This is a genomic window from Paenibacillus sp. FSL H7-0756 (assembly GCF_038006765.1).
Lineage (GTDB): Bacteria > Bacillota > Bacilli > Paenibacillales > Paenibacillaceae > Paenibacillus_AQ.
The window spans coordinates 115,344-576,716 of the sequence record NZ_JBBOVT010000003.1; the positions used below are offsets into that span (position 1 = coordinate 115,344).

The following is a 461,373-nucleotide window of genomic DNA, read 5'->3' on the forward strand; positions in this document are numbered from 1 at the left end:
GGTAATCTGGATTCGGACCATCGGGGGCTCTTGTGTATTCAGGACGTAGATTATCAGACGGATTATCAGAATCTGGATATCGCGATGCTTCAGCACAAGGAAATGCAGGCGCTGGCTTATATTCATAACCGTAATCGTGGATTGCAGGAGGAGTTAGCCTGGCTCCCCCGGGTTAACCGTGCATACATAGAGACTATAATTGATGGAGTATGGCGACCCGCATGGGAAGAGGCCAAGCATAATGAACGGTTCGTGGAGACCTTCGGGACGTACATATCTGAGGTCAATGCCATATCGGGGAAAATCGTGGACGAGCTTGAAGCCGTCTGGAAGGATGAGACCACTCACACGCTTATACATAATGATCTGAACCCCGGAAATATATTGGTACACAATAATGATGACGTTATGTTCATTGACTGGGAAGAAGCGCGGTACGGCTCCCTGTTCCTGGACATCCCGATGCGGGTTGACCGGTCTCAAGCTGGAGAATACCGTGAAGTGCTGGCTTCGCTGGGATGGGTGCTTCCTGCGGATACGTTTGAGCAGAGATATCGGGCTGCTTCGCGTTATCTCGGCTTGCGTTATATGACTTGGAGCTTGGGGGCCTGGCTGCAGGACCCTGGTACTGAGGGCGGGCTGCGGCGATATTTGGATATGGTTATTGTGTAGTAGGTATAGGTAACAATTAGACATATCCAACTTGCATAGAGGCGGTGCTGAATATGGTATTCAACAAAATCAAAGTTGGCAGATTAAGGTGGGGATCTATTTATGTATTCCTTACGCTGGCTCTGATTGGTACCGGGTGCTCGCTCAATACGGAGGAAAAAGTGAAGGAACTGAATGCTGTTGATGTGCCTGCTGACGAAATAGTTGATATATCCTGGAATGCTGGGTGGTCACCAGCAATCAGCGTAACTCCAGGCATTCTGTTTGAGCTGCGCGGCAGTGATGATGTTATCTATGAATTATCTGGAGATACTGCTTACCTATGTGTTGATGCTGGGGGGAAGCTTGAAAGCCTCAGCAAAGGAGGAAACACAAAGAAATCCGGGGAACGCTTCTACTGGAACTACCTCTATGGAGACCCGCAGATACAGCCCATTGATGTTGGAGACTCATGGATCAACATTATCCGTAAGGAGGAAAATTATCGCACCGGCTGGGTCTTGATAAAGATATCCTCAGGAACAGACAAGACAGCAGAGGGGGAGAATGGATTGTTCAAAGCTGAAGTTATGGCAAGCCTGGAATTTCCCCAACAGGACGGTAATTACCAGGTGATCTCGGATAAGAATCTGCTGGATCTTGAAGCCGCCTACAAAAAATGAATAGAACTGATAAATAAAACCCCTTCTGGCGAAGGGGTTTTATTTATCACCAACGTTGAGAATTCACCTCCATTGAGGTGAGGGGCTGAATCGGAATTTTCAACTGCATGGAGAACGTACGTGCTATAATTAAGGAAGCTATTGCCTGACCAATTCATTTCATAGGAGCTGTGTCACATACCATGATCAAGAAAGAAGCCGCACATATCCGCAAGCAGTTCAAGATGGACCATGATCAGCTGAATCTGTACGATATTCTGAATGTCTATATTATGAAAGAAACGAACGAAATCTACCACTTCGAGCGCCAGCCGTTCGCCATGCTGGAACGCGAGAAGCAGGAGCTGTATATGAGTAACTTCCGGAAGCTGCTGACGGGCGAGCTGGATCAGAAGCTGTTCGAGCTCAAGTTCCTGGAGGAAGCGGAGGAGCCGTCGCAGGTGATGCTGCACCAGGGGCTGATAACCGGTGACCCGGAGGAGTGGCAGGACCTGATGCTCATGCTGGTGGACAAAATGCTGGTGGATGCCAAGTATGAGAAGGATGCCGTAGTCACGTTCGTGCGGGGGCAATACTTCCGGCCGACCAAGGCGCGTAATGATGAAGCCGAGGAGACCGGAAAGGACGAGGTCTTCGCGCATCCGTTCATTCTGTGCAGCGTGAATTCCACAGAGCAGCAGCGTAAGACGCTTTTGTTCGATTATGTAGAACGGGAGTTCAAGTATAATATCATGGTTGATCCGATCATCAAGCTGAGTACGCCGGAGCAGGGCTTCTTCTACCCGAGTGTGACCGACAACTATTCGGATATCAACCGTGTGCTGTACTGCACAGGGAGCGCGAATAACCCGAACCCGCAGTTCATCGAGCAGGTGCTGAATGCGGAGCGGTCGGTGACGGCACTGGAGGAACGGTCTATTTTTGAAGATATTGTGAAGGAAGTGGCGGGCGAACAGATCGATGTGGCGACCATTGCCCAGGTGTACGAGGAGATTCATCAGGTGATTGAGGACAACGCGGAGGAGGAAGAACCGCCGAGACTCGATTACCGCGATGTGGAGCGTGTGCTGAAGGCCAGCGGCGTGGAGGATGTGACGGCGGAGAAGGTGGAGCGCGCGTTCGAGACCATCGTGGACAATAAGCACTATGAGATGAAGGCCAGCAGCGTCATCCCCAAGTTCACCTCCAAGTCGATCAAGATCGATACGAAGGTTGCTTCGATCACGATCAGCCCGCAGGACCTGAGATATGTACGGCAGGTGAACTACCAGGGCAAGCGCTGCATCATGATTGAGATTGATGAGGATGCGGTGATCGAAGGCTTCACGCTGCTGACAGAGAACTTATCCTAATCTGTATAGAAGGTTTTTTTGGAAAAAGGGCTATCCCGATGTCTCCTTAGGAGAACGGGAAGCCCTTTTTGTGTAGGTGTAGGGTTGGTGCGAGAGCACATGGCCCAACCTATGCCCATGAAAATGAGTAGCAAGAGTTTATCGCAGGTTGTACCAAACGTATTTTCACAGAAAAATGACCACAATTGGACCGTGTGCGCTGGGTAGGCGAAATGTAATCGGAAAAGCGACCGCAATTGGACCGTGTGCGCTGGGTAGGCGAAATGTAATCGGAAAAGCGACTACAATTGAACCGTGTGCGCCGCGAAGGCGAAATGTAGTCGAAAAAGCGACTAGAATCTCCTTCGCTAGGAAGAGCTTCCGTATTTCTCCCAGACCGCTGCATATTTCTGCTCCCAGATTGCCCAGCGCTTCTCGGCGCCGTATTTCGCCTGGAGCTGCTTCAGGTATTGCTCCGCAGTCTCTGTCTCCCCTGTATCCAGCAGGAACCCGAAGGTCTCTTCACTTAAATGCAGTGCTGTCCGCTGCATATAGTATTCAATAATGGCCCTGGCATCTGTTAAGGTGTACAAGAATTGAAGACCCTGATCCAAGTGGAGCAGCAGGTCTGCCGTGAACTTGTCCACATCTACCTCCGGCGTCAGGAAGTAGCGTTCCGGAGCGGCGGGGACGATTTGGTTGATCCGGGCATAGAAGTGAGCCAAGCCCAGAGACTTAGCAGGCCTATACTGCGCAAGCTCTTCGGAATGAAGATTGTAATTCACATAGAAGCTGAGCTGCTTGTATGTATTGTACTTGTATTTCTGGATATTGATTTTATAGCTGAATTGGCCCTCTGTCTTGTAGAAGTTCAGATCCTTTGTACGGTAGCCCTGTGCGGAGAAAAAAGGTTTGACGTCCTGCTTGATGATCTGCTTGAACAATTCCTGCATATCTAACAATTCCTGCATAGTAAGTAATCCTCCTTCCTCTGGTGATCATAGACTGCATATTATAACATGTGGGCTGACAGCTATAATGTACTATAAACAGAATAATCTCAAATGACTTCATTCTGGGTAAATATAGGATAGGAGGCAAGAAAGGAGAATGGAGTAAGTGATGAAAAATGTTAAAATTCTGCTCGGTGTATTCGGGTTCGCTGCCGTTATGGTGGTTCTGTTCGGCTGGGGGTTGCCGGTAGTTTTTCAATTATTCCTACATAATGATTATGCGAGAAGTGTTATCTTGCTGGTGGTGTTCAGTCTGGTGGTGTTCGGCAAACGGTGGAACTGGTCAAATGGGCTGGTCTATATCATTGCGCTGTTTTCCTTCTTCGGCATGTTCATCGACTCGGCGGGCAATCCGGTCTATAACAAGCCGCTGGAATGGATCGTCTCATCTATAGGTCAATTGCAGCTGAACCAGGATGTCAATAATTATGCGCCAGGCCAGTATGTCATTTCGGATAACTTAGCTATACTGAAGCCTGGCGGGGAGATGGTCACACTAAGTACCGTATGGTTATACCTGTACCGCTTGGCCCAGTATATGGTGCTCTACTCCATTATAGGCACCCTGCTTAGTGCGATCCGGGGCAAAGGACCTGAGCGCCTGCCGCTCACCTCCACATCCGTAGACGAGACGTTGACACCGCATATGGAGCAGCGGGTAGCCGCGGAGCTGAAGCGCCGGGAGGCTGCAAGCACTTCACGGAAGGTCGTTCCCGAGGAAATTCAGGAGCATGTACGGCAGTTAAAAAAGGATGGACAGCTCATTCCGGCCATCAAGCTGGTCCGCCAGCATACGGATATGCCCCTTGGCGAAGCCAAGCGGTATGTGGAAGAAATGTAGAGGATTATTTAACAGTCCGTTCTGTGCAATCGACAGAGCGGGCTTTTTTGATAGAATTTATAAGTTTTGGGGTCCCCGCAAAGTACCTGAGTCATCACCTACGCTAAAGCCCCACTTTTTTTTGGGGGGGTGCGCGTATTTGCGTCATTTCAAATCACGCAAGGACTTAATACACATTTATTGGCGAAAAAACTAAAAATAATTTGTCGAATTAGTTAACTTAATCGCGAAAAATGTCGATAAACCAGTATAGAAAACTAATGCTTGCTAATGCCGGGCATGTGCAGAGCGTGTGCAGCATGTTCAGAGTTTTGCGGAAGCGTTATCAATATTATGGAAATGGTCATTCGACAAGGAGGAAAGCGATGTTTAAGAAATTGGGGAAGATCGGGCTGGCTGTGGTATTGGTGATCGGGCTGCTGCCCATGATGTCACTCCGTGCCTATGCGGCGGTGCCGTCATTCAATGAAGCGGCTGATTTTGTAATTGAGCCTCCGGTTACGTATGCGGCGGGTAAAAGTCTTACGGATGCGCAGGGCCTACAGGATGGAAGTACGGCGGTGCTGCTGAATTCATTCGTCTATCAGGGGAATTCTTACACGGCCTCTAATTTCTTAAGGGTCTATAACAGCGCAGGAACGCTTATCACGGACGTTAACCTGGGCAACCTGATGGACACCTATTACAAAATGACGTATGTGAGTATGCTTGCTCTCAATAACGGAAATCTGCTGATTATGTACAGTAAAAGCGACTCCAGCGAGTACAACCTGCAGCTGGGCACAGTTACCGAGAGTACACCCAATGCCTATTTCATGGTGCTGGATAAGAACGGTCAGAAGGTGACCGGCCAGACCCGGCTGAATACCTTCAGTGCGGCCAGTCAGCCGCAGCTAACGCGTTTTATATCTGCGGCTGAGCTGTCTAACGGCGATATCGCTTTTTCCTGGCAACGAAATGATAATGTAAGCACGGTTACCCGCGTGTTCACTGCTGCGGGCGCACCGGTGTCAAGCGAAACCCTGCTGGTAGCTGCCAATGCGAGCATGTCCTACGTAGCTGCTGGTGACGGCGTGTACATGGCGGCCTACAATACAGGGGCTCCGAACGATAATATCTATCTGCAGTTATTCAATAACAGCGGAACCTCCATAACCACCATTAATGTTGGGGCGAGAACGAATGAGAAGCAGTTGTATCTGTCTACGCTGAGCAACGGGAATTTCATGTTCAGTCAATATGCCTGGCAGACCGGAATCACGAGTGTCTCCTTGTATGACAACAATGCTAGCTATGAAGGTACGTTTACAGTTAACGGGGCTCTGCAAACAGCTTCCGCTGCTATCTACAAAAAGGGCACACTGCCGGGTTTCGTAACGGTAAGCACGGACGCCGCGTCGAATAAGGCCATTGATGATGCCTATAACTATGGCACAGAGTGGTCGGGAACCCAGTACGCCTACCTGAATTACTATGACAATGACGGGACCCTGCTGTATACAACGGATCAGCCGGTGGATTCCGCTCCTGCTGTATTTCAGGGTTACGATGCAGCTAACTGGGTGTTCAATGTGGAATATTATGCGAAGTTCGCTGTATATCCGGCCTTCGGCGACAAGATTGTTTTCATCACAACGGATAATACAGATGCCACTCATTTCAGAATTACCGGCAAGCTGTTTAACAGGGTGGCTTTAACTCCGGTTGTGCTGCAATCGGCTGTAGCGGACGGTGTGCCGGGAACCACTACTTCAACGAAGATTGACCTGACCTTTGATGCTGCGATTGCCGGACTGACGGCAGACGATATCATTATTACAGATGGCACAGGCTCTGCGGTAAAAGGGTCCTTGAGCGGATCGGGGACCGCTTGGAGCCTTGCGCTTACTTCAGTGACTGGCGAGGGTGATGTATCCGTGGCTGTGAATTCGCCTAGCGGATACTCAGTTAGCGGTTCGCCGCTGACGGCAACCGTCTCGCTGTTCAAGCCAGCGCTGGAGCCAACCCCGGCAGCGGTGATCGACTACGCAGCCGAGCAGCTAAGCGGTCTGAGCGCGAATGGCACGTATACTGTGAACGGTAAGGCGGTAACCGCGACTGCGGCTGGCACCCTGGCGCTGGAGCAGAGCTGGCTGGGAGAGTCCCTGAGTATTGTGAAGCAAGGGAATTCTACGACAACGGTAGACAGTGTGGCGCAGGTGCTGGTCATTCCATCCCGTCCGGCGGCGCCAACAGGTGTGACGGCAACGGAAGAACTGGCGATAGATGCGGACAACGGTACACTTGAGAATGTGACTTCAGCGATGGAGTATAAGCCAAGTACCGGTGGAGTATGGACGGATGTAACAGGTACAACGGTGACGGGACTGGCTCCGGGTACGTACGAGGTCCGTGTGAAATTGACGGCGTCGTCTTTTGTATCGGAAGCGCATAGTGTAACGGTGAATGCGTATGTGCCAACGGCAGAGGCTACCCCGGCAGCGGTGATTGACTATGGGGCCGAGCAACTGAGCGGTCTGACGGCGAATGGTATGTATACCGTAAACGGTACATCGGTAACGGCGACTGCGGATGGTACGCTTGCGCTGGAGCAGAGCTGGCTTGGAGAGTCCCTGAGTATTGTGAAGCGGGGGAATGCTTCGACAACGGTAGACAGTGCGGCGCAGGTACTGGTCATTCCATCCCGTCCGGCAACACCTGCTGGTGTGACGGCAACGGATGAACTGGCGATAGATGCGGACAACGGAACACTTGCGAATGTGACTTCAGCAATGGAGTACAAGCTAAGTACCGGGGGAGTATGGACGGATGTGACCGGGACATCTGTGACGGGACTGGCTCCGGGTATGTATGAGGTCCGTGTGAAACTGACGGCGTCGTCTTTTGCCTCGGAAGCGTATAGTGTTACGGTGAATGCGTATGTGCCAATAGTAGAGACAACCCCGGCAGCGGTGATTGACTATGGGGCCGAGCAATTAAGCGGTCTGCTCGCGAATGGTCTCTATACGGTGAATGGCACATTATCGATACAGGCGGATGCGGCGGGCAAGCTGGCGCTGGATAGCGCTTGGCTCGGAACCTCACTGAGCCTTGTGAAGCAGGGAAATGCGTCCACGACGATTAACAGTGCGGCGCAGACCTTGACCATCCCTGTTCGTCCGGCAGCACCTGCCGGAGTAACAGCAACGAATGAGACGGCGATTAACGCGAAGAACGGTACGCTTACGAATGTGACTCCGGCTATGGAGTACAAGCAAGGGGCCGCAGGCGTATGGACGGATGTAACAGGTACAACGGTGACGGGGCTGGCTCCGGGCACGTACTACGTCCAGACCAAGGCGACTTTGACGGCTTTTGCCTCGGAAGCACACAGCGTGAATGTGGTTGCGTATGTAGCGATACCGGAAGCCACACCAGCAGCGGTCATTGATTACGAAGCTGAGCAGCTGAGCGGTCTGACGGCAAACGGTACGTATACATTGAACGGTACGTTGAACGTAACAGCAGATGCAGACGGTAAGCTGGCGCTGGATAGCGCTTGGCTGGGCAGTTCCCTTAGTCTAGTGAAGCAGGGGAATGCGTCAACTACTATAGATAGTGCGGCGCAGACCCTGACGATTGCTGCCCGTCCGGCAGCGCCTGCCGGAGTAGCGGCAACGGATGAGACGGCGATTCACGCGAAGAACGGTACGCTTACGAATGTGACAACAGCCATGGAGTATAAAAAAGGTTCAGCAGGCGCATGGACAGATGTCACAGGCACTGAAGTAAGCGGGTTGGCCCCGGATACGTACTATGTCCGTACGAAGGGTACGGTTACAGCTTTTGCCTCGGAAGCACAAGCTGTAACGGTGAATGCCTACGTACCCACTCTGGAAGCCACACCAGCAGCGGTCATTGACTACGAAGCTGAGCAGCTGAGCGGTCTGACGGCAAACGGCGTGTATACACTGAATGGTTCGTTGGTCCTAACAGCGGATGCAGACGGCAAGCTGGCGCTGGATAGCACTTGGCTGGGCAGCTCCCTGAGCCTGGTGAAGCAGGGGAATGCCTCCACAACCATCAATAGTGCGGCGCAGACTTTGACTATTCCCGCCCGTCCGGCAGCGCCTGCGGGTGTAGCTTCAACAGACGAAACGGCGATTCATGCGAAGGATGGCACGCTCACGAATGTGACAACAGCCATGGAATATAGACAAGGTACAGCAGGCGCATGGACAGATGTTCCAGGCACTACCGTCACAGGCCTTGCGCCAGGCGTCTATGTTGTCCGCACGAAGGCGACAGCAACGGCGTTCAGCTCAGCTGCGGTGGAAGTGACAGTGACCTCTTTTGCATCTGCGGCGGAAGTGACGCCTGCGGCGGTGATTGATTTTAACGCTGAGCGATTGACAGGTCTGATTCCAGAAGGGGTATACACCGTAAATGGTACGGCTGTAACGGCTACTATGGACGGAATGCTCCTGCTAGACAGCAGCTGGCTGGGAACCACACTGAATATCGTGAAGACAGGCAATGGGGTAACCACTACCGATAGTGATGCGCAAGTGTTGAGTGTTCCCGCGCGTCAGGCTGCTCCGGTTGGAGTGAGTGTCACGGATGTGACCTATAACGGGGCCAATGACGGAACACTGCAGAATCTGACCGTCCAGATGGAATACCAGATGGGGAACACAGGGGCTTGGACAGAAGTTACAGACACTACGATTACCGGTCTTGCACCAGGCACGTATTATGTGCGGGTGAAGGCTACGTCAACGGACTTTGCTTCTGCTATTGCTCAGGTGACCGTGCATGACTCAGATGCCGTGATCCCGGCGGCTCCAGAAGTGGTAGCGGATGATCTGAACAATACGATAATGGGCCTGAACACTAGCATGGAATTCTCCGTGGATGACGGACCCTTCGTACGATATGACGGAACCAACCTGCCGGATCTCAGCGGCGAGCATACTGTGAAGTTACGGGTTGCGGCCAGCGGATCAGTTCCGGCAGGACCGGCAGCTACGCTGACTTTTACAACGAATGTCTTGATCCCTGCCGGGGACTTGACTGTGAGTGCCAGTGATCCGGGTGGAGCAGAGAGTAACGGCTATACACAAATCAAGGTTACGCCTGCACCGGCTGAAGGGCATAAGCTGCTGTATAAGAATTTTGGTGCTGGCAGCATCATCGTGCCGAATGTGGGAGATCTCCTGACCGGATACACTCTTGTAGGCAGTGAAGGGCTGATTCCGGCAGCCGATGGTGACACGCTTGGGATTGCTGAGGTAGATGCGGAAGGTATTGTGGTAAAATACGGCAGCGTCATGGCAGTAGTTGCGGTGACTACTCCGGTAACACCAACTCCCGATCCGGTCAGCCCGGGAAGCGGAAGTAACCCGAACAGCGGGACTCCTTCCGGGAATCCGGCCAGTACGGTCACCGATGTGATTGTCCTTGTAAACGGTAAGGAGGAGAACGCGGGCAAAGCAACGACCACGACCTCCGGTAACATTAGAACAACGACCATCGCGGTAGATCCGGCCAGATTGCAGGCGAAGCTGGATGCTGAGGAGAACGGGGCTGTAGTAACTATTCCGATGATGCTGGATTCGAATGTGATTATCGGCGAATTAAGCGGCCAGATGATCAAGAATATGGAGAATGTGGCGGCCACCCTGGTGCTTCAGACCAGCAAGGGAAGCTATACGTTGCCTGCATCCGAGATTAACATTGGCGCCTTGGCCGCAAGATTAGGTAACGGGGCTAAGCTGGATGACATAACGCTGAGAATTACCATTGGTGATGCTTCGGCCGCCATGAACCAGGTGGTTAGCGCTGCAGCAGGCAGAGGCGGCCTCACCCTTGCAGCGCCAGCCCTGGATTTCACAGTTACTGCTTCTTCCGGGACCTCAACAGTAGAGTTGAACCGGTTCAATGCTTATGTAACACGTACCCTGGCGCTTCCGCAGGGGATTAACCCTACCCGGCTTACAACAGGTATCGTTGTCGATCCGGATGGAACGGTGCGTCATGTACCCACCCGAATCATCCTGAAGGATGGTAAATATTATGCAGAGATCAACAGTCTGACGAACAGTACCTATTCGGTGGTCTGGCACCCGCAGACATTCGCGGATGTGGAGAAGCATTGGGCGAAGAATGCAGTGAATGACATGGGCTCCCGTCTGGTCATTAACGGGGTGAACGCATCCAAGTTCAACCCGAACGCGGACATTACCCGTGCAGAATTCGCAGCGATCATCGTACGCGGTCTGGGGCTGAAGCTTGGAGAGGGAACTGCGGAATTCGCAGATGTTCCGGCGGATAGCTGGTATGCAGCAGCAGTCGGAACAGCGTCAGAGGCGGGTCTGATCAACGGCTTCGAGGACGGAACCTTCCGTCCCGGAGACCGGATCACACGCGAGCAGGCCATGAACATCATCGCTAAGGCGATGAAGCTGACCGGTCTCGCAGAACAGACCGGCACAGTGAACACCGCAGGCGTGCTTGCAGGCTTCACGGATGCAAGCCGCACGGGAGCCTGGGCGAAGGACAGCCTGGCGCTCGCAGCCTCCGCCGGCTTAATCACCGGCCGCGGCGGCAATAAGCTGGAGGCACAGGCTAACGTCACCCGCGCAGAAGTGGCGGTGCTGATTCAGCGTCTGCTCCAGAAGTCGAAGCTGATTGACTAACGGATTAGACTAAGATATTCGAATCAGAAAAAGCGGATTCAGACATTGTGCTGAATTCGCTTTTTTTTTGACCGATGAAGTTTAGGGTTTGGCGTATAGCAAATTAGGATAAGGCTCGATCTGGACCTTGGATAACCTGTGGTGAGGGAGATAGCAGGATGGCGGGCGGAAGCAGTTGGATTTTATACACTTGCTGCAGAACGGATGAGTCCTAAAGGGACAGCAGTTGGATAAAGGATACTTAATGGATCACTATTCAGCGAAATTGGCACAATCCCAAGAATTAGCTGCTGTTTTTCCACCTGTTTGCGTACAATCCCCGGAAATCGATAAATTAAGATACATTTGTCCACTTGCTGGTTACCCGGGAGATTGGAAGCTTGGTGCTTGCTAGATAAGGTCTGGTATTTGCTATAATTGGCTATAACAGAATTTTCAGGAGAGGGTCATGGTGGCATGTTCATTGTTAACGTAGAAGCAGCAATCTGTAAGGAAGATAAGTGGCTTGTGATTACACGGAGTACCAAAGAAGAGCATGCAGGAGGGACTCTGGCTCTTGTAGGGGGAAAAGTGGATATGGAGGGCAACACGCTCGAAATCCTCGAACGGACGGTGAAGCGCGAATGCGAGGAGGAGGTGGGCATCATGATCAAGGATGCGGTTACTTTTGTGTATAGCTCCTCCTTCGTAACTGAGGATGGTCGCCATGTCATCAATATGGTGTTCCTATGTGAATATGAGAGTGGTACAGCAACTAACCGGAGTCCTGATGAAGTGGAAGCCGTCCATTGGCTGACCTGTGATGAGATCCTGAAGCATCCCCTGGCTCCTCCCTGGACCCAAGAGAGTATTCGAAGAGTAGCGCTGGCAAGAAAATAACCTGAACTCACACCCACCCCGTGAACTCCAGAATACTCGCCTTCGCCGATTGTGCCTCAGACTGCGCACCCTTGCGCCATTCCTTGGGGGAGACGCCCATCAGCTTGGAGAAGCAGCGGTTGAAGCTGGAGATCGAGTGAAAGCCGACCTTCTCCGAGATCTCCAGAATCGAATCCTCGGTGCTCTTCAGCTGCTTGCAGGCTTCCTCAATGCGGGTGCTGCTCAGGAAATCGAGGGGGGCGGTGCCCATCATGTCATGGAATTTGCGGCGGAAGTGGGTGGTGCTTAAGTGGCATAGCTCGGCCAGATCATTAATGGTCATCGGCGTCATATAGTTCCTGGTGATATACTCCAGCGCAGGGGAGATCACGAAATCGCCCTTCAGGCTATGCCCGGCCTCCTGCCCGCTCAAGGCTTCGTTCGTAGAATGAATGCGGAGCAGCTCAATGTACAGGGACAGCAATAAGCCGTACGCACTCTCCTGATAGTAAGGCTTCTGCTGCTGCAATTCGAGGACGATGGAGGTAGCCAGCGTATAGACGAGGGGGTGCTTGTCCCTGCTTAGGATACAATTGCTGCCCTGCACTGCCCAGAGATTCGGCTCGAAGCCGGCGTAGGCGCTCTTGAAGGAATGCTGAAACAGATCCTCCGGCGAGAAAAACAAATAGGACCACAGACTGGCCTCTCCCGGAGAACTGTACGTCGTGTGGGGCAGATACCGCGGCAGGAAGGTTACATCTCCGGCGGCAAAAGGCACGTTCTCGCCCTTAATCTCCATGATCCCGCTATCTGAATAGCAGATCCCGATCTCCAGATGGTTGTGGAAATGCAGATGCTCGCTCTTGATATCGGAGATCTTCCAGCGTTCGCCGCTGAGCAGCAGGACCGGGAAATGGATCGGCAGGCTATAGTGGCGGTACTCAATGACGGGTTTCTTTTTTCTGGGCATCTTCAGCAGCTCCTGTCCTTCTTGCGTTAGAATAGGAATGAAGAATAAAGGGTCGAAACTGCGCAGTTTTGATGTGAATGTGCTTAGATGTAGAACATTTTACTGCTTACAATAGATTCTGTAAAGCGCTTGCAAGCGGATGGACGGATGATAGCTGCCTTCAAGAGACGCAAGGAACAGGAGAGGGGAATACACATGCTTCAAGTTCAATATAACCGGGAAGAAATCTTAAGCGTAATCGATAAGGTTGCCAGGAAGACACTGGCGATGGATTTAACGTGGGAGTGGCCATGCGGCGTTGCGTATTACGGGGTGTCCAGAGCCTACCAGACCACGGGGAATCAGGACTACCTGGACCAGCTGGTGAAGTGGGTAGATGAATATATTGAGCTGGGACTGCCCGCCTTTACGGTCAACACCTGTGCGATGGGCCATATGCTGATCACGTTGTATGAGGAGACGGGGGACCAGAAGTACTGGGATATTGTGTTGAGTAAAATCGGCTATATCCGGGGGAGCGCGCTGCGGTTCGGGGATCAGGTGCTGCAGCATACGGTCTCGGTATCCAATGACTTCCCGGAGCAGGCCTGGGCGGATACGCTGTTCATGGCGGCGTTCTTCCTGCTGCGTGTGGGCAGCAAGCTGGAGGATCAGGAGCTGATTCAGGACGCGCTTAACCAGTATTACTGGCATATCAAATACTTGCAGGACCCAAGCACCGGCCTCTGGTTCCACGGCTATAACCATGTGAAGCAGGACCATATGTCCGGGCTGTACTGGGGCCGGGCGAACGCCTGGGGAGCCTATACCATGTCGCAGGTGAAGCCGCTGCTTAAGGAGTGGTATCTGTACCCGCAGTGTATGGATGTGGAGTGCTCGCTGCGGGATCAGCTGGCGGCGCTGAAGCTGGTGCAGACGGAGAACGGCCTGTGGCGCACGCTGCTGGACGATGAGGAGTCCTATGAAGAGGTGTCGGCGTCCTGCGGGATCGCGGCGGCCATGGTGAATAACGGCAATCCGCTGCATACCAAATATGTGCAAAAGGCCCTGAAAGGCATTCTGGAGAACATCACGGAAGACGGACGTGTATTGAACGTATCGGGTGGCACCGCTGTCATGAAGGACCGTGAAGGGTACCGCCATATTCCCAAGGACTGGACTCAGGGCTGGGGCCAAGGCCTCGCGCTTGCGTTCCTGTCGGATCTGCTTAAATAGGAGGGATAGGCGATGGCGAATAAATCCACAGGCTCCACAGGAGCTTTTACCCTGCCGGGGGAAGCCGGTTATGAAGCACTGACCCTGAAGCTTGCCGAACGTTGGGGAGCCGATGTCATTCGTGACAGTGACGGTACACAGTTGTCGGAAGAGATTATCAGTGCCGGTTACGGCATCTATTCGACCCTGTGTATCATCCGCGACCATAACGCTTGGGCGTCGAGGAACCCGGACAAGCTGCAGCAGACCTTCCTGATTACAAGTCCGAAGGTGGCTGTGCAGGATTACATATCCATTTATCTGCTGGAGGATTTCTTCGCGGAGCAATTCAGGGTGAATGATTCCCGTGAGGCGTTCAAGTACTGGCAGGTGTACGACCGGACAACCGGGAAGGAGGTGCCGGGGGAGCAGTGGAATTACGACCGGGAGTCCGGCAATGTGGTGCTAACCGGCATTACGCCTTGGCATAAATATACCGTCAGCTTCATGGCCTACCGGATCTGGGAAGAGATCTCCATGTACAACCACACGACGAATCACTGGGATAAAGAGCATCTGATGCAGATCGATCCGATGTATCCCGAGACCCGGCAGTACCTGTTGGACTGGATGGAGGACTGGTGCGGGGAGCATCAGGCGACGACCGTGGTCCGGTTCACCTCCCTGTTCTACAATTTCGCCTGGATCTGGGGCAGCAACGGGCGGAACCGCCATCTGTTCTCGGACTGGGGGTCCTACGACTTCACGGTGAGCGCCCGGGGACTGGATCTGTTCGCAGAGCAATACGGCTATTCACTGAGCGCAGAGGATTTCGTGAACGGCGGCAAATACCGAGTCAGTCATATTCCGGCGGAGCAGCGTAAGCTCGACTATATGGCTTTTATCAACGATTTCGTCATCGGGTTCGGCAAACAGTTAATTGACATTGTTCATAAGCACGGCAAGCTGGCCTATGTCTTCTATGATGACAGCTGGGTGGGCGCTGAGCCCTACAATGACCGCTTCGGGGAGTTCGGCTTCGACGGGATGATCAAATGCGTGTTCTCGGGCTATGAAGCCAGACTCTGCTCAGGGGTGAAGGTGGAGACGCATGAGATCCGGCTGCATCCGTACCTGTTCCCGGTTGGCCTGGGCGGCGCACCTACCTTCATGGAAGGGGGCAATCCCACACTCGATGCGAAGCAATACTGGATTAACATCCGGCGCGCCCTCCTGCGTGAGCCAATCGACCGGATTGGCCTGGGCGGCTATCTGCATCTGGTCGAGCCTTACCCGGATTTCTGCGCGTATATTGAGAAGATTGCGGATGAATTCAGGGAGATCAAGGAGCTGCACCGGCAGGGGGAGCCTTATCACATCAAGACTAAGGTAGCTGTTCTGCACTCGTGGGGCAAGCTGCGGTCGTGGACCCTCTCCGGCCACTTCCATGAGACGTATATGCATGACCTGATTCATATCAATGAGGCCTTGTCCGGCTTGCCGGTGGAGGTGCAGTTCATCGACTTCGAGGATGTCCGCCAGGGTATCTTACAGGATGTGGAGGTGGTGATTAATGCAGGCAGTGCCGGTTCGGCGTGGAGCGGCGGGGACCACTGGAAGGACAGCCAAGCGGTGGATGCCTTGACGGAGTGGGTGTATAAGGGCGGTACGCTCATCGGGGTGAATCAGCCTTCCGCCGTGGATGGCTACGATCATTATTTCCGGATGGCGCATGTTCTCGGGGTGGATGAGGACACCGGCGCAAGGGTAGCGCATGGCAAATGGGCTTATGAGGTTCAGCCGGTGCCGGATCTGGTGCCGGATGGCGTCAGTCTCACACCGAAGAACGGGGTCTATCTGACTGACGGGGCTGCTGCGGTGATCCTGGAGGCAGAGGGCAAGCTGGCCTTGTCTGTGAATAGCTTCGGGAGAGGGAAGGGCATCTACCTGCCGTCCTTTGCCTTCAGCTGGGAGAATGCCCGCCTGCTGCTGAATCTGATCCGCTATGCCGGCAACGAGCTGGAGGAGACCCGCTACCTCCCGGATAACCTCTATACCGAGTGCGCGTATTACCCTGAGAGCAGGCACCTGGTTGTGATTAACAATAGCGACCAGCTGCAGAAGACCACCATCGGGACGGACTACGGTCCGCAGGTTGTGGAGCTGGAAGCTTTTGATACGGTGATTCGGGTGATGGGTAGGAATTGAATCGTTATCATACTTATGATAACATGGCGCTAAAAGGAGGGGAGTTTAATGCCACAGATTCGGCCCGTATCCGACTTGCGCAACCATTTTGCTGAAATATCCCGGATTGTTCATGAGAATAATGAGCCTGTTTTTTTAACCAAAAATGGTTATGGGGATATGGTAGTGATGAGTATCGAACAATATGAGAATATTCAGCAGAATCAAGAGATTATCATGAAACTTAAAGAAGCTGAGCATGAAGCCGATACCTCTAAGGAGCGCTATACTCACTCTGAAGTATTTAATAATTTGCGATAGCAGATTCGGAGTAAATCAGATCAATAACGCCCTGCCAAGGCGTTTTTTATTTGCGTGAATTTGCGTGTCCAGGCACGCATCATTTAGCCGAGGAAGTAAGAAGAATTCTGCAAGAAATGCAACAATCTTGCCCCATAGAAGCGGTCTATCCCTGAAATCATGCACAAAATGCAACAAATCCAGCGATAACTTGCCCAAAACACCAAAAATTGTGCAAATAATGCAACATTGTAATTCAGCCAGAAATAGGTGTGGAGGAATCCTGCAAAAAGTGCAACAATTCTCTCTACAAGCGGCCAGTGAGAGAAGGCATTAGCAATGAGCTTGCAGCACCGGATGCAGCTAATGGTCTGTTGGATAAGTTTGATGAAGCTATTGCCAGGTTAGAGTTATTTCCATTCTCAGGTCCTGTTGCCCGTAACATGAATGGCTTAAAGGATGAATACCGTTCTCTGGTTGTGGACAACTACATAGTCTTCTATGTTGTACTAGATGATATTGTTGAGATTAGACGGGTGCTTCACGGGAAGCGCAAGTATGAAGATTTGATGTAATATATAGAGGTACATTATTTTCCCGTAGGGGTAGAAAAGAGCGTATCATGAGAATCATCATTTCACCTGCCAAAAAGATGAAGACGGACACGGATTTCCTGGAATCCCGCCAGGCTCCGCAGTTCTTAAACGAGTCACAGACGCTCCTGGCCCTGCTTCGTAAATTAAGTTACGCAGAAGCCAAGGCGTTGTGGAAATGCAATGACGCTATTGCTGAGCTGAATATGCAGCGGATTGAAGAGATGGACCTGACCCGGAACCTGACCCCGGCGATCTTCGCTTATGAGGGCATCCAATACCAGTACATGGCGCCGGGGATTTTTCAGACGGAGGAGCTGGACTATCTGCAGCAGCATTTGCGGATCCTGTCCGGGTTCTATGGGATCGTCCGGCCGTTCGACGGTGTGGTCCCTTACAGGCTGGAGATGCAGGCCAAGCTCGGCGGGCCGGGCTTCAGTACCCTCTATGAGTTCTGGAACCGTAAGCTGGCCGATCAGCTGTTCGCAGAGACCGACACGATTGTGAATCTGGCCTCCAAGGAATACAGCAAATGCGTCTCTCCTTACTTAGGCGACGATGTCCGGATGGTTAGCGTTGTATTCGGGCAGGAGATCGGCGGCAAGGTGGTGGAGCGGGCGACACTGGTTAAGATGGCCAGGGGGGAGATGGTCCGGTTCATGGCGGAGCAGCAGATTACCAGCGTGGAGGAGATTCAGGGCTTCAGCGGATTTGACTTCCGGTATGAAGCGGCTTTGTCAGATGAGAACACCTATGTGTTCGTCCAGGCCAAACAAAACAAAGAGTAGACTGATAGAGTGAGCAGTACAGAGGGTAATCTTGAGGATGGTGGAAACGCCGGATTCGGGGTTACCCTTTTGTTATTTGCGGGCGGAAGCTCGCTTTTTGTAAAATAAGGAAGAACTCAGAACAGATTCAAGAGGAGGACTTATGACTGGGAGACGAGATCCATTGAATAAAGAGCGCTTACTGCGGGAGCTGGATGCCCTAGGGTATTCCGATAGGATCAAAGCAATCACAAGACTAGGCCGCGATCACTTGGGGTCCCCGGAATACTCACAGTTACTTACCTCCTTACTTGGGGGCGGAGCTTATGAAGCGCGTCTGGCCCTGATGGGGGCGATCGCTACGCTGGATGCGCCAGTGATTCTGGCTGGGCTGAAGCATCCGATGGCCAGCATCCGCAATACGGCAGCAGGTCTGGCAGCCAAAATAGCTTCAGCCGAAGAGATTGAACGCGAGCTTCCGCAGCTGTCACAGGATTGCCGCCGCAAGCTGCTGCGTACGGTAGCCCTGATGAACCGTCAGGAGTTGGCGGAGCGGCTATTAGCAGTGGTACAGGCCCGGTGGGGCACGGAGGAGGCAGCGATTGTACTGCAGGCTTGCTCTGCGGAAACCGTCCGCGCGCGGCTGGCTGAGCTGGGGTACGCCATTAAGGATTGGAAAAAGCTGTCCAGCCGCCATCTGGAGGTGGTTGCTGAGTATTTCACCAGAGAGCTGGAGGCGGCCCCGCTAAGGGCTAAGGGGCTGGTCTGGTCGCAGTTCTCCTCCGCGATGGAGCATCTGAGTAGTCGCAAGCCTGACCTGGTGCTGGCCTATGCGGTGGACCATGGACCGGCAGACATGCTGCCGCCTGCGCTTAAGGCGAATCTTGGCACACTGATGCGCCTGAGACCAGGCGCAGTGTATGAGCTGCTGATCCGGACGCAGACGCGTAGTGAGCTTATGACTTATGGTGTGCCTGAAGCTGTGCTCAAGCGGGCGAAGCTCCTCTCTATGGACCAGTGGTCGCAGCTTGCCAAGCTGCTGGCGGACGAGCCCTACCATGTGGCGCGGCTGCTGGAACATCTTGCGCCTTCTAAGCGCCAGGAGATTTTCGATGCTGCGTATGAGGAGGAGAAGCGCCGGGAGCGGGTTTTTCCGGAAATGCTGCTGTATGTATTGCCGCATGCGCTGCGTGACGGGGAGGCTGCCCGGATGCTGGGCCTGCGTGAGATCAGGGAGAACCGGGAGAGCACCCTGCGTATCACCGCCGCCCGCCCGATTCTTCAGGTCAGAGAGCAGCTGGAGCAGGCAATCCGGGTATCGAATGCTGATGAACGCGCTACGGCGCTGATGCAGCTGGTCCGCAGCACAGTTCTGGCAAGGCAGGGCATGGATGCTACACTATTGACCTTAGGCCGCATCCGTAATGATCAGGACCCTGTTCGGGGGGCGGTGTTCAAGGAGCTGTCGGAGAGTCCGGCGTCTGTGTACGAGGCTGCCCATGTCCCTGCGCTTACTGTGCTGGTAGACAGTGTGATTGATGCCAGAGATACCTCCTACGGTACGAGATACTCTGTGCAGCAATTGGCCTTCTCCATTCTGCGCCATCAGGCGGCGGAGCCGGGCGGGGAGCTGTTCACCTTCGCACTGGATACGCTCCAGAAGCTGGCGAAGCAGGACGGGCAGCTCTCCCTGCCATCACTTGCGAAGAACATGCCGCGGGGCGTGGAAGAGATCATTTTTGACGGCATCTATTCCTACGCTGCGCAGGCGGGGAAGCGGGAGAATTACAACCTGGTGCTGAGTCTGGCGAATTCTTTTGGGAAAAGGGGGTACGGGATCGTCAAGCTACAGCAGCTCTTACGGGAAGCCACCCGGGCCAAAACCGAGGGAACCGCGATCCGGGCAACCCGGCTCTGGCTGGAGCCGCTGCAGACGCGCGATGAACGGGTGAAGGAGCTGCTGGATGCAGATCCATCGTACATTACGATCCACGAGGTGTTTCAGCATCTGCACCTGAAGCGCCAGGAATGGCTGGACCCTTATCTGTCGGGGGCTGCGATCAAGGGTAAGTTCCTCTCGGGCAAAACGGTCTATCCTGTTCCGGCTGCGGACGGATTCTACCGCTGGCTGCCCCGCCAGCAGCAGGCGTATGCTGCCCTGTTAAGCACCATTGCCTTCGGTCCCAAGTACAGCCTGTTTGAGCGTTCCAGAGCGATTAGAATGCTGGCGATTATGCCGGATGTGAATCCGGAGCGGCTGTATGAGCTGGTTGAGGACAAAGAGGTGGCTGTGGCGGAGGCGGCACTTCATGCCTTGTCCCTGCTGGAGGAGCCGGAGAAGTCCCTGCCCGTGCTGCTGGAGCATCTGGATAGCGACCGGGCCCGTGTAGCGATGTATTCCATCCCGAGGTGTATCCGCCGGGTCCGTCCGGCGCTGCTGTCCCTGGTGCTGAAGGAGCTATTGGACCGTGAGAAGCTGAAAATTACCGTCCGTAAGGAAGCCATCCGCCTGCTTGGTGCGTATAGAAGTGAGGACAGCCTTCCGCTGCTGTTGAATGAATTCGCGAAGCCTGCTGTGCATAAAGATGTGGTGATTGCTATAGGGCATGCTGCCAGAGGGCTGCTGGATGATGAACGGAGCTGGGAGGTGCTGCGCACCATCGCTGCTTCTCCAGAGCGTGATATCGCAGTGAGCTTGTTGTCCCAGCAGCCTGCTGGGCTTCCGCTTGCTTACAGACCGCGCTATCTGGACTTAATCATAACCATTGCCGCTCACCCGGATGTATCCGTCATCAGCCAGGCTTATATTTCCATGAAGTGGTGGACAAGCGGTTATGAAGGCGCCGTTGCGGCGGCTGCGGCTCAGGCGGTTGCGGGTCTGAAGGACAGCTCCAGTTGGGAGTTCGCGATGATGACATTGATTGAAGCCGCCCGGGACGGCAAGGTGAACGCGGTTGTAGCCGGTATCTGCCGGGAGCTGGCGGCGACGCCCGTGACGCAGGAATGGAATGCAGCGGCGGATAGAGACCTGCCGCACCGGCAGCGCCTGCAGGTACTCATCAAGCAGTTAACAGGTCTGCCTAAGAGTACAAGGGTGCAGCTTACCCCGTTGTACCTGGAGCTGGCCGGCACGCTGGCCGCCGATGAGACGTTACAAGAGCTTGTCTTGACCTTATATATCGCAGTGATCGATTGGAGTAACGCTGAGGAGGCGTCCGGGTATGTGAAGCGGATCGCACGGGAGGTAACCCGTCAACCACAGCTCTTGAGTGAGTTGTACCGCGGGCTTGCCGTCAGCCTGGAGAACAGCGCCGGATACTGGACAGCGGAGACATTGCTTAAGATTGTGGATGTGCTGCGGGCAGAACCGTCTTATGAAGCCCCGTATCTCGGACTGTCTCTGCTGGAAGCAGCAGGAAGCGCGCTGCGCTGGAGCGCTGAGCCGTCAGAGCGTCTGCGGGAGTACAGGAATCATGCGAATCCCGCAGTCCGCACGCAGGCGCTGAATATTTGGACAGCGAGAGAGTCACGGCTGTTCATGCTATAACCGCATATGCAGGATGGGCCAAGGCTTGCCTTGCTCATCCTGTTCGGAGCGGCCGTAGACCTGGAAGCCTAGATGTTCATAGAATCCGGCAGCCTGGGGATTGTCTTCATTCACATCGACGGAATGCACATTCAAGTGGTGTAGGGCATAGTCCACGAGACTTTTGCCGATACCCAGTCCCCGGACAGCCGGATCTACGAACAGCATTTCAATCTTCTGATCCTGAATCCCGATGAAGCCGAGGGGATGCCCCTCCGGATGGGTATACGTGATCAAATGCCGGATCTCTGCAATCCCTTGCAGAACTAAGGGGCGCAGGTCTTCAATATCCTGCGGGGTGAGGAACAGGTGCGTAGCCCGCACAGCGTTCTCCCAGATGACTAGCAGTTCTTGGGAGAGTGTCTGGTTTCGATTTTGGTCTGTAAGGATCTTTATCGGGTTTGGGTTCATAGCGTTAGCGTTCTCCTTAATCTATTTTTTTAGAGTATAGCATTTAGAATACACAAGAATCGAGATGAAGCGTATGAAGACGAACCATCGCCTGCTGAAGTTTGGCGGGATTACCCTGATCGGCTCCGGACTGCTTTTTCTGGCCCAATATCTGTTCCTGAGGCCGGTACCGTCTCCACCGCTGCAAGCTGCTGCGCTGCTGTCCTGGCTGAGCGAGTGGCGGTTCCAGTTGTCGATGGCAGATGAGGTCTTGTTCTTCGCTGCGGTACTTCTCATCCCCTCCATCGCGGCATTATACCGGCTGCTGGTGCAGGTGAATCCGGTCCTGACAGTGTTTGGCTGCGGCCTGCTGGCGGTTAGCGTTCCTGTCTATATCGTATTGGTTATTATTCTGGGGAGGCTGGTCTATCCGGTATATGGGATTGAGCTTACGCCGGAGAGCTACAGACTGATTATCAGCTTCTATTACGGGGGCGTGCATTGTGTTGCATTAGTCGTTGGAATCGCAACGATTCTGCTGAGCCTTGTAATTTGGAAGAGTGGACTGGGAATATTCACGGCAGCCCTCGGGCTTCTGACCGGCGTGTTTGATCTTATCGGCTCCTATCCATGGTTACTTGGTGAGGGAATGATCCTGATCTCCCAGTTACTGTTCGCCGGCTGGTTCGTCATGCTTGGCGTTAACATGCGAATGATTGCGATAAGAGGGACCGATTAAGGCCATCTTCCCAAAAGATTAATGACGGGACTTCCAATTCTTGATACAATAAAACCACTTACGTGAAATTATTCACAATAAAAGCGGCTAATGATTGCTATAACGGATGTGATTGCATATTATATGTATAAAATTATAAAGTACATTTGTAAAAGTGAGGGGGATTGGAATGGCGACACATCGCTTGAACAGTATGGAAGTTAAAAAGATGAACCGGAACGCCATTTACCGGTACCTGTATCACCGTGAATCCACCTCCATTCAGGAGATTGCACAGGCGCTGGGTCTCAGTCTTCCAACCGTGACACAGAATCTCAAGGAGCTGCAGGAACGAGGGCTGATTGAGGAGACCGGGCTGTATGAATCCACCGGTGGGCGTAAGGCCAAGTCGATGGCCTGCAACAGTGTGGCGGGATATGCCGTCGGACTGGATATTACCCTGAATCATGTGGGGATTGTCGTCATTGACCTGAGCGGCAGAATCATTAAGAATGTCAGGAATCATTATCCGTTTGCGAATGAGGAGACCTACTTCCAGGGGGTAGGCAAGCTGGTGGAGGAGTTCGTAGAGGCTTGCCAGCTGGACCGCAGCCGGATTCTGGGAGTAGGGATTGCGCTGCCCGCGATTCTATCCGGGGACCGGCAGACCGTGAGCTATGCTACAGTCATAGATTTCAAGGGAGGCAGTGTCCGGCGGTTCGCCAAATACATCCCTTATCCCTGCGTCCTGAGCAATGATGCGAATGCGGCGGGACTCACTGAACTGTGGGGAGAGCAGGACATACACAATGTGGTCTATCTGTCCCTTAATAATAGCGTAGGCGGTGCCATTATAGTCGGTAACCAGATCTATGCAGGCCAGAACCACCGTAGCGGGGAGTTCGGGCACATGACGATTTTGCCTGAAGGGCGTACCTGCTACTGCGGACAGAAGGGCTGTGTAGATGCCTATTGCTCAGCGAGAATTCTCTCGGATAGTACAGGGGGCAGTATTGCGGAATTCTTCCGGCTGCTGGGAGAGGGCAGGGAGGAGCAGCAGGCCATCTGGCAGGAGTATGTAGGCTATCTGGTGATTACAGTGAATAACCTGCGGATGCTGTACGATTGCGATGTGATTCTCGGCGGCTATGCCGGGGCTCACATGGAGGAATACATCGGTGAACTTCAGGCACTGGCAGCGCGCAAGAACACCTTCGAGCAGGATGGCTCCTACCTGCGGGTCTGCAAATACAAGCTGGAGGCCACCGCTGTGGGGGCTGCCCTGGAGCTGGTGACTGAATTTATCGACAGCATCTAGATCCGGGTTGCTTTTACCCTAATATAATATCTGCTTTCCCGCTCCTCCGGAAGAGGGACGTTGCTGCAATCGCGGCCTTGTCCTTCTCTGGGGGAGTTTTTGTTGACTTCATCCCAATTCTGTTTATAATCTTATTTAAATAGTTTTATAAAAGTATATTATTATTGTGAAGCTGAAGAACGCAGAAATTTTGAAGTAACAGTAGTTTTTATAAGAGCACACTAATGTTCCTGAGGAGGAGAAACAGATGAAGAACAGAGCTTTTTATATGAAAGATCTGAAGCAAATGGAAATGAAGGAAATTAGCATGCCTGTAGCCAAAGAGGGCGAGGTTATTGTGAAGCTGGAGGTTGTCGGCATCTGCGGCTCGGATGTGCATTACCTGGAGCATGGCCGGATCGGCGACTTCGTAGTGGATGGGGACTTCATTCTCGGGCATGAATGCGCCGGTGAAGTGGTGGAGCTTGGCCCTGGTGTGAAGCACCTGAAGGTGGGGGACCGGGTGGCGCTGGAGCCTGGTGTGACCTGTGGACAGTGTGAATTCTGCAAAAGCGGCAAATATAATCTGTGCCCGGATGTACAGTTTCTAGCGACTCCGCCCTACCATGGCTGCCTGGTGAATTATATGGCTTATCCCGAGAACATGGCGTTCAAGCTGCCGGATAATGTGTCTTCGGAGGAGGGCGCGCTGGTGGAGCCGCTGGCGGTGGGACTTCATGCTGCGGCGCAAGGCGGCGTTAAGCTGGGAGACAGGGTTGTGATTCTGGGGGCGGGCTGCATAGGACTGGTTACACTACTGGCCTGCAAGGCTTACGGGGCTACGGAGATTGTGGTGGTGGACATCATTGAGAAGCGGCTGGAGGCGGCATTGAAGCTGGGGGCCTCACAGGTCATTAACGCCAAGCAGGAGAATGTGCTGGAGACCATTGCGGCTTGGACTGACGGTGCGGGTGCAGATAAGGTGATTGAGACGGCAGGCAGCGAGCATACCGTGAAGCAGACGCCATATCTGGTCAAAAGAGGCGGAACCATCGTCCTGGTCGGCCTGGCCGCTAAGGATATCATCGACTTCGACTTCATGCAGATTATGTTCAAGGAGGCGGACATCAAGTCGGTATTCCGGTACCGCAACCTGTATCCGGCAGCTATTGGCGCCATCGCGGATAGAAAGATTGACGTCAAGGGCATTGTCACCCACGAATTTGGCTTCGAGGAGACGCAACAAGCGTTCGATTATGTAATCGACAATAAGGAGGATGTGGTTAAGGCCGTCATTAAGATGGGGTAGAGGGACGATAGAGGATTGGTGGATAGATTAGCAATGGATGAATAGTGACAAGTGAGTAAAGCTGAACAGTACAGAGCTGCCCCATTGGGGCGGCTTTTTTGGCGTGAGGAGGAGCATTAGTGCACCTGAATTTGGAAAAAGTAGGCCGGATGAGCAAATGAGGAGCATTAGTGCACCTGAATTCGGTAAAAGTAGGCCGGATGAGTAAATGAGGAGCATCAGTGCACCTGAATTCGGTAAAAGTAGGCCGGATGAGCAAATGAGGAGCATCAGTGCACCTGATCTCGGCAAAAGTGGGCCGGATGAGCAAATATTTGTGCGCCACCGGCCACTGCCGAAATTCCCCGAATTTTCACCACATATCCCCCAGGAGGTTACAATTCCCTTGATTTTGACCCATTATTTTCATAATATCAATAAAAATTGGGGGTTAATCTTTAGTTTGCAGAGAGTAATGTAAACGCTTACTAGATATAATTTTCTCGAAAGGAGGACAAGTAAATATATGGGATAACCCTCAGGATAAGTTATATCCTACGGGGAGAAGCAAGCTGCAAGCAAACACATTATAATCGGGAGGTATTAATTTACAATGAAAAAGAAACTTCTTACGGTATTAATGACAGCAGCACTGAGCTTCAGCGCGTTCGCAGCGACTGCAGGCGCAACAGATTATTGGCAAAACTGGACCGATGGCGGCGGAACTGTGAATGCGGTGAACGGAAGTGGCGGGAATTACAGTGTGAACTGGTACAATACCGGGAACTTCGTAGTGGGCAAAGGCTGGACTTACGGATCACCGAACCGGGTTGTAAATTATAATGCAGGGGTTTTCGCGCCTTCCGGCAACGGCTACCTGACCTTATACGGATGGACCCGGAATTCCCTTATTGAATATTACGTGGTAGACAACTGGGGAACTTACAGACCAACCGGCGATTACAAAGGCACGGTGAACAGTGATGGCGGCACTTATGATATCTATCGTACCATGCGTTACGATGCTCCTTCCATTGACGGAAATGCTACGTTCCCGCAGTACTGGAGTGTAAGACAATCCAAACGGCCAATCGGAAGCAATGTCCAGATTACGTTCAGCAACCACGTGAACGCCTGGCAGAGCAAATCGATGTATCTGGGAAGTAGCTGGTCCTATCAGGTACTGGCTACCGAAGGATACCAGAGCAGCGGCAGCTCCAACGTAACTGTGTGGTAATGGATCAGCTGAACGCCATTTTGCCGGTTCCGGCAATGGCAGAGCTCAGCTAGACAGGGCTAAGGCCGGCCGGGTGGACAAGCTGCCGGCCTTATCATTTTCACACACTGAACTGCGCTTAGGTCCTGTACCTTGCCCATCTGCTCAAAGGAGAGGTATTCATGAGAAAACCATTAATGATTCTGATTCTGTGCATGGCAATCGCGGCTATAGCCACTGCTTGCTCTCAGGAGAAGCCTGCCGCGGATGAGCGTTTAGTACGGGTAGAAGGCGGTACTTTTAAAGATACGAAATCCAATTACTACGGGACAGAGATGACCCTCCCGGACTTCTACATCGGTAAATATGAGGTCACCCAGCAAGAATGGCTGGAAGTGATGAAGAGTAACCCCTCGCAGTTCCAAGGAGACAAGCTGCCGGTGGAGAGCGTAACCTGGTATGATGCCGTGGAGTACTGCAATGAGCGGAGTGTGAAGGAAGGCCTGGCCCCCTATTATAATATAGACAAGAGTACGGTCGATCCGAATAATACAAGTGACCGGGATTTCATGAAATGGACTGTAACGGCCAATGAAGGGGCGGACGGTTACCGTCTGCCGACAGAAGCCGAGTGGGAATATGCAGCAGGCGGAGGCCAGATGAGCACAAGCTACCCGTATAGCGGAAGCGACAACCCGGAGGAGGTGGCCTGGTACTGGAGGAATTCCGGTGATCAATTCCTGACCGGGGACTGGACCTGGCCTGCGATTGAGAACAACCATAGCCAGCCGAGAAATACCGGCCTCAAGCAACCCAATGAGCTGGGACTGTATGATATGTCAGGGAACGTAAGGGAATGGTGCTGGAACTGGTACGGTGAAGGGGATTCGAATAGCAAGACCGGCTCTGTCCGGCTGGTGAAGGGCGGCGGCTGGATCGGCGGGGTGAACAACACAGAGGTATCCTTCCGGGGTCAATACGAGCCGAGCAGCCGGGGGAATGACCAGGGGTTTCGTGTGGTTCGTGCTGTTGCTGACAAGTGATTCATCCATGAGTATTCAACAGAACAGAATAGTTTAAGCAGCAGGCCTTCGGGAAGCTAATCCGGCATGAGCGCATCTATGAATGCGGCGGCTGGAGAGGACCCGGAGGTTTTTTGTAAGACAAGGCCGTTTCCACTTGGCGCATCCCAGGAATCCTTTCAACTAACATTCAGATTCACTATGTATACTCCGTATATGGATTAAGGCACGTGCGAAGGACTCCCCGGACGCTGCCGGTCAGGAGGGTATCATGGTAAAAAGAATCCAGCAAATCGTAACACTCATCCTCGCCTTGTTCATTGGGCTGTTCATCGCTTCATCCTTCTTTCTCCGGGCGAAATATAATTATTCCGTGTATGGAGACCGGGCGGTGCTGGAAGGGCAGCAGCCGCTTGTGTTCCTGCTATGGATTGTAGTTGTTCTGGGACTGGGCTACGTGCTGTACAGACTCTCCCGGAAGCTTGAAGGGTACAGCCGGGCCAAGGTTATTCCCGCCGTTCTGCTGGTGTCTTGTATTATGCAGGCCGTGATTATTTTCCTGTTCACCCGCATGCCTACAGATGATTCACAGACGGTGCTGTCCCTGGCCTGGGCGATGCTCTATGACAAGGATTATTCCTCCTTCCAGTCAGGCGGATACCTGTATATGTTCCCGTTCAATTTCTCCTTTGTGCTGTATCTGAAGACGCTGCTGCTGCTGTTCCCGGACAATTATCTGGTGATCAAAAGCTTCACCATCCTGTTCTCGCTCGTCACCACGCTGGTTATCTATCTGCTCTGCCAAGAGCTGAAGCCCAAATCAGACCGGAAGGACTATGGCCTTCTGATCGTGGCTGCGACCTATGTTCCGGCTTTGTTCATGAGCAACTTCATCTATAATGATGGAATTGCCACGGCTCTGCTCACCAGCGCGCTCTACTTCGGAGTCAGGTTCATCCGCAGAAGATCCATGAAGGATATGCTGTTCGCGGCAGTACTGCTGACACTTGGCAACTACTTCCGCAGTATAGGTATGATCTTCCTGATTGCCATTGTTCTCAGTCTGCTCCTGAACCTGCGGGCGATTGGCGTGAAGAAGGTCATTGCCGCCGTTGGAGTAACGCTGCTGCTGTGGGTTCTTCCTGCCTGGATTCAGAATACGGCGCTTCAGGCAACAGGCATTGTGGACGAATCTCCGTCCAGCAATTCTGCTCCAGTGTACATGTGGCTGAATATGGGGATTAATCTGGAGACACTCGGGTTCTGGGATGACCGGGAGAGCTATAATATCTACCAGCAGGAGGCCGGCTATAACAAGGCGGAGAGTGTAGAACTGTTCAAGGCGTCCATCCGCAGCAAGCTCTCTGACGCGACCTTAACTGAGCTTGCAGGAATGTATTATAAAAAGCTGGTCTGGACCTGGACGGAAGGAACGTATCAGATAGAGCGCTACGGGATAGGAAATGAAGGAGCCTCCTCCACTGGCGGGAGGGGCGGCATGGTGATGGGCCATTACAGCTATTCCACAGCTGCAAGCAGGCTGTTTGAAGGTGCTTCTATGTACCGGAGCGCCTTGCTGTGGGCCTTATATGTCCAGAATTTCCTGATGTACGTCTTCATTCTGATCCGGTTAATCCGGGGACTGCGGGCTAAGCGCTTCGCGGAGACCCCGCTCCTTCTGGTGATTCTTGGCTTCATCGGGTTCTACCTGCTCTGGGAGATTAAGTCCCGGTATCTGTATCCCGTGTATCCGCTGCTGCTTGTCTTGTCTTACCTGGGTTTCCAAGATGCCTATGCCCTGCTGACCGGCAGAAGGAGGTCTCATGATGCGGACTAAGAAATATTACATCACCTTAATCATTAGTATGCTTAGCTGTTCGCTGCTGCTCACTTCCTGCGAAGCAGTCACGGCTCAGAATATCACCAGTGCAGACTTCAATTCCCGGCCCGGCGGATTCCCCGGCATGAACGGCGGCGCGGGCTTCAGGGACGGGAGCAGGGGAATGAACCGGGAAGGCACTGGCAAGAGGGGGATGCAAAGGCCAGACGGGAGGGCAGACAGCACGCAATGATTGCGAAGCAGTGGACGCTGAGCTGTTATCCCGCTATCCGCTTTGTGACACTGCCGCTTTGTCACTCTGCCAGTCCTTCAGGACAATGCTTTTTCCATTTCCGGATTTTCCCCCGAAAGGTCTTGAACGGAGCGGCAGAGTTAATGTGAATCCACCGGGCCATCGGCCAGTTCTCCTTGGTTCCGGTCCACTTACGCGCGCCTTGGATGAACAGCTCCTCCTCCGTCAATGTTTCGATCCAGTCCAGCCACTGTTGCTCTGATTGCCGGAAGAGCTCGCGCAACTCAGGCAGAGAATACTCCGCATATTTGCTGTAAAAGGACTGATACAACCCGCCGAGCTGATTCCACTTGAAATCCGCAGCGGGCATGGAGAAGGTCTGTCCCTCCAGCTCGCTCCGGTCCCAGCCCCTAACCAAATCCAGCCAGCCCAGCTGATAAGCGATGATCTCGGCAGGGGTTTTGTCCACCTCGGGAATTCGCATATCCTTATATGTATTGTTAATTCCATCATACTCGGCATCCAAGAGCAGGTACAGATTATGGATCGAGTCCATCAGCTCCTGCCGGGATGAGTATTCATAGCTTGCCATAACAATCACTCCTTTCCTCTGGTTATACCACAGGGTTGTGACAACAGTCTGTCCAGTTTAACCGGGTGCATCGAAACTATATGTGTGGCCAAGGGGGAGTCTTGCGCCAAATACGCTGTACACTCACAAGCTTGTTCTCAACGAAGCTTAGCTTATAGATGTCGGGCATTTCTAACTGCTTCCAGAAGCTATAATCATAACGCTTATCCAGAGCATTCATGATCAGGACCATCATATTACCGTGCGTTCCGATAGCGATTGAATTTCCTTTATATTGCTGCAAAACTTTATAGAGTGCTTGTACGCCTCTCTTCTGGGCAACCAGATTGGATTCTCCTCCCGGCCAGGCGAAGGAATAATCCGCCCAGACCTGATCCATAGCAAGCCCGAAATCGGCGACAGGCTCAGCAGATAAGATTCTTTCTTTAAAATCATCTTCAATTACAATCCTAGTCCTGAGCGGTTTCTCCAGCCCCTCAATGGTTTGTATAGCCCGTTTATAGGGACTAGAGATCAGAATGTTAATATTCTCATGAAGTAGTAGACGGGTAACTCTCTGTGCGTCTGCCCGTCCATCTTCGGATAAAGGTCTATTCAATTCGTCGGTAGAATAAGTAGAGTGAGCATGTCGTACGAAGTACAGAGTGGTAATCATTCACTATCGCCTCATCTATTAATATTTATACAGTATTGTAACACGAAGAGGACGGGGGATTCAGTGATGAAGGAGCAGTATGGAGAGAGGATCAAGCAGGTCATTGCCTACATAGAAAATCACAGCAGCCAGCCGCTGCGGCTGGATCAGCTGGCGGAGATCTCCCATTTCTCCAAATATCATTTCACCAGAATATTTACAGCCTTCACCGGCATGACGCCCATGGCCTTCGTAACCAGGAAGCGCGTCGAGCAGGCCTTGGTGCTGCTTAGCCGGACGAATCAGACGATTCTGGAGATTGCAGGGGAGAGCGGCTTTGAATCGGTCTCCGCCTTGAATGTCCATTTCAAACGGCATTTCGGCTGTACGCCCAGCAGTGTCAGGAACAGCAGGCAGAAACATAGCAATTTCCCATCACTCCTCAGCAATAAGCAGGCAGAGCTGGCCGCCCTGGCGGATTACAATAAAGCCGAAGGTAATTCGCTGTTAAGGAGGGCATGGGACAGTATGGTGGAACTTAGAGTAATTGCAGAAGTTGAAGTCGCTTATGTCAGGCATATTGGTAGTTACCTGGACACGCATCACGCATGGGACAAGCTAACCGGCTGGGCTACTGAGAAGGGGCTGCATCCGGCGAATCAGCAGTTCATCGGAATCTCACTGGATGACGGGGAACTTACGGAAGAGTCTGTATGCCGCTATGATGCTTGCGTTACACTTCCGGAGGGATTCGAACGGGAGGCCCATCGGGAGGAGGTAGCATACAAGACTCTATCCGGCGGGCAGTATGCGGTGTATTCCTACTATGATACGTTAGAGAGATTTGTCCTTGCGTATGATACGATGTTCAGCGTATGGTTACCCCGCAGCGGCTATGAAGCCGATGACCGGCCATGTCTTGAATTCTGTCTGAATGATCCTGCGCAGGACCCGCAGGGCAAGTGCATGGTTGAGCTGTACGTCCCCATTAGGCCAAGCGCTTAAGGATCAGAGAAGGGAGTGCCCCGGGTGAAGATGGAGATTGTATTTGACCAGTTCCCTGTCTTAAGATCAGAGGAGCTGGTGCTGGGCAAGATTGAGGAGCAGCATCTGGACGGGCTGTTCGAGATTTACAGCAATGACCATGTGTTCGAATATTGCGGGATTATCCCCAAGCACAATAAGACTACAGTCAAGAGCATGATCGGTCATTATGAGCGGGATTATGGCAAAAGATCGCGGATCAAGTGGGGCATCTTCGCTCCAGCGGACGATACGCACCTGCTCGGAATCATTGAAGCCTGCGACTTCAATCAGAGGGTTAATATGGTCACCATTGGCTACTTCCTTGCGGAAGCCCAGTGGGGGAGGGGCCTCGCCTCCAGGGCCGTTGAGCTGTTGACAGCATTTCTGTTCCAGCAGGCTCAGGTGAACCGGATTCAGGCGGAAGTGATGCTGAATAATGAGCCCTCCAAGAAGGTGCTGCTGAAGAACGGATATGTCAAGGAAGGGATGCTGCGGCAGGCGGCCCTCTGGTCCGGCAAGGGCGTGGTCGATCTGGAGATCTATAGTATGCTGAGGGAAGAGTATATGAAGGTTCTACAACCGGACCATGAGGCCCTTATTTTGTGAAAAAGACTGCTTTACCGCTCGTCCGCGGACTGAGGGGCCGTTATAAGGCCAGTTGGTGATGGAATTGAGGCAAGAGCGGCTAGTTAAGTGCATGTGAGTCCGCTTAGCCCGTGAAATGGTGCAATGTACAGGAATAGCGGCTCTCCAGTCCGCATGGATCGCAGCAGGAGTATTAGTATTGCTTAATTGCACGAAATTGAGAAAGCCAGTAACAGTAGTCTTAGGCGGTAACGGATCTTACGTGAGGGCGCAATCTTCACTGAAGATGTGCTGTACGGTCCAACTAAGCATGCCAAAAACCGCAGACAGGGGAGCCCCTGCTGCGGTTTTTGGCGATTTCTTAAAATATAAGAATCTATATGTTTCACACGATAGATTATCCTTCTATTTCTCGCTGAAACGGTACCGTCCTTTAAAAGGACGGCAAAGCCGTTTCCACTTGTTTGAACCTATATAAATTGAACTACAAGTACAATCTATATAGCCTTACTTGCGTTGCACGTCAGGCTTCCATCTTCTGCGCCGTATACAGCCGGTGGTACAGGCCGCGGCGGGCGATCAGCTCATCATGCGAGCCGCTCTCGGCAATGCCCTTGTTCGAGACATACATGATCCGGTCGCAGTTCTTCACTGTAGACAGGCGGTGCGCGATGATGAACGAGGTCCGGCCCTTAAGCAGCTCATTCAGCCCCTTCTGGAGCAGACGCTCGGTCTGTGCATCAATAGAGGAGGTGGCTTCATCCAGAATGAGAATCCGCGGGTTGGCCAGCAGCGTTCTGGCGAACGAGATGAGCTGACGCTGCCCCTGGGAGAGCTTGGAGCCGCGTTCGTTCACCTCGGTCTGGTAGCCCTGATCGAATTCGCGGATGAAATCATCCGCACAAACCGCCTTCGCAGCGGCGATAACCTCCTGCTCGGTGGCATCCGGTCTGCCATAGCGGATGTTATCCAGAATGGTTCCCGAGAAGATGAAGCTGTCCTGCAGCATAATCCCCATCTGTCCGCGTAGCGACTTCAGCGTGATCTGCGAGATATCCTGCCCGTCGATCAGAATGCGTCCGCCGGTCAGGTTATAGAAGCGTGAGATCAGGTTGACGACGGTGGTCTTGCCCGCTCCGGTCGGACCGACCAGAGCGATGCTCTCTCCCGCTGCGACATCGAAGGAGATGTTCTCCAGGATATTCAGGCCCGGATCGTAGGCGAAGGTGACATCATCGAACGTCACCCGGCCCTCCACTGGCGGCAGCGTCTTCGCACCGGGGATATCGCTGACCGTCACCGGCTCATCCAGCGTCTCGAAGATCCGCTCCAGATAAGCGACCGCATTAATGAAGTTATTGTACAAGTTCGACAGGTTCAGAATCGGCTGCCAGAAGCGTGCCGCATAGCTGCTCATCGCGAGAATGACGCCCAGCGTCATATTCTGCGGGTCCAGGGTCAGCAGGCCGACCAGGAAGATCATAGCCGTAACAATGGTAGACAGGTTATCGACACTGAACGGAATCAGTATGTTGTAACGCAGCGCCTTCATCCAGGCCGTGCGGAAGTTGCCGGCCAGACGGGTGAAGATCCCTTCATTGCGTGTCTCCCGGGAGAACATCTGGGTGACGCCGATGCCGCTGATGCTCTCCTGCAGATAGGCATTCAGGTTGGAGCTTTTGTTCGATACGGCCTGCCAGGCCCGGCGCTGCCGGGTCTTGATCAGCAGCATGACGCCGAGGAATACCGGCAGTCCGGCCAGAATGATGAAGGAGAGCCGCACATCCACGGCGAACATGAACACCGCGATGAAGATCAGGTTCACGATTTCCAGGATGAAGTTGATAATCCCGTTGGACAACACGTCAGAGACCCCGTTGACGTAGTTCACGACCCGGATCAGGATTTTGCCCTGCGGCCGGTCGTCATAATATTTGAAGGGCAGCTCCTGCAGATGCTTGAACAGGTCGGTGCGGATATCGAAAATAATATCCTGACCGACACGGGTCATAATCCGTGAGCGGATAGTCGCCAGAATGACACTGACCACGATGGTCGCCAGCATTAGCAGGGACCAGCCTGCCAGTGCTCCCATGTCTTTGGCGGGTATGGTCACATCCACCACATGCTGCATGATCAGCGGAGCCGACAAGGCGATTGCCGCCGACAATGCACTAAGCGCGAATGCGATAAGCATCGGCTTCTTTTTGCGTCTGATATAGACCATGGCCCGCCGGAAATGCTTGATATTAAACGGCGATTCCAGATTCTCATCGACATCGAATTTATTCCTGGCCAATCTCGGTCACCTGCCTTCCAATGCCCTCGTTCTGAAGCATGAATACATCATAGTAATAACCCCGCTTCGCCAGCAGCTCGGCGTGGGTCCCTTCCTCAATCAAGCGCCCGCCCTCCAGGATCAGAATGCGGTCAGCCTGGGCCGTAGTGGATACCCGCTGTGCGATGATGATCTTCGTGCAGGGATACTCCAGCTCCCGGAGGCTGCGCTGGATATGCTCCTCGGTCTCCAGATCGACCGCTGAGGTCGTATCATCCAGGATCAGAATCGGACGTTGGACCGCCAGGGCGCGGGCCAGCGCAATCCGCTGCTTTTGGCCCCCGGACAACCCGACACCGCGTTCCCCGACTACGGTATCGTAGCCTTCAGGCATTTTGACAATGAAATCATGGGCAGCGGCCAGAGCCGCGTAAGCCTGCGCATCCTCCTCAGGCAGATCGGGATCGCCGTAGGCAATGTTGCCGTCAATGGTATCGGAGAACAGCAGGACATCCTGCGTAGCCATCCCGATATTCCCGCGCAGCTCATCCAGCTCAAGCTCCCGGACATCTCTGTCGTCCACCAGCACACGCCCGCCAGCCACATCATAGAAGCGGGGAATGAGGTTGATAAGCGAGGTTTTGCCGGAGCCGGTGGCCCCCATAATCGCAATGGTCTCGCCGGGGGCGATCGTGAAGCTCACATCATCCAGCACGGTAGCGTTATCATATTTGAACCGGACATGGTCGAATTCAATCCGTCCCTCATAGCGGCGGTGCTCTACCGGATTGTGATCGTTGGCAATTGCCGGACGGGCGTAATAGATATCGACGATTTTGGATAAGCTGGCAAAGAAACGCTGGATATCATTAATAATAATCCCGATATTGCGCATCGGGTTCGAGACAGCCCAGATCAGCGAGGAGAACGCCGTGAACTCACCGAAGGTAATCCGGCCCTCCATCACATAGTAACCGCCGGCCAGCATCAGGACCACGTTGAAGCCTTGGGCGAACGACTCCAGATAAGGGAAGTAGTCGAGCCAGACGAGGGCCGCTTTTTTATTCGCCACCGCGTAGTTGACATTCTTCTCTGTGAACTTGGCAATCTCGAACTCCTCACGGGCAAAAGCCTTCACCACCCGGTTCCCGGAGATATTCTCCTGGGTCGTCGTATTAAGCTGGGACAGCCGTTCGCGCAGGTCGATGTACATCGGGCGCACTCGCTTGGCGAAGATAAAGGCCACTACAAAAATCGGCGGGGACAGGATCAGCATCCACAGCGTCAGCTTCACATCAATTGTGAGGAAATAAATGACGGCTGCCAGGAAAATCGTAAGCGATTCAATGATCGTTTTGAAAATCCACGCCATCGAGTGGCGGACCATATCCAGATCCCCCGTCATTTTGGTCATCAGGTCCCCGGTGCGGTTGCGGTCATAATATTCCCGGTCCTGGCCCTGAATCTTGTTGTACAGATAAATCCGGATATTGTACATCATATTCTGTGAAGAAATTTCGTACTGCATGGTCGTAAAGTATGCCAGCCCTGTACGGAGCAGAGAGAAGCCGATCATGCCCAGGCACAGTGCAATAAGCAGTCCGCGTCCTGTAGCAAGATTCTCTCCTGCGTGGTCACCGGCAATGAACGTATCGACGATGCGCTGGCTGATGTAGGGGTTCACAATCGTAAGACTTGAGCCCACCACCGAGAGGCAGAGCGCCACGATATACCGCGCCCGGTTGCCCTCCAGGTTCTGCCACAGCCATTTGATTTCAAACATCTGATCACCTGTTTCCTGTTGTCTTGTGATAAACAAAGTGATTATAACACTATGAACCAAAATGTATAGGTTCTGGGGCAATTTATTGTTACAAATGGTGAAACTTTCTGCTGGAGTAATCCAGTAATTCTGCATTGCGTTAATGTAGATCACAGCTTACAATGATGCTTACATATTAAGATAGATTGCGTGGAGTACATGTGAGGTGTACAGGTGTACATATGAGGAGGAGCATTTCGTTGGAATCCAAAGAGTTAACCAGAGGACTTAAGCCGCGGCATATCGAGCTGATCGCACTGGGCGGCACGATTGGCGTGGGATTATTCATGGGCTCGGCAAGTACGATTAAGTGGGCGGGGCCTTCCGTGCTGCTTGCGTATCTTTTGGCAGGAATCATTATGTTTTTTGTGATGCGGATTATGGGGGAGATGCTGGTGATGGAGCCGGTGACCGGTTCTTTTGCCACGTTTGCCCACAAATATATCAGCCCGCTGGCCGGCTTCCTGACCGCCTGGAGCTATTGGTTCCTGTGGGTGACAGTCGGAATGGCGGAGGTTACGGCAATTGGTATCTATGTCGGGTACTGGTTCCCGGATATCCCGCAGTGGATTCCGGCGCTGATCGGGGTGGGCATCATTGCGGCAGCCAATCTGGCGGCGGTGAAGCTGTACGGGGAGTTTGAATTCTGGTTTGCGATGATCAAGGTGGTTGCCATTGTTGTGATGCTGGTGATCGGCACCGGGGTGATTTTTTTCGGTCTCGGGAATGGCGGGCAGCCGCTAGGTCTGTCCAATCTGTATAGCCATGGCGGTTTTTTTGCCGGAGGATTGAAGGGATTTCTGTTCGCGCTCTGCATTGTCACGGCGGCCTATCAGGGGATTGAACTGGTGGGGATTACGGCAGGGGAAGCCGAGAATCCGAAGCAAACGCTGCGCAAAGCGATCAAGAATATCATCTGGCGCATTCTGATTTTCTACGTGGGGGCCATCTTCATCATTGTGACCATCTATCCGTGGAATGAGATCGGCGAGATCGGCAGTCCGTTCGTGTTGACCTTCGCCAAGGTGGGGATTGTCGCTGCGGCTGGCATTATCAACTTCGTGGTGCTGACAGCGGCGATGTCGGGCTGCAACAGCGGAATCTACAGTGCGGGAAGAATGCTCTACACGCTGGCCCAGAACGGACAGGCTCCGAAGTTCTTCGGCAGAGTCTCTGCCAGCGGAGTGCCCCGGAACAGCATTATTACCACGATCTCCCTGCTGCTGGTAGGCGTATTGTTAAACTATCTGATACCGGACTCCAAGCTGTTTCTCTATATTTACAGTGCCAGCGTGCTTCCGGGAATGATTCCGTGGTTCGCCCTGGCCTTCAGCCAGTTCAGATTCAGAGAGCGATGGGCAGGCGAGATGGCAGTCCATCCGTTCAAGTCCCGCTTTTTCCCGGTCAGTAACTACATTATCATTATCTTCCTGTCGCTGGTCATCATCGGCATGTGGTTCAACCCGGATACCCATCTGTCGCTGATCGTCGGCGCGTCGTTCCTGGCTGTTGTTGTGGCGGGGTACTATGCGTTTGGGATCGGCAGACGCCGGATGCCCGGGGATGGGGAGGAAGTGTAGGGTTGTTGCGGAAGGGTGGCAGGCAAGCGGCCGCAGCTATCTAACATAACAACAAGTGGAAAAACGTCATCTAATTATAACAAAATCGTTGTTTGGCGAATTGTAGTTGGAAATTATACACCTAATCCAGCCGGATATAGGTAACATCGCAGATATGGGCAGAGTTAAGTGTCATAAATCCAACTAATTTCCGTCACACGGGAGATCGCTGGTTAACAAGTGCCTGAAATCCAACTAAAAGGCTTCCGAAGCAATTACGCTCCGGAGGCCTTTTGCATGTCACTTCCTAAGAAGAAGCTGCCGCAGCAGCAGAGGCTGCAGCTACAGCAATCGCTGTCTGCTGGGCAATGATGATGTTGGTCAGGCTGGTAGATAGGGTAGATTCAATAATACCGTTTCTCACATCGACTATATATTGATAGGAGACGAGTGCGGCAGACAGCAGGAGCAGCTCCTGCTTGTTGATGGACCAGCCGCCGAAGCCCTTTTGCGGGCGCAGAAATTCATAGGTGTCTGAGACATCGCTTACCAGTTGCTGCTGTTCGTACGGGATCAGGGACAGGATGCCAAGGGACGAGAGCGTATACTCCTTATCCAGCCGGATATCCCTTGCCCGGAACGCCTCGCGCAGGCTAAGCACCCGGCTTGTGAGATCCTCTCCGCCTAGCACCAGCACCTGTGTCAGCGCCTGAACACTATTGCCGGAGAAGAATTCGGGCTTAAGCGTAGCATAGAGCTGCTCCAGCTGCTCCAGCCCTTGCTCTACAGGGATATCGGAGAGTCCGAGCATGGCAGCGAAGATATAGTCATCCCGCCCGGTGAGGAAACGGTGCTTCGACCGCATCCCCTCGTAGAAGGCTTGGGTGCGGTCTATGGCTGCGGCATATTGATCGTACGGGGTATGGGCAGCGATCTGATAGGCGGCAATGACCAGGTAGTCGGAGGCCCGGAATTTGCGTTCCTTGAGCAGGTCATATACAGCCAGCGTAGCTGCAAGCTGCTGTTCCGGCTGGGGGGACAGGGAGAGCAGCGCAGCAATACAGATGGCAGAGGTTCCCCGGAAGGACGAGAAGCCCCGGGTGTTATCCTTGACCATCTCATGATACATGCGGATTGCCTGCACATTGGCGGTCTTGTCCTCCACGGCGTAGAGCAAGGCTGCCAGCCGGTTCACAGAGGCATTTTGCCAGGGGAATTCCTGTTTAATCTGCTGGGCGTTGGTTACGAATAATTCAAGTCTGGCTATGTACGATTGCTTCATCTCATGCACCTCTCATCTAGTGGTAGGGAATCTGGGTATATTCTACTATAAAAACCAAAACGATGAAATTGAAACTCTTCCATTAGACTTGCCCCCAAACCTATGAGAGCGTATTCTTGAATAAAGTATACTAGAATGATGGATATTTATTCCGGAAAGAGAGGCACGAGAATGATCAGAGCATCTGAAGATAATGAATATTATGAGCTGTCCAGTCCCACCATTCTCCCCAAGGCTTCGGGGTTCCTGTGGAATGAGCAGATGATGATTCATATGAACTGCCGGGGATATGCGGTAGCCCAGTTTATGCAGCCCGAGCCTGCGAAGTATTCCTATGCGCCGAATCTGGAGGCCAAGACGTTCATGCAGCCGGAGCAGCCTTATTATGCCCACCACCCCGGACGCTTCGTCTATGTTAAGGATGAGGAGAACGGGGAGCTGTTCTCTGCCCCTTATGAGCCTGTCCGCAACCCTCCGGATCATTACACTTTTGCGGTAGGTAAACATAATATTGTATGGACCATCGAGAAGAACGGGATCGCTATAGAGATGACGTTAAGCCTGCCTAAAGATGACCCGATGGAGCTGTGGCGGGTGAAGGTGACCAATCTGTCCGACGCTCCCCGCAAGATCAGCATCTATCCCTACTTCACCATCGGCTACATGTCATGGATGAATCAGTCGGGCGAGTATAAGGAAGCTTTGCAGGGAATCGTGGCTACAGCGGTCACGCCTTATCAGAAATATCAGGATTATGCCAAAATCAAGCATCTGAAGGACAAAACCTTCCTGCTCGCCGACCATGCCCCGGACTCCTGGGAAGTGAATCAGGAAGCCTTCGAGGGCGAAGGAGGAATAGGCTCGCCGTCAGCGCTTAAGAGTCAGCGGCTGGCGCAAGGCGAAGCCCGTTATGAGACCCCGGTTGCCGCCCTTCAATACAGTATGGACCTGGCTGCGGGGGAAGAGCGTGAATACCGCTTCATCTTCGGCCCGGCCCGGAGTGAGCAGAGAATCGCGGAGATCCGCCGGAGGCTGTTTCTGGATACCGATACGGCAGGCGAGGACGGATTCGTGCGCGCTGAGCGGGAATATGCGCAGTACATTGCGGAAGGCAGAGGGAGCATTGAGATTTCCACGCCGGATGCGGACCTCGACAATCTGGTCAACCACTGGCTGCCCCGGCAGATGTATTATCACGGTCAGACCAACCGCCTGACCACCGACCCGCAGACCCGGAATTATCTGCAGGATAATATGGGTATGAGCTACCTTAAGCCGCAGACGGCAAGAAAAGCGTTCCTGACGGCCTTAAGCCAGCAGGAGGCCAGCGGAGCGATGCCGGATGGCATTATTTTGCATGAAGCGGCTGAACTGAAATATATCAATCAGGTTCCGCATACGGATCATTGTGTCTGGCTCCCGATTTGCCTTAGTACCTATCTGGATGAGACGGATGATTACAGCATTCTGGATGAGGAAGTATCGTATGCGGGCGGGCTGGAGACAGGACCTGTGCATGAACATATCGACCGGGCGGTGCAGTGGCTGCTCCATGAGCGGGATGAGCGCGGCCTGAATTATATCAATCAGGGAGACTGGTGCGACCCGATGAATATGGTAGGGTACAAGGGACAAGGCGTGTCCGGATGGCTGACCATCGCTACCGCGTATGCATGTATGGTCTGGGCGGATATTTGCGAGCGGAGCGGCCGTACGGATATCGCCAAGACCTTCCGCCATGCGGCGGAGGAGACGAATGCGCTCGTCAATCAGTACTTCTGGGATGGCGAGTGGTATTCGCGGGGGATTACCGATGACAATGTGGTATTCGGCATCAGCAGCGATCCGGAAGGCCGGATCTTCATTAATCCCCAGGGCTGGGCGCTGCTCAGCGGTGCGGCCGATGAGGAGAAGCGGGCGAAGCTGATGAAGTCGGTCCATGAACAGCTGGAGACCCCGTATGGAGTGGAAAAGCTCGCCCCGTCCTATACCGCCATGCGCGAGGATGTGGGCCGGGTCACCCAGAAGCATCCGGGGACAGCCGAGAACGGTGCAGTCTACAACCATGCCGCTGCCTTCTATATTTATGGCTTGTATGCAGTGGGTGAGCAGGATCATGCGTACCGTCTGCTGCGCAAAATGCTCCCCGGGCCTGATATCGGGGATATCATCCGGCGGGGCCAGCTGCCGGTATTCATCCCTAACTATTACCGGGGCGCTTACAAGCAGTTCCCGCAGACCGCCGGACGCTCCAGCCACCTGTTCAACACCGGAACCGTTCCCTGGGTGTACCGTTGCCTGATCGATGGGCTATTCGGCCTGCAAGGCTGCCGGGAAGGCCTCCAGGTGAAGCCGCAGCTTCCGTCCGGCTGGCAGGATGCAACCGTGAAGCGCAGCTTCAGAGGGGCTGAGCTGCAGATTGAGATGAAGTGTGAGTCTGATGTAGCGGCAATCGAAGTCTATCTGGACGGCCAGCTTGTGCAAGACGGTGTTCTGAAGGAACTGAAACCGGGTAAGCAATATCATGTGCGGGTTAAGATTCCGGCAGAGGCTGCTGGAGGAGTAGAGTGAAGGCCAAACTGGCCGCTGACGGGCTGGATGAATCCATCGCCGCACTGGCCGCCACAAGTCAGCACGAAGTATTGGCTGCCTGGGCCGGGGACTGTGCAGAACGGGTACTGCCTTATGTGGAGGCGGCATCCCCGGAAGAGAAGCGGCCCCGGCAGGCAGTAGAAGCCGGACGCGCCTGGGTGCGCAGGGAGCTGAAGATGACCGCTGCACGGCAAGCTGCGTTCGCGGCCCACTCGGCTGCGCGTGAGGTAAGTCCGGCAGCGGCCTGCGCGGCTTGCCGCGCTGCGGGTCATGCAGCGGCTACCGCCCATGTAGCCACCCATGCGGTGCATGCCGCCACTTATGCGGTTAAGGCGGTGTACAAAGCAGCCGGACCCGGCCTGGCCGCTTCTGCCGTGATGCAGGAGCGCGAATGGCAGTACCGGCATTTGATCCGTCTGAATGAGGAATAACGAAGCATTAGATCGATGATCTTCACACAGGAGGCTCTTAAACATGACAAATCATATTCCGGAAATACTGCTGAATGATGGAAGGAAGGCACCTGCAATTGGCTTTGGAACTGCGCGGATCAGAGGCGCTGAGGGTGTGGAAAGTGTGAAGACAGCGCTGGATTTAGGCTATCGTCTGATCGATTCCGCATTCAACTATGAGAATGAGGGGGTTGTCGGAGAGGCGGTGCGGCAGAGCGGCATAGCCAGAGACCAGCTGTTCATTACCTCCAAGCTGCCCGGACGCCATCACAAGTATGAGGAAGCAGTCAAGACCATTGAGGAATCGCTGTACCGGGCAGGGCTGGATTATTATGATCTGTATCTGATCCACTGGCCGAATCCCAAGGTGAACCTGTATGTGGAAGCGTGGCAGGCACTGATTGATGCGCGGGCAAAAGGGCTGATCCGTTCGATCGGAGTCAGCAATTTCCTGCCGGAGCATCTGGAGCGCCTGATCACGGAGACGGGTGTGGTGCCGAGTATGAACCAGATTGAGCTGCATCCCTTCTATAATCAGGCAGAGCAGCGCGCATATCATGAGAAGCACGGAATCATTACTGAATCCTGGAGTCCGCTGGGACGCGGCGAGGATCTGCTGAAGAATGAACAGCTCCAGACCCTTGCCTCTGCTCGTGGCAAGTCCGTCTCACAGATTGTTCTGCGCTGGCATGTGCAGCTGGGAGCCGTTCCGATTCCAAGGTCGCAGTCGGAGGCGCATCAGCGGGAGAATATAGATATCTTCGGCTTCGAATTGTCGGAGGAAGAGATGAAGATGATCTCGGACATTCCGACCACCGGCCCGCTGTGGGAGCAGGACCCGGCCGTGTACGAAGAGTTCTGATTCATTAAATGATATACAGTGGCGGCCCCTTGCTCTTTTGGCAGGGGGCTTTTATTTTTGTGGCTGCACTCATACATAATTCGTTTAAGAAAAAGGGAAGCTGGTTACATAGAAAGAGTCAGAAGCCTACACAATCAGAAGCGAACAGAGGAGGAATATTATCATGAGTAATCAATATAAGATTCAAGATCCTGTGCAGCAATATGAAAAGGCTACACCTGAATTCGAGCAGCAGCAGCCCAGCCCCGGCCTGGAGACGAAGATGCATCCGCGTCCAGATGACGGGGCGGGTACCTACAAAGGCAGCGGAAAACTCAACGGACGAAAGGCTGTTATTACGGGAGCGGACAGCGGAATCGGGCGGGCGGTAGCGATTGCTTTTGCCCGTGAAGGCGCGGATGTGGTGCTGGCCTACCTGCCGGAGGAAGAAGCTGACGCGAAGGAAGTGGTTAAGCTTGTCGAGGAAGCCGGACGCAAGGCGGTGGCCCTGCCGGGTGATCTGAAGGACGAGAAGTACTGCGAGCAGTTGATTGCCAAGGCCGTAGAGGAGCTGGGCGGGATTGATATCCTGGCTAACATTGCCGGTAAGCAGCAGTTCGTGAAGGACATCGCAGATCTGACCACAGAGCAGTTCGATGCTACCTTCAAGACGAATGTCTACTCGCTGTTCTGGCTCTGCAAAGCAGCGGTGAAGCATATGAAGCCGGGCAGCACGATCATCAACACCTCATCCATTCAGGCCTATGAGCCTTCTGAGATTCTGCTGGATTATGCTACAACGAAGAGTGCGATCAACACCTTCAGCAAAGCGTTCGCCCAGCAGGTCGCACCTAAGGGAATCCGGGTGAACGTTGTCGCACCGGGACCGGTATGGACTCCGCTTCAGGTAAGCGGCGGACAGCCGGAGGAAGTCCTGAAGGAGTTCGGAGCCAAGACTCCGCTGGGACGCCCCGGCCAACCGGCTGAAATGGCCCCGGCTTATGTATTCCTGGCCAGCCAGGAATCAAGCTATGTCAGCGGCGAGACCCTGAATGCTAACGGCGGAATGCCGACACCATAAATAAGGCTGAGTAACAACATCGGGCAAGAACATCGGGTAAAAACCTCCGTCAGGAGGTTTTTTGCTGTGAGGGGAATACTTGCTGGCAGCCGGGGCCGCATGAATTCAGCGGGGACTTAGCTGCCGTGGCAGCCGGAGGATGAAGCTTCATTCTTTTGAGGGAGAAATGGGCTTGGAGAAGAGACTGGCAGGCAGATCAGCAGGAATTAGTTGGATGAATGGCATTTGCTAATTAAGGTTGGGTCTAATAACAGACAACAGTTGGAAAAAAGCCACTTAAATCCGCCCGTTTCATCTAAAATAGCAAAATTGACCTGATTAGATGCTGTTTTTCCACTTGCTTCCGGAAATATATCGGTAATCCGGGAATTAAGATACGTTTTTCCATTTGCTTACTCTTGCTGCGCCCCGCCTGTTTTGCTCCGGGGTCCTTCCGCTTGCTCCTCTTACTCGCAGGTGCTCCGCGTCCTTCCACTTGCTCCACGTACTCGCACGTGCTCCGCGTACGTGCCGCGAAGCGGCGGTTTTCCTTTTCCGCCGGGAGGAGCAATGCGTGATGCCTCCACTTTTGCAATCATAGGGGGTTCATATGCTACACTGGAGTAATTGAATCGTATCTGCCAGTTCTGGTGCATTAGCGGTTTGTGAAGAAGACAGGAGGAGACGGCATGGCATTCGTAACGGTGAAGGACGAATATAAGCGCTATAAGATGGGGGAGACCCTGATTGTCGCCAATGACGGCATAGAGTTCGAGATTGAAAAGGGTGAATTTGCTGTAATAGTAGGGCCCAGCGGGGCGGGAAAATCAACGGTGCTTAACATACTGGGCGGCATGGATTCCGCCGACGAAGGCCAGGTCATTGTGGACGGTACTGACATCGCACGTTTCAGCGCCAAGGAATTGACCGGCTACCGCCGTAATGACGTGGGTTTCGTGTTTCAGTTCTATAATCTGGTCCCTAATCTGACCACCCTGGAGAATGTCGAGCTGGCTTCGCAGATCTCGCCCAGGGCGCTCGATGCCCGGAAGGTGCTGGAGGATGTGGGCCTTGGCGCGCGGCTGAATAACTTCCCGGCCCAGCTCTCGGGCGGGGAGCAGCAGCGCGTGGCTATTGCCAGAGCACTGGCGAAGCAGCCGAAGCTGCTGCTCTGTGATGAGCCGACAGGTGCGCTCGATTACAACACCGGTAAGCAGGTGCTTAAGCTGCTGCAGGATACCTGCCGCGACACCGGCACAACGGTGATTGTGATCACGCATAATCTGGCGATTGCTCCGATGGCCGACCGGGTCATTGAGATCAACAACGCCAAGGTACGGAAAATGGTGAAGAATCCAGCACCGGTATCCGTGGAAGATATCGAATGGTAAGGAGCCGGAAATGATGAAGAAACGGGCACTATGGAAGGATGTTTTTCGGGAGATCGGCCGCACCAAGGCAAGGTTCCTCTCGATCTTTGCGATTATTATGCTGGGGGTCAGCTTCTTCTCCGGGATCAAGTCGGCCGGGCCGGATATGCTGGACACCGCAGCAACGTATTATAAGGATCTGCGGCTGATGGATCTGAGGGTCCAGTCCACTTATGGCCTGTCGGAGCAAGGGATTGAGCAGCTGCGGGGCATACCTGGAGTGCAGACGGTTCAGCCTGTATACAGCTCTGATGTCTTTCTTGGCGACAGCGGGCTGATTGCCAAGGTCTATTCATATACAGACAAGAATGAACTGAACGGCTACAAGCTCACCGCCGGGCATCTCCCGGCAGCCTCCGGAGAGATTGTACTGGATGAACACCTGCGCGAACAGGAGAAATTCAAGCTTGGCGATTCCATTATCTTCGGCGGAGAGGCCGGAGAGAAGCCCGAACAGAGTTTCCGGACCAAGACCTATACTGTAGTAGGCTTCGCGCAGAGTCCGCAGTATATTGAGACCGCGAACCGCGGAACCAGCCGCATCGGCAAAGGGACCCTTGATGCGTTCGCCGTCATCCCGGAAGGGGATTTCACACTTCCGGTATATACGGAGGCCTATCTCAGCTTCAAGGATACGGCTGCGGAGACGGCCTATACTCCGGCCTACGACACGTTGGTTGAGCGCCACCTCACAGAGACAGAGGTAGCGCTGAAGGATTACCCGGCACAGCGCCTGGAAGAGCTGAAGGAGGAGGCGGTAGCGGCGGCCAAGCAGGCTGCGGCTCAGCGGGGGACGCAACAGCAGCCGCAACAACAACAGGCAGCATCCGCGGCACAGAGCCAGCCGGAGCTGCCCAAGGTATATGTGGCTGATCGCACGATTAACCCGGGATACGCCGAATACAAGGATAATGCGGACCGTTTGTCCGCGATTGCGTCGGCTTTTCCGGTATTCTTTTTCCTGATCGCAGCACTTGTCAGCTTAACGACAATGACCCGCATGGTGGAGGAGCAGCGGCTCCAGATCGGGACGTTGAAAGCACTCGGATACGGCGCTATGGACATTATGACCAAGTTTCTGGTATACGGAACACTCGCCAGCCTTGCGGCATCTATTACGGGTCTGGCGGTCGGCTTCACGTTCTTCCCGGACCTTATCTATAATGCTTACAGCTCGCTCTATAACCTGCCTGATGTGATCAAGAGCTTCTACCCTTCTTACGCTGTTATTTCCATCATCGTGGCGCTGGTCTGTACAACGATGACGGCGATGATTGCTTCCCGGGTGGAGCTGCGGAGTAGCGCCTCTGTGCTGATGCGGCCCAAGGCACCGAAGAGCGGGCAGCGTATCCTGCTGGAGCGCTTCACCTTCCTGTGGAGAAGGCTCAGCTTCGTGCAAAAGGTCACGGCCCGCAACCTGTTCCGCTACAAGCAGCGGATGTTCATGACCGTTATCGGGGTGGCAGGCTGTACCGCGCTGATCCTGACCGGCTTTGGGCTGAAGGATTCCATCGGCAGCATCGCTGAACGGCAGTTCGGCGGGATTATGAAATACAGCGCCCTGGTAGCTCTGCATGATAATGCAACTCCTGCAGATCAAGCTTCCTATATGGAGCTGATTGAACAGGAGACTGCAGTTACAGGCACGCTGAATGTGCTGCAGGAGGCTATGACGGCCCGGGCCAAAGGCGTGAACGACCAGGAAGTGCGGATCTTTGTTCCCTCAGATACAGCTGCACTGGCGTCTTTCGTTAATCTTAAGGACCGCAGCAGCGGTAAGCCGAGAGTACTCAGTGACGAGGGCGCGGTCATTACTGAGAAGCTGGCTAAGCTGTATGATGTTGCTCCAGGGGATACGTTGACGCTTCTGGACAGCAACAATGAGCCATTGCAGGTCAAGGTAGCGGCGGTCACTGAGAACTATGTACTGCATTATGTATACATGACCCCGGATTACTACACGGAGGTGTTCGGCAAGGAGCCGGTCTATAATACTCAATTATTGAATTACAGCGGCAAGGATAAAGCGTGGGAGAGCGCCTTCGGGGAGAAGCTGACTGCGAATGGACAGGTGGCCTTGGTCAGCTTTTCCAGCGGTGTGGGAGAAGCCTTCGAGGAAACTATGGACAGTATGGATATCGTCATGGTGGTGCTGATTGTCTCTGCTGCCGCGCTGGCCTTCGTAGTTCTGTACAACTTGACCAATATTAACGTGTCCGAGCGGGTCCGCGAGTTGTCTACGATTAAGGTGCTCGGCTTCTATGATAAGGAAGTCACACTCTATATTTACCGGGAAAATATTCTGTTAACGCTGCTCGGCATCTTGTCCGGCAGTGCCCTGGGTGTGATCCTGCACCGGTTCGTCCTGTCGACCGCAGAGCTGGATGCCACCATGTTCGCTCCGCTCATCAAGTGGCAGAGCTATATCTATGCAGCGCTGCTGACATTACTATTCTCAGGGATCGTAATGGCTTTCATGCATATCAAGCTCAAGCGGATTCATATGATTGAAGCGCTGAAGTCGGTAGAGTAGTTCAGTCACGACTTTGTCAAAAAATAAAAAAGCATCAGCATTACAAGGAAGGATAATGAGCCGAGGGCAGAGGGCGCCCGGAGCCTTGTTCTTCTTTTTTTTGTGCCTGGAAAGGGCCGGGTAGCCAGAGGATTAGCGCTGAATCCTACGGAAATATGATGAATCGTGTCGAAAAACCGCAAAAATGATAAGAAAGTGTCATAAAAACTAACCCGATTAAACTCATTTAAATAATAAGTAAAAGGTTTTTTTACAGTTATTCCAAGATACATTGGAAGTAAATGTTTCCATAGCAAAAAAGTAAGATTTCATAGCGATAAATAAATATATTGACGTAAGATATATTCACATGTAATATAAACCATAATTTATGAGGGAAGTTGTAAGGCTTCCCGCCGGGAAAGTTGTCCCTGACCCTAATTGACCTGCGGTCTATTCATCGCATTCCTTCCATATATATTAGGTGTGATGTTATATCACATGTAATGCGAAGACGGTCATTAGTGGTCTTAGGCGGATAACGATCCGGAGCATCCCAGTCTCCCGAGAAGCTTTGAAGAGCAGGAACAAGCACTTAACTAAGGAGGAGTAAAGGAATGGCGAAAAAGAGAAAATGGTGGTCAGGTTTACTAGTCTTATCGTTGGTAGGGGTTCTATTCACAGGTTGCAGTACGAATAACACTGCGGGTTCTTCAACAAATGCGCCTGCAGCCACTACAGCTCCGGCAGAGAGTGCGGCTCCTGAGGCTACGGAAGCACCTGCGGCTGACGCGCCTGTTGACGGCGGAACACTAGTTACAAGCTCATTCTCCGATATTGTTAATATTAATCCCCTCTTAGTTAATGACACCGCGTCTGGTGATGTGGCCCAGTTCGTCTTCGCCAAGCTGTACAACCTGGACCGTGAAGGCAATGTACAGGCCGAGGATTGGTCGCTGGCTGCCGCGCTGCCGGAGATCTCTGAAGATGGCTTGACCTATACTGTGAAGCTGAAGGATACCGCCAAATGGAGTGACGGCCAGCCCGTCGTTGCAGATGATGTAATCTATACCATTGAAACGGCCAAGAATAAAGAGACAGGCTCGCCCCTGATCAGCCAATATGACAAGGTGAAGACCGTGGAGAAGGTCGATGACCACACGGTGAAATTCACAATGTCCCAGATTTACGCCCCATTCCTGTACGCCCTCGTTCAGGAGATTGTTCCGGCCCATGTCCTGAAGGATGTGAAGCCGACCGAAATGCAGAAGAACCCCTTCGGTACTGATCCGGCCAAGACCGTTACAAGCGGACCGTGGAAGTGGACAGCCTGGAAGCAAGGCGAGAGTCATACCATGGATGCTGATCCGAACTACTGGGGAACCGTGAAGCCTCATATCGCTCAGGTGATCTATAAGATCTATGCCGACCAGAACACTGAGGTTCAGGCCATTATGAAGGGTGACACAGACCATATCAGTGCGATTCCTGTAACCCAGGTAGAAGCAGTCAAGGCTGACGGCAAGATTGATATCATCCAGAAGCCGGGCGCGCAATATGAATATGTAATGTTCAACTTCGACGGCAAGAACTTCCCGGATAACTACGGTCTGTTCGCCGGACAGAAGACCAGACAGGCGATTGCCCATGCCCTGAACCGTCAGGGGATGGTGGACAATATCCTGAAGGGCATAGGCGCCCTGATGAATGCTCCGTTCCTGCCGGATACCTGGGCTGATCCGGGCGATGCAGCTGTGAACTATGATTACAATGCTGAGACGGCCAAGAAGCTCCTGGCTGAGGACGGATGGGTTGCCGGCAAGGATGGCATTCTTACTAAAGACGGACACCGGTTCTCCTTCGAGCTTCAATATAACGCCGGCAACAGCCGCCGTGAGCAGGTTGCCTCGGTTATTCAGCAGAACCTGAAGGATGTCGGCATTGAAGTGAAACCGAAGGCGATTGACTTCGCTGCCTGGATCGACCAGAACGTTACGCCGGGTAAATTCCAGGCGCTGCTGCTGGCATGGTCCCTGAATACACCAGACCCGGATGCAGAGAGCATTTTCTCCTCCAAGTACTTCCCGCCGGCTGGACAGAACAGCGGCTGGTATAAGAATGAGAAGCTGGATAAGCTGTGGGTAGACGGATATTCTACGGTAGATCAGGCTAAGCGCAAAGAAATCTACAAAGAAGTAGGTAAGGAAATCTCGACCGACCTTCCTTATGTCTTCCTGTATCAGTATGGTCAGGCGATCGGAACAGGACCTAGAGTGCACTGGGCAGAGGAGGATGCTCCAGAGCCGTCACTGGGCTATGGACAGTTCTTCCACGCTATCAAATGGTGGGTAACCGAGTAACGTACCGACTAACTGAATAGACTTGCGGGAGGTGAAAGAGAATTCTCTTTCACCTCCCCCTTTTGTATAAATGGGGGGCCTTCCGTAATCTATCGCCTTACCATCTCTAGGAGGATAGCCAATGACAGAATACCTGATACGTAGAGTGCTTCAATCGGTACTGGTCATCTTTCTGATTACCATACTAACCTTTCTTCTCATCCATGCGGCTCCGGGAGGACCCACACAAGTGATGCTGGCCCCGGGCTTGACTCCCGAAATCTTCGAGCAGCAGGCCAAGAATCTGGGTCTGGATCAGCCGATTCATATCCAGTACATCCACTGGATCGGCGACCTGCTGCAAGGGGATCTGGGATATACCTTCAAGAACCATATTGCGATCTCGGACCTGCTCTGGCCGCGTATCGGCAATACCATAATCCTGATGGGGGCGGCTTGGCTGGTATCCCTGCTGATCGCAATCCCCTGGGGAATCTACAATAGTACCAAAGTCTATGGTTTATCGGATCAGACGGCTTCGTTCATTTCCTATCTGGGCTTCGCCATGCCGACCTTCTGGTTCGGGATTCTATTGCAGCAGTGGCTGTCGCTCAAGCTGGACTGGTTCCCATTGTCGGATATGCATACAAGAGGCAAGGAAGACAGTATAGCTGATTTATTCATGCATCTGGTGCTGCCGGTAACTGTGCTGGCACTTGGTTTCCTGGCTTCTTATATGAAGTATGCGCGGGCCAGTATGCTGGAGGTGCTGGATCAGGATTATATCCGGACGGCACGGGCCAAAGGCGTCAAGGAACGCAAGGTGGTCTTCCGCCATGCCCTGCGCAATGCACTAATTCCAATTATTACGATACTAGGTCTTGATCTTCCGATCCTGGTGGGAGGGGCCGCACTAACAGAGAATGTATTCAACTGGCCGGGAATGGGCCGTTGGTTCGTAGAGATGGCCACTGCACGCGAATATTCGGCACTGATGGCGGTGACTATCGTCACGGCTGTGATGGTCGTCATTGGCAATCTTCTGGCAGATATACTGTATGTCGTAGTTGATCCCCGGGTGAAGCTCGGCAAGCAAGGGGGGAAGGCAGCATGAGTACAGATAATACAGAGCTTAACAAAGGGAAGGTCTCCAAGCCGCTGGGAACGCCGGATATGAGTCCGATGCCGGGCGGGACCGACCCGGAAATTCCGGTGGTGGATATGGATAGACCTCCCGGCCCGTGGAGAGTGCTGTGGAAGAAGTTTTCACGCAATCCTTTTGCCATGGGCGGCTTGGCCGTCCTGCTTATCTTTGTGCTGCTGGCGATCTTCGCACCGTTTCTGACTTCCTATGGGCCGGAGAAGATTGATCTGATGTTCGCCAACCTGAAGCCGGGGGCGGAGGGGCATCCACTCGGCACCGACGAGCTGGGCCGCGATATTCTCAGCAGACTGCTGTACAGTGCGCGGATCTCGCTGCTTATCGGTTTCTCTGTTGCCTTTGTATCCGTACTGGTCGGATCGGTGGTCGGTGCGATCTCAGGTTACTTCGGAGGATTCGTGGATACGGTATTCATGCGGATTGTTGACGTCATGAACTCCGTGCCGTCCCTCTTCCTGAATATCCTGGTGATGGCGCTGTTCGGAACACAGATTAAATTCATGATCCTGATTCTGGCGTTCACGAGTTGGATGAGTATTGCCCGGCTGGTCCGGGGAACCTTCCTGCAGCTGCGGGAAATGCAGTATGTGGAGGCGGCCAGAGCAATCGGGGTATCCAGCTGGGGAATCATTTTCCGGCATCTGCTCCGCAATGCAAGCTTCCCGATCATTGTTAATGCCACGTTGATGGTCGGCGGCGCGATTCTCAGTGAATCCGCATTGTCCTATCTGGGGCTTGGTATCCAGGCTCCGGCTACGAGCTGGGGGCTGATGCTTAGCAACGCGCAGGAGTTCATGCTGATTGATCCGATGCAGGCGGTATATCCGGGCTTTTGCATCCTGATGGTGGTGCTGGCGGTTAACTTTATCGGCGACGGCATCCGGGATGCCCTTGATCCCAGACAGCAAGTGACCAAATCCCGGAGGAGGCTGGAACAATGGCGCAAAAACTACTCGAAATCCGGAAGCTAACCGCCGGCTTCGCGACAGAGAAGGGGCTGCTCAAAGCAACTGACGGCATCTCCCTTACGGTGAATAAAGGTCAGACGGTCTGTATTGTAGGCGAATCCGGCAGCGGCAAAAGTGTCACCTCGCTGGCGATCATGCGCCTGATCGATTATGCGGGCGGTATGATCCTGGATGGACAGATTGACTTCCATGGACAGGATCTGGGGGTGAAGAGCCAGGAGGAGATGCGGGAAATCCGCGGCAACCAGATCGCTATGATCTTCCAGGACCCGATGTCTTCGCTCAATCCGGTCTTCACCATAGGCGAGCAGATCGCTGAGAGTCTGCGGCTGCATCAGAATAAGAAGGATGCAGAAGCGCTGAAGCTGGCGGTAGATCTAATAAGATTGGTGGGCATACCCGCACCGGAGATCCGTGCGAAGCAGTACCCGCATGAGCTGTCCGGCGGGATGTGCCAGCGCGTAGTCATTGCGATTGCACTGGCCTGTAACCCCGAACTGCTGATTGCCGATGAGCCGACCACCGCGCTTGATGTTACTGTGCAGGCGCAGATACTGGATCTGCTGCGCAAGCTTCAGTCGGAGCTTGGCATGTCCATCCTGCTGATTACCCACGACATGGGGGTGGCCGCTGAGATGGCGGACCGAATTGCTGTCATGTATGCGGGTGCTATCGTGGAAGAGGGCGGTGTGGAAGAGATCTTCGACCATCCCAGCCATCCTTATACGATAGGTCTGCTCCAGTCAATTCCGGGGTTCGAAGGCGGACGGGGAGGCGAGCTCTATACGATCAGCGGAACAATTCCGCCGATCGGACAGCTGCCTGCGGGCTGCCGCTTCCACCCGCGCTGTCCGCATGCGATGGAGATCTGCCGGAACCAGGAGCCGCCGGATTTCCTGATCTCTGATGAACACCGGGCCGCTTGCTGGCTGTTCAAGGATAAGCCGGTTTCAGCGGATACCAGCAGGGAGGCGAAGCGCGCATGATGAACAAGACATTGTCCAAGCCGGACCGTAAAGTAGCAGTCTCCTCGGAAGTGCTGGTGGAGGTTAAGGATATTAAGAAGTATTTTCCGATCACCAAGGGCCTGCTTAACCGGACCGTCGGGCAGGTGAAGGCGGTAGATGGAGTCAATCTGGCGATCCGCCAAGGTGAAACGTTCGGGCTGGTCGGGGAATCCGGCTGCGGCAAATCAACCTTCGGACGGGTTCTCCTCCGGCTGCAAAGTGCGACCGGGGGGCAGGTGTTATTCAAGGGCCAGGATATCCATTCGCTGGGTTCGCGTGACATGCGGAAGCTGCGGGAAGAGATGCAGATCATTTTCCAGGACCCGTTCGGGTCGCTCAATCCGCGCTTTCTCGTCAAGGATATTATCGGCGAACCGCTGCGCATTCACTGGAAGATGTCCGGCAAGGAGATCGATGCCCGGGTGGTGGAGCTGATGGAGCTGGTGGGTCTGGATGCCAGCCGCCGGAACCGCTACCCGCATGAATTCTCCGGGGGACAACGCCAGCGCATTGGCATCGCCCGGGCGATTGCACTGAATCCGCAGTTTATTGTGGCCGATGAGGCCGTGTCTGCGCTGGACGTATCCGTGCAATCCCAGGTCATTAACCTGCTGATGAAGCTGCAGAAGGAACTGGGCCTAACCTTTCTGTTCATCGCACATGGTCTTAACGTAGTCCGGCATATTTCTGACCGCGTTGGGGTCATGTACCTGGGCAAGCTGGTGGAGGTGGGAGAGACGGAAGAGCTGTTCGCGGCTCCGCTGCATCCGTATACTGCCGCCCTGCTCTCGGCTATTCCCAAGCCTACGCCAAGGCGCAAGCAGGAGCGTATTATGCTGGAGGGGGATGTGCCCTCGCCGGCCAATCCGCCCTCCGGCTGCCGGTTCCATACCCGCTGCCCGTTCGTTCAGGACAAATGCCGCTTAGTGGAGCCGCTGCTGGAAGAGGTCCTGCCGGGCCGTCCGGTAGCTTGTCATTTCCCGTTGCTTCCCAAATCCTGATTAAGGATTACCCTATGCTGTACCGAAGAGGAACGCTGCTGAAATCTTACGCAGTGTTCCTTTTTTCGATTTTGGGGCCCCGCAAAGTACCTGAGTCATCACCTACGCTAAAGTCCCGCTTTGTGGGGTTATTTTGTAAGGCCGACTCAAACTAATCATTGTGCTACAGGCATTTCTATAAGAAAATGAGAAAAAGACAACGCAAAGTTTGCGGAACCGGAGGCTATGGTGAAAAAGGTCAATACAGCAATTTCAGCGCTCTTTATACTTGTTATGATATTAGCTGTCTGGGTATGGGCTGTGTCCGTGCATACCTGGACCCTGGCGGGGACCTTGGCTTCGCTGCTCTGTCTGGCCCTGTTTATCTGGACGGGCCTGCGGGCCATACCCGCTATAACCGGATACATTATGAGCCCAGGCGCACTGCGGACGGTGAATATGGACGACTCGCCGGAGGAACGGCAGCGGACCTGGTTGAAGATTGTACTGTGGGTGATATTCAGCCGGGTGCTGCTGATCCTTGCGGCTTATGTAATCTGGGTGCTTCGGGAGGGAGGCTCCGGCAGCCTGTTCTCCCGCTTCATTGAGATGTGGCATATCCGCGGAATTGATGCGATGTCCTATCTGGGCATTGCCGAGCGGTGGTATGTGACGGAAGGGGACCCCAGATTTCATATTGTATTTCTGCCGTTCTTCCCCGTTATGATCAAGCTGGCGCAGTTCTTCACGGGAAATTATATGGCTGCCGGATTTGTTGTAGCCAATCTCTGCACGCTTGTTGCGGCGTTGTTCGCTTATGAACTGGCCCGGCTGGATATGGGGCGCAGGAATGCCCTGCGGTTAGTGAAGTACATCTTCATCTTTCCGTCGGCCTTCTTTTTCTTCCTTCCCATGACGGAGGCGCTGTTCCTGCTGCTCTCCCTGATGGCGCTGTATTTTGTGCGCAAAAAGCGCTGGCTGCTTGGCTGCCTCTGCGCGGCGCTGGCCGGATTCACCCGTTCCCCGGGGGTTCTGCTGGCCGTGCCGATTGCCGTGGAATTTGCCCGGGAGCTGGCTGCTGGCTACAGGTCAATGGACCGGAAGGCTTTTACGAATAAGCTGATCTTGGCTGTCCTCTCCCTGGTGAGCGTCTCGTTCGGTCTGCTGGCTTATCTCTACATCAATTACAATGTGACGGGCAACGCGTTCCAGTTCAGTATTTATCAGCGGGAGCACTGGTCGCAGCGGTTCTACTTCTTTTTCGATACCGTGAGATATCAGATGGAGTATGCGGTGAATACCTTCAAGGATGCCGATTACCGGTCGTTCCTGGGACTATGGCTGCCGAATTTGTGCGCAATCTTCCTGGCTCTCTTCATGATGCTCCGCAGTGCGAAGAAGCTTAATCCCGCTTATATGGCGTACATGATCGCCTATTTCGTCTATGTGGTGGCCCCGACTTGGCTGCTGTCTGCTCCGCGTTATTTCGCTGTAGCTTTTCCGCTGGCCTTCGCCGCTGTGCTATTGACGGAAGATAAGAAGTGGAAGGATATCCTGCTCACGACGCTATTTATTGCGGGGGGTCTCCTGTATCTGGCGGTGTTTGTATCCGGTTATCCGGTATATTAGTGTGTACTAGAAATTACAGAAACGATGGTGGCTATGCAGATTCAACTAGAAGATCAGATGGTGACGTTACATGTCCAGTATGCCAAGCGCAAGAAGCTTTCCGTAACGGTGGACGGCTCGGATCTCATTACCGTTAAAGCGCCCAAGGGAACGAGTGAAGAGACGATCCTCGGTGCGGTAGCAAGTCTAGGCCCGAAGATTCTGGAGAAGCTGCGCAGCAATGCCGCGGCCCGGCAGGTGCCGAAGGTTAAGGCTTATGAGGGCGGCGAAGAAGCCTTCTTGTACTTGGGGAAGGAATATGCGCTGCATGAGCTGATTGGGGAACGGCAGGCGGATGCGGAGGAGCTGAAGCTTGCGCTGAAGAAGTTCTATACGGCCAGTCTGAAAAAAATCATCGCAGAGCGCATCAAGCCCTATCAGACGCAGCTCAGAGTGAAGCCGAAGAGTGTCGATATTGTGGAATCGCGGACCAAGTGGGGGAGCTGCAGCTTTGACGGCAAGCTGACGTTCAACTATCGCCTGGCCATGGCGCCGCCTGAAGTGATCGACTATGTCATCATTCATGAGCTGTGTCATCTGCTGCATATGAATCATGACCGTTCCTTTTGGCGGCGCCTGGGAAGTATCATGCCGGACTATAAGGAGAAGGAAGCGTACCTGGCCCGGCAGGGGCAGTTTATGACGCTGTGACCTATGGCACACCTTCAGCAAGCGACTTAGTTAAAGCTGTTCTCACATATTGCAATCCGATGCTTCACTAGGCGATGGAAGTAGCCGGATGCTTGACGTTAGCAGGATACTGCTGCCCGCCCTGAGTGCGGACGAATAGGCCCTCTGAATGGCTGGTGCCTGACAACTCCAGGCCAGGGTCATCCGGGGTGAAGTGGAAGATGATCGTCTCCGTGTCGCTGTCCGCAAGCTTCAGGGCGATGTCGCGGCAGGAGACGGGCTGTGTGCTGATCAGATCGAAAAGCTCAAGCTGCCCATTCTCCTGCTGGCAGATGGCAATGAGATTCTCGTCCTCCAAATAGTAGAGTTGATCGCTGAACACATTCAGGCAGTAGAACATCAGGAGTCCATGGGCACCGCTGACGCCAAGACGCTCAGATACCGGTATCCGCTTCGCTCCGAGAGTAGAGACCAGGCTCAGATCATGCGGGTTGGCAAGATCCAGTTTGCGGATTGCTGCAGATCCTGCTGCACCTCCGGGGCAGGCTATGGAGAAGATCTGCTCTTCCACCGGGTGGAAGCCGAACTTAGGATAGAACTCCAAGACTGACTCATTGGCAAAAAGATACATGAGTTCACACGCTTGTCCATACTCCTCCAGCACCTTGTCCATCAACCGGGCAGACAGGCCCCGTCCTCTGTAGTCGGGATGAGTCATCACCGTGCCGATCTGCACGGCAGGGAACTTCACTCCATTAATGGTTAGCTCTATTAAATTCACCGAGACATTCGCCACGATCCGGCTCCCCTCCGCATAAGAATAAGGAACGTACTTATCCGTCCAGAAGCCCTCCTCATACCAGCGCTCCAGCTCCAGCCCGAACGTATCTTTTGCCAGCTCGAAAAAGCTGCTGCGCAGCGGAGCTATATCTTTATAATTGTAGACAAATTTAAAGCTATCCATGGTAGTTGCTCCTTCTGTATCGTGGTGAAAGTTTAACCCCTATTATATTAAACTCCATCTCCGTTAGACAGGTATTAGTTAAGTTGAATTAAATAATCCGTTGGTGAATCAGTCACTTTTAGTATAAGCCATTATATACCATAGGTCATATTTCAGGGTTTTAATACCATAGATTTTAACTATAGTCAATACGCTAAAGGATACCTAAAAGTACTCTCAGGTACTATTCACATTTAATGGCAAGAACGTTATCTTAGGTAATAAGAAGTGTTCACTATTAAGAACCTGTTGTATTGAACCTAGTAATGAAACGGTAGCGAAATTATAGACAGCTGGAGGTAACCCATGAGTGCAATCGCCGGGATCTATTCTATGCAGCATGGGCCGCTGGACCCGGAGCTTGGCCTGCGACTGATGCAGGAGCTGCAGCGTTATCCGGCGGATGATGCCCGGGGCTGGAATACGGAAGGGCTGTTCCTCGGGTGCCACGCACAGTGGATTACTCCGCAGTCACGGGGCGAGGTGCTTCCCTATTATGATCCGCAGCGGAAGCTGGCGGTCGTAGCGGACGCCATCATTGATAACCGCAGCGAACTCTTCGGACAACTTCAGGTGGTCCGGGAGGATCAGGAGTCGATGCCGGACAGTCTGCTGATTCTTCTGGCCTATGAGAAATGGGGAGATCAGGCTCCGGTGCATCTGGTCGGAGATTTTGCCTTCATGATCTGGGATGCCGGCAGGCAGACGCTGTTTGGAGCGAGGGATTTCTCGGGGAGCCGGACGCTGTACTTTCACCGCTCTGGCAGACAGTTCTCCTTCTGCACCGTGATTCATCCCTTGCTCACGCTAATGGATGGAACACACGCACTGCATGAAGGCTGGATCTCTGAATACCTGGCAGGCCAGGGCCGGATGGATGTCGCGGATATGTTCTCCACGGTCTATCAGGGTGTGGAGCAGCTGCCCCCGGCGCATTCAATGACAGTCAGCGCGAAGGGGATAACCTTCTCCAGGTATTACACCTTCCAGACCCCGTCTCCACTCCGGCTGCGCAGCAATGGCGAGTATGAGGAGGCATTCCGTGAAGTGTTCGGACGTGCAGTCCGGGACCGGCTGCGTACCCATCTTGAAGCGGGTGCGAACTTAAGCGGCGGACTGGACTCAGGGGCGGTGGTGAGCTTTGCGGCAGAGGCGCTTCGCAGCGAAGGTAAGCCGCTCTACACCTTCAGTTCATATCCCCTGGATCACTTTACAGGGTTCAAGCTGGGCCAGCGGGTGACCGATGAGCGTCCATATATTCAGGAGACCGTAGACTACGTCGGGAATATTGAGCCTGGCTTTTACAATTTTCCTGACCGCAGCTCTTATGGCGAAATCGACGAATGGCTCGATATTATGGAGATGCCCTACAAATTCATAGAGAATTCCTATTGGCTGAGAGGCATATATGAACAAGCCGGACTGAAGAATGCTGGTGTGCTGCTCAGCGGACAGCGGGGCAACTGGAGTATCTCCTGGGGGCCGGCGCTGGATTACCAGGCGAAGCTGCTGCGGGAGTTCCGCTGGTTCCGCTTTTACCGGGAGAATAAGCTGTACAGCCATTCGATGGGCGTCAGCCGCAAAAGAATGCTGAAGATTGCCGGGCGCAAGGTATTCCCTGCCCTGGGCCAGCTGATGACCGGGAAGCAGGAGGCTCCGCCGGAGCTGATCCATCCTGAATTTGCCCGGCGGACAGGGGTGCAGGAGCGCTTGAAGGAGCTGGACCAGTCGCCAGCCTCCCAGACTGTGTACGATATCCGCAGAGAGCATTTCCGCCAGCCGCATGTCTGGAATGTGAACGGAACGGCGGCTACCAAGCTGTCGCTGAAGTACAGGGTCTGGGACCGGGATGCGACGAATGACCTGCGTGTCATCAACTTCTGTATGTCGGTGCCTGAGGAGCAATACGTCCAGAACGGAATGGACCGCTCGCTCATCCGCAGGGCGATGGAGGGGCGGCTGCCGGATAAGGTCAGGCTTAACCAGACCCGCCGCGGTATCCAGGGAGCTGACGGCATTACCCGTATGCTGCCCGAGTGGCAGAGGTTCCAGCAGGAGCTGAGGGAGATGCTGCAAGACCCCCGTACTTCGTCTTATCTGAATCGTCCCGGGCTCGCCGGATGCTTGGACCGGCTGGGTAGTGAGCCCGAACCATTATTAATCTTTAACACAGATTTCCGCCTTCTTACGCGAGGACTGGTGTTCTACCGCTTTTTGAAGCGGCTCTCCTGAAGGACGTTTCTTGAAAGGGGGTGACAAGATGAAAAAGGAATACAGCAAGCCTGCATTGGAAGTGTTGGATGTGAAAATGACTATGGCTGGCCCGGGGGTATCCATTGCCGATGCGTTCCAAGCCGATCCAGATGAAATCGTTAGTCACTCCTAGTCTTCCTGCATTACCGCTCAGCCCTAATCCCTCTTAGCTTGCTGGAGGGGGATCAGGGCTATCCCTTTATCCGAAGTAACGTTCCGAAACGGTACCATCCTTTCAAAGGACGGCAATGCCGTTTCCACTTGTCATCCGCAAGACAACGGGTGAAATTGACTGAGATGGAGTGAGCAGTATGGCTGGCACAGTGCAATGCCTCGGTTATAAGGCTTTTGGCCTGCATATCCTCAGTGAGTTCCCGTTGCCGGAGCTCCCCTGTACGGATCAACCCGGAAGGATAGGGAGCCTGTCGGTAGTGGAAGGCCTTCTGTCTGAACGATGGGAAGCGATACCGAAAATTACGCCGAACCTGGGCATCGCGGAGCATGAAGTGATGTTCATGGTGAAGGGCACTGCTATTTTTTCCATACAGAACGGCAGTACGATTACAGTCTCTCCAGCAGCAGGCGCCGATCCGGATAGTATCCGCTTGTTCATTCTGGGCAGCTGTATGGGTGTAGTATTGATGCAAAAAGGCATACTGGCCCTGCATGGCAGCTCGCTTGTGCTGGACAATAAAGCCTATGCGCTGGTGGGGCGTTCAGGTGCGGGTAAATCCACGCTTGCCTCCTATCTGATGGATCAGGGACATCTCCTGGTCAGTGACGACGTTATTCCCGTGTTGGTGCATAATGGACATCCATTAGCTGTTCCAGGTTATCCGCAGCAGAAGCTGTGGCAGCAGAGCCTGGACTATTTGGGAATGAATTCGTCTGCGTACCGTCCGCTGTTTCAGCGGGAGACCAAGTTCGCGGTACCGGTGCATGACCGGTTCCAGAGTGAGCCGCTGCCGCTGGCCGGCATTTTTGAACTGTCTGTGGTGCAGGACGGGCCGGTGGCCGTAGAGGCTATAAGCGGCTTGGACCGGCTTCATACCTTATACAATCATACTTATCAAAAAGCGCTGGTCGACCCGATGGGTGTCAGAGAATGGCACTTTGGGCTGCTGGCCTCGTTCGTAAACCGGCTGCCGATGTACCGGCTGACCCGCCCTGAGCAGGGCTTCAGTGCACCGCAGCAGACGGAAATGATTATGGAGACGATTATGCCTAAGATGAAGGAGACGAACCTATGAATATGAATACTACAGAAGTGCTGTCGCTGGAGTCGGTACTGGTTCAACGGGAAGGCAATATCGCAAGTGACATGGACGGTGAGAAGGTCATGCTGAACGTGAAGAACGGGAAATACTACAACCTCGGCGAAGTCGGCGGTGAGATCTGGGAAGCATTGGCTTCACCGGTATCGATTCGGCAGATTGCCGGGAAGATGCAAGAGATCTTTGAGGTACCGGCAGAGCTGGCGCAGCAGGATGTCATTGATTTTGTACAGAATCTGCTGAATGAGGATCTTGTCTCTATCGTTAGCGGGCCATGATGACTCTCCGGCGGCTCCGTCTTCTGCTGGTGCATGACAAGGCGTTGCTTGCGCTGATTCCCGAGACGTTATGGCGGCTGATGCTGGTCCGCATCCAGCTGTTGTTCCCCTTTGCCAGGACCGCCCCGCAGCTGGGGGTGAAATCCATGGAGACTCCCGAAGTATCCAGAACTTCCGATATTCGCCGCATCCAGCAGATTACCAAGGCGATCCGGGTGATGAGCCGCTATACTCCCTGGAAAAGCACCTGTATGGTCCGGGCGGTAGCCGCCCTGAAGATGCTGGAGAAGCGGGGGATTGAGAGTACCCTCTATATGGGGGTGGCCCGCGATAAGCAGGGAAAAATGATTGCCCACGCCTGGTTGCGCAGCGGAGCCCATTATGTCTCGGGGGATGACGCTATGCAAGGCTTCGTGGTGGTGGAGAAGTTCGCGAAGGTGTTACAAGCCGAGTAATCGAGGTGGGTCCATGCAAGCCATAATCTACTACGTCCGGCAGCTACAGCGGTTGTCGGGCGTGAAGCTGTATCTTAATCTGCTGGGCATGGTGATCAGCGGTCTGCTGGAGAGCTCTGCCATACTGCTGCTTGTTCCCATGCTTGGCATGGCCGGCATTCAGCTGGGCGGCGCGGCGGCGGGCTATCATCTGCCTATGCTCGGATTCATCAGTGAACTGCCGCAATCCACAGCGCTGCTGCTGGTGCTGGGCAGTTACGTTCTAATTGTGCTCTGTCAGAATCTGATTGCAAGGTTTGTAGCGATTCGCAATGTAGAAATTCAGCAGACCTATGGCAGGCAACTGCGATATGAGGTGTATAGCGCATTGCTGCGGGCACAGTGGTCTTTTTTTCTGAGAAAACGCACCTCTGATTTGATCAATATGATGACCACGGAGCTAGCCAGAGTTCTGGCGGGTATCAGCGGCTTCCTGCAGTTTCTCACTTCGCTGTTGTTCACCTTGGTGCAGATTGCCTTTGCCTTCTGGCTGTCCCCCAAGATGACACTGGCGGTGCTCGTCTGTGCGGCGCTGCTGTCCATCTTCTCCCGGCGGTTCATCCGTAAGGCGAAGAGGCTGGGCAGCCGCAGTACGGAGCTGGGCAAGACGTATCTGGGCGGTATCACCGATCAGCTGAACGGGATCAAGGATATCAAAAGCAATAATCTGGAGCAGTCCCGCCTCGAGTGGCTGCATGCCTTCACCGGCGAGGTCAAGCAGGAGCAGCTCGACTACACACGCCTGCGCTCTAACTCCCAGCTCCTGTATAAGCTGTCCTCCACGTTGCTGATTGCTGTATTTATCTTCGTCTCCTTCCAGTTCATGCAAGTGCAGGGGCCGAATCTGCTGCTGGTCATTCTCGTCTTCACCCGGCTGTGGCCGACTTTCTCGACGCTACAGTCGCTGCTGGAACAGCTGGCCTCAGTAGTGCCATCCTTCAAACAGCTGCAATCGCTGCAGGAAGAATGTCTGGCTGCTGTCGAGCATGAGCCGGATCAAGGCGGAGAACGTGTGCTGCCTATGACGCTGGAGTACGGTCTGGAGGCCCGGAATGTCGATTTCCGTTATCATGCGGACGAGCCGCAATATTCGCTCCAGAACGTCAATGTGCAGATTCCCGCCAGGCAGATGACGGCGATTGTTGGACGCTCAGGAGCCGGCAAAAGCACGCTTGTCGATCTGCTCATGGGACTGATGCAGCCGGAGAACGGGGAGATTCTGGCGGACGGCGAGCCGGTCACAGGGGAGCGGCTGCTGTCCTACCGGAGATCCATCGGGTATGTGGCGCAGGACCCGTTCCTGTACAACGCTACCATCCGGGATAATCTGATGATGATCAAGCCGGATGCGGAGGAAGCTGAGCTGTGGGAGGCGCTGGAGTTTGCTTCCTCGGCGGACTTTGTCCGCAAGCTGCCGGACGGATTGGATACACTGCTCGGAGACCGGGGCGTCCGTCTGTCAGGCGGGGAGCGGCAGCGTCTGGTACTGGCGCGCGCCATTATCCGCAAGCCGTCGATTCTGGTGCTTGATGAGGCGACCAGTGCGCTCGACACTGAGAACGAGCAGCGGATTCAAGAGGCGCTGGAGCGGATTAAGGCATCGGTGACCGTCATCGTCATTGCCCACCGCCTGTCTACAATCCGTGGAGCCGATCAGATTCTGGTCATTGACCAGGGCCGGGTCATCCAGCAGGGAGTCTATAGCGGTCTGGCTTCTGAGAAGGGCGGCATGTTCAGCCGGCTATTGAAGGGGCAGGAAGAGGCCGGGTAAGGGTATACCTAAAACACGAATGTAGGCGAAAAACCGAACACATTCGGTGCTGCGTGGGTGTGTGGTCCAAATGTAATCGAAAAACCGATCACATTGGGCGAGCGCAGAGGTTGTGGCCCGAATGTAATCGAAAAACCGATCACATTGGGCGGGCGCAGAGGTTGTGGCCCGAATGTAATCGGAAAACCGATCACATTGGGCGAGCGCAGAGGTTGTGGCCCAAATGTAATCGAAAAACCGATTACATTGGCTGACCGCCACCCGGCTCCGAAACCGTAAAAAGGCAAGTGCTGCTAATCTAACGCAGCACTTGCCTTTTTGGTATGGCTGTCCCTGCCTACATCTCCTTCTCCGCCCCCGTCATCTTCCGCCAGCTCCACAGCAAAGGCCGCAGCGGGAAATACAAGAAATGCAGCAGCTTCGGCAGCGGCAGCGTCTTGGCATCCGCAGCATAAGGGTACAGGAAGCTGGCGGAGCGGAGCATCCGGCTTCGGGTGGATAGAATGCTTGGCAAATACCGCTTGAAGTGTTGCTCCACCTCCGGCTCCAGCGGAGGGGTATTCAAATTCACAATCCGCGGGAGATAGAACAGAATATCATGCGCCAGCCTGCGGGCCTTGGGGCTGTCCATCAGAGGGGCGAGTCTGGAATCGACGGGTGTCTCCAGCAGCTCTCTGGCCAGAATCAGCGTCTGTCCTCCTATGGCATTGTGATCATAGCGCTGTAGTAAGCGGACCAGGTTGGCGGAGTCGGGCGGCTGCTGGCCCATTAGCAGCATCTTGATGTCCTGCAGCCATCTTAGCCGGGACCAGGCATGTCTGGCACCGTGTACAGCCAGGAACATGAATAGATCCTCCGGCCCCAGATAGCGGACATTCTGGCCGAAGGTGCTGCTGGTCCGCGAATGTCGCCAGAGCTCGTCGAACGCAGGCTCTTTGGCGGGACCCGGTCCTAACCGCCAGTGCAGCTCCAGATTAACATTGCTGAGCGGATGCACGAACGTCGAATGATGCTCCCGCCATTTCCAGTCGCCAAGCAGGCTCTCGAACTTGTCTTCCTTCTCATAGCCCAGCCGGATCAGCAGGGTTTCAGCATCCTCCAGCTGTTCAATCGGCACCAGGAAGTCGAGATCCCGGGAGGTGCGCTGCGACAGGTCGCCGTACAGTTCCTGCCCAAGCACCGGACCTTTGAGGAACAGACAGCGGATATTCAGCTCAGCCAGCTGACTTGCGATATTGCTCATTTCACCGCTAAGCTGGAGCATCTGCACTGTATTCCTGCGGTACTGCCATTTCAGCTGCTCCAGAACGTCAGAAGGGACCACCTTCTCCTCCATCTTACTCAGCCTGGAATAGAGATAGGGATACACCCTGTGCTGACGGTTCAGCTCCACGAATAAGTCCCAGTTCACCTCTGTGAACAACTGCGGATGCTTCCGCGCCGTCTCATCTGGATTTCCGGAATTCAGAAGTGCAAGAATAAGGCGTACTTCCTTGGTTAAGCTTGCCTGATTAAGAATCATCCGGTCAGTCATAGAGACGCTCCTTACCTGAGTTGTTCTATTAGTGAGCGTACCATCGATAACCGAAATTTGTCAATTTTTCGCCGGTGCGTCTTGGAATCTGTCATTCCTCCCAGCAGAGAATCATCTTGACTCCACATTGATGGCTGCCCTTATAATGCAGATTAAGAGAGAAAAGAATCGACGGGAGAGTTGCTGAAGAATGGTACTGCTCGGAGCAATCGTGAATGGAATAGCTATTATTGCCGGAACTCTGCTGGGCAAGCTGCTGGAGCGGATACCGGAGAGTATGAAGAACACCGTGATGCAAGCGATTGGGCTGGCGCTTATGCTGCTAGGGGTGCAGATGGGTCTGAAAAGCGGGAATTTCCTCATTGTCATTCTAAGTCTGGTGATCGGCGCTGTGGCCGGGGAGTGGATCAACATTGAAGACAAATTCACCCGTGCGGGCGATTGGCTGGAGCGCAGAGTGGGGGCGGGCGGACGGGGGAGTATTTCGCTGGGCTTTGTTACGGCAAGCCTGGTGTTTGTTGTGGGAGCGATGGCTATTCTAGGTGCGCTGGACAGCGGTATCAAAGGCAATCATGAGATCCTCTACGCCAAATCCATCATGGACGGATTCATTGCCATGATTCTGACTTCAACGCTGGGCATCGGCGTGATGTTCTCGGCCATTCCTGTTGTTCTGTATCAAGGGGCCATCGCTTTACTGGCTACGCAGATAACCCGGTTTGTGCCTGATGCGCTGCTGACCGACTGTATTGCAGAGATGACCGCTACAGGCGGAGTGATGATTATCGGAATCGGACTGAACCTGCTTGGGATCACCAAGATCAAGGTAGCCAACCTGCTGCCCGGGATCCTGGTGGCTGTGCTGCTGGTCGTGCTGGTACATAACTTTCAAGTGAATTGAGACCTTCTCTACGCTGGAAAAAGAAAATCCCGTTATTGTTGCTCTTCAATTATCGTAATAGCAATAACACCCCGCGCCCTTCCGCTTACGCTAAGTGCATGTGCAGTACGCAGCCCTTCTTCACTCAGCGGAAAAACACCGCCGATCAGCGGCTGCAGCTTCCGCCCGGCCGTCAGCCGGGCCAGCTCGCTCAGCTGGTAGGGATCGGCAACGGGAGTCAGATAAGCTGATGTAACTCCTTGCTGTGCTGCCAAGGCAGGATCAGGCTGTTCAGCAGTGGAGATCAGCCTTCCGCCCGGAGCCAGTACCGCGCAGCTTCTGCTTAGCACACTGCCTCCTGCGGTATCAATCACCACATCGATGCTCTGTCCCAGAATCGCGGCACAATCCTGCACGCTGCTGTTAATCGCCTGATCGGCCCCGAGGCCCCAGGCAACATCCAGCTCATCATCACCGCTGACAGTAGTAATCACCGTAGCACCCCTGAGCTTGGCCAGCTGTACTGCGAAGCTGCCGGTTCCGCTAGTACCGTCCTGCACCAGCACGCGGTCCCGGCTTGCGACCTTAGCGGCAGCCAACGCCTGCCAGGCCGCAAGCCCGGCAGCGGGTAACACCCCGGCTGCTGTGAAGGATAACCCCGGGGGCTTAAGTGCAAGCTCATCCTCCTTAGCCAAAGTATATTCCGCGTAACCTCCGCTCTCGGCTACAGTCTTCAGGCCGAATACCTCGTCGCCAGCCTTGAAGCGGCTCACCCCTGCGCCGGTGCCCGCAACGATTCCGGCTACAACCACGCCTGGAGTGAACGGACTGGCAGCAGGGCGTTCCCCGCTGGTAATCCGTGCTTCTTCGAGTATCCTGCAATCTGCCGGAGTCACCGAGGTCGAATACATCTTAATCAGCACCTCATGCTCACCCGGAACAGGCAGGGGAAGCTCTATCTCCGTTAGATCGCCGTGCGGTCCGTTCATATGTATAGCAATGGCCTTCATCTATAGCGGGCCTCCTTTATCTAATGGCGGATGATTTGGTACATACTATACGCATACAGCTATCGTTAGTCAAAACCCGTCCTCCAAGTCCTTTTCCATGAATGTTTGGACAAAAGATTGAAATCAAGCAGCGCAGTACGGTAGAATTGCACTAAGTAACGTTCTATATATCAGATTTAACCAAGAAGGGGATTGTAACGCTTGAATAATGAAGAAGTAATCCAAGAGCTGCCAGAGAACTATGACGAACTGAAGAAAGCCGCCGGCCGTTCCGCAGACTGGAGAGCGCGTCTTGAAGCGGTAGAAGAGCTGGGCCGCTACAACCACAAACAAATTATCGATATCCTTAATCGGCTGATGATCAGCGATCCTGTATATACCGTGCAAGAAGCCGCATATCACAAGCTGGTGGCTTTTGGCGAAGAGGTCAAGGTTCCATCGAAGAACAAAGCTGAACTGTTCAAAGGAGTGTCCAAGATCATCCTGCGGATTAAAAAGAGTCTGCCCAAGGACCATTCTTACGAAGAGTTCAAAGAGAAGCTGAAGAAGATGCGGGTTGATGTCTACGATGCCTATGAAGGCGAGAAGGGCGCGGATTTCGATCAGTGGCTGGAGAAGATGTGGGCTTCGGCTGCCAAGTAACCAATCTCCAATAACATAGCACATTAGCATGACAGCACCAGGCGGAGAGATAGGGGCGTTCCTTATGGCTCCGCTATATTTTTGTGAGAAAGGATGATTACATGCTTACCGGTACATTTCAGGAATTCCTTAAGCTGTCCACGCAGCTGCGTCCCGGGTACACCGCCAGTCTGGGCGAAGCTCCGGCAGGGGGCAGCGATGCGATATTAGAGTTTACACCCGAAGTACCTGCGCTTCTGCGTGCGGTCTATGATACGGTTCTTGGAACGGGCGGTGCCGAGGAAGATCCCAGTCTGCTAGAGTTCATTCCGGGCTACCGGCTAATTCATATCGGAGAATACGGCCATGAAGTGAAGATACTGTCAGGGATTCTGCAGGAGAAGGGATATACCGGCGGTGGAACCGTGTTGCCGCTGCTGACGAACTATGGAAGTGATTATATCTGCTACTACCGCTCTGAAGAAGGCGTGGAACGGATCTGCGATCTGCTGCACGACTACGGCGATCTGGTGGTGATGTACGATTCACCGGAGAAGTTCCTGGAGACACTGTGTGAATTCTATAAGCAGGAGGTTTATTTCCTGGATGAGGAAGGCTACCTGGATTGCGATCTGGTAAAAGAAGGCGAAGTAGGCGCTACGCTCAACCCGGAAGCGGAGTATTGGTCCGAGTAAGGTACGCCCTGCGTGCTTAGCATTCCAAAAACACAAAAATCCCCGTCCTGCATCACTGCAGGAACGGGGATTTTATAATTTCGGCTGAGTAGCTTTTGCTACAGATTAGCGCGCTTCTCCTGCTCACGCAGCTCGATTCTGCGGATTTTTCCGGAGGTAGTCTTCGGCAGATCCGTAATGTATTCGATTTTGCGCGGATACTTGTAGGGGGCAGTCTGCTCCTTGACATGGGCTTGCAGCTCTTTGGTCAGCTCCGGTGTTCCGGCATGGCCGTCCCTCAGTACGATAAAAGCCTTGACGACTGACCCGCGGATCTCATCCGGGCTTGCGACTACTGCACATTCTTTGACGAGGGTATGCTTCATCAGCGCCTCTTCGACCTCGAACGGCCCGATCGTGTAGCCCGAGCTGATGATGATGTCATCGCCGCGCCCCTCAAACCAGAAATAGCCGTCCTCATCCTTGCGTGCCCGGTCGCCCGTTACAAAATACTCCCCATGCGAGCAGTTCGCTTTGCGCTCAGGATCTTTGTAGTAGTTCTGGAACAATGCAGGCATGCTCAGGTGTACGGCGATATCACCAACCACTCCGGCCGGCAGCGGATGTCCGTCCTCGTCGATTACCTCGACAATGCCGGGGGCAATCGATTTGCCCATGGAGCCGACCCGGATCGGTTCATCCTTCAGCGCTGCGATGATGAGTGTGCTCTCTGTTTGTCCATAGCCGTCACGGATTGTAATATTGAAGTGTTGCAGGAAGGTATGAATCACTTCCTGATTCAGCGGTTCACCGGCGGATACAGCGCAGCGCAGATTGGACAGATCGTAGTCTGTCAGACCTTCAGTCTTCGCCATCAGGCGGTATTCCGTCGGTGTGCAGCATAATACCTGGATTTTCTCATCTTGCAGCAGCTGCAGGTAGCGCTCCGGATGGAAGGCTCCGTTATAGACGAAGCCGGTGGCCCCGTTGCCGAGTACCGTCAGGAACGGACTCCAGATCCACTTCTGCCAGCCCGGTGCGGCTGTAGCCCAGACCGTATCTGACTCTCGGATATCGAACCAGAGGGAGGACGTGATCCGCAGATGGGCATATCCCCAGCCATGCGTGTGAACTACTGCTTTGGGATTGCCGGTGGTTCCGGAGGTATAGGCCAGAATGGCGATATCATCACGGCGGCTGGCAACCGTAGGATAAGAATCAGCCTGTCCTTCCATTAGACCTTCCAGGTCGATCCAGCCTTCTTCAGGCTCAGCCGCACCGCTGGAGACGGACAAGCGGTAGTCCAGTGCGGGAAGATCATCGGAGATTTTGTTGACTTCTCCGGTAGCCTCAGACCAGACAATAACGGCCCGTGCTTCAGAGTGGCGGAGCCGGTATGAGAGATCCTTCGCCCGCAGCATTTCAGACGAAGGAATAACAGCCAGTCCCAGCTTCAGGCAGGCCAGATATATCGCATAGGCGATGATGCGGCGGGGGACCATGACTAGGACCCGGTCGCCTTGCGTAAGTCCGAGACCGGCCAGTCCGCCGGCGAGACGGTTAGCCTGAGCCATGAGCGCACCATAGGTGATTTGCTCCAGGCTCCCGTTTTCATGTAACCATTTAATTGCAATCTTGTCTTCAGGATGCTGCTCCATCTCCGAAGTGAGATTGTAGAATTCAGGTGCGATCCAGCGTTGATTATCCAAATGAACCTCTCCTATTATAAGTAATGATGTATCTGTTAATTACAGTATAGCACGTTCTCCTAGTACCAGATGCTAAACGGACCCTGTGATATCGGAGAATGTTCTGTGACAGTCTTTATTTTGAAACAACTTGATGCGTACACACTCCCTGGAGGTATTTTTAACCGGATAAGGGAACCATACATTAGAGCCCTTCACGCAGCGAAGCGGCAGAAAGCAGGCCATTGCAATGGACGATAATACAATGATCACTGAGACATCTATTAATGAAGCAGGCATTAGTGAAGCAGAATTCAATGAAATATTCGCTATCATGGAAGCCTCTTTTCCGGTAAGTGAGCTTAGAACCCGCAGCGGGCAGCAGGCTTTGCTGGATCAGCCGAATTATCATCTGTATACCAGCAAGGATGCGGAGGGGGAGATACTGGCTTTTTTGGCGGCATGGGAGTTACCCGAGCTGCGGTTCATCGAGCATATTGCCGTGAATCCCGGGTGCCGGAGCGGAGGGATCGGCCGTAAGCTGATGAGCAGCTACCTTATGCGTTCGGACAAGCCGGTGCTGCTTGAGGTAGAGCCGCCGGACGGTGAGCTGGAACAGAGAAGAATCGGATTCTACGAGCGGCTGGGCTTTTACCTGAATCCCTATGACTATATGCAGCCGCCGCTGCGTGCGGGACAAGCTGATCTTCCGCTGCGGATTATGACCTACCCGGAGCCGGTGACGGTGAAGGAGTTCCGCCGATTCAGAGATATTTTGTATACAGAGGTGTATGGGGTGAGCATTTGAATTACTTCTTTACAATCCGGATACAAGTTAGAAACAAGTTAATGGTTTAATGAATTCATAGCAAGGAACACACTAACATCACAGGCTAAGGGAGACGATATTCAATGAAAAGCAAAAAAATGATCATAGCCACTATGGTATTCGGAATGGCCGTTACAGGTTCAGCAGGGGTCTACGCAGGAACGAACATGCAGAAGATCAGCGCCTATCTTAACCACGGCATCGGGTTCAAAGTTAACGGAGCGGCTTATACCCCCGTCGATAACAACGGCAAAACAATGGCGCCAATCACTTATAAGGATACAACGTATCTTCCGGTCCGGGCGATGGCAGATGCACTTAAGGTGCCGGTGACATTCAATGCCTCCACGAATGAAGTTATCCTTGGAACTGGAACAGGGGCCGCAACGCCGGATAATGGTTCAGCTGTGAAGCTGACGGCGGTACAATACACTGCAGCGCAGAAGGAGCAGATTGCTAAGGCGTTTGCGAACTTTGAGGGCTTTGAGACAGCCTATGCCCCTACACAGATGGTCAGCGGAGATGCCTTCCAGAAGGTTGCGGGCGGTGATGACGGCGTAAGCTTCCTGTTCAATAAAATGCGTGTAAATGTCTCGCCGCGTGACTATTCCGATGGTTATGACAGCACTACAGTGAAGCTCTCCAATGGAACTGAGGCGAAATGGTACACCCCTTCGGATACGCCAATGCTGACCTTCAAGCTGGCAGACCGTTTTGTAACCATCAGCTCGGCTGACAAATCACTTAGCAAAGCACAGATCGAGAAAGTGGCTGTAGGTGTAACGAAACTGAGCAAATAATTACTACTGCTTCTATAGAATAGAATGCAAAAGGGATGTCCGCAGAGCCGTAACTGGCTGCGCAGACATCCCTGCTTTGTTTTTAAAAAAAGAGACGGCAAAGCCGTTTTCACTTGTGGCATGCTTGTTACTGTTATTTGTTAGAGCTATGCTGCTTGTTGGCCAGTCTTGCGCCTGGGGTTCCTTTGCCGCGATTTCTGTTCTTTAGCGCTTTACGCTGATTCTCCTGGAACTTCTCCACGAATTCATGAGTGTCCATAACAATCCCCCTAGAAGGTTAGATAACGCAGGCTTATGGCTTTCCATAGCTTACGTTTAGATATTCGGTTATTCTGTCCATTTGCGGCTAATATCATTCTGAGATGTTGTTTATAAAATAATGCTTGTAATGAATCTCTATCCGTGATATATTCTATTTCTGGCCGCGAAACATCAACGCCGAGCTCGAAAAGAACTTGAAAAAAGAGCTTGCATTGATCGGCTGGATGTGATATATTATAAGAGTTGCTGGTGACGCAGTGAGCGGCGCTGACAACGAGCTTGATCTTTGAAAACTGAACAACGAGTGAGTATCTGGAGATCACTTCGGTGAGATCCAAAAATGAGAATGTAAATTCTCGTCAGATGTTTCAAAATGAGCAATCGCTCTTTCTAAATACCAATTTGGAGAGTTTGATCCTGGCTCAGGACGAACGCTGGCGGCGTGCCTAATACATGCAAGTCGAGCGGAGTTTGAAAGGAAGCTTGCTTCCTTTCAAACTTAGCGGCGGACGGGTGAGTAACACGTAGGCAACCTGCCCTCAAGCCTGGGATAACTACCGGAAACGGTAGCTAATACCGGATAATTTCTTTCTTCTCCTGAGGAGAGAATGAAAGGCGGAGCAATCTGCTGCTTGGGGATGGGCCTGCGGCGCATTAGCTAGTTGGTGGGGTAACGGCCCACCAAGGCGACGATGCGTAGCCGACCTGAGAGGGTGAACGGCCACACTGGGACTGAGACACGGCCCAGACTCCTACGGGAGGCAGCAGTAGGGAATCTTCCGCAATGGGCGCAAGCCTGACGGAGCAACGCCGCGTGAGTGATGAAGGTTTTCGGATCGTAAAGCTCTGTTGCCAGGGAAGAACGTCCGGTAGAGTAACTGCTACCGGAGTGACGGTACCTGAGAAGAAAGCCCCGGCTAACTACGTGCCAGCAGCCGCGGTAATACGTAGGGGGCAAGCGTTGTCCGGAATTATTGGGCGTAAAGCGCGCGCAGGCGGTTATTTAAGTCTGGTGTTTAAACCTTGGGCTCAACCTGAGGTCGCACTGGAAACTGGGTGACTTGAGTACAGAAGAGGAAAGTGGAATTCCACGTGTAGCGGTGAAATGCGTAGATATGTGGAGGAACACCAGTGGCGAAGGCGACTTTCTGGGCTGTAACTGACGCTGAGGCGCGAAAGCGTGGGGAGCAAACAGGATTAGATACCCTGGTAGTCCACGCCGTAAACGATGAGTGCTAGGTGTTAGGGGTTTCGATACCCTTGGTGCCGAAGTTAACACAGTAAGCACTCCGCCTGGGGAGTACGGTCGCAAGACTGAAACTCAAAGGAATTGACGGGGACCCGCACAAGCAGTGGAGTATGTGGTTTAATTCGAAGCAACGCGAAGAACCTTACCAGGTCTTGACATCCAACTAACGAAGCAGAGATGCATCAGGTGCCCTTCGGGGAAAGTTGAGACAGGTGGTGCATGGTTGTCGTCAGCTCGTGTCGTGAGATGTTGGGTTAAGTCCCGCAACGAGCGCAACCCTTGACTTTAGTTGCCAGCAGGTGAAGCTGGGCACTCTAGAGTGACTGCCGGTGACAAACCGGAGGAAGGTGGGGATGACGTCAAATCATCATGCCCCTTATGACCTGGGCTACACACGTACTACAATGGCCGGTACAACGGGAAGCGAAGCCGCGAGGTGGAGCCAATCCCAGCAAAGCCGGTCTCAGTTCGGATTGCAGGCTGCAACTCGCCTGCATGAAGTCGGAATTGCTAGTAATCGCGGATCAGCATGCCGCGGTGAATACGTTCCCGGGTCTTGTACACACCGCCCGTCACACCACGAGAGTTTACAACACCCGAAGTCGGTGGGGTAACCCGCAAGGGAGCCAGCCGCCGAAGGTGGGGTAGATGATTGGGGTGAAGTCGTAACAAGGTAGCCGTATCGGAAGGTGCGGCTGGATCACCTCCTTTCTATGGAGAATCGTCTTCTGCAATGAAGACATTCAAATCGGAAGTTTAACTTCCAAACCAATCAGGTTTAGGCCTGTTACTCACTCGTTGGTCAGTTTTGAGAGTTTAAGCTCTCATCTTTACCTTTGATCCTTGAAAACTGGATACCGAAACGAATTTGCGTTTTAGAACATTCCTTTAAGCTGAACTTGTGTAAACAAGTTTTGAATTAATGGCGATGCTACGATGATCTTGATGGAAATACAGACGTTGAAGAAATTCATTGTCCGATAGTTTCCTGACGGAAAAATCGAGGTTAAGCTACTAAGAGCACACGGAGGATGCCTAGGCGCCAGGAGCCGACGAAGGACGTGGCGAACAACGAAACTGCCTCGGGGAGCTGTAAGCAAGCTTTGATCCGGGGGTGTCCGAATGGGGAAACCCAGCTGTGGTAATTCGCAGTTACTCGTATCTGAATACATAGGATACGCAGAGGCAGACCAGGGGAACTGAAACATCTAAGTACCCTGAGGAAGAGAAAACAATAGTGATTCCGTCAGTAGCGGCGAGCGAACGCGGAACAGCCTAAACCAAGAGGCTTGCCTCTTGGGGTTGTGGGACGTCTCACATGGAGTTACAAAGGAATATGGTAGGCGAAGAGGTCTGGAAAGGCCCGCGATAGAGGTAAAAGCCCTGTAGCCGAAATGGTATTCTCTCCGAGACGGATCCCGAGTAGTGCGGGGCACGTGAAACCCCGTATGAATCCAGCAGGACCATCTGCTAAGGCTAAATACTACCTGGCGACCGATAGTGAAACAGTACCGTGAGGGAAAGGTGAAAAGCACCCCGGAAGGGGAGTGAAATAGAACCTGAAACCGTGTGCTTACAAAAAGTCAGAGCCCTGTCTATGGGTGATGGCGTGCCTTTTGTAGAATGAACCGGCGAGTTACGTTTAACATGCAAGGTTAAGGTGAGAAGCCGGAGCCGCAGCGAAAGCGAGTCTGAATAGGGCGACTAAGTATGTGGACGTAGACCCGAAACCGTGTGATCTACCCCTGTCCAGGGTGAAGGTGCGGTAACACGCACTGGAGGCCCGAACCCACGCATGTTGAAAAATGCGGGGATGAGGTGGGGGTAGCGGAGAAATTCCAATCGAACTCGGAGATAGCTGGTTCTCCCCGAAATAGCTTTAGGGCTAGCCTCGGTGAATGGAGTGGTGGAGGTAGAGCACTGATTGGGTGCGGGGCCCGCAAGGGTTACCAAGCTCAGTCAAACTCCGAATGCCATTTACTTCTTGCCGGGAGTCAGACAGTGAGTGCTAAGATCCATTGTCAAAAGGGAAACAGCCCAGACCATCAGCTAAGGTCCCCAAGTGTGTGTTAAGTGGGAAAGGATGTGGAGTTGCACAGACAACCAGGATGTTGGCTTAGAAGCAGCCACCATTGAAAGAGTGCGTAATAGCTCACTGGTCGAGTGACTCTGCGCCGAAAATGTAACGGGGCTAAACACACCACCGAAGCTATGGCTAGATACTTTGTATCTGGGGTAGGGGAGCGTTGTATATACGTTGAAGGTGTACCGTAAGGAGCGCTGGAGAGTATACAAGTGAGAATGCCGGTATGAGTAACGAAAAGATCAGTGAGAATCTGATCCGCCGAAAGCCCAAGGTTTCCTGAGGAAGGCTCGTCCGCTCAGGGTAAGTCGGGACCTAAGGCGAGGCCGAAAGGCGTAGTCGAAGGACAACAGTTTGAAATTACTGTACCACCGTAATCCGCTATGAGCGATGGGGTGACGCAGGAGGGTAGTGACGCGGACTGATGGATGTCCGTCTAAGCAGTGAGGCTGGTGTGTAGGCAAATCCGCACACCGTAAGGCTGGGCTGTGATGGGGAGCGAAAATTACAGTAGCGAAGGTCATGATCTCACACTGCCAAGAAAAGCCTCTAGTCAGGAGAAGGTGCCCGTACCGCAAACCGACACAGGTAGGCGAGAAGAGAATTCTAAGGCGCGCGGAAGAACTCTCGTTAAGGAACTCGGCAAAATGACCCCGTAACTTCGGGAGAAGGGGTGCCTCGGTAGGGTGAATAGCCCGAGGGGGCCGCAGTGAAAAGGCCCAAGCGACTGTTTAGCAAAAACACAGGTCTGTGCGAAGCCGTAAGGCGAAGTATACGGGCTGACGCCTGCCCGGTGCTGGAAGGTTAAGGGGAGCGGTTAGGACTTAGTCCGAAGCTGTGAACCGAAGCCCCAGTAAACGGCGGCCGTAACTATAACGGTCCTAAGGTAGCGAAATTCCTTGTCAGGTAAATTCTGACCCGCACGAATGGCGTAACGACTTGGGCGCTGTCTCAACGAGAGATCCGGTGAAATTTTAATACCTGTGAAGATGCAGGTTACCCGCGACAAGACGGAAAGACCCCATGGAGCTTTACTGCAGCTTGATATTGAATTTGGGTACGATCTGTACAGGATAGGTGGGAGCCGTGGAGGCAGGAGCGCAAGCTTCTGCGGAGGCGCCGTTGGGATACCACCCTGATCGTATCTAGGTTCTAACCTGGTGCCCTTATCGGGTACGGGGACCGTGTCAGGCGGGCAGTTTGACTGGGGCGGTCGCCTCCTAAAGAGTAACGGAGGCGTTCAAAGGTTCCCTCAGAATGGTTGGAAATCATTCGCAGAGTGCAAAGGCATAAGGGAGCTTGACTGCGAGACCTACAAGTCGAGCAGGGACGAAAGTCGGACTTAGTGATCCGGTGGTACCGCATGGAAGGGCCATCGCTCAACGGATAAAAGCTACCCTGGGGATAACAGGCTTATCTCCCCCAAGAGTCCACATCGACGGGGAGGTTTGGCACCTCGATGTCGGCTCATCGCATCCTGGGGCTGAAGTAGGTCCCAAGGGTTGGGCTGTTCGCCCATTAAAGCGGTACGCGAGCTGGGTTCAGAACGTCGTGAGACAGTTCGGTCCCTATCTGTCGTGGGCGCAGGAAATTTGAGAGGAGCTGTCCTTAGTACGAGAGGACCGGGATGGACGTACCGCTGGTGCATCAGTTGTTCCGCCAGGAGCATGGCTGAGTAGCTACGTACGGACGGGATAAGCGCTGAAAGCATCTAAGCGTGAAGCCCCCCTCAAGATGAGATTTCCCAATTAGTAAGACCCCTTGAAGACGACGAGGTAGATAGGTTGGAGGTGGAAGTGCAGCAATGCATGGAGCTGACCAATACTAATCGGTCGAGGGCTTATCCAAAATTTCTATCACGCAGATTCGTTTCGGATTCAGTTTTCAGGAATCAAATTCCTGAAGCATTTACGCTGTAAATGCCCGTTTGGTGGCGATAGCGGAGGGGTTCCACACGTACCCATCCCGAACACGACCGTTAAGCCCTCCAGCGCCGATGGTACTTGGACCGAAGGGTCCTGGGAGAGTAGGACGCCGCCAAGCGGACCATCCACACACACTGTGGTATTTTTTTTGCCCTAATTGGTTACATATTCCCTGATAGCTCAGTTGGTAGAGCACTCGACTGTTAATCGAGTTGTCACAGGTTCGAGTCCTGTTCGGGGAGCCATATGGAGAGGTGTCCGAGTTTGGCCGAAGGAGCACGATTGGAAATCGTGTAGGCGCCACAAGCGTCTCGAGGGTTCGAATCCCTCTCTCTCCGTAGCGTTACCTCCCTGCAAAGGGATGAGAACCCTCCGTGGTTCGTTGGAGCATAAGCTTCGTTAGCACTACATCGCAATCTCGTAACGAAGTGAAGAGTATCCCTCTCTCCGTAGCAATACTTTTCATACAGCATGGCTCGTTGGTCAAGGGGTTAAGACACCTCCCTTTCACGGAGGTAACATGGGTTCGAATCCCATACGAGTCACCACTATTTTCTTTGAATGATGGGATGAGAATTCCCTGGGTTCGTTGAAGCTTAGGCATCGTAAGGAATACTTCGCAATCTCGTAACGGAGTGAAGAGTATCCCATACGAGTCATATATGGAGGCTTAGCTCAGCTGGGAGAGCATCTGCCTTACAAGCAGAGGGTCGGGGGTTCGAACCCCTCAGCCTCCACCATCTATCTTAACCGAATAGATTTTGTACAATGACGCGGGGTGGAGCAGCCCGGTAGCTCGTCGGGCTCATAACCCGAAGGCCGCAGGTTCAAATCCTGCCCCCGCAATTGTTCCCCACAAAGTGAAGATGTGCTCTATAGCATATTCCGAATACTTTCCGGGGGGCCCCAAACGCTAAATCTGGAACCGTGGTGTAGTTGGCCTAACATGCCTGCCTGTCACGCAGGAGATCGCGGGTTCGAATCCCGTCGGTTCCGCCATTTTAAATGGTATTAAGACTTAAGGGATTGAGCATCCTATATCTCGAAGTATAGAGTATCCATCCGATTCCGTAGTACTTTGCTAATTATAATATTGGGGATTAGCCAAGCGGTAAGGCAACGGACTTTGACTCCGTCATTCATAGGTTCGATTCCTATATCCCCAGCCATCTTTTTCGGATTGTTTCTCTTATGAGAGCCATTAGCTCAGTTGGTAGAGCACCTGACTTTTAATCAGGGTGTCGAAGGTTCGAGTCCTTCATGGCTCACCATTTTCTTGTAACGTGTGCGCGTGTGGCGGAATGGCAGACGCACCAGACTTAGGATCTGGCGTTTCACGACGTGGGGGTTCAAGTCCCTTCACGCGCACCATGTTTTTGCGGACGTGGCTCAGCGGTAGAGCATCGCCTTGCCAAGGCGAGGGTCGCGGGTTCGATTCCCGTCGTCCGCTCCATATAGATTTTGCGCCCTTAGCTCAGCTGGATAGAGCGTTTGACTACGAATCAAAAGGCCGGGAGTTCGAATCTCTCAGGGCGCGCCATTACTACTTCATTGAATTAACAAAGTGTCCTTCAGATTCGAACGAGTTCGTTGGAGCATAAGCTTCGATAGCACAACTTCGCAATCGGATGCGTAGCATCCGTATCTCTCAGGGCGCGCCATTTTTATTAACGGGATGTAGCTCAGCTTGGTAGAGCACCTGGTTTGGGACCAGGGGGTCGCATGTTCAAATCGTGTCATCCCGATATTTCATTTCACCTATGCGGGTGTAGTTCAATGGTAGAACTTCAGCCTTCCAAGCTGATAGCGTGGGTTCGATTCCCATCACCCGCTTATATTTGTATCATCTGTGTCCGTCAGCCCTATGGGGAAGACGGACTTTTTTGTTGTATTAGGAAACTATAGTTTCCTGCTGCTGTGGAAAAGGTGTGTGTAAATTTGTAGATGAGAGTTCTTGGAAGGATTCGTAGAATGACTTCGATGCTGAATGTGACTGAAGGCTAAAGGTATGCTTAAACTGAATACAATGGGCAGGCATAGCGGCATACGGCCTGAATGTATGTGAAAAACAGCATACATTCGGTGCGCCCGCAAGCAGGCACACGGACCAAATGTATGTGGAAAACAGCATACATTGCGCCCGCAAGCAGGCACACGGACCAAATGTATGTGGAAAACAGTATACATGGCGCCCGCAAGCGGGCACACGGACCAAATGTATGTGGAAAACAGTATACATTGTGCTCGTAAGCAGGCATATGGATCAAATATATGTGGAAAACAGTATACATTGTACTCGTAAGTAGGCATATGGATCAAATATATGTGGAAAACAGCATACATTGTGTTCGCGCAAAGGTAATTTTATTCATCCGTTAGGATGATTTTGTCTTGTCCTTTATTTAGGAAATGTGTGCGGAAATCCGAATACAATTGATGCTGCTCCAATGAGAAATGGGCTCTACGCTCCGCAGGCCGTAACATTTAGAGAAATCCTGCAAGAAGTGCAGGAATACTGCTCAATAGAAGCGCCGGATTCAGAAATCCTGCATGAAATACAACATTGCCAGCGCTAATTTGTACTAAACACCGGAATTCCTGCAAATGATGCAACAATGTACCGTAGCCCGTAACATTTCTAGAGAAATCCTGTAAGATGTGCAACAATTCGGCTCCGATCAAGCGGGCGGTGAGAGAGAACGCTTAGAATTGACAAGAGGCAGGGACAGGAGTGCCACCATGAAAGGAAAAATACTTCAGAACGCGTGTGACCAACCGAATACATTCGCTGCTGAAGAGTTATATGGGGGCGGATGTGTGTGACCAACCGAATACATTCGCTGCTGAAGAGTTATATGGGGGCAGATGTGTGTGACCAACCGAATACATTCGCTGCTGAAGAGTTATATGGAGGCGGATGTGTGCGACCAACCGAATACATTCGCTGCTGAGGAGCTATATGGGACGGATGCTATACGAAAAACCGAACACAATCGAATTCAGAGGTATCAATGTGCCAGAGCGCAAAGGGCTGTAGCTGTTAAGCGGCCGCCAAAAGGCAGAGAGATGGTGAGAAGGCAGGTTGATGGAGAAAAGTGTGCTCCCTGTAAGCGTGGTATAGAGGTGCCAATATCGTTTACCCGCTGGGGGATTTTGTTGTAAGGGCCGGGATTGCAATAGTATTGAAGGGCGTTATGTTTCTATAGAACTGATATAGTATAGCTATTGGACTATTGGATCATAGGCAACACTTACTTGGAAGCTGAGGAGCATTTGTTATGACAGACAAAGTAATACGGATTTTTAGAATCATTAACGCCATTCAGTCGAACCCGGGGATTACCGCAGCAGATTTGGCCTTTAGGTGCGAGGTGAATATTAGAACGATCTACAGGGATCTTGAGGTGATCAGCCACTTTGCACCGGTTACGAATGAAGGAAGAGGTACGGGCTACCGGTTCATGGGGAAATTCTTTTTGTATCCGCTGGATTTCTCGGAGCAGGAGTCGCTGGCGTTCTCTTTGCTGCCTTCGGTGCTGAACCAGGATAGAATTCCACCGGGGTTTCATTCTGCGTATGACAAGGTGATGGGTACTCATCAGAAGGAGAAATCGCGGCAAAATGGCCTGCTGGAGAATATCGCGGATATTATTCAAATGGGTACCCCGGCCTACCGCAAGGAGAGCAGGAACTTCCTGCAGCCGCTTATTGGAGCAATCCTGGAGCAGCGCAGTATCCGCACGGTGTACCACTCGCAATCAAGCAATGTCACTACAGCGCGGGAGATTGACCCGTATTATCTGATTCCGCGGGATCAGCGCTTTTATCTCATTGGCTATTGCCATCTGAAAGGCGCAATCCGCACGTTCCGGATCAGCCGGTTTGAGCAGGTGGAGATGACGGCGTCCACTTTTGATAAAGGGAATTTCAATATTAAGCAGTATCTGAAAAATACTTGGTCGATCAACCGGGGGACCCGGAATGTCACGTTCAAGGTACGGTTCGATCCGGAGGTGGCACGTTACATTAAGGAAGAGGAGCTGTTCGTACAGCCGCGGATGAGCGAAGAAGGCGATGGAACGCTGCTCTTTGAAGTCACGGTTAATAATGAGAAGGAGTTCATCAAGTGGATTCTACAGTATGGCCCGAATGCGGAGATTCTGGAGCCGGTGTCGGCCAGGGAGCGCTTGAAGGAGCGGCTGGAGCAGTGGCTGGATGTGTATCAGCAGTAGCCGCAGACTACAATATTACATAATATGGAATAAAAATGTCGAAAAGGTTAGATTGAATAGCTCAACTGGAGAATAAAGAGGTTTTTAGCGATATATATGTCTGGAATGAATTGACCGGAGCGGTGAAGCAGGTTATTATTGGAATATAATGGAATGATAGGAGGCGAGATAGAAATTGCTGGAACTGGATGGGATGAATGAAGACTCTTTGACAGATATGCTTAAGGTCTCGTTCTCATGGGAGAACTGGGCGGCAATTCTCGAGATTTCAGACAAGCTCTTTGAACTTGCAGTTCTAACCTACGGCTCCCATCAACAGGGTGCAAAGAAGTATTATTTGAAAAAAAATATAGTGTATTATCTCGGTTACAGTGCGTGCATGAAGGGGATTGCCTATCAAAAGCTCGGTAACCTCGCTGAATCAAGAAAGTGTATAGGCTTGTATTCGGATTTGAGCTGGATCACGGATGAGGATCAGGAAGCTGCCGCAGAAGTGGAATACTACAGGAACATTGCGATAGCCAACACCTTCGTCATTGATCTGCTGGAAGGGAAGGTAGAAGTTCTCCCTGATTATGTTGAATTCATTCGCACAGGGGACCAGGAAGAGCTGCTTGCCTGCCTGATTACTGTGCTGGAATCTGCCATTAAGTACAACTTTTCTATCGACTGGGTACTGGATGAATTCAATGAGCCGCTACAGGAACTAAGCTGCAGAGAGAAACAGGAAGATATCCGATACTACATAGACTACATGCATCTTAGTGCAATTTATTTGTATAAAAGGGAGAAAATTCATGATGCAATTAATTTGACTCTCTATATTTTGGTAATAAGTAGTAAACTTTATGACGGGACAGGCTTTAGGAAGATCGTGTCGTTTTATGAACATATCCGAAGCCATGCGACCGCAGAACAACAAGAATCTTATCAAAATATAATGAAAAATATCTTAGAGAGGGAGTTTTTAAAAGATGAAAAAGGCGATCTCGTTATTAACAGCCGTATTGTTGATTAGCGCAAGCGTAGTGGTTACAACGGCAAGCGCAGGCGGTCACTTATCCGCATCCTCCGGCAATATTTCTATTAACAATCACGGAGCAGGCCACTAGTCTATTATCTCTCTGTCTCATGAATCTGGAAATATAAGCTGCATATCATGCAAAAAAGGGGTAAGCGACGATGCTTATCCCTTTTTTGCTGTGGATAGGGGTTACTCTGTTACTGCTAATCCCAGTCCTTCTGCAATTCGCCGGCCAAACTCCGGATCGGCTTTGTAGAAGTGGCCAATCTGGCGGAGCTTGATCTCCTCAGACTCTACTGGAGTCATGGCACCTACAATATTGCTTACGAGCCGGGCCCGCTCCTCTTCGCTGAGCAGACGGTACAGGTCACCCGGCTGGGTGTAGTGGTCGTCATGGTCATAAGACACGCTGTCCGCCTGGCCGGAGACTTCAAAAGCAGCCGCTTTATGCTGCGCTGACTCGGTTGCCCCGCCGGAGCTGTTGGGCTCGTAATAGACGGAGCCTCCCCCGTTATTCGTAGCATTCATCGCGCCGTCGCGCTGATTATTGTTGACCTCGGCGACCGGCCGGTTAATCGGCAGGTGGTTATGGTTCGCACCTACCCGGTAGCGGTGGGCATCCCCGTATGCGAACAGGCGGCCCTGAAGCATTTTATCCGGAGAAGCCTCTATGCCTGGAACGAATGAGCCGGGGGAAAAGGTGGCCTGCTCCACTTCGGCGAAGTAATTCTCAGGATTGCGGTCCAGCACCATGCGGCCAACCTCAATCAGCGGATAATCCTTCTGTGACCACACCTTGGTTACATCAAACGGATCGAAGCGGTAGGTGTCGGCATCCTCCACAGGCATAATCTGCACATGCAGCCTCCAGGCCGGGAAGTCCCCGGAATCAATGGCGTTGAACAAATCGGCTGTATGATAATCTGGGTTCTCCCCGGCTAGCTGTGCTGCCAGTTTAACATCGAGATTCTTGACGCCCTGCTCTGTCTTGAAGTGGTATTTCACCCAGACGGCTGCGCCTTCGGCATTCACCCACTTGAACGTATGGCTGCCGAAGCCATGCATATGGCGGAGAGTAGCCGGAATGCCGCGGTCAGACATCAGAATCATCACCTGGTGCAGAGACTCGGGGGAGAGGGACCAGAAGTCCCAGACCGCATTTGGGTTCTTCAGATGGGTCTGCGGATGACGCTTCTGGGTATGGATAAAGTCCGGGAATTTAATGGCGTCACGGATGAAAAAGACAGGTGTGTTATTGCCGACCAGGTCATAGTTACCTTCCTCGGTGTAGAATTTCACAGCAAAGCCGCGCGGATCACGCACGGTATCGGATGAACCCAGTTCCCCGGCTACGGTAGAGAAACGGATGAACATCGGGGTGCGTTTGCCGACTCCGGACAAGAAGGCAGCCTTCGTATATTGGGAGAGATCATTGGTGACTTCAAAATAACCATGGGCACCGGCACCTTTGGCATGAACGACCCGCTCGGGAACACGCTCACGGTTGAAGTGGGCCAGCTTTTCCAGTAAGTGGACGTCCTGCAGTAGCACGGGGCCGCGGGCACCGGCGGTCATTGAATTCTGGTTGTCGCCTACGGGGGCGCCCCAGCTAGTCGTTAGCTTGTTGTTATTGTTTGTGGTCATGAACACAATCACCTCGTATAGGATTTGATTTTAGATTAAGTATAAGTTCTATAATAGCAATAATTTAAATAAAATCAATCCTTTTTTATAATTATTATAATTAAGCTTATGTAGAAGAAGGATGGTTGATGATACTAATGCAACAAAAAACTCCCGCCCGCAGCAGCGGACAGGAGGAGGCATTCGTGAACAAATGCGGAGCAGTAAGGAGACGAAGTTGACGGGAGCAAGAACTACTGCAAGTTAGCTGATGATACCAAACTAATACGAGTTAGCTTGTGATATACATCCGGTTATAGTATTCATCCAGCATGCGCTTGGTGGCGAATTCGATGCGGGTGGTCTCGATGCTGCGGTGCATCATCTGCACCCACTTGGCCTGATCCTCATAGAAGACCGGGAGGACGCGGTTCAGCAGGGTCTCGTACAGTGCATCGCTGTCATGCTGGTCAAGCACCGCAAAGTCGGTGGTCTCGAAGCCGTCGCCGATCTGCCAGCCGTTCTCGCCGTCGATGCAGGCCTCCGGCCACCAGCCGTCCAGGATGGAGCAGTTCAGGACGCCGTTCATGGCGGCCTTCATCCCGGAGGTTCCGCTGGCTTCGAGCGGTCTGCGCGGATTGTTCAGCCAGATGTCAGAGCCGCGGGTCAGTTGGGCTCCGATGGTCATATCGTAGTTCTCCAGGAAGACTACGCTCTTCGGATATTTGCGCATCATAGCTACAAGGTTGCTGACGATCCGCTTGCCGTTGTCGTCCAGCGGGTGCGCCTTGCCGGAGAAGACAATCTGGATCTTGCCGCTCTCCAGGTACGGCTCTATAATGTCCGGCTGGGAGAAAATCAGGTCACTGCGCTTGTAGGGAGCGGCGCGCCGGGAGAACCCGATCAGCAGCTGGTCGGCATTCAGGGCGATGCCGGAGCGTTCCTCGATGAAGCCGATCAGCTCCTGCTTGATCTCCTTGTGCACGGCCCACAGGTCGCCGCCCTCTTCAAAAGCGCGGGTCATCCGCTCATCTACCCAGGTAGGGGTGTGAATCGCATTGGTGATGCCGATGATGGCAGACCGGCCGGCGACTTCCTTCCACATGGTGTTCGCGGTCTCGGCATGAAGCTGGGCAACCGCATTCGAGATCCGCGACAGCCGCAGGCCGGCAACGGTCATGTTGAAGGGTTCTCCGCCAATCCGCTCCATCTGCGCCCGGGTTAAGCCATTAAAGGCCCCCATGTATTCCAGCCGGTCCAGCGGATGGGTCTCGTTGCCTTCCTTAATCGGTGTATGTGTAGTGAACACAACCTCTTCCCGTGTAGCCTTCCAGGCTTCTTCAAAGGTACTGCCGCCGGACATCTTCTCCCTGATCAGTTCAATCGCAGCAAGCGCCGCATGCCCTTCGTTGAAATGATAGACATCGATCTTAATGCCCAGGGCGCGCATGGCCTTGACGCCGCCGATGCCCAGAACAATCTCCTGGGCAATCCGCTCTTCCCCGAACCAGCCGTAGAGCTGGCCGGTAATCCAGGCATCGCTGTTCTCCGGGATATCGGTGTCGAGCAAATAGAGCGGACGGTTGCCGAACCGGTCGGTTCTCCACACTTTGCAGACGACATCGGTCTTTCTGACTTTTACCGTGACCTTGACGCCCGTATCTTCCAGGAAGTCGTACACATAATTGTGGTAAGAGTCGTAGGGGTTGCCGTCCGCATCAATCTTCTGATCCGTGTAGCCCTGCTTCCATTTGAGTCCGATGGGGATAATGGGTGCCCCGATATCCTGCGCGCCCTTGATGTAATCTCCGGCCAAGATGCCCAGGCCTCCGGCGTACATTTTGAAGTCGGAATGCAGTCCGTACTCCATGCTGAAATAAGCTACTGACGGTAAGTGGTTGTCGCTCACTTGATAAGCCTCCTAAATGCGATTTAGATGGTAATGCGAATAAGAATTGCTGCAGGCTGTATCTAAGATGCAAACGTTTGCTCAATAAGGCAAGGCAGGATCTGGAAGCGATTGCACCATCATTCTAGCATAATTATCCTTAAAAAGCACAGCGAAGTTTCGGTGACGGCTGGCCGCCTGCGGAGCCGATAAATAAAATTTGATTAACCTGCCGGAAGGCCATAAGATAAGGGGAGAATAAATGTACAAGGTTCATCTAAATCATAAGCTAAACCCTAAATCAAACAATAAACCAAGTGGTGGTGTAAAGGATTGAGTATAGTCGTAATTGGAAGTCTGAATATGGATATGGTCGTGCGGGCAGAGCGTGCGCCGGAGGCCGGGGAGACCCTGTTCGGTCAGGGATTTGCTCTGTCTCCAGGCGGAAAAGGGGCGAATCAGGCCGTTGCGGCGGCCAGACTGGGCGCGGATGTGACGATGATCGGCAGAGTGGGGAAGGACGCCTTTGGCAGCGGGCTGCTGGAGATTATGGAGCAGGAGCGGGTGCATACTGCGTATATCTCACAGAGTGAATCCCAGGCTACAGGGGTTGCTTCCATTGTGGTGGACGGGTCCGGGGAGAACCGGATCATCGTAGTGCCTGGTGCGAATGTGGAGATGAAACCGGAGGATATTGAAGCGCTTGAGACAGTGATTAGCGGGGCCGGGATCGTAGTGATGCAATTGGAGACGGATCTGGCGATGTGCGAGGCTGCGGCAGCGATGGCGTCCCGGCACGGGATTCCGGTGATTCTTAATCCGGCTCCGGCCCAGCCGCTGAGCGATGAGCTGCTGCACCATGTGACCTACCTGACTCCGAATGAGACAGAGGCGGGGATTCTGGCCGGAATCTCTGTGGAGAGTGTGGAGGATGCAGAGCGTGCGGCCCGGATGATGCTGTCAAAAGGGGTCCGGCACGTCATTGTAACGCTGGGCTCCAAGGGGGCGTTAGTCGTGGATGCTGCCGGAAGCCGGCATATCCAGGGGTTCCCGGTGCAGGCGGTAGATACAGTAGCAGCCGGAGATTCCTTCAACGGGGCGCTGGCCTGGCAGCTGACCTGCGGCAGGACGCTGGACGAAGCGGTCCGCTTCGCCAATGCTGTCGGTGCGCTGGCGGTTGGCAAGACGGGGGCGATTGCTTCTCTGCCCAGACTGGAAGAGGTAGAGCAGTTCCTGAGTTCAGCTGCTGATGCGGAGCCGTAAGACCTGTAGTGGCCAGTAGATTCGGTGTGTGATAGAGGAAGCAGATGCTTATAGACAAATTAAGCGGGGAGCGTCAGAGGAAGCTCTGAGACTCCGGGTCCGCTAAGGAGCTGACACGTTTGAGCGGTACAGTAACTGTTAAGAATATAACCCTCGGAGAAGGGATGCCCAAAATCTGTGTTCCGCTGGTCGGAACGACGCGGACGGAGCTGCGTGCAGAAGCTGAGGCGCTAATCGCACTGGCGCCGGATGTGGTGGAGTGGCGCAGTGATTTCTTCACGGAGGTGGAAGATATTAATGCCGTGACCCAGGTGCTGGAGGACATTCAGCGCCTGCTGCCGGAGATTCCGCTGATCTTCACCTTCCGCAGCGCCAGGGAGGGCGGGGAGAAGGAGATCTCCTCAGCCTATTACTTCCGGCTGATCCAGGCAGCGGTAGAGAGCGGGCTGGTGGATATTGTGGATGTGGAGCTGTTCCAGGAGGAGGCGGAGGTCCGCAAGCTGATTGCCGCAGCGCATGGGCAGGCGGTGTTCGTGATTCTCTCGAATCATGACTTCGACGGGACGCCGTCCGAGGAGGAGATTGTCTCCCGGCTGCGCCGGGCGCAGGAGCTGGGCGGCGATCTGCCGAAGATTGCCGTAATGCCGCAAGGTCCAGCCGATGTGCTGACCCTGCTGGCGGCGACGAACCGGATGCAGGAGCAGTATGCGGACCGTCCGATCATTACGATGTCGATGGCCGGGGAAGGCGTGATTAGCCGGTTGGCCGGGGAGATCTTCGGCTCGGCGCTGACCTTCGGTGCGGCGCATAAGCCTTCGGCACCGGGGCAGGTGGCAGTTGCCGAGCTGCGCGGTGTGCTTACGCTGCTGCACCGCAGCTTGTAGCGGCTGCCGGTTCAGGCGCAGCAGGAATGGGGATAGAGGGGTGCTTCCGGCCGGTGAAACGGTGGAAGCACCCTTTTGCATACATGGAGAGTATTGCAAGTGGCGGACGGAGTTTGAAACTGTAGCTCTCCATGCCCTACAATGGAGGCAACCAAGTAGAAGGGGCGGAGCGCCGATGACAGAATTGATCCTGGTTGTGGAGGATGAGGTGAGAATTGCCCGTCTGCTGCAGATTGAGCTGGAATGCGAGGGATACCGTGTGTCCATTGCCGGAAGCGGCCATCAGGGACTGGAGATGTACCAGGAGCAGCAGCCCGATTTGTTATTGCTGGATGTGATGCTGCCTGGATTCAGCGGTATAGAGCTGCTGCGGCGAATCCGGTCGGGAGATCCCGATACGCCGGTTCTGCTGCTTACAGCCAAAAGCTCGGTAGAGGATAAAGTGTCGGGCCTGGACCTTGGGGCCAATGATTATATTACGAAGCCGTTTCAAATTGAGGAGCTGCTGGCGCGTGTCCGTGCTGCGCTGCGGCTGGCCTCGGGGCGGAGGAGAGACGAAGCCGTCAACCTGCTGCTGGCAGCTGATCTGGAGCTGAACGAGGCTACGCGGGAGGTGAAGCGGGCAGGCCGGAGCATCGAGCTGACTCCCCGGGAGTTCGACCTGCTGGTCTACCTGCTGAAGAATAAGCGCCAGGTGCTGAACAGGGAACAGATCATGGCTGCCGTCTGGGGGTACGATTATTACGGCGATACGAATATTGTGGATGTCTATGTCCGCTATGTCCGCAAAAAAATTACGCTGGACCACGAGCCTGAATTGATTCATACCGTGCGGGGCGTTGGTTATGTGCTGAAGGATACCCCATGAAGCTGCGGAGCACCATTCATCTGTATTCCAGCGTGCTGTTCGCCGTGCTGCTTATCCTCATGAATCTGTTCATTTACGCCGTGTTCAGCCGGATGTCATTAGACAGCCAGCTTGGGCAGGCAACTGCCGAGACGGCCAGAATCGCTGACGCGATGAGAAAAGCGGGAGACGGGGTAACGGCACCGGAGCTGCTCCGGGCTTATGTACCGGTGGAGGGAATGCTGCGGCTGCTTAGTGCAGACGGAAGCGGACCGGCACCGGTTACCTCAGCCTCCGGGCAGGAGATCAGCCGGATGAAGCCGGTCTACTATTCCGCGAAGCAGGTGGAGCGGGTCCGGGTGGACGGACGCTTGTATGCGTTCGTGAGCGTTCCGGTCATCTGGACAGACGGGAACGTCCTGAATCTCCAGATGACCAAAAGCCTGGAAAGCACGATGGATACGTTGCGGGTGCTGCGGATGGTCCTGGCCGGGGCTACGCTTGCTGCGCTGCTTCCGCTGCTGCTCTCCAGCCGCCTGTTGTCGGGCTTGATTATGCGGCCCATCGTCCAAATGACGGCGACCATGCGGGAGATTCAGCGCAGCGGGAAATTCCGCAGGCTTCCGCTGGAAGCACACTCGAAGGATGAGCTGGTGGAGATGGGGCATACCTTCAACGAAATGATAGGCCTCTTGGAGAGTAATTATGTGAAGCAGGAGAAATTTGTGTCGGATGCCTCTCATGAGCTGCGCACACCGCTGACGGTGATTGAGAGTTATGCCAGTCTGCTGAAGCGCAGAGGGCGGGAGCACCCGGAGCTGTTCGAGGAATCGGTTGAGGCCATTCATTCCGAAGCTGTGCGGATGAAGGAAATGACGGAGCAGCTGCTGCTGCTGGCGAAGCACCCGGAGCAGTGGGAGCTGGAGCTGAAGCTGATGGATCTGGAGGAGCTGGCCCGTTCTTCGGCGAAGGCTTTTCATAATGCTTACGGGAGAGAGGTCGTAGTTCAGGTCAAGGGGCCGGCGGAGGGCTACAGCGATGAAGCGAAGCTCCGGCAGCTGCTGTTCATCTTCCTGGACAATGCCCGCAAATACAGCGATGAGCAGATAACTGTGCGTATTGAGGCTTCCGGGCAGGAACGGATGATTGTGATTACCGACCGCGGCATTGGAATTGCGCCGGAGGAGCTGCCGAAGATATTCGACCGTTTTTATAGAGTGGATGAGGCGAGAACCCGTGAGAACGGAGGGGCAGGCCTGGGACTGTCGCTTGCCGCAGAGATCGCGGGGGCGATTGGAGCAGAGCTGTCCATAGATAGTACGGTAGGTCTGGGAACCTCGGTGACAATCCGCATGGCTGCGGACCGCAGGGGAGGTGGACAATGAAGCAGAAACCAACGAACAAGAGCAAGATGTACAAGGCAGTCATAGGTATGGTTGTCTTGCTGCTGCTGGCTTGGGGTGCCTTCTGGATGTTCAGGAAGGATTCGGAGCCGCTGTTATCCAGAGATCAGGCTACGATGGCTGTGCTGAGCGAATATCCCGGCAAGGTAGACAATCTGAAGCTGCAAGCAGGAGCTTATGTGGCAGAGCTTCAGACGGAGCAGGGACGGTATGAGCTGAAGCTGGACGGAGTTACCGGCGAGATTCTCTCCATCGTGCTGCTGAAGCGCACGGACGAACCGGCGGTGCTGCCTACGCCTGCCGCTACTCCAGCTCCATCTGGCGGAGCTGCCGTTACCCCGTCACCAGTACCTTCTCCGGCGGCGCAGAGCGTAGTCTCCGAAGCAGAGGCTGTCAGGCTGGCTCTGCTTGAGGTACCGGGGGAGCTGGATGATGTGGATACGGGAATCGATGCGGCGGGCGCTTATTATCTGGTGGAGATTCATACTTCAGACGGACGGGAGGCCGTAGTCCAGGTCAACGCAATCTCGGGCCATATTATGTCTGTGACCTGGGAAGAGCCGGATGGAGAGGATTCCTAGTGTTCTGTTTATTTGTTTTCTCAGCGAATTCTAATGTTGCTCCCGCTGTTCTCTCAGATTGTAGCGTTATAGTTACTACATGAAGCAGCGAAGAATGAACTTAGGAGGCGTTAACATTGAAGACAAAGATATGGAGCAGTATCACGGCGGCAGCACTTATTCTCGGCGGCGCTTATGGTATAGGGGAGCTGAAGGGGAGTACGGCAGAAGCAGCTGCATCCGTGAAGAGCCAGAGTCAAACGTTGATCAGTGTAAGCCGAGCTGAGCAGATTGCCTTGAAGGCAGCTCCGGGACAGGTGGAGAGCATCGATCTGGAGAAGAAGGCCAGCGGCACGTTTTACGATATCGAAATTCAGCAGACCAAGCAGGAGATAGATGTCCGGGTAGATGCATATTCGGGAAAAGTGATCAGCGTGCGCAAGGATGCAGACGATGATGACTCTCATAAGGCAGCTCCGGCCTCAGGCGGGAAGCTGATTACCGCAGGCAAGGCGGCTGAGGTGGCTCAAGCTGCTGTGAAGGGGACGGTCACCGAGATTGATCTGGACCGGGATCACGGGGGCGCTGTCTATGAGGTTGAAATCAGGAACGGGCAGGTCAAGACAGAAGTAGGTGTCGATGCGTATTCTGCCAAGGTTGTATACACCGATACCGATTCCGACGAGGATGATGATTGAGCCAGAAGAGCGTTCCAGCAGGATAAAAGAGAGGCAGCCGTTAATCCAGCTGCCTCTTTGCTATGCCAAACGATTACGTCTGCTGGCTCGCTCCCGTATACACGTGGACAGCATCCCGCAGGAACGCGGCCATGCCCGGGCAGCGCTGGTCGTAATAAGCGGTGAATCGCTCATCCTCCACATACATCTGGGCCACACCGGCATGGGCTTCCTTGGTGTACGTATCCCAGTAGAAGCTTAGCCACTGACGGTGCAGGTCAGCGGCCTTCTGCGCCAGCTCGCTGGCCGAATCGCCATCCTCCATCGCCTGCTCCAGGGACGCGAACATGTCAGCCTCAAGCTGTTGAAGGGCAGCGTACTGCTCCTCCGTCATATGGCTCAGCTTGCGGTTCGACTGCTCCACAGCTTCCGCGCCGTATTTCTCCCGGATCTCCTGCCCGTATTTCTCTTCGTTATCTGCGATCAGCTTCTGCTTGAAGCCGGCGAATTTCTCCTGATTACTCATTGTAGTTCTCCCTTCTGTGTGTGCAATGGTCTGCTCGACGTTCGCGATGAGCCGGTCCAGCTGCTGTCTCCGCTGAAGCAGCTGGTCATGGTGCTCACGCAGGGCGCGGGCGCCGTCGAAGGAGGGCGAATGGATAATATCTCTTATCGCCGTAAGGCCGAGGCCCAGCTCCCGATAGAACAGAATCTGCTGCAGCAGGTCTACTTCGGCCTGGCCGTAGATCCGGTATCCTGAGGAGCTGATTCTGGCCGGCTTCAGAATGCCGAATTCATCGTAATACCGCAGGGTCCGTGCACTGATCCCCGCAAGTGTCCCCAGCTTTTGCACCGTATATTCCATGGTCTAATCTGCCTCCAATCTATCTTGGCGTATACAGCAGAGAACGGGTTCAAGGCGTTCCCGCCGGGTAAGCGGCCGCTTACAGATCTAACTGTACACTTTGACGTAACGGCAAGGTCAACTCTTATTTGGTAGAATAACCAGACTGCGGGGCGGGTAACCGGGGCGACTGAAAAAAGCGACTGGAAAAGCAAACAGCGGCAACCGCCCCGGCTATGCCTTGGGAGATTGCCGCTGTTGCGAGCGGGTATGGGGTTATTTCTTGCCAAGCTGGGCGGCGAAATACGCCTTAAGCTCTGCCAGCTTCCGGGGGTCCGCCAGGGCATCCTCCGCAGGGAAGTAATGCTCGGCGACCAGTTCCCAGGTGGGGACGATTTTCTGGGCAGTCATCGCTTTGATAGCGATCTTAACCGTCTTACGCTCCCTGGCGTTCGAGAAGGTATCGACATAATGCTGCGACCGCGCAAAGTCCAGCTCGCTGAAGACTGCGCGGAAGATCTCCGCCGTCATCTTGGCATCGTCCAGCGCGCGGTGGGCGGAGCCGGAAGGCTCCAGGCCGAGGAGGGCCATAGCCCCTTCGACGCTGATGTCGTTACTGAGGCCGCGGGCGCGCAGGACGCCCTTGAGCAGATCGAAGTAGGTGGCCTCCATCCAGTAGGCATCATCCATCTTGTGCATCCGCACATCCTGGATAATCCGTTTCATATCCTCGCCGCCCCAGGTTAAGAGCAGCACGCCGTCAGCACTCTGGTCGAGCCACGCTCTGAAGGCAGTAATCACCTTCGGGAACCGGCTGGCGACGTCGATATCCTCCTGGGGGATGCCGGTTTTTTTCTTGATGAATGAATTCAGGGTGGAGAAGTATATGGGCTTGATCAAGGCTGAGAATTCATCCTTAACCTGCAAAGAAGCGTCTAACCGGACCGCTCCGATCTCAATGACCTCCATAGGATGCTCGCTGGCAAATTTGCGGCCGTTGAATTCGATGTCCAGAATAATATAATCCACAGGTAATGCCTCCGTTTCAGTGACTGGCGCCAAGATTGCACGGAAATGCGCCGACCCTTCTATTTTAGCAAAAAAAGAGCTGTACAGATACCGGATGCCCTGTATCCGCACAAATTTGAATTTTCGTCCGGGGGAACGGGTTGATTTCTGCAAAATTGGGTAATGAACTAGATAATCTGTCGAATGGATCTATTGAGGTAAGGAGGGAAGGCCATGAAGCTGTATGTAACCGTCAAAAGCCTGGGCAAACGCAGGCCGGTGCTTGAGCGCAAGGAGCTGCTGCTTGCTGACCGTCCGCAAACGCTTCGCGCGCTGATCACGGAGATTGTGGCCGGGCAGGTGCAGGCTATGCTGGAGCGGCAGGAGCGGGGGGAACTGATCCCCTACTTGACTGCAACTGAAATTGCGGAGCAGGGCGATAACGGCAAGGTCGGGTTCGGCACGGTGTACGGTGAGACGAAGCCTGAAATAGAGCAGGCTACGGCTGCGGCACTGCTTGCTTACGAAGACGGATTGTACAAGGTGTTCGTACAGGAAGAGGAATGCGCCGCGCTGGATGAACCACTGGAGATTGAAGAGGGTAATGAGCTGACGCTGATCCGGTTCACGATGCTGGCCGGAAGATTATGGTGAGGGAGATGACAGGATGAAGATCGGAAATGAAGAGTGGGAGACTCAGTGGTACGCGGATGTTGAGAACAAAGCCAAGGGGCTGAAGGGGGAAGGCGCGGAATTGGCAGGCCTGCTCGCGGAGTTCAGCAAGAACCGCTACCTTCATGAAGGGGAAGATTCGCTGGACCGCTTCCTTGTTATCATGGATGATCGCGCTGCGGCGGCTCAGGCTGATTTTACCGGATACTGGGGGCCACTGATTGGGGTCATGCAGCAGCTGTACAGCGCACATACTGTTGAGCTTACAAGGTACATAGTTAATCATGCAGTGGAGTACCCTTATTCCATAGGGTATATGCGCCGGCCGTTCCGGACCAGGGAGGTTCAGGCGCACCGGATGCAGATCCTCCGCAAAATCAATGCTCTCATCTATATGGAGCTGATTGAATTCTCGCTGCCGGAGTATCTGCAGGGGAATCATGAAAAGGATTACAGTACATCCTACCGTGTGGATATTGCCGTTCCCGATGTAATAGCCTATGAGCTGGACCGTAGCGGCAGCGGAATGGAGGAGCTGCTTAAGGATGCGGTGTACGGGGACAACCAGGGGGCAATGCTCAGCCGCAATATGATAAAAGGTGCATTCCTCAGCCATAACCAGGCCGCTGTTCAGATGATTGGCGAGCTGCTGCTCGCTGCCCGGCTGCAGGAGGGACTGCGGCAGTCCATTATGGAGACGATGGATGAGGGAACGATAGCGAACAACCTGTATATGCTGAAGGTGATTCTGGACAATGATCTCGTGCGCTACAGCTCGGTGGTGCGTGCCTTGGGCGTATGGACAGGGATGGGCCTGGAAGCGCAGAACCAGCGGGTGGCAAAGCAACTGGTTGAAGGTGCCTATCAGGTGTTGACAGATGAAGCGCTGCGCGGGGAATGGCTGACCAGCGAGAACGCCAACCATGTCTACCTGAGCTTGTGGGCGACGGCAGTCTATGAGGAGAATGAGCTGATTGGCAAGGTGGATATCCTGATGGAACAGGGCCAGTCCTACCAGAAAATCGTAGCCCAGTATGTACTCTCGGGCAGCCAGAACCGGGAGGTGCGCCTGAGCAGCGCCCGGAAGTATCTGAGCGAGCAAGAGCCGGAGCTGCTGTACTGGATTCTGACGAACTATAATTATGATTATAACCGGATGTGGAGAGGGCCGAAGGATAATGGGCCGAAGATCGAGGTCGTAACCAGCCCGCAGCTTGAGGATAAAAGCGAGCGGCAGCGCGACTTCGGTCTGCTGAAGCACATCTTCCTGAACCCGGACAGCCGGGAGCTGACCGGTACCTCCAAGGTGCTGGATTTCCTGCAGGTCAGCTACACCCGTGATCTGCCGGTCCAGAAGATGCTCTATCTGATCTCCTATGATATGGACCCGGCCTGGGTCAATGAATTGCTGGCGCTGAAGGACAAGCTCAGCACGGACATACGGGGGGAGCTGCTGAATTACTTCGTGCAGCATACGGAGGATACCGTACAGCGCGAATTCATCTTCGTCAGCCTCTCTGACAAGAGCATAAAGAACCGGGAGCTGGCGTTGGACCTGGCGCAGGAGCTGACGCTGGCAGAGGATGAGCTGCTGATGGCCGAAGGGCTGCTGAAGCTCAAGACGGGTACGCTGCGGCAGAGCGTGACCCGGATGCTGCTGAATCAGCCGGATGAAGCGCTGAAGGACTCCGTCCGCAGACTGGTGCAGGGCAAGAATGCCCTGCAGCGGCAGGCGGGACTGGAGATTATGACGGTGCTGTTCGAGGATGAAGAGCGGCAGGCGCTGTTTGAAGCGGTGCGGCCGCTGGCGGATGAACTGGTGAAGCCGTCTGACCAGGAGCGTGAGCTGATCGCCAGGCTGAGCCGGAAGAACGAGTACACGAAGGCGAACGGCTTCGGCTTGTTCGATCCCAAGCAGTCCGAGAAGTGGCTGACGCAGGGGCCGGTGCTTGACGGATTCGCCTGGGATCAGGTGTTCAAGCTGTCCTTGGAGCAGATCAATACGTTCCTTAAGGGACTGGACAACACGATCCACAAGCACCGCGATGTGGAGTATGAGGTCGAATACTACAGCGGATACAAGGATACGCTGCTGATCGGGACCAACCTCAGACCGCTGCAGGGGTACTTAATTAACGATGAGGAGACCGTCAAATCCGCCCTTGAGCAGTACCCGCTGCATGAGGTATGGGCTGAATATTGGGATAAGAGCGGCTGGAGCGCCCGGGATCTGATAGAGCTGAACTTCTATATCAGCCTGGAGGAGCTGGATGAGACCCTGGAGAACTATGACGGCTACGATACCGTAGGGATCGATGATAAGGAACTAAGCAAGCAGAAGCTGCTGTCCGGCTGGCGTAAGGAGTTCGCGGGAGAGGTCTATCCGCTGGAGCAGGCCCAGGCTGTGATGAAGCTGGTGGACAAGCTGAAGTACAGATGGCAGGTAGAGTCGCTGCTGGATGCATTCCGCGCGGACCATAAGAGCCCTGAGGGCTTCCGTCTTGCCGATGGTGCGGTGAATGCGCTGCTGGCCGCGTTCCCGGAGGAGAAGCTTGCTGTGGACTGGCCTTTCCTGTCTGTGCTGGCAGATCCGTGGATCGATATGGTGCAGAAGCTATGGAACGGACCAGAAGAGTTCAAGGAGATGTTCCGTACCTGCTACAGGTTCGAGGGAATCAGCGGGGACGGAGAACGGTCCAGCATCATCGGGCTGAAGCACTATGTCCAGGCCTTCAACGATGGAATCATCGGCGAAGAGACGCTGCTTAAGGAACTGCTGCTGAGTACGGATGCACGCAACCATATGAGCTGGATCAGTTCACGCCGGTACGACTGGATTGAGAACAGTCCACAGATGGTTGCACTGCGTACACGGATCATTGACCGTCTGTTGGCCATTGAGCTGGGGCGCGGCGACCTGCCGACCGAGGTGACCGGCATGACGATGGGGCTGCAGCGGATCGAGGGCCTGGAGTACTGTATCCGCATCCTGTCCGGGCTCAACAAGGATACCTTCATACGCGGATATGTGTACGGCTACGGCAACAATATTACGAAGAAGGAATCCTTCAGCCATCTCCTTAAGGTATGTTATCCGCGCGAGGGCGACAATGCGGAGCGGCTGAAGACCTTGCTGCAGGAATACAAGCTCTCTGATCAAAAGCTGCTGGAGGCCGCCATGTACGCCCCGCAGTGGATCGAGATTATTGCCGAATACCTCGGCTGGGAAGGGCTGCGCAGTGCCGCCTGGTACTTCCATGCCCATATTAACGAGAGCTTCTCGGCCGAAAAAGAGACGGTGGTGGCGCATTATTCGCCGATCACGCCGCAGGAGTTCAATGACGGTGCCTTCGATGTGAACTGGTTCCAGTCCGCCTACAAGGAGCTTGGACAAGAGCGGTTCGAGCTGCTCTATGACTGTGCCAAATACATCTCCGCCGGTGCGAACCACCGCCGTTCCCAGCTGTTCGCCGACGCCACGCTCGGCAAGCTGAACCTGGAAGAGATGAAGCAGTCTGTAGAGCAGAAGCGGGGCAAGGATCATCTGCTCAGCTACAGTCTGATTCCGCTGAATGCAGACCGGGAGAAGGATATCCGCGAGCGGTATGAATTCATCCAGCGCTTCCTGGCCGAGAGTAAGAAATTCGGCGCACAGCGCCGTGCCAGCGAAGGCCAGGCTGCACAGATTGCCCTGGGCAACCTGGCTCGCAATGCCGGATATGCCGATGTCACCCGTCTGATCTGGGATATGGAGGCGCGCAAGCTGGACGATTATGCTGCGTACTTCGAGCCTTATGAGCTGGACGAAGAGACCTTCGTCTCGCTTAGTATCAATGAAGAAGGGCAAAGCGATTATGTAGTCACCAGCAAGGGAAAGGCGCTGAAGTCGGTGCCTGCACGCTTCAAGAAGCATGAGTGGATCGAGGCGTTGAAGGAGGCCAAGAGTGAGCTAACCGGACAATTCCGGCGCGCCCGGGCCGAGCTGGAGCGGTCGATGGAGTCCGGCAGCAGCTTCACACCGGCAGAGGTTGCCGGGCTGAGCCGGAATCCGGTGCTGGCACCGCTGATTAGCAAGCTGGTGCTGATGAGCGGCGATGCGCTGGGGTATTACGATGCGGATCAGGGAGCGCTGGTCAATCCTGCAGGCGAATCCACGGCCCTGAGCGGGGATGCGGCGCTGCGGATTGCCCATCCGCTGGATCTTTACCGCAGCGGACATTGGAGCCTGTATCAGAAGGATCTGTTCGACCGTCAGCTCCGCCAGCCGTTCAAGCAGGTCTTCCGCGAGCTGTATCTGCCAAATGAGGATGAGCTGTCCCATGGCGTGCTGTCCCGCCGTTATGCGGGCCATCAGGTGCAGCCGAGCAAGACGGTCGCCCTCCTGAAGGGGCGGCAGTGGACGGTCAGCTATGAGGAAGGGCTGCAGAAGGTGTTCTATGCCGAGAACCTGATTGTCCGGCTCTATGCCATGGCGGACTGGTTCTCGCCGGCGGACACTGAAGCGCCGACGCTGGAAACTGTGCAGTTCTTCGACCGGAAGACCTACAAGGGCGTGCCGCTGGATCAGGTGCCGCCTGTACTGTTCTCGGAGGTTATGCGGGATGTGGATCTTGTCGTCAGCGTAGCTCATGTCGGCGGCGTCGATCCGGAGGCCAGCCTGACGACAGTCGAGATGCGCCGGGTGATCGTCAGCGAGTCGCTGCGGCTGCTGAAGATTGAGAACGTCCGGCTGGACGGCAATTATGCGCGTATAGACGGTACACTGGGCGAGTACGCTGTGCATCTGGGCAGCGGCCAGGCGTACAAGCAGGCTGCGGGTGCCCTGTCCATTATTCCGGTGCATTCGCAGCATCGGGGCCGGCTGTTCCTGCCGTTCCTGGACGAGGACCCGCGTACAGCGGAGGTACTCTCCAAGGTCGTGCTGCTGGCTGATGATACGAAGATCAAAGACCCGCAGATTCTGACACAGTTGAGCAGCTGAGCTGCTGTGCAGTAAGGGTTGAGGGCTAAGCGTCTGCTTAGCCAGGAGGTATGGCACCGGTGCTGGATTTCAGCACCGGTGTTTTTTTGGTGCGGGGGAGAGAAGGTGCCTCTTCTGCTGGGCGAGGGCTCATGGGCCAAATGTATGCTAAAAACCAAATACATTTTGAGTGAGGGGCGCGTGGGCAGAATGTAATCGAAAAACCGATCACATTTTGCTGGTGAGGGGCGCGTGGACCGAATGTAATCGAAAAACCGATCACATTTTGCTGGTGAGGGGCGCGTGGACCGAATGTAATCGAAAAACCGACCACATTTTGCTGGCGAGGGGTGCCTGGGCGAAATGTAATCGAAAAACCGACCACATTTTGCTGGCGAGGGGTGTCTGGGCGAAATGTAATCGAAAAACCGACCACGTTTTGCTGGCGAGGGTGCGTTGGCCAGATGATATCTGTCAATCGGCCGGACGATATATTTTTCGCACATGCGCATTTTTCCACTAAGATTCCTGGACTATTATGCTACGTTTGTAGAATAAAAGGGATGAAAAGCAGGGGATCGGTCAGGCTATGGCGAATTTTGGAGGGGAAAGCGAGGAATGAGCAATGAAGAACAGGCTCCGCCAAAATCTGCAGTCGTTGCAAGACGCATACGCCTCCTTATGCGGATTGACAATTATTATTACCGATCAAGCGGATCAACGGATAACAGAGCCCTCCGGCTTAACCGAGATGGCAGCTCTGTTGTTCGGTTCTCCTTGTGCAACCGCTGAACATGCAATTGCCAACCTGCTGGAAAAGGTCAGAACGATATCAAAAACCATAGTGTATGAAACCCGCTCCGGGCTGAAAATGCTGATTACCTCCATCAGGCTCAGTAAACAAAGGCCGTATTACATTCTGACAGGCGTCTGGGTGGATGGTTGTACGAAGGAGCTGATTACCGCGAGGATTCATGAGAGCGTTCCCCCGGAGGAATGGGCGGACTGGATACAGGCGCTGGATAAGGTACCGGTACTGGACCAGGAGGGCGTTGCCAGGATCATTACCCAATTGGATATACTGGCTGATACGGTGCAGGCGCTGCTTGAACGGGAGCAGGGGGGAGAATATTCTGCGTATGACCTGCAGCTTTTGAATCTGATCTATCTGCTGGACCCGGCAAGCCCCGAGTGGCTGCAAGGAATACTGGGCATTATGGTACGCATTCTCGGAGTAGAATTTGCGGGCTATGCCATGAATGCTACAGACGGGGGCCAATTCACGGTGGTGGAGACAACCGGGATGCCTAAGGATAACTCCCTGCAGGGGTCTTCTTTTTTTTATGGAGAAGGATTTTTGGGGCAGGTGGGGCTCTCCAAGCAAATGGGGTATTGGAGAAATGCCGACCGCGATCTCCGGATTTCTTTTTTTGCTGCGCATGGGTTAAGGCCGAAGGTGTTAATCTGCTATCCCATCAAATACAAGGACAAGCTGTATGGATTATTGTATGCCGGAGATCCGGCCCGCCCGGAACTGACGGAGGAGCAGGCGGATATGGGCATGCTGGTGGCCCATCAGCTCGCTGCTTCCATGTATCATATGGAGAGTGAAGCGCTGTATGAACGTCAAAGGAAGAGGCATGATACCTATAAAGAAATTGTCCAAGGGATTCTGGTTACTCAGGATAAGGAGGATTACCTGCGGCTGTTCATTGAGTTTTTCCAGCAGCAGCTCGGCAGTCCGTTCATGTGCTTGTTATTACATACGCCTGACGAAGCCGGACTGAGGATCTATTCTTCCTCTTCCGCCCCGAATGAGCTGTATACCCTTTACGCTGAAGATGCTGAACAGATCTATTTCGCTGATGGGATACCGGGGTTCAACCTGCTGAACAAGCCTATTCGCCGGGAATGGAAGAGCTGGCAGCTGGTAGAGCACCCAATGGTGTTTGAACAAAGGCTGCTGGGGTTATTTACGGTCCAGTTCATTGATGAGGGGCAGCGGCGGGAATATGAATCGATTCTTCATATGACCAATGTGCTGCTAGTGACCAAACTGCTTGCACAGCAGCCTCAGGGCACCCCCTCCGTGACTGACCTTATGAGGCTGCTGCAGGATAATCTGCTGATGCAGCAGCCGGTAGTACATAGCAGAGCTGCGGATATCCGAAGGCTTGCACAGGACTTGCTGGAGCCGCTAAATCACTCTGCGGAAGAGATAGAATGGATTGGCCAGGCCGCGCTCCTTGCTCCATATCCTATAGGGCTGCTGATCAAATACCTGGGTGACATTCCTGCTGTATGTGTTCTGCGCCATATGCATTATTACCAGTCGGATTACAATGGGCAGGAGGATATAGGAGAAAGTTCCCACCTGTACTTGGCGAAGGTCTTGCTTTTGCTTACGAAGTACACGGAGCAGGGCGGCAGGCAATGGAAGGAAACATTTCCTATACCCGTACCCGAGCCGCTTATGCGTTCTTTTGAGCAACTGATAGCTCCTCCGACGGTTGCAGCGCAGCAAGAGGGAAGCGTAGGCTTTACTACCCGCGAAAGGGATATCCTCGATGGTCTGCTGACGGGCCTCAACAACAAGCAGATTGCGGAGAAGCTGTTTCTCAGTACGCATACTGTCAAGAATCACATCACCAAAATCTACGAGAAGCTTGGTGTACACAGCAGATCACAAGCTATCTCGCAAATGTATCAGGCCACTGGCAAAAGAGATACTTTAAAAAAGCAATGATTACGCAGGGTGTAAGCGTACATTGCTTTTTTTGTGCATGAAAGGAAAGAAGGCCTGTAGAAAAAAGGAATATAATGTCGAAACTTAGGAAGCTGTGGCGATAGGCGCAGAGGTCATAAGCTATACATAATAGGGGAAGCTTTGCAGGCTCGACAAATACATATTGAGGAGTGCTTCATTTGAAACTAAACATCCGCACCAAATTGTTGGGAGGCTTTCTGGTTATTGTAGCGTTGCTTATATTTATCAGCGGGCTATCGATTATGAAAATGGCGGGCATGAACAGTAACTCTCTACAGATGCAGAGCTACAACTTCCCCGCGCTCGTCAATGTTGCCGAGATTCGGACGGAGCTGTATAAGCTGCGCGGTGACTTGTTCAAGCTTGTCCTCGAAACCGATGATGCGGTGAAGGAGGAGATTCAGGCAGTTATTAAAGCGGATCAGGACAAGATTGCTGACCGCATGAAGGTCTATGGAGAGCTCGCACTGAATGCGGATCAACGGGCTGCGTTAGAGAGCATTAAGCAGAGCGTGGATAACTATAACCAATCCGTACCCAAAGTCCATGAACTGCTGGATAAAGATCAGAATAAGCAGGCTTACGGCGTCTTGATCGACGCAATACCTGATCTGCAGAAGGCTCAGGATACCGCTGATCTGGCCGTCAGTAATGTCATCCAAGGCGCAGACGACCGGATTGACTCCACGGTTGCCAGCTTTAATTCCGGAAGATTGATGATCCTGGTCATCTCCAGCATTGCCGCAATTGCAGCCGTTGTGCTCGGTGTCGTGATCTCGCAGGGCATCGTCGGTCCGGTATCCAAGCTGCTCGCTGCCATGGTCCGCATGGCGGATGGAGATCTCAGAGAAGAAATTACCATTAAGAACCGGGATGAGTTCGGCAGACTGGCCGCAGCAGCCAATGAGATGATTACCAGTCTGCGCAAGCTGATTGGCGGGACTGTTGAGGCTGCGCAGAGTGTAGCCGCCTCCTCTGAGGAAATATCCGCAACGACTGAAGAAATCGCCAGCGGCAGCCAATCCCAGGCTCAGGCGGCGCAAAACATCAATCAGCTGGTTCAGGATCTGACCCGGGGCATTGATGAGGTTGCCAAGAATGCCGAACAGGCATCGGAGCTGTCCCTGCTGACACGCCAGGGGGCTGAGGAGGGAAGCACTGCGGTAAAAGAATCGGGCCTCGGCATGAGCAATCTGTCGGAGAAGATGGAACTGCTTGAGCAGGATTCCCAGAAGATCGGAGAGATTATCGAGGTCATTGATGAGATTGCTGAGCAGACCAATCTGCTGGCGCTCAATGCAGCGATTGAGGCAGCGCGTGCCGGTGAGCAGGGACGGGGCTTCGCCGTTGTCGCCGATGAGGTCCGTAAGCTGGCTGAACGGAGCAGTGAAGCGACTAAGCAGATTGCCCTGATCATCCGGGTGATGCAGCAGAATACGGTTCTGAGTGTGCAGGCTGTTAGTGACGTATCGGCCCTGTCCGAGCGTACAGAGCGGCTGATCGACGGTATCGTTACCCGTGTCAATGATACTGCCCAGCAGATTACAGGCATCGCTGCGGCTTGTGAGGAACAGGCGGCGCAGACGAACGAGGTACTGCTGTCGATTGAGGCTATAGCGGCCGGAAGCCAGGAATCCGCAGCGGCAGCAGAGGAGACAGCCTCCTCTTCACAAATGCTTGCCTCCTTGGCGGATGAACTGAATAGCTCTGTCTCGGTGTTCAGATTGTAAGGGGGGAGTAAGTTATGCTGGCTGCACGAACGGAGCAGTACATCATATTCCGGCTGGTACAGGAGAAGCTGGCCATCGATATTCGGGAGATTGACGAGATTATTAAGATGGAGCCTGTCACGGCTGTGCCTAACAGCAAGTCTTTTATTAAGGGCGTTATTAATTTACGCGGTAAAATTATACCGGTGATCAGTCTGTGCAGGAGGTTTGGACTTGCAGAATCTCCACCGGATACCCGCTCTAGGATCATTGTGGTGCATTACCGGCAGGAGGCCATAGGCATTATGGTGGATTCCGTAGAGAAGGTGGCTTCCTTCCAGCAGGTGGAGCCTCCTCCGGAAGCTCATGAAATGCAGGGAGTGCAGTACATGGACGGAATCGGAAAGTGCCCTGAGGAGCTGATCAGCATTCTGAACATTGGGCGTGTGCTAAGTGACGGGTGAAGGCTAACGCATGAAGGAGGAGAGGAGAACAGATGAACGAGTTTCATAATATGATGTACTTGGGCGTTTTTCTGGATGAAATGGACGAGCAGCTGCGGTATTTGGATGAGGCCCTGCTCATGCTGGAGAGCAAAGGGTATCAGAATGACATTATTCAGAGGATCTTCCGGGTCGCCCATACACTTAAGGGCTCATCCGCAGTCATGGGATTCAAGCAGCTTAACCGGCTGACGCATCAGATGGAGAGTGTGTTTGAACTGCTCAGGGGCAGACAGCTTGCTGTAACCTCCGAATTATTGAACATTCTCTTTGACTGCGTAGATTTCATTAAGGAGCTTCGTCAATCCATTCTGAGCGGTACATTGGTGGAGGGGGACACCTCAGAGCTATTGCGCCGGTTAAAAGAGGTGCGGAAGACAGCGGCCGAGTCCCCCGTGCCTGTTACAGAGGGGCTTCCGCAGGGAGGAGCGGGGGCTGCGCCGGATATTATCTTCGATGATATCCGCAAAGAGCAGATCCAGGCGGCCATAGATCAAGGCTCTATGGCTATAGCGGTTCATATTCAACTGGCTGCTGAGGAGCCGATGAAATATGTCCGCGCGAAGCTTGTAGAGGCCAAGCTGCGGGAAACGGGCGAGGTGGTTGCCGCCTACCCCGAGCTGGAATCCATCGAGAGGGATGCACAGTTCTCCGGTACCATTGCGTATATTCTGCTTACACAGCAGTCCCGGCAGAATATTATGGCCTGTCTGCAGGAAATTTCACAGATTGAAGTTATACATACAGAGCTTATTACGGGAGCGAACCTGAACACCTTCACAGAAGGCAAAGGAGCTCAGAAAACCAGCAGCTATGCGGCCCAGACCGTCCGTGTGGATGTGGAGCGGCTGGAGGGGCTGCTGAATCTGGTAGGAGAGCTGATCATAGATAATACCAGGCTGCACAGTGTCCGTTCCCGATTAAGCGAGCAGTTCAAGAGCAATAGTGATGTTCATCTGCTGAATGATATCGCAGGACACTTGAATATGGTTATCAGCGATCTTCAGGAGGGGATGATGAAGACCCGGATGCTGCCGATGGAGCATCTGTTCGGCCGCTTCCCCCGGATGATCCGGGATTTGGCGCAGAAGTCGGACAAGGAGATCGAATTCATCATTGAGGGCAATGAGACCGAGCTGGACCGCAGCTTAATTGAGGAGATCAGCGATCCTCTGATTCATATTCTGCGCAACGCCGTGGACCATGGACTGGAGCTGCCGGAAGAACGGGCAGCTCTGGGCAAGCCGCGCAAGGGAACTATTACTCTGCGGGCAAGCCATCAAGGGAATATGATTGTAATTACAATATCGGATGACGGCAGGGGCATTGATACCGGCAAGGTCAAAGAAGCCGCTGTGCGCAAAGGCTTCGTCACCGCCGAAGAAGTGAAGCGTATGACGGAAAAAGAGCTGGTGATGCTGATTTTCCGCTCTGGTATCTCAACAGCCCGTACGGTTACAGATTTATCCGGCCGCGGAGTGGGCATGGATATTGTCAAAGCACATATAGAGAAATTAAATGGCATCATAGATATTGAGACGGCTCTTAATCAGGGGAGTGTATTCACGATCAAGGTCCCGTTGACCCTTGCCATCATCCGCTCCCTGCTGGTAAAGCTGGGAAGCAGCACCTTTGCCATTCCGCTAATTAATGTCATTGAAATATTCAGAATGAAGACTGAGGATATTGTTACCATTCAGGGACAGGAGGTCTGCCACTTCCGTGATCAGGTGCTTCCGCTTGTCCGTCTGCATAGTATGCTGCAAGTGGAGGAAGAAGAGCCTACGGTGAACAGCAGACTGTTCGTAGTCATTGTCGGCTTCGCGGATAGGCGGGTCTGTCTGGTGGTAGATGAGACGATCGGCAATCAGGAGATTGTTATCAAGTCACTGGGGAATTACATAGGCGGCGTTCCATATATCGCAGGCTCAACCATACTTGGCGACGGCCGTGTGGCCCATATCCTGGATATAGGTTCAATTGCAAGGGAAACAGGCTCAGCCTGCGATACACTGCTCCAAGGGAACACAGTTACGGCAGAGAATCAGGATAGTCAGAGCGAGAAATACATTACTTTCAAGCTGGAAAAGCTGGATTTCGGGATTCCGATCCGGCAAATGAAGGAAATTGTGCCTGTTCCGGAGATTCATTCGCTGGTGTCCGCCCCGGCTCATGTCCTGGGGATGATCAATCTGCGCGGATTGCTGTTCCCGGTCTATGATATACGGCCCAAGCTCGAAATGGACTGCGGTGAACAGACCGCCGGCTCCCGGATTCTGATCTGTGAGGTGTCGGGACAGGAGGTAGGGGTGTGGGTGGATCAGGTGTCAGCGGTGCAGCTGCTGCCCAGAGAGCATATGGATGAGGCGCCGGATCACATTCTCCAGAACCCGGAGGTACTGGATGCCGTCTATAAAGACAACCATCAGTTTATTCACTTGCTGAATCTGGAGAATATATTGGACCTGGATACCTGCATTTTTACCGGTCACGGATCACATGACCCAGCCCTGGTGTGATCTCGCTGAAGCCGGCCATGTGGCGGGACTGGCAGGGGATCGGCCGGGCGCTGGCGGTCATGAGGATATTGCAGAGATCAGCCCTGCCCTCTCCCGGAAGCACGAAGGTTCTGGTATATGGATACACTTCACAGAGTGTCGTATGGATGGCACTGATTAAGCGGTCATTGCCGCTGCGGCCCATCAGATTCATGATGATCTGGCCGTGCCCGTTCAGCTTGGCACGGGTAAGGCGGAAGAATTCCAGCGTAGTGAAATGAGGCGGCGTCCCGGCAGCGGTGAAGGCATCGAGCAGGATATAGTCATGGCCTTGGTCCGGCGCGGCTTCCAGCAGGCTGCGGCCGTCACCGATCAGGACGTTATCCTGCGTGTAGCCAAAGCGGGTTCTGCTGTATTCCACCACCTTCGCGTTCACCTCAGCCACCGTAAACTGCTTCTCGGCGAAATAACCGGCTATCGTACCAATCCCGTGTCCGATCAGGAAGACATGCTCGAAATAAGGATTCCCCGCTTCCATCAGATGGATCATCGCCCGGGGATACTCGAAGATCACCCGGCGCGGATGGTCCAGATCCAGTGCGCCCTGAACGGCTTCCCCCGAGAATTGCAGAACCCGGAACCGGCCGGTCTCGCCATATAGCTCGGTTGTATCGTAGACCTCGATGTCCTGAGAGTCGTGGTTAGTATGGGATGGTGCGTGCAAGCGGATCAGACTCCTTCTCCAGATGGAATTCGTTACAACCTTCATAGTAACATAAAGCAGCCGCAGGAAGGCCTTCCTGCGGCTGCTTGTGTGGGTCAGAGACGGCTTAAGTTTGCTTAATGTACCAGACTCTCAAGTTCCGGCTGCAGCTTGTGCCGCAGGGCGTACAGCATGGCGGCACCGACCAGGAAGGCGGCGGCATCGGCAATGACCAGCGACCACACCACGCCATGGAAGCCGTTCATCCGGTTGGCGAAGAAGAGTACAGGAATCAGTGTGACCCCTTGAATAATCGACATTACGAACGCGGCTGTTCCCTGCGCGGTGGCCTGGAAGATGCCCATGAACAAGGTGGTCAGCCCTGAAATGAATAAGGACAAGAAGGTGACATGCAGAATGTAGCTGCCCATTTCAATCATTTGCGGGTCTCTGGTGAACAGACCGATCAGGTGGTCGGAGATCAGATAGACGACGATGCCGAATACGGCAGCCATGGCGGCCATCGCTTTTACCGTGAATCCGATTGTATGCTTCATGCGCAGCTTATCCGCTGTGAATGAGAAGGCAATGAGCGGCACCACTCCCTCGCACAACCCCATCAGAATAAACTCGGGAAATTGCAGCAATCTTGAGGATATCCCGTAAGCGGCTACAGCCGGATCCCCATATTCGATCAGGAACAGGTTGAAGATCAGCGACATGGCTCCCAGAAAGACACTCATGATAAAGACCGGAACGCCGATTTTGAACACATTGCTGAGAATATCCTTGGTGGCCTTGAACCATTTGAAGGAGACCGTGAGGAATTGACTTTTGAATCCCATGTGGAAGGCATAGTAGGCACTTGCAACCATGTTGGCAACAACCGTTGCTGACGCTACGCCGATTACACCCCAGTGGAGCACGAAGATGACAAGTGCATCAAGCAGGATATTCACGACCACACTAAGCATCATACCGATCATGGAGACGATGGCTGCACCCTCGGAGCGGACCATATTCTCCAGCGTAAAGAACAGGACGACGAACGGCGCGCCAATCAGCATGACAGTGACGTAATCCTTCGTGAATCCATAGGAATCCGGCGTTGCCCCGAGGCTGTTAAGGATGGGGCCGATCAGCGGCAGGCCTACGGCCATGACGAGGAGACCAAGCACAAGACTGCTGTAAAAGGCGAAGGAAGACACATTCTTGACTTCATCATACTTGTGCTCACCAAGCAGCCGCGAGATGTAGGTGCCGCTGCCTATGCCCACCAGATTGCCCAGCGCCATAATGATGGCGAACAGCGGCAGGGTCAGGGCGAGTGCGGTCAGCATGGCCGTATTGTGGAGAGTGCCCAGGAAATAGGCATTCAGAATCGAATAGATGACGTTCATGGAGGTGCCTAACATCATGGGCACGGCGAAATGGGCGACGGCTTTGGTGATAGGTGCTTTTTCAAAATAATAAAGGTTTTCGGTATCCATTAGGGATCACTTCTTTCACTGATTTTTGTCAATCTAACGGCGTTAGATTGAACCTTACAGTGTTAGATGATATCATGAACCTAAGAGACTGTAAAGCATAAACTTACACTGTTAGATAAAAGGGCGGATAGCGATGAAAAAAGCACAACCTCAAATCTCGGAGGACCGGATTCTGGAAGCTTCGTGGGAGCTTCTCAAGGAGGGTGGCATCGAGAAATTCAGTATGCGGCGTCTGGCGGACCGGCTGGGAATTCAGGCTCCCTCGCTGTATTGGTATTTCAAGAGCAAGCAGAACCTCTACCAGCGGCTGTCCAACCACATCTCCAGAGTCATCCTGGAGGAGCACCGCCCGGAGGGCGACTGGAAGGAACAATTGACAGGATTTGCGGTAACGGTACGGAGCGTGCTCAGCCGGTATTCCTGTTCCACCCAACTTATGATGATGACACTGCCCCACGAGCCGGACATTATCCGGTTCAACAACCGGATGCTGCACTGCGTGGAATCCACGCCGCTTGAGGAGGCGCAGAAGGTGCAGGTGGTCACAACACTGGTGAACTTTGTGTTCTTCTTCGTGCTGGACGATTACGAGCATGAGCGCAATGTCGCTATGATGGCTAAGGAACAACAGGAGCCTCCGGGTGAGGAACTGCTTCGCCTGATGGAATCGATGAGCGATAAGGAGGTTGGGTTGTTCCGCAGGATGTTCAAGAACGGACTGTTCGAGCTGCTGGGGACTGACGGGGCCTTTGAATTCGGCTTGAGGCTGATTCTGCTCGGGACGGAGCAGGTGATTAAGGAGCATGAGGAGCAGCAGAAGCAGAAGCAAGCGCAGGGGGAAGATAACAAAAATAACAAATTGAATATTGGTGATTGAGGCTTAATATAGGGGGCATGTGTTTGAGGGGTCTGGTTAGATGTTTGTTTTGTTTGTATTGTAGCTGCTTTGAATATTGTTATTGCTAACATTATTATAACAAAATATAATGAGGGTAGCTAAGCGCCGAAATGCGCAAAAACAGTATAGGAGGAACTATGAAACAACTACAAATCGACCTGTCGAACTGGAAGTTCAGAGCCTGCGGAGATGATGAATGGCTTACGGCTGTGGTACCGGGAACGGTGCATACGGATCTGCTGCGCAATGGCGTTATCGATCAGCCCTTCTATGGAACGAATGAACATGAGCTGCAATGGATTGATAAAAAGGACTGGGAATACAGAACCGGATTTGTATTAGAAGAGACATGGCAGACGCTGGCGGTAACTGAGCTGGTGTTCGCCGGGCTGGATACGTATGCCGATGTGTATGTGAACGGGGTGCATGCCTTGTCCGCAGACAATATGTTCCTGTCCTGGACCGTGAATGTGAAGGGGCTGCTGCGGACAGGTGAGAATGAGCTCCACATCGTCTTCCGCTCGGTGGTGACGGAGGATCTGCCGAAGCTGGCGGCGCTGGGCTACGCTCTGCCTGCACCGAATGACCAGTCTGAGTTAGGGGGCCTTCAGGAGCAGCGGATCAGTGTATTTGCCCGCAAAGCGCCGTATCATTACGGCTGGGACTGGGGCCCGCGATTTCTGACCAGCGGAATCTGGCGGGAAGCTAAACTGACGGGCCGTAACGTTGCGGCGATTGAGGATCTGTACATTCGCCAGCATGCGGTGAATGAGCAGGAGGCCCGGCTGACGGCCGTGATTGAAGCGGATGCACCGGAAGCATGGAACGGAATGCTGCGCGTGAGCACTGAAGGGCAGGAATGGATGAAGGCGGTTACGCTCGCTGCGGGCAAGCAGACGCTAGAGCTTGAGCTGGTGATTGACCGCCCGCGCCTGTGGTGGTGCAACGGCCTGGGCATGCCGGAGCTGTACCATTTCCGTGCAGAGCTGCTGCAAGAAGCGCAGGCTGTAGCGGTATCGGAGGCAACGACGGGGCTTAGGGAAATTAAGCTGGTGCGTAAGCCGGATGCGCAGGGGGCGTCGTTTCATTTTGAGCTGAACGGGGTGCCGGTCTTCGCCAAGGGTGCCAATCATATCCCGAACGACAGCTTCATTACAGAGGTTACGGAAGAACGTTACCGCCATGAGATTGCCACGGCCGTGGAATCCAATATGAATATGCTGCGGGTGTGGGGCGGCGGATTCTATGAGGAAGAGGTATTCTACCGGCTGTGTGATGAATACGGACTTCTGGTCTGGCAGGACTTCATGTTCGCCTGCAGCATGTATCCGGGGGATGAGGCGTTCCTGAATAATGTCCGCGCAGAAGCGGTATATAATGTCCGCAGATTGCGTAACCACCCTTGTATCGCGCTTTGGTGCGGGAACAATGAGATTGACTCGGCCTGGTCGCAGTATGAGGAGTATATGGGCTGGGGCTGGAAGGAGAAGCTGAATGCTGAGATCCGGGAGACTCTCTGGCGGGCTTACGAAGAGATTTTCCACCGGATTCTGCCGGAAGCCGTGGCCGCGAACCATCCGGGTATGGATTACTGGCCGTCCTCGCCGCTGCGCGAGCTTACCGGTGGTCAGGATCAGCATGCAACGCGGATTACGGGCGAAGGGGATATCCACTATTGGGGCGTCTGGCACGCCAAGGAGCCGTTCGAGAATTATAATCTCAAGGTAGGCCGCTTCATGAGCGAATACGGCTTCCAGTCCTTCCCGGAGCTGAAGTCGGTGCTGAGCTATGCAGAGGAAGCAGAGCTGGCGCTGGAATCGAAGGTAATGCTGGCCCATCAGAAGAATGGAGCGGGCAATCAGCTGATTAAGGAGTATATGGATATGTACCTGCCGCAGCCGAAGGATTTCCGGGGCTTCCTGTACATGAGCCAGTTGCTTCAGGCCGAGGCGATCCGCATGGCGATGGAGAGTCACCGCCGCAACAAGCCTTATTGCATGGGCACGCTGTACTGGCAGATGAATGACTGCTGGCCGGTTGCCTCCTGGGCGGGCATGGATTATTACGGGCGCTGGAAGGCGCTGCAATATACGGTGCGCCGCAGCTTCCAGGAGGTACTGCTGTCTGTAGACAGCACGGACGGGGAGAGCGTCAAGGTCTATGGGGTGTCTGACCGGCGGGAAGCCTTGGACGCAGAGCTGGTGCTGCGGCTGCATGATATCAGCGGCGTACTGCTGCGTGAGTGGTCGCAGCCGGTAACCCTTGCTGCGGATTCGTCAGCTGTGGTCTTCACGCTGCCGCTGGCCGAAGTGCTGGAGGGCCGCGAACCGGCCAGTGTGCTGCTGGTGGCCTCGCTGCTGGAGAGCGGGCAGGCGGTGGAGCAGGTGCCGGGGGCAAGGCTGGTATTGGAGTCGGAGGCAAGGCAGGAGCAAGAGCTAGGGACAAGACAGATGCAGGAGCAGGGTCTGGAGACAAAACAAGTGTTGGAGCAAGGACCGGAGACAAAACAAGTGCTGGAGCGCAAGGAGCATTACTTCGCCCGGGCGAAGGATATTCCGCTGAGCAAACCGGTCATTACGGCGACAGAAGTACCGGGGAGCGGAGGGAAGAGCTTCACGCTGAGCAGCGATGTGCTGGCGCGGGGTGTTCATCTGACTGTAGAAGAAGAGGGCATCTTCTCCGATAATTACTTCGATCTGCTGCCGGGCGAGCCGAAGACGGTCGGTTTCTCGCTCAGAAGCAGCGGCAATGGAGGGGGCGACTTCATTCCGGCAGCTCCGACGGGGCTTGTGATCCGCTCGATGGCGGATTATATCTAATCAAGAACTCTCACGCAGATGCAGACACTTCCGCAACCGTGGACTTGCCCGCCACTGTGATTCCGCCGCAGCGGGGATTGGAGCTAGAGTCACCTCCGAAGCCGTGGCTCCCCTCACCCTCAGCTGGCCTTGCGGACTGACATGACTTTATTTGCTCATAAACTAACCTGATTTCTGTTCTTGCGGACTCAGAAGACCTTATTGTCTTCCGGGCTGGCCGTTTCAAGGTGAAATCGCACGAATAGGGGCTTCTGAGTCCATATGATTGGGCAAAGGCGGCTATTTAAGCCGAATAGCGGATTCTCAGTCCGCATGGGCATCATGCTTCGTTATATGGGCATTATGATTTGATATATGGATATCATGCTTCGGTATATGGGCATCATGCTTCGGTATAATCAAACAAACAGCGGTCCTCCGATGACGGGGGACCGCTGTTTTTGAATACCCAGCCGTCTTCAGGCCGGTTCGATGAACATCTCACCCAGAATCTTCCGGGTGCGGTAAGCATGCGCAGGAAGCGCATCGGCGGTGAAGGCCTCCACCTCATCCTGCCCGATATCGTACATGGCCTCGATTTCTCTGGAGAAGAGAAGATGTCCTTCGGCCAGCAGCTCCGGCATAGCCGGTAGAGCAGCAGGAGCAAGAGGCTCAGGGATAAGCTGCTGCAAGGCGTCCACGTAGTTTTGCAGGGTACGGGACCCGACGAGCTTGATGCCTTGGTTCTCTTCATTGACCATGACAAGGGTCGGGAAGCCGCGTACGCCGAGCTGGGCTACCTTCTGGAAATCCTCCTCCAGCAGTTCCTGTGCCGCTTCCAGTCCTGCGCCCTGAACGATCTCATCGCCGGGTAATCCCAGACTATCCACAATATCCGTGAGTACCCCGTCTTCCCCGATATTCCGGTTGAAGACGAAGACGGCTTCTCTCGCGCTCCGCAAGTAGGCCAGCTCCTTCCCCGGATGTCTCTGCTGGATAACCTTGAACACTCTGGAGGGCGGATAAGAGGACATAATCGGATTGTGGAGCCATAGGGTGCCGTCAATAGGCATGCGGTAATGCTCTCCGACTTCCTGCCAGTGCCCCGCTACATCGGCTGGCTGCTGTATTCCATTCGCCTTGTCAGCAAAGCCATTCCAACCCGCTAATAACCCGCCCATTAGAGGCTGTAGTTCAAAGTACTTGCCATATTGCTGAATAAACCGGTTCAGTGTAGGCTCGATGGCCCAGCAGTGTGAACAGATCGGATCTGTCGCATAATAGAGAGTAACTTTGGGCTGCGGCTGCGGATTAAAATCTATAATTTGCGTAGGCTCCTCGTCGCTGACCCCGCATACACCTGTCTTCAAATCACAGATCATAGGATTCGTATTCATAGCTGTTTACCTCCTATTTCTCGCTGAAACGGTACCATCCTTTAAAAGGACGGCAAAGTCGTTTCCACTTGTAGTATGATTATAATATCTGGAATCAGATTAACAAGTACTATTGTTTTTAATACCTGGTATATAAAATATACTTACGGAGGAATCCCCTATGAAATATGAGGTCGACTTAACGCAGATGTGCCCCGCCACCTTTGCTTTTCATGTCATCAGCGGGAAGTGGAATCTGCCTATCCTCGCTTTACTGAGCGAAGAGGGGCCGATCCGGTATAACGAGCTAAAAAGAAGGCTGAACGGCATCACCGGAACCACGTTAACGAATTGTCTCAAGGATCTTATCGACCATGGGATTATCCATCGTGAGCAATATCATGAGGTGCCTCCGCGCGTCGAATATTCGCTGACCCCCTCCGGGCAGGAGCTGGTCCCGTTAATTGAAGAGATCGTAGCCTGGGGAGCCAAAAACATTTATGTCCCGGGAGCAGGAAAGGCATAGGAATATTTTCCCCGTGAATCTGTTCCCTCCGGTTGACTTGCGTATGACCCGCCCCTATGATGATAAATAATATGTACCATTAACGCTCGCACAAAGCTCGCACACAGAGGAGAGAAACAGCATGGCTATGGAGATTGAACGCAAATTCCTGCTGCCGGAATACCCGGAGCGGCTGATTGAAGAAGGACAGCTGAAGGTGCTGACCCGTCACAGTATTGACCAGACGTATCTTGCGATTGAGGACGGGCAGGAGCTGCGGGTGCGGAAGATTACGGATCTGGACACGGGTGAAGTTACTTACACGCATACATTCAAGGATGGCAAGGGCATCAGTCGCCAAGAGATTGAATATTTCATTTCCGCAGGCTTGTATAACCAGATGATTGAGGCTGTGAAGGCGGTCCCGCTGGTCAAAACCCGCATTACAGGCGTATGGAACGGTACCACGGTGGAGATTGATCTCTACACCCAGCTGGAGCTTACGGTGCTTGAGGTTGAGTTCGATTCGCTGGAGGAAGCGGAGCGCTTCTCGGCCCCGGAGTGGTTCGGCCTGGATGTCAGCACAGAGAAGAAGTACAGCAACAAAACCGTCTGGAAAGAGCTTCAGGGCAAATAGCTCCGGGGCCTTAATCTTATAGAATCAGCGGACTTTAATGCGTAAACGTGGTACTATGTACAGTAAATAAAGAGGGGTTCAGGAGGATGAGACGGGTATGGAGTATATAAGCACAAGAGGCAAGGTAGCGGCCAGAGGCTTTATTGATACAGTTCTGATGGGGCTGGCGGATGACGGCGGGTTGATGGTGCCGGCTGAGATTCCGGTGATTTCCCCGGAGAAGCTGGAGGAATGGAGAAGCCTGAGCTTTCAGGAGCTGTTCCTTGAGATTTTCTCTTACTATACCAATGACGAAATTCCTTATGAAGATCTGCGCTCGATGGTCTACACCAGCTATGGCAACTTCCGCGCTCCGGAAGTTACGCCGCTGCACCGGGTGAACGATTCTCTATACGTGCTGGAGCTGTTCCACGGGCCGACGTTTGCCTTCAAGGATGTGGCGCTGCAGTTCATGGGCGAGCTGTATTCCTATATTGCCAGGGTGCGCGGTGAGATCATCCATATTCTCGGGGCTACCTCCGGCGATACCGGAGCGGCTGCGATTCAAGGAGTGCGCGGCAAAGAAGGGATCAAGATCTGTATCCTTCATCCGCACGGCAAGGTCAGCAAGGTACAGGAGCTGCAAATGACCACCGTAGATGACAGCAACGTGCTGAATCTGTCTGTAGACGGTAACTTCGACGATTGCCAGAAGATTATCAAGGAGCTGTTCGCCGATCTCGGCTTCAAGGGACGGTATCACCTGCGGGCAATTAACTCCATTAACTTCGTGCGCATTCTGGCGCAGACGGTCTATTATTTCCATGCATATCTTCAGCTTCCGGGAAGCGATCAGAAGAAGGTCAACATCAGTGTGCCTTCGGGTAACTTCGGTAATATTTTCTCAGGCTACCTGGCGCAGAAAATGGGTCTGCCGATCCACAAGCTGATCATCGCCACCAATGAGAACAACATCCTCGAACGGTTCGTGGTTACCGGTGAATACAAGCCGGGCAGCTTCACGGGCACCTACAGCCCGTCAATGGATATCCAGGTGGCGAGCAACTTTGAGCGCTATCTGTATTATCTGCTGGATGAGGATGCAGAGAAGCTGTCCGGGTACATGGCAGCCTTGCAGAGTGAGGGCGCAATTAAGGTGGAGGGCGAACTGCTGGCCCGGGTACAGGCGGACTTCTCGGCGCTGGGTGTGAAGAACGCGCAGTGTCTGGAGATTATCAGCAAGTACCAGCAGGAATCCGGCTATCTGCTCGACCCGCATACGGCTTGTGGCGTAGCCGCGTACGAGAAGTTCAGTGCCCCGGATGAGGTAAGCATTGCTTACGCTACAGCGCATCCGGCCAAGTTCGATGAGGCGATTGCCTTGACCGGCATCAAGCAGGAGTTCCCGGCGCAGATCTCAGCCTTGTTTGAGCAGCCGCAGCACCAGGTTGTAGTGGATCATGATAAGGCGGAGATTGTGCGCCAGCTTGTGGCTTTTTACGGTTAAAATCCTGCGCGTGTCCAGTGGGCCGCGCGCAGGATGAAGACAGCCCCCGCCGGGATGAGCGGGGGCTGTTTGCTGTCGCTCGAATTGTGGGACACTGGATAGTGGGCGCACTGTTCGTTGTCGCTCGAATTGTGGGACACTGGATGGTAAGTGAGCTGTTCGCTGTAACTCGTATTATGGGACAAATGGATGGTACGTGAGCTGTTCGCTGTAACTCGTATTATGGGACACTGGATGGTAAGTGAGCTGTTCGTTGTAACTCGTATTATGGGACAAATGGATGGTAAGTGAGCTGTTTGCTGTCCGCTAGTAGCGCATCAGATGTGAATTTGTGAGAAGGACGTTAACTAATTGCTTAGTGAGGGTTTGCTGTTCCACGGTTAAGGTGCAAGGGGATACTGAAATGCAATCTGTACAACTAACACCGAATAACTCCGAATTTTTGTGCTGCGCAAAACCATTGCCCAAGTGCCAAGTGCCCAGTGCCCAGTGCCCAGTGTCCAACTGCCATTGCGTTCTACTCATTGTTCACCGCGCCTAACCCGCTTTCACCAGTCGGGTGATTGCATTATGTGCAATAGAAAGTCCCCAAAACACCTCTAAAATCGATTCTATTGTATTTGATACAGCAGATTTATGTAAAAAGGCCTGCTACAGGCCCAAACTGCAAATTCTGTTGTACGAAATACAGCAGAATGCCAAAACGGGAGCTTTACACCGGATTCTATTGTACGAAGTACAATTGCGGCTCGGCTGTGGGAGATATAAGGCTAGGTGGGAGTAGAGTGGCTCGGCTGTGGGGGATATAAGGCTAGGTGGGAGTAGAATGGCTCTGTTGGAGTTGATGCAGGGTGTTAGGTTGGCGTGGAATCTCTAATGGGGGGACGAATGAAGGTGAATTCTGTGTTAATCCTCAGGTGCTTTTTTTCACAAGCGAAATCTAGCGGAATTTGTCGGAAATTACGGTATATAAGTGGACATACCTATCATGGAATGAGAAAATAGCAGTTATAGCTGACATTTCAAGTGGAAAGGGCTTACCATCCTTTTAGAGGACGGTACCGTTTCGGCGAGAAATAGAAGGATAATGTATAGCGTGAAGCATATAAATTCTTATATTTTGAAAAAGGACGGGATCATTCATGACTATTCGTTTCGGGGTTGTAGGGACTAACTGGATTACAGACCGCTTTGTGCAGGCGGGACTTGAGAATGAGGAGTTTCTGCTTACGGCCGTGTATTCCCGCACAGAGGAGAAGGGACAGGCTTTTGCCGCCAAGTATGCCGGGGCTTCGATCTATACGGATCTGGAGGCGATGGTATCAAGCGCAGAGGTGGACGCGGTCTATATTGCCAGCCCCAACTCCATGCATGCGGAGCATTCATTGATCTGTCTGAATCACGGCAAGCATGTCCTTTGTGAGAAGCCGGCGGCCTCCAACAGCCGGGAGCTCAAGGCGATGATTGAAGCAGCGCGCAGCAATGATGTGCTGTTCATGGAAGCGATGAAATCCACGTTCATGCCGAATTTTGGCGTGATCCGGGATAACTTATATAAGCTGGGTCAAGTCCGGCGCTACTTCGCAGGTTATTGTCAATACTCTTCCAGGTATGATGCTTACCGCCAGGGGACGGTGCTGAACGCGTTCAATCCTGAATATTCCAACGGCTCTCTGATGGATCTGGGCATCTACTGCCTGTATCCGATGGTGGTCTTGTTCGGCAAGCCGGATACAGTGAAGTCGGCAGGTCTGATGCTCGCTTCGGGTGTGGACGGCGAAGGCAGCATGGTGATGCGCTACCCCGACATGGGGGCGGTCATTATGCATTCCAAGATTGCGGACTCCTATCTGCCTGCCGAGATTCAGGGAGAGAATGCAACAATGGTTATCGACAAGATTAACCAGCCCTATCAGGTCAAAATCCACTACCGCGACGGAACCGTCGAGGAGCTTACGCTCCCGCAGGTGTATGAGGCAATGTACTATGAGGTTGAGGAGTTCATTCATCTGCTGAAGAGCGGGCAGCGGGAGAGCGCGACCAACAGCCACGCCAATTCCCTCGCGGTGGCAGAGCTGATGGAAGAGGCGAGAGCCCAGATCGGCCTGCGGTATGCTTCGGATCTCTAGCGTAACGGGCAGCCTGGCCTGCATTATATATTGAAATGGGGAGCGGAACTTGAAGACGTTCAAAAAGGTATACATCGAGATCACAAGCGTCTGCAACCTGGCCTGCAGCTTCTGTCCGCCCACGGAGCGGCAGAAGAATTTTATGAAGCTGGAGACGTTTGGTACCATCCTTGATGAGATCAAACCGCATAGCAATCATATCTATCTGCATGTCAAAGGCGAGCCGCTGCTGCATCCGAAGCTGGGCGAGCTGCTGGATGCCGCGCATGCCAAGGGCTTCAAGGTCAACATTACGACCAACGGTACTTTGATCCGTAAGGCAGGGCCGAAGCTGCTTGGCAAGCCGGCGCTGCGGCAGATGAACTTCTCGCTGCATAGCTTCGACGGCCATGCAGGCTCGGAGAACCGCGAAGGTTATCTCACAGAGATCATCCAGTTCGTCCGGGAGATCTCAGCTCAGGGCGTCATTGTCTCGTTCCGGCTCTGGAATCTGACGGAGGACAACCGGACGAATCTGGAGAAGGCGCGCAACCGTGAGACGCTGGCGCTGCTGGAGGAGGCTTTTGGACTGGGCTACAGGATCGAGGAGAAGGTCGTCCCCGGCAGCGGCGTGAAGATTGCCCCGCGCGTGTACCTGAACCAGGACCACGAGTTCAGATGGCCGGCGCTGCATGAGCCGGAGGATGACGGCAAGGGCTTCTGCCATGCGCTGCGCAGCCAGGCGGCGGTCCTGGTAGACGGCACCGTTGTGCCGTGCTGTCTGGATGGCGAAGGGGTGATCAACCTCGGCAATATTCATGAGCAGCCGTTCTCCGAGATTGTTGAGGGGGAACGGGCGAATAATCTGTTCTACGGCTTCTCGCGGCGGGAAGCTGTTGAGGAGCTGTGCCGCAAATGCGGCTACCGGCAGCGGTTCGGCACCTAGCCGGAGCGCGAGGCCGGAGTGGATGCTGGTGCAGTGCATACCGGCAAGGCAGCAGGGTGATGCTAGAGAGAAGAGAGCTTTATAAGGCCGGATCATACGAAAAGAGGGAATAGATGCCTACTATACTTGTTGCAGACGACGATGCGAATATCCGCGAGCTTGTCTGCCTATTTCTGCGCAATGACGGATTCGATACCGCTGAAGCGGCAGACGGCCAAGAGGCGCTGGCGGTCTATGCCAGAACGCATGTGGATCTGGTCATCCTGGATATTATGATGCCGGTGATGGACGGCTGGGCGCTATGCAAGGAGCTCCGCAGAGCGGACCCGGAGCTGCCGCTGTTAATGCTGACGGCAAAGGGGGAGACCTGGGAGAAGGTGAAGGGCTTCGAGCTGGGAACTGATGATTATCTGACCAAGCCCTTCGATCCGCTGGAGCTGACGGTCCGCGTCAGAGCCTTGCTGAAACGCTCGGGAATCGGCAAGTCGCATACGATCCGTATCGGAGAGGTAACGCTGGACCGGCAGACCTACAAGGTAATGAACGGTACAGAAGCGCTGTCCCTGCCGCTGAAGGAGTTCGAGCTGCTGTACAAGCTGGCCGGAACACCGGGACAGGTCTATACCCGCGAGCAGCTGATCGACCAGATCTGGGGGATTGATTACGCCGGGGATGACCGGACGATAGATGTACATATCAAGCGCCTGCGGGAACGGTTTGCGGCTTCGCCGGATTTTCGGATTGAGACTGTACGGGGGCTTGGCTACCGGCTTGAGGTTACTGAATGATCAAATCTCTCTATACCCGGGTGGTCCTGATCTTCCTGGTCTCCGTGATCGGGGGGACAGTGATCTCCTTCAATCTGGCGATTTGGATATATAAAGACGAATTGAACGAGAATCTGCAGGTTCAATTGCAGCGCTTCGCACAAGATGTCGTACAGATCTATGATATCTTCCCGCTGACGGAAGCCGACAAGTTCGTAAGCAGCATGAAGCAGCTTGAGACCTACCATGTGCGGATTTATGATGCGAACGGCGGGGTTCAGTCTTACGGCGGGCCAGAAGGACTGAAGCTGGAGACTGTGACTGAAGCGCAGGTGCAGCAGGTGCTGGCAGGCGGGATCGTGCAGGTCAATCCGACAGGCATCTCCGTCAGCCTGCTGGGAGTGCAATTAACTACGGATACGGGAAAAAAAGCATTGTTCGTAGAGCCTGTCGGTCCCCCGTCTGCCGACTTTGTGCTGAAATGGCTGGTGAATTTCGTGGTGTATTCGCTGGTCTCCGGGAGTCTAATAATCCTGGTAGCGGCCATGTTCCTGGTCCGGCCGATCAAGAAGCTGACCAACGCGACACGCAAGATCGCAGCCGGGGACTTTAATGTGAAGCTGAATATCAAGCAGAAGGGAGAGCTGGGTGCCCTCGCGCGCAGCTTCGAGGAGATGATGCATGATCTGCAGCAGCTGGAGCAGATGCGCCGTGACTTCGTGTCCAATGTATCCCATGAGGTGCAGTCACCGCTAACCTCCATCTCCGGCTATGCCCTGGCGCTGAAGCAGATGAATATCCCGGAGAGCGAGCGGGGCCGCTATATCGATATCATCATCGGGGAAGCCGAGCGGATGTCCAAGATGAGCGACAGCCTGCTGAAGCTGAGTCTGCTTGAATCGCAGTCCCAGCAGCTCCGGTTCACCACCTTCAGCCTGGATGAACAGCTCCGGCGCGTGATCGTTGCCCTTCAGCCGCAATGGTCGGCCCGCCGCATCAACTTCGATCTTCAGCTGACGGCTGCCGTGCTCACGGCGGATTATGACCTGTTGAGCCAGGTATGGACGAACCTGCTGGGCAACAGCATCAAGTTCTCCGGGGATGGGGGAGTAATAAGTGTCCATACGAAGCAAGATAATAAAAGTGTGACCGTTCGTGTATCCGATACCGGCATCGGGATCGCCCCCGAGGACCAGAAGCGGATCTTCGAACGCTTCTTCAAGGCGGACCGCTCCCACAGCAACAAGTATAACGGCAGCGGGATGGGGCTGGCGATCGTGAAGCAGATCGTGCTGCTTCACCAAGGAGATATCCGGGTCGAGAGTGAGCTTGGCGCAGGCACAAGCTTCATTGTAACGCTGCCGCTGAATATACCGGCGAATTAAGTTTGTTTCTCCCGTTCATCCTCCGTTCATATTACCGTCACGGAGAGTACATTTTCATTATATATACTATCCTTAGCTCCTCATCAAGGCAGCACATCCGATTCATAAGGACAGGTGATTGTATAATGAAAAAAGGACTCAGAATTCTGCTTAAATCTATAGCGGCATTGCTGATCGTGATCGTGTTATTTTTTGCCGTAGTATTTGTGGTCAATATCATCAGCAGCAAATCGGAGCTGAAGAAGATTGATCAGTACGGGCAGCTTGTGCCAGTCGATGGTAAGAAGATGAATGTGCTCATCCAGGGATCGGGTGAGGAGACCGTGGTGCTGCTGACGGGGTATGGCACCGGGGCGCCTGCACTTGACTTCAAACCGCTGGTAGACGAGCTGTCCCCTAATTACAAAGTAGTCGTGGTGGAGCCGTTCGGCTATGGCTTAAGTGACCGGACAGATAAGGAACGGACCTCGGACAATATCGTCAGTGAGATTCATGAAGCATTGCAGCAGCTTGGAATCAAGCGTTACACGCTTATGGGACATTCCATCGCCGGAATCTACGGGCTGGATTATGTGAACAAGTATAAGGATGAAGTGCAGGCTTTTGTAGGAATCGACAGCAGTGTGCCGAACCAAGGGGGCTTGGACGATAAAATACCGGTGGGGACGCTGAAGTTCCTCGACAAATCCGGCATCATGCGATTGCTCCAAAAGATAGGCCCCGACCCGTATGCCGGGCTTCCGTTCGACGAGCATACCAAGCAGCAGATGAAAATGATCGCCACAAAGAATTTAAACAATGACACTGTCATGAATGAGATCGACCATTTCAAGGAGAATTTCACAGCAGCCCAGGCGCTGACCTTCCCCAAAGAGCTTCCGCTGCTGCTCTTCGTACAGTCGAATAATACCGATGTTGAGGGCTGGATGCAGCTGCATGAAGAACAGGTGAAGGATTCCGTGTACGGTAAGCTGGTGCCGCTCGAAGGCGGTCATTATCTGCACCATACGCTGTCCAAAGAGATTGCCAAGGATTACAGAGAATTCATGGCAGGCGTGAAATGAGTGGATCTGATTCCCGGCCATAAATCTGATACAATTGAACAAGAGCTCTTCGCAGCCGCAAGCTTCTATCCAGAAGCTTGCGGTTTGTTCAATTCGTCAGAGCTTCTGATTCAAACCTGAAGTACATGGGCTATTGTATATAGATTGCTATTACATAGGGAGGCATGCAAATGCTGAAATCATTACGGGCTATAGAGGCGTATCGTGAAGGAGGGTGGCCTGCCGGAGAAGGCTATCCATGGCTGGAGTCCATCGTGCAGGCGGAGCAGACGATTGTGAACCTGGAGCGGGTAGAATCGCTGCAGTCGCTTGCGCAGCAGAATCCGGTGCTGGATTATGTGGAGCGGAGCCTGCGGGTGCTGGACAGTCTGCCGCTGTCGTACTGGATCAAGGAGCTGGCCGAGGAGACGCTGATCTGGTCGGAGACGGCCAAGGGGGGGACTCTCCGTCAGCGCCGGAGCTGGCAGGAAGAGGGCATTAATATTTTCGTTCATAATATCGGCTCCGCGGAGTTATACCGGCGGTATGCGGAAGGGTTGAAGCGGGACGAGGCAGGCTCTGCGGAGAAGAGACGGGTGATACATACGCTGATTGAGACTCACGGGCTGATTGGACAGCAAATCCGCGGCGAGGTTCCGCCTTCCGTCAATCTTCCGTTGTCCGCACTGGTGGAGCAGGGACTGCTGGGCGCAGAAGAGCTGGAGCGGCTTCTGTTCGCGCTGAATCACTGCATCATTGCTGCGGTATCCCCGGAGCTGTGGCAGGAGGTCCGCCTGCAGGTCATGGAGCTGATTGCTGTTATTGCTTCAGGAAATCTGCAGCCTGAGGTCCCGATGAAGGAGCGTCTGCGGAGAATGCGCGCCGGGTCCATTGCCCAGGGGGAGGATTATGAGGCGGAGTGGGACAGGCTGGTACAGGAGGGCTTCCTCCCTGCTGCGCTGGATCCGCTGCAGCCTGCCACCTTCTGGTATGTGGAGTCGGCACTCCAGACCTTCTCGCTGGAGCAGTTCCTGAAGGTCATGAGTCTGGTGGCCGGCAGCGGCCCGCTTCAGCTAAGCCATCTGAGCTTCGAGGCGGTCATGAACAGTATTCATTATGACTACAAGGGCAGCAAGAAGATCAATGTCTATAAAAAACGGATTATTGAGAAATATCTCTCGGAGCTGGGCTGGGAGGAGATCTACAGCGGCGTGAAGCCTTCCGGCAGCAACCCGCATCTTACGTACCGGCTGCTGGGCAAGGAACATCTGCCGGATACGCTATTCTTCCATTTTGAGTTCTCAGCGGCAGCGGAGAAGCTGATTGAGTTCTGCATAGAGGCCGAGAAGTCGGCGCTGTATGAGCGGGCGGTCCTGCTGCTGTTCGACCTGTTCGATCTGCGGCGGGACGCCTTCGACCGCTTCCACAACGAGGACACGTATTTAAGCCAGATGAATGATACGGCTGACTATAAGGCAGTGATTCTGGACTACGTTACCGGACGGAAGGTGCTGGACATCGGACCCGGCGGCGGGGTGCTGCTCGATCTGATTGAGGAGCGGATGCCGGAGGCCGTGCCGGTGGGGATTGATATCTCAAGCAATGTGATTGAAGCGCTGCGGCAGCGCAAGCAGCGGGAGGGCCGCCGCTGGGAGGTGCTCCAGGGCGATGCCCTGAACCTGAAGGATTATGTGGAGCCGGGCACGGTGGACACGGTGATTTTCTCATCGATTCTGCATGAGCTGTATTCCTATGTGCCGTTTGACGGCCGGAAGTTCAATCACGGCACGGTGGCGGCAGCGCTGACCAGCGCCTTCGATGTACTGGCAGATGGCGGGACGATTATTATCCGTGACGGTATTATGAGCGAGCCTGAGGAGCAGCAGCGCCGCGTACGGTTTCTGGAGACGGACGGCATGGCGTGGCTGGAACGGTATGCGAAGGATTTTGCCGGACGGAATATCCGTTATGAACAGCTTGGCGAACAGGAGGTTCTGATGCCGGTAAATGATGCGATGGAATTCCTCTATACCTACACCTGGGGGGAGGAAGCTTACATTCATGAGGTTCAGGAGCAGTTCGGTTATTTCACACCCTCGCAGTACTCCGCATTCATTCAGCAGACGCTTGGGGACCGGGCGAAGATAGAGGTCCTCCGTCATTATTTGCAGGAGGGATATACGGAGGCACTGGAGAACAGGGTTAAAATTATGGGTGAGAGCGGAGAGCCTGTGCCGCTTCCGGACAGCACCTGCTTTATTGTGATCCGTAAGGAGGGTTGAAAAGGGGGCTTAGGTCTTCAGCTCAAGACATGCTTTGTATAGGAGCTCTGGCAGCGAGTCCGTGCTTCGTGGCAGGTACTTTACGTCCGCCAAGTGGCCTCTGCAGGTACTGTATGTGCGTATTTACTAAAATGCTTATGTTCGGCTGCACTTTGTGCAATAGATCTCACTAAAATCGATTGTGAAATAGCTCCCATTGCACTCTGTACAATAGAATTTCCTGAAAGTGGACTTTTGGAGCGTATATCCAGAAATCTAATGTATAAAATACAACAGATTGAGTTTTAGGGGAAAATAGAGCGGAATCTATTGCAGATAATACAATCAGGGAACAGAAAAACACAACAGGATGGCGATCGCCGCGTCCACTCCAGTGCTGAAACCCACCCTATGTAATCAAAAGACTGTCCCGCATAGTCATATTCATGACTTATGGGACAGTCTTTTGATTTATAACGTATGGTTATACCTTGAACATGCTCGACGTTATTTTAGCGTGATGATCAGCTCGCTGATTTTGCCGCCTTGTACCTTGAATTCATGGGTGAACTGCTGCGGGGCGGGAACACGGTTCTTATTGAACTCCCCCTCCATCTCAGCGGTCACCGCAATGCGGCCCTGGATTTCTTCAATTTCCATAATAGTAAAGCGGACCTTAGCAGAGAAAAGCTCGGATTCTCCCCAAGCCGCAATGGCTTCTGTGCCTTCGGCCGACTTCCCGTTATCCTTCACGATAGCGCCGGGAGCGAACAATTCGATCAGAGTGTCGGGCTGGTATTGGTTCACTGCATTGTAGAAGTCCTGTACCTCAATTGGCAAGGTAACATGTTGATTCATGAATATCTGCCTCCTGTAAGTAGATTAGCGGGGACGGCATGTCCACCGGAATGAGCCATTAAGCCACCGCTGAAGCGGCAGGTACCTTGGTCATCCATACACTAACTTAAACGTATCCGGGCAACCGTAAGCAGGAAAAAGAAAGGGAAGGGTTCGGCCTACGGATAAAGCTGGTTCTGCCCGGCGAAGGGACTGGCGTCCTTGCGGAATTCGGAGGGCGAGCAGTTCATGATTTTGCGGAACACTTTGATGAAGTAGCTGACATTGTCGAAGCCGACATCCATGGCAATATCGGAGATTTTGCGGTCCCCCTGCTTCAGCAGGGCTGCGGCCTGGCGGACCCGGTAGGAGTTGATGTAATCGACGGGCGTCTTGCGGGTCATGCTTTTGAAAAAACGGCAGAATTGCCCTTCGCTCATCGGAATCAGCCCCGACAGGTCACGGGTACGGATCGGCTCCTGGTAGTTGTCCTGGATATAGAGAATGATCTTCTTCAGCCGGTCTGCCTTCGTGTTATCCGCGCCCTCCGAGGGGCTGTGGTTCACCGAACGTCCCGGCGGCGCAATCTGCGAGAGCATAATCAGCAGGGTTCCTTTTATAAAAGCTTCGAATCCGGGCATTTGTTGATCATACGCGTTCATCATGCGGTTCAGATGCTGCAGCAGCTCCGCCTGCCAGGGAACAGAAGGGGTGAGGTGGCGCGGAAAGCTCTGGCGTTTCTCCTGAAGCGGCAGAATGACGCTCTGCTGGATGGTATCATATTGCGCGCTGGCCAGCAGGTCAGGATGGAAGACAAGGGCGCAGAAGCGGCAAGGAGTCTCCGTAAGCGCATGAGCGGCATGGATATCCCCGGATTCAATGAACACAGCCTCGCCGGGTCGAAGCGTGAAATAGTCGCTGTCCACCTGAAACAGAATCTCGCCTTCCAGCAGCAGGAAGAACTCGGCTTCCTCATGCCAGTGGGTGTCCAGGACATGCGCTCCGGCGGGAAGGTCGATCCAGTAGGCAGCCAGGGGGAACATGACATCCCCGTGTTCGCGGTCTTCTTTGAGCAAGCGCTGCGAGGTGCGGTCCATTAGAGGGCCTCCTTGTGAGATAGAATCAAAATAGTGTTATAAATAAGCTATATATTATTAGTTTTGAACTTTTATTGTCGGTATAATGCAACTATATACACCAAATCGAAGGGTGGCAAGTGCACATATGAAATTTACAGACGGCTTATGGCTGGTTCGTGACGGCATTACAATCAATGGTGCAGTGCAGAACTATGTGGTAGAAAAAACGGAGGAAGGCCTAACCGCCGTCACGCAGACGACACCCATCACGGGACGTTCGGCGACACTCAACTCCACACTGCTGACGGTGAAATTCCATTCCCCGCTTCCGGGCGTGGTAGGCGTCAAAATTATTCATAACGACGGCGTGATTCCGCGCGGACCTTCGTTCGAGCTGACTGAGGGAACCGGCGATCATGTGGAAATCGAGGAGACAGAGGCGCAGACGGTGCTGATCAGCGGCGGACTCCGCGTGGTCATCAACAAGGGCACTCACTGGTCTGTGGACTTCTACCGCGGCGACGAGCGCATTACCGGCAGCGGTTACAAATCGATGGCCTATATCACAGATCAGGACGGCAACACCTTCATGCGTGAGGAGCTGGACTTAGGCGTTGGCGAATTCGTGTATGGTCTGGGCGAGCGCTTTACGGCTTTTGTCAAAAACGGCCAGGTGGTCGATCTGTGGAACAAAGACGGCGGTACAAGCTCCGAGCAGGCGTACAAGAACGTTCCGTTCTATGTGACGAGCAAGGGATACGGCGTCTTCGTGAACCAGCCGGAGCTGGTATCGTATGAGATTGCGTCTGAGAAGGTGAAGAAGGCCCAGTTCAGCGTAGCGGGCGAGAGTCTGGAATACTTCGTGATTGAAGGGCCGACGATTAAAGAGGTCATCACCAAATACACCTCCCTGACTGGCAAGCCAGCGCTGCCTCCGGCCTGGACCTTTGGCCTGTGGCTGACGACTTCGTTCACTACGGACTACGATGAGGCTACTGTGAATTCCTTCGTGGAAGGGATGGCGGAGCGCGATCTGCCGCTGCATGTGTTCCACTTCGACTGCTTCTGGATGCGCGAATATCAATGGACGGATTTCCAGTGGGATTCTCGTGTGTTCCCGGACCCGGTAGGTATGCTGAAGCGCCTGCACGACAAGGGACTGAAGATCTGTGTGTGGATCAACTCCTATATCGGACAGCGCTCCCCGCTGTTTGAAGAAGGCCGCAAGAACGGTTACCTGCTCAAAAAAGCCAACGGCGACGTCTATCAGACCGACCTCTGGCAAGCAGGCATGGGACTGGTCGACTTCACGAACCCTGCGGCTTGTGAATGGTATGCCGGTTACCTGCGTGACCTGGTGGACATGGGCGTAGACAGCTTCAAGACGGATTTCGGCGAACGGATTCCGACCGATGTCGTATACTTCGACGGCTCCGATCCATACAAGATGCATAACTACTATACCCAGTTGTATAACAAGGTTGTCTTTGAAGTGCTCGAAGAGAAGCTTGGCCAAAATGAAGCAGCTGTCTTCGCACGCTCCGCCACCGCCGGCGGGCAGCAGTTCCCGGTTCACTGGGGCGGCGACTGCTACGCTGACTATGAATCCATGGCAGAGAGCCTGCGCGGCGGCTTGTCGCTCGGATTGTCCGGCTTCGGCTTCTGGAGCCACGATATCGGCGGGTTCGAGAACACCGCTCCGGCACATGTGTTCAAGCGCTGGCTGGCCTTCGGCCTGCTCTCCAGCCACAGCCGTCTGCACGGCAGCACCTCGTACCGTGTGCCTTGGGCGTACGACGACGAAGCTGTGGACGTTACCCGCTTCTTCACCAAGCTCAAGTGCAGCCTGATGCCGTACCTGTATGATGTAGCCGGACAGGCACATGAGCAGGGCTGGGCTTCGATGCGTGCGATGGTGATGGAATTCCCGGAAGATCCGACCTGCGAGGTGCTGGACCGCCAGTACATGCTGGGCGATTCCCTGCTGGTCGCTCCAATCTTCCAGGAGAACGGCGAAGTGAAGTATTACCTGCCGGCCGGCCGCTGGACACATCTGTTGAACGGTGAGACCGTACAGGGCGGATCATGGCGCAAGGAGAAGCATGACTTCTTCAGCCTGCCGCTGTTCGTCCGGCCGAACACTCTGCTGGCTGTGGGCAGCGAGGACAGCCGTCCGGATTATGATTTTGCCGACGGTGTGAAGTTCGGCCTCTACTCCCTGGAGGACGGCAAGTCTGCTTCGGCGACTGTACGCGATATCCACGGCGCTCCTGAGCTGAAAGTGCAAGCTGTACGCAGCGGCAGCACTGTAAAAGTAACTGCCGAAGGCAGCGGCAAAGCATTCACCCTGGCGGTGAAGGATCTTGGCGCTATCGCCTCCGTGGAAGGTGCGGAGCAGGTAGATGAGACTACAGTGAGCGTGGGCGCGGGCGAGAAGTCCGTATCGTTCACGATTACGCTGAAATAAGTGAACTATAGACGGAATTAACACACCTAAAGACTGAATGAACACACCTGCAAGACGGAATTAACACACCTAAAGACTGAATGAACACAACTATAGGCTGAATTAACACACCCGAAAGCTGAATTAACACACTCCAACACTGGCTTAGCCTATGGCAGTGCCCTTAAGTAACCAAGCTCTCTGATGACAGGGGACATTTGTCTCCTGGATCGGGGAGCTTTTTGGGGATTGGCGGTGTTGGGGGGATTGTTGCTCGCTATGGCGCACAATGGGCTAAATGCTGCAAGAAGTGCAACATTCCCCTCAGCAGGAGCAGGGCTATAGCGAATTGTTGTCAAAAATGCAGCATTTCAGCTTCTCAGAGCGAACAAGTGGCGAAATTGCTGCATTTTGTGCAGGCGTGTTGATTACCTATATTATGGGATTTCAAAAACACCTATATGATCTTTACGCCTGAGCAGACTCAACTGAATCTGCCACTCCAGCGGAAGATTAAATATACGCCAGTACTGCATAAATTCCCAAAGAGTCAGCCTAGCAAAGACCGGTACCTTCGGATGAATTTCATCAAAAATGTATTTCAGAAGCACATACGCGGTAAGGGCCACAAACAATTGGCTATATACTGCATTTTCGGTGGTTCCAAATAGACATGGGACATTCAAATGCTGTTTCACCCAGCGGAAAAAGACTTCAATCTCCCATCGTGCTTTGTAAATTTCAGCAATCACCTGAGCGGACTCTTTTCTCAAATCGGTCACGACACGTACGACTTCACCCCGGTCATTTTCAAATTCAACGACGCGGTGGCGCTGGGCGGATTGGTGTTTCCCTTGACCAATATAACAGGTGATATCGCGTACGATTTGGGTGTCTCCCTCCGCCGGTCGCCGAAGCTTTCGCGGCATCACCAAATGGAGGTTGTCTTTCAGACGAATCACAAAGGACTGACCTTGCTGCACATATTGATCCAATCGACCGATTTTGCCATACGCCCGATCCTGAACTAAAAGGTAGTCCTTATCGGCCAAGACTTCTCCAAATGGAGCGTCATTACGCCGGGCAATCGATTCGACCACCTTCACGGGTGAATGCTGTCCCTGCGAAAAAGCAACGTGCAGTTTAATGCCACCTCTAAATTTTTTATACGGAGCCCAAGACATGCGGGAGTTGGCTGCCGTAACCGTCGTAGAGTCAATCAGCAGCAGATCTTTAGGCAGATTCAGGTGCCGCCGGGTTTGCCGGTTACATTTCTGGACGAGCATTTGAAACAAACGCTTGAAGATATCGTAAGGCACTTCACCGGCTTTGCCCGAAAGGGTGGAGTAATGAACCTTGGGCAAACCGTAGTTCGAGCCCACCCGAGCACTTTGACGAAAGCCATCCCATTGGTGGTAGCAGGCTTGGACAAAGTAGTCGAACAACACACCGACGGTCATTTTGGTTCCCGTATCCTCGTAGTCCTTGGTTTGCCCGCTTACCTTTTGGACTTCTTCCGAAGTTAATACTTGTTTGAACACGGCCAAGAATGGGGTATATTTATTCATGAGGTCGCCTCATTTCGGTTTGGTTTGGTCGTACTTACCATTACCCGAAATGGCGGCCTTTTTTGTCCCTTTTTATGGGAAATCAACACGCTTACATTTTGTGCAACATTGTACTAAAATAGTGGGTTTCACAGGCATCAGTGTTGCAGATAATGCAACATTAGTCGGGCAGGAGTGGGGGCAAAGTTTGGTCAAAGGCGAGCTACAGCCGGGAGGAAGCAGGGCAGAAGTTGGGCCAGTCGTGTCGAAGTCGTGTCAAAGTTGGGCCAGTCGGGTCGAAGTCGTGTCAAAGTGGGCCAAGTTAGTGTCGAGTTAAGTTTCTGTACAGCACCAGCCGCCCTACCCACCACCCATCAGCCAGAGAAGCAACATCAGAATAAAGAAGGAGTTGATGACTATGAACAATCTTGAGAACAGTCCAAACGGAGTACTGAGCCAGCCGGAGTTCAGCTCGGCCACGGCGCTTTCTACAGCCGCTAACTATATTATGAATGCGGCGGAACCGTTCACCCATACGTACCGCACCTATATCCGGCTGCGGGAGAACGGCAGGCTGATGCTGAAGTTCTGGCACAGCAATGCAGTGGATTCGACCTGGGACCTGGGCGCGGATGCCATTGCCAGTGAACCGGGGGGCGAGTGGAGCATCGACGCGGCATATGTCGCCGACGGAGGAGCTGCTCCGGACGGCAGCGTAGTGCCGGGCTCGCAGGTGCCGGTTACCTTCGGCGGCGAACGGTCGCGGCGCGTGGAGCCGGGTGAGCAGTTCTGGAGCGACGAAGCACTTCTGGAGCTGCCGGAGGGGCACTTGCTGGCCTTCACCTGGACCTTGAAGACGGCTGGTGCAGGCAAGTCCTTCCCCTACAATGTAGAAGGAATGCTGGTCTCCGGCTATGATGCACAGGGCACGTTAGCGGCCCAGGAGTCGGCTGCCGGGTTCAGCGCATCGGATAAGTTGCAGGTGCTTCCGAGCTACCTGGGCTACAAGAAACAAGTGGCGAAGAGGCTGGTATTCCTGGGCGACTCGATCACGCAGGGGGTACGGACGGCCAAGGATCAATACACACACTGGGCGGCAAGAATTGCGGAAGGGCTGGGAACAGAGCATGGAGTGTGGAATATCGGCTCCGGCTGGGGCCGGGCTTACGATGTCGCCACGGACGGTCCCTGGCTGCATAAGGCGCAGCAGGGGGATGAGGTGCTGATCGTGCTGGGGGTGAACGATCTGGATATCGGCCAACGCTCGGCAGATGAATTGCTGGGGGACCTCGCACACATTATCTCCAGCATCAAGGAAGCACAGCCGGAGGCAAAGGTAATTCTTAGTACGGTGCCACCGTTCAACTTCGAGGGGGAGCGGGAAACCTATTGGCGCAAAGTGAATGATTGCATCCGTACAAGCCCGTTGGCCGGGGTAGACCGCGTATTCGACATCGCCGCCGTCCTCTCCGTTGCGGCTCCCGCAGATCACCGGATCAAGCCAGAGTACATGAGCGATGAGTTCGACCCGCATCCGAACGGTGCGGCGGGCAAGGCGGTGGCGGATGCTTTTCTGGCGTGGTACGGTGGACGGCCATCGGTATCCTGACCGATCTGCCTTTTAAGCTATTGCGTGGAGTTAAATGTTTGTTTGTGAAAATTCGATATTTGTTGGATAGGATACGTGTGTGTACTGGAGTGTGTGGCGGCAGGAGTGTCGGGGGAAGTGAGAGCTGGTGCGGAGTAACTGGAATACAGGGTGAGAGAGTAGTTGGATTTTGTCCACTTGCTGATGCGTGATTGCAACCTTTCGGGGCAGGCAGTTGGAAAACCAGCACTTAAATCTGCCTGATTCCACCTGGGGCGGCGTATCTGGCGGTAATAGATGCTGTTAATCCAATTGCTTCAGTCTATTCGGCGGGAATTGAGGAAATAAGCTGCATTTATCCAATTGTTGGCCGAGCTCAGGCGGTGAACGTTCAAGAGTTAGTTGGCCGTTGGGCGGGAGTAGCGGGTAGGGGAATTGTTCATCCATGCCCGTACGATAGCGACCGTAGCACCAGGGCACCAATGTACCCTCACCCAGACGGAGCTTAATGCTCCGCCTGATCCCGGTAGTCCTTCGGCGAGTGGCCGGTGTGCTTCTTGAAGACCTTGCTGAAGTATTTGACGTCGTGGAAGCCGACCATTTCCGAGATCTGGGCCAGCTTGAGGCCCGGATTCTGCATCAGCAGCTTGGCCTTCTCAATGCGGACGCTGACGATGTAGTCGGAGAAGTTGATGCCGTATTCCTGCTTGAACCGGCGTGAGACATACTCGCGGCTGACCTGGAATTTGCCCGCCACCTCCTGAAGGGAGAGGTCGGAGGGGTAATTCTGCTCAATGTATTTTACGATCTCCGTCATCGGGTTCCGCTCTTTCTGCTGTCTGTCCCTGAGCGCCCGGGATAACTGCTGCATGAAGGCAAGGGACCAGTCGCGCCAGGCGAACAGGGAGAAGGAATAGCCGCTGGGCTGCGGAGAGGGGTTCTGCTGGTCCCCGTGCTCAAGCTCAGCCAGCACGCTAGCCGCCTGGCTGCCAAGCGCTTCCCGGACCAGACGGGAACGAAGCAGCAGCGCATCGGCCTTCCAGTCGTTCAGCATCTGCGGGGTAACCACCCCCCGGCGGCTAAGCTCCTGAGTCCAGTGCTGCGCCGCTGCGGTCAGGGCCTCGGGCGTCCCGCTGATGACCGCCAGCCGCCAGTCCTCCTGGACATCGGCGAAGCTCAGCGGGACCGCGGTCTCCCGCTTATCTCGCTGCTTCCCGCCGGGCATCGCCCCCGGCCCCCCGCCCGGCAACGCCTCCGCCCCCGCATAATGGCAGTAATCCTCATGCCTAAGCAGATTCCGCCGCAGCAGGGCTTCGGCGGCTTCGGCGCGTCCCGCCGGCAGATGCGCGGGGAAAGCGCCCGGTGTGCTGATTCCGAAATGCATACGGAACTGCAGCGTCAGGAAGATGCCCTGATTCATCCGGCTAATCAGCGAAGTGACAGATTCATGCGGCTCCCAGAGCAGGATGGCAATCTCCGGCGGCCCGCCCCAGTAGCGGAAGGCGATGCCCGTGCCCTGCTGCTGCAGGAATTCGTTGCAGATGTTCACGATGGCGTAGTAGAGCAGTTCGCTGTCGCCGCCGAAGCGCCGCAGCAGCGGATTGTTGCCGCTGTCCGTCTGCACGAGAAGCAGACGCGAAATCTTAATGTCCGGCGGAATGATGCCGTCATGGATCAGGCGGCGCAGCGAGGCCTCGGCATTCACCCTGTCATCGATGAGCGCAGACAGCAGCTTCTCCCCGAAGATCGGCTTGATCTCATTCAGCCGGAGGCTCTGGTGCTGGCGGTGGCTGCGTTCCGCCTCCTCGGCCCGCCAGGCGGATACTGCCTTGGAGACCGCGCTGTTAATCATATCCGGCTCAATCGGCTTCAGAATATAATCGATGCCGCCATGGCGGACGGTCTGGCGGACGAAGTCGAAGTCATTATGACCGCTGACCACAATGAACTTGGTGCTGCCTGCGAATTCATCCACCCAGGTCATCAGCTCCAGGCCGCTCCCCGACTCCATCATCATATCCATTATGACCAGCGCGGGCTTCTCCCGGCGGATCAGGGCGATGGCCTCGTTGCCGTTGCCGGCCTCCAGAATCTCCTCAATCTGATGGGCCTCCCAGTCCACCAGCAGGCGGACCGCCTTCCTGACTCTTGCTTCGTCGTCTACAATCAGTGCCTTCATATCCGTTCACTCTCCACTACGATATCGATTTCCAGGCGGATGATTACTCCGCCTTCCTTCAGATTATCCACCGTCAGCAGGGCATTATCCCCGCAGACCAGCCGCAGCCTGGCCAGCACATTCCCTAGGCCGATGCCCGCCCCCGGAGCATCGCGTCTGCTGTAGCTGTCCTGGCCGGCATTCTGGAGCAGCTCCCGTTCCTCAGCGGACCGGGGCTGCTCCAGCTCCTTGCGCAGCGCCTCCAGTCTGCCTGCCGGAATGGGGAGGCCATTGTTGGCGATGCTGATCTCCATCCGCTCCGGGGTTAACCCGGCCACACTAATCTCAATACATCCGTCCTGGCGGTCAAGCTGGAAGCCGTGCTTAAAATAATTCTCCACAATCGGCTGGAGAATCATCTTGGGCATCAGCGCCTGGAGCAGCGGCTCCTCCATATCGTAGCGGAAACTGAACTTATTCTCAAAACGCTCCTTTTGCAGCTCAATATACGCTTTGACATGGTCCAGTTCGTTCTGGACCGTCACGATCTTCTCATCATTGTACATGCTGTAGCGCATCATCTTGGCCAGCGCGGAGAGCAGGCCGTAGATCTGCGGCACCTTCAGCTCCAAGGCGAGCGTACCGATAATCTGCAGCGTGTTGTTCAGAAAATGCGGGTTAATCTGCGACTGCAGCGCCCTCAGCTCATTGGTCTTGTTCGACAGCTCCAGCCGGTACTCCCGCAGAATCAGATTGTTGATCGTGTCCATCATACTGCGGAAATGCTCGGTGACGACGCCGATTTCATCTTTTCCCGCCGGGCGGATATCGATCTCAAGATTCCCGGTCTGGACCTGATTCATGTACCGGGTCAGCTGCTTGATCGGGGCGGTGATCCGGAAGGAGACAAGAACGGTCAGGACAATGATCGTAATGAGCAGCAGGACCAGCAGTAACACGTTGATCCCCGCAGCCTCTTTGGCTTCCCGGAACAGATATGAGACAGGAATTTGCTTGACCAGCGTCCAGCTGAGGCCAATGCTGTCGATTTGCTGATAGATGAACACAGCGCCGTCCTGCTCGAAATACCCCTGGGTCCCGCTGCGGTCCGCGATCTGCCTGTTGTACCACGCTGCATCCAGCGGTTGGCCCAGAGCAGCGGTGTCCTGGCCGTAGACCAGTCTGCCGCTGCTGTCCAGCAGGTAGATCTGCTCCTGATCCCGCTCGTACAGCTGGTCCACAATATCACCGATTGCGGCCAGCTTGACATCAATCGACAGATAACCGAGGGCCTCTGAGGAGGGGATACGCTCAATCCGGCGGTGCATCGTAAAAACCGGCTCCGGCACGAACTGTGTTAACGGCAGGTTCAGCCCGTAAGCGTTGCTCAGATGCGTGCTTTGTACCTCCACCGGAGTGCTGCCCGTGACCCTCGATTCCCGGTATGGCGTATTTCTCAGCCAGCGCTTGGGCGTGGTATTGTCTGTAATCAATGTAGCTTTCGCGTCTTTCACACCATATAAGTACACCTGCGAGATATTCGGGAGCGAGGTGGAGATATAGCTGAGCGAGTTATAGATGGCGATATCGGAGGACAGGTCGTCATATCCTGCTTCAAGCAGCCGGTAAAAATCGCCGTCCGAATACACATTTAGCGACAGACGGTTGATCTCCTGGAGCAGGCTGTCGATGTTTTTGTAGCCCTGATAGAGCAGATTCTTGTTCTCTTCAACCGCCCGGTCCCTCAGTGACTTGGTGGTGTGGGAATAGCTGACATACATCGTAGCCATAATGCAGATTAAGGTGGGTACGAGCAGGAAGACGATCAGCTTCGTGCGGATACTGGTCCATTTCATGGGGCGGGTCACATCCAGGTCAATATTTTACACCCTAAAGATCACTTGCGTAGGTGTAAGCGGCTCTGCAAAAAACAGATAATATCTTTAGATCATAAACAAGTGAGTGAGTAAAAGAAAGGGGGGCCATAACATGCGCGGCAATAAATTGTCCCAGTTCGGTCAGCAGGTATTTTTCGTTGGCCCGGCATTATTGTTTTTTACCTTGATCATGATTATTCCGTTTCTGATGGGGATGTACTACTCCTTCACAGACTGGAACGGCGTATCAGGTAATGTGAGCTGGGTCGGCTTTGAGAATTTTAAAAGTATTTTTACGAATGATCGCGATTTCTGGTCATCCTTCTGGTTTACCGTGAGGTTCACCGTGCTGGGTGTGATATTGACCAACATAGTAGGCTTCTTCCTGGCCTATCTGCTGACCAAACCTTTGAAGACACGCAATATGCTCCGGACCATATTTTTCATGCCGAATGTGATCGGGGGTCTGCTGCTGGGGTTCATCTGGCAGTTCATCTTCATCAAAGGCTTCGCCACCATGGGTGACCTTACAGGCCTGTCCTTCTTCAACCTTCCCTGGCTCGGGGATGCGACCACCGGCTTCTGGGCGATTGTCATGGTATTCATCTGGCAGTCCTCCGGCTATCTGATGGTCATCTACATCGCTTCGCTCAGCAATGTCTCCAAGGAAGTGCTGGAAGCTGCCGAGATTGACGGCGCCTCGCGGATGCAGGTGCTGCGCAACATCATCTTGCCGCTGATTATGCCTGCGGTTACGATCGGACTGTTCCTGGCGATCTCCTGGTCCTTCAAGATGTTCGACCTGAACCTCTCGCTGACCAAAGGCGGACCGTTCAAATCGACGGAATCTGTAGCGATGAACATCTATAACGAAGCCTTCCTGAACAACCGTTATGGTCTGGGTACGGCAAAGGCGCTGTTATTCTTCCTCATTGTAGCGCTGATCACTGTCATTCAGGTCCGTATAACGAAGAGTAAGGAGGTAGAAGCTTAATGAATGCCAAGACCAAAAACAGATGGAATATCGGGATTGAAGTAATTATGATCCTGCTGGCGCTTCTGTTCCTCTCTCCGTTCTACTTCCTGCTGGCGAACTCGGTGAAATCCTTCGGCGAGATTCTGAGCGATGCGGCCAGCTGGCCGCAGAGCTTCATGTGGGAGAACTATGCGAATGCGTGGAAGCTGGCCCGGTTCTCCGAGGCCTTCCGCAACTCGCTGATCATTACGATCATCAGTGTAACGCTCATCTCGCTGTTCAGCGCGATGGCGGCGTACCGCATGGTGCGTGCCAATACCCGGTTCAACCAGATTCTGCTGCTGCTGATGGTAGCGGCGATGGTGGTTCCGTTCCAGACCATTATGATTCCGATCCTGAAGGTTGTGAATGTCCTGGGCGTGAACAACTCCTTCACAGGTCTCATTATCTCCCATCTGGGCCTCAGCATTCCGATGGCGATCTTCCTGTTCCACGGCTTCATCAAGTCGGTACCGCTGGAGATTGAAGAGGCGGCTACGGTGGATGGCTGCAACCCGATCTCGGCGTTCTTCCGGATTGTATTGCCCCTGCTGAAGCCGATGCTGATGACCATTATCGTGCTGAATGCGCTGGGGATCTGGAATGACTATCTGTTGCCGTCCCTGATTCTTCAGGCACCTGAACTGCGGACGATTCCGCTGGCGACCTTCTCCTTCTTCGGCCAATATACGAAGCAGTGGGATATGGCGCTTCCGGCCCTGACCATCGGGATTGCCCCAATCGTCATCTTCTATCTGTTCATGCAGCGTTACATTGTTGAGGGAATAGCGGCCGGCTCGGTGAAGGGTTAATTCACCGGGCTCCCGTTCCACATAAGAAGCAGTTAAATTATTCAAGGGGGAAATATCTAATGAAGAAGAAACATTCTGCACTGATGATGTCATCCGTAATGCTAATGTCAGTAGTGCTCGCGGCTTGCGGCGGCAATGCCGATAAGTCTGCCTCAAATAATACTTCGAATGGAAGCGCTGGCAACAGCGGAGCCGTGAAGACGGTTAAGATTTTCCAGTTCAAGACAGAGATTGTGGAAGGCCTCAATGAGCTGAAGGTGGAATTCGAGAAGGAGCATCCGAACATTAAGCTGGATATCCAGACGGTCGGCGGCGGCGCAGACTACGGTGCAGCCCTGAAGACGAAGTTCGCTTCCGGCGATGCTCCTGATATTTTCAGTAACGGCGGGTATGCCGAAATGGCACTGTGGGCAGACAAACTGGAAGACCTGTCTGACCAGCCTTGGGTGAAGGATCTGATTCCACTTGCAGCAGAGCCTATGACCAAGGACGGCAAAACCTACGGGATGCCAATGAACCTTGAAGGAATCGGTTATGTGTACAACAAGGACCTGTTCGCCAAGGCCGGGATTACAGAGACGCCCAAAACCATTTCACAGCTTGAAGAAGCAGCTAAAAAGCTGCAGGCGATTGGCGTAACTCCGTTCGGCAACGCCTATCAGGAATGGTGGCTGCTGGGGATTCAGGGGATTAGCGTAGCTTTTGCACAGCAGGATAATGTGGATGAATTCATCAAGGGCCTGAACGACGGAACTGCATCCATTGTAGGAAATGAGAAGTTCAAGGATTGGAGCAATCTGCTGAACCTGACGGTAAAATACGGCCAGAAGAATCCGCTGACCACCGATGCTAACACTCACCTGGCGCTGTTCGCCAAGGGCGAAACGGCTATGATGCAGGAAGGCAACTGGGCACAGACGCTGGTAGATAACATTACGCCGGACATGAACATCGGGATGTTCCCGATGCCAATCAACGACGATGCGGCGATGAACGATAAGCTGTCGGTGGGCGTTCCTGCGAACCTGGTAGTCAACAAGGAATCCGGCTCCAAGGAAGAAGCCAAGACGTTCCTGAACTGGCTGGTGACTTCGGATATGGGTAAAGAGTATATCGTTAAGAAATGGAAGTTCATTCCTGCGCTGTCGACCATTCCGGCAACCCCTGAAGATATCGGTCTCCTGGGTGCGGATGTCTGGAATTATGTAAAAGAAGACAAGGTATACGGACTGCAGGCGTCCAAATTCCCGGATGGTGTCACTCAGGAATTCGCCAGCTCCATTCAAGAGCTGATCGCCGGCAAAGTTGATGAAGCAGGCTGGGAAAAGAGTATGCAGGCTGCCTGGGATAAGCTGAAGAAATAACAAATAGATTCAAATGGATCGGCCCGGACGCTTCCGTCTATCTCTGCATATGAGGTGGGCGGGAGCGTTCTTTCCGGTTGGGCCCCGAAGCGGCGGACAGGTCAGGTGTTGCGGCGGAGCTGCGGAGCAAGAGCGGGAAGAGACGGGAGAGAGTAGAGATACCAGAGAGACGGGAGAGACGGGAGAGACGGCTATGGCTAGTGCAGCTTCCTGAACTGCTCCGGCGTGACCGCCGACTGCTTGCGGAAGGTGGCCACGAAATGGCTGACGTCGCGGAAGCCGACCTGCTGTGAGATGGCCTTGACGGTTAGCCCAGGCTTAGCAACCAGCAGCTCCTTGCTCTTGCGGATACGCAGCCGTACGAAATAAGCATAGGGCGAGAGGCCGAAGGTCTGCAGGAACAGGCTGTTCAGATATCTCCCGGACACCCCAAGCTGCGAAGCGAGATCGTTCAGGCCTATTTCGGGATCGCCGTAATGGTTGTCCATCCATTTCAGCAGCGGCTGCAGCTTGTCTACATTACGGGAGATCGCCGTGTTATTATGCAGCTGTCCGTATTTGTTCAGAGTCAGCAGGAACCGGTAGGCATCGCTGGATTCTCCCAGGCTGAACATGTCGCTTGAAGCATCGTGGCGGTCCAGCATCTCCTTCAGCATCATGCGCAGCGGAGCCTCACTCTCCCAGCGGTAGAACAGGCTGGTATTCATCCCGAGCGAATCCAGAATATACCGGGCTGAGGTCCCGCCGAAGGTGAGATAATAGGTGCGCCACGCCACCTCGGAGGAGAGAGATTCATAACGATGCGGTGTACCCGGCATCAGCAGAATGCCGCTGTCTCCGGTGAGGGTGAGCTTCTTATTGTCGAAGTGAATAATTCCTCCGCCGGATGCGGTCTGCAGCCAGTGATAGGTGTGATAGCCTTGCGGGCGGGAGACTTTCTCCTGATCGGGGTTATAGCCCATACTGTCTAGCGTAATGGGGAGCAACTGGCCGCTCTCCTGGGCGAATACGATTCTGCGGACGGCATCCACTGACATTGCTGCTTCACTCCTGTTGTTCCATATTATTATACTCAAATTCATTAATATTATATTTATAGTGACCCGGATAGATCTTAAAATAAGAATATACTTATACTATAAAGGATGTGCTAAGTGTGATCAACGAGAAGTTACCTAAGATATGGTACGGTGGAGATTATAACCCGGAGCAATGGGATGCCCCGGTATGGGCTGAGGACGAGCGGATGTTCAAGCTGGCGGGAATTGACGTTGCCACCATTAACGTGTTCTCCTGGGCGTTGATCCAGCCGTCTGAGGATACGTACGATTTCACCGGTCTGGATGAGTTAATCGACCGCTTATATAAGAATGGAACCTATGTATGTCTGGCTACCGGTACAGGTGCGCATCCGGCCTGGATGGCCCACCGTTATCCTGAGGTTACGCGCGTGGATGTCCAGGGCAGGAAGCGTAAATTCGGCGGACGCCACAACTCCAATCCGAACAGTGCAGTGTACCGCAAATATGCAACATTGCTGGCAGGCAAGCTGGCTGAACGCTATAAGGATCATCCGGGCCTGATGGCCTGGCATATCTCCAATGAATATGGCGGATATGATTACTCCGAGCAGTCCGAGGCTGCTTTCCGGGTCTGGCTGAAGAAGCGTTACGGTACGCTGGAAGCGCTCAACAGAGCCTGGAATACCCGGTTCTGGGGCCATACCTTCTATGATTGGGAGGAAATCGTAGTCCCGAATGAGCTTAGTGAAGAGTGGAACGGCAACCGGACGAACTTCCAGGGGATTTCCCTGGACTACCGCAGATTCATGTCGGATAGCCTGCTGGAATGCTATATCCTTGAGTATGAGGCCATTAAGCAGCACAGCACGGATATCCCGGTTACGACCAATCTGATGGGCTTCTACCCGGAGCTGGATTATTTCAAGTGGGCCAAATATCTCGATGTGATCTCCTGGGACAACTACCCGTCCCTGGACACGCCGGTCAGCCACACGGCCATGACGCATGATCTGATGCGCGGCCTGAAGAACGGCCAGCCGTTCATGCTGATGGAGCAGACGCCGAGCCAGCAGAACTGGCAGCCCTACAATACGCTGAAGCGTCCCGGCGTCATGCGCCTGTGGAGCTATCAGGCGGTAGCGCGCGGTGCAGACACCGTGCTGTTCTTCCAGCTCCGCAGGTCCATCGGAGCCTGCGAGAAGTATCACGGAGCGGTGATTGAGCATGTGGGGCATGAGCATACCCGGGTATTCCGTGAATGTGCCGAGCTTGGCCGGGAGCTGGAGCAGCTTGGCGATGAGCTGCTGGATGCACGCAGCGCGGCGCAGATCGGGATTATCTACGACTGGGAGAACCGGTGGGCTCTTGACCTCTCCAGCGGCCCGTCTGTTGCGCTGAATTATGTGAATGAGGTTCATAAATATTATGATGCGCTTTATCAGCAGAATATCGAAGCGGATATGATCGGCGTGGAAGAGGACCTGTCGAAATACAAGGTTGTCATTGCACCGGTGCTGTATATGGTGAAGCCGGGGTTTGCCGAGAAGGTCGAAGCCTTCGTTCAGGCCGGCGGAACCTTCATTACGACTTATTTCAGCGGCATAGTGAATGAGAATGATCTGGTCACGGTTGGCGGTTACCCTGGAGAGCTGCGCAAGGTTCTCGGCATCTGGGCAGAGGAGATCGACGCCCTGCTGCCGGGCATGAGCAACGAGATCGTGATGAACAAGGAATGGGGAGCACTGAACCGTTCCTATGGCTGTGATCTGCTCTGTGACCTGATTCATACCGAAGGCGCAGAAGTACTGGCCGAGTATGGCACTGACTTCTACAAAGGGATGCCGGCCCTGACTGTGAACAGCTTCGGCGCAGGCAAAGCCTATTATGTGGCCACAAGCCCCGATGCCGCCTTCCTGCGCGGATTCCTGGCTAACCTGTGCGGGGATAACGGCATTGCCCCGCTGGTCAGCGCACCGGAGGGGATCGAGTCTGTCCGGCGGGTGAAGGATGGCGTATCCTACCTGTTCCTGCTGAACCATACCGCCGGGGAGCTTAGTGCGGACATCGGTACCGGCGAACGGACCGATCTGCTTACCGGCCAGAAGTTCAGCGGTTCCACTATAGTTCCCGGCCGTGGAGTGCTGATTCTGTCAGACAAACAGTAATTGGCTGTACCTACGTTAAAAAAGCAGCGATTCTCCCGTAATAGGAGAATCGCTGCTTTCTAGTTTCTGGTCCATTGCTGCTTGCTTCAATAGATTATGGGCGTATGAAAGTTGGGTCGTTGCCGGTTTGAAGAGACGAATAGACTCACTGAGTATAATTGAAGAACCTTTTTCCGTTCACGCAGCGTCCATCCAAGCGCTTAAGTTGATCTTGCTTGTGTTATGACGTAAAGGAACCGAAGTCCGTAATCTTCAAATCAACCTCAAGATGGATGGGAGTCCGGCTGAACACCTCATCCCAGTTATCCTCCAGCTTGCGCCATAGGGCGGGTTTCTGAATCTTGAGCATGCTTGAGAATCCGATGGCATCTGCTTTGTAATCGGACTGCACCTTGTGGAACAGGCTCTGCATCATCTGCTCCAGCCGTTTTTTGAACAGCTGTTCTGCTTTTTGGGGGAGATGAGTGGCCGCAGGGTATTCCTCGACGTTCCAGGTCTCACTTAGCCGTCCCTCCGTTGAAATCTTGACATCGAAGGACAGATGGTCATCGTCTACTTTGGCAGTGATTTTAGTTTTCATGGCCTTGAGTTCATAGGTTATCGGCTCATTGCTCCAATCATAGGTTTTGATGACACCGCTCTGCCCCCTGTTGGTCAGCCAGGACAGGCATTCGGTATCCTCCTGATTCAGCGCTCCCACCCAGCGCCCGGTACCTCCCTTGATCACCCCGGCTCCAGAGAATTCAACCTCGCCGTTCGCCGACACCAGGTTCTGCAGCGCATAACTGCGTTTGGAGTACATGAAGGAATCCAGCTTGGATAAAATAACCGGGTCGAGCACCTTGCTGGTTCTCTTCTGATTACGCAGCATATCTCTGATGTGAAAGGAAGGGATGACACTCTTTTGCTGGGAAATCATCGTATCCTCCGCCCGGCCCTGGCTGATGAATACCATCGTACTGGGGCGGATATCATTGTCCCGAAGCACAAAATCCATTAACTGGTTCATGCTCTGCTGCTTGAGCAGCTCGGTGGACACGACAATTACCTTGAGGTGATGCCCGATAATCGGCCGGTCACGCAGGATGGAGTACTGCCGGAAGATCTCCAGCACAGAGTCTCCGGTTCCTGTTACATTCAGATAAGGGGCTTGGTTGCTGTTCGTATTCTCTGCGCCACCTACCGAATTAGCCGGAACCACCTGAACCGTAGCTGTAATCTTATTCCGCTTGGTATAAGTCGCGCCTTGCTCCTCCAGCTTCTGCTCTGTGGGCGACAGCTCCGCACTATCCAGAGCCAGCCCTGAGTATAGGGCCAGATCCTCAATCTCCTTGCTGCTCCAGCAGGAGGTCTGTGTAGCAAGGATCAGCAGGCTGCACAGCAGTACCAGAATTCGTCTACACACGCTGCTTCAACCCCTTCGTCCGGATGAGCCACACTATCGAGAGCAGGACAGGCACGAGCAGGAACAGCACCGCGCCCATCCTGCCGATGGCATCCCCAAGTGCAAACAGGTCGCTTAAGGACTTCGGCACCATCGCCGAGATGAACAGGAGCGGAACCAAGGCATAAATAATCGGATGGACCTTAAGCTTGAAGATCTGTGAAATGCCCAGCGAGGCCTGGAAGAAGAAACTGCTGAAGTTGCAGAACATCTGCATCAGCCAGATGACCATGAACGGGAATTCCATCCGCTCGAAGAAAAATCCCGGCACCTCAAAGCTGCGCATCAGGTCGATGGTGGGCCAGGTGCTGGTTCTGGCGGAACCGATAGAAATCCCGCCGATGACTATAATAACAGTCAGGAGGTAGATTGCCGTCAGAATGGCCATCCCTCCAAGGATAGCTTTGACAGCTTGCTTAGGGTCCTGCATGAACGCTACGAGCGTCATAGTAACTTCGCAGCCCGTGAATACAAGCACTGTGGATTTCAGTCCTGCGAATACGGGAGCTACTCCATTGCCGAGTACAGGCCGCAGATGCTCGGGATCAAATATCCGCAGACTGAGCACGAAGGAGATCAGCAGAATCATAACACTGATCGGAAACACAATGGTATAGACACGGGCAATAGAATTGATTCCTCCGCATACCAGATAGGTGCTCAGCCAGAGGAAAGGCAGAATAACCGCCCAGATGGGGGTCCCTTCCAGCAGGAAGAACAGGGTGACCTCGGCCAGGGTGCGGATCTCAAAGCCGGCGATAGTGACGAAATACAGAATGAGCAGCAGGGACAAGATTCCACCGATGAACCGGCCGGTGAGCCGGCGGGAATACTGGAAGACGGTTTGCCCCGGGAACTGCTGGCTGATCTTCACCATGACAAGTACAGCGAGCATCACAATCGCTCCGCCCAGCAGGACGGAAATCCAGGCATCCGGAGTTTTGACACTCTCGCTTACACTGCGCGGTAGCGTGAGAATTCCCGCGCCCAGCAGCGTATTGTTCAAGAAAATGGCCGTTTGTGCAGCAGTGATTTTGTCATCAGTGCGTATGAACATGATACGTCCTCCTTACGCGCAGGCGCGGTTATGACTTTCGTTTGTTCTGCCGGGTCTTCATCATGAGAGGTCTGCGTTTCATCAGAGCCATCGGAGCGCGCAGGAACAGATCCTTCCAGTCACTGAGCCGGAAAGGGGAGATCGGCGACAGATAAGGTACGCCGAAGCTCTTGAGCTTGCTCAGATGGCAGCAGATCAGCAGGAAGAACAGAATGGTACCGTACATCCCCAGCACTGACGCAAACAGCATGCCAGCGAAGCGCAGCAGCCGCAGTGTGATCCCCGCGCTGTACATGGGAATGGAGAAGGAAGAGATGGCAGTCACGGCAACCACAATAACCAGGAACGGACTGACAATACCCGCCTGTACCGCAGCATCGCCGATAATCAGACCGCCGACGATCCCCATCGCCGGACCGATCGGCTTCGGCAGCCGGATACCGGCTTCGCGCAGGATCTCGATGGAGACCTCCAGAATCAGCACTTCAATCAGTGAAGGGAAGGGTACGCCCTGCCGGGTCTTGATGATCGTAATCGCAAGCTCCGTAGGAATCAGTCCCGGATGATAGGAGATGAACGAGATGTACAGGGCCGGAGCCAGCAAGGCAAGGAAGGAGGCGGCGAACCGCAGCATCCGCAGCAGGGTGCCCGGAAGCCAGCGCTCATAATAGTCTTCGGGCGACTGCAGGAGCATACTGAAGGTCACCGGTGCGATGAGCACGAAGGGCGTGCCGTCCAGCAGAATGGCAACCCGTCCTTCCAGCAGGGCGCTGATGACTCTGTCCGGCCGTTCTGTATTCTGGAGCTGCTGGAAGGGACTAAGATAATTATCCTCAATCAGCTGCTCGATATAACCGGATTCGGCCAGGAAATCAAAGTCGATTTTGCAGATCCGGTTCTGGACCTCCTCCAGCAGGTCGGGATTGACGATATCCTTCATATAGGCGAGCACAATGTCCCGTTCAATCGTGTTGCCTGCCCGGTAAGTTTTCATCTCAAGCTGATCGCTCAGGCCCTGGCGGCGGAGCATGGCCGTATTCTCGCTGAGCACCTCGGAGAAGCCCAGCCGGGGCCCGCGGAGCAGTGCTTCGGAGACTGGCTCGCCAATCGTGCGGTTAGCAGATCCGGGCAGCTCTATCAGGAGCCCGCAGGGCAGGCCTTCAATCAGCAGGCCGCCGTGTCCGAAGAGAAGAAGTTTATTGAAATTGTCTATAGCAGCCTCTTCCTTAAGCTCACTGAAGGGTAGCAGCCGGTCTGTAATGTCTGCGGAAGCCACAGGTCCGGCGGGCAGGCCGTACATCAGAAACTGCATAATCTTCATATTCAGCACCCGGTCATTCTGCATGCCGTTAATATGGATAAGCACAGCCCGGGCTCCGGCATTCGCAATCGTGAATTCTCTGAAATGCACATCGCTGTTGCCTCCGATGGCAGCCTTCACTGCAAGCAGGTCTGTATTATAGTTGCCGCTGAAGGAAGCCGGGCGTGGCGCGTCAGAATGCGCTGGAACCGGCGGCTGTGACTGGCGGGCGGTTTTGGTACCATAGCCAATCTGCCCCCGCCCGCTTCCTACGAACCGGTAGAGCGATCTATATATAAATCTAAGGAACAATGGAACAAGCAGAGCCGCACCCGCCTGTCCAAAGACTGCCCAGCCGGGTACAAACGATATAATGGTAGCGAACAGTGTGATCATCCCCAGCCGTAAGAATTGAACATCCGTGTTGACAGAATATCTGTGCTTATGAAGTTTCCCAAAGTTTAATTGATTTTACTCATTCTGGAGGAAAAAAGTTCTGGCAGAGACAGTTTGGGCGATTATCTATAAGCAGGGCGGCATATCAAAGTGAAGTAGAAGGATAATTGATAGAAGTGGTATATAATTCATAATAGAACAGGCTGTTTAAGGCAGCAGGAATGAAGCAATCAGGAAAGAGGCAGCGCATGAGAACCTTACTGGTCACAGGCTACCGGGCCCATGAGCTCGGCATTTATGACAGCAAGCATCCGGGCATTCCCTATATCAAAAAAGCACTCGCAAACCGGATTATCCCGCTGGTGGAGGACGGGCTGGAATGGGTCATCACTCCGGGACAATACGGTGTTGATCTGTGGGCTTGCGAGGTTGTGCTGGAGCTGAAGCAGCAATACCCGGGACTTAAGCTGGGTATTATCACCGCACATGCCTCACCGGAGGAGAAATGGAAGGAGGAGAAGCAGAATGAATACCGCCGGATTGTGGCCGGTGCCGACTACTACGGAGCCGTAAGCAATGCCCCCTATGACGGGAGCTGGCAGTTCAAGGCCAGAGATGATCTGCTGCTGCGCAAAAGCGACGGGATTCTGTTGTTCTACGACGAGGATGCAGCGGAGAGCAGTGCGAAATTCACCAAAGAGCGGGTCGTCAAGCTGCATGCCGAAGGCGATTATGAGCTGCACCTGATGCATGCCGAGGAGATTCAGAGCATTGCCGATGAAGAGAATCGGCATGATTATGATTGAGAAGGGGCTGCGCACCTGGGGCCTGTCCCGTGAAGGCAACAGGCATATGGGCATAGCCGCAGATTAGGCATTGTATCAAGAAGAATAGAGTACTTGGAATTGAAAGTGGTCAGATAAAGCTCTGGAGCGAAGGTGCCTTGCGCACCTTATAGTTCTGTTCGTAAGCGTAGGCCAGTCTGATAAGCACCGGTTCTTCATAGGCCCGGGCGGAGAAGGTTACGCCGAAGGGGGCGCCGGCTGAGGTATAGCCTGACGGCACCACGATGGACGGGTATCCGGCTCTTGATGTAATCCGGGCGCCGAAGTCGGCCGGGAACAGCAGGGCATCGAGCTGATGCTCGCGCATAGTGGCATCGATTCCCTGCTCCTTGCAGAGCCTGAGATCGGTCATCCGGTCACGCAGATATTGCGGCTCGGTGAAGGTGCCCGAGGTCGTAAGTTCGGCATCGAGCAGGGTAGCTTGCCCGAACTTCAGCGTCTCGGCCGGATGGGCATGATTGAAATCGATAATATCCTTCAGGGTGCGCATTGGGGCCCCCGGACCCAGGCGGGCGAGGTAGGCGTTCAGCGATGTTTTGAATTCATTCAGCACCACGGACGAATAGCTGATCTCCCGCGCCGTTGTAATCTCGGCCGGATCAATGATCGTGGCTCCAAGCTCCCGCATGCTCTCCACCGAGGCATTGAACAGCGCAAGCTGCTCCTCTGTCAGCTCCTCGAAATAATAATCCCGCGGAATTCCGATCCGTGCCCCCTGAAGCCCGCCCGCATCCAGGAAGAGGGTGTAATCCTCATGAACCTTACCTCTGTTCGTGCCCATGGCCGCATCGCCGGTATCCTGGCCGAGCAGCGCATTCAGCAGCAGGACGGCATCCCGTACGGTTCGTGCCATGGGCCCGGCGGTATCCTGTGTGCTGGACAGCGGCAGAATGCCGGAACGGCTGATCAGCCCAACCGTGGGCTTAATGCCGATAATGGAGCCAAGGTTGCCGGGGTTGAGGATGGAGCCGGAGGTTTCCGTTCCAACCGAGACCGTGCAGAAGTTGCAGGCCACCGCTACCGCAGACCCGGCGCTGGAGCCGCCTGTCGGAGTGGAGATATTGTATGGGTTAAGCACCTGGCCGCCCCTGGAGCTGTAGCCGGAGGGCATGCCGTTCGTCATGAAATTGGCGAATTCCGTCATGTTGGCTTTGCCCATAATGACAGCCCCGGCCTCGCGCAGCCTGCTGACGATGAAGGCATCCTCTCCTGCAAAAGAATCCGCTAAAGCGAGCGAGCCCGCGCTGGTATGCATGTTATCCCCGGTATTAATGTTATCCTTCAGCAGTACCGGTATGCCATGCAGCGGACCGCGCGGGCCTTGATGCAGCCGCTCGGCATCCAGAGATTCAGCGATGAACAGCGCATCCGGATTAAGCTCCAGCACCGAGTTGACGGTCAGGCCGCTTTTGTCATGATCGGCTATCCGCTCCAGATACATCAGGACTAATTGTCTGGAGGTGATCTCCCCGGAATCCAGTGCAGCCCCAATCTCATCTATAGTAGCCTCTACGATTTCAAAACTCATGCGGGTCCACCTTCTTCCCTTTAGGATTTTGAAGTTTTCTTCCTCATCTAAGCACAGTTTTGCCTGTGTTGATAGTGTTCTTTTACCGCCCGGACAACCATGACTTTCGATGTAACTTTTAAACAGGTGATTAAAAGGGGGGCTCCTGTGGTTAAATACATCACAAGATTTAACAATACTACTTGCTGATATCATTAGGAGGAATCGAACTTGAAGAAATGGACTACGGTATTCATGGGTGTTATGCTATCTGCTGCCTTGGCTGGCTGCGGAAATAAAGAGGAGCTCAAACCATCAGAAGGGGCTGCCACCGCTCCAGCTTCAGCTGCTGCAACTACGGCTCCGGAGGCTTCTGCATCGGCAGCGCCGGCTGAACAGACATCAGACGGCGTTCCAACGGTGGAAGAACTGATCCAGAAGACGGCTGAAGCGGGAGCTGAGCTGAAGGGCTTCGCCATGGAGTCGCAGGTGAAGCAGAAGATTAAGATTAAACAAGGGGACCAGAATACAGAACAAGACACTGATATGACAATGAAATCCCAATACACCAAAGACCCGCTGCAAATGCATCAGGAAGTGGATATGAAGACCAGTCAAGGCGACCAGAAGATGGAGCAATATGTTACGGCTGACGGCTTCTATTCCCAGGTGGGCGGACAATGGATGAAGATGCCTTCTTCGATGACGGAGCAGGTCGTAACTGCCATGAAGCAGTCTGCAAGCCCTGAGAAGCAGCTGGAGCAATTCAAGGCGATCGCCGGGAAGACGAAGGTCACCGAGGATGGCGACAATTACCTGCTGGCCGCAGAGGTATCGGGCGATGATGTCAAAGAACTGGCGAAGACTTATATGAACCAGGGCGGCAGTTCCGATCCGCAGATGGCTGCCATGATGGAGCAGATGAACATCAAGAGCATGAATATCGCTTATGCGGTGGATAAGAAGACCTATTATCCAACCAAGACGGATGTGACCATGGTCATGGATATGACCAGCGGAGAGCAGACTGTATCGATTGATATGGATATGAAGGCGACTATCAGCGATCATAACAAGGTTACGGAAATCAAGATTCCGCAGGAAGTACTGGATGCCAAGGAATTTGAAATGCCGGCAGCACCGGCTGCCCCAACCACTCCGTAACAGGCATACCCAGCTGAATACAAGTGCAACACATGCAACCGGCGCTGCCGCCCCTACTAAGGACGGCAGCGCCGGTTTTGGTGTGCGTTGTCATTTTACAGATTAAACGAGTTGCTGATCATCCCAAAGGCTGCTCCGGCAATGACGGAGGTGATCAGCTTGTAGAAAATATATCCGGTCACAATATTGGCGATGGCAATCGGGTAAAAGGTGTCGATTCCCCGGCTGCCGCCTGTGTTCAGCGGATACTGAAACAGAACCGTATTCATGCTGATGAAGACGAACAGGAAGGCGAGCGCAAGCAGTGTGGTCGAGAAGGACAACAGGCTGACCGTGAGCGACAGGATCGCCAGCACCAGCAGCGCCACGGCCGGAACCAGCAGCGTCCCCAACCGGGTAATCAGCAATTTAAAGTCGAAGCTGACCTTCTCCAGCCGGAGTACGGCATAGACAGCTCCGCAAGCAACGGCAAGACCGGCTGCCGTTAACAGCAGCGGCTTCAGGAAGCCGGGGCCAAAGATGGCCGAGACATCCCATTTGATGAACAAGATGAGGAAATATAGAGCTGTCAGTAATGCGGTAAGTCCCATAGTGATCAGGCTGTTTATGAAATGGGCCGCAGGAATGTCCCTCATCGTACTGTAAGGGCGGGCAACGGCTCTCAGGTAGAAGCTCCAATACTGTTTGCCTACCGCCTGTGCCTGCTGTACACGTTCATCTTTGAGCAGGTTATTAAACTGCTCGGTTACCTTGCGCTGAGGCTGCGGTTGCCCAGGCTGGTTGTTTGGCCCCTCAGGATTTGTGAAGGGTGCTCCGCCTTCCGGATTGTTCATTGTGATTGATTCCTCCTTGTGAAATTTATGGAAAATGCCATTGGCTTTAGTATAAGGGGACTCACCGGTAAATTCTATAAATTTGCCGGAATATGCAGTAATGCACGCAAAAAAGCCCGTAAATCGCCGATAAGTGTCGATTTACGGACCTGAGCCCATTCTATTCCAGTGGTCCGTCCTCTACCCGGCCAAAGCCCTCTTCAGCCAGATATTCCTCCGCTTCTGCCGACGTCTCGAAGGCCATCTCCAGCTGTAGTCCGGCATAGAGATACCACAGATCCTCCTCGAATCTCAGGCTCAGCGTATGCCCATCCTCATTCTTCCACAGCGATTCAGCTTCCGCTCCGCCTGCCTGCGCTTTTTTCTTTCTTTTGGAAGGGGCAGGGGCCTGGGGAATGTACGTCAAGAGAGAAGTGATGGACGCATCCAGCAGCTCGCGCAGCGCCGCCTCCGAATAATCGCGGATATTGACCAGTCCCTTATCATCCGTCTCATAGCCCCGCAGCAGCCCGGCATAGACGAAGCCGTTCCCGTTAGGGTGAATATGCGAAGCCACCGTCTTCTTGTCATGGCGGCTCTGCTCCAGATGATAATTCACCCGTCCGAGCGAGACCTTCCGCGCCTCCAGCTGGGGATAGGAATCGAGTATTGCTAATTTCTGTTCAAAAGTAAGCATAGACAGCCTCCGGTTCACTTGAAATATAAAAATGTATAGGTTTCACGTTATACATTAGCCTTCTATTTCTCGCGGAAACGGTACCGTCCTTTAATGAGGAAGGTACCGTTTCCGCTTGTAGTCAGTTGATTATAGCATGCAGCGGGACAATGGACTACAGCGCCTCTCCCTGGCTTGTTACTCTGCCAGCGGCAGCCGCAGCACGAAGGAGCAGCCCTGCGGCGGGTTGCTGCCCAGCTCCAGACTGCCGCCCATGGCCTCGGCCAGCAGTCTGCTGAAGGTCAGGCCCAGCCCGAGTCCGCGGAGCAGGCTCTGCTTGTCCGAGCTCCGGTAGAAAGCCTCGAAGATCCGTTCCCGGCTGTCCGGATGGATGCCCGGCCCGTTATCCGTCACGGTGATCTCGGCTTGTCCCTGCGGCGTAACGGTAAGCGCAAGCTTCAATTGCAGCTTGCGGTCCGCTGTCTTCGCCTGCACACTGTTGCCAAGCAGATTCACGATAATCTGCTGGATGCGCAGCGGATCACCCCGCAGAAGGAGCGGGGCTTCCGGCAGATGAAGGATGGGCTCACAGACCTCCTCGCTCTGGGTCAGCATCCATTGATAGACAATTTCCTCCAGCAGCGGGGCCGCTGCAAGCTGATCATGCCGGACGGCAACCATGCCCGCTGTCAGCGCATTGTAGTCCAGCAGATCGGCGACCATATGCTGCAGCCGTTCGGTCTCAAGCAGAGCGATATCGAGGAATTCCCCGGCCTCCTCGCCTTCGACAACCCCCTCGCGTACCGCATGGAGCAGTCCTTTGATCGAGGTGACCGGAGTCTTAAGCTCATGGGACACGCCCGCCAGCATGATGGCCCGTGACTGCTCGAACTGCTGCAGCTTGCCCGCCATCTCCTGGAAGGAGACGAGCAGCTCGTGAATCTCGCGTTCCTTGGCCCCGGTCTCCAGCACGATATTATACTGGCCGCTGCTGATCTGCGCGGCGGCGGCCGCCACCCGCTGAACCGGCTTGGCCAGCTTGATCGACAACAGATAGATCGTCAGCCAGCTTAAGATAATCAGGAAGACGATGATGATGGAGAAGAAGGTGATCTCCTCCGTGGGGATGTGGCGCAGGGAGCGCTTGGACTGCATGACCAGCACTTGCCCCAGCGTGCCCTGGTCCCCCTGGATCTGCGCAGCAGCGGCTTTATATTCCGAAGTCCGCGAATCGGTCAGGCTATCATTGAGCTTGTACCGCATCTCCTCGTTTGTCATCGGGGGCTGGGAGTACAACAGCTCGCCTTCTGGTCCGGTGATGATTACGCACATCTCCTCAGTTACCTTGAAGAAGCGTTTGCGGTCCTCCACCAGCTTGTTCAGGCTTGGGGTAATGGCCAATTGACCGTCTGCGTCCACGCTGCGGTCAGCAATCTCCTGCGCCAGCAGGCCTGTCGTCTGCATCCGGTTGTTCATCGCCTCCTGCTGAATCCACCAGAAGGTGAACAGCGCCGTCAGCAGCAGCCCGATGCTGATGATCAGCAGATACCGCAGAGTCCAGTAAGTGAGAATGGAGGTGGTTTTCTTCTTGCTCTTATTTATGTTGTCCATAATTGATAGCCTGTTCCTCTCAGTGTGCGGATCTCGCCCTCACTGTCCGGCCAATGCGACAGTGCCTGGCGGAGTCTCTTGATGGACAGATCGACGGCCCGGTCGCTTCCCTCGTAATCCATCTCCCACACATGCTCCAGCAGCTGGTCGCGGGTGCAGATCTGATTCGGGCGCTCGGCCAGGAACAGCAGCACGGACATGTCGCGCGGGCTGAGGCTGACCTCCGCCCCGTTCAGAAAAATACTGCGCGCCGAGAAATCGATGAACAGGCTGCCGAAATGACGCTTGCGGCTGCCGTCCGACCACTGCGAGGGACGGCGCAGCACGGCGTTCACCCGTGCGACCACTTCCTCGGGAATGAAGGGCTTGGACATATAGTCGTCGGCTCCGCCATCCAGTCCCGCTAGCCGGTCGTTGATGCCGTCCCGGGCGGTGAGCATGATGACCGGGCAGCTGCTCTTCTCGCGGATCAGCCGCAGGAGCTGGAAGCCGTCCATCTCCGGCAGCATGATATCGAGCAGAACCAGCGAGGGCGGCGCTTCCTCGAAGGCTTCCAGGGCGCTCCGGCCGTCTGCGGCACGGGTAACGTGGAAGCCCGCTTTTCGCAGATACGCACTGAGCACCCTTGCGATAGCCTCTTCATCCTCAACGATTAGAATCGATTTCATGAGCTTCAGTCTCCTAGTTAAAATTACGACAATTCTATCATACTTGCGGGCCGGTGTGCTTTGACTTATTCCCGACATATTCCTTTGTTAGAATGGGAACCAAGCCAGACAGGCATAGAGATCATATTTAGGATGGAGGAATACGATGAAGAAGAAAACAATCGCCTTAGCCGCAGCTGTAGTGGTTATCGCAGGAGCTGTCACAGCATTCCTATTACTTAACAAGAGCCTTGGCAATAATGTGGAGATCGAATCGGTTATTCCTGCGCAGAGCCAGGGAACTGAGACCCAGAAGGCAGGAACTGCAAATGCGGCGGCAGCAACAGGTGCTGCGGTTACAGCAGAGCAGCTTAATGGTACCTGGACCATTGCCGACACCTCCAAGGTCTATTGGTCTGTAACCACATCCAAAGAAACGGTGAACTTCGTTGATCCGTCCGTGAAGGGGACCTGGAATGTGAACCTGGAGGATGCCAGCGCCATGAAGGGCGAGGGAACGGTAGAGATGAGTGCGCTGGATTCCGGCAACGGCCAGCGGGACGAGCATGTCAAGGGAACGGACTTCCTCTCAGTCACAGAGTTCCCGCAGTCCACCTTTGAAGTCAAATCGTTCTCGGAGCTTCCGAAGGAATGGACAGAGGGTACGGCGGTGCCGGTGAAGCTGGAGGGTACACTGATCGTCAAGGGTGTCCAGAAGGACGTAACTTTTGACTCGCAGGCCTTATATAGCGGCGGGCAGCTTATGCTGTCGGGTACAACCATGGTAACCTTTGAAGATTTCGGCATGAGCAATCCGCATTCGATCGTGCTGGATACCGAGAATAATCTTGAGGTCCGCCTGGAGCTTACATTAAGCAAATAAGATAAGGCTGTGGCCTTCATCATACGAGACTCTCCCTGTTACCGTGGATTCGCGGCTGGCGGGGAGAGTTTTTTGACGTTGCAAACTTTGTCTTAAGGGTTAAGTATAAGAGATACATAATCATTGATCAGGACGGAGGCTGATGAATTTGGACAAGAGAGCCACTACCATTCTGCAAAAATCTTTCTGGAGCGCGAACGGCTGGAAGGAGACATACGGTCCTTTTTCCGGTGAAGATTTCGACTATGCGAAGAGCAAGGGGGTTATGTTCGACCCCCTGACGATCACCCACGATGAGCTGGTGGAGAAGCTTCAGGAGCTGCACAGCGGAAGCGTGACCCGGGACAAGGTAGCGGCGGCCTTCCTGCACAGCCTGTCTACGCGGAAGGTGCATCTGCGGAGCGCCTTGTCCAGCTGGGCCTTGACCTCGGAGCTGCCTGTGCATGCCTACGCCCAGCCCCCGGCAGAGCAGCCAAGGTACAGCGGCTGTGCTGCCTGTGATGCCGGGCGGCTGATGTCTGACCCGCTCACCCATGAGGATCTGAATGTGCTCAATTTCGAGCGGGTCAAATGGGGCGGCATACGGCTCAATAAGCTGCTGTATTGCTGGCTGGATCTGGAGCTGTTCAGCCGGCAAGAGGAGGTGGAGGCTACTCCGCAGGATCTGCGTATTTTGCAGGATATGGCCGAAGCTGTTAAGCTTTGCGGCAGCAAAGATGGGGCACGGAAGCTGGAGAAGCTCTGGAAGGATATCTTTCCCTCGAACCGGCACGAACGGGATGTGGTCATGGAGATCTGGGGCTATGCCGGTATACTGGTGCCGCAGGAGGAGCCGCGCCAGGGGCGGGGCGGAGACAATGACTTCAATTCTGTAGCCAACTGGCGCGGGGAGGACGGTTACTCGCAGGAGCGGCTGCGGTTTCTGTTCAGGCTGTAATCCGGGGCAGATCGCTGCGGGCGGGAAGCGTGTACAGAGCAGAGAGATTTTGATAGAATCAGAGGGACCTGAGCTTCATTAAGAGGAGGATATATCAATGGCAGAAGATAACGCTTACACGATAAAATGGGGCATTCTCAGCACAGGCTGGATCGCCCATCAGTTCGCCACGGATCTGGCCCACGCCAGCAATGGCATAGCTTATGCCGTAGGCTCGCGCACGCAGGAGAGCGCGGATAAGTTCGCGGCGGATCACGGTATTCCTGTGGCTTATGCCACCTACGAAGAGCTTGTGAGCGACCCGGAAGTGGACGCAGTATATATCGGAACACCGCATCCGATGCACAAGGAGAACGCGCTGCTGGCGCTGCGTGCAGGCAAAGCTGTGCTGTGCGAGAAGCCTTTTACCGTGAACAGTGGTGAGCTGGAAGAGGTAGTGGCCTATGCCCGGGAGCATAAGCTGTTCCTGATGGAAGCGATGTGGAGCCGGTATATTCCGGCTCATGTGAAGGTGAGGGAATGGCTGGCCGCCGGGCGCATCGGTGAGGTGAAGCTGGTGAAGGCAGACCTTGGGTTCCGTTCCGACTGGAAGCCGGAAGGACGCCTATTGAATCCGGCTCTCGGCGGGGGAGCGCTGCTGGATGTCGGCATCTATCCGGTCTCCTTCGCCTCGATGGTCCTCGGACACCAGCCTGAATCTGTCGCCAGCACAGTCCATATCGGGGAGACCGGCGTGGATGAGCACTTCTCGCTGCTGTTGTCCTACGGGAATGGCGTAGCTGCTTCACTTAACGCAGGTATCCGCCTGAATCTGGACGATGAAGCCTATATTTATGGAACGGAAGGACGTATCGCAGTCAAAGGTACCCTGGTCAATCCGAAATCAGCCGAGCTCTACGTGAACGGCGAATTGGAGGAGACGTTCGAAGATGACCGCACCTCGGTCGGATACTGCTTCGAGGCGGAAGAGGTAGGCCGTTGTCTTCAGGCCGGACTGACCGAGAGCCCGGTGATGCCGCTGGATGAATCCGTAGCCCTGATGAAGCTGCTGGATGAAGTCCGGGCGCAGTGGGGACTGAAGTACCCCGGCGAATAAGTGCAGGCAGGAAGCTTCCGGGAAGGGGGAGAGCAAGTGACATTGACGAAGGACCGTTATCAGGGCTGCCTCCAGGGGCTGGCCGCCGGGGATGCGCTGGGAACAACTGTAGAGTTCCAGGCACCCGGAACCTTCAAGCTAATGACGGATATGGTCGGCGGCGGGGTATTCGCCTTGCAGCCGGGACAGTGGACGGACGACACCTCGATGGCGCTCTGTCTCGCAGAGAGTCTGCTTGCTGTGCAGGCCTTCGATCCGGCGGATCAGATGGAGCGTTATGTGAAGTGGTACCGCGAAGGCGCGCTCAGCAGTACCGGCCGGTGCTTCGATATCGGCAATGCGACGCGCGAGGCGCTGCACCGGTATGAAGCCAGCGGGGAGGCGTACAGCGGTTCAGAGGACCCGTTCTCTGCCGGAAACGGCTCGATTATGCGGCTGGCTCCGGTAGTAATGTACTACGCGGAGCAGCCCGCCGAGGCGATCCGCTATGCGGCAATGAGCTCAAGAACGACACACGGGGCCGCCGAGTGTCTTGCGGGCTGCCGCCTGCTCGCGGCGTATATTCTCGCCGGACTGCACGGGTGGAGCAAGCAGGAGATGCTGGCGCCGGATGCTTTTGGCGAATGGCTGGATGAGGATGATACCCTGACCCCGTCTATGCTGAACATCATGCAAGGCACCTACAAGATGAAGGAGCCGCCGCAGATCCAAGGCTCGGGCTATGTCGTGGAGTCGCTGGAGGCGGCGCTGTGGGCATTCCATAAGTCTGCCAGCTTCGCGGAAGGTGCGCTGCTCGCCGTGAATCTCGGCAATGACGCCGACACCACCGGTGCCATCTACGGCCAGATCGCCGGGGCGTACTATGGCCTCAGTGGCATTCCGGCGGAATGGAGCCGCAAGCTGGCAATGCGTGAGCTGATCAGCGACTATGCGGGGCGGCTGTTTACGGAGCGGGTGCAGTAAGCGGGAACTATAAGCTGCATGAGGCAGGCTGGATGCATGTGTTGAGCGCCCAGCCTGTTTGTTGTGCAGAGCGTGAGGTAGAGGTTGTGGTAGAGTATGAGGTTACGTTCGAAGCGTATATGGGAGACAAGTGTATTCTGTACAATTAAAACCGTTGAAAAAGCAGACTTTCCTCCTCTAATTGTAGTCTGTACAACTAAATTTGCCCGAATGGTTGAGAACCGGGGGATAGAGGTATTTTAGATGTACGAAATACAGCTAAGCCGCGATTCGATGGTACATCAGAGGATATAGTTGTACAGAATGCACTTAAGCTAACCGCTTGTACCTTAATGGGGGCATGAATGATGATATTAGGCAGATTCTGCACCCATCGCCGACTTCTACGCTTGAATTGAAAGTAGCCGATTGTATTTCCTGCAATAGAAAACGCATAGTTGATTGTGAAATGAGGTTCTGTTGTATTTCGTACAGTAGAATGTTGCGTAATGAGCGAAAAGTGGCCTTTATTCGACATTTTAATGTACCGAATTCAATAGAATCTATTTCGATGCCATTTTAGCAGCATTCCATTGTACAAAATACAGTTACTACTGTTCCAGCGCCTACAGCATACATATGACTGCCGCGGGAATGAGACACTTGTTATCTTTTTCGGAACAAGGCCGTCCATAGTAACCCATAATACAGTATGAGACAATCCAGACAGTAACCCTCCTAAATTATGTTATAATATTCCGGAAATATGTTCTGTGCGGTTGGTTGCAGGGAGCGGAAATTCTATGAGAGGGAGGGGAGCGTATGCTCTGGACGGCAAGTCTATCCAGTCTGCTGCTGAAGCCGGATAACCGGCAGCGGCACAGCGAATTACTTCAGGAGATCGCCAGCTACATAAGTACGCATATTCTGAATCACCCGCTGCTTGCTGAAGATTACGGGAATATCAGCATCCTGCTGGATGGATCAACGGCCTTGGGGATTGTGGACGACAGCTCGGATATCGATCTGATTCTGGTCTGCCGTGACGAACACTATGAGCCGATTACGAGCCGGTTTGAACAGGCCGGGCTGATCCCGGAGAGAAGCAGCTTGTTTGTAGATGTTCATCTGCCCAGCGGCAAAACAGGACACTACACCCTGCTCAAATTATCGGAGCTGGAGCAGGCGCTGGGGAAGGGACAACTGGACTGGCTGTGGAACGCAGCGGTCTGCTGTATCTATCATGACCCGCTGGACCTGAAAGGGTTGTTCGCGTATGCCGTTCCGCTTCCTCCAGAGCTTCTGATGAGCCTGCGGAGGAGAGCGTACATAGACCTTAGGAGTGCTGCCAAAAGCCTGGATAATCCCGTGCGCCGGGGAGAGGCTTTCCCGATTCTTTTTCAGGCGGTGGAGGTGTTCAAGCAGTCTTTACGTTGTGCCATCACGGTTGAGGGCTACCCCTATCCGTATGACAAATGGCTTGTACAGGTAGCAGAGCAGCTTCCAGTAGGGAAAAGGGTGCTTGATTGCATGAAGGATTTCCGGCGCTACCTATCAGAAGATATGTCCTACGTGCCGATGTACCAGGAGGATAACAGCTTTGTTAAGATGGAGAAGCGCGTCCGACAGGTGCTGCTGGAGGAATTCCGCCTGCGCGGGGTAGACGAGCCTTGGCTGGTGGAATGGTGGAAGTACTTCGAGGAATGAAGGGATAAATACAAGAAAGGAGCAACACCCATGTCCAAAAGCTTGGAGGTAACACTCCAAAAAGTAGTCGATCACTCGTACTCTATTGAAATTGGTGAGCATCTGTTCAGTTCCCTGATCAGCGATTTGCGTCAGGGGCTTGTAAGTGGAGCCAGCAAATATGCAATTATTACAGATTCTACGGTGGAACCGTTGTATGGCCGTGCTTTACTAGAGCTGCTACGTAATGAAGGATTCCAAGCAGAACTTTTCTCCTTTCCGGCAGGTGAGAACTCGAAGACCCGGGATACGAAGGCGCTGCTGGAGGATCAATTGCTAAGTCATGCCTACGGCAGAGACTGTTGTATCATTGCGGTGGGCGGTGGAGCGGTAACGGATCTGGCGGGGTTTGTGGCAGGGACTTTTGGCCGGGGCGTACCTTCTCTGAATTATGCTACCACCCTGCTGGCAGCAGCGGACGCTTCTGTGGGCGGCAAAACAGGCGTGAACACCCCTGTCGCCACCAACCTGATCGGCGTATTCCACCAGCCCCGTAAAGTATACATAGATTTAGCAGCTTGGCGCACACTTCCGGCCCGTGAATTCAGAAGCGGTCTGGCCGAGACCATCAAACACGCCTGTATGAGCGATGAGCAGTTCTTCAGCTATCTGGAAGCGAATATAGACAGAATCATTACGGAGCAAGGGGAGCTGATCCTGGATGCCGAAGTGTGCGAGCATATCGCGCTGACGAATTGCCGGATTAAGTATGAAGTGGTGGAGCAGGACGAGCATGAAAGTAACCTGCGGCAGATTCTGAACCTGGGGCATACGGCAGGCCGGGCGCTTGAGGCGCTTAGCGGGTACCGGCTGATGCATGGCGAAGCCATTGCTGTGGGACTTGTCATCCAGGCGAGACTGGGGGCGAAGTACGGATATATGACGGAGGAAGAGGCTGATCGTATAGCGGCTCTGCTGAAGAAGGCCGGTCTGCCGACAGAGATCCCAGAGTATATTACAAACCGGGCGCTCCTAGAGAAGATGTACACGGACAAAAAAGTGCGCAGCGGCCGCATCCGCTTCGTCTTCCAGGACGGCATTGGGGCGATGAAGCGTTTTGCTGACGGCTCGTATTCCGTTGCGGTATAGGAGTCAGAGGTGATGGAGCTGCTGGAAGAGTTACGCGCAATCCATTAATCACTCTCGATTTCATTTATGATGAACACGGGCCAACCCGATTTTCACTCTGCAAAAGTTGAGTTGGCCCATTCCATTCTACTTGCTATAAATAAGCTCCAAAATAATACTCTACCTTCTCTTTCGCATAACGGTCTATGCCAAGCCATGTATCTACGGATACAAAGTCCGTCCCTCGGCCGCGTTCCGGTCCAAGCCGTTCCTCAGAAGCTAATATACCTGCAAAACCCCATACCTCCATCATTACATCTCGTTCATACTGGTTAGAGGATAATACATTCTTCCAGCGCTTCTCTAATTTACGTGCGGAATCCGTCTCAGCGCAGGCATCCACCTCTGCGAGTAAATTTTTGAGAATCTGAACATCCTCAGCGGTCACTTCTACCGGCTCCTCCTTTGCTAGCAGTTCGAGATCCATCCAGCAATAGAGGAGCCAATTTAAGCGGACACCACCCCATTTTACCCGTTCAAAATTCAAAATATTAATATCGGCATTATTCCATTCCTCATGAGTCATTAATTTATGCTCGTTACAATAGAAGCAATGGCTGTAGCTGGCACGCTCCAGAAGCTTGTCACTATAATTATGCAGGGGAAGATTGCTGGTTAATGCATAGCTGGATAACCCGCTTCTCAGATGTACTTCTCTTGTGGATAAGCTATGTAAAAAGGCAGCAGCTACCCTGTCCTTCGTCACCTCATGCTCCAGCAAATGACGGATTCTCAGCACACACTCATCATGCGTCATCGTCACCGGATCGAACATGACCCCTTTGCTTTTGGCATATTCAAACTCTTCTCCGGCAAAAGGCAGTCTTGTCCCGGCAGGCTTCCATCCCTGCGCAGACCAAAACGTTTTGTTTAGTATTTTTTTCGCTTTAGCGTCCATCATTTCCCTCCAATTCATTTAATTACGTTATATAGTATCATTGCGGCCATTAATCTTTCAATATATGAAGCATGCTTCATAGGAGCGGAGGAGCTTCGCGCCAAATGACAGTCTAAATTGTCAGGTAATCTATCACAAGGTCTTTTCATCTCTTTATTTATGTTATATTATCTTCCGTATTTTTATTGACAAGTCTTTATTTTTATCTATAATGATGTATAAGCGGTGGGCAAAAAAGGCGATATAGTTGCTATCGAGTCACATTTCATAACATAATCTATTGCAGCAAAGGTGTGATCGCGAATGATCGCTTCCGCCGGACAATGGAAACAGGATATTCTACGGATTTACAACGAAATCAACAAGAAGCTGTTCAACGCCGGCGTTAAGCAGCAGAAGGTCGATTTTGTGGGCAACAAGATTATTATTTTATCCATTAATAGCCGGGTGCCTGTACTCAAGGTGCTGGATGCCCATGATCCCACGGCAGGCCGCCAGATCAATCTGGTGCTGCATGAAGTATTCAAAGTCGAGATCAAGCAGGCATTTCTGGATGAATTTCAAGTCAATATTAAGGCCGTTCTTAAAGATTATGATGTGGAGACCGAGTATTCCGGTACGATCATAATTTTGGAGAAGGACCTTGAGCATTATCTGAACGCTACGTTGGAACTCTGATCTTTCGGAGAGCCGGCCTGCCGTCAGTTTTCGGACATATCCCTGCGGGGCTGTGTCCTGAACTGGCGGCTTTTTGTTTATCGTAACCATGTTATTACTTCCTTAAGGAGCTGATTCTATGAAAAACAAAATTGAGATTGCCGGTGTCAGCAAGTGGTTCCGCCGTGACGGCCAGGAGATTATGGCCATGCAGGAGACGAATCTCTCCATAGAACAAGGCAGATTTGTCAGTATTATCGGCCCCAGCGGCTGCGGCAAGTCCACACTGTTCAATATTATCGCAGGCCTGATTCCGCCCTCCACCGGCCGTGTGCTTGCAGACGGAGAGGATATCGTAGGGAAGACCGGATATGTCGGCTATATGCTGCAAAAGGATATGCTGCTGCCCTGGAGGACGATACTGGACAACATTATTCTGGGCATGGAGATCCGCGGAGTGCCGCGCAAGGAAGCGGTAGCCCGGGCCAAGCCCCTGATGGACCGCTATGGACTGAAAGGCTTCGACGGACATTACCCGGCGGAGCTGTCCGGCGGGATGCGCCAGCGTGCAGCACTGCTCCGAACGCTGCTGTATGAGCGGGATATTATTTTGCTGGACGAGCCCTTTGGCGCACTGGATGCCCAGACCCGGCTGACTATGCAGAACTGGCTGCTGGAGCTCTGGGAAGACTTCCGCAAGACGGTGTTATTCGTTACCCATGATATTGATGAAGCCATCTATCTGTCTGACGACATCTATGTCTTCTCCGGGCGGCCGGGACGGATCATCTCGAAGATCTCTGTAGATATGCCGCGTCCAAGACACCAGGAGGATACGGTATCTGCTTCATTCATGGAGCTCAAGGCTCATCTGCTGAATCTGCTGTCAAGCGGAGACCAGGAGCCAGCCACCCGTATCTCTTAGAACTCATAAACTGTTGAAGGAGAGGACAACTATGGAGAGTGTACACAAGAAAGGCTATGTCATTCACAAGCTGGAGGCTGCCCCGGCCCCGGTCTCTACAGTCAAGCTGGAGAAGCTGCAGAAGAAGCCTGTCATTATTGATGAAGAATCCGCCAGACGGCGGACGCGGCGGATCATCGGGATCGGCCGGCTGTCTGTGGCGCTGCTGATCGTGCTCTGCTGGGAGCTGTTCACCCGGATCGGCTGGATGGACCCGTACTACTGGAGCAGCCCGCTGCGGATTATGAGCACCACCTGGACTCAGGCGACAGAGGGGACGCTGCTGGAGGATATTGCGTATACCTCAAGCTCGACGGTTCTCGGCTTCATCGGCGGAACGCTGATTGGCTCGCTGCTCGGCCTGTCCTTCTGGTGGTCGCGCAAATTTGCCGGCATCAGCGAACCGTTCCTGATCCTGCTTAACGCTATGCCGAAGCTGGCGCTGGCCCCTGTGCTGGTGATTCTGTTGGGCATCGGGTTCTTCTCGAAGGTGGCGTTAGCTTTTGCCATGACAGTGGTGGTTGCGGCATTGTCGGCGCATAGCGGCGTGCAGAGTGTGGACAAGGATATGGAGAAGCTGATGTATTCGCTTGGGGCCAAGCGGCATCAGGTATTCACCAAGGTGGTCATTCCCTGGGCGATGCCCTGGATGATCAGCAGCCTGCGGATTAATATCGCTCTCTCGCTGGCCGGTGCGATTGTCGGGGAGTTCATCGCTTCAAGCCATGGCATTGGCCGTATGGTCATCTACGCCGGTACCATTCTCGATATTAATCTGGTCTGGGTAGGGGTTGTGGTTCTGTCTGCACTGTCGATGGTCATGTATGCGGGAGTGGTGCTGCTGGAGAAATGGTTGTCTAAGGGATACGGGATGAAGAAGGCTTAAGAAGCGGGCAAGCATTTCAACAAGATAGAGGAGAGAAGCCAATGATGAATGTTACGAAAATAAAGCTGTCGGCCGTCCTGCTGGCCTCTGTAGTTCTGCTGTCCGGCTGCGGAGGAAAAGGCAATGCTGAAGTGGATGCAGCCGCTGCCGGAAACGGTGCGGAGAAGCTGAAGAAGCTGGTCATCGCCGAGCCGCTGCATTATACGGGTTATCTGCCGCTGTACGTGGCACAGCGTGAGGGGTATTTTGCCGGGGAGGGCCTTGAGGTGGAGATGCTTCAGGCTGCGGGCGGCACGCATGTCACCTCGGTGGTCAGCGGGGATGCCTGGGCGGTCATCGGCGGACCGGAGTCCAATGCGCTGGCGAATATCGGGAACTCCGACCCGATCGTCTCGGTCAGCAATGTGGTGAACCGGGCGAACGTCTATCTGATGGCCAAAAAAGGGACAGCCCCTGCAGGCAGCTCAGATGAGGATTTGGCAGCCTTCCTGAAGGGCAAGAAATTGAATGCCGGACGGCATGGCGGTACGCCGAACCTGCTGACCCAGTATCTGCTGCTGGAGCTGGGGCTTGATCCGCAGAAGGATGTGCGGCTGCTGGAGCCGGCGGACGGCTCTACGGTGGTGGCGATGGTCCAGCAGGGGGCCGCGGATATTGCGAACGGAGCGGAGCCGCAGATCAGTGACGGGATGAGCAAGGGCGTGTGGGATGAACCTTTTTACAAATTCCATGACCTGGGTGATTATGCTTACTCGGTGCTGAGCGTGAAGAAGTCCACTCTGGAGAAGGACCCGGAGACGGTACAGAAGGCGGTGAATGCTGTCGTCAAGGCGCTGAAGGTGATCCAGGAGGATAAAGAGCTGGCGATGCGTGTCCTGAAGGCGGAATTCCCTACACTCTCCGATGATGCTGCCCAAGCGGCATTGGACCGGGCGTATGACGACCAGCTCTGGAGTCCGGATGGCGTGATCTCGCAGGAGGCGCTGGATAAGGATATGGATGTGATGATCAAGACTGGCATCTACAAAGGAGAGTATACCTATGATGACCTGGTCGATATGCAATTTGTGAATCAAACAGCAGCGAAATAAACAAAGAACCACAGGTCTTCAAAAACTAAAGAGGTGACGAAAATGGAGCTAACTGCCGATCTGATTATCCCTGATAAAACTGCGCTTATTATAGTAGATGTTCAGAATGATTATTGCCATGAGGAAGGTGCGCTGGCCGCTGGCGGGAACGATGTGTCAGCAGTTGCTGAGATGATGCCGCAGCTCCACGGGTTGATTGCGGCAGCGAGAACGCAGGGAGTGCCGGTCATTTACATCCAGACCTTTCATGAAAAAGCGACGGATTCGCGGGTCTGGACCTCCCGCTCCGGGCGGGGCTCGTTGGGAGTCTGCCGCCGGGGGAGCTGGGGGGCTGAATTCTACGAGGTATCCCCGCTTCCGGAGGAGATTATCGTGAATAAGCACCGGTACAGCGCTTTTATTAACACCCGGCTGGATTCTGTGCTGCGTGCGCAGCGGATCGAAACCCTGATTATGACTGGAGTAAGCACCAATGTGTGTGTGGAGTCAACCGCAAGGGACGGGTTCATGCTGGATTATCAGATTGTGATGGCTCAGGACGCCTGTGCCTCTTATTCCCGGGCGGCGCATGACATGACGCTGGAAAATATGAAGGGATACTTCGGCGTGGTTGCTTCAGCCGCAGAGATTGAAGCGGGCTGGAAGATCTGGAACCAGCCTGTGCTGCAGCAGCTGTCATGAGCCTCGCGATGCCGTCACCGGAACGGGCCGTGAACCTCACGGCGGTTAAGGTGGTTATCTGTCTCGGGGCATTCCTGTCCAATCTGTCCGCCGGGATGTTCAATATATCGCTGGTTGATATTTCCGCTGATCTGCGGATTCCTGTGGCCTCTGCACAGTGGGTGGTCAGTATCTATCTGCTGGTTATTTCGGTGCTGCTGCCCGTAATGGGCAGGCTGGGCGACAGGTTCGGCCGCCGCAAGGTGCATAATCTGGGGCTGTTCGCCTTCGCAGCAGGGGCGCTGGGCTGCGCGCTCGCCCAGAATGAAGCGATGCTGCTGGGCTTCAGAGTCTTGCAGGGCGCCGGGGCTTCCATGTATCAGGCGACTAACATGGCCCTGATCGTCTCGCTCTTCCCTGCGGAGCAGCGGGGCCGGGCGCTGGGGCTGATGAGCACCTTCGTGGCTGCGGGCTCAATGGCGGGTCCGGCCTTAGGCGGCTTCCTGATCCAGTGGTTTGCCTGGGAGAGCAACTTCTGGCTGCTGGCCGTTGTGGCGGGGGCCGTAGGAGTGCTCGCACACCGGCTGATTCCCCGGGATACAGAGATTGCCGGAGGCCGGATGAATCTGGCCGGCGTTGCCTGGATGGCGGCCTGCCTTACTTCGCTGATGATTGCCGCCGATCTCGGCAGCCGCTCCTCGTTCCTGTCTGTGCCCGTACTGCTGCTGCTGGCGGTCTCGGTAGGGCTGGCGGCGGGTTACCTGGGATACGTCCGCTTCAACCGGAGGATGACGCCGGATGCGGATAATGGCTTCAGCCTGTTCACGGACCGGAGCTTTGCCGCCGGGATCTTGATTACGGTTATCACGTATATGGCCGCTTTTGCCGCACAGCTGGCGTTGCCTTCGCTGCTGCGCTTAGCCGGAGCTGAGCCTGCGTGGGTGGGGCTGATCATGATCGGCTATCCGTTGGCGCTGGTGGTCACTGCCCCTGTCAGCGGGAGTATCGCGGACCGCAAAGGGCCGCTCGGCATTCTGGCCGCCGGCCTGCTGCTGATGAGTGTCACGCTGCTGGCGCTGGGACTTGGCTCCCCCGCTCTGAGAACAGGTGCGATGGTGTTGCCAGTAGTGCTGCTCGGCTGTGCTATGGGGATGATTACTTCGCCTAACACAAGCATTGTTATGGGACTGGCGGCAAAATCGCAGCTTGGCCGGGTCAGCAGCGTACTTGCGTTGTCCCGCAACATCGGCATGATGTTCGGAACGGCGGCCGGCGGTCTAATGATCAGTGTAGGGAACAAGCCGAACGGAAGCTATGCGGCAGTGTTCGTAGCCTGTGCAGCGGCAGTCGGCCTGTCTTCTGTCTGGCCGCTATATTCCTTCCGGCACAGCGGTAAGCGCAAAGGTGCGGAGCGTCTGCATATACCTTAATAGAGCTGAGTTTCAGGCGAGCTGAATCCCGCCCCCTCCATTCTGGGTAATATAGAGAAAGAGAGCTTAGGAGGGGACGACGATATGGGCAATCCGCTCAAGGAATTCAAGAGCAGCATCGATGGGCTGAAGCAGTCGCTGGATGGAGTGAAGCAATCCGTCGACGGACTGAAGGCTCCGGTCGATGAGCTCAAAGTGAATATGCAGGAGACGGTGGAGTCGGCGAAGCAGCGGAGTGACGGGGTGAAGTCGGAGCTTGGGCGGATGAAGCAGTCGGTCAAGGAGACTCAAGCGGTGCTTGGCGAGGTGAAGGAGACGCTGAGCGCATCGGCGGAGGTGTTGTCTACCCGGAAGCGGTATCTCAGGCTGTTCAGCCGTAAGAAGGGACGTCAGATGGCTGCCAAGGCCCGCCGTTCGTGAACGATAATCACACATCACCCGCGCCAAAAAAGAAGACGCAAGCGTCAAGCGGCATCCGTGCCGTCCGGCGCTTGCGTCTTTGTTCATTCCGTGTTGTATTCCGGTCCACGCGGACTGGAGGGCCGTTATTTGGGTTGTTGGCGCTACTCCGGCTACCTACCCGGACTCAGAGGTCCTTAACTAACCTGTATCGCCTCATTTTTAGCGTCACCGAGCCCTTTAACGGCTTCACAGTCCGCGGCGGGCGGAAAAGTTGTCTTTTTGAGTAAATAGGGTCCTCACAGTCCTCTGAGCATTCAGTCGGGGTGCCATCACACTACAATCGCGCTACCGCACACCGCACACCGCACACCGCACACCGCACACCGCACACCGCACACCATTCTGTAGATCAATCTACCACACCATTCCTTGATGCCTCTCTGAAACGGTACAATACCCGGCGATGACCACGCGGCCGTCCTCAGCAGCCTGCAATCCCCGTAGTTCGCACCATCAAGGTGCCGTCAGGCTTAAGCTCTGGGCCGAATCGACCACAAACACAGGTACAGTCTGCACCCCAAGCTCTGTCTCCATTTCCCCGTATCCATTGTCGAACTGGCCGCTGACTGCGGCGGGGCCGGTAAACAGCGGCACCTCGCCCTGTAGCAGCAGATCACGCCCATTTGCGCGCGCTACGGTTCTTCCGGCGGAGTCGAGGATAATCTCACAGGAGAAGATCACCTTCTCACTAAGGTGAAGCTCAAGCTGTGCCGCATCAATTGGTGTATAGGCGGCGGCCTCCTGGTAGAGCTCCACGAATTCATAGCTTCCGTTCAACTGGCGGAAAATAGCTGTCCGGCCATCGGCCCCATCGGCCAGATCGGTGTCCGCAACGCGGATGGAGCCATCCTCCGCCATAAGCTCATAGCCGCTGCCGTTGAAGCTCAGGAGCAGCGTGATTCCCTCCGGCCGGAGGGTGTAGCCGGTGAAGGCCAAGCGCCCGTCCGCCCGGCTGCCGGTGGCGACTACTACGGGAACCCCGGAGTATGCAGACAGCGGCTCGTCAAAAGTCAGATTACTCAGCCCCGCCGCCTCCGGTACCACCTCGCCGGTCTGCGTCGAGACTGTGCCGTCCTCGCTCAGCGCAGCGTAGATCAGCCTGCCGCTGGAGTCTATACCGGCTACAGCTACCTTGGCCCCGTAGCGCCCGGTGACAGAGGCCGTTAGCGTGTAGCTGCCCTGCACTTCGCCGCCCGGCAGCAGCCGTACCGGCTCGGCCAGGTTCCAGGCCAGTGTCGCCGCAGCGGTCTCCCCGGAGGTGTCCTGCACCGGGGCCAGCTCTGCATACAGCCTGATGGCATCCGCATACCGGCCACCCCGCACATGGCGCTGGCCCTCGCGGAGCAGCCGGGCGATGCTGCTGTCGATCAGCTTCAGCACCTTGGAGCTGGTGATGCCGGCAGATGCCGCATAGCTGCGGTAGCGGGCGGCATGTCCGGCGAAGGCTGCGGTGTGGTCACCATCCAGATCCTTGTTCAGGATGAGCGAAGCGCTCTCCTGAACCTGCTTGTTAAGCCAGGGCGCAGTATAACTATGATTCTTATAAGCTTCTTCTATAGAGAGGGCGCTCTCCAGCATGGGCCCGAAGCTTCCGGCTGCGGCCAGAGCCTTGAGCCTCGCGGTATCATGGGCCTTGAAGCTCGCAGCGAGCAGCTTATCCTTGGCGGCGGTTCCCCCGTAATAGTCTGCCGGAATCTGCAGCAGGCTCCATTTGAGATTGTCCGTACTGCCGCTGTCCGTCCCCGAATCTGCCCCCTTAGAACCTGCGGCAAGTCCGGCCAGATACTCATCCTTGAACTGCCGGAACCCGGCGGTCATCCTGTCTGAGACGCCTGAGTCCGCTGAGAGCTGGCGGTAATAGGCTTCATAGGGACCGCCCGGCGTCATATACTTGCTCTTCAGGCTGAGCAGGGTAGCATAGCTCTCCATCATTCCTGCGAAATCCTTCACAGTCAGCTGGTCCGCAAGCGTTAAGGACAGTCTGCTTAGACTGCTGCGGATGCCCGTGATGGGAGCCAGCTCTGCCAGTCTTGCATTAATTTCTTCTTCTTTATAGAAAATCGCGTGGTTGGCCGCTGCTTGGCGGTACCGGCTCTCGGCAGCGATAAGCTTCCCGGCAGCGTACAGTTCTCCGGCTTCTTGTACATCCTTAAGCTTATTCTTAATCCCCAGCGCCTTCTGTCCCAACGGGAGCAGCATCAAAATACACAGAATAATCATAATATTCCGCAGGGTTATAGCCCGTATGATCGTCATATAATATAGCCCCTTTATTTCATAGATAAGGATTAGAGCGGCAGTCAGCTTCTAACCTTACACTTCAGGGTCCCAGCGGTACTTCAGCTCACGGATCTCCTCAACCTTGGCATCCAGGCCGTTCCACGGCTCATAAGGATTCGCGGCAATCAGTCTGGATAAGCGCAGGAACCGGTCCTTGGGCAGCTCCTGTACATAGCGGCCGATCATGCCGGAGTAGAGCAGTGCGTATCGCTTCATGCGCACCGCAGCACTGGCAACGGCCGTCATAATGTCCAGCCCCTTATCCATTTCGAGAATCTGCACCTCGTAATTCTTGACATAGCGCAGGGTGCGGTCTTTGATCAGCTCGGGACGGACCCTGGCGATCTCGCCGATATATTCAGCCAGCAGCGGCTCGAAGTCCTTCAGCAGCAGCTGCTCCAGCTCCAGCGTCATGTCCTTGCGCAGCTGGAAGCCGTGCAGCAGGGCGACTCGCTGGCGGGAGATCCGGTCTCCGCGCAGCAGCACGGAGATCTCGCGCAGCTTCTCATAAGCGAGCACATCATTCTCGCGCAGGACCGTCACGGCTTCCTGGCGGTTCAGCTCCAGATCTTCCTTGATGCTATAGATATTACGGCCAAGCAGTTTGTTCAGCGCGTACAGATTTTCGTTCTGCCGTACTTTTCGCTGCGTATAGTAGACCAGTCCGGCTAATACAAGACCGCCTGCGCCGCACAGTAACATCTGCTGCAGATTTTGTCCGAAATAGATTCCGGCCAGGGTCAGCAGGAGAATAACGAGCAGCCGGGTCTGTACCCTGCGCCCGGCTAAGGAAGCTGCATACTTCTCTACCGGAGCCAGCGAGGCACGGCCGCAGTGGGTGCAACGTTCCTCGCCCAGCGCGGTGTAACGGTGGCAGCGGCGGCAGATGCGCAGCTTCTCGAAGGCGTAACGGGGAGCCTTGAAGGGACGGAAGATCACCGGTTTCTTTTTACTCACGGTCCGTATCTCCTCCGTTCAATGCAGCCAGCAGGCGCTCGTCGATATCCTCACGGATGAGCGGCTTCTGCTGGCGGGAAGCATATAGAATGATCTGAATCACAGCATAGAGAAACGTTATCCCGAGTATGGCGTATGTAATCATGGAACTCTTCCTTTCTGCTCTGGTTACGGTCTTTTAATCAAATATTCAGGAATGCGGCGTATACTTAGAATAGTCTATCCGGCTCAGGATGGCGATTGCCACTAGCGGAAGTGCCGGTCCAGCGGTCACTATGTTGAAGTTTACAAGGTTTAATTATATCATAATGGCATGCTATTGACAGAATTTAGCTATGCGTTACGGATCTGCCATATCCGCCTAATTTCACACAAGAGGAGCCCTATTTATGCTTCGTAACGAACGTTATTTCAGCAAGGCCAAGAATAGACTGCAGCGCATATTGCCTGTATTGCTCATGATCTTATGCATCACTGTATCTCCATATGCTGCTTCGCGAGCCAGCGCGGCTTCAGCCGCACCGTCACATATTGACGCTGTGCTGCTGATCGATGTCAGCAACTCGATGAACAAGAGCGACAAGAACAAGATAGCCAATGAAGCGATGAAGATGTTCATAGATATGTTATCCACCCAAGGCGACAAGGTAGGCATTGTGGCCTACACCGATAAGGTGCAGCGTGAGAAGGCGCTGCTCGGCATCAAATCCGCCGGCGATAAGGAGGATCTGAAGAATTTCATCGACGGGCTTAGCCGCGGACCCTACACGGACCTGGCGGTCGGGATGGAAGAAGCGGTGAAGGTGCTGGAGAACGGCAGCGATCCCGGCCATGAGCCAATGATCGTCATGCTGGCGGACGGCAACAATGACCTGAATGAAGCCAGCGGCCGGAAGCAGTCCGATTCCGACAAGGAGCTGAAGGCGGCAGTAGAGTCTGCCAAGCAGAAGGGGTATCCGGTATATACCATAGGGCTGAATGCGGACGGCAAGCTGAACAAGAATATTCTGGCCGGGCTGTCCAGTGAGACAGGCGGCAAGGCATTCACTACCAATTCCGCTGATGATCTGCCGCAGATTCTCAGCGAGATTTTTGCCAGCCACTTGAAGCTGAAGGTGGTGCCGGTGCCGTCTATTACGGCAAACGGCGATTATCAGGATGTAACGGTGAACGTGCCGAACAGCAGCGTGCTGGAAGCGAATATCTCCATTATGTCCTCGAAGCCGGTGACGGCGAAGCTGAGCGATCCTTCCGGCAAGGAAGTTGCTATTCCCTCGGATAAGGTGCTGCTGTCGAAATCGTCCACCTACACTCTGATCAAGCTGCTCGCGCCGGAGCAGGGGGACTGGAAGCTCCAGGTCAAGGGCGTGCCCAAGGACAAAATCGACATTAATCTGGTGTTCAACTACGATCTGGAGCTGAAGCTGGATGCTCTGCCAGCCAAGTCTTACGGCAAAGGCGACAAGGTGGAGATCTCTTCCCATCTGTACAGCAACGGGGCGGAGGTAACGGAAGGCAGCCTGTATCAGGAGATGAAGGCGGTGCTGCTGGCGACCGATGCCGATACCGGCCAGGTGCAAGAGATTCCGCTGGACAATTCGGGTGCTGCGTTTAAGGGCACTTTTGAGATACAAGACAGTCATGAATATAAGCTGAAGGTCCGGGCCGAGGAGAGCAGCTTCTACCGCGAGAGCGACGAGCTGACCATCAACGCCAAGACGGGAACGGTAGCGACCGCCCCGCCGTCTGCAGGCACTCCTGCGGGCGAAGAACCAGCCGCTGAGAAGACCTCGAACACGCTGTATTATATCATCGGCGGCATTGTGCTGCTGGCTGCGGCTGCCGCATTCTGGCTGCTGCGGAGTAAGGCAAACAGAGGGTTCGTCGGACAGATGGTGGTGGAGGTGCTGGATACCAATACCGGGGAGAAAACCTATCCGCAGTACAAGAAGCTCTCCGACTTCCGCGGCAAGTTCACGCTTCATCAGCTGCTGCAGCTGGCCCCGGAGCTGAAGGAGAGCGAGAAGCTGGTGTTCACGCCCGGGACGAATGACCGGCTGCTGCTGCGCAGCGGCGAGGGTATTACGGTTGAGCGTTCAGGCCGTGCCGCAGATATCTCACGTGGCCTGGAGATGAAGAGCGGGGACCGGGTAACGGTCTCTCTGCAGACGGTAGATAAGACGATTTCTTTGGAATATTTGATCTGATAAGCAGGCTAAGTTTGTGCTCCCGAAGCTATTATACGAAATGATTCGGGCTGCATAGGCTATCACAACTTTTGGGGGAGAACCTATGAAACCGGTAGTAAGAGAACATATTCAACAACTGGATGTATCGCTGGGCGGAGGGATTGTCAGCGACAAGATCAGAGTAGATACCATCGACAACCCGATCCTCATTATCGGGCTTGGCGGCACGGGCATCGATGCCCTGCTGCGGCTCAAATACCAGATTAACCGCCGCTTCAAGCTGCCTGAAGATCCGTTGTCCAAGAAGAAGCGGGATAAGCCCGACAACGTGGAATTCCTGGCGTTCGAGACCAATGAACAGGACCGCGGCAAAAAATACAAGGGCATCGGTCTCGACCCGCAGAATGAATTCGTGCTGCTGGCCAATGCCGAGATCGGCGGACTGCTGCAAAACCGCAGCATCCTGGATTCCTACATTACAGACTGGCTGTCGCCGGAGCTGAGCATCACAGACGGCATGAACGGAGCCGCCGGGGTGCGCCAGGCCGGACGTCTGCTGCTGTTCACGAAGATCAACCAGGTGGTTGCCGCCATCGACAAGAAGATTAAGACCCTATCTGTCGGCACCAGCAAGAAGCTCATGGTCTTCCTGCTTACCGGTCTGTCCGGCGGAACCGGCAGCGGGGCGTTCCTGGATATTGCCTACATCGTGCGCGGCATTATTGAACGTGACTACGGCGCAGCCGGGATAGACCGTGTCAATACGCTGGGCTATCTGTTCACACCGGACGTCAACCTGTCGAACAAAAGCCTCAGCGAGCATACCCGCGAGTATATCCGTAAGAACGGGTATGCCGCGCTTAAAGAACTGGATTACTGGATGAACGTGGACAGCCGGGGCGAACGGTTCCGCCAGAAGTACGGCAATATTCTGAGCGTCAACTCGCCGCTGCCGCCGTTCAATCTCTGTCATCTCATCTCCGCAACCAATACGGAAGGCAAGCTGCTGGAGAACGCCTACGATTACTGCATGAACGTGACGGCTGAGAATATCACCAACTTCATGGCCAGTGAAGAGAAGGCCTCCGGCGAGGAGTTCGCCATCCATGACTATATCAGCAACATCCGCACGAACATTGCCCAAATGAACAAGACCTATCCTGCCAACTATGAGTACAACATTATCGGGGCATCCTCGGCCGTGCTGCCGATTGAGGAAATGACAACCTATCTGGCTTACCGCCTCTTCGACAAAATGGACAAGATGTTCCATCACGCCCCGAACCAGGAGGATGTGGAGAAGATGGCGCGCAAGCTCGGCATCGATCTCGATACGATGATCAAGACGTTCGAGTCCCGTGTGCCGGAGCCGCTGCCGGGTTATCAGAACAGCGAGCGCCTCAGCCATGCGAATGTGGTCAAGAATCAGGTCGTCAGCATGGATACGGAGCTGGAGCAGAACTTCCTGGCCCGTGCGCGTGAGGAATATATCAAATCCAAGAAGCAGCTTCCAGGCGAAATTGCCGGACAGTTCGGCGAAGAACTGGAACGCATCTTCCTGCACCCTGAACAGGGGCCGTTCTATGTGTCGCGGCTGCTCTACACAGAGAAGGGCTTCTGCATCCTGAAGCTGATCCAGTCTTATATTGAAGCGCTGCGCGAGAGTCTCTTGCGCCTGCCGCGTGATATTGAGACCGCCCAGGAGAGTGCAGAGGATAAGCTGGGCGATGCGCGGAGCGCTTTTGTGTCCAAGGAGAAGAAGAAGAACGCCTATATTGAAGCCAAAATCAATGAATACTGGCTGCACGCCGATGTGGAGCGCACCGAGCAGATGATCCAGTTCTATGAAGATCTGTATGAGCTGCTAAATGAAGAGAACAGCCGGATCTACGGGGTATTCACCGAGATTCTGACCGCGCTCAGCTCGATCTTCGAGAAGAACGGCGACATTCTGATTAACGGCGAAGAGCAGGCAGACCATAAGGGCAACAAAACCTACTATTGGAATATCGTCAACGTGCCGGATATCTCGGCGACCATCTCCAAAATCATGGACCAGAAGGACGGCGATGATCTGATCCGTGACTTCACACGCGAGATGCTGAAGCATTCCGGACGCTGGGTAAGAGAGCAGGAGATTGATATTGTCCGCTCCATCTCCGAGTTCCTCAGCGACAAGTTCGGGGACCTCATTACCCGTTCGATGGAGGATTTCCTGGTGATGAAATACGGGCGCGAGGAGCCGCTGGATAAGTTCGTGGAGCGGATTATTGCCGGACGTCTGGATGAGGATGCGGTGCCGATTTTCCACCTCAGCAACAGCTCTGGCAGTCTGCACTTCCCGTCCTGGGGCTTCGTCTCTGTGCCGGTGAAGGCGCCGGGAATTCTGAAGGGTGTGCGGAATTATCAGAATAATGCACTCGGCAAATCGCAGTTCACGATCAAGGAGAGCGAGGTCAAGAACCGGATTTTCTGGCTGAATACACGCAACGGGGTGCCGCTGTTCGTCTATACGCCGCTCCGGGTGTACGAGGAGAACTACGAGCGGACCATTCTAGACAAGGAAGGCATCGGCCGCCATCTGGTGATGACCGATAAGGACAACTGGACCTATCTGCCTTCGCCGATCCCGGAGAAGTCCTGGGGCGATACGTATGCGAATCCGCGGGTCCGTGAGTACAATGCCAGAGTGCGTGCAGATTTCGGCCGGGCGCTTGCGTCCGGTGTGATCATCGAGAAGGGTGTAGATGAGAACACGAGCAGCCGCTTCTCCGTGATCTTCACGAAGCCGCTGGATCTGGGCAAGCTGCTGGACGCTTATGATCTGCAGCTGGATGCGCCGCGTCCGAATCTGGGTGAAGTGCGCAAGGCTGCTGAGGAGCTAAAAGCGCTCCGCACAGGAGGCCTTGAACGCGAAGCCGTGAAGGATATCTTCGGCAGCATTAATCTGGAGCTGGCCCAGGAGAACCTGATCCGTTCCCCGCAGCTCATTGCCCGTGTCCGTGAGGAGCTGGCGAAATACGATGCACTGGCAGCTAAATCTGCGGAACTGGAAGCACTTGTACATCAGCATCTGGATGAAGACAAATGGCTGGACCAGTTCATTGAAGCATTGTACACCGATACGATCACCAAAAAAGGTGCGCTCTATGTCTACGACCGCGACGAGGACGAGGATGCCTGGGAGCCGTTCGCGAATCTGATGAAGGAACGCAGCTATGTGGAGTATGCCGTCTACCGCCATTTCCGTGAGCTGGATGAGAAAAGCCGCAGTCTCCTGCTCCGCAAGGCAGCGCGCCGGGCCGGAGAAATGACCGCAGCTGAAGATGTAACTCCGCTGCTGTATAAGCTGGAAGGAATGTATGTCTCGTTCCTGGAAGCGCGTGACGCTCTGGAATATGAGCGGGTAGAGCATGCTAACGGAGACGAAATGTACGGCTTCTACAAGAGCCTGACCGGCAAGCTTGGCAGCATCCGCAGAAAGCTGAAGTAGGCCTATGATCAGAGATCAGGCCTTACAATATGCTGAGCAATACGCTGCCCAGGAGGAAGCACAGCATCATAAGGGGGATGGGCGCAGCAGTATCCATTACCCTGCGCTGTTCCTGTTCCTGGGCGATAAGGTGACCCCGGCCATCGGCCCTGTGCTGGAACGCTGCCAGCGCAAATGGGACAATGCAGGCGGCGTGATGGCGCTGCATGCCGGTTCGCACAACGGCAGCGGCAGTACGCAGGAGAAGGAAGGAATCAAGGGGCGGATCGGCAGCGGAAACAGCAGCGTCCATGAACGTGTGATGCACATGACCCTGCCGGATACGGCAGGGCGTGATCCGCGTACGGTCCGGCGTGAGCTGTACCGTGAATTTCATGAGGATAGCCAGTATTTGGCCGGAATGAACCGGACGCTGCGCAGCTTAAGCAACAGCATAGCAGATTACGGACGGCTGTATTCTTCTTTTGACGTCATCCATCTGTCTGTCATTACACGGGTCGATGATCCGCAGAATGTGCTGTTGCCGGAGATCGTGCTGCTGGCCCGTGCGATTCTCAGCCAGTCGTTCAAATCGGTACAGATTGATTTGTACGCGCTGATTAACGAACGGGAGCAGGGGGATAACTTCGGCTATTCCAGCTCGGTCGGGCTGGCTTGTCTGCGTGAGCTGGACGGGATGCAGGCGGCAGATTATGCCTTAAGCGCTCCGCTGCTGGTGACGGAGGAAGGACTGTCCATTCCTGTGATGCATGGCCCTTCTCCGCTGTTCGATCTGGTCTATCTGCTCTCCGATAAGAATGAGCGCGGACTGATGTCGGTCCACGGCATGGACGACAATTACGAGATTATCGCCCACATCAGCCTGCTCAAGAACCGGGTCCGGCCTGCGGCCGATCAGGCCTCCGGGCATGGCGGCTACAATAATATGACGTTCAAAAGCGGCATCCGCGGCAGCACAGGCAGGCAAGGCTACGCATCTGCCGGCTTCTCGGCGGTGCGGCGGCCGAACCGCCAGATTGCGCTGGCGGTGCTGTACCATGCGCTGCATTATCTGTCCGGGCGGCTGCGTGCAGGCCAACCCCGGAGTCTTAAGGAGCGGCAGGCGATGCTTGGCCTTGGAGCGGATACCCTGCGGGACCGCGCGGCAGAATTGCTGCCGGAGCAGTCCGCTCTCGCGGAGATGACCGGGCTGATGAGCCACGGACGTCCGTCCTATTCACAGCTGCGGATGCTCTCGCTGCGCGAGGCTGAGGAGCTGCTGTTCGGGGAAGGGGCGCAGGCGTACTTCCGCAGTAATTTTGCGGAGGTGTCTGCTCGCAGGGCTGCCGGGATTGATCCGGCCCGGGAATGGACTGGAGTGCTGGCTGCCGAGGAGGCAGGGGCCTCCCCGGTCACCTTCTACCAGCTGGCGGAATGGACCAGTGAGAAGACAGGTGAGGGAGGCAGCGTGCTGCAGGCCTTGCGCCAGCATATGGGCGGCTTGCGTTCCGCTCTGCTCTCCGCGCAGGAGGAGCTGGAGCGGCTCTATGCAGAGAGCGTGGAGCGCCAGCCGTTCCAGCGGGTGCCGCTGCTGGACAAACGGACGGTGCGCAATTTCATTCATTACCTGTTCGAGTCCGTCTACGGCAAGAAGTATGAGATTCTGCTGCTGGAGAGCGAACTGGCGCTCTGTCTCCGCTATGACGCTGCACTGGAGCAGCTGCACGCAGACAGCAGAACGAAGGTTGCGGCTATGGACGCATTGGAGGAGGAGCTGCACAGCGTGGCCCTCGCCAGCATCGGCCGCAGCAAAGAGACCGTGGATCAGAACATCATGGAGTATTACCGCAGTGTGACGGACGAGGTCATGAAGGATATCGAGACCCGGCGCGGTGCGGGGATCTTCTTCAGCGAGCGGTTCATGGGCAGTCTCTCCGGGCTGCTGGTGAACGGAGGCGGCCAGGCTGTTGCCGAGCGGCTGATCGAGCTGTGCCGCCGGGAGCTGCTTACCGCGGGGCCGTTCACGCTTCCGTTCGAGGAAGAGCTGCTGCGGCGTGCCAATGTTGCAGCCGCCTACGAGAACCGGGATATCGTCTCCAAGGAGGAGCTGTTCAAGCAGCTCTACCGCAGTCTGGAGGAGGAGGCGGCGATGAATGTCCGCCTGTTCGAGTATACGCAGGAGCACCGCCATGAGGAGAAGTACTTCTTCGGCGACAGCTCCTCCGAATTTCTGCGTTATGCTTTCAGCGCCGATGAGACCACCCGCATCTACCGGCTCGGCTTCGTGCATGAGCAGCGCCGCAGCGGCGTGGAGAAGCTGAACCTGATGGGCGGCTTCCACCTGGAAGACCTGCTCTACTACCGCAACGGCAAGGTCTATTACGAGACTTATGCCGGCAACGGATACCAGCTCCACGGTCTGGAAGAGAAGCAGCTGCCGGAGATGAGATGAGTGGCGATTAGATGTGATGAGTGCTGATGAGCGGAGATGGGACGAGTGCTGATGAGCGGAGACGGGACGAGTGCTGATGAGCAGAGATGGGATGAGATGAGCAGAGTGCTATCACAAACTATTATATTTGGTCAGACTACCACAACCGCAGGATCTATAGTCCATGCGAGTTCGGCGGCTGACCGAACGCTGCTGGAAGTGAGCCGGATGGCGGAAAGAGAGGGATAAATCCCTCTGATGCTGGTGAAAGTGAGCCAAATGGCGGAAAGAGAGGGATAAATCCCTCTGATGCTGGCGGAAATGGGCCGGATGGCGGAAAGAGAGGGATAAATCCCTCTGATGCTGGTGAAAGTGAGCCAAATGGCGGAATGAGAGGGATAAATCCCTCTGACGCTGGTGAAAGTGAGCCAAATGGCGGAATGAGGGGGATAAATCCCTTTGATGCTAATGAGTGTGGGCATAATGCCCCTGATTTCACCGAAAGTGTGCCGAACTAGCAAATGAGGAGCACTAATGCCCCTGAATTCGCCGAAAGTGTGCAAAACCACCAAATGAGGAGCACAAATGCCCCTGAATTCGCCGAAAGTGTGCAAAACCACCAAATGAGGAGCACTAATGCCCCTGATTTCACCGAAAGTGTGCCGAACCGCCAAATGAGGAGCACTAATGCCCCTGATTTCACCGAAAGTGTGCCGAATCGCCAAATGAGGAGCATTAGTGCCCCTGATTACTGGAGGGGCGGCCGAAAATCCGAGGGTTCACTATAATAATGCCTAGGCTCAGGGACCTGGCCCTGGACCTGACCCTGGACCTGGCCCTGGACCTGGCCCGGACCTGGCCCGGACCTGGACTCATCCCGAGCCTAACCATACAGTCTTCGTAGGACAATTCTCATTCATTCCACTGCCGGATGTGCAATAGAATGGAATGGGGAAGCGCGTGAAGATCAAGCTTTTCCCGGAAAGGATGAAATGCAATGCAGCGAAAAATCAATCTGCTCCTGCTGCTGTTCAGTCTGCTCGGCGCGGGTGTAGCGTTTGTGCTCGGTGAGCTGCTGCTGGACCGCAGGCCGTATGATTTACCTCAGATGGTGCTGGTCGGCATTTATTTTGCCATCGTGGCCTTATGTGTTGGAATAGGCGCTCTGGTTGCTGAGACGATCTCGCCAAGGCTGAACGGACAGTCCTGGAAGCTGCGTTACCTGGGTACCTCGTGGAAAATGTTCCCGCTCATGGTCGTGCTGCTGCTCGGCGTGGGTACGCTGACCGAGTTCGTGTACGAGCTGAACTTCGGCGGCAGCAAGCCGGTGAAGAATGTCGTCATGGTGATCGATGATTCCGGCAGCATGTCGCAGAGCGACCCGTCAGACAGGCGCTACGCGGCGGCCAAGAATCTGGTGCAGCAGCTCAAAAAAGACAACAAAGTCGCGGTAGTCACCTTCAGCAATGAAGCTTCCGTGGTCCAGCCGTTGCTCCCGCTCTCCAAAGAGGCGAACCGCGAGAAGGTGATGGAGGTCATCAGCAGCCTGAAGACCACCGAAGGCGGAACGAATATCAGCGGCGCACTGGCTGAAGCAATGAAGGTGATTCATGAAGACGGCGCAGACCGCGGAGCGATGGTTATTCTTTTATCCGACGGCGTCAGCCAGTTCAATACTTCTACGGAGCTGACAGACTATGTGGCGCGTGGGATAAAAGTGAATACAATCGGGCTGGCCCTGGATGATCCGTCCGGCGCAAATCTGCTTCAGAGTATCGCCAGCGGTACCGGCGGACAGTATTATGATGTGGCCGATGCGAACCGGCTTGGCGACGTATTCCAGCAGATTTATGACCGTCTGGGGGACCGGACACTGCTGACCGAACGCAGCGACCAGACCGCAGACAGCCCTTATTATGCTGTGGTGCGTGTGCTGGCCTTGATGCTGCTCGGCACGGCGCTGGGTCTGGGCCTTGGCATTGTGTTCGATAACCGCCATCTGGCCCGGAGCTTCAGTATCGGGGGCGCGGTATCGGGACTTGTGGCAGGGCTGATTCTGGAATCCGGCTTGAACGGCGACACGCTCTGGGACCCTATGACCCGGCTGCTGGCGCTGCTCGTTCTGGCGGCTATTCTCACCTTGTTCACATATATCGTGCCTGTAGGGGAAGGGCGCTTGTCGCGCCGGGGAAGAGCTGCAGGGGCTGCTAATGCGCCTGTGGATAGCATTCATTCACCCCGCCGTAACCGCGGCAGTAAAGGGTTCTAAAGCCAGATGCAGGGAAAGGGGCAGGTTGCCATGAAGTACGCCGAGGCAGACGCTGGAGCACCGGTGATTACCGAAGTTGTATCCAGAGTGGAGGACCGGTTCTGTACGCTGCGCTGGCGCTGGCCGGACGGTGTACAGGCGGTATATATTCATAAGGCCTCTGCGGAGGCGCCGGACGGTCATGAGCATCCGCCTCCGGGCATGAAGCTCTACACGCGTGAAGAATACAAAGCGAATAACGGATACCGGGACCGGCTGGACGAGATCGGGATGGTGGCTTACACCATTTACGTGCGGCTCAGTGAGAATGGGGAGACGTTACTGGTCCGCCAGCAGGATGGCGGTAACCGGGCGCTCGTCAGTGCGGGCAAAGCGAGGATCTACTACGCGGTCCAGCACAAAAAAGGGTTGTTCAGCAAGCTGAAAACCGTGCAGATGACGATTACTGCCGAGGTGCCGGTGCCGAAGGAAGTGCTCTGCTACGTCAAAAAGCGGGATGCGCATCCATCCTCCAAGGAGGACGGTGCAAGATTCCCGTTCGTCCAGGACTTCGCTCCCGGGCGCAACCAGCTCCCGCCGATTGAGGTCGGCAAGGACGACTTCATCCGTATTTTTTTCACCGATGGGCCGAAATACGGGACGTATTATGAGCTGGTTCCCGAGTGAGCGGGAGCAGCATACCGGGTGCTGACACAACCCTGAGGAGGATGAGAAATGTCTTTTTTTAGCCGTTTCATGAAGAAGAATCAGCCCGCAGCGAGGCCGCTGTATTACGATATTGTCTGCCCGTTCTGCTTCACGCGCTTTGAGCCGGAGGAAGTGGTGTTCCGGGCCATGCACAGCCGTGAGGATGATGAGAATTATGCGCTCGGTGAGGATGATCTGCTGAATAAATACCGGGAGCGCTTCGGCCTCGATACGGTGGATGATATGGAAGCAGTTCTGCAGCCGGCGGATATCCCGGAGGAGTATCATCATTATACAGACAACGTCCTGACCGGGCTCACCGACCGTTATGGAGTGATGACCCGCAGACGGCTCTGTCCGTCCTGCCATAACGAACTGCCTGTAACAGCAGGCAAGGTGCCTAGCAATATTATCTCGATTATCGGAGCTTCCCAGGTCGGGAAGTCTGTCTATATGACCTCGCTGATCCATACGCTACAGCATACAACGGCAGGGCATTTCGACGCAGCCTGTATGCCGCTGAATGCCGAGATCAGCCGCAAATTCCGTACCCTGTATGAGGAGCCGCTGTTCGAGCGCGGGGATCTGCTGGCGTCCACCCAGAAGGAGAAGATGCAGGAGCCGTTTATTTTCCAGTTTGTGTTCAAGGATGAGTCCAAGCCCCCGCTGACGCTGGTGTTCTTCGATGTCGCCGGTGAAGGAATGGTCGATCAGGATTACTTAGGCCTGCACGGCCAGCATATCAAGAACTCGGCAGGGATTCTGTTCATGGTCGATCCGCTGCAGATCCGTTCGGTCCGGGAGAAGATCCGCATTAACTTCGGCGACCGCCCGGGAGAGTGGGTATCGCAGTATGATGAGCCGCGTGATGTGGTGCTGACCATGTTCGGTGATTTCATCGCCTATCAGGAGAAGAGCAAGACCGAGATTCCGACCGCAGTCGTCCTGGCCAAAAGCGATATGCTCCACTCCCTCAAGGATGAGGATGGCGACTACATCAAGTCGAACAGCAATGTGTTCAACAACTACGTGCACCGCAAAACGCTGAATATGGACGAGTTCCACAACATCGACGGTGAGATCCGGCGCTTCATTGAGAAGGTGGACCGTCCGTTCAAGGATACGATGGATGTGTATTTTGCCAATACGGGGTATTTCGCCGTGTCTGCGCTGGGCAGCAATCCGGTCAATCAGAAGGTGGAGGGTGTGGTCAGTCCGATCCGGGTCGATGAGCCGTTCATCTGGCTGCTGCACAAGCTGAATTATATTGAGGGGAGCGACGGGCCGTGAACAGATTGTCAGGGTCCATGATCACCCAGCAGATGTATACCCGCGAGCGCCGCGGCGTGTACCGGTCTACAGAGGGCTTCGATACGGTAGCGAAATCGGAGAGTCTCGATAATAATTTTGTCAAAAAAATCCTGCACCCCTTCTGCCTATACGATGCCCCGGCTGAGCTTACGGCGCGCGGCGAGAAGGATGAGGAGCTATATCCGGCTGCGCTGCACCTGTTCCATACGGAGAGCAACGAGACTGTGATCGGAGAGAGCCGTTATCTGGCGGCGGATTTTACGGGGCAGCGGAGCGCTTTTTTTGCCCATAATTTCGTGGTGCCGCCTATCCGCTCCGAAGAGATTGTCGAGGGGTATGGAAGCTGGCTGCACGCGGGGTTTGCCCGGAGCTATGAGGGGGAGCCTGGCGGGACCCTGCCTGAGCTGGAGTCGATTCCCGTGGCAACCCGAGAGCTGGACGTGCCGTCAGATCCGCGCAGCGTGCTGTCCGGTCTAGGATTCACAGAAGAGCTGTTCAAAGCCCTGCTGCAGGCGGTAATGTTGTCCGTAGCCGGGAAGAAGAAAATCTATGTAACGCTGGATGTTCCCATCAGTGAGCTGTCGCAGCGTGCGGTCCGGCTGACCGAGGTACTCTTCGCTGCGCTGCCATATGACTTCCGCCGCAGGCTGGGAGTGATCACGTATGCCAAGGAACCGCAGAGCCGCAAATATATTCATCTGACCTTCGTGGAAAAGGGCTCTCTGCGTCCGGGCGACCGCAATATCGAGAAGGATTATATCTTCGATCTGGCAGGAGCAAGGTTCCTGAATACCGACTTCGGCGAGTCGCGGCAAATCTATGCCGATCTGGCCTGGAAGACGCTGGTGGAGAAGGGCGGAAGCCTCCGTGATTTCGCTAAGTTTGCCGACAGCCTGCTGCTCGGAGAGAGTACGGAGCGTAAGCTGTCGCTGGCGCTATACAATGAGCTGGCCGTTTTTTATGAAATTGAGCAAGGCAACGAAGCTTTATATACAGACAACAAGAACGCTATACTCAGCGGGCTGCTATCCTATCTGAAGCCGGAGGGGAAGCTGGACTCGCGGGTGCGGCTGAATGATATGTTCCTGGAGCGGTTCGACCGCGAATATGATCTGATCCGCAAGAAGGGGATTCCGTCCGTGGAAATCCTGGAGCAGTTCAAGGCGTATTACGCGCTGCCGGGCCATAATTACCGGGTGAAGATCATCGATTACTTCATCAACGGGATGCTGAACTGCCAGTCCGGGGGCCGGGAGGATGTGCTGGCGGCGGCTTACGGAATTATTGAGAGCGATGCGGAGCTTAGTGAGGCGTTCTTCAAAAAAGTGCTGTCCCAATCTCTCTTCCGCAGAGCACTGTTCGAGCCGTATCTGGAATCCCGGCTGGCGGCAGCTGCCGGAACGGCGGATATCCTCCGCCTAGTGGGCCACTTCGGCCGGAGTCTTCCAGAGGTGCTTCAGCAGGCAGCGGTACGGGATACCTTCAAGGAATATCTGCTGGAGAAGCTGCAGCGGGAGCTTGAACCGGTAGCGGCGGTAACGGCTGTTCATGAAGCGGTCCAGCAGGCAGAGAAGCAGCGCCGCAGAGGCGGTGTATACCCGGAGGCCTTGTCCGTTATGGAGGAGCTGGGCACGGTTGCCGACCGCTTTTTGCTGAACCGGATCTCGCTGGACGAGCTGACAATGGAGCAGCTGCTGGAGATCTCGTTCCTGCGTTACCGGGATACGGCAGACTGGCAGCCGCCGCTCGATGCGATTGCGAAGCGCAAAGCGAATGCGCTGCGTGCAGCCTACCGCTGGTTCGGGGAGGAGTCGCCGGACGAGGAGATTTTTGCCGGACTGACGCCGCGTGAGCTGGACGATGTACAGCTGCTCGGCGCGCGGTGGCTGAAGGAAGCACGGAGTCTTGAGCCATTCGACCGGCTGCCGCTGGCCTTCTATCACAGCAGTGAACGTGAAGGCGGACCGCTGGATTATGATGCGCTGCTGGATCTGGTAGTCCGCAAAGCGGGCAATGACAAGGAGACAGTGTACCGGTTCCTGGACTGGTCGCAGCATAGCTGGCTGTTCGCAAGCTCAGGCAAGAAGCTGTGGCCGAATTACAAGCGGGCCGTGCTGAGGTATTTCCTGAAGAGCGACCGCGAGGCGTTCAAGAACCGGGAATTCCGCAAAACCCATCTCGACACAGCAACGCCTGCTATGCAGACTGTCTACAATGAAGCCCGCGCCCAGCTGGCTTCGCCGCTGGCGCGGTGGGTCAGCCGCAGCCGATTTCAAATCCTGATCTCAGGGAGCATCCTCGGGATCATTCTGATTGCGGCGGTTATCCTGCTGAGCCAGCTAGGGGGACGCGGCAAGGATACAGCTGCGCCGGTGGCCAGCCCCAGCCCGCTTCCGGCAGTGACCGGACAAGCCGCTGTAGCGGCTCCCGTCTCTGTCCGGCTTATCGGCGGCGGTAATAACGGCGGTGATACAGGGACTGGCGGAAACGCGGAGGGCGGAGCAGGAAGTGGGGAAGCGGGTAAGAAGAACGGCGTGAAGCTGTTGTTCAGCTTCACTGATGCTGCGGAATGCTCCGCCTTCAAGCCGGAGCGGATCGGTGTGGAGTCCGCCAGCGGCGTTACGGACTATGAGGTTAAGGCAACGGTTAGCAGTTGCCAGGTTGCAGCAGGCGCCGGAGTAGAGGGCGATGCGAAGGGTGAGGCAGGAGCCGGAGCGGACGGCGGTGCCAAGGCTGAGGCAGGTGCCGGAGTGGACGGCGATGCGAAGGGTGAAGCAGGCGCCGGAGTGGACGGCGATGCGGACAGTGGAGCCGCCGCCTCTCCAGCGGCGGCGGGGACTCCTCCGTCACGCGTATACGAGGTGACGGTGGAGCTATCAGCAGGCGCGAAGCTGGCGGCGGGTGATATGATCACCGCCGGAAGATACTCGCTGAAGCTGGCGGCAGATCCGGGCAGCGCTCCGGAAGCTACAGCTACAGCCGCGCCTAGTGCGGAGCCATCCGCTTCCGCAAGCCCGGAAGCGGACACGGATGCGGAATAACACAGGCGGCCATAAGCAGGCTGCGTAAGCTTTTAAATAACGCGATCGGGTAGTGCTCAGAGTAATTCAATCGACATATGTGAATTGTAGCCTATAGGTACGCTGATGTCCGAAAGAAGCTTCTCAATTGCACTTCGTACACTAGAATCAGGCATAATGGAGTTAATATGGCGTTCTGTTGTATTTGATGCAGTAGATTTTTGGGATTTGGCCCGGCTGAGGGGGATTTGCCGAAATCGATGGTATGAAGTGCAACAGAATGCGTTATCGGCTGCTTTTATACTAATTCTGATGTACATAATACAATCGGCCTTCTGCCGGTGTCTCCATAGGTGCGCTAGTGTATTGATTAGCAGTGGACCAACGTCTTGATTAGCAGCAGAAGAGTAACTTTTTACAGTCCTGAATAGTACGATGTGCCGGGGGAGCGGGCATGTGCTGTTCAGGATTTTTGTGCGGAATGGGCTGAGCTTTGGGGGAGCTGGAATAGATGTAGCTTGTCTATAGACATACAGGGGAATAGTCGATATGATGGTTTGAGAATATTAAAATTTAATAAGCTTGAGGAAAAGGTGCAGATTGCCTTAGAGACCGCGCGCTGTCGCTAGCAGATGCTGGCAGGGCTATGTCTAATAGAGGAATCTGCTTAAAAGGGAAGCCCGGTGCAAGTCCGGCGCGGTCCCGCCACTGTAAATACGGAGCAACTCCTGAAGAGCCACTGTCTGCTAAGCGGATGGGAAGGCGGGGGAAGCGGTGAAGTATGAGCCAGGAGACCTGCCTTTTTCGATGTTGTTTCTATTCTTCGGGGGTAAGAATGTGAAGCAGATGCTGATATTGGCGAGGGCTGTATGTGCTGTATAGTATGTAATGTGGGAGAGTAATCAACTCCCTCAGCCGCCCTGTGCGAAAGTTCTTCCCCGGCCGCCCTGCATAGGGCGGTCTTTAGGTTGCTGCTCTATCTGCGTAAGGAAGCAGGATTTATCCATTCTATTTCAGGAAAGAGGTTAGTTATGAAGAACCATTCTCTATCATTCAGGTTCACACGGTTGGGACTTGCTGTTATCATGCTGTTTGCACTGCTGGGAGCAGCCGTAGCCCCGGCAGGACAAGCTGCTGCTGCACAGGCAGGCGGAACTTCCGCACCGGCGGTATCCGCTCTGCCCGCAAGTGAGGCAGCCAGTGTGACCGCTGCGGTCTATGCTACTGCAGAATACATGCTGAAGAACGGAGTCCAGTCGGACTGGCAGGCGATTGGCCTTGCACAAGCAGGCTACAAGGTTCCAGCCAGCTATCTGAAGGCGCTTGAAGGTAAGCTGAGTGAGGCTAAGGGTGTTTTTGCCAGAGCTACGGACTATGCCCGCATCACACTTGCTGTTAAGGCACTGGGCGGCGACCCTGAGAAGGTGGCAGGCTATAACCTGATCGAGAAGCTCTACAATCACGAGGCAATTACCGGCCAGACGCTGAATAATCCGGTCTATGCACTGCTGGCTCTGGATTCCGGCAGTTATACAATCCCGGCAAATGCGAAATGGACACAGTCTAAGCTGCTGGCAGAGATTCTGGCGAAGCAAAACCCGGACGGCGGCTTCACCCTGACCACGGGTGCGAGTGATCCGGATATGACAGCGATGACGCTGAATGCACTGGCTGGACACAAGCAGGAAGCAGCCGTGAATACTGCTGGTCAGCGGGCGGCAGCCTGGCTGGCTAAGGCACAGGACAAGAACGGCGGATATGGCGACAGCAGCGAGAGTGTGGCTCAGGCCATTATCGGTCTGTCTGCCTTCGGCATTGATCCGGCGGGAGCAGAGTACACCAAAGGCCAGATCAATCTGGTCAGCAAGCTGCTGAGCTTCAGCGCAGAGGGTGGCGGATTCGTCCACACTGCGGGCGGCAGCTCCAATCCGCTCTCAACGGAGCAGGCTCTGGAGGCTTTGGTAGCGTACAAGCTGTTTGGTACAGGCGGCAAGCTCTTTGATTTTAGCGGCACACCAGTGAAGAATCCTCAGGTAAGTGTCTCGGTTACTGTGGAAGGTCCAAATGGAACCTTGGCTGAGGGCAGCGTGTACGCCGGAAATGTACTTAAGGCACTGGAAAAGACAGCCGCCGCTAAGCGCCTGGCCCTGGTCAATGAAGCAGGCAATTATGTGACGGGGATCGGCGGCGTGATTGCGGGTACTTTTGGCGGATATGATGGCTGGATGTATGTGGTTGCCCGCGGCGGAGCATGGATCTATCCAAGTGTAGGGATGGGCGATTTCGCGCTGGAGGAGAATGACCGCATAGTAGTCTATTATGGCGGGGACAACACGCAGGTGGTTGATGCCGTAACCGTGACTCCCGCACAGCCGCAGCCTGGACAAGAGCTGAAGGTGCAGGTAACCCAGAAGCAATGGGTATGGAATGAGGCGACCTTCACCTCTGATCCGGTAACTTCACCGGCAGCAGGCGTACAGGTAACCATCGGCGGTAAAACAGCAGTTACAGATGCTGCGGGCGTGGCTGTTGTGGTCGGAGGTCTGCCGGCGAATAAATATACCCTGACGGTTACGGGATATCTGAAGGATAAAACCCCAGCAGTTGTCCGTCATACGGTCCCGGTAACGGTGGCTTCTGCGGCGGCGGACCGTCCGGCTTTTGCCGATGTGAAGTCGATCTCGCCTTGGGCGCTGGAGTCGGTATACACGGCGTATGACCGCAAGCTGATGAATGGTGTGAGTGAGGGCAGTCTGCTGTTTGCACCGAAAAAGAATATTACTCGTGCTGAATTTGCAGCACTGCTGCTGCGCTTAACCGGGAACGAGCCGTCTGCGGCGTCTTCCGCTGGGGCCTTCAGTGATGTTAAGGCGGGTACATGGTATTATGGAACAGTGAACCGCGCGAAAGAGCTTGGAATCATCAGCGGCGTGAGCGCCACGACGTTCAAACCGGACGGGCTGGTTACGCGCCAGGATATGGCTGTGATGATGGTTAGAGCTTTTAAGCTGGATGCAGCTGGAGCCGGAGCAGGCGCTGGTAAGTTCAGCGACGAAGATAAAATTAGTGACTATGCATTGTCCGCTGTCCGCACGGTAACGGGACTTGGATATATGAGCGGCACCGGCGGCGCATTTGAGCCTACTGCTGTGGTAACCCGTGAGATGGCTGCTGCTGTAGCGGTTAGATTGCCATAGTTCTTAGTTGGTTGGGAGCTGACTGTACTGCACGCTGGTACTGCTCGTTAGTACTGCTCGTTGGGGCCGGCGATAAGTGGATAATTGACATCTAATTTGGCCTGATTTGCTGAAGAGCGGGACCTAGTTGGGTAAATGACACTTATTCAGGTCTGAAGCTGCTGAAGGATGAGGTATGGGCAGAATTAGATGCTGTAAATCCAACTAATTGCTGTCCAGATGCGTAATCAGGATAATTAAGTGTAGAAAATCCAACTAAAGCATCCGTGCGTGAGCCCTTGAGGCGTATAGGGTTGCCGAAGCGTAGAAGGCTCGTTAGAGTGACGGATTTACTTGGATTTCGTTTGGATATGTGTTGAAAAGTAAGCATAAGGTGTATGAAGGAACGGGGAACAGGCTGACTGCCCCCGTTCTTTTCCCTTTTTGTGGAGGTGTGCAGGTAATGTTCAATCTAGTCAAAAGAGGCCGGGGAAGGCTGGCTCCGCTGCTTCTCCTGCTGATGGTATTGCTGCTCTCCGGCTGCTCCTCTGCGCAGCCGGATCAGGCAGGCGGCGGCACGCAGCCGCCCGCCGGGACCCCGGCCGCGCAGACGCCGCGGCCTGGAGACGAAGCGGCTCCGCTGCCGGGAGCCGCTGAGGGCACTGCCGTACCATCCGCCCCTGCGGATGGTACGGCAGCTCCAGCGCAGGCGGGCAGGGGCGAGCCCGCCAAGACCCAGGCGCCGCCAAGCGCAGCGGCGGCGCAGCCCCCGGCGGGCAGGAGCGAGCCCGCCAAGACCCAGGCGCCGCCAAGCGCAGCGGCGGCGCAGCCATCGGCGGGCAGGAGCGAGCCCGCCAAGACCCAGGCGCCGCCAAACGCAGCGGCGGCGCAGCCATCGTCGGGCAGGAGCGAGCCCGCCAAGACCCAGGCGCCGCCAAACGCAGCGGCGGCGCAGCCCCCGGCGGCCACAATCAAGCCGCCAGCCGCCACGCATTCTCCGGCAGTTACACCCAAGCCGGACAACGTGGTCACCCTCTCCATCACCGGAGATGAGGAGCATGGTGTGATTCTGGCCGCCGCCCAGTATGAGATCAAGCAGGGAGAGAGTGTGCTGGACCTGCTGAAGCGGATTACACGGGGGCAGAAGATCCAGATGGAATATCAGGGCAGCAAGGCATTTGCTTACGTGGAAGGTATAGATAATTTGTATGAGAGTGATCACGGGGCAGAGAGCGGCTGGATGTACAAGGTGAATGGAGAATTTCCGTCCAAGGCTGCAGGCAGCTGGATCGTGGAGCCCGGAGATACCATCGAGTGGCTGTATACGCTTGATCTAGGCAAAGACCTGGGGGCCAAGGCGCCATGAGCAGCGGCTTCCGTTCCATGCATCCGGTAGTAGCCCTGCTGTATTATACAGGGCTGCTGCTATTCGCCCTGCTGATCTTCCATCCGTTATTTCTGGCTACAGAGATAGCCGGACTGCTGGCGTTGCTGCTGTTGCAGGGACAAGGGCGGCTGCTTGTGCGCGGCTTGCCTTTTATGCTGCTGATGGCAGCTTCCGTGGCTTTGCTGAACCCGCTATTCTCGCATAGAGGAGCGCATATTCTGTTCTACTGGCTGGATCAGCCTATTACACTGGAAGCTGTGCTTTATGGACTGATGATGATGACAATGCTGCTTACTATTTTTATCTGGTTTATATCCTACAATTACACGGTAACCACTGATAAATTCATGTACCTGTTCGCGGCGGCTGCGCCGAGAATGGCGTTGCTGACGCTGATGGCCATCCGGTTCGTGCCGCTGTTCCAGCGGCGGCTGCGCCAGATTACGCTGATCCAGCGTCTGCGCGGGGTAGATACCGGTACGGGAAGCCTTAAGAAAAGAATGACAGACGGAATGACGCTGCTCAAAGTGCTGCTGACCTGGTCGCTGGAGGAAGCCCTACAGACTGGAGACTCCATGACAGCCCGCGGATACGGCAGCACTAAACGCAGCACTTACACGATATACAAGGCCGATTTGCAGGATAAGCTGGTGATGCTGCTGTTAACCGTTAGCAGTGTGGTTACGCTGCTGTTCTGGGTGCAGGGCTACGGCAAGCTGGAGATTTATCCGCGGATGAGACCGGCGGAATTCGGCTGGCAGGAGGCCGTCATGTACGGCAGCTTCTGCCTGTTCGTGCTCATTCCTGCGGGGCTGGAAGGAAAGGAGAAATGGTTATGGAGATCCTCAAAGCACAGCAATTATCCTTCCGATACCCTGAAGAAGACAAAGACACACTCCATGAGCTATCGTTCGTCATAGAAGAGGGTGAATTTGTCGTGCTCTGCGGCCCGTCCGGCAGCGGCAAAACCACCCTGCTGCGCCATCTGAAGCGGGAGCTCGCCCCGGTAGGTTCAACCAGCGGAACCTTGACCTACAAAGGGCAGCCTCTGTCCGGGCTTCCGGCAGCGGTGGCTGCCGGGGAGATCGGGATGGTCTTCCAGAACCCGGATGCACAGATCGTGATGGATACAGTCTGGCATGAGCTGGCCTTCTCCATGGAGAATCTGGGGCTGCCGCCTGCTGTCATGCGGACCCGGCTGGCAGAGATCTGCGGTTTGTTCGGGCTGGAGCCGCTGCTCTACCGTCCGGTACATGAGCTGTCAGGCGGACAAAAGCAGCTCATGAACCTGGCCTCAGTACTGCTGCTTCAGCCCAAGGTGCTCCTGCTGGATGAGCCTACCTCTCAGCTTGATCCTGTTGCTGCGCGGGAATTCATTATGGCGCTGCAGCGGCTGAACGAGGAAATGGCGGTCACGGTGATCATCAGCGAGCACAGGCTGGAGGAGGTGCTGCCGCTGGCGGATCGTGTGCTGATGCTGGAAGACGGTAAGCTGCTGGCAGATGCCGCTCCCCGCCTGTTCGCTTGTCAGACCGGCAGCGGGGCCTTGACTTCGGCTGGGCGTTACCTGCCAGCCGCCTCACGCCTGTACTTGTCACTCGCTCCGGAAGCGGATCCGGCTGTGCCGGAGAATATTCCGCTGACCGTGCGCGAGGGCAGACGCTGGCTGCCTACCTTGAAGGCTGGAACGGATGCTGGTACAGGCGCTGAGCTGGTTAATAACTTGAATGGGCCTTCAGCATCCATGAAGTCCTCTTCCGAGGGGTTCCAGGCTGCCGTGGCGGAGTCTCTGCTCACCTGCCGCGAAGTGACCTTTCGGTATGAGAAGGAGGGCCGGGAGGTCCTGAGGAAGCTCTCGCTGACACTTAAGCAGGGGGAGCTCCTGGCAGTCATGGGCGGGAACGGCGCAGGCAAGTCCACCCTGCTGCATGTGCTGAACGGGCTGATGAAGCCGCAGCGCGGCAAGATAGAGCTGGCCAAGGGCAAGACTACCGGCCTGCTGGCGCAGAACCCGCTGCTCTATTTCAGTTATGATACAGTGGCTGAGGAGCTGCAGCATATGGGCAGCTACGCCGGGTTATCCCCCGAGGCAGCAGCAAGCCGGATTGAGGCTTTGCTCGAAGTGTTTCAGCTCCGGGAGGTGCTGCAGAGCCATCCGCATGATCTCAGCGGCGGCCAGCAGCAGCAGACCGCGCTTGCCATGATGCTGCTCATGAAGCCGGATATTTTGCTGCTGGATGAGCCGACCAAGGGGCTTGATCCGGCCGCCAAAGACAGGCTGGCCGCCCTGCTTCAGCAATTGCGCGGGCAGGGGATCAGTATTCTTATCGTAACGCATGATGTAGAGTTCGCGGCTAAGCATGCTACGCGCTGCGCGCTCCTGTTCGATGGGGGAATTACGGCGGAGGGCACACCGGCTGAGTTCTTCAGCAGTAATTACTTCTATACCACGGCAGTCAACCGGATGGTGCGGGACTGGCTGCCGCAGGCATTGACAATAGAGGATGTGATTCGCACATGGCCCGCTTCCGCATACCGCTGCTAATCGCCCTGGGACTCTTCATCTCGGGTCTTGCGCTTACCGCAGCATTCACTGACCGGCATTATGTGCTGCTTAGCGTGGTGCTGCTGCTGGCCGCTCTCCTGCCGCTGTTCATCCGGCTGGAGCGCCGCCCGCTCCAGTCCCGTGAACTTGTGCTGCTGGCGGTGTTGTCCGCTATTGCTGCGGTCAGCCGTATTCCTTTTGCCGCATTGCCGGGGGTAAAGCCTGTGTCGGCCGTTGTCATCCTCTCCGCTTATGTCTTCGGGGCAGAGGCGGGATTCGTCATCGGTGCAGTCGCCGCGCTGGTCTCGAATATTTACTTCGGGCAGGGTCCCTGGACACCATGGCAGATGTTTGCCTGGGGCATGACCGGACTTACAGCCGGGTGGCTGCGGAGGAGCTGGCTATTGCGCAGGCGGGCCGGGCTGCTGGTGTTTGGCTTCATCTGGGGGTTCCTGTTCGGCTGGATTATGAATATCTGGGTCCTGCTCAGTCTGCCGGATGCCTTTAGCTGGCGGCTGGTTGCCGTTACGTTTGCCGCGAGCTTTTATTTCGATCTGGCCCATGCCTTGTCGAATGTATTCTTCTTAGCGGTGCTGGCCGGAGGCTGGACCAAGGTGCTGCAGAGATTCCGCAAGAAATATGGCTTGCTTCAAGAGCGAATGGAATTATAATTAATAGATAGCGCTTTACTAAAACGATATTTTTCTTCTTTTTTCGACATTTTTTTTAGCAGGGCCATCAACAATTCGATGTTATTCTCCGATAAATAAGGTTACAGCTAGATTCGAGAAGGCGGGATAACGGGAAATGAGACATCTGAAGATTAAGCATAAAATGATTGTACTGATAGCGGTGGTTATCCTACTGCTGATCGGGATCGGAACCACAGGTATTCTGACGACAACCAGAATGGCGGACAGGTCTGAAGAGACTTACAGGCAGAACCTGCAGCCGATTTATTTCGTAACGGAGATCCGCGGGAACAACCGGGCCATTGAGTCTTTTCTGCTGGAGGATCTGATTACCACGGATGACGCCAAGAAGCAGGAGCTGAAGGCGAGAATTCAGGAGAACATCCAGACGAACAATGAGCTGATGGCCGAACTGAGGAAGATTGAATTTAACAATGAGAAGATTGCTGCTTATGTGAACGAATATACCCTGCTGCTGCCGGACTACCGCTCACAGCGTGATAATATTATCCACCTGGCCGAAAACGATCTTAACGACGAAGGATATCAGGTGTTCACGGGCCAGACCTTTAATGAGCTGCGTGACAAAATGGTCCGGCTGCTTGAAGAGACAGCGACGTTATTCATTCAGGATGCGTCTGCCCATAATACGCGTACGGCTGACAGTGCCAAGAGCTCTGTTACGCTAAGCAGCGTTCTGATTGCACTGGCCTTGCTGCTCAGTATTGTCCTAAGTGTGATCATCACCAGATTGATTACAGGGCCGCTGAAGGAATTGCAGGGGCTGATGAAGCGGGCGGAAGAAGGAGATCTGACGGCCTCTGCCGCTTACCGCTCCAGGGATGAGATCGGCCAGATTAATACCTCGTTCAATACCATGCTGGACGGGTTGAAAAATATGATGCGCGGCGTCTCGGAGAGCGCCGAGATTCTCTCGGCCTCCTCCCAGCAGATGAGTGCCAGTGCCGACCAGACCGCACACGCCTCACAGATCATCGCTGAGACGTCAGGCGAGATCGCAACCGGATTCGATGTGCAGGCGGAGAGCATTACCCGTACTACGCAGTCTGTGCGGACGATGTCCTATGAGATTGCCGAAGCCCGGCATAGCGGTAACGAAATGACCCGCCTGATGGAGCAGGCTGCCTCCTCCACGGAACGCGGTGTGTACGCAGTAGAACAGATTCTGGCCCAGATGCGGGAGATTGACTCCAGTGTCTCGGAGAGCCGGCAGATTGTCGGCAATCTTGGCAGCCTGTCTGAAGAGATTAACACCATTATTACAACCATTAATGAGATTGCGACCCAGACCAATCTGTTGTCCCTGAATGCTTCCATTGAAGCCGCCCGGGCGGGAGAGCATGGCCGTGGCTTCGCTGTAGTAGCCGGTGAGATCCGCAAGCTGGCGGAGGCTACCGGAACCAGCTCGCTGCAGATTACGGAGATTATTAATCACATCCGTCAGCAGACCGCCAGTGCCGTAGAATCGATGGAGCAAGGCTCCGGTATTGTCTCTCATGGTGTAGCGCAGAGCGAAGTGGTATCGGAAGCCTTTACAGCGATCCAGACCTCCATTCAGGCCGCCAGTGAGCAGACTGAACAGATTACAGAGGTTATCGGTCATGTCGCACAGGAATCGGAGGAAGCAGCCAAGTCCATGTCGACGGTGAACGAAATCTCGCGCAAAGGCGCCGCATACCTTCAGAGCACCAGCGAAGCAAGCCTGGAGCAACTGACCGCGATGGGAGAGATGTCCTCCTCGGCACAGTACCTGGCTACCTTGGCCGAGGACCTGCAGAAGCATCTGGCAAGGTTCCGGCTGTAACTGCTATAATAGATATTAACCTGGCCCGATCCGGCCGAGGAACCCTGGAGATTCGCGGGCATCCTCAGCGGAGCCGGGCTTTTGAACGTATTAGTATTAACCTGAAGGAGGCGGTCTCTATAATGAATACCCGAACATGGAAGCTGGCGGTAGTTCCAGCCTTGTTAATGACACTTGCAGCTTGCAGCTCCAATCAGGCTGATGCTCCGGCGGTTAGCCCCACTCCACAGCCAACTGCGGCTCCTGTAGAAGCTTCTGCCCAGCCGACGGAAGGACCGAAGGCTACACCGGTACCTGCTGAAGCTGCTGGCGTAAAGGTTGGGGAAGTTAAGCAGTATGAGCAAATCGCGATTTCCGACTGGAAAGATGATCAAACCATTGTCGTGTCCAAGGCGAACGATAAGCTTGGGCCGATCGGCTCGGGAGAGCTGAAAGGTTCCTATCCGCAGAGCCTGTATTTCTTCCACCTGGATAGCGGCGAATACGAATTGATTACAGAGAAGGCGAACATGATGCTGGGGGATGCTAAGCTGTCCGCCGACCAGTTATTTCTGCTCTATAGTGAATTCTCCTTGGGTGACCCTGCCTACAATGTGATGGATCTGGGTTCCAAAAAGACCTTCACCATCAAGGGCGATGCCATTGCGGGGGCAATGGGGGCCGAGTGGGCGGATAAGGATACGGTAGTCGGTCCGGCATACAGCGGCGGTGCTTATACAGCCACTACTTCCATGAAGATTGCGCCGGTGGAGGGACTGGGCGGGGAGAGCCTGAGTGTTGTAAGACAAATCAAGGATAAGATCTATTACACCAGTAATTCGAAGGACTCGCTGCAAACACTGGACCTGAAAACTAAGGTGAAGGCTGACTTGAATATTCCGGGTACCAGCAGTGTAATCCCTTCACCGGACGAAGAACAAATGCTGATCCTGCAGTATAAGGAGAATACCCAGGCGCTGCTGCTGAGCGGCACTGACGGTAAGAATCCGCGGACCCTGGTGGAAGGGGCCGAGCTTGGGGCCGTCTCCTGGTCTCCAGACCAACGTCTGGTCGCCTATAGTGTAACTATTGAGGAGAAGGGTATAACGAAGAATACCTTATATGCCTACGATCTGTCTTCTGACAAGTCCGTTCAGATTGCGGAGAGCAACGGGACGATGACCACCTCATGGAGCCCCTCAGGCAAGCAGCTTGCGTATACGGAGCGGGATGACAGCGGCAGCAGCAGCAGCATAGTTCAGCTAAAGTAGAACCTCATCATGAGGGCAATTTTTAAAATCCAAAAAAAGCGGTCCGTACCGGTAAATCTACCGGATACGGACCGCTTTTTTTAAAATATAAGAATTTATATGTTGCACACGATAAATTATCCTTCTATTTCTCGCTGAAACGGTGCCGTCCTTTAAAAGGACGGCAAAGCCGTTTCCACTTGTAGATTACTAGAAGGAGCATAACGCCCCTCTGCTTCTTACAGGCTAAGCATACCAGCCCCATACGAAGATGAACAGGGTGCCGAAGATCGTGACCAGAGCCACGAACATGGCGTATGCGATGTTGATATACAATTCTTTTTTGGAATCGGCCGATTCTCCGATGTGCATGAACACAAACAGCTGCAAGGAGGCCTGTATGAGCGCTGTAACCAGCAGTACAACCATATTGGCACTGGAGGACAGGTCTCCGTAAATAACGATCAGTGCAGCGGCAGAGAGGACCAGAGAGGCTACATAACCCATCACATGCTTAATTGGGAATAGTTGCTTCATCATGTCACATCAGTCCTTTCAGGTAGACGAAGCTGAAGATAAAGATCCAGACCACGTCTAAGAAGTGCCAGAACAAGGAGAAGATGAACGTTTTGTTAGCGGTAGCGGGCGTAATGCCGCGCTTCCACAACTGAATCATAATGCCAATTCCCCACAGCAGACCGAAGCTGACGTGAAGACCATGCGTTCCCAGCAGGATGAACAGACTGGAGAGGAAACCGCTGGTCTGCAGCGTAGCTCCTTCATGCACATAAGTGAAGAACTCGTCGATTTCGATACCGACAAAAGCCAGACCCATCACCAGCGTAATCGCCATGAAGACCATCATGGCTTTCTTGTAGCCATGCCGCATGGCATGGACAGCCAGACCGATGGTGAAGGAGCTTGACAGCAGGAGGAAGGTCTCCATCAGCACCGGGCCGATCTCGAACAGCTCGCTGCCGCTAGGTCCGCTGGCATAGCGGTTAACCATTACGAAATATACTGTGAACAGCGTAGCGAAGAGAGGGATCTCGGCTCCGAGAAAGACCCAGAAGCCGAAGATCTTGTTACTGTTCTCTTCCGTTGAATATTCGAGCGGCTTGGACGCATCTATTTTCATACAGTCTCACCCCGCATCAGTTTCTTTTCTGTAGCTGCAATCTCTTCTACAGGAATGTAGTAGCCCTGGTCCTTATCGAAGGACATGAAGGCCAGCACGACCAGGATTCCAATCCCGGAGACAATCGCCGGAATCCACATGCTGAATACCAGGAAGAAGCCAAGGAAGAAGAAGACTACACCGAGTATGAACGGCTTGCCGGTATTGCTTGGCATATGAATCTTGGTGTATTTAGTATCTGTATACAGCGGAATATTCTCGTGCTTCGCAGACCATAGAGCATCGCGCGTCTCAACCTTAGGCACAATGGCGAAGTTGTAGAGCGGGATCGGACTGTGCGTAGCCCATTCCAGTGTCCGGCCATCCCAAGGATCGTTGGTTGTATCTCTTGGCATATAGCGGGTACTCCAGTAAATATTGTAGACCAGGATCACGAAGCCGATGGCGAGCCCGACGGCCCCGACGAAGCTCAGCATATTGAGCGGACCGAAGCCTGATTCCTCCGAGTACGTATACATACGCCGCGTCATTCCCATCAGACCCAGGAAGAACAGCGGGAAGAAGGTTACGTTAAAGGAAATGATGATCCACCAGAAGGCATGCTTGCCCAGCCGTTCATTCAGGCGGAAGCCGAACACTTTAGGGAACCAGTAGTGGAACCCGGCGATGACAGCGAACACAGCACCCGGAATCAGCACGTAGTGGAAATGCGCAACCAGGAACATCGTGTTGTGATACTGGTAATCGGCGCTGGCCATCGCCAGCATGACACCCGTTACCCCGCCGATCGTAAAGATCGGGATAAAGGCCAGCGTGTACAGCATCGGGGTCGTGAAGGTAATCCTGCCCTTTCGCAGGGTGAATAGCCAGTTGAATATTTTGACCCCGGTAGGTACTGCTATGGCCATCGTTGTTATCGAGAAGAAGCTGTTGACCATGGCACCTTGACCCATCGTATAGAAATGGTGCGCCCATACGAGGAAGGACAGGAGCGAGATGATCAGCATACTGAATACCATGGAGGTATAGCCGTACAGGTTCTTCTTTGAGAAGGTGGCGATAATCTCACTATAAATACCGAACGCCGGAAGGATTACGATATAGACCTCCGGATGTCCCCAGACCCAGAACAGGTTGGCCCAGAGCATATCCATCCCGCCGTTGGCCATCGTGAAGAACTGGGAGCCGAAGAGGCGGTCGAACATCATCATGGCCAGCGCTACGGTAAGAACCGGGAAGGCAAAGACGATAATAACGTTGGTGATCAGTACGGACCAGGTGAACATCGGCATCTTCATCAGCGTCATGCCTGGTGCGCGCATCTTAAGAATCGTTACGATAAAGTTAACCCCGGTGATCAGCGTACCGATACCGGATATTTGCAGAGCCAGAGAGTAGTAGTTGTTCCCTACGGTCGGGCTGAATTCAAGACTCGCCAGCGGGAAATATGCTGACCAGCCCGCATCCGGCGATCCGCCGATGACGAAGGAAATGTTCAGCAGCATGGCGCCCATGAAGAAGAGCCAGAAGCTGACAGCGTTCAAACGCGGGAAGGCAACGTCCCGTGCACCGATCTGCAGCGGAATGATTACGTTCATCAGACCGATGATGAACGGCATGGCCATGAAGAGAATCATGATCAGACCATGGGTGGTGAAGACCTCATTGTAATGCTGCGCATCGAGGAATTTCATTTCCGGCGCAGCCGTCTGCAGACGCATCATCATCGCATCTACACCGCCGCGGAACAGCATCAGCAGCGCCGCGAGGATGTACATGATCCCGATTTTTTTGTGGTCAACCGTGGTCAGCCATTCGCGCCACAGATAGCCCCATTTCTTGAAATAGGTAAGCCCTACGAGAATCCCGATGGTTGCCAGTGCAATACTGATCATGGCCCCGTATATCAAGGGTTCGCCGTGAACCTTAAATTTGTCTAAATCCATTAGGGTAGCTCCTTTCAGTGTGTTGCATTAAGCTCTTCAGAGAGCTAGTGTCCTTCGTGTGTGCTTTCATCCACAGGGGAGCTTGGCAGCGGCTGATCGACTTCCGGATCAGGCTTGCTGTCGAATTCCGTTCCGCTGGACGGCTCGGGAGACGGATGGATTTCCTTGTTATCCTGATGCTCCGGATTGCCGTTGTCCATATCCATCTCCTTGCCGCCGCCGCTCATATGCTCGCCGTGGTCTCCAGGAGGCGGGCTGAACTCCAGATGGGTGGAGGAATACGTTTTGCGTCCGAGGTAATCCGTGGCCAGCAGGCCCTTGAATTCTTCCTCAGTCAGCTTAGGCGCAGTTTCCTTCACTTCCTTCACCCAGTCCTCGTAACCCTTGTTACTCAGGACAAGTGCTTCGAATTCCATGTGAGCGAAGCCTTTACCGCTGAAGTTGGCATTCTTTCCGATATAAGAGCCTTCTGTATCAGCGGAGAGATGAAGCGTTGTCAGCATGTCGCTCATGGCGTACTTTTGCCCGGCAAGCTGTGGAATCCAGAGACTGGTAATGGTGCCGAATGAGTACATTCTGAATTCTACCGCACGATGCACCGGCATATTTACGTAGTTAACGGTCTCGATCCCTTCCTCAGGGTAGCTGAAATGCCATTTCCAGTTGGAAGAGGAAGCATAGATGACCAGCGGAGTCTGATCTTGATAGTCCGCAGCCACATTCTCTACTTCGTTAGTCGTCTTAACGGTAACAACGGACAGGAAGGCTACGATGATTATCGGGATGATAATCCAGATGGCCTCCAGTACCTTGTTGCCTTCCTCATGTTCAGGGATGTAGCCCTCATTACTCTTCTTCGCACGATATTTCACCAGTACAAAGATATACAGAATGTAGACAACAGCCAGAACCCCGAGCATCACAAGAATAGAGAGCAAGATGGTGTCAGATAACGTCCTCGCAGACGGCCCCTTCGGGTTCAAAACAGCGATTGAGCTGCATCCCGGCAGGAGAAGGATCAGGCTTAGAAACAAAGCGTATAACGGTCCCTTTTTCTTCATATAGAACTCCTTCCTTCAATACTACTTTTCATTCGCCGTTCATTAACGGGAGTACATTGATCTGTATCTATAGTAAGAACTACTTACCCATAATGCAAAATACATATTTTGTATAAATATATAAAATAGACCTTAAAAATGGCGAACAAGTTAAATATGTGTGAGCAATTTGTTACAAGTACATAAGGGTATGATAAAGATCACAGTAGTGGCGCGCTTTAGCTAATTTTAAGGTTGTTCAATTTTTGTTCAAAATTCCGATATTGTTATTAATTTTGTCACAATTATTCTGGGCCAAAAACCGCTGATTTAACCGTATAACACCTGCTGTGACAGCATTCGACGAGAATTGCGTGCTTTCTGAAAATAATGGCGAACCCTCATTTATCATTGCATAAGGGTAACAATTTTTTAGCTTCCGGTTACAATCTCTCAAATTACGTTAAAAGTATATATGATAAAGTGATAGACAAATATACATAGATTGGAGACTGCTGCTGTGCGCATCAAGAAAATTCTGCTCTTATTCATGTCTTTATTCCTAATTATGGGGCTTGTGCAGGTCCCGGCTAACGCCAAAGCTACTAGCACTACACTTAAACTCGGAGTCAACGATAAATTAAGTGCGATTGAAGCTGTCTCTGTGAAAGGCACCTATTATGTACCGCTGCGTGCACTTGCGGATGAGCTGAAATGGACCCTTACCGGCCTGACGAACGGGATTCACGTAGCCGGCGGGACGGGTTCGCTTACCCTGCTGAGCAAGGACGGAGGTGCGGTGCTGAAGGACGGCACAACCGTGCCTATGGGCACTTTTGTGCAGGACGGCAAACTCATGGCTCCGCTGAAGGTCAGCGGGTACCTCGGGTATAGCATTTCCTATGCGGGAGATAAATATTTACTTCGTGTGAAGGACGGCTCGGCGCAGCTTACTGATGCAGCGTTTACCGATAAATATGCTGCCGACCTGAAGCCGAAGGCTCCGGTGGCTCCAACGACTCCTGCCACTCCGGTCACTCCCGGTGAGCCGGGCAAACCGGGCCGGACCGTATATCTGACCTTCGACGACGGCCCGTCGGCAACAACTGGCGAACTGCTGGATATCCTGCACAAATATGACGTACAGGCGACCTTCTTCATGCTGGGGAACAATATGAACCAGCATCCCGCCCAGGTGAAGCGGATTGCCAAGGAAGGCTATGGCTTAGCTCTGCATGGTGTGACCCACCGCCAGGAGAAGTTCTATGCTTCCCCGGCAGCGGCGCTTGCCGAGATGTCAGGGGCCAATGCAACGCTGAAGAAGCTGACCGGAGTCAGCACTACTCTGATCCGTACGCCATACGGAAGCAAGCCGTATTTCACCAAGTCCTTCCGCGATAAAGTCCTGACGCAGGGCTATCATCTCTGGGACTGGAATGTGGATTCCTATGACTGGAAATACAAACAGAACAGCGACAGAATCTATAACACCGTGATGGATCAGGTGAACAAGCTGAAGGCGTCCAAGACCAATCCGGTCATTCTGATGCATGATCAGAAGGCAACACTCAAGGTGCTGCCGCGTATTCTGGAGAAGCTGAAGAAGGATGGCTATACCTTCAAGCTCATTACGAAGGATATGGAGCCGCTTAATTTCTGGAAGGATAAACGCTGATTACTGCGATAGCAACAGCAAAGAGCAAGCCCGGGAGACAATCTGTTCCCGAAGGCTTGCTCTTTTTTGCGAAAAAATGTATAGAAAACGCTGCTGTTACTTGTACAGATATTGCACCAGCATATGAACCAGCTCTGACTTCAGCCGGTCCACAGCGATCCGCTGCGGCGAGAAGGAGATGAAGTCCACAATCGCGCTCACAGACTCGAACACAATGATTGATGCAGCCTCCGTATCTTCCGTCTTCAGTTCATCCTGTCCCATCTGAAGATAGGTCAGCGTCTTAAGACGGCCGGCCTCGTACTGGGCATCCATCAGCTGCTTGATGGCCTCATCGCTGTGATACATAATGTTCAGATCCTTGTGATACCCGATAAAAGCTTTATGCGCGAGCAGAAGCGTGTCTATCAGATGCAGGATCAGGTCCGTGCGCTCAATCGTATTGAAATTAATCTCGGCCATCGACCGCTCGACCTCAGTCATCAGCTCATCTCCGTACATGTGGAGCACTTCAATGAACACGGCTCTTTTATCCACGAAATAGGAGTAGAAGCTCCCGGTCGACACCCCGGCCGCAGCTGCAATCTCCTTCGTGTTCGTCTGATGGAAACCCTTGTCTGAGAACAATTGCATTGCGGCCCGGATAATGGCTTCCTTCGTTCGTATACTTCGCTCCTGCTGCGGAGTTCTAATCTTGTCCTCTGTTTCACTCATATCGTAAGGTCCCCCTCATAGTACAAATTGTAGTGGAGCGGTTTTACGCTGTCAATAAAAGCTGAACTCAAGTTCATTTTCTGATTGACAAATATGAACTGTGGTTCATATAATCTGAATATGAACTCTATTTCATATTTCAGGAGATGAACAAGATGGGGATTGGAATGCGCAGAGCTTTATCCTTTACGGCGATTGTGCTGGGCTTTTTCATGGCGCTGCTGGATACGACCATTATTAATATTGCCCTGCCGGAGATGACCCGCCAGTTCGGGGGGAGTGTGTCGCAGGTATCCTGGGTGATGAACGGCTATAACCTGGCATTCGCCGTATTCATCCTGACTGCCTCGCGTCTGGCCGATCAGTTCGGACGGAAGAAGGTGTTTATCATTGGCGTGGGGCTGTTCACACTGAGCTCCCTGCTGGCCGGACTCTCCACTTCCCTTGGCATGCTGATTCTGTTCAGGATCATTCAAGGCTTGGCGGGCGCCATTATTGTGCCGGTTACCATTCCGCTAAGCACCACTACCTTCCCCAAAGAAATGCACGGGCTGATTATAGGCATCTGGGGGGCCGTCTCGGGAGTGGCTGCAGCAAGCGGTCCGGCACTTGGCGGAATACTGACACAGAAGCTGAGCTGGGAGTGGATTTTTTTTGTGAACGTACCGCTTGGGCTGCTAAGTATAGGGCTGACGGCTTTGTTCATTCAGGAGTCACGGGATGATTCAGCAGGGCGGTCCATAGACTATGGCGGAATGCTGGGGATTACAGGAGGGATGTTCTGCATTACATATGCTCTGATTAAAGTGCAGGATTACGGCTGGAGCTCACGTATGTTCCTGGGGCTGATGGCTGCGGGGGTGTTGTTTTTGGTGTTCTTTTTTCTTACGCAGTCTAAGGGGAAGGAGCCGATGCTGCCCCTGTCCCTGCTGAAGATCAGGGCCTTCAACAGTACCTCGGTATCGATGATCGTGCTTGGGGCGGCGCTGATGAATATTTCGCTGCTGACCTCCTTTTATCTGACCCGGGTGATGGGGGTACCGGAGCTGAAGGCAGGGCTGGTCCTCTCAACTATGGCTTTAGGCTCCATCGCCAGCTCGGCTGTATCCGGGCCGCTGTCTGCGAAATACGGCAGCAGTCTGTTCGCCGCAGCGGGAATGGTGCTGATTGGCGGTGCCACCTATTCCATGAGCGGACTAGAGGCCGATTCTACGCTGGGTGCGGTGATGCTCCGGCTTGCAGTGACCGGCTTCGGCGTGGGGCTCTCGATGGCGCCTGTGATGTCATCGGCGATCCGGGTCGTTCCTGAAGATAAGGTAGGTATAGCCTCTGGGGTGACGAATATGGCGAAGGCGCTGGGGAGTGTGCTTGGTGTGGCCATCATCGTCACTGTGCTCCAGCATAATACAACCCAAGAGCTGAGTGCGGCGAACTCCGCAAGCACTAAGGCAGGGACCGTGGCAATAAGGCAGCAGCAGGCGGCTGTGGATGCGTTCAGTCAGACCTATAAGTTCGCAGGCTGCCTGCTGCTCCCGGGTATAGGCGCTGCCCTGTTCAGCGATGAACGCAGACAGCGGCGTAGCAGCAGCGTTCATGTTCAATAGAACAGTCCCGCTAAGCAATCATAACCCCCCATCTGTCCATAGCAGGCAGGCGGGGGTTATTTGCGTGATACGTTAAAACTAGACAAAGTAAAAGTTAATGATTGACATTAACCTTCAACTGTATTAATAATAGTAGTACAGTTAATACACTATGATACAGTAGCCGGAGTATCAGATGAAAGGAGGACTGTCATGTTCGAGTTGGATGTACGCAGCCGCAAGCCGATCTATGAGCAGCTGACCGACAAGGTCAAAGAGATGATTATGCACGGGATTCTGCGGGCGGATGAACAGCTGCCTTCGGTAAGAGCGTTATCCTCACAGCTCACGGTGAACCCCAATACGATCCAAAAGGCTTACCGGGAGCTGGAGCGTGAGGGATATATCTATTCGCTGCAGGGCAAGGGCAACTTTGTAGCCGCCATGCAGCAGGAGCACAACGAGAGCAAGCGGGCAGAGCTGAAGACAGAGCTGCTGCGGCTGATGGCGGAGGCGGTCTATCTCGGATTTACGGAGAGCGAGATCAGTGCCTTGTACCGCCAGTCGCTGGATCAGAGAAGAGAGGGGAACAGCCATGATTGAGATACGCGGGGTCAACAAGATTTTTCAGGGGGATAAGGCGGTTGACAATCTGTCGCTGACTGTACATAAAGGCGCTATTTACGGATTGCTGGGATCTAACGGGGCAGGCAAAACCACGCTTCTTAAGATGCTTGCCGGGATTTACAGTCCTGATGCAGGCACGGTCAAGCTTGGCGGACAGCCAGTCTACGAGTCGCCGGAAGTGAAGCGCAGAATGATCTTCATGCAGGACAGCCCGTACTTCTTCCCCCAGGCGACCATCCGGAGTATGGCAGCCTTCTACAAGTCCATCTACCCGGAATGGAGCCAGAAGCGCTATGACGAGCTGCTTGCCATGTTCCGGCTTGATCCCCGGCGCAAGCTCAGCCGCTTCTCCAAGGGGATGCAGCGCCAGGCAGCCCTTCTGCTTGCGCTTAGCTGCAGGCCGGAGGTGCTGATCATGGACGAGCCGATTGACGGGCTTGACCCGGTGATGCGCCGCCAGATCAAGAATCTCCTGTTCCAGGAGGTCGCCGAGCGTGAGCTTACGGTGTTGATCTCCTCGCATAATCTGCGCGAGATTGAGGATCTGTGCGATCATGTCGGCATTATGCATGAAGGGCGGATGCTGGTTGAGAAGGATCTGGATGATCTGAAGTCGGACACGCATAAGGTACAGGTCGCGTTCCGCGATGAACGCCATGCGGCTGCGCTGGAATCCATCCTGCAAATCCTCCACCGGGAGGAGCGGGGAAGTGTCAGGCTGTATATTGTCAAAGGTGAGCGGGAACGAATCAGCCAGGCCTTCCATGTCTATGATCCGTATGTATTCGATCTGCTGCCGCTGACGCTGGAGGAAATCTTTATTTATGAAATGGGAGGTGCCGGTTATGACGTACAGCCGATTATTCTGTAACGCCAGCCTGATCCGTCAGAACCTGCGCCAGCATGGGTGGATTGGAATTCTGTATACGCTGGTGCTGTTATGTCTCATTCCGCTGCAAATGTTCACTTATAGTGATCTGACCGGGGAGCGTGTGCAGATTAGCAGCCTGTTCAACCTGGGTGCTGATGTAGCGCCTGTCATTATGGCTTTTCCGGCGATTGCCGGGCTGTTCCTGTCCCGTTATCTGCAGGCCAGAATGGCCTCGGATCTGATGCACAGCCTCCCGCTGCGCCGCTCGCATCTGCTGTCTTCCCACATGCTTAGCGGTTTGCTTCTGCTGCTGCCGCCGATATGGATCACGGGTGCGATTACAGCTCTGGTTCAGCCTTTGAGCGGCAATATGTACATCTACCATATATCATACGTTTGGGATTGGTGTCTGATCCTCACGGTGCTGAACCTATTCCTGTTTGTTTTCACTATGTTTGTGGGGATATGTACAGGGCAGACCATTCTTCAGGGTGTAGCGGTCTTCATTCTGCTGCTGCTGCCGTCGGCTCTTCTGGAGTTTATTAATGTGCATCTGAATCGTTATCTGTATGGCTACTTGAACGGGTCCGGACTGCCGAGTCTTTCTAATAAAGCTTGGTCGCCAATTCTGCGGATGATGGATATGTCCTATACGATTTTCAGCTATAAGGAGCTGTGGGTCTATGGCCTTCTAACCGCTGTGTTCCTGGCGTTGTGCTTCGTACTGTACCCTAAGCGTCATAGCGAGAAGGCCGGACATGCGGTAGCCTTCACCTACTTCGATCCGCTGTTCAAAGCGGGAGTGATGCTGTGCAGTATGCTTGTGGCTCTTGCCTATATTGGCGGCGACAAGCAGGGGGCGGGCTGGATTATCGGCAGCGTCCTGGCCGGAGGGCTGATCGGCTATCTTGCCGCAGAGATGGTACTCCGCAAAAGCTGGCATATCCTAACCCGCAGGCTGCCGCTTGAATTCGCTCTGTACAGCGCACTGCTGGGACTGCTGCTCTATGTTCCTGTATCCGGCTTAACCGGATATGAGAACCGGGTTCCGGCGGGTGATAAGGTGGCTGCGGTATTCGCCGGAGGCAATTATGAGCAATTAACACAGCCGCAGGGGGATGAGAACTCCAAAGTCCTGGTCGATGATATCCGGTCCAAAGACCCGAAGTATATCGAAGCAATAACCGCACTGCACCGGGCTGTCGTCACGGCGAGACCGGAACAGCAGAGGAATGTGTGGGACGACAGCTACTCTTCACGGGTCCGCTTCGTACTGTCTTACCAGTTGAAGAATGGAAGGACGCTGCAGCGGATGTATTTGGTTCCGCGGGCAGGCTTCGAGCCGGAGCTGAAGGCGGTTATGGAGCATGCAGATTACAAGCGCGAGCGCTACCAGACTTACCGGATGAAGGAGAATGTGGAGAGCATCTGGCTCGGGAACCTGAACAAGGCGGTCACTATTTCCGACCCGCAGGAGGTTCAGGAGTTCAAGGACATTCTAACTCGGGAAATACTGAATATGTCCTACGAGGATCAGTTTTCGGATCAGCGGGCACGGGCTGCTATCCGTGTTAGACTTAAGCCGGATCAATACGGAAACAGCGTCAATTATTCCTATGACTGGTTCCCCTCCTATCAGGAGCTGGGGGCTTGGCTGGAACAGAAGGGCTATGCCGCCAAAATCAAAATTACTGCAGCGGATGTCGTATCCGCCGAGATGTTCAGGGATATCCATCACAGCGAGCTGCCTTCCGGGATGAGGTATGATCCCGAGACCCGGATGAACTTAGCCCGAAATGAGAGCCGGCTAGTCGAGATTACAGACAAAACCCTGATTAACGGCATTCTGGAGCACCGGCGCAATTTCACCCGCGAAGAGGGGAAAGTTGTGGTGAGAATGAAGTATAAGGAAGGAACGATTAATTTTATTTCGCTGGAGGAGCAGGAGATGTCTCCGGCGCTGAAGGCGCTTCTGCCTTAGGCTGCTCATGTTGGAGTAAGCCGGTAGTATGCGATTCCCCCGTTAATGGATGTATGTCCGTTAATGGGGGATTTTTTTGTTTGGCCCGAATGTTGCTTCAGGTGTGCCTGATGACATAGCATGGGTATATTAAGAATAAGTTGGCGCAATTATGCGTACAAAGGCGCGCCATGCGGCTGTGATCGGTAAGGAGGGATAAGCATGGAAGAGGTACGGGATCATCTGGATCACGGACTCCAGATTGTCTTCATCGGATTCAACCCCAGCATCCGCTCAGGGGAATTGGGGCATCACTACGCCAATCCGCGAAATAATTTCTGGCGTATTCTGCATAAGTCCGGTCTGACGCCGCGGTTATATGAGGCCTCCGAGGACGGGGAGCTGCTGAAGCTGGGGTACGGCTTCACCAACATCGTCGCCCGCCCCACCGTAGGCGCTGAAGATATCACCCGGGAGGAGTACGCCAAGGGCCGTGAGCTCCTGCGGGCCAAGCTGGAGGAATACCGCCCGGAGATTGCCTGCTTTGTCGGCAAGGGCGTGTACACAGAATTCAGCCGCAGAACTACAGCCGCCTGGGGCTTCCAGGAAGGCATTGCTCCGGTGGTGGACGGAGTCCGGGAGTTCGTTGCTCCATCCTCCAGCGGCCTGGTCCGCATGCCGATGCCGGAGATCATCGGAATCTACTCGCAGCTGCGTGACTTTACGGGGGAGCAGGAGCCTTGAAGCCGGGCCCGGGATCTGGTACATGGGTAACCGGCTTAAATGTATGCGGAAAACAGCATACATTTGTTGGCACGCAAGCATGTGGCTCGAATGTATGCGAAAAACAGCATACATTTGCTGGCGTGCAGGCGTGTGGCCCGAATGTATGCGAAAAACAGCATACATTTGTTGGCGCGCAAGCATGTGGTTCGAATGTATGCGAAAAACAGCATACATTCGGTGCTGGTACGAGGGCGAAAGGGTGGGGGCCGGGTTGTGGTTTTAAATCGCATCCCGCTTAAACAGCGGAGAGGACGGAACGAATGCGGAAAAGCGATAGCGGTCGCCTTTGTCTCCGGATTTTTACCGATTAGGGAAATAAATAAAATCTGGAGACAACAGCGATTGTAGCAACGTTCCGTTCGCGTAGCGTTCACCCAAGCGCCCATGGTAATCCTGCTCGAAAGTAAAAGTTTCTCCCCCTGTAATCAGGCAGCGCCCGCGTTGATCCTGCTCAAAAAATCCAAACTAAAAAGGCTGTCCCCATCAGTCATTTCATGACTTTTGGGAACAGCCCTTTTCAAAAGATAAGAATGAATATGCTTCGCGCTAAAATTATCCTTCTCGCTGAAACGGTACCATCCTTAAAAAGGACAGTACCGCCGTTTCCGCTTGTACAAGCAGCCTGCCTACGTCTGGATCAGCAGCAGGATGATGGAGGACAAGGACAGGCAGATGCTGGCCAGATAGAGCACCCCGACCACCTGTCTCTGGTTCAGACCAGCCTTGAGCAGACGGTAATGAACCTGAGTGGCGTCCGCCTGATAGATGGCTTGTCCCTTCAGGAAGCGTCTGATGACGACAAAAATATTGTCGAAGATCGGTACGCCCAGCGCGAGAATCGGAATGAACAGCGACAACACCGTGGCCTGCTTGAAGGCGCCGTCCAGCGCAATTACCGCCAGAATGAAGCCGAGGAAGGTGGCGCCGGCATCGCCCATGAAGATTTTGGCCGGAGCCTTGTTGAAGCGCAAGTACGCCAGAGTAACCCCGATCAGCGAAATTGCCATGAAGGCAGAAGTGGATTGGCCCATCGTAAGAGCGACAACGAACAGCGTTACTGCCGATATCGCCGTCAGTCCGCCAGCCAGACCGTCCATGCCGTCAGAGAAATTAATGACCGTAGTGACGCCGAAGATCCAGATGATCGTCAGCAGGAACTGCAAAATGAACGGCAGTGAGATATAATCACCAGAGAACGGATTAATGAAGCCGGTAAACGCATTGCCGGAAAAGAACACCAGAACGGCGGCGGCAATCTGTACGATGAATTTGGGCAGGGCCGGGAAATCCTTGCCTTTGGTTTTGTACCAGTCATCGATGGTTCCTATAGTCAGCAGAAGCACACCGCCAATGAACAGGGCGAGCGTCTCCAGGGTGAATTCACGTGCGAAGAGCAGATATGTAATGAAAAAACCTACGAAAATGGCGTAGCTTGCGGTTAGCGGGATAGGCTCCCTATGGATTTTGCGTTCAACATCTTCCCTCGGCCTGTCCACGAAATCCAGCCGGAAAGCAAGTCTGCCCAGAGGAGGAATCAGCAGATAAACGATAAAAAATGACACGAGAAAAGCTAAACCGTATAAAATGACAATCACCCCGTTGATTTTTTAAAGGCCTAACCCAAATTATATCGCAGAAGGATGTATGTTGTCGAACTACATAAGCGAGATGGAGGAAATGATGAAATACGAATGTATCCTATTTGATGCCGATGATACACTGTTCGATTATGGAATGGCTGAGAGTCACGCCCTGAGCCATGCCTTCGCCCACTTCGGGCTGCCGACAGGCGCGCAGGAGTATGCAGCCAGCTACCAGGAAATTAACCAGGCTTTATGGAAGGATTTCGAGCAAGGCTTAATCACCTCTGCCGCCCTGCGGGTGGAACGGTTCAACCGCCTGTTTGCTGCCCGTCAGCTCACCTTCAAGCCGGAGGAATTCAGTGAAGCATACCTGCGCTTCCTCGGGGAGGGTACCTTCCTGATTCAGGGGGCAGCCGAGCTCTGCGGCGAGCTTGCCGGGTGCCGGCTGGCAGTGATTACGAACGGAATCAGCGATGTGCAGCATGCCCGGATTAAGGGTTCCCCGCTTAGCGAGGTATTCGAGGCGGTGATTGTATCGGAGGAGACGGGCTACCAGAAGCCGGAGACGGGAATTTTTGATTATGCTTTTGAGAGGCTTAAGCTGTCCGATAGACGCAAGGTGCTGATCGTCGGGGACTCTCTGACCTCGGATATCCGCGGTGGGAACAATTACGGCATCGATACGTGCTGGTTCAATCCGCTGGACAAGCCCGGTGATCCTGAGATCGTGCCTACCTATGAAATCCGCAGTCTGGACGAACTGGTGGAGATCGTGAACCGTGTGTAAGCAGAATAAAAGGCGGCAGGCAGGTTGAAAGTTTCGCTTCCGTGTTAAATATATAAGGACGCTAAGTCCATACTTTTTTAACAACAACATACGGGAGAGGATATTATGAGAAAAAAATGGCTGATTGCCGCAGTGGTTACCGGCATGACGGTAACGGGCTCGGCAGGGGTGTATGCGGGCACCAAGCTGCAGCAGATCAAGGCTTATCTGAACCATAGTCTGGGTATTGTGGTGGATGGTAATCCTTTTTGGATGAAGGACGGCAATGGCAAAACCCTGACACCCATTACCTACGAAGGTCTCACCTACCTGCCGGTCCAATCGATCGCCACGGTGCTGAAGGTGCCTATCAATTATGATTCGGTCAACTATAAAGTGAGAATTGGTGCCGGCAGCGCGGATATTCCTGCTCCGACTCCTGCTCCGGGAACCTCTACCGGCGGTGGGAATGCAACTCCTGCTCCAGTAGTGGAGGGGACGGCTAGACCGGTTAATCTGCCTAAGGATTTTCCGATTCCCCCGGACGCCCTGATTGCGATCACCTTGGATACGGATGCTAACGGCCAGAAGAAGGTGGCGTTCACGTATTCAACGCAGGAGACACTGGAGATCATGGGCTTCGTGTACAGTGAATATGCGCGGATTAAAACTCTGGATAATGCCTCGGAGTCGGTATCAGCCAGCAATGTAAAAATTACGGGCAGACTCGGCGGGACAAGTCCTGTATCCATTACAGGCAAAGCTTCCACGGCGCGGCCCGGCTTCAATCTGTTCACGATCACCTGGTCGGAGAGCTGATCTGATTCTGTAAGTTAAGCTATTATGCAGGCTTGGTTAACGCAAAAAGAAACTCCGGCTTGTAAGTGGGCCGGAGTTTCTTCATGTGTTATTTATCTGAACTAATTCACCAGGCCCCTAAGCTTAGACCTGCGGACGGGTATCCAGCGGCTTCAGGTGGGCCTCAATCTGTTCGCGCTTGGCTTCCAGGAACGGCGGCAGAGCCAGCGCCTCGCCCAGATGCTCGACTTCCTCATCTGTGGCGAATCCCGGCCCGTCCGTTGCCAGCTCGAACAGAATCCCGTTCGGCTCCCGGAAGTACAGGGAACGGAAGTAGAAGCGGTCCACAAAGCCGGAGTTCGGGAGCTGTACGCTGCGGATGCGTTCAATCCACTGCTTCAGCTCCTCTTCGTTATCGACGCGGAAGGCTACATGATGCACGCCGCCCCGTCCCAGGCGTTCCTGCGGAAGATCGCTGCGTTCCTCCAGATGGATCTCCGTGCCGGAGCCGCCTTCACCGGTCTCGAACACGATAACATCCGGCTGGCCCGCCACCGGTGAAGGATAACTTCCTGCGCGGCGGAAGCCGAGCAGGTCCTCCAGAATCAGGGCCGTATGCTCCGCAGTCTCGACGGTCAGATGTGCCGGTCCCAGTCCGACAATGGCATACTCGGCAGGAACCGGGCTCTTGGCCCACGGCTTGCCGCCGGGCATGCCCTCGTTATGCTCATCTGAGACGAGGATGAGGCGCTGGCCCTCATGGTCGGTGAAGGCCAGCGTCTTGCGGCCGCCGCGTTCGGTGATTTCCTCATGCTCTACGCCCAGCACGGTGAAGCGCTGTGTCCAGAAGAGCAGGGCATCATCACCGGGAACACGCAGGGAGAGTGCGGAGATGCTGTTGTTGCCATCGCGGTTGCGCCCTGCGTTAGGCAGCTCGAAGAAGGTAAGCTCCGTGCCGGGATTCCCGGTCTCATCCCCGTAGAACAGGTGATAGACAGATACGTCATCCTGGTTGACGGTCTTCTTAATCAAGCGGAGTCCGAGCACTTCGGTATAGAATTTGTAGTTCTCCGGCGCTTTGGCGGTAATGGCAGATACATGGTGAAGTCCTTTTAGTGTTAAACTCATGGGAATACCTCCTGGAATTTGGGGTGATTGTTATATGAAAAATTACTTATTAATATTAAGTTACTATAATTTTAATAGTAAATGAGTAATTTTGCAAGGTGTATTTCAAGCTGGTATTTATTATTCAGGAAAGCGGGGTTAAACATGCACACCAGATCAAGTCTGATGAAGCAGCTGGAGAGGATGGGGATCGATCCGGAGGGGACACTGCTGGTCCACTCCTCGCTCAAAAGCATTGGTGAAGTGGAAGGGGGAGCAGATACCGTACTGGATGTTCTCTCAGAATATATGAAGGAGGGGCTGCTGGTCCTGCCGACCCATACCTGGTCTTATATCGACGGGCAGAATCCGCGCTTCTCGGTGCTGGAGTCGCCCGTCTGCGTGGGGATTCTGCCGGAACTGTTCCGTAAGCGGCCGAACGTGATCCGTTCCTGGCATCCCACGCATTCAGTGGCGGCGCTGGGCAGGGATGCAGCGGTGTTCACAGCCGGAGATGAGCGCTGGGATACGCCTTGCGCGCGCGGGTCGGTCTACGGTAAGCTGCTGGACCGGGGAGCGGAGATTATGCTGCTCGGTGTGGACCTGCGGAGGAATACGTTCATTCACGGCATTGAAGAGTGGGTGGATATTCCCGGCCGGATGACGGACGGGCATGAGGCGCTCTATACCGTGACGCCGGCAGGAGAGGAGATTGCGGTGCCTTCCCGTAGACACTGCGGACTGTCCTGGTCGCAGCATTTCTGGAAGGTGGAATCCGTGCTGGAGGACAGCGGGGCGCTGCGCAGGGGCAGCTTCGGCGATGCCGGGGTCATGCTCTGCGGCACGGTAGAGACTACGCGTATCCTGAGCGGCATGCTCAGAGAGAACCCGGATCTGTTCTCGGATAACGAACCGCTCTCCGGGGAGGATGTGCCTGAGGCGCTGCCGAAGACGAAGCGGGGGCAGCCTGTACAGGCGGTGCAGGAGCATACCAAGAGCTAACCCGGGTCGGATATTTACAGGTATCTGGCAGGTTTCTATCAATGTATGGTATATTATTCTCACAAAAACATAGTAAGGAGATTGGAAATGACAAAAACTTTGATCTTTGGTCACAAAAACCCGGATACAGATACGATCTGCTCGGCAATTGCCTATGCCGCACTGAAGAAGGAACTCGGCTGGGATGCTGAGCCGGTCCGGCTCGGAGACATCAGCGGAGAGACTCAGTTCGCCCTCGATCACTTCGGGGTAGAAGCACCGCGTCTGGTGGAGAACGTAGCCGCCGAAGCGGAACAAGTGATTCTGGTTGACCACAATGAACGCCAGCAAAGTGCGAATGATATCGATCAGGTCCGTGTGGTTGAAGTTATTGACCATCACCGGATTGCGAACTTCGAGACCGCCTATCCGCTGTATTACCGGGCTGAGCCGGTCGGCTGTACAGCTACCATTCTGAACAAGCTGTACAAAGAGAATGGCGTGGCCATTCCTAAGAACATCGCCGGTCTGATGCTGTCCGCTATCATTTCCGATTCCTTGCTGTTCAAATCGCCGACCTGCACAGAGCAGGATGTGGCTGCTGCGCGTGAGCTGGCGGCTATTGCCGGAGTAGATGCCGAGAGCTATGGCCTGGACATGCTCAAAGCCGGTGCAGACCTGAGCGACAAGAGCATTGCCCAGCTGATCTCTCTGGATGCCAAGGAATTCAAGATGGGTGAATATAAGGTGGAGATTGCCCAGGTTAACGCTGTGGATGTGAATGATGTCCTGTCCAAGCAACCTGAGCTGGAAGCAGCGCTTACCGCGATTATTGACGATAAGGGACTGGATCTGTTCCTGTTCGTGGTTACCGATATCCTGAACAACGATTCCGTGGGTCTCGCCCTGGGCCGCGTAGCAGGCGCTGTAGAGCAGGCTTACAATGTGAAGCTGGATGATAACAAGGCTGTGCTGAAGGGTGTAGTGTCCCGTAAATCACAGATTGTACCGGTTCTCACCGAGACGATCGCCAAGCTGTAATTGCTGCTTCCGGGTATACCCGGAGTAAGAAGGTAGTCCCGTGACCGGCTGTGCCTTTTCCTCAGGAAAAACGTACAGCCGGTTTTATTTTACAATTCACAGCAACTCCTTGACGTCTGAAGGGTATATACAGCATAGGACATTATAGAGGGGGACGGGAATAATGGGGAAGATGCGCAAGCTGGCGATTTCAACAATGTGCCTGATGATGGTCTCGGGAGGAGGCCTGCTGTATGCTGCTGCCGGCAAAACAGATCTCTCATTCTATGTGAATAATATGCTGCTTAAGCAGTCTGCACTATCCTCGGACGGCGGGGTCTATGTGCCTGTGGAACAGCTTTCCGAGAATATGCAGGCGATTGTATCCGTGGACGAGTCAGCAGGGACGGTCAAGATCTACAAGCCTAATGTGAACACGGTGCTGCTGGATGAGCAGGGCAAGATTTTCGGCAAAGTCAGAATGGATACCAGCAATACCTTCTCTGCCCTGGTGCAGGTGGATGATCTCAAAACAGATATCTCCGATCTGAAGATCACCATTACAGACCCGGCGGGCAAGACGGATGTTGTGGATAACCAGCCCATTACAGAGAAGAAGGACAGCTTCTGGTTCAAATCGGCAGCGTATAATTATAAGGTTACCGACAAGGGGAACTATATGATTCAGGTGTATTTCAAGGATGCTGCGTCCAAGAAATGGTTCATCGTTTCTGAACTGCAGATATCGACCACTTCATAATACCCACAGGAGGCGGTTCCATTGATTACAATCTATCCTGCTGCGTCTGCGCACCAGTTCGATTACGGCTGGCTGAAGGGCAGTCATGTGTTCTCCTTCGGGGATTTCTATGATCCGGATAACACGGCCTTTGGGCCGATGCGTGTCTGTAACGATGATACGATCGCTCCGGGAAAAGGCTTCGGCGCCCACCCGCACAGTGACATGGAGATTGTCTCCATTGTGCTGTCCGGCGTGCTTCGTCATGAGGATAACCTGGGCAATGTCGCGCAGACGTCCTTCGGCGGCATCCAGCGGATGTCGGCAGGGACCGGCGCAATTCATACGGAGCATAACCCTTCGGACAGTGAGCCGGTCCGTCTGCTTCAGCTATGGTTCATGCCCAAGACCCGGGGGACGGCTCCCTCCTATGCAACCGGACGCTTCGATCCGGCCAAGCTTGAAGGACGCCTGCTTCCGGTAGTAGCGGCCGAAGCGTCGGAGGAGATTGTCGGAATAGCCCAGGATATGACGATATATCTGGGGAAGGCCGAAGCGGGCGGGCAACTGGATTTCCGGCAGGAGCCGGGGCGGCGCAGCTTTGTATATCTGATTGAAGGGCAGCTTACCCTGAACGGGGAGGATGTGCTGAAGCCGGGCGATTCGGCAAGAATCGAGGACATAGCGCAGCTGGAGCTGAAGGCTGATGAGAATATACTGGTCATGGTGATTGATCTGCCGTAATGAGCGGCGGCGGGATACAGACATGAAGGAGGAGCTCGAATGGCAGAACAGGAAAGAGTGCTGGTGAAGCATTCCGTAACCGGGCGCATGCTTGTGAACAGCATGGAGGGAGTAGGATACACCTTCGATGAGCAGGGCGGGCTGACCTTGATCACCCTGACGAATGTTGCGGCAGATAAGGGCGCTGCGGTGGTGGAGCTGAAGGCGGAGCTTAATGTATTCCGCTTCGAGGAGCCTGCGGACGGGCCGGTCATCAAGCATTGGTACTACGTCGGAGATCAGCCTGTAAGCTATGATGCGGACTCCGGGCGCTTAACAATAGCTGTTCAGTCCGAAATCGAGTACCGGCCAGATCAATACTGGGCCTGATCCCTTTGCAGACTCCACCACATGTGCTTACAACAGGCGTGAGGTTCGGGGTCTGCTGCTTGATGCGCTTTTATGAAAAAAGATGAAAATGGGACAAATGAACTTGACAATACATTCCGGAACGACTAGCTTTGTTATGAAACGTAACATGTTCATAAGAAAAGACAGGAGAAATGAAGCGTATGGAATTGTTTGCGGCGATGGAGCGGGAGGATTACGAGGAAGTACTGTTTTGTCAGGATAAGGCATCGGGGCTGAAGGCGATTATTGCGATTCACGACACCACGCTGGGACCGGCACTGGGCGGAACGAGAATGTGGACCTATGCAACGGAGGAGGAGGCGCTTGTCGACGCCCTTCGTCTGGCTAAAGGCATGACGTATAAAAATGCGGTGGCCGGGCTGAATCTGGGCGGCGGTAAGACCGTCATTATCGGTGATCCGCACACTGACAAGAACGAGGCGATGTTCCGCGCCTTCGGCAGATACATACAGGGCTTGAACGGCCGTTACATTACAGCAGAGGATGTAGGCACTACGGAAGAGGATATGGATATTATCCATCAGGAGACCGACTTCGTTACCGGAATATCGGCTTCCTACGGCTCGTCCGGCAACCCCTCACCGGCTACAGCCTTCGGCGTATATCAAGGCATGAAGGCCGCAGCGAAGGCTGCCTTCGGCAGTGATTCCCTGGCAGGCAGAACCGTCGCCGTGCAGGGTGTCGGCAATGTCTCCTTTACACTATGCAAGTATCTGCATGAAGAAGGTGCACGCCTGCTGGTAGCAGATATTCATAGTGAGGCAGTGAACCGGGCCGTCCAGGCTTACGGGGCAACGGCTGTAGACCCGGCCGACATTATTGGGGCAGATTGTGACATCTATGCGCCATGTGCGCTTGGTGCCACCATTAATGATGAGTCGCTCCCGCGGCTTAGAGCCAAGGTGATTGCAGGAGCCGCCAATAATCAGCTCAAGGAGCCGCGTCACGGAGATGCGCTGCACAAGATGGGGATTGTCTACGCCCCGGACTATGTGATTAACGCCGGTGGCGTTATTAATATCGCCGATGAATTGAACGGTTACCACAAGGAACGGGCGTACAAGCAGATAGCCCGAATCTATGACAGCATCACCCGTGTGCTGGAGATTTCCCGCCTGAAGGGGATTCCGGCCTATGCGGCTGCGGATCAGCTGGCAGAAGAAAGGATATCCCTGCTGCGCAATAGCCGCAGCACCTTCCTGCGGAACGGACAGCATGCCCTTAGCCGGAGATAAGTCCCCAGTCGGGGCGCCTAATTTCGACTTTATTCTGCTTTTTATCCATTCGTGGAGAACGAAGCACACCCACTTCCAATAAGAAGCTGCATGCTTCAAATATACTTCAGTTGCGAAGAAGAGCCATCCTCCGGCTATGGGGGATGGCTCTTCTGTGTGGATTTTGGGATTTTGGAGCACGACTAGTCTGTGCAGCCAGCTTGCAGGCTGCTTATTGTGCTTTTTGCGGCTCGGGATAAGTAACGCCAAGCGTATCAACGGTGACCTTCTTCATGACCGGCGGCTGATCCGGACGGTCATTCTTGCCACGCGGCAGACTGACGATCGCCTGGACCGCTTCGAGTCCTTCAGTGACCTTGCCGAAGGCAGCGTAATCGCCATCAAGGCTTGGATAAGCAGCGGCCATAATGAAGAACTGGGAACCGGCAGAGTTCATATCGTGCTGTCCTCTCGCCATGGACAGCACGCCTTCTGTATGCAGCAGATTATTGGTGAAGCCGTTGTTATTGAATTCTCCGGCAATGCTGTAGTCCGGTCCGCCCATTCCTGTGCCATCCGGGTCTCCTCCCTGGATCATGAAGCCTGGAATAACCCGGTGGAAGATGGTTCCGTCATAGAAGCCCTTCTTAATCAATGAAATGAAGTTGTTGACCGTATTGGGGGCAACCTCGGGGTACAGCTCGGCCTTAATTACAGCGCCGTTATCCATCTCAATCGTAACCACCGGATGGCTGGCTGTGGCTGAAGGCACGCCTTCTGTAGCAGCAGCGCTCTCCTGCGGTGCTGCTGTGGCCTCACTGCCTGCTCCGGAACTGCTGTTACCATTACCGGCGGCATTATTATTCACTGGCTTATTGCCGCAGCCCGCCAGAATGACGAGCATCAGGCACATCACCGCAAGCAGGATGACGGGTTTTCTTGTGATAGACTTCACTTCAGAATCTCTCCTTTTATCCTTAAATAATCTGGCATATTCACCTCTGTATCATACCTTCTTTGTCCTGCTTCTGGCAAAGTCTGCTTCTGTGGCCTGCCGGATTCTGCTACTTTGGTGCGGGCTGCTCTTTGGCGGAAGCGAGCGTCGTTCCTTCGGGAACCGGCAGTAAGGCGCTTTTGGAGATGCCGATGAGCTGGGAGCTGTAGATTCCGCTGTGCCCGGAGAACAGATAGCTGATGATGCAGGCGATGAACATATAGACCGCTCCGCCGGAGCCGAACAGCTCGATACCCATAATGAAGCAGGCAAGCGGTGTATTGGTGGCTCCGCAGAAGACAGCGATGAAGCCAAGCGAGGCCAGAAAAGGCCCATATAGATGAAGCACTCCGGCCAGGCTGCTGCCCAGGGAAGCTCCGATGGCGAATAGCGGCGTCACTTCGCCGCCTTGGAAGCCGGTCCCCAGAGTGAACGCGGTGAAAATCAGCTTCCATAGAAAAGCGAAGGGCGATACGCCGTCTTCGAAGGAGCTGCTGATCAGCGGAAGTCCCAGCCCCAGATAGTCCCGGGTACCGGCTATGTAGACCAGGGCAATAATGATCAGCCCGCCGGCGGCGCTTTTGAGCATAGGATTACGGATTATGGCGGTGAAGGTCCGTTTCAGATAATGGGTAAGCTCACTGAACAGCAGGCTGCACAGGCCGAAGAGGATGGAGGCGATTATAACCTTGACCAGCACCAGTGCATCCATAGCTGGGAAGACATCTACCTGATAATGGATATGGTGAACGCCCCATAACCGGGAGGCTACCAGATCGCCGGTGAAGCTGGCGGCAAAACAGGGCAGCAGCGCCTTGTGGCTGATCAGCCCGATGGCGATCACCTCCAGGCCGAACACCGTTCCGGCCAGCGGGGTGCCGAAGATGGACCCGAAGCCGCCGCTGATGCCGCACATCAGCAGGATTCGGCGGTCCACCGGGCCGATTCTGAGCCAGCGGCCGAGTGCTTCTGCCAGACTGCCGCCCATCTGCACTGCCGTACCTTCACGTCCGGCAGAGCCGCCGAAGAGATGGGTAATCAGCGTTCCGCCAAGGACCAGCAGGGCCATTCGCAGCGGGATCGCTTCGTTGCCCTCACGGATCTGCTCCAGAATCAGATTATTCCCCTTGCTGCTGCTCTTACCGTAACGCATATACATTCCGCTGACGAGCGCGCCTCCCGCCGGAAGCAGGAACAGCAGCCAGGCATGCTCCAGCCTTACCTGGGTGACTGCGTTCAGACTGGCCAGGAACAAAGCCGAGGCACTTCCTGCCAGCAGCCCGACCATTCCCCCCAGGATCACCCATTTGATGAATGTACTCCAGAGCGCAAGCTGGCTCTGGCGCGCTGCAAGCTCGGCCCATCGTTCATATTTCCTCTTCATTATCGCTAATGCCCCCCGACACGAAATCAATACTCCCCTGAAATCAAAACAGACTCCTACCAGCGTAGTTAACCACTGGTAGGAGTCATTAGCCCCGAAGGGCGGTTATGGCGAACTCCATCGCCGCAATTGAATGAAACTATCGTAAGCCGATTGTCTCCAAAAGTCAATATGAACCTGGAGCAGGGGGTACGCTCTGGCAGGGACGCTTAGCCGTATCTACTCGTCACCGTTCGAGCCGTTCAGCACATCGGTACCGGGCATGGCATCAGGGTCCGGGGAGACCGGGTCAACGCTGCTTCCGGGAACCAGCTCATCCGCATCCGGGACATCCTCCAGCGGAGCGGCTTCCTCCGCTTCTCCGGTCACCTCTTCCTCCGTATCCGCATAATCAATGACGCTTCCGGTCAATCCGGCTGCGCCGGCCGTGTATACAGCATCCGACTCCAGCAGCTCATCCCGCTGCGGACCGGGGGTGGCGGAAGCGGGAGCGGGACGGTCTGCGCGCGGCCCAAGCCCGGCGTCCGGCACATTCAGGCCGATGTCGGCTGCAAGAATAGGATCGCTCTCAAGCGCCGGGTCCGAGCCGTCATCCACTACACCGTCGAAATCGATCGGTGTGAAGTGAGCAGGTTCATGACTGGCCAGTGCAGATTCCAGCGGGCGGTTCCCGGCGCCTGCAGTTTCCTCACTGGGGCTTGGCTCAGTAATCGTGCCAAGCGGACGCAATTCTTCCAGCGGGATATCCTGCTCCGGGGAGACACCGCCCATTTTGGTATAGCGCTCATATGCAAAGTCGGCTTCCGTCTTATTGAATTCGTTACCCATCGTCAATCAGCTCCCTTTTCCCTTGTTGTAGGTCTTCTTCATCTTATAGTACAACTATACCCGTTTAAGCGGCGGCGAATCTGTCCGTCATCCAGGCAGGCCATCTGATTAATATATTCATTTCTCCGGCAGAATAACCGGAATAGATGAATTAAACGAGCTGTTTCGAGGTTATTTGCAGTCTGATGGCAGGTATTGTGCAAACGTTGTCGAAAATAAGAATCATATGGACTATATAAATACAACTAACGATTCACTGAGGTGCCACAATGAAGTTAGCATCAACCAAAACAGCCGCAGTCCTTATTATGCTGCTGCTTATAATAACGATCATTCCGGCGGGAATCGCCATAGAATGGGACGGACATACCGAAGCGGAAATTCCGGCCTGGGAGCTGAAGTGGGAAACAGCTGGAAATAGCGGTATAGAAGCTGCAATTGCAGGGCGGGCCGACGAATGGACATGGGTGCGTGCCAGGGAGGCCAGGCCCCTTCCGCCATCTGGTACCGCTTCTGCTTGGATGCGGCTTACCTTGCCTCCTGCTGGAGCAACTCCCGCAATTCTGATCGATAGAGTATTTGGCGACAACCTGAAAGCATATATAGACAACCGGCTAATCTACGATTCCAGCGGGGATGTGGAATATAGCGGCAACAAGGTGCTGATTCCGCTCCCGGCACAGAACAGTGCGAAGCCGCTCTATCTGTGGAATGCGGGCAGCGGGGAGTTCGGAATTGAGGGGGATGTAAGGGTAGGCAGCTACGATCAGCTGCTGTCCTTTTATGTGAAGCAGGATCTGGTTGATGTTGTGCTCGGAGCCGCCATGATCTTCATGGCCGGAGCATTATTGATCTGCCTGCTGTTTCTTAAGCCGGAATTTTTCTACAGCGGCTTCTTTCTGGCCCTGGTCATCCTGTCCTTTGGAGTGCTGCTGCTGACGTACTCCCCGTTTCTGACGCTGATTCTAAGCCGGGGGGATCGTCTGAGGCAGATCAGCTTCGATTTGGCCCTGTTTACCATTATGCCGGCGTTCACGCTTTATTTTGAGCAGTTATTCGGACCGGGCAAGCGTGGCTTCACTGCCCGTGTGCGTAAATTTCAGCTGGCCTATTCCTTGTTCTGTACCGCAGCGCTTATTCTGAATGCCGCACTTTCCTTCCGGCTGGACGCGCTGTATTCGCTTCTGACTATTAACGCAACCGGTGTACTAATGATTGTCCAGTTTATCTACCTGCTGTATCTGGCGTTTTCTTATGCCCGCAGAGGCAATTCCGATGCCATCCTGTTCACTGCCGGCTTCTCTGTATTTGCCTTGGTCTCCGTGGCGGAGCTGCTGCGGTACTTCCTTTCCATGGAGAGATATCATCTGTACTGGTGGAAATGGGGCATGGTGGTATTCATTCTTTCCCTGATTGCTATTCTGGGGAAACGGTTTGCGGGAAGCCATGAGAAGGCGCTGGAATACGCCAGGGAGCTGGAGAAATTCAATAATGAGCTGCAGCGTTCGGAGAAAATGGAGATTATCAGTGAGCTTGCCGCCTCTGTAGCCCATGAGGTACGTAATCCGCTCCAGGTCACACGCGGGTTCCTGCAGATTCTGGGGGAACGCTCCGGTAATAAGGAGAAGGAGTATCTGAAGATGGCTGTGGGGGAGCTGGACCGGGCCTCGGTGATCATTACCGATTTCCTGACCTTTGCGAAGCCGGGCGTTGAAATCGTGGATGTATTCGAAGTCTCGGAGGAGCTGAAGCATGTGTCGGGAATCCTGCTGCCGCTGGCTAATCTGCAGGGCGGCTCAATAGAGCTGCGTCTGCAGCAGGAGCTTCAAGTGACGGGCAGTCCGGCCAAGTTCAAGCAGGCATTCATTAATCTGATCAAGAACAGCATTGAATCACTCCAGGAGGAGGGGCAGATTGTCGTAACGGCCTGGAGGACAGGCAACTGGGTAATCATCAGCGTGAAGGATAACGGCGAGGGAATGAAGGTCAGCGAGCTGGCCCGGCTGGGCGAGCCGTATTACTCCAATAAGACCAAGGGTACGGGGCTTGGCCTCATGGTCACCTTCCGTATTATTGAAGCGATGAACGGCACGATTAAGTTCAACAGCCGCAAGGGCGAAGGGACCGAGGTGCTTATTAAATTGCCGGCCTCCACCAGTAATTAGAAAATATTTTTGTTTATTCCGTTTTTTTGAAGGGATGGGCAGAGTATGGGGCGAAATATTAACACTACAGAACTTTGCTTCTAAAACTTTCCTCTGAGGTGCTTGCATGTCTTTGATGGTCAAAAGTTTACATACAGCGTTCGTATTGTTTCTGCTTTGCCTAACCTGCGGAGGACTTCTGGTATCCGCGCAAAGTGCCTCCCCCGCCAGTGAGATCAGACATTGGCAGATGAAGTGGCAGGAGGGGCCGGATGATGGCGGACTCCAGGCTCCGGTAACGGAAGACCAGGGGTGGATCGATGTGGAGGCGAAGGCCGAGATGCCGCGCAAGCCTTCCGGGGTATCCTCCGCCTGGACTAAGATTACTTTGCCCTCCTATCATTATGTGTCCCCCTCCGTCTATATCCAGACAATCTATGCGCTGCATGTGAAGGTGTATGTGGAGGACCGGCTGGTTTTTGAAGGGGACCGCGGCTTTATTATGGATAATTATTCCGTGCTTGTGCCCCTGGACATGCGGGATAACGGAAAGACGCTCTATATCTGGACGCAGACACTCCAGGACCGGATCGGAATCAAAGAGCAGGTGATGCTCGGTGAACACAGTATTCTAATCAAGGATTATATCAAAAACGGACTTATAGATGTGATTCTGGGCGGCGCGTTTATCTTTGTGGCGGCGGTGCTGTTTGTGTGCGCATTTTTCCTGAACAAGGAGTATTTCCCTGTGGCGGCTTCGCTGTCCATTGTCATTGCCTCTACCGGTGTGCTGTCTGTCACCTATTCTCCCTTCACTTATACCTTCTACAGCTATTTAGGCGGGCTCAGTGTATTTTTGTTCGATGTAGCGCTGTTGTCCCTGTTACCCGCATTGACCTTCCTGTTCGAGAAAATATTCGGCGCGGGCAAATACGGCATCATCCGCAGGTTCCGCAAATTCCAGATGGCCTATTCCTTATTCTGCTGTGTCCTCCTTATTATAAATGCACTTTCCGGGGGCCGGTATCTGAAATTCTACTACTTCATCTCCACCAACATTGTCGGCATTATTATGATTCTTCAGTTCATCCTGCTGATCGGCTGTGTAGTTGTGTTCTCTCTGAAGCGCAACAAGGATGCGATCATCTTCGCATGCGGCTTCGGTACGGCTGCGCTTACCGGGGTCTTGGAGCTGCTGTGGTATTATCTCAGACGCGGGAACTATGATCTCTTCTACTGGAAGTGGGCGCTGGTTGTGTTCATTCTCTCGCTGATTGTGATTCTGGGGCGGCGGCTGGCGCAGAACCACAGCCAAGTGGTGAAGTATTCGCAGGAGCTGGAGCTGTTCAACAACGAACTGCAGCGTTCGGAGAAAATGGAGATTATCAGCGAGCTGGCAGCATCGGTAGCTCATGAAGTGCGTAACCCGCTCCAGGTGACCCGGGGCTTCCTCCAGCTGCTCAGCGAGAAGTCGAGCGGGGACGAGCTGAAATACCTGTCCATGGCGCTCAGTGAGCTGGACCGGGCGGCGAGTATTATTACTGATTTTCTGACCTTTGCCAAGCCGGAATTCGAACAGATCTCCCTGCTCTATGTGAATGAAGAGTTCATGCATATCCAGAGCATCCTGTTGCCGTTATGCCATTTGAACGGAGGCAAAATGATTTTGGAGGTGGAAGACGGTCTGCGGGTCAAAGGGAACTCCTCGAAGTTCAAGCAGGCGATGATTAATATCATCAAGAACAGCATTGAATCCCTGGGGGAGGAAGGCACGATTCATCTGCTGGCTTACAGCCGGGGGGATAAGGTGCATATTCATATCAAGGATAACGGGGCAGGCATGGAACCGGCTGTGCTTAGCCGTCTGGGCGAGCCTTACTTCTCCTCCAACAAGACGAAGGGCACGGGGCTCGGGCTGATGGTTACCTTCCGTATTATTGAAGCGATGGAAGGCGAAATCCGTTTTATGAGCAAAAAAGGAGCCGGAACCGAGTCCATCACCATTCTGCCGCGTGCAGAAGGGCCGGACGATTCCAACTCCCGTTAATAGTATGACTTGAGTATGCTACCAGGTTCCCATTGGGGTGATACGTGTCTTCATTACATCGGAAGAAGGGCTTGGGGGAATGACCAGGTAGAATTCATTCGAGCCTTCCTCTACGGTCTTCAGTGTAATGTTGTCAGGAAGGTTGATGCCCAGCGCTTCCTGGAGCGCTGCCTTCGGATCTGCAAGCAGTCTTTGTTTGAAAGCCGGATCTTCCCACGCCTTCTGAATCACCTGATTCTTAAGAACTCCTACTGACAATAGAATCACCCTTTCGAAATGGTTATAATTGCCTTTTTAGTATAGCATAGCCCTTTCTATAATTCTATTGCTATTTACATAAATTATGAGAGATTCGAGCGCGAAGATAGCCAGTAATCAAGCCCTCCGCCCAGCAGCAATTGCTTCTGTGCTTCAATGGCCGCGGCGATCTGCTGCAGGTTCTGCACGAGTACGAGATGGAAGGATACCAGCAAGGGCAGCTGTAAACTTGCCTTCTCTAGCATCAGATGGTTGGTTTGGGCCGTTGCTGCATATCCAGTCATTCCTCCTGTTACATAGATGAAGTCCTTCACTGCTGCTTCAGTCAGTGGTTCTCCTGCGGCCATCCCGGTACTGGAGCGTACCAGTGACAACAGGCAGTTATAGCTGCTGTCCTCCAGATCCTGCTCCCAATCTTCGTAGTCGTCAAGCATCTGCAGGGTCAACAGTACTGTGTGGATCATTTCTTCGGCTTCGGGAATAGAAGAGGACTGGCCTGAGAGCAGCAGTGCGGCCGTACTGCTGAGCTTAAGCGGGCTGGCCTTATGGGAAATACGGATGCGGTCATTCAGGAAGTAATCGCTGCCGGCTTCACCGCTCACGCTGTCTGCCCACTCGCTGATGTAACGGCTGAAGCAGGGCCAGAAGGGGGAGTCCGCCGGGAACAGCGGAAGGTAGGTCGCAAGAAACTCCACATAGAGCAAATTGGCAAGGGGTAGAGCTTGCATCGCCGAGGCCTCCGGACTGTCCATCAGGTCATCCTGGAGGAAGAAGTAGAGCATGAGGAAGACATTACCTGCGGACATCCTGCGGGCCAGTTCAGGATTCAGGCCACAAGGGTCTTGGAGCCAGAAGGGGAGCAGGTAACATATATAATTCTTGTGGCTGTCCGGGTTGAACACGTTGAACTGATTGAGATATGACAGGCCGCGGGCGTTAAGCGGCTCTGGAAACGCAGAGATCACCCTGCGGTTCTCCTCAAAGACCACACGGAGCTCATCCTCATAAGCATGAAGCCAATCCATAGGGCTGCCTCCTGTCAATTATGTATTTTATTTAAAATATTAGGTAAAAAGTGGCTATTTGATCTGATTATAATCCTACGTCCGTCCTATTTCAATCAAAATTTGGAAAGTAGGTCCGGGAAGGGGAATCGGGCTATTCTACCCACGAAACTTAGTACTGGCGGGGCAGGGAAATACCAGAAATAGACCATAGTGAGTAATTACAGAAGGGGAGTGGGGTCATGGGAATCATCAGATTTGGACTGGTGGGCGGAGGCTGGCGGGCAGAATTCTATCTGCGGATCGCCAAGGCCCTTCCTGAGCGCTTTGCTATTGCGGCCATGTACGTCCGCAATAAGGATAAAGCCGAAGAATTGAAGAGAATATGGGGAGTTGAAGTGTACACCTCGCAGGAACTATTTCTTGCAGCGGGCGGTTATTCCTTCGCGGTAATCTGCCTGAACCGCGAAGTCAGCAAAGAAAGCATGATTAGACTGGCTGCCGAGGGGGTTCCCATCCTGGCCGAGACGCCTCCTGCGCCGGATCTGGAACAGCTTATTCAGCTATGGAATGCGGTGGACCGTTCAGCTGTCATCCAGATTGCAGAGCAGTATATGTTCCAGCCGATGCACGCAGCCAGAATCAGGCTGGCCAGCTCGGGACACCTCGGGAGGATCAGTCAGGCGCAGGTATCGGTGGCCCATGGCTATCACGGGATCAGCCTGATCCGCAAGCTGCTGGATGTCCGCTTCGAGCAGGCGGCTATCCGGGCCCGGAGCTTCGGTTCAGTTATTATGAAGGGGCCGCAGCGCAGCGGGCCTCCTCTTGCGGAGGAACTGATACAGACCGGGCAGACACTGGCTACCCTAGATTTCGGGGACAAGCTTGGAGTCTATGATTTCACCCGTGACCAGTATTTCTCCTGGATCCGGGCCAGCAGGCTGCTCGTCCGGGGAGAGCGCGGTGAAATCATGAATGACGAGGTATCCTGGCTACAGAGCTATGATACTCCGGTCTACACCAAGCTGCGGCGGATAGATGCCGGTCATGGCGGCAATCTGGAAGGCTTGTATCTCCGCGGAATCATGGGGGAGGGGGAGTGGCTGTACCGCAATCCATTTATTCCTGCCCGGCTCACGGATGAGGAGATTGCTATCGCCGAGTGCCTGGATAGAATGCAGCGGCATGTAGAGGGCGGCCCTTCATTCTACAGTCTGGCAGAGGGCTGCCAGGACCAATACCTGGCCCTGCTCATGGAGCAGGCGGCGGCCAGCGGGGAGACGGTCCTATCCGTTGCCCAGCCTTGGGCGGCGGAGTGACGTACAAAGAAACCTTTCCATGTCGGCGGAAAGGTTTCTTTTCTTATTGCATCGGACACTGACCCTATACACTTTGCCATGTATGTATTCATTTTCTTCGCTATCCGTAAAAAAGACGATATAAATAACAGATGAGGATTTAATTCCCATGATAGGACTGGTTATAATGCAGGTACACCGCTCCAAGGCGCAGCGGTTTACAGCCTGACATTTAGATGACTTCATGGAGGTGATTGGGTGAGGCGGGCGGCTTCATATAAATTACAGCACCTTGCACGTGAACAATGAAAGGGCGTGTACAAAGATATGAATTCACCAGATTCGGTTCAAGCTAGTGTAAGCGGCATATTTATAAGGGTTAACCAGGTTGGATACAGTCCGGCTGCGGGTAAAATAGCCATCGTATTATCAAGCACGGGCTTGAGCGGAGTTAGATATGATGTGTTCAATTCAAACAACACCTCGGTATTGAACGGAACCATTACCACAGCCAGTAAAGGGAGCTGGGGTGACGCGGGTGGTGCAAATTGTGCTTATTCCTATGCTATAGATTTCAGTGCACTAACTACTGCCGGAAGCGGATATTATATAAAAATCAACGCCTATAAGTCCCCGGTCTTCGCTATAAGCAATTCGGTTTACAGCAGTCTGGCCGACCTGTCCATGCAGTTCTTCAAAGTGCAGCGGTGTGGAAATACCAGTCCGCAGGATCATAGCGTATGCCATATGACGGGAACGAACTCATCCATTGACGGAAAGCCGGATGGTGCTTCCGGCACCAAGGACTTTACCGGGGGCTGGCATGATGCCTCGGATTATATCAAATTTCTGAGCACCATCGGACATGTTACGGATGTGATGCTAACGACTTATATCCACCATCCGGAAGTTTTTCCTGCTCCCGGAGGCGCGGCCGGAGCTTTGACGGAAGCGAAGGTAGGTCTTGATTTCATTCTCAAGCTGTGGGACAACACCAACCAGATTCTGTATATGGAAGTAGCCGACGGCCTGGACCATGATGTCGAGAATGATGATCTGGATTCCCGCAGCAAAACCTGGCCGCAAAATGACAATACGATCTATGGCGCGGCGCGTCCGGTGCATCCATGCCCTGCCGGTACAGGCGCAAACCTGGCCGGAAAAGCTGCAGCTGCCTTAGCACTAGGAGCTAAGATATGGGGAGATTCTGCCGGACCGGTCTATAATGCTGCATTAGCTGCCGGCTATTTGACTGCAGCCAAGCAGATCTACACCTGGGGGAAGACAAGGACAGGAATTGCTGGGGATGCGGACGGATTCTACGTGGATACGGACTATAAAGACGATATGGCCTGGGCGGCTGCCGAACTCTACCGGGCCACAGGTACCGCCGCCTATTTAACAGAAGCGAAATCGTTCTGTGACAGTGCGGGAGAATGGTACAACAAAAGTAACACGAGCCTCAACTGGTCCAGAGCCTATCACTGGGCAAACTATGAGGTCGCCTCCCTTGATCCGGCTTATAAGAATACTGCCGCAGGCCGGATGAATAATCATCTGAACCTGAAAAAGAATTATGCTGACGGGCAATTCTGGAATACCAGCAGTGAACCCAAATGGGGTACGTATGAAGCCATGAGCAATAATGCGGTAGAAGCCATGATGTATCAGGAATTAACCGGAAATACCACATATGCGGTTCTGGCCCAGCAGCAGATTGATTTCATGCTGGGAAGGAATCCGTGGGGCGTGAGTAAGTTAAATGGTGCGGGTACCACCTGGTTTAAAAATCCCCGCCACCGTGTAACCACATTGAACCGTGTGAATAACCCGAATTATCAGCTCCGCGGAGCCTGGAGCGAGGGGTTTGAGACCAGCAGCCAGTACGCTGTAGACCAGCAGGACCCGCTGCTTACCGGGCAGGAAGATCCGGGTATCGTGCAGTTCAATGACAACCGGATGATCTGGCATGATAACCGCAGAGATTATGCTACCAATGAGGTTACGATATCAGGCAATGCAGCGGGTATGGCGATGGCCGCCTTCATGGGAGGAGGCGCATCCTCAGGTGCACCAACCGACTATATTACAAATGGAGATGCCTATGTAAGAGACGGCACCTATGCGGCAACCAACTATGGAACAGCAGCAACAGTCGATGTAAAGGGAGATGCGGATGAGGGCTATAACCGGAAAGGGTTTGTAAGATTCGATCTTACCGGTCGTACTGGATCACCCGTTGCTTCTGCTCTCTTGAAGATATACTGTAATGCCGTATCTGCGTCAACGCCTGTGAAGGTATACGGACTTACCGGCAGTGATGAATGGATAGAGTCGGGAACAGGAGGCATCACCTGGAACAATCAGCCGGGCAGTACAGGTGCAGTGCTGGTTGGAACCATTCAGGTATCTACAGCCGGCTGGTACACTATCGATGCAACGGGGTTTGTGAACAGCCAGCTCGGCGGCGATAAGAAAATGACCTTCAAGCTGCAGGTTGAGAACAATAACGGTGCAACGATAAGCTTCAACAGCAAAGAAAACACAGCCAATAAACCGGTTCTGACTGTGAGTTAGGCAGTTGATTAAATAGGAACTACAGAGAATCCGGACTGGAACGGAAGGCTGCTGAGCTTAGATCAGCAGCCTTTTCTTTGAAATATAAGAATTTATATGTTTCACACGATAACTTATCCTTCTATTTCTCGCTGAAACGGTACCGTCCTTAAAAGGACGGCAAAGCCGTTTCCACTTGCGTGTGTATGAACCATCGAGGCGGAGGAAGCGGACCGCCTCAAGGCTCGTCTTCCACAGCGGGCATTCCTCCGCTGGCGTGGCTTTTGCGGTATTCGCCGGGCGTAAGGCCGGAGGCGCGTTTGAACATACGGATGAAGGAATTGACATTCAGGTAGCCGACCTGGAGTGCGATCTCCTGAATGCGCAGGTCGACGTTCATCAGCAGCTCCTTGGCATGGCTGATCCGCAGGTTGTTCAGATAGTCGCTGAAATTGATTCCTTGCTTCTCCTTGAAGAAGGTGGACAGATAGCCCGGACTCAGATTCAGCTTGTCTGCAACAAGATTCAGATTGATATTCTCTCCGTAGTGCTTATCCAGATAGTCCAGCATATAGGCAAGCACGGGGTCTCTGGTCTCGGATTTCTCCCGCATGGCGGCAAGGATCGGCCGGACCATTGCGTGAAGCCATTCCTTATACTGCCCGGTGGAATAGAAGCTTTCGAAGTTCTCCTTAAGGGCTGGCTGAATCAGTACAGCCTCCTCCAACCCCAGTTTCATTACCGTCTTGCCCGCCTGCTCCACCGCTCCCGCGGCAAAGGCCCGGAAATCTTCGGCCGCAGCGTCTTTCTGGTTCAACTGCTCCAGCTGCCTGGCCAGCCATCCCAGCACCGCTTCCTCATTGCCTGACAGCAGAAGGCCCGACAGCTCCTCCCCATGGGTTACTTTGACATGAAAGGAACGGGCCGATGAAGCACGCGGCTCCACGATAATCTGGGTTTCTTCGTTCAGCCTGCGTTCTTTAAGCAGTGAGGAGAGAATCCCGTAAGCACCGGTAATCGGAGTCTCTCCGGAGTAGACAGGACTTACCGCGATGGTCAAATAAAAGGCGGGCTCCACCTCCAGCAGCTCCTTCAGAGTCTGGAGTGTCTGAAGAATAGCGCTCTGCGGTCCGCATTGGAACAGCAACAGCAGCAGCTGGTTCTGCTCCGGCTGCACAGCCACTATATCCCCTTCGCTGCCCAGGAACAGGTGCTGGATCAGCTGCCACAGCATCAGGGTATCCTTCTCCGGGCTCTGGGACGGCTGCTTGAAGCTGAGCTTGAACAGCACGGCTGCATACGGCCGGTCTTCCGCTTGGGCATCCTCCAGATCCAGCAGATTGGGATTCAGGGGGATGTTCTTAATTTTATGGGAGTAGGCGTACTGGCGCACCAGCGAATTTTTATGCTCCAGATCGGTCTGAATGAATTGGTTGGTCTCCAGAATACGGCTCATGCGGTCCCCGATGATAGCGAATTCCTTCACGCTGCTTAGCTTATCCGCGCCTGTACCCGACTTGCGCTCCAGTGCTGCAATCAGCCGCTGCAGCGGCCGGTTAAGACGGTAACTGAAGAACAGCGAAAACAGAATACTGGTGAGCACGGCGGCAGTCAGCAGGGCGGCCAGCAGCAGCTGCATCTGGCGTATTCCGGAAGTCACTGCAGCGGCTGGTGTAACCTGGACATAAGTGAATCCGGTCTGTTCGCCTTTTTGATAGAAATAATATTGGTCTCCGACCTGCTCATGGTAGCTGATGCTCCCGGAGATATCGCCTAATATCGGCCGGTCTGCCGAGGTGGAGAACAGCATTACACCGTCTGCATCCAGAATATAGAACGGACTTGCGCTCCCATCCCCGTAAGCCGTTTGCAATTCGCGTGCATTCAGCATGACAATGCCATAGACCTCCTTATTGGGCAGAACCTGGGTGACCAGCGGCAGCAGCGATCCAAGCGGACGCGAGGAATTCATCGTACTCTCTCTAAAATTAGCTGCAGGCAGTACCCTCATGTACTGATTGCCCATCGTCTGCCGGCTCCAATACCCCGGCGGATACTCCTTGCTGGCATAATATTTGGAGAACATATCGTTCATACTGCTTGTGCCGTCCTTTTCAAAAACATAATCCGCTTCTTTGAAATAGAGAATGAAGTTCTCAATATGCAGGAACGGGTTGGAGTAGACGGTCGCCAGATCCGATTTGACCTCACGGACCACATCATAACGCCTGTTCTCGCGGACCTGGCTCAAGAGGCCCAGGTTGGCCGTCCATGTATGCGATCGGTTAAGGGTTAGAATGATGTTCTGTGTCAGCCGGAAATGGTTCTCGTAGCTCAGGGCGGTTTGCTTGAGACTCAGCTCATTCTGGCGGACCATCTCCTGATAGACCTTCTTGCTCAGATATAGATGAGAGAAAAGATTGAAAGAAGCCAGCAGCAGGATAACGCTGAGAAAGCTCAGCATTAGCTTCACGAACAAGGCGTTGAAAGCAAATTTAAAGTCTGTTCTTCTGCGCATGATGGTCCCCCTTGCTATGGACATTCTTTTTATACCATCATAGCTCCCGAAAGCTCACACGGACAATATGCACTTTCTTCTTTTTATACGCCGATTCTTAGAAAATCGCTAATCGGGCGATATGTAATATAACATGCTGATAGCGCTATCACTGATTTTATTCCTATAATTCAACCATAACTCCCGGCTTGAAAGGGGAAATAAGCTAACATCACTACAGTATTTAGGGGGAATGCGTATGGGGCAAGCAAATGCACTGCCGGAGAGAACCGCCGGGAGAAACCGGGAGCGGCCGCACCTGAGAGAACGGGTGATGAAGACCTGGAGAAGGAACAAATTATTATGGCTGCTGTTTCTTCCCTGTCTGCTGTATTATTTGATTTTCAAGTATCTGCCTATGTTCGGGTTGGTGATCACGTTTAAGGATTACAATCTGTTCAAGGGGATCTGGGCCAGTGACTGGGTGGGCTTCAAATACTACCGGATGTTTCTGGAGAACCCGGATTTCCTGCTGCTGATGAAGAATACCTTTCTACTTGGATTATACCGGCTGGTATTCGGCTTTCCTGCCCCGATCCTGCTCGCGATTCTGCTGAATGAGGTAAGGAAGGCATCCTTCAAACGCCTCGTGCAGACGGTAAGCTATCTTCCGCATTTCATCTCCAATGTCATTGTTGCCAGTATGGTGATTATGTTTCTCTCGCCAACGGGAGGGCTGATCAATAATCTGCTCGGGGGCCTTGGCATCGGACCTGTTAACTTCATGAACGAACCGGGTTTCTTCCGTATCATTTATGTACTCTCCGAAATCTGGCAGCATATCGGCTGGGAGACCATCATCTATCTGGCTGCGCTAACCGCCATTGATCCCCAGCTGTACGAAGCCGCAGAAATGGACGGAGCAGGCAGACTGCGGCGAATCTGGCATATTACGCTGCCGGGTATCTCTCCCGCGATTGTCATTACACTCATTCTGAATATCGGGCAGGTGCTGGAGATAGGCTTCGAGAAGGTCTTCTTGATGCAGAATCCGGCGATTTACGAAACTGCGGATATTATCAGCACTTATGTATACAGAGTCGGTATGCAGCAAGGTAATTTCAGCTACGGGGCTTCCATAGACCTATTCATGGGGATGATCAGTCTGGCCTTCATCTATAGTGCCAACTGGATTAGCCGCCGAATAAGTGAAACCAGTCTATGGTAGAAAAGAGGTGCTTATTATGAAATTCCGGATTAACCTGTTCAGTATAATCAATGGGATTGCGCTGCTGATGGTTGTGGCCGTTACGCTGTATCCGTTTGTACACATGCTGGCGGTGTCGCTTAGCAGTGATTCTAATGTCATCCAGAATAAAGTGTCTATCTGGCCCAAGGGCTTTAACCTTGACATGTATAAAGTGGTACTGGAGGACTCCAAGATCTGGGTGGCTTACAAGAACACGATCGTCTACACCTTTACGGGTACACTGATCTCCCTGCTCATCACCTCCACGGGAGCTTACGCCTTGTCGCGGAGCGATATGGCGCTGCGCAAAAGCTTGACCATGCTGATTGTGGTCACCATGTTCTTCAGCGGCGGGATGATTCCCACCTTCCTCGTGGTCCGCTCTTTGAATCTGGTCGATACCGTATGGGGGATGGTGCTGCCGGGTGCGGTGAGCACCTGGAATCTGATTCTGATGCGCACGTTCTTCGCGGGCATTCCGAAGGAGCTGGAGGAGTCGGGGCGTATGGACGGATTGAATGACATCGGTATCTTTGCCCGTATCATCGTGCCCTTGTCCAAAGCTTCATTTGCGACGATTGCGCTCTTCTATGCGGTGAGTATGTGGAATAATTTCCTCGGCCCGCTCTTGTATCTGCGCTCCTCGGAGCTGTTCCCGCTGCAGGTACTGCTGCGCAATATGGTCCTTGCCGGCACCTCCAGCTCAGGAGATGTAACCGGTATTGGGGGGGATAATCAGATTGTTGAAGAATCGCTGAAATATGCGACGATTATGGTATCAACACTTCCGATTCTGGCCGTGTATCCGTTTATCCAGAAGTATTTCGTCCAAGGCGCAATGATTGGAGCCGTCAAAGGCTGACAACGAACAGTACAATTCATAGGAATGGGAGTGGCTTATATGAGAAAATGGATGACTGCAAGTCTGCTTACCGTAATGGCATCGCTGCTTCTGTCCGGCTGCAGCGGCAACAATAAGAATGCAGCCGCGCCGGAAGCTGCTGTGCAGGAGGGCAGTGAAGGTTCCGGAAGTCCGTCTGCATTGCCGGTCAAGACCTTCACGGCGCTGCTGGACAACAATGCTACATTTCCTTATTCGGAGTCCTGGCCGGTCTGGAGGTGGCTGAAGGAGAAGACCGGTGTCACCCTGAAGGTGCAGACACCTTCCGGGGAGCTTGAAGAAAGCCTCAATCTGGCGATTGCCTCCAAAAACCTGCCGGACATCCTATATATGCCGAACCGTAAGGAATCTAACAAATTCGGCCAGCAAGGTGCTCTGGTGGATATCAAGGAGTATATGGACAAGATGCCGAACCTGAGCAAGTGGATCCAGCAGTATCCTGATGAAGCTAAGGCGGCGTTGTCTGCAGACGGGAAGATGTATATGTTCCCGAACCAGGGCTTCGGAGAGACGAACCGCTTAGTCTGGATGTACCGGAAGGATGTTTTTGACAAGGAAGGCTTGAAGGCGCCAACGACCTATGAGGAGCTTCATGAAGCTCTTCAGGTGTTGAAGGCGAAATATCCGGATAGCTTTCCGCTCTCCATCCGTTACGGGCAGAACCCCGATGAGCTGAATGCCAGCATGACGATAAACTTCGGAACCAGTGAGGGCGCATATTTTGATTTTGATAACAGTGAGTGGCATTACGGGCCAACAGAGCCCGCGTATAAGGAAATGCTCGGCATGTGGAAAAGCTTCTATGATGAAGGGCTGATTCCTCCGGATTTCCTCTCGCTGCAGACAAAGCAGTGGCAGGATATGGTATCTACCAGCAAGTCTTTTGTCACCGTCGATTATATCAGCCGGATTGATTTCTTCAACAATGCGATGCAGAAAGACAACCCTGAATACAACATGCAGTTCCTGGCTCCACCCGCAGGTCTGGCGGGCGGCAAGCAGCTCAATCCTTATTTTCACTATCTGGAGAGCGGTCTGACAGTGGCTTCGACCTCGAAGCAGATTGAAGACATCATGGCCTATATGGATTTCTTCTATACAGAGGAAGGGCGTACACTTGCCAGCTGGGGCAAGGAGGGGGAGACCTATACCAAAGAAGGCGGTACGATCAAGTTCAAGCCGGAATACAGCGATGTGACCGAAATGCGCAAGCAGACCGGGCTGCAAACCAGCGGCACGTATACCTGGATCGACTTCGATGCCCATCTGTCGCTGTTCTCCGATAACCTGAAGCATGCTTATGAAGAAGCGGCCAAGTATGACCCGTCCGCCATGCAGCCCCGCCCGGCCTTCACCGAGCAGGAGAATGAAGTGATCTCGCTTACCGGGGAAGCGATCAACAAGCACCGGGATGAGAGCTTCGCCAAATTCGTCACCGGCTCCCGAAATCTGGCCGAATGGGATAAGTATGTGGAGGAAATGAACAATCTGGGCGTGGATAAGCTGGTAGGCGTATATAAGGAAGCTTACGAACGTATGCAGAACGTGCAGCTGAGCGGGGAATAAAGCTGCAAGATAAGGAGGAGAGCCGTGTATAATTTACTGCCAGAACCACAACAGTTGAAGCTTGGGGACGGAAGCGCTTTTCAGATCAATGACGGAGTATGGCTGAGTCTGATGATGGAGCAGGAGGAGCCAAGGCTGGAGCGGCATTGCCGCCGTGCTTTTCCCGCGGCGAAGCTGGCCAGCTCCACAGAAGGCAGCGGCTATTCTCTGCTGCTGCACAGCGCGGCGGGAACGTCTGCTGGTGAGCGTCTGCAGAAAGGAGCGTTAGGAGGGGGCAGCGGTGAGAACGGCGTAGCGGGAGCCGGGCTAGTTGGAGTGCCGGAAGCGGAGCTTTCGCTGCTGGAAGGCCGGAAGGAGAGTTACCTGCTGGAGGTGTCTGAGCATCGCGTTCGCATCCGGGCTACGGATGCCGCCGGGCTGTATTATGGGCTCCAGACCTTGCTGCAGTTGCGGAATCCGCAGGGAGAGATATTCGCAGTCACCATTATGGACTGGCCGGATACCCGTTTGCGTGCGATGAACTATGACCTCCGCCAGACCTTCTCGAAGCCGGAGCTGCTGGTCCGTTATTTGGCTGATTTCTCCACCTACAAGATCAATGCGGTCCTGATCGAATACGAAGACAAGTTTCCGTTCCGGAAGTATCCGGAGCTGACGCACCCGCAGCATGCGCTGAATCCGGAGCAGCTGGAGGCGCTGCTGGGCGCTGCGAAGGAGCATTTTATCGAGATTATTCCGCTTCAGCAGAGCTTCGGGCATCTGGAATATGTGCTTCGGCACGACCGTTGGCGGCATCTCCGGGAGACTGAGTCTTCCACTGGAGAAATCTGCCCGTCCCGTCCGGAATCCTATCAGCTCATTACGGATTTGCTGGAGGAGATGATGGAGGCTCATCCAGACTCCCCTTATATTCATCTAGGCTGTGATGAAGTGTATAGCTTGTGTGAGTGTGCGCAATGCCGGGAAGCCTTCGGCGGAATCCGGGAGCGGGCCTTCATCGCCTTTCTGAACCGGCTGATTGAATTCACTTCAAGCCGGGGCAGAACGCCGGTATTCTGGCATGACATGCTGGATAAATGCCCGCCTCAGGAACTGGCGAAGCTGGACCCGCGCGGTGTAGCGATGATCTGGATTTATAACGGCCGCAATATTGAAGCGGAGGTCTCAGAGCTTGCGGACAAATTCCGGGCTCTCGGCATTGAAGTGATGGGGGCACCGGCGGTCCGCAGCTTCGACTCGGCAGAGCATCAGAATTATCCCGTGCTGGATAACCGGACGGATAATCTGCGGCAGTGGGCTGAAGCAGCCGGTCGTCTCCACCTTGATTGCGTGGTGGCTACGAACTGGACCGGCCCGTTCAGTCTGGGAGTCCCTTACGGAATCTTTGAAACGACCTGGTATCCCATGCTGCTTCATGCTGAGCTGGCCTGGAACCGGCAGGCGGATACGGAGACTTACATTGACCGCTTCCTGGAGCGGTTCCACGGCATTCCTGCCGGGAAGGCGCATGAGCTTCAGGGAAGGTACAGGCTGGAGGATTATTATAATCTGATCTGGAAGCTGGTTAATGAAGTCCGGCTGGGCAAAGATGCAGCCGGACTGATTGCGGTGATGCATGATTTTGAAGAGGCTACAGATCGTTCGCGGGCTATCCATAAATACGTCTACCGCTGGGAGATGTATCCCGGGGATGAGGCGGAATGGCAGTCTCTGCTGAACACTTATCAGCATAACCGCCGTGGGCGAGAGGCGGTCCGCCCGCGCATGACAGCAGCATTGGAACAGTATCAGTCTCCCGATATGGCCGCTCATTTTGTAAGCTCGCGTTTCTTTCTGCATGATTATCTGGAGCGGACCTTATACCATATGATGGGGCTTCATTTGGATCACTCAGCAACCAGTTGGTAGAAGAAGCTTTACTCCACAGCCGCCCCGCTCAGCTTGGCGGCTAGTGCTGCATATTCCCCGCGCAGACGCACCAGCTTCGAGACACTGCGCTCCAGGCCGCCCGGCCGGTTGCGCCGGGTCCATAGCTGGCGGTACTGGTGCAGCAGCAGATCCAGGTCATGGATCAGCGCCTCAACGAGTGCTGCCTGGGGCTGCGAATCGGCTGCGGCGAGCTGCTGCTTGAGGCGGGTGAGCTGCACGGCATGCTTCACGAAGTGAATGCCGCTCTGTAGCTCTTCTATGACCAATCCGGCATCGCTGCATTCCAGAACCGGCTGCTCAAGCCGGGCTTCAAGGCCGAGGATGTACTGCTCAAGCCTGTCAAGCTGCTCTACAGTCAGCTTCGTAGCCAGCTGCACATGCTCCAGATGGCTGCGCAGCAGCATGGACATCTCCGTATCATTCGGGCGGACTGTGCCCGACTCCAGCTTATAGTAGTTGCCCAGATCAAGCAGCAGTTGCCCGATGGTTCCAGAGCGGTCTTGGAAGACTGCCGTGTTCAGATAATGTGCCACATCCGCCTCCAGATTCCCCTCTACATTCCAGGCCAGCGCTGCCCCGTAAGCAAATCCGGCATAGCTGACCGGCAGCTGCTGCCAGTGGCCGAAATCGCCCCAGTCGGTAATCAGGTAGCCGATAGCACCGCTTCTCTTGCCATGTACCGCAGCACTGCGCAGATTGGCGAGCATGTTGTCCGTTCGCCCGGTGAGTGAGTTCCAGGAGCTGGTTCCAGGGCAGACATAGAACGGGATGCCTGCTTCCTTGAATTTGCGGGTATCCGCTTCAAACGGATGGGCCGCGCTGTACCCCCACTCCATGGCGATGATATCCTTCGGCAGCCGGGGGATCAGCTCGGGATGCTGGATGATGATATCGCCCCAGAATTGCATGGTTTTGCCGCGCTGCTTGACCAGTCCGTGAATCTTCTGCAGGAAGGAGAGGTATAGCTCACCTTTGCCGGAAGACTCGGCCAGCGCCTGACTTGCGCCAAGTCCCAGTTCATAGGTCTCATCGCAGCCGACGTTGAACATCTCCGAGCTGAAATAGGGAAGGAGGTCGTCGTACATCGTGCCCAGAAGCTGCAGTACCTCAGGGTCCTCCGTATGGAAGGTGCCGGGATGCATGAACAATCCTTCCGGGTATAAATCGCTATCATACATCTGATCCGGGAGCATGAAGCCCGCGGGAATCTCTGCCAGGTGGTTGAACTCCGGCCGGGTCAGCCAGCCCTCCATATGGCCGAAGCTATTTTGATTAGGCACCAGCTCAATGTACCGCTCGCGGCAATAGGCATCCAGCAGCAGAATTTCATCGCCGGTGAGCGGAGTTTCCAGCTCCCACACCTGCGGGAAGGACTCATAAGCAAAAGGAGCTCCTTCTATATATAGCTGCAGCTGATTCAGCTTGAGATCCGCCATGAGATCAATGATCCGGTAGAGGGTATCCAGCGTGGGGATTTTGTTGCGGCTGATATCAAGCATCAGTCCTCTGGCTGCGAAATCCGGCTGATCGCAGATATGCAGATAAGGCAGTGTCCGGCCGCACTGCTGCAGGAGCTGCTTCAGCGTCGCCGCTGCATAATAAGCGCCTTGCGGAGAACCGTAAGCGGCAATGAGTCCTTTTTCGTTAATGTGCAGCTCGTAGGCTCCTTCTGCAAGCAGTGAGTTATGGCGGAAAGTGCAAGCCGGAACTGTGGCAGACCGCTGGCCTATGGACAGAGGCAGATGGAGACGGACCACCTCGGAAGCGGTCTGTTGAAGCCTGCGCGCTGCGGGAAGGGCGGATACCGGGTCCTCACCGGCCAGCACAATGCTGCCCCGGGAAGGAAGGTGGAACTGTCCTGCGGATACCGTGATCTTTTGCGGCCGGGGAAAAAGCTGTAAGTGAACAACATCAGACATAGCGTGGACACCTCTTATTCATGTAGAATATGATCATCTTCATTATCAACATATCACTCCTGAACACATGGAGGAATGCAGTGTATGCTCAAGCTCATGGATTATATGATCAGTCCGTATCCAGTAAGAATTATTGATCCGAAGGTGGAGGCCGCCAGGCTGCGCCTGAAGTCGATTCGTGTCGGGCAAGCCGGCCATCTGCCGGGAAGAACGCTGTTTCGTTCGGGGGTCACCTTTGAACACTGGGCCCTTGTATATATAGTCGCAGGAGGCGGAACTTATACGGAGAACGGAGGACCAGAGCAGCAGGTCCATGAGGGAAGCCTGTTTTTTTTCAGACCCGGTTATAACTACAGCTTCGGACCGCCGCCAGGCGGGTATTGGGATGAATACTATATTAATTTCAGCGGAAGCCGTGTCACTGAATGGCTGGAAGCCGGAATGATTGCGGGTGGAGAGGTAACCCGGGGGGATAAGGCCGAAGGGCTGGAAGCGTCTTTTGAAAAGGTTCTGGCGTATATGACCGGGGATGTCCCCGGTGATGCGGACCGGGCTGCGCTGCTGCTGGAGGAGATGCTGCTGGAATGCTCGCTGCAGCTCCAGGGCAGCCGCCGCCCGTGGCAGCAGGAAGCGATGCCGCTGATCCGGGAGGCGCTAAATGCCTGTATCTATGAAAAGCCGGATCTGCCGCGCATAGCCGAAGACCTGCATCTCTCCATGTCTACACTCCGGCGCACCGTGCGGCGGAGCAGCGGGTACCCCCTGCATGAATATATCCACCGGCTGAAGATGGCCGAGGCCAAGCATTTGCTGCTAAATACCTCCCTGCAGGTGCAGGAGATAGCGGGAATGCTTCATTATAGGGATAGCTTTTATTTTTCAAGGCTATTCAAAAAATATATGGGCCTCTCTCCGCAGACCTGCCGGAATCATGTATGACAAGTGGAAACAGAAGATTAAGTTATCGTTTGAAACATATAAATTCTTATATTTTATAAAAAAACGACATTTTTCTACTTATTTCCTCAAAATGAGCTTGGAATAATGTCGTATTTTGCAGATTTTTGTTGACATGCAGAAAAAAACAGTGCTATGCTCTAGATAATATTAGCAGTTCTAGAATAGTACTTCTAGACTATGCCGGAGATGAGACTATTGAGAGAGTATTACTGCATCAGTTGCCGCAGTCTCCATAAAGTGGTAGGACCTAGTCATACCTTGCGTATTTTGTCCACCGGGTATCATATCGTTGGTGAACAGCGCTATCAAATTTGTATATGCAATAAAGCCAAGCTGGAGCAAGCTGTTCCGGCGGCGACTGAATAGACTGTGCCGGATGAATTCACCGGATAACTGAAGAGACCCTGTCTTTTAAAGAGCCTGTCCCTGGGAGGGAGAGGCTCTTTGTCATGCCCGGAGCGGAGCTGGATAATTTTGCATACGCTATCATTTGAGAAGCTGGATATAGATGGTTAATTTTTTATGAAAAAAGAATAATTATACCCATTTTATTTTCAAAGTAAACGCTATCATTAGAAATCGAAACTTGTTATTGTGATTTTTCTCATGTATGATGCTTTTAAACATAGCTTAGAATAAACTCGAATTTTCCACAAACTGGAGAATAGGGTGGTGGGATGAACATTAAATTAACAGTAGAAGATCGCACTATCGCCTTTTTTAGAATCTTTTCTTTGTCCCTCACATCGTTTATGTACCTCATGGTTCCTGCGGGACCTTCCGTAATATACAAATCCCTACTAATCATTGTGCTATTCTTATTTGCCCAACTTTTCCCGTACTATTACCGGAGGTTCCATGCAAAAGCCCGTCCTCTCATGCTAATGATCAGTATGGAGACGGCACTCATTGCGGTGTTGATGTTATTTACTGGAGGATACGATAGTCCTTTTAAGCTATATGTACTGAATCCGGTGCTGTTTGCGGCGGGTGCGCTCTCTTTATATTTTACCTGGAGCCTGATCCTGGGTTATATTGCCATGGTGGCGGTATCGGGCTATATGGAATCCGGTTCTCCCGGTCCTACGATTGCTGAAATTATGCTTGCCAATGGTAACCTGTTTCTAGCCCTGGCTCTCGCGGTTATAGTTATGCAGATGGTTAAGGGGATAAAGCGGCAGCGGGAGGAAGCGAACGCGCGGACCAACGATACCATGGAGCATATCAAATCGCTTTATCACATCGTGGAAACATCGAGCCAGCATGACTTCATGAATATTGGCCAAGTCATTACCGACTATGTGGTCAAGCTTACCAAGCTGGAGAAGGCCCTGTTCTGGTTCGCCAAAAAGAGCGGGGAGCCTGCTCCGCAGAGCCGCCAGACAGGATGGCAGCATGAGGAGGAGCGCTTTCTGTTCATGGAGCTGGAGAAGCATGAGCATGAATGGAGGCTGCAGCGTGAACCGGTATTTAAGAGTATGCCGGGAATCGGCGACTTCCTGCTGATGCCGGTAAGAATGAGCACACGGTTCGTCGGTATGATCGGAGTGAAGCTGGAAGCGTCGGAAGGGCTGGAGGGCCGCAGATGGTACATCCAGCAGCTGATGTTCCTGTCGGAGCTGAGTGCGATTATTCTGGAGCGCCACGAGCTGGGCGTGATCGAGAACCGGCTGATCATCACGAACGAGCAGAACCGGATAGCCGATGAGATGCACGACAGTGTCTCCCAGAGTCTTTTCGGAATCGTCTACGCGACCCATTCCCTGAAGCAGACCTGGCGTAAGATGTCTGATAGGGAGCTGGAGGAGCAGATTGAGCTTATCCATGATTCAGCCACCAAGGTGGCCAAGGAGCTGCGGATTACCATCTACAGCCTCAGCTCCAAGAAGAGCGGCGGCCCAAGCTGGCTTGGGATGGTGCGCTCGCATCTGAAAAGCCTCTCCCGGCTTAACGATGTTGAGATTGAACTGAAAATAACGGGGGATGATTTCAGTCTCCCTTATCCTTACCACAAGGCACTCTTCCGGATTATCTCCGAAGCTACCGGCAACGCCATACGACATGGTGCTGCCAGCCGGGTGGATGTAGAACTGTCGCTTAAGCCGAAATGGATTAGACTATCAATTGTCGACGATGGTGTCGGCTTCGAGGCCGATCTGATCTTGGCTGAATCCGAGGATCACTCAGGCGGACTGGGAATGAAGAATATGCAATATCTGGCACAGTCCCTTGGAGGCGATTTCCAGTTAACCAGCAGTGAGAACGCTGGAACCAGAATTTTAATCTCTATACCTGTCGGTGTGGCTGAACTGAAAAATGCATAAACTTTAGGCAGGAGGTCGTTCAAGTGAAAATCGTCATTGTTGATGATCACCCTTTGGTGAGAAGAGGATTGGCATCTGTGATATCGATGCAGTCCAATCTGCAGTTTGCCGGCGAAGCAACGAATGGCCAAGAAGCTCTTCTCGTTATTGAGGAGATACAGCCTGATCTTGTGCTGATTGATCTGAAGCTTGCCGATGAATCGGGCCTGGATATTATCAAGGAAGCACGTGTACGCGGGTTCTCATGCAAGTTCATCCTGCTTACGTCCTCAGCCAGCCGGGAAGATTTCCTGAAGGCGGAGGAAGTGCTGGTAGACGGTTATGTACTGAAGGAAGCTCTGCCCGAGGAATTGCTGTTCGCAATTCAACTGGTTCACAAGGGCAGGAAGTATTACGATCCCGGGCTGATGGAAGACAAGATGCGCATGAGCGGCAACAGTCCGACCGATGAGCTTACACCCAAAGAGAAGGAAGTTCTGATCGAGCTGGGCCAGGGGGCCTGTAACCGTGAGATTGCTTCACGCCTGTTCATCAGCGAATTCACCGTCAAGAAGCATGTCAGCCAGATTCTGGCGAAGCTGCAGGTGGCGGACCGGACGCAGGCGGCCCTATACGCCAATGCGGTCGGGCTTACCAAATATGAGATGTCATACGATTAATAATCATCCCTGTGAATGATCGGGGACGGAGCACGGACAATACTGTCCGTGTTTTTTTGCGTTCCGGGAAAGCGGAAAATCGGAGTACGGCCCAAATGTATGCGAAAAACAGCATACATTTTACTCGCCAGCAGGCCCACGGCCCGAATGTATGCGAAAAACAGCATACATTGGACTCGCAAGCGGGCACACGGCCCAATGTATATGAAAAACAGCATACATTGGACTCGCAAGCAGGCCCACGGCCTGAATGTATGCGAAAAACAGCATACATTGTGCTAGCGCGGAATGCGGACACGAAGGCGTACCAGCAGACTTTACCCGGCTGGGTGATTATTGTGTTTGGGCAAGTAAACACCTGAAGGAGGCAAGGCTCACCGGAGGTGTTAGCATTTTTCATGGATATGGTACTAAAGTATACCATCCACCCCCTCTGGCGGACCAAACGCAGTCACTCGAAAGTGAAGTGTAAAGTGATGCTAGGGGGCATGTGATAAATCCTGCGCATTGATAGAATAAAAGCAAGACATCTGAAACTTTCATGATTGCTTTCAAAACGAACACAAGCGGAAGGAGGGTTACTGTGGAAAAGACGATTTTGGATTACATTAACCTGATAAAGAAAAAATTATGGTTAATCATGGTATTTGTACTGATCTCCTGCGCCACCACCTTCTACGTCAGTAAAAACTTCGTTGCACCCGTCTACTCCGCCTCTGGACAGCTACTGGTCAACAACGTTGTGAATGTCCCCGAGAGCAATAATCTCAACGCACTGAACTTCAGTCTTAACCTCATCGAGAGCTATAAGGAAATCATGAAGTCGCCAACTATTATGAAGAGTGTGATCGCGGAGCATCCTGAGTTCGGTCTGACGGCGGGCCAGCTGGCTGCCAAGCTGCAGATCAAATCCTCGGAGAAAAGCCAGGTGATTAATCTGACCGTGGAGGATAAGGATTACGGTACCGCGGCTACGATTGTAAACGCGGTTTCGCAGACCTTCATCCGCAGCCTGCCGGCACTGATGAACCTGGATAATGTAACTTTCCTGACTCCGGCTGATCCTGCAGCCCAGCCTCTGCCGGTTAACGGCGGGGTGACCATGAATATTCTGATTAGCTTCGTGGTGTCACTGATGGCAGCGGTCGGGATTATCCTGCTGATGGAGACGCTGAACGGTACGCTGAGAAACGAGAAGGAAGCGGAATTCGAGCTTGGCCTTCCGGTCATTGCCAGTATTCCGGCCATCCGCAAACGCGATTTCGGCACCACGGATAAAGATAAGGCAAGAGTAGGGGAGGGCAAATATGTTACGGCTGAATAGAAGTCTAATCGCGGATATGAACCCGTCATCGCATGTGTCCGAATCCTTCCGCTCGCTGCGCACGTATATCCGCCAGCTCGGCTTGCTGAAGGGACCAGGCGGTCAGGTGCTGCTCTTCACTTCAGCAGAGGGCGGCGAAGGCAAGACCACCATTCTCTCCAATCTGGCCGTATCCTTCGTACAGGATGGCAAGAAAGTGGCAGTGGTGGATTGTAACCTGCGGAAGCCCGGCCTGCATAGCGTCTTCGATGTGGAAGGCAGCCAGGGGCTGGCAGCTTACTTAAGCGGCTACGAGGAAGCCAAGGACGTTCTGGTATACGGCAGCTTGGCGAATCTGGCGGTCATCCCTGCCGGAGTGAGTACGGTCAGTCCGCCGGATCTGCTCGGCAGCGAAAGAATGACCGGGCTGCTTACAGAGCTGAAAGCAAGCTTCGATCTGATTCTGCTGGATTCCCCGCAGGCGGTCGATTACAGCGATGCACGGATTCTGGCCCCGCTCTCGGATGGGGTGGTTATTGTCGCCAGACACGGCCGGACGAAGCGCGAAGCTCTCCGCAAGCTGAAGGGTCTCATGGAACAGACAGGTGTAAGGATTCTCGGAATAGCAATGAACCAGACCAAGTAGAACACCGAAGCGGCAATGTGAACGAAACTATTGGGAGGTATGTGTGATGAAAAAGGTAAAAAAGGTAATTATCCCGGCGGCCGGGTTAGGCACACGTTTCCTTCCGGCAACCAAGGCAATGCCCAAGGAAATGCTGCCTATTATCAACAAACCGACGATCCAGTATATCGTGGAGGAGGCCATTGCCTCCGGGATTGAAGACATCATCATTGTAACCGGTAAGGGAAAGCGGGCGATCGAGGATCATTTCGACAACGCCTTTGAGCTTGAATCCCGGCTGCTGGAGGACGGTAAGCTGGAACTGCTCAAAGAGGTGCAGCGGTCCTCCAAGGTGGAAATTCACTACATCCGGCAAAAGGAACCCAAGGGTCTCGGCCACGCCGTATGGTGTGCCAGACGGTTCATCGGCGATGAGCCGTTCGGCGTTATGCTCGGCGATGATATTGTAACCGGACAGGTCCCTTGCCTGAAGCAGCTGATCGACCAGTATGAGGAGACTCAAAACTCGGTAATCGGGGTACAGGTGATCCCGGATGAATTCACGAACCGCTACGGGATTATTGAGCCGGATCTGCAGGACGGGAAGCTCTACCGGGTGAACAACTTCGTGGAGAAGCCGGCACTCGGCACGGCGCCTTCCAATCTGGCGATCATGGGCCGCTATGTATTTACCCCTAAGATCTTCAAGTATCTTGATCTTCAGGAAAAGGGAGCAGGCGGCGAGATTCAGCTGACAGATGCCATTCAGAAGCTGAACCAGAGCGAACGTGTCTACGCTTATAACTTCGACGGTACCAGATATGATGTCGGCGAACGGCTCGGTTATATTTTGACCACCCTGGAATTTGCACTGGAGAGTGAGGACCTGCGTTATCAGGTCATGGATGCTATGGCGGAATGGCTGAATAAAGCGGGACAGACCACCCTCAGCAGCTGAGACGGTTCCCGAAAGCGAGCGAGATAAGCCGGAGTTAAGAAGTAAGGCTGCATAAACCTTTACGAGAAATGAGGAGAGATGAGCATGCAAAAACTGCCGGAAGACTATGAGGCCGTCCTGCCGAAACTTTACATGCTGCATTCGGGTGAAGAAAGCAAGGGAATGGAATCCTATCTGGTCATGAAGCGGATCATCGACATCTTGTTCTCTGCCCTGGGGCTGCTGTTCCTGCTCCCGCTCTTCGCAGTGGTGGCTGTCCTGATTAAGCTGGAAGATCCGAAGGGCAAGGTGTTCTTCCGCCAAATGCGGGTCGGCAAGGACGAGAAGCTGTTCCCCATGTACAAGTTCAGATCCATGGTCTCTAATGCCGAGGAGCTGAAGGAGAGTCTCATGGCCTATAACGAAGTAAGCGGCGCGATGTTCAAGATCAAGAATGATCCCCGCATTACCCGGATTGGAAGATTCCTGCGCAAGACCAGTATTGATGAACTGCCGCAGCTCTGGAACGTGCTGATGGGGCATATGAGTCTGGTGGGTCCCCGTCCTCCGCTCGTTGAAGAGGTGGAGCAGTATACGGAATACGACAAGCAGCGGCTGATGGTAACCCCCGGCTGCACCGGCTACTGGCAGGTGAATGCCAGAAACAGCGTCGGCTTCGACGAGATGGTTCAGCTGGATCTCACGTATATCCACATGCGCAGCACAATGCTCGATCTGAAGATTATCGTCAAGACGGGCCTGATGCTGCTCGGTTCCAAGAATGCTTATTAAAAATATGGAAATTAGGTGATGCCGATGTTCGTACACGGAACTGTACCTGAGATTTCCATTATCATATGCACCTATAACCGGTCGGCGCTGCTGGTCAAGACTCTTCATTCGCTGCTGCCGCTGGAGAATTTGCACCAGGCCGAAATCATCGTCGTGGATAACCAGTCCACGGATGATACGGCGGCCGCCATTAAGGGGTTCATCGAGAACTATGGTGCCGATATGGATATCCGTTATCTGCTGGAGCCGGTTCAAGGGCTGTCTGCAGCCCGGAACACAGGAATTCTGGCTTCCAAATCGCAGCTCATCGCCTTCCTGGATGATGATGCGATCCCTTGCCGGACCTGGATTACAACCATTGTGAACACCTTTGCGGATAAGCCGGAGGTGATGGCGATGGGCGGCAAGATTGCTCCGATCTTCGAGAGCAAGCGTCCGGATTGGCTGATCAAGCCGTTCGAGCTTCCGTATACGATTGTCGATCTGGGGAACCGGATCAAGGAGTATCCGAAGCGGCTTCACCCTTGCGGTGCCAATATGGCGATGCGCAAGCCGGTGTTCGATATCAGCCTGTTCCCTCTGGAGCTGGGCCGCAAGGGCGATTCGCTGCTATCGGGTGAAGAGACCTGGCTGTTCAGCCAGCTGCAGCAGGAAGGGCATTCGATTCTCTATCATCCTGAGATGGCCGTCGATCATTTCGTTCCGGCGAACCGGCTGACGGAGGACTGGATCATGAAGCGGTATTACAGCCAAGGGATATCGAACGCTATGAAGAGTGAAGGAATGAAAGGGCATCTGCTGCTCCTGGGCAAGACAGGCGCCAAAGTGATCTACATCCTGGCAGATTCCATTCTATCCCGCAGTAAGGGAAGGAAGCTGCTGAATAAATGCCGGCTGGAGAGTATTCGCGGAACTCTCCATATGATTCTTAACCGGAAGAGGGAATCCGCAGCGGGGTGAGGGGAGGACGCGCGATGACCAATTTTGAGTGGGGCACCAAAATCAATAGTCTGCCATACGGAATGCTCTATCTCGTAACTGCACTGTTCCTCGGAACAGCCGTCATCTTCCAGCCGGTCATCGCAGTAGCAGCCGTATTCTTCATTCTGCTGCTGGTTGCCTCCCTGTCACGCCCCGAGCTGATCAGCTATTTCGTTCTGCTGACCACGGCGGTCTCGATTAACTTCTTGTACAGCGGGAGTATGTTCGGTATTGAGATCCTGTCGCTCTATAAGCTGGTTATTCTGATGCTGCTGGTGCCGTGTATCCTGGTCAATGGCCTCAGGTTCAAGCTTAGCCCTCCCTTATGGGCGATGCTGGCCCTGATTCTGCTCACCTTCAGCTTCTCCATCTGGCTGCCGGAGATGAGCACATCGATTGCGGTCAAAGCCTTCATCGGACTGTCTCTGCCCTTCGTACTTCTGCTGATCAACTGGAAGAAGGAGGTTGCCGAGAAGCAGATCCGGATCATTACCTTGCTGCCGCTGGTCAGCATGCTGATAGGCGTGGTGCTGCAAGCTGCGAATATACATTCACTGGTAGCCGTGGAGTTCACAGGTGCGGTTCGGGTGCAGGGGGCCAACATTCCGCCTCACCTGGCGATGCTGGCCTTCATGGGAGTAGCGATCGCGTTCATCGAGATCAAGCGCAGCACGCAGCATATCCGGTTCAATTACATCATGCTGGGGCTGAATTTCTTCATTTTGGTGATTACAGGCACGCGCGGGCCGATTCTTGCCCTGGTGCTGATGGTGCTCTATTACTTCTATGACATCTCCCGCGCTTTTCTGAAGGGCAAGAAGAAGTACCTGATCCCGCTGCTGTGCTCGCTGCTGGTCATCACCGCGGCGGTATATATGCAGCTCGACAACCTCAAGAAGCGCTCCTTCGAACGGACGACCGAGACGGGAATTGACCTGTCGGGGCGGGCGGAGGCCTGGGAGTACTTCCTGAACAAGGCGGCGGATTCGCCGCTTGCGGGACGGGGGCTTGGGGCAGTGACGGTGGCGAATGACGGAACGCTCTACGGAGGGTTCGTGGTTCCGCATAACGAATATATCCGCTTTTATTACGATGGGGGATACGTTGGGGCCATCCTGCTGCTGCTGTCCTTGCTCGCTGTGTTTCTTATGGTATACAGAGTTCTTTTGCCGGCGGTCAAACCTTATTATTTGCTCTTTATTGCAGCATTTCTGATCTATTCTTTCACGGATAACACGCTGTCGACGGTCCAATTCATCATCCCGTTCTGTTGGTACCTGAACTGCCTGTACCGATCTTCACAGCTGGCCGATTCCCCACAAAAAGAAGTGATACGATGAACCAAGTGAACATGTTCGATGTCAATTTCGATAACTATGATTTCATGGACCTGCTGGATTATATCGACAGAACCATTCAGGAGAGGAACCAGTCCTACATCCTGACCTGCAATGTCGATCATGTGATCAAGCTGCGCAAGGACAAAGAGTTCCGGGAAGTATACTCCGAAGCAGGTGCCGTAGTCGCGGACGGGATGCCGCTGATCTGGGCGTCCAAGATGCTCGGTAAGCCGCTGAAGCAAAAGGTGTCCGGCGCTGACCTGTTCAGCCGCCTGGGCAATGCGTTCGAGCAAAGGCAATACCGGTTGTTCTTCCTCGGTGCTGCCGAGGGTGTGGCGGAGCAGGCTACGAAGAATCTGAAGGCCGCCTTCCCTGGCATCAATGTAGTGGGCTGTTACTCTCCTTCCTACGGCTTTGAGCACAACGAAGAAGAGAATCAGCGGATTATCCAGATGCTGACCGAGAGCCAGCCCGACATTGTATTCGTAGGGGTAGGCGCACCAAAGCAGGAGAAGTGGATCTATCGCCACTATACCTCTTATCAGGCGCCGGTCTCGATTGGCGTGGGCGCAACCTTTGACTTTCTGTCAGGCTCGGTGAAGCGGGCCCCGGATTTCATGCAGAGAACCGGTATGGAATGGCTCTGGAGGCTTAGCCAGGAGCCGGGCCGGTTATGGAAAAGATACCTTGTCGACGATGCCCAGTTCCTGGTGCTGCTGCTCAAGGAGATGCGCAAACGGGGTAAGGTGAAGAACAGCAGTACGGATTGAAGAAAGCGGCGAAAGACGGGAGGCAGGGAATGAAGATGCTAAGCAGAGATGAGAATAGTCTGAATCTTCCATCGGCACAGGCCGTGAAGTCGGCTGTAATGATGACCTTGATCTGTATCTCGGCGCTGGCCCTGCCGCTTGCGATCGGCTTCGCCAGTGCGAACCTGAGCGCGTCGAATAGCCTGCAAGGCATCATTCTGGCAGGTATCCTCTTTCCGGCCTTGCTGCTGGCCCTGCTGAATACACGGATGCTCATCCCGTACACGCTGCTGATCTGGGCGGTTGCCCCGGAGCTGCGGCGGATTGCGGACTGGTACGAAGGCGTGTATCACTCCGTCTCCCTGCTCAGTCTGGCCCCGCTGCTGACCGGAGCGACCTTAGCTATTCCGGTGCTGCGGGAAATTCACCGGATTCGCAAGTCCTCCACCCGGATTATACTGTTGTTCTCCGTCGCACTGGCCTACGGCACATTGATCGGTCTGGCGAAGAACGGCATCGGCTCGGTATACGATCTGGCGAATTACATCGTACCGCTGCTGCTGATTCCTTTCTTCGCGGTCACGCCGTTTAAGCCGAAGGATATTGACCGGCTGCTGTACGCTTTTGCCAACATTGCCGTGCTGGTTGCGGTCTACGGGATCGTGCAGTATCTGACCGTTCCTCCCTGGGATGCCTTCTGGATGCGGAATGCCGATATGATGTCCATCGGGACTCCCTATCCGCTGGAGATCCGGGTCTTCTCGACCCTGAACTCTCCGGGCCCGGCAGCAACCTTCCTGGTCTTCGCTCTGGTGCCGATGATTCTGGAGAAAAGATGGCAGGGTACCCTGCGCTGGCTCGGTGTTCTGCTCGTAGTGGTCTGCCTGCTGACTACGCTCGTCCGGTCCGCCTGGCTGGTCCTGCTGGTGATGCTGCTGGTCTACATCGCTTCCTCTCCCTCCAAGGGTAAATGGAAGACGTTACTGCAGCTCGCCTTCGTGGCAGCCGCGCTGTTCTGGATCGTGCCGAAGCTCCCTGGAGCAGAGGGGCTGGTGGCCCGGATGGAGACCCTCACCTCGGTGCAGGAGGATCATTCCTACAATGAACGCCTCAGCCTCTGGACCAACATGCTGCCGATGGTGGCAGGCAATCCGGTAGGGCAGGGGATAGGCAGTGTAGGCCAGGGCACCAAGCTTGGCAACGGCGGAGAGCTGGGGGAATACGGCAATATGGATAACGGCTTCATCGCGCTGCTGCTGACCTTCGGCGTACTGGGCGCATTGTTCTTCTTCGGGGCACTCGGTGCGGTCATCAAGGAGATCGGCGCCAGAGTCACCCGCAGGAATGAACTTCAGCCTTACGCCAGACTGGCGCTGGCGGCGTGGATGGGAGCTGTAGCCAGCCTGATATCGGATAACGGCTTTCCCGGTCTTAAGGGGTATCTGATCTGGATGCTGATCGGACTTGGCCTCAGCGCCAAGGAGCTCACTCAAAGCAGAAAGAAGGGACTACCGCATGCAGCAGTCAAGCGCCAAATCACTACCCGCTAACCGGGTATGGTCCACCTTCCGGAGGTTCACGAAGAGTAAGGACAATAGCTCGGCTGCTGTCAAAACGATGTTCGTCAGCGTGCTGATCCTGCTGGTCAATATGCTGACCGGCGTACTGACCGCCCGTTATCTCGGCCCGTCAGGCCGGGGGGAGCAGACAGCGATGGTGAACTGGTCGCAGTTCCTGGCCTTCAGCATGAGCTTCGGCATTCCCTCGGCGCTGATCTACAACGCCAAGAAGAATCCGCAGGAAGCCGGGGTACTGTACCGGATCGCCCTGCTGATCGGACTGACGTTCGGAACCATTGCGATGACAGTCGGAATACTGGTGCTGCCTTATTGGCTCGGGTCGTTCAGTCATGAGGTAGTGGTCTTCGCCCAGTGGTCGATGATTCTCTGCCCGCTGATTGTGGTGTCGCAGATCAACAACGCGGCCTTCCAGTTCAGAGGGGATTACAAGACCTTCAACTGGATGCGGTACCTGGTGCCGCTGCTGACACTGGGAGCCATCGGAATTCTGATCCTGACCGGTTATATGAATCCTTATACAACTGCACTGGCTTATCTGGTTCCGTCGGTTCCGCTGTTCATCTGGATGACCATCCTGCTGCTGCGGACCTACAAGGTCAAGCTCCGGGATTCCTATCTTAATTTCAAAAGATTGTTCACCTATGGTCTGGGCTCCTACGGAAACGATCTGCTCGGACAATTCTCGGTATACATAGACCAGATCATCATTGCCGGATTACTGAGACCGGCAGATCTGGGGCTCTATGCGGTAGCGGTAAGCCTGTCGCGTATGGTGAATTTCTTCGCGAATTCGATCACGGTGGTGCTGTTCCCGAAGGCCTCCGAGATGTCGAAGGATGAAGCGGTTGCCCTTACCTTCAAGGCTTTCCGGATCAGTACTACCTGTACTCTGCTTGGAGCAGTGTTCCTGATGCTGGTAGCGCCTTTTGTCATCCCGCTGCTCTACGGCAAGGATTTCAACACCGCGCTAACCGTGTTCCGCCTGCTGCTGCTGGAAGTAACCATCAGCGGCGGGACGCTGATTCTGGCTCAGGTGTTCATGGCGCTGGGCAAGCCGAAGTTCGTATCTATCCTGCAGGGGGTCGGCCTGATCCTGGTGATTCCGCTGCTCTTCCTGCTGGTGCCGAAGTTCGGATTGTTCGGAGCCGGGGTGGCTATGCTCTCATCAGCTGTGCTGCGGTTCCTGTTCATTATTCTCAATATCAGGTACAACCTGAAGGTTAAGCTTCCGCGGTTGCTCATTAACGCCCAGGACCTTCAGTGGATGAAGACGACGATGAATTCGTATATTCGTAAGAAGCCTATGGATGTGTAGGCAGTTAAGGGTTCGATTCAAGCGTTTTGAGTAATCTCAAATGTTTTGTATTTGATTCAGCGAGCCGAGAACACGAGGTGAGCCCCTTATCTGCTTAAAAAACCATGGGATGGTGTTGGAGAAGCGGAGGGGAAGTTTGGAGCTGTAGGAACGAAGTATCCGCCTTTGTTCTCTGATTTCACCCGCTAACAGCGGTCCAATCAAGGAAATCAGAGAACAACAGCGGCCAGAAGCCCAAACATTCCCCGCAGCGACGACACACACCAGACCATATAAGGAGGATACCTATCATGGATTCAGTAACAAGCGTGCTTGGCGGCCGGGGCAGTTACCCGATCTCGGCAGTCATCATTGCCCAGGACGATGAAGTTCGGATATCCAAAGCGATTCAGTCCTGCCGGTTATTCGCCGATGAGGTGGTTGTAATCGACGGAGGAAGCAAAGACGGGACCGTAGGGCTATCCGAGAGCCTGGGATGCCGGGTGTATGTCAACCCATGGCCCGGATATGCGAAGCAAAGGGAATTCGGAGTGGAACGTGCCATCCATGATTGGGTCTTCCTGATTGATACCGACGAAGTGGTCAGCGAGGAGCTGGCCCGGGATATCCTGGAGCGCAAGCCGGGACTGACCGATGCTACGGTGGCGTTCTCGCTGTACCGGATTGGCGATTTCCTCGGCAAATGGCTGGATAAAGGCGAGTACCTGGTGCGGCTGTATAACCGCAAGGAATACGGTATCCGCAACTCTCTGGTGCATGAGATGCCCGAGGTGTCCGAGGAGCGGACGGTGAAGCTGAACGGAACGCTGTGGCATCAAGGCTTCCGCAGCATCAACGACCATGTCGCCCGGTTCAACAAATACACCGATCTGGAAGCAGAGAGCGCGTTCGCCAGCGGCAAGCCGTTCAAGCTGAGCCACCTGCTGCTGCGTCCGCCGGCACGGTTCCTGCAGAAGTATTTCCTGCATGGCCTGTTCAAGAAAGGCATCTCGGGCTTCGCAGTATCCGTCTTCTGGGTGATGTATGAATTCATGGTCGGCTTCAAGCATTACGAATTGCACAGCGCAGGCAGGCTGGCCCGGCACAACGAAGCAGGCCAGGCCGAGAAGGAGAACAAGGGGGAGAGAAGCTATGTCGTACAATGACGGACTCAACATTATGACGACCGGCCTCAGCTGGCCCTCGTTACAGCCCGGAGGACTGAACACCTATTTCAAATCCGTGTGTGAACAGCTCTCTTCACGGAACCGGGTGCATGCCCTGATTTGCAGCCAAGAAACGCCGGAGACGCCGCAGGAACTGATCATCCACAATGCCGGTGATCCGAAGGAGACGATCTGGAAGCGCAAGGATGCCTTCCAGCGCAAGGCGGCCTCCCTGATGGGGGATGGCAGCGGGCGGATTGATATCCTCTACACCCACTTCGCGCCTTACGGCATCGGGCCGGCGATTGAAGCGAAGAAACGCGGAATTCCGGTGGTGATGACCTTCCACGGCCCCTGGAACGAAGAGATGAAGATCGAAGGTCAAGGCATCAAGCATAAGGTCAAAACAACGATTGCCAAATCGATAGAACATAAGGCTTACAAGCTGGCCGACAAATTCATCGTCCTCAGCGATTACTTCCGTAACCTGCTGCACGAACTGCACGGTGTACCGCTGCACAAGATTACGGTCATTCCGGGAGCGGCGAATGTCGAGCGGTTCACCCCCGCCCCGAACCGGCTGGCGGTCCGCCGGACGCTGAATCTGCCGGAAGGCGCAACCACGGTCCTGACGGTCCGCAGACTGATGAACCGGATGGGGCTGCTGCAGCTGCTGGAAGCCTGGAAGCAGGTGGCGGAGCGGTTCCCGAACGCGATTCTGCTGATCGGGGGCAAGGGCCCGCTGCGCGGGGAGCTGGAAGAGCGGATCGCTGATTATGGGCTGGGCAACAAGGTCCGCCTGCTCGGCTACATTCCCGATCATGAGCTGGCCTCCTATTATCAGGCAGCGGATATGTTCGTTGTTCCTTCCCAGGCGCTGGAAGGCTTCGGCCTGATCACCGTTGAGGCTTTGGCCTCGGGGCTGCCGGTGATGGCTACGCCGGTCGGCGGCAACAAGGAGATCCTCCAGGGCTTCCGGCCAGAGCTGCTGTTCAAGAGTGCAGCCAGCGAGGATATGGCGGAAGGCATGATTCATATGTTGAGCAACCGAAAGCTGCTGCCGGGCCGGGACGAATGCCGGAATCATGTGCTGGAGAAGTATACCTGGCAGCATGTGGGCGACAGGATTGAGTCTGTATTCCTCGAAACCTTGGGAAAGGGTGTGAGCGTAGGATGATCAAAGTCGCTTATATCGACCACACCGCCAAATGGAGCGGGGGCGAGGTCGCCCTGTTCAACATCCTCACCAACATCGGTGAGCAGATTGAGCCGCTGGTGATCCTGGCGGAGGAAGGCACGCTGGCGGAACGTCTGCGGGAGAAGGGCATCGATGTCCGCATTATCCCGCTGGATGAGAGCATCCGCAGCCGCGGCCGCAATACCGTGAACCTCGGGGCTCCGGCGGCTGCGATGAAGCTGCTGGCTTACGGACGCAAGCTGGCTCCGCTGCTGAAGGAGGAGAAGGTGGATTGTGTGCATACCAATTCCCTGAAATCGGCCTTTTACGGAGCCGTCGCCGCCAAAAAAGCAGGTGTGCCGCTGATCTGGCACATCCGGGACCACATCGGGGCGCCTTATCTGAAGCCGGTTGTCGCCAAGGCGATCCGGCTGCTGTCACGCCTGCTGCCGAACGGGGTCATTGCCAATTCCCACTCCACGCTGAATGCCCTGGAGCTGCCGCGCTCGAAGAAGACGCTGGTCGTCTACTCGGCCTTCGCCAAGGCCATCGGCGAAGGAATCGGCCGGCGGGAGCGGAAGGACTTCAACGTCCTGCTGGTCGGGCGGCTCGCCCACTGGAAAGGCCAGCATATTGTGCTGGAAGCGGCCAAGGCCTTCAAGCAGGACAGCCGCGTGAAATTCTGGCTGGCCGGTGACGCCCTGTTCGGGGAGGAAGAATACAAACAGGAATTAATCAAGCAGATGCAGCAAGATGACATCACCAATGTCAGCCTGCTGGGTCATGTGGATGATATACAAGGACTCATGAACCAAGCGGATTTATTGATTCATACGTCGATCACTCCTGAGCCGTTCGGCCAGGTCATCGTCGAAGGCATGGCGGCCGGACTTCCGGTGATTGCCTCCAATGAAGGCGGACCGGTAGAGATCGTAGTTCCTGGTGAGACAGGACTGCTGATCCAGCCCGGAGATGCTACTGTACTTGCAGACTCCATCACCTGGATGCTGAACCATCCCGAAGAGCGTAGACGGATGGCGGACAATGGAATGAGACGGGTGAAAGAGCATTTTGTCATCGAGAACACGGTCAAGGATATTGTCGCTTACTACAAAGGTCTGCTGGCAGTTACCTGACCTTCCCGCTCCATAATGCTTAAGGCTTGCATCATATCTGTCTCTAGCCATGCGTGTACTGCTTAATGATGCTGCTCCATAAAACTTTGAGGATGATTCACATGAAAATTGCGATCGCGCACGATTATTTAATCCAGATGGGCGGGGCGGAACGGGTGGTGGAGGTTTTTCATCACATGTATCCGGAAGCTCCGATCTTCACAACGGTTTTTAACGGAAGCCGCCTGACCGATAACCTCAAAGATGCCGATATCCGGGCCTCCTGGCTGCAGAAGATTCCGGGAGTGAAGCGTAACTTCAAAGGGGTGCTCCCGCTCTACCCCATGGCTGTCCGCGATTTGGACTTCAGCGGGTATGATATCGTTCTTAGCTCCAGCAGTGCTTTTATGAAAAGCATCCAGGTGCCCGAATCCACCTTCCACCTGTGCTACTGTCATACGCCGATGCGTTTCGCCTGGGACTATGACACGTACATGGAGCGGCAATCGAATTCAGGTTTATTCAAAAGACTGCTCAAGGTGTATATGCAGCGGCTCAAGAACTGGGACCAGCGCACCTCCAAAAATGTGAACCAGTTCGTCGCCAACTCCTCGGTCGTGAAGACGCGGATTCAGAATTATTACCACCGGGATTCCGATGTGATTTTCCCGCCGATCAATACGGCCCGCTTCACCAGCTCCCCGAGCATTGGAGATTATTATCTGATTGTCTCGCGGCTGGTCTCCTACAAGCGGATTGATCTGGCGGTGGAGGCGTTCAACCGTAACGGGCTTAAGCTGTATATTGTCGGGGACGGACCGGACCGTAAGCGTCTGGAAGGCATGGCCAAAGGGAATGTATCGTTTCTGGGCCGGCTGGAGGATGAGGAAGTCACAGGGCTGATGTCCCAGTGCCGGGCGTTTGTTTTTCCCGGGGAAGAGGATTTCGGCATCACGCCGCTGGAGGCGAATGCTGCTGGAAGACCGGTCATTGCCTATCAGGCCGGGGGAGCGCTGGACACGATTATTCCATACGTTAACGGCGTGTTTTTCCAGCACCAGGAAGTTGATGATTTGCTTAAGGCCATTGATGAGGTGGAGTCCTATGCGTGGGATATCGACCAGATTATGGGCCATGCACGCAAATTCGATGAGCAGGCGTTTATGGTTCAGTTCAAGCAGTATGTAGAACAGGCCTACGTCAATTTCCTAAAAGGAGGATGAAAGTATGAAACTCGCAGTGATTGGTACCGGCTATGTAGGACTTGTATCAGGCGTATGCTTTACCCTAAATGGAAATCATGTCATCTGTGTGGATAAGGATGAGGAGAAAATCAATAAGCTGAACCGGATGGAATCTCCCATCTATGAGCCGGGCATTGAGGCCCTGATCGAAATGAATCTGCGCGAGGGCCGGCTGAGCTTCTCGTCCGATCTTCAGGAGTCGGTCCGCCGCTCCGATATCGTCATTCTTGCCGTGGGTACACCTTCCTTGCCGGGCGGCGAAGCCGACCTGAGATATATTGAAGGAGCGGCTGCTGAGATTGCACAGGCGATGGAAGGCTACAAGATTATTATGACCAAGTCGACCGTCCCTGTTGGCACTAATGAGCGTATCCGCCAGCTGATCTCCTCCCTCACGAATCATCCCTTCGATATCGTCTCTGCGCCTGAATTCCTCCGTGAAGGCTCTGCCATCCGCGACACGCTTCATCCCGACCGGATCGTCATCGGACTGGATAATCCGGCCCTTGAGCCAACGATGCGCGAGCTTCATCAGGGCTTCACAGAGAATGTATTCGTCACGGATATCCGCAGCGCCGAGATGATCAAATATGCCTCGAATGCTTTTCTGGCGACAAAGATCTCCTTCATTAATGAGATTGCCAACATTTGCGAAAAGGTAGGAGCAGATGTCACCGAAGTCGCAGGCGGCATGGGGATGGACCAGAGAATCGGTTCGACCTTCCTGCAGGCCGGTATCGGTTATGGCGGCTCCTGCTTCCCGAAGGACACCAATGCGTTGATCCAGATTGCCGGTAACGTGGATTATGAGTTCAAGCTGCTCAAATCCGTCGTTGAAGTCAATAAAGGCCAGCGCTTCATGATTATCTCCAAGCTGCATGAATCGCTTGGCAGCCTGCGCGGCGCGGTCATCGGCATCTGGGGGCTTGCCTTCAAGCCCAATACCGATGATGTCCGCGAGGCCCCGGCCCGTGAGATTGTTGAGGCGCTGGTAGCCGAAGGCGCCATCGTGAAGCTGTATGATCCGATTGCGGCCGATAACTTCCGCAAGGAATACGATCACCCGCAGCTCCGCTGGTGCGGACTGGCGGAAGAGGCTGCCGAGGGCAGCGATGCTGTCTGCCTGCTGACCGACTGGAGCCAGTTCAAGGAGATCAACCTGCACCAGCTCGCCGGAACCATGCGCCGCCAGGTGCTGATCGACGGCCGCAACGTCTATAGCAAAGAGCAAATCGAAGGCACCGGCCTCGAGTACATCTCTGTCGGCCGCCCGCAGATGGGCGGGCTTAGCGGATTCTCCGCCAGCGTGGCTGGCGCGGTGTAAGGCCGGCTCAGCCTTGCTGAACGCGCCACGCCGGGGGTGGTCTGCGCGGTGAAATAAGAGGTATAAATCCCCTTGAATGCGCCGAAAGTGGGCTGCGCGGTGAAAAGAGAGGGATAAATCCCCTTGAATGCGCCGAAAGTGGGCTGCATGGTGAAATGAAGAGCATTAGTGCCCCTGATTTCTCGAATGTTGGCTAAATGAGCAAATGAAGAGCACAAGTGCCTGTACTTAAACTAACCAGCTTCTGCCGCCGCAAACTTATGCGGCGAGCCCTTGGCACAAGAGTCTTGAATTCCGGTCTTGAATTCCATTGTCTTGGATTCTCTTGTCCTATACTCTTGTTCTTTCCAGCCGCTAACTCAGCGGTGACGCCTTGGAACAAGCGGCACTTAAGAGTCTTTGAGCCTCTGAGCCTTTGAATCTTTCGCCGCTGGAACAATATAGCGGCAGCCCGGCCCCCTTGCCGCTACAACAAGCGGCAATACCCGGATCTTTAGCCGGGAGCTTCGCCTGCGGGCGAAGCGGATATAAAAAGTAAAGCCGGTTATGAAATGGAGTGGAGAGGAATTTTGGAGCTGTAGGAGCGTTAGCGTCCGCCTTTGTCTCCGGATGTTATCTGCTGCAAGCAATATAATCAACAACATCTGGAGACAACAGCGGCCGTAAGCCCAAAATTCCTTGCAGCGACCCTCATAACAGGCGGGATTTTAACACACAGCCGAAATAAGAAATACCCAATAACAATACGATACGGAGGGTTCACTATGAAACTAGTACTTCTATCAGGCGGCTCCGGCAAGCGGCTCTGGCCGTTGTCCAATGATTCACGCTCCAAGCAATTTCTGAAGGTACTGGCAAGTCCGGCAGGTGAACCGGAATCAATGGTACAACGGGTATGGAGACAGCTGGAGGAGAACGGCATGGCCGGGTCCTCTTATCTGGCGACCGGACGCAGCCAGGTGGAGATGATCCAGAGTCAGCTCGGCAGCGAGGTGCCGATCATCGTGGAGCCGGAGCGGCGGGATACCTTCCCGGCCATTGCGCTGACGGCGGCCTATTTGTATTCCATCGCGGGGGTGTCTCCAAGCGAGACCGTGGCGATTCTGCCGGTGGACCCATACGTGGAATCCTCCTTTTTCGAAACGGTGCTGCAGCTGGAGAACACCATGCTGGTGAGCGGGGCGAACCTGGCGTTGATGGGCGTAGTTCCCGAGCATGCTTCGGAGAAATACGGCTACATTATTCCAACCGGCGCAGATGCGGGAGCGAATGGTTATCTGCAGGTCAGCCACTTTCAGGAGAAGCCGGACCGTGTGCAGGCCGAGGAGCTGATCAGCCAAGGCGCGCTCTGGAACTGCGGGGTGTTCGCCTTCCGTCTGGGTTACCTGCTGGATATCCTGCAGCGCAAAGGATTGCCGCTGAATTACGAGGAGCTGCAGAAGCAGTATAAGCTGCTGTCGTCCATCAGCTTCGATTATGAAGTGGTGGAGAAAGAGGAGAACATCGTCGTGCAGCCGTACGCCGGATTCTGGAAGGACCTGGGTACCTGGAACACCCTTACCGAAGAAATGAGCAGCAACCATGTCGGTAAAGGCTTCGTAACAGCAGACTCCGAAGGCACCTGTCTCATTAACGAGCTGGATATTCCGATTACCGTGATCGGGGCGAAGGATCTGATTATCGCCGCCAGCCCGGACGGTATTCTGGTGACGCACAAGACCGAGAGTCCGCGGATCAAGGAAGTGCTGAAGTCTTTTGAACAAAGACCGATGTACGAGGAACGCCGCTGGGGTCATTACAAGGTGATAGATTATGTGAAATATGATGAGGGCAACGAGGTGCTGACCAAGCGGATTTTCATCAATGAGGGTAAAAATATCAGCTATCAGCTGCATCACAAACGCAGTGAAATCTGGACCTTCGTCAGCGGGGAAGCCAGTATTGTCATCAATGAGAAGATGCATACGGTGAAGGCGGGAGATGTGGTGCGGATACCGGAAGGGACCAAGCATGCCATTCTTGCTCTTACCGATGTGGAGTTCATTGAGGTGCAGACGGGGTCGGAGCTGGTAGAGGAAGATAATATCCGTATTACTCTGGACTGGGAGGATATAGCGCTACATCAGTTCATTTCGTAGGTCTAACTTATCTATTTAACCATTTGTTACAGAATCAAAACAGGTACTCGGAACTATTTATTCGGAAAAATTCGCGTTTGCTCTACAAAAAAATTGCATAAAGACGATAATTTACGGTAAGAGGGATTGATCCTTCCAAAACGACAAAGGCAAACCTGATCGAAAGACAGGGACGCAAAGCTATAGGGCCTTCGCAAGAGTGGCAGCCTGGCTACCGAAAGGAAGAGAATATTGTGAAAACTTACCGTAAGTCTCGTTTGCTCTGCGCTGTGCTGTCGCTGGCCGTGGTATTGTCTGCTGTACCTGTGGGACTGGGAATCGCCCCTTCCACCGTCAAGGCTGCCTCCTCTGAAGGAGCGCCGGTGAACCCTAACGCCTCAGCGGAGGCGGTCAAGCTGCTGAATAATCTGTATGGTATCTCGGGAAATGGAATCATTACAGGCCAGCATGACTATTTCGAGAGTCCGGATGAGCTGAGCAACAAGCTGAAGGGAACAAGCGGACAATACGCAGCACTGCATGGTTATGAGCTGGGAGCAATCGGTGGGCAGAGTGAGAGCGGAGTAGCTGCACAACGCAAAAATATCGTCTGGAGTGCGACGAACTGGTCCAGAGCGGGCGGCATTGTCGCCATGACCTTTCACCAGAATCTGCCGGGCACCAAGTACGAATGGTCCAATGTGCAGAAGTCAATCACCCAGGCGCAATTTAACAAATACGTAACCCCCGGAACGCCAGAGTATAATGCGCTGATCACCGATTTGGATAAAGTAGCTGTCTCTCTGAAAAGCCTGCGGGATGCTAAGGTTCCGATCCTCTGGAGACCTTACCACGAAATGAACGGCGGCTGGTTCTGGTGGGGGAAGAAAGATAATTTTACATCCCTGTGGAATATTATGTATGACCGGTTCGTGAACGTTCATCAGTTAAATAATCTGCTCTGGGTATGGAACCCGAATGCGCCTAATGCAAACTCCGATCCCTATCCGCGGACTTATCCGGGTGCGGACAGAGTGGATGTGCTGGCAGCAGATATATATAATAACGACTACTCCAATAAATATCATGATGATCTGACCAGTCTGGCTGGCGGCAAACCGATCGGCATCGGCGAGAATGGTGAAATGCCGAACATCTCGAAGCTGAAGCTGAATCAGCAGAATTACGTGTTTATGATGAACTGGGGCAAGATGCTCTACGAGAATAACAGCACAGCTACGATCAAGAATTTTATGAATGACAGCTACACACTGACCCGTGACCAATATAAGGCCTGGTCTGCTCCGGCGGCGGCTCCTAAGCCAACCGCAACGCCGACGCCTACAGCAACGCCGACGCCGACACCGACACCGACGCCAACCGCAACGCCGACACCGGCGCCAACCGCAACACCGGCGCCAACCGTTGCGCCGAAGCCGGTCCCAACCTCCGGTGATCCGGAGAGTAAGCCTGCCCAGAATGGCTTGCTTGGAGAATACTTCAAGAACATGACGCTCTCGGGAACACCGGTTATGGTCCGTAACGATGATGTCATCAGCTTCAATTGGCGTCAGAGTACTCCTAATGCCGCACTCGGCGTAGATTACTTCTCGATCCGCTGGACCGGCCAGATTAAGCCGGCTTACAGTGAGAGCTATCAGTTCTATACTACATCGGATGACGGTATCCGCTTGTGGGTGAACGGTACAGCCGTCATTGACAGCTGGGTTAAGCAGAGCGGAACGGCCCGCACAGGAACCATAGCCTTGACTGCCGGGCAACTATACGATATCAAGGTAGAGTATTACGAGAATGCAGGCGATGCGAATGTCCATCTGATGTGGCAGAGCCCCAGCCAGGTGAAGGGAACCGTACCTTCAAGTGCACTTTTCTCCAGAGCAGGCAACACATCCATACCTGCTCCGGCTGCAACAGCAGTACCGACAACGGTACCAGCAGCGACAGCAGTGCCAGCACCGACAGCAACGCCGGCACCAGTAACGACACCAATGCCAACACCAGCACCAACACTGACGCCAGCACCGACACCAGTGCCTACGCCAACGCCGACAGCGGCTCCTGTTCCCGTTCCTTCTCCTACAGCAACACCGGTGGATCTGCCGGTAGAAGTCCCTGCTGCCAATGGGTTGTACGCGGAATACTTCAATAACATGACGCTATCGGGCGAACCCGCTGCAGTGCGCACCGATGCGGTGCTTGATTTCAACTGGCGCCAAGGCTCGCCGGATGCCGCTATCGGCGTAGACTTCTTCTCTGTCCGCTGGAGTGGCAAGATTAAGCCGCTGTACACAGAGACGTATCAGATTTATACCCATTCTGATGACGGTATCCGCGTACGGGTGAACGGTGAGCTTGTGATTGACAGCTGGGTGAAGCAGAGCGGCACCGAACGCATGGGCAGCATCAGCCTGACCGCAGGCGAGCTGTATGATATTCAGGTAGAGTATTATGAGAATCAAGGGGATGCAAAAGCGCGGCTAATGTGGCAGAGTCCGAGCCAAGCCAAAGGTACCGTTCCGGCAAGCGCGCTGTTCCTCCCGTCCGCTTCCTAAGCTCATAAGGTCCGCAGCTGTGTTCATCATTGGCGCTGTTACTGGTTAAGACGTTACAATTATAAATCCTGTAAGCCACTCTTAATGGCCCTGCTTACCAGCAGGGCTACTAAGCTATAGAAAGGCAGATAATCCGGGAGGCTTAACCTCCGGGGCCTGCCTGAGAGTGTGGCTGGAGAAAGGAGATTACATTGAACACTTACCGTAAGTACAGGCTATATACAACTATTTTTCCTCTAATCCTTATCCTTTCATTACTTCCATGGGGGGAAGGGCGCAGTCTGCCCGCAGCCGCCAAGGTTACGGCACCTGCCGCCCCCGCTCCCATAAAGCCCATTAATCCTTCGGCCTCCAAGGAGGCTTCCGCACTGTTAAGCTATCTTAGTAATCTTAGCGACAAGGGGATGATATCCGGCCAGCATGATTACCTGGAGAGCCCCGATGAATTCAATAATAAGCTCCGCACAACAAGCGGCCGCTATGCCGTTCTGCATGGCTATGAGCTGGGAGCCATAGGCAACCAGTCTAAGGAGACCATTGCCAGACAGCGTCAGGCTGTCGTGGACAGCGCCATACGATGGCATGAGGGCGGCGGCATTGTCGCCATGACCTTCCATCAGAATCTGCCGGGAACCGCGCCGGTATGGACCAATGTGCAGAAGCCGCTTAGCCAGGATCAATTCAAGCAGTACGTCACTCCCGGAACGCCGCAGTATAAGGCTTTGGTTGCTGAGCTGGATGAAGTGGCCAAGTATCTGGGTGAGCTGCGCGATGCCGGAGTTCCGGTGTTATGGCGGCCCTATCATGAAATGAACGGCGGCTGGTTCTGGTGGGGGCAGAAGGATGACTTTGCGAAGCTCTGGGACCTGGTCTATGACCGCATGGTGAAGACGCATAAGCTGAACAATCTGCTGTGGGTGTGGAATCCGAATGCCCCCAACAAGTCGTCTGAGCCGTATGCCGCCTATTTTCCCGGCACCGCCAAGGTGGATATTCTGGCCGCCGACATTTACGACAATGATTTCAAGCAGTCTTATTATGACAGCCTCCTGAAGCTTGCAGGCGGCAAACCAATAGGCATCGGGGAGAGCGGAGAGCTTCCAGACCCTGTCATCATGTCTCAAAAACAAAGCAAATGGGTATATACGATGACATGGGGCAAGATGCTGGTGGAGAATAATCCGCCCGTAAAAATCCAAAGCTTCATGAATCATAAATACACGGTATCGCGGGAGGACTATAAGCTCGCGGTGGGTACCAAAACGCATGCGGCGGCTGTAAGCTCAAGGAACGGCCTGAGGGGCCAGTATTATGGCAATATGGACCTGTCCGGCACACCGCTGCTTACCCGTAACGACAGCACCCTTCAATTCAACTGGCATGGCAATTCACCGGCCTACGGCCTGCCCAAGGATGCATTCTCGGTACGCTGGACCGGGACCCTTAAGCCTCTCTACAGTGAAAAGTATACGTTCACCGCTTCTTCGGATGACGGCATCCGCGTATGGATCGGCGGCAAGCTCCTGATCGACAGCTGGAAGAATCAGAGCAGCACGGGCAAGGAGGGCAGCATCACACTTTCTGCAAATACCCCCTACGCCATCAAGGTAGAGTATTACGAGAACCGCGGGGATGCCAGCGTCAGTCTGATGTGGAGAAGCCAGAGCCAGAAGCAGATGATAATTCCCCAGAGTGCACTGACGCTTCCTTAAGGAAGCTCCGCAGCAGAAGAAGCGTAACGTTATCCCGGTACAGCATAGAATTCCGGAAGAAAGCGAGGACAAGGGAATGAGGACTAGAGTTCAAAAGAAACCCGGTAAATATCTCCACAGGCTACTAAAATTTGCAGCACTGATCATCTTGGTTCTGTTGTCCGTCTCTATCTTCGGAGATTACGGGACGAAGGACGGTGAAGCGGATGTAGATCTGTCTTCATTGTCAGCGGCTAAGGATGCCGGTCCTGAGATGCCGGAAGGAACGGTTCTATGGAAGCTTGGCAAGCATGACGGCTCTGCCGATGAGTTCAAGGCGGCAGGGTCAAACGGGGTGAAGAAGACGCTCAGCATAGCCTCAACCACTGCCAGGTCGGCAGAGCTGAAGTCCCTTCCCTCCGGCCTGCACGGGGAGACCAACCCGGAGCTGCGGATTCAGTATGAGCTGGATAAGATCCCGGAGCACGGGGTCTTATTTCGCGTCAGCATTATCGATGCGTACAAATCCGTACCCCAGATGAGCGTATTCTCCAACGCTCAGCTCTCAGGCATCATTCAGATCGCCGGGATTGCCGGAACAGGCAGCAAATACGACTTCCGCAAAACCTATGAGCTGTACATTCCCAAAGAGCAGCTCATCAGCGGCACCAACGAGCTGACGCTGCGGACGGCCAGGGGAATCTATTCCTCAGAAGCTGAGGATAAGTACAACTGGTGGACATGGGATAATCTCAGTCTGGAGGCGCTGAAGTCTCCGATTAAGGAGCCGATTCACGGCAGCTATACGGTGACCGGGACGGTGGTCAATAACAAGCAGTTTTATTTTGACGAGGGGGCGGTTACGCATCTGCCCTATATTATGAAGTGGCTGGGCGTAGCCTACAGCGGCAATATCATGCGAACCAGCTGTGCCAGCGATGTGGGCCGTTCCTGTGAGAAGATGGAGGAGTACTATAAGGTCCTGAAGGATTACAATATGCAGGCCGTAGCGCTCTATCTGTACACAGGCGATATCAAGCTGAAGGCGGACGGAACGCTGCCGGAGGATGCGGAGAAGAAGCTGACGGATTATTTCCAGAAGTACAGCCCGTACTTCCAGTATTACGAGGTGGATAACGAACCGGGCCTGTTCAACCGTTCCAAAGCGGTCAATCTGGCTATAGCCGAGTGGCTGAACAGCAAGGGTAAGACAATCGCGCCTCATTTGCAGACGGTTGCACCCGGATGGGCCTACTGGCCGGGCTACAGCGAAGATTCGTGCGGCAACCAGAAGGGGCCCGTGAAGCAGTGCGGAGACCCCGACGGCTGGGAACGCGACCCGAAGCAGCGCGATGAGCTGGAGGCGGTAACGGATCTGACGAATGGCCATTCTTATGGCGATTCCTATATTTTCGGTCAGGGCGGGAGCTTCACGGAGAACCTGAAGACCTTCGGGGGATCGGTAGACGGGCTTAGCAAAAAAATGCTCGCCACCGAGTTCGGCACCTCGGACTCCCATGTGGACGCGTATCAATACGGGGCCAAGGAGCGGACCTCGGCGGTGTTCGACCGGATTATGCGGGCACATATCGGCTATGCCGATATGTTCGTGCAGCATGCCGCCTTCTTCAAGAATTTCAGCCTGTTCAAATACGGCTTCAATCTGGAGGATCACGATCCGGCGGCTACAGAGATTTACTACACGAAGGAAGGCGAAGAATCCCGCGTCAGTATCATGCGCAGGCTGGATCTGGCTTATGCCACACACGGTGCTCCGCTGACCTATCAGATCAGCAATAAGGAGGAGCTGAAGGATAAGCTGGTCTATGTAAGGGCCGTGGACACCTCCACGCTTGAGCCGCTGGCGGGCAGCAAGGCGACATCCAACAAGGTGCTGGTGAACTTCGTCAATTTCGAGAAGACCGAGCAGACCGTTAAGGTCAAGGTCACTATGCCGAAGAAAACGGTGTACGAAGGAGAACGGTTCGGCAAGGGTGACACTTATGAGGAGGCCCGCAGTTACGTAACCGGCAGAGCCGCTTCGCCGGAGCTGGAATTCACGGAGACGCTGGCTCCGGGAGAAGGCGTGCAGTACATTCTGGAGCCTTCCTCCGAGGTAGCGGATACGGCGCCGCAGGGCCTGAAGGCGACTGCTATCAAGGGATTATCGATGCATCTGAACTGGCTGGAAGCCCCCGGAGCAAGCTATGAAGTGCTCCGGGCGGACGGCCCGGACGAGAAGCTGAAGGTCATCGCTACAGCGGTTAAGGGAACGGAGTATAACGACAGCAAGCTGAAGGAAGGCACACTTTATACTTATGCTGTAAGAGTGTCCGGCTCTGGTGTGATGTCAGAGAAGACACAGATTACAGCAACCGGACTTGTCCCGCTGGACCGGGCAGGCTGGAAGGTGACGTCCAGTGTGAGTAAGGAGGCTTCCAATCCGGCAGGTGCCATTGACGGAGACCGGCGGACCCGCTGGGATACGGTCAAGCATCAGGCCTCGGGGGAGTACTTCCAGATTGATCTGGGCGCCGAACATACGGTAGAAGCTATAGATATGGATTATCCTTTATCACCATATGACTATCCGCGCGGCTACATTGTGCAGGTATCCGATGATGCCAAGAGCTGGAGACAGGTCGCAGCAGGCAAAGGCCAGCTGGGGAAGACCAAGATTACGTTTGCCCCGGTCAAGACCCGGCATATCAAGATTACCCAGACAGGCTCCGGCGGCAACTATTGGTCTATTCAGGAGCTGCAGGTGTATTCAAGAGAATGAAGGACGGCATAATAACCTCCGTGGTATTCAGCCCACCGGGGTTTTTTTCTGTCGTGGAATCATAAACATTACTATAAAATACATGGGGCTAAGGCGGATACCCGGCTCCGGGGAAGGTGTGAACCGGTTCATGACTCATCTTGCAGATCAAATCATCCTGCTGCTGGCGGCTTTGCTGCTGATCGCCGTGCTCTCCACCAAATTCTCCACCCGTTTTGGCATGCCTGCTCTGGTCCTGTTTATTGCGGCAGGCATGATACTCAGCCATTTTATTTATTTCAACAATGCTTCGCTCACACAGATTGCCGGCATTTTTGCTCTGGTGGTGATTCTGTTTGAGGGCGGCATGCAGACGAGTATGAAGGATATTCGCCCGATTCTCAAGCCGGCGTTATCGCTGGCTACACTCGGAGTGCTGCTGACTACAATGATCGTTGGTATTTTTGCCAAATTCGTACTCGGTGTACCCTGGGCGGAGAGCTTCCTGTTCGGGGCCATTGTCGGCTCCACAGATGCGGCGGCGGTATTCTCCGTACTGGGCGGCAAAAATATCGATAAACGGTTAACCTCGACGCTTGAAGCCGAATCCGGCAGCAATGATCCGATGGCTGTATTCCTTACTGTGTCGCTGATTGAATGGGTGCAGCACCCGGATACCGCAGTGTTGAGCCTGGTGCTGTCGTTCTTCTGGGAGATGGGGGTAGGGCTGCTGGTCGGAATCATCATTGGCAAGCTGGCGGTGTATCTGATTAACCGGATAAATCTGGACTCCACCGGGCTGTATCCGGTCATGGCGGTCGGCTTCGCAGTTCTGACTTACGGGGTCTCGGCCATGGTACACAGCAGCGGGCTGCTTGCCGTCTATGTCATGGGGCTGGTGCTGGGGAATTCCGAACTGATGTACCACCGCACCATTATGAACTTCAATCATGGCTTTGCCTGGATGATGCAGATTGCCATGTTCATTCTGCTCGGGATGCTGGTCTTCCCGCAGGAGCTGGCGGCGGTGGCCTGGCAAGGGCTGCTGCTGTCTGTCATCCTGATGGCCCTAGCAAGACCGCTTGGCGTATTCCTCAGCCTGCTCGTGTCCCGGTTCTCCTTCCGTGAAAAGCTGCTAATCTCCTGGGCCGGGCTCCGGGGAGCCGTCCCGATTGTTCTGGCGACCTACCCGCTGCTCGCGGGGCTGCCGCACGGCAGGCTGTTCTTCAATGTCGTATTCTTCGTTGTCCTGACCTCGGCAGTGATTCAGGGAACAACGATTTCGCCTCTGGCCTCGCGGCTGAGGCTGGTGGGCCGGGAGCAGGCATCCCAGCCTTCATTAATGGAGCTGGTTGCGCTCGGGAAGACCGATTCCGAATTCAATCATATCGGAATTGACCGGCAGATGGCGATATGCGGCATGCAGATTGCAGAGCTCGGCCTGCCGGACGATATTCTGTTCACGGCCATTATCCGGAACAAGACGATCGTGACGCCGCATGGCAGCACGGTGATTGAACCTGGAGATACGGTATATGTGCTTAGCCCCAAGAGCAAACGGGAGGAGATGCGCGCCATCTTCCGCAGCGGCCTGGGGCGGGCGGCAGAGACGGATATCCCTACGGTATAAGGGACATCCTACGGGAGGATGTTAGCTTCTCTTCCGGTTTAGGTGATTTATGTCAATCCATGTGCTTTTCCAGAATTGTGATTCAAATTATAGGATAGGCTCCCGGAGGAGTGCTAGAATGTGCAGTACATCAAGGATGCAGGACATTAGATTGCAATACGGCAAAAAGTATGTTAAATTGTATATAGATTTAGAACGAGTCTAAATACAATAAGTTGTAAAATACACACTCCGGGAGGTTTTTTAAATGAGTACACAAGTTAACAGCCACACTGCACTGCATGCTGTTCTGAACCGTCAGACCGCGAACTGGACGTTGCTGGGAGTGAAGCTGCATCACTACCACTGGTATGTCAGCGGAACTCAATTCTTCACGCTGCATGAGAAATTCGAAGAGCTGTACAACGAAGCTGCGGGTTATGTGGATGAGCTGGCTGAACGGCTGCTCGCCATCGGCGGACGCCCTGCTTCCACCATGGCAGAGTACCTGAAGCTCTCCAGCCTGAAGGAAGCTGCCGGTGGTGAGAGCGCGAAGGAAATGGTGGCACAGCTGGTGCAAGACTTCGCTGCCGTAGCTGAAGAGCTGAAGCAGGGTATTACTAGCGCAGAGGAGGTCAGCGACCAGCCTACCGCCGATCTGCTGATCGGAATCCGGACAAGTGTAGAAAAGACAGCCTGGATGCTGAACGCTTACCTGGAAATATAAGAACGTATAGGTTTCACGCTATACGTTATCCTTCTATTTCTCGCTGAAACGGTACCGTCCTTTCAAAGGACGGCAATGCCGTTTCCACTTGCTTAATTCCGGCACAGGAAATATAGAAGAGCGCCCGCGTTACACATGCGGGCGCTCTTTGCTTAAAATATAAGAATTTATATGTTTCACACGATAACTTATCCTTCTATTTCTCGCTGAAACGGCACCGTCTTTTCAAAGGACGGCAATGCCGTTTCCGCTTACTTAATAAATACACCGCCAAAGGGCAGGGCCTCCCGCAGGAAGCGCTTGATAATGCCGTCTTCATTATTGTCGCGCTCGAAGCGTCTGCTCTGGCGTCCGGCCTGGAACAGCACAGGCCCGTGGCCGGTCATCTTCCAGTGATAGCTCATATGCTGGCTGGCGAGATGGTTGCCGTAGACCGTCAGCTCCAGCTTGGCGTTCTCAGGATAAGCGATAATGCTCCCGGCATCGACATACAGGGGATCGAAGGGATGGAGCTCGGCTTCGCAGACCGTGCCCTCCGTCAGAATGCCGATGCTGCCGCGGCCGGAGAATTTGACCTTGACGATATCACGGGTAATCAGCATATTCTTCATGCTCAGGACTCTCGTCTGCATCGTGACTCCCTTACTGTAGAAGAAGAGATGCCTGAAATCGTAGAGCAGATCGCTTTTACTGTCGAGCTGGATGGTCTTGACCCGGTAGCCGGGCGGCAGCGCGGCTGTGAACCGGCAAGGGCCGGTCAGATCCGCCCGGATCAGCTTGCGCTTGCGGTACATGCCCTTCACATCCATGAACCGGTCGGCACGTCCTGCCGAAGGGCCCTGGTAAGCAATAATCTGCTGCGGATGCAGCACATGAACCTCTTCGTTCTCCTGAACGGTAAAAGCAACCGCCTGTCCGCTGCCGCTGTCGCCTTCATCCTGAATGTCTATGTTCATTCTTCATCCTCCTTAACGCAGCCGGTCACTTCTTCTGGAGCGGTGGCGCATTGTGAAGCGCAGCACCCGGATCAGCAGGAAGTAGCCGACAAGAAGAGCAATCCCGGAGATGACCGTCACCTTGATCCGGTTGAAATAATTCTCTCTCGCTGTCCGGTCGTTCTTCAGCTCGTCCACGACCTGGCTGAGCTGACGGTTCTGCTCCTGCAGGGCGGCATTCTGGGACTGATACGTCTGCATTTGCTGCAGGCTGTCCGTCAGCTGGTCCTTGGCTTCACCGAGATCCTCCTTCGTCTGCTGAAGCTCTTCTGCAGTCTTCTGGTAACTCTCCTGCAGCTTGGTGACTTCTCCGGGAAGCTCCGAGAAGCTCTGTATTCCATTGTATATATCATTCAGATAATTGGCCTTGGCCTCGGGGGCAGGCCAAGTGAGAGTAAGGCCAAGCAGAAGCAGGGACGAACCCAGCAGCTTCAGCATCACTCCTGTTACCCGTCTTTTCATTAACTGATCACCACCTGTTAGAGCTAATTGTCTTCCTATTTTATCATAGCTGCTTGCCGTTTGAACAACCTGGAAGGCTGTAGGCATAATTACCCTTCAGGTCCATAGAGAGAACCATACAGGTAATACAGCGTTAAGCCAGAGATGGTTCCCGCGATATTGAGTGTCGCTGCAAATTAACGTATACTGTGAACGGAAAGGGGCTGTGTTCAATGAATAGATGGCTCAAAACACTGTTGTTCCTGGCAGGCTCTGCCCTGTTAACCCGGTTTATTCCGTTCTCCTCCTTATTCCGTAATCTGGATACCATGTTCCATGAATTCGGCCACGCGCTGATGACCCTGTTGCTCTCCGGCAATGTGCTGCGCATTGAGCTGTATTCTGATCACAGCGGTGTGACCTATTCAGCGATTGCTGCCGGAGGCAAGGCAATCCTGGTGTCGCTGGCGGGTTATCCTCTGGCTTCACTTTTCGCGTTGCTGCTCTTCTATTTCTATAGTAGAGATAAGCGGGAATGGGGGCTGGTTCTGGCCAGCCTGGTTGCGCTAATTATGCTTGTGCTGTATGTGCGGGGCGGCTTCGGGATGATCTGGCTGAGCGGCTTCATTCTGCTGAATGCTGCGATGCTGTTTCTCTGGCCGAAGGTCAGCAAGGTGTACTACCTGTTTCTTGCGTTCCTGACCCTGGAGGAGTCCGTAATGGGGACCTTATTCCTGGTCTATGCTTCCGTCGTGACACCTTCCCGGGCAGGGGACGCAGCGAATTTGTCCAGATTAACCATTTTACCGGCCCCGGTGTGGTCACTCCTGTTCTTCCTCTTCGCATTGCTGTGTGCAACCTGGGCCCTTGGGCTGTTCTTCCGCCATGAGAAAGCGGGCAGACGGGTGAGATTGATGTAATGCGTAAAACTTTGTTCGTCATATTTTGACAAAAGAATAGGCTTTCGCAAAGAGGCAATCCCCTTTAGGGGGAGGTTGGCTCTTTTTTTGTCGATATTATAGGACCGAACATACATTCCATGACAAGGAGTTGTCCGCCAATATTGGTACATTAATAGAAGACCCAAATTAAGAAAGAGGTGGAAATATGCAAGCAAGTATTCAGACGTTGTTTACATGGAGCCAGGAGCGTATTTTGGCAGGCGGTGCCAAGAAAGTAGTGCTGCTCGTGGAGTGGAAAGGAGCGCTACAAGGTGAAGATTTCCGCAAGAAGAGCCGCAAGGTGGTAGCCCGGGATATTGAGCTGCGTGTCTGGCTCGAAAGTCATGTCAAGGTAACAGGATGTTACGGGTGTAGTGCAGAAGAAGGAGAGGGGAGATCACTGCTCCTGAAGCTTGGCAAAATCCATTCCGGACAGCGCAGGTACATCGCCCTGGAATTCATGATGGCGGGTATGCCTGCAGGCATACATGAAGCCCTCTGGCTGCAATGGCAATACAAGCAGCCTACGGTGGAGCGTATCCGCGAGCTGCCGCTTAAGAAGCTGGGAATCGAATATTCCCATCATACCGACCTGCTGGGGGCACGCTCCTGCTTCCATGTGGAGAAGCATCTGGCACTGCTGCAGACAGAGGCTCTAATCGCGGAGGCCCAGGAGGCCCGGATAAAGAACAAGCCGGAGGTGCCCGCAGATATTCTTCGCAGGCAGGCGGACCAGTTGCTGCTGATGTCTGCCCGCTCCGGGGATATGCAGCTGCTCAGAGAAGCGGAAGCGCTGTATAAAAGACTGGAGGTGGAGAATCTGCCGCTTAGCAGGACCGGAATGAGATAATTGCAGGGAAGCTGCGTAGATAGAATAGGAATTACCCATACATAGGGCTCAAATATACAATCACACCCGGCGGAGCAGATAAAGAAATGCGTAATATATAAATGTGGTAACATAGTAAAATAGTTCTATTATATTTTCTTATCTCGGTTATTACATCCTTGGTTATAGATATATATAACTAGTTTATTTAAAAATAATGGGTCTATTTTACCATAAGTCAAGGAGAACTGAATATGACAGACCGATTGATCCGGCTGATGCGCATCATTACGCTAGTTCAAGCCAAACCGGGAATTCTGGCCCGTGAGCTGGCGGAACGATGCGGCAACAGCGAGAGAACGATTTATCGGGATATGGATGCGCTCAGTGCCATGCATATCCCCATTACTCATATGGGACATGGCAAGGGGTATGCTTTTATCGGGAATTTCGCGCTCTACCCCTTGGATTGGTCAGAAGAGGAAGAAGAGGCTTTTTCACAGTTGCGCAGTATTATGGCGGAGATCAAACCTTTACTGCCCCCGGGCTTTGAAGATGCATACGAGAAAGTGATGGCGGCAGATTATAAGCAAAAGGCAGAAAGGGAAGAAACAATGGAGCCTACGAAAAAAGAAGCCGGACCAAACTGGACGGAAAATAGCAGATCTCAGGGAGACCAGCCCCTCTTTCTGACCGACATTCTGGATGCCGTGATGAAGCAGAGAAGCATACAGGCTGACTATAGTGAGAATGCCTACGAAGAAAAAGGTATCCGGATTGATCCCTATTGCCTGGTCCCGCTAGAGAATCGTTTTCACCTGATTGGTTTCTGTCACCGTTTTGGAATTATCCGTACCTTTCATATTAACGGCTTCTCCAGTGTGAATCAGTTGGACAGGTGGTTCTCCAAAGATCAGTTCGATCTGCAGTCCTTCATGGAGCAGAAGTGGTCCCTGGAGCAGGACAGCCTGCAGGTTGAATTCAGAGTCAAATTCTCGCAGCGGATGATGGAACGGCTGAAGCAGGAGGAAATGTTTGTGAAGCCGAGCAGAGTGGACCGCCAGAACCGCAGCCTGCATTTCAAGGTCGCTGTGGAGCAGGACATCGGCTTCGTCCATTGGATTATGAAATACAAGGAAGAGGCTGAGATTATGGAGCCGCTGTACTACCGGGATGTGCTGAAGCATCAGTTGGAGAAGTGGCTGTCGCTGTACAAATAACGATAAGTATATTTTCCCCGGATTTTTATGCTCTGATATATTCATATAAAATTCATAGGGTTAGTTATATGCACAAATTTCCCTTGCCTAGATAGGATATCCATAGTAATGTTATACATTAAATAACAGTAATATGTATTTAAAGTCAATTATATTACTTAATATGTTAGGTATTGGTTATTGTATCTAACTTTTTAAATAGTTTTCCTGACCAGTCATTTGACCTTCGTTCAATTTTTAGCAGAAAAGAGGGAGAGACTTGATCCAGCCGATTCTGAGCATTGAAAACCTGCATACCCACTTTTTAACGGACCGCGGTGAGGTTCCTGCAGTGGATGGTGTCGATCTCTACATTAACCCGGGCGAGGTTCTGGGCGTGGTGGGGGAATCGGGCTGCGGCAAGAGCGTCACCTCCCTGTCCATCCTGAAGCTGGTTCCAAGCCCCCCAGGAAGAATCGTAGATGGACGTATCCTGCTGAAGGGCCGCGATATTGTCCCGCTGAAGGAGAAGGATATGCGCAAGATCCGGGGAGATTCGGTCTCCATGATCTTTCAGGAGCCGATGACCTCGCTGAATCCCTTATTCACAGTTGGCCAGCAGATTATGGAGACGGTACGTCTGCACCGCGGTCTCTCCAGAAAGGAGGCCCGGGAGCATGCGGCCGGTATGCTGCGCAAGGTTGGAATTCCCCGGCCGGAAGCGATCATCGACGAGTACCCCCATCAGCTCTCGGGCGGCATGCGCCAGCGTGTCATGATTGCCATGTCGATCTCCTGCAGCCCGGAGCTGCTGATTGCCGATGAGCCGACAACCGCACTGGATGTAACGATTCAGGCCCAGATTCTGGAGCTGATCCGCCAGTTGAATGAGGAGCAAGGCACTGCTGTCATGCTGATTACCCATGATCTTGGCGTAGTGGCTGAGATGTGCCACCGTGTGGCTGTGATGTATGCCGGCAAGGTGGTGGAGGAAGGCAGTGTTCGAGATATTTTCAAAAATCCGCTGCATCCGTATACGAGAGGACTGATTGCCTCCGTCCCCCGGATGGATGAAGCCAAGGAACGTCTCTACTCCATTCCGGGTAATGTGCCGGTTCTCAGTACAGAGATGCAGGGCTGCCGGTTCGCACCGCGCTGCCCGGAGGTCATGGAGCTCTGCATGCAGAGCCTTCCGGCGCTGACACGGCAAGAGGAACAGCACAGCTGCAGATGCTGGCTGCATGACAGTCCACAGGAGGATGCGGTATGAGTGAGAGCCTGCTTGAGGTCAAGGGACTCCGGAAGTATTATCCGCTGAACAAGGGCTTCTTCAGCCGGGACCGCGGCAGTGTGAAGGCTGTGGATGATATCTCCTTCGCTGTAAGCAAGGGCGAGACCTTCGGTCTGGTAGGAGAGAGCGGCTGCGGCAAATCGACCACCGGCCGCGCGCTGCTCCGGCTGATTGAGCCGACAGCGGGTGAGATCTGGTTCGAAGGGCAGGAGCTTACGAAGCTGTCTGCGGAAAAGATGCGGAAGCAGCGCCGGGAGATGCAGATCGTCTTCCAGGACCCGTTCTCCTCTCTGGACCCGCGTCATACTGTGCAGCGTATTCTCGAAGAGCCGATGATTGTACACGCCACCGGCAATGCCAGGCAGCGTAAGGCAGAGGTGGAGCGGCTGGCGGATGTGGTCGGATTGTCCAGGGCGCATCTGCAGCGTTACCCTCACCAGTTCTCGGGCGGACAACGCCAGCGGATCGGCATTGCCAGAGCGCTGGCACTCCATCCGAAGCTGATTATCGCGGATGAGCCTGTCTCTGCGCTGGATGTATCGATCCAGTCCCAGGTCATTAACCTCATGCAGGATTTGCAGCGGGAATTCGGCTTAACTTACATATTTATCGCCCATGATCTTAGTGTGGTGAAGCATATCTGCGACCGGGTAGCCGTAATGTACCTGGGGCGGATTGTCGAAATTACGGACAAGCATACGCTCTATGCCCGGCCGCAGCATCCTTATACGCAGGCTCTGCTCTCTGCGGTTCCTGAACCTGATCCCGATATCCGCAAGGAGCGGATCATTCTGCAGGGGGAGGTACCGAGTCCGGCCAATGCGCCAGTCGGATGTGCATTTAACACGCGTTGTCCGCGCGTGATGGAGCGGTGCCGGGTAACCAGACCTCCGCTGCTGGAGACAGAAGCCGGCCACTTCACAGCCTGCCATCTCTATGATGAAGAAGCCAATACACCGCTTGCCTGATCTGTTTGCATCTTAGAGCCATACACAGAAGAACCTTGGTTTATAGCTGTGCTACCTGCACCGCTCTATATAAACACTTTGATATTTCAATGAAAGAAGGGAGCTTTCTGGAGATGAAGAAATGGGGTAATCTCGCATTGGTACTGATGCTTGGCGCGGGGCTCGCGCTCAGCGGCTGCGGCGGAGGGAACAACACAGGCAACGCAGGCAACACAGGAAATACCGGAGGGAATACGGCGGCAACGAATGCTCCGGCAAGCCTACCTGAGACATCCGGGACAGCGCAGGATACCCTGATTCTGGGGCGCGGGGGCGACTCGGCTTCCCTTGACCCGGCGATTGTGACGGACGGGGAGTCGCTGAAGATTGCCCATCAGGTCTTCGATTCGCTGCTCGAATATAAGCCGGGCACCTCCGAAGTCCAGGCCTCCCTTGCCGATAGCTGGGAAGTAACGCCGGACGGGCTGAGCTATACCTTCAAGCTGCATCCCGGCGTGAAGTTTCATGACGGAACCGATTTCAACGCCGAGGCCGTTGTGTTCAACTTCCAGCGCTGGAGTGATCCGGCCAGTGAATACAAATTCGAAGGTGATTCTTTCGACTACTATGACTCCATGTTCGGCCCGGACGGGTCGCGGGTGATCAAGGAAGTGAAGGCGGTGGATGAGTCGACGGTTCAATTTGTACTGAACCAGCCGCAGGCGCCGTTCCTGCAGAATATCGCCATGACCACCTTCGGGATTGCCAGTCCTGCTGCGATCAAGGAGAAGAAGGAGAATTTCAAGAATGAGCCGGTAGGGACGGGCCCGTTCGTGTTCAAGGAGTGGAAGCGCAACGATTCCATCACGCTGGATAAGAATACTGCCTACTGGAAGGAAGGGCTTCCCAAGCTGAACAAAGTCATCGTGCGCTCGATCCCGGACAACTCGGCCCGCTTCACGGCGCTGCAAAACGGGGAAATCGACCTGATGGAAGACCTGAGCCCGGACGACTTGTCCACGCTGGAGAGCAACAGTGCTCTGACCAAGATTGAGCGCCCGCCTTTCAATGTGGCGTACCTCGGCTTCAACTTCAAGAAGAAGCCGTTTGACAATGTGAAGGTCAGACAGGCACTCAGCCATGCGGTCAACAAGCAGGAGATTATCGATGCATTCTTCGCCGGCCAGGCTCAGGCTGCGGTCAATCCTATGCCGCCTTCCCTGTGGGGCTATAACGACAGCGTGAAGGACTATGAGTATGATCTGGACAAAGCCAAAGCTTTGCTGGCCGAAGCGGGCTATCCTGACGGACTGCCTGACCCGGTGACCCTGTACGCGATGCCTGTATCCCGTCCTTATATGCCTGACGGCAAGAAGGTAGCCGAAGCGATTCAGGCGGAGTGGGAGAAGATCGGGGTCAAGACCGTGATCGAGTCCCCGGAATGGGCCACTTATCTCGATGACACCAAGGCCGGGGAGAAGGATGATATCTTCATGCTCGGCTGGACCGGCGACAACGGCGACCCGGACAACTTCCTGTACACCCTGCTGGACAAGGATGCTATTCCCGGCAATAACCGTGCCTTTTATGTGAATGAAGAATTGCATACGCTCCTGACCGGCGCCCAGAAGGAGACAGACCAGGGCAAACGCACCGAGCTGTACAAGCAGGCTCAAGAGATGATCAAAGCCGATGCGCCATGGATTCCGCTGGTTCATACCACACCGCTGCTGGCCGGCAAGGCCAATCTGAAGGGCTTCGTTCCCGGACCGACAGGTACAGAGTATTATAGTGAGATTTATTTTGAATAAATACACCTTTGGAAGGTGAACGGAATTGAACTCTTACCTCATAAAACGTGTGATGGTGCTGTTCCCGGTGCTGATCGGCATGACCCTGATCGTCTTCTCCATCATCCATGCGATTCCGGGTGATCCGGCCGAGACGATTCTCGGCCAGAAGGCGACGGAGCAATCCAAGCAGGCGCTGCGTAACCAGCTTGGCCTCGACAAGCCCTGGCTGCAGCAATATTTTAACTACATGGGTGATTTGGTGCAGGGTGACCTGGGGACTTCAATCCGCACCAAAACGCCGATTGCCAAAGAAATCGTACCGTATCTGGCCGCTACGCTGGAGCTGACGGCTGCCAGTATGCTGTTCGCAACCTTCGTTGGAGTGAACGCCGGTATCCTCAGCGCCTGGAGGCAGAATTCCTGGTTCGATTATACGGCTATGATCATCGCGCTCATTGGGGTATCGATGCCGATCTTCTGGCTGGGGCTGATGGAGCAGCTGCTCTTCGCCCTGAAGCTTCATTGGCTGCCGTCCATCGGCAGGATGGACCAGCGCAATCCGGTAGAGACGATAACCAACCTGTATGTGCTGGATACCATTCTGGCCGGGCAGTGGGACCAGCTATGGACGGTCATTAAGCATCTCATTCTGCCGAGTATTGCGCTTGGCACGATTCCGATGGCGGTCATTGCCCGGATGACCCGCTCCAGTATGCTGGAGGTAATGAATTCCGATTACATCCGTACAGCCAAGGCTAAGGGGATGTCGCAGTTCCTCGTGGTCTATAAGCATGCGCTGAAGAATGCACTGATTCCGGTGCTGACGGTAATCGGCCTGCAGACAGGGGCGCTGCTCGGAGGGGCGGTGCTGACCGAGACGATTTTCGCCTGGCCCGGGGTAGGGCGTTATATCTTTGAAGCGATCAGCTCGCGGGATTATCCGGTGATTCAGACGGGGATTCTGATTATCGCTTTTATCTTTGTGGTCATCAATCTGCTGGTGGATCTGCTGTATGCCGCTATCGATCCGCGCATCAATTACAAGTGAGGGGGAGCAGCTATGGGACAGGCAGCACTAAAGGCTTCACCTCCTAAGGCTCCGGCGGATCAAGCCTCCGGCCCCTGGCGCGATGCGTGGAAGGCCTTCCGCAAGAACAAGACGGCCATGGCCGGGCTTGGCATTATCCTGTTCTTTGTACTGATTGCGCTGCTTGCGCCGTGGATCGCCCCGTATGATTTCAAGGCCCAGCAATTGGTGAACCGCCTGAAGCCGCCGTCGGCGGAGCATTGGTTCGGTACGGATGATCTGGGACGGGATCTGTTCACCCGGGTGATCTATGGGGCACGGATTTCACTCTGGGTAGGATTTTTCTCCGTAATCGGCTCGATCATTGTCGGCACCGCACTGGGCATACTCGCCGGATACTACGGCAAATGGATGGATATGATGATCTCCCGTCTGTTTGACATTTTGCTGGCTTTTCCGAGTATTCTGCTTGCCATCGCTATTGTAGCTATTCTGGGGCCTTCCTTGCAGAATGCGCTCTACGCAATTGCCATCGTCAACATTCCGACTTATGGGCGGCTGGTCCGGGCCAAGGTGCTGAGCTTGAAGTCCGAGGAGTACATTACGGCGGCCAGGGCGATCGGGATGAAGAACGGGCGGATTCTGTTAAGCCATATTCTGCCAAACAGCCTGACGCCGATCATTGTCCAAGGCACCCTTGGCATCGCTACAGCCATCATTGAAGCCGCTGCGCTGGGCTTCCTTGGACTGGGCGCCCAGCCGCCGGACCCGGAGTGGGGCAAGATGCTCTCCGATTCCCGGCAGTTTATCCAGAAGGCCCCCTGGACCGTAGTCTTCCCGGGCCTGTCCATCATGCTGACCGTCCTCGGCTTCAACCTGATGGGCGACGGCCTGCGGGATGTGCTGGACCCGCGGATGAAGAACTAAAGCGGATGTACCAGGAACCAATCCGGCCAAGGGAGGCGGGTTGGTTTTTTGGTGTGAGAAGTGATCTTTATCTAAATAAAGTCTTTTTGTTCATATCTACATTATTCGACTAAAAAATTCAAAAAAAGTAATGGATTAAACCCTAAAATCGGTTTATGATAGATTCATCAAATGGAATATTAACCCTTTTATTTAAAAATGTGAAAAATATCACTAAGTCTATTGATGCAGGATGTTTAAAGAAAGGGAGAGTACATAATGAAATTGCAGGAAGAAGTAATTGCTAATCTCCAGGCTATTCTAGTAATGAAGCTGCGCCTTCCGATGCAGCCCTCAGAGATTGATCCTGAGATGGAATTGTTCAACAGCGGACTGGGCTTGGATTCTGTCGATTCTTTGGAATTAATAGCAGCAATTCATGAGGATTACGGGATTGAGCTTAACGCGGAGCATACCCCGCTCTTCAGAAATCTGAATACATTAAGTGAATATATTACATCTTCCCTGGCGGCTACACTGTGAGAACCGGGAAGCAATGTGTAGTTACCGGACTGGGGGCCATTTGTGCGAACGGGGCGGATGCAGAGATATTCTGGAATAACAGCATACAAGGACAGAACGGCATCCGGCTAATTTCGCCTGAGAAGCTGGGCCGGGATATCCCGGGATGGTACGGCGAGGCCGAAGAAGTCATTCCATTAGCGGGAAATGGACGGGAATACCGGAGAATGGACAGGACTTCATTACTATGCCTCAAGGCTGCTGAAGAAGCGGTGACTCACTCCGGCGCGGATTTCAGCAGGATGGACAGACAGCGTATAAGTGTCGTGATGGGAAGCTGTACAGGCGGGCCGAGCAGTGCAGAGCGCATGTTGACAAGGCTGCGGAGCGGGAAACGGTTATCCCCTTATGATGTGCTTAATATTCCTATACACGCTACAGCCGGGCATATTGCCGGACATTACAGCCTGCGGGGTTCTGTAACCAACATTGCCAATGCTTGTGCGGCAGGAGCTATGAGTATCGCTTATGCCTGTAATCTGATCCGTTACGGTCAGGCTGATCTGGTTATTGCCGGAGGAGCAGACGCCTTTGCCAAGCTCCAGTTCGGCGGCTTCTACGCCCTTAAGGCCCTGGATGCCTCTCCGTGCTCTCCCTTCAGCAGAAGCGAAGGAATCTCACTTGGCGAAGGGGCCGGTGTTCTGGTTATCGAGTCCAGGGATCATGCGACCGGCCGCGGCGCCAAGATACTGGCAGAGGTGCTGGGCTACGGCATTACCTCTGATGCCTACCATATTACAGCTCCGCGCCCTGACGGTGAAGGGCAGATTGCCGCCATTCGTCTTGCACTAGAAGAGGCCGGGCTTACCAGCGCAGAGATAGGTTATCTCAACGCTCATGGAACAGGAACGCCGCTGAATGATGCTGCCGAGCAGAAGGCCCTGGAGGCGGTCTTTGCTCCTGAGGAGATTGCCGTAAGCTCCACCAAATCCATGATAGGACATTGTCTTGGAGCAGCGGGAGCTTTAGAAGCCGTGATTACGATTCAAGCCCTTGAACATCAGCAGCTTCCTCCTACTATTCATTCAAGCGGCAGCAACAAGCAATCCCGGTTCAACTTTGTACCGGATACAGCCCAGCATGGAAGCTTTGAATATGCGATGTCGAACTCTTTTGCATTTGGAGGAAATAATGCAAGCCTGATTTTTGGTAAAAATTCATATAACAACGGTATAAGAACATTTAATGAACAAAGAGTCTACATAACAGGAATCGGACTCCTCACTTCTGAGGGCGGAGATATTGCAGCCTATTGGAAGAATATGAATGATGCGGACAAAGAGAGGGCTACGGGTAAGGAGGCTACCGGTGGTCTCGTACCAGACTCCCACTTAGCTGCTGAAGGCATCTCTCCGGCATATACCCGAAGAATGGACAGGTTATCCAAGCTGCTATTGTTCTCTGGCCTCGGTGCCATTCGGGATTCAGGCCTGGAGATGGATGAACAGCAGGCACAGGATACCGGACTGATTGTAGGCACTTCGGACGGGCCGGCGGGCGAAATCCGCGGCTTCCTGGAGCAATTGCTGGCCAAGGGCGTCCAGGCAGGAAGTCCGATGTTGTTTCCCAATACCGTCTACAATGCCGCCGCCGCCCAACTGTCGATCAACCAGCAGATTCAAGGCTGCAACATGACGGTAAGCAATGGAATTGCCTCCGGCCTGGATGCGGTCTGCGACAGCTTCGAGATGGTCAGAACCCGGAGACATCGGGTGGTGCTCGCGGCCGGAGTGGACGAATATTCAGATACGGCGCAGCTGCTTTACGATACGCTGCAAGCACTTGACCGGCACGGGGAGTCAGCACTGTCCAAGCCGTACGGCTTCACCGGCAACGGATTCTCGCTGACGGAGGGTGCAGCGGTACTTGCCCTTGAATCTGAGGATCATGCCCTCTCCCGAGGGGCTCCCTTGTATGCCGAGATCACAGGGTATGGACGCTCTTACCAATTCTGTGCCCCCGGGAAGATTGATCCCGAAGGCACAGCCCTCGATCTCGCCGTTCTGCAAGCGACAGCCATGGCGGGCCTGTCTCCGGAAGACATTGATGCGATCGTAGGCTTCGCGAATGGGGATTCTGCCATCGACAGGATGGAGCTGCGCAGCTATGAGCGTGTGTTCGGCAGCAGGGCAGAGGATATACCGGTATATGCCATCAAGAACCGGTTAGGTGAAGGGCGGGCAGGGATCAGCGCGGTGCAGGCTGCACATGCTGCCATGCTCTTGCACAGCGGAGAACGTCCTGTACCCCAGAGAGGGAGCCTTCAGCCTTCGGGTATGGATTCTTCCGGGAGCAGTAAGGGATTCAATACCATTCTGGTCACCAGCTTTTCGTTCGGGGGCGGCTTCAGTGCCATCGTACTAGAGCAAGTCCCGGACCGGAGAGGAGCGCAATCATGAGGCAGGTAGCTGTGGTAACAGGCGGATCAAGAGGGATAGGCAAAGCATGTGCACTGGGGCTGGCCCGGGCCGGTCTGGATGTTGTGGTGAACTACCATGAGAATCAGGAACGGGCGCTTGAGGTTGTGGATACCATACACAGCTATGGAGTCCGGGCGATAGCTGTCCAGGCGGATGTCTCACGGAGCATTCAGGTGAAGCGGCTGTTTGAGGAGACGGTAGCAGCTTTTGGGACCATGGATGTACTAATCAATAATGCAGGGATCTCGGACAGCACACTCGGCATGATGATCAGCGACCAGCAGATAGAGCGGTCCATTGATACGAATCTTAAGGGGTGCATGTACTGCTGCAAACAGGCTGCCCTTCTGATGGTGCGGAATAAGCGGGGGAAAATCATCAACTTATCCTCGGTGAGCGCCTTCAAAGGGTTAACCGGGCAGTCTCTATACAGTGCTACTAAGGGGGCAGTCAATGCTTATACAAGGGTGCTCGCCAAGGAGCTGGCGCGTTTTAACATTCAGGTGAATGCAGTGGCTCCAGGATTCATTGAGACGGATATGGTATCTGCGCTCCCGGCGGCTAAGCAGGAGGAATACCTGAAGCTGATTCCTGCCCGTACCTTCGGGAAGCCGGAAGATGTCGCCAATCTTGTCTGCTTCCTGAGCAGCGACAAGGCAAATTATATTACTGGACAAGTCATGCTGGTAGACGGCGGGCTGGAGATCGGATGAGGGGGAGCGGGATGAACGAGATCTATTCATTGCTTGAGCAGCGGCCCCCGTTCCTGTTCCTGGACAAGCTTCTGGAGTTGGAAGAGGGAGTGTACGCCAAGGCTGTGAAGAATATCAGCATGAATGAGCCATTCTTCAGCGGGCATTTTCCCCGCCAGCCGATCATGCCCGGTGCCTTAATTATGGAAGCGGCGGCTCAGCTCTGTGCCGTTGTCATGGGCAGAGCGGATGAACAGCCGGATAAGCTCCCCGTACTGATCAAGGTGGAGCTGATGAAGTTCCTGAAGCCTGTTGTTCCGGGAGACCGCCTGGAACTGGAGGCCCGGCTCCTGTCAGGCACACCGTCATTGGCTAAGTTTAGCGTAGAAGGCTTTGTTGAAGGCCGGAAGGCAACAAACGGTATTCTCGTATTTTCATTCATATAACTATCCATAACCACTATTAAGAGCGGAGGCGCATTATGTACAGAGTCAGCAATTACACCATTTCCATTCCATTAACGGAGGACAAGGACAGATTCATGTTAGTACACGGGTATTCCGGGGCATTCGATATTGTGAACGAGTCGATCCACCAGGCACTGCGCAGCAGTGCTACGGAGGAGGAACTGCTGTGCGAGATCACAGCCGGAGACAGACAAGTACTGGAACAGCGGGGCTACCTCACCACGAAGACCGAAGAGGAGGAGCGGCAGACACTGGGCAGAATTTCGGAAGCGCTGCACCGGGCAAGCTCCAAGGTGATATCGGTTACGTTAATCCCCACGTATAATTGCAATTTCCGCTGCGAGTATTGTTTTGAGAAGAAATTATTCGATAAAGGTAAAGATTATCTGCAGCGTTCCATGGACGCTGAGACGCTCGCCGCAGTCTTCGTTCAGATTGACAAGTATCGGGAAGAGGGCTATCAGATTGGCCAGGTTACCTTGTTTGGCGGGGAGCCGTTGCTGCGGACAAGCTACCCCATCGTGAAGCAAATCGTAGAATTGTGCAAAGAACGGGGGATTACGCTGTTCGCTGTGACCAACGGCCATGATCTGAAGCATTATCAGGACCTGCTTACCAAGGATGGGATCAATTCGATCCAGATCACTCTGGATGGCGAAGAAGCAACGCATGACAGCAGGAGATACCTCGCCGGAGGCCAGCCGACCTTTGCCCGGATCGTGGAGAATATCACCATGGCGCTGAAGCAGGGAATTCATGTGGCCGTCCGCTCCAATGTCAACAAGCGCAATATCGCCCAGCTCGAAGGACTGATGAAGATATATCAGGACAAAGGCTGGACGGAATATCCGAATTTCAGCTACTACTTCAAATCGACGCATAAATGCTATGAAGAGCCTGCGGAGGCCATTACGGATGTAGAGCTGATGGAGCGGCTGAATTCTATATACGGCGGTGTCGAAGGCTTCTCCTTCAATAGTATCTACAGCAATCTGACCCGCACCCTGGGCAGCATGTTCAAGAGCGAAGGGTATGCTCCGCTTAGGGCGGGGTATTGCGGAGCCACCACCGGGATGTTCACTATTGATCCCTATGGAGACATCTATCCCTGCTGGGATGTTTTGGGCGACCGTAAAGAGAGCATTGGTGTGGTCAACCTGGAGCAATCGCGCTTTGAGCTGAATGAACGCTCTGCCTTCTGGCGGGGACGGACGGCCGACAAGATTGAAGAGTGCGCAGCCTGTCAATATGCTCTGTTCTGCGGCGGCGGCTGCGGAGCACATGCCAACATTACCAATAAAGATCATTACACGGCATACTGCGAGAATTTCAAACTGATTTTTGATGAAGTAGTTGCGGGACTATATAGCAAAATCCTTAAGGAACCGGCACAGGTATAGACATGCCCTCTTCCGAAAGGAGGTGAAAAGTATGCAGACAGAGACTGTTCAATCACTAAACAAGAATGTCAGTTTCAATGAGAAAATGGATATTCTGTTCCAGGAATTGTCCGAACGGACCGAAATGTCCTGCTCCAGCAACCATTGTACGATCGTAAGCACCACGCCAGGCGGAGGGTCGTGTATGGGCAATGTTTCCTTCTGTGATGTGAATCTGTAAGGCGCTAGCCCCTATTATTACGTAAAGGAGGTGAGAACAATGGAAAAAAGCATCCAATCTGTGAATCAAAGCATTGAGATTGATGAACAAATGGACTTATTATTCGAAGAATTATCTGAAAGAGCAGAAATGAGCTGTGCAGGCAATGCTTGCAGCGGAAACGCTTCAGCTTGTGGAGTTAATTTCTAATGCATCTAACTAGACGATGAAAGTGTGGTGGGAAAATGATTCAATCTTTGAACAAGGAAATTCGGGTGAACGAGCTGGATGAGATGATGATGGAGCTGGAGGAAAGACCGGAAATGGTCTGCTTCTTCCATGCTTGCGGAGGAGATGCAGGTACCGTTTGTCTGCCTGTGGCTTGTGCAGGATATTTAGGTTTAGGCGGAGGGGTATGTTTCCTGGGTATCTAATAGGCTACATAACACCATGAACAAGACAGGTCGGGATATTCTCTCCCGGCCTGTCTACCTGTTCCGCTAATACGAAGAGCTATTTCCTGAGAAGGTAGTGATATTATGAATCAGCAGCTTGTCCCCAAGCTTAAGCAGGAAGTGACGGTCGAACAATTCGATTCCAGCATGATCAGTGCAAGCTATCTGCTCAGCTATGGTTCACGGCAATGGCAGATATCGGAGCTTGTCTATAGTGTAGTCTCTCTCGTGAACGGCAGGAATAACGTGGAGGAGATTTGTAGTCAGATGAATAAGACGGGCGGACCGCGGATCGAACCCGAGTCCGTCCATTATATTATACATGAGCTTCTATGGAAGAAGGGTGTGCTTGAAGGTTCAGAGAATACAGATGCTCCCAAGAAATCGCTGAACCAGAGCTTGTGGCTGCGGGGAACGCTAATGAAGGCGGGTCTCGTAGGGAAATTCCGGTTTCTTGGAGTGCTGTACAATCCCAAAATATTCGTCTATCTTGCGGGCCTCGGGCTGATCTCGCAGTTATGGCTGTTGTCTTATTTGCTGCATCCCGGAACCTATCAGGCTGTACTGAACACCAACGGCCAAGGCTTTCTATACCTTCTGGGTACAGGGCTGCTGGTCACGTTGTTCCATGAGCTGGGTCATGCCAGTGCGGCCATGCACTACAAGATTGCACCCGGCAACATCGGATTCGGAATCTATTACGTTATGCCCGTGTTCTATTCGGATGTCACCAAGGTATGGAGACTGTCCCGGCGGCAGCGGGTGATAGTGGATATTGGCGGCATCTATTTTCATTCACTGGTGCTGCTCGTGGTCTATGCTGCCGGGTGGATGTTCTCGAATCCCTACTTAATGGTGTGTGCCATTGTGTTATCAGTAGAGACAGTGCTTAACCTGAACCCGTTCATCAAGCTGGACGGGTATTGGATTCTGTCCGATTTAACGGGAATCCCCAATCTTCAGGAGCAGATGAAGAAGTTCCTGGCGAGCAAGCTCAAAGGATTGTTCCGCCGTACGGAAGAGGTGAAATTCAACCTTCCTATCGGCCAAAAAGAAAAGATATTCTTTTATATTTATGTGGCCAGCAGCTCCTTGTTCATGATCTTTTTCTTCTATTGGATCTTCTCTATGGCTTACACGGTGCTCTCCCATCTGGATAAATTGCGGGCTATCGTGATGGTGGACTACAAAAATCTATCGATATGGAGCGCAATAACACAGGTATTCCGGAATATCTTCAATAATTTTGTTTATTTGATTTCTTTATTTTTTGTGGGGAGAATGGCTTACGGATTCGGAGGCAAGCTGATTCGTCCTGTTGCATACGCTATCCAGAGGAGGTTCCGGCGTGAGAAAACAGATCAGCGGGTTTCAGAGCATTCCTGAGCGGGAGATGCTGGATTGCCGGATCACATCCTTCCGGGAGATTCTGAGATATTATGGAATTATACTGGATTCCGCACCGATCTTCCTCTTATCAGGCGGTGCGGGATTCCAGTTCGGCCATCTTGCGCTGCAGGAGCTCGCGGGGGTGAAATTCTGGTTCGCGGGCAGCTCTGTGCCCTGTCTGGAGGAAGAATTCATGAACCGCATCTCCCTTCCCCGGCAGAAGTACCATATTGCCAATGATACGGGGGGATGGGAGACCATCAAGGAATTCACGGACCGGGACACCCCTCTGCTCATTATGTTTGACAGCAGATACATAACCAGCGGGCCAGCAGGAGGAGGAAGCATCCTGGGTCAGCTTTATAACCCTTCAATGACTGTATTTACCGGTTATGACACCGAACAGGAAGAAGCCTATATTGTGCTCCACCAGACGGACCAGCAGTCAGAGGTGCTGGTGACATCCCTGCCTGAATTTCTGGGTTCACGGCATCATGTAACGATTCCCTCCTCACCCGAAGGAATCTGTTATGAGCTGAATATAGATGCAGCGTACCGGGAATGGTTCAGGACTGAATACCCGCTGTTGCTGAAGAAGGCCCTACAGGATACATGTGAGCGTATGCTCGGGAACGGGACGATGGAGGACCTGGGTGGCGGTGCGGAGATTACAGATGGCGTGCAGGGAGTTTCAGGCCTGGCCAGGCTTATTGCAGAGATGGAGCAGCATGCCGCAGAGCTTGCCGAGACAGATAGCTTCAACGCCAAACAGTTTGTGGTCATCTTCCTGATTCTCAGGGGCAATCTTGAGATGGGCAGCTATACGTGCAACAGAGTAGAGTTCGGCAGCAGCCTGCAGAAGGTCGCCAGCCTGTTTGATCCTCAGGCGTTCCATGAGCTGGGCCAGGAATTTATTGAGGCAGGCGGGCTTTGGCGCAGCGTTATGAGACAGCTCTATAATGTAAAGTTCCGTACTCAAGATCCAGTTGCTTACCTGGGTGAAGTCATAGCGTTATTCAGGCAGATTAAGGAGAGGGAACAGTTGCTGTTTACCCGGCTGAAGAATATTCTGCAATGAATAGGAATTTATTTGTGAATTTCCGAACAATATCCAGATTGCTTCGTAATGTAGGTTGAAAGGGCGGGCGGAGAACAGATGATGACAGACCAACAGCTCGTTGAAGGATGCAAGTCAGGTCAGCCGCAGCATCTTGAGCAGCTCATTGCCAGATACAGGGATGATCTGTACCGGTTCTGCCGCCATCTGACACTGAACCGGCAGGATGCCGAGGATCTGTTCCAGGAAGTATGGGTGCGGGTAATCCGTAAGCTGGAGAAATATAATGCGGAGCGTCCATTCAAGCCCTGGCTGTTCCAGGTGGCCTTCAATCTGTACCGCGACCACTACCGGAAGTGGAAAAGCGTATACGCACTCTGGAATTGGCTGTCTTCCGATGCAGAACTGGTTCAGCTCAGAGACCCTGAGCCTTCCGCAGAGGAGAACCTGCTGCGGAGCGAGGAGCACCGGCAGCTGGAAGAGTGTCTGCGCGGCTTGCCCGCTCGTTATCTGGCCCCCCTGGTGCTGTACTACTACGAAGAGTTCAGCTATGAAGGAATTGCAGAAGTGCTGGGTGTGCCGGTGGGGACTGTCAAATCCAGATTGAATCAAGGCAAGAAGTTGCTGCACAGTCTAATGAAGGAGATGAATTAATTGAAGGAGCCCGGAGACAATGAACGGCTGCTGAAGGAATATTTCCATACCCCGCTCACCCCTTCGCCCCGGCTGGTCTTAAGCACCCTCCGGCGGATACAGGGTCGCGGGAGGATGGGCATCATCGCCGGACTAATGGCGCTGCAATGGCTGGTATTCATTTTGATGGCAGGATTCTTCCTGACAGGTCCGGCGGCGCAGCCCTGGATCCTCTGCCTGTTGCTGCTATTCGTCCTGGCGGGAATGGTTGCAGCCGCCCTGTTATTGTACCGTATGACAGGAGGCAGGGAGGGAGCGGGAGCTTATGAGAATTCACTTCACCGTTGAGAAGTTCGTATTCTGGGGGCTTACGGCCATCGTCCTGCTAAGCTGCATTGCACTCGGAGTAGGTATCAGCCCCTATATGGGTGACTTTCTGGAGGAGAATCAGACCTGGCTGATTGTAATGAGCCTGCTGGCCTTGCTGTTCCTCAGCCTCAATGCTCTGATTGCTGTATTTATATACAAGGATGCGTCCCGGCGGAGGATGAATGCCTGGCTGTGGATGACAGCGGTAATCTATATCCCCAACTTCATCGGCCTGATCCTGTACCTGCTGGCCAGGAAGCAGCCGCGCAATTCAATAACCGCTGACTCAAGCGTTGAGGGTATCCGTTGTCCGCACTGCGGGCATCTAATCTAAACCGGGGAGTGTTAAGAATATGAATAAGAAATGGATAACGCTGGGGATCTTGATCGCCATGGTGCCTTTACTGCTGACAGCCTGCGACAAAAGAATGATGTTCGCCGGCTCGAGCACCAAGAGCAAATTAAGCGCATCCTACAAGCTGTTTACAGGTACGGAAGAGAAGAAGGTTAAGCTCAAAAGAGGTGAAACGCTCAGCATGGATTACAATTCCAAGGTGGAAAAGGGCGAGTTGTCCATGAAGTTGTATGGGCCTGACAATGAGGTGCTCAAGGAGCTAGGAACTAATGAGTCAGGAACGGAGAAGGTAGAGGCTGACAAGGACGGGAAATACCGGATTGAAGTCAAGGGCGATGATACCAAAGGAAGCTTCGAGGTTACATTTAAAGTTGAATAACGATCTGCAAGGGGATGTGTGGGAATGGAATTCGGTACATTTACAATCGGGGAGAATGTTGATGCGAAATTCTGGCTGATGTTATCGCCACTCATCGTGCTTCAGCTTGTATTATGGATTATTGCGTTTGTGGATATAGCCAGACGAACCCGCTTTCGCTTCGGCAATAAGTGGATCTGGTCGCTGATTGTGATCTTTGGCAATATTCTTGGACCAGTGGCCTACTTCCTGCTCCGGGGAGATGAAGAGTGAGCTATATTCTGGAAACCGAGAAGCTGACCAAAACCTTCGGCTCGTTCACCGCTGTCCGGGAGATGACGGTGCGTATCCCCGCTTCATCGGTCTGCGGGATTCTGGGAGCGAACGGGGCAGGGAAGACTACCACCTTGAACATGCTCTGCGGGCTGTCGCGCCCTACTTCAGGAATGATCAGGATTGATGGGGAGGTGCTGGAATTCGGCAAGTCCCGTTACTCCCGGCTTGGCTTTGTTCCGGATGTTCCGCAATACTACAAATGGATGAAGCCCAAGGAGCTGATGCGGTTTGTGGGGGAACTGTATTATATGAGAGGCCCTGCATTAACCAGCCGGATTGAGGAGCTGCTCCACAAGGTTGGCCTGGAAGGCTGCAACAAACGGATTGGGAGCTTCTCCCGTGGTATGAAGCAGCGGCTTGGCATTGCCCAGGCCCTGCTGCCGGAACCGAAGATTCTGGTGCTGGACGAACCGACCTCGGCCCTGGACCCGGTAGGTAGAAGTGAGGTGCTTGAGCTGATCCGGTCGCTTGCCGGAGAGCTGACGATTTTATTGTCCTCTCACAATCTCTATGAGGTTGAACAGATCTGTGACCGGATTCTGATGATGGACCAGGGGAAGGTGATTGCCGATGATTCGCTGGTCAGCATCAAGAGCAAGTCCGCCCTGAATACCCTTGAGCTTCAGACCGAGAGCTTGGAGCTTCTGCAAACCGCAGCTTCATTATTAATCGAACACCCGCAAGTACTGGATGTTGAGATTTTGGAAGAGCGGAATGCATTAAACCTGAACGTGGCTGATCTAAGGGAAGCGCAGCTTTATATCCCGCAGCTGTTATCCGGTGCAGGGATTCCCCTGATGCTGTTTCGGATAACGGAGCCCACATTGGAACAATTTTTTCTGAAGATGGTGAATGCCCGGTGAATACTAAAGTGCTGTTCAGGAAAGATCTGAGAGAGATGATAGTCAGCAAGAAGGTGCTGATTCTGTTAGGGGTATTTATTTTTTTTGCCTTGTCAGGCCCGCTGTCTGCGAAGTTTGAACCCGAATTAATGAAGGCTTACTCGAATAAGTTAGGCCCTGGAAGCGTAATTCATATACCGGCCCCTGTATATACCGATGCCTACAAGGATACATTTAACAACCTCAAGCAGGCGGGCATCATCGTGGTGATTCTGCTGGTATGCGGAACTATGGTAGATGAGAAAAAAAGCGGAACCGCTGCATTTCTGCTGACAAAGGGACTGTCAAGGACCTCTTTTCTGTTAAGCAAGGTTGCCTCCAGGATGCTGCTGTTTACCGCTGCCTGCGCAGCGGCTGGTATCGTATGTGTCCTGTACACTTATCTGATTTTTGGTGAATATGCTCTTCCGAATTTGTATCTGGCTTTTCTCTTATATTGGGTGTACGGGGTTTTTGTAATCTGTATTTCCATGCTGGCCAGTGTATTGGCCCGGACATTTACCCAGGCTTTTTTTACCGGGTTTGCCGCTTATTTTGTCATAAGCCTGCTCAGCCTGGTGCCTTATCTGGACCGATATTTGCCCGGGAGGCTGAACACCATTAATCAGGATATCCTTTCCGGGGCAACGCTGCCGGAGCATTGGTTCATACCTGCGTGCATCTCTTTGCTACTGTCGGCAGTACTAGTCTTCCTGTGCCAGCGTATTTTTCAGGAGCAGGAACTGTAGTAAGGGAACCGCTGCATAACGTTTGGATACGGGACTCTTCCCTATACATAGGGTGGGGTTTTTTTAGCGTGCGGGCTAGGGTTATCCCTGATTTTAATACTAATTATAACTAAACATATACAAACATAATCAAATATATTGTATAATTCGATTTAACTTGCTAGAATATGATCAAAATAAAGAAGAGTGATTGGGAGGTATGGAGTGTGCTGAAGAAGTGGTTGACAGGATTATTGGTGTTCCTGATGGTGGCGGGCGTGTCGGCGGGTTCAGCGGGAGATGTTGAGGCGGCAGCCAAAAAGACGGAGATTATTGTCTCCGCAGCAGCGAGTCTGCAGGATAGTCTGGATAAGATCGCGGTGCAGTATGAGAAGCAGCATCCTGAGATTAAGCTGGTGTTCAATTACGGCGCCTCCGGGACGCTGCAGAAGCAGATTGAGCAGGGGGCACCGGCCGACTTGTTCTTCTCGGCAGGCGATAAACAGATGAACGCGCTGGTGGATAAAGGGTTGATCGCTGACCACAAGGCGCTGCTGAAGAATCAATTGGTCGTCGTGGTTCCTTCCGATTCGAATACGAAGCTTACAACCATTACTGACCTTACCGCTCCAGCCCTCAAAAAAGTAGCCGTAGGCCAGCCGGAATCGGTTCCGGCCGGACAATACGCCCAGCAGTCCTTGACCGCGAAGAAGGTTTGGGATACGCTGCAAAGCAAGCTGGTCTTCGCCAAGGATGTCCGTCAGGTGCTGTCATATGTGGAGACAGGCAATGCGGATGCAGGGTTCGTCTACAAGACAGACGCGTTAACCTCGAAGAAGGTGAAGATTGCCCTGACGGTGGGCGGCCATGTACACAAGGCGATTAACTATCCGGTGGGCATTGTCAAAGATTCGTCGCATCAGGCAGAAGCCAAAGCCTTCTACAGCTATGTGCAGACTGCTTCTGCAAGCTCGGTCTTTACAGGCTACGGCTTTCAATTAGCGAAATAAGTAACTTCTATTAGATAGGGTGAAAAGAGATGGAGATCAATTGGACCGACTTTTTCGCCCCGGTCTGGCTGTCCATCAAGATTGCGGTATTAACCAGTGTGATCGTATTCCTGCTGGCCACAGTGGCTGCCCGGAAGATGGCGGGACGCCGGTTCTTCGGACACAGCCTGGTCGAAACGGTCCTGCTGCTGCCGCTGGTGCTGCCGCCGACTGTGGTCGGCTTCGTCCTGCTGGTCTTCCTCGGGCGGCGCAGCTGGATCGGCAGGCTGTATGAACAGTTCACAGAGCAGACGATCCTGTTCACCTGGGGGGCAGCGGTAATTGCCGCAGTCGTGGTGGCTTTTCCGCTGGTATACCGCACGGTCAAGGCAGGCTTCGAGGGGGTAGAGAAGGATCTTGAGGATGCTGCGCGTGCGCAGGGAGCCAGCGAGCTTCAGGTGCTGCGCTATGTCACCCTTCCGCTGGCCGGGCGTTCGCTGGCTGCCGGCTATGTCCTCGGCTTCGCCCGCGGGCTGGGCGAGTTCGGGGCCACGATTATGGTGGCGGGCAATATTCCGGGCCGCACCCAGACCGTGCCTACCGCGATCTATGTAGCGGTGGACGGAGGCAACATGACGCTGGCCTGGATGTGGGTCGCTTCGATCATTTTGATTTCCATGCTTATGCTGATGTTCGTGAACCGCCGTTCCTGACGGATTACAGGTTAACAAGAGCAACCCCCGTCCTCACCGGAATTTGCGGTGAAGGCGGGGGTTGTTTACGGTAAACCGACCACAATCGGCTGGAGCGGGCGGCACATGACCAATTTATATACTTTGAGTCCCCTGCCGGCGGTAATCGGAGGGGGAGACGCCGGTCTCCTTCTTGAAGATCCGGTTGAAGGAACGGTAATTCTCGAACCCGATGGATTCGGAGATTTCGAAGGTCTTGTGGTCGGTGGTGAGCAGCAGCAGCTTGGCTTGTTCGATGCGCAGGCGGGTCAGATATTGGACAAAGCTCTCGCCGACGGCCTTTTTGAACATGGAGCTGAAGTAAGGCACGCTGTAATTGATCGAAGCCGCCAGCTCCTCCAGCTTGTAGGGATAGCTGAGATCTTCGCGCATCTGTTGAATGATACGTGTGATGGAGGCGTCGATCTTCCGGCCGCCCTCCTGAAGCTGCTGAAGCTTGCGGAAATAATCGCAGGTGATCTCATGTACGGAGTTGAACGTCTGGCAGAGCTCGATTTGTACACGCAGCTCCGCTTCGAGGTCCGCTCCGCCTTCCGCCCCAATTACGTTATGGCTCATATCCAGGAAGACTCTCAGGTACAGGGACTTGATCTGCTCCGGGTCCCAGGCTTGCTCCATGGCCTGACGGTGCAGGGATTGGCGCTCCTGTTCCAGAGCGGCTGTGCTGAGATGCGGCTCCAGCAGCGCTTTCTTCAGCACCTTGCTCCAAAAGCGGCTCTGCGGCTCGGGAATCCGCTGGAAGCTGGAGAGCTGCCCCCACTCCCCGATGCCGATAAGCTCATTGCAGCGGTAAAAGAACGGATACGGCGCTGAAGCCAGCCGCTTCAGCGCCTCCGGCTGCTCCTCCAGCCCCTGTTCGAAGCTGCACAGCAGGGCGATGCAGCTCATCCGCAGATTCGCGGCCAGAGACTCCAGCACCTGCTCCAGGAAGCGGGGTCTCTCCGTCTTCATGCTGTCGGTATACAGGGCCAGGAATCGCCCTTTGTCGAGGGCGATAACCTTATGCGGGCCTATGCTGCCGAGCAGCTCCTTCAGCACGTTGACCCCGGCGAATTGCCACAGTTTCAGCTCCTCCAGCTGGTCGATCGGGAAGCGCAGGGAGTTGCGGTCCAGCTCCAAGAGCAGGGTCATGAAGCCCTGGCCGTGAAGCGGAAGCTGCGAGTCTGCAAGACTGCGCAGCCATTTGGCTTCAGCCGCCGGGCTGCGCAGCATGTCCAGGAACAGGCTCTGCTCGATCTCCACTTCGCTCAGGCGGACCTGCTGCTCCAGCTGCAGATAATTGTCCCTCGTCTCGCCGCGTGAATCCGCCAGGACCGCCAGCTCCTCCATCGTCCGGGTCAACAGGCCCGGATCGGAGAGGCAGTCATCCTTAATCAGATAGGAGGCTGCCTTCAGATGAATGGCCTGCTGGGCATAATGGAAGTCCTGATGGCAGGTCAGGATAATGATCTGCGGCGCACGGACCCCGCTCCGTTCAATCTCGCGCAGCATTTCCAGCCCGTTCATGCCAGGCATCGTGATGTCGGTAACAATCAGCTCCGGCTTATGCTTCAGGAACAGCTCCAGTCCGTCCCGGCCATCTTCGGCTTCGCCGACAAGGGTGAACAGGTCAGCGCGCTCCTCAATGAAATGCCGGAAGACGGTTCTTGCCGGAATCTCGTCCTCCACAAGGACAACTCTATAGTGATTCATGATGTTCCTCCTTAATCAGGACGTTCCCGGACGGCAGCAGCATGCGGATGGTCAAGCCTTCGCCCGGAGCGCTTGTGAGCAGGATCTGTGTCTCCGCCCCGAACAGCAGCTTCATACGCATCCATACATTCTGCAGTCCGATGTTCTCGGCAGACTCTTCCTGCTGGAGATGAAGCTGCAGTTTCTTCAGCTCAGCCTCTTCCAGACCCTTCCCGTCGTCCTCCACTTGTACAATAATATGGCTCCCGCCGGGACTTCTGTATACGCGCACACGGATATGCCCTTCCGGTACCTTGCGCGGGAGAATGCCGTGGAATACGGAGTTCTCAATCAGCGGCTGCAGACCCAGCTTCGGAATCATCATGCCCCGCAGCGGCTCCTCAATCTCAGCCTCCAGGTGAATCTGGCATTTGTAGCGCATATTCAGCAGCCCGACATAATCCGCCAGATAATCAAGCTCCTGCTGGAGCTGCACCGTCTGCTCGAAATTCTCCATCGAATACCGCAGCAGGGCCACCAGCCGTCCCATCAGGGAGTTGATCTTCTCATAATCCTTCATCATGGCGAACATACGGATCGTATTGAGGGTATTGTACATGAAATGGGGGTTGATCTGCGACTGCAGCGCCCGGATCTCCAGCTTGCGCTTCAGATCCTCCGAATCATGCAGGTCTGCCAGCAGATCCTGAATGCGGACAGCCATGGTATTAAGCATCCGGCCCAGATCTCCGATCTCATTATTGGCGAAATGGGTAACCCGGGCCTCGAAATTCCCTTTTTTCAGAGCATCGACCTGCCGTTTCACAGCTTGCAGAGGCCGGTAGAGCTGATACCCGAAACCGACCACACAGAGCGCCCCCAGACAGACCAGAATCAGCAGGAAATAAGTGACTGTCCGGCGGATGATCTCAGCGCTGGCCGTCAGCTCCTTGGACGGAATCTCCGAGAGGACGATCCATTTGTCATAGGTTGAGGTCTGTTTGACAGAGACTATTGAGGAGCCTGCCGCGAACTGATCGGGGCGCTTCAGCTCCTTCCAGCGCTTTAGAATCTCCTGCACCCGCTGCGTATCCTCCTGCTTCTCCAGCTTGCTGGTCGTGGCAATGGTCAGGCCGTCTTCGGTCAGCAGGGAGATGGACCCCTCGCTCCCAAGCTGAATATTCTCGATCTGCTGCTGGTATTGGCTGTTGTTCATGGAGATCAGCAGCACGCCCTTCAGGTCCTTATATAAGTCGAAGGGAACGCGTGAGATATAATAGGTAGACGAATTAAGGATAGCCAGCTCAGGCAGCGAGTGCTTGTCCAGAAAAAGATTCGGCCGTCCCGAAGCCAGATACGCTTCAATCAGCGGCCGGTACGGGGAATCCTCCAGCATGGCAGGAGCTTCCGTGGAGGAGAGGACTTCTCCGGTGACGGCGGAATAGACCTGCAGTCCCTCCACGTTCCCGATGATGGCGGAGGCGCCGCTGAGCACCGAGATCAGATCCTTTTTGCGGACCACCTCTTCAAAATATTGGGCCGAAGGCGAGACCAGTGCACTCTGAATGGACGAGATCCGCGAGTATTGCTCGCTGAGCTCCCGCAGCCGGGTCATGGTTAATTCAATCCGGTCCACGACCTGATTGACGAGCTGGGCGTTCAGGCGGTTCACCTGCTGCTCCACTGTCGTGCTGGATACGCTTACAGAGATGAAGGACAGCACAATCAGCGGAACCACCGAGATGGCGAACATGACCACAATCATCTTAATATAGAAGCTCCGCCGCAAAAAGCTGAAAAAGGGTGAATTCATAGAATCACATCCGTTAGGGGTTTTGGACTACGGATACCGGGCAGGCTATCCTAAACAGATTATAGTACATTGGCGGACATGGAGATACCTGCGGCCCGGCAAATCTTAAAAATGGTGACACTTTGGCTGGAATCCGGCATGTTCTTAAGCTCCGGCGTCTTCTATAATCCAAAGTGTAAGCACGATGTAAACGCAATCAATACAAGCAAATGGGGGATGACAATGAATATTACAAGAAAGCTTGTACCGCTTGTAGCTTCAGCGGCGTTGATGGTAACTACACTGGCGGGCTGCGGCGGCGGTAATAATTCTGCGGCAGGCAGCACAGCGGCACCGGAAGGCAGTACACCAAGCGGTGCGGCTGGCAAGCCAGCCAGCATCAAGGCCATGACCATTCTTTTCGGTAATCCGCCGCAGATGACGAACAACAAGGCGCTGGAGGATCTGGAGAAGCGCGGCAATGTAGACCTGAACGTAACCTTCGTGCCATCCGAAGCCTATACAGATAAGCTCTCTGTGGCGGTATCCGCCGGAGATTCCTATGATCTGCTGCTAATGGATGGCGGTAAGGACGATAAATTCAACAACCTGGTGAAAATGGGCGCTTTTCATGACCTGACGCCTTACCTTGCGAAGACCAAGAATATCAGCCAGATTGATGAGGTGGTCTGGAACGGTGCCAAGATTGACGGCAAATCCTACGGGATTCCCCGGCCGCGCGGTCTCTACGGCGGAGGTGAAGCCAATATCCTGATCCGCAAGGACTGGCTGGATAAGTATAATCTGCCGGTTCCGAAGACTATGGATGAGCTGGCGAATGCGCTTGCGGTGTTCAAGGAGAAGGACCCGGCGGGCGGCGGCAAAACCATTCCGTTCACAATCTACGGATCAGACGGTGTGAACAGCCCTGGACCATTCTCCGGTGTTCAACCCATTCAATATGCCTTCGGCATCCCGAATGTATGGAAGCTGGAGGGCGATAAGGTGGTCCGTGATTTCCAGACGCCTGAATACAAGGCATTCCTGGAGTGGCTGAGAGATTCGTGGAGCAAGGGCCTGATCGACAAGGATGCGCCGGTACTGAAGAACCAGGGGCAGGCACGTAGTAAGTTCCTGGCCGGTACAGCGGGTGCTTTTGTCGGGAATGTAAGTGATATTGTAGAGACCAACGTAGAGAAGCTGAAACAGACGGACCCGAAGGCCGAAATCGCGATTGTCGATGTGCTTGAAGGCGCGAACGGACAGAAGGGCGCTTCTGTACTCTCCGGGTACTACGGACTGTGGGCGGTTCCAAGCTCCGTGCCGGAGGATAAGGTGCAGCAGATTGTAGACTTCCTTGATTTCACAGCCTCCGAGGAGAATGTAGCGTTCTCCAAAGCGGGTGTCACCGGCATCCATTCCAGCGATTTCAAGAATGGGGTTGCGGTGCAGACCGAGGAGCAGAAGAAGCAATATGAGCTGGATAAGCCGAACAATTTCATCCTGGAGAACCGCGCAGATCCATATGTATACGCCAACTCCAAGGAGCCGGACATCCTGGCGCTGCAAAAGGCGACTCTAGATACGATCAGCAAGATCGGAGTGGAGAATCCGTTCCTCAGCTACAACTCACAGTACGCCAGCAAGAATCCGGACAGCTATAAGAAAATGAGTGCGGTAATGACGAAGTATGTGCTGGGCGAGGGAGCCTGGGAGGATGTGCAGAAGGAAATTGATGCCTGGACTGAGGGTCCTGGGGTGCAGATCACCAAGGAACTGCTGGACCAGTATAAAGCAGAGCATTCCACGAAGTAATACAACACAATACACAGAGGCAAAGGAGGGGGCTTTTCCCTCTCCACTTGCCCAATCGGATAAGGAGGTTTAGCCCGTGCAGAGAGCTTTACGCCCCAAACGGTTTCATCAGCTATGGCCCTTTTATTTACTGGCAGCACCGGGTATTCTCTACTTTCTCACCTTTCATTATATCCCGATGACAGGACTCATTCTGGCCTTCAAGGAATACAGCCCGTTCAAGGGCATGATGGACAGTCCCTGGGTGGGGCTGGATAATTTCAGACAGTTTTTCGGAACCTCCGATTTCTATATGTTGCTGAAAAATACGCTGCTGATCAGTCTGCTGAATCTGATCATTTATTTTCCTTTCACTATCTTTCTCTCGCTGCTTCTGAATGAAGTGCGGCTCAAGGTGTTCAAGCGTGTCTCGCAGACCATCGTGTATCTGCCCCATTTTCTCTCCTGGGTCGTGATTTACGGGATTACGATTTCCTTCTTCGGGCCTTCGGGGGTCATTAACCATTACCTCGGCCAGTGGTTCGACGGCAGTGCAAATTTCCTGGTAAGCAACGAATGGTTCCGGCCGCTCGTCATCTTCCAGTCCATCTGGAAGGATGCGGGATGGGGTACGATTATCTTCCTGGCGGCACTGGCGGGGATTAACCCTGAGCAGTATGAAGCAGCCAAGGTGGATGGAGCAAGCCGCCTGCAGAGCATCTGGCATATCACGCTCCCCGGCATCAAGGGAACCATTGTGATTCTGCTGCTGCTCCGTCTGGGCTCCTCTATGGACTCCAACTTCATGCAGATCTTCCTGATGACCAATAGCCTTAACCTGGATGTCTCCAATGTCTTCGATCTGTTCGTCTACCATGTCGGTCTGGAGCAATTCAATTACAGCTTCGCGATTACCGTAGGCATGTTCAAATCCGTTGCCAGTCTGATCCTGGTCCTCGGGGCCAATTATGCGGCGAAGCTGCTGGGTGAGGAAGGCATATTCTAGAACTAGAACAGGAGTGGAGAGGTTATGAAGCTTAAGGCAACCTGGTTTGATACCATTATTGTAGTCATCATTTGCTTAATCAGCTTGCTGGTTATTCTGCCTTTTCTGTATATTATTGCGGTCTCGTTCAGTCCGCCGGGAGATTCGATGGCCGGGAATTTCTTCATCTGGCCCAAGCACTGGACACTGGACGCCTACAGCTATCTGCTGAATGCGAATACGTTCCTGACCTCCGTCAAGAACTCTGTAATTATCACGGTGATGGGCACGGTGCTCAGTCTGTTTGTCTCGATTACACTGGCTTATGCGCTGTCGAAGAAATTTCTGCCCGGACGCCGGGTCATGCTGCTGGTTATTTTCTTCACGATGATCTTTCACGGGGGCATGATTCCGAACTATCTGGTCGTCAAAAATCTGGGTCTGATCGATTCCTACTGGGCGGTAGTGCTTCCGGCAGCCTCCAGTGCCTTCAATATCATGGTCATCCGCTCGTTCTTCCAGAGCCTGCCTGAGAGTCTGGACGAAGCGGCAAGAATTGACGGGGCGGGGGAATTCCGAATTCTTTACTCGATCGTGCTGCCGCTGTCCAAGCCGATTATCGCTACGTTCACCCTGTTCTTCATGGTGCAGTTCTGGAATGAATTCTTCTCGGCGGTTATCTATCTGAATGATACGACGCGCTGGCCGATTCAACCACTCCTGCGGCAGATGGTCGCGATCAGCGCCTCCAATATCTCGGCAGAGGCGGCGGTGGATGCCTCGCTTGCGGCCAACCTTGGACCCAATGTCCAGAATGCGGCCATTCTGCTGGCGATGCTGCCCATAGTCATGGTGTACCCGTTCCTGCAGAAATATTTTGCTAAGGGTGCCATGCTGGGTTCGATTAAGGAATAGACATTTAGGCGGATGAATCCGCAAATATAAAGGTGATGATAGAATTGACCATGAATTATAAAGATCTGCGGCACAATCCCGCATACACGAAGCCGCAGCTGACTGCCGGAGAATTCTTAAGCACAAGGCTGGACTTGACCAGACCGGAGCTTGCCAGTGTAGCTGCGAAGCTGGACTTAGGCGATATCGCCGGTGCACGGGATGCTTATTTAGAAGTCATTGCAGCGGGTAACAACGGGAGATATTACTTTGATGTGAAGGATGTTCCTGGGCTTAGGGCTTACGCCGCCAGCCATTACAGCGGGGAGGAGGAGGCGCAGCAGGATATTGCCGAGGCGGACCGGATTGTGGAGGGGGATATTCCCCTGTTCAAAGGGAAAAGAGTGCTCTTCCGGCACGGAAGCTATGACTGGAACAGCTGGCTGTTCGACAGCTCGCAGTATCAGCTGCATTTGACCCGGTTCGTCTATGTGAAGCGCCTGTCCAGAGCCTATGCGCTGACCGGGGATGATAAATACGCCAAATGCTTCAATGATATGATCAGCCATTTCATTGACGATAACCCTATGCCGGTGGATGGTACGTTCCGGGCGGAGCATTCGACCTGGGACCCTCTCTCGGCTGGTGTGCGGATGTTCATGCTGCCGGAAGCCTTCATTACCTTCTTCGGCTCCCCGGCCTTTAGGGCTGAGGTGAAGCTGAAGCTGATTCAGTCCTTTCAGCAGCACGGGGAGTACGTCCGTAAATATCATGCCAGCGGCGGCAACCATGTCTGCATGCAGCTCCGGGGACTGACTCAGACGGCGCTGCTTCTGCCGGAGCTGAAGGATTCCGCCGCATGGCTGGAATACGCTGGGCGTAAGCTGCCGGGATACATCCTTGAGAACGTCTACCCCGACGGGGTACAGTTCGAGGGCAGCCCGAATTATCACCTGATCGTCATGCGCGAGCTGTATGAACTGGTGGTTCTGTACCAGAAGCTCGGCATCGATGCCGGGGAATACCGGGAGACGCTGGAGAAAATGTATGTCGTCACGATGCATCTGCTGGCACCGGACGGGCAGCTGGTCAAGTTTGGCGATACCGATGTTCAGGTCGTCAGCGAGCTGCGCAACGTCATGAGCCTTGGCGCTTACCTATACCAGCGGGGGGACTTCAAGGCGCTGGGACATGAGCGGCTGCCGTTCTCCCTGCTGTGGAGAGTGGGGCCGGAGGCTGCGTCGGAGTATGATCAGCTCAAGGCTGCAGAGCCTGCGGAGACGGCCGCCTGCTTCCCGGCAGGCGGTTATGTGACCTCGCGCCAGGGCTGGAGCCCTAACGATATGTACATGGCGATGCGGGCAGGTGTGGGGATTGGCGGGCATGCGCATTCCGATGCGCTCAGTCTGGTTCTCTACGCCGGAGGACGCGAGCTGCTGGCCGATTCGGGTATGGGCTTGTTCGAGTGGAACAAGGAACGTAAATATACAGTCTCGACCCGCGCCCATAACACTGTAGTTGTCGACGGGCAGGACCAGCATGTCCGCAGCTTCCACTGGAATACACCGCCTACGGCGAGCTGTAGAATCTGGGATACTGGGTTCAATGAAGCGTATGATTATGCCTTTGCGAGCCAGTACGGATATACCCGTTACGAAGATCCTGTGGTTCACTCCCGCAAGGTGCTGTTCGTCAAGAACAGCTATTGGCTGATCGTGGACCTCTTCGAAGCGCAGGAAGAGCACCGCTATGAGCAGTACTTCCATCTGCCGCCGGGTGCAGCGGCTTACGACTTTCTCAGCGGGGAAGTGGTCTCGCAGCTGGAGGGGGCCAATCTGCTGCTGAAGCCGCTCCCCTCCGGGCTGGCGGAGGACCGGCTGACGCTGGAGCAGGGCCTGATCTTCAAGCAGGGCCACTATCACGAGAGTCCGGTCATGAAGCGTTCCCTTACCTTGACCGGAGGCGCAGCCGTCGTTACCTTGGCCGTTCCGTTCAGAACAGAGAAGCCGCAGGTGAGTGTAGAACGGCTGCCTGTCCGGCAGCATGGGGAACTACTCTCCGTGCAGGAGGCCACCGCGCTGCGTATCGTGATGGGGGACCGGGTGGATGATATCTGCCTCTACCATAAGAGTGTCGATGTCACCAGCTACCTCGACCATACCGGCAATATTATCTCCGAAGCGCTGCTGCCCCGCAAGACGGAGCCGGAGGGCATCGCGTTTGCTGGAGGCAACTATAACCGGGATGTTATTGTCGTTAGCGGTCATAGAGAATAGCACAGCACGAATAAGCAACGCCCCTCCCGAACCGGTGAGGGGCGTTGCTTATTCATCTAATATACGCCCTCGCTCTTCCGGGGATAGCTTGGGACAAGTGCTGCAATACTCTCCGGCATCTGGCCCGATCCGGATCCGGTAGGCCAAGCAGCAATGCTTGCGCAGATATAATGAATGGCCGCGCAGCTTCGGATGCTCATACCTCCGGAACCGCATGGATAATTCATCCGGCTTCTCCGGCTGGAGCAGGGTAGTATAATCCTGGCTGATGATCCGGCCACGCTCCTCAGAGTCCCAGAGTCCCTTGTCCGTATGCAGCCGTTCATACAGGTTATGCAAATTATGTGCAATCAGCGACCACATGATTTTCTCCTTAGCTCCTGTATACACAGATACAGCCTGTAGCACCTGCCGTAAATGTGCCAGCAGGCGATCCATATAGCCGGAAAGGCAGGCTTGACGGACTTCCGAAGGATTAACAGGCCATTTGTCCGTGGCTGCCGTCTCCGCTTCATATTGCATCATTCCTGCATCCGTTAGCCTGAACCGTAAAGCGCCGGGCAACAGAGAGAGAGGGGTATCGAAGAGAGTGATGGAGGCGGCCAGTCCCATGATCAACACCGAGTACCTTTTGGCAAATAAAGTTCCGACCACAATTCCTCCAGGCTCCCCAAGCTGAACCGATTGCTTGCCGATAATGAGCGGTAGCCTCGCTTCATCCAATAGATCTTCTGTACTGTAAGGAAAAGAATTATTCCTGTCCTCCGCGACAGTCACGGCAAAATGCTGCTGCATGAAATCTTGTATCCACTGGCTGCTAAAAGGTATAGCCTCACTCATTTCCCCAGCCATGCCATGATTTCATCAATAATTTCACCCCGGCCGATCACTCCCCAGCCCTTAAAGAGCCAGAAGGAATCGGTCTCATGAACCTTTCCTCCCTGTACGGCAGGGATGTTCTTCCAGAGCGGGCTGGCCTGCATGTTGTCCAGGAAATCTCCGGCATTGGAATCCACCTCAAGGACGATAAAGTCTGCCCCCAGCTCCGGTATTTTCTCCAAGGATAAATCTGCTCTTTGCTCTTCCGGCGTAAGTGCGGCAGGTTCGAACCCGAGATCCTGATAGAGTAATGCATTGGTTGGATGACCTTGCTGTGCGTACAATTGGAGTGTCTTCTCCCGCACACGGAGGTAGGCGAGTTTTTTGTTGTCCAGCGCTTTGATTTTCTCGCTGGCCTGGAGCGTTTTCTGTTCCAGTTCAGCAATTTTTTCCTTCGCCAGGTCCGTTTTGTCATACATCTCCGCAATGGTTAGCAGATCCTTGGTCCAAAAGGAAGTATCGTCGCCATAATCAAGCCATTCATTTCCAAGAACGATGGTAGGGGCGATTTTGTTCAGTTGCTCATACTTATTCTCGGCCGTCCGGCTCTCAATAAGAATCACATCCGGATCAAGCAAGGTAATGGCCTCAAGGTTGGGATTATCCGCCGAACCTACGGTTTGTACCCCCTGCAGCTTGTCAGCCATATAGGGAAGATACTCTCCTCCGTACCGGACCTCGGTGTTCACACCGGAGGGCTTCTCTCCGATAGTCAACAGATGATCTATGTACTCTGCCGAGAGAACAACGATTTTTTCAATTTTGGCCGGAATCACAGCTTCTCCCTTAAGGTGGGCAATCGTGCGTGTGCCCGGTTCCGCAGCCCCCTGACCGCTGGTTTGGGAGGCGGAGGGACGCGGTTCTTCAGAAGCCGGTTGACCTGTTCCGTTGCTGCACGCAGCCAGGATCAGCAGCAGCACGGCAAGGAGCAGGAACTGGAAGGATTTCATTTGCTTCATTTATTTCTAGTCTCCTTTACGCAATAGATAATAATAATCATTATCATTATGATAGGAGAACGATACATACTTATCAATGGATTATAACCCTGTGTTGGCGTGGATAATTCTATCGGCCGGCCTGCTAATCCGGGATGCAACATACGACATGGCCCACTTTCTGCCGGAGGGTCCGAGTGTTTTGAACAACAGATCTCCGGCATCGAACACCCGGGATTGCTTCACTGCATCCAGTGAAGACCATTCTCTGGACGAGAGCAGTGCTTCCAGACGTTGTCTCGATTCCAGGGTAGGGTCCGCAGCCAAAAAGATGGTTCCCGGGTTATACCCGGGAAGCTCATGAATCTCGAAATCCATTGCTTCAGTCTGCTCAGGGGTTGAGAGGGGCGGACTCAGTCCAAGATCCTGGTATAGCAGAGTTCCTGTCTGATTAGAGGCGCCGTACAAGCGGTAGAATTCAGAGCTGACTCTGATAAAAGAAACGGTGGGCAGCACATCCTGTGCCTCCAGCTGTGATCTAAGGAGGTGCTTTTGCTCTGCGTAGCGGTTCATCCAGTCATCTGCCTGCTGCTCTCTGCCCAGAATGCGGGACAACCTTGACAACTGCTGCTCCACATTATCGGTATGCTTAAGAACAACCGTCGGTGCGATGGACTCCAGCAACTCTCCTGGTAACAGGCGGTCGCTCCCAATAATCAGATCAGGCTTCAGACGTGCCAGCTCCTCGTAATTCAACCGGGAACCGTTCAGGCGGACAATGCCCTGCTCCTGTATACCGGAGTGGGGGAGGCTGTAATTTCTTGATACCCGCTCCCGGTAAGACAGCGCAGCCACTGGCGTCAATCCAAGTGTCATCAGGTAATCGTCCAGACCATAGTAGAGAACAGCAATACGGATATGATTATTTTTGAGGTAGCCTGCCGGTGCCACGCCTTCCGATTTTTTGAACACCCGGCTAAAATAATGCTCGTCCTTATAGCCCACTTCCTTGGCGATCTGTTTGACCCGTTCAGAAGAGAACAACAGCTGCTTGGCTCTTTTTATCCGCTCCTCCAGTAAATAAGTCATAGGTGTCTTTTCTGTAAGCTGCTTGAACGCTCTGATAAAATGATTGGTGCTTAAGCCCGCCATTAGAGCCAGTTGCCCAACTTTAAGCTCTTGGTTGTAGTTGTTCTTCATGTGGGCAAGCACAATGTCCATCCCTACAGCCTTGTCCTGCACAATACGCTTACTTGGTTGAAGGAGCATCGCGAGCAGCAGCTGCAGCCGGTGTTTGGCGTGCATGATATCCTCCGGGTCACGGGTACGGTGAAAGGAGGCCATTTGGCTGGTGATCTCTGCAGCCTGTGGATGGGCGGAAGCTTCAAGCTTCCCGCTAATTGGAAATTCCGGAGGGTGGAGCTGCTGTTGCCTGCGATTTTTACGAAGCTGGATACAGGAGAAGAAAATGATCATATAACGCAGCGGTTCTGTCGTCAGCGCTTTGCCTTCCACCGAAGTTTCGGGCAACAACAAAAAGAAGTCTCCTTTATTCGCCGTAAGCAGCCTCCCGTTTAGGATAATCTGCCCTTTACCTTCTGTAACATAACACAAAGCATGATGGTGAAGGATCCTTCGGGGCAAAGACTCCCCCTCTGCAAATCTTCCGAAATAGCTGTGTACGCTTGAAAAAAACAAGCGCTCCAGCCTGAATGCTGTCTGCTGTATTGTGGATAACATGCGTACCTCCTCGTCCGGCCGGAAAAAAATAGCAGATCCTTTTAAGTCTCGTAAATAATATCCCCCGTCTCACTCAGGTCATAGCTGTGAATCGAGCTTAGCTCACTGCGGAACGCTTCCGAGCGCAGAATTTCCAGAATCGCGTTAATCCAGACTTCATTCTCCGGCTTCTTCACCATGACCAGATCGTAGCGCTCGCGGATCAGGGGAATGAAGTCGATGCCGTCAATGATTTTGGCCGCTTTCTCGGTGCCGATGCCCACATCCGCCCCGCCTCTCGCCACCAGGCTGGCTACTGCCAGATGACTGTTCTCTTCATTAGAGTATCCGTTCAGGCGGGACGATGGAATACCATGAAGACGCAGCTGCTCATCCAGCAGCACCCGGGCGCCGGAGCCGCGCTCACGGTTGATCAGCGTCACTCCGTCCTGCCGGAGGTCTCCCCAGCTGCGGATGCCCAGCGGATTACCCTTCTGCACATAGAAGCCTGCGCTACGCGTCAGCAGATGCACTACTATATAAGAGAAGCCCACGAGCAGCTTGCGGATATAGGGCAGATTATATTCGCCGCTGTCGCCGTCCAGCAGATGGGTACTTACAATATCTGATTCACCCTGATACATGGCAATGAGGCTGTCCAGACTGCCCGCATAGGAACGGAGCGGACGGGTGGAGGGCAGAGTCCGCTCCAGATGGGTTGCCAGAATATCAAGCGACATATCCTGCCCGGTAATGACTACATTTACACCGCTGCTCTTCAAGCTGTGCGGCGGCGGGGAGGCGAAGGCCTGATAAGGGGCGGCGAACGGGAGGCCTGCCTGCTGCGATGGCTGTGCCTGCGGCAGTGCAGCTTCAGTCAGCCCGCTCCCGGGCAGCGGATTCGCATAGGCCCCGCTGTTGCGGGAATTCTGCTTGTATTTCTCCAGGTCGGAGAGGTCAACGCGCATCTGCTTGCCGACACGGTAAGAGGGCAGCTCGCCCTTTTTAATGAGATCATAGACCTTGAGCTTGGAGATTTTGAGCAGCCGGGCGATTTCCTCGGTTGTATAGGAAGTATTCTCGGTCATATATTGTACCCTCCTGGGGGATGGACTGGCAGATTCACAAATAGCCTTATTAGGATAGCCTTATTATGCTCAAGACTACCTTATTTTGTGAACCTGTGCAATCCGGGGAGGCCCCCTAATAGGTTATATGCCGGTCCGTCTTCGCCTGCTGTACATCGGATAACTCAATCAGCTCCGAGACGGTCACGAACCGGAAGCCCTGCTTCTTCAGCTCAGGCAGAATAATCTTCAGCGCTTCCTTCGTCTGAGACGGCCCGTGGACATGGTCGTGGAAGAGGACAATATCGCCGCTCTTGGCATTGCGGATGACCCGGCTTGAGATGTTCCAGACGCCGGGGCGGTTCCAGTCGCGGGTGTCCTGATGCCAGGACCACAGTACGGGCTTCAGGCCCATGCTGTTGGACACATCGATCAGGGTCTCGTCATACATTCCGCCCGGCGGTCTGAACAGGCTGCTGTGCCTGCCGGATATCTTCATAATTTCCTGCTCTGTCAGCGCGAGCTCCTCCTGAATCTGCTTCCCGGAGACCGGCTTTTTGAAGTAGACATGGTTATAGGTATGGTTTGCCAGCTCATGTCCTTCATTAATTACGCGTCTGGCGACATCGGGATATGCGGCGATCCGCTTGCCAATCGCAAAAAACGTGCATTTCGCATCGTACTCATGCAGCACCTCCAGAATGCTGTCCGTCTCCAGGGGGTCCGGACCGTCATCGAAGGTCAGCGCAATCACCTTCTGGCTGGTGCGCACTTCCCAGATCATATCTCCGCGCTCCTCATAGTAGTAGCGGTTTTTTGCCTTATTCGGACTGCCCAGGGCCAGATCGGAGGGGCTATGCATCAGCGCCAGTGCTGCAAGAACTGCGGCGGTCATTCGGGTGGCTGTTCTCATGGCTCTCAGATTCACTCCACACTTGTTTTTATAAGCGGTTCCTGCTGCTTAAGTCTTAGAATGCTCTATCCCCCTTGGATGCTATGCATTTATAACAGCCCGCAGGGCGATTTGCATTTTAGAGTGAAAGTTCCGGCGGAAATGACTTATAATAAGTTACTAAATACAGATCAAGGAATAGGGGCAGCGGAGATGACACTGATTGAACAAAGAGAGCATAGACAATATCCCGAAATCACGAAGCTGGAGACCTCCAGAGCCGCATATGAACGCGACTATTCGCGTCTGATCCATTCGCCGACCTTCCGGCGGCTGCAGGGCAAATCCCAGGTGTTCGGAGCCGGAACCGGGGATTACTACCGGACGCGCCTGACCCACTCGCTGGAGGTAGCGCAGATTGCCCGTGAAGCGGCCAAGAGTCTGCTGCGTTCTTACCCGGAAGTAGAGACAGGAGCTGCGGAGAATCCGGGTCTGGTCATTGATCCCGAGGTCGTGGAATGCGCGGCAATCGCCCATGACTTCGGACATCCCCCGTTCGGGCATAAGGGAGAAGAGGTGCTGGACAACCTGCTGGAGAAGCTGGTTACCCGCAAGACGGTGGAGGCGGTAGCTAAGTCCGGGGCAGGACCCGTTCAGCAGCAGACGATTCATGAGAGCATGAAGCGCAAATATGAGCATTTTGAAGGCAACGCCCATAACTTCCGCCTGATTATGTTCCTGGAGAAGCGCGAGAATATCGACGGCCTGAACCTCTCGGATGCGGTGCTGCTGGGGATTAACAAATATCCTTTTCCCGGGACGGTGCTGAAGAAGGGGATGTATCTGCACGAATGGGAGTATATCCACGAGATCCGCACCCAGTGGGGAATTCCGGCCGGCAAAAAAACGCTGGAAGCGCAGCTGATGGACCTGTGTGACGATATTGCTTATTCGGCGCATGACCTGGAGGACGGCATCAAAGCCGGGAAGATTGAGGTGCATGAGCATTTCATGCATGACGATTATATCCAGCGGCTGATTGTCGAGAAAATCACCACGCTTGAGGATGCCTTTTGGTCCGGCTGGAACAAGTCTGCGATCCGCTTCAAGGTGGAGGAGGTGCTGAGTTCGTTCCTGCGGGTGTGGAAGGAGAAGATGCCTACCTGTGAGAATGACTATTCCCGCACCCGCCGTGAAGTCAAGGCCTATTGGGTCAGTACCTTCGTCGCGAGCCTAGGCGTGATCGGGGACGGGGACTGGAAGAAGGTTACCTTCATTAAGGAAGGCAGGGAGGATGAGGACATGCTGCGGACCGTCAGTGTGCTCAAAAGCTTCGCCTGGGTAACGATGATCCGCGATTTGCGCGTGCAGCGTCTGCAGAAACGGAGCGAGTGGATACTGCGGCGGCTGTGGGAGGCCTTCCTTGATCCCGAGACATCCCGGAGTATCATCCCTTCGGACTGGCTGCAGCGGTTCGAGAAGGACCAGAAGTCGGCCAGACCGATCTGGACCTGGGAGCATATGGTGACGGATTATATTGCCGGAATGACGGACGCTTTTGCCGAGAAAATCTACAATGAGCTGTACGGACTGAAGGTCGGTTCGATATACGATCTGGATTAAGCTTGTTATAGTAGGAACTTTATCTGTCAGCCCTTTGGGCTGGCAGGTAAAACCTTACATCGGGAGAAACATGTAAATTTTTAATCGTCTGCTGCCGACATAGTACATATAACCTATTTTTTTTTTGCTTTTTTTATGAAAATAAATGTAATCAGATGGAAAATGGTGTAAACATCCAGACATTATCAAGGGGGCACACAGGTGTGGGTATAGGTCAGCGACTGAAGAATTTGTTAGGAAAAGGGAGAAAGAGAGCAGGCAAGAAGCAGCAGGCGAAGCTGTCCAGCGGCGGAAAAAGCATTGGCTTCAAGATCGCTTCCGGTTATGCGGCTCTGGCTGTATTCGTTCTGATCAGCGGCGGGGTATCTCTCTATCAAATGAACGGCATGCAGAATAATACCGAAAAAATCATTAATCACATCATCCCCGAGTTGAATAAAATTCATAATGTCAATTACCTGACAGAGCATGTTATGGCACTCAGCCTGCAGCATATCCTGAGTACTGACAGTGCGGACAAAAACGCCCTTGCGGAAGAACGGTCCGAATTCATCCGTAAAGTGTCGGATACCTTTAAGGAATATAAAGCCAATCTGAAAGGAGACCAGGAGCTGAAGCAATTACAGTCGCTCGTCGGGAAATGGGGCGAGTTCCTGACGGTCAACAATCAGGCGATCCTGCTCAGCAGCTCCAATGACGAGAAATTAGCTCTGGAGGTATCGCAGAAGGGAATTGACGCTTTTAATTCCATGCAGGTGGATCTGGATGCGCTGGTAGCACACAGTCAGAAGGATGCTGAGAATGAGGGTGAAATCTCTGCGAAAATTTTTAATACCTCAGTCACTTTAAATATCGTGACTGTGCTGGCTGCGCTTCTGGTGATCGGCTTGACGAACACGGTTATCCGCAGAACGATCATCAATCCGCTGAAAAGGGTAACTGCGCAGCTGCAGCAGATCTCCAGCGGGGATCTGACGGCGGAAGAGACGCTGATCCGCAACAAGGACGAGATTGGCCTGCTCGCCAAGACCGTGAATGAAACGAACCGTACGCTGCTCGAAATGGTCAGCCAGATCCGAAATGTATCCACTATTATTTCGGAGCAGGGCGATGAGCTGATGCATCGAATTGCCGATACGAAGGAAGGCAGCAGCCAAATCGCGCTGACGATGGAAGAGCTGGCCACAGCCTCCGGAAGCCAGGCCGAAGCAGCGGTGGATGCCTCCAAGGCGGTGGAGGAGCTAAATACGTTAATTGAGAATTTTGCCGGCAAAGGCACGGATCTCTCCAATCATTCCGAGCAGGTACGGCAAAAGGGTGAAAAGGGCCGGGCACTTATGGAAAGCTCCGTAGCGCAGATGAACGAGATTGCCGATGCGGTCTCGCAGTCCATGGATACGGTAGAAGAGCTGAACCGCAAGAATGAAGGCATCTTCCATCTGGTGGGGGCCATCCGGAGCATCTCGGAGCAGACTCATCTGCTGGCGATCAATGCTGCGATTGAAGCGGCACGGGCCGGTGACAGCGGACGCGGCTTCGCCGTTGTCGCACAGGAAGTACGGAAGCTGTCAGAGGATGTGCAGCGGACGGTCTCGGAGATTACAGAGATTACGCAGGGCATCCAGCTCGACTCCAGAACCATGGTAGAGCAGCTGCGCGGCGGAGTAGTGAAGACGGAGCAAGGCAGCCGGCAGATTGTCGAGACCGGTGATGCCCTGGCTGAGATCAACAGCTCGGTCCGCATGATGGCCGTGACCATCGACGAGATGGGCCAGGACCTGCAGCAAATGACCGGTGCCAGCGAGACCATGAACGAGTTCAGCCAGCATATCTCGGCACTCTCCCAGGAATCCGCGGCAGGTGTCGAAGAGACCTCTGCTTCTGCACATGAGCAGCTCAGCTCAACCACCGCTGTGGCTAACGGCATCGCGGAGCTGAAGCTGCTGCTTACGGAGCTTCGGGAGTCGGTAAGCCGATTTAAGGTGTGAGGGGGATAGATTGAAGTGGTAAAATTTCGGGGATTAGGGATACGCCGTGACTGCAGAGAATGTTTGGACTTCCGGCCGCTGTTGTTCCCGGATTTCTTGGATTGAACCGCAGCAGCGGTTGAAATCCGGGAACAAAGGCGGACGCTGTCGCTCCTACAGTTCCAAACTTCTCTTCCGCCACTGCTCCCTAATGGGGAAATTTCAAGTTCAATCTATTGAGGGATGGAAGTATATAAAGAGCCTCTGCTTAGTTCAGCAGAGGCTCTTTATTATGCGTGAATTCGTGAATCACTGAATGAACTGAATTGCTGAATTGCTGAAATTAGTTAAAAGAGTTGAACGAGCTGAGCATTTATCGACATGTGGTGCTGTTGCTGGTGTTGGTGCTGATGTTGGTGTTGGTGCTGGTGCTGATGCTGGTGCTGGTGCTGGTGTTGGTGCTGGTGCTGGTGTTGGTGCTGGTGTTGGTGCTGATGTTGGTGCTGATGCTGGTGCTGGTGCTGATGTTGGTGCTGGTGCTGGTGCTGGTGCTGATGCTGATGTTGGTGTTGGTGCTAATGAGTCCGCTTGGAATCCTGCACAATTTGCAACATTTACCTGATCAATATGAGGTGAATTGAGAGATTGTTGTACAAATGTCAGCAATTCTTATCCAGTTGGCAGATGAACAGGATAATTCCTGCATTTCCTGCAACATTCCGCTCGAACAGCCCAAATTGGGTATACCCGAGTTGCAATATGTGCAACATTTGGCCGCAAGGGACCGTTAGAACTCTAAACTGTGAGTCAATCCACCAAGCTACGGCCAACCAACCACGACTTGTCCACCCACCAACACGCAGCCTGCAATCCCAATAGTCCGCTAAACCGCCACCCGCCAGCTCAGCTCTGCAAGCAACCTAATACTGGCGGCTGTAGTCTACCAGGTTGCGTGAAGGTTTGCCGGTATCCAGGTAGGCTTTCATGTTCTGCACGAAGATATCGACTACCCGGTCGGCATAGCGGTCGGTCACCCCGGCACAGTGAGGGGTGATGATGACCTGCTCCATGTCCCATAGGGGGTGGTCTTCCGGCAGCGGCTCGGTCTCAAAGACATCAAGGCCCGCTCCGGCCAGCTGGCCGCTATTCAGTGCAGCGATCAGATCGTCCGTATGAGTGGTCACGCCGCGGCCAATATTAATATAGTATGCCCCCCGCTTGCAGGCAGAGAAGACTTCAGCATCGAACAGGCCGCGGGTTTCGTCGGTGAGCGGCAGCGTGTTGACCACGAAGTCCGCTCCGCGGACGGAGTCCTTCAGTTCCCCGGTGGTGAAGATCTGGTCGAAGCCCTCCACCGGACGCCCGGAGCGGCTGACGCCGATTGTCTTCATCCGGAAGGCCTGGGCGATTCTGGCGGTCTCGCTGCCGATCGCTCCGGTTCCGGCGATGACGATCGTCTTGCCGGTCAGCTCGCTCTCCTGCCCGTCCGAGTGCCAGCGGCGGTTCTGCTGGTTACGGATGGCCGTGTGCATGTTACGTGTGAACATCAGCATGAAGCTGAGGATGACTGCAGTAATCGGCTGCGCATGCACACCGCTGGCGTTCGTCAGCAGAATTTCGCGCTCTTTCATGGCTTCCAGCGGAAGCTTCTCTACTCCGGCGGACCAGGCTTGTACCCAGCGGAGCGGCGAGCCCTGGCGCAGTACGGTGTCACGGATGCCTTTGCCCCAGCCGATAATAATCTCTGCGCCGGCGAGCAGCTCCAGATCAGGGTTTCTGGAATCTCCCAGGGTAAGTGTGTACTCTGGTGCAGCGGCGCGGATCAGCTCCTGTTGAGCAGAGGAGAGCTGCTGCATACAAACGATGGATTTAGTCATGATGGTTCCCTCCTGTTCTACATTTCAGTAGAGAAATGGACGATAAGTATAGATAAGCATAACAAATCTGCCTGGAAAGGTGAAATTCGTATGAACCATTTGGACCCGGAGCAAGAAGTAGAGCGCCTGTTCGTTGCGGTGCCGTTGCCTGATAGGCTGCTTGAATATTTGAAAAATGAGTCTGCCCATGTGTCGTCCGGACTTAAATTTGCCAGATGGACACATTTTAAAGATTTCCATATTACGCTTCAATTTCTTGGAGATACTCCCAGGGAAACTATTCCAGCTCTCTGTGAGGCACTATGGAAGGTTGCACGCTCAAGCAAAGGCTTTCAATTGAAGCTCGGTGAATGGGGCACCTTCGGTCTTCCAGATTCGCCAAGAGTGCTCTGGGCGGGGGTTACCGGCGAATTGGAGCCGCTCTTGGAGCTGCAGCAAAAGGTGGTTTCAGCGACACTTCCCCTAGGATATACTCCTGAGATGCGAACGTACAATCCCCATTTGACTGTGGCCCGCAAATATCGCGGAGAAGATCCGTTTACGCTGGAGCGGCTGGAAAATTTACGGATGGAGAAGCACCCCTCAGACCAAGTACTTCCAGACATAGGCTGGACGGTAGATGCTTTTGTGGTGTATGCTACCAGGATGCATGCCATTCCTATGTATGAAATGACTGAAAAATTTACATTTTTCTAAATATAAAATCGACAAGAAAGTTTTCAAAGCTTCCATTTTCGGTTACATACAATAGGAATGTGCCGTAAAATAGGAGGTAAAACATGTTGATTTTCAAACAGAGCCGCTATATTGCGCTGCTGGTTGGTGTAATCCTAGTGTCTTTCTCAGCGATAAGTTTGATGAACCCCGAAGGAACTGCTGCTACCGGGGAGAATGTAATAGAAATAGGTAAGCTTAACTCTGCAAGCCATCAATCGGTAGAGCAGCTTATTCCGCAAGCCGCATCCGTCCTGCACAGGACAAGCCATTCAGCCGAAAATAGTACACCCATGCTCTACACCACAGCTGCCAAGCCGGTCCATACCTGGACCCGCACGGTGAGTGCAGGATGGATAAGTCCCGAGAAGCTGCAGCACAAGAGTGCGGCTAAGCCGGCTTCCATTGTGACTAAGCCTAAGGTAACTGTGGTGAAAGCATCGCCGCCAGCGGCGCAAGCGCTGAAGATCGCGGCAACGGGGACGAAGAGTGTGAAACCAAGCAAGGCTGTAACTCAGCAACATCCCCCCGCAACATTGTTCTTCTCCCGGACCAAGCTACTACCCAAGGAGCAGCAAGCTGAAGCTACCTGGAGCTACGCCGTATCCGGAGAAGACCTGCATCTGCTGCAAAAAATCGTCATGGCAGAGGCAGAAGGCGAACCGTACAAGGGCAAGGTGGCAGTTGCCAACGTTGTTCTAAACCGGCTGCGGTCAGCCAATTTTCCCGACACTATCAGAGAAGTCATTTATCAAAAAAGGCAGTTCAGTCCTGTGGCAAACGGGCGTCTTAAACGCGTGAAGCCCAATGCGGACAGTATTAAGGCTGTGAACGCAGCGCTTATGGGGGTCAAAGAAGTTACGGATGACACCTATTTTTTCCTGTCGCTGACGCTGGCACAGGATCTGACCGTGCATCATTCACGGACACTCGCCAAGACCATCGGCAATCATACCTTTTATAAATAAGGATTCTTCCGTAAACAAAAAGATCTTATACACCAGACGCTATACGTCTATTCAGTTACAGCTATTTGACGCAGCCGGAAGACACAACCGTACTGCTGACTCCGATGCCTTGTCAGGTCCGCGGAGCGAAAAGAACCTCCAGCCCCATTTCTATGGGCTGGAGGTTCTTTTGCACCTTCGTATGAATATCAGGATAAGGGCTTATGGTGTGACATAGACGGCTTCTTCTCCCCGTACCTTGGGCGGAGGGGCGCTCCACGCCTCGGAGAAGACGGCTTCTGCAGCTGGCTTGCCTAGCATCTTAAGAATGGTGGTGGCGCAGTGCTGCGGCTGCTGGAGGTCCGGAGAGCTTTTGCGCTTCTTCGGTCCTCCGAATCCGGCATATTCGCTCAGGAGCATGGAGAACCATTTGTCCACGACGCCCGGATCAAGCATCTCGGCGAGCCCCAGCTCGACGAAATACTGGCTGTTCTTCTCTTCCTGGCCGGGGATGGCGTTATAGAACAGCATGGGAATACCTTTGGCCTGGCCTTCCGTGCAGGTCATTCCGCCGGGCTTCGTGATCAGCAGATCCGAGGCATCCATCAGCTTGTTGATCTCGCTGCTGTACCCAAGAATCCTTACGTTGGGATGGTTGAGCAGGGGGTTGGCCTGCATTTTGGCTATAGCCTTGTCGTTGCTGCCCATACAGAAGATAAGCTGGATCTCATTGATCCGGGCAGTGAGCGAGTTCATAATATCCTTGCCGAACATCAGGCCCCAGCCGCCGCCCATAATAAGCGCAGTCGGGATGTCAGCGAGCCCCAGCTCCTTCCGCAGCTTGGTCTTACCCTGGGACTCCCAGAACTTCGGATGCACGGGAATCCCGGTCACCGTTACCAGCTCGGAGGGTACGCCGCGTCCCGTAAGAATGGATTTGACCCTGGAGGTCGATACCAGATACCGGTTGGCTTCCGCATTCACCCAGCTGCCGTGGGCATCATAATCTGTAATCAGCGTATAGAACGGCACATCAAGACCCTGGCGCTTGAGTCTGGAGATGACCGCAGCAGGAATCGGATGAGTACAGATAATCAGATCCGGCCGCAGCTGCTCAATGACCTGAGAGGCATGGGTATAAAAAATCCGGTGAAGGGCCAGCTTAGTCAACCGGTTCAGTGATTTATGATATTGGGTCTTATACATCATGCCGACCAGCTTCGGCTGGCTGCTGACAGTTTTGCGGTAAGCGGAAAGAATCCAAGGAGCGACCGTAGGATTCAGGAATTTTCCGAGCTCGAAGACCCGGCACTGAACATCAGGGTTCAGCAGTCGTATTCCTTCAGCCAGAGCATAGGCTGCCCCTGTATGGCCCGTGCCGAAGCCTTCCGAAAACAGCAGTACTCTTTTCTTTCGCATAAGTTCACCTGCAACTTTCCATTATAGGTAGGTTTGTTAGATAGCTTCATAAGTCCGTCTGCGGTTACTCGCGTACATGCTTCTCCTAATATTATACTAGGGATTTTGCTTCTTTTCTCACATTATACAAATAAGACGTAAATAGAAAGTTAAAACACTGCAATAAAATAAAAAAATTTAGCAAAAGTATTGCAAAGACATAGGCAAAGTGATAAAGTTGGTCTTGACCGAGTGACCGGATTAGTAAATTGGTCAGAACGGGAGTTACAGACGATCCTTCAGGAAAGGGAGTGTATGAATGGCTGTGGTAGATCGAAGGCAGCAGGTGCTTCAGGCGGCGACGAAGTCTTTTTCATTATTCGGGTATAAGGCAACAACGATGGATCAGGTCGCCAAGATTGCCAATGTCGGCAAAGGGACGATTTACACCTTTTTTACGAACAAGGAACAGTTATTTGATGAAATCCTGCGGGACGTCATCATCGAGATGAAAATGATCGCCGAGCGGGAGATTAGGCGTGATAAGCCGTTTTTTGATAATCTGCACCGTGTGCTGGATGCCCTGCTGGAATTTCGAAGCGAACACGAGCTATTCATCAAGCTGTCCCAGGAGAGTCTGGACTTCGGAACGCCGCAGGCTGGTGAAGGGCTCGACAAGATCGAGAGTGTGGTGCTTGAATATCTGGAACGGGAGGTGGAGCAGGCCATTCGTCAAGGGGAAATCAAACCCTGCGATCCCCAGATTGTGTCGGTGGTAATGTTCAGGCTATATATCGCGCTTACTGCTGAACTGAGCAAGGTACATGTGCCGTTGACCAAAGAACAGATCAAGCATTATTTTCATCTGTTTTTGGCAGAGGGGCTGTCACAGTAGAAGTTAAGTCCGGTATAGGGATGGCGTTTCGCACTGCTGCGCTTTCCCTGAATGGAATGGATGGGCTGAGGCGGATGGTACTGAATTAGGATAGACCCATTTTTTTTGCTCTTGATTGACCGAATGGGGAAAACAGTCATCTGGTGTTACTGTAACATTCACGAAACTATCATTTCAAAGCAAGTCACCGTATTTTTCAAGAGAGAGCATATGATCATAAGGAGAGAACCAGAATGAAATCTTTATCCGTGTTTATGAAGGATCTTGGCGCGGTATTCAAGAATCCCAAGATGCGTATTTCCATGTTCGCCATTCTATTTATTCCTGTTCTGTACAGCGGATTGTTCCTGAAAGCATTCTGGGACCCTTACGGTAAAATGAACGAGCTTCCGGTAGCGGTTGTCAACCAGGATAAGGGTGCTGATTATGAAGGCACCAAGCTGACCGCCGGAGCAGATCTGGTCACGGAGCTGAAGAAGACGGACGGGTTCAAGTGGAATTTCGTCAGCCGGGAGCAGGCGGAAGCCGGGCTTGCGGACAATACCTATTATATGGCGATTGTGGTTCCGGAAGACTTCTCGGCTAAGGCCACTACACTGCTGGATGCAGATCCGCAGCCGGCCAAGATCATCTACGAGCCGAATGAAGGCTATAACTTCCTGGCAGGCCAGATTGGCGGCACAGCAGTGAAGGATATGAAGAGCAAGGTATCCGCCAAGATTACGGAAGCTTATACCAGTTCTGTGTTTGATAAAATCACCACCATCGCAAACGGTCTGGGCGAAGCCGGAGACGGTGCGACCAAAATCGCAGACGGCGCCACTAAGCTCGATGACGGCGCTCTGAAGCTGAAGGACAATCTGGTTGTCCTGACCGAAGGCACCGGCAAGCTGCTGGATGGTGTAGCGCCGCTTACCCAGGGCGTGAGTGATCTCAATAACGGAGCAGCCGCACTCAAAACCGGCACGAGCACGCTGGCCGGAGGTCTGCAGCAGTTATCCGCAGCACATAAGCAGCTGCAGGATGGTGTGACGCAGTCGGCAGCGGGCAGCAAGCAGCTGAATGCCGGGCTGCAGAAGACGGCAGCCGGAACGGCTTCGCTACAGGCCGGAACCCAGTCGGCTGTAGTCGGTACCGAGAAGCTGCAGACAGGTACGAAGGCGGTTGTAGACGGCAGCGAGAAGCTTGCGGCCGGATTATCTTCCTCCGCCGAGGGCAGTGCTAAGCTTGAAGCCGGACTTACGGCTTCGAAGGACGGAAGTGCCAAGACAGCAGCCGGAGCCAAGGCTGTAGCTGATGGTCTGCAGGCGCTGGCGAAGTCGAATCCGACGCTTGCAGCAAGCCCTGAGGTGCAGAAGCTGCTGGCAGCAAGCGCAGCAGTAGCTGCGGGCACGGAGCAGCTGGACCAGGGTCAACAGCAGCTCCTGAACGGAGCTGCGGCCTTGAACAGCGGCCAAGAGCAGCTGTTGCAGGGAGCAAAGCAGCTGCACAGCGGTTCACAGCAGCTGGATGCAGGTGTAGGCCAGCTGCATGACGGAGCGCAGAAGCTCTACGCAGGCAGTTCGCAGCTGCTGGATGGCCAGAATCAGCTGGCAGCCGGAGCAGCTGCACTGGAGAACGGCGGCGCGAAGCTGACCGCAGGCATGAAGCAGTTCGGCGCGAAGCTGGACGAAGCTGCTGCGGGCGGCGTGAAGCTGGCTGACGGCGGCAAGGCGCTTGAAGCCGGCACCACGAAGCTGCTGGCTGGCGCAGGCAAGCTTGGTAGCGGCCTTAGCTCGGTAGCCGATGGCTCGAAGAAGCTGAGTGACGGAGCAGGGCAGCTGAAGGATGGCCTCGATGAGCTGAAGACAGGCTCCGGTGAGCTGGCAAGCAAACTGGGCGATGCGGCAGCGCAGACCAAATCGGTGAACAAGACCGACGGGCTGGTATCCATGTTCGCCCAGCCGGTACAGATCGAAGAAGTGAAAGTTAACAAGGTGCCTAACTACGGTACAGGATTCGCTCCTTACTTCCTGTCCCTCGGATTGTTCGTAGGTGCTCTGATCTGTACGATTGTTATCCCTATGCGTGATTCCGAAGTCATTGGAGCCAGCCGGTTCAACCGGTTCATGAGCCGTACCCTTACGTTCTCCATGATGAGTGTGCTTCAGGCACTGCTGGCTGTCCTGATTGTCTTGTATGGTCTCGGACTTGAAGTACAGAATGTACCCTTGTTCTACGCCTTCTCTTTCATTACCAGCCTGGCCTTCATGTGGATGATTCAAGCGATTGTTACTTGGCTGGATCAGCCGGGCCGCTTCGTAGTCATTCTGATTCTGATCTTCCAGTTGACTACAAGCGCAGGAACCTTCCCGCTGGAGCTGATTCCTAACTGGATGAAGTTCTTTAATCCGCTGCTGCCGATGACTTACAGTGTCAAAGGCTTCAAGGCAGTAATCTCTACTGGAGACTTCGGATCCATGTGGGCCGATGCAGGAACGCTTGGCGCTTATGGAATAATCTTCCTGGCCCTTACCTTCACCTACTTCATGACCCGTGACCGCGGCAATGAAGCTGTGCTGAAAAGTGAACAAGTTTTGACTGTATAAATCAACAATATTCTTTGTAAAACATACGAACCAAAAGCGTCTCCTAAGGGGGCGCTTTTGGTTTATTCATAAATATAAATAGCTAAAGAAAGTGCCGTTTTCAGTGCGGGAAAATGATTGAAACGCTTTCAATGCATAAGCGCTTATTCGCCATTTATGCATAATTATACATTCGACAGTTTTTTTACGCTTTTATTCGCTAAAGCTGCAATGCAAAAGCAAATGTTAATCAAGCTCATAAAAAAGTTTAAATTGCGCTCATGTCAGCTCGATGATAAAATAATAACACCAATTCTGCCTGAATAATTATTAAGATTTTCCGCTGAAAAATTTTCCTGGAATTCCGTCTACTTTATAATAGAGAGGTTGCATGTGATGAGACACACTGAACTGCCCGGCAAACAGGGCCTTTATGATCCCCAGTTCGAAAAAGACGCTTGCGGCATGGGATTTGTCGCGCATATTAAAGGCAAGCCGTCCCATGATATTGTCAGCAATGCGCTGACTATGCTTTTCAATATGGAGCACCGGGGAGGCCAGGGAAGCGAGCCGAACTCTGGAGACGGAGCCGGCATTATGCTGCAGATTCCCCACCGTTTCTTTGCCGGTGAAGCCGCGAAGCTGGGCTTTGAGCTTCCGGAACCGGGCCATTATGGCGTGGGCATGATCTTTCTGTCTCATAACGACGAGATCCGGGCCAGCCATGAGGCGCTCCTGAGCGAGATTATCGCGGAAGAGGGTCAGCAGGTACTCGGTTACCGCGATGTCCCGACCTTTGACGAAATGCTCGGCAAGACAGCCAAGGCTGCGAAGCCATATGTACGCCAGGTATTTATCGGCCGCTCGGAGGGAATCAAGGATGATCTGTCCTTCGAACGCAAGCTGTATGTGATCCGCAAACGGGCAGAGCTGGCCATCCGCTACGGCGGGGCAGAAGAGGGCGAATCCTTCTATGTGCCGAGTCTTTCCTGCAAGAAGATCGTATACAAAGGCATGCTCACTACCGTACAGGTAGGACAATTCTATCTGGACCTCCAGGAAGAAACGCTGGAATCAGCGATTGCGCTGGTCCACTCCCGCTTCAGCACCAACACCTTCCCGAGCTGGGAACGTGCCCACCCTTACCGCTTCATGATTCACAACGGTGAAATTAACACCCTTCGCGGCAATGTGAACTGGATGCATGCGCGCCAGTCGCTGTTCAAGAGCGAGAAGTTCGGAGAAGACATCAGCAAGGTTAAGCCGGTGGTGAATCCGGACGGCTCCGATACAGCCATGTTCGATAATACCTTTGAATTCCTCTACCTGAGCGGACGCTCCCTGCCCCATGTGGCGATGATGATGGTTCCTGAGCCTTGGAGCAATCATGACAGCATGGACGAGAAGAAGAAAGCCTTCTATGAATACCATAGCACCCTGATGGAACCGTGGGACGGGCCTGCCGCAATGGGCTTTACCGACGGCGTGCAGATCGGGGCCATCCTCGACCGTAACGGCCTGCGTCCTGCGCGATACTATGTCACCAAAGATGATCTGATTATTCTCTCCTCTGAAGCGGGTGTCCTCGACATTCCGGCAGAAGATGTTCTATACAAAGACCGGCTGAGACCGGGCCGCATGCTACTCGTGGATACGAAGCAGGGCCGGATTATCTCGGACGAAGAGGTAAAAGCCGAAATCGCCTCCGAGCAGCCTTATCAAGAGTGGCTGGATGAGCATCTGATCGGCCTCGACCAGCTCCCGGATGCACCGGAGCTGCCGAATCCGAAGCATGATAATGTGCAGCAGCTGCAGCAGTCCTTCGGTTATACCTTCGAGGATCTGCGCAAGGTGCTGGAGCCCATGGCCTCCACAGGCGCCGAAGCTGTCGGCTCCATGGGTTATGATTCACCGCTGGCCGTGTTATCAGACCGTCCGCAGCGCCTGTACAATTACTTCAAGCAGATGTTCGCCCAGGTCACTAACCCGCCGATTGATGCCATCCGTGAAGAGCTGGTAACTTCCACAGCGACTACGATCGGACCTGAACGCAACCTGTTGAAGGCAGAACCGGAGAGCTGCCGGCAGATCTCGCTGGATTCTCCGATTCTCTCGAACGAGGATTTTGCCAAAATCCGTCATGTCCGCCGTGCGGGCTTCAAGTCGATGTCCATTCCGATTCTCTTCCCGGCAGAGCTGGGAGCAGAGGGGCTCAGAATCGCGCTTGACCGGATGAATGAGGCGGCAGACCGCGTCATGGGCAAGGGCCATAATATTCTTATTCTCTCCGACCGGGGTGTGGACCGCGAGAATGCGGCAATTCCGGCGCTTCTGGCAGTCTCCAGCCTGCATCACCATCTGATCCGCTCGGGAACCCGCACCAAGGTCAGCATTCTGCTGGAATCCGGAGAACCGCGTGAAGTTCATCATTATGCGCTTCTGCTGGGTTATGGTGTAAGTGCGGTCAATCCTTACCTGGCCTTCGAGAGTCTGGATGACATGATCAGCCAAGGGCTGCTCCGCGGAATCTCGCATGAGAAGGCTGTGAAGAACTATATCAAGGCAGCTACGAAGAGCGTGGTCAAAATTCTGTCCAAAATGGGAATCTCCACGATTCAGTCTTATCGCGGGGCGCAGATCTTTGAAGCAGTCGGGCTGAATTCCGAGTTCGTAGACCGTTACTTCACCTGGACGCCTTCACGGATCGGCGGGATTGGCCTTGCGGAAGTGGCACAAGAAGCGCTTGCCAGTCATTACCGCGCCTTCACCGACAAAGACGGCAACGATATGGTGCTGGATTCCGGCGGTGAATACCAGTGGCGCAGTGACGGGGAAGAGCATCTGTTCAACCCGCAGACTATTCATCTGCTTCAGCACTCCGTGCGCAGCGGTGATTATGAGATGTATAAGAAATATGCGGCGCTCGTTCAGGGCGAAAGCGAGAAGCACCAGACGCTGCGCTCGATGCTGCAGTTCAAGAGCGTAGGTGCTCCTGTATCGCTGGATGAGGTAGAATCGGCTGAATCGATCATGAAACGCTTCAAGACCGGTGCCATGTCCTTCGGCTCGATCAGCAAGGAAGCACATGAGACGCTGGCCATTGCCATGAACCGCATCGGCGGCAAGAGCAACACCGGTGAAGGCGGAGAAGATCCGGCGCGCTTCCTTACCGATGCTAACGGCGATTCCCGCCGCAGTGCGATCAAGCAGGTTGCTTCGGGACGGTTCGGCGTTACCTCGAACTATCTGGTGAATGCCGACGAGATTCAGATCAAGATGGCACAGGGCGCGAAGCCGGGTGAAGGCGGACAGCTTCCGGGCCGCAAGGTTTACCCTTGGGTTGCTGAGGTCCGCGGTTCAACGGCAGGCGTGGGACTGATCTCGCCGCCGCCGCATCATGATATCTATTCCATTGAGGATCTGGCCGAGCTGATCTATGATCTGAAGAATGCTAATCCGCGTGCGAGTATTAACGTGAAGCTCGTCTCTGAGGTTGGTGTGGGCACCATCGCCGCAGGTGTGGCGAAGGGACGCGCTGATATTATCCTGATCAGCGGTTACGACGGCGGTACCGGCGCTTCGCCGATGAACTCCATCCGTCATGCCGGACTGCCTTGGGAGCTGGGCCTGGCGGAGACCCATCAGACGCTGATGCTGAACAATCTGCGCGACCGTGTCGTGCTTGAGACGGACGGCAAGATGCTTAGCGGGCGCGACCTCGCGGTAGCCGTTCTGCTGGGTGCTGAAGAATACGGATTCGCTACTGCACCGCTGGTAGCCGTAGGCTGTATCATGATGCGTGTATGCCAGATGGACACCTGTCCGGTGGGCGTAGCTACGCAGAACCCTGAGCTTCGCAAGAACTTCATGGGTGATCCGCAGCATGTGGTGAACTTCATGACCTTCGTGGCACAGGACCTGCGCGAGATTATGGCAGAGCTGGGCTTCCGGACGATTGAAGAGATGGTCGGCCGTACCGATTGCCTGGATGCGGTTAAGGCATCCACACACTGGAAGAAGAAGGGCGTCGATCTGAGCAGCCTGCTGCACATTCCGGCTATGCCGGAAGGAAGCACACGCTTCCGCAGCAAGTTCCAGAACCACGGTCTGGAAGAGACCCTGGATATGACCCATCTGCTGGATATTGCTGCACCTGCGCTTGAATCCGGTACGGCAGTGGAAGCCTCCCTGCCGATCACGAACGTGAACCGTGCCGTAGGTACGATTCTCGGTAGTGAGCTGACGCGCAAATACGGCGCAGCCGGATTGCCGGATGATACGATCCGGCTGCATTTCACCGGATCAGCGGGACAGAGTCTGGGCGCATTCGTACCAAAGGGGATCACCATTACCGTTGAAGGCGACTCGAATGACTATGTCGGCAAAGGGCTGTCCGGAGGCAAGCTGATTATCCGGCCTTCACGCAAGGCCACCTTCGCGGCAGAAGAGAATATCATCATCGGAAATACGGCGCTGTATGGAGCGACCGGCGGCGAAGCTTACGTGAGCGGCATTGCCGGTGAGCGGTTCGCAGTCCGCAACTCCGGGGCCAATGTAGTTGTTGAAGGCGTGGGTGACCACGGCTGCGAATACATGACCGGCGGCCGTGTCGTTGTACTGGGTACAACGGGCCGTAACTTTGCAGCAGGGATGTCGGGCGGTATCGCTTATGTCTACGATCCTGACAATACCTTCATCAAACGCTGTAACCTGGAGATGGTACTGCTGGAGCGTGTAGAGGAAGCGGACGAAATCGCCGAGCTGCATGCTATGATCAGCCGCCATACCCAGCATACAGACAGTAATGCGGGCCGGGCGATTCTGGATTCATGGGATGAGGCTCTGCCGAGATTTGCCCGTGTGATTCCGAAGGATTACAAACGGATGCTGGAGCAGATCCGTAAGGTGGAGCAGAACGGCCTGACTGGTGAAGCTGCGCTTATGGCTGCTTTTGAAGCCAATATGCGCGAGCTTGCGCGTGTGGGCGGTTAATATTCTACATTTCATAAGTGATGTGCTTCTGCATTAACGGAGCGCATTGTCAATTCAAGAGGCCACCTCTTTCCTATATGGAAAGAGGTGGCCTCTTAGGTTTTTCTTACAGGAAATTAGGGTCTCCTCTGATGGTGATAAAGTAAGCATAACGGGGCAAATGTATGCGAAAACAGTAAGTATCCGGTACACGGGGCCCGCGCTGGCCCAATGTAATCGGTTTTTCGATTACATTCGGTGCGACCCCCTTATCCCGGAGTCCTCCGTATCAAATCGGTACTTGTCGTAGAAATGCTCTTTATTTCGCTTTTTCTCTCGGCCAGAAGAAGCGGGAGCGGTCTTCTTGGGTCAGGACCCACTCCGCAAACGTAGCTGGCGGCATGTTCCGAAGGCTCGTATGCATTCTGCGGTTGTTGTAAAAGTCCATGTACCGGTCCACCGCTTCATAGGCCTCTTCGAACGTGTCGAATGCCTCTTTGCGGAACAAATCCCGATCGATATTACTGTGGAACGATTCAATAAAAGCGTTTAAATCCGGCGTTCGAGGCGGAATGCGTTCATGGGTCATTTCCCAGCTTTCACACATGTCGCCAAACAGGTGGCTGACAAACTGTGGGCCGTTGTCGGTGCGGATCACCGGGCGTGCGCTGTCAGGGGCGCAGTGTTGCTCCATGGCGCGTCCCAGCGTCTGGCAGGCGTGCTTGGCCTCACACGACGATCCGCGGTGGTAGCCGACGATGACACGGGTAAACACATCGATAATGCTCAGGACAAAGAAATGCCGGTCGCGGCCCGCCACGTACCCGTACTTAATGTCCATTTGCCAGAGCTGGCCTGCTCCGGTAATGACCCGGTTCTCCGGCAGCTTCCGGGGATGCTTAAAACGCTTGTGACGCTGCGGCTGCAGGATATCCAGCGCCTGACACAGCCGGTAACTTTTCTTGTGATTGAGCTTTAAACGGTGCTGGTTCCACAAGCACTTGGCCAGCAGTTTGTATCCGTACACGTGCTCTTCTCCAGCGATTAATTCCAGCAGCCATTCCTGGATTTCCTCGTCGCTAATTTTCGCTCCAGACTCGGTCAGAGAGTAGCCGGGTACGGGTCTTCCGCGCCCCTGGAGTACGGCCTGTGCATCCTGTGACTTGCGTTTCTTACGGTCGTAGTACGTGGACTCTGCGAGCCCGATGAGACGTAGTACCAACGCTGCGGAATATCCCTGCTTAATGAACATCTCGGCTACCTCGATTTTTTCGGATAAGCAGGGGTTGGCTTTTTTAGCAGTTCACGCAGAATCTCAATCTCTAACTCCTTTTCACCGAGCATCTTGACCGCCTTCTCATATTTCTGCTCGACCTCTACCAGGCGCTTCAGTTCCTCTACCTGCTCCTGGGGGTACGGATGATCTTGTTCTCCATGGGCTTCCCGGTAATCCCTCACCCACTGATTCACCGTGGACGGAGTCACCCCATACTTTCGGGCAACCACCGCCGCCTTAATGCCAGATAACACCTCTTGCGCTGCCTTCTCTCTTGTTCCTGTTAAGTGTCCCATACCGTTCCTCCTCCTCCTATCTCTAGTCTACATTTTTGTGGGGGAGGACTCCAACTTCATTAGGGGGCTGTGGAGCATTTCACTCATACGCCCCGCGCTGGCCCAATGTAATCGGTTTTTCGATTACATTTCACTCATACGCCCCGCGCTGGCCCAATGTAATCGGTTTTTCGATTACATTCCGCCCACACGCCCCGCGCTGGCCCAATGTAATCGGTTTTTCGATTACATTTCACTCATACGCCCCGCGCTGGCCCAATGTAATCGGTTTTTCGATTACATTCCGCCCACACGCCCCACGCTGGCCGATTATTGCACTCGCACGCAGGCGCATGGCCCGAATGTATGCGAAAAACAGCATACATTGTGCTCGCACACAGGCGCATGGTCCGAATGTATGCGAAAAACAGCATACATTGCACTCGCACGTAGGCGCATGTTTCGAATGTATGCGAAAAACAGCATACATTGTGCGATCCCGTTCATGCGGTAGGATGATTTTGTGCCAAGCCGTTTCCACTGGCTTTCACTGCATTTCTTTCCTAATTTCAGGGAAAAGGGAAGGTGTGGTAAAATATATAAATGGTTGAAAATGGGTTGTTGATGCAATGATAAGGTTAATAATAGTTTGAACTGAAAAAGACAAGAATAAGATGAGAATAACGGAGGGGAAATTTGGAACTGGAGGAGCGGTAGCGTCCGCCTGAAAGCTTTCCGCAGGAAAGCTCGCTTCGGAAGCATCAGCAGTCAGCGGATTTCAACCGCTGGCGAGCGGATTAAATCAAGAAATCTGGTGACAACAGCGGCCGGAAATCCAAATGTTCACCGCAGTTACGGCTAACATCTACATTAGCTTCTCTTCAGTTCTGCTATGAAAGCACCTTATCCGAAAGCGCAAGGCCCGTTTCACACCAAACCGACGAAAGGAAGTGAAGTTATGCCGAATACGGCAGAAGTGGTGAAGCCCGTAGCCAGCCTGATAGGAGTCACCAAAAAGATCGGCTCCAAAACGCTGATCAGCGACTTGACACTCGACATTCCACCCGGGCAAATCTTCGGATTCCTCGGGCCGAACGGAGCCGGTAAAACCACTACCATCCGTATGATGGTAGGACTTATCTCCATTAGCCGCGGGGATATCCTGATCTGCGGACGAAGCATCAAGGACCATTTTGAAGAGGCCATAGCCAACGTGGGGGCCATCGTAGAGAATCCCGAAATGTACAAGTTCCTTACCGGATACCAGAATCTTCGCCAGTACGCCCGCATGGTGCCTGGCGTGACCAAAGAGCGCATCAATGAAGTAGTGGAGTTGGTAGGACTTAGCCAACGCATCAATGACCGGGTCAAGACCTATTCCTTGGGGATGCGCCAGCGGCTGGGTGTGGCCCAGGCGCTGCTGCACCGCCCGAAGCTGCTGATTCTGGATGAGCCGACCAACGGACTGGACCCGCAGGGTATCCGCGAGCTGCGTGATTATCTGCGCAAGCTGTGCCAGAGCGAGGGGACAACCGTGTTTGTTTCCAGTCACCTGCTGTCTGAGATGGAGCTGATGTGCGATAGTGTGGCGATTATCCAGAACGGCCGCCTGATCGACGTGAAGCAGCTTAAGACGGTCGGGGATGCAGCGGTACCGGTAAGCCAGACCTTCTTCGAGGTAGATAATCCTGAGGCTGCATTGGCGCAGATCGGCCAAGGCGTGATCATGGAAGGCGGAATAGCGGTAGAGGCGGTTCGGGAGGAGATTGCCGAGCTGAATGCCAAGCTGGTAGCTGCCGGGATTAAGGTCTACAGTATCAAGGCGTTGTCCCGTTCGCTTGAAGATCAATTCTTGGAAATTACAGGAGGTGAAGGCATTGGGTGAGTTCGCTTCTCTCATACATAATGAGAATATCAAAATATTCAGACGTCTGCGGACATGGATTATGCTGGTTCTGCTGGCACTGATGAGCGCGCTGTTTCCGGCGCTAATTCATTTCACCACGAACGGGAGTAATGTAGTCGGGTTATGGGACAGCTTCCGGACCACCGTAACCATCGCATTTTTCCTGAATACCATCTTCACAGCTTTAGTGGCTGCCGACTCTGTAGCTGGCGAGTTCACCTGGGGAACGATTAAGCTGCTGCTGATCCGCCCTTGGAGCCGCTCCAAGATTCTGCTCTCGAAATATATTTCGCTGGTCATCTTCAGTCTTGTCAGCACAGGCGTGCTGATCCTATTCGGCTATGGCTCCGCCTTCATTTTCTCTTCCTCAAATGCAGGGAATACCGGGGACATGGTGATGGGCTGGGGGCAAGGGGAATATGTCTTCATGCTGATTCTGTGCAGCTACATTGAGCTGTTCCTGACAGCAGCCATTGCCTTCATGATCTCCAGCGTGTTCCGTTCCAGTGGTCTGGCGATTGTGCTGTCGCTGTCGATCATGTTCACCAAGGATATCTTTATCGCCATCTTCAACCCTGACCGGTATGAGTGGGCGAACTATCTGATTTTTGCCCATATGAATCTTAGCAATTATGTGGTGTCGGATACCGGTCCCGGAGGAGCGACGCTGTGGTTCGCGATTGCCGTCCTGGCTGTGTATTATGTTATTTTCATGGCGGTATCATGGATTGTGTTCCGTAAAAGGGATGTGGCAGCGTAGGAGCAAGAAGGAGCTTGCCAGTGTTAAGCGTACAGGCTGAGAGCTTACGGCTCATGCACCCTCAAGCTTACTCTGCTTGCCCTCTCTGCGCTTACCGACAGACTTCTTGGCAGTGACCGTATGCAGCCCGCCCGCTGTCTCAGGGGCGGGCTGTTCGGTCATGGCCACAGCCCCGTTCAGCAGGCAGCCTTCCGTAATGCTCAGGGAACCAGCGGCAATGTTACCATGCAGCTGTCCCGTTCCGGTGAGAATCAGCTTCCGCTGGGCGGTTACGTCTCCATAGACCTTGCCGGCGATGATGATCTCCTGCGCCTCAATGCTGGAATGGACGGTGCCTTGCTCACCAACCGTCACAGTACCCTCACATAGAATCTCCCCGCTGAAATTCCCTTCAATCCGCAGGTTCGTATCGCAATGCACTTTTCCCTCAAGCGTGCCGCCATGTCCGATCAGGGAGTCGGTTGCCCTCAGCGAAGCACCTGGTTGACGTTTGTTCCACATTCCCGCATTCCTCCTTAATATTCTTGAACCTATAAAGGCTTAACATAATTAAGCGGATTCACCGGCTTGTTCTGCTTCACGACCTGAAAATGCAGATGAGGGCCCGTGCTGCGCCCGGTGCTGCCCAGCATGCCGATCTGCTCCCCTTTGCTGACCCGCTCACCGGGGGTGACCGTCATCTGGTTCAAATGCATGTACCAGGTCTCCAGTCCATTGTCATGCTTGATGATGATATATTTGCCCCGGGCTCCCATTTGTTCTGCGGAGGTAACCACGCCGCCCAGTGCCGCGTATACTGCATCTCCGATATTTCCCGCAATATCAATTCCGGAATGATAAGCAGAGACTCCTTTGAAAGGATCGGAGCGGTAGCCGAAGCTGGAGGTGATGACCTTCGAGCCGGTAGGCCACATCACGGCCCGTGCCAGCCGGGCTTGCTTCTCCTGGGCTTGTTTGGCCTGAAACTCCGCTCTTGTCTTGTGTGCCTCCTCGGCCTGTGTAATCGTGCTTGAGATACTGTTCATCATCTCATCCATGATGCTGTGGATCTCCTCGAAGTCATCCTTTGTCTCCTCAACCAGCCGCTGCGGATCATTCTCGTAGACGGCCACATATTCACCGCCGACCTGCGGATTCGCAGGCAGGCTCAGTGCGGTAGCAGCAGCCCGGATACGGAAGTTGACGGCAGGCGATACAGCGGCAGAGAGAGCTTCCGGCTGTTCCCGGATGAACGGGCCGGCGCTTAACCGGCTGACCTTGCCATAGCTTCCGGCGGCTGCGGTTCCTGCCCCGGCATCAGGCAAATCGGCCACTACCGGCTGGCTGCCTTTGACGGAAGCTGCGGAAGTTGCTGTACCCGCGCTGTAAGTCTTGGCACCAACATCTTCAGTACGGATAGCCGCATTAGAACCGCTGCCGGCAGCAGAAGAGGTGGTCTCCTTGTTGATCAGCGATTGCAGCTGCTCCTCCAGCTCAGTCACACTCTTCAGCTTGTCTTTAATACTCTCCGCTTCCTCCGAGAGCTCGCTTACCTGGCCGCGCAGCTGCTGTAATGCCTGATCCTTATCGGCAACCTTCAGCTCCATGCGGATATTGGTCAGCGATAAGGCGGCCGCTTCAGCCTCCAGCTCTGCGATGGACCGGGAAGCATGCATATGAATGGAGGTGACCAGACTGGAGAGGGAGAGAGCGGCTGCGGCAGGCAGCGCCAGAGCGAAGGGCTTCGACATCTGCAGCTGCTTCACAGGCCGTCCGGCCTCACGCATAACGAGCAGCGTAATCTTTTTCTGACTTGGCTGACTCTTCATAACGTCTCCTTACTGCGGCCATGGCAGCCGCTTGGTATGAACTGACTGAAACCATCTGTCGGGGTGCAGGGGGCTTATCCGATTCGTCCTACTACTCTATGTATTCCATAACTAAGGTGAACATGACAACGGTTTACTTGAATAAAGAAGGAGAGTTAAGGCAAAACCTGTAGTAAGCGCAGGTTTATGCCGCGGCAGACTCCTCATGAAAGTTAGCAAGTGCCGTCTATGCCCGCAGAGATAGTAAGAGTTCATTCAGTTGATCAGGAGGCCCGGAATGAGGATATTTGCCGTTATCTTATGTCTTTTTATTGTGCAGCTTGCCATTATTACCGCTGCAGAATTTCGCCGTCCGCAGCGGGCGCTTGCCTGGATATGTATCACCTTCTGCTGCCCGCCGCTGGGCCTGCTGTTCTACTATTTCCTGGGACGCGATTACTGGCAGAGCCGGAAGCTTGGCAACCGGTGCGTCTCCCTGCTGCGGGAAATCCGTATTCATGTTACCGGCAAGATTCATAAGGTCAAGCAGGCGGAGGATACCGGCAACCCCGGATTTGAACACCGCTCAGAGCTGCTGCACCTGTTCGCTGGACTGGCGGACAGTCCGGTTACAAGCCACAACCGGTGTGAAGTGCTGTCCAGTGCACAGGCAGCGTATAAGTCCATGCTGGAGGTGATGGAAGGTGCGCAGGAGCACATCCATATGGAATTTTATATTTTCCGGGAGGACGGCATCGGCCGGCAGTTCCAGGAGCTGATGATCCGCAAGGTACGCCAGGGGGTGAGGGTGCGCCTGCTGTGCGATGGACTGGGCAGCCATAAACTAAGCAGGGGCTTTGTGAATACACTGAAGAACGCGGGAGTGCAGGTCTATTTTTTTCTGCCTCCGCTGACTGCACTGCCGGACCGCCGCTTCAACTACCGCAATCACCGGAAGATTCTGGTGGTGGACGGACTGACCGGATTCACCGGAGGCATGAACATAGGCGATGATTACCTGGGCAAAAATCCGGAAATGGGCTACTGGCGGGATACGCATCTGCGCCTTGAAGGGGATGCCGTCTATCAGCTGCAGTATGTGTTTCTCAAGGACTGGCGGCTGGCGGCTGGTGATATTATCAGTCATCCGCGCTTCTTCCCGGATCATAGCTGTAGCGGAAGGGATGCCGTGCAGATTGTCGCCAGCGGCCCGGATGCGGCCATAGATGCCACCCAGGAGATGTATTTCGCTTCTATCTGCGCCGCAAGGCAGCGGATCTGGCTGACCTCGCCGTATTTCATTCCCGACCCTTCGATAAGCAGGGCGCTGAAGAATGCGGTCCTTAGCGGGGTGGATGTCAGGATCATCATCCCGGCGAAACCGGATAATAAGCTGGTCTATTATGCCACGCTGTCGTATCTGGAGAATCTGCAGGACGCCGGTGTGAAATTTTACCGTTATACCAAGGGGTTCATGCATGCCAAGGTCATGATTATTGACAGTCTGCTGGCTACGGTCGGCAGTGCCAATCTGGACATGCGCAGCTTCTATTCCAACTTTGAGCTGACGGCGGTGCTGCTCCGGCCGGAGATTATTACAGAGCTGGCTGAGGACTTCAGCAGAGACCTGGAGCAGAGTGAATTCATTGATCCGAAAAAGTTCCGGGAGCGCGGCCGTAATGTCAAACGCATAGAAAGTCTGTGTCAGCTCTTATCCCCGCTATTATGACAGAAAAGATGGCGGAAGCATCGATTATCGAAGGTTATATCAATTTACATGCGTTATTTGACCTTCCTTTATGATATAATGGAGATATAAGAAGAACAGGGGAGAAGGCACAACTGTACGTTCGCTTTCGTATGCTTCTTAGATACACTATTTATAGGGGGAGTTCTATGACTGTAAGCCAACATATCTTTACGAGTGAAGAACAGAAGAAGCCGCAGAAGTCCGGAGTTTTTAAGACGGCAAGATTGGCCCAGCGGATTGTGATGATTGTCATCGGAGCGGCCATGATGTCTGTTGCGCTTGAGATTTTTCTTGTTCCCAATAAGTTGATTGATGGCGGAATCACCGGTATTTCCATTATGTTGTCCCATATTTTCAATATACCGCTCGGTATTCTATTGACCCTGCTTAACCTGCCGTTCCTGGTTATCGGGTATAAGCAGATTGGTAAGACGTTTGCCTTATCTACTCTATTCGCTGTCATTGTAATGTCCATTGGTACCCAGTTGCTGCATCCTGTTCATCCTATTACAGTTGAGCCGCTGCTGGCAGCAGTATTCGGAGGGGTCATTCTCGGCGTTGGGGTTGGACTCGTTGTCCGTTATGGCGGATCACTTGATGGTACGGAGATTGTAGCCATTCTTGTATCCAAGAGGCTTCCGTTCTCTGTAGGGGAAGTTGTTATGTTCTTCAACCTGTTTATTCTGTCCGGCGCAGGCTTTGTGTTCGGCTGGAATAATGCGATGTTCTCCCTGATTGCGTATTACATTGCTTTCAAACTGATCGATATTACACTTGAAGGCTTGGACCAGTCCAAGTCGGTATGGATTATCAGCGATAAATTCCGTGATATCGGCGAAGCCCTGACGGAGCGTCTGGGGCGCGGAGTGACTTATCTTGATGGTGAAGGCGGATTCTCCGGCGATAACAAGAAAGTGATCTTTGTAGTCATCACCCGCTTGGAAGAAGCGAAGCTTAAGTCGATTGTCGAGGATTGGGATTCCGACGCGTTCATCGCGATCGGCAATATCCATGATGTCAAGGGCGGCCGCTTCAAGAAAAAAGCAATTCATTAGCATTAGCGTTACCAGCCCAGCCGCAACGCTTTCGAAGGAAGGTATATTTACGAACGACAGATTAATCCATACGGCGGTCTTGACTTGCTGCGCCGTATTCCCATATATAATACCTTTCGTCCTGATTGAGGAGGAAACCAGATAAGCCCGCAGCCTGAGAAGGCATTTGCGGGCTTATTGCTGTCCTGAGGGCAGCTTGGCAATAATCGCTTCGACCGGCTGGGGAGGAACCTTGGCAATCAGATCTCCTAACCGGCTAAGCCGCTCCTCTATATTCAGCAGGTTGAAATCTGTAGGTTTGACGCCCCGTTCAACCTCCTCCCACAGGAGGGGAGTGGAGACGGTGGCCAGCGGCCGGGCGCGCGGGGTGTACGGGGCAGCGAGTGTTTTGCCGCCGTAATGCTGGAGATAATCGAAGTATATTTTATCCCCGCGATGCTTCTTCAGGCGCTCCAGGGTGAAGAGATCGGGCCGCTTCTCGGTGACATAACGGCCTACGAAATGCCCGATCCGGCGCAGCTCATCGAAGGTCACCCCCGGCTTAACCGGAACAATGATCTGCACTCCGGTGGCTCCCGAGGTTTTGGGAACGGAGTCCAGTCCGAGCGATTTCAGCACCTCCCCTACCACAGCGGCAGCTTCCATAATCCGCGGTTCGACCTCAAGCGAAGGGTCCAGATCAATCATCCATTCGCAGGGCAGCGTACTGCCGGCATAATGGAGGGAGGGATGGAATTCGAGCGCAGCCAGATTGCCCAGCCAGAGCAGCTCCGGCAGGCCCTGGAGCACAATATAGGTGATATCGTCCTGCACCGCCGTTCGGACGAATTCCGGCAACGGCTCCGGGGCGTTCTTCTGATAGAACGACATCCCGGGAACGCCATGGGGATAGCGGATCACCGTGAGCAGCCGGTCTTTGCAATAGCGCAGCAAGTAAGGCGAGAGGGCCGCAAGCTTTTGCAGATAGATCTGCTTGGTGATGCCCATCTCGGGCCAGAGCGGTTTGTCGGGATTGGTGATGCTGATTTGCTGCCCGTCTACGGTAATGGTTCCTTTAGTGGCCGCTGGCATGGGACATCCCTCCTTAGCTTTCCCATTAACTTAAAATTTCAAGTTCAATCTATATAGTATTTGCCTTACTTTAGTTTTTCAGTCGACCAGGGCAGTTCACTTTTTTTGCGTAAAATGTCCCTTTTGGCCCGGGCAGGTGCTTATAAGAGTGTTAGCTATAAGAGAGGAGCGTTTTACGATTTTGGATGAAATGGAACACCTCGTGGTTCAGGTGCAAAACGGCTACGTGGAGCAGTACGAGGGGATCGTTGAGGATGTTCAGCAGCCGATGTACCGTTATTGCAGCCGCCTGCTCGGCAGCGGGGCAGAGGCGGAGGACGCCGTGCAGGAGATTCTGGTCAAAGCGTATCAAAATATCGGTAAGTACCGCCCGCTGGTCAGCTTCTCTTCATGGCTGTATAAAATCGCTTATCATCATTGTCTGGCGGTTATCCGCCAGCGCCAGCGGCAGAGCCGGGTGATGATGCTGCTGCGGCCGCAGAAATACGCAGAAAGCCCGGAGCAGCGGATAGACCGCTTCCTGTTCGATGAACCGCTCGCTGTAGCGTTTGCCCGGCTGAAGGCGGAGGAGCGGAACCTGCTGGTATTGCGGATTTTTGAAGAGCTGAGCTTTGCCGAAATTGCCGTCATTCTGGGCAAGAATCAGGATGCGGTCAAAAAAAGATACCGGCGCACGATCATTAAGCTCACGGGCCTGCTGCAATCGCAAAGAGAGGGGGAGGAACAATGGACAAGCACATCGCTGCTGAAGAAAAAAGGATAAGACGAATGGGTAACGGTGAAGCTCTGGGTAGCATTGATGTTAAATCATCCGTTATGGAGCGGGTACGGGTCATCCATGCCCAGCAGATTACAGCACAGGACGATACGCTGGCTTCCCAGGAACAACCGGTGTCCGGAATGGATGCGCAGACACCTGTAATGACCAGGCAGCCAATACTTTCGCTGCGGCCTGCGGTAAAGCGGGGCAGAAGGCTGGCCGCCGGGCTCTGCGCAGTTGCGTTGCTGGGACTGGCTGGATTCAGCGTTCTCCGCCATGTGACGGACCAGGAAACTACGGTGAAGGCGCAGCAACCGGACTTTGCGGTCATCCGGCAGACGGAGGGGCAGCCACTGGCCTTGAAGGACAACAGCGGCAGAGTTGTGGCGCAGGTGAAGAGGGCTGAACCGAAGGTCTATACGCCTTACATTGGCTCTAGCTCTGCCCGGGAACGTTACTTTAAGCTAAGTGAACAATATGAACGGCAGGCGCAAGCGGGCTTACAGCCGGGAGAGACAGCAGCTTATTATGTCAATGACAGTGAATTAATTACACTCATGAACGGGCTGGGGTATGGGAAACCGCTATTTTTCACAAGCAGAACGATTACGTATACCAGCTACACACAGTTGTCAGCAGCCCGGGAGCAAACGGGCAAGTGGAGCTTTGCACTGCCGCCTGAGAGTATTGGCCAACTCCGGTTTGCAGAAGGCAGACTGTTCACAAAAGTTCCTTCTTCATTTGCTTCAGAGTACGGGGTGATTCTGGAGGCGCTGAAGGCCAAAACAGATGCCGCCCAGGACGGGAATCCGTTAGCTGTAACCATATGGCCCTTAGAGGATATTGCGAGAGCCGAGGCGGTCTATCGGGATGGAAGAAATCAGCTTGCTCTTCAGATATCCTGGGACAGTACAGTAACAACCGGTCCTTCGCAAATTCACGTATCTCCCGGCCAAACGGCTGAACTATGGACCTACGAGGATAAGGAGCTGCTGTTCATTTCAGGTGCCGAGAACAACGCGGGTTCAGTAAGCAGACTGTATTGGTATGACAGCGCCTATGGAGGACTTGCTTGGATGACGGACCCGCCGAACCAGCGGCTGACCCGGGAACAATGGGAGACCATTGCCGCCGGGATGGTACAGTATTGAGGGAATCAGTGCGCAGATCAAAGGTGTTCCAGAAGCCTCAAAGGCAAAGGGACATCTTTTTTGTGCGAAAAACCGACCACAATCGGCCACGTGTAGGCGTGCGCGCCAAATGTTATTACCGGGGGACAAGGATGAACAGGTGCAGGTTAACGGGCAGGAGATATTGTTCACCTCGTTCGGGCCGCATCATGACAAGTTGAAATCTCAATTGCAGTGGAGCAGTGCTAACGGCAGCAGGGAGTACACATTGACGGATACCAGGAACATTGTGCAGAGTAAAACTGAACTGCTGAAGATTGCCGGAAGTCTCATTCCGCAATAGACAGCTAGAACCCCCTCTGGCTTAAGGAACAAGAGTGTGCGGGCAGATCGACCTGAGCCTGAATCACGGGCTGGCGGAAGGTGCCGGAGGGATTCCATTCCAGGTAATGCAGCTTAAACACCAGCTCAGGCTTAATCCAAACGGAGCCTGAGCTTCGCTGCGGAAGTGCAGCAAACGGCATATGCTCTGTGACAAGTTCCGGAATTCTTGCGGTCAGCGTCCGCCAGTCCTGGACGGTCATTCTGCCCGCCCCGGCATGCCCGATATAATGCAACTCCCCGGCATCATCATACAGGCCGAAGAGCAGTGCATTCACGATGCCGTCACGGAAGGTGACGCCCCCGGCGACAGCAGTGACATCAGAGATGATCTTGAGTTTCTGCCAGCGTTTGTCCTTGCCGCCCGGCACATAAGTGCTGTCCAGATCCTTGCAGACGATCCCCTCCAGACTCCCCTGCCGCGCCGCAGCGAGGAGCTGGGCGGGGTCAGGGTAGCTCGGCACCTGCTGTACATGGGGATGGGGAAGCAGTCTCTCCTTCAGTATCTCCTGCCGCCTGCCAAGCGGTTCGTCCAGCAGCCAGATGCCGTCACAGTATAGCATATCAAAAACCATATACAACACCGGAACCTGCGGCTGCACTGCCCGGATCGCCGATTCGTTCTTCAGGCTGTCCCGCCGCATAACCTCATGGAAGGAGGGCTTGCCGCCGCTGAGCGCAATGACCTCGCCATCCAGAATGAAGGAGCCGGCCCGGCAATAGCTCTCTGATCCGGCCAGCTCGGGATACTGGAGGGTGCGCCGGTTGCCCCGGCGGTTAATCAGTTCGGCATGGCTCCCGTCGTAATAGGAGATCATCCGCACGCCGTCCCATTTGATCTGGGCGATCCACTGTGCTCCACTTGGAAGCACAGAGGCCAGCACAGGCTCAAACGGAGTGACGGGCTGAAGCTGAAGGGAACCGGCGGGCCTTGCAGCAGGTGCAGGAGTCCGTCCCCTAGGCACCGGTGACCTTGCTCTTCGCGCTTCTGCGCTTCGGCTTCGGGGCAATCACCGGAATCGGTCCGGTGGCATCATCTACAACCGGAGCGGCAGTTGTATCGGTTGAAGTCGCGGCGGCAGCGGCCTTGGCCGGACGTTTCTTCGCACCGGCAGCAGTCCTCGGCTTAGCCCCGCTGCCTCCTTTGGCGGGCCCGGGATCGGAAGGAATATGCTGCACAGCCTCGATACTGGCCTGCAGTGCGGCCATTAGATCGATGACATTGTTCTCCTGGCGGGCCGGAGCAATATGGAACTCCTCTCCTGCAATCTTATGCGTAATCAGATCAAGCATCCGCTGGCGGTAATCATCGGTATATTTGGCAGGCTCGAACGGGGTGGACAGCTGTGAGATCAGCAGCTTGGCCATATCCAGCTCTTTGTCGTTCACACTTCCCGGCTCCGGCAGGCCCGGGACCTGCGATACGGGACGGACCTCGTCCGGGTAATAGATCGTCTCAATCGCCAGACAGTCCGCCAGGACGCGGATGGCGGCCAGACTGCTTTTGGAGCGGATAGAGATCTTGGCAATACCGATCTTTCCGGTCTGACGCATAGCCTCCATCAGTAGACGGTAGGCATTGGCGCCTGCCTGATCGGGCGATAAATAGTAGGTCTTCTGGAAATAAATCGGGTCAATCTCCGTCAAATCCACGAAATCGAGGATGGTGATGCTCTTGCTGCTCTCCTCGCTTAGCTGATCCAGCTCCTCCTTGTCGAACAGGACAAACTTGCCCTTCTCATATTCGTACCCCTTGCCGATCTCCTCCCAGGTGACCTCCTTGTCACAGACAGGACATTTACGTACATAAGACAGCGGACTGCCGCATTCTTTGTGGATGTAGCGCAGCGAGATGTCTTTATCCTCCGTAGCGGAGAACATCTTGACCGGAACATGCACAAGCCCGAAGCTGATGGCTCCTTTCCAAACGGTATGCATGAGAATCGCCTCCTGATGGGATGTGTTATGGCTTAGTATGGGGCGTCAAGGCTTTTTCTAGCCGGATGCATTATTTGAGAGTCATGGGAAAAAATAAGGCTGCTGAGCTTGCACAGACCCATAGCGAGAAGAGGAGGCAATATGGACAAGGAATATTATCACTGGAGCGATGCCCTATCGGAGCAGGACATTCCGGCAGAGGCGGTCAATTGGGACAATATTATTGCGGGTCCGGAGGATGCGGGACTGGATGAGGACGCAGCACTGCTGGATGCTGATGCAACCATTGGGGAGCTTCCGGCGGAAGATGACGACGAAGAATAGGAGGCTAGAAAAGAATGGATATAACACGTGCGCAGGATATTTACGCTTCCAAGGACAAAATCGCGGTGCATCTTGATGGAGAACCAGTGTGGATTGAGCATGTTGATTCCGCTAACGGCATGGCAACGGTTCAGGTAGGCTCCCGGCCGGCGAATACGCAGACTGTTGGTGTTGAGCGGCTGGAGGAGCAGGGGAAGTAGCGGGAGCGTAAAAGTAACTCAGCATTGGGGCAGGACCTTATTGGCGGTATTATTAACGCCAATAAGTCCTGCTTTTTCTCGCTGAAACGGTACCGTCCTCTAAAAGGACGGCAAAGCCGTTTCCACTTGGTGTGTTGGTTGTTGGCTGATCCTCTAGCTGGTGCATGGAGCTCTATAGGCTAGTTTTAGGCGGTGGCGGTAAGCGGAAAGAGGAACATTAGTCGGGAAGGTGGTGCAGAAGTGCCCCGGAATTGGAGGAAAGGGAGCATGGGGCGGGTATAAGGTGCAGAAGTGCCTATGAATTTAAGTGAAATGGGCGTGGAGCGGCGGCTTCAGGGGGGCGAGTTGGGAGGAAGATGTTGAGCGGACTGGAGTGCTCTTATTTGGATGAAACTCTTCGTTTTGTGGACCCGACCGGACTCAGATGTCGTTAAGTAACCCACTCAGCGTAACATTTGGCTCAAAATTGGAAATTAACGGCTCCTGAGTCCGCAACAAGCATCAAAATGATATTTTAAGCCAAATAGCGGCTTCTGGGTCCGCTGAACTCCCAGCACTCCGCTTATGCGCCACCACACTCATTCGTCTCCTCACCCACTGTCGTCTTGTTCATCCGCCACCACGCTCATTCGTCACCTCACACACCGTCGTCTCGCTCATCCGCACCACACACACCCTGAACTCTCCTCACAGTCACCTCCGCCAGTAACCTTCCCTGCGTCACCCACCAGGCAACGGACCTCTAATTATAGCTGACACAGTTATTGACGCCAGGCGTGGTGACCCCCTATATTTGGAAGAAGTATTTTGACGAAAAGAGATGATGGAAGTGCGTCCGATATTGCTGGGTGTGTGCTCGGCGCTGTTTTTTGCAGTGACGTTTGTGCTGAACCGGAGGATGGAGCTTGCGGGAGGAAGCTGGGCCTGGAGCGCCTCGCTGCGGTATTTGTTCACGCTTCCGCTGCTGCTGGTTATTGTAGCCGGGAGAGGAAAGCTGAAGCCGCTGCTGGCTGCGATGAGAGAACGGCCGGGGGCTTGGCTGCTGTGGGGCACTGTCGGGTTCGGCCTGTTCTACGCGCCCATCTGCTTCGCCGCTGCCTATGCACCGGGCTGGCTGACAGCGGGAACGTGGCAAATCACAATTATCTCCGGTTCCCTGCTGGCTCCGTTCTTCGGAGAATGGGTCAGCGGACCGGGGGGACAAGTATACATAAGAGGTAAAATCCCGCTGCGCGGGCTGCTCCTCTCCCTGATTATTCTCGCCGGAGTAGCGCTGCTGCAAGTGGAACAGGTGCGGCAGCTTGCCCTATCCCAGGTCCTGCTCGGCATTGTCCCGGTACTTATCGCTTCCTTCGCTTATCCGCTCGGAAACCGTAAAATGATGGAGCTGTGCGGCGGCCAGCTGGATGTATTCCAGCGGATTCTTGGCATGACGCTCGCCAGCCTGCCCTTCTGGCTGGCTGTTGCTCTGTATGGGATGGCAGATACAGGACTTCCCTCCTCCCCGCAGGTAGGACAATCAGTCATTGTTGCACTCAGTTCGGGAATTGTGGCTACGGTGCTGTTTTTCCGGGCTACCGATCTGGTCCGGGATAACATGGGCAGTCTGGCAGCCGTGGAAGCGACCCAGTCACTGGAGGTGTTGTTCGCCTTGCTGGGGGAGATGCTCCTGCTGGCCTCGCCGCTGCCGTCCCTGCTCTCTTGGGCAGGGATTGCGGTCATTATTGGCGGAATGGTGCTGCATAGCCTATTCTCCCGGCATCCGGGGAAGCCTGCGGCGGTTCAAGCGGCCTCGAGGGACTAACAGCGGCTGTTGCGGTACAAGTAGCATACCGATATAATTAAGGATATTGTTAACCGTTAAGGGACTTCAAAAAGGTGGTAGTTGCAGCTTTGGATAATAATACACAAACGGTGTTTACCTACCGTTCATTCAGCCTTCAGGATACGGAGGCACTTGCCGCCGCCATCGCTGCCGCGTCATCGGCGGGGATGGTTATCGGACTTGACGGGGATCTGGGTGCGGGCAAAACGGCGTTCTCGCAGTGCTATGCGCGCCATTTGGGTGTGGAAGGTATTGTGAATAGCCCTACTTTTACCATTATCAAAGAGTATGAAGGACGTCTGCCGCTGTATCATATGGATGTATACCGGATATCGCTGCAGGAAGCGGACGAGCTGGGGCTGGAAGAGTATTTCTATGGTCAGGGCGTGAGTCTGGTGGAATGGAGCCGAATCATCACTGATCTGATGCCGCCGCGGCATCTCCATATAGAGCTGAAGACCGCCGGCCCGGATGAACGGGAGATTACGGTGACCGGAATCGGAGAGCCTTACGGCGAAGTGTGCCGGATGCTGATCCAGAAGTGGGGTAAAGAAACATGACGAACTCGAATAATGAGCCGCGTAAGCGGTTTTTGGCGCTGGATACATCTACGGCAGTTCTGGGAGTGGCCGTGACTTGCGGCGGGGAGCTGCTGCATGAGATTAATGCTTCCGGGGAGCGGAACCATTCGGTTCATCTGCTGCCTATTATTGAGCAGGCGCTTCAGGCGTCTGCGACGACGGCTGATACAATCGGCGGAATCTCGGTCGGGATCGGCCCGGGCTCCTATACCGGAACACGGATCGCTGTGACCGCAGCGAAGACGCTGGCCTGGGCCTGGAACGTTCCGGTTACCGGCGTATCCAGCCTGCATGCGCTGGCCTGGGGCGGATACCATGCGGCTTCTGCGCTTGGCGCGGCAGGAACAGACTGGATCATTCCGCTGATCGATGCCCGGCGGGGACAGGCGTACACCGCTGTATTCGCGGCGGACGGGGACAAGCCGCCCCGGCGGCTGGCACCGGATGCTATCCGGCTGATGGCCGACTGGGTGCAGGAGCTGGCGGTACAGCTGAAGGAAGCCGCAGCTGAAGGCAATCTGCCGGAGACCCTGTGGTTCGTAGGCGAGACGGCGCTGCACGGAAGTGCGGATATGCTGGCTCCGCTGATGGAAGCTGCCAATGTCCAGGCGTTGCCTTATGAGCTGGAAGGACGCTGGACCGGCTTACTGGCGGAAGCGGGCCTTTATGAAGAGAGCGGAGATCTGCATACGCTGATTCCCAATTATACGCAGCTGTCGGAGGCGGAGGCGAATCTGCGCCGCAGCAGCGAAGGGAGCCTGAATACACGATGATCGAACCGGAACGTAGACCAGCTCAGGGGGCTGAGCTTGTTTTTCGCCTGATGCGGCTGGAGGATGTGCCTGCGATTCTTGTGATTGAACGGGAGGCCTTCACCATGCCTTGGACAGAGGAAGCCTTCCGCAACGAGCTGACCCACAATCATTTTGCCAAATATATGGTGATGGAGCTGGAAGGGAAATTAATCGGCTACGCTGGAATGTGGGCGATTGTCGATGAGGCGCATGTCACCAATATTGCACTGCTGGAGGCCTACCGGGGGCGTAAATGGGGCGAGCGGCTGCTGGACGAGCTGATGAAAACGGCGGCTTATCTCGGCATGCAGTCGATCACGCTTGAAGTACGGGTCTCCAATGAGGTGGCCCAGAATTTATACCGCAAAAAAGGCTTCAAGCCTGCCGGTACCCGCAAGGGCTATTATTCGGACAACCGCGAGGATGCGCTCATCATGTGGGCCGATCTGCCGGAGTACGGGGAGCAAGCTGTAACGGAAGGAAGCGTGGACTTGAAATGAAGACAGACACGGGCGCAAGGGAGCCTGTATTGATTCTGGCGATTGAAACCAGCTGTGACGAGACCTCTGTAGCTGTAGTGAAGGATGGCTGTGAGGTGTTGTCCAATATTATTTCCAGCCAGATTGAGACCCACCGGGCATTCGGGGGAGTGGTGCCTGAGGTGGCCTCCCGCAAGCATGTCGAGGTGATAACGCTGGTCATTGAAGAAGCCTTAAGCGTAGCTGGCGTACGTCCGCAGGAGCTGACGGCAGTGGCAGTAACGCAGGGTCCGGGACTGGTGGGGGCGCTGCTGGTAGGAGTCGTGGCTGCCAAAAGCCTCGCGCTGGCCTGGGGCAAGCCGCTCATCGGCACGCATCATATTGCCGGTCATATCTATGCCAACCGGCTGGTCAAGGAATTGAAGTATCCTAACATGACGCTGGTGGTGTCAGGGGGACATACGGAGCTGGTGCATATGGAGCGGGAAGGAAGCTTCCGGATTATCGGGCGTACCCGTGACGATGCCGTCGGAGAGGCGTATGACAAAGTAGCCCGTGCCCTGGGCTTCCCTTATCCGGGAGGGCCGCATGTGGACAAGCTTGCGCATGAAGCGGAAGAAGCCTTCGCTCTGCCGCGTGTGTGGCTGGAGCCGGGTTCGTATGACTTCAGCTTCAGCGGGCTGAAGTCTGCGGTGCTGAATGCGGTGAATCAGAGCAAGATGAAGGGGCTTGTGCCGGATGTCGCGGCCATTGCGCGCGGCTTCCAGGAATCTGTAGTTGAAGTGTTGGTTGAGAAGGCGATCCGTGCCGTCCGTGAATACCACGCGGAGCAGCTTCTGCTCTGCGGAGGGGTAGCGGCAAACAAGGGGCTGCGCGAAGCCCTGATCCGGCGCTGCGGGACAGAGGGGATTGAGCTGATTATCCCTCCTCCCGTGTATTGTACGGATAATGCGGCGATGATCGGTGCCGCAGCTTATGTGAAATGGAGACATGAAGGCGGGATTCAGCTGGATATGGTCGCCGATCCCGGGTATTCGCTGGAGAAATGGTCGGTATCTGCCTATTGACTTTTGCAGAAGCCGCCGGGTATAATCAGTTCAATTCAATTACTTTATATTTGAACAAACGCAATGATCGGAAGCAGTAAGGTCACTCCGGGATAAGAGAGCTGCGGGAAGGTGCGACGCAGTCGATGGAGACCTGAACTCGTCCGGGAGCGGAGCGGTGGAAGCAGGGAGCTCTTTGAACAGGAGCGCTAGCCGGTACAGGATGTAATCCGGCGACCTTAGGTACACCGTTACGGTTAACCTCCGTGAGAGGGTGGTCAGTCAGGGCTTGGCGGAATGGGAACATGCCGGGAACCTTGCAGACATGGAGTGGGTATCGCAGAACAGCTGGAAGGCTAGCGGGTTCGGATATCAACAAGAGTGGTACCGCGACAGTGAGCAGCCTGTCGTCTCTTGAATGAGACGGCAGGCTTTTTTGTGCACATTTTGTGAGAAGTTTATAGGAATGACACGCTAGGATCGGGAGCAGTAGACGGCTAAGGTGAACAGAGAGCTGCGGGGAGGTGCGACGCAGACACCAGAGGCCGGCGAATCTCGCCCGTGAGCGGAGCGGCGGAAAGAGCTACAGGTACGCTGCTACGGATGTCCCCGTTACGGACCCTTCAGATCTTTAGAGCTTCCGTTATCGGGGCTGTGAGATCTGATACTAAGCTGGACGCAGCCGGGACTTCTGTACATCAGGAAGCCTATGCGTCAAAAAGAGTGGTACCGCGGAGGGCTGACCCCCCGTCTCTTTATAAGAGACGGGGGGTCTTTGTGCTTTTTAGGAGGCAGCTCTCCATTAGATAAACCTAATTTGAGGAGGAATTACGATGATCATTCCGGTAAAGAAACGAATTCAGATTTTTGATACGACGCTGCGCGATGGCGAGCAGGCCCCGGGAGCCAGTCTTACCCCTGAGCAAAAGATTATTCTGGCCGGCAAGCTGGCGGACCTGGGAGTGGATGTCATGGAGCCGGGGTTCCCTGTATCCAGCCCGGGGGATTTCGCTGCGGTGGAGACGATCTCCCGCAAGATTCAGGGCGTAGAGATCTGCGGCTTCGCACGTGCAGTCAAGGGGGATATCGATGCTGCTGTACGGGCCACCCGGGATGCCGCGCGGCGGCGGATTCATCTGTTCATCTCCTCCTCCGACATCCACCTGCGCCATCAGCTGCGCATGAGCCGCCCTGAGGTAGTAGCGGTTGCCAGAGAGATGACGGCTTATGCCCGCCAGTTCTGCGATGTGGTAGAGTTCACTGCAATGGACGCTGCGCGGACGGGTATCGACGATCTGATCGAGATGGTCGAGGCGGTGATTGAAGAGGGCGCTTCGATTATCAATCTGCCGGACACGGTGGGTTATGCGCTGCCGCAGGAATACGGAGAGATGTTCCGGCGTGTGCGGCTTGGGGCCAGGGGCGGAGACAAGGTCATCTACAGCGCCCACTGCCATAACGATCTGGGCCTCGCCGTAGCGAACAGCCTGGCGGCCATTGAAGGCGGCGCCACACAAATTGAGGTCACGGTCAACGGTGTGGGCGAGCGGACCGGCAACTGTGCGCTGGAGGAGCTGGTCATGGCGCTGGAGACACGCGGAGACTCTATTGGCGCCGAGACTGGAATCGTGCTGGATAAGCTGTATGACACCTCGCGGATGATCAGCGGGGCGATGCATTTCCCGATTGCCTTCAACAAGCCGGTGGTCGGGCGCAATGCCTTCCAGCATGAATCCGGCATCCATCAGGACGGTCTGCTGAAGGACCGCAGCACCTACGAGATTATGGACCCGGAGCGGCTGGGCATCCCGCGCAGCATGATTATTCTCGGCAAGCATTCCGGCCGGCATGCACTGAAGGACCGCGCCGCGAAGTACGGCATCGCCCTGGATTCGGCGGAGCTGGACGCGCTCTACGAATCCTTCAAGGAGACGGCTGACCGCCAGAAGGCCGTCAGCGACGATGAGCTGCTGCGGATGGTCAGCAGCACCACCGGACAGCAGGCGCAGGTCTATGCGCTCGGCGAGGTCCAGGTCCTGGCCGGCAGCGCGCCGCGCCGCGTGGCCGCAGTGACGGTGCGCCATCTGCAGAGCGGCGCAGAGACGACCCAGACCAGCACCGGAGACGGTCCGCTGGAAGCAATCATTGCCGCTATAGGGCAAGGGATTGCCGAGGATATCCGCTTCGACGGGCTGGAGCTGCATTCCCTCGGCAGCGGCGGGAATGCCCAGGCCGAGGCTGCCGTCATGGTGGAGTGGAAGGACACCAAGTTCCGGGGCACGGCCATCCATCACGATATCGTGATGGCCGCAGGCATTGCCTATATCGCCGCCTGCAATGCGGCGCTGCTGTCGGAATCAGAGGTGCCCGCTCCCGGCGCGGCGGTGAACAGCTAGAGCGGGGTTGTCCAAAGCATCAGGAGCACCAGCACCAGGAGCAGGTAGAGTGCCTTTACCCTAACGCATCTTGCCAAGCCCGATTTTACGGACTTGGCAGATGCGTTTTTTTGAAGCCGGCGGGACAGGGGCATTGGAGGGGAGAGCGTAAAGCGGATATAACGGGAGGAGTAAGGAGAGGGTTACCCGTCAAAGTAATCGTGCAAAGAGAGTACAGTTGGAGAAACGTAGCTTAATTTCCCGGTTTCTGAGATATATAACGAAGCAAGTGGAAAAACAGCATTTAATGGTGCTAATTGTGCCACATGGGCCGCAACTGTGATCTATTAAATGTAGTTTCTCCAACTGCTGTTGCTGTAGGGAACAATCTTGCTTTAGCAAGTGGAGAAAATCCATTTAATGAACAGAATAGCACCGCACCTGGCTCGTACCTTGCCGAAACAGGTCATTCCGCCGCTGTCCTGTCTCTGAAATTTGAGCTTTATCCAGCAGAATTTTTGCCTCATGCGGCATTTGTCAACCTGTGGACAACGTTATCCACATATTCCGCACGAGTTGTGTAAAAACCGTGTAAAATCAGCAATAACGCCTTTTTTGCGAGCGCTATAAACAGGAGGTTATGCTCTGAAACAAAATTGTGAGAATTGTGGATAATGTGGATAATTCGGTGGATAAAAAGTCCTTGACAAGCAAAGTAGCCATTTTACGCATGAAAAAAGCCCCGAAGGGCTAATTTTAGGTGATAGTTATGCACGGAAACTGTGGATGGGGCTGTGGATAACTACATTTGAACAAATTGGAAACTGTTAAAATTTTTTTTGAACCGCTTTTACATTATTCCTCAGCCAGTTTCTCCCATTCGCTAAATAAATCTCCCAGCTCGCGTTTTTTGTCCTTCAGCTCACTTTCATGCTCCTGAAGCGCCATATAATCCTGATACACCTCAGGTTTAGTCATTTCATGCTCAATCCCCGAGATGGCTTCCTCCAGCTTCGCGATATTCTCCTCCAGTTCAGAGATGCGGCGCTGGCGGTTCCGCTCCTCGCGTTTGGCCTGTTTCTCCGCTTCATAGGAGAGGGAGCTGCCTCTTTCCGCCGCTATCGCTTCGCTGTCGGCATTGCGGGAGGACTTGGCGGCGGCAAGCTCGGCTTCCTCTTCGGCAATTGCCTTGAGCTCGAGCTTTTTCTCAATATAGTCGTCATAATTGCCCAAGTACTGATCAATTCCGTCCGGGTGCAGTTCAAGTACCCGTTCAGCCATCTTGTTGAGGAAATAACGGTCATGGGAAATGAACAGCAGGGTGCCTTCAAAATCGATCAGGGCCGATTCGAGCACCTCGCGGCTGACGAGATCCAGATGGTTGGTAGGCTCATCGAGAATCAGCATATTGGCTCCGCGCAGCATCAGCTTGGACAGGGCGACGCGGGCCTTCTCACCGCCGCTCAGCGCAGCGACCTTCTTAAGTACATCCTCGCCGCTGAACAGGAAGTTGCCGAGAATCGTGCGGATTCTGGCCTCCTCCAGCATCGGATATTCGCTCCACAGCTCCTCCAGCACAGTATTGCGCGGATTCAGCCGGGTCTGCTCCTGATCATAGTAGGCGATCTTCACCTTGGTTCCCCAGTTCACGGTTCCGCGGGAAGGCTCGCGGGTGCCGGTCATACATTGCAGCAGTGTGGACTTCCCGATCCCGTTCGGCCCGATCAGCGCCGCTGTCTCGCCGCGCCGCAGCTCGAAGGAGGCATTGCGGAAGAGCGGTGCAGCCTCCGGACTGAAGGAGACTGCCACCTCCCGGACCTGGAGCACCTCCTTGCCGGACATGAAGTCGGGCTCGAAGGAGAAGCTGGCCTTCTTCAGGTCGCCCAGCGGCTTGTCGATGCGCTCCATCTTGTCGAGCGCCTTACGGCGGCTCTGTGCCCGCTTGGTGGTCGAGGCCCGGACAATGTTGCGCTGCACGAAATCCTCCATCCGCGAAATTTCGTCCTGCTGCTTCTCGTACTGCTTCATACGGATCTCGTATTCCGCAGCCTTCAGCTCCATATAACGGCTGTAGTTGCCTGTGTATCTGCGCGATTGGTGCCGCTCGATCTCTACGATGGTCGTCACCAGGCGGTCGAGGAAATACCGGTCATGGGATACGACCAGAATGCCTCCGGCGTAGCCGCGCAGATAATCCTCCAGCCAGGTGAGCGTCTCGATGTCCAAATGGTTAGTCGGCTCATCGAGCATGAGCAGATCGGGTGCTTGAAGCAGGATACGGGCCAGTGCCAGACGCGTCTTTTGGCCTCCGCTTAACGTTGAGATTGGAGTATCCGGTGCGAACTCCCCGAAGCCCATCCCGTGCAGCACGCTGCGGATGCGTGTATTGATCTCATAGCCGCCGTGATCCTTGAACCAGTCGGAGCGTCTGGCATAACGCTCCAGCAGATCCTCATAACGCTTCGGATCTTCGGCAAGTGCGGGATCGGCGATATCCGCCTCAAGCTGCCGCAGCTCGGCTTCCGCCTCCAGCAGCGGCGCAAATACCGCGAGCATCTCTTCCTGTATGGTGTTATCCGACTGCAGGCCGCTATTCTGGGCCAGGTAGCCAATCGTAGTCTCTTTAGACTTATGAATTTGTCCGCTGTCATAAGACATCTCACCCGCAAGAATCTGCAGAAAGGTCGATTTGCCTGCTCCGTTGACGCCAACCAGCCCGACTCTCTCCCTCTCGTTCACCATGAGATTAATGCCGTCCAGCACGCTTTGTATACCGTATGATTTCGTAATTCCTGTCGCTTGAAGAAGCATTCTGATGAAACCTCCGCCCTTGCAAATTGGCCTTGGCGGCTTGCGCCCAGGCGATTGTCCAATCTTATTCTCCAGTTTACATGAAAAAGGTTGGACGTGCGAGGTCCATTCTCCTAACAAGGGGAATGAATCAACCTTGGCGAACCAGTGAGAAGAGTGGTAAACTGAGCTTACAAACTATGATAAGCTAGGAACAAGTGAAGGAGGAGGCTGCCTATGCAGGACAGCAGCATGCAGCTTGCCGGGCGGAAACGTGAGCTTCGCACCGGGAATGCCGCGCTCCGCGATGCCTTGCCCATGGAGCAGCGGGAGCTGTTATCCGCCCGGGTATGCGCCCATGCCTGGAGCTGGTTCGCGCAGGAAGGCGCAGCTTCACTGCTTGCGTATGCGCCGTTTCGCTCCGAGCTGGACTGCCGTCCGCTTCTTGCGGCGGCGTGGGCTGAAGAGCACGAGGTGCTGCTTCCCCGCGTCAACCGGGAGAGCGGGGATTTAAGCCTACACCAGGTAAGCTCCTGGGATGAGCTTGTCCCTGGAACCTACGGGATCATGGAGCCGGCGGCGGGGAGTGCTGCACTTGCCGGACCCATCATGCAAGCAGCAGGACGGGGAACCAGCTGGCCGGAGGTCATCTTCGTGCCCGGACTGGCCTTTGACCGGCGGGGCGGGCGCCTCGGCTACGGACGCGGATATTATGACCGCCTGCACACCGCCTTGGAGGCGGTAGCCCCCGGCACGGCTGCCAAGCCCATATGGATTGGTCTGGCCTACGGCCTCCAGCTGGTACCCGAAGTACCGCTTGAAGAGCATGATGCCTTAATGGATCTGCTGATTACGGAGAACGGCATCTGGGATTGCCGGAAGGAGAGGGCTACATGGAATTAACTCATTTCAACGAGCAGGGCAGAGCCCGCATGGTGGATGTGAGCGACAAGGAAGTTACCAAGCGGACAGCGGCAGCCAGAAGCCAGGTACATATGGCCCCGGAGACGCTGAGCGCCATTAAGGCGGGAACGATCCGCAAGGGCGATGTGCTTGCGGTAGCTCAGGTTGCAGGAATCATGGCGGCGAAGCAGACCTCGGGCTGGATTCCGATGTGCCACCCGCTGCCGCTTACCGGAGTGGATATCCGCTTCATGGATAACAACAAAGATGAACTATATATAGAAGCAACCGTCAGCACTACCGGCAAGACCGGGGTGGAGATGGAGGCGCTCACTGCCGTATCGGCGGCGGCGCTGACCGTATATGATATGTGCAAGGCGCTGCAGAAGGACATGATTATCGGACCTACGATGCTGGTGTCCAAGAGCGGCGGTAAGAATGGGGATTACGCGCTGGAAGCAGAATAGAGCAGCAGCAGGGAATGATACAGCCGAAGGCGCAGCGGCAGCTGCTTCAGCAGCCGGACATACATAGTACATAGAGAGGGAGGGACAACCTATGGCGTGGAAAACAGCAATCCTGACGGCCAGTGATAAAGGGGCCAGGGGCGAACGGGAAGACACGAGCGCCCAGGTGATTCGGGAGCTGGTGGAAGAGGAGCTGGGCGGCGAGATCATTGAATACCGGATCGTGCCTGACGAGCAGGATGAGATTATTGCTGCACTGATTGAGCTCACGGATTATTTCCAGGCGGATCTGGTGCTTACTACCGGCGGAACCGATCTGGCGATCCGCGATGTTACGCCGGAGGCGACGCGGCGGGTTATTGAACGCGAAGTGCCCGGACTCTCCGAGGCGATGCGCAGTACGGTCATGCAGAAGAACCGCGCAGCAATGCTGTTCCGGGGAATCTGCGGGATCCGCGGAAGAACCCTGATTGTCAATCTGCCTGGTACCCCGAAGGGGGTACATGAGAATCTGGCAGCAATTATGGATCAGCTGCCGGAAGCTCTGTTAATGGTTACAGGGCAATACCGCCAGTAATAAGCCCCGGTTCCACCCGCTTTTGTCTAAATCGTTCAGGATAGACGATGGATGTGTGATATAAGTTATGGTATTATTATTTTATCGTTAACTATTGTCATGAACGGACAGAAGGATGGGAGGAAACCGGAATGTTAGGTGGTATTGGCACACCCGGAATTATCTTGTTGGTTATCTTGGCGCTTCTGCTCTTTGGTCCCAATAAGCTTCCTGAATTGGGGCGGGCAGTCGGGCGTACCTTCCGTGAATTCAAGGATGGTGCACGGGAGATTGTGAACGAGCCGGAACCGGCCAAGCGGAGCGAGACACCTGCTCCTGCGGCCTCGCAGACGGTAGCAGCAGAACTTCCGCAGGACCGCCGTCTGCCGGAATAATTGTAAGGTTCCCACGCAGGGGCGTCTTTCCCAGGTCTGCTAATAGACTGGGACGGCGCCCTTTTTTTGAAATATAAGCATTTAAATGTTGCACACGATAAATTATCCATTGCTAATATATCTATCCGGGTGGTGTCAGTCATGTCTCTGGAAGCGGAAGAAATGTCCCTCGTCGATCATCTGACGGAGCTGCGCAGACGTCTTATCTACGTGCTGATTGTATTTGTGGCCGGACTTGTGCTGGGCTTATTCGTCGCCAAACCAATCTATCTGTACCTGATCAGCGCCGACGCTGCGCAAGGCTTTGTACTGCATGCGTTCTCCTTCTGGGACGGGATCGGGATGTATATGAAGATCGCCATGGCGGTCTCGCTGGTCTTCTCCGTACCGTTCATTGCCTTCCAGCTATGGGCATTCATCAGCCCCGGTCTGCGTCCTGTGGAGCGGAGTGCTGCCCTGCGATATGTGCCTTATGTGTTTGTGTTGTTTATTGCCGGCATTGCTTTTGCCTATTACATAGTATTCCCTATGGCCTTGTCCTTCACCATTTCGATTACGCGGAATATGGGGCTTGAAGAGACCTACGGCATCGCTGAATACTTCAACTTCCTGTTCAGTCTGGTGATTCCGCTGGCCCTGCTCTTCGAGCTGCCGCTGATTGTCATGTTCCTGACCAAGCTTAGGGTGCTGAATCCGCTGCGTCTGCGCAAGATGCGCCGTTATGCCTATTTCGCGCTTGTGTTTATTGCTGTGGTCATTACGCCGCCTGATTTCATCTCGGACTTTCTGGTGACAATTCCGCTGCTGGTGCTGTATGAATTCAGTGTGTTTCTGTCCGCGTTCGTCTACCGCAGGCAATTGGCCGAGGACGCCAAGCGGGAGGCGCGGTATGTGAAGGCAGAATGAATGGATGGGGGGCATAAACTGCCCCTTGATGGATAGAATGTAGGAAAGTGTGTGCCGGACAAGCACTGAAACCATAATTTTGCAAAAAAACAAATACGATTTTACGTAAAAGGACTTGAAATCCGCCTTCAAGTTGAGTATCATAAAAATTGTTGTTAGCACTACAGAGGGTTGAGTGCTAACGCTGCGAGAAAACCGGGATTGGCCGCAGCAATACCCCTTCAGGGATGCTGATGGTGCAGATCCCCGCAGTTCAATCTATGTTTTCAAGGCAAAACACATAATTTCAAAGGAGGCTATTTTTTCATGATTAAACCACTAGGTGAACGCGTATTGGTAGAACCAAGCGAGCAACAGGAAACCACTTCTTTCGGGATCGTGCTTCCGGACTCTTCCAAAGAGAAGCCGCAAGAAGGTACTATTATCGCTGTAGGCAGCGGGGCTTTGAAAGACGGAGTCCGTGTAGCGCTGGAAGTGAAAGAGGGCGACCGTGTGCTTTTCTCGAAATATGCCGGAACTGAAATCAAATACGAAGGCAAAGAATATCTGATTATGAAAGAAAGCGACATCCACGCTATTCTTGACTAGTCTTGAACGTCTCTCATAATTCAGATTCAGAATACATTCACAAATTATATTAGGAGGTTAACTATACAATGGCTAAAGAAATTAAGTTCAGTGAAGATGCTCGCCGTGCAATGCTGCGCGGGGTTGACGCTTTGGCAAATGCAGTAAAGGTTACACTGGGTCCAAAAGGCCGCAACGTGGTGCTGGAGAAGAAATTCGGCAGCCCGCTGATCACTAACGATGGTGTAACCATCGCCAAAGAAATCGAACTCGAAGATGCCTTCGAGAACATGGGCGCACAGCTCGTTAAAGAAGTAGCTACCAAGACTAATGATGTAGCAGGTGACGGTACTACAACTGCAACGGTTCTGGCTCAGGCTATGATCCGCGAAGGTCTGAAGAACGTAACTGCAGGCGCTAACCCGATGGTTATGCGTAAAGGGATCGACAAAGCAGTTAAGGCTGCTGTCGCTGAACTGCAGAATATCGCTAAGCCGATTGTGGATTCCCAAGCGATCGCACAAGTAGCTGCAATCTCCGCTGCTGACGAAGAAGTGGGCCAACTGATTGCTGAAGCTATGGAAAAAGTGGGCAAGGACGGCGTTATCACCGTTGAAGAATCCCGCGGATTCCTGACTGAGCTTGAAGTGGTTGAAGGTATGCAGTTCGACCGTGGATACATTTCCCCGTACATGATCACGGATACGGACAAGATGGAAGCCGTTCTGGAGAACCCGTACATCCTGATCACAGACAAGAAAATCAGCAGCACTCAAGAAATTCTTCCGCTCTTGGAGAAGATCGTTCAACAGGCACGTCCGCTGGTAATTATCGCTGAAGATATCGAAGGCGAAGCTCAGGCGATGCTGATCGTGAACAAACTGCGCGGAACCTTCAATGCTGTAGCGGTTAAGGCTCCTGGCTTCGGCGACCGCCGTGAAGCTATGCTGCAGGATATCGCTGCTCTGACAGGCGGCCAAGTGATCACTGAGAAGCTGGGTCTTGATCTCAAGAGCACTTCCATTGAGCAACTGGGTAATGCCCGTCAAGTGCGCGTAACCAAAGAAAACACTACAATCGTAGACGGAAGCGGCGACAAGGCAGACATCAATGCACGCGTTAGCCAAATCCGTTCCCAGCTGGAAGAAACGACTTCCGAGTTCGACAAAGAAAAACTGCAGGAGCGTCTGGCTAAATTGGCTGGCGGCGTAGCCGTTGTCAAAGTCGGTGCTGCTACTGAAACTGAACTGAAAGAGCGTAAGCTCCGCATCGAAGATGCCCTGAACGCAACCCGCGCTGCGGTTGAAGAAGGTATCGTATCCGGTGGGGGTACAGCTCTTGTGAACGTATATGCTGCTGTAGCTGCTGTTGTAGCTGAAGGCGACGAAAGAACTGGCGTTAACCTCGTGCTGCGCGCACTGGAAGAGCCTGTTCGTACGATCGCTGCTAACGCAGGCCAGGAAGGTTCCGTTATCGTGGACCGCCTGAAAAAAGAAGCCATCGGCATCGGCTACAACGCTGCTACCGATGAGTGGGTAAACATGTTCGAAGCAGGGATCGTTGACCCTGCCAAGGTAACCCGTTACGCGCTGCAGAACGCAGCTTCCGTAGCTGCTATGTTCCTGACTACCGAAGCGGTTATCGCTGACAAGCCAGAACCACCTAGTGCTGGCGGCGGAATGCCGGATATGGGCGGCATGGGCGGTATGGGCGGCATGATGTAATAAGGGTTACAAACCCTTATGCATCAAGGGTTTTCTGAGAAGGAAACCCCGTTTGACCACATGATGCAAAAATAAGAGACTTCCTATGAGTTCATTGAACTTGTGGGAAGTCTCTTTTTCTTCAATCTAATTCTTGATCTAGAAGAGGTTTTACTAAACGACGCACTTCGTCTGTTGAAGTGGTTTCCATTAATTGGTCTCGCAGTTCGTCTGCGCCTCTAAATCCACGAACATAGATTTTGAAATAGCGAAGAAGTGGTTTAAATGAACGTGGCAAGGTTTCTGTTGAATATTTATCATGAAGATCCAACTGTAAAAGAAGTAAATTGAGAAAATCCTTCGCGCTATGTTCTTTAGAGTCTTTCTCAAAAGCAAATGGATTAGTGAAAATGCCGCGGCCAATCATGATACCATCAACGCCGTATTGTTCAACTATTTTTAATCCTGTTGCGCGGTCCGGAATATCTCCATTAATGGTTAACAACGTATTTGGGGCAATTTCATCGCGCAATTTTTTTATTTCAGGAATTAGTTCCCAGTGTGCAGCTACTTTACTCTTCTCTTTTTTGGTACGAAGGTGAATGGAAAGATTCGCAATATCTTGTTTCAATATATGTCCTAACCAATCGCGCCACTCATCAATTTTAGAGTAACCTAATCTTGTTTTAACACTAACCGGCAATCCACCTGCTTTTGCTGCTTGAATAATTTCTGCTGCAACTTCAGGATGGCGTATTAATCCAGCCCCTTTTCCACTGGCTGCGGCGTTTTGTGCCGGGCATCCCATGTTTATATCGATACCACGAAAACCAAGTTTTTTCATATCAATACTCATCTGTTCAAAAAGTGCAGGTTTATTGCCCCAAATATGAGCGACAATCGGTTGCTCATCCGCTGTGAACATTAACCGGCCACCTACATTTTCTTTTCCAACAGGATGACAATAATTTTCTGCACTTGTGAATTCTGTGAAAAATACGTCAGGTTTTGCAGCTTCACTAATGACGTGACGAAATACAATATCTGTGACGTCTTCCATTGGAGCTAATATAAAAAACGGTTTCGGTAAATCCAGCCAAAAGTTTGGTTCGTTACTCATATTATCTTCTCCTGTTGCAACATATAAAAACGATATAATCTATAGCTAAGTCTTTTACCCATCCTACATAGACTAACACATTTTGTTAGGTGATGTGAATCAATTAGGCATCCTTAAAAGTCTGATCTCCTGGAGATCAGGCTCTTTTTGCTGTTGGCCAGAAGGGAGCGGCAAGCGCGAACTTAAAGATTTCTTTAACTTTCACACAGGGGTTAATCCGCCATGTAGAATTGTAGCTTAATAGGATTAATCAATTGAAGGGCCGGAACATGATGACAAAAATCAGAGGTTTTATCATTTTTTTAGTCTTTCTTCTTGCAACAACTCCATCATCAGCAGCGGCACAAAGCTCCAGCTATGCAGAAGCGCTTAACCACTTGGGATTGTTCAGTGGAACGGAGAATGGATATGAGCTGTCGCGGGTGCCTACCAGGGCAGAAGCCCTTGTAATGATGCTGCGTCTGTGGGGCAAGGAGAAGGAGGTCCTGAAAAGCACCTACAACAGTCCATTTACTGATACAGGGTGGGAAAGCCGCTACGTGTCGTATGCCTATACCAAGGGTGTTGTTAATGGAATAGATGAGTTTCGTTTTGGCGGTAACCGGCCCATCTCGCTTAACCAGTATTGTTCAATGGTTTTAAGGGTGCTCAGATATTCAGAAACAAAGGGCGACTTCACTTATGGAACTGCGGTTTCTTTCGCCTCAATAGTTCTAGGAATAGACCTTACCCAAGAACGCGGATTCAACCGGGGAACGCTTGCAAAAATAAGCAGTTATGTTCTAAACACAAGACCCAAAGACCAACTTGCAACGCTAGGTCAAACCCTTAGTACAGCAAATATTTTCACCACGCAAGCTTTAAACGAGGCGAGGTCACTTTGGGAGCAGGATAAAAAGTTGAATGGAACGACGATTTTAATCTATGCAGTGGGTTCTGACCTTGAATCACAGCAAGGCCGGTTAACCGATGACCTGGAAGAAATTTTGCGGGGTCAGCCCAACCAAAATACGAAAATCCTGCTGCAAACAGGCGGAACGCTCAACTATCACAACAAATATATGACCGATGGAGCAGCCGAACGCTTTGAAGTTAGTCTTGGACAACTGCAAAAGCACGAAAGCCACATCCAAACCGCCGCATCAGACCCTAAAACACTAAAGGATTTTCTTGTATGGGGCAAAACCGTTGCACCAAATGATCGTTACATTCTGATTCTATGGGACCATGGGTATGGAACAATGGGCGGATTTGGCGCAGACGAGCTAAATGAACGAAAAACGATGAAGGTCTCGGAGCTTTCCCAAGCAATCGATTCATCAGATATGTATTTCGACTTAATCGTCTTTGATGCATGCCTTATGGGCACCGTTGAAACTGCCTATGCACTTAGAAATCAGGGCAAATATCTCATAGCTTCTGAAGATTCAACGCCCGCAGCAGGCTTGTACTATACCACATGGATAGGTGCGCTAGAGCGAAACCCGCAGATCAGCACTGAAAGGATAGGGCGCTTAATTTTAGATTCCTTTACCCTTCATTCGGGGATGGAAGCTAAGATGCAAACCACCCTATCAATGATGAAGCTGTCTCAGGCGGAATCCCTGGTTAAGGCCATAGAACATACAGAATTTGATCTCTCCCTAACAGACCTTGCCAACCGCTCAGAGCTATTAGGCAAGAACGACGGGATATTCGATCAATATGATCTTATAGAGATTATGGGCCAATCCTCAGAAGTCACTGCTGCCGCCCAAGCACTTGCCTTCGAAGTAAGAAATTCAGCAGGCTATAACCATCGGGGCGGCGTAGCGGTATATGTCCCTAACAAAAAAATGGAACTCACACATCAAATGAAACAAGAGCTACAAGCCATTGGTCTTAGCTCAAAATACATAGAAACTATTTTCTAACGAGGAGGTATTTTATGAAGAAGATTATAAGTTTGATGCTGGTATTCTCGCTTTTACTATCAGTAGCACCTGTGTATGCGAATGTAGCAACAGAGTACACTTATGTGTTTGGTGTGAAAACAGGAGGCAACGAGGACGGCGGAACGGGTGATAATATTTATATGGGCGTAAGTACATATGAATCTGGAGCAAGCTCTGATCAAGCAGCAAATTTTGGCGGCGCTGCCGCTTGGTCTGATACACAACATACATTTAAATTGCAAAATACTCCACCGTGGAGAATGAACGAGCTCGTTTTTTGGCTGGTGGGCAGTGATGACTGGTACGGTGAGTCGGTGGTTCTGTGGCTTCCTCAAATTGGCGGAAACATAAATCCAACACAGACGAAGACCATTCCAATATACTCATGGACAAAAAATCAGGACAGACTGTATCGTGACATTTCGGATGTAACCAAAAGAAAATTCACAGATATGGGTGACGTTGATAAGCATGGAGGAGAGTTCTATCTGGATGCGAATTCGTCAGGCTCTGAACGTGCAGAGTGGGACAACTATGTCAGAGATCAATATGGCCACTATGACATTATGCAATATGAGGATGCTCCTGTTGTCAGCTATAGCGTTTCGGACGACGCTGTGGGCAGGGATTGGTTAACATTCCAGGAACCGACAAAAACAAAAACGTTTGAGCTCAATATTGACCGCAAGAAGCTTCACGATCAGATGGTTGCCAAGGACAAAGCAGAGATTTCGCTGACCTATAGAGTGGCGCTGCTTGCCCAGTCTACCAATGCTGAGAGCCTCGGGGGAACTTTTGCCCATACAAGTTCAGGAAATCCCGAGGTTAAAACCTATTTGACAACAAAGATAGGGCAAGCGGACTACTATTATAAAGATGTAACGTATACGTTCTATCGTAGCATTTATAACCTCGGCAACCCCGATATCACTCAAACGGTTACCTATTCACCGAGCCAGGACAATCTGTATCTCAACCGTAAATTCACAGATGTTAATATCACGGTTGAAGCGGTGTCCATTCATAAAAAAACTATGACGCAAGAAATTAAAACGGAGCTTATCACCAACCTCCAAGCCACGCCTGTGTTATATCTTGGAAACAGTACGGAAACACCGCTTACCAGCCTTACCATGACCAAACTGCAGGGCAATGACGGCAAACCAAACGGCAAGCTTCAGTTCACTGGACAAGTCCCGCTTGATGTTAGCGTAGTTGAAAGCGAGGGCGTAAGGCTTCAGCTTGACAACGTCTCTACCCATCTAACGAAAAAAGGTCAGGCGCAGGCCTATTATTTGGAGAATCCCACTCCAGAATCACCGTCATCACAAAGCTTTTATTTCTCAACTCACAAAGTGGACACCAAAACCCCAACGGTAAGAGTGACTGACCAAACTGGAAATGACCTGACGGGGGCAGATTCCATTCAAGGCAACATCAAAAAGCTGCATGAATTCTATATGGTGGCCAGCGAAACCCTCTATCCAGAAGGAAATGTCGCCCACAGCGAGTCGAATCAAAACTATTTTAATTATGAGCTGTACAAGAAAACCGGTGATTCCTATGAACCGGCCATGACCCGAATCACAAACTTTGACGGTACAGGAAACAGAGCAAGAGTTACCGCACCTATAAACACGCAGGTTATCAATGGCGTTAGCCTAAAGCTAAGTCCAATCGATCGGGCGGAAGGCGAATTCAAGCTTCGGCTGTATGGATGGGATCAAGCCGACAATCCGCTTGGCGGAGAGGCCGGATATGCAGAAATTGAGAATATCCTAATCGATAATCTGGCTCCGCGAGTGACCGTAACCGAGACGGTACATCCGCAAGATGCACAGCTCCGCAAAAGAAATGACTATAGCTTTGAAATGAATGATCTTGAGCAAAGCAATAACGGCTGGTCAAGAACTTATTATACCTTTATGAACGGGATTGCGGCACCGCCTGACACGCCAATCCATCAGATTAAACCTGCCTCCGCAGAAATTGCTTCAACTCAAGGCGCATGGGCATTCGTAGACTCAGAAGGTGATAGCACAACTGCCATTCTATCCATTCCAAAAGGGGACAACTTTGAGGGAACGCTCTATTATTTCACCGTAGACTCACTTGGAAACGATTCTAGAAACGAGCAAGCCTCCAGATACTATAAAAAGCCTGTGAGTATGTTCAATGGAAATGTTGCTGACACCCTCCATACGGAGGATTCCAGTCTGCCAAAGCCGTATTTTGACATTAGCTTTGACGTAAGCAATCCAAACCTTGAAACGAGTTACCGGTGGATTTCTGATCCTGGCAATGACAACAGCTTTACACAAAAATTTAAAGTGTACGAATCAAGCGATGATGTTGGTGCAGCTGAAAAAACGAATCTTAGCGGAACCAAAGTGCTGATGGACGGGAAATATATCCTTGAATATCGTGTGAAAAATAAACAGTCTGGTAATACTGCTGAATTTTCACAAGAATACACGTATGACGCCTATCCCCCGGAGATTAAATTTACCGTAGGAAGTCAGCACGATCATTTCAAATCATCCCATCAAATTAACGTGAAAGTGGCAGACCGCAGTGGAATTGCCAGTGCATATTACTATGTATCCAAGCCGGATTCAGAGATGAGAATTGAAGATATGCCCAACTATCCGCTGACACTGACACTTGGCAGTGACAACATAGCCCAGGTTAATCAAACCTTGACCCTGACAGGACTTCCATCAGGTGCGTACAGCATTGTGGTTGTGGCCAAAGACCCGCATGGCAGAGAAAGTAAAAAGGTGTCCCCCTACTTTGGGATGAGGTCAGAACCTGCGGTAATTGATACCTTAAACTTTGCGGGAGCAAAGATTGTAAACGGAATGGGTACAACCACGGATGGAACCTATAGTATCAATGCTGTGTTGAATGAGCCCCATGCAACATGGACTTCTGACAGCGCAACGAAATATCAGAACCCGGTATATTATGCAGCAACGGACGGCCTGCCAACAGATAACGGCGTTTTAGTTCCTGAGTTCACAGCGAGCAACAATTCCGGCGGTAATTATGCATTTACACTCGACACACCGGTTCCGCTTCAAGAAGGTGTCAACACTATCTATTTCCAGTTTGGACTTATCAATGCTCCTGCGGACGACAGACCGGAGTTTGTAACAGAAGCAAGACCGCTCACCATTCTGTATGATAGCCAGGCACCAACCTTTGAATTGCCGGACTATAGCACCATACAGCCAACCAACGCATCAGTGACAGCAACAATAATCGCAAGTGATGCGGGTACAGGGATTAGCAAACTGACCGTTGCACCCGAGGATGCTGACAAAATCACGGTTTCTCCCTATACAGACGGTGCATTCACAGTAACGGTAAGCGAAAATATAACCACAAATCTGATCTTGTCTGACGAGCTTGGCAATCGTGTTCTAGTTCCTATTTCCGTATCTAACATTGACCGGGCAGCTCCATCTGCGCTTGCTTCAAGTGACACCGTGACCAAAGGAGCAAGACAGGATGGTGTGGTTACAGTTGATGTCTCAGACAAGCATGACACAACCGTCTCCTTCGCACTTATTCAAGATCCGGCAGCAAACCCTATTCTAACCGAAGCGGACTATGCGCTGTTTCAATCAAGCCCATCCGTGGAAATGCAGAGCAGTCCGGTCGTCATTAATGGCGAAGGCAACAAACAAAAAACCTACACCATTGACTTGAAGGGGCTTAGCGGAAGCTATGCCATTGGGATCAAAGCCGCCGACACCGCAGGAAATGTGACTGAAAAAGTGTTCTTTGACGCAAAACTGGACCTGGTTGACGCAGGGGCAGCCATTGTAAGTGTCAGCGCAAACCCTAGAACTACAAAAACCACCGCAACGGTCAGCGTTTATTTTAACGTTCCAGTAACCGTAATGCCAAACGCACCAGTAGAGGGCGATGTTGTGGGTGATATGGCCAGGTCGAACCTTCTGTATACAGGACTTTTAACAACCTCCGCTAACTATGTAATGGACTATGAGGTTGTTATCCAAAACAATAATAAAATCAGCCTTTATATTCAGGACGAGGTTGGAAGAGACAGTGTTCTGGAATTCACACCTGAGGTTGAATTTGTTACAGGTTTTGATACTACAGGCTATGTAGAGAAAAATGGTCAAACGATTCAAAACGGCGGGTTCATATCCTTTAACCAGGGCGACAAGCTGTATTATATTGTAGTTCCGAATCCAAAGTATGCCGGACAATATTTCTTTGTTGAACATGCAGTGTTATCCGGGCTAGAACTAAATACCGAGCTAAGTGTTCTTGACCCTTCGTTTACAGAAGTTGAAGGAAGAACAGCTTATTCAAAGCTTGTGTTTGAAGTGCTAAGAGACGGTAAAACAACAAAATCAGCTTATTTCGAGGCCTATACGGCAGAAGGCATGGAAGCGGACCGGATGGAAGCGGAATATGTTGCCATTGCATCGGTTGACGAAACGGCACCAGCTGCAAAGGTGAACTATTCGACCACGGAGCCAACCAACCAAAATGTTACCGCAACACTTTCTGTATATGACCCGGAAAGCGGGATTCTAAAACTTGAACGTTCGTATGACGGCATAAGCTTTAGCCCCATTGACTCCGTTGTTTCGCATACCGAAACCTTTGAACAGAATGCGACGGTATATTTTAAAGTGACAAACAAAGCCGGAACAGCAACGGTACTGCCGGTCACAGTTTTAAACATTGATAAAACGCCTATCACGCAAGACACACACTACACCGTTGAATACAGCTATGAGAACTATCTTGGGAACTGGGTTCCAATCCAGGAAGGCAAAGCCTATAGAAGGGTTATGGCAACGCTCAAGTTTACCGGAGGCGGAAAAACGCTTTCGATGACAAACAACAACGCAGCCTTCTCAAGGACGCTAACGGAGGATAATAACAAATTCACATTTGAATTTAAGGATCTTTCGGGCAACACAGGTTCTCATACGGTTAGCTATAACCATTACGACAATACGATTGGCCAAACATCCTATGTGTTATCCAATACGGCCAAGACCAACAAAAATATTTTTGCAACGATCACTTTAACAGATGATTCAGGTGAAATAGCCTTTGCAGAGGTGAAGAAGGGTGATGTGGTCTATCCCTTCAAAGGGGAGCCGCTTGAGAATGAATATGTCGTTGAACTGGACAGCTCAGGAATTTATAATGTGACCGCCTATGACTATGCCGGAAACCGTTGGACGACTCCGATTACTGTCTCGAACATTAACAAAGTAGTGCCAACTGCAATTGCAAAAACGTACAGCACGCCTCCCACCACCATTACTGCACAAAGCGTGAATGTGGAGTTGACACAGTTCAGCAAGGAGTTCAAAACGATTACTGTCACTGGTGTAGAACCTGCCGGAAGCCTAACTGCCAACGATATCGTGCATATCCCCGGCACTAAAGCTGTCCGCTTTAGAAAAAATGGTACAGTGTCCATGTTCTTTGTTGACGACTATGGCAATGAAGGCCAGGAAGTGATTACCGTATCCAATATTGTGTCCACACCGCCGCAAATCAAAGCCACAGCCACATTAGCTGAAGATAAGCTGAGTGTGAATGTGACCTTTGACCAAATCCGTGACAGTGACGGCGTTCCACTGGACATTCTTAGAAAACTAACTGATCTTACCGTTTCTTATCGGGGATATGAACATGCACTTCTGACTGAAGTGAAGGATGAAGCCGGCGATGTTCTGTCCTATAAAGAGGCAATGATCAACGTTAAAACGAACGGGGAGCACGTCTTTCAAATTAGGGACCAAACAGGCATCACGCAAAAAATTCTGGTAACGGTTGAAGGAATTGAAGTGAGCGGCCCAAGGGTTAAAGAAGTCCGCTGGACATACAAATATCTCGAACAGAACCAAAGCGGCGAATGGGTGGAAAAGGATCATCAAAACAAGATTGTTGTTGGTGTGGACACCTCTGGAAAAGAAGAAGGATATGTGGTGGGCACCGACAAAAACCCGGCAACGAACCAGAATGTAAAGGTCACGGTAATTACGGATAAAGATGCTAAATTCGTGGGCGGAAACGATCCTTGGGAACAAGAGAAGTCAATGAATTATAGAGACAATGGACTTTACAATTTTAACCTTGAAGGAAGAACAGGGACCTATACCTCGTATGGTGTTGACATTGGTCTAATCGACAAAACACCCCCTGTGTTAAAACTTAAAAATGGGGAAGAGCTCATCTTCATCGAAGGCATGACGCCTAAAAAAGATGCCTCCATTGCCTATGACAAGTCCAAGCTTCTAGACTTCGAGGCATGGGATATGGTTGCGGGTAAGAAGGTAGACCTGACGAAGCGGGTCACCATAAGCTATGGAGCCGGCGGGCGGGTGTTTAACCCTGACAACATCTCGGCAAATGAATTTGTCCGCTCGAACCCGTACTATATCGACTATACGGTAAGAGATGATGCCGGGAATCAAACCACCGTTCGCCGGACCGTTCGCCTTGTGGGTCTTTATGACACCATAGCTCTTGTGAACGGCGTGATGCCAGACAGCTCCAATGCTGCGTCCGTTCTTGGAAACAAGGTTGAAATTTCTTTGAAGAATTTCTCCGGGATCTCGTATGCACGTTATGAAAAAGGTGTCTTAACCCAAGGTCAGATGAAAACAAAAGGAACGGTCCTGCGGGAGAAAAGCGGAGTGTATACCCTCGATAATGTTACAAGCGGTTGGTACACCGTATATATCCAAACGGATAAACGCGACTATTTCAACATTCATGTATATGTCTCAAATCAAGGAGGGAAATAGGCAATGACGTTCTATAGAACAATGAAACGCAGCATGGCTGCAGCTATTATTCTATCCATGCTTTTCACCTTTGCAAGTTTCCCTGTTCATGCTGACAGTAGTAATGCGGATTATTCCATTGCGAACGAATTTATGAAATATTCAATCAATTCAAAAACGGGTGGCTTCTCCATCGAAACCATTGACGGTCATCCGCAAAAAGCGTTTGATAACAACCTTCCGCTTCTGTATAAGGAAGATGCGGCCAGGAGCAACGGAACATCCTTCACAACCGTCCGTATCGACGGAAAGGATTTTATTTTCGGTCAGGAATACGGCTGGTTTGGAATTGATACCAAGCTTCATGAACCTGTCGTTTCAGAGCAAAACAGGCTTTTAACCATTGCATGGGACATTAAGGGCTATACCATCACCCAAAAGGTGTCCATTTCAATCGACCCTAACAATTCAAGGACGGGTAACATTGGTATCTCATATGATGTGAAAAATAACAATGCCACAGCCGGAACGGTGGGGATTCGGCTTCTTCTGGACAACGCGCTGGGTTCAGAGATTGACGCACCTTATGTGCTGGTTGACCCGTCGCAACCGACAATCGTTGAAACCGAATATAGCGGTGACAACCTTCCGCAGCAAATCAGATATGTTGATTCTCTGTCGGCCTCGAACAAGACGGCTTATGCCCTCTTGTCCGGCTGGAGCGGCAACAAGGATGTCAACGTTGATAAGGTGATTGTAGGACACTGGATTAATCTTGCAAACACCAGATATGAGTATACCCCAAACCCTAGTGTGGACTTTACTAATTATTCCAACCAATACTTAGTTCCTGACACTGCAACGGCTTATTATTGGAATGAAAAAGCCATTGAGCCGGGTCAAGTCAGAATTTCTGAAATGCTCTATGGGATCGGCAGCTTTGCTGAACAAACCCAAAAGGAGCATGTATCCATAGGGATCCAAACCGGAAATGTATACTTAGCTAACGATAAAAAAGAGTATGAAAACAATGGTGTTTTTAAAGCAAATGTAACCATCGACAATAGTGTCTCAGGAGCAAAGGAACTTATAGAACCCATTGTGAAGCTTAGCCTCGAAGAGGGGCTTGTGTTTGCAGCCACGAAGACACGGGAATACACGGTGAAGATTTCGGGCGGTCTTAACATTGGAACGGTATTTAATATTCCGGATGTTGACATTATTGCCGATACACAGTCCATGATCACATCAAAACGGCTGGTCGTTTCGCTAAACGCCACAGAAATTATTGATGCCAAGACCAATAAAGTGGTTGACTATAGTGCCAACACAAACATTTTGATTCCTGCAGTGGAAGGAAAGCTCCCGGAGGTTTCAATGAAGCATGTTTTCCCGGCGGCCGTTTATTATGAAGGCGACAAAAACCTTACCGTTTCTGGCGATATGAAGGTTTTGATGGAGGCCCTTTCGGGAAGTGACGGATGGAGTCTGTACCTTGTTGCATCCTCAAGCGGTGAGGCTACTCTGATTGACAAAAGAAAAATAAGCTTTATTGATGAAGGCCAAACGCTTGCGTTCTCAACGAATCAGACGTTGGCGGTTGGAAAGTATGACATTGAATTCAGATTTACAAATCAACAGCTGATCGACGCCTTCGGTACCAAAATTAAAGCAGCAGCTTCAGTGGACGTTACCGATAATTTAGCAGATAAAAGTGCAAGCTACGGCATTGTTTCGCTAGTCCGCTTCACAGACGCTGCGAACCACAGACAGTTATATGACTATATCAGTTTTACAAACGAAGATGTCATGAAGAAATTCATAGCCGGCGGCGTGAGCAAAGACGGTATTCTTCACAAAGGAATTGCCTTTAAAGAAGACGAAACAGAAATTCTGTTGACCCTTCGCGGAAAAATCAGACTTATGGATACGGGGACAGAAAAATATTACTCTGCCAGCCCGGCCGATGGCGACATTACCATCAACAGCATCTTGACCTATGACAGCACCGAAGCCCTGAAGATGACCGTTGACAGCAAGGGGGCCAAGCTGGAAGGCGATGGTACCGTCAAAGTGATCAACTCGATTAATATTTGGCATAATAAGTGGCATTTTGAAGCCAGCAATGGAACCAAATATACGCTGAACCGGGAGGCTGTTGCCGGGAAGAGGGCTCAAGCCTTTGAACTACAGCTCGGTGATGCCGGTTATATGCTGCAAAATATTGCAGGTTTTTTGATCAATATTAAATACGGTGTTATGACCCGGGACGACGATGATTTCGGAATTAGCTTTGGCGGAAGAATTTCAATGCCTTTAAAAGCTGCTGACTCATCCAAGGGTGAGGAGCATTATGATTATAAAGGCTCGCTCACAGCGGACGTTCAAGATGTTCTCTATGGAAGTAAAGACAGCGAGATTGGTTTTGTTGGCATTAACACAACACTGTCAGTAGCTCTGCCCAAAGATATATTAGGCCCGTTAGTAGGAAACGAAGCCGGTGTTAAAGCGGATATAACCATTAACACCATTGAAGATATTTATAGTATTGATGCCGGTGTATCTGTTACCATGCTCGAAGTAGAAGGGTCATTGGCTCTCAAAAAGGTTCCTATTAACTCCGTGCCCAAAATGATGCTGGACAAGCTCACCTTCTTTTTAGCGCCATCCACAATGAAGGTTCCTGTGGTTGCACCTTATGTATTTATCACAGGCCTTGGCGGAGGCATTTCGAACCTTGCAGACACCGTTGCCGGAGAACCGGCAGGCGAGCTTCCGCCCCTTACCATCCATCTTCAAACCAGGCTATTAATTAATGCCATTATTGTGGGTGACTTTAAGCTGGATGCGAAGCTATCCGGTCTTGCCATAGAAGGCAGCGGCCACTTGGAGAAAGACGAAGAGGGAAGGCTGCTTAATATTCAGGCGGGGATGAATGTTCAATGGATCTCGCCGTTTCAGCTTAATGCCTTCGGCAGCATCAGTATTCATGCCGGAGCCATTCGTGGCGGGATCACGATTAAAATTACGGAAGATTATTTCTATGGTTATGTGTACGCAGGGCTGTTCATTCCAGACTCCATCCCGCTGCTTGGGGGCAAGGAGATCGCAGGCGTTGAGGCAGCCGTCTCCTCTGACTTTGTGGGTGCAAACTTTAAGGTCATTGGGGTGAAGCTTGGCTTCATCTATTATTGGAACGGTGACCTAAGCTTTGGCGGGTCCATCGACCTCTCATCAAGAGGAGACGCCGTTCACTATGTCCACTCGGAGGCGCTGGACGAGAGCGGCAACCTTGTGCCTACCACTACGATCTATGGAACGAATATGAGAAGACTGAGTACGGAGGCCGTCGCTAAGACAAGGGCCGGGAATGGGGTTACCAAAGAGATTAACCCGGCAACCAAGGATGCACTTCTCTTTGAAATTCCACTTCGCGGTTTAATCCAGCCGTCTGCATCTGAAATCATTGTCACCAATCCAAATGGAAAAAGATTGACCATGATTGAAGACGACAACAAGGGCAACGGAAACTATCTTGTTCAATCTTTAGACGGCGCGAATTATTTGTACATTTCAGTCACTGATCCCTCTCTGATTGTTGGGGGCAACTGGTCCGTTTCAGTTTCAACACCTGATGTCTATATAGACGACTTTGCAGTTAACAGTGTTGACTATATGCCTGAGCTGACAGGAGTTAGTGCTTCTACTAACACAAATACAAGCCGTGATATTAATGTTTCCTGGACTACGGACAAGCAGGGCCAATATTCGGGTGCACTTAATGTCTATGTCACGAAGGACCCGTCCGTCATGAAAACCATCGAATCCTCTAACATTCAAGATACTTCGTCATTAATTAGTATTGGCAACCTGGAGTTAGATGAAATTGAATCAGGCACTCATGTATTCACGCTTCCTGAGTCCTTTCCTGAAGGGAAATATCATGTGGTGGCCATGCTTGTGAACCATCAAGGCGGAATGAGCAAGAAAATCACGGCTTCAACCTTCACTTTTACCAATCCATTGCTCCCGCAAAACCCGAAATCTGTGTCTGCGGTCTATAGCGGCGACGGCTATGTAAAGGTTGATATAACGGGAACCGATGATACTGCAACACATTATCTTGTGGCGATCCAAGACGAAGATGGGGCCGAGGTCGAGAATTCCTTTGGTCAATTTAAAGTGGGCAGTGACATCATCCTCAAACCATTAGAAAACCAAACCAACCGGCCTCTGTTACAGGAAGGCAAGACTTACTTTGTTAAAGTGCAGGCAGTTAGAATTGTGGAGTCTCCCCTTAACCAGGCGGAATATTATCGTTCAACCGAATTTGCCTCATCGCCAAGCTTTGTTATGCCTTCAACGGATAAGCCCAAGCTTGTAAGCGTTGAGACGAACATTGACAGATCGAAAGATCTCTATTACTTAAACACTAACCAATTCAAGGCGACGTACACCTTCGACAGACCTGTGAAAATGACCTTAAACCTTAACACCGAAGATAAAAACACACCTCAAGAATTTAAGAAGGTGTGGTCATTTGAAGAAAAGCTTGAAGACGGCCAGCAGCTGGTGGACTTTACAGCGGTTGCCGAAAACCATGACACCCTCCAAGGCAGCCGCTCATCAGGGGCCATTGGATTCACTGTTGATACCAAAGCGCCTGTGTTACTCCTTGATGAAGATGTTAAAACCAGCCTGGATAAGGAAAACGTTGATAACACCTTCAGCAATCAGGTTGTTTTTGTTGGTGCGGACTCCAGCTATAGCTTCCATGGCCTAACAGAGCCATCCGCAAGCTTAACGTTAGACGGCAGTTCAGACGGCATTGTTATCCGTCCTGACGGAACCTTCGTTGTCAACCGCAAGGCCTCAAGTGAGGAACCGAACCAAACTCTGATGCTTAAAGCGGTTGATGATGCTGGAAACGAAACGGTGGTTCCAGTGTATCTGGTGAATCGTGTTCTGTCAGAGTATGAGAGCATCAAACTAATCTCTGACCTGGAAAACTCCGAGGATCAGCCTGATTCGATTGAGCTGGGCATAGGCGGGACAACGGCACTTTCTGTGAAAGCACTCCGCACAGTTGACGGCACCGTTCTAAAGGCAGAAGACGTTGTGTGGGATGTTCTGTATAATCAGAACATCATCAGACTTTCACAAGACGGGACCCTTGAAGCATTAGCCCCAGGCGAAACGGCTATCAAGGTTAGTTATAGACTGTCTGCTTTTGAAGGCCAGAACGGGAAAACGGTCTATAAAGAACTGTCAGACGTTATCAAAATTCATGTAAAAGATTATGGTTACCGTTATGAGGTTCGTCAGACACAAGGGTTCTCGTTGTACACCATATATACTGAAATGAACATGGGCAAGGCAACGGTTGTGATTGGAGGCAACAAACAAACGCTGTTATATGACAATCTCAAGAAAGCCTATATCGGTGCTTCAAAGGAGCTTGTCACAGGCGAGCAATTAACAGCCAAGCTTGGTTTTGAACCAACGGTGAAATCTCCTGTTCTTCTGCGTGGAGATACCGATGGCAGCGGTGCGATTGATAAAGTCGACGTTTTGGCAACCTTGAACGCTATTTTGGACAATGTTTACAACGGTTTTAGTTCTGTAGAAAATTGGATGAGAGCTGATACAAACGGCGACGGCGTGGTTGACATTGTAGATGCGCAGCTCACCCTAATGGAGGCCCTTCAAAGATGATCAAATACTTAAAAGTCATTTTGTGCATCATGCTTCTAGGGGCTGTTCTACCATCCTATGCCTATGGCGCAAATGATGCGGCAGACCTTAGTTATCGTGTGGACATCACCGTAACGGACAGCTCGGGTGCCTTGAAATCATCCTTTAAAGTCGGAGAAAAAATACTTGTTAAGCTTAGTCTTGCCTATACGGGTGCCGGAAGGGCACCGGTATATGGCTTTCAGGGAAAGCTGCAGTTTGATTCTTATGTGCTGGAAAATACCGGTGTGAAGATGGAAAACGACATTTCAATGAAAGTTTCCGATGGTGCCATCAACTATGTCTATCTGGATATGACCGCCAAGGGAACAGAGGATTCCATCCTGAAAAATATCGGAACGGCTGTATTTCAAGCTAAAAACAGCGGCACGTTCAGCCTTTTTTCAAGCAGCTTCATTCTAACCAACAAAGATGCGACACACCGGTATATTGAACCGGTTGAAGCTGTGCAAATCCTTGTTGGCGATGGAGTAAAGGATGCCTCAAAATCTCTGTTATATGAAAATATTGTTGCTGCAAAAGCTTTGCTTGCTTCAGTGACGATTGCGGATAATCCCAAAACCATCTATTATCCGGATTATTGGTACCCAACCAAATCCGCGCAAACATTGAGAGCTGTGATTGCCGCGGCTGAGGCTATTTTTAATAACAAGGACGCGCTGGCTTCGGAAATCTCTGAGGCTATTGAAAAGCTTAGCACTGGCGTTTCTGACTTTGAGAACTCCAAAATTACCGGTCCGAAACGTTGGGCTGCCCAGGGGGGTGACGGCGCAGCCGATAAGGCTGCAGTGGATCTTTACTATTCCGTTAAAGCTTCAGTGAAAGGCGGAAACGGCAAAATTTCCGAGGGCTTTGAAGTTCAAACCATTCGCGCCACAACCTCTGCCACCATCCGAATGATTCCCGATGAAGGCTATGAAACCGAATATATCTTTGTCAACGGTGAGAAATGGATAGGCCACGACATTTACACTATTCCAGAGGTTAGCCGTGACACTATTGTGGTGGTTACCTTTGCGAAAAAAACGCCTTTTACAGATATAGCACATGACGACTGGTTCTATACTTCTGTAAGGTATGTTTACAACAAGGGACTGTTCACGGGAACCTCTGAGACGGAATTCTCACCCTCCGGAAAAATGAGCCGTGCCATGCTGGCCACTGTACTCTATCGCATGGAGAATAAACCGAAGGTTACATTTGTGAGTGTATTCTCTGATGTTCAAAGTGGCCGCTGGTATTCAGATCCGGTGATTTGGGCCCATCAAAAGAGTATTGTTAACGGGTATGATAAGGGGAAATTTGCTCCCAATGATGCGATCACCCGTGAGCAAATTGCGGTTATGCTGCATAGATACGCAAAGGTTAAAGGTGTTGGCCTTCAAGCTAAAGCTTCAAGCCTGAGCTTCAAAGATGCCAATCAAATTTCAGGCTATGCCAAAGAGTCCATTACTTGGGCTGTGTCCAAGGGCATCATGAAGGGCAACACTGATGTAACTATAAATCCTTCTGGTCTTGCTACCAGAGCGGAGGTTGCCACTATGCTCGAAAGGTTTAATGAGCTGAATTGAAATTTAAATGAATACCAGCCGCCCCAAAATATTTATTCATTAAATTAAAGACCGCGAAGCCTTGCTGCTGCGCGGTTTTTCTCTGTTTGTCCCCGGAAGTTTTCATTATTCTTTTATTCCCTTCCTTTAGACTCAAATATACAAGATATGATTTTGTCTATGAGAAAAATCTCATAGATTGTCGAAAACATGGGTGCTGTGATGAAGGGGGAATTGGCGTGAAGAACCACCAGGCAAAACAGAGAATCAGGCTCTTGCTCCATTGGCTGTTGATTGTCAGTCTAATTGCGGGGCTGTGGAATCCCGGACTTTGGCAGACTGGCCAGGCAGAGGCTGCGGCTGTGAACGGGACCGCCTCTGCTGCGGGCGATATCAGCGGTCATTGGGCAGAGCCGCAAATGAGCGAATGGATAGGGGACGGGTATATCAAAGGCTTCCAGGATGGAAGTTTCCGGCCTGATCAGGCTATCTCCCGCATAGAGTTTGTGGCGTTAGTGAACCGTTTGTTTGCTTACCAGGGAACGGGAAAGATCAGCTTCAAGGATGTTCCCTCTGCGGCCTGGTTCGTCTCACAGGTGCAGGCAGCGGTCCAGGCCGGATATGTGACGGGATTTCCTGACGGGACCTTCCAGCCGGACAAGCCGTTGTCACGGGTGGAGGCGGCTGTGATGCTCGCCAAGCTTACGCCTGTGCTGATGAAGGACGGCGAAGATCCGCTGAAGGTGTTCAAGGATGCGGGCAGTATTCCGGGCTATGGCCGTGATGCACTGGGTGCTGTGCTAAGTGCCGGTTACATGAAGGGTTTCCCGGACGGAACGATTGCAGCTGCGCGGCAGCTTACACGAGCCGAAGCCGTTGTGCTGCTGGATCGTCTGAAGCAGCAGTCCGGCAGTCATGCAGAGGGAGGGATCATTCCTCCGGCGAAGACCTTGGAAACCGGTGGCACTTATGGCCCTGCTACAGGCTCGTTCACCGTTGCCGGTGATCTTACCCTGAATGCGCCGGGCATAAAGCTGCGCAATATACAGGTTCAAGGAAATCTGCTCATCGGCTCCAAGGTTGGAGACGGAGAGATCTACCTTGAACAGGTGACGGTACAGGGCAGCACGGATATTCAAGGCGGCGGTGCCCATAGTGTACATATCAATCAGTCCCGGCTCGGAGTTGTAACCGTAGATCGCGCGGAGGGTCTGGTACGGGTTGTGGTCGGCGGGACAACGATCATCAGGCAGTTGAATGTCCAGTCTGAGACTAAGCTTGAGTCAGAGCAGAGCGGGACAGCTTCCGGCGGGATTGAGGGAGTGGTCATTTCAGGGTCGGGTGAAGTCACCCTGAGCGGGAATTTCAGCTCGGTGGAGATTAAGAGCAACGTCAAGGTTGTGGTCACCTCGGGGACCATAGGCCGCTTAAGCGTTGCCGGGGGAGTTAGTAGTTCGGCCATTACGCTGAACGAAGGCGTGAAGGTGAGTGATCTGGAGCTGCATGGCACAGCCAGTGTATCGGGCACTGGGGAAATCGTGAAGGCGCTGGTAGATGCTCCGAAAGTAGTGTTTGAACGTTCCCCAGGCAGCGTGGAGACTACGACACGCGGGGAGTACACGGTTACTGCTCCGGCTGCAAGCACGGCTCCTGCCGGTGCAGGTGGAGCGGGAGGAACTGGCGGAGGAAGTGGTGGCGGTGGCGGAAGCAATCCGACGCCCCCGCCATCCCCAACAGCGACTCCGTCCCCAACGCCTCAGCCTACCCTGCCGCCTGCAGGGCAGCCGCTTGAGGTAGCAGTCACTGCTTCACTTGGCACCCCGGGAGGCTTCATGCTTAGCTTCAGCAAGCCTGTTGCGAATCTGACAGCAGCAGAGCTCTCACTGAAGGATGCCGCGGGACAGGCTGTCGGGATATCCTTCATCGGCTCACTGAACGGAGGAAGCACTTACCGGGTTGCCGCAGACTTGAAGGAGGGAGAGACCTACTCTGTGACTCTCTCTAAGGCAGGGTATGTCTTCGGCGACCCGGTCACCTTCGTTGTTCCGGTGATCGCACCAGAGGATATTCAGGTGGCTACGGCGGTGCAGAATATCACCGCAGCAGGTCTGGAGGTCCAATTTGATCAGCCGGTCGCGGATATGCCGCTGACCGGCTTCACCCTGAAGCGCAGCGGGACGGGCGAAGCTGTAGCTATTCAAGAGGCTGCCGCTCTTAATGGCGGAACCTCTTACCGGCTGGCAGCCGGCTTGCAGGAAGGGGCTACGTACCTGCTAACCGTGACGAAGGCGGGCTACCGCTTCGGCGGGGGGGTGTCTGTATTCGTTCCGGTCACCGACCCGGTAGTGATCTCAGTATCTACTGAGGTCTACGGCATTACGGAGACGGGCTTCCAGGTATCCTTGAATCCGCCAGTTGCCGGATTGACCGCTGCCCATTTCGCCTTGACGGCGGGGGATGGCAGCGGTGTTCCGGTGGACGGAGCGGCTTCCACAGAGGATGGCGGTGTATACACGATTACGGCAGGGCTTGTCCCGGGCAGCAGCTACACGCTTAGTATGGAACGGAGCGGCTATAGCTTCGGGACAGCGCTTGAAATGACTGTACCATCCGTAGGCAAGGTGAAGGTTGAACCTTCGGTCGGCACGGTGCGGACCTACGGCTTCATCCTGTCCATGGATAAGACAGTGCCGGATGTAGATTCGCTGAGCCTGGTGCTGGAGAACGCGGCGGGCGGGCATGTCAGTATCGACATGCTCAGTACAGTGATTCCCGGCAAGCAATATGAAGTGTGGGCCAGTCTGGCCCCGAAGGATTCGTATACCCTTTCGCTTGATATGGACGGGTATGAGTTCACCGAACCGGCGGCTCTGGCGGTCCAGGCAGATGAAGTTCCCTCTTCGGCAGGCTGGGTGACGCATAGCGGATTTGAGCTGCGGTTTGCGCAAGGCGTACCAGACTTCCCGGCAGGCGATATGACTCTGCAGGCTCCGGGCGGCGGGGCCGTAGAAGTGGATGAAGTCCAGCTTAGCCCGGACAGAACATCGGCAGTGATCACTGCCGATCTGCCCGCGGCAGGAAGTTATGCTTACCGCGTGAATCTCTATGACGGACGCTTCATACAAGGGACCGTAGTTGTTCCTGAGACAGTGGAGATCAGTAAGTATACGACCTTCGACGGGTACCCTGGTGCTTATAGCGGCCTTACGGTTCACTTCGGGCGGGCGGTACCTGGGTTAACAGTCTCAGCCTTTGAGCTTAAGAATAGCAGCGGCGGGGCGGTTGCACTAGACTCTGCGGGTTCCAGCGACGGGGGCCGTACCTACAAGCTGCTTACCACGCAGATTAATGCCGGAGGCCCGTTTGTACTTGGCCTTACGGCTCCGGGCTACAGCTTCGGGAAGCCGGCCACACTGGTGAACGCGACTCTGAATGTGTGGGGCGCAGGGCGGAAGCCGACCCAATTCATGGCCGGACTGAATCCGCGCGTGCCGGATTTGACGGCTGAACATTTCAGCGCCACGGATCTGGCAGGCCGTGAGGTTGCGATTACAGGTGTGACGTGGGATAACCAGCAGCGGATTTATGTAGTGACTTTTGACGGAGAGGGCGGTCAGAGTTATTACGTATCTGCCCATGCGGACGGGTATGACTTCGGCGCGCCGAAGAAAATTTATGTGTATGCCCAGAACACGGTGGTAGATCCGACTTACAGCGGCTTCACGCTGGTGATGGCACCTGCAATGAAGATTAATACGCAATACGGCTTTAAGCTAACCAAGGCTTTTGGAGGTCAGGAGGTTCCCATCAAGAAGGCGGTCATGAATGATCCTGAAGGCGGAAGCTATCAGTTCTCAGCCGCCTTGACTCCGGGCTACTATAGTCTCGCGCTGGATGCGGAGGTGGACCCGAACGTTGTCTCTTTCTTGGTTCCGCTAACCGCTACAGTCTCTGTCGGAGAGATTGAGAACAATGGGCTGCTTGCGAAGCTTGATTATGCCGTGGATGGGCTGGATGCCGGGAATTTCGTATTGCTCAACAACGATACAGGTGATCCGGTAGTGATATCCTCGGCGTCAACGGCGGACCAGGGCGCAAGCTACCGGCTGTCGGCCCATCTGGCGGGAGGCAGCTACAATCTGAAGCTGGCCGGGCATTTGCCTGAAGCGGGTGTGGATTTCAAGGTTGCGGCTACGACAGACGCAGGAACAACAAGTGTATCGAAGATCACGAGTACAGGCTTCGAGCTTTCTTTTGCCAATCCGGTGATGGGCCTGCTTCCTGGTGACCTCACGATCACGGATGCGCAGAATAATAAGCTAAGCGGAATTACATTAAGCACGAGTGACAATGGCGGGACCTATCGTGTGCGGGTAACGCTTGCGGAGAATGCGGACTACACGATCGTGCTGAAGAAAGGGTTCATCCTCTTCGACTCGCCGGTTACGTTCCATGTGAATAAGTGGATTGCCGCCAGCATAGCGGATGTAACGAAGGACGGGCGGTTCACCTTGAAGTTCACTCCCGCGTTCCCTGAGATTGAGAATTATCTGGGACTGTCGTTAACGGATGAAGCGGGCACGCTCTATTATCCGAATCTGTTCGAGTCGGCAGACGGCGGGGCGAGCTACCAGCTTCGAGTGCCGGGCAATCAGCTGAAGCCGGGTATGGCCTACTCGATCAAGCTGGACAAGGATGAATTCTCAATGAATCCGGTCTCCTTCCGGCTGCCGCCAGCGCTGACAGTTACGGAGGCGACGGCAGCAAGCGTGAAGGTACAGCTGGATGCGCCGGTTCCGGGGCTGGCCCAGCGGCATTTTGTGATCCGGAATGCCTCCGGTGACAGCATTGCACTGACTTCAGCGGCGACCACGGATGCGGGCGCTCATTACACTCTGGCCGGTGCCTTTGCAGGCGGACAGACGTATACGGTGCAGTACAAGCCTGATGTAGCTTATCAGGTGAATGAACCGGTTGCTTTTCCGATATCTACAATCATTACGGCTGCGGTCAGCAATGTGACGGTGCTGGGGTTCAAGCTTCAATTCAGCACGAAGGTCGCCGGATTGACTGCGCAGCAATTGATTCTCCGCGATCCAAGCGGCAATCTGCTCTCTGTCACCGACTATTCGCTCAAGGCAACGGATCAGGGGCTAAGCTACCAGGTAACGCTGAATGCGGCGGCAGCGGGCAAGGGGTATACGCTGGATCTGGCGAGAGAGGAATTCCGGCTGGCTTCTCCGCTCTCCTTCGATATCTCGGCGTCGGCTGCTCTCCGGCTGGTGGGCACTGTACTGAACAAGATTGTGGTGTCGGTTGCGCCGAATCTGGCAGATATGACACAGGAGCACTTCACCCTGTATGACAGCAAAGGGCGCAAGACTGCAATTACGGTGACCTCTCAAGGTCCGGCTAGCGCGATGTACAATATTGAAGGGAAATTCGACGCTTTTGAGACCTATACCCTGCAAGCGAAGTATCCCGGCTATCTGTTCGGAGCACCGCTTACCGTGGGCTTCCAGATTGGGGTATATGCAATTATTCACAGCCAGTCGCGGAGCGGCTTCAAGCTTGTTCTGAGCTCGGAGGTGCCCGGTCTGAGTGCTGCGGACATTACCGTCACTGATAAAGGGGGAAATATCGCTGCGGTACAATCCCTTCAGGCTTCCACTGCTCCAGGCAGCTATAACGTGCTTGTTCCGCTATCCGGCGGCAAGACGTACACGGTGAAGATTGCTGCGAAGGCGCCGTATGTGTTTGACAGCATTGACCCGTTCACCCTGAATGCGGCTGCGGTCACGGTGGATCAGCTGTCGCTGACCGGCTTCAAGCTGAATCTGTCTTCCCCGCTCAGTCTGGACCCCGGGAATCTCAGCCTGACGGATGAGCAGGGCGAAACGGTTAACCTCCGTTCGATCCTTACCCGGGATGCAGGACGGTCTTATGAGGTTAGTGTCTATCTGAAAGCAGGCGTGCAGTATAAGCTGGGCCTGCATGTGGCGGGATATGATCTGGGCACGGAGCTGCCGTTGTCCATTCAGGCTGTTGCGGCTGCGTTCGAGGGGATGGAGAGCGGGAACAATCAGGCGTTCACCGTCCGTTTCGATCAAGCGATGCCAAGTCTGCTGCCGGGCGATTTCAACATCATGCAAGGAGATAGTGCTACAGTATACCATCCTATGAAAATATCGACAGCGGACGGAGGCTTCACCTATAAGGTGGAAGCGAGCTTCTGGGGAACCGAGCGTTACTCGCTGCGCATGGCCAAACATGGGTATGACTTCGGTGCTCCGCTCTTCATTGAGGTTCCGGCGATGATAAGCGCGGCTGTGCTGAGAACAGGCTCTGACTATGTGGAGATCGGACTGAATCCCGGTGTCTTCGGAATGAGCGCCGCAGATTTCACGGTGAAGGACAGCGCAGGGCAAGCTTTGCCTGTGTCCTCTGCGGTGACGGACGATCATGGCTTGACCTACCGCCTGAAGGCAGCCTTTGCCGGAGGCCAGACCTATACGATTGCGCTGCAACAGACGGGCCATGACTTCGGGGAGGTCTTGTCTGCTACGCTGCCAAGTGTGATTACAAGTGAGACAGGGCCGGTTAACGGGCAAGGGGGAACGGTTCTCCTGAACCCGGCTGTTGGCGGGCTTAAGGCAGGCAGCTTCAAGCTGGTGGATGCTGCCGGGCAGGCCATTCCGGTTACAGCTGTCAAAGAGCTGAATGCAGGAGCCGCGTATTCGTTATCTGCTAATCTTACAGCTGGAGCGGTCTATACGCTGACTGTGACTGCGGCAGGCTACGATTTCGAAGCCCCGCTTGCGGTGAAGGTACCGGTTCCCATCGCACTGAGCTATGACTCCATACAAAATGACGGGCTGACGGTGAAGCTGGACCCGGCTATTCCGGGACTTCACGCAGCCAGCTTCATCTTGAAGGATGCGGAGGGTAATCAGAGCGTCGCATCTGCGGCAACCACGGCAGATGGCGGTGCAACCTACGCTGTGCGGGCGGCGCTGCAATTTGGAACGGATTACAGCCTGAGTATTGCGGCTGACGGGTATGATTTCGGAATGGTGCTGCCGTTCACGGTGCTGCAGCCTGTCGCCAAGTCTATTGAGATGCTGTCCAAGAACGGGTTCACTCTGCGCCTGCAATCCGCAGTTCCAGATTTGAAGGTCAATCACATTCTGCTGAAGGACAGCAGCGGTGAGGCTGTTGCGCTTGATTCCCTGGTGACGGCGGACGGCGGGCTGACGTACCAAGCGGCAGCGAAGCTAATAGAAGGGGCGGGATACCGTCTGGCCTTGACCGCTAAGGGGTATGATTTTGGCCCGCCGGTTCATGTGGATGTTCTTCCGATGCTGCAGCTGACTGCGGGTAACATTAGTACCTCAGGCTTCAGTCTGAATCTGAGCAAGGCCGTGCCTGATCTGAAGCTGTCTTCCGTTCGCCTTAGCGGACCGGACGGGCAGGCTATAACCCTTACCGCAAGCTCATTCTATGATGCTAATCCCGGTACAGCAGATGCGGGCAAAGTATATCAGGTGCGGGTGCCTATAAGTGCCGGACAAACGTACACACTTACGGTGCAGGATTCAATCCACCCGGTAGAAGGGCCGCTGGAAGTGGTGCTGCCGGTTGCGGTTACGAGCCAGGTCACCCGTGCGGATACCGGCGGAATAAGTGTGCTGCTGGCCCGCAAGTCTATCACGTTGCTGCCTGAGGATGTGGAGCTTCTTACGGCTGCAGGCGATAAGATCAAGGTGACGGGGATCGCAGCGGGAACTGACGTCGGTACCTTCATCATTCAAGCTCAGCTTGGTGAAGGCAGTACGTATATGCTGACTCTGAAGAAAGCGGGGTATGATTTTGGCGCAGCGGCTAAAGTGTACGTGGCTTACCGTGTTGCCTCAAGCCTCACCGGAGTGAATGAGAATGGCTTCACTGTAAGCTTCAGTGCGCCGGTTCCAGATGTACAGTTCAGCTTGCAGGACGCCGGCAACAACCCGGTCACACTGGGCGCGGTGTCCACCACGGACTTCGGCCAGACGTACAAGGTGGCAGCGAACCTGGCCTACAATAAGGAATTCAAGCTGCGGCTGAGCGCAGCGGGGTATGAGCTCGGGGCGGAGCTGACGGTGAATAATATAAGCGCGCCGCCGCAACTGATGGACGCGACCTCTTCAGAGAGCGGAACCCAGGTGATCCTGACGTTCGACAAGCCGCTGGCCAGCGTAACAGCAAGCGGGTCCTTCTCCGTTAAGATCGACGGACAATGGCAGAGCTCTGTAACTGCGGCACTCGGCGCAGATCCGGCGCAGATTCTCCTGAGCTGGAATAGCAGCGGCCGGGTAATTGGCTCAGCCTCTACGGTATCGGTAGCTTACACCGGTGTGAACCGGGTGAAGGCGGTCAATCAGACGTTCCTGGCTGTCTTTGACGAATTGCCGGTGGCCAATGCGGCGACCCTGGCCGGGTTCGTCTCCAGCTATGCCTATAAGAACGATGCAGCCTACCCGGCTCAAATCCTTCACAAGCAATATGGCAAGACGGCGCTGGAGACGGCGGAGCTTCTGCGGGACGGCGGCTTCAAGGCAGCGAATCTGTACCGTGCGGTGCTGGTCGAATACGGGATGATCCGTTCAGAAATCACTCCTATCCTGTATGCAATGAACGCGGATGCGTCAGCGCTCTTTGATGCTTATAATTCGCTTAAGCCAGCTACGGCTGCGTATGATGGATTGATTATAGGAGAGCTCCTCTCGGCAGGCTATTCGGCCAGTGAGATTGGCCCGGCCCTCCAGCGATTCGGTCTGCTCAGCAAAGACATCTTGGGATATCTGAAGCGCTACAATGTACCGGTGACAGAAGCGGCGAAGGTCCTGAGGGAGAACTGGAATGAAACAAGCGGAAATACCGTGGAGTTACTCGGGCGTACGGGTTATGACAGCAACGGGATTGCCGGAGCTGTCCAGAATGCATATGGTCTGAATCCGGCACAGACGGTGTCCGCCATGGCCGAAGGCAAGCAGCCGGCAACAAAATCAGCAGCAGTCATTAAGGAGCTGTACCAGGAGGGTGCGGTTACAAACGCAACCTGGCTGTCCCAAGCCGGATATCCGGCGGCGGAGGTGAGCAAGGCGATTGCAGAGCAGTACAGCTACGCCAGTGCGGCTGAAATGCGGCAGGCCTTCATGGACGCCGGCTTCCCGGCAGCCTACACGTATGCTCTGCTGCGGAGGGAGTATTCGCAGCAGGATGCGGCGGCAGAGCTGCTTAATGCCAAGGTGTCTGCCCGGGATGCGGCTGAAGCGGTGAAAGCAGCCGGTGACGGAGCCGCTGTTATCATTAGCGCCTTAACGGCCAAGCATTATGAGGTGCAGGAAATTGCCCTCATTGTGAATGATTTATGGGTATCGGCGGGTACCCCGTTAAGCGATATCCTTGCCCAGTTCGCTGCTGGCGGATATGAGCCTTCAGCACGGGCCGCGCTGCTGCGGGAGCAGTTCCGTGCAGAGCTTCCGGCAAGCATTGCGGCGCTCTCTCCAGGGCTTACCCAGACCCAGCGGGAGCATATCCTGAAATACCTGTTGGACGGGGGATATGATCCGGTTCTCATAGCAGATTATTATCTGAAGCAGGGCAGCCATCCTTATGAATTGTTCAGACAATTCAGGCTGGCGGGCAAGACGCCGGTACAATCGCTGCAGACGATGCATGATGCCTATATTCAAGCGGGAACACCGCTGACGCTGAGCGGAGCCATGGATCTGTTCTATCATGATTACAAAAACCGTTACGAAGCAGACCAGGTCCTGACGGCGCTGCGTACCGTGTTCGCCCAGGATGTAGATGGGAAGGCGGATGCTACCGCACTAGCGGCCGTTATGAGCAACTCCACGCTGTGGGATAAATATGAAATTGCCAAGCCGCTTATCCGGCAGAGGGGCCTGACAATTCAGGATTGGGTGGAGCTGGAGCGCACAGAGGCCTTGTCCCGGTTCGGCTGCGCTTGTGATGTACGTACGGTGGTGAAGGATACCCAGTATCTTTTCGCTGGTGCAACCCTCCCGGAGATTACGGTGGCCATGAGCTTATCCAGCAGCTATAACTTGAACATGATTGTGGAAGGAACGATTAATCTCTACCCTACAGGGGGTGTCAGAGCGAAGGGAATGCCTTACCTGATCTCAGCGCTGAAAAATGCGGGATATTCCTTCGAAGAGGTCGCTGCGGAATTCGACCGCCAAGGGTGGAGCGAATGGGTGTCTGTCTTCAGCACATACGGAATTGCAGCAAGTGATGTGACTGCCTATTTGGTTACAAAAGGTCTTACCATGAGCCAGGTCATTGACCGGCTGGCTCCTTATCCGCTGAAGGACCGGGCGCTGGTCCTGCGCGAAGCCTATGGGCTGGACAGCGCTGCTGCGGTGGCACAGCTGCTCCAGCAGACTGACGAGGATCAGGAGGATATCGGCCGGGCAGCGGCCTGGGCCTACGGCAGCGATCCAATCGCGTTGTGGATTCAGACGCTGCGGGCACAAGGGGCTACGGCTGCCTCCGTGATTAATACGCTCGCCGCGCGATATCCTGCCTACTGGCAGTCGGACAAGGTAGGCCCGGCCCTGATTCAGGGCGGATTCAGCCAGGATGAGGTGATGCGGGGGCTGCTGATCCATGCCGGAGTGCGGGGCAACCTGAAGGCAACGCTTGCGCTGCTGCAGTCGCTGTATAGCCAGCAGCAGATTACCATTGCGCAGCTGCTGAGTGCGGCCAAGCCCGAATCACCGGGAGACGGACTGGAATTTCTGCAGAAGGGCGGCTATAAGCTGCCTGATATTGCCCGCGCACTTAAGGATTATTACGGGCTTACGGCCGGAGAAGCAGCCAAGCTGCTTACCGCCGCTTATCCGAATGATCAGAGTCTTATTCTCTCCGGGCTTGCTTCCGTATACGGACAGACGCTCGGAAGTACGGTAGCAGAAGCGCTGCAGGAGCAGGGAATTACTGAAGTAGGCGCAGCGGTTGAATATCTGTGGAATGCGGGATTTGCTCCCAAAGAAATTGCGGTCTCTGCCAAAGACGCCTTCCACCAGGACGCAGGTCAGACCGCACTGCTCTTCGTGCAGAAGAATATTCTGGCAGATAAAAATGTACTGGTAACGACCCTTGCCTCTGTCTATGGACTGTCCGTAGAGCAGGTGATCCATGCACTGCTTGTCCGTCAGGGAGACCCCTCCTTCGAGGGAGCCATTGCCTTTGTGTTCCAGGCCCGGTTCAGTCTGGCGAACAGCATCAGGCTGGCCAAGACAGAATACGGATTATCTGCGGGAACCGCCTTGCAGCTGCTCACAGATTCCCGGTTATACCGCCAGGAGGATATCCTTGCGGGAGTGACGGATATCTACCGGACCTCGCAGCGTGAGAGTATCGTGGATTCACTGGCAGCCAGCGGGCTGGTCACCCTGGAATCTGCCGTAACCTTCCTGCGTAACATGAAGTTCGATCTGAACGGGATCGTCCGGGTGGGCAAGGAGTATTACCGGTTAACGGCCGGTGAGACTGCCGCCGCTCTGACTGTCGAGGGCACTTATAGTGATGAGGACATCCAGAGTGCGGTGTCCTATGTATACGGACAGAATCTGACGCAGACCCGGCTCGATACGCTGAATGCGCTGGGGATCACCGTGTTCGCTGATGCTGTGCCGGAGCTGATAAGCGCCGGATTTACACTAGCCGACCTGGTGCTTGCAGGCAAGACGCACTACAAGCTCAGCGCCGGAGAGACAACTTACAGCCTGCTGCAATCCGGGAAATATCCGGCTGCAGACCTTCTGGCTGCTGTGGCGGAATTCTATGGCAAGCCGGTGAATGAGAGTGTAGAGGAGCTGCTGAACCGCAGCGGTATTGCTTCCATCCAGGATGCAGCGCCATATCTTCGTTCGCTGGGCTACACACTGCAGGATGTGAGCGAAGTATCCAAGAACTACTACGGTAATACGCTACAGGCTACCTATGATGCCTTACTGTCGCTCCAATTGGAAGACGCCAGCATTATAGAATGGACTGTACGGCAGGTCTACGGCACAACTGCGGAGGAAGGCACTACGGCTGCCACTCCTCAATCGATCCTGCAGGAAGCCGGAATTACAGGGGAGCCAGCGGCCATTGCCTATCTATGGACCGCAGGCTACCCGCTACAGGAAATTGTCAGAATGCTCAAAGAGTATAACGGCCAATCTGCGGCCGCAGCGGCAGCATTGCTGCTTGCCGATGGCTCGTTCCATACCTCTGCGGTTCTGAGCAGCATCAGTGCTATATATGGCACTGCGTATGATCCCGCTGTGATGGAGCTCTTCAGAGCGCAGGGCATCTTTACAGACGCCCCGCAAGCGGCGCAGGTCTTGAGTATAAGCGGCTACCGGATGGCGTATATCGCAGAATTACTGAAGAAGAGCTATGGCAAGACAGAGGCAGAGGCGAAGGCCGTCCTGAACGGACTGGGTATATACACTGCGGATGCGGTACAGAAGACAGTGGCCGAAATGTATTTCGCAGTGGGCACATCCTCTGGAACGCTTCAGCAAGTACTTGATCTGTATGGAATCAAGGGTACAGAGGCTGCTGTAAGCCTGCTCTATAAGCAAGGTACACCGGTGCAGGATATCCTCCAGTATTTGAAGGATGCTTATCACTTGGGTGCCGATGAAGCAACCGCCCTGCTGGCCGTGCATGTCAAGGGGCCGGAGCTTGGTCTGGCCGTCACCACGGTGTATTACAGCAGCTCGAATATCGGTTATCTCGCGAAGCTGATTCCGGCAACCTCTATGGGCAGCCCGGGAACGGTGGCGAATTATATGAAGGCGAAATTCAGGGATACTGATATCGTGCTTGCGCTGAAGGTGATGTTCAATCTGGACGCTCTGGGTGTGCTGGATGCAATCACTACTGCGGTGATGCCTGCGGAGCGAGTCCGGGCAGCGGTAACCGAAGTGTTCGGGGCTGATCCGCTCTATGCCTATCTGAAGCGTATGAAAGACCAGGGAGCAAGTGCGAATGATGTCGCTGCCGAGCTGGATCTGCGGGGACTGCTTGAGCTGGCACCGTCCGGCTACCTGGTAGATACACTGCGGAACCTGGGCTACGACAACGCCAGCATTCTGAAGATGCGCTACAATTATTTCAACGAAATGCGTCAGAATGCAGGCACGGAAGAGGAGCAGGGAATACAGCTGGTGCAGCTCGGCGTAAATACACCAGCCGCTATCGTTCAATACTTGCGCAAGTGGAGTCTGACCCCTTACAAGGTTCTTAAGATTGTAAGAGCAGGATTGCCAGATGCACCGATCGCGGAGATTGCCCTTGCCATGCGTGAGCAGGGCTACGGTGGCGAAGCTATTATTGGCGGCCTTCAGATTGTTGGAGAAGGCGGGGATAGCATTGCTGCGATTCTCCGGAAGCTCGGACTTCCAGTAGAGCAGGCTCTGGTCTTCCTGGGCAAAAGCTGGTCCGTGGACGAGCAGCTGCAATGGCTGATCCGCAATGGCTATACACCAAGCGAATACATCCGCTACCGGAATGTGGAGACCGACAATACCATTGCGGTTCTGAGACAGCAGCTCGGCTTGTCCGCAACTGATATTGCCAAGCTGCTGAATAAGTATAAGGGCAGTATGAGTCACTATTACTTAGCCAAAGCATTGTATGACGGCGGATTTACACAGGTCAGTGAAGTAGCAGGTGCATTGATCGCGATCAATTATCAGCCGGTCTGGCTGCTGGGATTGCTGGTGGGGATTGGCGGCTGGACCATGGATGATATCGCCCAGGGAATGCTGGATTCCGGGCTGATCTCACTCGTGGATCTGGGAACGGCGATTCAGATGGCTACGGGCGGCGTGCTGAAGGAGACCTATCGTATTCTCAAAAAGGTATCCACCGTCAAACAGCGGGAATTCTATGACAGTCTTAGCAGCGTGGAGCGCATGCTGCTGGACAACAATGAAATCGCCATGATTGTAGTGGTGTCCGCCATGCGTAACGGAAGGATCAGTATCGCCGATGCCACCAATCAGCTGAAGGTGACGGAAGGGATTGAACCGGAAGATGCACTGAAGGTGCTGATTGTATCAGGAGCCAATGTGCTGGATTCGGCAGGAGCCGTATGGGATGTCTACCGCGATTATATCGGGGCCAAGATTGTCCTCAAGATGTTCGAAAAGGCGGCAGGCAAGTATATTAGTGACTTCAGTAATTACTACAAGCTGGTCATGACGTTATCCAAGATTATCTATAAAGTATCCAAATAAGAAATGAGGCTGCAGCAAAGGCCGGTCCGCATAAGGACCGGCCTTTGCCGGTAACCTGTCATGGAAAATCAAGGCGTGGACACCCCAACCCGGAAGGTGCTATCCTAACTTAATAGAATTTGTTATTAAGGGAGACGCAGCCGTGGAAAGTAGGCACTGGATGTCGATTATGCTTTTTATTGCAGCAGCACTGATGCTGTTTGTCTCGTTTCTGTCGTACCAGAAAAGACATCTGCCTGTTGCCAGAACGATGATTCTGATTATGCTGACAGCAGCCTTCTACGCCTTCGGCTATGGTCTTGAGCTGCTTAGCGGGAACTTAAGCCAGGTGAAGCTGGCGCTGCACATTCAATATCTGGGTATTCCCTTTGTCTCCACCTTATGGCTGGTGCAAGCAATTCAATTCACCGGAGCCGCTGCGCGCTTCCGCAAGCGACTGATCGCCCTGCTGTTCCTGATCCCCGCCGTCATCTTCATCCTGCAGCTCACCAATGATTGGCATCATCTAATCTACCGGGAATTTCTGCTGAATACGGACCCTTCGGTCTCCTTGTATTACACCGTCAAGGGGCTGTGGTATAACATCCATGCTGCTTATAATTATCTGGTGCTGCTTGGCGGGATTGCGCTGTTCATATCCATGTTTGTACGGGCGCTGCCGATTGTACGCAAACAGATTGCTGTGCTGCTTCTGGGTGCGGTTGCGCCTATGCTGCTCAATCTGTTTCTGTGGACCGGAACCCGAATTGATCTCACGCCGTTCGGATTTGCAGTGTCGGGCATCGCCTACGCCTGGGGCATCCTCAGATTCAACCTGCTCCGCCTGACTCCGCTGGCTATGGCGCAGGTGTTCGAGACGATCCGGGACGGTGTCCTTCTGTTCGATTATGAGAATCAGATCGTCAGCTACAACCGTGCCGCAGAGAAGATGTTTCCCGAGCTTGGGAGCAGGCGGCGCTACCCGGCGGATATGACGGAGGTGCTTGCCGGCAGCGGGGAGCTGCTTGAACGTCTCAGGGGCTTAAGCGATGAGGACGAGCGGTTTGCCTACGAGCGGCTCCAGGCTGGCAGGCGTCTGTACTATAATTGCAGTCTGTCCTTCATTCATGATACAGGCAGCACCCCTATCGGCAAAATCCTCTTGGTCAGCGACATTACCGAGCTGAAGGAGAGCGAGGTCCGGCTGCGCGAGAATGCCCGGCAGCTGTCCGAGCTGAATGCCTTCAAGGACAAGCTGTTCACCATTGTGGCCCACGATATCCGCGATCCGGTAGCACTGCTGGTCAGCCTGACAGAGCTGCTGGGCGACGGGCTGACAGCTGCAGATGGGGAGCATGCGGAGGTGGTGCGGGAAATTAAAGGGCAGGTGCGGAATACGTTCCAGCTTGTTGACAATCTGCTGGACTGGTACCGCAGCCAGAAGGGGACGGTGTCGTTCCATCCGCAGGCCTGGAGTGTGCAGCAGGTGGTCCGGCAGGCCCTGATGCTGGCGGGTACGAAGGCCGGGATGAAGCAGATTCGCCTGACGGAGCGCATCGGCAGCGAATTAACCGTCCGGGCGGATAAAGAGATGCTGGATCTGATCCTGCGCAATCTACTCTCTAACGCTATCAAATTCACTGGGATAGGCGGCTCTATTGTGGTTGAAGCACTGCTTGAAGAGGACAAGGTGATCTTGTCTGTCCGCGATGACGGGATCGGTATTGATGAAGCGACCGCAGACATGCTGCGCCTGGAGGAGCCGATTCTGAAGGCGCCGCTGGGAGAGGAGGCAGGAGATGCCCGCTTCGGCCTGGCGCTCGCGCGTGAATTCGTGCGCATTCATGGCGGGAGCCTGTGGTTTGAGAGCAAGCCGGGTAGTGGAACCACCTTCTTCTTCACCTTGCCGGGATCGGCAGGAGGCGAACGGATGGAGTAACGGGCAGCGGGAGGGAGGAGATATGCAAATGAAGGTTATACTGGTCGATGATGAACGGATGATGCATCTGATCCTTAGCACTATGCTGCTTAAGCTGCCTGAAGTTGAGCTTGCGGGTACGTTCACAGATACGAAGTCGGCTGCTGCCTTTCTGGTGGAGCACCCGGATGTGGAGCTTGCCTTCGTAGACCTCTCTATGCCGGGAGAAGGCGGCATGGCCTTTGCAGCCAGGCTGGCGGCTGCCGGTTCTCCGGTGCAAATTGTGTTTGTGACCTCACATAAGGAATTTGCCCTGGAGGCTTACGACTTGTCCGTGCTGGATTATTTGGTCAAGCCGGTCTCCCAGGAGCGGCTTGCGCGCACAGTGAACCGGGTGCTTACCCAGCGGCGGGCTGCTCCGGCACGGCTCTCCCCCCAGCCGGAGGTGCAGGCTCCGGCCGGTTCCGGCCGGGTAACGCTCACGATGCTCGGGGATGTTGCCGTCAGCAGCGGGGCAGGCCGGGTCAAATGGACCTCCCGTAAATGTGCTGAGCTGTTTGCCTATCTGCTGCTGCTCCGGGGGAAGCGCGTCCCCCGTTCCAGGCTGGTTGCGGATATCTTCGGCGGCATGCATAAGGCCAATGCGGAGAGCTATCTTAACACTACCGTCTATCAACTGCGCAAATCTCTGGAGCCGCTGGGCCTGCGGGAAGCCATCCGTTCGGAGAACGACGGGTATGCGCTTGAGCTTCAGGCGCCGGTTATGGACTATCTGGAATTTGAACAGAAGGCATCCGCCTTGCACACCATAGAACCCCCGGATATAGAGAGGGCTATGCGTATCGAGCAGCTCTATACAGGGGAGCTGTTCGGCGACAAGGCTTATGTGTGGGCCATCCATGAGACAGAGCGTTATGCCGAATTGTATGCCTCCTTCGTCAAACGGCTGGCCGCAGCGCTCATTGCCAGCCGGGATTCCGCTGCGGCCTCCAAGCTGCTGCTGAAGCTGAACAAGCGGAATCCGCTGGATGAATCGGTGATCCGCCAGCTGATGGCCGTTCACGAGCTGGCCGGAGACAAAAAAGGTCTGAATGCCGTCTATACAGATTATGTACGGCTGCTGAGCCGCGAGCTTGGCATCAAGCCCTCCGGCGACCTGATCTACCTGTATGATTCCCTGGTCCGGCGGATCTCGGAACTCAAATAATCTCTGTTTAAGCCTTCTCCGGAGGGCCCGGATTACGGGTCCTCCGGTTTTTTTTTGCTGCTCAACCCAATCAGAATGGCAATTGCTAGAGTAGATTAGGTTGAGGGGGATTCTATAAAGTGGCGGCAATGGACTGCGCCATATGTGGACAAGAGGGTAAAGGCGCGAATCCGTTCCGATTACATTAGGAAATGGGGGGATACAGATGGATTTCAGTGCATTGACTGGCCTTTTCGCAGATAACAACGGTTCAGTCGTGCTGAATGTTCTGTTATCTACTGCCTTGATCTGGAGTGTTAAGCAAATTGCGAATAAAGAGAAAGTAATCCAGAACTATCAGAAACGCGATGAGGAGAATGAGAAGCAGCTTAGCGAATATAACCGTACGCTCGTGAAGCTGCTGATTGAGAGAGGAACCGCAGAGAGAAAACCTAATGATGAGGAGGTCGTCAACAAGTGAAGCTCCTCGATATCTTTCGCAAGCACGAGCTGAAGCCCAGCCGGGTCAAACGGGAAATTGAGACCCTGGGCCAAATTCAGGAGGCGTATGAATCCAATGATCTAGAGAGGCTTATTGATCTGCACCGCACTGGCTTAGGTAGAAGGGGAGATGATCTGCATGGACATTATTGACTTGGTACTGATTACACTGGAACTGATCGCCTTGATCGCTTTTACCGCATATGTTATCCGTTACAGCAAATATTTCATCGGACGGGGGCCTATGCGCACCTATAATTTGTATCTCCGCAGTGTGTGGGTAACTTATGGGGCGGTAGCGCTCCTGTGTCTCAATCTGCTGTGGGGAAGGCTGAACATCATTCTCGGGCTGAATTTGTCCGGCAGCTTCTCCGATATTCTGCGGGAGTATGTGCTGGTGCTGACGCTTGTCATGCTTGTATTCGCAGGCTTGATGCATAAGGAATTATGGGACAACAACCATAGGCCCAAGCCCCGCAGCGAACGCAAGAAACTGAAGTAGTCCCCATTCCCCATCATTCCCCCTCGGACACCTGTCCTCCGCCACGTTCATCTCTCTCTATATGAAAAAGCACCAGCTCCAGCTGAAACAGCTGGCCGCTGTAAGCAAGCTGAAACAGCCCGCCGGCCCGCTCCATCGTCTGGCGGATATTCCGCAGTCCGATCCCGTGGGAGCGCTTATCGCTTTTGGTCGTCAGCAGCTCGCCGCCTGGGCCTTGGAGGACAGACCCGGCATACGGATTCTGAATCCGTATAAATAAGCTGTCATTCAGATAATGCATATGTACCGCGATGTATCGTTCTGTTCCCTGTTCCTTGGGGATCAGGCTGACTGCTTCCCGTGCATTGTCAAGGGCATTGCCCAGAATAACGCTGATAACAGTGGTATCCAGCATCAGCCGGGGTGGAAGGCTCAGCTCCAGACGGAGATCTATCTCTGCTGTGGATGCTTCCTGCCGTTTGTAATCCAGAATGGAGTCAATAACCGGATTGCCCGTGTTGCAGTAGGCTTGGGCATGTCCAGCCGAGCCCAGCAGAGCGTCCAGCTCGGCTGTAGAGGCAGCTTCTTCTCCGCTGAGGAATCTGGAGCGCAGGCCCAGCAGAATATGGTTGAAGTCATGGCGGAACCGGAGAGCTTCCTCCTGAAATTCCCGGTTCCGGTGGTACTGGTTCACATAATAGCTGTTCTGCTGCTCCAGCAGCAGACGCTGGCTGCGTTCAGACTGTGTGCTCAGCACGCGGTCAATCAGGAGGAAGATCAAGAGATTGATAGCGAGCAGCAAGGCGGGAACGACAGGAAATAATTGCGGATATAGCTGGAAGAAGGGGCTGCCGGATAACTGCAGCAATACCGCAATGCTAAGACAAGGACAGAGCAGGACAACAGACCCTAACCATCCGGTCAGCTGGCTCCGGCCCTCGCCTTTCACCAGCCTGCGCAGCAGAAGCACGAGCAATAGTATGAGCAGCTTCGAGAGCAGCAGGCCGAGCCTGTAACCGAAGTCTGTACGCGGTAGAGGAACCGCTGCATCGCTGAGGATAATCACAGCAGAGATAAACACCGCAGCGTATAACTGCGAGGAAAGGCTGCCCCTGTAGAGCAGGGACAGAGCCAGGATCAGTCCGATATTGCCAGCCATCAGCAGCAGGCCGGGCAGGGAGCTGTGATGGAGCAGGGCATGAACACCTATATACAGCATGTAAAGGGCGGTCAGCCGCAGCCGTGATTCCACACGGCAGGTGAAGAAGCGGCTGAAGAAGAGATGCAGTATGACTGCCAGGAACGGTAGTACAGCGAGATAAATGATTTCATCGAGGAGTACGGAATTCATACCAGCTCCCCCCTGAAATTCAGATAGGCCCTGCGCACAGCGGGGCTATATTTGCTGCTGACCGGCAGCTCACAGCCGGTGGTGAGCATGATTTTTTTGGCGCTGATGGCCTGGATTGAATAGAAGTTCACGATATAGGACTGGTGAATTCTTACGAAATGGCTGGACGCCAGCTTCTGCTCCTCCTCTATTAGCTTCCCGTAGTATTGCAGTGTCCGATCATGAGTAACCAGTATAATCCGCCGGATGCTGCTCTCCAGATAATGAATGTACTTGTGAGGAATCCTTAGTTCCTGGTTCTTCAGCTGTACCGCAAGGAAGTTAGTCCGGCCCTGCTGCCGGAGACGGAGGGTCTTATGTATGGCCCGGACCAGCTTCTGCTTGAAGATCTCCGGCGTTACCGGCTTTTTCATGAACCCCGACGGACGCAAGTCAAACAGCTGCATATGGTATTCTTCATGGCTGGAAATATAGATAAGCTGCACCGGATCATTGCCGTCATCTTCCCTCAGCAGTTGTCCCGCCGCAATGCCGCCCAGACCGCCCAGCTCAATGTCCATCAAGATAATATCGAAAGGGCTGCCATCCCGGAGGGCCCGGGCAAAGCTTTCTCCTGAATAATATATGGAAATTTCAATAGGCTCGTTCAAGTGTTCCCCGGTTTCCAGAATCAGGCGCTCGGCCTCTCCGGCTGCGCGGGGCTCATCGTCACACACAGCAATATGAATCATCGGCTTCTCCACCTTTGCATTTATCCCTACATTATACATTTTCATCCTCAAAAACGACATGATCTCGCGTGAATATGACACCTGCGTTAGCGGAGGGAACACCAGATGGTATCGTTAAGCCGTCAACAGATTTGAATGGGAAAAGGAGTGTTTGCTTTGACGGCAACGGTATTTGAGGCTGAGGGCTTATCCAAGGAGTACCCTACAGGAGCGGCGCTGGATCAGCTCTGCATGAGAATTGAGGCGGGGGATGTATACGGTTTCGTGGGGGAGAACGGGGCAGGCAAAACAACGCTGATGAGAATCATCGGCGGTCTGGTGCATCCGACAGCCGGAAGGATGGCCTTATTCGGAGAGCAGAGCAAGGAGAAACAGATTGCGGCCCGACGCCGGATCGGCTTCCTGATTGAACGGCCTTCGCTCTATCCGCATATGAATGCTATGGAGAATCTGGGCTTTTACTGCCGGATCTTCGGCATCAGGGACAAGGGCAGAAGTGCTGAAGTGCTGAAGCTTGTAGGTCTGGATGAGGCGGGACCGAAGAAGGCGGGCGAGTATTCGCTTGGCATGCGCCAGCGGCTGGGAATTGCCGTGGCCCTCCTGAACCGGCCGGAGTTCCTGGTGCTGGATGAGCCGGTGAATGGACTCGACCCTGCGGGAATTGTGGAGGTCAGGCATATCCTGGAGCAACTGTCCAGGGAACAAGGCGTGACTCTGCTGATCTCCAGCCATATTCTGAGTGAGCTGCAGCTGCTGGCCGGTAAATACGGCTTCATTCATCAAGGCCGGCTGATTCAGGAGATTTCGGCTGCTGAACTGCAGCGGTCTGCGCAGGTGATGATCTGTATTACCACATCTTCTCCTGCAGCAGCTGTAGCTGAAATGCTGAAGCAGGAGCTTGGCCGCGGGGATATCCGGGTTAAGCAGACCGGAGAGATCGAGCTTCCCAGAAGCGGGGTGGATCTGGAGCGACTGATGTCTCTACTCGTGCAGCGGGAGATTCCGGTTGACGGCTTTCAGCTGACGGCGCCCAATCTGGAGCAGTATTATATGGATTTGATCGGGGGCGGCGGAAGATGAGGAACTTCTGGCAGGCTGAAATCTATTATTTGCGTAAGGATCTGGCCTTCAAAAGCGTTACCGCAGTCTTCGCCTTAGCCAGCCTCGCACTTGTTCTACTTCTGGGCGGCAAAGGCGGCTATTCCTTAAGCAGTTATGCAGAGCCGCTCAAAACGGCTGCTTCATTCTCTATCCTGTTCTATCTGGTTATTCCGCTGCATGCCTGTTTTTTTGCAACCGAAGGCTTTGAGCATGGCTCGGTGCAGAATATTATTGCTGCCGGGCATGGCAAGATGAAATACTTTACCGGTAAATACGTGCTGGAGCTGCTTGCCGTTCTGGGCTGGCTGCTGGAGTTCTACGGTTTATATTATCTCTTCTCTCTGGCGGCAGCGCTGATTACAGGAGCTCCGGTGGGACATGCCGGATATACAGAGGATCTGGCGGCTGGTCTGACAGCCTTGGGACTGAACCTGCTCTATCTGGCAGCTTATTGTGCAGCAGTCATGATGCTGGGGATGCTGATCCGCAAACCGGCTTCGGCGGTGGTGGCCGCATTCTTCTTCATCTTCGGTAACCTGCTGCTCAGCGGGTATCTCAAGGATGCCTCCTCAGCGGTTCTTCGCGCAATTTCTGAGCATTCCCTGATGACGCAGATTTTCAAGTTCTCGGGGATATACGTGGAGAACTCACAGCTGATCCTACTCTCAGGGGCGGAGGATTATATACGCGCGTTGTGGATTCCTGCAGCTTGGATCTTGCTGTCTCTAACCATCACCCTGACCGCTTTGGAGAAGCGGGATATTCAGATATAATAGGGGAAAAGCATGCAGGGAGGCGGTCTGTTTGACTTCGAATGATACGCTGCAGCTGGCGACCTTCGCCGGCGGCTGCTTTTGGTGTATGGTCAAGCCGTTTGACGAGCTGCCGGGCATCGTCTCGGTAGTGTCAGGTTATACAGGCGGGCACACGGAGAATCCGACCTATGAAGAGGTAGGGTCGGAAACTACCGGGCACCGGGAGGCGGTGCAGATTGTCTATGATCCGGAGCTGTTCCCATATGAACGGCTGCTGGACATCTATTGGCAGCTGATCGATCCGACGGATGACGGCGGGCAGTTCATGGACCGGGGCCTTTCTTACGCTCCGGCGATCTTCGTTCAGAATGAAGAGCAGCGGAAGCTGGCGGAGCTGTCGAAGGAGAGGCTGAAGGCCAGCAAGCGCTTCAAGGCGCCGATTGTGACGCCCATCCTGCCGGCTGCGCCGTTCTATCCGGCGGAAGCGGAGCATCAGCAATATTATCTGACCCATCCGCTGGATTATAAGCTGTATCAGAAGGGCTCGGGCCGTGATGACTTCACAGCGCTGCACTGGAACAGCCGTGAGGACAAGAAGCGGCTTCGGGACCGGCTTACAGAGCTGCAATATGAGGTCACCCAGAACAAGGGCGCGGAGCCAGCCTACCAGAATGCATATTGGGACCACTTCGAGGAGGGGCTATACACGGATGTGATCAGCGGTGATCCGCTATTCAGCTCGGCAGCCAAATTCGATTCCGGCACAGGCTGGCCCAGCTTCACGGGTCCGGTGGAAGAGGGGATGATCCGGCGGGAAGCCGATTATAGCGGCGGGCAGGTGCGGACCGTGCTGCGCAGCAGGCTGAGCGGAGCTTATCTGGGGTATCTGACCTTTGACGGGCCGGAGCCGGCGAAGCAGCATTATCATATCTATTCTGCCGCCCTTCAGTTCGTCCCGAAGGCGGAGCTTGAAGACCGGGGGCTGGGACGGTATGTGAGACTCTGAAGCTTAGGTCATATTTATAGCTGCCTTGAGCATATGCTTGATCTATAGTCCTGTCCACAAAAGGGGTTGAAGATTTGGCGGGTGCACTTTTAGGCAGCTTTTTGTCTGCAATGGCAACAGTGCTGGGGGTTATTCCTATTCTGTTCGTAAGGCGGCTGTCGGAGCTGTGGAAGGATGTGCTGGTGGCCTTCACCGCCGGGATCATGGTCTCTGCAAGCACGTTCGGGCTGATGCCGCAGGCCATCAAGGAATCGGGCATTACTGCACTGACTCTGGGGCTGATTACCGGCGTATTGCTGCTCGATCTGATTGAGAGCCATATACCGCATATCGATGTGGAGAATAAGCCCGGCCTCAGCACTCTGGATTCCAAAGCGCTGCTTGTCATGATTGCGCTGTTCATTCATAACATCCCCGAAGGGCTCAGCACAGGCTTCAGCTATGCCAGCGAGCAGACAAGCCTTGGCCCGATGGTGGCGATTGCGATCGGTGCGCAGAATATGCCGGAAGGGCTGATTCTGGCGATCTTCCTCATGAATGCCCGCGCCAGCCGGCGTAAGGCGTTGACGATAGCAGCGTTGACCGGGCTGATGGAGATGGTGTCGGCCGTGATCGGGTATTTTACAGCCAGCTATGTACAGAATGTGGTCGGGTACGGTCTGGCATTCGCTGCCGGAGCGATGCTCTTTATTGTGTATAAGGAGCTGATCCCGGAGAGCCATGGTCACGGATATGAACGGCCTTCCACGTATTCGTTTATCTTCGGGCTGCTCGCGATGGTCTATATTACGCAGTTTTTTGGCTAGGCTGCTTCAGCAGCAGTGTCATTTGCATCTGCCTGCCGCAGCCGCTATACTATAACGCAATCCCCGGTTCCTATGGAGAAGGAGTGGTGACACGATGGTTAGACTGGAATGGGAAGCTGTATTATCCTTCGTACTATTGATTGCTTCATACCTGTGCTTATACGCGGCTATTCAGAAGCGGACGAATTTCGCCCGGTACAGCATGACGGTTCTCCTGATAGCCAGCGGAGCGCCGCTTGCTGTGATGCTGATTCTGGAGAGCAGAAGGGAAGCGCTGGATGCCAATATCGGGCTGGGCATGGCGTTCCTGCTGACCTGGCTCATTACCGCAGTGGTATTTGTGGCTGCATTGATTACGTGGATAGTTAAGGCAAGGAAACGCGCTCATAGGTAGAAAATGAAGCAAGGCAAAAAATAAGAAGCTGTCCAGAGACTGTAACGCCTACAGTTTCCGGACAGCTTCTTCTGTTAGGCGTAGGCTGCTCTATACGTGCAGGGTATACCGTCCTGCTTTGCTGGCACCCCGCACAGCTTCAAGCTCAAGTGCAGAGAGCGGCTGCGAGCGGGCAGCCGCCATATTCTGCCGCAGCTGCTCCAGGCTGCTGGCCCCCGGGATGATGGCCACAACCGCCGGATCGGCCAGCGGATATTGCAGCGCAGTCTGCGTCAGCGTCCGGGTAAGGGTGGTCTGGCTCATCAGCTGCTCATGCAGCGCCGTGAGCTCGGCCTGCGTATAATCCAGATACGCCCGCTGCGCCTTACTATGGCCATGATCGGTCAAAATGCCGCTCGCCAGCGGCCCCCGCGCAATCAGGCTGATGCCCGCGCGGCCCAGCAGCGGAAGAATGCTCTCCTCCGGGCGTCTGTCGAGAATGCTATATTGGCTCATCACGCTGACGATACCGGAACGCTGCACATATTCCCGGATCACGTTCGGCCGGATGGAGGAGATGCCGTAATGACGGATCACCCCTTCCCGCTTCAGCTCCTCGAAAGCTTCAACCGTCTCATCGATATCATCCTCCAGCGTTCCTCCATGCAGCTGATATAGGTCAATATAATCGGTCTGCAGCCTGCGCAGGCTCTCTTTCACAGCGGAGCGGATATAGGCCTTGGAGGCATCCCAGCTCCAGCCTTCCTTGCCGGGAATTCTGCGGTTGCCCACCTTGGTCGTCAGGATCACGTCGGCGCGGCGGTGCCGGATGGCCTGACCGACAATCTCCTCATTGCGGCCCTCATCGTAGAGGTCGGCAGTATCCAGGAAGTTAATTCCGCGTTCGAGCGCTTCGTGGATAATGGCGGTGGCCTGCGCTTCCTCGGTCCCCAGCGACATGCAGCCAAGCCCCATGGCACTTACATGTAAATCAGATTGCCCCAGTCGGTTAGTCTTCATCGGATGTCCTTTCGTTACGCAGTGATGGGTATTGATGGTTATGAATGAGTTCATTATAGCATTCAGGCATAGCGTAAGCACCCGGGCGGGACAGCTTCAAGGTTCAACTGGTGCAGCATCAGCCTTTAAATTGTGGTTGGGCGTGATGAGACCTGAAGTTTTAAAAAGAGTAAAAGTATTAGGGGGAATTGTATGTGAAAAACCGAATACAATGTGCCTGCGCGAAGGTATCAGGCCGAGTGTATGCGGAAAACCGAACATAATAGTTTTGGTGGTTCCGTCTTACTGATCCAATCCATGCTTGTTAATCCCTATCCACCCAAAATCTAACGGACCGGAGAGATCTTATCCCCGCGAAAACGCCACTTTTTGCAGCGTAACGGACTCAGTGGACCTTATCGTCTTTCTGCGAGACGTTTTGGAGCTGAATGGCAGGGGATAAGGTCCTTGCGGTCCGCTAATCGCCCAAGTGAGGACTTTCTTCCCGGATAAGAGCATCTCAGTCCGTTACGCTAAGCCAAACGCCCCTGAATAACAACGCCCGCTTGGAAAAATAGATGCAATTTGAAGGGAAATTGCGTCTGCTCCACTATTTTAAATCTGATAAGGTACGAGTCAGGGATATCTGTACAAAAAAAGAATCCTGCACCACCGCGAGCGGGTGGGCAGGATTTCCGTCATATCTGTAATCTGCAGACTCGGCAGGTGCAGTATCTGCCCCAGCCCCGGGTTATCCGCGCAGAATCGTCTCAATCTGCTCCAGCTCTTCAGTGCTTAGCTCAGGCGCATTCAGTGAAGCTACGGCATCCTCGATCTGGCTGATCTTGCTTGCTCCGATCAGTGCAGAGGTCACCTTGCCGCCGCGCAGCACCCACGATAAGGCGAGCTGGGACATTTTCTGTCCGCGTGCCGCCGCAATTTCATTCAGCTTGCCAACCTTGGCCAGTACCTCAGGCGTGAGCTCCTTCTCGGAGAGGAACACGCTGGGTCCGGCTGCACGGGAATCGGCTGCGATGCCGTTCAGGTAGCGGTCGGTCAGAATCCCCTTTTGCAGCGGGGAGAAGGCGATGGTGCCGATGCCCTCTTCCTCGAGCACATCCTGCAGGCCATCCTCGATCCAGCGCGACATCATCGAATAGTTCGGCTGATGGATCAGGCAAGGCGTGCCCAGGCGGCGGAGAATATGCGCGGCTTCGCGCGCTTCCTCCGGTCTGTAGTTCGAGAGGCCGACATACAGCGCCTTGCCCTGGCGGACCAGGAAATCAAGAGCGGACATGGTCTCTTCCAGCGGTGTATTCGGGTCCGGGCGGTGGTGGTAGTAGATGTCTACATAATCCAGCCCCATCCGCTTAAGGCTCTGATCCAGACTGGAAACCAGATACTTCCTGGAGCCCCATTCGCCGTAAGGGCCGGGCCACATGTAGTATCCGGCTTTGCTGGAGATGATCAGCTCATCGCGGTAAGGCGCGAGATCCGTCTTCAGCATCCGGCCGAAGCTCTCTTCCGCTGAGCCGGCAGGAGGGCCGTAGTTATTAGCGAGGTCGAAGTGGGTGATTCCTAAGTCAAACGCCCGGCGGACCATGGCGCGGCCGTTCTCGTACACATCATTGCCGCCGAAATTATGCCACAGCCCGAGGGAGATGGCCGGGAGCAGCAGGCCGCTGCGTCCGGTGCGGTTATATTTCATCTTGTCATAGCGTTCAGGATTGGCGATATACATATTGGATTCCTCCTAAGTTAGAGTTGTGCGAGACTTCATACCTCCCTAATTGTAGCGGATAAACGCTTTCAATCGTATGTCAGCAAGGAAGATTTTTATAGCACAATGTCCGTATCTGCATGGCGGAGCCGGTATTCTTTGGGCGAGCAGCCTTTCACCTTCTTGAACATCCGGGAGAACAGCAACGCATCCTGATACCCCACCGATTGCGAAATCTCCCCAATGGTGCAGCCTGTCTCCGTCAACAGCTCGCAGGCCTTGGACATACGGTATTGGAGCAGATATTGCTGGGGCGGCAAGCCGACTGTCCGCTTGAACAGCGCCGACATATATTTGCGGTCCAGCTTCAGGGAAGCGGACAGGCTCTCCATCGTCACATTCTCGGCGTAGTGGGCTTGAAGGTAATGCAGGCACTGCTCGACATAGACACTTCTGCTGCGCGGAGCCGGGCTGTCGGTAGCCGGGACTGTGCACAGCAGAAGGGAAAAGAACTCATAGAGCATCACCTTCAGCGGCAGATCCAGCAGCTCCCCGCTGCTCCCCGTCTCCGATAACCTGGCAGACAGCGAGGGCATCAGCACCTGGTCCATCGGGAACACCGGCTGCTCCGGGGTAAGCGAGGTCCGCGACAGCAGATAACTTGCCTCCTCCCCGGTAAAAGCAATCCAGGAATACAGCCACGGGTCGTCCTGATCTGCGGCATAATGCGTGACCACATGCGGATAAGTGAGGAAGGCCTGCCCTGCGTTCAATGTATGGGTGGCTTCACCGACGGTTACCGTGCCGGTTCCGGCGTGTATGAAGTGGATTTTGTACAGGCTGCGCACCCCGGGTCCGAACGAATGACCGGGTGTGCACTGCTCCTGGCCCCAGTAATGCAGATATAAGTCAGGATTGGCCCGGTGGGGGCGATGGGCGTTATATTTGAATACTGTCATGCTTGCAGCCTCATTTCCTAAAAGGATGTTGGCACTCCTAATGAACACATACCTCTAGTATACCTCAGAAGGAGGAGGACCGGACAACCGCAAATAGTCCCAGCCCGGGAAGGGGAGGGACCAGGAGTATGAGGCTGAATGCAGGCTGGCTGGGGATGCAGGGAATCAGGCTTCCATTTTGAGCATAACCAGCTCTTCTACAGGCTGACCGTTCACCAGATGCTCCTCCACGATACGGGCCACATCCTCCGTCGTTACATTGTAATACCAGACCCCGTCCGGATACACGATGACAAAAGGGCCGTTGCCGCATAGGCCGAGACAGCTGGTTTTGTTGATTTTGACCGTCTTGTTGATCCCTTGCTCCACCAGTTGCTCCTTGAATTCCTGCATGACATCCTCTACATCCTGGTTATTGCAGTGCTCACTGCAGCAGAAGAGCAGATGCTTCTTAAGTACCTTCAGACGCATATTCATCGCGGTTTCCCCCTGGATTCTATAAGAGTAGCTAACCTGTTATACGAGGAGTATAGTCTCTTTTGGCCGCGCTGTAAGGAGATTGGAGCATTGTTCCCAAAGGCTTAATAACTGCCATCAATTGGAGAATTCAGTGTGATCTAAGCTGACTTCAAATCACTGAATTTGTGGAAAATGTGTCCGGCAGGCAATTTCCTGTTTCATAAATTTTTTTGCGGAACCCGGCTCAAGATCGAAAGTTACCAGTTTCGCGGAGAAGGGTTTGGTTAAGTAAGGGATGTGAAAGTAAAGCGAGAGTCAAACCATTAACAACCTAAAACAGCTACCAGGAGGGAATCGTTATGAATAAGAAAATTGTAGGTGTGTTCCATACGGAGCATGAAGCTTCACGGGCGATTGAAGACTTGAAGGCGCACGGCTTTCTGACAGAGGATATCTCAGTGATAGCGAGAAATAAACGTGATGTGGAAGCGATCAACGATGAGACCGGGACGAAGGTGCCGGAGGGTATGGCTTCCGGGGCAGCGACCGGCGGTATCCTTGGCGGTGTGACCGGACTGCTGGCAGGTATCGGTGCTCTCGCGATTCCGGGAATTGGACCGATTATCGCAGCGGGGCCGATTGCAGCCACCCTGACCGGAGTAGCGGTAGGAGCAGGAACGGGCGGTCTGGTCGGCGGTCTGATCGGATTAGGCATTCCGGAGGATGAAGCCGCGAGCTATGACAACTATGTAGACGAAGGACACATTCTGGTTATGGTGGATGCAGATGTCTCCCGCGAACATGATGTATACACGGTATTCCGCAACCATAATTCGGCAAATGCTGACCGCTATATGAGGGATGCCGGCACTGCGGGAACGGCTGCGGATAGGAATGCTCCACGGGACTCCGTCACAGACGCGGTGGATGCGGCGTTCAATGGCTCAGGTCTGGAAGGCAGACATGATACTGGGCTGGACACGATGAATTCAGCCACAGAGCATGATCTCCCGGAGCGCAGCGCAGTGGAGGATATGAAACGGCCGGGAATGACAGGCGATCTGTATTCCGGCACGCGTAACGGCATCGATAAGATACCGGATCATACAGCCGACCGCAGGCTCCAGGATGAGGAGGACCGGCTGGCACAGGAAGCTGCCAGACAGGAAGGCGCACGTCCTGGAACCTTCGGTAAAGTGACAGAGAAGGATGACAGCGAGTTGCTCCGAAATCACGGGCGTATTCGTTAAGCGGCGCAAGAGCAGCGGATGACGCATAAGCATAAGATGATAAAAGACAAGGGTTTCCCGAAGTCCTGCCGGACTTTAGGGAGGCCCTTGTTTGATATAAGGTCTCAAAAGGGGAGATAGTAGGCTATTACGGGAAGAAGCGGTTCGGGGAAGACGACCCTATTGAATATCCTTGGGTTACTTGAAAAGCCTGATAGCGGCAGGATCAAATTGTTTGACGAGAAGGATCAGAGAATCAGTCCCCTCCGTAGAAACAGCTTCTCCGGTTTTCTGTGCAACTGGTTTTCAACAACCAGACTTTCCTGTGTTTTCGAGAAAATATAAGGGTTTCCGCGAAATCCGGCCGGACTCTGCGGAAACCCTTTTGTAGATCCATTGAACCGTTAGACTTCAGAAGATTCAACACCCGCTAAGGAACTACATAAAGGCTGCATTGGATCTGGCCGGAATGATCTCCGGAATATCCTTGCCGGGCAGGAAATGAATGCTGCGGATGTAGCGGATCGTGCGGCTCTGTGCCCGCATGATCACCGAATGGGTCTCGGCGCGTTCCTTGCCGATGAAGCGGACGCCGTTGAGGAACTCGCCGGAGGTCACTCCGGTTGCGGCAAAGATGACATCGCCTGTACCGACCATATCCTCCATGGACAGCACCCGTGTAGGGTTGTCAAGGCCCATCAGCAGACAGCGCTGCATTTCAAAAGGCCCCTCAGGGAGCAGCCTGCCCTGAAGCTCTCCGCCCAGGCAGCGCAGTGCGGCCGCCGCAAGTACGCCTTCCGGGGCTCCGCCGGAGCCCATGTAGAGATCGACATCGCTGTCCGGTAGCGCAGCGGCAATGGCCCCGGCGACATCGCCGTGATTGATCAGCTTGATACGCACTCCTGCTTCACGCAGAGTGGCGATCAATCCCTCATGCCGCGTGCGGTCCAGCACCATCACCGTCAGCTCCGGGAGAGCTTTGCCGGTGAGCATACTGGCCTTGCGCAGCGTTACTTCCACCGGATCGCCCAGGCTTAGCTTCCCGGCGAGCTCCGGCCCGCAGGCCAGCTTCTCCATATAGATATCCGGTGCATGCAGCAGGCTGCCTCTGTCGGCAATAGCGATCACGGACTGTGCATTATGCAGCCCGCAGGCGACTACCTCCGTTCCTTCCAGCGGGTCAACCGCTACATCCACGGAAGGACCCTTTCGGTTCCCGACACGTTCACCGATATAGAGCATCGGCGCTTCATCCATCTCGCCTTCACCGATCACCACAGTTCCGTCAATGGAGACGGAATCGAACATGGCACGGATTGCGGTTGTGGCAGCATCATCCGCCGCATGTTTGTCGCCCCGGCCAATCCAGCGGGCAGAGGATAAAGCGCCCAGTTCAGTGACCCGTACAATTTCCAGTGCCAATTCGCGTTCCATAAGGATCTCCTCCATTGTAGTTAAATTAGATATAACCCATAATAATGCCGGCGGTTTCTTCAATCGCCTTATCCGTAATATCAATGACAGGACAGCCCAGCTTGGCGAATAGGGCTACCGCATATTCCGTTTCTTCCGTAATACGTTCGAGGCTGGCATACTGCGAGCCAGTAGGCAAACCCAGCATCTTCAGGCGCTCGGAGCGGATCTTCAGCATATACTCGGGCTTCATAGTCAGGCCGATGATCCGGTTCGGCGGCAGGCTCAGCAGCTGCTGCGGCGGGCCGACCTCCGGGACAACCGGATAATTCACAACCTTCTTGCCCCGGTGGGCCAGAAAGATACTGAGCGGTGTCTTCGAGGTGCGGGACATGCCGAGCAGAACAATATCCGCCTTGAGCATGGCCCCAAGATCACGTCCGTCATCACAGGCAACAGTGAATTCAATCGCCTCAATCCGGCTGAAGTATTCCTCGTCAAGCTGATGCAGCAGTCCGGGCCGCGCCTCTGGCGCATCATCGAAGGTATCGATGAAGGCCTGCATCATCGGGCCCATAATATCAACAATTCGCAGATCGAGCCTGACGGCCTCCTCACGGATCATCTCCCGCAGCTCCGGCTGGACCAGGGTGTAAGCTACGAAACCCTGAAGCTGAGCCGTCTCTTCCATTAATTTGCGTAGTTCATCTTCATGTCTGACATTACCGTATCTTCTAATGGTGACACGCTGATTCTGAAATTGGTGGATGACGGCCTGCACGACAGCTTCCGCCGTATCTCCAATAGAATCCGAGCATATCGTAATGTAATGTGTGTCTGGCTCCATGCTCAATCGATTCCTCCGTTATCCTTTGGCTTCAAGCTCGAGGAAAAGCTTCACGATGGAAGTCTTCGTGAGCCGCCCTACTACGTCCAGCCCTGCATCGGACCCTTCCCCACTGCCTGAAACCACTACCGGCAGACTGTCTACCTCATGAACAATCATGCGCTGCGCGGCATCAAGCACCGTGTCATCGGGCGAGACCGTTACTACCTTGGGCTGGCGGGTCATCACCATGCTTACAGGCATTGTTACCGCGCCCGGATTGCCCAGTGTAACCTTGAGGAAATCCTTGCGTGAGGCGACACCGGTCAGTTTGCCGTCACTGCTGCAAATAATAAGGGTACCGACATCCTGCAAAAATAGCGTAACCACGGCATCCTGAATGGTTGTATTCTCACGGATAATCACCGGGATGCTCTGAATATCACTAACCTTGGTATCTTGCAGCAGCCCCCGGCTATTGTGGCGTGCTGCGGCTTTGGTGCCGGGGAAGTAACCGACCTTGGGCTTCGCGTCAACGTATTCTAGCATGACCAGAATGGACAAGTCCCCCCGGATCGTCGGCCGGCTGAGGCCGAGGCTTTCCGCGATTTGGTCACCGGTAATCGGCGCTCTTTTTTTCACAATTTCAATAATTTGCAATTGCCGGGTTGTCAGTTCGATCACAGTTTTCCTCCACTTTCCGGTTTACGTTATAGATACAGGTATTCCCCTTGTAGAAAAGGAGCACCGTACGCCGATTCCCCCTTTCATTCAGACGTCCTATTTGGGATAATATTCTCTAACTTTCTTATATAATACGCAATAATTATCGTTTTTGCAATATATAATACGTCATATATATTTTTCGAATATATATGACGCATAATCAGGATTGATTGTAGATGACATGAAGTTCATCAGATGAGGAATTGCAGCCGTTGAATTTGTATTTCAGCTCTGAAGTGAAGTAACAGATATGCCCGTCGGCGCTAAGCCTGTGAAGATAAAAGAACAGCCTGCATCCCTTTACGTCAGGGTGCAGGCTGTTTGTGTTCGGGAGAAGCGCAGCAGCTATTCCTGAACCAGGGGTTCAACGCTTGCTTTTGGCAGAACGGGGATTACCGGTTTAGGCTTGAAGAACAGCTGCTTCAGTGCGCTGGCATTCACAAGGATGGTTCCGGATATAATCGTGAACACGCCAAGCAGCGTTACCCAGGTGACCGCTTCGTTATAGAACAAGAAGCCTACGCCGACGGCAATCGGTGGTGAGATATACAGCCAGGTGGACGGGAAAACCGGATTCGTCTTGGAGACGAGCCAGTAGAACAGTGTATGTCCAACCATGGAGCCGACAACGGTCAGGTAGAGCAGGGAACCTGCTGTCTTGAACGATAACAGGAAGGACGGGTGCAGCGGCTCAGTGAACAAAGAGATGATGAACAGCAGCGCCCCGCCGTACATCATCTGGGCTGCGTTCAGAGCCACGGGGGACTCGCCTGCGAAGGTGGTGATTACTTTTTTGGAATAGATTGCCCCCGCCGCGTAGCAGAGTTCCCCAATCAGCACCACCACACAGCCGAGCAGCCAGAGCGGAGTAACATCAGCCGCCAGACTGGGCAGCACCAGCAGCAGGACCCCGGTGAAGCCGATGATACAGCCTAGCAGGGAGTAGGCGGGAGCTTTTTGGCGCAGGAAGGCCGTCTGCATCAGCAGAATCATCATCGGTCCGGTAGCTGACAATACGGCAGCAAGCCCGGAGGATACATATTGTTCCGCCCAGTAGAGAGCGGCGAAGGTGCCGAAGGTCAGGGCTGCTCCCGTGAGCAGCATTTCCTTGCGCAGCAGCAGGGAGAAGCGGGCTTTGCCCTTCAGAACCATGAACAGGAACAGCACCGCACCCGCCACGAAAAAACGCAGTCCCGCAGAGAAGAAGGGCGGCGCTCCGGCGTCTACGCCGATTTTGATGGCCAGGAAGGTAGTGCCGAAGATCAGACAGACAAGTGAATAAGCTAACAGAATCATGGTTCAGTTCCCCTTTGCGGTGGTAATGTGTCACCCTCTTAAAGATTTCAGTTAATCATATCCTCATAGGCACAGAACAGATTGAAGATAGTAGAACAGTTGCGGAGGGGAATGCTGTACAATAGGGCAAAGAGAAGCTAGCGGCGGGGCATGCGGGGATGTGTAGGAGCCGGCAAGCGTCAGCTGGAGCCGTGTCGAGTGAATATGGAGCGATGGAGCGGGGCGACCCCGGTATAGGTTGCAGAGAGGCGGTAGTTTTTTGATGGAAAAAATAGCGGGTGCCGGGCAGAATAATCCATTATTCCGCCAAGTCTATGAGTTCATGCTGAACCGGATGGAGCGCGGGGAGTGGAAGACTGGTGATAAACTGCCTTCGATCCGGCTGCTGGCGGAGGAGCTGGGGGTTCACCGGCTGACAGTGTTCAAGGCCTACCGGGCGCTGGCCGAGAGCGGCAAGCTGTATGTCAAAGACAAATCCGGTTATTATGTGGCGCCGGGCAGCAGGCTTAACCCTCCAGCGGACGAAGGGACGCCAGTGCCTGGATATATGGTCAGGAGCCCGATGTCCGATATTCAACGTATGCCCGTAGTGTACCAGTTCTCTCAGGCATTGGTTGATCCGGGACTGCTGCCGAACCTGTTCCTGTCCGATTATGTCAAAAAAGTATTCGATCTCTACCCGAGGGTCATGGGCACCTACGCCTCCGTACAGGGGGATGAAGAGCTGCGCGTTACGCTGAGCAGCCATTTCGAGGAACGTTATAGGCTCCAGCTGTCGGCCCGGGAGCTGCTGATTACCTCAGGCGCCCAGCAGGCAATCAATCTGATTGCCGGAATCATGCTCGGCCCGATGGATGTTGTGCTGGTGGAGCGGCCTACGTATAGTGTGGCGCTGGATATTTTCAAGCGGGCAGGGGCACGGCTGGTAGCCGTGGAGATCTCGGCGCAGGGCTATGATCTGGCGGCGGTGGAGGAGCTGATGCGCAAGGCTAAGCCGCGGATGTTCTACATCAACCCGACCCATCATAACCCGACGGGGTATACGGTTCCGGCGAAGCAGCGTAAGCTTCTGGTGGAGCTTGCGGAGCGCTACCGCTGCCTGCTCGTGGAGGATGATCCGTTCCGTGATATGTACTTCGGGGAAGAGCCGCCCGCACCATTCTTCGCCTATGATACGGAGGGCTGGGTCATTTATATCAGCAGCTTCAGCAAATATGTGGCTCCCGGCCTGCGGATCTGCGCGGTGGCCTGCCGTTATCCGTTCATGGAACGGCTGATCGCGGCCAAGTCCTTGGCGGACAACGGGACGCCGCTGCTGAATCAGAAGATTTTCCTGCATTATTACACTTCACCGCGCTTACAGCAGCATCTCGGCAAGCTGCGGATTGCCCTGCAGGTGCACAAGGAGATTATGGAGGAGGAGCTCGCGGCCACCGGCTGGGAATGGACAACTCCGCAGGGCGGCCTCAATCTGTGGGTCAAGCTGCCGGACAGTGTTCCGGTAACTCAGCTGCTGGCCCGTTGCCTGGAGCAGTCGATCTCCTTCGTTCCCGGTGAGCTTTGCGATCCGCTGGGGGAGATGAAATCCTGGCTGCGTCTTAGCTATTCTTTTGCCAGTGAAGCATTACTGCGTGAGGGAATGCAGCGGCTCACCGCCATTGCGCGGGAGATTGAGGCGGGGGAGTAGTCAGTGAGATAGGTGACAGGAATAGGAATAAGTAACGGGAAAGACGGTAACAGCTGATAGTTGCGGCTACATCTCTATTAGGTATGCTTAGCGAGTAACTGCGGCTATTTTGCTAAGATGGGACTTTTTGGGTTGTAGAGTAACCTTTCTCTGGAAGCTTCCGTCTGAGGGTTATGAGGAGCGTGATGATGATGGTAACGAGAAGGAAAATACGGAGCGCCTGGCTGATGGCTCTCTGTGCGCTAATTATCTTCATGACACTGCTGACTGTGCGCCCGCAGGTTACCTATGCCTGTTCTTGTGCAGTGTTTCCTTCACCGCTGGAAGCACTAGAGAAAAGTACGGCTGTTTTTGAGGGAACGGTAGTCTCGATGAAAGAGGAATTTAAGCTAGTACAGTCTAGTGCTGATCCGGTGCAGGTAACCTTTCAAGTGGGAGCCCGGTGGAAGGGGGATATGGGAGAGCAGGTGACTGTTAGTACCGCACAGTCTGGGGCGAGCTGCGGCTTCCAGTTCACCAAGGGTGAGCGTTACATCGTATATGCAGGCGAAGAGAAAGCAGGGGATGGGGGAGGAACAGCTAAGCTTACAGTCAGCTTCTGCAGCCGGACCGCATTCTTTTCTGGTGCGGAGGAGGACTTAAATGAGCTTGGCGCCGGAATATCAGGGGGCTCGCCCACGGAGCCGCCCGGGATCGCTGATGATCCAGGGGCGGTCTCTGGAAACTATCCAACATCAGCAAACCCTCCAGCTTCTGAAAATAGCACAACAACTGAAAAAAATAAAACAACTGAAAGTAATCCAACGGCCGTGCCTGAAACAAACTCTGCACCTTGGCTGCTATACGCCGGAGCGGGTGCAGGTATAGTAGTCCTTGGAGCCGCCGCAGTGATTCTCCTGCGCCGTCAATCTAACTCGCATAAGTAATCTGGAGTAGATTAATAAGGCGATACTACCTACACTATTGTGTTTGGTTTATCGTATACATTGGGTTTGATTACCCTCGTAGCAGCAATTGTGTTCGGTTTATCACATACAATTTGTTCCAATGTGCCTCCGAGTGCAGCAGATGCGGGCCAAACACATCAACGAGGTGCACTAGTGCACCTGAATTCAGCAGACGCGGGCTAAACGAGCGAATGAGGAGCAGTAGTGCACCTGAATTCAGCGCGGGGAAAATGAACGAATGAGGTGCACTAGTGCACCTGAATTCAGCAGACGCGGGGAAAATGAACGAATGAGGTGCACTAGTGCACCTGAATTCCCCGGATATGCGCTAAATAAACAAAGGAGGGGCATTAACGCCCCTCCTTATTCCACCACACTCCTATTCCATCAGAGCCGATAAAGCCGATGCTCCGTGAGCCAGCTGATCAGCTCTTCCATGCATTGCTCCGCTGTACGCTCCGCAGTGTGCAGCGTCAGCTCCGGGTCTGCCGGAGCTTCATAAGGATCGGAGATCCCGGTGAAGGCCGGGATCTCACCGGAGCGGGCCTTGGCATACAGCCCTTTGACATCCCGCGCTTCGCAGACGGGGAGCGGGCAGTCCACATAGACCTCGACGAAGCCCGGCAATTCCTGCCGGGCATAGCTGCGCATCTCGGCATAAGGGCTGATTACCGAGACTACGGTAATCACGCCATGCCGGTTCAGCATCCCGGCGAGGTACACCGCCCTGCGGATGTTCTCGAACCGGTCCTCGCGGCTGAAGCCGAGTCCCCGTCCCAGGCTGCGCCGCAGCTCATCGCCGTCCAGCCATTCCACCGCCTGCCCCTGCTCCCGGAGCCGGTCTGTGAGCAACGCGGCAAGCGTAGACTTGCCCGCCCCCGACAGACCGGTAAGCCATATCGTTAACCCGGCAGAGGTCTTGGGCACTTGTAGCCTACCAGTAGTCATTACTCTGTCCTCCCTGTGCCGTAAGGAATACGCTCCAGCAGGCCGGAGCCGTAGATCTGCTCCAGGCCCAGCTCCGGCATATGAATATAGCCAATGTAACAGTCGCAGACTTTCATCCGGCAGCTCCGCTGGGCAGCCAGCCCTTCCAGCCCGTCACGGTAGAGGTTGCCGATGACCGCGCGGTCCTTGTAGCAGCGCTTCACTAGCCCCGGCCCTTGCACATAGAACACGCTGTTGCCGGCATTACAGCTCGCGCCGAGGCTGTCGTAGTCCATCGCATTAATCTGGAAATGCGGATCGATGCCGCTAAGGAAGCTTATATCCTCCGGGGTATAATAATCCGGCTTGTCCTTGTAGGCATTCACCCACAGATAGACGTCCTCCGGCAAGGCCGCGCGCAGCGAGGCGATAGCCGGGAAGGCGCTATGCACCCCCACACTGCCCACACTGAAAGGAATGTCCTGCCGGTATACCTGCATACACTGTGCCAGGAACTTGTCCTCGCTTACCTGACCCGGATGATAAGTCGCCCAGAAGGCCGTCTTGGCCGGGTTCAGCTCTGCGGTGAAGTCAAGCCGGGCCGACAGATTGGTCTGGATGGCGACCTTGTCCACATGCTCCATATGGGACAGCGAAATCAGCGCCTCCCGGTACCAGCGGTGCGTCAAGCCCTCGCCATACGGATTGAAAAAGATAGACAGGCGGTGGCCTGCTGCCCCCTGCTCCGCTACCCAACGGACGAAGGTCTCAAGACCTGCGCGGTCTTTGGCGAGGGTGGCGGCGCTATCTTTGGTTTTGCCGAAGGGGCAGTACGGGCAGTCATAGTTACAGGAGGAGAGGGAACCCCGGTAGTAGAGGACAGCCTTCATGGCAGGACGAACTCCTTCATCTGCTCGCGGATCTCGCCGGAGATGAACCAGTCACCGATGGAGTCGGAGTACCCCAGCCCATCTGGAGTCAGCCGCAGAATGCCCTCATCATCCGTGGCGAACCCGCTCTGTACCAACAGGCCAAGCTCAGGATGGTCCTCCCATAGCGTAGTCCCGAACCGCTGGTTATAATCCGCAATCGTCAGCCCTTCGCTGTGCAGGGTTGCTTTTAGAATGAACCGGCGTTTCTGCTCGTCCAGGCTCAGTACGATGCCATAATCGGCTGTATCATAACGCTCTGCGGCAACATAATCCGCGATAATGCTCTCCGTGGCCTTGCGGCTGACGCCGTAACGGGAGGCATAATGCACATTCCGGGTATAAGACCGCGCGCCGCAGCCGAGACCGACCATCCCTTCCTCCTGGCAGCTGTAATCGAGAATATCCTTGCCGGTTCCGGCATCCTCTTTGGCGAATCTGCGCATAGAGTATTGGCGGTAGCCACGCTCTGCCAGTACTGCACGTGCTGCTTCATAGCATTCATGACGGATATCCAGCTGATTCACCAGGTCGCCCGGCTTCACAATCGTATGCTCACGGGTGTAGAGCGGGTAGAGGAAGATTTCCTCCGGTTCATGCAATAGCGCCTGGTTCAGCGAATAGAGCCAGGAGTCCACCGTTTGCCCCGGGAGACCGTAGATCAGGTCCAGATTGAGGATGGGAAAATCAAACTGTCCCAGCAGCTCCAGCGCACGGTACACCACCTCCGGGTCCTGCGGGCGGTAGATCGCAGCCGACTCGGCGGCCACGAAGCTCTGGATGCCCATGCTGACGCGGTCCACGGTGTGCTCCTTCAGAATCGTCAGCTTCTCCTCCGTCAGCGTCTCGGGTGAGGTTTCCACAGAGATAGAGGTGGTTCTAAGATCAACCCCCATGATATCCGTTGCAATCCTGAACAGCCGGTTCAGCTGCGCAGGAGCAAGGAGACTGGGGGTCCCGCCGCCGATGGCGAAGCGCGCGTAAGGCTTGTGACGGGTGAAGGCTGCCCACTGCCGGGCCTGCCGTTCCAGCGCATCCACATATTCGGCGTGGACATTCGCTCTTTTATCAGGCAGCGTGAACAGGTTGCAGAAGCCGCAGCGCGCGCCGCAGAACGGGATATGCATATATAAGAAAAAACTCTCCGCAGGCTCATCCCGCCACAGCTCCTCTAAAGGAAGGGGGGACGCGAACTCGCGGTAAGCGGTTTTGTGCGGATAGGAATAGAGATAATTGCGGTAAGGATGGGCCGTGATCTGCTCCGTCCATTGCTGAAGCTCCCCAGCGGAGAAGGGAGGGTGTCCGTCTTGGTTCATGTGATGCAGAGATTGCCGGATGGACGTCATACGTTCTCCTTCCTTGTGCGGGATCGAAATTTCAGTTCAATGCTTATAAAATAAATTCCCGGTACGGAACATTCCATACCGTGTCATGCGCCAGCCGGTGGCCCTGATAGCCGTCCTCGCCGTAAGCCGTACCGTGATCGGAAAAAGCCAGACAGAATACCGGATTGCCCCGCTTCCGGAACGCATCGAACAGACGCCCCAGCTCCCCGTCGGCATATCGCAGCGCTGCGCGCTGGCTGTCCACTGAGTCCTTGCGCGCACCCGGCAGAAACATATGGTTCGGGCCATGGATCGCCGAGACATTCATGAACAGGAACAGCCGCTGGTCCAGCGGGGTGCTGCCGAGCAGCTTGAGCGCGTGATTCACTTGATGCTCCGTCGAGCGCGGGTTCGTGACCCCGAAGGTCATCCGCCAGTAGCTCTGCTGGAAATAACCGGGGAGGACGCGGGCGAGGGGCACTTTTTTGCTGAAAAAGATCACGCCCCCGATACACACGGTCTGATAACCCGCCGCTGCCAGCCCCGACACCATGTCCGGTGTATCGAACAGCCAGGTATGGGGATGGGTCTTCAGCCCGGTATTCCTGGAGTGGAACAGCCGCACATGCTCAGCCTTGTTCGTGTTCGCCGGAGTGGGCAGGAAGCCGCCGAAGAAGGCATGATGGGCCGCATACGTGAAGCTGCCTGGGGTATGCCGCTTCTCCCAGGGACCGTTGCCGCACAGATTGGGGCAATTCGCCTCCTCCAGCACAGCCGCATCGTAGCGCAGAGTATCGAGTGTAATCATTAATATATCATGGGTGCCGACGATGGCATTCATATCGGTCATGGGGCCGGATTCCTCCTAAGACAGCTGCTTCATTTCCCATTCGTAGGTGCTGCAGCCTTGGTATTCAACATCGTACAACAAGTCGCCAAAAGGATTCACATCCGCCGTATACGTCTGCCCGGTGCTTCCAACCAGCACATCGATGCCCGCGACGGAACAGTTCGGAAAAGCGGCCAGCGAAGCCTCCGCTGTCCGGCGTACCTCCGCTTGCTGCGCTTCGGTCAGCCCGGCTTCCGCCGGGGTCATCCGCCGGCTGCGCAGATGCAGATTCGTAATCGGTGTGGTGCTGACCCTGGCGACAGCGTGGCAGGCTTCTCCAGCGACAACCAGCTGGCGGATGTCGAAGGAATGCCCGTCCCTGCCGGGCTTTGGAATCCACTGCTCGGCATAGGCGCCGTGGCGGTAGAGCCAGTTAATGATGCCGGCAAGGCGGGCAGAATCTGTATAGCGCTGCAGCTTGCCGGAATTATAATACACCGGGGGCCGGGTGATATAGCTCTCGACCCCGATGGTAGTGACCGCTGACTCAGCTCCAGTGGCCGGGTTCAGCTGATAAGCAATCACGCCGGAAGCGGCGGAGCCGCTGGCCAGCTTGATGAATACGCGGTGCATCCGCTGCGACAGCATCAGCTCGCGCAGGGAGGCGTAGTCCACGGGGACTTGTCCGCCGCTGCCGCGGAGCGGCCGGGGAACAGACACGCCGGACTCAGCCAGAATCTGCTGGGTCCGGCGCTTGTCCGTCATGGCTGCGATCTCTGCCGGGTCGTTGGTCCAGCGGGAGGCGGGCAGGAGCTGCCCAGCCTCCTGCCGGAGCCGCGCCAGCAGGCGGCAGTAGCCGCGGAACCACTGGGACGGGTGATGCAGCACGCCGGGCAGATCCTTCAGGGCGGAGGCCGCTTTGAAGCTTAGCGGCCGCAGGTCCGGCTGCTGTCCGAACGGGTGCAGCGAGTCGTCCGCGTCCGGCGCATCCGGTGCGCCCAGCGCGATAAGCGCCCGCTCCAGCGCGAAGCTGCCGCCGGGGGACTCGAGCCGCAGCAGCGGGGGGCATGCTGCGGCGGCGGGCTCCAGCGCGGAGTGCGCGCTGAAGCTGCCTCCTGGAGAATCGGGCCGCAGGCGCTGCGCCTGCGTTCCGTCCACAGCCTGCTCCAGCAGATCAGCCAGCGGCTGGTTCTCCAGCAGCCCGGCGTAGGGAATCAGCAGCGCCGGGGGCATCCCGAGACGCGAACGCGCCTGCTGAATGCCGGCCGAGCGCCTGTCGCCGGGCTGGCAGAAGACAATCAGCGGTGCTGCGGGCTGCATTATTCTGTGATCGACGGATAACGCCAGTCATCATCGTCATCGGCTTGCTGCTGGTCGCTGACATCAACTGGCAATCCGCTGTTCTTCAGACGCAGCATCATCTCGTCAGACATGAAGTGATGGCTCAGGTTGAGCAGCTTCAGTCCCTTGACCCGCTCGCTGGCGAGCAGCGCTTCTGCGCCGGTGTCGCTAAGCGTTCCCAGTGACATATCCAGGGTATGGAGCTGGTCCAGAATCGGCGCATCCGCCAGGGCTACGGCAATTTCGTCCTGGATCTCACTGTTTTTGAGTCCAAGATAGGTTAGCTTAGGGAATTTCCCAGGCTCGATCAGCGGCAGGAGGTCCTCCAGCCCGCCGTCGAAGCCGTAATTGTCCACCCCAAGGTAGAGTTCGAGCTTCTGCAGGTTAGGCAGAGTGGAAGCGGCGATATCCGCCAGCACATCCTTGCCAAGTCCGCCTGTAATGATAATCAGCTCTTCGAGCTTGTCGTGCTGCAGCTGGCTCAGACGCAGACCGGTACCGCCTTGTGCAGTCAGGGATTGCAGCTCAGGATAAGCGGGCAGCAGCGGTGAGAGATCGGTCTGGTTAATCCACGAAATTTCACATTCCTCATAGCTCATGTCCCCGATGAACAGCTTACGGAGTGCCGGGAAGTTTGCTTTATGCTTCACCAGAGCCTCGACGACAAGCTCCGAACTCTGCTCATAAGCTTGTCCCCAGTCGCCAATCGTCAGGCTGGTCAGGGTAGCCGCTTCTGGGCTGCTGCTTAAGCGTTCAATCTCCGTCTCCATCCGTTTGCCTTCCTCAAATGCATCATAATCAATACTGAGCTTCACTGCTGTCATGAACAATCCCTCCCGGAAAATAGTACCTTCCAAATCACCCTAACATGTAGGGTGAGGGAGAGTCAAATAACAGAGAAACAAGTGTCCCTATTTGCCCGTTAACTCCTGTAACCACGGGGGTGTACGGGTCAAATGTAATCGGAAAACCGATCACATTTGGCGTGGCAGCGGCATGTGGTCCGAATGTAATCTAAAAACCGATCACATTTGGAGTGGAGGTGGGCGCGTGATCCGAATGTAATCGGAAAACCGATCACATTTGGCGCAGCGGTGGTGTGTGGTCCCAATGTAATCGGAAAACCGACCACATTTGGCGCGGCGGTGGCACGGTGGGGTTGCCGCGAAGGATGCGCCCCAGAGCGCAAAAAAGCACTATCCGCCCGTCCGGGGGAATAGTGCTCTGCATGATTTACACCCAGCCGAACAGCCGGGCCGCCGAAGCCACTGCGAAGGTTACGCCGATAGCGATTGCGAGCGGGATTACAGCGGAGAGCACAGCCCATTTCAGGCTTTTGGTCTCCTTGTAGATGTTCACGAGTGTGGTGCCGCAAGGATAGTGGAGCAGGGAGAACAGCATCATATTCAGCGCCGTCAGCCAGGTCCAGCCGTGGCTCAGGAAGATGTCCTTAATGCTGCCGAGACCTTCGATATCGACCATGGCCCCGGAGGACATGTAGCCCATCAGCAGGATAGGCAGTACAATCTCGTTAGCGGGCAGGCCGAGGATGAAGGCCATAATAATGAAGCCGTCCATGCCGAGCAGCTGCGCGAACGGATCGAACCAGGCCGCCATATGATTCAGCACGCTCTCGCCGCCGACAAATACATTGCCGAGAATCCAGGTGATGATCCCTGCCGGAGCGGCCACGACGATGGCGCGGGTCAGCACATTGAGGGACTTTTCCTTGGAGGAGCGGACAATGGTCTTCCAGATCTGCGGGCGGCGGTAAGGCGGCAGCTCTAGGGTGTAGTGGGTAGGCACACCGCGCAGCGCGGTTTTGGACATGATCCACGATACGCTCAGGGTGACAACAATTCCGACCAGCACGATCCCCATCAGCACCAGCGCAGTGGAGAAGGTACGCAGTGCCCCGGTGGTGGCCGCGCCGACCATGAACATGGAGGAGAGCAGGATAAGCGTAGGCCAGCGGCCGTTGCACGGGACGAAGTTGTTGGTCAGAATGGCCAGCATCCGTTCGCGGGGCGATTCAATAATGCGGGTGGACAGAATAGCGGCAGCGTTGCAGCCGAAGCCCATCGACATCGTCAGGGCCTGCTTGCCATGCCCACCGGATTTCTTGAACAAGCGGTCCATATTAAAAGCCACCCGGGGCAGATAGCCGAAGTTCTCCAGCAGCGCGAACACCGGGAAGAAAATCATCATAGGCGGCAGCATGACGCTGATGACCCATGAGGTGCCGCGGTACAGTCCCAGCACAAGGACGCCGTGCAGCCAGGCGGGGGCATGAACAGCCTCGAAGCCGGCGGTCAGATAGCCTTCAATCCAGCTGAAGAGGGAAGCAATCCAGCCGGAAGGATAGTTGGCGCCGGCTATGGTAATCCAAAATACCAGACCAAGGCCGGCGAGCATAATAGGGAAGCCCCAGATCTTCGAAGTGACGATATTATCCAGCTTGTAGGTGCTGCCTAGCTTCTTCTTATCGTGATAAGTAACGGCATCGCTGCAGATTCCGGCCGATACGCCGTAGATTCCGCTGACGATCTCGTCGCGAACCGCGCCTTTGTCTGCCAGCTTCTTCGCGGTTGCGAGCAGGGAATCAAGCGGGTCCTGGCCGTTAATGGCATGCGGTGACTCCATGGCGGGCTACCTCCTTCGCTACAGATATACCCTTGCGTCCCATATGGGCTTTGAGGGAAGCCAGCAGGCTGTGGTCACCGTCCAGCAGGCGCAGGGCAATCCAGCGTGCCGGATATCTGGCACCGACTGTCTGCTCCACCATGGGGATCAGTTCGGCAATGCCTTGCTCGATCTCTTCGCCATAGGTAATCTTCAGCGGTTCTGCCCTGAACTCACCGGTAGCTACGCGTGCGATCTGATCCAGCAGCGCTTCAATACCGGTCCCGTTGCGGGCCGAAATGGCCGTGACAGGCACACCGAGGCGCTCCGCCATCCGCTTCAGATTAATATCAATGCCCAGCCGCTTGGCTTCATCGATCAGGTTGATGCAGACCACCGCGCGTCCCGTAATCTCCAGTACCTGCAGGGCCAGATTGAGGTTGCGCTCCAGTGATGTGGCATCCAGAACCACCAGCGTTACATCCGGCTCTTCAAAAATAATATAGTCCCGGGCCGCCTCTTCATCGGCGGAATTGGAGTAGAGCGAATAGGTGCCGGGAAGGTCAACGGCCCGGTAGGTATGCTCCTTGTGGGTGAACCGCCCTTCAGCGGTGACTACCGTTTTGCCGGCCCAGTTGCCGGTGTGCTGGCGCATCCCGGTCAACAGGTTGAACAGCGTGCTCTTGCCTGTATTGGGGTTGCCGGCAAAAGCTACAGTATACTCGCTCATCCTTCTCCGCCTCCAATCAGTTCGCCGTAAATGAGGGAACTCTCTTCCCGCCGCAGGGCAATGGTCGTATTGCTAATCCGGTAAGCCGTAGGGTCGCCGAGCGGGCTGCGCCGCAGCACTTCTACACGGTTCCCGGTGACAAATCCGAGATCAAGCAATCTTCTCCGCAGCACACCCTGGACCTCGATGCCGCTGATCCGCAGCGTGCTGCCGTTCGTAGCTTCAGACAATGGAATTACGGCTCCGGCCATAAGCACTCCCACTTTCGTATGAATAATGAATGAATAGTTATAGTTATCCTTAAGTATGAAATATGCATTTGTATAGTATATTGTGCAGGGAACAAAATATTGCATCCTGCCACAAGATTAGTATACGTAAATAAATTTGTCCTTGCAACAATAATGTTTCCCTAGGGAAAGATAAATAGAGCAAGATTTATCAAAAGTGTTTCCGGTACCTAATATATACTTTGAGTTGTGGAGGGGGTGAGAGTAATGCACTACCAATTGATTCACAAGAGCATCGAATTTATTGAGCAGCATTTGGAAGAGGATTTGGATTTGGAGAAGGTGGCTAAGGCAGCAGGGTTGTCCAAATATCATTTTCACCGGGTTTTCCGGAAATATGTGAACAAAAATGTCCATGAATATATCCGGGCCCGCCGTCTCAGCCAAGCCGCCAATCTCCTGCTGTACTCCGAGACGCGTATTCTTGAGATTGCGCTGCAGTACGGCTTTGAGAGCCAGGAGGCTTTTACAAGAGCTTTCAAGGAAATCTATGATTTGCCGCCTGCGCAGTACAGATCGCAGGTGAGACTATTGATTCAGGAAAGAGAGGTATTTACAATGTCAGAGATTACAGGCTGGTATATAACAGGTACTCACCCGGACAACTATAAGGTAGAGATCGATCCCCGCGTCTGCTATAAGACAAGTCCCTCTATGCATCTTCATTCGAATGAAGAGGCTGCGCAGGACGACAATGGTTTTGGAACCTTAATGCAGCAGTTTCAGGCAAGAGAGTATCGGGGGAAGCGGATGCGCTTCTCCGGGTTCGTAAGAACGGAGGATGTCACCGGCTGGAGCGGCCTGTGGATGAGAGTGGATGATCATCAGCAGAATATGCTGGCTTTTGATAACATGCAGAACCGGAGCATACAGGGTACCACGGAATGGAACCACTATGCCTGCGTAATGGATATTCCGTCCGAAGCCGACGTGATCAATATCGGAATCCTGCTGAGCGGAACCGGACAGGTATGGCTGGGCGAATGTGAATTCGAGGAAGTAGGCAAGGATGTACCCGTAACGGATGGCTCTACAGGTGCAGTGAACCTTCCGTCCGGGCCGCAGAATCTGAAGTTTGACCAGCAGCAACAGCCGGAGCAATCTGCTTCAAGCTGAACGCTGTAACCGGCCCCGCACCCAGATCGACAGGGCCAGCAGCAGCGGAATGGCGACCTGGAATACCGGGTCAAGCTTAAGGCTTGGCCCGAGGCCGATGGCGATATGCTGGGTGTAATCCCGTTCGAGGAATGAGGAACCATAGATGACGGCCCCCACAGGGAAGACCCACCATTTGGCCGGTTTGCCGGTCAGCTCTGCAAGAGCTTTTACGGAACAGAAGTAGAAGAGCATCATCTTGATCAGCAGCCCCAGGAAGAGCTGGATGGTGACGAGAATATCAAGCCGTTCGACGAATTTGAGATTGGACAGCACCCGGACGGTTTTGAGAAAAGGCAGCTGGCTCACTCCCGCAATCGCCGGGCCGAGAACGGCCACATTCAGCGCATTCATGAAGATCAGGAACGCGCTGATGATCAGGTAGGCGTTCACTGTGTATTTTACAGGCATACCGGGCTTCTCCCATAACGTCCATAGCATCAGAAACACAATCATCTGCCCGAAGGGAAACGAGACGATCTCCGGCAGCGCCGCTTGCAGCACCGGCATCAACCCGCCCTCCATCACCGGCGCCAGACGGCTGAAATCGATCACTCCCATGATGGCCAGCATCAGAACAAGCAGAAAATAGAAGAACAGCATGACTGGAAGCAGCACCTCAGGCAGCCTGAAGACGACCTCCGCCCCCTTCCAAATGGCATATAAGGCCAGCAGCACGAACACCAGCATCGTAATGGCCATCGGGGTTCTCGGCAGCATGGTCATCGCCGTCAGCTCGCCGAGATCGCGGACATTGCGCATGGACTGATAAGCGAAGTACAAGCTGTACACCGCGCCGATGAACGCCCCGGGAGCTGTGCCGAAATGAGCTTTGAGCATTCCAATCAGGTCCGCGCCCGGAGACCGGTGCTGAATCCACATCAGCACAAGGAGAAGGGCGAAGCCCGCCGCTGAACCTGCACACATCGCCAGCCAGGAATCCTGCTTGGCGGTGCCCCCCAGCAGGAACAGCGGCGTGCTGCCGATTTCAAAGAGCATAATCATGAACGCAATCTGCAGGGAAGAGACCTGTTCTTTGACCTGTTTGTTGTTCACCATAAGGTTCTCAGCCTCCTAACCAATAGATAATGGCTCTGCCCACAGGCTGAAAGAGCGCCGTATACAGGAGGCCCAGTGACAGATGAGGAGTATCGGTAATACCGCATATATTAAGATAAGCCCCGTACGCCATAATGCAGCCAAGTAAGAGCCGCCGCCGGCGGTGCCCTTCTCCGCGCAGCATTCTCCATCCCCACCCGTAGGCCAGCACATACAGTAGAAGAGTAATAGCTATTTTCATAGATATGCTCCTTTACTTCTGCTGGACAGACTTGAACGATTTGTTGCTGAGTCCGGTCCGTTCCATCTCAATGGAGACCTGCGGGCGGAGCTCGATCTCCTGAAAGACGCTGTCCCAGCTCTTCTCCTGCTCAATCTGCTTCCAGCGCTTCGGATCGCTCCGGTGTACTCTCACAGCAAAACCGGTGACGTCTGCCTTCAGCCGCTTGACCTCTGTCCAGGCGTTATTCATTAGCTCCAGCACCCGCTGCTCCAGAGATTCCTCCATCTCACTGATCGCCTTGCGGTCGTTCAGATCCATGATGCTGCCAAGCTCCGTCAGCACACCGCTGCCCTTCACGTTAACCTCCATCACATAATGATCCTTGGCCCAGACAGGGCGTATGGTGGTGGCCGAATTCTGCAGGACGAAGGATGCGTCGAGCTTGTCGCTTGCTGCCGGCCGGGAGGGGAAGGCGATGGTGGCAGAATCAACATTATCGGTCAGAAAAGAAAGTCCGAATGCCTGCTTCTGGCTGAGCCAGCCCGCGAACGTATCTCCTTTAATGACGCCCAGCCTTCCCAGCGCCAGCCGCGAGGGCAGGTCGGTAACTGCGGTCTCACTGGTCTCATCCATCGTCTGGGAGCCGGTCAGCAGAATCTCCGGCAACACCGCGCTTTTGGACTCAGAGGCCAGCGCCATCGCCAGTTCATACAGGCGGGTTCCCGGATAGTAGGACAAGAGTCTTGATTCCTGTTCAATCATGAGCTGGATGCCGGCGCCCTGATTCTTGGTCATCTGCATCAGCTGATCCAGAATCATTCCGGCATCGCCCTGGGAAATGAAGACAAAGACCGTCTCCCGGGCATCCTGCTTGCGCAGGAACATATCAATCAGCTGATTGATTCCGTGTCTGGCCAGGCTCTCGCCGATGACGGTAATTCTGGAGTGGGAGAAGAACATCTCCCGCGTACTGGTCAGATTCGTCCGTTCAATGGCCTCCATAATCGTCCGGCCCTTGACGGTGAACGTGAGGAAGGGCGGCGAGCTGGTGCTGCCCCCTCCGCTGCCGCCCATCCCGCTGGCCCCTGAGGAGGGGTTAATGACCTGATAGGTCGCCTTCCATTGATTGTTCTCCCAGTCATAGGCGGAACCGGAGGTAATACCCAGCTCGTTAAGCTCCCGGTCATCCCAGCAGCCGGAGAGCAGGAGGGAGAGAAGCGGTAGAATGAGCAGAAGGCGCAGCAGCTTGCCAGGTTTGTTCATCATGTCTCCAGCCCCTTCCGTTTAGACCGGGCCTTGTGCAATCTGTTCAGCAAGACTGCGCCCAGCGGTACCAGAACGTTGAACAGGAAGAAGACCACGAACCGCCCTTCCTCGTTATAGACATTCAGCTTAGCGGAGCTTTTCCAGGAGAACAGGCACTCCAGAGCAATGATCAGACCCAGTGCGCCGATGAAGGGCCGGCTGCTGCTGACCCGGAAGGTCTGCTTGAAGCATTCCACCGTCACGAACAGGAAGATGGCGAATTTGAGATAGATTGACAGCACCCAATATGAGATGAAGAGAATATCGAGCTTCTCTATGAACCGGCCGATCCGGAGGATGCTGATGGTAGCGAAGCCAGGGTAGCTGCTCAGCTTAATGAATTCCGGGCCGAAGACCATCAGGGCTGTGATCAGGGAGAACATCATCAGTGCGGACACGAACAGCAGGCCTGTCCAGCCGATAATCTTGGCCCGCTGCGGATATTGCAGGTAAGGGGCCAGGAACAGCAGCACCGCCACTTCAGACATCCATGCAGTTGGTGTCAGGCTCGCCAGGGTGATCTCAGCCAGATTATGATCGAACATGGGCAGCAGATGATGCACATTCAGATCATTATAGAGCCCGAACAGATACAGCGGTACGAAGAACAGATACAGCAGAATCACCAGACTGTTCACTCTGGCAATCGCTTCAAGGCCCTGCCTGACCATATAGATAGTGATGAAGAGAATGAGTATGACCAGCACCGTGACCGGGGTGTTAATCAGAACATTGTCTTTAACGAAATTGACGAACTCCCGCAGAATGGTTGCGGTGGTGTCCAGGTAGAACTGGAGCATCAGCAGACCCAGGATGACTGCAACCACCGGGGAGCTTTTCTCCCCCACCCACTCCAGAAAAGGAGCGCCGTTACTGTTCTGAATCACCGCCCCGACGATCCATGCAATGAGCAGCCCCGCTGCGGTAGACATGATAATTGCCAGTGGAGCGTCCTGCTCTGCATAGGTACTGATAATGATAGGCAGCACGACAGTGGCCGTCGGCAGGATGGTATTGACGACAAGCATGGCGGCTTGGGTGGTGCCGATTTTTCCATTCATGCTGGACCCTCTCCCTGCGGCTTAGGCTGTGCCGGTGATGGATTAGCTGCATTTTCAACGGGCTGCGGCTTCTGGTTAGGGGCTTGTCTGCGGGTCTCCTTGCCCAAATTGGTCTTGGGACGCATATTCATGCTCCACAGCGGAACACGGATGAAGATGTCCTTCAGATAACGTGGAATCATGGGCGCAACCGGAGACAGATAGGGCACGCCGAAGGAGCGCAGACCCGCCATATGAATCAGCAGCACCATCAGGAAGGACATAATGCCGAACAGGCCGAGCGAGGCAGCGATGAACATCATCACGAAGCGGATCAGCCGGATGGAGTTGGCGATGGCCAGTGACGGAATCACGAAGTTCGAGATGGCGGTAAAAGAAACTACAATGACCATCGCCGCCGAGACCAGCCCGGCTTGAACGGCAGCCTGCCCCAGCACCAGCGCACCGACGATGGAAATGGCCGGCCCGATGGTCCGCGGCATACGTACCCCCGCTTCACGCAGGACGTCGAAGGTCAGCTCCATCAGCAGCGCCTCAGCAAATGCGGGGAGCGGAACGCCTTCCCGTTGGGCAGCCAGACTTATAAGCAGGGTGGTCGGCAGCATCTCCTGGTGAAAGGTAGTAACGGCAATATAAAGTGCAGGCAGCAGCATAGAGACGAAGAATGCACCATAGCGGATCAGCCGCAGGAAGGAGGAAATATCATACCGCTGGTAATAATCCTCGCTGGATTGAAAAAAGTTGAAGAAGGTGGACGGGGCCAGCAGCGCAAAGGGAGTGCCGTCAATGATAATCCCGACCTGGCCTTCCAGAATGCCTCCGGCCATAGCGTCGGGACGTTCGGTATTCTGAATGGTGGGAAAGGGCGTCAGGCCGCCGTCTTGAATGAATTCTTCAATATAATTGCTCTCCAGAATGGCATCGGTATTGATGGCGTTCAGCCGGCGGCGGATTTCGGCCAGCACCTGTTCACTGGCGAGGCCCTTCAGATAGACAAGAGCAATTCCGGTCCCGGTACGCTGGCCGATGGTATATTCCTCAATCCGCAGATCGGCGGTTTTCAAGCGGCGGCGCAGCATGGAGGTTCCGGTGCGCAGGCTCTCGGTGAAGCCTTCCTTCGGTCCGCGGATAACTCCCTGGGAGGTTGGCTCATTAATGCTTCTTTTCTCCCAGCCGGAGGTGTCGGCGGCCAGTGCGACCTGAAGACCCTCGAACAGTATCAGGGTATAGCCGTCAAACAGCAGGGGCAGCAGCACCTCCAGAGTCCGGGCCTCCTTAACTCCCCCAACCGGCAGGATATACTCCTTTATTAGATTAAAGGCAGCCTCTGTGGTCATCCCATCTCCGTTCAGCGTGCTGTTCCCCATCAAGGACTGGAGGACCGCCTGGTTGACGGTATCGGCGTTGACCAGACCGTCAATATAGATGAAGGCAAGGGAAAGCGGAGGCTCAGCTTCGCTCTTATAATGGCGGATGACAATATCCGAGCTGCTGCCGATCCGATGGCTCAATTCATGCAAATTATCCTCAAGGGAGAGCTTCAGCGGAAGCGGTGCAGGCACGAAGGTATCTACAGGATCTTGGGTAGTCTTACGGCTCTTCTTCGGTTGTTGAGGCATCCTGGGCACCCCTTTCTGCTGGAATCTGGATGTGTTGGCGTATTATCCCCCAGAGACCTATTCCTTATTCTGCCTGATTGCAGATTGAACTGAACGCGTATAACAGCAACTGGAATCAAAAAAGAAACCGCCCCTCAGGAATGGCAGCTTCGCAGCATTCCATAAGGGCAGTTTCATAAACACTTTAGATTTACACTCTAAGCTGGGTATATTATTTAGTCTGAACAACCAGAGCGTTGCTGATCAGGCGTCCCGGAGTCGTCAGGTACTTGCCGTTGTAATATAGGCCGCTGGAGGCGCCGCCATCGAGGTTCATCGCCTGGTAGGCTCCGGCCTGCTTCATAATTTCCGCCAGCTGGGGAATCGTTGCCCCGCCGGAGGTCAGCAGAATCAGCTTATGATCGCGGGTGATGCCCAGCGCGCTGCGGGAGCCTCCGCCGGTCAGGATTTTGGGGTCCCGGAAGCCTTCCCCCGCCACATTCAGCGCGACCTTCCCGTTAACCAGCAGCCGTGGTCCTGCCTGAAGCGCGCCGAGAATGGAACTGGAATCGAAGCGTGCCTTGAATTCACTGCCCGGAATGAGCTCAGCGAGCATATTGCGGTCGTAAGCGAAGACCGCCCGTTTGTCTCCAGAGCTGTTCTTCAGCATCTTGCCGCCGCTGATGATGTAGCCGTAAGGAGCCTTGAAGGCGCCGTCAGTATAGGCATCGAAGAACGTGCCGTTGATCGCAGCAACGGCATTGCTGCGCTTGGCGATGCTGGCAAGAGCTTCGGTCTTGCCGACGGTATTGCCGGCCAGAACGGCATCTAGCTTCACCGAAGGATGCAGCAGGGATACCGTGACCGTCTGGACGCTGAAGGAGCGTCCGCCGACCTTGTAGGTATGATGTCCGCTGATTACAGCAGGCGAGCCGCTCTTGATCAGGCTGCCGTTCTGTACAGGCAGGGTGGCTGTCTCTGCGGTTCCTGTATCCGCTCCGCTTGTCAGCGTAAGCGATCCGGCCTCCTTATTCCACTGGAGCTGTATGCCGAGTGTCTGGCTTACAAGAGACAAGGGGACGTAGGTGGTCCCGTTCTCACTGAAAGGCCGCACACTTACGGTAACGGGCTTGCCGTTGACGGAAGCCCCGGGCTTGCCTGGAGTGAAGGTAATGGAATTCTCACCGCGTGACAGCTGGATCTGGCCGCCGGAAGCGGTGAGCACAGATTGGATGCCGGCGAAGCCGTTCAGGAAGCGGAGCGGGATGAAGGAATGATTCTCCTTGTCCACATATACGGCAAGCTTGGGCTGCGGTGCCGCAGCGGCACCGGATTGCATGGCTGGAAGAAGGACGGCCAGCAGACAGAAGGCGGTAAAGAGGGTGAGCAGTTTTTTCATGATACACAAAATCTCCTTTGGATTATAGCAGGTTAATCTGCAGGTTAGGATGATTCTGGAACAGACCCCAGAATGCAGCACTTGAGCTACCATCATATAATCGTCTCCCGTTACCGTCAATGGAGCATGCATCCAGCAGCGGGTTGGTTTATAATGGGATCACATTAGAATATCTGCATATAAGGGTGGTAGCGATCATGACAAGAATAGGCTTAATCCGGCACGGCAGCACACGCTGGAATCAAGAGGGGCGGGTCCAGGGCCACACGGATAATCCTCTGGACGAGGAAGGCTTCCGGCAGGCTGGCGTGCTTGCGGAGCGGCTAAGCGGTGAAGCGTGGGATTATATCTATTCAAGCGATTTGCTGCGGGCCAGACAGACGGCGGAGACCATCGCCGGGAGATTGGGTATCCCGCTGGCCGGTCTGCTTCCGGACATCCGGGAGATGAACGGCGGATTAATTGAAGGAACCACAGAGCACGAGCGGATCGAGCGCTTCGGCAGCCAGTGGAAGACGATGGATCTGAAGCTGGAGAGTCAGGAGATGGCCCGTGAGCGTGGCGTGCGGGCGATTGAAGAGCTTGCTGCGCGCCATCCCGGCAGCAATGTGCTGGTAGTCAGCCACGGAGCTATTCTACGGAGTACGCTGGCTGGACTTGTGCCCTCCCTGGATGTAAGTGTGCTGCTGAAGAACACCTCTATCACCTGCCTGGTCAAAGAGAATGATAGCTGGAGCTGTGAATTGTACAACAGCGCGGAGCATATGGACGGATAGACGTGGATATTTTCAGAGCATTTCATTACAATAAAGCGCCGGTCCTGCCGATAATAGGCTTAGTGCTATCCGGTGGGGGGGGAGATTTATGTCCAGCATCTCCTGCCGGCGTTGTTCAGAATTTGTTCAGTCTATTCCTGTACAGTAGCGCTTGAAAGCGATAAATTCATAAATTCATTGATAGGTTGAAGGAGGGCATAAGACTAGTGGAAGAGGCCCGCAATTATATGCTGACGATTCTATCCATACTTATAGGAGTACTGACCGTATATAGCACGCTTAGACTGACAAGGGATTTCGCCAGACAACCGCAAAGAACCCGGGCGGTCCGCTCGAGCCTTGTGGTACTGGTAATTAGTGCCGGGCTTGGTTGCATGCATCTGCTGGGCAGAAGAGCCTTAACCGGCTTTACTACAGAAGGCAAAAGCCTGTTGATCTCTTTGTTCCTGTACATGCTGACACTTGCCGGTATTCTGTATCTGTTCCTGCGGATGCGCATGATCCTTGGGGAGCGTGAGCAGCTTAAGGAATTGGCATACCGGGATACGCTGACCGGCCTGCTGAATAAGAACGGAATGGATCATTTCTGGGATCATTGCAAAGTAAGCGAGCAGCTTGCGGTATTATATCTGGACCTGAACCGGTTCAAATCGATTAATGATACCCTCGGCCATCATACAGGGGATCTGTTACTGGAGGCCGTTGGAACCAGCCTGCAGCAATTCACCTGCAAGGGTAAGCGGCATATTTTTCGGGTGGGCGGAGATGAATTTGTCATTATCGCCAAACGCTACAGCCGCAAGGAGGCGGAACAGCTTGCCCTTAAGGTTCTGGAGCGCATCACCCGTACCTATAAGCTGGAGAGCCATGAATTATTCGTGTCCGCGAGTGTCGGGATCACGATAAGCCAGGGCCGGATCGATCCGAAGCAACTGCTTCAGGAGGCGGATTCGGCTATGTACAGTGCCAAGCAACTGGGAAGCGGACGTTGTGCCGTATACAAGCAGGAGGGCCGTATTCCTTCCGTGAAGCTGGTCAGCAGCTCAAGAGCACAATAAGGTGTATAAGTAGCCTGCGCCATCCTATGGACAGCGCAGCCGTGTTACATAAGTCAGACGCCTCTGGCAGCCAAAAGCCCGGCCAGAACATCCGGATGATCGGTAATGATCCCTGCTACCTCAGCATCGATTAATGCCTGCATCCGCTCGGGATCATTAACCGTCCACGGATGATAGGCAATGCCTTTCTCCGCAGCGGCATTCACGAACTCCGGCAGCACTGAGGAATGATGGGCATGGAGCGCATCCGCCTGCAAGGTAGCCGCGTAATTCCAAGGACGGTACAGTCCCTCGCCGTAGAGAATACCCGTACGGATCTCCGGTGCCAGCGACTTGCAGTAGGCCAGGGAATAATGATTGAAGCTGGAGATTACCACCCGCTCACTCATCCCCTGCTCCCGGACAGCGGCGATTACCTTCTCTTCCATGCCGGGATAGAGGAAGGTCCCGTTCTTCAGCTCTATATTCAGAATCGTCTCCCGGCCCTGCAGCAGATCCAGCAGCTCGTCCAGTGTCGGAATCCGTTCTCCAGCGAACTCAGGGCTGAACCAGGAGCCTGCGTCCACCTCCAGCATCTCACGAAGCGTCTTATCCTTCACATAACCGCTGCCTGAAGTGGTGCGGTTAAGACTCTCATCATGGATGACTACTACTGCTCCGTCACTGGTCATTTGTACGTCGGTCTCAATGCCGGTTGCACCAAGCTCCAGACCCTTGCGGAAGGCCGCCATTGTGTTCTCCGGGGCGGCTGCGGATGCGCCGCGATGCGCGAAATTAATGATGTTCATATCGGGTAGTTCCCTCCATCTCTATGATGTAATGCAGCCCGTAGTGTCCGGGCCCCTTATAGTATATTCCACATCACATCAAGAAACCCTGTCCCCTGCTCTATAAAGGACGGGTTTCTTGAATAGACAACAACTATACTACCTACAGAAAGAAGCGATATAGCTTGAAGTTTTGTCTGGAATGCGGAAAGCCTTTGGTTATGAAGGAATGCAACGGAGAAGGAGAGGTGCCCTACTGTGAAGCCTGCGCCGTCTTCAGATTCCCTGTGTTCAGCACAGCGATGAGTACAGCCGTAATGAACCGGGGACTCGATAGAATCCTGCTTATCCAGCAGTATAAGCGCAAGGATTACATTCTGCTCGCCGGGTACGTGAATAAGGGAGAGAATGCCGAAGCGGCCCTGATCCGTGAAGTGAAGGAAGAAGCGGGGCTTGAGGTGATTGCTTATGAATATATGCGCAGCCAGTATTTCGCCCCGTCTAATACATTAATGCTCAATTACATCAGTGTGGCTGACACGGAGGACCTGAGTGCCATGAGCGACGAGCTGGACCACGCAGCCTGGTTCACACTGGATGAAGCTGCGGACGCCATATTAGCAGGCAGCCTCGCGGAGAGCTTCCTGCTTACAATTATGGATAAGCTGAGACAGGGGCGGGCTCTGGAGGATTTTACAGCGGTTGTCCGGTAATTGCGAATTCTGCAGGCTGAGGCTTGCCTTATGCAGAGACGATGTCGCGTATTCTCTCATGTACCTGCTGCGCCTCCAGCAAGGCTGCGGAATATTGCAGATCTGTTTTGCGGGCCGGCAGGCGCGGCGGGAGAAAAGGAATGGATACCACAGGCGTATCTCCGCTGCTAAAATAGATTCTGAGCGTCAGCTCGCGGATCTCTTCGGCAGGACTGCCGCCCTGGACAGGCTCTGTGAAGTCATAGCTTGCGGCGGCACCTGCCCGTATTCTCGGTGCACTGGTGGTAATCCGGCTGGTCTTGCTGACCTTGCTGAACGTCAGGGCATTCTCGACAATCTCTGCTCCAACGATGGTATCGAACGTATACAGGGTGGCTGTCGTCGGCTCCGGCTTCCCCGGATGCAGCAGCCCGATGGCGAGCGCCTGGCCTTCTTCGTCCAGGGCAATCAGATGGGATTCGTCCGGAGTAATGAACCGCTGGGGGAATTTCAGGCTGAAGGCGGACAGGGCATGGGTAGCCCCGCTGTGTCCCGCAGCCCTGGGACGGGAGAGTCTGTACTGAAGAACCGCAGCCAACAGCAGGAGAGACACGCCAAGCACAGCAAACAGATACACCAGGATCATGAGCACTGAACCGCCTCCTCACAAGGTTGTGCGGGCTGCCCTTCCTGCAAACACTTCGGGCACAACCCGCTTCGTAAGCTTTGGCAAGTGAACTATTAATAGATATGCAGGAAGAGATCAGGTATGTATGACTTCAAACGGGGTACTGCAGGAATTCACAGAGGTTCCTGAGACTGCGCTGATCCAGGCCGCGTACAGACGCCCAAGACCCACAAGCAGCAGCGGCAGAAGCAGCAGCAGTACAAATCCGGTTCCGCATAGAATCCATGAGCGTTCATCTGAGGTTGTGCCGGACAGGAAGAAGAAGACCTCGGGGTCCAGCATATTCAGATCATAGGAGAATACCGATGAGCTGATTCGCTGAGCCACAGGTGACAGAAGAGCGCTGAAGGCCACCGCAGGCAGGACCAGCGCAAGCGTGAAGCCCAGAATCCCTGCGGGCAGCTGGAGGAGGCTGTACAGGATTCCCCGGTACGACTCCCTGTCACGGAGCTGGTGTCCTAATGTCCGCAGTCCTTCCCAGCGGAAGGCGGGGGCATGATCCGCTATAACAGCGGGCTTCCCGGTTCCCCGTCGGCTGTTGCCGCTGGACCAGGCTTCAACGGTTTTGTGTTCATTGGACATCATGCTGCGGCACCAGGCCAAGGTCAGGGCCAGCAGTGGCAGCCCCACCCACACAATAATCAGAGGCAGGCTCGCACTCAGACCTGTAACAGCAATGACGAAAGCAATGATTCCTTTGGGCAGGGAGAGCATTAGTAGTTTCCACGCGTGTATACTTTGTCTTATCATTCAGGGCGCTCCATTCCGGATTTCCAAATTTCAACTTCTTCAGTATAGAGGCTTCATCCCGAGAACACACTCTCCAAAAGGCGGGAAAAATCCTGGTCTCTGGTCCAGTACTGACATAGTCAGGAATCTCCCTGTTATTTACTAGGTTTATCATTATACTAAAGTAAAGCGGTTTACAAGGAATACGACCATGAAGGGGAGTGTAGCAATTTATGCTGTTAGAGGTTATAGCAACTACAGTAAATGATGCGGTCATAGCGGAGCGTTATGGTGCTGACCGGATTGAACTGGTCACTGGCATCCGGGAGGGCGGATTAACGCCCAGTCTGGGCCTGATTGAAGCGGTCCGGGAGCAGGTTAGCATTCCGGTAAGAGTGATGGTAAGGCCGCATGCACGCTCCTTCGTGTACGATGCACCCGATGTGGAGACCATGCTGCGCGATATCCGCCATATAGCCGGGGTAGGCGGGCTGTCCGTGGTGATGGGGATGCTCCGGGAGGACCGGACGATAGATGAAGAACTGCTGAGCCGGCTATTGGAGCAGACGGCGGGGATGGAGGTTACCTTCCACCGTGCGTTCGATGAGGTGCAGGACCAGCTTGAAGCTCTTGAGGTTCTTAAGCGGTATCCGCAGATTACCGATATTCTGACCTCCGGCGGGACTGCTGCTGCCAATACGCCTGGCGGTATGGTAAGACTTGCTGTACTGGAACGGCTGTCTGCCGGTTCTTCGCTCTCCATCCTGGCAGGCAGCGGCCTGAATGCCGCAGACCTGAAGGACTTCGTTACGCGGACCGGTGTCCGCCGGGTGCATTTTGGTTCGGCAGTCCGGGAGGACGGCGACCCGCTGAAGCCGGTAGACCCGGAGCGGCTCGCAGCCATCCGTACGCTTCTCAAGCCCTAGACAGGAAGAACAATCCTGAAGGTACGGATAGAATTGAATACAGATGCTGCCATCTTCAGGGCGGCATTTTTTTTGTTTATTTTGTTAATAACATATTGATAATATCAGTAAGGCCTGCTATGATGTTGTTAATAACAAATTAATAATAACAATAAGTAAATAACTATCTTCTGATTCTGAGATCTGAATTCTGCTCAGTAACCCAAGTGACTCACAATAAACCCTAGGAGGTAATGACCATGTTCGGATTCCGGTTCGTGAAATTTCAGCCCAGTGATTATGTGCTTAAGGTGAAGAATGGCAAGGTGGTGCGTGAAGGGGTCGGGCTTTCTTTTCATTATTATGCGCCGACGACTTCGGTGGTTGTGGTGCCTGTCTCCTCGATAGATGTTCCATTCATGTTCGAAGAAATTACGGCGGACTATCAGACGGTAACCGTCCAGGGACAGCTGACCTACCGGATTGCCGATTACCGCAAGACCACCCAGATCCTCAACTACACCTATAATCTCAAAAAGAACACCTATCTCTCCGACGATCCGCACAAGCTGGCTCAGCGGGTAATTAATATCGCCAAGGTCCTGACCAAGAAGCAGCTCGGGCAGCTCCCGCTGAAGGAGGCGATCCAGTCGAGTGAACGTCTGGCCAAGATGATTACCCATGAAATCGGCCAGAGTGCGGAGATTGAGAAGCTGGGCATAGAGCTGATGGGCTTGTCCATTCTGGCGATTGTACCGAATAAGGAGACGCTGCGGGCCTTGGAAGCGCAGGCCAGGGAGGAGATGCTCCGTAATGCAGATAACGCGCTCTATGAGCGGCGTAACGCTTCGATTGAACAGGAGCGGCGGGTGAAAGAGAATGAGCTGAATACGGAGATTGCCGTTCAGACGAAGAAGCGGCAGATGCGTGAGGCGCTGCTTGACTCTGACCGTTCGGCGAAGCAGAAGCAGAATGAGATGAAGGAAGAGCAGCTGATTTTTGATACGGAGCTGGAAGAGAAGAAGCAGGCGCTGATTGAGCTGGCCATAGCGAATAAGAGAGCCGAAGCGGATGCCAAGGCTTACGAGCTGACGGCGGTAATGAATTCGCTGCAAAATGTATCGCCTAACGTCCTGCAGGCGCTGACGAATGTCGGCATGAACCCGGATAAGCTGATTGCCATCGCCTTCCAGGAGCTGGCGGAGAATGCCGGGAAGATCGGCCAGCTTAACATTACGCCGGATCTGCTCCAGGGAATCATGGCCGGTTCGTATGGCGGAGGGAACAATGCGGCAAAGGGAGGCAATGAACGATGAGCAGCCGGGGATCGGAGAACAAAATTATACTGATCAAGCGGAAGACACGCCTGGAGGAGCTGGTGGTCCGCTACAATACGATCCAGCAGGCCCAGTTCTATATTGAACGGCTGGGTGCCGATTTCAGCGACTACTTAAGCGAGGATTTCCAATACCGCAAAGCGGTGGAGACCGCAGTGACCGAGCTTAGCGCCATAGGCCGGCTCCAGGTGCTGGAGCGGCAGCATGTGCCGAACTTCATCTTCGGGGCTGAGGATACCGTAGTGGTTCTGGGCCAGGACGGTCTGGTCGCCAACACGCTGAAATACCTTCAGGAGCAGCCGCTGATCGGGGTGAATCCTGATCCGCTGCGCTGGGATGGCGTGCTGCTGCCCTTCAGGGTCAAGGAGGTGCGGCAAGTGGTGAGTGAGGTGCTGCGCGCCCAGCGCCAGGTCCGTGAGGTTACCCTTGCCAAGGTGGAGCTGAATGACGGCCAGAGCCTGTACGGGGTGAACGATCTGTTCATCGGCCGCCGGACCCATGTCTCAGCCCGGTATCAGCTGGAGCTGAACGGGCAGCTGGAGCAGCAGTCCTCCAGCGGCATCATTGTCTCGACGGGCCTGGGCTCCACGGGCTGGCTCAAGAGTGTGCTTGCCGGAGCCGCAGGAATCGTCAGCCGTGCCGCACAAATGCAGCATGCAGAGGCTGAACGGACAGCCCGGGTGTCTGCGGAGATTGCCGCAGTCAGCACGGGCAGCGGGCTGGCCTGGAACCATCCTGAGCTGTATTTCACCGTGCGGGAGCCTTTTCCAAGCCGGACGACTTCAGCGGAGCTGGTATTCGGGAGAATCAGCAGCAGTCTGCCGCTGCGCATCACCTCGCAGATGCCGGAGGACGGCGTGATCTTCAGCGATGGAGTGGAGAGCGATTATCTGGAATTCAACTCCGGGGTGGAAGCGACGGTTGGACTGGCGGAGAAGACCGGCAGGCTGGTAGTCTAGACGAACACGAAGCTCGGACCGTCAACGCCGGGTACGCCAAAAGGGTTCTCTCAGCTTCCGCTGCTGCGGTCTGAGAGAACCCTTTTTACCAATATACGCTCTTACTGGAAGCTTCGTCCCTGGTTCATTGGAGCGTTATAGGAGGAGCCAGCGGACATAGGTGTCTGCATTGGCGTATGCATCGGCTGGTGGTTGATTCCGGCGTTATACCCCCCCATTCCTGTATTGTGGCTCTGACCCATTGGCTGGTTCTGTCCCATAGAATGCATGAGTCCCATCTGGTTCCCGGAATTGAAGCTTGGAATGCTTGTATGGGTATTGAAGCCGGAAGTCTGCGGGTACTGCTCCATTGATCTGACCGACTGCGAGATCTGCTGCAGCTGCTGCATCGCGGTCTGATGGCCCTGCAGCGCCTGCTGGATCATCTGAATGGCCTTGCTGTTATGCTGGCTAAGCTCCTGGAGCTTGGCGGCATCCTGCTGCTCCTGCTGAAGAAGCTGCTGGTAATTCTGCGTTCCCTGCTGGGTCTGTGCCATCAGCTGCTGAACGATTTGCTCGCATTCCCGGATCTGTGCAGATGAGTTGATATTCACTTTAATTGGCCTCCTTGAGATGGGTGTTATGGTCATGCGGGCTTATTATCTCTGATGGGACTGGCGAATATTCATGCTTCGGTGTGCAAGGAAGGCGCTACTGCCTAGAACGGTTACAATATTGCAAACGTTGCGTCACTCCGGGCGGGACGAGTTGATAAGAATAGGTACAGGCTGCTCTGCAACTATTGCGGCAAATGAACGTCTATTAGAAAAGGCAATCCAGAATCATCCATAACCCGGAGGTGGGGCAACTATGAGTCAGCGTGAACAGGCAAGCCGGTTTCAAACCTATTTTCCTAAAAGCATCGCACTAACACTGGTGTTTGTAATGCTTTTGACCGCATGCTTCACAGGATCTGCGCAAGCGGCATCGTCTTCCTCAGATCTGATCATTGTGAACAAAAAAACGAACAAACTCGCCTATTACAGCGAGGGCAAGCTGGTGAAGATTTTTCCGGTCGCTACCGGCAAAACGAAAAGCCTGACGCCTGAAGGCAGCTTCAAGATGGTGGTCAAAATCAAGAATAGACCCTACTACAAGGAGAAGATTCCCGGAGGCGATCCGGCCAATCCGCTGGGGGACCGCTGGCTGGGGCTGGAAGTAAATGATACTTACGGCACGACCTACGCCATTCACGGCAACAACAATGAATCTTCTATCGGTAAATATGTCAGCGCCGGATGCATCCGCATGCACAATGACGATATTCACTGGCTGTATCCGAAGATTGCGAAGAACACCCGGGTCATCATTACAACCTCCGGGCTTGAGATGGCGGCCATTGCCGAGAAGAACGGCTACCGTCTGGGATCTACAATGATTGCGGGAGCTTTTGTCAAGGGCGGGGAAAAGCTGCAAGTGAAGAATTCCTTCCTGCTGGAGGATTCGCGGGTGTATATTCCACTGAGTGAATCCGTGAAGCTGCTGGGCGGAAGCCTGATGCAGGAGGCGGGAACCGGAGCGCTTATCATCACAATAGGCAAGAATACAGCAGTTCACAAGCCGCTTAGCACGAAAGCCAAAGTGAACGGCAAAACAGTGGAGATGCTAGCCTCTAAAAGTGTAGACGGCCGCCTGTACATTCCGCTGGGCAGCTTAACGCCGCTGTTCGGCCTGCCGTTCACCTGGAACGCTAAAGAGGGAGCAGTGAAGCTGTAAAGCAGCAGGATACTGCTGCACCAGCCAAGGATTATCCAACCAAGATGCCGCCATACACTGCGGCCCCAGAAGCCAGCCAATCGATTATTGATGGGCTGGCTTCAATGTTTAACCGGGTGGAGTAGAGTGACAGGATACATAGAGAATAGTAATATGAGAGAGATTTGTTATATTCTTGATCTTCCAGGGGAGGGACTGAAGATTAGAGTACGGATTATAGGCGGCTGCGGGAGCGGGAAGACATATATCGCCCGGAAATTAGCTCAAAGTTACGGAATTCCGTGCTATGAAACGGATAATTTTGTCTGGGATCGCAGGGACAATACCAAGAACGCCCCGGAGGTACGGGATGCCAAGCTCGCGGAAGCTATGGAGGCGGAGTCGTGGATTATTGAGGGAGTACATTATCAGTGGGGAACAGAAAGCTTCCGGCAAGCGGATCTGATTTTCCTGATTCAGCCTAAGGCTTATGTACAGGATGCCCGGGTCATCCGCAGGTTCATGAAGACCAGGCTGGGGCTGGAGCAGGGAAATTATAAGCAGTCGTTCAAGTATCTCCGGATCATGCTGCTGGAATGGAACCGCAGCTTCAGGAGGGAGAGTATTCCTGCAATCATGGCATTAACTGAGGAGTATCAGGCTAAGCGGATCATCGTGCAGCAGAATCTTGAGATTTTGCAGCATGTGGGCAGGGTTGTGGAGGGGAAGAGTGCGCTGGAGGGGTGAAAGTATGGAGCCATGGATCGAGGAAGAACTTAATTTATACGATTTTGTAGGCTTTTGGAAAAGAGTACTGATTAATTTCATCGATTTCCTGATTCTTGTTTTTCCAACCTACTTGCTGGAGCGGATTTCCGTTTCTCTTGCAGAATCGGCAGGGTCAGCGTTCCCGCTTTTTGTACAGTTTGTACTGCTTATGGCGTTCAATGTATTTATGGTTGTCCAATACGGAGGCACGCCGGGCAGGCTGCTTTTGAGGGCAAGAATCGTTGATGAGAATGGAAGATATCCGGTGCTCAAGCAGGCTTTGATTAGGGATAGCTTTATTATTGTTAACAGCTTCCTGGCAGTGATTGTGGGTCTGAATACCGAGGCGTTGTCCTCCATCCCAAGCAGTCTCGTGAACTGGAGTCCGCTTGCGGCGGATTTGAATGCTTTTATTGGCTGGGTTGTGGTGTTGGATTGCCTATTCATCGTATTTACCCCGCGTAAGCGGGCGCTGCATGATCTGATGGCCCGTACTTATGTGGTGAACAAAACAGCGCTGGACCGTGATCAGACAGGGAAATTCATAGCATAAGGCTACGCGTATAATACCTGGATCAGGGGTCTGCGCCTGCAACCTTTGTTACAGGCGCTTCGTCATAGGGTACAGTTTAGACAAAAGAGGATGTTTCCCTTAACGAAGGAGATGGCAGCATGACTACATCAATAAGAAGAGTCGCCGGTATTCTTATCCTTGGGGCGATGCTCAGCCTTACAGCCTGTAATTCCGGCAAAACGGAACCGTCGCCTAACAATACGCCTGCGGTTACAGCGACTGCGCAGCCAGGGGATAACGCTTCATCGGCAGCAGAAGGCGCGCAGGTAAGCGAATCCGGCACAGATGAGGGCGCTGCTGCAGGGGCAGAGCCTGTAACTGCAGGCCCTGAAGCCGCCGCCGGAGCCACATCAGAGTCTACGGTCACTGAAGCCGCAGGGGCTGAGGCAGATACCGTAGCTCCCGCCACCCCGCAAGAACGGAGCAAACAGCTGAAGGAGCTGCTGGAGCTTGCCAAGCAGGGCAAGGTGCCGGGCGTTGAATATGCTGCGCATACCGGACTTATTGATGAGGTGGAAGCCGCGTGGGGAGAGCCGGACCTCAAGGAATCGGCAGGCAAAGGGATCTATTCCACCTATTCGGGCAAGCAGGTGGTAATCGGCTTCAATAAGGGCAGCAAGATTTTCGATGTGCGCTCCAGCGCCCCGGACCTGCGTAACCTGACACTGGAACAGATTGAAGAAGTACTCGGCAAGCCGGATGCTACCACCGTGAATGGCGAGCATAACATCTATATTTATCAGGCCAACAAGCAGTATCAGCTCAAATTCATCATCCCGGAATCCACAGGAACGGTAGATCATATCTCGGTGTTCTCGGAGCAGGACTCCATTAATAATATGGCAGGCTAGTCAGCTCAGAGCATCTTAGAGCACCTATGCATCCCCTTGCAGCGGCAACTGCAGGGGGATTTTTCCGTTTACAGGCATGTAATCGAAAAACCGATCACAATGGGACCACCAGAAGGCGGCACCTAGGCCAAATGTAATCGAAAACCGCTGGCGAGTGAGCCAGCCCGCCTTAACCAGTTGGGAGTACTTAAATAAAGTCAACGCATGATGTATACTTTCTCTTATGAAAGAAATCAGAAGAAATGAGGCACGGCCATGCATCTGGAGCTGAACGCAAGTGAATATAAGGTATCCGCCGGAGGATTAACGGTAGAGCTGCTGCCCAAGGAGTTCGCACTGCTGCAGTTTCTGTACCGTAACCGGGGGCGGACCTTCAGCCGCGAGCAGCTGCTGGATAAAGTGTGGCCGATGGAGTACCCGGTGGAGCGGACGGTGGACGATCATATCTACAGGCTGCGTAAGAAGCTGAGGCCGTTAGGCGGGATCGACATTAAGACGATTCGCGGCTTCGGCTACAGTCTGACCATTCCCGGCAGCCTTGCGGGCGTGGCGGTGAATCCGGCATCGCATGATTCTGGGCTGCGCGATACCATGCGTGAGGTCTTCTCGAAATTTCATGTGTACGGCCAGGGCAAATCGATACTGACTTTGGCCCGCCAGCAGGACATCCTTGGTTATGAGCTGGACCCGCATTATGCGATGGTTGTTCATTTCGTGCAGGGAGATCTGGAGTGGCTGATTCATACGGACGAGATTCCGCTGAAGGACCGGCTCTTTTACCTCAATCTGTTCTACTTCTTCATTGGCAATCCCAAGGAGAAGGTGGAGTACGCCGAACGTCTTATTGAGCGGAATTTGCTGAATCCGCCAGAGCAGCTGGAGCTGGAGATTCTGACGATGCTGGACTTGTACACCCTTTCCGGGCAGCCGGAGCTAGCGCTGGAACGCCTGAAACGTACTTACCAGGTTATCGCAGGACCCGGGTTCGAGAACTTCATACCCGTCACGATGATTACGGAGCTGTTCATCCATCTTACCGCGGGTGCTGGAGAGGAAGAGCTGGAACGGATGGATGAAGCCGTCAGCAAGATCCTGCAGGATAAGCCGTTTTTGCGCGAGATTGGCAGTTATAAGGTAGTAAAAGGACTTTGGGCACTGCGCCGGGAACAATGGGCGGAAGGGGACAAGCTGATTCAGGAGGGACTACAGGTGATGGAGATGTCCGGCTTCATTCCGCTGCGGCTCTACTCGATCTACCGGATTCACCATTTCTGCCGTATGTTCCTGGCGGGAAGCCCTTTGGACCGCAAATATGAGGAACTGTTCACTACAGGGCTTGAAGCCTGCGGCCTGACCCGGCTGGAGCAGACGCTTGAGGATCTGTTGCTGGGGCTGCTGGAAGCCCTCTGATATTTCTCTGACAATCCTCCGTTATCTTAGGATCATAGATGGATCATCTAAGATTATAGGTAACCTGGAGGAATGTGAGATGGAGCTTTCAACCAAGCAGGGAACAAGCCTGCTGCATAACAAAACGTACATGCGGGTCTATACCGCATTCGCCACCGCAAGCTTCGGCGACTGGTTCGACGCGCTGGCCATTCAGGTGCTAGTCGGCTACCGCTGGCAGGCCAGCCCGCTAATGCTGGCGCTCATTCCGGTAACGCTGGCGCTGCCGAGTATTCTGCTCGGGTCGGTTGCCGGCGCAGCCGCTGACCGGATGAACAAGCTGAAGCTGATGCGTACCTGCGACCTGCTGACCGCGCTGCTGACCCTGCTGGTGCTGTTCGCGCCGAACATGGTCTGGCTGCTGCCGCTGCTGGCACTGCGCTCTGCGCTGTCTACGCTGAATATGCCGGCCCAGCAGTCCCTGACCCGCAGTCTGGTCCGGGAGGATCAGCTGCTGCAAGCCTCGTCTATGAACGGACTGGTCAACCAGGGCTCCAAAATCGCCGGTCCCTTACTCGGAGGTTTGGCGCTCGCCTTCCTTACGCCGCAGTGGTGTATCCTGCTGAATGCACTGCTGCGCGGCTGCTCTTATCTGCTGCTGTTGTCTGTCAAGTATATCCGCCAGGATGAAGCAGACAGCAAGCATTCTGAAGCGCAGGAAGGCAAGCTGACGCTGCTCAAAATGTGGCAGGAAGGCTGGACCTTCCTGCTGCGCAGCCGGCTGCTGCTGACGGCGATGTTGTTCGGACTCACCGGAGCACTGGTCATTCAGGTAGTTGATTTTCAGTTCACCAGTCTGTTCCGGATCTTCGCACCGGAGCGCGAATCGTTGCTGGGCTGGATGGTTGCCGCCACGGGAGTAGGGGCTGTGCTAATCATTCTGATCCTGAACAAGCTGAAATCCGAAGGCGGGTATGGCTGGAAGCTGGGGACCGGGTATGTGCTGATTGGCGGGTCAATTGCGGCGCTCGGTCTGCTTCAGCCGGGGACGTCGATGCTGTGGGTGCTGCTCTTCGGGTTTGTGCTGGGGACCGGCAACGGCATGTTTATGGTTACGTTCAATTATTGCCTGCAAAAAGAAACCCCGCCGCACATGACCGGCCGCATCTTCGGCATCCAGAATACCGTACTCAGCGCGGTAATGATTGTAGCGCCTTTGCTGGGCGGTGTGCTGGTACAGTATGCGGGTCCGGCCCGTATTTTTGTCAACATCGGCTTGCTGCTGTTGATTTTAGGGGCTGCGGGGCTGCTGCTTCAGCGCCAGCTCTGGCCGGTGGCGGGGTCTGCACCGGAAGCCGCTCAGCCAGCGGTAGAGAGTAGCTAAGATGGTTAACGGATCACTAATTTCTGTATGGATGATCAGGAGGAGCTTATGACAACTTATATCTACATGGTGAGGCACGGGGACTCGCTTCGTACTGGGGTGGATGAATGGACGCGCGGCCTGTCGCCCAAGGGGGAAGAGGATGCCCTGCGGGTCACCGAATGCCTGAAGGATGAAGGGATAGATGTGATGTACAGCAGCCCGTATATCCGGGCGGTCAATACAATTGCGGATTTGGCGGATAAGCTGGAGCAGGAAATCATTCTGATCGATGATCTGCGGGAAAAGGTCTGGATGGAGGGCGAACAGCAGCTGCCGGATGAGGAACTATATCAAGTGCTACAGAAGATGTACACCGACCCGGATTACGCCCTGCCGGGCGGGGAATCGAACCGGGAATGCCAGACGCGGGCGGTGAAGGCACTGCAGGATATTCTGCGGACCCATGCCGGGAAAAGAGTGGCCATCGGCACCCACGGCATGGTGATGTCCTTGATGCTGGGCTATTTCTCCCCTGGATATGGCCTGGACTTCCTGATGCAGACAACGAAGCCGGATATCTATGTCATGGAGTTCAAAGAGGATAAAGTATCGGTCCGGCGGATGCCTATTCAAGCAGGCTAACAGTCAGGATCATCCGGTAGGGAGGATAGAAAGATGATTCGGGGATAGTTGTATTCTATACATTTAAAAACAGCCAAAGGGAAGGATTTCCTCTTCTAACTGTTGTTTGTACAACTAAATTTGCCCGAGTGGGCGAGATCCCGGATAATGAGGCATTTTAAATGTATCAAATACAACTAAATGGTTGTTCGGCGGTAAATCAAACGATTTAGGTGTACGGAATACACTTAAGTATATAGCTTGCACCTTAATCAGGTCTGATGTTCTACTTAAGCAGAACATCAGACCTATACCTATAGCCCATAGAATCGCACCGTATTCGCCGTCAGCTTCGCTCTGGCTTCGGTAACAGAATACCCGTGCAGCGCGCCCCAGGCGGCAGCAACGTCATGGACCATAGCCGGATGGGTGGTGCGCCCGGCGAACGGTCCTTCAAACGGCCATGGGCCGTCCGTCTCTGCCATGACCAGCTCCGGCGGATAACGGCGTGCCAGGTCCTGAATCTCCGGTTCATAGAGGATATCGGGAGTGAAGGAAATGTAGTAACCCCGGCTAATCATCCGGTCAACGGTAGCAGCGGGACCCTTGAACCAGTGAAAATGAGCCTGCGTAAGGCCATGCTGTTCCAGCAGATCGCATACGGTCCACGCATCCTCATAGACAGCATGCAGTATGACCGGCTTGGCTAATTGGGCGGCCAAGCCCAGAAGTCTGCCCAGCAGGCCGAGATAGGGCTCCATCTCCCAGTCTTCACCGCGTGCGGCAGCTTCGGCGCGGGAGTAGTAGGGGAGGCCGATTTCACCAATAGCGGCCATACGGTCCGCATGGCCGGTAATCCATTTCAGCAGCACGTTCAGTTCTTCCTCCGTAGGCAGCGCCTGCTCTGGATGGAAGCCATACGCAGGCTTCACGAGGCCCGGATAGCTGGCTGCTAACTCCAGGGTTCGCTTGCTCGAAGCGAGATTCATCGAGACGGCGATCAGCGACTCGATGCCCTGCTCCGGCAGTCCCTCCAGCATGGAGGATAAAACCTTGTCCTCATATTGGTCAAGATGAATATGGGCATCAATCATTGCAAGCCTCTCCTTCCGGCAGCGGATTATTTCTCCACAATGGCTTCACCCCGTTCATGCGGCTCAAAAGCAATAGACCCCAGCTCCATCCCCGTCTTGCCTGCCTTATACTCCAGCTTCAGGGTACCGACACTCTCGGTCATGCCGACCATTAAGCTGGTATCTGCGAGCAGTTTGTTATTCTCTACTGAGTAGTAGGTCACTGCGCCAATAGCTGCTTTGCTGCCGAAATACTTAAGGCCGTCCTCAGCCCGGTCCGGGAGTCTGAGCGTCACCTTAGAGGGAACGGGTCCTGTAAGCTCAAGCTTCAGCAGGACATCAGCCTTATCCAGCGAAATACTGGAGGAGACTACAGCGGAGGCCGCTTTGTCCGCAGCAGGCACCGATATTTCCTTCCACTGTTCCGGCTTAACCACATGAACCTCCTGTGCAACCAGCGAGGTACCGGTACCCAGGGTGAACACAACCGTGATCTCCGGTTTGCCGTCCGAATCTACATCGGCGTAGAAGAGCTGAGGCGGGTGCGAGTAGTCCCTGGATACGGTCCAGTTGAAGCTTTGCTTTTTCCCGTTCACTTCAAGAATGAACCCTTTGTAGGTATTGCCGTCCTTGAGCGCAGCGTACAGCTTCACCTTGGAATTATTCTCTGCAACGGCAAGGGGAGCTGCGGGTACTCTGACGGTAGTGCTAAGACTGCCTGGGGTAACAGTAACCCGGCTTCCTCCCGGATTCAGCTCTGTAACTGCTCCCGTAAGGGAGTCCAAAGTAGCCGCCGCGATATACACACGGCCTGCCTTTAGTAACACAGGAGAGTCCAGCTCTTCCTGATATCCTCCGTCCGTTTGTGTATAAGTCACTTGCACGGAAGCGCTGCCGGGTGTAAGAATCGTCTTGTCCCAGCTTGTGGACAGGGTGAGCTGCTTGAGGGTGTTGTTCCATTGCAGCTCCATCGAATAGAACTCCAGCAGCGTGCGGGCCGGAACATACAAGATGCCGCCGGAATGGAAGGGCGCAGCATAGGGGAGAACGGCTTGTCCGTCCACAACAAGGGATAGAGGGGCAGCAGCAGAATGGGCAATATCTATAGATGAACCCGCCGCATGGCCTGCGAGGAGCAGGGCAATAGCGGCAGCGGTAATTAATTTTTTCATAAGATAACCTCCGGAGTCTGGAAATTCCAATCTCTTGTATTATAAATGAAAAACTCCGCCTGCGGGTCACGTTCTGTTAACAAAGATAAGACAAGCCTGTTACAGCCCTAGCCCATACTGTTTTGTGCCTAGCCGGCTACACCTTGACATACCTTATATAGTAGTCTTACAGGAACCTCAAGCCTCAAGCGCCTGAAGGGCAAGTGAGACCAGGGCTCTGACGGAGTCTTCGTCCAAGTTTCCTCCGGTCAGCAGCAACCGGTAAAAAATAGGGCCGTAGATCAAATCGATACAACTCCCGATATCGAGTCCCTGCTTCAGTTCCCCCCGGGCAATTCCACGTTCGAACAGCTTCCAGGCCTCCTGGCGGCGCGGGCCGAAATATCTGCTCCGGTACGCCTCCGCCAGTCCGGCATCGGACTGCCCTTCACCGATTAGCTCCGTAATGACTTTACCTTCCCGGCTGGTGAGGAACTGAGCGAGTGTTCCTGCATGAATCAGAATGTCCTCTTTGGCGGAACCGGTATCGGGGATCGGTAGTCTGGCGTTAGCAGCGTACAGATATCCGTCCATCACAACCGCCGCTTTATTCGGCCACCATTTATAGATCGTTGCCTTACTGACCTGGGCCTGCTCCGCGATCTTCTCCACGGTAACTGCGCTGAAGCCGGTCTCCAGCAATAATTCATATGAAGCGTTCAGAATAGCGTTCTTGGCCTCGGTGTTGCGCGGACGGCCTCTTTTTTTCTCCATGGTGATTCCTCCTGACAGTGCTGGTTCAACTCTAATTGGAGTATACCATAAAACTGCCTATTTACAATACTGAACGTTTAGTATATTATTTGGTCATGGTAATTAGTGAACTGGATGTTCAGTATTTAAAAAATGGAAGGTGGAGTTTCAAATGAAGGCTGGAGTTCCAGTGCAACAACAAGCAGGTTCCCCTGAAGCCGTAAAGGCTGTTCCAGGCTGGATCACTTTTCTGCTGGCCGTATCCTGCGGACTGATCGTAGCGAATCTTTATTATACCCAGACGCTGGTTGGGCCCATCGGGCAGGCGATTCATCTGTCGGCCGGAGCGACAGGGCTAATTGTTACCCTGACGCAGATCGGTTACGTAGCCGGACTGCTGTTCATTGTCCCGCTCAGCGATATTATTGAGAACCGCCGGCTGACGGTGATGTCGCTGATTCTGGTTGTGGCCGCCCTGGTGCTATCCGTCCTGGCACCGAATGCACCGCTGTTCCTGGCCGCATCCTTGCTGATCGGACTGGGCTCGGTAGCGGCGCAGGTCCTGGTGCCCTATGCCTCCTATCTGGCCACAGAGGAAGATCGCGGCCGCGTAGTAGGCAATGTAATGAGCGGACTGCTGCTGGGCATTATGTTCGCCCGCCCGGTCGCCAGCTTCATGGCCGGATTATGGGGCTGGAAATCCATCTTCATCGTTTCGGCTATCGTGACTGCGCTGCTGACGTTGTTACTATCCCGTGTTCTGCCCGCCCGGAAGCCCGCTCCCGGCTTGAGTTACGGACAATTACTCCGCTCTCTGGGCCAATTGCTCACGCACACGCCGGTACTGCGGCGCCGCGCTCTATACCAGGCCAGCCTGTTCGGCGCGTTCAGTCTGTTCTGGACGACCGTTCCCTTGCACCTGTCCAGTGAGTTTCATCTGTCGCAGCAAGGAATCGCCCTGTTTGCCCTAGCTGGGGTGGGCGGAGCTGTAGCCGCGCCGATTGCGGGACGACTGGCTGACAAGGGCTGGACCCGGTTGCTGACCGGTCTTGGCATTTCGCTTGCTGCGGTATCCTTCATTCTGGCTTATGTGCTCCGGGATGATTCCAATCTTACCCTCGGCCTGCTGGTGCTGACGGCGATTCTGCTCGATATGAGCGTGTCCGGCAATCTGGTCTTGGGACAACGGGCGATCTATTCACTGGGCAATGAGACCCGGGGGCGGCTGAACGGCTTGTTCATGGCGATTTTCTTCATTGGAGGCGCCGTAGGATCATCACTCGGGGGCTGGGCCTACGCTTACGGCGGCTGGAGTCTGACAACCCTAATCGGGCTGGCACTGCCAGTGCTGGCGCTGATCTACTTTTTGACCGGGAAGAAGGAGCAAGCTTGAGAAAAGGAGCCTTGCCGCGTTCAGCAATAATCCGCATAGCCAGTAATTCCTAAAAAAACTACAGTAGGCAGGGGAGCTTCGATCCTCTGTCTTTTTTTGTGCCTGCATATGTAATGGATTCGATAGATAGAGCGTATTAGCTCATGTAAATTACTTGGCCAAGTAGAATCTTCCTGGAAAGGAGTGCCACAAGGATGCAAGAGCGCGCATTGCTGCCTTTGATACATGATAGAGTTCCTGCTCATATAGAGACAGAGCTTGAGTTTGCAGCAGTTTTTGAAGCCTATTATAAACGGATATTCAACTATATCGCCTACCGGGTGAACTGCCGTTACACCGCAGAGGATCTGGCCAGCCAGGTGTTCGAGAAGACGCTGTCCAAGCTGCCCGGTTACTCCCCGGAGAAAGCGCCGCTTGAGGTGTGGCTGTTCGCCATTGCCCGCAACGTTGTGAATGATTATTACCGGAGCCGCGCGCGGCAGCGCTTCTTCTCACTGGACAGTATCCGGGAGCTGGTGTCTGGCAAAAAAGAGCCGGAGACGCTCATCCTCGGCAGAGAGCGCAGCGATAGGCTGCAGGTGGCGCTGGACACGCTCAGCCCGAAGGAACGTAACCTCATCGCCCTGAAGTTCGGGGCGGATCTGAAGAATACGGAGATTGCCCGGATTACCGGAATCTCGGAGAGCAATGTCGGAGTCATTCTCTATCGCAGCATGCGAAAATTGAAATCCGAAATAGGGAGTGTGGAAGAGCTATGAGCAAGAAGAAGAAGGCGGTGCAGCCGGATTTTACGGAGCAGGAGATTCAGGAGCTAGGGGGTTATCTGGCAAGCCAGGACTTCTCCAGGGAGTCCGATCCGGCGGCGGTTCTCCGCCAGGTGAGAAGCCGCTCCATTCAGAGACAACAGGAGGATGATAGTATGAAGAACAACCAACGGATCAGACGTCCGGTGATGATTGCAGCTTCCCTGCTGGTGGCAGCCGTGGTGAGCGTGTCTTTCGTGAGACCTTCTTTCGCGGAAGAAATACTGGAACGTGTGCTGAAGTCCGTCCATCTGGACAACATCGAGGTCGCTCAGATGGACGGAAGCCACCCTAAGGAGTTCCCGGCGGCCTGGAAGGGCAAGATATTTGACCAGGACGGTAATCCGGTGACCTCGTTGAACCCCATGCCTGAAGCCATCTTCAATGCAGCCGGGGAGGCCATCGTCAATTTCGACGGGGATAAGCTGATTACCCTGAGCGGGCAGGAGCAGCTTGACAAGGAAGCGTCAGAGCAGAAGTTTACCGTCAAGGAGGCAGCGAAGCTGGATCAATACGCCCTTTTCAAGGTAAAGCTGCCGGAATACCTGCCTGAGGGCTTTGCCTTTGACCACGGGGAGTTCTATAAGGATGAGGAGGGCGTAAGCGGGCAGATTGTTGAGCTGTTCTTTGGCAGCAAGGATAAGACTAAGCGAATCTGGATGCAGCTGCGCCTGGCCAATGAGGAGAATGCCTTTTCAATGGCAACTGACGACAAGGTGGAGCAGGTGAAGCTTAAGGGGACGGATGCGGTTCTGGTCGGTGGCAGAAGCCTGGACTGGGAAGCGAACGGCGTGATGTACGGCCTCAGCACCCGCGGCCTGGACCGGGCTGAGGTGCTGAAGATCGCAGAGTCGATTAACTGGTAAGCCGTTAAGCAACAGATAAGGGACAGGTACGAGCATAGATAGGCATAGGATCAATCAGAGCACCAGACTGCAACCCCGGAGCGTGGCGGGGAGTGCGGGCTGGTGCTTTTTGAAATGGTGTTTCTACTATAGAAGGGGAAATAAGAGGAACCATACATAGATTGTTAGATTCGTGGGGGACAGGAGCGGATTCGCGGCTGGAATAACACTTCTCTTCATGCTTGTCATGCCCGTCTGCATATTGAGGCCAAGTCCTTCATAGACATGTACTAATCAATGCATTCAAAACAGGTTAAGGGGATGATGTCATGCGCCGGATAACATGGGTACTCGCGATCATTATGAGCGTGGCCTTAGTATTGGCGGGGTGCGGGAAGAAGGATTCCGCCTCTGTGGTCAAGGATCTGAATCAAGTGTCTGACAAGCTGGAGAGCAAGCAGGGAGCTTATCAGGGCTCAGGCACGATGACCTTGTACACCGGGGAGCAGCCGCAGGATTACAAGGTGGAGGTATGGTATAAGAATCCATCGTATTACCGGATCAGCCTGTCGAACGTCCAGAAGGACGTGAAGCAGATTGTGCTGCGCAATGATGAGGGCGTATTCGTTCTGACCCCAAGCCTGGGCAAAAGCTTCCGCTTCCAGAGCGACTGGCCGGACAGCCAGGGTCAGGTGTATCTGTACCAGACGCTGCTGAAGGGGATTGTCTCCGACAACAACCGGCAGTTCGTGGAGGACGGGGATAATTATGTGTTCGAGGTCGCTGCCAACTATCAGAGCAGTGCGCTGGTCCGCCAGAAGATCTGGCTGAACAAAAAGACCTATGAGCCGAAGCAGGTACAGGTATCGGATTCCGAAGCCAAGGTTGTGGTGAATGTGACCTTCGACAGCTTCAAGTTCGATCCGGAATTCACAGCAGACTCCTTCGATATGCAGAAGAATATGGCAGCCGGCAGCCCTTCCGAGAACACGATGGCGGAAGTGGATCAGGATGGCAATCCGGTGGTCTCTGAAGATGGTGAACAGACCGGTGAGCCGGTTACGGCCGAGCTGGGCGACTTCGGGATCATTGAGCCGGCTTACATTCCGGCCGGTGTGAAGCTGAAGGACACCAATAAGATTGAAGGCAGCAAGGACCATGCGGTGCTGATCCGCTATGACGGCGTCTACCAGTATACGATTATGGAAGCCCGTCCGCTGGACCGTGCGGTGTCGCTGGCTCCCGGAACACTGGTCGATCTGGGCTTCACGGCAGGCCTGCTTAGCGGGGATGAGCAGCAGACGCTGACCTGGATGAGCGAAGGTGTAGAGTACCGGATTACAAGCGCAAATCTGCCAGTTCCAGAAATGATGCAAATAGCCGCTTCTATGGAGGAACAATCGGGTAAATAAAAATCAGTGGGCGGATACTGCGCAAGGTGGGAATCATTCCTCTACCCGCGGTATCCGTTTTTTGCCTACACCTGCTCACATTGACAGCGGCCTTCACGAGCATTACCATTGGCAGTAAGACTTCTGATCTGTGCGAACAAGGCAGAGATGTTTTACTACAATGTAAGAAGGTGACCTGAAGTGAAGGCAAGCTATCGGCCGACAGCAGCCGAGATTAACCTGGATGATTTGCGTGCCAACTACGAAGCTTTACGCGGCGTATTGCCGCAGGAGACCAAGTTCATGGGATGCGTCAAAGGAAATGCGTATGGACATGGAGCAGTGGAGGTGACGCGGGAGCTGGAGCGGCTTGGAGCAGATTACGTCAGTGTTGCTTTTCTGGATGAGGCATTGGAGCTGCGTCAGGCGGGAATACTACTTCCTATCCTGGTGCTGGGCTATACTTCACCGGAGGGCATTGCCGTAGCCTGGGAGAACAATATTACCGTTACACTGTTCACACCGGAGGTACTGGAAGCGGTTAGCGCCCTTCCTGCAGAGAAGGAGCACCGGCTGAAGGTACACATCAAGATTGACAGCGGAATGGGAAGACTGGGATTATTGCCGGAGGATGCGCCCGCATTCATCGCTGAGGTGCATGCGGTGGCACAGGCGGAGCTTGAAGGCATGTTCACCCATTTTGCCAGAGCAGACGAACACAATAAAAGCTATACACTAATGCAGCACCGACGTTTCATGAGCGTGGCGGAGGCGCTTCGGGACATGAACATTACCATCCCGATCATACATACGGGCAATAGCGCTACGGCCATTGATACACCTCTACTATCCATTAACATGGTGCGTGTAGGCATAAGCTTGTACGGATTCTACCCCTCGGCTGAGGTGAACCGCGAGCTGGTGGCCTTGCACCCGGTAATGACGCTGAAGACGCAGGCTGTATATGTCAAAACCCTGCCGCCTGACTCAGGCATCAGCTACGGCACCCGGTACTTCACGGCAGGCGATGAGATCATCGCTACGCTCCCCGTGGGGTACGCTGACGGATATTCCCGCATGCTAACAGGCAAAGCGGAGGTGCTAATACGCGGACGCCGCGTTCCTGTCGTCGGAACAATCTGCATGGACCAGTGTATGGTATCACTCAAATCTTTCGCTCTTGAAGCGGAACAAATCAAAGCAGGCGAAGAGGTTGTACTCATCGGCCGCCAGGGCACCGAGTCGATCACGGCAGATGAACTGGCGCTCCATTTAGGGACGATCCACTACGAAGTAATCTGTATGCTGGCTCACCGGGTACCGCGCGTGTATGTACGCCAAGGTATGTTACCCAACCTCGTCAATCCCTTGCTGCAAGCCTAATACCCTGACCAGATACCTAGTACAGGAACTGAATATAAGGAACGTACCGTGTAGAGCTTGTGACTTATAGTCTATACGAACCGCCATTTCTAGTTTATAATGGGATGCAGCATACTTGATATACTGGCGGCATATATTCCTTGTATAAAATTCCTTGTATATTGTAACACTGGAACACAAGGGCAGATAGGTTTGTGGGGGTGGAAGAGAAGGTGGCCAATTTGCAGAACACCAAAAGAATCATGATCAGCTTGCCCGATCATCTCTTGCAGGAAGTAGATGGGATCGTTCAACTGGAGAACTCTAACCGTAGTGAATTGATCAGGCAGGCCATGAAGCTGTACTTGAGCGATCGGAGGAAACGTACCATCCGCGAGTCCATGCAGCGGGGCTATATGGAAATGGCTAAGATTAATTTGACCATGGCATGCGAGGCCTTTCTCGCAGAGGAAGATGCAGACAGTACTCTTGGCCGCTTAGTAAGCGGGGTGTAACTATTGATTGTTAAACGCGGCGACGTTTTTTTTGCCGACCTTTCACCGGTTGTGGGTTCTGAGCAAGGTGGAGTAAGGCCGGTACTGATCATTCAGAACGATATTGGCAATCGTTTCAGCCCGACTGTGATTGTGGCAGCTATCACTGCCCAGATCCAGAAGGCCAAGCTGCCGACGCATGTCGAGATTGATGCAGCAGCGCATGGCTTTGACCGGGATTCCGTGATTCTGCTGGAGCAGGTTCGTACCATTGACAAGCAACGCTTAACGGATAAAATCACCCACCTGGACGATGAGACCATGAAGCTGGTGGATGATTCGCTGCAAATCAGCCTGGGGCTGATTGATTTCTGAACCCTGCGGGGATATAACATCAACCATCGTAACAAAAGGCAGGCCGGATAGATTCCGGTGCTGCCTTTTTTGGCGTTCGTCCATATATACTTATTGATATACCCGAGGATAGATGAGTATGGATGATGGGGGTTGTGTGTGGAGATAACTGCGTGTTATAATCAGACCGATCGGTCGGTCTAGAGGAGGGTTAACAATGAAGGGACGCTCAGATGGAGAAGAAACGAAGAGCCGGATTCTGGAGCATGCGACCAGTTTATTTGCGCAAAAAGGCTACGGTGCTGTAAGCATGAACGAGGTCTGCACAGCCGCGAAGGTCAGCAAGGGCAGTCTGTATCACCATTTTCCGGGCAAGGATGAATTGTTCCTGTACGTGGTGGAGGTGGATACCCTGAAGTGGCTCAAGGAGTGGGAGGAGCTGCGGAGCGGGATTAGCGGAACAGAAGCCCGTCTATACGCGCTTGGGGATCATTATGCAAAAGATATCCAGAATCCGCTGATTCATGCCCTGGAGGAATACGGAAGATCTCATACGCTGTCGGAGGAGATCCGTGAGCGCCTCTCACATATTTTCGAATCGGTGACAGAGGCCTGCCGTGTACTGCTGCAAGAGGGGATGGATTCCGGTTATTTGATCCGTGGTGATCTGGAGAACTATGTAATCACGCTCAGCGCCATGCTGGAGGGAATCAGCCGGGTCCATGAGATCACAGGGCGGACCGATACCCCGGAGACGATCAGGGCATACTACCGTGCGGGAATTAAGATCCTGCTTCAGGGGATAGGTTCCGGGAAGATGGAGTAATAAATAGAGATCATTAATGAGTTACAATCAGAGCTTATAGCAAGCCGAGAGATATACGGAGGGAAACACCAATGTCATTACTGTTAAAAAACCGGGGAGCGATGCTGCTCCTGATGTTGAATATCTTTTTGGCGTTCACGGGGATTGGGCTGGTTGTCCCTATTATGCCTACCTATATGAACGAGCTGGGCATTGGCGGAAGTGTGGTCGGACTGCTGGTGGCAGCCTTCTCGCTGACGCAGCTGCTGGTCTCGCCCTTCGCCGGAAGACTGTCGGATAAGATGGGCCGTAAAAAAATCATCGTCGGCGGTCTGGCCGTATTTGCCTTCTCGGAGCTTCTGTTCGGTCTGGCCAATGCCTCCTGGATGCTGTTCGTATCCAGAATGCTTGGCGGTATCGGTGCCGCGATGATTATGCCTGCGGTTATGGCTTATGTGGCAGACACCACTACCTCGGAGGAGCGGGCCAAGGGCATGGGCTTCATCAACGCAGCCATTACCACAGGCTTCATCATCGGGCCGGGCATCGGCGGCTATCTTGCGGAGCTGGGCATCCGCGTTCCCTTCTTCGCCGCTGCGGGAGCGGCTGCCATTGTTGCGGTTATTACCTTGCTGGTTTTGCCGGAATCGCGTTCAGCGGAGCTGCGGGAAGAAGCAAGAACGATGGAAGGGAATAGCGATAGCCTAATCATGCAGCTCATGCGCTCGTATCGCGAGCCTTATTTCTTCGGATTAATTATTGTATTCGTGTTGTCCTTCGGACTGGCCAACTATGAGACGGTATTCGGACTGTTCGTAGATCATAAATTCGCGTTCACCCCTAAGGATATTGCGTTTGTCCTGACGTTCGGCTCTATTGCCGGGGCGGTGGTGCAGATTACCGCATTCAGCTGGATTCTGAACAAATTCGGAGAGAGCCGGGTCATTTCCGCCTGTCTGATGATCGCGGGCCTGTCGATTCTCCTGACGCTGTTCGTGCATGGCTTCGTGGCGATTGTATCTGTGACCTTTGTTGTTTTTCTGGCTATGGATATTCTTCGCCCGGCGGTCGGCACCCAGCTGTCCAAGATGGCAGATGATTCGCAGCAGGGCCTGGTGATGGGAATGAACTCCGCGTATACGAGCCTTGGCAATATTGCCGGCCCGATTGTGGCGGGTGTCCTGTTCGACCTGGATATTAATTTCCCTTATGCGGTGGCTGCGCTCGTCTTGTTCATCAGCTTCATACTGTCGGTAGGCTATGCCCGGCGGAGAAGAAGCAAGCAGGTTACTGCGGTGCGCTAGCACATCATCATATTTCATTTGAACAAAAGTATGCGGAAAACCGAATACAATCGCAATGCGCTAGTGCGAAGGTAATTTGTCAAATATATGCGGAAAATCGGTTTCGTCTTACTGATCAGGTTCACGAATTTAAACCTGATGCTATACTAGCATGATGGCGGCTGCGCTATCCCTGAGGGGACGGTGCGGCCGCTTCTTCTTTTGTATGGGGCAAACTTTGGTCCTGCGGCAAACTGTGATAGTATTTCAATAGAGAGCTATGAACTCAGACTGTGTATAGAAAGAGGGATCTACTTGAGCGTTGATACGAATCAGGCGGTGAAGGCGGCGGAAGATGCCGCTGCCCGTCAGGAGCAGGAACTGATACTTGCAGCGATTGCGAAGGAGCTGAGCATCAGTCTGAAGCAGGTAAGAACTACGGTGGGGCTGCTCGATGAGGGCAACACCATTCCGTTCATCGCCAGATACCGCAAGGAAATGACCGGGGAGCTGGACGAGAACGTCCTCCGCGATGTCGAAGAACGGCTCGGATATCTGCGTAACCTCGGCGACCGTAAGAAGGATGTGATCCGCAGCATCGAGGAGCAGGGCAAGCTTACTCCTGAGCTGCAGGCGAGTATCATGAAAGCTGTGAAGCTGCAGGAAGTGGAGGATCTGTACCGTCCGTTCAAGCAGAAGCGCAAGACACGGGCCAGTGTCGCCAAGGAGCGGGGACTCGAACCGCTGGCGGATTGGGTCATGGAGCAGAGGCGCCAAGGAGTTCCGCTGGAAGAGGCTGCGAAGTATATCGATGCGGACAAGGGCGTAGAGAGTGCCGAGCTGGCGCTGCAAGGGGCGATGGACATCATTGCCGAGAATATTGCCGATGATCCGGCTATCCGTTCCTGGGTGCGCCAGTATACAGCGAGTCAGGGGATTCTGGTCTCCGAGGCCAAGGATGCCCAGCAGGAAAGTGTATACGAGAATTATTATGCATACCGGGAGCCTGTGCACCGGATGCCGCCGCACCGTATTCTCGCGATCAACCGCGGGGAGCGGGAGAATATCCTCAAGGTCGGCATCGAGGTGGTGCCGGACAAGATTCATGCGTTCATTATCCGCAAGCTGGTGAAGGGGCCTTCTCCGGTCAAGGAGCTGCTGGAGGCAGTGACCGAGGATGCCTACAAGCGGCTGATTGCGCCTTCCGTTGAGCGCGAGGTGCGCGGGGAGATGACAGAGAAGGGGGAGACGCAGGCGATCTCCATCTTCTCAGGTAATCTGCGCAGCCTGCTGCTGCAGCCGCCGGTGAAGGGACGCCATGTTCTGGGCGTCGACCCGGCCTACCGCACCGGCTGCAAGCTGGCCGTCGTGGACGATACCGGCAAGCTGCTGGAGGTGGCGGTCACGTATCCGACGCCGCCGAACAACAAGAAGCGCGAGGCGGCGGCCAAGTTCAAGGAGCTGATCGCCAAATATGGCATCCAGCTCATTGTAATCGGCAACGGCACCGGCTCGCGGGAGACGGAGCAGTTCACGGCCGAGGTGATTGCCGAGGTCGGCGACCCTGAGCTGGCCTACCTGATCGTTAACGAGGCAGGGGCCAGTGTGTATTCGGCCTCCAAGCTGGCGCAGGAGGAGTTCCCGGATCTGGATGTGGCGGAGCGCAGCGCCGCCTCCATCGCCCGCCGCGTGCAGGACCCGCTCGCGGAGCTGGTCAAGATCGATCCGAAGGCCATCGGTGTCGGGCAGTACCAGCATGATGTGTCGCAGAAGCATCTGGAAGAGAGCCTGAGGGGCGTCGTGGAGTCGGCGGTTAACCATGTCGGTGTCGACGTGAATACCGCTTCGGCCTCGCTGCTCTCCTATGTGGCAGGAGTGAATACGACGATTGCCAAGAATATTGTGAAGTTCCGCGAGGAGAACGGCAAGTTCACTACGCGTAAGGCACTGCAGAAGGTGCCGCGCCTGGGCGCGAAATCCTACGAGCAGTGCATCGGCTTCCTGCGTATCCCCGGAGGGGACAATACGCTGGACCGCACGCCGATCCACCCGGAGTCTTACGCGGTGGTGGATAAGTTGTTCCGCGAGCTGGGGCTGGATGTGAAGCAGCTCGGCAGCAAGGAGGTTGCAGAGCAGCTAAGCGCTCAGGATGCGGAAGAGCTGGCGGTGAAGCTGGAAGTGGGCGTGCCTACGCTGCGCGACATCCTGGAGAGTCTTCAGCGTCCGGGCCGCGACCCGCGTGAGGAGCTGCCACTGCCTATCTTCCGCAAGGATGTGCTGAAGATGGAAGACCTGCTGCCCGGCATGGAGATGCAGGGCACGGTACGCAACGTAATCGACTTCGGAGCCTTCGTCGATATCGGGATCAAGAACGACGGGCTGGTTCATATCTCCCAGCTTAGCGGCAGCTATGTGAAGCACCCGATGGATGTGGTCTCCGTCGGCGACAATGTCACCGTATGGGTACTCGGCGTGGATGTGAAGAAGGGCCGCGTCAGCCTGACGATGCGCCAGCCGCGCGAGGCGGCGGGCAGCGGGGAGTAGAAGTAGAGACTTTACGGACTCAGCGGACCTTATTTGGCTGAAATCGGCGTTTTGCGGACCGTTGTGGACTCAGGAGCCGTTAATGCAGGCTTCGAAGCCTGTAAGTAGGTCTCACAGCCTCATTAGCGTCTTCTGAGTCCGTTTAGGGTGACAAAAGGGGCTTTTCAAGCAAATAACGGCCTCCTGGTCCGCAAAGACCGGAGGCTCAAAAATCAAGCTGTGCTTTCCTTCAGCAGGATGGCACAGTTTTTTTGCGAAATGGAGCTGATATGGCAGCGCTTGGGGCGGTGTACGAGCACAAAGAGCGCACCAGACCGGATATCCGGCGGTGCGCTCTTTGTGATGCATCTAGTTAGGCGGAGGCTGCTACTTTGTGACTCTGGAAGCAGCCGAGGTTGCCGAGCCAGGTGCAGCTTGTGCTACTGCGGTATAGCCTTCCGGCAGATAGGTGACGGCGGTGCCTGCCGAGATGACCTGGGGGTTCATGGAACCGGGCTTCGGTGAGGTTACCTTGAAGTAGATCACTGCGGTTTTGTCAGCGCCGAACTCAATCCGCTCAATGACCAGGCCATATCCCGGGTTCGGCAGATTGGATACGGTCACCGTAGCTTTGTTGACACCAGCGGCGGCTTTGTCCAGTGTAACAGCGGCATCATAGGTGCTTGACGGAGCTGAAATGTTCTCATCCATCATAATCACTTCCTTCACGAATTTGGCGGCATCGTAGACCAGGACGGCAGCTTCTGCACGGGTCACCGGCTCGTTCGGACGGAAGGTATTGTTCTTCTCCAGCATGACCAGTCCGGTGTTGATCAGAATCTGCAGACTGTTCATCTCCGCAGCGGATAGCTTGCCGCCGTCCGTAATGTTGGCATACATCTCCGTATACGCGAAGTCCCCTTTGTTCTGAAGCGCCTGAAGCAGCAATTGTGCGAACTGGACCCGTGTCATCACAGCATTAGGGTCAATAGACCGCTCCAGCGGCAAGCCGCTTTCTTTGGCCTTCAGGAATGCGGAGGCATACCAGGCGGTGTTTTTTACATTGTCAAAATAATCGCTGGCCTTCTTGCCGGAGGGGAGCTGCGGAGCAAGCTTCAGGCCGCTTACCATGAACTGCACGCCTTGCGCATACGTAAGGCTGGACTTTGGCGCGAACTTGTCGCTGGTCACTCCGTTAAGGATGCCCTCCTGATGAAGGGCATTGATTTTGGCTTCGGCCGCATGGCCCTTCAGATCCGAGAAAGCGGAAGCCGGTGACCCGATAGCTAAGGTTGCCGCCAGAATGCTGCAAGCCAGCGAGATTTTGGCCGTGTGCATCCGGGTTAATGTATTCTTCATTATACCTCACCTCTTATCCTCATAGATGGGATTCAGGAGCAAAAGGTTGCAGCCAATCACTCCATAGCTGGAATTATTATTCTCTATCCCGCCAGCGGTGATTCCCCGTTGTCCAAAACAATTCATCATGTGTCAATTTTCACCTACCGGAAGTCGAATCTTCG

Annotated in this window: 364 protein-coding genes, 13 tRNA genes, 3 rRNA genes, 3 riboswitches and 1 other annotated feature (1 of these 384 cut by a window edge); of the genes, 274 read left to right on the forward strand and 106 right to left on the reverse strand. The window is 53.9% G+C overall.

The features are described from left to right. The 3 genes from NST04_RS26425 to NST04_RS26435 form a co-directional block, all read left to right on the forward strand. Positions 1-672 carry the 3' portion of a phosphotransferase gene (locus NST04_RS26425; RefSeq protein WP_341186935.1) on the forward strand. 267 nt of this gene lie to the left of the window's left edge, so the window shows 672 of its 939 coding nt (coding positions 268-939); the start codon falls outside the window, past its left edge; it ends in the stop codon at positions 670-672. Positions 673-725: 53 nt separating this feature from the next. Next, entirely contained in the window at positions 726-1,334 is a 609-nt protein-coding gene (locus tag NST04_RS26430; protein WP_341186936.1) for a hypothetical protein, read from the forward strand. 182 nt (positions 1,335-1,516) lie between these two features. Next, complete coding sequence (locus NST04_RS26435) at positions 1,517-2,686, forward strand: DUF4317 domain-containing protein (protein WP_076158698.1); 1,170 nt, start codon at positions 1,517-1,519, stop codon at positions 2,684-2,686. 347 nt (positions 2,687-3,033) lie between these two features. On the opposite strand, the gene NST04_RS26440 is transcribed toward NST04_RS26435, so the two are convergent. Beyond that, on the reverse strand, positions 3,034-3,636 hold the full coding sequence (locus tag NST04_RS26440; protein WP_341186937.1) for a DUF4304 domain-containing protein: 603 nt from the start codon (positions 3,634-3,636) through the stop codon (positions 3,034-3,036). A 151-nt stretch (positions 3,637-3,787) separates the two neighbouring features. Between NST04_RS26440 and NST04_RS26445 the strand changes: the two genes are divergently transcribed. The 3 genes from NST04_RS26445 to NST04_RS26455 all read left to right on the forward strand — a co-directional run bounded on the left by NST04_RS26445 (position 3,788) and on the right by NST04_RS26455 (position 12,075). After that, on the forward strand, positions 3,788-4,519 hold the full coding sequence (locus NST04_RS26445) for a hypothetical protein (protein WP_341186938.1): 732 nt from the start codon (positions 3,788-3,790) through the stop codon (positions 4,517-4,519). A gap of 365 nt (positions 4,520-4,884) precedes the next feature. After that, on the forward strand, positions 4,885-11,196 hold the full coding sequence (locus NST04_RS26450; RefSeq protein WP_341186939.1) for an S-layer homology domain-containing protein: 6,312 nt from the start codon (positions 4,885-4,887) through the stop codon (positions 11,194-11,196). 456 nt (positions 11,197-11,652) lie between these two features. Beyond that, on the forward strand, positions 11,653-12,075 hold the full coding sequence (locus tag NST04_RS26455; protein WP_341186940.1) for an NUDIX domain-containing protein: 423 nt from the start codon (positions 11,653-11,655) through the stop codon (positions 12,073-12,075). A 7-nt stretch (positions 12,076-12,082) separates the two neighbouring features. Here NST04_RS26455 and NST04_RS26460 read toward each other — a convergent pair whose 3' ends face one another. Beyond that, positions 12,083-13,024, reverse strand: a complete 942-nt coding sequence (locus tag NST04_RS26460; RefSeq protein ID WP_341186941.1) for an AraC family transcriptional regulator — start codon at positions 13,022-13,024, stop codon at positions 12,083-12,085. A 195-nt stretch (positions 13,025-13,219) separates the two neighbouring features. Here NST04_RS26460 and NST04_RS26465 point away from each other — a divergent pair, with 195 nt between their 5' ends. The 6 genes from NST04_RS26465 (at position 13,220) to NST04_RS26490 (ending at position 21,612) form a co-directional block, all read left to right on the forward strand. Beyond that, on the forward strand, positions 13,220-14,239 hold the full coding sequence (locus NST04_RS26465; RefSeq protein WP_341186942.1) for a glycoside hydrolase family 88/105 protein: 1,020 nt from the start codon (positions 13,220-13,222) through the stop codon (positions 14,237-14,239). A gap of 12 nt (positions 14,240-14,251) precedes the next feature. Next, positions 14,252-16,426, forward strand: coding sequence for a 1,3-beta-galactosyl-N-acetylhexosamine phosphorylase (gene gnpA / locus NST04_RS26470; RefSeq protein ID WP_341186943.1), 2,175 nt, complete (start codon positions 14,252-14,254; stop codon positions 16,424-16,426). A 48-nt stretch (positions 16,427-16,474) separates the two neighbouring features. Further along, a complete protein-coding gene (locus tag NST04_RS26475) occupies positions 16,475-16,726 on the forward strand; it encodes a type II toxin-antitoxin system Phd/YefM family antitoxin (protein ID WP_341186944.1) in 252 nt (83 codons plus the stop codon). Positions 16,727-17,025: 299 nt separating this feature from the next. Beyond that, a complete protein-coding gene (locus tag NST04_RS26480; RefSeq protein WP_341186945.1) occupies positions 17,026-17,280 on the forward strand; it encodes a type II toxin-antitoxin system RelE/ParE family toxin in 255 nt (84 codons plus the stop codon). Between the two features lie 47 nt (positions 17,281-17,327). Further along, on the forward strand, positions 17,328-18,086 hold the full coding sequence (gene yaaA, locus NST04_RS26485; protein WP_341186946.1) for a peroxide stress protein YaaA: 759 nt from the start codon (positions 17,328-17,330) through the stop codon (positions 18,084-18,086). A gap of 142 nt (positions 18,087-18,228) precedes the next feature. Then, the gene (locus tag NST04_RS26490) at positions 18,229-21,612 is read left to right on the forward strand and encodes a HEAT repeat domain-containing protein (protein WP_341186947.1); all 3,384 of its coding nucleotides are present in this window, start codon (positions 18,229-18,231) and stop codon (positions 21,610-21,612) included. Here the strand turns inward: NST04_RS26490 and NST04_RS26495 are convergent. Then, on the reverse strand, positions 21,607-22,062 hold the full coding sequence (locus tag NST04_RS26495) for an acetyltransferase (RefSeq protein ID WP_341186948.1): 456 nt from the start codon (positions 22,060-22,062) through the stop codon (positions 21,607-21,609). The genes NST04_RS26490 and NST04_RS26495 overlap by 6 nt on opposite strands. A 64-nt stretch (positions 22,063-22,126) precedes the next feature. Here NST04_RS26495 and NST04_RS26500 point away from each other — a divergent pair, with 64 nt between their 5' ends. The 7 genes from NST04_RS26500 (at position 22,127) to NST04_RS26530 (ending at position 29,654) form a co-directional block, all read left to right on the forward strand. Then, positions 22,127-22,780 carry a hypothetical protein gene (locus NST04_RS26500; RefSeq protein ID WP_341186949.1) on the forward strand — a complete coding sequence of 218 codons (654 nt, stop codon included), beginning with the start codon at positions 22,127-22,129 and terminating at the stop codon, positions 22,778-22,780. Between the two features lie 193 nt (positions 22,781-22,973). After that, positions 22,974-24,077, forward strand: coding sequence for an ROK family transcriptional regulator (locus tag NST04_RS26505; protein WP_341186950.1), 1,104 nt, complete (start codon positions 22,974-22,976; stop codon positions 24,075-24,077). Between the two features lie 247 nt (positions 24,078-24,324). After that, positions 24,325-25,365: an NAD(P)-dependent alcohol dehydrogenase gene (locus tag NST04_RS26510; protein WP_341186951.1), complete on the forward strand. Its 1,041-nt coding sequence runs from the start codon at positions 24,325-24,327 to the stop codon at positions 25,363-25,365. Between the two features lie 592 nt (positions 25,366-25,957). Then, positions 25,958-26,581, forward strand: a complete 624-nt coding sequence (locus tag NST04_RS26515) for a glycoside hydrolase family 11 protein (protein ID WP_036694640.1) — start codon at positions 25,958-25,960, stop codon at positions 26,579-26,581. A 161-nt stretch (positions 26,582-26,742) separates the two neighbouring features. Beyond that, positions 26,743-27,603 carry a formylglycine-generating enzyme family protein gene (locus tag NST04_RS26520; RefSeq protein WP_341186952.1) on the forward strand — a complete coding sequence of 287 codons (861 nt, stop codon included), beginning with the start codon at positions 26,743-26,745 and terminating at the stop codon, positions 27,601-27,603. 250 nt (positions 27,604-27,853) lie between these two features. After that, a complete protein-coding gene (locus tag NST04_RS26525; protein ID WP_341186953.1) occupies positions 27,854-29,419 on the forward strand; it encodes a glycosyltransferase family 39 protein in 1,566 nt (521 codons plus the stop codon). Further along, a complete protein-coding gene (locus tag NST04_RS26530) occupies positions 29,409-29,654 on the forward strand; it encodes a hypothetical protein (protein WP_341186954.1) in 246 nt (81 codons plus the stop codon). Before NST04_RS26525 ends, NST04_RS26530 begins: the two co-directional genes overlap by 11 nt. A gap of 61 nt (positions 29,655-29,715) precedes the next feature. On the opposite strand, the gene NST04_RS26535 is transcribed toward NST04_RS26530, so the two are convergent. Then, on the reverse strand, positions 29,716-30,246 hold the full coding sequence (locus NST04_RS26535) for a ClbS/DfsB family four-helix bundle protein (RefSeq protein ID WP_341186955.1): 531 nt from the start codon (positions 30,244-30,246) through the stop codon (positions 29,716-29,718). Positions 30,247-30,322: 76 nt separating this feature from the next. Next, on the reverse strand, positions 30,323-30,898 hold the full coding sequence (locus NST04_RS26540) for a histidine phosphatase family protein (RefSeq protein ID WP_341188058.1): 576 nt from the start codon (positions 30,896-30,898) through the stop codon (positions 30,323-30,325). A gap of 69 nt (positions 30,899-30,967) precedes the next feature. Between NST04_RS26540 and NST04_RS26545 the strand changes: the two genes are divergently transcribed. Together NST04_RS26545 and NST04_RS26550 are read left to right on the forward strand one after the other, a co-directional pair. Then, positions 30,968-31,885: an AraC family transcriptional regulator gene (locus NST04_RS26545; protein WP_341186956.1), complete on the forward strand. Its 918-nt coding sequence runs from the start codon at positions 30,968-30,970 to the stop codon at positions 31,883-31,885. Positions 31,886-31,909: 24 nt separating this feature from the next. Beyond that, positions 31,910-32,512 (forward strand): GNAT family N-acetyltransferase, encoded by a 603-nt coding sequence (locus NST04_RS26550; RefSeq protein WP_341186957.1) that lies wholly within the window; start codon positions 31,910-31,912, stop codon positions 32,510-32,512. Between the two features lie 502 nt (positions 32,513-33,014). On the opposite strand, the gene NST04_RS26555 is transcribed toward NST04_RS26550, so the two are convergent. Both NST04_RS26555 and NST04_RS26560 read right to left on the reverse strand, forming a co-directional pair. Then, positions 33,015-34,790 (reverse strand): ABC transporter ATP-binding protein, encoded by a 1,776-nt coding sequence (locus tag NST04_RS26555; protein WP_341186958.1) that lies wholly within the window; start codon positions 34,788-34,790, stop codon positions 33,015-33,017. Next, positions 34,777-36,552, reverse strand: coding sequence for an ABC transporter ATP-binding protein (locus NST04_RS26560; RefSeq protein WP_341186959.1), 1,776 nt, complete (start codon positions 36,550-36,552; stop codon positions 34,777-34,779). Before NST04_RS26560 ends, NST04_RS26555 begins: the two co-directional genes overlap by 14 nt. Positions 36,553-36,791: 239 nt before the next feature. Here NST04_RS26560 and NST04_RS26565 point away from each other — a divergent pair, with 239 nt between their 5' ends. Continuing rightward, entirely contained in the window at positions 36,792-38,171 is a 1,380-nt protein-coding gene (locus NST04_RS26565; protein WP_341186960.1) for an amino acid permease, read from the forward strand. A gap of 286 nt (positions 38,172-38,457) precedes the next feature. Here the strand turns inward: NST04_RS26565 and NST04_RS26570 are convergent, their stop codons facing one another. Next, on the reverse strand, positions 38,458-39,432 hold the full coding sequence (locus tag NST04_RS26570) for a DUF4003 family protein (RefSeq protein ID WP_341186961.1): 975 nt from the start codon (positions 39,430-39,432) through the stop codon (positions 38,458-38,460). Positions 39,433-39,603: 171 nt separating this feature from the next. Between NST04_RS26570 and NST04_RS26575 the strand changes: the two genes are divergently transcribed. The 13 genes from NST04_RS26575 to NST04_RS26635 all read left to right on the forward strand — a co-directional run bounded on the left by NST04_RS26575 (position 39,604) and on the right by NST04_RS26635 (position 57,094). Then, the gene (locus NST04_RS26575) at positions 39,604-42,003 is read left to right on the forward strand and encodes a GH36-type glycosyl hydrolase domain-containing protein (protein ID WP_341186962.1); all 2,400 of its coding nucleotides are present in this window, start codon (positions 39,604-39,606) and stop codon (positions 42,001-42,003) included. Further along, a complete protein-coding gene (locus tag NST04_RS26580; RefSeq protein ID WP_341186963.1) occupies positions 42,000-42,455 on the forward strand; it encodes a putative immunity protein in 456 nt (151 codons plus the stop codon). The genes NST04_RS26575 and NST04_RS26580 overlap by 4 nt, the downstream gene beginning before the upstream one ends. Positions 42,456-42,498: 43 nt before the next feature. Next, on the forward strand, positions 42,499-43,338 hold the full coding sequence (locus tag NST04_RS26585) for an aldo/keto reductase (RefSeq protein ID WP_341186964.1): 840 nt from the start codon (positions 42,499-42,501) through the stop codon (positions 43,336-43,338). A 163-nt stretch (positions 43,339-43,501) separates the two neighbouring features. Beyond that, complete coding sequence (locus NST04_RS26590; RefSeq protein WP_341186965.1) at positions 43,502-44,398, forward strand: SDR family oxidoreductase; 897 nt, start codon at positions 43,502-43,504, stop codon at positions 44,396-44,398. A gap of 668 nt (positions 44,399-45,066) precedes the next feature. Beyond that, complete coding sequence (locus NST04_RS26595; RefSeq protein WP_340756855.1) at positions 45,067-45,768, forward strand: ABC transporter ATP-binding protein; 702 nt, start codon at positions 45,067-45,069, stop codon at positions 45,766-45,768. Between the two features lie 10 nt (positions 45,769-45,778). Continuing rightward, the gene (locus NST04_RS26600) at positions 45,779-48,340 is read left to right on the forward strand and encodes an ABC transporter permease (protein WP_445667955.1); all 2,562 of its coding nucleotides are present in this window, start codon (positions 45,779-45,781) and stop codon (positions 48,338-48,340) included. Between the two features lie 596 nt (positions 48,341-48,936). Next, the gene (locus NST04_RS26605; protein WP_341186966.1) at positions 48,937-50,679 is read left to right on the forward strand and encodes an ABC transporter substrate-binding protein; all 1,743 of its coding nucleotides are present in this window, start codon (positions 48,937-48,939) and stop codon (positions 50,677-50,679) included. 121 nt (positions 50,680-50,800) lie between these two features. Next, on the forward strand, positions 50,801-51,772 hold the full coding sequence (locus NST04_RS26610) for an ABC transporter permease (protein ID WP_036730648.1): 972 nt from the start codon (positions 50,801-50,803) through the stop codon (positions 51,770-51,772). 59 nt (positions 51,773-51,831) lie between these two features. Beyond that, positions 51,832-52,791, forward strand: coding sequence for an ABC transporter permease (locus NST04_RS26615; RefSeq protein WP_341188060.1), 960 nt, complete (start codon positions 51,832-51,834; stop codon positions 52,789-52,791). Beyond that, positions 52,758-53,774 carry an ABC transporter ATP-binding protein gene (locus NST04_RS26620; RefSeq protein ID WP_341186967.1) on the forward strand — a complete coding sequence of 339 codons (1,017 nt, stop codon included), beginning with the start codon at positions 52,758-52,760 and terminating at the stop codon, positions 53,772-53,774. The genes NST04_RS26615 and NST04_RS26620 overlap by 34 nt, the downstream gene beginning before the upstream one ends. After that, positions 53,774-54,796 carry an ABC transporter ATP-binding protein gene (locus NST04_RS26625; protein WP_445667970.1) on the forward strand — a complete coding sequence of 341 codons (1,023 nt, stop codon included), beginning with the start codon at positions 53,774-53,776 and terminating at the stop codon, positions 54,794-54,796. Before NST04_RS26620 ends, NST04_RS26625 begins: the two co-directional genes overlap by 1 nt. A gap of 273 nt (positions 54,797-55,069) precedes the next feature. Next, entirely contained in the window at positions 55,070-56,404 is a 1,335-nt protein-coding gene (locus NST04_RS26630) for a hypothetical protein (RefSeq protein WP_341186969.1), read from the forward strand. A 33-nt stretch (positions 56,405-56,437) separates the two neighbouring features. Next, entirely contained in the window at positions 56,438-57,094 is a 657-nt protein-coding gene (locus tag NST04_RS26635) for a M48 family metallopeptidase (RefSeq protein WP_341186970.1), read from the forward strand. 67 nt (positions 57,095-57,161) lie between these two features. Here the strand turns inward: NST04_RS26635 and NST04_RS26640 are convergent, their stop codons facing one another. Then, on the reverse strand, positions 57,162-58,037 hold the full coding sequence (locus NST04_RS26640) for a GNAT family N-acetyltransferase (protein WP_341186971.1): 876 nt from the start codon (positions 58,035-58,037) through the stop codon (positions 57,162-57,164). 345 nt (positions 58,038-58,382) lie between these two features. Here NST04_RS26640 and NST04_RS26645 point away from each other — a divergent pair, with 345 nt between their 5' ends. The 6 genes from NST04_RS26645 (at position 58,383) to NST04_RS26670 (ending at position 64,146) form a co-directional block, all read left to right on the forward strand. Next, entirely contained in the window at positions 58,383-60,308 is a 1,926-nt protein-coding gene (locus tag NST04_RS26645; RefSeq protein WP_341186972.1) for an asparagine synthase-related protein, read from the forward strand. A 28-nt stretch (positions 60,309-60,336) separates the two neighbouring features. Beyond that, positions 60,337-60,462 (forward strand): paeninodin family lasso peptide, encoded by a 126-nt coding sequence (locus NST04_RS26650; protein ID WP_036694602.1) that lies wholly within the window; start codon positions 60,337-60,339, stop codon positions 60,460-60,462. A gap of 178 nt (positions 60,463-60,640) precedes the next feature. Then, positions 60,641-61,579, forward strand: a complete 939-nt coding sequence (locus NST04_RS26655) for an aldolase (RefSeq protein ID WP_341186973.1) — start codon at positions 60,641-60,643, stop codon at positions 61,577-61,579. After that, entirely contained in the window at positions 61,576-61,881 is a 306-nt protein-coding gene (locus tag NST04_RS26660; protein ID WP_036694597.1) for a lasso peptide biosynthesis PqqD family chaperone, read from the forward strand. The genes NST04_RS26655 and NST04_RS26660 overlap by 4 nt, the downstream gene beginning before the upstream one ends. Continuing rightward, the gene (locus NST04_RS26665) at positions 61,878-62,336 is read left to right on the forward strand and encodes a lasso peptide biosynthesis B2 protein (RefSeq protein ID WP_036694594.1); all 459 of its coding nucleotides are present in this window, start codon (positions 61,878-61,880) and stop codon (positions 62,334-62,336) included. Before NST04_RS26660 ends, NST04_RS26665 begins: the two co-directional genes overlap by 4 nt. 13 nt (positions 62,337-62,349) lie before the next feature. After that, the gene (locus NST04_RS26670; protein ID WP_341186974.1) at positions 62,350-64,146 is read left to right on the forward strand and encodes an ABC transporter ATP-binding protein; all 1,797 of its coding nucleotides are present in this window, start codon (positions 62,350-62,352) and stop codon (positions 64,144-64,146) included. Between the two features lie 337 nt (positions 64,147-64,483). Here NST04_RS26670 and NST04_RS26675 read toward each other — a convergent pair whose 3' ends face one another. Beyond that, the gene (locus NST04_RS26675; protein ID WP_341186975.1) at positions 64,484-65,680 is read right to left on the reverse strand and encodes a nucleotidyltransferase domain-containing protein; all 1,197 of its coding nucleotides are present in this window, start codon (positions 65,678-65,680) and stop codon (positions 64,484-64,486) included. Between the two features lie 190 nt (positions 65,681-65,870). Between NST04_RS26675 and NST04_RS26680 the strand changes: the two genes are divergently transcribed. Continuing rightward, the gene (locus NST04_RS26680; RefSeq protein WP_341186976.1) at positions 65,871-66,581 is read left to right on the forward strand and encodes a DUF554 domain-containing protein; all 711 of its coding nucleotides are present in this window, start codon (positions 65,871-65,873) and stop codon (positions 66,579-66,581) included. Positions 66,582-66,613: 32 nt separating this feature from the next. Here the strand turns inward: NST04_RS26680 and NST04_RS26685 are convergent, their stop codons facing one another. Continuing rightward, positions 66,614-67,570 carry an NADP-dependent oxidoreductase gene (locus tag NST04_RS26685; protein WP_341186977.1) on the reverse strand — a complete coding sequence of 319 codons (957 nt, stop codon included), beginning with the start codon at positions 67,568-67,570 and terminating at the stop codon, positions 66,614-66,616. A 201-nt stretch (positions 67,571-67,771) separates the two neighbouring features. On the opposite strand from NST04_RS26685, the gene NST04_RS26690 reads away from it, so the two are divergent. Then, positions 67,772-68,212 (forward strand): HEAT repeat domain-containing protein, encoded by a 441-nt coding sequence (locus NST04_RS26690; protein WP_341186978.1) that lies wholly within the window; start codon positions 67,772-67,774, stop codon positions 68,210-68,212. A gap of 83 nt (positions 68,213-68,295) precedes the next feature. After that, on the forward strand, positions 68,296-68,886 hold the full coding sequence (locus NST04_RS26695) for a hypothetical protein (RefSeq protein ID WP_341186979.1): 591 nt from the start codon (positions 68,296-68,298) through the stop codon (positions 68,884-68,886). Between the two features lie 98 nt (positions 68,887-68,984). On the opposite strand, the gene NST04_RS26700 is transcribed toward NST04_RS26695, so the two are convergent. Continuing rightward, positions 68,985-70,523, reverse strand: a complete 1,539-nt coding sequence (locus tag NST04_RS26700; RefSeq protein ID WP_341188061.1) for an acyl-CoA synthetase — start codon at positions 70,521-70,523, stop codon at positions 68,985-68,987. Between the two features lie 280 nt (positions 70,524-70,803). Here NST04_RS26700 and NST04_RS26705 point away from each other — a divergent pair, with 280 nt between their 5' ends. Both NST04_RS26705 and NST04_RS26710 read left to right on the forward strand, forming a co-directional pair. After that, positions 70,804-71,361: a GNAT family N-acetyltransferase gene (locus tag NST04_RS26705; protein WP_341186980.1), complete on the forward strand. Its 558-nt coding sequence runs from the start codon at positions 70,804-70,806 to the stop codon at positions 71,359-71,361. Positions 71,362-71,465: 104 nt separating this feature from the next. After that, on the forward strand, positions 71,466-72,182 hold the full coding sequence (locus NST04_RS26710; protein ID WP_341186981.1) for a hypothetical protein: 717 nt from the start codon (positions 71,466-71,468) through the stop codon (positions 72,180-72,182). Positions 72,183-72,315: 133 nt separating this feature from the next. Here NST04_RS26710 and NST04_RS26715 read toward each other — a convergent pair whose 3' ends face one another. Continuing rightward, positions 72,316-72,441: a DUF4023 family protein gene (locus NST04_RS26715; protein ID WP_076161612.1), complete on the reverse strand. Its 126-nt coding sequence runs from the start codon at positions 72,439-72,441 to the stop codon at positions 72,316-72,318. A gap of 401 nt (positions 72,442-72,842) precedes the next feature. Here NST04_RS26715 and NST04_RS26720 point away from each other — a divergent pair. From NST04_RS26720 to NST04_RS26805, 18 genes are all read left to right on the forward strand, one after another. Next, positions 72,843-74,403 (forward strand): 16S ribosomal RNA (locus NST04_RS26720). Positions 74,404-74,696: 293 nt separating this feature from the next. Continuing rightward, positions 74,697-77,623, forward strand: a 23S ribosomal RNA gene (locus NST04_RS26725). 78 nt (positions 77,624-77,701) lie between these two features. Then, positions 77,702-77,818 (forward strand): 5S ribosomal RNA (gene rrf / locus NST04_RS26730). Together the 16S, 23S and 5S rRNA genes with 13 tRNA genes alongside form the textbook arrangement of a ribosomal RNA operon. 51 nt (positions 77,819-77,869) lie before the next feature. Then, positions 77,870-77,945, forward strand: a tRNA-Asn gene (locus NST04_RS26735). Positions 77,946-77,948: 3 nt separating this feature from the next. After that, positions 77,949-78,038, forward strand: a tRNA-Ser gene (locus NST04_RS26740). Between the two features lie 135 nt (positions 78,039-78,173). Continuing rightward, positions 78,174-78,248, forward strand: a tRNA-Glu gene (locus NST04_RS26745). Positions 78,249-78,364: 116 nt separating this feature from the next. Continuing rightward, positions 78,365-78,440: transfer RNA gene (locus tag NST04_RS26750), tRNA-Val, on the forward strand. Positions 78,441-78,472: 32 nt separating this feature from the next. Beyond that, positions 78,473-78,546: transfer RNA gene (locus NST04_RS26755), tRNA-Met, on the forward strand. 75 nt (positions 78,547-78,621) lie between these two features. Further along, a tRNA-Asp gene (locus NST04_RS26760) sits at positions 78,622-78,699 on the forward strand. A 95-nt stretch (positions 78,700-78,794) separates the two neighbouring features. Further along, a tRNA-Gln gene (locus tag NST04_RS26765) sits at positions 78,795-78,869 on the forward strand. Between the two features lie 26 nt (positions 78,870-78,895). Further along, positions 78,896-78,971: transfer RNA gene (locus NST04_RS26770), tRNA-Lys, on the forward strand. A 16-nt stretch (positions 78,972-78,987) separates the two neighbouring features. Further along, a tRNA-Leu gene (locus NST04_RS26775) sits at positions 78,988-79,071 on the forward strand. Between the two features lie 7 nt (positions 79,072-79,078). Continuing rightward, positions 79,079-79,153: transfer RNA gene (locus NST04_RS26780), tRNA-Gly, on the forward strand. Positions 79,154-79,163: 10 nt separating this feature from the next. After that, positions 79,164-79,240: transfer RNA gene (locus NST04_RS26785), tRNA-Arg, on the forward strand. A gap of 131 nt (positions 79,241-79,371) precedes the next feature. Continuing rightward, positions 79,372-79,445 (forward strand) — tRNA-Pro (locus NST04_RS26790). A gap of 17 nt (positions 79,446-79,462) precedes the next feature. Continuing rightward, positions 79,463-79,533, forward strand: a tRNA-Gly gene (locus tag NST04_RS26795). A 1,445-nt stretch (positions 79,534-80,978) separates the two neighbouring features. Then, positions 80,979-81,932 (forward strand): helix-turn-helix transcriptional regulator, encoded by a 954-nt coding sequence (locus NST04_RS26800; RefSeq protein ID WP_341186982.1) that lies wholly within the window; start codon positions 80,979-80,981, stop codon positions 81,930-81,932. Positions 81,933-82,107: 175 nt separating this feature from the next. Next, positions 82,108-82,950 carry a DNA-binding protein gene (locus NST04_RS26805; RefSeq protein ID WP_341186983.1) on the forward strand — a complete coding sequence of 281 codons (843 nt, stop codon included), beginning with the start codon at positions 82,108-82,110 and terminating at the stop codon, positions 82,948-82,950. A gap of 195 nt (positions 82,951-83,145) precedes the next feature. Here the strand turns inward: NST04_RS26805 and katA are convergent, their stop codons facing one another. Together katA and glgP are read right to left on the reverse strand one after the other, a co-directional pair. Next, complete coding sequence (gene katA, locus NST04_RS26810; RefSeq protein ID WP_341186984.1) at positions 83,146-84,600, reverse strand: catalase KatA; 1,455 nt, start codon at positions 84,598-84,600, stop codon at positions 83,146-83,148. Between the two features lie 271 nt (positions 84,601-84,871). Further along, positions 84,872-86,488: an alpha-glucan family phosphorylase gene (gene glgP / locus NST04_RS26815; protein ID WP_341186985.1), complete on the reverse strand. Its 1,617-nt coding sequence runs from the start codon at positions 86,486-86,488 to the stop codon at positions 84,872-84,874. 312 nt (positions 86,489-86,800) lie between these two features. Here glgP and rbsK point away from each other — a divergent pair, with 312 nt between their 5' ends. The 6 genes from rbsK (at position 86,801) to NST04_RS26845 (ending at position 92,122) form a co-directional block, all read left to right on the forward strand. Further along, a complete protein-coding gene (gene rbsK, locus NST04_RS26820; protein WP_341186986.1) occupies positions 86,801-87,730 on the forward strand; it encodes a ribokinase in 930 nt (309 codons plus the stop codon). A 119-nt stretch (positions 87,731-87,849) separates the two neighbouring features. Continuing rightward, a complete protein-coding gene (gene aroD / locus NST04_RS26825) occupies positions 87,850-88,614 on the forward strand; it encodes a type I 3-dehydroquinate dehydratase (protein ID WP_341186987.1) in 765 nt (254 codons plus the stop codon). 175 nt (positions 88,615-88,789) lie between these two features. After that, positions 88,790-89,482, forward strand: coding sequence for a response regulator transcription factor (locus NST04_RS26830; RefSeq protein WP_341186988.1), 693 nt, complete (start codon positions 88,790-88,792; stop codon positions 89,480-89,482). Then, positions 89,479-90,846: a sensor histidine kinase gene (locus NST04_RS26835; RefSeq protein ID WP_341186989.1), complete on the forward strand. Its 1,368-nt coding sequence runs from the start codon at positions 89,479-89,481 to the stop codon at positions 90,844-90,846. The genes NST04_RS26830 and NST04_RS26835 overlap by 4 nt, the downstream gene beginning before the upstream one ends. Continuing rightward, a complete protein-coding gene (locus tag NST04_RS26840) occupies positions 90,843-91,445 on the forward strand; it encodes a PepSY domain-containing protein (RefSeq protein ID WP_341186990.1) in 603 nt (200 codons plus the stop codon). Before NST04_RS26835 ends, NST04_RS26840 begins: the two co-directional genes overlap by 4 nt. Positions 91,446-91,561: 116 nt before the next feature. After that, positions 91,562-92,122, forward strand: a complete 561-nt coding sequence (locus NST04_RS26845) for a PepSY domain-containing protein (RefSeq protein WP_341186991.1) — start codon at positions 91,562-91,564, stop codon at positions 92,120-92,122. A 73-nt stretch (positions 92,123-92,195) separates the two neighbouring features. Here the strand turns inward: NST04_RS26845 and NST04_RS26850 are convergent, their stop codons facing one another. Next, positions 92,196-92,966 carry a MerR family transcriptional regulator gene (locus NST04_RS26850; protein ID WP_341186992.1) on the reverse strand — a complete coding sequence of 257 codons (771 nt, stop codon included), beginning with the start codon at positions 92,964-92,966 and terminating at the stop codon, positions 92,196-92,198. A gap of 255 nt (positions 92,967-93,221) precedes the next feature. Further along, complete coding sequence (locus NST04_RS26855) at positions 93,222-93,974, reverse strand: 3'-5' exonuclease (protein ID WP_341186993.1); 753 nt, start codon at positions 93,972-93,974, stop codon at positions 93,222-93,224. Between the two features lie 213 nt (positions 93,975-94,187). Here NST04_RS26855 and NST04_RS26860 point away from each other — a divergent pair, with 213 nt between their 5' ends. After that, a complete protein-coding gene (locus tag NST04_RS26860; protein ID WP_341186994.1) occupies positions 94,188-94,607 on the forward strand; it encodes a hypothetical protein in 420 nt (139 codons plus the stop codon). Positions 94,608-94,626: 19 nt separating this feature from the next. Next, positions 94,627-99,606, forward strand: coding sequence for a DUF4132 domain-containing protein (locus NST04_RS26865; protein ID WP_445667971.1), 4,980 nt, complete (start codon positions 94,627-94,629; stop codon positions 99,604-99,606). Positions 99,607-99,643: 37 nt separating this feature from the next. Here the strand turns inward: NST04_RS26865 and NST04_RS26870 are convergent, their stop codons facing one another. Further along, positions 99,644-100,063, reverse strand: coding sequence for a hypothetical protein (locus NST04_RS26870; protein ID WP_341186996.1), 420 nt, complete (start codon positions 100,061-100,063; stop codon positions 99,644-99,646). Between the two features lie 147 nt (positions 100,064-100,210). Here NST04_RS26870 and NST04_RS26875 point away from each other — a divergent pair, with 147 nt between their 5' ends. From NST04_RS26875 to NST04_RS26890, 4 genes are all read left to right on the forward strand, one after another. Next, positions 100,211-102,331, forward strand: coding sequence for a LuxR C-terminal-related transcriptional regulator (locus NST04_RS26875; RefSeq protein WP_341186997.1), 2,121 nt, complete (start codon positions 100,211-100,213; stop codon positions 102,329-102,331). A 179-nt stretch (positions 102,332-102,510) separates the two neighbouring features. Then, positions 102,511-104,082 (forward strand): methyl-accepting chemotaxis protein, encoded by a 1,572-nt coding sequence (locus NST04_RS26880; RefSeq protein WP_341186998.1) that lies wholly within the window; start codon positions 102,511-102,513, stop codon positions 104,080-104,082. Positions 104,083-104,096: 14 nt separating this feature from the next. Continuing rightward, positions 104,097-104,525: a chemotaxis protein CheW gene (locus NST04_RS26885; protein WP_341186999.1), complete on the forward strand. Its 429-nt coding sequence runs from the start codon at positions 104,097-104,099 to the stop codon at positions 104,523-104,525. Positions 104,526-104,557: 32 nt separating this feature from the next. Next, a complete protein-coding gene (locus NST04_RS26890) occupies positions 104,558-107,083 on the forward strand; it encodes a chemotaxis protein CheW (RefSeq protein ID WP_341187000.1) in 2,526 nt (841 codons plus the stop codon). On the opposite strand, the gene NST04_RS26895 is transcribed toward NST04_RS26890, so the two are convergent. After that, positions 107,046-107,831: a spermidine synthase gene (locus NST04_RS26895; protein WP_341187001.1), complete on the reverse strand. Its 786-nt coding sequence runs from the start codon at positions 107,829-107,831 to the stop codon at positions 107,046-107,048. The two genes, NST04_RS26890 and NST04_RS26895, sit on opposite strands and share 38 nt — an antisense overlap. A 71-nt stretch (positions 107,832-107,902) precedes the next feature. Further along, positions 107,903-109,255, reverse strand: coding sequence for an MATE family efflux transporter (locus NST04_RS26900; RefSeq protein WP_341187002.1), 1,353 nt, complete (start codon positions 109,253-109,255; stop codon positions 107,903-107,905). 133 nt (positions 109,256-109,388) lie between these two features. Here NST04_RS26900 and NST04_RS26905 point away from each other — a divergent pair, with 133 nt between their 5' ends. Together NST04_RS26905 and NST04_RS26910 are read left to right on the forward strand one after the other, a co-directional pair. Next, the gene (locus NST04_RS26905) at positions 109,389-110,132 is read left to right on the forward strand and encodes a TetR/AcrR family transcriptional regulator (RefSeq protein WP_341187003.1); all 744 of its coding nucleotides are present in this window, start codon (positions 109,389-109,391) and stop codon (positions 110,130-110,132) included. A gap of 158 nt (positions 110,133-110,290) precedes the next feature. Continuing rightward, complete coding sequence (locus NST04_RS26910; RefSeq protein WP_341187004.1) at positions 110,291-112,972, forward strand: beta-mannosidase; 2,682 nt, start codon at positions 110,291-110,293, stop codon at positions 112,970-112,972. Between the two features lie 458 nt (positions 112,973-113,430). Here the strand turns inward: NST04_RS26910 and NST04_RS26915 are convergent, their stop codons facing one another. After that, a complete protein-coding gene (locus NST04_RS26915) occupies positions 113,431-114,348 on the reverse strand; it encodes a DsbA family protein (protein WP_341187005.1) in 918 nt (305 codons plus the stop codon). A gap of 160 nt (positions 114,349-114,508) precedes the next feature. Here NST04_RS26915 and NST04_RS26920 point away from each other — a divergent pair, with 160 nt between their 5' ends. From NST04_RS26920 to NST04_RS26960, 9 genes are all read left to right on the forward strand, one after another. After that, the gene (locus tag NST04_RS26920) at positions 114,509-114,853 is read left to right on the forward strand and encodes a winged helix-turn-helix transcriptional regulator (protein WP_083678192.1); all 345 of its coding nucleotides are present in this window, start codon (positions 114,509-114,511) and stop codon (positions 114,851-114,853) included. A gap of 121 nt (positions 114,854-114,974) precedes the next feature. Continuing rightward, complete coding sequence (locus NST04_RS26925) at positions 114,975-115,469, forward strand: CYTH domain-containing protein (protein WP_341187006.1); 495 nt, start codon at positions 114,975-114,977, stop codon at positions 115,467-115,469. A 97-nt stretch (positions 115,470-115,566) separates the two neighbouring features. After that, positions 115,567-116,955 carry a threonine synthase gene (gene thrC, locus NST04_RS26930; RefSeq protein WP_341187007.1) on the forward strand — a complete coding sequence of 463 codons (1,389 nt, stop codon included), beginning with the start codon at positions 115,567-115,569 and terminating at the stop codon, positions 116,953-116,955. Positions 116,956-118,097: 1,142 nt separating this feature from the next. Continuing rightward, a complete protein-coding gene (locus tag NST04_RS26935; protein WP_341187008.1) occupies positions 118,098-119,084 on the forward strand; it encodes a Gfo/Idh/MocA family protein in 987 nt (328 codons plus the stop codon). 49 nt (positions 119,085-119,133) lie between these two features. After that, positions 119,134-120,009: a radical SAM/SPASM domain-containing protein gene (locus NST04_RS26940; protein ID WP_341187009.1), complete on the forward strand. Its 876-nt coding sequence runs from the start codon at positions 119,134-119,136 to the stop codon at positions 120,007-120,009. Between the two features lie 113 nt (positions 120,010-120,122). After that, on the forward strand, positions 120,123-120,797 hold the full coding sequence (locus NST04_RS26945) for a response regulator transcription factor (RefSeq protein ID WP_341187010.1): 675 nt from the start codon (positions 120,123-120,125) through the stop codon (positions 120,795-120,797). Next, positions 120,794-122,161, forward strand: a complete 1,368-nt coding sequence (locus NST04_RS26950; protein WP_341187011.1) for a sensor histidine kinase — start codon at positions 120,794-120,796, stop codon at positions 122,159-122,161. Before NST04_RS26945 ends, NST04_RS26950 begins: the two co-directional genes overlap by 4 nt. A gap of 125 nt (positions 122,162-122,286) precedes the next feature. Continuing rightward, positions 122,287-123,225 (forward strand): alpha/beta fold hydrolase, encoded by a 939-nt coding sequence (locus tag NST04_RS26955; RefSeq protein WP_341187012.1) that lies wholly within the window; start codon positions 122,287-122,289, stop codon positions 123,223-123,225. A gap of 170 nt (positions 123,226-123,395) precedes the next feature. Next, positions 123,396-125,486, forward strand: a complete 2,091-nt coding sequence (locus tag NST04_RS26960; RefSeq protein WP_341187013.1) for a class I SAM-dependent methyltransferase — start codon at positions 123,396-123,398, stop codon at positions 125,484-125,486. A gap of 486 nt (positions 125,487-125,972) precedes the next feature. On the opposite strand, the gene NST04_RS26965 is transcribed toward NST04_RS26960, so the two are convergent. Continuing rightward, complete coding sequence (locus NST04_RS26965; RefSeq protein ID WP_341187014.1) at positions 125,973-126,323, reverse strand: nuclear transport factor 2 family protein; 351 nt, start codon at positions 126,321-126,323, stop codon at positions 125,973-125,975. A 158-nt stretch (positions 126,324-126,481) separates the two neighbouring features. Then, a complete protein-coding gene (locus tag NST04_RS26970; RefSeq protein ID WP_341187015.1) occupies positions 126,482-127,399 on the reverse strand; it encodes a helix-turn-helix transcriptional regulator in 918 nt (305 codons plus the stop codon). A 127-nt stretch (positions 127,400-127,526) separates the two neighbouring features. Between NST04_RS26970 and yicI the strand changes: the two genes are divergently transcribed. Beyond that, the gene (yicI, locus tag NST04_RS26975; protein ID WP_341187016.1) at positions 127,527-129,848 is read left to right on the forward strand and encodes an alpha-xylosidase; all 2,322 of its coding nucleotides are present in this window, start codon (positions 127,527-127,529) and stop codon (positions 129,846-129,848) included. Between the two features lie 416 nt (positions 129,849-130,264). Here the strand turns inward: yicI and NST04_RS26980 are convergent, their stop codons facing one another. Further along, the gene (locus tag NST04_RS26980; RefSeq protein ID WP_341182832.1) at positions 130,265-131,395 is read right to left on the reverse strand and encodes an IS4 family transposase; all 1,131 of its coding nucleotides are present in this window, start codon (positions 131,393-131,395) and stop codon (positions 130,265-130,267) included. A 397-nt stretch (positions 131,396-131,792) separates the two neighbouring features. On the opposite strand from NST04_RS26980, the gene NST04_RS26985 reads away from it, so the two are divergent. Continuing rightward, the gene (locus tag NST04_RS26985) at positions 131,793-132,983 is read left to right on the forward strand and encodes an SGNH/GDSL hydrolase family protein (protein WP_341187017.1); all 1,191 of its coding nucleotides are present in this window, start codon (positions 131,793-131,795) and stop codon (positions 132,981-132,983) included. A 484-nt stretch (positions 132,984-133,467) separates the two neighbouring features. On the opposite strand, the gene NST04_RS26990 is transcribed toward NST04_RS26985, so the two are convergent. Together NST04_RS26990 and NST04_RS26995 are read right to left on the reverse strand one after the other, a co-directional pair. Then, on the reverse strand, positions 133,468-135,141 hold the full coding sequence (locus tag NST04_RS26990; protein ID WP_341187018.1) for a helix-turn-helix domain-containing protein: 1,674 nt from the start codon (positions 135,139-135,141) through the stop codon (positions 133,468-133,470). Next, complete coding sequence (locus tag NST04_RS26995) at positions 135,138-136,976, reverse strand: cache domain-containing sensor histidine kinase (protein WP_341187019.1); 1,839 nt, start codon at positions 136,974-136,976, stop codon at positions 135,138-135,140. The genes NST04_RS26990 and NST04_RS26995 overlap by 4 nt, the downstream gene beginning before the upstream one ends. Before the next feature lie 133 nt (positions 136,977-137,109). Here NST04_RS26995 and NST04_RS27000 point away from each other — a divergent pair, with 133 nt between their 5' ends. From NST04_RS27000 to NST04_RS27015, 4 genes are read left to right on the forward strand one after another with little or no spacing between them, the layout of a single operon-like run. Then, on the forward strand, positions 137,110-137,991 hold the full coding sequence (locus tag NST04_RS27000; protein WP_341187020.1) for a carbohydrate ABC transporter permease: 882 nt from the start codon (positions 137,110-137,112) through the stop codon (positions 137,989-137,991). Continuing rightward, positions 137,991-138,824 carry a carbohydrate ABC transporter permease gene (locus NST04_RS27005; protein WP_341187021.1) on the forward strand — a complete coding sequence of 278 codons (834 nt, stop codon included), beginning with the start codon at positions 137,991-137,993 and terminating at the stop codon, positions 138,822-138,824. The genes NST04_RS27000 and NST04_RS27005 overlap by 1 nt, the downstream gene beginning before the upstream one ends. A gap of 59 nt (positions 138,825-138,883) precedes the next feature. After that, a complete protein-coding gene (locus NST04_RS27010) occupies positions 138,884-140,188 on the forward strand; it encodes an ABC transporter substrate-binding protein (protein ID WP_341187022.1) in 1,305 nt (434 codons plus the stop codon). A 13-nt stretch (positions 140,189-140,201) separates the two neighbouring features. After that, positions 140,202-140,402: a hypothetical protein gene (locus NST04_RS27015; RefSeq protein ID WP_341187023.1), complete on the forward strand. Its 201-nt coding sequence runs from the start codon at positions 140,202-140,204 to the stop codon at positions 140,400-140,402. On the opposite strand, the gene NST04_RS27020 is transcribed toward NST04_RS27015, so the two are convergent. After that, entirely contained in the window at positions 140,386-141,225 is an 840-nt protein-coding gene (locus NST04_RS27020) for an AraC family transcriptional regulator (protein ID WP_341187024.1), read from the reverse strand. The genes NST04_RS27015 and NST04_RS27020 overlap by 17 nt on opposite strands. Before the next feature lie 119 nt (positions 141,226-141,344). Here NST04_RS27020 and NST04_RS27025 point away from each other — a divergent pair, with 119 nt between their 5' ends. Further along, positions 141,345-143,375: a beta-galactosidase gene (locus NST04_RS27025; RefSeq protein WP_341187025.1), complete on the forward strand. Its 2,031-nt coding sequence runs from the start codon at positions 141,345-141,347 to the stop codon at positions 143,373-143,375. Between the two features lie 220 nt (positions 143,376-143,595). Here NST04_RS27025 and NST04_RS27030 read toward each other — a convergent pair whose 3' ends face one another. From NST04_RS27030 to NST04_RS27040, 3 genes are read right to left on the reverse strand one after another with little or no spacing between them, the layout of a single operon-like run. Beyond that, positions 143,596-144,780 (reverse strand): Ger(x)C family spore germination protein, encoded by a 1,185-nt coding sequence (locus NST04_RS27030; RefSeq protein ID WP_341187026.1) that lies wholly within the window; start codon positions 144,778-144,780, stop codon positions 143,596-143,598. Continuing rightward, a complete protein-coding gene (locus NST04_RS27035) occupies positions 144,773-145,876 on the reverse strand; it encodes a GerAB/ArcD/ProY family transporter (protein WP_341187027.1) in 1,104 nt (367 codons plus the stop codon). The genes NST04_RS27030 and NST04_RS27035 overlap by 8 nt, the downstream gene beginning before the upstream one ends. A gap of 28 nt (positions 145,877-145,904) precedes the next feature. Next, positions 145,905-147,572, reverse strand: coding sequence for a spore germination protein (locus NST04_RS27040; RefSeq protein WP_405107385.1), 1,668 nt, complete (start codon positions 147,570-147,572; stop codon positions 145,905-145,907). A 248-nt stretch (positions 147,573-147,820) separates the two neighbouring features. Between NST04_RS27040 and NST04_RS27045 the strand changes: the two genes are divergently transcribed. Further along, complete coding sequence (locus NST04_RS27045) at positions 147,821-148,378, forward strand: DUF1273 domain-containing protein (RefSeq protein ID WP_341187028.1); 558 nt, start codon at positions 147,821-147,823, stop codon at positions 148,376-148,378. A gap of 109 nt (positions 148,379-148,487) precedes the next feature. Here the strand turns inward: NST04_RS27045 and NST04_RS27050 are convergent, their stop codons facing one another. Then, positions 148,488-149,945: an amidase family protein gene (locus NST04_RS27050; protein WP_341187029.1), complete on the reverse strand. Its 1,458-nt coding sequence runs from the start codon at positions 149,943-149,945 to the stop codon at positions 148,488-148,490. Between the two features lie 210 nt (positions 149,946-150,155). Here NST04_RS27050 and NST04_RS27055 point away from each other — a divergent pair, with 210 nt between their 5' ends. Continuing rightward, a complete protein-coding gene (locus NST04_RS27055; RefSeq protein WP_341187030.1) occupies positions 150,156-151,088 on the forward strand; it encodes a DUF6612 family protein in 933 nt (310 codons plus the stop codon). 95 nt (positions 151,089-151,183) lie between these two features. On the opposite strand, the gene NST04_RS27060 is transcribed toward NST04_RS27055, so the two are convergent. From NST04_RS27060 to NST04_RS27075, 4 genes are all read right to left on the reverse strand, one after another. Further along, on the reverse strand, positions 151,184-151,921 hold the full coding sequence (locus NST04_RS27060; protein WP_341187031.1) for a hypothetical protein: 738 nt from the start codon (positions 151,919-151,921) through the stop codon (positions 151,184-151,186). 160 nt (positions 151,922-152,081) lie between these two features. Beyond that, positions 152,082-152,597: a hypothetical protein gene (locus NST04_RS27065; protein ID WP_341187032.1), complete on the reverse strand. Its 516-nt coding sequence runs from the start codon at positions 152,595-152,597 to the stop codon at positions 152,082-152,084. Positions 152,598-152,774: 177 nt separating this feature from the next. Next, complete coding sequence (locus NST04_RS27070) at positions 152,775-154,187, reverse strand: HAMP domain-containing sensor histidine kinase (protein WP_341187033.1); 1,413 nt, start codon at positions 154,185-154,187, stop codon at positions 152,775-152,777. Beyond that, on the reverse strand, positions 154,175-154,855 hold the full coding sequence (locus NST04_RS27075) for a response regulator transcription factor (RefSeq protein ID WP_341187034.1): 681 nt from the start codon (positions 154,853-154,855) through the stop codon (positions 154,175-154,177). Before NST04_RS27075 ends, NST04_RS27070 begins: the two co-directional genes overlap by 13 nt. A gap of 145 nt (positions 154,856-155,000) precedes the next feature. On the opposite strand from NST04_RS27075, the gene NST04_RS27080 reads away from it, so the two are divergent. The 6 genes from NST04_RS27080 (at position 155,001) to aroB (ending at position 161,527) form a co-directional block, all read left to right on the forward strand. Then, on the forward strand, positions 155,001-155,717 hold the full coding sequence (locus NST04_RS27080; protein WP_341187035.1) for a YceI family protein: 717 nt from the start codon (positions 155,001-155,003) through the stop codon (positions 155,715-155,717). A 148-nt stretch (positions 155,718-155,865) separates the two neighbouring features. Then, entirely contained in the window at positions 155,866-156,654 is a 789-nt protein-coding gene (locus tag NST04_RS27085; protein WP_341187036.1) for a hypothetical protein, read from the forward strand. Positions 156,655-156,751: 97 nt separating this feature from the next. Then, positions 156,752-157,750, forward strand: a complete 999-nt coding sequence (locus NST04_RS27090) for a Gfo/Idh/MocA family protein (RefSeq protein WP_341187037.1) — start codon at positions 156,752-156,754, stop codon at positions 157,748-157,750. A gap of 36 nt (positions 157,751-157,786) precedes the next feature. After that, a complete protein-coding gene (locus NST04_RS27095) occupies positions 157,787-158,713 on the forward strand; it encodes an ADP-ribosylglycohydrolase family protein (protein WP_341187038.1) in 927 nt (308 codons plus the stop codon). Between the two features lie 801 nt (positions 158,714-159,514). Further along, a complete protein-coding gene (locus tag NST04_RS27100; RefSeq protein WP_341187039.1) occupies positions 159,515-160,399 on the forward strand; it encodes a hypothetical protein in 885 nt (294 codons plus the stop codon). A 30-nt stretch (positions 160,400-160,429) separates the two neighbouring features. Next, positions 160,430-161,527 (forward strand): 3-dehydroquinate synthase, encoded by a 1,098-nt coding sequence (gene aroB / locus NST04_RS27105; protein WP_341187040.1) that lies wholly within the window; start codon positions 160,430-160,432, stop codon positions 161,525-161,527. A 133-nt stretch (positions 161,528-161,660) separates the two neighbouring features. Here aroB and NST04_RS27110 read toward each other — a convergent pair whose 3' ends face one another. Beyond that, a complete protein-coding gene (locus NST04_RS27110) occupies positions 161,661-162,464 on the reverse strand; it encodes a hypothetical protein (RefSeq protein WP_341187041.1) in 804 nt (267 codons plus the stop codon). A gap of 303 nt (positions 162,465-162,767) precedes the next feature. Here NST04_RS27110 and NST04_RS27115 point away from each other — a divergent pair, with 303 nt between their 5' ends. From NST04_RS27115 to NST04_RS27145, 7 genes are all read left to right on the forward strand, one after another. Further along, on the forward strand, positions 162,768-163,142 hold the full coding sequence (locus NST04_RS27115) for a Na-translocating system protein MpsC family protein (protein ID WP_341187042.1): 375 nt from the start codon (positions 162,768-162,770) through the stop codon (positions 163,140-163,142). A 118-nt stretch (positions 163,143-163,260) separates the two neighbouring features. Beyond that, positions 163,261-164,046, forward strand: coding sequence for an ABC transporter ATP-binding protein (locus tag NST04_RS27120; RefSeq protein ID WP_341187043.1), 786 nt, complete (start codon positions 163,261-163,263; stop codon positions 164,044-164,046). A gap of 31 nt (positions 164,047-164,077) precedes the next feature. After that, positions 164,078-164,971 (forward strand): ABC transporter permease, encoded by an 894-nt coding sequence (locus NST04_RS27125; protein ID WP_341187044.1) that lies wholly within the window; start codon positions 164,078-164,080, stop codon positions 164,969-164,971. 41 nt (positions 164,972-165,012) lie between these two features. Further along, positions 165,013-166,062: an ABC transporter substrate-binding protein gene (locus tag NST04_RS27130; protein WP_445667956.1), complete on the forward strand. Its 1,050-nt coding sequence runs from the start codon at positions 165,013-165,015 to the stop codon at positions 166,060-166,062. A gap of 42 nt (positions 166,063-166,104) precedes the next feature. Continuing rightward, positions 166,105-166,743, forward strand: a complete 639-nt coding sequence (locus NST04_RS27135) for a cysteine hydrolase family protein (RefSeq protein ID WP_341187045.1) — start codon at positions 166,105-166,107, stop codon at positions 166,741-166,743. Next, a complete protein-coding gene (locus NST04_RS27140; RefSeq protein ID WP_341187046.1) occupies positions 166,740-168,152 on the forward strand; it encodes an MFS transporter in 1,413 nt (470 codons plus the stop codon). The genes NST04_RS27135 and NST04_RS27140 overlap by 4 nt, the downstream gene beginning before the upstream one ends. Before the next feature lie 84 nt (positions 168,153-168,236). Beyond that, the gene (locus tag NST04_RS27145) at positions 168,237-168,572 is read left to right on the forward strand and encodes a hypothetical protein (RefSeq protein WP_341187047.1); all 336 of its coding nucleotides are present in this window, start codon (positions 168,237-168,239) and stop codon (positions 168,570-168,572) included. Positions 168,573-169,067: 495 nt separating this feature from the next. On the opposite strand, the gene NST04_RS27150 is transcribed toward NST04_RS27145, so the two are convergent. From NST04_RS27150 to NST04_RS27160, 3 genes are read right to left on the reverse strand one after another with little or no spacing between them, the layout of a single operon-like run. After that, positions 169,068-170,870 carry a hypothetical protein gene (locus tag NST04_RS27150; protein WP_341187048.1) on the reverse strand — a complete coding sequence of 601 codons (1,803 nt, stop codon included), beginning with the start codon at positions 170,868-170,870 and terminating at the stop codon, positions 169,068-169,070. Positions 170,871-170,927: 57 nt separating this feature from the next. Further along, entirely contained in the window at positions 170,928-171,851 is a 924-nt protein-coding gene (locus tag NST04_RS27155) for a hypothetical protein (RefSeq protein ID WP_341187049.1), read from the reverse strand. Continuing rightward, entirely contained in the window at positions 171,844-171,996 is a 153-nt protein-coding gene (locus NST04_RS27160; protein WP_341187050.1) for a hypothetical protein, read from the reverse strand. Before NST04_RS27160 ends, NST04_RS27155 begins: the two co-directional genes overlap by 8 nt. Before the next feature lie 244 nt (positions 171,997-172,240). On the opposite strand from NST04_RS27160, the gene NST04_RS27165 reads away from it, so the two are divergent. The 14 genes from NST04_RS27165 (at position 172,241) to NST04_RS27230 (ending at position 198,105) form a co-directional block, all read left to right on the forward strand. Then, entirely contained in the window at positions 172,241-174,058 is a 1,818-nt protein-coding gene (locus NST04_RS27165; RefSeq protein WP_341187051.1) for a vWA domain-containing protein, read from the forward strand. 85 nt (positions 174,059-174,143) lie between these two features. Further along, a complete protein-coding gene (locus NST04_RS27170) occupies positions 174,144-177,533 on the forward strand; it encodes a tubulin-like doman-containing protein (protein WP_341187052.1) in 3,390 nt (1,129 codons plus the stop codon). A 4-nt stretch (positions 177,534-177,537) separates the two neighbouring features. Next, on the forward strand, positions 177,538-179,964 hold the full coding sequence (locus NST04_RS27175; protein WP_341187053.1) for a transcription initiation factor TFIID: 2,427 nt from the start codon (positions 177,538-177,540) through the stop codon (positions 179,962-179,964). A 976-nt stretch (positions 179,965-180,940) separates the two neighbouring features. After that, entirely contained in the window at positions 180,941-182,212 is a 1,272-nt protein-coding gene (locus NST04_RS27180) for a vWA domain-containing protein (protein ID WP_341187054.1), read from the forward strand. Positions 182,213-182,242: 30 nt separating this feature from the next. Beyond that, positions 182,243-182,878, forward strand: a complete 636-nt coding sequence (locus NST04_RS27185) for a beta-mannanase (protein ID WP_341187055.1) — start codon at positions 182,243-182,245, stop codon at positions 182,876-182,878. Between the two features lie 48 nt (positions 182,879-182,926). After that, entirely contained in the window at positions 182,927-184,189 is a 1,263-nt protein-coding gene (locus NST04_RS27190) for a hypothetical protein (protein ID WP_341187056.1), read from the forward strand. Continuing rightward, on the forward strand, positions 184,186-187,251 hold the full coding sequence (locus NST04_RS27195; protein ID WP_341187057.1) for a GAP1-N2 domain-containing protein: 3,066 nt from the start codon (positions 184,186-184,188) through the stop codon (positions 187,249-187,251). The genes NST04_RS27190 and NST04_RS27195 overlap by 4 nt, the downstream gene beginning before the upstream one ends. Before the next feature lie 603 nt (positions 187,252-187,854). Then, a riboswitch (cobalamin riboswitch) is annotated at positions 187,855-188,047 on the forward strand. Positions 188,048-188,261: 214 nt separating this feature from the next. Then, positions 188,262-190,427, forward strand: a complete 2,166-nt coding sequence (locus tag NST04_RS27200) for an S-layer homology domain-containing protein (protein WP_341187058.1) — start codon at positions 188,262-188,264, stop codon at positions 190,425-190,427. A gap of 442 nt (positions 190,428-190,869) precedes the next feature. Beyond that, on the forward strand, positions 190,870-191,772 hold the full coding sequence (locus NST04_RS27205) for a DUF4430 domain-containing protein (RefSeq protein WP_341187059.1): 903 nt from the start codon (positions 190,870-190,872) through the stop codon (positions 191,770-191,772). Beyond that, positions 191,769-192,713 (forward strand): energy-coupling factor transporter transmembrane component T, encoded by a 945-nt coding sequence (locus tag NST04_RS27210; protein WP_341187060.1) that lies wholly within the window; start codon positions 191,769-191,771, stop codon positions 192,711-192,713. Before NST04_RS27205 ends, NST04_RS27210 begins: the two co-directional genes overlap by 4 nt. Then, positions 192,629-194,338 (forward strand): ABC transporter ATP-binding protein, encoded by a 1,710-nt coding sequence (locus tag NST04_RS27215; protein WP_341187061.1) that lies wholly within the window; start codon positions 192,629-192,631, stop codon positions 194,336-194,338. The genes NST04_RS27210 and NST04_RS27215 overlap by 85 nt, the downstream gene beginning before the upstream one ends. After that, positions 194,311-195,009, forward strand: a complete 699-nt coding sequence (locus NST04_RS27220; RefSeq protein WP_341187062.1) for an ECF transporter S component — start codon at positions 194,311-194,313, stop codon at positions 195,007-195,009. Before NST04_RS27215 ends, NST04_RS27220 begins: the two co-directional genes overlap by 28 nt. A gap of 136 nt (positions 195,010-195,145) precedes the next feature. Then, positions 195,146-196,855 carry a methyl-accepting chemotaxis protein gene (locus NST04_RS27225; protein WP_341187063.1) on the forward strand — a complete coding sequence of 570 codons (1,710 nt, stop codon included), beginning with the start codon at positions 195,146-195,148 and terminating at the stop codon, positions 196,853-196,855. A 122-nt stretch (positions 196,856-196,977) separates the two neighbouring features. Next, a complete protein-coding gene (locus tag NST04_RS27230) occupies positions 196,978-198,105 on the forward strand; it encodes a hypothetical protein (RefSeq protein ID WP_341187064.1) in 1,128 nt (375 codons plus the stop codon). 225 nt (positions 198,106-198,330) lie between these two features. Here NST04_RS27230 and qoxD read toward each other — a convergent pair whose 3' ends face one another. From qoxD to qoxA, 4 genes are read right to left on the reverse strand one after another with little or no spacing between them, the layout of a single operon-like run. Further along, positions 198,331-198,624 carry a cytochrome aa3 quinol oxidase subunit IV gene (gene qoxD, locus NST04_RS27235; RefSeq protein WP_036731442.1) on the reverse strand — a complete coding sequence of 98 codons (294 nt, stop codon included), beginning with the start codon at positions 198,622-198,624 and terminating at the stop codon, positions 198,331-198,333. 1 nt (position 198,625) lies between these two features. Continuing rightward, complete coding sequence (gene qoxC / locus NST04_RS27240; RefSeq protein WP_036693560.1) at positions 198,626-199,222, reverse strand: cytochrome aa3 quinol oxidase subunit III; 597 nt, start codon at positions 199,220-199,222, stop codon at positions 198,626-198,628. After that, positions 199,219-201,168 (reverse strand): cytochrome aa3 quinol oxidase subunit I, encoded by a 1,950-nt coding sequence (qoxB, locus tag NST04_RS27245; protein WP_076157033.1) that lies wholly within the window; start codon positions 201,166-201,168, stop codon positions 199,219-199,221. Before qoxB ends, qoxC begins: the two co-directional genes overlap by 4 nt. 44 nt (positions 201,169-201,212) lie before the next feature. Further along, complete coding sequence (gene qoxA / locus NST04_RS27250) at positions 201,213-202,229, reverse strand: cytochrome aa3 quinol oxidase subunit II (protein ID WP_341187065.1); 1,017 nt, start codon at positions 202,227-202,229, stop codon at positions 201,213-201,215. Positions 202,230-202,728: 499 nt separating this feature from the next. Here qoxA and NST04_RS27255 point away from each other — a divergent pair, with 499 nt between their 5' ends. After that, entirely contained in the window at positions 202,729-203,883 is a 1,155-nt protein-coding gene (locus NST04_RS27255; protein WP_341187066.1) for a polysaccharide deacetylase family protein, read from the forward strand. A 96-nt stretch (positions 203,884-203,979) separates the two neighbouring features. Here NST04_RS27255 and NST04_RS27260 read toward each other — a convergent pair whose 3' ends face one another. Beyond that, complete coding sequence (locus NST04_RS27260) at positions 203,980-204,597, reverse strand: TetR/AcrR family transcriptional regulator (RefSeq protein ID WP_341187067.1); 618 nt, start codon at positions 204,595-204,597, stop codon at positions 203,980-203,982. A 155-nt stretch (positions 204,598-204,752) separates the two neighbouring features. Between NST04_RS27260 and NST04_RS27265 the strand changes: the two genes are divergently transcribed. From NST04_RS27265 to NST04_RS27285, 5 genes are all read left to right on the forward strand, one after another. After that, the gene (locus tag NST04_RS27265) at positions 204,753-206,201 is read left to right on the forward strand and encodes an MFS transporter (RefSeq protein WP_341187068.1); all 1,449 of its coding nucleotides are present in this window, start codon (positions 204,753-204,755) and stop codon (positions 206,199-206,201) included. 192 nt (positions 206,202-206,393) lie between these two features. Next, positions 206,394-206,783, forward strand: a complete 390-nt coding sequence (locus NST04_RS27270; protein WP_341018873.1) for a GntR family transcriptional regulator — start codon at positions 206,394-206,396, stop codon at positions 206,781-206,783. Then, positions 206,776-207,678: an ABC transporter ATP-binding protein gene (locus NST04_RS27275; protein ID WP_341187069.1), complete on the forward strand. Its 903-nt coding sequence runs from the start codon at positions 206,776-206,778 to the stop codon at positions 207,676-207,678. The genes NST04_RS27270 and NST04_RS27275 overlap by 8 nt, the downstream gene beginning before the upstream one ends. Then, a complete protein-coding gene (locus NST04_RS27280) occupies positions 207,653-209,659 on the forward strand; it encodes a DUF6449 domain-containing protein (protein WP_341187070.1) in 2,007 nt (668 codons plus the stop codon). The genes NST04_RS27275 and NST04_RS27280 overlap by 26 nt, the downstream gene beginning before the upstream one ends. Positions 209,660-209,860: 201 nt before the next feature. After that, positions 209,861-210,382, forward strand: a complete 522-nt coding sequence (locus NST04_RS27285) for a mismatch-specific DNA-glycosylase (RefSeq protein WP_341187071.1) — start codon at positions 209,861-209,863, stop codon at positions 210,380-210,382. A 668-nt stretch (positions 210,383-211,050) separates the two neighbouring features. Here the strand turns inward: NST04_RS27285 and NST04_RS27290 are convergent. Further along, positions 211,051-212,010 carry an MraY family glycosyltransferase gene (locus NST04_RS27290; protein WP_445667972.1) on the reverse strand — a complete coding sequence of 320 codons (960 nt, stop codon included), beginning with the start codon at positions 212,008-212,010 and terminating at the stop codon, positions 211,051-211,053. 94 nt (positions 212,011-212,104) lie between these two features. On the opposite strand from NST04_RS27290, the gene NST04_RS27295 reads away from it, so the two are divergent. Continuing rightward, positions 212,105-212,794, forward strand: a complete 690-nt coding sequence (locus NST04_RS27295) for a YjjG family noncanonical pyrimidine nucleotidase (protein ID WP_341188064.1) — start codon at positions 212,105-212,107, stop codon at positions 212,792-212,794. Between the two features lie 105 nt (positions 212,795-212,899). Beyond that, the gene (locus tag NST04_RS27300; protein WP_341187073.1) at positions 212,900-213,592 is read left to right on the forward strand and encodes a hypothetical protein; all 693 of its coding nucleotides are present in this window, start codon (positions 212,900-212,902) and stop codon (positions 213,590-213,592) included. A gap of 123 nt (positions 213,593-213,715) precedes the next feature. Here NST04_RS27300 and NST04_RS27305 read toward each other — a convergent pair whose 3' ends face one another. Beyond that, complete coding sequence (locus tag NST04_RS27305) at positions 213,716-214,699, reverse strand: ring-cleaving dioxygenase (protein WP_341187074.1); 984 nt, start codon at positions 214,697-214,699, stop codon at positions 213,716-213,718. A gap of 144 nt (positions 214,700-214,843) precedes the next feature. Between NST04_RS27305 and NST04_RS27310 the strand changes: the two genes are divergently transcribed. The 6 genes from NST04_RS27310 to NST04_RS27335 all read left to right on the forward strand — a co-directional run bounded on the left by NST04_RS27310 (position 214,844) and on the right by NST04_RS27335 (position 219,808). Beyond that, positions 214,844-215,680: an AAC(3) family N-acetyltransferase gene (locus NST04_RS27310; protein WP_341187075.1), complete on the forward strand. Its 837-nt coding sequence runs from the start codon at positions 214,844-214,846 to the stop codon at positions 215,678-215,680. Positions 215,681-215,767: 87 nt separating this feature from the next. Beyond that, on the forward strand, positions 215,768-216,700 hold the full coding sequence (locus NST04_RS27315) for a manganese-dependent inorganic pyrophosphatase (protein WP_076157041.1): 933 nt from the start codon (positions 215,768-215,770) through the stop codon (positions 216,698-216,700). 163 nt (positions 216,701-216,863) lie between these two features. After that, the gene (locus NST04_RS27320) at positions 216,864-217,439 is read left to right on the forward strand and encodes a hypothetical protein (protein WP_341018883.1); all 576 of its coding nucleotides are present in this window, start codon (positions 216,864-216,866) and stop codon (positions 217,437-217,439) included. A gap of 21 nt (positions 217,440-217,460) precedes the next feature. Then, positions 217,461-218,162 carry a pirin family protein gene (locus NST04_RS27325; RefSeq protein WP_341187076.1) on the forward strand — a complete coding sequence of 234 codons (702 nt, stop codon included), beginning with the start codon at positions 217,461-217,463 and terminating at the stop codon, positions 218,160-218,162. Positions 218,163-218,201: 39 nt separating this feature from the next. Continuing rightward, on the forward strand, positions 218,202-218,531 hold the full coding sequence (locus NST04_RS27330; protein WP_341187077.1) for a hypothetical protein: 330 nt from the start codon (positions 218,202-218,204) through the stop codon (positions 218,529-218,531). A 182-nt stretch (positions 218,532-218,713) separates the two neighbouring features. Beyond that, the gene (locus NST04_RS27335) at positions 218,714-219,808 is read left to right on the forward strand and encodes a Glu/Leu/Phe/Val family dehydrogenase (protein ID WP_341187078.1); all 1,095 of its coding nucleotides are present in this window, start codon (positions 218,714-218,716) and stop codon (positions 219,806-219,808) included. 211 nt (positions 219,809-220,019) lie between these two features. Here the strand turns inward: NST04_RS27335 and NST04_RS27340 are convergent, their stop codons facing one another. The 3 genes from NST04_RS27340 to NST04_RS27350 all read right to left on the reverse strand — a co-directional run bounded on the left by NST04_RS27340 (position 220,020) and on the right by NST04_RS27350 (position 222,993). Further along, positions 220,020-220,700, reverse strand: a complete 681-nt coding sequence (locus NST04_RS27340) for a peptidylprolyl isomerase (protein WP_341188065.1) — start codon at positions 220,698-220,700, stop codon at positions 220,020-220,022. Between the two features lie 151 nt (positions 220,701-220,851). Beyond that, a complete protein-coding gene (locus NST04_RS27345; RefSeq protein WP_341187079.1) occupies positions 220,852-222,165 on the reverse strand; it encodes a voltage-gated chloride channel family protein in 1,314 nt (437 codons plus the stop codon). A gap of 72 nt (positions 222,166-222,237) precedes the next feature. Next, positions 222,238-222,299, reverse strand: a riboswitch (Fluoride riboswitch). An 85-nt stretch (positions 222,300-222,384) separates the two neighbouring features. Then, the gene (locus NST04_RS27350; RefSeq protein ID WP_341187080.1) at positions 222,385-222,993 is read right to left on the reverse strand and encodes a hypothetical protein; all 609 of its coding nucleotides are present in this window, start codon (positions 222,991-222,993) and stop codon (positions 222,385-222,387) included. Positions 222,994-223,262: 269 nt separating this feature from the next. Here NST04_RS27350 and NST04_RS27355 point away from each other — a divergent pair, with 269 nt between their 5' ends. Together NST04_RS27355 and NST04_RS27360 are read left to right on the forward strand one after the other, a co-directional pair. Beyond that, a complete protein-coding gene (locus NST04_RS27355; RefSeq protein ID WP_341187081.1) occupies positions 223,263-225,158 on the forward strand; it encodes a sensor histidine kinase in 1,896 nt (631 codons plus the stop codon). Between the two features lie 115 nt (positions 225,159-225,273). Beyond that, positions 225,274-227,184, forward strand: coding sequence for an ATP-binding protein (locus NST04_RS27360; protein WP_341187082.1), 1,911 nt, complete (start codon positions 225,274-225,276; stop codon positions 227,182-227,184). A gap of 18 nt (positions 227,185-227,202) precedes the next feature. Here the strand turns inward: NST04_RS27360 and NST04_RS27365 are convergent, their stop codons facing one another. Next, positions 227,203-227,451 carry an NHLP leader peptide family RiPP precursor gene (locus NST04_RS27365; protein WP_445321806.1) on the reverse strand — a complete coding sequence of 83 codons (249 nt, stop codon included), beginning with the start codon at positions 227,449-227,451 and terminating at the stop codon, positions 227,203-227,205. 74 nt (positions 227,452-227,525) lie between these two features. After that, positions 227,526-228,467 carry a hypothetical protein gene (locus NST04_RS27370; RefSeq protein WP_341187083.1) on the reverse strand — a complete coding sequence of 314 codons (942 nt, stop codon included), beginning with the start codon at positions 228,465-228,467 and terminating at the stop codon, positions 227,526-227,528. Between the two features lie 221 nt (positions 228,468-228,688). On the opposite strand from NST04_RS27370, the gene NST04_RS27375 reads away from it, so the two are divergent. Both NST04_RS27375 and NST04_RS27380 read left to right on the forward strand, forming a co-directional pair. Further along, a complete protein-coding gene (locus NST04_RS27375; protein WP_341187084.1) occupies positions 228,689-229,765 on the forward strand; it encodes a Gfo/Idh/MocA family protein in 1,077 nt (358 codons plus the stop codon). Between the two features lie 306 nt (positions 229,766-230,071). After that, positions 230,072-232,321, forward strand: coding sequence for a glycoside hydrolase family 9 protein (locus tag NST04_RS27380; RefSeq protein ID WP_341187085.1), 2,250 nt, complete (start codon positions 230,072-230,074; stop codon positions 232,319-232,321). A 217-nt stretch (positions 232,322-232,538) separates the two neighbouring features. Here the strand turns inward: NST04_RS27380 and NST04_RS27385 are convergent, their stop codons facing one another. Beyond that, the gene (locus NST04_RS27385) at positions 232,539-234,818 is read right to left on the reverse strand and encodes a helix-turn-helix domain-containing protein (RefSeq protein ID WP_341187086.1); all 2,280 of its coding nucleotides are present in this window, start codon (positions 234,816-234,818) and stop codon (positions 232,539-232,541) included. 313 nt (positions 234,819-235,131) lie between these two features. Here NST04_RS27385 and NST04_RS27390 point away from each other — a divergent pair, with 313 nt between their 5' ends. From NST04_RS27390 to NST04_RS27405, 4 genes are read left to right on the forward strand one after another with little or no spacing between them, the layout of a single operon-like run. Beyond that, the gene (locus tag NST04_RS27390; RefSeq protein ID WP_341188066.1) at positions 235,132-236,025 is read left to right on the forward strand and encodes an ABC transporter permease; all 894 of its coding nucleotides are present in this window, start codon (positions 235,132-235,134) and stop codon (positions 236,023-236,025) included. A gap of 16 nt (positions 236,026-236,041) precedes the next feature. Continuing rightward, a complete protein-coding gene (locus tag NST04_RS27395; RefSeq protein WP_341187087.1) occupies positions 236,042-236,908 on the forward strand; it encodes a carbohydrate ABC transporter permease in 867 nt (288 codons plus the stop codon). 39 nt (positions 236,909-236,947) lie between these two features. After that, positions 236,948-238,513 (forward strand): extracellular solute-binding protein, encoded by a 1,566-nt coding sequence (locus NST04_RS27400; RefSeq protein ID WP_341187088.1) that lies wholly within the window; start codon positions 236,948-236,950, stop codon positions 238,511-238,513. A gap of 24 nt (positions 238,514-238,537) precedes the next feature. Next, a complete protein-coding gene (locus NST04_RS27405; RefSeq protein ID WP_341187089.1) occupies positions 238,538-240,421 on the forward strand; it encodes a glycoside hydrolase family 20 zincin-like fold domain-containing protein in 1,884 nt (627 codons plus the stop codon). Positions 240,422-240,429: 8 nt separating this feature from the next. On the opposite strand, the gene NST04_RS27410 is transcribed toward NST04_RS27405, so the two are convergent. Next, entirely contained in the window at positions 240,430-242,361 is a 1,932-nt protein-coding gene (locus NST04_RS27410) for a beta-N-acetylhexosaminidase (RefSeq protein ID WP_341187090.1), read from the reverse strand. An 84-nt stretch (positions 242,362-242,445) separates the two neighbouring features. Between NST04_RS27410 and NST04_RS27415 the strand changes: the two genes are divergently transcribed. From NST04_RS27415 to NST04_RS27525, 23 genes are all read left to right on the forward strand, one after another. Beyond that, positions 242,446-243,300, forward strand: a complete 855-nt coding sequence (locus tag NST04_RS27415; RefSeq protein ID WP_341187091.1) for a helix-turn-helix transcriptional regulator — start codon at positions 242,446-242,448, stop codon at positions 243,298-243,300. Positions 243,301-244,205: 905 nt separating this feature from the next. Continuing rightward, complete coding sequence (locus tag NST04_RS27420; protein ID WP_341187092.1) at positions 244,206-245,645, forward strand: sensor histidine kinase; 1,440 nt, start codon at positions 244,206-244,208, stop codon at positions 245,643-245,645. Positions 245,646-245,668: 23 nt separating this feature from the next. Further along, complete coding sequence (locus tag NST04_RS27425; RefSeq protein WP_173136668.1) at positions 245,669-246,304, forward strand: response regulator; 636 nt, start codon at positions 245,669-245,671, stop codon at positions 246,302-246,304. Positions 246,305-246,887: 583 nt separating this feature from the next. Continuing rightward, positions 246,888-247,628 carry a YveK family protein gene (locus NST04_RS27430; protein WP_341018898.1) on the forward strand — a complete coding sequence of 247 codons (741 nt, stop codon included), beginning with the start codon at positions 246,888-246,890 and terminating at the stop codon, positions 247,626-247,628. Continuing rightward, a complete protein-coding gene (locus tag NST04_RS27435) occupies positions 247,612-248,253 on the forward strand; it encodes a CpsD/CapB family tyrosine-protein kinase (protein ID WP_036693602.1) in 642 nt (213 codons plus the stop codon). The genes NST04_RS27430 and NST04_RS27435 overlap by 17 nt, the downstream gene beginning before the upstream one ends. Before the next feature lie 46 nt (positions 248,254-248,299). Further along, positions 248,300-249,190 (forward strand): UTP--glucose-1-phosphate uridylyltransferase GalU, encoded by an 891-nt coding sequence (gene galU, locus NST04_RS27440; protein WP_341187093.1) that lies wholly within the window; start codon positions 248,300-248,302, stop codon positions 249,188-249,190. Positions 249,191-249,268: 78 nt separating this feature from the next. Beyond that, a complete protein-coding gene (locus NST04_RS27445) occupies positions 249,269-249,961 on the forward strand; it encodes a sugar transferase (RefSeq protein ID WP_341141726.1) in 693 nt (230 codons plus the stop codon). A gap of 24 nt (positions 249,962-249,985) precedes the next feature. Then, complete coding sequence (locus NST04_RS27450; RefSeq protein ID WP_341187094.1) at positions 249,986-250,921, forward strand: glycosyltransferase; 936 nt, start codon at positions 249,986-249,988, stop codon at positions 250,919-250,921. Positions 250,922-250,935: 14 nt separating this feature from the next. Then, entirely contained in the window at positions 250,936-252,282 is a 1,347-nt protein-coding gene (locus NST04_RS27455) for an O-antigen ligase family protein (RefSeq protein WP_341187095.1), read from the forward strand. Further along, positions 252,279-253,052 carry a WecB/TagA/CpsF family glycosyltransferase gene (locus NST04_RS27460; protein ID WP_341187096.1) on the forward strand — a complete coding sequence of 258 codons (774 nt, stop codon included), beginning with the start codon at positions 252,279-252,281 and terminating at the stop codon, positions 253,050-253,052. Before NST04_RS27455 ends, NST04_RS27460 begins: the two co-directional genes overlap by 4 nt. Before the next feature lie 98 nt (positions 253,053-253,150). After that, the gene (locus NST04_RS27465; RefSeq protein ID WP_341188067.1) at positions 253,151-254,581 is read left to right on the forward strand and encodes an O-antigen ligase family protein; all 1,431 of its coding nucleotides are present in this window, start codon (positions 253,151-253,153) and stop codon (positions 254,579-254,581) included. Continuing rightward, on the forward strand, positions 254,547-255,926 hold the full coding sequence (locus NST04_RS27470) for an oligosaccharide flippase family protein (protein ID WP_076157063.1): 1,380 nt from the start codon (positions 254,547-254,549) through the stop codon (positions 255,924-255,926). The genes NST04_RS27465 and NST04_RS27470 overlap by 35 nt, the downstream gene beginning before the upstream one ends. A 290-nt stretch (positions 255,927-256,216) precedes the next feature. Further along, positions 256,217-257,071, forward strand: coding sequence for a glycosyltransferase family 2 protein (locus tag NST04_RS27475; protein WP_036693614.1), 855 nt, complete (start codon positions 256,217-256,219; stop codon positions 257,069-257,071). After that, positions 257,058-258,248, forward strand: a complete 1,191-nt coding sequence (locus NST04_RS27480) for a glycosyltransferase family 4 protein (RefSeq protein WP_341187097.1) — start codon at positions 257,058-257,060, stop codon at positions 258,246-258,248. The genes NST04_RS27475 and NST04_RS27480 overlap by 14 nt, the downstream gene beginning before the upstream one ends. After that, positions 258,245-259,384, forward strand: a complete 1,140-nt coding sequence (locus tag NST04_RS27485; RefSeq protein ID WP_341187098.1) for a glycosyltransferase family 4 protein — start codon at positions 258,245-258,247, stop codon at positions 259,382-259,384. The genes NST04_RS27480 and NST04_RS27485 overlap by 4 nt, the downstream gene beginning before the upstream one ends. A 101-nt stretch (positions 259,385-259,485) precedes the next feature. Then, entirely contained in the window at positions 259,486-260,586 is a 1,101-nt protein-coding gene (locus NST04_RS27490) for a glycosyltransferase (RefSeq protein ID WP_036693619.1), read from the forward strand. Between the two features lie 4 nt (positions 260,587-260,590). Further along, positions 260,591-261,931, forward strand: coding sequence for a UDP-glucose dehydrogenase family protein (locus tag NST04_RS27495; protein WP_341187099.1), 1,341 nt, complete (start codon positions 260,591-260,593; stop codon positions 261,929-261,931). A 764-nt stretch (positions 261,932-262,695) separates the two neighbouring features. Next, on the forward strand, positions 262,696-264,069 hold the full coding sequence (locus tag NST04_RS27500) for a sugar phosphate nucleotidyltransferase (RefSeq protein WP_341187100.1): 1,374 nt from the start codon (positions 262,696-262,698) through the stop codon (positions 264,067-264,069). 138 nt (positions 264,070-264,207) lie between these two features. Next, a riboswitch (cyclic di-GMP riboswitch) is annotated at positions 264,208-264,288 on the forward strand. Positions 264,289-264,302: 14 nt separating this feature from the next. Further along, the gene (locus tag NST04_RS27505) at positions 264,303-266,621 is read left to right on the forward strand and encodes a PA14 domain-containing protein (RefSeq protein WP_341187101.1); all 2,319 of its coding nucleotides are present in this window, start codon (positions 264,303-264,305) and stop codon (positions 266,619-266,621) included. A gap of 191 nt (positions 266,622-266,812) precedes the next feature. After that, positions 266,813-268,333: a glycosyl hydrolase gene (locus tag NST04_RS27510; protein WP_341187102.1), complete on the forward strand. Its 1,521-nt coding sequence runs from the start codon at positions 266,813-266,815 to the stop codon at positions 268,331-268,333. Positions 268,334-268,409: 76 nt separating this feature from the next. Beyond that, the gene (locus NST04_RS27515; RefSeq protein WP_445667957.1) at positions 268,410-271,094 is read left to right on the forward strand and encodes a discoidin domain-containing protein; all 2,685 of its coding nucleotides are present in this window, start codon (positions 268,410-268,412) and stop codon (positions 271,092-271,094) included. A 130-nt stretch (positions 271,095-271,224) separates the two neighbouring features. Further along, on the forward strand, positions 271,225-272,703 hold the full coding sequence (locus tag NST04_RS27520) for a potassium/proton antiporter (RefSeq protein WP_341187103.1): 1,479 nt from the start codon (positions 271,225-271,227) through the stop codon (positions 272,701-272,703). A 247-nt stretch (positions 272,704-272,950) separates the two neighbouring features. Continuing rightward, complete coding sequence (locus NST04_RS27525) at positions 272,951-273,409, forward strand: Dps family protein (protein ID WP_076157080.1); 459 nt, start codon at positions 272,951-272,953, stop codon at positions 273,407-273,409. Between the two features lie 251 nt (positions 273,410-273,660). On the opposite strand, the gene NST04_RS27530 is transcribed toward NST04_RS27525, so the two are convergent. Continuing rightward, positions 273,661-274,365 carry an AIM24 family protein gene (locus NST04_RS27530; RefSeq protein WP_036723116.1) on the reverse strand — a complete coding sequence of 235 codons (705 nt, stop codon included), beginning with the start codon at positions 274,363-274,365 and terminating at the stop codon, positions 273,661-273,663. Between the two features lie 12 nt (positions 274,366-274,377). Beyond that, positions 274,378-274,866, reverse strand: a complete 489-nt coding sequence (locus tag NST04_RS27535; protein WP_341187104.1) for a hypothetical protein — start codon at positions 274,864-274,866, stop codon at positions 274,378-274,380. Positions 274,867-275,078: 212 nt separating this feature from the next. On the opposite strand from NST04_RS27535, the gene NST04_RS27540 reads away from it, so the two are divergent. The 27 genes from NST04_RS27540 (at position 275,079) to modB (ending at position 297,801) form a co-directional block, all read left to right on the forward strand. Beyond that, positions 275,079-275,765, forward strand: coding sequence for a M50 family metallopeptidase (locus tag NST04_RS27540; protein WP_341187105.1), 687 nt, complete (start codon positions 275,079-275,081; stop codon positions 275,763-275,765). A gap of 187 nt (positions 275,766-275,952) precedes the next feature. After that, positions 275,953-276,636, forward strand: coding sequence for a hypothetical protein (locus NST04_RS27545; RefSeq protein ID WP_341187106.1), 684 nt, complete (start codon positions 275,953-275,955; stop codon positions 276,634-276,636). Between the two features lie 233 nt (positions 276,637-276,869). Then, positions 276,870-277,835, forward strand: coding sequence for a helix-turn-helix transcriptional regulator (locus NST04_RS27550; RefSeq protein WP_341187107.1), 966 nt, complete (start codon positions 276,870-276,872; stop codon positions 277,833-277,835). Positions 277,836-278,094: 259 nt separating this feature from the next. Beyond that, positions 278,095-279,084: an ABC transporter ATP-binding protein gene (locus NST04_RS27555; protein WP_341187108.1), complete on the forward strand. Its 990-nt coding sequence runs from the start codon at positions 278,095-278,097 to the stop codon at positions 279,082-279,084. Beyond that, on the forward strand, positions 279,081-280,073 hold the full coding sequence (locus NST04_RS27560; protein WP_341187109.1) for an ABC transporter ATP-binding protein: 993 nt from the start codon (positions 279,081-279,083) through the stop codon (positions 280,071-280,073). The genes NST04_RS27555 and NST04_RS27560 overlap by 4 nt, the downstream gene beginning before the upstream one ends. 113 nt (positions 280,074-280,186) lie before the next feature. Continuing rightward, positions 280,187-281,863, forward strand: coding sequence for an ABC transporter substrate-binding protein (locus tag NST04_RS27565; RefSeq protein WP_341187110.1), 1,677 nt, complete (start codon positions 280,187-280,189; stop codon positions 281,861-281,863). 25 nt (positions 281,864-281,888) lie between these two features. Beyond that, positions 281,889-282,893: an ABC transporter permease gene (locus NST04_RS27570; RefSeq protein WP_341187111.1), complete on the forward strand. Its 1,005-nt coding sequence runs from the start codon at positions 281,889-281,891 to the stop codon at positions 282,891-282,893. A gap of 12 nt (positions 282,894-282,905) precedes the next feature. Continuing rightward, entirely contained in the window at positions 282,906-283,799 is an 894-nt protein-coding gene (nikC, locus tag NST04_RS27575; protein WP_341187112.1) for a nickel transporter permease, read from the forward strand. A gap of 258 nt (positions 283,800-284,057) precedes the next feature. Then, the gene (locus NST04_RS27580) at positions 284,058-284,321 is read left to right on the forward strand and encodes a phosphopantetheine-binding protein (protein WP_341187113.1); all 264 of its coding nucleotides are present in this window, start codon (positions 284,058-284,060) and stop codon (positions 284,319-284,321) included. Then, positions 284,318-286,759 carry a beta-ketoacyl-[acyl-carrier-protein] synthase family protein gene (locus NST04_RS27585; protein WP_341187114.1) on the forward strand — a complete coding sequence of 814 codons (2,442 nt, stop codon included), beginning with the start codon at positions 284,318-284,320 and terminating at the stop codon, positions 286,757-286,759. Before NST04_RS27580 ends, NST04_RS27585 begins: the two co-directional genes overlap by 4 nt. Beyond that, positions 286,756-287,493: an SDR family NAD(P)-dependent oxidoreductase gene (locus tag NST04_RS27590; protein WP_341187115.1), complete on the forward strand. Its 738-nt coding sequence runs from the start codon at positions 286,756-286,758 to the stop codon at positions 287,491-287,493. Before NST04_RS27585 ends, NST04_RS27590 begins: the two co-directional genes overlap by 4 nt. An 11-nt stretch (positions 287,494-287,504) precedes the next feature. Beyond that, positions 287,505-287,918 carry a 3-hydroxyacyl-ACP dehydratase FabZ gene (gene fabZ, locus NST04_RS27595; protein WP_341187116.1) on the forward strand — a complete coding sequence of 138 codons (414 nt, stop codon included), beginning with the start codon at positions 287,505-287,507 and terminating at the stop codon, positions 287,916-287,918. Between the two features lie 35 nt (positions 287,919-287,953). Further along, positions 287,954-289,339 carry a radical SAM/SPASM domain-containing protein gene (locus NST04_RS27600; RefSeq protein ID WP_341187117.1) on the forward strand — a complete coding sequence of 462 codons (1,386 nt, stop codon included), beginning with the start codon at positions 287,954-287,956 and terminating at the stop codon, positions 289,337-289,339. 31 nt (positions 289,340-289,370) lie between these two features. Next, positions 289,371-289,559 carry a hypothetical protein gene (locus NST04_RS27605; RefSeq protein WP_341187118.1) on the forward strand — a complete coding sequence of 63 codons (189 nt, stop codon included), beginning with the start codon at positions 289,371-289,373 and terminating at the stop codon, positions 289,557-289,559. 39 nt (positions 289,560-289,598) lie between these two features. Continuing rightward, a complete protein-coding gene (locus tag NST04_RS27610) occupies positions 289,599-289,748 on the forward strand; it encodes a hypothetical protein (RefSeq protein ID WP_341187119.1) in 150 nt (49 codons plus the stop codon). Positions 289,749-289,795: 47 nt separating this feature from the next. Beyond that, positions 289,796-289,972 carry a hypothetical protein gene (locus NST04_RS27615; RefSeq protein ID WP_341187120.1) on the forward strand — a complete coding sequence of 59 codons (177 nt, stop codon included), beginning with the start codon at positions 289,796-289,798 and terminating at the stop codon, positions 289,970-289,972. 105 nt (positions 289,973-290,077) lie between these two features. Beyond that, positions 290,078-291,379: a hypothetical protein gene (locus NST04_RS27620; protein WP_341187121.1), complete on the forward strand. Its 1,302-nt coding sequence runs from the start codon at positions 290,078-290,080 to the stop codon at positions 291,377-291,379. Next, on the forward strand, positions 291,342-292,460 hold the full coding sequence (locus tag NST04_RS27625; RefSeq protein ID WP_341187122.1) for a hypothetical protein: 1,119 nt from the start codon (positions 291,342-291,344) through the stop codon (positions 292,458-292,460). The genes NST04_RS27620 and NST04_RS27625 overlap by 38 nt, the downstream gene beginning before the upstream one ends. 78 nt (positions 292,461-292,538) lie before the next feature. Further along, a complete protein-coding gene (locus NST04_RS27630; RefSeq protein ID WP_341187123.1) occupies positions 292,539-293,093 on the forward strand; it encodes an RNA polymerase sigma factor in 555 nt (184 codons plus the stop codon). Beyond that, positions 293,094-293,420: a hypothetical protein gene (locus tag NST04_RS27635; RefSeq protein WP_341187124.1), complete on the forward strand. Its 327-nt coding sequence runs from the start codon at positions 293,094-293,096 to the stop codon at positions 293,418-293,420. Beyond that, the gene (locus tag NST04_RS27640; RefSeq protein ID WP_341187125.1) at positions 293,398-293,775 is read left to right on the forward strand and encodes a hypothetical protein; all 378 of its coding nucleotides are present in this window, start codon (positions 293,398-293,400) and stop codon (positions 293,773-293,775) included. The genes NST04_RS27635 and NST04_RS27640 overlap by 23 nt, the downstream gene beginning before the upstream one ends. Before the next feature lie 19 nt (positions 293,776-293,794). Beyond that, positions 293,795-294,175 (forward strand): hypothetical protein, encoded by a 381-nt coding sequence (locus tag NST04_RS27645; protein WP_341187126.1) that lies wholly within the window; start codon positions 293,795-293,797, stop codon positions 294,173-294,175. Between the two features lie 24 nt (positions 294,176-294,199). Further along, entirely contained in the window at positions 294,200-294,427 is a 228-nt protein-coding gene (locus NST04_RS27650) for a PLD nuclease N-terminal domain-containing protein (RefSeq protein WP_341187127.1), read from the forward strand. Then, complete coding sequence (locus NST04_RS27655; protein ID WP_341187128.1) at positions 294,424-295,353, forward strand: ABC transporter ATP-binding protein; 930 nt, start codon at positions 294,424-294,426, stop codon at positions 295,351-295,353. The genes NST04_RS27650 and NST04_RS27655 overlap by 4 nt, the downstream gene beginning before the upstream one ends. After that, positions 295,350-296,120 (forward strand): ABC transporter permease, encoded by a 771-nt coding sequence (locus NST04_RS27660; protein WP_341187129.1) that lies wholly within the window; start codon positions 295,350-295,352, stop codon positions 296,118-296,120. Before NST04_RS27655 ends, NST04_RS27660 begins: the two co-directional genes overlap by 4 nt. Before the next feature lie 245 nt (positions 296,121-296,365). Then, complete coding sequence (gene modA, locus NST04_RS27665) at positions 296,366-297,109, forward strand: molybdate ABC transporter substrate-binding protein (protein WP_341188069.1); 744 nt, start codon at positions 296,366-296,368, stop codon at positions 297,107-297,109. A gap of 29 nt (positions 297,110-297,138) precedes the next feature. After that, on the forward strand, positions 297,139-297,801 hold the full coding sequence (gene modB, locus NST04_RS27670) for a molybdate ABC transporter permease subunit (protein ID WP_341187130.1): 663 nt from the start codon (positions 297,139-297,141) through the stop codon (positions 297,799-297,801). Between the two features lie 114 nt (positions 297,802-297,915). Here the strand turns inward: modB and NST04_RS27675 are convergent, their stop codons facing one another. Together NST04_RS27675 and NST04_RS27680 are read right to left on the reverse strand one after the other, a co-directional pair. Then, a complete protein-coding gene (locus NST04_RS27675) occupies positions 297,916-299,532 on the reverse strand; it encodes a helix-turn-helix domain-containing protein (RefSeq protein WP_341187131.1) in 1,617 nt (538 codons plus the stop codon). Next, entirely contained in the window at positions 299,519-301,324 is a 1,806-nt protein-coding gene (locus NST04_RS27680) for a sensor histidine kinase (protein ID WP_341187132.1), read from the reverse strand. The genes NST04_RS27675 and NST04_RS27680 overlap by 14 nt, the downstream gene beginning before the upstream one ends. Before the next feature lie 222 nt (positions 301,325-301,546). On the opposite strand from NST04_RS27680, the gene NST04_RS27685 reads away from it, so the two are divergent. The 4 genes from NST04_RS27685 to NST04_RS27700 all read left to right on the forward strand — a co-directional run bounded on the left by NST04_RS27685 (position 301,547) and on the right by NST04_RS27700 (position 307,252). Beyond that, positions 301,547-303,118 (forward strand): extracellular solute-binding protein, encoded by a 1,572-nt coding sequence (locus NST04_RS27685; protein WP_341187133.1) that lies wholly within the window; start codon positions 301,547-301,549, stop codon positions 303,116-303,118. 76 nt (positions 303,119-303,194) lie between these two features. Next, positions 303,195-304,103, forward strand: coding sequence for an ABC transporter permease (locus NST04_RS27690; protein WP_076157105.1), 909 nt, complete (start codon positions 303,195-303,197; stop codon positions 304,101-304,103). 24 nt (positions 304,104-304,127) lie between these two features. Next, a complete protein-coding gene (locus NST04_RS27695; protein ID WP_341028956.1) occupies positions 304,128-304,997 on the forward strand; it encodes a carbohydrate ABC transporter permease in 870 nt (289 codons plus the stop codon). Positions 304,998-305,047: 50 nt separating this feature from the next. Next, positions 305,048-307,252: an alginate lyase family protein gene (locus tag NST04_RS27700; RefSeq protein ID WP_341187134.1), complete on the forward strand. Its 2,205-nt coding sequence runs from the start codon at positions 305,048-305,050 to the stop codon at positions 307,250-307,252. 48 nt (positions 307,253-307,300) lie between these two features. Here the strand turns inward: NST04_RS27700 and NST04_RS27705 are convergent, their stop codons facing one another. The 5 genes from NST04_RS27705 to NST04_RS27725 all read right to left on the reverse strand — a co-directional run bounded on the left by NST04_RS27705 (position 307,301) and on the right by NST04_RS27725 (position 312,768). Beyond that, entirely contained in the window at positions 307,301-308,092 is a 792-nt protein-coding gene (locus tag NST04_RS27705; protein ID WP_341187135.1) for a hypothetical protein, read from the reverse strand. Then, a complete protein-coding gene (locus tag NST04_RS27710) occupies positions 308,089-309,090 on the reverse strand; it encodes an iron-siderophore ABC transporter substrate-binding protein (protein ID WP_341187136.1) in 1,002 nt (333 codons plus the stop codon). The genes NST04_RS27705 and NST04_RS27710 overlap by 4 nt, the downstream gene beginning before the upstream one ends. Before the next feature lie 81 nt (positions 309,091-309,171). Further along, on the reverse strand, positions 309,172-310,809 hold the full coding sequence (locus tag NST04_RS27715; RefSeq protein WP_341187137.1) for an ABC transporter substrate-binding protein: 1,638 nt from the start codon (positions 310,807-310,809) through the stop codon (positions 309,172-309,174). 41 nt (positions 310,810-310,850) lie between these two features. Next, positions 310,851-311,876, reverse strand: a complete 1,026-nt coding sequence (locus NST04_RS27720) for a helix-turn-helix transcriptional regulator (protein WP_341187138.1) — start codon at positions 311,874-311,876, stop codon at positions 310,851-310,853. A 115-nt stretch (positions 311,877-311,991) separates the two neighbouring features. After that, positions 311,992-312,768 carry a polysaccharide deacetylase family protein gene (locus NST04_RS27725; protein WP_341187139.1) on the reverse strand — a complete coding sequence of 259 codons (777 nt, stop codon included), beginning with the start codon at positions 312,766-312,768 and terminating at the stop codon, positions 311,992-311,994. A gap of 192 nt (positions 312,769-312,960) precedes the next feature. On the opposite strand from NST04_RS27725, the gene NST04_RS27730 reads away from it, so the two are divergent. The 3 genes from NST04_RS27730 (at position 312,961) to NST04_RS27740 (ending at position 316,978) form a co-directional block, all read left to right on the forward strand. After that, positions 312,961-314,370, forward strand: coding sequence for a deoxyguanosinetriphosphate triphosphohydrolase family protein (locus tag NST04_RS27730; RefSeq protein WP_341187140.1), 1,410 nt, complete (start codon positions 312,961-312,963; stop codon positions 314,368-314,370). Between the two features lie 203 nt (positions 314,371-314,573). Then, positions 314,574-316,358, forward strand: a complete 1,785-nt coding sequence (locus tag NST04_RS27735) for a methyl-accepting chemotaxis protein (protein WP_341187141.1) — start codon at positions 314,574-314,576, stop codon at positions 316,356-316,358. Positions 316,359-316,693: 335 nt separating this feature from the next. Then, entirely contained in the window at positions 316,694-316,978 is a 285-nt protein-coding gene (locus NST04_RS27740) for a hypothetical protein (protein ID WP_341187142.1), read from the forward strand. A 279-nt stretch (positions 316,979-317,257) separates the two neighbouring features. Here NST04_RS27740 and NST04_RS27745 read toward each other — a convergent pair whose 3' ends face one another. Next, the gene (locus tag NST04_RS27745) at positions 317,258-318,214 is read right to left on the reverse strand and encodes a D-2-hydroxyacid dehydrogenase (RefSeq protein ID WP_341187143.1); all 957 of its coding nucleotides are present in this window, start codon (positions 318,212-318,214) and stop codon (positions 317,258-317,260) included. 90 nt (positions 318,215-318,304) lie between these two features. Between NST04_RS27745 and thpR the strand changes: the two genes are divergently transcribed. Continuing rightward, the gene (gene thpR, locus NST04_RS27750; protein WP_341187144.1) at positions 318,305-318,910 is read left to right on the forward strand and encodes an RNA 2',3'-cyclic phosphodiesterase; all 606 of its coding nucleotides are present in this window, start codon (positions 318,305-318,307) and stop codon (positions 318,908-318,910) included. 83 nt (positions 318,911-318,993) lie between these two features. Continuing rightward, positions 318,994-319,896 carry a cell wall hydrolase gene (locus NST04_RS27755; protein WP_341187145.1) on the forward strand — a complete coding sequence of 301 codons (903 nt, stop codon included), beginning with the start codon at positions 318,994-318,996 and terminating at the stop codon, positions 319,894-319,896. Positions 319,897-320,097: 201 nt separating this feature from the next. On the opposite strand, the gene NST04_RS27760 is transcribed toward NST04_RS27755, so the two are convergent. Further along, entirely contained in the window at positions 320,098-321,294 is a 1,197-nt protein-coding gene (locus NST04_RS27760) for an MGDG synthase family glycosyltransferase (protein ID WP_076157134.1), read from the reverse strand. Positions 321,295-321,592: 298 nt separating this feature from the next. On the opposite strand from NST04_RS27760, the gene NST04_RS27765 reads away from it, so the two are divergent. The 3 genes from NST04_RS27765 to gltB all read left to right on the forward strand — a co-directional run bounded on the left by NST04_RS27765 (position 321,593) and on the right by gltB (position 329,727). Further along, positions 321,593-322,168: a TetR/AcrR family transcriptional regulator gene (locus NST04_RS27765; protein ID WP_036693681.1), complete on the forward strand. Its 576-nt coding sequence runs from the start codon at positions 321,593-321,595 to the stop codon at positions 322,166-322,168. Between the two features lie 233 nt (positions 322,169-322,401). Next, entirely contained in the window at positions 322,402-324,756 is a 2,355-nt protein-coding gene (locus tag NST04_RS27770; protein WP_341187146.1) for a YhgE/Pip domain-containing protein, read from the forward strand. Between the two features lie 375 nt (positions 324,757-325,131). Continuing rightward, entirely contained in the window at positions 325,132-329,727 is a 4,596-nt protein-coding gene (gene gltB, locus NST04_RS27775; RefSeq protein ID WP_341187147.1) for a glutamate synthase large subunit, read from the forward strand. A gap of 298 nt (positions 329,728-330,025) precedes the next feature. Here gltB and NST04_RS27780 read toward each other — a convergent pair whose 3' ends face one another. Next, positions 330,026-330,958, reverse strand: coding sequence for an IS3 family transposase (locus NST04_RS27780; protein ID WP_340750729.1), 933 nt, complete (start codon positions 330,956-330,958; stop codon positions 330,026-330,028). 5 nt (positions 330,959-330,963) lie between these two features. Then, a complete protein-coding gene (locus tag NST04_RS27785) occupies positions 330,964-331,278 on the reverse strand; it encodes a helix-turn-helix domain-containing protein (protein WP_340750738.1) in 315 nt (104 codons plus the stop codon). Between the two features lie 937 nt (positions 331,279-332,215). On the opposite strand from NST04_RS27785, the gene NST04_RS27790 reads away from it, so the two are divergent. Together NST04_RS27790 and NST04_RS27795 are read left to right on the forward strand one after the other, a co-directional pair. Further along, the gene (locus tag NST04_RS27790) at positions 332,216-333,142 is read left to right on the forward strand and encodes an ABC transporter ATP-binding protein (protein ID WP_341187148.1); all 927 of its coding nucleotides are present in this window, start codon (positions 332,216-332,218) and stop codon (positions 333,140-333,142) included. Then, positions 333,135-333,923 carry an ABC transporter permease gene (locus NST04_RS27795; RefSeq protein WP_341187149.1) on the forward strand — a complete coding sequence of 263 codons (789 nt, stop codon included), beginning with the start codon at positions 333,135-333,137 and terminating at the stop codon, positions 333,921-333,923. Before NST04_RS27790 ends, NST04_RS27795 begins: the two co-directional genes overlap by 8 nt. Before the next feature lie 51 nt (positions 333,924-333,974). Here NST04_RS27795 and NST04_RS27800 read toward each other — a convergent pair whose 3' ends face one another. Continuing rightward, positions 333,975-334,424, reverse strand: a complete 450-nt coding sequence (locus NST04_RS27800) for a bactofilin family protein (RefSeq protein WP_341187150.1) — start codon at positions 334,422-334,424, stop codon at positions 333,975-333,977. A 29-nt stretch (positions 334,425-334,453) separates the two neighbouring features. After that, positions 334,454-335,731, reverse strand: coding sequence for a M23 family metallopeptidase (locus NST04_RS27805; protein ID WP_341187151.1), 1,278 nt, complete (start codon positions 335,729-335,731; stop codon positions 334,454-334,456). A gap of 277 nt (positions 335,732-336,008) precedes the next feature. Between NST04_RS27805 and cls the strand changes: the two genes are divergently transcribed. Together cls and NST04_RS27815 are read left to right on the forward strand one after the other, a co-directional pair. Next, positions 336,009-337,439, forward strand: a complete 1,431-nt coding sequence (gene cls / locus NST04_RS27810; protein ID WP_341187152.1) for a cardiolipin synthase — start codon at positions 336,009-336,011, stop codon at positions 337,437-337,439. Between the two features lie 167 nt (positions 337,440-337,606). Then, complete coding sequence (locus tag NST04_RS27815; protein WP_036693693.1) at positions 337,607-338,515, forward strand: YitT family protein; 909 nt, start codon at positions 337,607-337,609, stop codon at positions 338,513-338,515. A 174-nt stretch (positions 338,516-338,689) separates the two neighbouring features. On the opposite strand, the gene ligD is transcribed toward NST04_RS27815, so the two are convergent. Continuing rightward, entirely contained in the window at positions 338,690-339,586 is an 897-nt protein-coding gene (gene ligD / locus NST04_RS27820; protein ID WP_341187153.1) for a non-homologous end-joining DNA ligase, read from the reverse strand. A 190-nt stretch (positions 339,587-339,776) separates the two neighbouring features. Here ligD and NST04_RS27825 point away from each other — a divergent pair, with 190 nt between their 5' ends. The 3 genes from NST04_RS27825 to NST04_RS27835 all read left to right on the forward strand — a co-directional run bounded on the left by NST04_RS27825 (position 339,777) and on the right by NST04_RS27835 (position 341,819). After that, positions 339,777-340,349 carry an RNA polymerase sigma factor gene (locus NST04_RS27825; RefSeq protein WP_341188070.1) on the forward strand — a complete coding sequence of 191 codons (573 nt, stop codon included), beginning with the start codon at positions 339,777-339,779 and terminating at the stop codon, positions 340,347-340,349. After that, entirely contained in the window at positions 340,313-341,497 is a 1,185-nt protein-coding gene (locus tag NST04_RS27830; protein WP_341187154.1) for a hypothetical protein, read from the forward strand. The genes NST04_RS27825 and NST04_RS27830 overlap by 37 nt, the downstream gene beginning before the upstream one ends. 109 nt (positions 341,498-341,606) lie before the next feature. After that, entirely contained in the window at positions 341,607-341,819 is a 213-nt protein-coding gene (locus NST04_RS27835; protein ID WP_341187155.1) for a hypothetical protein, read from the forward strand. Positions 341,820-341,823: 4 nt separating this feature from the next. Here the strand turns inward: NST04_RS27835 and NST04_RS27840 are convergent, their stop codons facing one another. Continuing rightward, positions 341,824-342,822 carry an ATP-dependent DNA ligase gene (locus NST04_RS27840; RefSeq protein WP_341187156.1) on the reverse strand — a complete coding sequence of 333 codons (999 nt, stop codon included), beginning with the start codon at positions 342,820-342,822 and terminating at the stop codon, positions 341,824-341,826. Then, positions 342,815-343,795, reverse strand: coding sequence for a non-homologous end joining protein Ku (gene ku / locus NST04_RS27845; protein ID WP_341187157.1), 981 nt, complete (start codon positions 343,793-343,795; stop codon positions 342,815-342,817). The genes NST04_RS27840 and ku overlap by 8 nt, the downstream gene beginning before the upstream one ends. Positions 343,796-343,936: 141 nt before the next feature. Here ku and NST04_RS27850 point away from each other — a divergent pair, with 141 nt between their 5' ends. The 10 genes from NST04_RS27850 to NST04_RS27890 all read left to right on the forward strand — a co-directional run bounded on the left by NST04_RS27850 (position 343,937) and on the right by NST04_RS27890 (position 352,003). Further along, positions 343,937-344,119 carry a hypothetical protein gene (locus NST04_RS27850; protein WP_341187158.1) on the forward strand — a complete coding sequence of 61 codons (183 nt, stop codon included), beginning with the start codon at positions 343,937-343,939 and terminating at the stop codon, positions 344,117-344,119. A gap of 14 nt (positions 344,120-344,133) precedes the next feature. Next, complete coding sequence (locus NST04_RS27855) at positions 344,134-344,319, forward strand: H-type small acid-soluble spore protein (RefSeq protein ID WP_341187159.1); 186 nt, start codon at positions 344,134-344,136, stop codon at positions 344,317-344,319. Positions 344,320-345,148: 829 nt separating this feature from the next. Then, positions 345,149-346,123: a DMT family transporter gene (locus NST04_RS27860; protein ID WP_341187160.1), complete on the forward strand. Its 975-nt coding sequence runs from the start codon at positions 345,149-345,151 to the stop codon at positions 346,121-346,123. Positions 346,124-346,212: 89 nt separating this feature from the next. Then, positions 346,213-346,704 carry a tRNA (adenosine(37)-N6)-threonylcarbamoyltransferase complex ATPase subunit type 1 TsaE gene (gene tsaE / locus NST04_RS27865; RefSeq protein WP_445667958.1) on the forward strand — a complete coding sequence of 164 codons (492 nt, stop codon included), beginning with the start codon at positions 346,213-346,215 and terminating at the stop codon, positions 346,702-346,704. After that, positions 346,701-347,498 (forward strand): tRNA (adenosine(37)-N6)-threonylcarbamoyltransferase complex dimerization subunit type 1 TsaB, encoded by a 798-nt coding sequence (gene tsaB, locus NST04_RS27870; protein ID WP_341187161.1) that lies wholly within the window; start codon positions 346,701-346,703, stop codon positions 347,496-347,498. Before tsaE ends, tsaB begins: the two co-directional genes overlap by 4 nt. Continuing rightward, positions 347,495-348,019: a ribosomal protein S18-alanine N-acetyltransferase gene (gene rimI, locus NST04_RS27875; protein WP_341187162.1), complete on the forward strand. Its 525-nt coding sequence runs from the start codon at positions 347,495-347,497 to the stop codon at positions 348,017-348,019. Before tsaB ends, rimI begins: the two co-directional genes overlap by 4 nt. Next, complete coding sequence (tsaD, locus tag NST04_RS27880) at positions 348,016-349,065, forward strand: tRNA (adenosine(37)-N6)-threonylcarbamoyltransferase complex transferase subunit TsaD (RefSeq protein WP_341187163.1); 1,050 nt, start codon at positions 348,016-348,018, stop codon at positions 349,063-349,065. The genes rimI and tsaD overlap by 4 nt, the downstream gene beginning before the upstream one ends. Positions 349,066-349,333: 268 nt before the next feature. Next, positions 349,334-349,462 carry a hypothetical protein gene (locus NST04_RS34075; protein ID WP_445667959.1) on the forward strand — a complete coding sequence of 43 codons (129 nt, stop codon included), beginning with the start codon at positions 349,334-349,336 and terminating at the stop codon, positions 349,460-349,462. 49 nt (positions 349,463-349,511) lie between these two features. Next, positions 349,512-349,802, forward strand: a binding site (T-box leader). A 75-nt stretch (positions 349,803-349,877) separates the two neighbouring features. Next, positions 349,878-351,440, forward strand: coding sequence for a 2-isopropylmalate synthase (locus NST04_RS27885; RefSeq protein ID WP_341187164.1), 1,563 nt, complete (start codon positions 349,878-349,880; stop codon positions 351,438-351,440). Positions 351,441-351,745: 305 nt separating this feature from the next. Continuing rightward, positions 351,746-352,003, forward strand: a complete 258-nt coding sequence (locus NST04_RS27890; protein ID WP_341019003.1) for a hypothetical protein — start codon at positions 351,746-351,748, stop codon at positions 352,001-352,003. A 271-nt stretch (positions 352,004-352,274) separates the two neighbouring features. On the opposite strand, the gene NST04_RS27895 is transcribed toward NST04_RS27890, so the two are convergent. Next, on the reverse strand, positions 352,275-354,230 hold the full coding sequence (locus NST04_RS27895; protein ID WP_341187165.1) for an ABC-F family ATP-binding cassette domain-containing protein: 1,956 nt from the start codon (positions 354,228-354,230) through the stop codon (positions 352,275-352,277). A 216-nt stretch (positions 354,231-354,446) separates the two neighbouring features. Between NST04_RS27895 and NST04_RS27900 the strand changes: the two genes are divergently transcribed. The 7 genes from NST04_RS27900 (at position 354,447) to groL (ending at position 359,727) form a co-directional block, all read left to right on the forward strand. After that, positions 354,447-355,112: a 5-formyltetrahydrofolate cyclo-ligase gene (locus NST04_RS27900; protein WP_341187166.1), complete on the forward strand. Its 666-nt coding sequence runs from the start codon at positions 354,447-354,449 to the stop codon at positions 355,110-355,112. After that, positions 355,103-355,579: a cyclic pyranopterin monophosphate synthase MoaC gene (gene moaC / locus NST04_RS27905; RefSeq protein WP_341187167.1), complete on the forward strand. Its 477-nt coding sequence runs from the start codon at positions 355,103-355,105 to the stop codon at positions 355,577-355,579. Before NST04_RS27900 ends, moaC begins: the two co-directional genes overlap by 10 nt. A 91-nt stretch (positions 355,580-355,670) precedes the next feature. Beyond that, the gene (locus tag NST04_RS27910) at positions 355,671-356,156 is read left to right on the forward strand and encodes a MogA/MoaB family molybdenum cofactor biosynthesis protein (protein WP_036693720.1); all 486 of its coding nucleotides are present in this window, start codon (positions 355,671-355,673) and stop codon (positions 356,154-356,156) included. 131 nt (positions 356,157-356,287) lie between these two features. Further along, a complete protein-coding gene (tatA, locus tag NST04_RS27915; protein ID WP_341187168.1) occupies positions 356,288-356,530 on the forward strand; it encodes a twin-arginine translocase TatA/TatE family subunit in 243 nt (80 codons plus the stop codon). A 141-nt stretch (positions 356,531-356,671) separates the two neighbouring features. After that, positions 356,672-357,436 (forward strand): twin-arginine translocase subunit TatC, encoded by a 765-nt coding sequence (tatC, locus tag NST04_RS27920; protein WP_341187169.1) that lies wholly within the window; start codon positions 356,672-356,674, stop codon positions 357,434-357,436. Positions 357,437-357,742: 306 nt separating this feature from the next. Next, complete coding sequence (groES, locus tag NST04_RS27925) at positions 357,743-358,024, forward strand: co-chaperone GroES (protein WP_036723192.1); 282 nt, start codon at positions 357,743-357,745, stop codon at positions 358,022-358,024. A 68-nt stretch (positions 358,025-358,092) separates the two neighbouring features. Next, complete coding sequence (gene groL, locus NST04_RS27930) at positions 358,093-359,727, forward strand: chaperonin GroEL (protein WP_340756507.1); 1,635 nt, start codon at positions 358,093-358,095, stop codon at positions 359,725-359,727. Between the two features lie 121 nt (positions 359,728-359,848). Here the strand turns inward: groL and NST04_RS27935 are convergent, their stop codons facing one another. Then, a complete protein-coding gene (locus NST04_RS27935) occupies positions 359,849-360,826 on the reverse strand; it encodes a tRNA dihydrouridine synthase (RefSeq protein WP_341187170.1) in 978 nt (325 codons plus the stop codon). A gap of 269 nt (positions 360,827-361,095) precedes the next feature. Here NST04_RS27935 and NST04_RS27940 point away from each other — a divergent pair, with 269 nt between their 5' ends. The 10 genes from NST04_RS27940 to NST04_RS27985 all read left to right on the forward strand — a co-directional run bounded on the left by NST04_RS27940 (position 361,096) and on the right by NST04_RS27985 (position 395,250). Beyond that, complete coding sequence (locus NST04_RS27940; RefSeq protein WP_341187171.1) at positions 361,096-362,739, forward strand: clostripain-related cysteine peptidase; 1,644 nt, start codon at positions 361,096-361,098, stop codon at positions 362,737-362,739. A gap of 14 nt (positions 362,740-362,753) precedes the next feature. Beyond that, entirely contained in the window at positions 362,754-369,572 is a 6,819-nt protein-coding gene (locus NST04_RS27945; RefSeq protein WP_341187172.1) for a hypothetical protein, read from the forward strand. A gap of 3 nt (positions 369,573-369,575) precedes the next feature. After that, the gene (locus NST04_RS27950; protein ID WP_341187173.1) at positions 369,576-375,266 is read left to right on the forward strand and encodes a dockerin type I domain-containing protein; all 5,691 of its coding nucleotides are present in this window, start codon (positions 369,576-369,578) and stop codon (positions 375,264-375,266) included. Beyond that, entirely contained in the window at positions 375,263-376,876 is a 1,614-nt protein-coding gene (locus NST04_RS27955) for an S-layer homology domain-containing protein (RefSeq protein WP_341187174.1), read from the forward strand. Before NST04_RS27950 ends, NST04_RS27955 begins: the two co-directional genes overlap by 4 nt. Positions 376,877-377,094: 218 nt before the next feature. Continuing rightward, positions 377,095-391,164 carry an S-layer homology domain-containing protein gene (locus NST04_RS27960; RefSeq protein WP_341187175.1) on the forward strand — a complete coding sequence of 4,690 codons (14,070 nt, stop codon included), beginning with the start codon at positions 377,095-377,097 and terminating at the stop codon, positions 391,162-391,164. A gap of 160 nt (positions 391,165-391,324) precedes the next feature. Then, positions 391,325-393,082 carry a sensor histidine kinase gene (locus NST04_RS27965; protein ID WP_341187176.1) on the forward strand — a complete coding sequence of 586 codons (1,758 nt, stop codon included), beginning with the start codon at positions 391,325-391,327 and terminating at the stop codon, positions 393,080-393,082. Between the two features lie 28 nt (positions 393,083-393,110). After that, the gene (locus NST04_RS27970) at positions 393,111-394,268 is read left to right on the forward strand and encodes a response regulator (protein WP_341187177.1); all 1,158 of its coding nucleotides are present in this window, start codon (positions 393,111-393,113) and stop codon (positions 394,266-394,268) included. Positions 394,269-394,473: 205 nt separating this feature from the next. Then, the gene (locus NST04_RS27975; RefSeq protein ID WP_341187178.1) at positions 394,474-394,728 is read left to right on the forward strand and encodes a hypothetical protein; all 255 of its coding nucleotides are present in this window, start codon (positions 394,474-394,476) and stop codon (positions 394,726-394,728) included. Further along, positions 394,725-394,901, forward strand: coding sequence for a hypothetical protein (locus tag NST04_RS27980; RefSeq protein ID WP_155991288.1), 177 nt, complete (start codon positions 394,725-394,727; stop codon positions 394,899-394,901). The genes NST04_RS27975 and NST04_RS27980 overlap by 4 nt, the downstream gene beginning before the upstream one ends. Beyond that, positions 394,888-395,250, forward strand: a complete 363-nt coding sequence (locus NST04_RS27985) for a hypothetical protein (RefSeq protein ID WP_341187179.1) — start codon at positions 394,888-394,890, stop codon at positions 395,248-395,250. The genes NST04_RS27980 and NST04_RS27985 overlap by 14 nt, the downstream gene beginning before the upstream one ends. Positions 395,251-395,263: 13 nt before the next feature. On the opposite strand, the gene NST04_RS27990 is transcribed toward NST04_RS27985, so the two are convergent. Beyond that, a complete protein-coding gene (locus tag NST04_RS27990; protein WP_341187180.1) occupies positions 395,264-396,580 on the reverse strand; it encodes an ATP-binding protein in 1,317 nt (438 codons plus the stop codon). Then, a complete protein-coding gene (locus NST04_RS27995; protein WP_341187181.1) occupies positions 396,577-397,311 on the reverse strand; it encodes a LytR/AlgR family response regulator transcription factor in 735 nt (244 codons plus the stop codon). Before NST04_RS27995 ends, NST04_RS27990 begins: the two co-directional genes overlap by 4 nt. Positions 397,312-397,446: 135 nt before the next feature. On the opposite strand from NST04_RS27995, the gene NST04_RS28000 reads away from it, so the two are divergent. The 5 genes from NST04_RS28000 to NST04_RS28020 all read left to right on the forward strand — a co-directional run bounded on the left by NST04_RS28000 (position 397,447) and on the right by NST04_RS28020 (position 401,373). Further along, positions 397,447-398,391 carry an ATP-binding cassette domain-containing protein gene (locus tag NST04_RS28000; RefSeq protein WP_341187182.1) on the forward strand — a complete coding sequence of 315 codons (945 nt, stop codon included), beginning with the start codon at positions 397,447-397,449 and terminating at the stop codon, positions 398,389-398,391. Beyond that, positions 398,388-399,185: a hypothetical protein gene (locus NST04_RS28005; RefSeq protein WP_341187183.1), complete on the forward strand. Its 798-nt coding sequence runs from the start codon at positions 398,388-398,390 to the stop codon at positions 399,183-399,185. Before NST04_RS28000 ends, NST04_RS28005 begins: the two co-directional genes overlap by 4 nt. 31 nt (positions 399,186-399,216) lie before the next feature. Then, positions 399,217-400,173, forward strand: coding sequence for a peptide-methionine (S)-S-oxide reductase MsrA (msrA, locus tag NST04_RS28010; protein WP_341187184.1), 957 nt, complete (start codon positions 399,217-399,219; stop codon positions 400,171-400,173). A gap of 74 nt (positions 400,174-400,247) precedes the next feature. Continuing rightward, complete coding sequence (locus tag NST04_RS28015; RefSeq protein WP_036693754.1) at positions 400,248-400,979, forward strand: ZIP family metal transporter; 732 nt, start codon at positions 400,248-400,250, stop codon at positions 400,977-400,979. Between the two features lie 94 nt (positions 400,980-401,073). Continuing rightward, positions 401,074-401,373 (forward strand): hypothetical protein, encoded by a 300-nt coding sequence (locus NST04_RS28020; protein WP_339222639.1) that lies wholly within the window; start codon positions 401,074-401,076, stop codon positions 401,371-401,373. A 90-nt stretch (positions 401,374-401,463) separates the two neighbouring features. On the opposite strand, the gene NST04_RS28025 is transcribed toward NST04_RS28020, so the two are convergent. The 4 genes from NST04_RS28025 to NST04_RS28040 all read right to left on the reverse strand — a co-directional run bounded on the left by NST04_RS28025 (position 401,464) and on the right by NST04_RS28040 (position 405,507). Further along, a complete protein-coding gene (locus tag NST04_RS28025; RefSeq protein WP_341187185.1) occupies positions 401,464-402,372 on the reverse strand; it encodes an aldo/keto reductase in 909 nt (302 codons plus the stop codon). Positions 402,373-403,102: 730 nt separating this feature from the next. Further along, the gene (locus tag NST04_RS28030; RefSeq protein WP_341187186.1) at positions 403,103-404,092 is read right to left on the reverse strand and encodes an aldo/keto reductase; all 990 of its coding nucleotides are present in this window, start codon (positions 404,090-404,092) and stop codon (positions 403,103-403,105) included. 95 nt (positions 404,093-404,187) lie between these two features. Continuing rightward, the gene (locus NST04_RS28035; protein ID WP_341187187.1) at positions 404,188-405,030 is read right to left on the reverse strand and encodes an AraC family transcriptional regulator; all 843 of its coding nucleotides are present in this window, start codon (positions 405,028-405,030) and stop codon (positions 404,188-404,190) included. A 165-nt stretch (positions 405,031-405,195) separates the two neighbouring features. Then, positions 405,196-405,507: a (2Fe-2S) ferredoxin domain-containing protein gene (locus tag NST04_RS28040; protein ID WP_051493345.1), complete on the reverse strand. Its 312-nt coding sequence runs from the start codon at positions 405,505-405,507 to the stop codon at positions 405,196-405,198. Between the two features lie 341 nt (positions 405,508-405,848). On the opposite strand from NST04_RS28040, the gene NST04_RS34080 reads away from it, so the two are divergent. Further along, positions 405,849-406,739 carry a general stress protein gene (locus tag NST04_RS34080; protein ID WP_445667960.1) on the forward strand — a complete coding sequence of 297 codons (891 nt, stop codon included), beginning with the start codon at positions 405,849-405,851 and terminating at the stop codon, positions 406,737-406,739. Positions 406,740-406,901: 162 nt separating this feature from the next. Beyond that, on the forward strand, positions 406,902-407,063 hold the full coding sequence (locus NST04_RS34085; protein ID WP_445667961.1) for a hypothetical protein: 162 nt from the start codon (positions 406,902-406,904) through the stop codon (positions 407,061-407,063). 93 nt (positions 407,064-407,156) lie between these two features. On the opposite strand, the gene glpX is transcribed toward NST04_RS34085, so the two are convergent. From glpX to NST04_RS28070, 4 genes are all read right to left on the reverse strand, one after another. Continuing rightward, positions 407,157-408,152, reverse strand: coding sequence for a class II fructose-bisphosphatase (glpX, locus tag NST04_RS28055; RefSeq protein ID WP_341187188.1), 996 nt, complete (start codon positions 408,150-408,152; stop codon positions 407,157-407,159). A gap of 25 nt (positions 408,153-408,177) precedes the next feature. Continuing rightward, entirely contained in the window at positions 408,178-408,978 is an 801-nt protein-coding gene (locus NST04_RS28060) for a pyruvate, water dikinase regulatory protein (RefSeq protein ID WP_341187189.1), read from the reverse strand. Positions 408,979-408,996: 18 nt separating this feature from the next. Further along, a complete protein-coding gene (locus NST04_RS28065) occupies positions 408,997-409,641 on the reverse strand; it encodes a helix-turn-helix transcriptional regulator (RefSeq protein ID WP_341187190.1) in 645 nt (214 codons plus the stop codon). Positions 409,642-410,028: 387 nt separating this feature from the next. After that, positions 410,029-410,979: a DMT family transporter gene (locus NST04_RS28070; RefSeq protein WP_341187191.1), complete on the reverse strand. Its 951-nt coding sequence runs from the start codon at positions 410,977-410,979 to the stop codon at positions 410,029-410,031. Positions 410,980-411,241: 262 nt separating this feature from the next. Between NST04_RS28070 and NST04_RS28075 the strand changes: the two genes are divergently transcribed. Both NST04_RS28075 and NST04_RS28080 read left to right on the forward strand, forming a co-directional pair. Next, on the forward strand, positions 411,242-412,666 hold the full coding sequence (locus tag NST04_RS28075) for an aminotransferase-like domain-containing protein (RefSeq protein ID WP_341187192.1): 1,425 nt from the start codon (positions 411,242-411,244) through the stop codon (positions 412,664-412,666). Between the two features lie 185 nt (positions 412,667-412,851). Further along, on the forward strand, positions 412,852-413,592 hold the full coding sequence (locus tag NST04_RS28080; RefSeq protein WP_341187193.1) for a hypothetical protein: 741 nt from the start codon (positions 412,852-412,854) through the stop codon (positions 413,590-413,592). A 408-nt stretch (positions 413,593-414,000) separates the two neighbouring features. Here NST04_RS28080 and cysC read toward each other — a convergent pair whose 3' ends face one another. The 9 genes from cysC to NST04_RS28125 form a co-directional block, all read right to left on the reverse strand. After that, positions 414,001-414,561, reverse strand: coding sequence for an adenylyl-sulfate kinase (gene cysC, locus NST04_RS28085; RefSeq protein WP_341187194.1), 561 nt, complete (start codon positions 414,559-414,561; stop codon positions 414,001-414,003). Then, a complete protein-coding gene (locus NST04_RS28090) occupies positions 414,561-415,430 on the reverse strand; it encodes an STM4011 family radical SAM protein (RefSeq protein ID WP_341187195.1) in 870 nt (289 codons plus the stop codon). Before NST04_RS28090 ends, cysC begins: the two co-directional genes overlap by 1 nt. Then, positions 415,427-416,785: an STM4012 family radical SAM protein gene (locus NST04_RS28095; protein WP_341188072.1), complete on the reverse strand. Its 1,359-nt coding sequence runs from the start codon at positions 416,783-416,785 to the stop codon at positions 415,427-415,429. Before NST04_RS28095 ends, NST04_RS28090 begins: the two co-directional genes overlap by 4 nt. A gap of 73 nt (positions 416,786-416,858) precedes the next feature. Next, the gene (locus tag NST04_RS28100) at positions 416,859-417,644 is read right to left on the reverse strand and encodes an STM4013/SEN3800 family hydrolase (RefSeq protein WP_341187196.1); all 786 of its coding nucleotides are present in this window, start codon (positions 417,642-417,644) and stop codon (positions 416,859-416,861) included. A gap of 15 nt (positions 417,645-417,659) precedes the next feature. Next, a complete protein-coding gene (locus NST04_RS28105) occupies positions 417,660-418,943 on the reverse strand; it encodes an STM4014 family protein (RefSeq protein WP_341187197.1) in 1,284 nt (427 codons plus the stop codon). Then, positions 418,943-419,788, reverse strand: a complete 846-nt coding sequence (locus tag NST04_RS28110; RefSeq protein WP_341187198.1) for an STM4015 family protein — start codon at positions 419,786-419,788, stop codon at positions 418,943-418,945. The genes NST04_RS28105 and NST04_RS28110 overlap by 1 nt, the downstream gene beginning before the upstream one ends. A 409-nt stretch (positions 419,789-420,197) precedes the next feature. Beyond that, positions 420,198-421,607: a nucleoside recognition domain-containing protein gene (locus NST04_RS28115; RefSeq protein ID WP_340756448.1), complete on the reverse strand. Its 1,410-nt coding sequence runs from the start codon at positions 421,605-421,607 to the stop codon at positions 420,198-420,200. Further along, entirely contained in the window at positions 421,585-422,316 is a 732-nt protein-coding gene (locus tag NST04_RS28120) for a FeoB small GTPase domain-containing protein (RefSeq protein ID WP_341187199.1), read from the reverse strand. Before NST04_RS28120 ends, NST04_RS28115 begins: the two co-directional genes overlap by 23 nt. After that, positions 422,313-422,567 carry a FeoA family protein gene (locus NST04_RS28125; protein WP_341187200.1) on the reverse strand — a complete coding sequence of 85 codons (255 nt, stop codon included), beginning with the start codon at positions 422,565-422,567 and terminating at the stop codon, positions 422,313-422,315. The genes NST04_RS28120 and NST04_RS28125 overlap by 4 nt, the downstream gene beginning before the upstream one ends. Before the next feature lie 246 nt (positions 422,568-422,813). Between NST04_RS28125 and NST04_RS28130 the strand changes: the two genes are divergently transcribed. Beyond that, positions 422,814-423,722, forward strand: coding sequence for a helix-turn-helix transcriptional regulator (locus NST04_RS28130; protein ID WP_341187201.1), 909 nt, complete (start codon positions 422,814-422,816; stop codon positions 423,720-423,722). Here the strand turns inward: NST04_RS28130 and NST04_RS28135 are convergent. From NST04_RS28135 to NST04_RS28160, 6 genes are all read right to left on the reverse strand, one after another. Next, a complete protein-coding gene (locus NST04_RS28135; RefSeq protein ID WP_341187202.1) occupies positions 423,714-424,820 on the reverse strand; it encodes a GerAB/ArcD/ProY family transporter in 1,107 nt (368 codons plus the stop codon). The genes NST04_RS28130 and NST04_RS28135 overlap by 9 nt on opposite strands. A 7-nt stretch (positions 424,821-424,827) precedes the next feature. After that, on the reverse strand, positions 424,828-425,061 hold the full coding sequence (locus NST04_RS28140) for a hypothetical protein (protein WP_341187203.1): 234 nt from the start codon (positions 425,059-425,061) through the stop codon (positions 424,828-424,830). Positions 425,062-425,073: 12 nt separating this feature from the next. Further along, positions 425,074-426,309, reverse strand: coding sequence for a Ger(x)C family spore germination protein (locus tag NST04_RS28145; protein WP_341187204.1), 1,236 nt, complete (start codon positions 426,307-426,309; stop codon positions 425,074-425,076). Then, entirely contained in the window at positions 426,306-427,409 is a 1,104-nt protein-coding gene (locus NST04_RS28150) for a GerAB/ArcD/ProY family transporter (RefSeq protein WP_341187205.1), read from the reverse strand. Before NST04_RS28150 ends, NST04_RS28145 begins: the two co-directional genes overlap by 4 nt. Beyond that, positions 427,406-429,028 (reverse strand): spore germination protein, encoded by a 1,623-nt coding sequence (locus NST04_RS28155; RefSeq protein ID WP_341187206.1) that lies wholly within the window; start codon positions 429,026-429,028, stop codon positions 427,406-427,408. Before NST04_RS28155 ends, NST04_RS28150 begins: the two co-directional genes overlap by 4 nt. Before the next feature lie 211 nt (positions 429,029-429,239). Next, positions 429,240-430,406 carry a phosphodiester glycosidase family protein gene (locus NST04_RS28160; RefSeq protein WP_445667962.1) on the reverse strand — a complete coding sequence of 389 codons (1,167 nt, stop codon included), beginning with the start codon at positions 430,404-430,406 and terminating at the stop codon, positions 429,240-429,242. A gap of 197 nt (positions 430,407-430,603) precedes the next feature. On the opposite strand from NST04_RS28160, the gene NST04_RS28165 reads away from it, so the two are divergent. Both NST04_RS28165 and NST04_RS28170 read left to right on the forward strand, forming a co-directional pair. Continuing rightward, a complete protein-coding gene (locus tag NST04_RS28165) occupies positions 430,604-431,182 on the forward strand; it encodes a histidine phosphatase family protein (protein WP_341187207.1) in 579 nt (192 codons plus the stop codon). 206 nt (positions 431,183-431,388) lie between these two features. After that, positions 431,389-432,240 carry a GGDEF domain-containing protein gene (locus tag NST04_RS28170; protein WP_341187208.1) on the forward strand — a complete coding sequence of 284 codons (852 nt, stop codon included), beginning with the start codon at positions 431,389-431,391 and terminating at the stop codon, positions 432,238-432,240. Between the two features lie 53 nt (positions 432,241-432,293). On the opposite strand, the gene NST04_RS28175 is transcribed toward NST04_RS28170, so the two are convergent. Next, the gene (locus tag NST04_RS28175; protein ID WP_341187209.1) at positions 432,294-433,028 is read right to left on the reverse strand and encodes a glycerophosphodiester phosphodiesterase; all 735 of its coding nucleotides are present in this window, start codon (positions 433,026-433,028) and stop codon (positions 432,294-432,296) included. 200 nt (positions 433,029-433,228) lie between these two features. Here NST04_RS28175 and NST04_RS28180 point away from each other — a divergent pair, with 200 nt between their 5' ends. Continuing rightward, on the forward strand, positions 433,229-433,720 hold the full coding sequence (locus NST04_RS28180) for an NAD(+) diphosphatase (RefSeq protein WP_341187210.1): 492 nt from the start codon (positions 433,229-433,231) through the stop codon (positions 433,718-433,720). A 28-nt stretch (positions 433,721-433,748) separates the two neighbouring features. Here the strand turns inward: NST04_RS28180 and NST04_RS28185 are convergent, their stop codons facing one another. Together NST04_RS28185 and NST04_RS28190 are read right to left on the reverse strand one after the other, a co-directional pair. After that, positions 433,749-434,351: a hypothetical protein gene (locus NST04_RS28185; RefSeq protein ID WP_341187211.1), complete on the reverse strand. Its 603-nt coding sequence runs from the start codon at positions 434,349-434,351 to the stop codon at positions 433,749-433,751. Positions 434,352-434,462: 111 nt separating this feature from the next. Beyond that, positions 434,463-435,137 (reverse strand): sensor domain-containing protein, encoded by a 675-nt coding sequence (locus tag NST04_RS28190; RefSeq protein ID WP_341187212.1) that lies wholly within the window; start codon positions 435,135-435,137, stop codon positions 434,463-434,465. Positions 435,138-435,349: 212 nt separating this feature from the next. Here NST04_RS28190 and NST04_RS28195 point away from each other — a divergent pair, with 212 nt between their 5' ends. The 3 genes from NST04_RS28195 to NST04_RS28205 all read left to right on the forward strand — a co-directional run bounded on the left by NST04_RS28195 (position 435,350) and on the right by NST04_RS28205 (position 438,317). Continuing rightward, positions 435,350-436,042 (forward strand): copper homeostasis protein CutC, encoded by a 693-nt coding sequence (locus tag NST04_RS28195; RefSeq protein ID WP_341187213.1) that lies wholly within the window; start codon positions 435,350-435,352, stop codon positions 436,040-436,042. 239 nt (positions 436,043-436,281) lie between these two features. Beyond that, positions 436,282-437,337 carry an SPFH domain-containing protein gene (locus NST04_RS28200; protein WP_341187214.1) on the forward strand — a complete coding sequence of 352 codons (1,056 nt, stop codon included), beginning with the start codon at positions 436,282-436,284 and terminating at the stop codon, positions 437,335-437,337. Further along, positions 437,334-438,317 (forward strand): sugar kinase, encoded by a 984-nt coding sequence (locus tag NST04_RS28205; protein WP_341187215.1) that lies wholly within the window; start codon positions 437,334-437,336, stop codon positions 438,315-438,317. Before NST04_RS28200 ends, NST04_RS28205 begins: the two co-directional genes overlap by 4 nt. A 101-nt stretch (positions 438,318-438,418) precedes the next feature. Here the strand turns inward: NST04_RS28205 and NST04_RS28210 are convergent, their stop codons facing one another. After that, positions 438,419-438,910 (reverse strand): hypothetical protein, encoded by a 492-nt coding sequence (locus NST04_RS28210; RefSeq protein WP_341187216.1) that lies wholly within the window; start codon positions 438,908-438,910, stop codon positions 438,419-438,421. Between the two features lie 256 nt (positions 438,911-439,166). Between NST04_RS28210 and NST04_RS28215 the strand changes: the two genes are divergently transcribed. The 7 genes from NST04_RS28215 (at position 439,167) to NST04_RS28245 (ending at position 445,641) form a co-directional block, all read left to right on the forward strand. Continuing rightward, on the forward strand, positions 439,167-440,072 hold the full coding sequence (locus NST04_RS28215) for a L,D-transpeptidase family protein (protein WP_341187217.1): 906 nt from the start codon (positions 439,167-439,169) through the stop codon (positions 440,070-440,072). A gap of 153 nt (positions 440,073-440,225) precedes the next feature. Continuing rightward, entirely contained in the window at positions 440,226-440,798 is a 573-nt protein-coding gene (locus NST04_RS28220) for a hypothetical protein (RefSeq protein WP_341187218.1), read from the forward strand. 4 nt (positions 440,799-440,802) lie between these two features. After that, on the forward strand, positions 440,803-441,372 hold the full coding sequence (locus tag NST04_RS28225) for an RDD family protein (protein WP_341187219.1): 570 nt from the start codon (positions 440,803-440,805) through the stop codon (positions 441,370-441,372). 119 nt (positions 441,373-441,491) lie between these two features. After that, a complete protein-coding gene (locus tag NST04_RS28230; protein WP_341187220.1) occupies positions 441,492-442,244 on the forward strand; it encodes a DUF4309 domain-containing protein in 753 nt (250 codons plus the stop codon). Between the two features lie 255 nt (positions 442,245-442,499). Then, a complete protein-coding gene (locus NST04_RS28235) occupies positions 442,500-443,654 on the forward strand; it encodes a winged helix-turn-helix domain-containing protein (RefSeq protein WP_341187221.1) in 1,155 nt (384 codons plus the stop codon). Positions 443,655-443,733: 79 nt separating this feature from the next. Next, complete coding sequence (locus tag NST04_RS28240; protein ID WP_341187222.1) at positions 443,734-445,017, forward strand: MFS transporter; 1,284 nt, start codon at positions 443,734-443,736, stop codon at positions 445,015-445,017. Between the two features lie 48 nt (positions 445,018-445,065). Then, the gene (locus tag NST04_RS28245) at positions 445,066-445,641 is read left to right on the forward strand and encodes a histidine phosphatase family protein (RefSeq protein ID WP_341187223.1); all 576 of its coding nucleotides are present in this window, start codon (positions 445,066-445,068) and stop codon (positions 445,639-445,641) included. Positions 445,642-445,934: 293 nt separating this feature from the next. On the opposite strand, the gene NST04_RS28250 is transcribed toward NST04_RS28245, so the two are convergent. From NST04_RS28250 to NST04_RS28260, 3 genes are all read right to left on the reverse strand, one after another. Continuing rightward, positions 445,935-446,714 carry a TatD family hydrolase gene (locus NST04_RS28250; RefSeq protein ID WP_341187224.1) on the reverse strand — a complete coding sequence of 260 codons (780 nt, stop codon included), beginning with the start codon at positions 446,712-446,714 and terminating at the stop codon, positions 445,935-445,937. 26 nt (positions 446,715-446,740) lie between these two features. Beyond that, positions 446,741-447,865 (reverse strand): stalk domain-containing protein, encoded by a 1,125-nt coding sequence (locus NST04_RS28255; RefSeq protein ID WP_341187225.1) that lies wholly within the window; start codon positions 447,863-447,865, stop codon positions 446,741-446,743. A gap of 177 nt (positions 447,866-448,042) precedes the next feature. Beyond that, complete coding sequence (locus NST04_RS28260) at positions 448,043-448,618, reverse strand: TetR/AcrR family transcriptional regulator (RefSeq protein WP_341187226.1); 576 nt, start codon at positions 448,616-448,618, stop codon at positions 448,043-448,045. Between the two features lie 151 nt (positions 448,619-448,769). Between NST04_RS28260 and NST04_RS28265 the strand changes: the two genes are divergently transcribed. The 10 genes from NST04_RS28265 to NST04_RS28310 all read left to right on the forward strand — a co-directional run bounded on the left by NST04_RS28265 (position 448,770) and on the right by NST04_RS28310 (position 459,871). Then, positions 448,770-449,990 (forward strand): MFS transporter, encoded by a 1,221-nt coding sequence (locus NST04_RS28265; protein WP_341187227.1) that lies wholly within the window; start codon positions 448,770-448,772, stop codon positions 449,988-449,990. A gap of 218 nt (positions 449,991-450,208) precedes the next feature. Beyond that, entirely contained in the window at positions 450,209-450,748 is a 540-nt protein-coding gene (locus NST04_RS28270; protein WP_341187228.1) for a sigma-70 family RNA polymerase sigma factor, read from the forward strand. Next, a complete protein-coding gene (locus NST04_RS28275) occupies positions 450,745-451,659 on the forward strand; it encodes a DUF4367 domain-containing protein (RefSeq protein ID WP_341187229.1) in 915 nt (304 codons plus the stop codon). The genes NST04_RS28270 and NST04_RS28275 overlap by 4 nt, the downstream gene beginning before the upstream one ends. Positions 451,660-451,967: 308 nt before the next feature. Next, positions 451,968-453,050: a LolA family protein gene (locus NST04_RS28280; protein WP_341187230.1), complete on the forward strand. Its 1,083-nt coding sequence runs from the start codon at positions 451,968-451,970 to the stop codon at positions 453,048-453,050. 180 nt (positions 453,051-453,230) lie between these two features. Further along, positions 453,231-454,412: an alanine racemase gene (gene alr / locus NST04_RS28285; protein ID WP_341187231.1), complete on the forward strand. Its 1,182-nt coding sequence runs from the start codon at positions 453,231-453,233 to the stop codon at positions 454,410-454,412. Positions 454,413-454,624: 212 nt separating this feature from the next. Further along, a complete protein-coding gene (locus NST04_RS28290; protein WP_036697455.1) occupies positions 454,625-454,906 on the forward strand; it encodes a CopG family ribbon-helix-helix protein in 282 nt (93 codons plus the stop codon). A 3-nt stretch (positions 454,907-454,909) separates the two neighbouring features. Then, on the forward strand, positions 454,910-455,260 hold the full coding sequence (locus NST04_RS28295; protein WP_036697332.1) for a type II toxin-antitoxin system PemK/MazF family toxin: 351 nt from the start codon (positions 454,910-454,912) through the stop codon (positions 455,258-455,260). A 196-nt stretch (positions 455,261-455,456) separates the two neighbouring features. Next, entirely contained in the window at positions 455,457-456,065 is a 609-nt protein-coding gene (locus NST04_RS28300) for a TetR/AcrR family transcriptional regulator (protein WP_341187232.1), read from the forward strand. A 71-nt stretch (positions 456,066-456,136) separates the two neighbouring features. Continuing rightward, positions 456,137-457,348: an MFS transporter gene (locus NST04_RS28305; protein ID WP_341187233.1), complete on the forward strand. Its 1,212-nt coding sequence runs from the start codon at positions 456,137-456,139 to the stop codon at positions 457,346-457,348. 318 nt (positions 457,349-457,666) lie between these two features. Then, positions 457,667-459,871 (forward strand): Tex family protein, encoded by a 2,205-nt coding sequence (locus NST04_RS28310; protein WP_445667973.1) that lies wholly within the window; start codon positions 457,667-457,669, stop codon positions 459,869-459,871. Positions 459,872-460,237: 366 nt separating this feature from the next. On the opposite strand, the gene NST04_RS28315 is transcribed toward NST04_RS28310, so the two are convergent. Then, positions 460,238-461,209, reverse strand: coding sequence for an S-layer homology domain-containing protein (locus NST04_RS28315; RefSeq protein WP_341187235.1), 972 nt, complete (start codon positions 461,207-461,209; stop codon positions 460,238-460,240). Positions 461,210-461,373: the final 164 nt, after the last annotated feature.

Coding starts and splice junctions, on each gene's coding strand:
- NST04_RS27265 (WP_341187068.1), top strand. CDS start 204,753: ATGGGGATTGGAATGCGCAGAGCTTTATCCTTTACGGCGATTGTGCTG.
- NST04_RS26575 (WP_341186962.1), top strand. CDS start 39,604: ATGATCAGAGCATCTGAAGATAATGAATATTATGAGCTGTCCAGTCCC.
- NST04_RS27300 (WP_341187073.1), top strand. CDS start 212,900: ATGAGAAAAAAATGGCTGATTGCCGCAGTGGTTACCGGCATGACGGTA.
- NST04_RS27825 (WP_341188070.1), top strand. CDS start 339,777: ATGGAACACCTCGTGGTTCAGGTGCAAAACGGCTACGTGGAGCAGTAC.
- NST04_RS26970 (WP_341187015.1), bottom strand. CDS start 127,399: ATGGACCGCACCTCGCAGCGCTTGCTCAAAGAAGACCGCGAACACGGG.
- katA (WP_341186984.1), bottom strand. CDS start 84,600: ATGACCACAAACAATAACAACAAGCTAACGACTAGCTGGGGCGCCCCC.
- NST04_RS27895 (WP_341187165.1), bottom strand. CDS start 354,230: ATGCTTCTTCAAGCGACAGGAATTACGAAATCATACGGTATACAAAGC.
- NST04_RS27335 (WP_341187078.1), top strand. CDS start 218,714: ATGGAATTGTTTGCGGCGATGGAGCGGGAGGATTACGAGGAAGTACTG.
- NST04_RS27695 (WP_341028956.1), top strand. CDS start 304,128: ATGAAGCTTAAGGCAACCTGGTTTGATACCATTATTGTAGTCATCATT.
- tatA (WP_341187168.1), top strand. CDS start 356,288: ATGTTAGGTGGTATTGGCACACCCGGAATTATCTTGTTGGTTATCTTG.
- NST04_RS27970 (WP_341187177.1), top strand. CDS start 393,111: ATGAAGGTTATACTGGTCGATGATGAACGGATGATGCATCTGATCCTT.
- NST04_RS27140 (WP_341187046.1), top strand. CDS start 166,740: ATGAGCCTCGCGATGCCGTCACCGGAACGGGCCGTGAACCTCACGGCG.
- NST04_RS26505 (WP_341186950.1), top strand. CDS start 22,974: ATGGAAGTTAAAAAGATGAACCGGAACGCCATTTACCGGTACCTGTAT.
- NST04_RS28275 (WP_341187229.1), top strand. CDS start 450,745: ATGAGCAAGAAGAAGAAGGCGGTGCAGCCGGATTTTACGGAGCAGGAG.
- NST04_RS28130 (WP_341187201.1), top strand. CDS start 422,814: ATGCACTACCAATTGATTCACAAGAGCATCGAATTTATTGAGCAGCAT.
- NST04_RS28315 (WP_341187235.1), bottom strand. CDS start 461,209: ATGAAGAATACATTAACCCGGATGCACACGGCCAAAATCTCGCTGGCT.
- NST04_RS27675 (WP_341187131.1), bottom strand. CDS start 299,532: ATGAATCACTATAGAGTTGTCCTTGTGGAGGACGAGATTCCGGCAAGA.
- NST04_RS27470 (WP_076157063.1), top strand. CDS start 254,547: ATGCAGCAGTCAAGCGCCAAATCACTACCCGCTAACCGGGTATGGTCC.
- NST04_RS27065 (WP_341187032.1), bottom strand. CDS start 152,597: ATGCTTACTTTTGAACAGAAATTAGCAATACTCGATTCCTATCCCCAG.
- NST04_RS27560 (WP_341187109.1), top strand. CDS start 279,081: ATGAGTGAGAGCCTGCTTGAGGTCAAGGGACTCCGGAAGTATTATCCG.
- NST04_RS26890 (WP_341187000.1), top strand. CDS start 104,558: ATGAACGAGTTTCATAATATGATGTACTTGGGCGTTTTTCTGGATGAA.
- NST04_RS28110 (WP_341187198.1), bottom strand. CDS start 419,788: ATGACAGCAGTGAAGCTCAGTATTGATTATGATGCATTTGAGGAAGGC.
- NST04_RS27700 (WP_341187134.1), top strand. CDS start 305,048: ATGAATTATAAAGATCTGCGGCACAATCCCGCATACACGAAGCCGCAG.
- NST04_RS27020 (WP_341187024.1), bottom strand. CDS start 141,225: ATGTCAGTGGATGCCGTCCGCAGAATCGTATTCGCCCAGGAGAGCGGC.
- NST04_RS27420 (WP_341187092.1), top strand. CDS start 244,206: ATGATCAGTATGGAGACGGCACTCATTGCGGTGTTGATGTTATTTACT.
- NST04_RS27685 (WP_341187133.1), top strand. CDS start 301,547: ATGAATATTACAAGAAAGCTTGTACCGCTTGTAGCTTCAGCGGCGTTG.
- NST04_RS27375 (WP_341187084.1), top strand. CDS start 228,689: ATGGGAATCATCAGATTTGGACTGGTGGGCGGAGGCTGGCGGGCAGAA.
- NST04_RS27015 (WP_341187023.1), top strand. CDS start 140,202: ATGGATCGGCCCGGACGCTTCCGTCTATCTCTGCATATGAGGTGGGCG.
- NST04_RS28140 (WP_341187203.1), bottom strand. CDS start 425,061: ATGAAAATAGCTATTACTCTTCTACTGTATGTGCTGGCCTACGGGTGG.
- qoxB (WP_076157033.1), bottom strand. CDS start 201,168: ATGGATTTAGACAAATTTAAGGTTCACGGCGAACCCTTGATATACGGG.
- NST04_RS28125 (WP_341187200.1), bottom strand. CDS start 422,567: ATGGCCGGAGCCGTAATTCCATTGTCTGAAGCTACGAACGGCAGCACG.
- ligD (WP_341187153.1), bottom strand. CDS start 339,586: ATGCCAGCGGCCACTAAAGGAACCATTACCGTAGACGGGCAGCAAATC.
- NST04_RS27315 (WP_076157041.1), top strand. CDS start 215,768: ATGACAAAAACTTTGATCTTTGGTCACAAAAACCCGGATACAGATACG.
- NST04_RS27725 (WP_341187139.1), bottom strand. CDS start 312,768: ATGAGAACAGCCACCCGAATGACCGCCGCAGTTCTTGCAGCACTGGCG.
- NST04_RS26500 (WP_341186949.1), top strand. CDS start 22,127: ATGAAGCGTATGAAGACGAACCATCGCCTGCTGAAGTTTGGCGGGATT.
- NST04_RS27890 (WP_341019003.1), top strand. CDS start 351,746: ATGGGCCGCAACTGTGATCTATTAAATGTAGTTTCTCCAACTGCTGTT.
- NST04_RS27400 (WP_341187088.1), top strand. CDS start 236,948: ATGAGAAAATGGATGACTGCAAGTCTGCTTACCGTAATGGCATCGCTG.
- cls (WP_341187152.1), top strand. CDS start 336,009: ATGAGGATATTTGCCGTTATCTTATGTCTTTTTATTGTGCAGCTTGCC.
- NST04_RS27185 (WP_341187055.1), top strand. CDS start 182,243: ATGAAGTACGCCGAGGCAGACGCTGGAGCACCGGTGATTACCGAAGTT.
- NST04_RS28100 (WP_341187196.1), bottom strand. CDS start 417,644: ATGACCGATATGAATGCCATCGTCGGCACCCATGATATATTAATGATT.
- NST04_RS27100 (WP_341187039.1), top strand. CDS start 159,515: ATGCTCTGGACGGCAAGTCTATCCAGTCTGCTGCTGAAGCCGGATAAC.
- NST04_RS27370 (WP_341187083.1), bottom strand. CDS start 228,467: ATGGATTGGCTTCATGCTTATGAGGATGAGCTCCGTGTGGTCTTTGAG.
- NST04_RS28255 (WP_341187225.1), bottom strand. CDS start 447,865: ATGAAAAAATTAATTACCGCTGCCGCTATTGCCCTGCTCCTCGCAGGC.
- NST04_RS27780 (WP_340750729.1), bottom strand. CDS start 330,958: ATGTTCATTAAGCAGGGATATTCCGCAGCGTTGGTACTACGTCTCATC.
- NST04_RS26640 (WP_341186971.1), bottom strand. CDS start 58,037: ATGGATAGCTTTAAATTTGTCTACAATTATAAAGATATAGCTCCGCTG.
- NST04_RS26680 (WP_341186976.1), top strand. CDS start 65,871: ATGGTACTGCTCGGAGCAATCGTGAATGGAATAGCTATTATTGCCGGA.
- thrC (WP_341187007.1), top strand. CDS start 115,567: ATGGAGTATATAAGCACAAGAGGCAAGGTAGCGGCCAGAGGCTTTATT.
- NST04_RS26635 (WP_341186970.1), top strand. CDS start 56,438: ATGCAGATTCAACTAGAAGATCAGATGGTGACGTTACATGTCCAGTAT.
- NST04_RS27715 (WP_341187137.1), bottom strand. CDS start 310,809: ATGTTATCCACAATACAGCAGACAGCATTCAGGCTGGAGCGCTTGTTT.
- NST04_RS28070 (WP_341187191.1), bottom strand. CDS start 410,979: ATGATTCTGTTAGCTTATTCACTTGTCTGTCTGATCTTCGGCACTACC.
- NST04_RS27455 (WP_341187095.1), top strand. CDS start 250,936: ATGACCAATTTTGAGTGGGGCACCAAAATCAATAGTCTGCCATACGGA.
- NST04_RS28300 (WP_341187232.1), top strand. CDS start 455,457: ATGAAGGGACGCTCAGATGGAGAAGAAACGAAGAGCCGGATTCTGGAG.
- NST04_RS27145 (WP_341187047.1), top strand. CDS start 168,237: ATGGGCAATCCGCTCAAGGAATTCAAGAGCAGCATCGATGGGCTGAAG.
- NST04_RS27500 (WP_341187100.1), top strand. CDS start 262,696: ATGAAACTAGTACTTCTATCAGGCGGCTCCGGCAAGCGGCTCTGGCCG.
- NST04_RS27310 (WP_341187075.1), top strand. CDS start 214,844: ATGCACACCAGATCAAGTCTGATGAAGCAGCTGGAGAGGATGGGGATC.
- NST04_RS26675 (WP_341186975.1), bottom strand. CDS start 65,680: ATGACTGACCGGATGATTCTTAATCAGGCAAGCTTAACCAAGGAAGTA.
- NST04_RS26560 (WP_341186959.1), bottom strand. CDS start 36,552: ATGTTTGAAATCAAATGGCTGTGGCAGAACCTGGAGGGCAACCGGGCG.
- NST04_RS27355 (WP_341187081.1), top strand. CDS start 223,263: ATGAAGTTAGCATCAACCAAAACAGCCGCAGTCCTTATTATGCTGCTG.
- NST04_RS27785 (WP_340750738.1), bottom strand. CDS start 331,278: ATGGGACACTTAACAGGAACAAGAGAGAAGGCAGCGCAAGAGGTGTTA.
- NST04_RS27730 (WP_341187140.1), top strand. CDS start 312,961: ATGACACTGATTGAACAAAGAGAGCATAGACAATATCCCGAAATCACG.
- NST04_RS26630 (WP_341186969.1), top strand. CDS start 55,070: ATGATATTAGCTGTCTGGGTATGGGCTGTGTCCGTGCATACCTGGACC.
- NST04_RS26955 (WP_341187012.1), top strand. CDS start 122,287: ATGAAAAAAGGACTCAGAATTCTGCTTAAATCTATAGCGGCATTGCTG.
- NST04_RS27850 (WP_341187158.1), top strand. CDS start 343,937: ATGGACAAGGAATATTATCACTGGAGCGATGCCCTATCGGAGCAGGAC.
- NST04_RS27935 (WP_341187170.1), bottom strand. CDS start 360,826: ATGAGTAACGAACCAAACTTTTGGCTGGATTTACCGAAACCGTTTTTT.
- NST04_RS27415 (WP_341187091.1), top strand. CDS start 242,446: ATGCTCAAGCTCATGGATTATATGATCAGTCCGTATCCAGTAAGAATT.
- NST04_RS27170 (WP_341187052.1), top strand. CDS start 174,144: ATGAAACCGGTAGTAAGAGAACATATTCAACAACTGGATGTATCGCTG.
- NST04_RS28200 (WP_341187214.1), top strand. CDS start 436,282: ATGTTCGGATTCCGGTTCGTGAAATTTCAGCCCAGTGATTATGTGCTT.
- NST04_RS26950 (WP_341187011.1), top strand. CDS start 120,794: ATGATCAAATCTCTCTATACCCGGGTGGTCCTGATCTTCCTGGTCTCC.
- NST04_RS27040 (WP_405107385.1), bottom strand. CDS start 147,572: ATGATCACACTGTTCGCTACCATTATATCGTTTGTACCCGGCTGGGCA.
- NST04_RS26435 (WP_076158698.1), top strand. CDS start 1,517: ATGATCAAGAAAGAAGCCGCACATATCCGCAAGCAGTTCAAGATGGAC.
- NST04_RS27080 (WP_341187035.1), top strand. CDS start 155,001: ATGAAGAAGAAAACAATCGCCTTAGCCGCAGCTGTAGTGGTTATCGCA.
- NST04_RS26530 (WP_341186954.1), top strand. CDS start 29,409: ATGCGGACTAAGAAATATTACATCACCTTAATCATTAGTATGCTTAGC.
- NST04_RS27885 (WP_341187164.1), top strand. CDS start 349,878: ATGATCATTCCGGTAAAGAAACGAATTCAGATTTTTGATACGACGCTG.
- NST04_RS27540 (WP_341187105.1), top strand. CDS start 275,079: ATGAATAGATGGCTCAAAACACTGTTGTTCCTGGCAGGCTCTGCCCTG.
- NST04_RS27855 (WP_341187159.1), top strand. CDS start 344,134: ATGGATATAACACGTGCGCAGGATATTTACGCTTCCAAGGACAAAATC.
- NST04_RS26925 (WP_341187006.1), top strand. CDS start 114,975: ATGGCTATGGAGATTGAACGCAAATTCCTGCTGCCGGAATACCCGGAG.
- NST04_RS27385 (WP_341187086.1), bottom strand. CDS start 234,818: ATGCGCAGAAGAACAGACTTTAAATTTGCTTTCAACGCCTTGTTCGTG.
- NST04_RS26650 (WP_036694602.1), top strand. CDS start 60,337: ATGAAAAAGGAATACAGCAAGCCTGCATTGGAAGTGTTGGATGTGAAA.
- NST04_RS26465 (WP_341186942.1), top strand. CDS start 13,220: ATGCTTCAAGTTCAATATAACCGGGAAGAAATCTTAAGCGTAATCGAT.
- NST04_RS28150 (WP_341187205.1), bottom strand. CDS start 427,409: ATGAATGGAAAAATCGGCACCACCCAAGCCGCCATGCTTGTCGTCAAT.
- NST04_RS27480 (WP_341187097.1), top strand. CDS start 257,058: ATGTCGTACAATGACGGACTCAACATTATGACGACCGGCCTCAGCTGG.
- NST04_RS27305 (WP_341187074.1), bottom strand. CDS start 214,699: ATGAGTTTAACACTAAAAGGACTTCACCATGTATCTGCCATTACCGCC.
- tsaD (WP_341187163.1), top strand. CDS start 348,016: ATGAAGACAGACACGGGCGCAAGGGAGCCTGTATTGATTCTGGCGATT.
- NST04_RS27190 (WP_341187056.1), top strand. CDS start 182,927: ATGTCTTTTTTTAGCCGTTTCATGAAGAAGAATCAGCCCGCAGCGAGG.
- NST04_RS26590 (WP_341186965.1), top strand. CDS start 43,502: ATGAGTAATCAATATAAGATTCAAGATCCTGTGCAGCAATATGAAAAG.
- NST04_RS26885 (WP_341186999.1), top strand. CDS start 104,097: ATGCTGGCTGCACGAACGGAGCAGTACATCATATTCCGGCTGGTACAG.
- NST04_RS26535 (WP_341186955.1), bottom strand. CDS start 30,246: ATGGCAAGCTATGAATACTCATCCCGGCAGGAGCTGATGGACTCGATC.
- NST04_RS27115 (WP_341187042.1), top strand. CDS start 162,768: ATGATCGCTTCCGCCGGACAATGGAAACAGGATATTCTACGGATTTAC.
- NST04_RS27010 (WP_341187022.1), top strand. CDS start 138,884: ATGAAGAAGAAACATTCTGCACTGATGATGTCATCCGTAATGCTAATG.
- NST04_RS27215 (WP_341187061.1), top strand. CDS start 192,629: ATGGAGATCCTCAAAGCACAGCAATTATCCTTCCGATACCCTGAAGAA.
- NST04_RS27710 (WP_341187136.1), bottom strand. CDS start 309,090: ATGAAGCAAATGAAATCCTTCCAGTTCCTGCTCCTTGCCGTGCTGCTG.
- NST04_RS27830 (WP_341187154.1), top strand. CDS start 340,313: ATGGACAAGCACATCGCTGCTGAAGAAAAAAGGATAAGACGAATGGGT.
- NST04_RS28250 (WP_341187224.1), bottom strand. CDS start 446,714: ATGATTGATGCCCATATTCATCTTGACCAATATGAGGACAAGGTTTTA.
- NST04_RS27645 (WP_341187126.1), top strand. CDS start 293,795: ATGAATAAGAAATGGATAACGCTGGGGATCTTGATCGCCATGGTGCCT.
- NST04_RS27800 (WP_341187150.1), bottom strand. CDS start 334,424: ATGTGGAACAAACGTCAACCAGGTGCTTCGCTGAGGGCAACCGACTCC.
- groL (WP_340756507.1), top strand. CDS start 358,093: ATGGCTAAAGAAATTAAGTTCAGTGAAGATGCTCGCCGTGCAATGCTG.
- NST04_RS27530 (WP_036723116.1), bottom strand. CDS start 274,365: ATGAACATAGACATTCAGGATGAAGGCGACAGCGGCAGCGGACAGGCG.
- NST04_RS28305 (WP_341187233.1), top strand. CDS start 456,137: ATGTCATTACTGTTAAAAAACCGGGGAGCGATGCTGCTCCTGATGTTG.
- NST04_RS26905 (WP_341187003.1), top strand. CDS start 109,389: ATGAAAAAAGCACAACCTCAAATCTCGGAGGACCGGATTCTGGAAGCT.
- NST04_RS27270 (WP_341018873.1), top strand. CDS start 206,394: ATGTTCGAGTTGGATGTACGCAGCCGCAAGCCGATCTATGAGCAGCTG.
- NST04_RS27295 (WP_341188064.1), top strand. CDS start 212,105: ATGAAATACGAATGTATCCTATTTGATGCCGATGATACACTGTTCGAT.
- NST04_RS26455 (WP_341186940.1), top strand. CDS start 11,653: ATGTTCATTGTTAACGTAGAAGCAGCAATCTGTAAGGAAGATAAGTGG.
- NST04_RS26545 (WP_341186956.1), top strand. CDS start 30,968: ATGAAGGAGCAGTATGGAGAGAGGATCAAGCAGGTCATTGCCTACATA.
- NST04_RS27985 (WP_341187179.1), top strand. CDS start 394,888: ATGGACATTATTGACTTGGTACTGATTACACTGGAACTGATCGCCTTG.
- NST04_RS27610 (WP_341187119.1), top strand. CDS start 289,599: ATGGAAAAAAGCATCCAATCTGTGAATCAAAGCATTGAGATTGATGAA.
- NST04_RS27650 (WP_341187127.1), top strand. CDS start 294,200: ATGGAATTCGGTACATTTACAATCGGGGAGAATGTTGATGCGAAATTC.
- NST04_RS27515 (WP_445667957.1), top strand. CDS start 268,410: ATGAGGACTAGAGTTCAAAAGAAACCCGGTAAATATCTCCACAGGCTA.
- NST04_RS28005 (WP_341187183.1), top strand. CDS start 398,388: ATGAGGAACTTCTGGCAGGCTGAAATCTATTATTTGCGTAAGGATCTG.
- NST04_RS26595 (WP_340756855.1), top strand. CDS start 45,067: ATGGCATTCGTAACGGTGAAGGACGAATATAAGCGCTATAAGATGGGG.
- NST04_RS28095 (WP_341188072.1), bottom strand. CDS start 416,785: ATGAACCAAGACGGACACCCTCCCTTCTCCGCTGGGGAGCTTCAGCAA.
- NST04_RS27275 (WP_341187069.1), top strand. CDS start 206,776: ATGATTGAGATACGCGGGGTCAACAAGATTTTTCAGGGGGATAAGGCG.
- NST04_RS27590 (WP_341187115.1), top strand. CDS start 286,756: ATGAGGCAGGTAGCTGTGGTAACAGGCGGATCAAGAGGGATAGGCAAA.
- NST04_RS26875 (WP_341186997.1), top strand. CDS start 100,211: ATGAAGAACAGGCTCCGCCAAAATCTGCAGTCGTTGCAAGACGCATAC.
- NST04_RS27150 (WP_341187048.1), bottom strand. CDS start 170,870: ATGACGATCATACGGGCTATAACCCTGCGGAATATTATGATTATTCTG.
- NST04_RS27050 (WP_341187029.1), bottom strand. CDS start 149,945: ATGAGTTTTGAAATCGTAGAGGCTACTATAGATGAGATTGGGGCTGCA.
- thpR (WP_341187144.1), top strand. CDS start 318,305: ATGAACCATTTGGACCCGGAGCAAGAAGTAGAGCGCCTGTTCGTTGCG.
- NST04_RS26495 (WP_341186948.1), bottom strand. CDS start 22,062: ATGAACCCAAACCCGATAAAGATCCTTACAGACCAAAATCGAAACCAG.
- NST04_RS26585 (WP_341186964.1), top strand. CDS start 42,499: ATGACAAATCATATTCCGGAAATACTGCTGAATGATGGAAGGAAGGCA.
- NST04_RS26990 (WP_341187018.1), bottom strand. CDS start 135,141: ATGAAGGCACTGATTGTAGACGACGAAGCAAGAGTCAGGAAGGCGGTC.
- NST04_RS26460 (WP_341186941.1), bottom strand. CDS start 13,024: ATGCCCAGAAAAAAGAAACCCGTCATTGAGTACCGCCACTATAGCCTG.
- NST04_RS28230 (WP_341187220.1), top strand. CDS start 441,492: ATGACTACATCAATAAGAAGAGTCGCCGGTATTCTTATCCTTGGGGCG.
- NST04_RS28105 (WP_341187197.1), bottom strand. CDS start 418,943: ATGCAGCCCGCAGCACCGCTGATTGTCTTCTGCCAGCCCGGCGACAGG.
- NST04_RS28260 (WP_341187226.1), bottom strand. CDS start 448,618: ATGGAGAAAAAAAGAGGCCGTCCGCGCAACACCGAGGCCAAGAACGCT.
- NST04_RS26625 (WP_445667970.1), top strand. CDS start 53,774: ATGAACAAGACATTGTCCAAGCCGGACCGTAAAGTAGCAGTCTCCTCG.
- NST04_RS27755 (WP_341187145.1), top strand. CDS start 318,994: ATGTTGATTTTCAAACAGAGCCGCTATATTGCGCTGCTGGTTGGTGTA.
- NST04_RS27060 (WP_341187031.1), bottom strand. CDS start 151,921: ATGAACAATCCGGAAGGCGGAGCACCCTTCACAAATCCTGAGGGGCCA.
- NST04_RS27990 (WP_341187180.1), bottom strand. CDS start 396,580: ATGAATTCCGTACTCCTCGATGAAATCATTTATCTCGCTGTACTACCG.
- NST04_RS27705 (WP_341187135.1), bottom strand. CDS start 308,092: ATGAGTGAGGCTATACCTTTTAGCAGCCAGTGGATACAAGATTTCATG.
- NST04_RS27955 (WP_341187174.1), top strand. CDS start 375,263: ATGATCAAATACTTAAAAGTCATTTTGTGCATCATGCTTCTAGGGGCT.
- NST04_RS28235 (WP_341187221.1), top strand. CDS start 442,500: ATGCATCTGGAGCTGAACGCAAGTGAATATAAGGTATCCGCCGGAGGA.
- NST04_RS28220 (WP_341187218.1), top strand. CDS start 440,226: ATGAGAGAGATTTGTTATATTCTTGATCTTCCAGGGGAGGGACTGAAG.
- NST04_RS26840 (WP_341186990.1), top strand. CDS start 90,843: ATGAAGCAGAAACCAACGAACAAGAGCAAGATGTACAAGGCAGTCATA.
- NST04_RS27790 (WP_341187148.1), top strand. CDS start 332,216: ATGCCGAATACGGCAGAAGTGGTGAAGCCCGTAGCCAGCCTGATAGGA.
- NST04_RS26475 (WP_341186944.1), top strand. CDS start 16,475: ATGCCACAGATTCGGCCCGTATCCGACTTGCGCAACCATTTTGCTGAA.
- NST04_RS26660 (WP_036694597.1), top strand. CDS start 61,576: ATGAATATGAATACTACAGAAGTGCTGTCGCTGGAGTCGGTACTGGTT.
- NST04_RS26655 (WP_341186973.1), top strand. CDS start 60,641: ATGGCTGGCACAGTGCAATGCCTCGGTTATAAGGCTTTTGGCCTGCAT.
- NST04_RS26860 (WP_341186994.1), top strand. CDS start 94,188: ATGAAGCTGTATGTAACCGTCAAAAGCCTGGGCAAACGCAGGCCGGTG.
- NST04_RS26610 (WP_036730648.1), top strand. CDS start 50,801: ATGACAGAATACCTGATACGTAGAGTGCTTCAATCGGTACTGGTCATC.
- NST04_RS26960 (WP_341187013.1), top strand. CDS start 123,396: ATGCTGAAATCATTACGGGCTATAGAGGCGTATCGTGAAGGAGGGTGG.
- modA (WP_341188069.1), top strand. CDS start 296,366: ATGGTGGCGGGCGTGTCGGCGGGTTCAGCGGGAGATGTTGAGGCGGCA.
- NST04_RS27805 (WP_341187151.1), bottom strand. CDS start 335,731: ATGAAGAGTCAGCCAAGTCAGAAAAAGATTACGCTGCTCGTTATGCGT.
- NST04_RS27550 (WP_341187107.1), top strand. CDS start 276,870: ATGACAGACCGATTGATCCGGCTGATGCGCATCATTACGCTAGTTCAA.
- NST04_RS27475 (WP_036693614.1), top strand. CDS start 256,217: ATGGATTCAGTAACAAGCGTGCTTGGCGGCCGGGGCAGTTACCCGATC.
- NST04_RS27680 (WP_341187132.1), bottom strand. CDS start 301,324: ATGAATTCACCCTTTTTCAGCTTTTTGCGGCGGAGCTTCTATATTAAG.
- qoxC (WP_036693560.1), bottom strand. CDS start 199,222: ATGAAAATAGATGCGTCCAAGCCGCTCGAATATTCAACGGAAGAGAAC.
- moaC (WP_341187167.1), top strand. CDS start 355,103: ATGGAATTAACTCATTTCAACGAGCAGGGCAGAGCCCGCATGGTGGAT.
- NST04_RS28225 (WP_341187219.1), top strand. CDS start 440,803: ATGGAGCCATGGATCGAGGAAGAACTTAATTTATACGATTTTGTAGGC.
- NST04_RS27900 (WP_341187166.1), top strand. CDS start 354,447: ATGCAGGACAGCAGCATGCAGCTTGCCGGGCGGAAACGTGAGCTTCGC.
- NST04_RS28080 (WP_341187193.1), top strand. CDS start 412,852: ATGATGATGGTAACGAGAAGGAAAATACGGAGCGCCTGGCTGATGGCT.
- NST04_RS27940 (WP_341187171.1), top strand. CDS start 361,096: ATGATGACAAAAATCAGAGGTTTTATCATTTTTTTAGTCTTTCTTCTT.
- NST04_RS27720 (WP_341187138.1), bottom strand. CDS start 311,876: ATGACCGAGAATACTTCCTATACAACCGAGGAAATCGCCCGGCTGCTC.
- NST04_RS27765 (WP_036693681.1), top strand. CDS start 321,593: ATGGCTGTGGTAGATCGAAGGCAGCAGGTGCTTCAGGCGGCGACGAAG.
- NST04_RS27525 (WP_076157080.1), top strand. CDS start 272,951: ATGAGTACACAAGTTAACAGCCACACTGCACTGCATGCTGTTCTGAAC.
- NST04_RS27535 (WP_341187104.1), bottom strand. CDS start 274,866: ATGAAAAGACGGGTAACAGGAGTGATGCTGAAGCTGCTGGGTTCGTCC.
- galU (WP_341187093.1), top strand. CDS start 248,300: ATGAAAAAGGTAAAAAAGGTAATTATCCCGGCGGCCGGGTTAGGCACA.
- NST04_RS26510 (WP_341186951.1), top strand. CDS start 24,325: ATGAAGAACAGAGCTTTTTATATGAAAGATCTGAAGCAAATGGAAATG.
- NST04_RS26605 (WP_341186966.1), top strand. CDS start 48,937: ATGGCGAAAAAGAGAAAATGGTGGTCAGGTTTACTAGTCTTATCGTTG.
- NST04_RS27445 (WP_341141726.1), top strand. CDS start 249,269: ATGAGCATGCAAAAACTGCCGGAAGACTATGAGGCCGTCCTGCCGAAA.
- NST04_RS28160 (WP_445667962.1), bottom strand. CDS start 430,406: ATGAAAAAACTGCTCACCCTCTTTACCGCCTTCTGTCTGCTGGCCGTC.
- NST04_RS26900 (WP_341187002.1), bottom strand. CDS start 109,255: ATGGATACCGAAAACCTTTATTATTTTGAAAAAGCACCTATCACCAAA.
- NST04_RS27200 (WP_341187058.1), top strand. CDS start 188,262: ATGAAGAACCATTCTCTATCATTCAGGTTCACACGGTTGGGACTTGCT.
- NST04_RS27225 (WP_341187063.1), top strand. CDS start 195,146: ATGAGACATCTGAAGATTAAGCATAAAATGATTGTACTGATAGCGGTG.
- nikC (WP_341187112.1), top strand. CDS start 282,906: ATGGGACAGGCAGCACTAAAGGCTTCACCTCCTAAGGCTCCGGCGGAT.
- rimI (WP_341187162.1), top strand. CDS start 347,495: ATGATCGAACCGGAACGTAGACCAGCTCAGGGGGCTGAGCTTGTTTTT.
- NST04_RS28165 (WP_341187207.1), top strand. CDS start 430,604: ATGACAAGAATAGGCTTAATCCGGCACGGCAGCACACGCTGGAATCAA.
- NST04_RS27135 (WP_341187045.1), top strand. CDS start 166,105: ATGGAGCTAACTGCCGATCTGATTATCCCTGATAAAACTGCGCTTATT.
- NST04_RS26600 (WP_445667955.1), top strand. CDS start 45,779: ATGATGAAGAAACGGGCACTATGGAAGGATGTTTTTCGGGAGATCGGC.
- NST04_RS26985 (WP_341187017.1), top strand. CDS start 131,793: ATGAACAATCTTGAGAACAGTCCAAACGGAGTACTGAGCCAGCCGGAG.
- NST04_RS27465 (WP_341188067.1), top strand. CDS start 253,151: ATGATGACCTTGATCTGTATCTCGGCGCTGGCCCTGCCGCTTGCGATC.
- NST04_RS27045 (WP_341187028.1), top strand. CDS start 147,821: ATGAGAACCTTACTGGTCACAGGCTACCGGGCCCATGAGCTCGGCATT.
- NST04_RS27110 (WP_341187041.1), bottom strand. CDS start 162,464: ATGGACGCTAAAGCGAAAAAAATACTAAACAAAACGTTTTGGTCTGCG.
- NST04_RS27130 (WP_445667956.1), top strand. CDS start 165,013: ATGATGAATGTTACGAAAATAAAGCTGTCGGCCGTCCTGCTGGCCTCT.
- NST04_RS28180 (WP_341187210.1), top strand. CDS start 433,229: ATGAAGGAATGCAACGGAGAAGGAGAGGTGCCCTACTGTGAAGCCTGC.
- NST04_RS27390 (WP_341188066.1), top strand. CDS start 235,132: ATGAAGACCTGGAGAAGGAACAAATTATTATGGCTGCTGTTTCTTCCC.
- modB (WP_341187130.1), top strand. CDS start 297,139: ATGGAGATCAATTGGACCGACTTTTTCGCCCCGGTCTGGCTGTCCATC.
- NST04_RS26665 (WP_036694594.1), top strand. CDS start 61,878: ATGATGACTCTCCGGCGGCTCCGTCTTCTGCTGGTGCATGACAAGGCG.
- NST04_RS26645 (WP_341186972.1), top strand. CDS start 58,383: ATGAGTGCAATCGCCGGGATCTATTCTATGCAGCATGGGCCGCTGGAC.
- NST04_RS28075 (WP_341187192.1), top strand. CDS start 411,242: ATGGAAAAAATAGCGGGTGCCGGGCAGAATAATCCATTATTCCGCCAA.
- NST04_RS26995 (WP_341187019.1), bottom strand. CDS start 136,976: ATGAAATGGACCAGTATCCGCACGAAGCTGATCGTCTTCCTGCTCGTA.
- NST04_RS27210 (WP_341187060.1), top strand. CDS start 191,769: ATGAGCAGCGGCTTCCGTTCCATGCATCCGGTAGTAGCCCTGCTGTAT.
- NST04_RS27745 (WP_341187143.1), bottom strand. CDS start 318,214: ATGACTAAATCCATCGTTTGTATGCAGCAGCTCTCCTCTGCTCAACAG.
- NST04_RS26830 (WP_341186988.1), top strand. CDS start 88,790: ATGACAGAATTGATCCTGGTTGTGGAGGATGAGGTGAGAATTGCCCGT.
- NST04_RS27545 (WP_341187106.1), top strand. CDS start 275,953: ATGCAAGCAAGTATTCAGACGTTGTTTACATGGAGCCAGGAGCGTATT.
- NST04_RS27640 (WP_341187125.1), top strand. CDS start 293,398: ATGAGAATTCACTTCACCGTTGAGAAGTTCGTATTCTGGGGGCTTACG.
- NST04_RS26710 (WP_341186981.1), top strand. CDS start 71,466: ATGAAAAGCAAAAAAATGATCATAGCCACTATGGTATTCGGAATGGCC.
- NST04_RS28265 (WP_341187227.1), top strand. CDS start 448,770: ATGAAGGCTGGAGTTCCAGTGCAACAACAAGCAGGTTCCCCTGAAGCC.
- NST04_RS26670 (WP_341186974.1), top strand. CDS start 62,350: ATGCAAGCCATAATCTACTACGTCCGGCAGCTACAGCGGTTGTCGGGC.
- NST04_RS26800 (WP_341186982.1), top strand. CDS start 80,979: ATGACAGACAAAGTAATACGGATTTTTAGAATCATTAACGCCATTCAG.
- NST04_RS26700 (WP_341188061.1), bottom strand. CDS start 70,523: ATGGAGCAGCATCCTGAAGACAAGATTGCAATTAAATGGTTACATGAA.
- NST04_RS28175 (WP_341187209.1), bottom strand. CDS start 433,028: ATGAACATCATTAATTTCGCGCATCGCGGCGCATCCGCAGCCGCCCCG.
- NST04_RS27565 (WP_341187110.1), top strand. CDS start 280,187: ATGAAGAAATGGGGTAATCTCGCATTGGTACTGATGCTTGGCGCGGGG.
- NST04_RS27630 (WP_341187123.1), top strand. CDS start 292,539: ATGATGACAGACCAACAGCTCGTTGAAGGATGCAAGTCAGGTCAGCCG.
- NST04_RS27485 (WP_341187098.1), top strand. CDS start 258,245: ATGATCAAAGTCGCTTATATCGACCACACCGCCAAATGGAGCGGGGGC.
- NST04_RS26910 (WP_341187004.1), top strand. CDS start 110,291: ATGAAACAACTACAAATCGACCTGTCGAACTGGAAGTTCAGAGCCTGC.
- NST04_RS26450 (WP_341186939.1), top strand. CDS start 4,885: ATGTTTAAGAAATTGGGGAAGATCGGGCTGGCTGTGGTATTGGTGATC.
- NST04_RS27345 (WP_341187079.1), bottom strand. CDS start 222,165: ATGAAGAGGAAATATGAACGATGGGCCGAGCTTGCAGCGCGCCAGAGC.
- NST04_RS26430 (WP_341186936.1), top strand. CDS start 726: ATGGTATTCAACAAAATCAAAGTTGGCAGATTAAGGTGGGGATCTATT.
- NST04_RS27340 (WP_341188065.1), bottom strand. CDS start 220,700: ATGTGCCTGATGCTCGTCATTCTGGCGGGCTGCGGCAATAAGCCAGTG.
- qoxD (WP_036731442.1), bottom strand. CDS start 198,624: ATGATGAAGCAACTATTCCCAATTAAGCATGTGATGGGTTATGTAGCC.
- yicI (WP_341187016.1), top strand. CDS start 127,527: ATGAAATTTACAGACGGCTTATGGCTGGTTCGTGACGGCATTACAATC.
- NST04_RS27620 (WP_341187121.1), top strand. CDS start 290,078: ATGAATCAGCAGCTTGTCCCCAAGCTTAAGCAGGAAGTGACGGTCGAA.
- NST04_RS27125 (WP_341187044.1), top strand. CDS start 164,078: ATGGAGAGTGTACACAAGAAAGGCTATGTCATTCACAAGCTGGAGGCT.
- NST04_RS27835 (WP_341187155.1), top strand. CDS start 341,607: ATGTTATTACCGGGGGACAAGGATGAACAGGTGCAGGTTAACGGGCAG.
- NST04_RS28190 (WP_341187212.1), bottom strand. CDS start 435,137: ATGATAAGACAAAGTATACACGCGTGGAAACTACTAATGCTCTCCCTG.
- NST04_RS27760 (WP_076157134.1), bottom strand. CDS start 321,294: ATGCGAAAGAAAAGAGTACTGCTGTTTTCGGAAGGCTTCGGCACGGGC.
- NST04_RS27160 (WP_341187050.1), bottom strand. CDS start 171,996: ATGATTACATACGCCATACTCGGGATAACGTTTCTCTATGCTGTGATT.
- cysC (WP_341187194.1), bottom strand. CDS start 414,561: ATGACTACTGGTAGGCTACAAGTGCCCAAGACCTCTGCCGGGTTAACG.
- NST04_RS27490 (WP_036693619.1), top strand. CDS start 259,486: ATGAAAATTGCGATCGCGCACGATTATTTAATCCAGATGGGCGGGGCG.
- NST04_RS26515 (WP_036694640.1), top strand. CDS start 25,958: ATGAAAAAGAAACTTCTTACGGTATTAATGACAGCAGCACTGAGCTTC.
- NST04_RS28240 (WP_341187222.1), top strand. CDS start 443,734: ATGGAGCTTTCAACCAAGCAGGGAACAAGCCTGCTGCATAACAAAACG.
- NST04_RS27205 (WP_341187059.1), top strand. CDS start 190,870: ATGTTCAATCTAGTCAAAAGAGGCCGGGGAAGGCTGGCTCCGCTGCTT.
- NST04_RS27350 (WP_341187080.1), bottom strand. CDS start 222,993: ATGGGTAACGAATTCAATAAGACGGAAGCCGACTTTGCATATGAGCGC.
- NST04_RS26440 (WP_341186937.1), bottom strand. CDS start 3,636: ATGCAGGAATTGTTAGATATGCAGGAATTGTTCAAGCAGATCATCAAG.
- NST04_RS26615 (WP_341188060.1), top strand. CDS start 51,832: ATGAGTCCGATGCCGGGCGGGACCGACCCGGAAATTCCGGTGGTGGAT.
- NST04_RS28115 (WP_340756448.1), bottom strand. CDS start 421,607: ATGGAGTCACCGCATGCCATTAACGGCCAGGACCCGCTTGATTCCCTG.
- NST04_RS27965 (WP_341187176.1), top strand. CDS start 391,325: ATGTCGATTATGCTTTTTATTGCAGCAGCACTGATGCTGTTTGTCTCG.
- NST04_RS27165 (WP_341187051.1), top strand. CDS start 172,241: ATGCTTCGTAACGAACGTTATTTCAGCAAGGCCAAGAATAGACTGCAG.
- NST04_RS27950 (WP_341187173.1), top strand. CDS start 369,576: ATGACGTTCTATAGAACAATGAAACGCAGCATGGCTGCAGCTATTATT.
- gltB (WP_341187147.1), top strand. CDS start 325,132: ATGAGACACACTGAACTGCCCGGCAAACAGGGCCTTTATGATCCCCAG.
- NST04_RS28030 (WP_341187186.1), bottom strand. CDS start 404,092: ATGTATATCGCCAATCCTGAACGCTATGACAAGATGAAATATAACCGC.
- NST04_RS28195 (WP_341187213.1), top strand. CDS start 435,350: ATGCTGTTAGAGGTTATAGCAACTACAGTAAATGATGCGGTCATAGCG.
- NST04_RS28035 (WP_341187187.1), bottom strand. CDS start 405,030: ATGACAGTATTCAAATATAACGCCCATCGCCCCCACCGGGCCAATCCT.
- NST04_RS27380 (WP_341187085.1), top strand. CDS start 230,072: ATGAATTCACCAGATTCGGTTCAAGCTAGTGTAAGCGGCATATTTATA.
- NST04_RS34080 (WP_445667960.1), top strand. CDS start 405,849: ATGAATAAGAAAATTGTAGGTGTGTTCCATACGGAGCATGAAGCTTCA.
- NST04_RS27280 (WP_341187070.1), top strand. CDS start 207,653: ATGACGTACAGCCGATTATTCTGTAACGCCAGCCTGATCCGTCAGAAC.
- NST04_RS27090 (WP_341187037.1), top strand. CDS start 156,752: ATGGCAGAAGATAACGCTTACACGATAAAATGGGGCATTCTCAGCACA.
- fabZ (WP_341187116.1), top strand. CDS start 287,505: ATGAACGAGATCTATTCATTGCTTGAGCAGCGGCCCCCGTTCCTGTTC.
- NST04_RS27600 (WP_341187117.1), top strand. CDS start 287,954: ATGTACAGAGTCAGCAATTACACCATTTCCATTCCATTAACGGAGGAC.
- NST04_RS28020 (WP_339222639.1), top strand. CDS start 401,074: ATGGTTAGACTGGAATGGGAAGCTGTATTATCCTTCGTACTATTGATT.
- NST04_RS26445 (WP_341186938.1), top strand. CDS start 3,788: ATGAAAAATGTTAAAATTCTGCTCGGTGTATTCGGGTTCGCTGCCGTT.
- NST04_RS27220 (WP_341187062.1), top strand. CDS start 194,311: ATGGCCCGCTTCCGCATACCGCTGCTAATCGCCCTGGGACTCTTCATC.
- NST04_RS27815 (WP_036693693.1), top strand. CDS start 337,607: ATGACTGTAAGCCAACATATCTTTACGAGTGAAGAACAGAAGAAGCCG.
- NST04_RS27395 (WP_341187087.1), top strand. CDS start 236,042: ATGAAATTCCGGATTAACCTGTTCAGTATAATCAATGGGATTGCGCTG.
- NST04_RS28090 (WP_341187195.1), bottom strand. CDS start 415,430: ATGAAGGCTGTCCTCTACTACCGGGGTTCCCTCTCCTCCTGTAACTAT.
- NST04_RS26980 (WP_341182832.1), bottom strand. CDS start 131,395: ATGAATAAATATACCCCATTCTTGGCCGTGTTCAAACAAGTATTAACT.
- NST04_RS27410 (WP_341187090.1), bottom strand. CDS start 242,361: ATGTCTGATGTTGTTCACTTACAGCTTTTTCCCCGGCCGCAAAAGATC.
- NST04_RS26935 (WP_341187008.1), top strand. CDS start 118,098: ATGACTATTCGTTTCGGGGTTGTAGGGACTAACTGGATTACAGACCGC.
- NST04_RS28155 (WP_341187206.1), bottom strand. CDS start 429,028: ATGCCTCAACAACCGAAGAAGAGCCGTAAGACTACCCAAGATCCTGTA.
- tsaB (WP_341187161.1), top strand. CDS start 346,701: ATGACGAACTCGAATAATGAGCCGCGTAAGCGGTTTTTGGCGCTGGAT.
- NST04_RS28120 (WP_341187199.1), bottom strand. CDS start 422,316: ATGAGCGAGTATACTGTAGCTTTTGCCGGCAACCCCAATACAGGCAAG.
- NST04_RS27075 (WP_341187034.1), bottom strand. CDS start 154,855: ATGAAATCGATTCTAATCGTTGAGGATGAAGAGGCTATCGCAAGGGTG.
- NST04_RS26835 (WP_341186989.1), top strand. CDS start 89,479: ATGAAGCTGCGGAGCACCATTCATCTGTATTCCAGCGTGCTGTTCGCC.
- NST04_RS27285 (WP_341187071.1), top strand. CDS start 209,861: ATGGAAGAGGTACGGGATCATCTGGATCACGGACTCCAGATTGTCTTC.
- ku (WP_341187157.1), bottom strand. CDS start 343,795: ATGCATACCGTTTGGAAAGGAGCCATCAGCTTCGGGCTTGTGCATGTT.
- NST04_RS27175 (WP_341187053.1), top strand. CDS start 177,538: ATGATCAGAGATCAGGCCTTACAATATGCTGAGCAATACGCTGCCCAG.
- gnpA (WP_341186943.1), top strand. CDS start 14,252: ATGGCGAATAAATCCACAGGCTCCACAGGAGCTTTTACCCTGCCGGGG.
- NST04_RS26525 (WP_341186953.1), top strand. CDS start 27,854: ATGGTAAAAAGAATCCAGCAAATCGTAACACTCATCCTCGCCTTGTTC.
- NST04_RS28215 (WP_341187217.1), top strand. CDS start 439,167: ATGAGTCAGCGTGAACAGGCAAGCCGGTTTCAAACCTATTTTCCTAAA.
- NST04_RS27070 (WP_341187033.1), bottom strand. CDS start 154,187: ATGGACAACATAAATAAGAGCAAGAAGAAAACCACCTCCATTCTCACT.
- NST04_RS27605 (WP_341187118.1), top strand. CDS start 289,371: ATGCAGACAGAGACTGTTCAATCACTAAACAAGAATGTCAGTTTCAAT.
- aroB (WP_341187040.1), top strand. CDS start 160,430: ATGTCCAAAAGCTTGGAGGTAACACTCCAAAAAGTAGTCGATCACTCG.
- NST04_RS26965 (WP_341187014.1), bottom strand. CDS start 126,323: ATGAATCAACATGTTACCTTGCCAATTGAGGTACAGGACTTCTACAAT.
- NST04_RS27035 (WP_341187027.1), bottom strand. CDS start 145,876: ATGTTCATACGCACTGATGACAAAATCACTGCTGCACAAACGGCCATT.
- NST04_RS26945 (WP_341187010.1), top strand. CDS start 120,123: ATGCCTACTATACTTGTTGCAGACGACGATGCGAATATCCGCGAGCTT.
- NST04_RS28245 (WP_341187223.1), top strand. CDS start 445,066: ATGACAACTTATATCTACATGGTGAGGCACGGGGACTCGCTTCGTACT.
- yaaA (WP_341186946.1), top strand. CDS start 17,328: ATGAGAATCATCATTTCACCTGCCAAAAAGATGAAGACGGACACGGAT.
- NST04_RS26620 (WP_341186967.1), top strand. CDS start 52,758: ATGGCGCAAAAACTACTCGAAATCCGGAAGCTAACCGCCGGCTTCGCG.
- NST04_RS27260 (WP_341187067.1), bottom strand. CDS start 204,597: ATGAGTGAAACAGAGGACAAGATTAGAACTCCGCAGCAGGAGCGAAGT.
- NST04_RS26685 (WP_341186977.1), bottom strand. CDS start 67,570: ATGAAGGCCATTGCTATACATATGAACGGACCGCACGGCGATCTAACG.
- NST04_RS28135 (WP_341187202.1), bottom strand. CDS start 424,820: ATGGTGAACAACAAACAGGTCAAAGAACAGGTCTCTTCCCTGCAGATT.
- groES (WP_036723192.1), top strand. CDS start 357,743: ATGATTAAACCACTAGGTGAACGCGTATTGGTAGAACCAAGCGAGCAA.
- NST04_RS28145 (WP_341187204.1), bottom strand. CDS start 426,309: ATGATGAACAAACCTGGCAAGCTGCTGCGCCTTCTGCTCATTCTACCG.
- NST04_RS27995 (WP_341187181.1), bottom strand. CDS start 397,311: ATGATTCATATTGCTGTGTGTGACGATGAGCCCCGCGCAGCCGGAGAG.
- NST04_RS27910 (WP_036693720.1), top strand. CDS start 355,671: ATGGCGTGGAAAACAGCAATCCTGACGGCCAGTGATAAAGGGGCCAGG.
- NST04_RS27520 (WP_341187103.1), top strand. CDS start 271,225: ATGACTCATCTTGCAGATCAAATCATCCTGCTGCTGGCGGCTTTGCTG.
- NST04_RS26570 (WP_341186961.1), bottom strand. CDS start 39,432: ATGAAGCAATCGTACATAGCCAGACTTGAATTATTCGTAACCAACGCC.
- NST04_RS26895 (WP_341187001.1), bottom strand. CDS start 107,831: ATGAAGGTTGTAACGAATTCCATCTGGAGAAGGAGTCTGATCCGCTTG.
- NST04_RS27770 (WP_341187146.1), top strand. CDS start 322,402: ATGAAATCTTTATCCGTGTTTATGAAGGATCTTGGCGCGGTATTCAAG.
- tatC (WP_341187169.1), top strand. CDS start 356,672: ATGTCTCTGGAAGCGGAAGAAATGTCCCTCGTCGATCATCTGACGGAG.
- NST04_RS27450 (WP_341187094.1), top strand. CDS start 249,986: ATGTTCGTACACGGAACTGTACCTGAGATTTCCATTATCATATGCACC.
- NST04_RS28205 (WP_341187215.1), top strand. CDS start 437,334: ATGAGCAGCCGGGGATCGGAGAACAAAATTATACTGATCAAGCGGAAG.
- NST04_RS28040 (WP_051493345.1), bottom strand. CDS start 405,507: ATGAATATGCGTCTGAAGGTACTTAAGAAGCATCTGCTCTTCTGCTGC.
- NST04_RS27120 (WP_341187043.1), top strand. CDS start 163,261: ATGAAAAACAAAATTGAGATTGCCGGTGTCAGCAAGTGGTTCCGCCGT.
- NST04_RS26850 (WP_341186992.1), bottom strand. CDS start 92,966: ATGGAATATACGGTGCAAAAGCTGGGGACACTTGCGGGGATCAGTGCA.
- NST04_RS28000 (WP_341187182.1), top strand. CDS start 397,447: ATGGGAAAAGGAGTGTTTGCTTTGACGGCAACGGTATTTGAGGCTGAG.
- NST04_RS27460 (WP_341187096.1), top strand. CDS start 252,279: ATGAACCAAGTGAACATGTTCGATGTCAATTTCGATAACTATGATTTC.
- NST04_RS27495 (WP_341187099.1), top strand. CDS start 260,591: ATGAAACTCGCAGTGATTGGTACCGGCTATGTAGGACTTGTATCAGGC.
- NST04_RS27975 (WP_341187178.1), top strand. CDS start 394,474: ATGGATTTCAGTGCATTGACTGGCCTTTTCGCAGATAACAACGGTTCA.
- NST04_RS28060 (WP_341187189.1), bottom strand. CDS start 408,978: ATGGAGCCAGACACACATTACATTACGATATGCTCGGATTCTATTGGA.
- NST04_RS28280 (WP_341187230.1), top strand. CDS start 451,968: ATGCGCCGGATAACATGGGTACTCGCGATCATTATGAGCGTGGCCTTA.
- NST04_RS28025 (WP_341187185.1), bottom strand. CDS start 402,372: ATGAAGACTAACCGACTGGGGCAATCTGATTTACATGTAAGTGCCATG.
- NST04_RS27180 (WP_341187054.1), top strand. CDS start 180,941: ATGCAGCGAAAAATCAATCTGCTCCTGCTGCTGTTCAGTCTGCTCGGC.
- NST04_RS27000 (WP_341187020.1), top strand. CDS start 137,110: ATGCGCGGCAATAAATTGTCCCAGTTCGGTCAGCAGGTATTTTTCGTT.
- NST04_RS27945 (WP_341187172.1), top strand. CDS start 362,754: ATGAAGAAGATTATAAGTTTGATGCTGGTATTCTCGCTTTTACTATCA.
- NST04_RS26705 (WP_341186980.1), top strand. CDS start 70,804: ATGGACGATAATACAATGATCACTGAGACATCTATTAATGAAGCAGGC.
- NST04_RS27360 (WP_341187082.1), top strand. CDS start 225,274: ATGGTCAAAAGTTTACATACAGCGTTCGTATTGTTTCTGCTTTGCCTA.
- NST04_RS27320 (WP_341018883.1), top strand. CDS start 216,864: ATGGGGAAGATGCGCAAGCTGGCGATTTCAACAATGTGCCTGATGATG.
- NST04_RS27230 (WP_341187064.1), top strand. CDS start 196,978: ATGAATACCCGAACATGGAAGCTGGCGGTAGTTCCAGCCTTGTTAATG.
- NST04_RS26715 (WP_076161612.1), bottom strand. CDS start 72,441: ATGGACACTCATGAATTCGTGGAGAAGTTCCAGGAGAATCAGCGTAAA.
- NST04_RS26490 (WP_341186947.1), top strand. CDS start 18,229: ATGACTGGGAGACGAGATCCATTGAATAAAGAGCGCTTACTGCGGGAG.
- NST04_RS27580 (WP_341187113.1), top strand. CDS start 284,058: ATGAAATTGCAGGAAGAAGTAATTGCTAATCTCCAGGCTATTCTAGTA.
- NST04_RS27330 (WP_341187077.1), top strand. CDS start 218,202: ATGGCAGAACAGGAAAGAGTGCTGGTGAAGCATTCCGTAACCGGGCGC.
- qoxA (WP_341187065.1), bottom strand. CDS start 202,229: ATGAAGAAAAAGGGACCGTTATACGCTTTGTTTCTAAGCCTGATCCTT.
- NST04_RS26520 (WP_341186952.1), top strand. CDS start 26,743: ATGAGAAAACCATTAATGATTCTGATTCTGTGCATGGCAATCGCGGCT.
- glpX (WP_341187188.1), bottom strand. CDS start 408,152: ATGGAACGCGAATTGGCACTGGAAATTGTACGGGTCACTGAACTGGGC.
- NST04_RS27005 (WP_341187021.1), top strand. CDS start 137,991: ATGAATGCCAAGACCAAAAACAGATGGAATATCGGGATTGAAGTAATT.
- NST04_RS26920 (WP_083678192.1), top strand. CDS start 114,509: ATGAAATATGAGGTCGACTTAACGCAGATGTGCCCCGCCACCTTTGCT.
- NST04_RS26915 (WP_341187005.1), bottom strand. CDS start 114,348: ATGAATACGAATCCTATGATCTGTGATTTGAAGACAGGTGTATGCGGG.
- NST04_RS27435 (WP_036693602.1), top strand. CDS start 247,612: ATGTTACGGCTGAATAGAAGTCTAATCGCGGATATGAACCCGTCATCG.